Source organism: Planctomonas psychrotolerans, from assembly GCF_008642235.1.
Lineage (GTDB): Bacteria > Actinomycetota > Actinomycetes > Actinomycetales > Microbacteriaceae > Planctomonas > Planctomonas psychrotolerans.
Genome location: NZ_SJEV01000001.1, coordinates 576,715 through 1,038,087, shown reverse-complemented (window position 1 = coordinate 1,038,087; position 461,373 = coordinate 576,715). Strand labels below are relative to the sequence as shown.

Here is a 461,373-nt window from a genome sequence, read left to right as displayed (position 1 = left end):
GGTCATTTCGGAAACCAGAAAGCACGTCGACTCACACGCAAAATGAAATGCGTGCGGTCCTCGAACTCGCGACGCAAAAGCAACTCGCTCGATTCCTGCAGCTTGCCCGCGGTGCCGGCGTTGATTTGGCGCAAGGGCCGACCGACGAAGAACGCTACGACGACGAGATGCAGACGTTCGTTGCTGGAGCAAACATCGACGACATCACTCAGGCGGCGTTCTTTCGCTACACGATCCGGCCCGCCGGCTACCAATCGGAGCTCGTGCAGTACACGGATCTTGTTCCGTCCGCGCGGCGCGCGTCCGTGAGCATACGCGGCTGGCCGTACCCGTACATTGCTCATCCCGAGCGGGGGCCCAGCTGGGTTACTGAAAGCAATACAGTCATGCACCGCGAAGCCTGGGCGGCATTCGAGAGCGGTCAATTCGCGTCCTGGCACCGAGTTCCCGAGAACACCAGCGATGACTGGAACAGCTCGAACGACTGCGAAAGTGGTGACCGTTTCTTCCCAGTCTGGATGCCGATCGCTCAGTTCACTGAAGTCATGTTCTTCGCCCTGCGGTATCAGCAGACCATCGCACCTGACCGATCCTTGACGGTGCAGTTGCAGCTTCGAGGTGCGCAGGGTTGGAAGCTCGTGGCTGGAGATCGAAGGCGATTCGGCTTCCACGGTGAATATGCCCTCGCGACGAACGAGTGGCAACGTACCGTCCTCATCCCTGAGACGGCAGCCGGTACCGTTGACGCCCGAGAACTAGCGGTCACCCCAAGCTTGCATCTCTTGCGGCGGTTCGGGTGGAACGGCGTCACGGAGCAAATCGTGCGGTCGGTTCAGGAGGCTGCGTTCGGGGAAGCGCCCAGCGCCTAAGCTCCACTTGGATACCCCTTGCGCAAATACGCACCAGTAATCTTCACCATCATCATTCGCCGATACGGTCACAGTTGCAGCGAGCCCGTCCTACTCCGGTCGGTAGTTTGGGGTCATGTCTATAGCCGAGACACATAGCAATGAGTCGGTAGGGCCGCGCGTTCTTGTGACAGGTCACCAGGGAATGGTCGGTCGCGTGGTCGTCCGGACTTTGCTGGACGCGAGTTTCGATGTCGTGGGCCTGGACATCATCGAAGGCGACGATGTGGTTGACCCCCGCACGGTTGCCGAGCGGATCCGCGGGTGCCGGTTCGTGGTGCACCTCGCCGCGTTGGACGAGGAGCCGGAGGAACGAGGCGAGCTTGATCCACCATCCACCGGTGGTATCGAACAGATCCTCCGCACGAATGTAGGCGGTACGGCTCTGCTGCTCGGAAAAGCCGCTGAGGAGGGCGTCGAGCGGGTCGTGTTCCTGAGCAGCGCCGATGTGCTGGGGTGCTTCATTGGGCAGGGTAGACCGGCGTACCTCCCGATCGATGATCATCACCCACTCGATCCTCAGGGCCCTTATGCCTGGTCGAAGCTCGTGGGGGAGGAACTCGTCGCTACATTCACGACAGTGACCGGTGCGGCCTCGGTATGCCTGCGCGCGCCGGGAGTCTTCGACACGTCGACCTACGACTTCATTCGTGCATCGCGCTCGGACAATCCAGAGTCGGAGTGGGCGCCGTTCTGGGAGTACGGAGCGTTCATCGATGTCCGCGACCTCGCGTCCGCCGTCACCGCTGCCCTGACCGTGCCGGGTCTTTCTGGACACCATCGGCTGCTCGTCAATGCTGATGACCTCAGCTCAGCTGCCGAGGACGCCCCGACCCTCGTGGAACGGCTCCTGCCCGACGTGCCGCTGCACTCGTCGATACGGTTAGAGCAGGATCGCTTCGCGGCCCTACTCGAGACCGGTCTAGCTCGTGCAGTACTGCAGTGGGAACCGGAGCACCGCTGGCGACCATGACACCCAACAGGCTATGCACGTTCGACTGGGACTTGGTAGCCGGGCCCCTAGTCTTCTAACCATGACCCCCATAGTCGTCGTGCTGATAGTCCTCGGCGGCGTTCTCCCGCTCGTGGGGCTCTTCCGAGTCGCAGTCCGGGCGTACCGCAACCTACCGAACCCCGACCAGAGATCATCCGCAGATCACATCAGGGAGGGGACGGAGACCGGCTTGTTCTCGGTGGAGCCGCTGCGCCGAGCGGCAGAAATGACTGACAGCGCGCCTGTACTCGAGTGGAGCGGGGTGCGTTGGGACATCCTCTTCGTCGGCAGTGGTGTTCTGTGCGGAACGGTTGGCAGCGCGTGGGCGGTCTTCCTCTGAGCGCACGTGTGCGTGATCATCGGTCGCCGAATCGATACGCAGCCCTGAGCCCGGGCAGGGGTACCGATACCTGAGGTCCGACTTTGGAGGGTACGCCATCATGCGGCGCGGAAGAGTCGGACGCTGACTGCTCGCCTTTCCTCCGGCATTTACCGGCCCAAAGTCCGGAGCGATTGCACGCGCTCACACGAATTTCATACTCCTGAAGACGGATATGGAATGGGGAACCAGAACACTTATATCGAGGACCAGAGCGCCGTAATACCGGGTCGCTCCAGGTGCTGCTGGATGAGCAGTACTACAGTCAGGCAACGGCTTCGGGGGCATGCGTGACGAAAACACGGATCGGTAATCAGGCGGTGCGCTGTTGCATGTTAGTCATTGCAGTGATGCTGATCACGGGCTGCTCAATCCTGCGTCCAGCTGATCCGGGTCTCTACGACGCGGTGGACGCTGCGGCTGCGGACTTAGATCTCCGCAGCGTGGGCGAGATAGTTCACGAAGGGCACTATGGCAGTGGGGGCTTCTCGTCCGACCCGCCCACATTGCAGGTGATCATGACCGGAGATGCGACGGTGGCAACACTTGAGGAACGTGCAATCAGTGCTGGGTTCTCCGAGCTAATCGATGGGGCCTGGGAGCGACTGACTAAATCTGGGGAAGAACGCATCCGATTTGTGCGCGTGGACGCCGGTGCGGTTGTCGCGGTGGGCACCGGAACGCATAACGGTGGAATCGAACGCATAACGGTGGAAGAGCCGAGCCTCAATCTGAAAATCACCACGTACAAGGAATGACAGTCGAATGGTGAGGCGCACTCCGGCCGCTACTTAGTTCCTCCGGTTGGTCGATCGTGTGAAGCGCAATTCTCATCGCCGTTCTGAGCTGAGTCTGGAGATATGTGGCCGACCGGATTACGACGAAGCGTCTTTCGAGATGGCGATGTCAATACCCGACACCCTCCTCACGAAGACGCTTCAAGAGCTTCAACCCAAAATCGGTGATCCCCTCAGCCCGATGAGGGACGTCGGTCATCAGGTAACTTGTCGGCGATGGTGTGGCTGCACCAGTTCTTACCAGCGCGGCCTGCACTGGCGGTGGGACAGCCTCCCACGCGTCGCTGGCCCCCATCCGTGCGCGATAGGTCTCTGCTCTGGACGCGGATTGCATGTACTCCCACTCATCTGAAAGCCGAGCCAAAGCACGGACGTGCTGCACGTCCAACTGTGACAATGCTTCGGCGATGAGTTCGTTTTCGTCGAAGGCTGATTCAGCTTGCGCTGCGGCTGCAACGGACTGAGCTAGTAGGCGTCGCTTGGCCTCTAGGCCAGTGCGCAGTGCCGAGTCCACAGCGTTAACGAAGAGAGCCTCGAGGCGAGGATCGCTGGCGAGCCGGCGAACGAACTCTTGCTCGCCGGTGACTCGAACAATCTCCTCGACGGTCTGCGCAGCCTTACGCGTCCTCCTTTCACGAACTGCGGAGTAAACGACCTCAATTGAGCCACCGACGAACGGAACTGCGGCGAGAGTAGTCCGCGCCACGACGTCGGCCAAAGTCACGCTACTTGGCGCGCGTATGACTCGGACCGATACGAGGTCTATGTCCTCGTCAGTCATGCCTGCTATGTATCTTCTCGCCACCTTCTCGATGGCTGCCGGATCCCGCGTCTCTGTTGAGCCTCCGAGACGAGGCACCTCAATGATGTAGTTGCCGCCGTCTTGTGAGACGGTGACGTCGTAGATGCGGTCTTCGCTCATCAATTCACTCTGCTTTCTCGTATCTTCGCCGTATTGGCTGCGCTCGTCTGCTTTCGGTGGTCAGAGCGAGCGAGCGATCGCCTGTACCGCAGTTGACTAATTGTTAGCGTTCAAACAGTGGTCAGCATCGGCCAGACGGGTCATGAACACCGTGGTTGCAAAGGTGAAGAGGATTAATAGCCTTCGAAAAGAGGATGGCACCTGAAAAGCCGCCGACCGACGCGCTCACAACCCAGTAACGGCGGGCTTCGTCGAGTTTCGCGAGGAGCCCGCGTCAGGCGTCAAAGCCATTCTGCGAATATTCCGCGGTATCAGTCCGCCTTGCCGGGTCGCACTTTGGCGTCGTCGCGCACGTCGATGCGGGTGACCCCGTCGGCCTTCTCCGTCACGTCGATGCGCGGATCCGCATCCGACTCGTCCGCCTTCGGTGCGGTGGTGAGCTGATCCCTGCGCTTCTCGTCGGCGTCCATGGGGTTCCCTTCGTCGGTCGTGATCGACTCACCGTAGTTCACGCCGGGTAGGCTCTTCCGATGCGCCACGGCGGCGCCCGAACAGAACGCGGGGGAGTGGCCATGGCATCCGTCACCCGTGCCGTGCCCCGGGAAGCACGCCGCGCGCGCATCGCCGTGGGTGCGCTGTTCTTCTGCAACGCCGTGATCTACGCCAATGTGGTGCCGCGCTTCCCCGAGGTCAAGGCGGCCCTCGACCTCTCCAACTCCGCGCTCGGCGTGGCGATCGCGGCCGGTCCCGTCGGGGCGCTCGTGGCCGGCACCGTCATGGCGCACCTCGTGCGACGGTTCGGATCGGCGCGGGTCGGGGTGATCAGTACCGCCGTCATGGCGGTCAACCTCGTCTTCGTCGGATTCTCCTCCTCGTGGCTGATGCTCGCCGCCGCGCTGATGGTGGCCGGCATGTGCGACGCGATCAGCGACATCGCCATCAACGCCCATGGCCTGCGGGTGCAGCGCTTGTACGGCCGGTCGATTCTCAACTCGTTCCACGGGATCTGGAGCATCGGCGCCGTGCTCGGCGGCCTCATGGGTGCGGCCGCGGCCGGACTGCGCATCCCTCTCCCCGTGCATCTCTCGGTGGTGGGGGCGGCCATGGTCGTCGTGGCGTTGCTGTCGTATCGCCTGCTCCTGACCGGAAGCGACGCGGAGGCACGGGCGGAGGCCCGCCGTGTGGCGGGCGCGCCGGCGCCGGGTGCTCGTTCTCGGGCATCGGCGGTCGGGCTCCTCGTGGCTCTCGGGGCCATCGGCGCCCTCGGCTTCGCGATGGAGGATGCCGGCGCGTCGTGGAGTGCGGTCTACCTGAGCGGATCGCTCGGGGCGGCCCCGCTCGTGGCCGGGCTCGGGTTCGTGTCCCTTCAGGCCTTCCAGACGCTCGGGCGACTCACGGGAGACGCATTCGTCAATCGCTTCGGCGACCGAGCGGTCGCCATCACGGGAGCCGTGCTCGCGGGCGGGGGCATGGCGTTCGCGCTCCTGCTGCCGAGCATCCCGAGCACCATCGTCGGTTTCGGGTGCGTGGGTCTCGGCATCGGCACCCTCATCCCGGCCGCGACGCACGCCGCCGACTCCCTGCCCGGCCTCCGCGAGGGCGTGGGCCTGACCGTGGTGTCGATGATCACGAGGGTCGGCGGGCTCGCATCCCCGCCCGTGATCGGCGTCATCGCCGATGCGACGACCCTCCGAATTGCGCTCTTCGCGGTGCCGTTCGCAGCGGCGGCGGTGGTCGCGCTCTCCTTCGCCCTGAAGTCCCGCTCGGGCGGAAATCCCGCCGAGGGGACGCCGGGGGACCAACCCGGCGCGACCCCCCTGGTGCAGCGCGCGCCTGCCTGACGAAACCCATGCCGAATCGTTGTGCAACGTCGAGACGGACCATTGAAAATCGGGCATGACGGGCGCACAGTAGAGGGAACAAAGACGTTGAGGGGAGGCCCTCATGAACGGGTCACCGATTACCGCAGACATGCTTCCGGTCCTCTCGCCCGGCAAGCACCGCAATCCCCGTAAGGGCGCCTGCTTCATGGAGTTCGCCTCGTACCTGGCGGGCGAACGATGGAGCGATCACCCGTCGTGCACGCACGGGGGTCTGGCGCATCTGGCCCGCATGGCCAACGACCGCGTCACGGATGCGGGCAGACGACGAATGGCCCCGCTCATCCCGTCGGTGATCGGCATCGTGACCGACGACCCGCGGCTGAACATGATCCTCGCGCTGAAGGCGGCGTGCGCCGCGATACCGGTCGCGTCGGAGGGTCGGCAGCGGGCACTCGCCGTCGGCGCGCTCGTCACGCTGCCGGCGCTCGAACGCCTCGGCGGATCATCGCCCCTCGACATGGCGCGGGAGGTGCGTTCCGCCTTCGAGCAGGCACCGGGCGCCGAGAGCTGGGCGCGGGACTTCCTCGCCCAGCAGAGGCGAGCGGCCTCCTCGGTGACGGTTCAGCACAGCCACGCGGTGATCTCGGTGGCCGTCGACGGCATCGCCTACGCCTGCATCGACGACGCCGATGACCGGATCTTCGCCCTCCTGGCATCGGCCATCGAGGCGAGTGTGATCTTCACGGGCAAGCGACCGGAACAACGGCCGGTCGCGCCGGCTCCCGAAAAGCCCGCTCCCGAGGAGGCGACGAACCGCTCCGGTGCGCTGACCGACGCGTGACCGTCGCCGTCGGCGATTCGCGGCGGCGGGGCATTGCATGTATTCTCTACTTTGGCTTGCGAGCGGTTCTGCCGCGGAATACCTGCAATCCATGCGCCCGTAGCTCAACGGATAGAGCATCTGACTACGGATCAGAAGGTTGGGGGTTCGAATCCCTCCGGGCGCACGTTAACTTCGGCGACGATCACCAGTCGCACACTCCTTTCCCGCAGTCGGTCGTGCGACGATGTCCCTCGGTTTCGTCACCGATTCACGATCTGTCCCTCGACGACGGTGAGATCGGCCTGCCGTCGCAGGAGCCAGATGGACGACGTGAGGAGGTAGATGCCCCACGCGAGGGAGAGCCAGCCTCGGAAGCTTCGGATGTCATCGACGAGAAGCCAGGCCGCCCCGCCCATCAGGGCGGGAGCCAGCACGCACTGGGCTATGGATATGCGTCGCATCCGGCGTAATGCCTTTTCGGCCGGGATGGTGAGGTCGGGGAGATCCGTCGCAGCCCACGACTTCCGCACCGTCCATGTCGCGGCGATGGCGAAGAGGATCGACGCAGCGACCAGGCTGATCACGCCGAGCACAGACAATGGCGGGTGAGCGATCAGCCACCCACCAGCAATAGCCACCGCCATTCCGCCGACCATGCCGATGACCCCGGCGGTACGCGGCCTCATCGGCGCTCCGGTTCCTGCTCGGCAGGTGGGTGAGATCGGCTCCGGCTCAGCGGGCGGGTCTCCTTCACTTCGGCGCGGGCCCGCCGGGGAAGGGCTCCCGCGATGCGGTTTCCGGCGTTCGGGTCGGGCATATCTGATCCTCCCGCCACCTGGATGGGCCTGTCGACATCGCCGGCCGAAGTGGGGCGCGGAATCCCCGGATAGCGCGCTCGAACGGAGGCGACACCGAGGCGAGACGCGTCCCCCGGCGACCTCTGATGGGTGGAGAATGGATCGGGCAGATCCTGGGGGGCGTCAATGTTGTCGATCGCGTATGCAAGTGCGGCAAGCTATCCGATGTCGGACGACGACATCGCGGATATTCTGACGCAGTCGAGGGTCAACAACGAACGCAACGGGCTCACGGGTGCGCTGCTCTATCACCGCGAGCGTTTCGTGCAGATCCTCGAGGGACCGGACGACGCAGTCGCGGCCCGCTACGTGGTCATCGCTGCGGATCCACGGCACCGCAGCATCCAGAAGCTCCGGGAGAAGACCATCGCTGAGCGTCAGTTCCCCGAGTGGACGATGGGGTTCCGCCCGCTCACCGATGAGTCCGTGCAGCAGCTGGCCGGCTTCGAGAACTTCTTCGCCCGGAGCGGCAAAGACCGACTAGCGCATGCCGACAACGAGGCTCAGCAGTTCCTCGAGTGGGCTGCGGAGTACTGGCTTCCCCCCGTGCAGTCCTAGGACGAGGACGGGCCGTCGACGGCGTTCGGCTGGATGGTGAGCAGCAACTGGCCGAGCGAGTCGAGCGCCCCCGGTACGAGCCGGTAGTAGGCCCAGGTGCCGCGTTTGTCCCGGCTGAGGACGCCCGCGTCGACGAGCACCTTGAGGTGGTGGGATACGGTCGGCTGCGACAGCCCGAGGGGTTCGGTGAGGTCGCACACGCAGGACTCCCGGTCGGGATGGGCCGCCACCATCGAGATCAGCCGGAGGCGGGCCGGGTCTGCCAGCGCCTTGAGAGAGCGGGCGAGCTTCTCCGCGTTGTCGGGGGTGATCGACTCCCTGGTCAATGGTGCGCAGCAGGCCGTCACGTCGCGGAGCGGCAGTGCCTGGGTCAACGCCATCCGAAGACCTCCCTCGTCAATTGACATCCATCGATGTCCTGACCATACTCGGTGCATCGACGATCATCAATCTTTTCCGGAGGACACCCCGTTCGCATGACTGCCGCCGACACGACCGGAACGACGCCGCCTCGTCTGGGGACCGCCGATCGACTGCTGCCGGTCTGGATCGTGGGCGCGATGGTGGTCGGACTCCTCCTGGCCGTCTTCGCCCCGGCGGTCGGGGAGGCGCTGCACAGCTTCTCGGTCGGGTCGGTGAGCGTGCCGATCGCCATCGGCCTGCTGGTGATGATGTACCCGGTGCTGGCGAAGGTGCGCTACTCCGACGCCCGCGCGGTCGCGGGCGACCGGCGGATGCTGGTGGCGTCCCTCGCGATGAACTGGATCCTCGGTCCGGCGCTGATGTTCGCCCTCGCCTGGGCGTTCCTCCCCGATCTCCCGGAGTACCGCACCGGCCTGATCATCGTCGGCCTCGCCCGGTGCATCGCAATGGTGCTGATCTGGAACGACCTCGCCTGCGGAGATCGCGAAGCCGCCGCGTTCCTGGTCGCGGTCAACTCCGTCTTCCAGGTCTTCGCCTTCGGCGCTCTCGGCTGGTTCTACCTGCAGGTGCTCCCCGGCTGGCTCGGGCTCTCGACGACCAGCGCGGAGTTCTCGTTCTGGGCCATCACCGTCAGCGTGCTGATCTTCCTCGGGATTCCGCTGCTCGCCGGCTACCTGTCCCGCCGCATCGGTGAGGCGCGTCGAGGTCGTGCCTGGTACGAGGAACGCTTCCTGCCGAGGGTCGGCCCGTTCGGCCTCTACGGACTGCTGTTCACGATCGTGATGCTGTTCGCGCTGCAGGGCCAGCAGGTGATCGTCCAGCCGCTCGACGTGGCGCGGATCGCTCTGCCCCTGCTGATCTACTTCGCCGTCACGTTCCTGCTCGGATTCCTGCTCGGCAAGCTCATCGGACTCGCCTACGAGCGCACTACCACCCTCGCCTTCACCGCCGCCGGGAACAACTTCGAGCTCGCCATCGCCGTGGCCATCGCCACCTTCGGCGCCACCAGCGGACAGGCGCTCGCCGGCATCGTCGGGCCGCTCATCGAGGTGCCCGTGCTCGTCGCCCTCGTGTACGTGGCGCTGTGGTTGCGTCCCCGCCTGTTCCCGGCCCGAACCGCGCCCGGCCCGTCCGTGGCATCCGACGCGACGCGTCCGCCCCGGGTGGACGACGTCGATCGGCTCGACCCCGTCGCCGACCGGGCCTGATCCCACCCACCCCCTCCGTCTCGTGCGCACCGCACCTCACGAAAGAGAACCGCCATGACCGACAGCAAGCCCACCGTGCTCTTCGTCTGCGTGCACAACGCAGGCCGCTCCCAGATGGCCGCGGGGTACCTCGAAGCGCTGTCCCAGGGACGCGTGGACGTGCTCTCCGCCGGATCGGAACCGAAGGACCAGATCAATCCCATCGCGATCGAGGCCATGGCCGAGGAGGGGATCGACATCGCGGGAAACACGCCGAAGGTGCTCACCGTCGAGGCGGTGAAGGAGTCCGACGTGGTCATCACCATGGGCTGCGGTGACGCGTGCCCCATCTTCCCCGGCAAGCGATACGAGGACTGGGCGCTCGAGGACCCGGCAGGCAAGGACATCAGGACGGTGCGCCGCGTGCGCGACGACATCCGTGGTCGGGTCGAGACGCTTCTCGCCGAGATCCTCCCCGCCGCGTAGCGGCGCCGGAACGGCGGTCACCGCAGAAGCGGACGAGGAAGCGAATAGGGGGCGCCGCCGTGCGCCTCAGCCGTGTGTCGTCCGTCCGCGCGGACGCACCGCCATCGTGTGCACCGCGATCAGGATCAGCGTCATCCCCAACAGTTCCCCGGCGGTTTCCGTGAGGGTGAGCGCCGTGTCGATCCACAGAGGCACGTGCGGCTGAATGATCACGTGCGCCTGGTCGACACCGACGGCGAAGACGGCGAGGAAAACGGTCAGCACGGCCAGCAGCAGCGAGTTGCGTCGGTCGGGCAGCGGGGCGCGCAGGTGCGCGACGAGAAGCAGGACACCGAGGATCCCCGCGAGCCCCGCCCAGGTCAGGAGCTCCCCGAGATCCTGAGCACGCAGACCGATGAGAGCGGGCAGGTCGAAGGTCGTCACCAGGTCGGCGCCGACCCGCTCGTGCACCTGGAAGAGATCGTCGATCACGAGTGCGATGACGATGGCGGCCCATGCCCCGTAGACCATCACGCGTCGACCGATGCACAGGAACACGAGGATCACGGCCGCGGCGACGAGTTGGATGTGACCGAGCATCTCGATGTGCGAGCCGTCCCCGTCCCCGTTCCACGCCGGCTTGGCGAACACGGGATCGGGAGTGCCCTCCGAACGCACGACGGCGAGGTGGATCACGTTGCCGACGAGCATCAGCACGGAGAGCAGGAGGAAGGTGAGCCGGAACATCCAGAGCTGGTAGGCCACCGGGAGGGGCGGGGAGGCTCCGTTCCAGCGGTCCGACGAGTCCGGGAAGGCGGGGTCGGTGGTGGGCTCGAAGGGGGAACCGGCGGTCGGGCGCGCCGGTGCACGGTCGTCGGTCAGTGGTCTCTGGGGCACACGCACCTCCGGGTTTCGGAAAGAACCCCGACAATTCAACCATCCGTCACCGGATTGTCGGCTCGCCGTAAGGTCGACGCACCGGTTCCGGGTGGGAATCCGCTACACGGAGCGGGCCGTGCGCAGAGTCTCGGCGAAGCGCCCCTGTTGCAGCCATACGAGCCGCATGTCAGCGATGGTGCGGGCGATGCCTTCCGACAGGGTGGTGCTGGACCCCGGGCCGATGTCGGTCCACCGGGTTGAGCGCAGCCGCAGATCACGGCTCTGTAACGATGACTCCCGAGACGTGCCCATCACGACGAGGGGTTGCGGCCCGCCGAGAAGACGGAACTGTCCGAGCAACGCCGCGATGCTCACGGCGTGCCCGGAGGCCACGATCTTGAGGTGCAGCCGGGGTGCCGCATCTCGGTGCCCGATGCGCTCGCCGCAGCGGATGAGCATGCGCGCGCAGTCGTCGACGTAGAGATAGTCGCGCAGGGTGTCGAGCGACACGAACACCGGCAGGGGAGTGCGCGTCACCGTGGAGAAGCAGAGCTTCGAGACGATGCCCTGCTGCTTCGCGAGGTTCTGACCCGGGCCGTACAGGTTGGCGATCCTCGCGAGGACGATGGGGATGCCCGCGCCCGCGGACAGGGACTGGAGCGCATCCTCGGCCCGGAGCTTCGCTTCGCCGTAGTGTCCGAGCGGGGAGACGGAGGAATCCTCCGTGAACGGCGGCGCGGTCGAGCCGCCGTAGACCGCGCCGGCCGAGGACGCGAAGACGATCGAACCCCGTTCCCGCTGGTCCCGCGGGAGCGCGCCGACCCGGTCGAGAAAGTACCGAAGGGTTCGGAACTCGTGGTCGAGGCTGTCGACGTCGGAGGTGGTGACGGCGGCCCCGGCGCACCAGAACACCTGCCAGGTGCCCCGCCCGGCCGCGGACACCAACGCCTGGAGACCGGCGCCGAGGTCGGTCGAGGCGGTGCCGCCCTGCCAGTGGATGCGCGGGCCGTCGAAGCGGGGAAGCCCGGCGACGGCGAGTTGGCGACGAACGGCCGATCCGAGAAGGCCGCCGGCTCCGATCACCCAGGAGAGGTCGGCCATGGACGCGTTCGCGACGACCCGAGCGGTCCCTGCTCGGGATCACTGACGATCAGATACGGCGGCTTCCCCATGACCGTCGACACGACGACGCCGAGGTATTCGGCGATGACCCCCAGCGAGAACAGCACGGCGCCCGACGAGAACAGCATCACGGTGATCAACGAGGTCCACCCGGTGGGCAGATCGCCGTCGGTGAGTCGCTGCACGATGAAGACGACGGCCAGGACGAGACCGGCCAGCGCGAATACGGCGCCGGTCAGGCTGACCAAGCGCAACCCCTTCGTGCCGCTGGAGAGGATGAGGCGCCAGAAGTGACTGGCGAGGGTGCGCAGGGAGTAGCCGGACGAGCGACCCCCCGCGCCCCGCAGTTCGACGCCGGCCGAGGTGGCGCGCGGCGCCACCCAGCCGAGTGCCACGTCCAGGTAGACGCCGGTGCCCGAGTACGCGGCGACGCTCCGGCCGATCTCTCCGGAGATCAGCCGGAAGCTCTGGTAGTCGCGCGTCGCGACGTCACCGGCGAGCTGCGAGACGGTCGACTTCGCCAACCGGGACGCGGCGTTGCGGAACGCGCCGTGCGGCGGCGGGTTGGTGGGCTTCGCGTAGACGAGCGGCGTGGATTCGGCGATGGCGGCGTCGAGCAGGGTCCCGATGGCCGAGGGGTCGTGCTGTCCGTCCTCGTCGAGGGTCACGATCCACTCGGATCCGCTCGACGCCATTCCCGCCAGCGTGGCCGAGTGCTGGCCGAAGTTCCGGCTCAACCACACCGGGCGCACGTAGTCGTACGTGCGTTCCAGTGACCGGATGACCCGCGCCGAATCGTCCGGGCCGTGGTCGAACACGAGGATGACCTCGGCCACCGTCCACTCCGCACCACCGGGGGAGACCGCGCGCGCCGTCAACGGGTCGATCTCCGCGAGCAAGCCACCGAGGGTCGATTCCCCCTTGTAGACCGGAATGACGATCGAGACGCGGTGGATCGCATCCGGGAATCCCGGATGATCAGTGTGCGACATGGGGCGGAATCTTCCCGGGCGAACCGTCGGTGGAGCGAAGAGGCGTGATTCCTCAGACTACCGATTCGACGGGAGGATCCGGGGGGCGCTGGCGTTATGCTCGGGAGCGTATGCGCCGACTCGCCATCACCGTGCTGCGCGATCAGCGCATTCGATTCCTCATCGTCGGGGGAATCAACACGCTGGTCGGTTACCTCGTCTACGCCGCCCTCACCGTCTGGGTGTTCCCCGACGTCCGGTTCGGCTATCTGATCAGCCTGGCCCTGTCCTACGTGGTCGCGATCGGCCTCGCGTTCGTGCTCTACCGGCGGTTCGTGTTCCGGGTGCACGGCAACGTGCTGCAGGACCTGCTGCGCTTCGTGACCGTGTACCTCGTCGCCATCACCATCAACGCCATCGCGCTCCCGCTCCTCGTCGAGGTGCTCTCGGTGCCGCCTCTGCTGGCGCAGCTGATCGTGCTGGTCGGTACGACACTGCTCAGCTTCTTCGGCCACCGCTCCTTCTCGTTCGGCCGCCCCGCAGGGACCGCAGCGACCGGGGCGACCGGAGCGACCGGCGTCCCGGATCCGTCCGCCTGATCGCGGGCGCTTCGGCCCGCCCCCGACCGGGTCGTGAACGGCTCCGCGGCCGGCTTCGACGGCGAGCCTCCCCCGTCGAAGCGCTACGTCATCCGATACAGGCGGATGTCGCACCCGCTCATGCCGCCCGCGAGGTAGTCGCCGATCACCTCGGCGGCGCGGTACATGTTCAGCGGTTCGACCGCGACACCCGTCCACGGATCGACCGCCACGAGGTCGAGTTCCACGGTGAACGCGGATTCCAGTTGCGCGTAGAAGTTCTGCTCCGTCTCGTACTTCTCTTCGGCGAAGTACCGGTCGTACATGCAGCTGCTGATCACGACGAAGCGGTCGTCGGGGTCGACGGCGGCGAGCTCGCCGTCGACGGGAACGAGCTCATCGAAGATCGTCTTCGGGCCGTCGGGCAGCAGGGGGGTGTAGCCCCCGAAGATCGCATTGGTCTCATCGACGCCCCGCGTCTCGAGCATCGGCGCGGACGCCACCCGGGTGTCGACGGCCAGGAAGCGGGCGATGACCGCGGCCGAGCCGAGGGCCAGATTGCCGCCCACCAGCACGGCCGCCACCACCGTCACCGGAGTCCGCCACCCGCGCGCCCAGCGCTGTCGAGCGAGGAAGGAGAACGCATACGGGATCCCGATCGCCGCGAAGAGCAGCGGGGTGGTGAACATGGGCACCCCCCAGCGCTCCCAGTGCAGCGGCACCGCGCTCAAAATCACCCAGAAGGCGCCGCCCAGCATCAGCGGGATGGCCTGCCGCAGGCGAAGTCGCACGGCGGCGAAGACGCCGAGCGCGCTCGCGATGAGCAGGAGGATGCCGGAGGTGCCGACGTAGGACTTCGCATAGAAGAGGAGATTGCCTCCCCAGCCGAGTCCGTCGGCACCCGCGTGCACGCTTCGGGATTCCGACCCGATCGCGGCCATCACCGCCGAGATGTTGGTGAACAGCACCGGTGAGATCAGGAACACGAACGCCAGGACCGCGAACAGGGCGACGAACCCGTGCCGCACGATGCGCAGGATGGCGCGGTCGCGCACGGCGGCGAGGATCACCACGACGGCGATCAGCACCGACGCCAGCGCCCCCGGGTATTTGATCGTGATCGCGATGGCCGTCGCCGCGCAGGCGACGAGGAGGCTCGGGTACCGCGGGCGCTCCAGGTACGTCATACAGGCGAGCACCACTCCCATCAACGCGGCGGTGAGGGGGATGTCGGGCGTCGCGTAGTGGGAGTGCTCGACGAACGGCGGGAAGAGCGCGAAGAGCGCGGTGGCGATCAGCGCGGTCGACCGGCTGAACCGCCTGCCGATGACGTAGGCGAGCACGATCATCACGATGCCGAAGACCGCCGTGATGCTCCGCGAGATGAGCAGGAACACGGCGGGGTTCGCGGCATAGGCGACCTCCACCGGTGAGCCGGTGGCGAGGTACGAGTATGCCGTGTAGGCGAGGTAGCTCAGCTGGATCTCGAAATGATCAGGGCGGAAGTACATACTCGGCTCGAACGAGTTCCGCTCCGCGAGGTCGAGCGCGCCGGTGACGATCACCCCCTCGTCGGAGTGCAGCCGCATCGGTAGTCCCCAGGCGAGACCCGCCAGCCGGAGGACGACGCCGAGGAGAACGACCGCCAGCACGGTGACGGTGAACCGGTCGAGACGAAACCTCGGCCGGCGTCCCCTGTGCACTGGCGCTCCGTTTCTGGGCTGGTGCCCCCTCCGCGACCCGGTGTCCGGTGTCGCTCGACCACGGACGACCACCGCGCTGCACCCGCCGGCGGCGGGCCCGGAGCACTCCCATGGTGCCACAACGATGCAGTTCGCCCGGGACGTGCATGGAGGGAGCCCGGGACGCGGACCGGGACGTGGCGGGGGAGTCGACGACGTGCCTCGAGCCGTCACTCCGATAACCCGCCACAATGGAGCGTGCAGAAACTCGGACTCCTCCTCGACGTCGACGGGCCCATCGCCAGCCCGGTCTCCCGTACCGTCGCCATCGACAGCATCCTCTCCGACCTCGTGACCCTCACGGCGGGAGGGGTTCCCATCGCCTTCATCACCGGTCGTTCCGACGCGTTCATTCGCGATCAGGTGATCACGCCGCTGCTGTCGGCGGGGCTCGCCGACGCGCTGGCCAGGGACGGTGCGCGGATGTTCGCGGTGTTCGAGAAGGGCGCGGCGTGGTCCACCGTGGGCACAGAAGGTATGGGGAAGGTCGAGGTCGATGCGAGCGTCGCACTGCCGCAGGCCGCCGTGGACGACGCACGCCGCATGGTCGAGGCGGACTTCGCCGCCACGATGTTCTTCGATGAGACGAAGCGCGCGATGATCTCGGTGGAGCAACGGGTGGACGTCGACCACACCACGTACGTCACCGAGCAGAAGCGGTTCAACGATGCCGCGTTCGCTCTGATCGCCGGGCACGGCCTCGGCGTGCGCTACGGCGACCGCGAATCCCCCGACGAGAGCGGATCCGTGCCGTACCGCCTCGACCCCACCATCATCTCCACGGACATCGAGTCCGTGCTGCTGGACAAGGACCGCGGCGCCGAACGTGCGCTCGCGCACTTCCTCACGACGGGCCCGTTGCCGCGCGAATGGCGCTCGGTCGGTGACTCCCGCAGCGACTACCTCATGGCCGATCACCTGCATGCCGCCGGGTACGACGTTGCCCACGTCGACGTGCGGCCGAGCGACGGCACGCTGGAGCGACCGTATCCGGTGATCGTCGAGGGCGACCTCATCCACGATGAGGCCGGGGCCGCGTTCCTCTCCTACTGGGTGCGCAAGCTCGGCCTGTCGCCGAGCTGAGCCGTCGGCTGTTCGAACGGCGGCACCGCCACCCCCGTGACGGCCTCACGGTTGGAGGTCGGCAGCACGCCGTGCTCGTCGACCACACCGTATGCCGCCGCCACCTCGGCCGCGACGAGTGCGCGCCCGGTGAGCCGGAACACGTCCGGATCGGCCGCGAGCGCCGCCACAGTGCGCCCGACGAACAGCGGCGTCTCCCGGTTGGTGTCGTCGGCGAAGAACTCGATGTTGCGCACGACGCCCTCGGTGAGCACCAGTCCGGGGTAGAGAGCGATCGACGTGACCGAGTGCGGTCGCAGGTCCTCGGCCATGTCGGCGGCCAGCCGGTCGATCGCCGCGTGAGCGACCCCGTACGGCACCGGGGGCACGAACACCTCGGCGGCGAAGGACGAGAGGCTCACCACGAGTCCCGCATCGGAGCGGATGAGCAGCGGCGCCGCGAACGACGAGGTGACGTAGTGCGCGCGCAGCCCGATGCGATGCATGGAGTCCCACAGCCCCAGAGGCTGCTCCCAGAACGGACCCGGATTGAACTCGGAGCCGTCGGTGAAGCGCTCGTATCCGCCCCACGTGCTGTTGACCAGGATGTCGAGGCGCCCCTGCTCCGCCTCGATCCGGCGCACGACGCCCGCGATCTCGTCATCGACGGCGGCATCCATGGGTGCCGCGATACCGACCCCACCCGCCTCAGTCACCGCATCCGCCGTGGCCTGCACCGTACCCGGAAGCGTCGAGGGTGCGGTGCCCTCCACGGTCGTTCTCCCGGTGACGTAGACGGTCGCACCCGCCTCGCCGAGCCCGAGCGCGATGCCGCGGCCGACGCCCCGACTCGCACCCGTCACCAATGCCACCCTGCCGGAGAGTGCTCGCGTCGTCGCCATGATTGCAGGGTAGGCCCCGCCCCCGACACCGGGGAAGGCCCGAACCGGAACGGGGCACCGTCCCGCGCGTTGTAGCGTTGTTCCGCATCAACCATCGATCGCCGTGCGGAACCGGGGGACAGTGTGAGCGAACCGCGCGGCGGCGCATCCCGCGACACCTATCGCCACGGCGACCTGCAGCAAGCGCTGCTCGACGCGGGCGTGGAGCTCGCCCGAGATGGTGGTCCGCATGCAGTGGTGCTGCGCGAAGCGACCCGGCGGGTGGGCGTGTCTCCGAACGCCGCGTACCGGCACTTCGCCGACCATCGCGCCCTTCTCGAGGCGGTATCGGACGCGGCCCAGGGATTCGTGGCCGACGCGATGGAAGACGAGCTCGCCTCCGCCACCGCTGCCGCGGAGCGCGCCGTCGGTACCGAGGACCCCGCGGCGCTCGCCGCGGAACTGGCGCGGGCGCACCTCCGCGCCGTCGGTTCCGGCTATCTGCGCTTCGCCCGCTCCGAACCCGGCCTGTTCCGGGCGGCGTTCTCGGTGCCCCGGGTGCTCGATCGGGCCGACAGCTCCGCTAAGGCGGGTCGCGGTGGCCGCACGCCGTTCCAGCTCCTCACGATCGCCCTCGACGAGCACGTGGAGGCCGGCATCCTCCCCGCCGAACGGCGGGCGCACACCGAGTTCCTGGCCTGGTCCGCCGTGCACGGGCTCGCCACCCTCATGATCGATGGACCACTCCGCGGGCTACCGCACGAGCTCGTCGGCGGGGTGGAGCGTCGCCTGCTCGACATGGTCGAGCAGGGCCTCTGAGCGAGCGCCCTACGCGTTCTTGATGGCGTCGTACGCGGCCAGGGCGTCGCGGCGGGAGGTTTTGAGGTCGACGATGGGCGACGGGTAGGCGTCCACACCACCGCCGAGCGCCGCGTCCACCAGGTCGCCGCGCGCCGACCACGGCTCGTGGATGTCACTGGCCGACAACTGCCCCAACTCGGGCACGAATTCGCGGATGTAGTCCCCGGTGGGGTCGAACTTGCGGCTCTGCAGCACCGGATTGAACACGCGGAAGAACGGCGCGGCGTCGGCTCCGGACCCGGCCACCCACTGCCAGCTCGCCCCGTTGTTCGCCGCATCCGCGTCGACCAGCGTGTCCCAGAACCACGCCTCGCCCGCGCGCCAGTCGATCCGCAGGTTCTTGATGAGGAACGAGGCCACCACCATGCGCACGCGGTTGTGCAGGTTCCCGGTCTGCCAGAGGGCGCGCATTCCGGCGTCGACCAGGGGGAACCCGGTCCGCCCGCTCTGCCATGCCTGCAGCGCGTCGCCCTCGGTGGGGTTCCAGTCGAATCCGTCGAACCGGGTGTTCAGATTTCGGCTGGCCAGGTCGGGGTGGAAGTACAGGAGCGAGTAGCTGAACTCGCGCCAGCCGATCTCGGCGAGGAACTTGGAGGCGCTCTCGTCGTACGAGGCGGACGACCCGCGGCCGCGTTGGATGCGGTGCCACACCTGATACGGACTGACCTCACCCCAGCGCAGGTGCGGCGAGAGGCGCGATGTGGCGTACCGGGCGGGCTGATCACGATCGCCGGCGTAGTCGGGCAGGTCTTCGCTCGCGAACTGCTCGAGCCGTGCTGCACCGGCGCGCTCACCCGGGTCGTTGTCGGCCCGGAGCCCGCCGGCCCAGTCCGGCTTCGTGGGGAGCAGGTCCAGGTCGGCGAGCGCGTCGGATGCCACCGTGCCGCTGAACGCGTCCATCGAGGCGGGTGCAGGGAGGGGAGCCCGCGGCTCCGGCTCGTGCAGGCAGGCGCGCCAGAACGGCGTGAATACGCGGAACGGGTCGCCGCTGCCGTTCGAGATCGTCCACGGTTCGAACAGGAGGGACGCGGCGAAGCTCGCCATCTCCAGGCCGGAGTCGGTGCCCCAGCTCTTGATCCCGGCGTCGACCTCGCGTTCGGCGCCACCGTATCGGCGGTTCCAGAACACGGCACCCGCCGATGTCTCCCGCACGACGTCGGGGATCACCGTTCCGGCCGGCCCCTGACGCAGGATCATCCGTCCGCCGAGCTCGCCGATCGATGCCGCGAGCCGCTCGAGGCTGTAGTGCAACCACCACCTGCTCGCTCCCCCAAGCGGGCGGATCCCGGGACTCACGTCATCGAGCACATAGACGGCAAGGATCGGCTCGCCGCGATCGAGCGCCGCATGCAGAGCAGGGTTGTCGGCGATCCGAAGATCGTCGCGGAACCACACGATGCTCGGGCCGGGATGGGCGCCATCGGGTCGCGGAGACATGGAGCCCAGCCTACGAGTCGCCCCGGCGTCGTGCGCCGCCGCGACGGTCGCAACGGCCGGGTTTCCGACCCTCCGGGGTGCGCCCCCGGATGCGTGCCCCCCGCTCGGGTGCTTTCGCGCGGGGAGGCGGGTGCCTACGCTCGAGGAAGGGGAAAGAGTCGCGACCCGTGCGGCTCTGCAGCGCATGCGACGACCCGAGCTTTGCGCTGCCCATGTCGACGTCCTGAAGGAGATCCGATCCGCCGTGCCTGCGCGACTTCGTGAGCGAACCCCGCAGGATTCGGGCAGCCCGGATCCGCTCGCCGCACCGACCGTGGCCGCGGTCATCGCCGCCTACAACGAGCAGGAGTCGATCGCGGCGACGATGGATGCGCTGCTCGGCCAGAGCCGGCCACCGGATTCGATCTTCGTCGTCGTGAACAACTCGACCGATCAGACCTTCGACGTCGCCCGCCGGTACAACGGTCGGCACGTGCTACCGCGCCGCGGGGGACCCGCGACCTGCGTGGTGACGGTGATCGACATCGGGGTCAACGACGACGGCAAGGTGGGCGCACTCAACTTCGCGTGGTCGCTCGCCCGTCGCCATGACTACGTACTCGGCGTTGATGCCGACACGATCCTCGCCATCGACTGCCTCGCGCACCTTCTGACCGACGTGGTAGCCGATCCGCGCCTCGGCGGGGTCTCCGCCGTGTCCATGCCCGACCAGGACGCGAGTGGTGGCGTGGTCGCGCACGCGCTCGTGCGGGCGCAACGGGTGGATGCCGCGACGGATGCGCTCAGCGCGCTGGTCCGCGGCGGACGCACGCTCGTACTCGATGGCACGTGCTCGTTGCTGCGCACGGCGGCGCTGGCCGAGATCGCCGGCCACCGACAAGGCCCGTGGCTCGCCGACTTCGGCGTCGAGGACGTCCGGCTCACGGCCGACCTGCTGAGCAGTGGCTACGAGGCGCGGGTGTCGGAACATGCCCGTGCCAGTACCGCCCCGCCGACCACCGCCTGCTGGCTGCGCGGACAGCCGCGAATCAACGCAGCGGACGACGAGCGTTTCTCCCTCGATCTGCCCCGTATCGCCCAGGTAGCGCGGAGCGCGCAGGGCGGCGCTGGATCGGCCACCCACCTCGCATCCCGGCTGCTCGCGGCCGTGCTCGCCGTCGGGTTCGCCAGCACCGGCGGGCTGCACGTCTCCGGACTATGGCTGGTACCGGTCGTGCTCGCACTGCTCGCGGATCTGTGCGTGGTGTCCAGGATCGCCGGGCGGAGCGCATCCGACATCCTGAGCGCAGTCCTGTTCCTCCCTCAGGAGGCGTACCGAACGGTGAAAGGCCTCGGCCACGCACGCGCGTGGATCCGCAATCTGGGTACGCGGCAGTGCAGCTCCGCGGCCGCGCAGGCACGCGCCGAGCGCGGCTCCGAACCCGCGTCGTCCGCGGATCGCGGCGTCATTCGTGCCCTATCGCTGTTCGCCGCGGGCGGCATCGCCACCGTCCTGACGGTGTGGACCGCGAGCTCTCCCGCGCAGCAGGAGGCCGCGCTCACGGCCGGGGTGGTGCTCCTCGCGCTGGTGCTCGGCGTGCAGTCGCTGCGAAACGCACGGACGATTCTGGGCACGGCGCGCGGGCACCGGGTGTAGCGACCGGCGCGCGGGTCGGGGGTGTCGGTGCGACCGCGCACGGGTCGTGTGCGTCGGTCGACCGGTCAGGAATCCGCGTCGTCGCGGAGCTTGTCGCAGAGTTCCTTCAACCTCAGCAGTTCGTCCCGGTCGAGCGATGCGCCGACGTGGCGAACGATGGACTCCATGTGCGCGAGCGCGACCTCCCGGAAGATGGCGTGACCTCTGTCGGTGAGGTGCACCATGGTGCCCCGGCCGTCGCCCGGCGCGGGTTCCTTGCAGACGAGGTCCTTCGCGGCGAGGCGATCGACGAGACGGCTCACGCTCGGCTGCGTGAGCAGCAGGTGACGGTTGAGGTCGCGCAGGCGGATCGACCCATTGGGCTGGCGGGAGATGTTGAACAGCACGTCGTACTCGTTGAACGACAGCCCGTCGGACGGGAACTCGGCCGCCAGCTTGCGCATGACGCTCACCTGCGCTCGGAACAGCGATTCCCAGGCGCTCACGGCGTCGGCGGTGTTACCCAAGGCGCCTCCTTCATCCTCATCCCAGAATAGGGATGGAACCGGGTGCCAGCGGACGGATGCACTCCCCAGGTGCAGAAATCCATCGAGGCGGAGCCGGCGAGTGCGCGACACGTCCGCTCTCACGCCGGAGTCGGCGGTGCGCATCCCACTAGCGCCAACGGGCCGTTAACGGACTGTGGGCCGGTCCCAGAGGCTTAGGAACCGGCCCACTCCCTTGCACCAAGAGTGTCCTGCAATCACTTCGCTTCGGCTGCCACAGCAAACAACCTCTGCACTAAGAATATATAACGGTTGGGTAACAAGCGCCAGAGTCTTCCAGGAAATTTCGGGAAGTCGTGCATCGGCCGTGAAATGCGCTCGCCGAGACCGGTTCTCCCGGCCGCGTCGGATCCCTGAACCGGGTCAGAACAGGTCGGGGCTCGGCGCGCTCGCGTACTGCACCGACACGTCGGCGTGCCGGTCGAATCGGTAGCCGACGCCGCGCACGGTGCGCACGATGTCCTCGTAGCGGCCGAGCTTGGAGCGCAGGCGACGCACGTGCACGTCGATCGTGCGCTCGTTCGGTGCATCGACGTCGTCCACCCCGCTCCACAGCGACGTGATGAGCTCGGTCCGGTCGATCGTCTTCCCCTCGCGCAGCACGAGGTAGGAGAGGAGCTCGAACTCCTTGTAGGTGAGGTTGGCGGCGTCGTTGTCGAGCAGCACGCGCTTGCGCGAGATGTCGATCACCACTCCGCTGGATGCGCGATCCTCGGCGGCAGGCGTGTCGCGGCGCTTGGCGAGAGCTGCGGGATCCTGCAGGGCGAGACGCACGACATCCACGTCGCGCCCGCCGGCACCCCGCGGGGCGAGGGCGACGGCGGCGTAGGTCTCCGAGCCCGGGGCGACATTCGCGGCCAGGGCCTTCAACGCCTCGACGATGCTGCCGAGGTCCGTGCCCGCAGCGTCGGCCTTGGCCTCGTCGATGCCCACGTAGAGCACGAAGCCGCGGGCTTCCGTTCCCTCCGGCACAGCGCGGATGCTCGGGGAGTCGCTGCCACGGGCTGGCGTGTGCGCGGCCCGGGCTGCGGCGGTCGGTGCGCTCGCGGCCGCCGGGGTGGTCACGGTCGTCGGGCGCGGTGCGGGCGAGAGGTGGCGGGCGGGGGCGACGGCGGAACGGGGGGAAGCGGAGAGGAGCGACATGAGGAGAGTCCTTCGATGATGATGCGGGGCCGCTCCACCGTTCGACGATGCGAGGAACGGGAGCGATCCGAGAAAGGTGTTGCGGGACGGCCGCATCAGCGGCCGCTGCATGACCCGGCAGGTGGGGGTCAGCGTCGTGAGTAGTACCCGGATACGGGTGGACTCGGCGAAGGTGGCGGGTTAGGCCGACATTCGGCAACACATCATGGCGCGGCTGGGCATCATCATGCCAGCGTCCCCGGGGGCCTCGAAGGAGGTCAGGGCATACGCGCGAACAGTCATGCGATCGAGTATCCGGTAGCGACGCTCACCGTGTCAACTCGCCCGAGCCGTTCGGAGCGGGGCTCGGAGGTCAGTGAGCGGTGCCGTAGAGGCGGTCTCCCGCGTCCCCCAGCCCGGGGACGATGTAGCCGGCCCCGTTCAGTTTTTCGTCGAGGGCGCCCAGCACGATGGTCACTTCGCGGCCGGCCGTCGCCTTCTCGACGGCGGCGAGACCCTCCGGCGCTGCGATCAGGCAGACCGCCGTCACGTCGACCGCGCCCCGGTCGAAGAGGTACTCGATCGCGGCGATGAGCGATCCGCCCGTGGCGAGCATCGGGTCGAGCACGTAGCACTGGCGATTCGACAGGTCGTCGGGCAGGCGCTCGGCGTAGATGTCGGGCTGGAGGGTCTCCTCATTGCGCACCATGCCGAGGAAGCCCACCTCCGCGCTCGGGATGAGCCTGATCATCCCGTCGAGCATCCCGAGACCGGCGCGGAGGATGGGGACCACGAGCGGCTTGGGGTCGCTGATCTCGATGCCCTGGGTCTCGGTCACCGGGGTCTGGATGGTGATCGACTCGACGCGCACGCCGCGGGTGGCCTCGTAGGCGAGCAGCGTGACGAGTTCTTCGGTGAGGTTGCGGAAGGTGGGCGAGGAGGTGGTGGAGTCCCGGAGGACCGTCAGCTTGTGCGTGATGAGCGGGTGGTCGGCAACGTGGACTCGCATAGGCTCAATCTATCCGAGCGGGGAGGGGACGACGTGGCGGCGGAGATCCCGGGGCAGGCGTTTCCGCCGGGCACGCCGGGTCCGGTGCTCCCCGGTCCGGCGCATCCCGATCCGGTGTTCCCCGAGCAGTACGTGCGCTGGATGCGCGATGCCATCGCGCTCGCCGATGACGCGCTCGCCACCTCCGACGTTCCCGTCGGAGCGATGGTCGTGGCGGCCGACGGCACCGTGCTCGGCACGGGACGCAACGAGCGCGAGCTGAAGAACGATCCCACCGCGCACGCCGAGGTCGTGGCGCTCCGGCAGGCGGCGAGGGCGGTGGGGAACTGGCACATTGCGGATGCGACCCTCGTCGTGACCCTGGAGCCGTGCGTCATGTGCGCGGGTGCGATTCTTGCCGCGCGTATTCCTCGGGTGGTGTTCGGCGCGTGGGACGAGAAGGCGGGTGCCGCCGGGTCCGTCTACGACGTGCTCCGCGACCGCCGGCTGCTGCACCGGGTGGAGGTGTTCGCCGGGGTGGAGGCCGAGGACTGCGCCCGGCTTCTCAGCGACTTCTTCGTCCGCACCCGCTCGGCCCCTCCCGCCACCGGTCCCTGAGCCCGTCGAAGGGGCCTGCGTACGGTCCCTGCGCCAGGCGAGGCGACGCACCCCTGCAGTTTCCGCGGCTGCGGGGATGGCGCCCACACGGTCCCAGAGCCCGTCGAAGGGACGCGCCCTGCTACGGTCCCTGAGCTTTTCGAAGGGACGCCACCGCGCCTGCAGGCGCCTGTGGAGAAGTACATATCCCCATTCCGTCCCAGCCCTTCAAATCTGTGTTCGATAGTGGGACAATAGTAGGTATGGAACTCCTCTCCAGCCGACTCCGCACCGCAGCGGACGCAGTCGCCGTTCTCGGCGACTGTGCGGCCGATGTCGCGGTGTTGCAGGACGGTGAGTTGCGGGGTGCGCAAGACCGGGTGACCATGTTGCGCCAGTGCGTGGACCGGTACTCGGCACTCATCGCCGGCGAGATCGCACACCGGTCCCGACCGGAAACCGGGCATGGTGGGATGGCGCAGAGCGCAGGGTTCGTATCGTCGGAGGCGATGATCCAATCGATCGGCAAGATGTCCCGTCCCGAAGCCGTCAAGTTGGTCCGGCTGGGCACGATCATCGCCGAAACAGAAGCCGCCGAGACCCTCACCACAGGATCCGTGGAATCAACTGTGGATGGAGCGGATGGGAGCGACACTCCCGAAGACCCCACCTTTCCCATCGCGCCGCCGTGGCAGGCGCCACTCGTCGCCGCGTTAGCCGAAGGCGTGTTGTCGTCGGATTGCTTTCACGCGATCCAGCGGGCGCTCGGTGACGTCGGCCCCGGTGTCTCGGCTTTGGCGCTCACGGCCGCGTGCACCGAGCTCATCGCGTCCGCGGCGGGGTTGAGTCCGGACCAGTTGTTCCGGAAGGCACGGCACCTCCGCGACAAGCTCGACAGTGATGGCATCGAGCGGCGCGAGAAGCAACGTCGGGACGACCGGACGTTACGTACCTGGTGGGATGGTGCGGGCATGTATTGCGGGAAGTTCCGGCTCGCACCCGAAGAAGGCACCATTGTCGCTGGCGTGATCGATCAGATCCTCTCCCCCCGGCGAGGTGGCCCGCGGATGGTGGACCCGGAGGAGAAGGCCGCCGCAGAGGCGCTCTTGAATGACGAGCGGTCGACGGAGCAGATCGCCGCCGACGCCCTGGTGGACTTGATCCGACTTGCTACTGAAGCCGCCCCGGCACGATCTTCGGCAACCACCGACCCGCGGTCCGGGTGATCATCACGGACGCGCACCTCCACAGCCGTGCGGGTCATGGACGGATCGAGGGTCACCCCGACCCGGTGTCCTTTCCGACGGTGGAACGACACCTCTGCGACGCCGGGGCGGTCGCTGTCGGATTCGACGATGATGGGCAATGCGTCAACGTCGGACGCACCCGCCGATACTTCACCCCAAGGCAGCGCGTCGGAATGTCCGTCCGGGACGGCGGGTGCCTGTTCCCGTCCTGCGACCGGCCACCATCCTGGTGCGAAGCCCACCACATCAACCCCTGGAAGAAAGAACACGGCCGGACTGATATCTCCGACGGGGTGCTCCTCTGCCGGAGACACCACCTCGTCCTCCACGACAACCACTGGAAGGTCCTTCGACACGGCGGTGACTACTGGTTGCGACCGCCCATAGCCGTGGATCCGGCACAGGCACTGATCCCGATGCCCAGCTGCAACCCCGACATCCACACCATCCAGAGCCAACGGCAACGCACATGAGTGCACTCATCGGGCAGGCAGTAAGAGAAGGGAACGAGGCCCATCGATCCCAGGACTCAATGCAGGAACACGAGTCGACGGCTGAGGCTCGATCGACGGACACGACCCGACGAGTGAGGCTCGATCGAGGGACACGACCCGGTGCCTAGGATGAGTCCGTGACCGACGAAGCACCCCCCGTGCACCTGCCGTCCATCGCCATCCTCGGTGCAGGATCGATGGGACGAGCGATCCTCGGCGGATTGCTCCGCCCCGACGTGATCGTCGCCGGCGATGTGCGGGTGACCAATCGGTCGGCGGCCCGAGCGGCAGAGTTCGACGGCACACCCGGCGTCACCGCGTCCGCCACCGAGGTCGACCCGGACGCCAATCGGACCGCCGTGCGGGGCGCGCGGATCGTGCTCATCGGAGTGAAGCCCGCGATGGTTCCGGCGTTGCTCGACGAGGTGGCGGATGCGCTGGAACCCGACGTCATCGTCGTCAGCGTGGCCGCGGGCGTGCCGATCGGTACCTTCGAGGCGGCGCTCCCTGATTCGGTGGCCGTGCTGCGTTCGATGCCGAACACGCCCGCCCGAGTCGGACGTGCCGTGACAGGCATCTCAGCCGGCAGTCGCGCGACCGAGGAGGATGCCGCCCTCGTGCGATCGCTGTTCTCCACCGTGGGCGAGGTGGTGGAGGTGCCGGAGGAGCAGCTCGACGCGCTCAGCACGATCTCGGGATCCGGACCGGCGTACGTGTTCTATCTGGTCGAGCAACTGACGGCCACGGCCGTCAACAAGGGCTTCACGCCCGACCAGGCCGCCCTGCTCGTGAACGGGACCTTCCTCGGCGCCGCCGAACTGCTCGCCCGCTCCGAGTCGACGCCGGAGGAACTGCGTCGGCAGGTGACCAGTCCCCATGGCACCACCGAGCGCGCCGTGGCGGAACTCGAGCGCGGAGGCATTCGGGAGCTGTTCGACCGGGCGACCGACGCCGCCCTGGCTCGCGCCCGGGAGCTTGCTCGGGGCGAGTGACTCGGGAACCGATCGGAACGGGTGACGCTCGGGCGCGCCAGCGGAAACGAGCACCGACACGGCGAATACGCCGGGTAGCTCGTCCGGCGCGGCGCAGCTACGCCAGCGCGGCGAACCGTTCGATGTCCGCGCTCGCACCGGACACGATGATGAGGTCGTGGTTGGAGACCACGGTGTCCGCGGTCGCATAGGTGAACGGCTTGCCCGGCGACTTCACGCCCACCACCGTGATCTTGTGCTTCCGCCGCACCCCCGACTCGGTGAGCGAGAGCCCGCGGATGGGCTTCGGCGGATACATCTTGGCCAGCACGAAGTCGTCGTCGAACTCGATGAAGTCGAGCATGCGACCCGATACGAGGTGGGCGACGCGCTCACCGGCCTCGGCCTCGGGGTAGATCACGTGGTTCGCTCCGATGCGTTCCAGGATCTTGCCGTGCGACTTGGAGATCGCCTTCGCCCAGATCTGCGGGATCTTCAGGTCGACCAGATTGGCGGTGATCAGCACGCTCGCCTCGATGGACGAGCCGACGGCCACCACGCCGATGGAGAACTCCCGGGCACCGAGCTGCTCCAGCGCCTCGATGCTGCGGGCGTCGGCCTGCACGGCGTGGGTGATCCGGTCCGACCACTTCTGCACGAGCGCCTGGCTCTCGTCGATCGCGAGCACCTCGCGGTCGAGCCGGGCCAATTGGCCCGCCGTCGCGGCTCCGAACCGCCCCAGGCCGATGACGAGCACCGGCGCGTTGTGGGGAATGCGATCGATCATCGTGTCAACTCCTCGTGCTCGCTCGAATGAGCGAACGGTAGACGCTATCCGACAATGGGCCGTTCCTCGGACCGAGTGAACAGCTGCCGTCGCGTGCTGGCAGCGAGCGCCGCGGCAAGCGTCACTGTACCAACGCGACCCATGAACATCGTCGCCGCCAGAACGTACACGCCGGACGGCGGCAGGTCGGCCGTGAGCCCGGTCGTGAGCCCCGATGTCGCGAAGGCCGAGATGACGTCGAAGAGCACGTAGTCGAGCGTCGACCCGGAGATCTGCAGCAGCACCACGGTGGAGAGGGCGACCGTGGTGGCACCCCACAGCACCACGCTCACCGCGAGGCGCAGCACGTCCCCCGGGATGCGACGCTCGAACGCCTCCATCGACTCGTTGCCCCGGGCCTCGGCGAAGGCCGCGAGGAACAGCACCGCGAGGGTGGTCACCTTGATGCCCCCGGCGGTGGACGCGGACCCGCCGCCGATGAACATGAGCATGTCGCCGACGAGCAGGCTCGCGTTGTTCATCTCGTGCACGTCGATCGTGGAGAACCCACCCGACCGCGTCATCACCGAGAAGAACAGGGACTGGAAGGCCCGCTCTCCGGGCGGAAGCGGGCCGAACGTGGCGGGGTTCTCCCACTCGAGCAGCATGTAGGCGAGCATCCCGATTCCGATGAGCAGCAGTGTGGTGACGAGGGTGAGTTTCACGTGCACCGACCAGCGCCGAGGCTTGCGTCGGTTGCGCAGGACGGCGTAGATCACCGGGAAGCCGATACTGCCGAGGAACACGCCCACGATGAGCAGGGAGAGGAACCAGTAGTCGTGCAGGTAGGGGTCGAATCCCGTGTCGCTCAGGATGAAACCGGTGTTGGTGAAGGCCATCAGGGACCAGTAGAAGGAGTCGAGGAGCGCGGTGGGGAACGGCACGCCCTCGACCAGGATGCGGGGAAGCAGCAGCAGCGCGAGGGTGGCCTCGATGACGAGAGCGCTGATCGCCACCGTGAGAAGCAGCGTGCCGATCTCGCCGAGCTTCACCGCCTGGCTCTCGGCGACCGGACCGTGGTGGATGCGCAGGGGGTTGCTGTCGCTCGCCGCCATGAGCTTGGCGCGGAGCCCGAGGCGTCGCGAGACCACGAGCCCCATGATCGAGGCGAGGGTGAGCACGCCGATGCCACCGATCTGCACGCCGAGGGCGATCACCGCGTGCCCCAGCGGGGTCCAGTAGGCCGCCATGTCCACGGTCGTCAGCCCGGTGACGCAGATCGCGGACACCGCCGTGAACAGCGCGTCGTGCAACGGCGGCATCTCGCCGCTGGTGGTCATGCCGGGGACGAGCAGCAGGGTCGTCTCCACCACGATGAGTCCGAGGAAGACGGCGATCGCGAAGCGGGCCGGCGTGGTGTGGGCGAAGTAGTCGAGGAAGTCGCGGATGCGGGCGAGCACGGATCGCTGGTGCCTCGACCGAACGCGCATGTCCCTCTTTCTCCGGTCGCTGCAGTCCTTGCGCAGAGGCCTGCGCGCGCGGATCAGGAACACATCGTACGCCCGCGCCCGTGCGGCGTGGCTACCCTTGCACCATGGCCGACATCTTCGCCGTGGTCGCCGACCCCACGCGCCGTGACCTGCTCAGAATTCTGCACACCCGGGGCGTCGCGCCGACCGGGGCGACGGGGGAACTCAGCGTCTCGCAGCTCGTCGCCGAACTCGGGCTCAGTCAGCCCACCGTGTCGAAGCACCTGAGGGTGCTCCGCGATGCCGGCCTCGTGTCGGTGCGCGAGAAGGGGCAGCACCGCTTCTATCGCCTGCAGGCCGCGCCTCTCTATGCGGTGGAGGAGTGGCTCCGCCCGTTCGGCGGCGCGACCGTGCCGACGAACGGGCACGGGGATGAGGATGCGGGACGACACGGGCGGCTCGGGGGCGCGGCCGACAGCACCGTGGACACCGGTCCCGCGTCTACCGGCACCGCAACCGGCGCGGCCGCGACCGGCGCGGCCCCGACCGGCGCGGCCGCGACCGGCACGGCCCCGACCGGCGCGGCCCCGACCGGCACGGCCCCGACCGGCGACAGGGCGGACGACTCCGCCGTCGGCATCGGCACGACCGGGGCGGCGCTCGCCACCGCTCTCGGCAGGCTCGCCGCCGATCTCCAGTCGCGCGCCGGATGGATCACCGGATCGCGATCCGACACCCCGCGCTGAGCGGTGGACACTGCTCCGTGCGAGCCTCTACAGTACGATTGAGTACTCGAGTAACACTCGTCACACGAGCACCTTCGTCGCCGGCATCCGGCCGGGATAGTTAGAGGGGCACACCATGTCACGCGATCTGGCGAACGTCCGCTTCCTCACGGTCGCCGAGGTCGCCGACATGATGCGGGTGTCGAAGATGACGGTGTACCGCATGGTGCACTCGGGCGATCTCCCGGCCATCCGGTTCGGCCGCTCCTTCCGCGTGCCGGAGTCCGCGGTGGCCGCGGCCATCGAGCCGTCGTCGACGGTGGACCGCACCGGCGTCGCCGACGCGGGCTAGCGAACGCGCTAGACTACTGCGAGGCATTTTTCCGCGGTTCTGATCGGACCCGGTGTTCCGACAGAAATCAGTGAGGTCCCTATGGGTTCAGTTATCAAGAAGCGTCGCAAGCGCATGGCGAAGAAGAAGCACCGCAAGCTGCTTCGCAAGACGCGTCACCAGCGCCGCAACAAGAAGTAGAGCGACCCTCAGTTCTTGTTCGGCGAAGCGCCGGGTTCCTCACGGGCCTGGCGCTTTTTGCTGTCCGCCCGGGCCACCCGCGCCTCGTAGCGCACGGAACGCTGAGCCGCTCGGATGCTCGACCGCTTCATCTCCATCACGTGCCAGTCGTTGTCGGCCGCGTGCCGACGGAGGCCGGCATCGGGATTGACCACCACCGGATTGCCCACGAGGGCGAGCAGGGGGATGTCGTTACGGGAATCGGAGTAGGCCCAGCAGTCCTCCAGGCGGGCACCCATCGCGGCCGCGTGCACCGCCGCGGCGGTGGCCTTGCGCTCGCCGTGCAGGATGCCGCCCACGAGGTTCCCGGTGTACACGCCGTCGCGGTCCTCCAGCACGGTTCCGAGTGCACCGGTGAGGCCCAGCCGGTGAGCGATCACGTCGGCCACCTCCTGCGCAGTGGCGCTGATCAGCCACACCTCATGCCCCTTGCGCAGGTGTTCGCGGGTGAGCGCGACGGTCTCGGGCCAAAGCCGCTTCTTGATGTCGCGGTCGAAGATCGACACGCTGAGCGCTCGAAGATCCTTCTCGGTGTGCCCGGCGATGATCTGCAGGCCCCGTTCGCGGATGCTGTCGAGGTGGCGCTGGTTCTCCCCGCTGCGAAGGAAGTACGCCTGGCGCCACGCCGCCGTCAGCACGTCGCGGAACGTGACCATGCCGATCCGGAAAGCCCCACGACCGAGGTGGTAGAGGCTCGCGCCCCGCAGGATCGTGTTGTCGACGTCGAAGAAGGCGACGATCGGCTGACTACTCGGCTCCTGCATGACCCGAGTAAGCCTATCCGCCTACTCTTGAGGGGTGTCTACCGCCCGCGTCACCCTCCTCGGCAAGCCGGGATGTCACCTCTGCGACGACGCCCGCGCGGTGGTGACGAGGGTGGTGTCCGAACTCGCCGCGCACGGCGCAGCACCCGAGATCGTGGTGGAGGAGCACTCGATCCTCGACGACGAGGCGCTGCTCGACCGGTACGCCGAGGAGATCCCGGTGGTGCTGATCAACGATCGGGTGCACAACTACTGGCGGATCGATCCGGAGCGGCTCCGGACGGCGCTGTTGGCGGTCGGACCCGACGCGTAACGTGTCGACTGCGGGTGCGCTCCCTGCGTCGCCCGATGGAGGAGGATTTCGTGGCCACGCGTTCGCGAGCCGGCGTCGCCGTGGTGGCGTTCGCCGTGCTGGGCGCCTCGCTCGCCTCCGCGGTAGTGACGGCTCCCGCCCCCTCGATCGCTGCGCCCGAGCGGGACTCGCTCTCCGACTCCACCGGCCGCACCGCTTCCGCTGACGCCCGATCCGCTCCGGGCTCCCGCGCGGGGCGCGACGGCGCCGAGCCGGATCGCACCGAGCCCGACGACACCGAGTCCGATCGCACGGAACCCCGACGCACCCCGGCCGACCGCGACCTTCTCGACGACGTGCGGATCGGTGATGCGGCCGAGGCGCCGAGTTGGCGCTGGGTGCTCTATCAGGACCTCACCACCGGGGAGGTGCGCAAGTACCGGGTGGACGCGGACGGGAGGATGACCGTGACTCTCCCCGAGGAGAGCGCGGCCGTCGAGTTCCTCGCCGGCTATCTCGACCGGTCGGTGCCGCTTCTCGACCGGATGGCCCGCATCCGGCCTCACCTCGCCCCGGAGTTCGCCGCCCGGGCGATGCGCGACCCGTTCTTCCGCCACCCGCCCGCGACCACGGTCACCGGGGTGACCGCGCCGGCCACGGCGCGACCGGCGACCGACCCGGCGGACACCGGGGACTCCATCCGCACCGTGTTCGTCGGCACCGACATCGGTGACTACCGTGTCGCGCTCTCGCCCGCGGGTCCGAACAGCCTCGGCCGGATCGAGCGCACCCGCGCCGACGCGGCCTCCGACGTCGGTCGATGGGAGGTCCACGCGGTGCTCCCGCCCGCATCGTGGTTACGACCCGCAGCGGTCGGCATCGGTGGCTAGCGTGGGGGCATGACCATTCGCCACGTCGTCTCCTGGAAACTGACCGCAACCGATGCGGACACCAACCGCGAGCACCGAGAGACCATCACGGCCGCTCTCGAGTCGTTGCCGGCGCTGATCCCGGAGATCCGGTCGTTCACCATCGGGTCGAACGTGGTGGAATCCGATGCGGCGTACGACCTGGTGCTCATCGCCGACTACGACGACGAAGCGGCACTCGACGCGTACATCGTGCATCCGGAGCACGAGCGGGTCCGGGGCATCATCGGTCCCCTCGTCGCCGCCCGGTCGGTCGTCGACTTCGTGGTGTGAAACGTCCCGCTCGGCTGATACTTCCGGGTCGGGCGAGGCACGCGGCGCGGCCGGAGCGCACGGCTGAAGGACGGCGCACGGCCGGTCCGTGGCCCACGATGACGTCCGCGCGTGCCGTCGGTGTCGGCCCGCGCCTGCCGCCACGGGTGCTCGATGCCCCGAGTCTCGGACGTCGCCTCCTCGTCGCCGTCGGACTGGTCGCGCTGGCACCGGTCGCGCTCATGATCGGGTTGCTACTCGCCGCCCTCGCCCTCGCCGGGCTCGCCCTCGCGATGCTGATCTGGCTCCTGCGGGCGGTGTGGGCGTGGTGCTGGTTCCTCGCGACGCGCGGGCGGCATCCGGATTACCCCTTCCGGCTTCGTCCGCCGACGCATCCGGCCGCCCGGCTCGCCGCCCTCCGCGACGCGCGCATGCACGCCGTCCCGTTCGGCGCGGATGCGGGTACCCGGCTGATCGCCTTCCTCCTCGCCCCGACGGCGCTCACCATCAGCGTGCTCGGGATCTTCCTTCCCTCGTTCCGGGCGCGGCCGTACTTCTGGGTCTTCACGCCGCCGCGGCTCGTCGCGAAGTTCGTGCGACTCGCCGAGATGCGGGGTCTGCTGGTCGACGGCACGGACGCGGTCGTGCGGCCGTACGACGAGTGGCTGCGCGCGGAGTTCCCCGAGATTCCGCAGTTCGTGGCGTGGTGGCGCTCGTCCGACCCTGCCCCGTACGACCCGCTTCCCCCGGCATCCGGCGGCGGCGCGGTCACGGAGGCGGGCCTCGATCGGCTGCAGCTCGGAGCGCATCCCGATCCGCTCGGCCACCCGGGGCTCGCGATGGCGGCGATCCGACGGCGAAGCGTGCGAAGCCTCCGCGAGCTCTTCGTGAGTCAGAACGAGGTCGACGACAGGGGAGACCCGGACCTCGACGATCGGGCCGATGCGGGGATCATCCGCATCGTCGAGAGGGTCACCGACACTGCCGAGCGGGTGTGGATCGTGCACATCCCGAGCACGCAGAGCTTCGATCCGCGATCCGGCCTCGCCCCCAACGACATCACGGCCGGTCTCGTCGCATCGAGCGGGAACCAGCCCACGCTGGCACGAGCCGTGTTGTCCGCGATGGCGCAGTCCGGCATCCGTGCGGGGGAGCGGGTTCTGATCAGCGGCTTCAGCCTCGGCGGGATCATCGCCGCGGAGCTCGCCACCACGTCGGTCGAGACCGGGTACGCCGTGACGCACGTGATCACCGCGGGTGCGCCCACCGGCCGCGCGCACGTGCCGCAGAACGTGCGGGTGCTCTCGTTCGAGCATGCTCTCGACGCCTTCCCGCGCCTCGACGGTCGGCGGAACCCGGTCGACGGATGGATCACCGTGACGGCGGGACCGCCGGTTCCCCATCAGGGCCGACTGGGGTTCGCTCACCACCTGCCGAGCTACGCCGAAACCGCCGCCTCCGTGGAGGCTGAGCCACCCGATGCCCGGGTACGGGAGTTCCTCGATACCGCGCGGGACTTCTTCGGGCCCGGCCAGACCATCCACGACTTCGCGGCCACCCGTGCCGATGAGAGCGTGGCCCGGCCGGCCCTCCCCGTGCTCGTGCGGTGGGTGCACGAGGACGGCATCACCGCCCGCACCCTGCAGGCCGCGCTCCGCCGGGTGTCGGGCGTGGTCGCCGTCGACATCTACGCATCACACATCGGGTACCCCACGGCTGTGCGCTGGAATGCCGACATCCTGATCGAGCGGCTGGAGCCGTGGTTGCGTAACGTCGACCGCCGCATCGTGTACCGCAGCCTGGTCGGCCTGCTCGAGCAACGACGCGCGGTCGGGCTCCACCTCCGCATCCAGGCCCGGGATGCGGTCGACGTCACCTGGGAGGCGACCCTGCACCGGACGGGTGACGGACGGTGGCACGAGCGCGTGGGTCTCGACTTCGCCGGCCCCGAGGCGGAGCAGCAGAGCGGTCCACTGATCGAGCAGTACTCGTCCTCAGCCCGGGTGGGGTACTACCCCGAGGGCTCGTGGGACGACGCGACGTTCGAACCCGCGTAGGCAGCCACCCGGCCGTCGGAGGGATCAGTCGCGCTCCTCGGCCGCCGCCACCCGCACTCGCTCGGCGTCGCGGCGATAGAGCTCGGCGTGCTGCCGTAGATCGGGGCGGCCCGACTTCTCCGCCATACCGGCCGTGAACTCGGCCAACTCGATCAGCCGCGTCTCCACCACGGCCAGAAGTTCGGTGTTGCGGAGGTCGCTCCCGTAGGCATCGAGGAGGAGTCGCAGGCGTCGTCGCCGTTCTTCGGAATCCCGCGCACCACCCGGTTCCTCGCTCAGCGGGACGAGCCGGTAGGCGAGGTAGGCGAGGTCCCACGCGCGCGGACCCGGAGACGCGAAGTCCACGTCGATGAACGACACCAGCGACCCGTTCCGGAACACCATGTTGTACGGGGCGACGTCGTTGAGGCAGATCACCTCGACCGGCTCATGCACCGGTGATCGCCAGGGTCCGGCGGGCTCGAAGCCCACCGAGGCGTCATGGACGCTCCGCAACCCCGCTGCCGCCTGGGTGAGTACCCGGTCGGTCCACACCCAGTCGGGCATCGGGTACTGCGGGACCTCTCCCTCGACGAAGTCGAGGATCTCCCGGTTCCGGTCGTCGACCCCATGCACGTCGGGCACCAGGAGGACGCCCCGGCCGCGCAGGTGCCGCAGCAGGGCGTGCACCCTCGGGGTCCACTCCCCGGTGGGGCGGCGCACCGTCGCGCCGATCCGCACCACATCGCCCATGTTGCCGCCCGGGAGAACCTCGCCCGACGGAGTCTCGCTCAACGCCATATCGGCGTCGCCGTCTCGGGAACCTCCGTGCACACCCTCATCCTCATCGGCAGCTCGGTGCCGCCCGTCGCCTACGGGGTGAGGCGGTTCGGTCCACGGAAGAGGTAGGTCACCTCGCGGAGGTTGGGCTGGTGCAGGAGCAGCATCAGCACGCGGGCGAGGCCCATGCCGAACCCGCCGTGGGGCGGCACGCCGTAGCGGAAGAAGTCGAGATACGACCCGAGCTCCTCGAGGTCCATCCCCTTCTCGCGCGCCTGCGCTTCAAGCACGTCGATCCGGTGCTCGCGCTGCGCGCCCGTGGTGATCTCGAGCCCCCGCCACACGAGGTCGTAGCTCTTCGTGACCGTGGGGTCGTCGTCGCTGCGCATGTGGTAGAACGGCCGGATGCTCGCCGGATACTCGGTGAGGAACACGAACTCGTGTCCCAGCGTCTCCTGCACGTGGGCCGCGATCTGACGTTCGCCCTCGGGGTCCATGTCGTCGTCGGCCCGGTCGATGGTGTGCCCGCGCTCGGCCACGATCCGCTTCGCCTCGGCGAGCGGGATGCGCGGGAACGGCGTGGTCGGAACGACGACGTCGACCCCGAACAGCTCCTGGATCTCGGCGCCGTGCTTCTCCTTCACCGCGGTCAGGGCGGCGACCAGCAGGTTCTCCTGCAGCTGCATGACGTCTTCGTGGCTGTCGACCCAGCTGATCTCGGCGTCGACAGACGTGAACTCGGTCGCGTGACGCGAGGTGAACGACGGGTCGGCGCGGAACGCCGGGCCGATCTCGAAGATCTTGCCGAGGCCCGCGGATTGCGCCATCTGCTTGAAGAACTGCGGGCTCTGCGCGAGGTAGGCGGCCCCCTCGAAGTAGTCGACGCGGAACAGTTCGGCGCGGGACTCCGACGGCGTGGCCATCAGCTTGGGCGTGTGCAGCTCGACGAAGTCGTTGTCGATCCAGTAGCCGCGCATGGCGTGCTCCAGCGTGGTCTGCACGCGGAAGATCAGGTTGTTGCGCGGCACGCGCAGGTCGAGGAAGCGCCAGTCCATGCGCTTGTCGATGCCGCTGTCCGCGGCGATGGGAGTCTCGGCGATGGCGGGCACTCCCACCTCGAGCGACGCGAGCTTGATCTCCACGCCGCCGAGCTTGACCCGCTCGTCCTTCTTGAGCGACCCGTTCGCGGTGACGAAGGTGCCGACCGACAGGCCGGAGATGATGTCCTCGAGCGACTCGGGCGCATCGGCCGGCTGCTCCTCGGCGGAGTCGGCCTCGGGGCGAGGGGCGCGCGGGTTGACGAGCTGCACGGCACCCGACTCGTCGCGCAGCACGACGAACTGCACCTTCTTCTGGTCCCGCACCGTGTCCACCCACCCGGATACCGACACCGGCCCCTCTTCGGACGTGGCCAGGTTCTTGATCAGGGTGCGTTGATTCACGAGAGTCGAGTTTACCGGTCGGGCGGGTAGGGCCGGCGCGTGCGGCCGCGGGAGCGGACTGCCAGCATCCGGAACGTAAACTTGGTGCCGTGGTTGCAGAGAGAGTTCACCTTGTCCGACACGGCGAGGTGCACAACCCCGGGCGCGTGCTGTACGGCACCCTGCCCGGATTCGGGCTCTCCGAACTGGGGCATCGCATGGCCGAGTCGGCCGCTACGGCACTGTCCGCGCGGGGTGCGCCGGTGCGCCGCGTGGTCTCCTCCCCGCTGCAGCGCGCACGCGAGTCCGCGGAGCCGTGGAGCACCGCCTTCGACCTGCCCGTCGACATCGACGAGCGGCTGATCGAACCCTTCAATCGCTTCGAAGGTCGCACCTTCAACTTCGGCACGCAGGTGCTTCGCAACCCGGGGACCTGGGGCTGGGTGCTCAATCCCATGAAGCCCAGCTGGGGTGAGGCCTACGAGTCGATCGCCACGCGCATGCTGGCGGCGATGGCCGAGGCGCACCAATCGGTCGACGGGGGCGACGTCGTGCTCGTCAGTCACCAGCTGCCGATCTGGATGGTGCACCGCAAGCTGCAGGGCGAGGCGCTCTACCACGACCCCCGGCGCCGGCGGTGCACACTGTCGAGCATCACGACCTTCGAACTCCTCGGCAAACGATTCATCGAGACCGAGTACGAGGACCCCACCGGCGGCCTGCTCGACGACTCCGTGGACCTGGGAGCCGTCTGATGCGCCGGCCGACCCGTCTCGCGCTCGCCGGCCTCGCCGTGTCGGTGCTCGCCCTCACCGGCTGCTCGACCGACCCGCTGGCGGAGCAGTTCCAGAGCGGGGACAACAAGCGCTACATCGCGGGTGACGGCACCTACACCGAGATCCCGCCGAGCGACCGCGACGCCCCCATCACCTTCACCGCCGAACTCGAGGACGGGTCGTCCGTCTCCTCCGAGGATCTCGCTGGCGACGTGACGGTCGTCAACTTCTGGTACGCCGGATGCGCACCGTGCCGCGCGGAGGCGCCCGACCTCGAGAGCCTGTACCAGGAGTACCGCGACGACGGCGTCTCCTTCCTCGGGGTGAACACCCGCGACCAGCCGGCCACCGCCCGCTCGTTCGCCGAGCGCTGGGGCACCACCTACCCCTCCGTCATCGACGTGCAGGACTCCACCGTGCAGCTCGCCTTCAGCGGCTCGTACGCACCGAACGCCACCCCCACCACGTTCGTGCTCGACCGACAGGGCAGGATCGCCAGCCGTATCCTCGGCGAGGTGGACAGGGGCGTGCTCGACACCCTCGTCGCCGACACGCTCGCCGAGGCGAGCTAGGTGGGCGGCGTCGGCGAGACGGTCCTGCAGGGGCAACTCCTGGTCGCCATCCCGCTCGCGCTCCTGGCCGGTCTCGTCTCGTTCGCGTCGCCCTGCGTGCTGCCCCTCGTTCCGGGCTACCTCGGCTACGTGGGGGGACTCGCCGGCGGCACCCGCGGCAGTCGCGGGCGCGTGGTGCTCGGCGTGACGCTGTTCGTTCTCGGCTTCTCCACGATCTTCGTGCTGCTCGGCCTGTTCTCGGGCACTCTCGGTGCGCTCTTCCTCCGGCACGGCGACATCATCACCCGGGTAGCCGGGGTCGTGGTCATCCTCATGGGTCTGGTCTTCGTCGGCCAGTTCTCGTTCCTGCAGCGCACGATCAAGCCGCGCTGGCAGCCCGCGACGGGCCTCGCGGGCGCCCCGCTCCTCGGCGTCGTCTTCGCCATCGGATGGGCGCCGTGCTACGGACCCGCGCTCGTGGCCATCAGCGCGCTCAGCCTGTCGAGCGGCAGCGCCGGCCGCGGCGCACTGCTCGGTGCCTTCTACTGCCTCGGGCTCGGCATCCCGTTCCTGCTCGTGGCTCTCGGGCTCAGCTGGGTGACCGGTGCCGTCTCGTTCCTGAAACGCCACATCCGCGCCATCAACGTGGGCGGCGGTGCGCTGCTGGTGGGCATCGGACTGCTGATGCTCACCGGGCTGTGGGGCATCTGGCTCGCCGATCTGCAGGCGGTGATCGGCGGCTATGTCACGCCTATCTGAGTCCGGTCAGCGCGATCCCGCCCGACCCGACGACTACATCGACGGCCGCAGTGACGCCGCGGCCGACGACCGCAGCGCGGACGACCGCAGCGCGGACGACCGCATCACCGGCCCGAAGCTCGGTGCCGTCGAGTGGCTGCGCTGGTTCTGGCGGCAGCTCACCAGCATGCGCACCGCGCTCTTCCTCCTGCTCCTCCTCGCGGTGGCGGCCATTCCCGGATCGCTGGTGCCGCAGCGCACCTCCGACCCGAACGGCGTCGCCCAGTACCGGGTCGACAACCCCGACCTGTTCCCCGTGCTCGATTCGCTGCAGGCCTTCGACACGTACTCCTCGGTGTGGTTCTCGAGCATCTACCTCCTGCTCTTCCTCTCGCTCATCGGATGCGTGCTGCCGCGGACGAAGCACCACCTGATCGCGCTGCGCTCGCAGCCGCCGCGCACACCCGCGCGGCTGTCCCGCATGGCCGGGTTCACCACGCGCCCGGCCCCCGACACGGCGGGCGATGCGACGGACGTCGCGCCCGCGCTCGAGGCCGGGCGGGCGCTTCTCGCGAAGTCCGGCTACCGCACCGTGCTGTCGGACACCTCCGTGTCGGCGGAACGCGGCTATTCGCGGGAGACCGGCAACCTCGTCTTCCACATCGCCCTCATCGGCATCCTCGTCGCCGTGGGCATCGGTGGCGGCTTCGGCTACAGCGGACAGCGTGTCGTGGTGGAGGGTCAGGCGTTCGTCAACACGCTCAGCGCGTACGACTCGTTCAACCCGGGCCGCTTCGTCGACGAGAACGAGCTCGCGACCTACCGCATCCGGCTCGAGGAGCTGCGAGTCACCTACGAGGAGCAGAACGAGAACGCCATCGGGCAGCCCATCGACTACACGGCCGAGGTGAGCACTGACGCGGCGGGGGAGTCCGCCACCGCCGACCAGATCAAGGTGAACGAGCCGCTCCGCATCGACGGCACCGACGTCTTCCTGCTCGGCAACGGGTACGCACCCACGATCACCGTGCGGAACCCGGCCGGCGAGGTCGTGTTCACCGACTCCGTGCCGTTCCTGCCGCAGGACACGAACCTGACCTCGATCGGGGTGATCAAGGTTCCGGACGGCCTCGACCAGCAGCTGGGCATGATCGGGTTCTTCTACCCGACCCGCGCCACGTCCGACGCCGGCGACTTCTCCGCCTTCCCCGATCTGCGCGACCCGGTCCTGAGCCTCAACGTGTACGCGGGTGACCTGGGCCTCGACGAGGGCGTGCCCCGATCGGTCTACGAGCTCGACACCGACGACCTCACCCAGCTGAGCGGCCGCAACACCGACGAGGGCGGCATCCGGCTCGCCCCCGGAGAGACCCAGGAGCTGCCCGACGGTCTCGGCACCGTGAGCCTCGACGACGTGCCGCGGTTCGCCTCCTTCGACATCCACCACGACCCCACGCAGGGCTGGGTGCTGTTCTTCTCGGTCCTGGTGCTCGGCGGGCTCCTCACCTCGCTCTTCGTCCCGCGCCGGCGGATGTGGCTGAAGGCCGTGCCCGATGCGGCCGGCGGCATGACGTTCGAGTACGCCGCACTCGCCCGAGGCGACGATCCGGCACTCGAGGCCGCGGTCACCGACTTCGCCGACCGCCACATCGCGGCACTCGACTCGGGGCGGGGTGCCGCGGCCGCGACGGTGACGACGGCGCAGCCCGGTCCGAGGGAAAGGATTTAGGCTTACCGCGTGACCACAGCCTCTCTCGACGCGACCTCGCTGCTCCTCCTCTACGGGGCGATGGCGGTGTACGCCATCTCGTTCGTCTCGTTCGCGATGGACCTCGCGCGTCGATCGTCGACCGGATCGGTGGACTCGCGGGTCGCGGCACGGGTGCTCGCCACCTCGAGCGCTGCGGGAGCCACCGGGGCACGTTCCGGGAGCACCACGACGGCCGATCGGCCGGAGCGCCCGCGGTCCGTCGCGCCCCGGCCCGTCGCCTCACAGCGCGCGCCGATCAGCCTCCGCGTCGGTCTGTCGCTCGCCGTGGTCGGATTCGCCCTGCACCTCGCCTCGACGGTCCTCCGGGGCATCGCCGCCGCTCGTGTCCCGTGGGCCAACATGTACGAGTTCTCGATGACCGGAACCCTCCTCATCATGGGCGTGTTCCTCCTCGTGCTGCTCGCCCGGGACCTCCGCTTCCTCGGCACCTTCGTCACCGGACTGGTGCTCATCCTGCTCGGCATCTCCACGGTCGGCTTCCGCGTCGATGTGGTCCCGCTTCCCCCGGCGCTGCAGAGCTACTGGCTCGTCATCCACGTGTTCGTCGCGATCCTCGCCACCGCCTTCTTCGCCCTCGGGTTCGCGCTGTCCGTCGTCCAGCTGCTGCAGCACTCCCGCGAGGCGGCCGCGGAGACCGCGAAGTCGGTGCGGCTGAGATTCCTCGCCACCCTGCCCGACGCGGTGACGCTCGAGAACCTCGCGTACCGGCTGAACATCATCGGCTTCATCTTCTGGACCTTCACCCTCATGGCCGGTGCCATCTGGGCCGAGCGCGCCTGGGGACGCTACTGGGGCTGGGACACCAAGGAGGTCTGGACGTTCATCATCTGGGTGCTCTACGCCGGATACATCCACGCCCGGGCCACCCGCGGCTGGCGAGGTTCCCGGTCGGCGTGGCTGTCGATCATCGGATTCAGTGCGGTTCTGTTCAACTTCGGTGTGGTCAACGTGTTCTTCAAGGGATTGCACGCTTACAGCGGCCTCTAGCCGCCGAGGCCGGCCGAGGACGACCGGCCGTCCCCGCCTGATCGGAGTTTCGAGTGCGCATGACCTTCGGGCTGCTCCGGCTGACCGCACTCGCCGTGGGAATCGTCGCGCTCATCGGCGACTTCGACTACGTCCTCGGCTTCCGCACCTTCGCGACGATGAACTTCTTCAGCTACTTCACGACGCTCAGCGCCATGATCCTCGACCTCGTGCTGGCCCTCGGTGCGTTTTCCGCGCTGCGGGTGCCGGAGGATCCGGCCTGGCTCGGGTCGGCCCGCGTTCTCGCCACCACCTACGCGCTGGTGTCCGGGATCGTCTTCGGCGCCATCATCAGCCAGGCGGCGAGTCACGACTACCGGATCGAGGTGCCCTGGTCCAGCCAGATGCTGCACTTCTGGCTGCCCGCGTACGCCCTGCTCGACTGGTTCCTCGCCCCCGGGCGGCCACCCGTCACCTGGAAGGTGCTCCGCTGGGTGCTCGTCTTCCCCGCGGTATGGACCGCGTTCACGCTCGTGCGGGGTCCGGTCGTGGGCTGGTACCCCTACTTCTTCCTCGACCCGACGCAGGTCGACGGCGTCGAACGCATCCTCTACCTCGCCGGGATCGGCGTCTTCATCACTGGGATCGCGGCCGTGTTCGTGCGCACCAGCCATCCGCTCAGGGGGTGGGAGATTGCTCGTCTGGTGAGTCGGCGTCCGGATCCTCTGCGTCCGGCATCTGGAACGCCGAAAGGCTCGCACGGGCGGTCGTGACCGCGTCGGCGTCGGAGAGCTCGGCGACCCGCGCCGCGGCGTCGGCGGCGACCAGCCCGACGAGGATCGGCTCACCCGTCGCGGGGAGCAGGTTGAGCCACGTGCGGTACTCGTGGTCCCCGCCGAGGATGGTCCACACCCGGGCGTCGGTGTCCCAGAACGGCTCCTCGAAGCGCAGCCAGATCTTGTCGAGTGCGCCCATGCCGATCTCCTCGATGGCCTCTCGCACGAGGAACGGCAGGGGCGGGTCGAACTCGATCGCGTCGGTGTTGAGCACTCCGATCGGCACGGTCACGATGACGCGCGCGACGGAGAGCGACTCCCCGGTGCCCAGCCGCAGGCTCACCGCATCGTCGGTGTAGAACACCGCGGCGACCGGGCTCTTCGTGAGCACATCGACTCCCTCGAGCGCCTCGTCGATCAGGGTGCTGAAGCCGCCCACGACGAGCAGGTCATCGGGTTCGGACACCGCCCCGCCGGCAGGGGGTGGCTCGGGGACGGGCTCCGACACGGTGGGCGGCGCGCCCGCGCGCTCGAACCCGTGGGCGGCGGAGAGCTCCTCCGGCGTCGCGCCCACATGCACGCCGACGACGGCCCGCAGGTAGTGCTCCAGCCGGTCGGCATCGGAGACGCCGCCCTCGCCGAGCTCGGTCGACAGGTCGGCGGCGCCGGAGCTCACGAGCGCGTCGGCGAGGGACGTGTCGAGCACCTGCTCGGCGGCCCAGGACACCGCCCGGGCGACCGCATCCTCGGCGACGGGCGACGGCGGAACCGTCTCCCCGTCGGGCAACCGGATCTCGCGGACGGGCACGAAGCCCACGGTGGCGATGTCCGCCGCCTCCAACTCCGCCACGAGGTCGGTGTCTCGACTGGCCGACACGAAGGATGCCCCGAGTTCCACCGGGAACGGCCACGGTGCGCCGTTCTCGGTGCGGATCCGCCCGCCGACGCGATCCTGGGCCTCGAGCACGACCACGCTGAACCCCTGCGCCATCAGTTCGCGCGCGGCCGTCGCACCGGCGATCCCCGCCCCGATCACCGCGATCCGCTCCTCGGGGTCGGCGGTCGCCGCCACCTCCTGTGCGGCGCGCATACCGGACGCGATCGCGCCGCGCACGGTGCCGGGCGCCTCGGTCGAGGTCGCCTCTCCGGCGAAGAACAGCCGGTCGAGGATCGGCTGGCGCAGGGTGACCCGGTCCTCCGGGGTGGCCCCCGGGGCGAGGTAGCTGTACGACCCGCGCGTGTACGGATCGGTGGCCCACGTCGACCGCGCCGACGCGGCCGGGAGCGGAACCGATCCGGGCGTCACGGTGGGCAACGGCAGCGGCGTGGGCGTGGGCGATCCGGTGGGGCCCGGCTGCGGTGCCTCCGGGGTGCATGCGGCGAGGGCGAGCACGGTCAGCCCGCCCGCCGACCCGAATACGAAGGTGCGTCGATTCATTCGGCGCCCTCACGAAACGCGGCGGCGTCCTCCACGAGCGCGTGACAGCGGCGGAGGCGATCGAGCCACCAAGTCCGTCGCTCCTCGTCCACCGCCGAGGCATCGAGCAGAGCCGACGAGGGCACGACCCGGCGCACGTCGAGGACGCCGTCGACCGGCACGAGCGGGGAATCGACGATGTCGCCCTCGAACAGGGCGACGGTGCCGAGCCCGCAGTCGAACTCGAGCTCGGGCAGTGCCGCCGCGAGATGCAGTCCCATCGAGATCCCGACCGAGGTATCGAGGGCGCTCGAGACGACGGCCGGAAGCCCGGCCGCGGCCACGATGTCGAGGGCCGCACGCACCCCGCCGAGGGGTTGCGCCTTGACCACCAGCACGTCCGCGGCGAGCGCGCGGGCGACCTCGATCGGGTCGTCCGCCTTCCGCACCGACTCGTCCGCGGCGATCGGGATACCCATGTACTTCACGCGCCGGCGGAGTTCGGTGAGCTCCGGGATGCTGGCGCACGGCTGTTCGACGTACTCCAGGTCGTACTCGGCAAGGGCGTGGAAGGCGTGCTCCGCCTCGTCGACGTTCCACGCGCCGTTCGCATCCAGCCGGACCCGTCCCTCCACGCCGAGGATCGACCGGACCGCGGCTACCCGGGCCACGTCCTCGGCGAGGGTGGTGCCGGGCTCCACAACCTTGACCTTGGCCGTGCGGCACCCGGGGAAGCGGTCGAGCACGGCGGCGACGCCGTCGGCGGACACGGCGGGGACCGTGGCGTTCACCCGCACCCGTTCGCGCACCGCGGGCACCGGCTCCGCCCAGCCGAAGTCGAGCGCCGCCCGCAGCCAGGCCGCAGACTCGACGTCGTCGTACTCGGGGAAGGGGGAGAATTCCGTCCACCCGGCGGGGCCCTCGAAGAGCACGGCCTCCCGCGCGTCGATCCCTCGGAAGCGGGTGCGCAGCGGAAGCGAGATCACGCGCACGGTGGGCAGGATGTCGCCGAGGGCTACGGTCATGCCCTCATTCTGCCCCGCCCGCCGTCGCAATAGGCTGGAGGCATGGCCGCGCCCGTCTCAGACATCTTCGATCCGGAGGCGTGGGAGACCGTGCCGGGCTTCGACGCCCTCACCGACATCACCTACCATCTCGACCGATCCGGCCGGATCGCCCGCGTCGCTTTCGACCGGCCGGAGGTGCGGAACGCCTTCCGGCCGCACACGGTCGACGAGCTCTACGCGGTGCTCGATGACGCGCGGCAGAACCCCCGGGTGGGCGTCGTGCTGCTCACCGGCAACGGACCGAGCCCGAAGGACGGGGGCTGGGCCTTCTGCAGCGGGGGCGACCAGCGCATCCGCGGCCGCGACGGCTACCAGTACGCCCCGTCGGACGGCTCGGCCTCGTCCGACGGCTCCGCCCCGTCGACCGTGTCGGGGACCGCGGCGAGCACGGGACGGCTGCACATCCTGGAGGTGCAGCGCCTGATCCGCTTCATGCCGAAGGTGGTCATCGCGGTGATCCCCGGCTGGGCCGCCGGCGGCGGACACTCGCTGCACGTCGTGTGCGATCTCTCGATCGTGAGCGCCGAGCACGGCCGCTTCAAGCAGACCGATGCGGACGTCGGCTCGTTCGACGGCGGCTACGGATCGGCGTACTTCGCGCGGCAGATCGGCCAGAAGTTCGCCCGGGAGGTGTTCTTCCTCGCCGAGGAGTACAGCGCCCAGCGCGCGTACGAGATGGGTGCGGTGAACCGGGTGGTGCCGCACGCTCAGCTGGAGCAGACGGCCCTGGACTGGGCGCGCACGATCCTCGGCAAGTCGCCCACCGCCATCCGCATGCTGAAGTTCGCCTTCAACGCCGTGGACGACGGAATGGTCGGCCAGCAGGTGTTCGCCGGTGAGGCGACACGGCTGGCCTACGGCACCGACGAGGCGACGGAGGGCAAGGACGCCTTCCTCGAGAAGCGCGCACCCGACTGGTCGCCGTTCCCCTGGCAGTTCTGACGTGTCGCGACTCCTCCGGGCGGTGCCCGGCGCGGATCCGCTCGACCTGCTCGCCGAGCTGCGCACCGCCCTGAGCGGCATCGGCCCCGCCCTGCTTCCCCGTGCGGCGGAGTCCGCAAACCCGCATGCCCGGCCCGAAGTGCCGCAGCCCGGGCATCCCGAGCCGCCGTCGGAGGTCGCCAAGAACGTCGCCCTCGTCGTGGAGACCAGCGGATCCACCGGTGCTCCCAAGCGCGTGGCGCTGTCGTCCGGGGCGCTACTCGCGAGTGCAGCGGGCACGCAGTCGGCGCTCGGGAGCGCGGGGCAGTGGCTGCTCTCGCTGCCCACGCACTACATCGCGGGCGTGCAGGTGCTCGTCCGCTCCATCACGGCGGAGGTCGACCCGGTCGTGCTGCCGCCGGGCGCCTTCGACGTCGACGCGTTCGTCGAGGCGACCGCGGGGTTCCGCCCGCGCGTCGCCCGATTCACCTCCCTCGTGCCCACCCAACTGCATCGACTCGTGGAAGCGGCCGAGGGGGACCGCTCCACCCGCGATGCCCTGCGGAGCTTCGACGGCATCCTGGTCGGTGGGCAGGCCACGCCGTCGGCACTCCGCGACCGTTCCCTCGAACTCGGGATCCGACTCATCGGCACCTACGGGTCGAGCGAGACCGCCGGGGGCTGCGTGTACGACGGCGCCCCCATCGGCACCACCCGGGTCGAGGTGGTCGACGGGCAGGTGGAGATCGCCGGGCCGACGCTGGCGGAGGGCTATCTCGCCGACCCGGCGGCCACCGATGCGGCATTCGCCGTGCGCGATGGGCTGCGCTGGTACCGCACCGGTGATGCCGGCGACGTCACCGACGGCATCCTCCGCATCACCGGTCGACTCGATGCCGTGATCATCTCCGGGGGAGAGAAGGTGTCCCTCGACCGGATCGAGGACATCGCGCGCGGGATCCCCGGGCTGCACGATGCCGTGGCGGTGTCCGCGCCCGACCCCGAGTGGGGCGCGACGCCGGTCGTCTTCACCGCCGCGGATCCGGCCATCCCGCGCGAATCCGCCCTGCGCGAGGCGCTGATCGGATCGCTCGGCCGGGTGGCGTCGCGCGCGGTGCTCGTGCACCTCCAGGCGTTACCGACCCTCCCGTCGGGGAAGCCGGATCGGCGGGCGCTCGCGGAATCGGCCGCGGTCACCCGTCGACCGTAGAATCCGACAGTGGCACAGAAGAGACGACCTCCCGCACCGAAGGTTCATCCCGACGCCCGGCGCTCGCCGACGGTGGGCAAGGCGGTGCCGGCGGGACGTCCCGGCGTCGCGGGTAGCAAGACCGGCTCGTCGGCGGCTCCCGAACGCCGCCCCGCCAAGCGCAGCGGTCGCCCGGGCGGCCGACCGCCATCGGCACCGACCGTGGCCCCCGCCGGACCCCGCGACTGGATCGCCGGTGCACGGCTACGCACCCTTCCCCTCGCGATCGCGCCCGTGGCCATCGGCACCGGGGTAGCGCTCCTTCTCGATGACGGCGGCTGGCACCCCCTCCGCACCGTGCTGTGCTTCGCGGTCGCGATCTTCCTCCAGGTGGGCGTGAACTACGCCAACGACTACTCCGACGGCATCCGCGGCACCGACTCGCACCGGGTCGGACCGGCACGTCTCACGGGCTCCGGCGCCGCACGGCCGCGCACCGTGCTCGCTGTCGCCCTCGGGTTCTTCGCGCTCGCCGCACTCGCCGGCCTCGGCATCGTCATCCGCACCGGGGAGTGGTGGCTGCTCGCCGTGGGCGCGGTGGCCATCGTTGCGGCCTACTTCTACACGGGTGGCAAGCGCCCGTACGGGTACTACGGTCTCGGCGAGGTGTTCGTCTTCGTGTTCTTCGGACTCGTCGCCACCGCGGGCACTACCTACGTACTCGCCGGCCGCACCATCCTCGAGAGCTGGGTGGGCGGGGCGGCGGCAGGTTTCCTCGCCTGCGCGGTGCTCATGGTGAACAACCTGCGGGACATCGAGCAGGACCGCACCGCCGGCAAGCGCACGCTCGCTGTGCTGCTCGGATCGCGCGCCTCCCGTGTCGTGTTCGTGCTGTTCCTCGTCATCCCGTATGCGATCCTCGCGTTCTACTCGACGCTGTACCCGCTCGCCGGGTACGTCCTCTTCACGCTGCTGCTCACCGTGCCCGCCGCGCTCATCACGGTGACGGCGAAGACCGCGAAGGAGCTGATCCTCGCTCTCCAGCTGACGAGCATCGGGGCGCTGTTCTTCGGACTGGGTCTCGGCGCGGCGTTCGCCTTCTGACGCTCCCGATCTACGGTCGCTGAGCGGCCCTGACGGTCGTCGCGATCCCGAGTTGCGGTCGCTGAGCTTGTCGAAGCGACGTGAGGATGCGTCGCGTCCCTTCGACGGGCTCAGGGACCGTGCGGGCTGCGTCCCTTCGACAGGCTCAGGGACCGCACGGGTGCCGCCCCTTCGACGCAACGGGCGTCGCGATGCCGAGTTGCGGTCGCTGAGCTTGTCGAAGCGACGTGAGGATGTGCCGCGGACCGTGGGACCGTGTGTGTCGAGTGTCCCTTCGACGGGCTCAGGGACCGTGGCCTCCTGAGGCGCCTCGTCCACCTCAAAAACCGCCTCCCGTCCGAGGAGTTGGGGGCGGAGGTGGCGTGGTGGGGCTCGGGGGTCGGTGGGCATCTATGGGCGGAGCCCCAGCACGCCACCTCCGCACCCCCACACGACCGGACCGTTGCGTCCCTTCGACGGGCTCAGGGACCGTGGGCGGGTCGGGACCGCGAGCGGCTCACGGGACCGTGTGCGGGTCTCGGGATCGAGCGGGCTAGCGGTCGGAGTCGTTGCGCTCGACCGCCGCGCCCTCGACGGCCGCATCCTCGACGTCGTCATCCACGGCGGGAGCCTTGCGCCCGCGACGGATGGCGGAGAGGTCCTCGGCCATGGTTTCGCGCTGGCGACGAAGGAAGATGTACGACGCGCAGAAGGAGAAGACGGTGGCGATGAGGGCCGACCAGAGCCAGAACACCCCCGACGCCATGAGGACGCCGAACGGCACGGCGAAGAGGGTGATGCGGATGAGCGTGTAGCTCAACCAAACCCTCCGCGATTCCATTGGCCCAGTTTAGGCGTCGCGTCCCCAGCTTTCTGCAGGTAGCGACAAGCCAACGGCGGTACGATGGCGAAATGCCTCGGATCCTGATCGGGCTCGCCGTCGTGGTCGTAGCCGTCACCATCTTCGCGGTCGTGGATTCAGCCATGACCAGCAAGGAGCGGGTCCGGGGAATCTCGAAAGTGCTGTGGATCTTCGTCATCCTCCTCTTCCCGATCGTCGGACCGGTGCTGTGGTTCCTGATCGGCAAGGACCGCTCCGGCGGCGTGCGGTCGACCGGGCGGCGACTCGGACCGGACGACGACCCCGACTTCCTCCGTCGTCTCGGCACCGATGCCGACCAGGACGAGCGGATTCGGCGGCTCGAGCAGGAACTCTCCGACCTCGACAGCGATTCCGACGGCGATGCCGACAACGGCAGTGGAGCGCCCGGCCGGCGCGACGCCTGAGCGCCGGGGTGGCCACCGGTAATCCGGCGACCGACTACTCCGTCGCTCTGCTCGGCGCCTTCGTGCGCGCCGGCGTCACCGACGTGGTGCTCTGTCCCGGCTCGCGATCTCAGGCTCTGGCGCTCGCCGCCGCCGAACTCGAGCGGGTGGACGCGCTCAGACTGCACGTCCGGCTCGACGAGCGATCCGCCGGATTCCTCGCCCTCGGCCTCGCGGTCGAGTCCCGCACGCCTACCATCGTGCTCACCACGTCGGGCACCGCTGTGGCGAACCTGCACCCGGCGGCCCTCGAGGCGTTCCACTCCGGTGTGCCGCTCATCCTCCTCACCGCGGACCGCCCGGAGGAGCTGCGCGGCATCGGGGCGAACCAGACCACGGTGCAACCCGGCCTCTTCGGCCCGGTGATCGACACCGTCGACGTGGCCGCTCCGGAGGGCGCCGAGCCCGAGGCCGAGGACGCCGCCGTGCTCGCTCGGGGAATCTACGCATCGGCGATCGACCCGGGCAGGCCGGTGCACCTGAACATCGCGTTCCGCGATCCCCTCTCGTCGGCCGTGCCCGACCTGACCGCGGTGGCGTCGGAACTGGCCGCGGCGGCGGGAGGTCGCGGACCGGAAGCGATCGACGCGACGGGGTCGGCGGACGAGCCCCTCCCGCTCGCCCACGGACCCCGCACGGTGGTGATCGCCGGGCACGGCGCCGGCGAGGAGGCCGAGCGAATCGCGCGCGAGGGCGGCTGGCCGCTCCTCGCCGAAGTGACGAGCGGTGCCCGATTCGGGCCGAACCTCGTAGTCGCGTTCCGCGAGCTCCTGAACGACGACGCGTTCGGTGCGCGCATCGAGCGGGTGGTGGTGTTCGGGCACCCTACGCTCACCCGCGAGGTGCCGACGCTGCTCCGCCGGCCCGATGTGGAGATGATCGTCGTGGGGCCGAGCGGCGGCCAGTGGTACAACCCGGCCCGCCGCGCCGCTGCGCTGGTCGGCGCCGTCGCCGTGACCGGTGCGGATCCCGACCCCGCCGCGAGCAGGGAGTGGCTCGGCAGCTGGGTGTTCACGAGCCGCGGCATCGTCGCCGCGGTCGCGCAGGACGGTCAACCGGACGGGTCGGGCAACCGCCTCGACTGGCGGGACTTCGCCCGCGCCGAGCTCGCGGTGCTGCGCACTCCCGTGACCCGACAGTGGCTCGTCGATGCGGTGTGGAGGGTCACCTGGCCGCACGACCGCCTCGTGCTCGGCGCATCCCGACTCATCCGGGAGGCGGACGGATTCGTGCCCGGCAAGCGCATCCGCGTGCATGCCAACCGCGGCCTCGCGGGGATCGACGGCACCATCGCCACCGCGACCGGCGTGGCGATCGCCAGCCAGCGGCACGGGACGTCCGCCGCGGGCGTGACCCGGGTGCTCGTCGGCGACCTCACCCTGTTGCACGATGTCGGGTCCCTGCTCGGCGGTTACGGCGAGGAGTTTCCCCGCATCCAGGTGATCGTGGGAAACGACGGCGGCGGAACCATCTTCGACGGCCTCGAGGTCGCGCGCTCCGCCGCGGGGCCGGCGCTCGACCGCGTGCTGTTCACTCCGCAGCGGGTCGACCTCGCTGCTCTGGCGGCGGCGTACGGCTGGGACCACCGTGTGGCGGCGACGACGGGTGAGCTCAGCGCGGCGCTCACGTCACCGCCGGCGGGACCGTCGATCGTGGAGGTCCCGCTCGCCCGACGGGAATCGGGACGCCCCGAGAAGTAGCATCGGGTCATGACTGCCACGGAATGGACCACAGCGCCCACCGATCTGCTCGCGGTGGAGCGGTACTCCGGTTCGGGTGTGGTGCCCGGCGTCGATCTCGCGGCCATCGACCCGCACGGAACGCCCGGCTTCGACGGTGACAAGAAGGCGGGGAAGCAGCTCCTCGCCGACGTGTCCGACGAGCTCTCGGCGCTGCAGGAGAAATTGTTCGCGGCGAGCCGGGGCGGCGGGGACACCCGATCCGTGCTGCTCGTGCTTCAGGGGATGGATACGTCCGGCAAGGGCGGCATCGTGCGTCACGTCGTGGGCGCCGTCGACCCGCAGGGTGTCGCGCACTACGCCTTCAAGGCGCCGACGCCGGAGGAGCTGGAGCACGACTTCCTCTGGCGGGTGCGCCGCGCGCTTCCCGGCGCGGGTCTGATCGGCGTATTCGACCGGTCCCACTACGAGGATGTACTCATCACGCGGGTGCACGGCACGGACGCCGACACGATCGAGGAGCGCTATGCCCAGATTCGCGCGTTCGAGGAGGAACTTCACGCCGCCGGTACGACGGTGATCAAGGTGATGCTGCACATCAGTCGCACCGAGCAGAAGGAGCGCCTGGCCGAACGACTCGACCGGCCGGACAAGTATTGGAAGTACAACCCGGGCGACGTGGACGAGCGACTGCTCTGGCCGGCCTACCAGGAGGCGTACGGGCTCGCGCTCGCCAACACCTCCACCGAGGACGCACCGTGGTTCGTGGTGCCGGCCGATCGCAAGTGGTACGCCCGGCTCGCGGTGCAGGGACTGCTCCTCCACACGCTCCGCTCCCTCGACCTCAGCTGGCCCGACGCGGACTTCGACGTCGCGGAGGAGAAGGCTCGGCTCGCCGCGTCCTGAGCGGCGGCCGGGATGAGCAGATCGCGGTCAGCGGTCGGCGACCGGTCGAGCGAACGCGTCCCGCATCGGCCGGAACTTGAGCTCGGTCTCGGCGAGTTCGCGGTCGGGATCCGACCCCGCCACGATTCCGGCTCCCGCATACGCCGTGACGGTGCCGCCGGGGTCGACCTGGGCGCACCGGAGGGCGACCGCCCACTCGCCCTCGCCGTCGGCGCCTACCCAGCCCACCGGTCCGGCGTAGCGTCCCCGGTCGAACGGTTCGGCCCGCTCGATGAGCGTCAGGGCCGCCCCCGTCGGCGTACCGGCCACGGCCGCAGTGGGATGCAGCCCGTCCAGCAGGTCGAGGGAGCTCGACCCGTCGCGCAGCGTCCCCTCGAGGTCGCTGGCCAAATGCCACAGGTTCGGGAGCCGCAACGGGAACGGATGCCGGCTCGAGGTGAGGTCGTCGCTGTGCGGCTCCAGCGCCGCAACGGCGCTGTCCAGCGCGAAGCCGTGCTCGGCCGCATCCTTCGCCGAGGCGACCAGGTCGTCGATGCTCCGCCGATCCGCCGCGGCGTCGGACCCGCGGGCCGCGGTGCCCGCGAGCACGCGTGCGCTCACCCGGCCGCCCGCCACCCGGACGAGCGTCTCCGGACTCGCGCCGACGAGCCCGTCCACCGCGAAGGTCCAGCAGTCGGGGTAGGCCGTGGCGAGGTCGGAGAGCACGGGACGCAGGTCCGCGGTCGGCGCCAGGTCGGCCGTCAGGTCCCGGGCCAGCACCACCTTGCTGACGTCACCGGCCTCGATGCGCTCCAGCGCCTCCCGCACGGCCCGGCGGTACCCGTCCTCGGTCATCGCTCCGGGCGCGAAACCCGACGCCGTCGGATGCGGCGTCGGCGTCGGCGTGCCTACGGACCCCTTGCCCAGGGGGAAGGCGGCGTTGCCGGGAAGCCGTCCCGCCTCGTCCCGGGCGTCGTCGTCGAGCCGGATGCGGGTGACCCACGAGACGCCCTCCCGCATGCCCACGACGATCTCGGGCACCAGCAGCACGCTGGTCGACGCGGAGGACGCCGCGAAGGCGAAGGCGCCGAACGCGACGAGACCGCTGCCGGGCACACCCACCGGATCGACGACCGTGGAACCGGCGACGAGCTCGCGCCAGGCGGCCGCGGCATCGGTCATCCGGGTCGCGCCGCCGAACTCGAGCCGAAGGGTCGTGCCGACCCCCGCGATACCGACGCCGTCCCGGAGCCACAGCAGGGGTTCCATGCCGTCGAGCAAGGTGAGCGGATCGAGACGCCGGTCGATGAGGGTGCTCTCGGCGATCAGGGCGCGAGCCTGCGTGACGGTCACCGACGAAAGCATACTCACGGAAACTCCATGTCAGCCTCGGTAGGATTGGTGCTTGTGAGCACCGCAGACCTGACCAAGCAACCGGCCGAAGTGGCGGCGATGTTCGATCAGGTCTCCACCCACTACGACCGCACGAACAGCGTGCTCTCCGCGGGGAACGACATCCTCTGGCGCATGGCGACGACCCGCGCGATCGCGCCCGCCGACGGTGAGCGCATCCTCGACCTCGCCGCCGGAACCGGCACGTCGAGTGCGGCCCTCACGCGCACGGGGGCGTCCGTGGTGGCGGCCGACTTCTCCGCCGGGATGATCGAGGTGGGTCGGCGCAGGCACGCGCACTCGCGCGCCATCGAGTTCGTGCAGGCCGACGGAACGGCCCTGCCGTTCGACGACGGGACCTTCGACGCGACCACGATCTCCTTCGGTCTGCGCAACATCGTCGACCCGCAGCGCGCGCTCGCGGAGATGTACCGCGTGACGAAGCCGGGCGGGCGCATCGTGATCTGCGAGTTCTCGACGCCGCCCCAGGCCGTCGTCGCCCGCGCCTACGACGCCTACCTCACGCGGATCATGCCCACACTCGTGCGGATCGTGAGCTCCAACCCGGTGGCCTACGACTACCTCGCCGAGTCCATCGAGGCCTGGCCCGACCAGCGCACGCTCATGGGCTGGGTGCGGGATGCGGGCTACGTCGATGTGGCGTACCGGAATCTCACCGCGGGCATCGTCGCCCTGCACCGCGGTCGCAAGCCCTTCCGCACCACCACCTGAAGTGTCCCGCAGCAGCGAAGTTAGGCTAAGAGAGTGAAATCCAGCATTCCCCTTGCGCGGCGCGGCACGACCATCGCGTCCCAGGCGGGTCTCGGCGAACGCCTGTTCGCCTCGTCGGAGGAGCGCGGATTCGCCCAGAAGATCGATGACGGACTCGCGCTCGTGGAAGTCGGACTGCTGCGCGAGGTGGCCTTCGGCGACGATCTCGCCGACGTCACCGGCCGGTACCTGCTGGAGGCCGGCGGCAAGCGTGTGCGTCCGATGCTCGCACTGTTGACGGCGCAACTGGGTGACGGGAACACCGAGCAGGTGATCGAGGCGGCGCAGGTCACCGAGATCACTCACCTCGCGTCGCTGTACCACGACGACGTCATGGACGAGGCGGACGTGCGCCGCGGCGTCCCGAGCGCGCAGAACGTGTGGGGCAACTCGGTCGCCATCCTCACCGGTGACCTGCTCTTCGCCCGCGCCAGCCAGCTCGTCGCGCGCCTCGGGGAGCGCGCCATCCGCCTGCAGGCCGACACCTTCGAGCGTCTGGTGCTGGGTCAGCTGCACGAGACCCTCGGCCCGCGCATCGACCAGGACCCGATCGAGCACTACATCGGCGTGCTCGCCGACAAGACCGGATCGCTCATCGCCGCCGCCGCGCAGATGGGCGTCATCTTCTCGAACGCTCCCGCCGCATACGAGCTCCCGGTCGTGACATTCGGAGAGAAGATCGGCGTCGCGTTCCAGCTCATCGACGACGTCATCGATCTCTCGCCGCGACCCGAGCAGACCGGCAAGGTGCCCGGCACCGACCTGCGCGCCGGCATCGCGACGCTGCCGCTGCTCTACCTGCGACGCGACGCGGTCCACGATCAGGAAGCTGCCGCCCTGCTCGCGCGCATCGAACGCGAGGTGCTGCCGCACGACGCTCCTCCCGCCCACACCGCGGAAGCGGATGCGCACCTCGCCGAGGCCGTGGCCGATCTCCGCGAGCACGAGGTCACCCGGGTCACCCTGGCCGAGGCGCGACGCTGGGCCGACGACGCGGTGACCGCCCTCGATCCGCTGCCCGACGGTCCGGTGAAGAAGGCCCTGACGCGTTTCGCCGAGTCGGTCGTGGACCGCACGAAATAGCGCCGCACGCGGCCCGATCCGTGTGGGCAGCCCGATCGAGCATCCGGACGGGATCGCTGCCGCTCGGCGCACCTCGCTCGCACGCCATCCGCACCATCACCCTCAGTTCAGCACCCCAGCACTTCAGCACTTCAGCACAGCATCGAAAGGAACCCATGAGCACCAAGCTCCGCCTTGCCATCGTCGGTGCGGGACCCGCGGGCATCTACGCCGCGGACATCATCCTCAAGGCCGAGAAGAAGTTCGACGTGTCGATCGATCTCTTCGAACGCCTGCCCGCACCCTACGGCCTGGTGCGGTACGGGGTCGCGCCCGACCACCCGCGCATCAAGGGCATCGTGACGGCGCTTCGTGACGTGCTCGACCGCGGCGACATCCGCATCTTCGGCAACGTGAACTTCGGCACCGACGTCACTCTCGCCGACCTCAAGAAGCACTACCACGCGGTCATCTTCTCGACCGGTGCCGTGCGGGACGCCGACCTCGACATCCCGGGCATCGACCTGCCCGGGAGCTACGGCGCCGCCGACTTCGTCAACTGGTTCGACGGACATCCCGACGTGCCGCGCACCTGGCCGCTCGAGGCCGAGCAGGTTGCGGTGATCGGCAACGGAAACGTCGCGCTCGACGTCGCCCGCATGCTCGCCAAGCACGCCGACGATCTGCTGCCCACCGAGCTGCCGCCGAACGTGTACGACGGGCTGAAGAATTCCCCGGTGACCGACGTGCACGTGTTCGGTCGACGCGGCCCCGCGCAGGTGAAGTTCACCCCGCTGGAGCTGCGCGAACTCGGCGAAGTACGCGACGTGGACATCGTGCTGTACGACGAGGACTTCGAGATCGACCCGGCCTCGCAGGCGGCTATCGAGACGAACAAGCAGGTCATGGTCATCCACCGGGTGCTGCAGAAGTGGCGCGAGCGTCCCGCGGGCACCGCGAGCCGGCGGCTGCACCTGCACTTCCACTCCCGGCCCGTCGAGGTGCTCGGCGAGGACACGGGGTCGGGTCCGCGCGTGTCTGCGCTGCGCATCGAGCGCACCCGCCCCGATGGCGAGGGCGGCGTCGAGGGCACCGGCGAGTATCGCGACGTGCCCGTGCAGGCGGTCTACCGCGCCGTCGGTTACTTCGGGTCGCCGCTGAAGGATGTGCCGTTCGACGACCGGATGGGCGTCATCCCGAACTACGAGGGGCGCGTGCTGAAGGCGGATGAGGGCGGACACTCGCCCATGGCGCACCTGCCCGGCGTCTACGCCACCGGGTGGATCAAGCGCGGACCCATCGGCCTCATCGGGCACACCAAGTCCGATGCGATGGAGACCGTCAAGCACGTGCTCAACGACCAGGCCGACTGGTGGACGCCCGCGCATCCCGACGAGGAGTCGGTCGTGGAACTGCTGCGCGAACGCGGGGTGGACTACACCAACCTGGACGGCTGGCACGCCCTCGACGAGTACGAGCAGGCCCTCGGCGCCGCCGAAGGGCGTGCGCGCATCAAGGTCGTGCCGCGCGAGGAGATGCTCGCCGCGTCGAACCGCCGCTAGTCCGCGGCCGCTCTCCCGCGTTGCTCGCCGCTCCCACCGCTCCTCACCGCTCTCACCAGCCCTCGCCGCTCACCACCTAGGGGTGGCGGGGACGGCTAGCGGGAGCGGCGACGAATTCGGTGGCGAGGACGGTTAGCGGGAGCGGCGGCGAAGCGGGAAGGCGGGAGCTAGGCGGTCGCGGAGTCGGCGTGGCTCTCGTACTCGTCCCAGGCCCGCTGGAACGCGGCCTGCAGCTCGTCGCTCTCGGCCTCGAAGTAGCCCTCGTAGATCGGCTTGCCGCCGTTCTCCGGGAAGTCCGAGCGTGCGGCCACGTCGGCGGCCAGCTCGGACACGACGTCGCCCCGGTCGTTCTGCGCGGCGAGCCAGTCGGGGAATGTGTGCGTCATGCGGTGATCCTTTCGGTGGGGTCGTGCGGTGGTCGGTTCGGCGCCGGCGGACTCGAGCGGCCGATCGGATGCGACCGGATCACTGCGCGGGCGCCGTCGGCCAGCGTAGTGTCGCGCCCACGGGAACGTCGCCGGGGACGTGCTTCGGGTCGACCAGAAGCACCTGCGCGTCGGTGAGGATCGCCGCCCGCACCATTGCGGATGCCGCGGGAATCTCGCCGAGTACTCCCGCGGTGAGCGTGTCACCGTCGTGTGCGGCGACCCACGGCTCCGCGTCGAGCGCCAGGAGGGTCCGCTCGGCGAGGTCGTCCGGGCAGAGCAGGAGCGTGTCGACCTGCGCCTGCTGCAGGGCCGGAACCACGCCCTCGAGCCCGGTGATGCCGAGTCCGTCGCCCTGACCCTCGCGCTCGGCGAGCCGGTCGAGGGCGTCCGCCTCGTGCCGTTCGAGGATGCCGTCCAGTTCGGCGGCGAGGCGGTGCACGAGGTCGTCGTCGGCGGCGCCGTCCGGCCTCGTGTGACTGTTCACCGTGCTGAGCACACCGCGGGCCGCGGGGGAGAGCTGCTCGGCGAGCAGCTGACGGGCGCGGATGTCGCCGGACAGCAGCAGCAGCGCCACGGAGTGCTCCAGGACGATGCGGTCGAGCACGGTCGCGAGGTCGCCCGCGTTGTGCTTCCAGATCTCCTCGGTGTGGTGCTGGTACCGCGCCTGCGACCACCCACCAACCTGCACCTTGGACAGGAAGTCGGTTCTGCCGACCACGCTCTCCTCGGAGACCGGGCCGATGCGACCGAGCCGGTGCAGGCGGATCTCCCCGCCGTCGCGTCCGACCTCGGCGACCACGTAGCTGAGATCGAGGGGGCGGTGCCGTAGCAGGGGGAGCAGTTCGGGAACCGTGCCGTGCGATGCGATCTCGGGCAGGAGCGGCGCACCCTGCAGCAGCTCGTTCACCTCCACCTCGCCGTCGCGCAGCAACAGGAAGCGGCACAGCGGTCCGCCCACGCCGGTGGGCGAGTCGAGCAGGCGCTCCACCGCATCGATGTCGGCGGGCGGTGCGCCCGCATCCTGGAGCGTCGCGCGGAACGACCGCTGGTGCGACGCGCGTTTCGCGTTGGTCACATCATCGGAGACGTCCACGTACACGCTGGTCCAGGAACCGGGGCGGCGGTAGAGGTCGGCGAGCTGACGCGAAGATTCCGTGGCTTTGGTCACGAGTGCACCCCTTCGTTTGTCGTGTCCGTACTCCACGATATGCCGGTTGGGGTGGCGGTGACGAGGAGAAGACGTTATCGGGATTCAAACCGCAAAGATTCGATTGCAAAGTTCCCTTTGTACGCTACAGTGGTCGCATGGATAGTGCACCGGAAGGCGAGCAAGGTGCCGATCGCGTTCTCGATCGGCGGAGCCTGAAGGCTCTCGCGCACCCGCTGCGGGTGAAGCTGATCGATCAGCTGTGGGCATACGGGCCTGCCACCGCTAGTGGGCTCGCCGCGCGACTGGGGGAGTCCAGCGGGGCAACCAGTTACCATCTTCGCCAGTTGGAGCGTCACGCCTTCGTTCGCGAGGTGCCGGGCAAGGGGACGAACCGGGAGCGGTGGTGGGAACGCGTCCCAGGCGGCGTGACGATTGGTGCTCCGTCACCCGAGTCGACTCCAGCGGAGAAGCTCGCCTCGCGTCTCGTCCTTCAAGAACTCATCAACGGGCGTAGTCAGCACCTTCAGGACTTCATCGACCGCGGTGACACCGAGCTGGCCGACGAATGGTTGACGGCGTCGATGCTCAGCGCAGCTCGCATCGAACTGACGAGCGCTCAGGCGGATGAGCTCTCCCTCCGCCTCCGCGCGACTCTCGATGAATTCATCACAGCGCATAGCGATCACGACAGCCCCGGGAGTCGTGCGGTCGTAGTGCAGCTCAACGTGTTCCCGATCCTCAGCAGCATTCCTCTCGGTACAGAAGGCACAGCATGACCACTATCAGCGTCGAGTTCCCTCAATCACATGGCAACGTCATCGAGAGGCTCGTCACGAGCATCGGAGTCGGTCTGCTTGTCTGGGCCAACAGTCGCGCACGACGAGTCACCGTCCTCGACGAGCACGAGCAGCAGATCCTCCGAGTCCAGGTAGCTACCGGCATCCGCGAAAGGGAGCACGCAGCGCTTCGGAGAATGCGTTTTCCGCAGTGAGGTCGACGGAGCTCGAGACAGTGCTCGTGCGCGCCGGCAGGCAGCCCGTGTTCCCCGACATGGTGAGGAAGAAGTCGGCGGGTGGTGCCCGCGGGTGATCTCCGAACACGACCGGACGCCGGAGACGAAGCGACGCGATCTTTCTCTGATGGCATCTGCAATTGCTGCCATGCCGGCACAGGGCATCCTCTTGATCCATGCTTACGATTCGCGAGGGTCGGTGGGTGCCTGGATCGCGTGGGGCATCGTGGTGCTCGTTCTCACCGTCGGGTTCGCGTGGCGAATCCGTGTGAACCGAAAGCTAGCCGCCGAAGAGCTCGAGGAGCGCCGTCGGCGTGGAATAGGGCCAGAAACGCCGATTCGATCCTGACCGTCCGTCAGCCCTGCGCGCGTGCCAGACGGTGACATGGTCACTCCATCGATGGCGACCAGCACGCGCTCAGGTGGAGTCCCCGCGGTGGATTCGCCGCGCGTAGTTCTCCGACTCGTCGACGAATCGGGCGAGCAGAGCACTGAGCTGCGTGACATCTTCGGCGTCCCAGTCGGTGAAGATCTCGGTGACCATGGCGTCGCCGATGTCGTACAGCTCCTGTGCAGCGCGGCGGCCCTCGGGAGAGAGGTGCACGGTGTGGGAACGGGTCGGATGCGGTGATCCGCGGCGTTTCGACCTGGTGACCTCGACCGGCCCTCAGCGGTCGACGGATGAGCGGCGGCTGCACATCTCCAGCCGCCGCTTCGACCGGTAGGACAGCGCTACCCGGCCGCGCGTGCTGCGATCGGGGAGGCGCCGTGAGGAGTACGCCGGCCACGAGCGCGAGGGGCTGAGGCGCGCGTCGCGCGTTCGCGGCTCCCGCCTACTGCACGGCCGAGCTCAGGCGGGCGACGGTGTCGAGCACGCGGGCGCGCAACGGGCGCCGGTCCCATTCCTCCAGCGTCAGCTCGCGACTCGACTCCCGGTAGCTCTGCTCCACCTCGCGCAGCGCCGCGACGAACGACCGGCCCCGCACCATCAGCGACACTTCCATGTTGAGGCTGAACGAGCGGATGTCCATGTTGCTCGACCCCACGACGGCGACCTCGTCATCGATGGTGAAGTGCTTCGCGTGCAGGATGTACGGCGCCTTGTAGAGGTTGATCCGCACGCCCGCCCGCAGCAGCGTCTCGTAGTACGACCGCTGCGCGTGGTAGACGAGGGGCTGATCTCCGACCTCGCTGACGAACAGTTCCACGTGCAGCCCCCGCTGCACCGCGGTGGTGATGGCGTAGCTCATCGAATCGTCGGGCACGAAGTACGGGCTGGTGATGACGATGCGATCCTGCGCGTAGTACATCAACGCGTTGAAGAGGCGGAGGTTGTTCTCGCCCTCGAAGCCGGGACCGCTCGGCACCACCTGGCAGTCGAGGTCGTCGTCGGTGGGATCGGGCACCGACGCCTCGCTCTCCCGGGTCAGCAGCTCGTCGGTCTCGGAGTACCAGTCGGTGATGAAGATCGCGTTGATCCCGGTGACGATCGGCCCCTCCAGCCGGGTCATGATGTCTATCCACTTGAGTTCGCGCCGCCGATTGACCACCTTGTTGTAGCTGCGGTGCACCATGTTCTGCGACCCCATGAACGCGATCGTCCCGTCCACCACGACCAGCTTGCGGTGGTTGCGCAGGTCGGGGCGCTGCCATTCCCCGCGCAGAGGCCGCACCGGGAGCATGAGGCGCCACTGCACGCCGATGGAGTCGAGCTTGCGGGTGGTGCGCCGGTAGCCGGGCGTGCGCCGGCATGCCACGTGATCCATCAGCACGCGCACCGTCACGCCACGGCGCACAGCGGTCTCCATGGCATCGAAAAACGGGGCGGATGTGGTGTCCCAAGCCAGGATGTAGAACTCCACGTGCACATACCGGCGGGCGTTCCGTACCTCCTCGGCCATCGCCTCGATGGTGCGGTCGTAGTCCACCAGGAGGGAGACCGAATTGCCGCCGACGAGCGGCATCGAGCCGAGCTCGCGGTTCAGCTGCACGACGGAATCGAGCCACGGCGGCCAGGAATGGTCGCGACGCACCCGGTCCATGCCCTCGGTCACGTCGAGGATGTAGCTGTTGATCTCCCGCTGCTTCTCCCGCCGGCGCTTCGGCAGCTTGCTGCTGCCGAAGACGAGGAAGAGCAGGATGCCGATGTAGGGCAGGAAGAAGATCGCCATCAGCCACGCCATGGCCGCCGTGGGGCTGCGGTCCCGGGGAATGTAGATGAGGGCGAGCACCCGCACGGTCAGGTCCACCACCAGCGCCACCGCCACTAGGACGAGCGTGATGGTGGCGACGTCCATGGGCCCGGACGCTAGCGGAAGTTGACGAACTGCAGATCGAGGTCGAGGTCGGCGCCCTTGAGCAGGGCGATGGTCGCCTGCAGGTCGTCGCGGCTCTTCGACGACACGCGCAACTCGTCGCCCTCCACCCGGCTCTTCACGGTCTTGGGTCCCTCGTCGCGGATGAGCTTGCCGATCTTCTTGGCGTGCTCCGCGTCGATTCCCTCCTTGAGGGTCGCCTCGATGCGGTACTCCTTGCCCGAGGCGTAGGGCTCACCGGAGTCGAGGCTCTTCAGCGAGATCCCGCGCTTGATGAGCTTTGACTGGAAGACGTCGAGGATCGCCTTCACGCGCTCCTCACTGGTGGCCTTCATCAGGATCTTGTCGCCGCTCCACTCGATGGAGGCGCCTACGTTCTTGAAGTCGTAGCGCTGCTCCACCTCCTTGTGCGCCTGGTGGAGGGCGTTGTCCGCCTCCATGCGCTCGACCTTGCTCACGACATCGAAAGAGGAATCAGCCATGCCGTCAATGTTAAGGGGTGGCGGCTGACCCGGAAGAGGACCCGGATCCGTGCGGTGCCGCCCGGACTCCCGCGTCGGCCGGGGGAGCCGTGCTCGTGCGCGTCACCAGCTGCACGGGAACGCGGACGTCGAGGCCACCGTCCGTCCGCCCCGGCGTCAGGCCGTCGAGGATGCGTTCGGCGGCCCGCTCGCCCTGTCGACGCGGGAACTGGGCCACGGTGCTGAGACCGAAGAAGCCCGCCAGTTCGTGGTCGTCCACGCCGACCACGGACAGGTCGCGGGGCACGGACAGTCCGGCGTCGCGCGCGGCGAGCATCGCCCCGATCGCCATTTCGTCCGAGGCGGCGAAGATGGCCGTGGGTCGCGACGGCGCCGCAAGCAGGTCCCGCGCCGCGGCGTGCCCTCCGGCGACGGTGAAGTCGGCCCGGCGGAACAGGGCGGGGTCGGCCCGTGCGCCCGCGTCCGCCATGGCGAGCTGATAACCCCGGAACCGGTCGCTCGCGATGTGGAAGTTCGTCTCCGGTTCGTCGGTGTCGGAGATGAGGGCGATACGGGTGTGACCGAGACCCAGCAGATGCTCCGTGGCCAGCCGCGCCACCTCCACGTCGTCGATGCTGAGCGTGGGCACCCCGTCCATTGGCCCGCCCACGCCGACCACGGGTTTGCCGAGTCCGAGGAGGGTGCCGATCTCGTGCGGCGCGAGCTTGACGCAAATGGCGAGCACCGCATCCACCCTCTTGCGCAGCAGGAAGTCGTCGAAGAGGCTCGACCGGATGTCGGGGCTGCTCGACAGGCTGTACAGAGTGAGGTCGTAGCCGCGGCGGCGGAGTGCCGCCTGAGCTCCCTCGAGCACCTCGCCGAAGTACCAGCGGTTCACGAACGGCATGACGACGCCGATGTTGCGGGTGCGTCCGGAGGCGAGCCCCGATGCGGTGGAGGACACCACGTAGTCGAGTTCGGCCGCGGCCCGCTCCACCTTGTCGCGAGTGAGCGCGGACACGCTGCCGTTCCCGCTGAGCGCCCGGGACACGGTGGCGGTGGACACGCCGGCGAGGCGCGCCACCTCCGAAATGCCCGCCATGTGCGCTCCTCGGTATCCGCTCGACGCGATCAGCCTACCGAGGCGGCCACCCTCACCCGCCGCCGGGAATCACCGCCGCACGGGCCGCGGAATCCCTCGGAGCACCGACCGAATACCGGTCGGATCGGCATCCTCGACCGGGGAGGCAGCGGATTTCCCGCCCACGCGGCTGACGAGTATCATTGCCGAGCGCCTTCGATTGGTGATTACACGCGGTCGGGTGCGCGCCTGGCAAGTTACCCAAGCGGCCAAAGGGATCTGACTGTAAATCAGACGGCTCAGCCTTCGTGGGTTCGAATCCCGCACTTGCCACGCGAGAGGGCCGGATGGTCGAGAAATCGATCAGCCGGTCCTTTGTCGTCATAGCTCGTTCCGCGCCCGCCACCTCTCGAGATCGGTGCACCGATGCCCTCCTCCGCTTCCCCGGATCCCGCCGAACTGCTCGAGCTCGCGCGGGCGGTGGCGCTCGAGGCGGGAGCGCTCGCCCTGCAACGGCGACGGGAGGGGGTCGAGGTCGCGGCGTCGAAGTCGTCTCCCGAAGACATCGTCACGCACGCCGATCGTGAGACCGAAGCGCTCATCCGCGCGCGTCTGGCGGTCGCCCGGCCGGACGACGGATTCCTCGGCGAGGAGTCGGAGGCGGCGGGCGGATCGAGCGGACTGACCTGGGTGGTCGACCCCATCGACGGCACCGTCAACTTCCTCTACGGCATCCCGGCGTGGGCGGTCAGCATCGCCGTGGTCGAGGGCGGCACCGACCCGAGCACCTGGAACGCCCTCGCCGGGTGCGTGGTGAACCCGACCTCTGGTGAGACGTTCACGGCGATGCGGGGCGGCGGTGCTTTCCTGAACGGCGTGCGGCTCCGCGCGAATGGTGCGGTGGACCTCGCCTCCGCCCTGATCGGAACGGGATTCTCCTACTCCGCCGAACGCCGGGTCGAGCAGGCGCGGATCGTCGGACATGTCGTCGCCGTGGCCCGGGACATCCGTCGCATCGGTGCGGCCTCACTCGACCTGTGCAACGTGGCCGCGGGTCGGATCGACGCGTATTACGAACGCGGACTGAAGCCCTGGGACCATGCAGCCGGCGCCCTCGTAGCGAGCGAAGCGGGAGCCCGGGTTTCCGGTGCCGCGGGCGCGGCGGCCAGCGGAGACCTGCTCATCGCAGCCGCACCGGACCTCGCCGCCGCGCTCGAATCCGCCCTCGCCGACGCCGGGATGTCGGGCCTCGGAGGCACAGCCCGCTGACGGGGCAAGTGGCGCAAAACCGAATGAGCGGTTACTCTTTACCAATCCGTTATAAATGGCCGCGTGTGGCCTCCGGATATCTGCCCTCATTGCCAGTAGGCCCGGGTGACCCGATACACCTGTGTCCTCAACAAGGAGCGAACCGATTTCTTCCGCATGCCGCGTTCCGAATGCGCGCTTCCTGACCCCGCCTGCGCGCGTCCGGAGCGTGTGAATGCTGACCCCACCCTTCCCCACGCCCGCTGACACGACCGCCGCCCTCAATGGTGCGCCGGTCACCCGCCGCCAGCTCCGCGAGGCCGAGCGCCTGGCTGCGCGGCGCGGCAGTCGCCGCACGCCGACCCGCCCGGGCGGTGCCGTCCGGGCTCCCGCGGGAGCGCCGATCATCGGTATGCCTCCGGCGGCCGCTGCGCCCGACGCCGCCTCCGTCGCGGTCGATGCCGTGCCGGCCGTCAGCCCGTTCCGCACGTCCCGCACGTCCCGCACGTCCCGCCGACGCGGGTACGCGTCGCAGGGCCTGTCGGTGGTCGCGATGGCCTTCGTCGCCACCGTGACGATCGCCACCTCGCTGCCCGCGAACGCGCTCTTGGACTCCGCGGACATCTCCAGTGCACCGCTCCGGGCGGCCGCGCCCCTCCCCGCTGAGCCCGCCCAGACCGTCACGGTCGCCAATGGCGCCGTCGACCCGGTCAACCGCGGCACCTACACGGTGGAGCCGTACCGGGAGATCGTGGTCGCGCAGACCGATGGAACCGCCGCCAGCTTCGCCAACAGCCCGTCGAGCGCAATCCAGTGGCCCTTCGTCGACGCCGTGCCGATCTCGGGCACATTCGGACACCGTGTCGCTCCCTGCAGCAACGGCTGCTCCAGTGACCACAAGGGCGTGGACTTCGCGCCCGGTGCGGGCACGCCGATCCGTTCCATCGCCGACGGCGTGGTGCGCTACGTGGAGAGCTCGGACTACGGTCTCGGCGTGCACGTGATCGTCGACCACATGATCGACGGCAACCTCGTCACGAGCGTCTACGCGCACATGCAGTTCGGATCGCTCGGGGTCGCGCAGGGTCAGGTCGTCACGGTCGGTCAGCAGATCGGCGCGGTCGGCAACACGGGCGCCTCCACGGGTGCCCACCTGCACCTCGAGATCCGCATGGCCGACGGCACCCCCGTGGACCCGTACGCCTGGCTGAAGGCTCACGCCGGCTGATCACCCCGCGGTCGAGGCATTGACCGGTGGACCGCCGGACGGGCGCCGAGGAGGGCGCCGTCCGACGGACTCGCACGATCCAGCGCAGCCCGCTGCGACTCAGCGCAGCCAGACGGTGGTATCGACGGGGAGCGCGGTGCCGTCGAGCGGTCCGGAGGCGAGCGCGACCTCACCGGCGGGAAGCTCGAACGGTGCGCTGCCGAGGTTCGCGATCACCGTGATGCCACCGTTGCGGAAGGCCACGGTGGCGTCTCCGGGCTCGGAGATCCACTCGACGGCGCCAAGACCGAGGTTCTCCTCCGCACGGATCCCGAGAGCCCGGGTGTACAGATCGAGCGTCGACCCGGGCACGCCCTCCTGAGCGTCCCGTGCCAGCTCCGCCCACTCGGGAGGCAGCGGCAACCAGCTCTTCCCCGACGTGCTGAAGCCGTAGGCGGGAGCCGACGCCTCCCACGGGATGGGAACGCGGCAGCCGTCCCGTCCGTAGCGCTGTCCGTCCGTGCGGAAGTAGGTGGGGTCCTGCCGGCTCGCGTCGGGGAGGTGGACCACCTCGGGCAGGCCCAGCTCCTCGCCCTGGTAGACGTAGGCGCTGCCGGGCAGCGCGAGCATCAGCGCGGATGCCGCCCGTGCGCGGCGCAACCCCAGCACCGGGTCGGGGTGGTGCGGCGAGTTCGGGCCGATGCCCGCGCCCTGGATGTTCTCCCCCTCGAGACCGAGCCGGCTGGCGTGGCGGACGACGTCGTGGTTCGACAGCACCCAGGTGCTGGGTGCGCCGACCGACCCGAAGACCTCGAGCGAGGAGTCGATCGTGGAGCGGAGCGCGGACGCCTCCCACGGGGTCTCGAGGTAGGAGAAGTTGAAGGCCTGGTGCATCTCGTTGGGGCGCACCCACCGGGCCAGCTTCTGCAGCGGCTCCACCCAGGCTTCCGCGACGAGGGCACGGTCGCCCTCGTACTCGTCGAGAACGCGGCGCCACACCCGGTAGATGTCGTGCACGCCGTCCTGCCCGAAGTACGGGGGAGTGTGGTCCTCGTCGAGGAGGATCTCCGGCTCGAGGCCGACGATTCCGCCGCCCATGCTGCCCGCGTTCGCCGGCGGCGTGTAGTCGGGAAGTCCCGGCGCCTTGATCATGCCGTGCGCCACGTCGACCCGGAAGCCGTCGACCCCGCGGTCGAGCCAGAAGCGGAGGACGTCCACCATCTGCTCCCGCACCCACGGGTTCTCCCAGTCCAGATCGGGCTGGGATGCGTCGAACAGGTGCAGGTACCACTGCCCGGGAGTCCCGTCGGGGTTCGTCGTGCGCGTCCAGGCGCGACCGCCGAAGATCGACTGCCAGTTGTTCGGCGGGGTGTCGCCGTTCTCGCCCGTGCCGTCGCGGAACATGTAGCGCGCACGCTCGGCGCTGCCCGGCGCGGCGGCCAGCGCCGAGCGGAACCACTCGTGCTCGCTCGACGTGTGGTTGGGCACGATGTCCACGATCACGCGGAGGCCGAGGTCGTGAGCGACGGAGGTGAGGCGGTCGAAGTCCGCCAGGGTTCCGAACAGCGGATCCACATCGCAGTAGTCGGCCACGTCGTATCCACCGTCGTTCTGGGGCGAGGTGAAGAACGGGGACAGCCAGATCGCATCCACGCCCAGCGAGCGGAGAGCGGGGAGTCGTTCGGCGATGCCCACGAGGTCGCCCATGCCGTCGCCGTTGGAGTCGGCGAACGAGCGGGGGTAGATCTGATAGATGACGGCGGTGCGCCACCATTCGGATCCCGCCGACGCGGCGGCGTCGGTCCCGGGCGTCGGACGGGATTCCGTCGAGGAGTCGGCGGAGAGGACGGGTGCGGAAGACATAGCCGCCAGCGTACGGGATCGAGCGCGGAATGTAAGCGCTTACATTCCGCGTGCCGACATGCGGGCAGCGCCCGGAGGTGCCGGATGCCGGGGCCGGGCGTAGCCTCGAAGCACTCGGATTGCGGGAGGCGATATGGCATCGAAGATCGGCAACATCGTGTTCGACTGCGCGGATCCGCGGGCGCTCTCGCACTTCTGGAGCGATGTGCTCGGCTACCCGCGGGGGGAGTATCCCGACGACATGCGGGCGGCGCTCCTTGCCAGCGGGCTCACCGACGACGACCTCGCGCTGCGCTCGGTGGCGATCGACCCGACGGGGGAGACGCCTCGACTGTTCTTCCAGAAGGTCCCCGAGGGCAAGGTCGTGAAGAACCGGGTGCATCTCGACATCACCGCCACGCCCGGGCGCCGAGCGTCGCCGATGGAGGTGGACGCCGAGGTCGACCGCGTCGTGGCGCTGGGGGCGACGGTGCAGCACAAGAGCGACGGATCGTGGGGACCGTATCCCGAATACCACTACGTGCTGGCCGATCCCGAGGGCAACGAGTTCTGCATTCACTGACGCAGCGCGTCGAGCGTCCGGCGACGCACGGCGTCATGCGCGTGCAGGAACGCTCCGAATGGCTGCTATCCTCTTACGGTGCCACACGGTCGCGCCCGCTAGCGGGCGGTTCCAGGCGACGCCCCGATAGCTCAGTGGTAGAGCATCTCCATGGTAAGGAGAAGGTCCAGGGTTCAAATCCCTGTCGGGGCCCAGACTTTGTTCCGGCCGACCTGTGTTTCGGGCGGCCGGAGGAACGAAAGTCTTGCGGCGGGGTAGCTCAGGTGGTTAGAGCACACGGCTCATAATCGTGGTGTCGCGGGTTCAAGTCCCGCTCCCGCTACTGGAAGCCCCAGGATCTCGCCATCCTGGGGCTTTCTTCGTTCTCGGGTAGGACGCGCATCCGTTCCCCGGAGGGATGCACATCCGGCCGCGCCTACCGCCGCCCGGTCGCTCCGGCTCCCGGGGTTACACGCGCGGGGTCGTGCGCGTAGCGTCGAGTCATGGACACGAGCGAAATCCGATGGAATGACGAAGCCCGCGAGAAGATTCTGACCGACTCCGACAGAGTGTTGCAGGAGGCCGTGCACACGGCGAACGAGGAACTCGCCGGACAACCGTGGGAGAAGTCGTTCGCCCGCCTGATCGAACTCCTCGAGGGCCGTTTCATCGACTTCGAACCGGGCCCGGACATCCGCAAGTACGCCGAGGCGATCGCCAACAGCGAGGTCTAGCCGGCCGCGGACCGGCGTCGGACTCGGCGCACGATCAGCCAGACGACGACGCCGGTGAGCACCGCGTACACCGCGTAATCGAGCACGACGGAATAGCGGTCGATCAGCCGGTACTGCGTGCCGAGAAGCATCCCGAGGCTCACGAGCAGGCTGTTCCACACCAGCGACCCGAGCGCCGTGAACACGGTGAAGGCGCCGATGCCCATGCGCGCGCTCCCCGCCGGCAGCGAGATGAGGCTGCGCACGCCGGGGATCAGTCGACCGAAGAAGACGGCAGATCTGCCGTGGCGATGGAACCAGTGGGCCGACCGTTCGAAGTCCTCGCGGTCGACGAGGGGCAGATGCGACAGCCAGCGGATGACCCGTTCCTCACCGAGCGCGTAGCCGAGGTAGTAGAGGAGATAGGCGCCGAGGAGCCCGCCGAGCGTCGCGGCGGCGAGTACCGCGACGAGGTTCATGTCGCCCTGCTGCACGACGAACCCGGCGAGGGGCAGCACCACCTCGCTGGGGATGGGTGGGAACACCGTTTCCAGGAGGGTCATGGCGCCGACGCCCGGTGCGCCGAGCGCGTCGATCACGTCCACTGCGAGACCCGCCAACCCGCCAAGGTCACCGTCCGCAGCCCCGCTCCCCGCGGCCGCGATCCCTGCGCTCGCTGTCGCCGCTGCCCCGATCGAATCCGAGGGCGTCATCGGGCGGGCCGAACCGCCGAAGCGGATGGGCGCGAATCGACGGGCGGAAAGCCGCTCGGCGTCACGCTAGTTCTTCAGCTTGCGGAGCGCGCTTCCTTTGTGCGCCGCCTTGGCGTCGGTCTTCTCGCTCTGCACGATGTAGGCGGGCTCGTCCTCGCTCGCCGTGAACTTCTGGCCGGAGAACGTGAAGTCCTTCGTCTTCTGCTCGACGATCTTGCCCTGAGTGCGTCCCTGCGACGTGGCCCAACTGACCCGGTCGCCCTCTGAAAACTTCATGCCTCCCAACCTAGGCACCTCGCTCCGGGTCTGCCCAGCTCACCCGGATTCTTCAGGAAACCTGCGGCCGGGGACGGTCAGGCGCACCCTTATAGGGTGTGCAGCATGCCCGACAGTGCCCGGAAGCCCCGCGCGGTGAGCCGCCTCGTGCTTTCCGACCGTGTGTACGAGGAGATCCTCGCATCACTGATGGACGGCAGGCTCGAAGCGGGCGCCGTGATCAGCATCGACGGGGTGGCTCGCGACCTGAACGTGTCGCCCACCCCGGTGCGCGAGTCGTTGGCGCGACTCGAGGCCACCGGGATGGTGCGTCGCGTGGCTCTCAAGGGGTACCGGGTGGCCCCCTTGTTCAACCGGGACGAACTCGGCGAGCTCATGGATGCCCGCCTGGTGGTGGAGCCCGCGAACGCCTACCGAGCCTGCGAGCGCAGCACGCCGGATCTCGTCCGCGAGCTCGCCCGGTCGATCGACGACCTGCGGAGCGCACCGCGGGGCGCGTCCTTCGCCGAATTCCGCGACTACTGGGAGGCGGACGAACGCTTCCACCGCCTCATCGCCGAGACTGCCGGCAACCAGTTTCTCCTCTCGGCCTACAACGCACTCGGCGGTCAGATCCAGCGGTTCCGGTTCTTCGGGGAACTGGGCGTGACCGACGCGGAGTGGGCCATCGGCGAACACGCCGAGATCCTCGCCGCCTTCGAGCGCGACGACCCGGCCGGCGCACGGGACGCGATGGTCGCCCACCTCGACGGCGTGAAGGCCCGGGCGCTCGCCGATGCCGAGGGCCGCACCGAGCACCGACCCGTTTGACACACCCTGGGGGAAGCATGATCTTTGTAGGACGTGCGCATCGCCACGAAGGTGTGGGGCACGCTCGAACCTCACGCCGCCCGCTCCTTCTGATTGGATGAGGTTCCATGACTTCACTTTTCGACGATCCCGCCGCTTTCGCCGATGATGCCCTCGACGGCTTCGTCGCCGCCAACCGTCAGTACGTCGCTCGGGTCGACGGCGGAGTCGTCCGGTCGACGGAGATGACCGAGGATCAGGTCGCGCTCGTCATCGGCGGAGGTTCCGGTCACTACCCGGCGTTCGCCGGCCTGGTCGGCACCGGCCTCGCCGCCGCAGCGGCCTGCGGCAACATGTTCGCGTCGCCCGCGGCCGGTCAGATCTACCGGGTCGCCAAGGCGGCGTCGATGGGCGGGGGAGTGCTGCTCAGTTACGGCAACTACGCCGGTGACGTTCTGCACTTCGGACAGGCGCAGCTCCGGCTGAACGCCGAGGGCATCGAGACCCGCACCGTCGTGGTGACGGACGACATCGCGAGCGCCCCGCTCGACCAGATCGAGAAGCGCCGCGGGATCGCCGGCGACCTCACCGTGTTCAAGGTCGCCGGTGCTGCCGCAGACGCCGGACTCTCCCTCGACGAGGTGGAGCGCCTGGCGCAGAAGACCAACTACCGCACCCGCTCGCTCGGCGTCGCGTTCGCGGGCTGCACGCTGCCCGGAGCGACCGAGCCGCTGTTCACCGTGCCGGAGGGTCAGATGTCGGTGGGGCTCGGCATCCACGGTGAGCCCGGCATCTACGAACGCGACCTCCCCACCGCGTCCGAACTGGCGGAGCTGCTCGTCAGCAGCCTGCTCGAGGACAAGCCCGATGACGCGGGGTCGAGGGTGGTCGCCATCGTCAACGGTCTCGGCACCGTCAAGTACGACGAGCTCTTCCTGCTCTACGGTCGCATCGAGTCGCAGCTGACCGCCGCCGGGCTCGAGATCGTGGAACCGGAATGCGGTGAACTGGTCACGAGCCTCGACATGTCGGGCGTCTCGCTCACGTTGCTCTGGCTCGATGACGAGCTGGCCGAGTACTGGTCCGCTCCCGTGGACACCCCCGCGTACCGCAAGGGGAGTTCGGTGCCGCGCGCCCACCGCGACCTGACGCAGCTCGTCGAGTCGGACACCGAGACGGAGCAGGGCACCGACGAGGCCATCCGCCTCGGTCGCGCCGCCTCCGGCGCCCTGGAGACGGTGCGCCGGGTGATCATCGAGCACGAGGAATCTCTCGGCAAGCTCGACTCCATCGCGGGCGACGGCGACCACGGTATCGGCATGCGCCGTGGCGTGGATGCCGCCGCCGACGCGGCCGCCGAGGCCACCGGCACCGGCGTGCGCAACGTGCTCATCCGGGCCGGAGAGGCCTGGAGCGAGAAGGCAGGCGGCACATCGGGCGCCCTGTGGGGAACCGCACTCATCGCCGTCGGCGAGAGCCTCGGCAACCGTGACTCGTACGACGCCGCGAGCGCCTCCGCCGCGGTCACCGCGTTCTCCTCCGCCATCACCGAGCTCGGCAAGGCCGAACCGGGAGACAAGACCATGGTCGACGCGTTGCTGCCCTTCGCCGAGACCTTCGCGTCCCGGGTGGGTGACGGGTCATCCGTCGCCGAGGCCCTGACCGCAGCGGCTGCTGCGGCCACCGCAGCCGCGAACGACACGGCATCGCTCCGGCCGAAGAAGGGCCGCGCCAGACCGCTCGCCGAGAAGAGCATCGGGCACCCGGATCCGGGCGCCGTCTCCTTCGGTCTCATCACCGAGGGACTCGCACAGACTTATCCGTTCGACAGCACAGAAGGAGCATGACCATGACCGAAGGACTACGAATCGTCGTCGGAAACGACGAGGCCGGTGTCGAGTACAAGAACGCCCTGAAGGCTTTGCTGGAGAAGGATGAGCGGGTCGCCTCGGTGGACGACGTCGGGGTGGGGAGCGACGACAAGACCGCGTACCCGCACGTCGCCGTGACCGCGGCGCGCAAGGTGGCTGCGGGAGACGCCGACCGGGCGCTCCTGATCTGCGGTACCGGCCTCGGAGTGGCGATCTCGGCCAACAAGGTCCCCGGCATCCGCGCGGTGACCGCGCACGACAGCTACTCGGTCGAGCGTTCGGTGCTCAGCAACAACGCGCAGGTGCTCGCGATGGGCCAGCGCGTCGTCGGCCTCGAACTCGCCAAGAAGCTCGTGACCGAGTGGCTCAGCTACACGTTCGACCCGACCTCGTCCTCCGCCGAGAAGGTGGACGCGATCGGCTCCTACGAGACGTCGTCAGCCGACCAGGCCTCCACCCTCGTCGAGGAAGAACAGTCCCGATGACGGTCCGGGTCCCGTCGCTCCCGAACGATCCGGTCGCCTGACCGATGGGAGCGACGGGGCTCACCTACGTGGGCGTCAGCACGAAGATGTACCTCGGCTACGCCGCGAGCGTCACCTGGCTCGAGCGGGTCGCCGAGGTCGTGGCAGCGCGACCGGCGTTGGCCGATGACGCACGAACGGCGCTCTTCGTGGCACCGTCGTTCCCCGTGCTGGAGAGTGCGCGCCGCATCCTCGCCGACACCCCGGTGTGGCTGGGTGCGCAGAACTGCAGCGATGGCGACGGCGCCCTCACCGGCGAGGTGAGCGCGGGCATGCTCGCGGAGCTCGGTGTGCGGCTCGTCGAGATCGGTCACGCCGAACGGCGCGCTCTGTACGGGGAGGACGACGCCGTCGTCGCGCGGAAGACCCGGGCCGTACTCGCCGCGGGGATGTCGCCGCTGCTCTGCATCGGGGAGGGCACCCGCACGGACGCCGATTCCGCCGCGCGCGTGTGCGCCGACCAGGTGCTCTCGGCGCGGGTCGACGCGGACACGCAGGGGGATACGGCCGGTGCTCCCGCGATCGTGCTCGCCTACGAGCCCGTGTGGGCGATCGGCGCCGCCGAACCCGCCGAGCCGGCGTACGTGGACGACGTGGTGAGCGCGCTGCGCGACCGTTTGCGCGAGCGCGGTGCGGGATCCTTCGACGTGCTCTACGGCGGCAGCGCGGGGCCGGGACTGTTCCTCCGCCTGACCAGCGTGGACGGCCTGTTCCTCGGCAGGTTCGCGCACGACCCGGCGAATCTCGGCGTCGTACTCGACGAGGCGCTCGCCGTGGCAGCGTCGCGCGCCGCCGGATGACGGCAGCAGCCCGTCGGCGGTAACGCGCCTCGTCGATGACCTGACGCTGGGGAACGGAGCGTCCCCCCGTTTCGGCGCCCCGGCGCTTCGGTTCTTCGGCGAGCGGGTCGTTTCCCGCGGTTAGGCTTGACCGGTGCCAGTGAACCCAGAACTTCAGGGGCGGGTCTTCCCGCAGACGAGTCCATACCTCGTGGGGCGGGAGAAGATCCGCGAGTTCGCTCGCGCGGTGTTCGCCTCGCATCCGACGTTCCTCGACCCGGAGGCCGCCCGCGAGGCCGGGTACGCCGATGTCGTCGCGCCGCCCACCTTCGCGGTCGTGGTGCAGGAACAGACTCTGGCCCAGTTGCTCGGGGAACCCGACGCGGGCATCGACTTCTCGCGGGTGGTGCACGGCGAGCAGCGCTTCGCGTACTCGCGCCCGATCGTGGCGGGTGACGAGCTGCGCGCGACGCTCACCGTGACGAGCCTCAAGAGCCTCGGCGGCAACGCGATGGTGACGGCCGAGTCGACCATCGTCGACGCGTCCGACGCCCACGTGGTCACCGCCACATCCACTCTCGTCATCCGGGGAGACGACGCATGACCGCCACGCCCGAGTTCGACACGCTCACGGTGGGCGAGGTGGTCGCCGACACCTCCGTGCACCTGACCCGGGACGCTCTGGTGCGGTACGCGGGCGCGTCCGGAGACTTCAATCCGATCCACTACCGCGACGATGTCGCCGCGAGCGTGGGCCTCCCGGGAGTGCTGGCGCACGGCATGCTCACCATGGGACTCGCGGTGCAGCCCGTGATCGACTGGCTGGGCGACCCGGGCCGCATGGTCGACTACGGCGTGCGCTTCACCCGCCCGGTCGTGGTCGATCCGGCCGACGGCGCGACGGTGACCGTCGTGGCGAAGGTGGGCCAGCTCGACGGCGAGGCGCGCACGGCGCGCATCGATCTCACGGCGAGCAGCAACGACGCCACCGTGCTGGGCCGTGCCCAGGTGCGCGTGAGCCTGGCCTGACCCCATGCCGAGCGCACCCCTCTCCACCCTCACCACCATGCGCGTGGGCGGACCGGCCTACCAGCTGATCACCGTCCGCGACACCGACGCCCTCGCCGACACGCTCGATGCCGTGTGGTCCTCGGGCGAGGACTGGCTCGTGCTCGGCGGCGGCTCGAATCTCGTGGTGTCCGACGACGGCTTCGACGGCACCGTGCTGCACCTCGCCACCCGTGGCGTGGAACGACTGCCGTCCGAGCCCGGCACGGTGCGCATCCGAGTGCAGGCGGGCGAACCGTGGGACGAACTCGTGGCGTACACCGTCGAGCAGGGCTGGGCGGGGCTCGAGGCGTTGTCGGGCATTCCGGGCTCCACCGGTGCATCGCCCATCCAGAACATCGGCGCGTACGGGCAGGAACTGTCGGCGACCCTGATTGCGGTGGATTTCGTCGACTACGAGACCGGTGAGCGCGCGGCGCTCCCGGCGGACGAACTGGCGCTGGGCTACCGCACCTCGGTATTCAAGCGCGGTCGACGCGGCGTCGTGGTGGCGGTCGAGTTCGCGCTGACGGACGCCGGCGGCGCGGGGGAGAACGGCGGCGCGGCGCTCAGTTCGCCCGTCGCCTACGCGCAACTGGCCGACGCGCTCGGGGTTCCCCTGGGCGCTCGCGTGCCGCTCGGCGAGGTGCGCCGCACGGTGCTCGACCTGCGCGGGTCCAAGGGCATGGTGCTGGATGACGGCGACACCGACACGTGGAGTGCCGGCTCGTTCTTCACCAACCCCATCGTGCCGGAGCACGTCGCCCGCACGCTTCCCGCGACCGCTCCCCGGTGGCCGGTCTCGCCGGAACCGGCCGATCGCGTCATCCCGCTCACCGGATCCTTCACCGATGCGTCCGTCATCGAAGACGCCGTGCGCGACGTGCGGGCCGAGGTGGCGGAGGCGGACGGAGCGGTGAAGCTGAGCGCGGCCTGGCTGATCGAGAACGCCGGTGTGCGGCGCGGGTTCCGGCTGCCCGGTTCGGCGGCGGCGATCTCCAGCAAGCACACTCTCGCGCTGACCAACACCGGAGGGGCGACGGGGGAAGACATCGCCGAGCTCGCCCGCTACGTGCAGGGCCGCGTGGTGGCGGAGTACGGCATCCTCCTCACCCCGGAACCCCTCCTCGTCGGCCTCACCCTCTAGCCGCCTCTCGCCGCGGGGCATCCGGTGAGGTGCCCGATCGCGCTCTCGCACCCGTCGGCGAGGATGGCGTCGGGCACCTGACTGCCGAGGGGTGCGTTACTCCTCTTCGTAGTCGACCGAGGCGTCGACGGTGGTGGCGTCGAGGTACGGCTGGCCCTCCCAGTCGCCGAAGGTGTCGGGGTCGAGCACGATGCCCGTCCGCTCCTCGATCTCGGCGATGTCCAGCTCCACCATCGCGGTTCCGGTGACGCGCACGTCGGTGCCCTCGATGAGCCCGTCCACCTCGTCGGTGTGCAGCACCGGGAGGGCGTCGACGGTGGTGTCGTCGGTTCCCGCGATCGTGAAGACGTCGGGCGACAGGATCTCGTTCACCGTCGCGGACACGGTGACGGTTTCACCCTCGTACTCGTCGTACTGGTCGTACAGGTCCTGGTTGTAGAAGCCGTCGTAGTTCTCCGTGATCTCATCCTCGATGGCGGCATCGTTCTCATCGAGCTCCTGCACGTCTTCGACGGTCGCGCCCTCCTCGGGTCCGGCGGTGTCCTGTGCGCATCCGGTCAGGCCCAGGGCGAGCACCGGTACCGCGGCGAGCATTGCGAGGCGGCCGGTCCGGTGATGACGGTTCTCGGGGTGCATGACGGTGTTCATGGCGAGCTCCTCTTGCAGGTGGGCCGGCGCGACCTCCGGGGGAGGCGGGCCGGTACGGCTCGGTGCCGCTTCTCCACGGTAGGCACGGTGCACCGGCGATCGGGCGCCTCGGGGCGTCTTCGTTATGACTCCGCGACTCGGCCCGGGATGGCGCCGCAGGCGTGCTCCATCCGTTACCCGTCACCCACCGCATTCCCAGTCGCTCCTCCTCCGCGTCACTGGACCCACGGTCCCTGAGCTTGTCGAAGGGACGCGAGCGCGACCCGCCGGTCCAACCCACTGCCGCGGGCCCTTCGGCTTCGCGCGGGTGGTGTGCCGTGCGCGCGCATCCGCAGTATCCGCGCGTCGGGAGGCGAGCGGCGTGTCGGCGCACCCCCACGGTCCCTGAGCTTGTCGAAGGGACTCTCCGTGCGGCTTACGTCGTTTCGACAGGCTCAGCGACCGTGACAGAGCCGGGCGGCGCAACGCGCGCCACGGTCCCTGAGCTTGTCGAAGGGACGCTTCGTGCGGCTTGCGTCGTTTCGACAGGCTCAGCGACCGTGACAGAGCCGGGCGGCGCAACGCGCGCCACGGTCCCTGAGCTTGTCGAAGGGACGCTTCGTGCGGCTTGCGTCGTTTCGACAGGCTCAACGACCGTGACCGGGGACGCTTCGTGCGGCTTGCGTCGCTTCGACAGGCTCAGCGACCGCGGCAACGCGCGACCTACGGGTCCGTGCCGTCGATGGAGCGCGACGCGCCGGTCCTGCCCCTTGCCGCGGGTGTTCCGACCCGATGCGGGTGGCGTGCCGTGCGCGCGTGTCCGCAGCATCCGCGAGCCTAAAAGGGGGACGGTGTGTTGAAGGGATGACAGGACACGCGGCCGCTCCGGCCGAACGCCGCCGTTTCGTTCGTAGGCGCCTGCGGTTTTCCTCAATCGCCCCCGTTGATACGCGGGCGATCGACCGAAAGGGCGGCGCGACGCGACCGTGACCGCGAGGCGGCGCGACGCGACCGTGACGGGGAGGCGGCGCGTCAGGCGAGGAGGCGCTGCAGGCGCTGGACGCCCTCCAGAAGGGCGTCGTCGCCGAGGGCGTAGGAGAAGCGCAGGTACCCGCTCGGCCCGAACGCCTCGCCGGGCACCGCAGCGACCTCCGCCTTCTCGAGCAGCAGTTCCGCCACCTCGAGGGATGTCGTGGGTCGTACGCCGTCGATGTCCCGCTCGAAGAGGCCGCGCACGTCGGGATAGACGTAGAAGGCGCCCTTCGGGGTGGGGGTGACGATGCCGTCAATCTTGTTCAGCTCCGACACGATGGTGCTGCGCCGGCGGTCGAATGCCGCGCGCATGTCGTCCACGGTGCTCTGCGGTCCGTTCAGCGCGGCGATGGCGGCACGTTGCGACACGTTGGCGACGTTCGACGACAGGTGCGACTGCAGGTTGCCCGCCGCCGCGATGACGTCCGCGGGTCCGACCATCCAGCCCACCCGCCAGCCCGTCATCGCGTAGGTCTTCGCCACCCCGTTGACGAGGATGGTGCGATCGGCCAGGGCGGGTACGGCCTCGACGATCGACACGGCCCGCACGCCGTCGTAGGTGAGGTTCTGGTAGATCTCGTCGCTGATCACCCAGAGGCCGTTCTCCTCTGCCCAGGTGCCGATCGCCGCCGTCTGCTCGGGCGAGAACACCGCTCCCGTGGGGTTGGAGGGCGAGACGAACAGGAGCACCTTGGTACGCGGCGTGCGCGCCGCCTCCAGTTGCTCCACCGTGACCAGGTAGTCCTGCTCCGAGTCGGCGAACACCTCCACGGGCACGCCGCCGGCCAGCCGGATGGCCTCGGGGTAGGTGGTCCAGTAGGGGGTGGGCACGAGTACCTCGTCGCCCGGGTCGAGCAGGGTGGCGAACGCCTGGTACACCGCCTGTTTGCCGCCGTTCGTGACGACCACGCGGGATGCCGGCACCTCGAGACCGCTGTCGCGCAGCGTCTTCGCGGCAATCGCCTCCCGCAGGTCGGGCAGACCGGCCGCTGGCGTGTACCGGTGATTGCGCGGTTCCCGCGCCGCAGCCGCCGCTGCTTCCACCACGTAGTCGGGGGTGGGGAAATCAGGTTCCCCGGCGGCGAAACTGATCACCGGGCGGCCCTTGGCCTGCAGCGCCTTCGCTTTGGCATCCACCTTGAGCGTGGCCGACTCGGCGATCGAGCCGACGCGCGCGGAGATTCTGTTCTGCGTAAGACCCATGCCTACGAGCATAGGGCGGTTACCCCGTCCGGACCGGGGGCCGGGTCGATGCCGCGAGGGCCCCAACTTTACAGTCCATGGGGTGTCACCTAGACTTGCTCGGGTTGGTGAAGTCGGCCAAGCTTTTCTGCGCCCTTTTTCGTGAAGGGTGGCGTTCCCCGAGCGGTAACTCCTGGCGAAGCTGTGGTTCTTCGCTTCCATAGGGCGGTGGCTCAATTGGTAGAGCAGCGGTCTCCAAAACCGCAGGTTGCAGGTTCAAGTCCTGTCCGCCCTGCAAGATGATTCGCACGGGATTCCGCGCGAGTCCATCCCACGACGATCCGGATTTCGGATGCGGTCGAAAGCTCAGAAGGGTGAACGCGTGGCGCGAAAGATCGTCGACGAGCCAAGCGAGGAAATCGTCGCGAATGCCAAGAAGGAGAGCGCTGAGAAGCGCAATCCGTTCGGGCGGCTCGCGCTGTTCATCCGCCAGGTGATCGGCGAACTCAAGAAGGTCGTCACCCCCACTCGGAAAGAGCTCCTCAACTTCACGGGCGTGGTGCTCGTGTTCGTGATCGTGATGATGGCGTTCGTCTCCGGGCTCGACACCGTGTTCGGTTACGTCACGATCCTGGTCTTCGGTGATGGCAACATCACCGGGGCCCAGTAGGACCCGACAGCACCACTCCACCGGGCACGCACGCGCGGGAGCCGAGCGCCTCGCACACAGCCGGATACACCAGCGCGCACGACGCAGAAGCGCACACCATGCACAAGGGAAGAAGATTTAGTGGCTAAGTCACATCGCGACGACATCGATCTCGCCACCGCGGCAGAGCAATCCTCCGAGGTGGAAGAGGAGCAGGAAGGCGACCTGCAGACCGCCGACGGCGAAGCGTCGGAGTCCGCCGAGCACGGGGCGATCCACATCGTCGAGGGCGGAAGCATCGAGATGGATCTGGACGCCGCACTCGACGCCGCCGAGCTGGCGAAGGACCCCGAGGCCGACGCGATCGTCGACGACGCGCTCGACATCGACTCCCTCGACGAGGCCGAGGCCAGCGTGGAAGCGACCGAGGACGAGGCTGAGGAAGAAGCGCAGCTCGAGGCCGAGGAGCAGACCGACGAGGTCACCCCCTACACCGGCGAAGACGTGAACGTCGACGTGCTCGGCGATGACGCCGACGCGATCGAGGAGCCGGCCGAGGTCGACCCCTACGAGGCGTTCAAGACCGAGCTGCGGTCAAAGCCGGGCAAGTGGTACGTCATCCACTCCTACGCCGGGTTCGAGCGCCGGGTGAAGTCCAACATCGAGAACCGCATCGTCTCGATGAACATGGAGGACTACATCTACCAGATCGAGGTCCCCATGGAGGACGTCGTCGAGATCAAGAACGGCCAGCGCAAGATGGTCAACCGCGTGCGCATCCCCGGATACGTGCTCGTGCGCCTGAGCCTCAACGAGGACAGCTGGTCGGTCGTGCGTCACACGCCCGGTGTCACCGGATTCGTGGGCAACGCCCACAACCCCACGCCGCTGCGGTTCGAGGAGGCCTTCTCCATGCTGAAGAGCCTGGTGGAGATCGTCGACACCCCCGTCGCCAAGTCCGGCGGCGGAAAGGCCGGCAAGTCCGCCCAGCGCGTCATCCCCGCCGAGATCGACTTCGAGATCGGCGAGACCATCACCATCAAGGAGGGATCGTTCGCCGGCCTCCCCGGCTCGATCAGCGAGATCAAGCCCGAGAGCGGCAAGCTCACGGTGCTCGTCTCCCTCTTCGAGCGCGAGACCCCGGTCGAGCTCAGCTTCGATCAGGTCACCAAGCTTTAGAGACCACCGCGATCCGGATTCGCCGGATACTGCGGGAGCGCGTCCCATCCGGACGCTCGAGATGAATAAGAAGGAAGAACAATGGCACCGAAGAAGAAGGTAACGGGTCTGATCAAGCTTCAGATCAACGCCGGCGCCGCCAACCCCGCGCCGCCGATCGGTCCGGCGCTGGGTCAGCACGGCGTGAACATCATGGAGTTCTGCAAGGCCTACAACGCCCAGACCGAGTCGCAGCGCGGCAACGTCATCCCCGTCGAGATCACGGTGTACGAGGACCGCTCGTTCACGTTCATCCTGAAGACGCCCCCGGCCGCCGAGCTCATCAAGAAGGCCGCAGGCGTGGCGAAGGGTTCGTCCACCCCGCACACCGTCAAGGTCGCCAAGCTCACCCGCGAGCAGGTTCGCGAGATCGCCGAGCAGAAGCAGTCCGACCTCAACGCGAACGACATCGAGGCCGCCTCGAAGATCATCGCGGGCACCGCTCGTTCGATGGGGATCACCGTCGAGGCGTAGCCCTCCCGGGTTCCGCCGCACACGGCCGGAGCCCCCAGCACATCGTGGGAGAGCCAGCCTGGCTCAGCAACCACACTCTCGAATCAGGAGAAGCATTCATGGCAACGAAGTCCAAGGCCTACCGGGCCGCAGCAGAGAAGATCGAAGAGGGCCGGTTCTACACGCCCGCCGAGGCCGTGGGCCTCGCGAAGGAGACCGGGTCGGCGAAGGTCGACTCCACCGTCGAGGTCGCGCTGAAGCTCGGCGTCGACCCCCGCAAGGCGGACCAGATGGTGCGTGGCACCGTCATCCTGCCGCACGGCACGGGTAAGACCGCCCGCGTCATCGTGTTCGCGACCGGACCGGCCGCCGAGGCCGCGCTGGCCGCCGGTGCCGACGAGGTCGGTGGCGACGAGCTCATCGAGAAGGTCGCGGGCGGGTACACCTCGTTCGACGCCGCCGTCTCCACGCCGGAGCTCATGGGCAAGGTCGGTCGTCTCGGTAAGGTGCTCGGCCCCCGTGGCCTCATGCCCAACCCGAAGACCGGCACCGTGACGCCCGACGCCGCGAAGGCCGTGTCGGACATCAAGGGTGGAAAGATCGAGTTCCGCGTCGACAAGCACGCGAACGTGCACTTCGTGGTGGGCAAGGCGAGCTTCGCTCCCGAGCAGCTCAGCGCGAACATCTCCGCGGCTCTCGAAGAGGTCGTTCGTCTCAAGCCGAGCTCGGCGAAGGGGCGCTACATCCAGAAGGGCACCGTGTCGACGACGTTCGGCCCCGGCATCCCGGTGGACGTCAACGCCATCTCCTAGTACGTCGCTCGTTTCCGAAGGTCAGGGTCGCTACGGCGGTCCTGGCCTTCGGCGTTAAGCTGACCGCATGACAGAGCCGCGGATCGTTACGGCCTCGCCGGATGACACCGCCCGCATCGCGCGGTTGGCGGGCCTCACCTTCGCTCTCGCCTGCCCGCCCGGAACGGCGTCCTCGGCCATCGAGCAGTTCATCGAGGAGAACCTCTCCGAGGAGTGCTTCGACCGGTACCTCCGCGACCCGGCGCGACAGCTGCTGGTGGCCGATGTGAAAGGCACCGCGGTGGGCTACACCATGCTCGTCTTCGGGGACCCCGCCGACGAGGATGTGGCCACGGCGATCTCCCTGCGTCCCGCGGTGGAGCTCAGCAAGGTCTACGTGCTCGAAACCCACCACGGTGGAGGCGTCGCGGCGACGCTGATGGCGTCCACCCTCGACGCGGCCCGGGACCGCGGTGCGTCGGGCGTGTGGCTCGGCGTCAACCAGCAGAATCAGCGCGCCATCCGGTTCTACACCAAGAGCGGCTTCCGCATCGTCGGGTCGAAGACGTTCTTCGTCGGCCCGGAGAAGCAGTCCGACCACGTGCTCGAGCGCCGGCTGTAGAGCGTCGGGGGCTGTGCCTCGGCGTCAGCCGTCGCAGACCTTGAGCACGATCTTCCCGCGGGTATGACCGGCCTCCACCGCCGAATGGGCTGCCGCGGCCTCGGCGAGGTCGAACACGTCGCTCACGTAGACGTGCACGTCGCCCGACTCGAGCAGGCGGGAGATCATCGCCAGCGTCTGACCGTCGGGCGCGACCGCGAAGCCGGTGGCGCGCACGCCCGCGTTCGCCGCGTCATCCGCCATCGTGGTCCACTCGTCGGGGAGGGCGGTGACGAGGAGTCCGCCGTGCCTCAGCACTGATAGCGACCGGGTCGACGTAGCGTCCGTCGCGTTGCCGACGAGATCGATCACCAGGTCGACGTCCACGGCCACGTCCTCGAACCGCGTGGTGGTGTAGTCGATCACCTCGACCGCTCCGAGTTCGCGCAGCCAACTCGCGTTCTCCGAGGACCCGGTGGCGATCACGTGGGCGCCGAAGTGCGCCGCGAACTGCACCGCCAGGTGTCCCACACCACCGGCTCCGGCGTGCACGAGCACCACCTGGCCGGAATGCGCCTTGCCCACGTCGATGGCCATGCCCCACGCCGTGAGGGCCGCGAGGGGCACCGCGGACGCTTCGACGTGCGACAGGCGGGTCGGTTTGCGGGCGATGCTGGTGCTCGGCACTGACACGTACTCGGCGTAGCTCCCGGTGCCGCGCGGCACCGCGGTCAGGCCGAACACCTCGTCGCCCGGCGACAGCGGGTGCGCGTCGTAGGGCACTTCGGTGACGATGCCGCTGAAGTCGTAGCCGAGTGCCGCGGGGAACGATTCGAGCGACGCCGGGTACCGGGATCCCGCACGCATCCGCGCATCGAGCGGAGAGACTCCCGCCGCGACGACCTTGACCAGCACTTCGGCGTTCACGCGTCGTGGTGACGCCACATCGATCACCCGGAGCATGTCGGGTCCACCGGTGGAATCGATGGCGGCGGCACGCATCACGGGGCTCATCGTCATGTCCCCAGTCAAGCCGGGCAATGATTCCACCCGGTTACGGCGGTGTTCCCCGTCCGCTAACAATCCGGTACCCGAGGATGCGCTCGCACCGTGCCGGGAACGTGATCGGCAGCGGGCCGGCCGTGGGCGTCAGCGGCGCAGGGCGTCAGCGGCGCAGGGCGTTCGCCTCGCGGTGCAGCACGGAGATGAGCGTGTTCGCGAGCTGAACCAGGCGGTCGATCTCCGCGTCATCGCGATCGATCCAGCGGTGGTGGGGCTCGCCGCCGAGGGGCACGAAGTCGATGTGGCGTTCCCAGACCAGCAGGGTGCGCTCCGCCCCCAGCACGTACTGCTGCCACCAGACCTGCCGAAGGTAGGAGCGGGGAATGGACCGCCACTCCTTGTTCGTGGTCTTGATCTCGGCGAGGACGAGGGAACCGGCCCGCACCCCGACGCCGTCGGGGGTGGCGAGGTGGCGGCGCTGCCCGTGCGCGTGGAACAGGGCGGCGCTCGCGTCGATGTCGTGCTCCGACTTCACCCAGCGGGCGATCTCCGGCTCGCGCACCCGACCGTGATCGGTGTACGCGTTGCCGCCGAAGCGCGAGCCGTGCAGCTTCTCGTGGGCCACCGCGTCGATGGCCGCCGGCGACGACAGGCGCGCCACGTCGGTCGCGGTGATTCCCCTGCTGCGCGCCCGCATCCAGCCGACGCGATCGGTGGAGTGGGCGACGATGCGCGATACGTGGGGCGGTGTGTACGCCGGGACCTGGTCCTCCTCCTCCCACGGGAAGGTCAGCATCAGGTCGGTCACGGGATTCAGCGTACGTGACACCGCGGACTCTTCGTGCGCCGCATTGCGGCGTGCCGGTGAGCGTGCGACGACTCCGGCGCGTCAGGAGGCGCCGAGCTGGCTCCGGGCCTCGTCGATGGATTCGAGCACCTCGATGGCGTCGGAGAGGGTGTGCAGCGGATGCTCCGTGCGACCCTCGGCGATGGCGATCGCGGCAGCCACCGCCGAGACGCACAGGGCGTCGCGGCCGACCATGCCCGACGGGTCGATCCACGTCTCCGGGTCCCGGTTGGCGAGGCTGACCGTCACGCCACTCGGTCCCCAGAAGGACGGATGAACGGCGACCGATCCGGCGTCGCCGTAGACGGCCGCCGCGGACGGCGTGCGGGCTCGAAGGGACGTGCTGAGCAGGGCCTGCGCCCCGTCCGCCGCGTCGAGGACGAGAGCGGACTGCGCATCCACACCGGTGGGGGTGAGCGATCCGCGTGCGGTCACCCGTTCGGGACGGCCGAGGGCGAAGTGGGCGAACGACACGGGGTAGACGCCGAGGTCGAGCAGCGCACCGCCGCCGAGTGCGGGGTCGTTGATGCGGTGGGCGGGGTCGGCGGTGGCGACGGATCCGAAGTCAGCCGTCACGAGACCGAGCCGACCGAGGTCGCCGTTCTCGATCAGCTGGCGGACGATGTCGGTCTGGGGCAGAAATCGGGTCCACATCGCCTCCATGGCGAACACCCCCGCACCGCGGGCGGCCGTGGCGATCTCCGTCGCCTCCGCCGCGGACGTGGCGAGCGGCTTCTCGACGAGCACGTGCTTCCCCGCCGCGATCGCGAGGAGGGCGAGACGGGTGTGCTCGCTGTGCGGCGCGGCGATGTAGACGATGTCGACGTCGTCGTCGGCGACGAGATCCTCGTACGTCCCGTGCGCCCGCTCCACGCCGAAGTCCGCCGCGAACGCCCGCGCACGGTCGGCCGACCGCGATCCCACGGCCGTGACGCGTTGCCCGGTCGACGCGGCGACCGACGCGACCCAGTCACGGGCGATCCCACCGGGGGCGAGCACGCCCCAGCGGAGCACGGGCGCGGAACGGAGATCGGGGGTGCGGGGAGCGGGAATCGTCATGGCGGACTTCCTTCGTCGAGGACGGGCACGTCGAGGCTCGCAACCGGATGCCATTGCGGTGCCCGATGCTCGCCTCGACTCAGTGAAGCACAGGCACCGGCGGGCTCCTAGGGCCTGCCCGGTGCGCCTACTCGCGCCCCGGGGGAACATTCTTAAGTCTGATTAGATAGTGGTGGACCATACGGCCCACGCCCGGGCGTGCTGCTCGGGCCGACGTTTTCACTGAGGAGAACCGTGTCCCACAGAGACCTTTCCGTGCAGCTCTATTCGGTGCGCGAGCACATCGCCGCGGACCTTCCCGGAACGCTGCAGCGCATCGCGGGGATCGGCTACACCCGCGTCGAGCTCTTCAACTTCGTGGACAACGCCGACGCCTACGTCGCCGAACTCCCCGCTGCAGGTTTGACCGCGCCCACCGCCCACGCCCGCCTGGTCGGCCAGGACACCGCCCGCATCTTCGCGGCGGCACGCTCCATCGGCGTCGAGACCGTGATCGACCCCCACATCGACGATGCACGGTGGACCACCCGCGATGATGTGGCCGGCATCGCGGCCGACCTGAACGCCCTCGCCAAGGAAGCCGCCGAGCACGGCCTCACGGTGGGATACCACAATCACGCGTTCGAGTTGGAGAACCGCATCGACGGCGTCTCCGCCCTCGAGGTGCTGGCCGACTCGCTCGACGACTCGGTTTCGCTGGAGCTCGACACCTATTGGGCGGCCGTCGGTGGCGAGGACGTCCTGCCGCTGCTCGCCCGCCTCGGTCGGCGCGTGCAGTTCATGCACATCAAGGATGGGCCGCTGACCAAGGACGACAAGGAGCAGGTGGCGGTCGGCTCGGGCCGGATGCCCGTCGTCGACATCCTGGCCGCGGCACCGCACGCCCTCGCGGTGGTCGAACTCGATGACTTCACCGGAGACGTCTTCGATGCCGTCGCCGACAGCTACACCTACCTGAACGGACTGAACTCGAAGTGAGCACCCCCACGTCCCCCGTCGGAGTCGGCCTCATCGGCGCCGGCGTCATCAGCGACACCTATCTCGAAAACCTGACGAGCTTCCCCGACCTCAAGGTGCTGTTCGTCGCCGACCTCGACGAGCCCCGCGCCAAGGCCCAGGCCGAGAAGCATGGCGTGCCCGCCGGTGGATCGGTCGACGAACTCCTTGCTCACCCGGACATCGAGCTGGTGGTGAACCTGACCATCCCGGTCGTGCACGTGGAGGTCGGGCTGCGCGTCATCGCCGCGGGCAAGCACCTGTGGAGCGAGAAGCCCATCTCCCTGGACCGCGAGAGCGGCGCCCAGCTGCTCGATGCCGCCGAGGCGGCAGGCGTCCGCGTCGGTTGCGCACCCGACACCTTCCTCGGAGCGGGCCTGCAGACGGCGTTCCGCATCATCGCCCGCGGAGACATCGGCACTCCGCTCACGGCGCTCGCCCTGTTCCAGTCGCCCGGGCCTGAGAGCTGGCACCCCAACCCCGCCTTCCTCTTCCAGGAGGGTGCCGGACCGATGTTCGACGTGGGAGTGTATTACCTCACCGCGCTGGCGCACACGCTCGGGCCGTTCGCCCGCGTCGCCGGCCTCGGCTCCACCTCTCGTGCGTCGCGCGTGATCGGTTCCGGGCCGAAGGCGGGGGAGTCCTTCGACGTGACGGTCCCGAGCCACGTCGGCGCGCTGCTCCAGTTCGAGTCCGGCCAGTCCGGACAGGCCGTGTTCAGCTTCGACTCCAAGCTGCGCCGCACCGGGGTCGTCGAGATCGCGGGTACCGAGGGAACGATCGTCTTCCCCGATCCGAACAACTTCGACGGAGACATCCTCGTCTACGGTGCCGGTGAGGAGCCCACGGTGATTCCGGCCGTCGGCCACACCTCCACCCGGGGAACCGGTGCCCTGGAGATGGCGCAGGCGATCCGCGAGGGCCGACCCCATCGCGCGTCCGGCGCATCCGCTCTGCACGTGCTCGACACCATGGTGTCGATCGCGGAGTCGGTCGAGTCGGGCTCCTTCGTCGAGGTGGCGAGCAGCTTCGAGCCCTCGCCCGCGCTGCCCGAGGACTGGGATCCGAAGGTCGCCACCCTGCAGTAAGCCGCAGCAGCATCCCGTCCGGCCGATCGGCCGTCGAGTGGCCGGGGCATCGATTCGTCGGTGCACCGGCCACTTCGTTCGTCAGGGCGTGCCTCGCGAGAAGTTCTCCACAGATCCGCACCATCCCCTTGACTAGGGCGTAAAAGCACCTGCTATAAAAGCGGTATTCAGTCACTCTCAAGGAGGTCTCATGACACCACTTCTGCTCGACCGGACAAGCTCACCTGCAGCGGTTCCGGTCGACTCCGAACCGATCGACACCGAAGCGATCGATGCCGAGGCGATCGGCACCTTGGTTCTCGACGCGGAGACGATCGACACCTTTCCCTATCCGTTCGAGCACCTCGGGCGCGAGTTCGAGACCGTGATGGGCGACGTCTCACTGTGCTGCAGCACCTGCTGTACCTGCAGCTCGGGTGGCGGCAGGCAGCAGCCGAGATAGCTCGCGGCCATGCTCGACTCGCCCGCCTACGCGGTGAGTCCCCGCTTCACCGCGGGGGAGGTGGAGGATTCCCTCTACCTCCTCGGCGGTCGGGAACTGCTCACGATCGGACTGGGTTCAGCGCACCGGACACGTCTGCGGGGTCTTCTCGCCGGTGCGTTCACGGCCGGCGACCTGCGGCGGGAGTTCCCCGCCGATGCCTCGGCCGTGGTGCAGCTGATCGACCGGCTCATCGAGCGGAAGGTGGTGGTGCCGACATCGGGCGCTTCTGCCGATCTGAGCGTTCCGCTCGACGAGGCGGAACGCAACGGCGGTGACCGCTCGGCGATCGGCGACCCGCTCGCACCGTCCGCCGTCGGACGGATCGGGATCGTGGGCGACACCGACGTACCGCTGCTCGACGCCGTGCTCGCCGCCTTCCCGACGGTGACCCGGGTGGATCCCGAAAGCGCCGATCTCGTGCTGGCGTTCGCCTCGCCGGCATTCCTCACCGAGTTCAATCGGCGGGCGATCGGCGCCCGTCAGCGGTGGCTTCCCGTCCCGTCCTTCGACGGCCGCTTCCAGCGGATAGGACCGGTCATCGTTCCCGGGGTGAGCGCCTGCTTCGAGTGCGCGAATTCGCGCTGGGCGTCGACCACCGCCTTCCCGGACCGTTACGCCGCGGTGAGCGGCGCGGCACGACCCGGTCGACGTGACGCCAGTCTCGACGCCACGGTGCTCGGCTTCGCCCTGCGTTACGCGGTGCGCTGGCTGTACGGCCACGACTGGCTCGTGGCGAGCAACTTGCTCGTCTACGAGCCGAAGGTCTTCGAGGCCGGAGCGCATCCGGTGTTCCGGGTGGCGAGGTGCACCGCGTGCGGGCCGACTGCCGGCGAGGTGTATCCGTGGCGGGCCTGACCGGCACGCGGGCGACCGACGGGGCGCGCGTCGGCGGCGCGCCGGTGGTCGACGGTGCGTGGGGAGTCGATGGTGCACCGGTGGTCGACGGTGCGCGGGGAGTAGACGTGACCGACGTGGTGAGCAGGTTCACCGGACTGGTCCAGTACGTGCGCCCGATGTCGTTCACGCCCGACTCGATCCCCGACACCCTGTACTCGGCCCGCACCGCTGATGCCGGTTTCCTCACCGGGACCGCAACGGATCCCTTCAGCATGGGCCCGGGCGACACCCCGGAGGCAGCTCGCCGGGCATGCATCGGTGAGGCCGTCGAGCGGTTCGCGCTCGCCGATGCCCGACCGAGCGCTCGACAGGCGGTCGGGCGCATCCGTCGCGGGACGGCGCTCCGCCAGGTGCCACCGAGTGTCTTCTCCCGCTTCGCCGATTCGCAGTACCGGCAACCGGGCTTCCGCTTCGAGCGGGTGCGCGACGGGGACGTGATCGACTGGGTCGAGGGTATCGACGTGCACTCGGGTGAGCCGGTTCTCCTCCCCGCCCAGATGGTGCTCTTCGCGGACCCCCATCCTGTCGGCCTCGATGGTGAACGGATGTGCGAGCCGCACTACGAGACGGCGACGTCCTCCGGGGTCGCCGCGGGGCCGACCTTCCCCTTCGCCGCCAAGCGCGCCATCCTCGAGCTGGCCGAGCGGGATGCGTTCCAGCGCACGTGGTTGCTGAACGACCACCCGCCGAGGCTCGAGTGGGATCCGCCGCCGACGCAGACGTCGTCTGCGGCGCTGTCCCGGACGGCGGTGGAGCAGCTGCGCCGACTGGAGCGCACGTGCTCCCGCTTCGGCGCGGTCTTCTCCTTGCGGGTGCTGCCCTCTCCCCTCGGCATCCCGGTGCTGCTCGCCGTGCTGCGCAGCGGCATCACCGGTGTCGCCCTCGGCTGCGCAGCCGATATCGACGCCGACCGCGCGGCGCTCAATGCGGTGCGCGAGGCCATCCACACGCACAACTGGTGCCTCCGACTGCTCGCCGATCCGCCGATCGCGCCGGAGGCGATCACCGAGTTCGCGCACCACGTCGCCTTCCATGCGCGGCCGAGTGCCCGGCACTACTCCGCCGCGCTGGACGATTCCGCGCGACGGGTCGTGTCCCTTCCCCGTGTGCACTGGCCGACGGTCGTGGGCACCGCTGCTTCGCGGGGGATTCGTCTGTACCTGGTCGACCTCACGAGCGACGAGGTCGCGGCCGCGGGGTTCTCCGTCGTGCGCGCTCTCAGCCCCGACCTCGTACCGCTCGACGTGCTGCACGATGCGCGATTCCTCGGGAGCCCGTCGCTGCGGGATGCGCGGCACCCGCATCCCGAATCCCTCAATCCCCTTCCGCACCCTTTCCCCTGAGGGAGACCATGATCGACCACAGCATCGGCCCCGTATTCAGTGCGGGCAGCGTCATCGACCGCGGTACCGACGACCTCGCCGAGAACTATCACGAGGCCTCGAAGATCACGCGCATCACCCACACCGGCTGGACCGACGTGCGATTCCTGCAGCTCGTGTCCGCGGAGACGGGCGGACTGGGCGAGCCCACCAGTGCACCGGGGCTTCACCCGCGCATCCCGCTGCCCCCGGCGTTGCCGCTGCCGGGTGCTCTCGGCGCCGTGCTCGACCGACGGATGTCGTGGGCCCCGGAGGAGGTGATCGGCTCGCCGACTCTCGACCAGGTGGCCACCGTGGTGCACTACGCGTACTGCGAGCGACCGGACACCCCCGGTCGCCGGTACGTTCCGTCGGGTGGCGCGCTCTATCCGCTCGACCTCTACGTCGCGGTTCGCGACGTGCGCGGCCTTCCGCCCGGGATCTACCAGCTGGACCCGCTCGACCGGTCGCTGGTCGACCGTTGTCCGGGTGGCGGAGCGGATCAGCTCGAGGCTCTGGCACGGGCGACACCCTCGCTCATGTCGCAGGTGGCCGGTTCCTCGCCGGTGACCCTGTTCATCACCGCGAGCTTCGAGCGGGCACGCTACAAGTACGGCTTGCGGGGGTACCGCCTCAGCCTGTTCGAAGCGGGACACGTGGCGCAGAACGCGGGGCTCGTGGCGACCGCACTCGGTATGCCCTCGCTCGGCTGGGTCGGGTTCCTCGACCATGAGGTCGACGACACACTGGCACTCGACGGGGTCACCCAGTCGGCCCTCTACGCGTTCTCGTTCGGTGCCGGTGCCGGGGCCAGTGCCGGTGCGGGAGCCGGTGCCGGTGCCGGTGCCGGTTCCGAGTCCGCGGCCGGATCCGACGCGGGACGGCCGTGAGACCCGGCGGCGCGACCTCCCGGGGGAAGCCTCTGCCCGGTGCCCCGGCCGCCGAGTTCCGGGGTGTGACCAAGCTCTTCGGACCGACCACCGCGCTCGCCGATGCCTCCTTCCGGCTCGACCCCGGACTGGTGCACGCACTCCTCGGGCCGAACGGCTCCGGCAAGACCACCGCCATCGACATCCTCACGGCCACGCGCCGAGCGGATGCGGGCGTGGCATCGGTGTTCGGGCATCCGGTCGCCCGGGGCGGGGCCAGCACATCGCTGGTATCGCTGATGCCGCAGGCGGTCGACTTCCCCGACTACCTCACCTCCCGTGAGGTGCTGACGCTGTGGCTCGCGCACTACCCGGATGCGCTGAAGGTGCCGGATGCCATCACCACGTTCGAGCTGAACGACATCGCGGATCGGCAGACCGGGGGACTGAGCGGCGGACAGGCCAAGCGCCTCGCGCTCGCCTGCGCGGTGGCGAGCAGCACCCCTCTGATCGTGCTCGACGAGCCGTCGGCGTCGCTCGACGTGTACGGCCAGCGGTTCGTCACGGCGACGATCCAGCGGCTGCGCGATTCGGGTACGACCGTGCTGCTGGCGTCCCACGACATGCACGAGGTCGAGCGACTCGCGGACCGCATCCTGTGCCTCGACTCCGGCCGGGTGCTCGGCCAGTGGTCCGCCGATGATTTCCGCGCGCTCGCCGGCTACCGCTCGCTGTTCTTCCGCAGCACCCTGCCGGAGCATCGGGTGCGATTGCTGTGCGAGTCGGCGGGGATGGAGGCGCAGCGGGACGTGACCGTGCCGGGGCGCTGGCGCATCGACACACCGCGCTCGGATGACGCGGCTCGACGCCTGCTGGAGTGCGCGGTGAACCCCGGGCTCACGATCCGGGAAGCGGGCATCGGCGACGTCTTCGAACGCATCGTGGCGATGAGCGGGGAGCGCGAGCGATGAGGATCCTTCGCCGGCACGTGGTCGCGGAACTGCTCCAGTATCTGCGCACGCCCTCGTTCTACCTGCCCCTCTTCGCCTACCCCGTGCTGCTCTACCTCCTGGTCGGACTTCCGGGCGGTGGCTCGGGCGATCATCGCCTCGCGGTGCTGGTGGGCTTCGTGCTCTTCTCCGTGCTCGGAACCGTCACCTTCCAGTTCGGGGTCGGCGTCGCCGTGACCCGCCAGAGCGCCTGGGAGCGCTGGCTGTTCTCGGTTCCCGTACGCGCGAGCACGAGACTCGCCGCGCGATTGGCGGTCGCGTGCATCTTCTCGGCGCTCTTCGTGGTGCCGGTGATCGTGGTGGGCACGGTCGTTGGGAGAGTGGAGGTCGATCCCCGCACCGTCCCGGGCATCCTCGCCGCGATCCTGGCCGGAGCGGTGCCGATGGGGCTGATGGGTCTCGCGATGGGGTACTGGTTCCCGGTTCGGGGCGCACTGGGACTTGCGAATCTCGTGTACCTCCCGCTGTCGTTCCTGGGCGGATTGTTCAGCGGCGGTTCCACGGGCGGTGAGCCGTGGTCCGCCATATCGGTCTACCTGCCCACCGGTGCGTGGACGGCGCTCACCAACGCCTCGATCGGCATCGCAACGCACCCCGTTCCACTGGCCGTCGTCGTGCTGCTCGGCCATGCGGGTCTGTTTGGTACGCTGGCCGCGACGGGGTACCGACGGTCGCAGGCCATCCTGTTCCGGTGAAGGGCACCGCTCCCGACGGCGCTCCGGCGTCGCACCGGCCGCTGCATCCACGGCTCGCCCGTCGGTAGGCTCTTCACGCCGCCGCACCCTCGTGCGGCATGGAGGGGAACTCATGGTCGCGCGTCTCGTCATCGCCGAATTCGATACGGGTGCCACGCGCACGCTGCTCGAATCCGACACGCTGCACTTCGAAGCGCCGAACTGGTCGCCCGATGGTGAAGAGCTGTTCGTGAACGCCGACGGCGGGTTGTTCCGGCTGCCGGCCTCGCCCCCGCCCGGTTTCTCGGTCGACGACCTGCTACCCGTCGACCTTGGGGATGTGCCCGGGATCAACAACGACCACGTGATCTCCCCGGATGGCCGGTTCTTCTACGTGTCCGCGCACGACGGACACCTCTACGAGGTGCCGCGGGATGGCGGCTCGTCGCGCCGCATCACCAGTGCGCACCCGGAGGACCGCCGGTTCAAGCATTACCTGCACGGCATCTCGCCCGATGGGCGCACCCTCAGTTACATCGGCGGCGGACTCGACGACTCCGGCGACTGGACGACGAACGTGTACACGATCCGGGTCGACGGCACGGCCGACACCCAGCTGACCGACGATGCGTTCCCCGACGATGGTGCGGAGTTCGGCCCCGACGGGGAGACGATCTGGTTCAACTCCGAGCGGGGGTCGAGCACTCCCGGACACTCGCAGGTGTTCCGGATGAACCTCGACGGTTCCGGCCTGCGCCAGCTCACCGACGATGAGCGGGTGAACTGGTTCCCGCATCCCTCACCGGACGGATCGCGTGTCGTGTACATCAGCTTCCCGCCCGGCACGCTCGGTCATCCGGCCGACCACGATGTGATCCTGCGCGCGCTCGACCCCGAGTCGCTCGAGATTCGAGACATCGACTCGTTCAACGGGGGCCAAGGCACGATCAACGTGTCGAGCTGGGCGCCGGACTCCCGACGCTTCGCCTACGTCACCTACTGACCCCCGACACCGCTGACCCCTGGCACGACCGAGTGCCGGAACCCACTGAGCGATTTCTCCGGTACCGAGCATCGGGATGCCGGATCAATCGCTCAGTCGCCGCCTCGCTTCGCCTCCCGGCGCATCCACGGGTTCGGACGTGCGGTGGGCGACGCGCAGCTCGTACAGGTAGCGCTTGGTGATCGAGCCCTGGTGGTCGGAGTCGATGAGGTTCGCGATGCAGGCCAGCAGCCCGTTCCGGGACTCCGTCGGGAGCGCGCGGTGGCCGGAGTAGGTCGACAGGAGGGCCACGTACTCCGCCGTCGTGTACCGGACGTCCCGCTCGTACCTTCGCCGGATGGCAGGCGAGAAGAGCGCGGAGTCGTCGACCTCGTCGCGGTCGGCGGGAATCTCGTCCGCCGGAACGGTCCGCAAGCCCGGTGGGGTGGCCGGATCCCAGCGTTCGTAGCAGCCTTGGACCGCGTCGAAGAACTCCGCCGTGCCGCCCCGCACGTGCGTGGTTGTCACCGTGGCCAATGCGCCACCGTGCGATAGCGAGGCAGCGGCCTTGAGTGTGCGAATCGCCGGGTCGATCCAGTGCCACGACGTGAATGCCACTACGCCGTCGAATGGCTCACGAGGCAGCGTCCAATCCTCGAAGGACGACACGGCGACGTCGAGCCGCTCGCTTCCGAGGTCGCGCTCGAGAACGCGAGCGAGGTTCGCCCCGAGTTCGATGGCCGTGACGTGCACACCGAGGTCGAGGAGCGCCGCGGTCGCCTGGCCGGTACCGGGCCCCAGCTCGAGGACGCGGCTGCCGGGGCCGAGGGACGCGGTGGCCGACAGGTCGCGGATCAGCTCCTCCGGGTAGCCCGGGCGGGCGCGGGCATACAGGTCCGCGTCCTCGTCGAAGATCGCCCGGAGTCGCTCGATCGCCATACCGGAAGTCTCCGACGCGGACGCGCGATGCGCCATGCCCGCACGATGATCCGCCGCTGGGCACCCGCCGGTGAGCACTTTCTCCGGCATCGGGTGAGCGGATGCCGGATTGAGTGCTCATTGCGGAGCGCTCAATGCGGAGCGCCCAATGCGGAGCGGTCGGTGGAGGGTTCCGGACGCGCGCGGGTAGGGGAGGGCGCGGGAGGCGGGCGCCGCGGTGGCGACACGCCGAGCTCATCCGGAGGCGGGAAATCCGTTCGAACTTTTCGGCTGTGGAGGGCGGTATCGCACAGGTTCGATCGAACCCCCGAAAACTCGGGCATCACCCTGTGGAGAAACGGTGGAAAACCGAGGTCGAGATGTGGAATGTCGGTGGACAACCCTAGGTTGAACTACACGAATGTAACTACTGCATCTAGGGGTCGTTCCTAATGTCGGCACCCATATGTAGTATTGAAGTCTCGCAAGGGCACGATGATCCGAACCGGATCGACGGGCCGGAACGGGATGGCGAAGCTCGGCCGGGGGCTTTCGAATCGCCTTACCAACCGAACACTCGCCCGACCATTTCGGGCCACCAGAGGGGATCAACCGCATGGCTATCACCGTTTACTCCAAGCCCGCATGCGTGCAGTGCACGGCCACCTACCGCGCGCTCGACAAGCAGGGCGTCGAGTACGAGATCTTCGACGTCTCCGTCGACGAGAAGGCTCTCGAGACCGTCAAGTCGCTGGGCTACCTTCAGGCTCCCGTCGTCGTCACCGAAGACGACCACTGGTCCGGCTTCCGTCCCGACAAGATCGCCGCGCTCGCCGTACAGGTGGCATGACGCGACTCGTCTACTTCTCGAGCGTTTCCGGCAACACTCGCCGGTTCGTCGAGAAGCTCGGTCGGCCCGCGGATCGCATCCCGCTGTATGCGAGGGACGAACCGTTGCGGGTCACCGAGCCCTATGTTCTCGTGGTGCCGACGTATGGCGGCGGGAACGGCGAGGGTGCAGTACCCAAGCAGGTGATCCGGTTCCTCAACGATGAGGTCAACCGGTCCCTGATCCGCGGCGTCATCGGCGCCGGGAACACCAACTTCGGCGACGCGTTCTGCCTCGCCGGCGACATCATCTCGGCCAAGTGCCGAGTACCGCACATGTACAAGGTCGAAGTATTCGGCACACAAGATGACGTGACGATCGTCAACGAAGGATTGGATTCGCTGTGGCAGTAACACTCACGGAGGCGCCGGCAAAGCCGGTCATGGATTACCACTCGCTGAACGCGATGCTGAACCTCTACGGGCCCAACGGCGAGATCCAGTTCGACAAGGACAAGGAAGCCGCGAAGCAGTACTTCCTGCAGCACGTGAACCAGAACACGGTGTTCTTCCACACCCTTCGCGAGCGTCTCGACTACCTGGTGGAGAACGAGTACTACGAGCAGGCCGTGCTGGACCAGTACTCCTTCGAGTTCATCACGCGCCTGAACGACCTCGCCTACTCGAAGAAGTTTCGCTTCCAGACCTTCCTCGGAGCGTTCAAGTTCTACACGTCGTACACGCTGAAGACGTTCGACGGCAAGCGCTACCTCGAGCGCTACGAGGACCGCGTGGTCATGGCCGCGCTCAGCCTGGCCGGCGGCGACGAGACGCTCGCGGTCGACCTCGTGGAGGAGATGATCGGCGGTCGCTTCCAGCCCGCCACCCCCACCTTCCTCAACACGGGCAAGAAGCAGCGCGGCGAGCTCGTCTCCTGCTTCCTGCTCCGCATCGAGGACAACATGGAGTCGATCGGCCGTTCCATCAACTCCGCCCTGCAGCTCTCCAAGCGCGGCGGCGGCGTGGCCTTCGCGCTCACCAACATCCGCGAGGCAGGCGCCCCGATCAAGCAGATCGAGAACCAGTCGTCGGGCATCATCCCCGTGATGAAGCTGCTGGAGGACTCCTTCAGCTACGCGAACCAGCTCGGTGCCCGTCAGGGTGCCGGTGCCGTGTACCTGCAGGCGCACCACCCCGACATCATGCGCTTCCTCGACACCAAGCGGGAGAACGCCGACGAGAAGATCCGCATCAAGACGCTGTCCCTCGGCGTGGTCGTTCCCGACATCACCTTCGAGCTCGCCAAGAAGGACGAGGACATGTACCTGTTCTCGCCCTACGACGTGGAGCGCGTCTACGGTGTGCCCTTCGCCGACATCTCGGTGACCGAGAAGTACCACGAGATGGTCGACGACCCGCGCATCAAGAAGTCGAAGATGAAGGCGCGCGACTTCTTCCAGACGATCGCGGAGATCCAGTTCGAGTCGGGTTACCCGTACATCATGTTCGAGGACACGGTGAACCGGGAGAACCCGATCGCCGGCCGCATCAACATGTCGAACCTCTGCTCGGAGATCCTCCAGGTCAACACCCCGACCACGTACAACGACGACCTGTCGTACGACGAGATCGGCAAGGACATCTCCTGCAACCTCGGCTCGATGAACATTGCGCTGGCGATGGACTCGCCCGACTTCGGCAAGACCATCGAGACGGCCATCCGCGGTCTCTCGGCGGTGTCGGACATGAGCCACATCGGCTCCGTCCCGTCGATCGAGAAGGGGAACGACGCGTCCCACGCGATCGGGCTCGGCCAGATGAACCTGCACGGCTACCTCGCCCGGGAGCGCGTCTACTACGGCAGCGAAGAGGGCATCGACTTCACGAACATCTACTTCTACACGGTGCTGTTCCACGCCCTTCGCGCATCCAACCGCATCGCGATGGAGCGCAAGCAGACCTTCGCCGGGTTCCGCGACTCCAAGTACGCGGACGGTACCTTCTTCGAGAAGTACACCGACCGGGTGTGGGCACCGGCGACCACCCGAGTGGCCGAGTTGTTCTCGAACGCGGGCATCGCGATCCCCACGCAGGCGGACTGGGCTGCCCTGAAGGCGTCGGTGCAGGAGCACGGCATCTACAACCAGAACCTGCAGGCCGTGCCGCCGACCGGGTCGATCTCCTACATCAACAACTCGACGTCGTCGATCCACCCCGTCGCGTCGAAGATCGAGATCCGCAAGGAAGGCAAGATCGGTCGCGTCTACTACCCGGCGCCCTACCTCACCAACGACAACCTGGACTACTACCAGGACGCGTACGAGATCGGCCCCGAGAAGATCATCGACACCTACGCAGCGGCGACCCAGCACGTCGACCAGGGCCTCTCGCTCACCCTGTTCTTCAAGGACACGGTGACGACGCGGGACATCAACAAGGCGCAGATCTACGCGTGGCGCAAGGGCATCAAGACCATCTACTACATCCGACTGCGCCAGCTCGCGCTCGAGGGCACCGAGGTTGACGGCTGCGTCAGCTGCATGCTCTAACCGGTCGGCCCAGCTAAGGAATTCGTACTCATGACTCTTCTCGACAAGGTGAACTCCGCACAGCACGACCCCGCGCACGGCGGCAAGGTCAAGCTCGTGAGTTCCGTCAACGCGATCAACTGGAACCGCATCCAGGACGAGAAGGACGTGGAGGTCTGGAACCGCCTCGTCAACAACTTCTGGCTGCCCGAGAAGGTGCCGCTGTCGAACGACGTGCAGTCGTGGAACACGCTCACGCCGGAGGAGCAGCAGCTCACCATGCGGGTGTTCACCGGTCTCACCCTGCTCGACACCATCCAGGGCACGGTCGGAGCGATCAGCCTGATCCCGGATGCGCTCACCCCGCACGAGGAGGCCGTTTACACGAACATCGCGTTCATGGAGTCGGTGCACGCCAAGTCGTACTCGCAGATCTTCTCCACGCTGGCGTCGACGCCCGAGATCGACGACGCGTTCCGCTGGTCGGTGGAGAACCCGAACCTGCAGCGCAAGGCCGAGATCGTTCTGGGCTACTACCACGGCAACGACCCGCTGAAGCGGAAGGTCGCCTCCACCCTGCTGGAGTCGTTCCTCTTCTACTCGGGCTTCTACCTGCCGATGTACTGGTCGAGCCGCGCGAAGCTCACCAACACGGCTGACCTCATCCGCCTGATCATCCGCGACGAGGCCGTGCACGGGTACTACATCGGGTACAAGTTCCAGCGCGCCCTCGAGAAGGAATCGCCGGAGCGCCGCGAGGAGATCAAGAACTACACGTTCGACCTCCTCTACGAGCTCTACGAGAACGAGGTGCAGTACACGCAGGACCTCTACGACGAGGTCGGCCTCACCGAGGACGTCAAGAAGTTCCTGCACTACAACGCCAACAAGGCGCTGATGAACCTGGGCTACGAAGCCATGTTCCCGAGTGCCGTCACCGACGTGAACCCGGCGATCCTGTCCGCGCTCTCGCCGAACGCCGACGAGAACCACGACTTCTTCTCCGGCTCCGGATCGTCGTACGTGATCGGCAAGGCGGAGATGACCGAGGACGAGGACTGGGACTTCTAAGCGTTCGCTCGGAACCCGGAGGGCGGCCCGAGCGGTGGCGGAGCGCGGTGTGAGGAATAGTCTCGGAATTGTGAGTACCGCGCTCCAGCCCACCTTCGTGCTCGGCGACCGCTTCGCCCGGGAATTGCCGGAGCTGGCCCTGCCCTGGCAGGCCGAAGCGGCCCCCGAGCCGCGTCTCCTCGTGCTCAACGCGCCCCTGGCGGCGGAGCTGGGGCTCGATCCGGCGTCCCTTCGGAGCGACGACGGCCTCGGGTTCCTCACGGGAACGCGCGTGCCGACGGACGCGAACCCGGTCGCCCAGGCGTATGCGGGCCACCAGTTCGGCGGATACTCGCCGCGCCTCGGCGACGGCCGCGCCCTCCTCCTCGGCGAGGTCACGGGCGCGGACGGACGGCTGCGCGACATCCACCTCAAGGGCTCGGGGCGCACACCGTTCGCCCGAGGCGGTGACGGTCTGGCTGCGGTCGGTCCGATGCTCCGCGAGTACATCGTCAGCGAGGCGATGCACGCCCTGGGCATCCCGACGACACGGTCGCTCGCCGTGGTGGCGACCGGGCGTCCCGTGCGCCGCGAGACCATGCTGCCCGGAGCCGTCCTCACCCGGGTGGCGGACAGCCACCTGCGGGTCGGCAGTGTCGAATACGCCCGCGCCACCGGTGACAGCGGTCTGCTGCGCCGCCTCGCCGACCACGCGATCGCCCGCCACTACCCCGACGCCGCAGCGGACGTCCAGCCCTATCTCGCCCTGTTCCAGAGGGTCGTGGCCGCACAGGCTGCGCTCGTGGCGCAGTGGATGCTCGTGGGGTTCGTGCACGGCGTGATGAACACCGACAACATGACGATCTCGGGCGAGACCATCGACTACGGCCCGTGCGCGTTCCTCGACGCCTTCGACCCGGCAACCGTCTACAGCTCGATCGACGAGGGCGGACGCTACGCCTACGGCAACCAGCCGATGATCGCGGAGTGGAACCTCGCGCGGCTCGCCGAAGCGATGCTCCCGCTCCTCTCCGACGACGAGGAGCGGGCGGTGAGTCTCGCGACCGACGCACTCGGGACCTTCCGGATGCGGTACACCGCCGCGTGGTCGGCCGGCATGAATGCGAAGCTTGGCCTGTGCGCACCGGTCGACGAGCAGGTGGCGTCGCCGCTGATCACCGAACTGCTCGCCCTGCTGCGACGGAATTCCGTCGACCACACCTCGTTCTTCCGACACCTCGGGCTCTCTGTCCGCGGTGTCGATGAGCCGGTACGAAGCCTCTTCCTCGACGCCCCCGCGTTCGACGGATGGCTGGAGCGCTGGCGCGCGCTCGCCCCGAACGCCGACGCGATGGATCGGGTCAATCCGATCTACATTCCGCGCAACCACCTGGTGGAGGAGGCTCTCACGGCCGGCACCCACGGGGATCTGGGCCCGCTCGAGCGGCTCCTCGACGCGGTGACCCGCCCGTGCGACGAGCGCCCGGGGCTCGAGCGGTATGCCCTCCCCGCCCCCGGGGACTTCGGCGCCTACCGCACGTTCTGCGGCACCTAGGTCATTCCTGCCCGTCGCGCAGCCTCGTCGCCCGGGTTCAGCGCCGTCGCCCCGGTCGTACCTCGGGCGAGCGCACCGAACGCGGGCGACGAGCGCTTCTGATGACCACGTCGGCCAGGAGGAGGCCCAGGTCGAGAAGCAGCACCCACACGAGAGAAGAACCGGTCCGGCGGCTACGCGCTCAGCGCGCCACGGTGCCGCCGCTGTGCACCGGCCGCACCTCCACGCCGCCGCCGCCGCGGATGGCCGGCGTCGTGCGGGCGATCGCCAACGCCGCATCGAGGTCGGGGGCCTCGAGGATGTAGAAGCCCACGACGATCTCTTGCGCTTCGTGGAAGGGGCCGTCCGACACTCCGTCCGCCCGAATCGACGTCGCCATCGCTCGCGGCGTCAGGGCGTAGGCGGATCGCAGGGAGCCGGACTCGTCGAGCGCCTGGGCGTGCCGGTCACTCGTTCGAAGGTCCTCGGACGTGGCGTCCGGAGTGTGCGCGGAGTCGTCGGCGTAGATGAGGACAGCGAAGTGCGCCATGAGCTGCTTTCCGGGCCGTTGCTCGAAACGACCCCTCGCGCATCCTGCCGCTGACGTGGCATCAGGGTCAACCCGGACGTGCAGCCGGAGGTCGTCCCCAGGGGGCGATGGGACTGCGAAAATCTTTCGCAGCCCCATCGGTGCCCACTAGCTGCAGCTGTTACGTCGCTGCTCCGCCGTGGACGGGTTGGTGTAGCAGGTCTCACCGGTGCCCTGAGTGCTGGTGGTGACGCGAGGTTCACCGGGCCGGCTCGACTCGGTCACGATCGGGTCGAGCGCCTCGCGAGTGACGGTCACCGTGGGGTCGGCAGGAGTGATGACCTCCTGCTCGTCGAAGGTCGTCTCGCCTTCCGTCACGGTCACCTCGGCATCGGTGGGGGAGCAGACGGTGGTCACCACATCGGGCCCCGGGAGTGTCTCGGTGGTGAACTGCGTCGGCCCGGGCTCCTCGTACGTCACGACGTACGGCTCCGCCGGAGTGGCACGAGGTCCGCTGACCCGAGGGTTCGGACCGCCACCGGCGAATACAACCAGGACGAGCGGTCCGGTCGTGTTGTTGGCGTACCGGTAGAACGTGGTCGTCGTGGTCGTCAGCGTGCGCTGCTGGTAGGAGACGGTTCGGGTCTGCATGGTGGTCTGAGTGGTCGACCGCGTGAACTCCGTGGGCTGCGTCGTGGTCACGCAGGTCTCCTGCGCCTGAGTGGACGTGAACACCTCGGTTCGAGGGGTGATCGTCGTCGTGACCGTCTCGCGTTGCTGCGTGGTGGTCGTGACCTCGTCCTGCGGCGTGGTGACCGTGGTCACCACGGTCGTGGGAGTCGTCGTGGTCGTCACGGTCGTGCGCTCGCACCGCTCGACCTTCTTCCCTGCTTTCGAGTTGCTGACCTGCTCGCAGTCGCGGTAGCCCCTCGTCCGTGTCGTGGTCGGCGTTCCCTCCTCCACCCGTTCGGTCACCACCGGTGCTCCGGGTTCCACGACGGATACCGCCACCGGGTCGCCCGTGTCGCGCTCGGCCGACGTGACGGTCGGCTCCCCGAGCCGGGTGGTTTCGACGACGACGGGGGACCCGACGTCGCGGGTCTCACTCGTCGTGGTCGCTTCGCCCGCGGGAACGGGCGCAGTGTCGATGTAGATGGGCGAGTTGAGCGGACGGGGCTCACTGATGGTGGTGGTAGGTGCGCCGAACGGGCCGGTCACCGATGTCGAGGTGGTGACGACGCACCGATCGAGGTTCTGCGTGTCACCGGCGGTGTACACACCACCGGCCTCATCGCACGTGTGCTGACGCGTGTGGTCGGCGAAAGCCGGGGCGGCGGGTGCGGCGATCGACCCGCCGACGAGTAATACAGCGACGGTTGTCATGCCGAGTGCGTGCCTGAGGGATTTCACGGGTTCTCCTTAGTCGCGAGGCTTGCGTACTGGTCGACCGCGTTCCGCTCCCCCATCGGCGCGGCGTAACGAAATCGTAGTGGGACCGGCGCGTTCCGCGACATCCCTTGGGAGGACTTTCGGGAGGATTCGACGAGCGGTACGGCCGGGTGGAACTGCTCGCGGCCCGCCCCCACCCGTTCCCTCACCGGGGAAACGCTGCGGCGGCATGGTTTTTCCAAGTAGCCGCCGCGACCCTGTGACGGTACGTGAATCCCGTCACGGACTCCCAACCCACCGGAGGTGGATCGTAGTGAAGAATCACCCTCAGTCCGTGGCGGCTCCAGAACGTAGGACGCCCGCCGCGAAGGCTGCAATAGGAATCCTGGCCGCAACGGCCTTGTGCGGCCCTTTCCTCGTGGCCGTCCCCGCCGCTTCGGCCGCGGTGCCCACGTTCCCGGACAACCTCGTCGTCTTCCCCGATCGCGACTTCATCACGGTGGAGGGATACCAGGACCGCGTCGGCCAAACCGCCACGGTGGAGGTCAGTCGCCCCGGCGTCGGCGTGATCGGGTCGGCGCGCTCGGTCGTGTCGCCCGGCGACGTCGCCTTCGAGATCAACCACCCGGGCGGGGTGTGCTGGGGGGCGGGTACGGGATTGAACGTCACGCCGGACATCCGGCACGGCGACACGGTGGCGATCAAGTTCGGCACGTCGACGGTCGGTGACTCGAAGGTGCAGCCCATGTATGTGACGGAGGTGCCCGTTCTCGCCAGTGACGGCGTGACCCTGACCGTCACCGGTCACATCGACGACGCGATGATCGAGTCGCAGACCGAGCAGAGGATCGTCGAGCCCGCATTCAAGGACACGGCCGTCGGTCGTCGGGATGTGCGGGCCGTACCGGGGCCACTGACTCCCGAAGACGGATACAGCTCGATGCTCGAGTTCGGCAAGGCCGGACCCGAGACGTTCACGGCAACGTACGTGTTCACCGACCCTGAGGCGGCGCAGATCGCGGCGAACGCCGGAGCCGGCGTCCGCGCTATGTCCTGGCAGTTCGAGGATGGTGACGCAAACCGGCAGGGGCTGACCATCTCCGAATTTGGAGAGATCGGCGGGCCGGGTATGGGAGGGTGCCCGAACGGCCCTCTGACCTCCGGACCCGCCGGTCCGACCAGCGTGGTTGCGGCCCGGACGAATTCCGCCATCAAGCTGACCTGGACGCCCGCAGTCGGTATTCCCGGCACGCCGCCGATCACCGGCTACCGCGTGCACGCGGTGGCGCAGACGGTGACGGGTGGGGAGCGCCTCGAAATGGGAAAGCGCATCGACAACCCGAGAGCGACCGGCACGACGATCTCCGGGCTGAACCCCGACGAGACCTACGACGTCTACGTGGTTTCCGTCAACGCGGCGGGTGAGACGTTCCCCGCGGTGCACGCCATCCCGGTTGTGGATACGACTGCCCCGACCGTGTCCGCCACACCGGCGGGTGGCACGTTCCGCACGGCGCAGAAGCTGACCCTTACCGCCAACGAGGCGGGTGCGGAGATCTACTACACGCTGGACGAATCCGACGTGTTCCTGTCGGGGGGCACGCTCTCCACCGTCGCCATTCTCTACACTGCGCCTCTCGACATCACCGCCGACTCGGTGGTGAACGTCGCCGCGGTCGACGTGTCGGGGAACATCTCCGACCAGAAGAGCGTCGAATTCATCATCACGAATGAGGCCCTCCCTTCGGCGCCGAGTTTCTCGGCGGCTCCGGAGGCCGGAACCGGCAGCGTCACGCTGAGCTGGGCCCCGGCCGACCCCGGGGGCGACGGCCTCACCATCACCGGATACTCGGTGCAGGCCTATCTGGCCGACGGCAGCCAAGCCGGTGAGCCCCGGTCGACCGCCGGGGACGTGACGACTCTCGTCTTCGACGGACTCGCCGGCGACACGGAGTACGCCTTCACCGTCAGTGCGCTCAATGCGAATGGCACCGGACCCGAGTCCGAGAGGACGGCCCCGGTGATGGTGCTGGGTGACGTCGTCGCGAACGCGGGAACGGACCAGTCGATCACCAGGGCACCCACGGCCACCACCGTCACCCTCGATGGCAGCCGATCCACCTCCAGCAACGCGACCTACCTGTGGGAGCAGGTACTCACCGGTTCCACCGACCCCGACAGGGTCACGCTCACCGGCGCCACGACGCTCACCCCGTCGTTCTCGTTGAGGGTGTTCGCACACCCGATGACGAACAACCCCCTGACGTTCCGCCTCACGGTCACCTCCAACGGTGTCGTGCGGACCGATCAGGTGAAGGTGACGCCCGTTCCCGACCGGATCGCGGTCGCTCGAGCGCAGTGGAAGTCGCGGGACTTCCGCATCGAGGGAACCGGTTCCGTGGACGGCGCTACGGTGACGATCCGACGTGGCGGACCCACCGGAACGGTGATCAGCAGGTCCACCGTCACCGCCGGCGTGTTCTCCGCGAGGCTTCGGGACGGGGCAGCGGGAACCAACCCCGGGACGATCTGGGTGGAGTCCTCGTTGGGCGGTAGCGTCTCCGCTGCCGTGACGGCGGGATAGTCCTCCCGCTCGATAGGGACGGGAAGAGCCCCGCAGCGTCAGCTGCGGGGCTCTTCGCCGTCCGGCCGGTACTGGATGCAGGGACGACGGGAGTGCTTCGCGGGAAGTGTGTACCTCACTACTGAGGCTGATCCCGTCCGGGTCGCTCAGAAGGTCAGGACGGTCGCCGTCACGTCCCCGGTGGGGATCGGTCCGAAGTCTCGAGAGTCGACCGAAGACGCTCGGTTGTCGCCGAGAACGAAGATGTGGCCCTCCGGCACGGTGGTCAGAGGGAAGAACGTACCGTCCGTGGAGGCGGAATCGACGTACGGCTCGGGCACGACGTCTCCGTCGACGTAGACGAGGCCGTCGCGAACGGCGATGGTCTGGCCCCCCTCGGCCGCGACACGCTTCACCAGGATCCGTTCGTCATCCCCTTCGAAGGCGACGATCCGGCCGGACAGCGGGCCACCCGTCGGCGATACCTTCATCAGCAGCACCGTTTCCCCGCTTTGCACCGTCGGTTCCATGCTGTCCGAACTGACCGTCACGGGCTCGACGACCCACAGCCGCAGGGCGAGCACACCAAGAACACCCGCCACCATCACCGAGGCGATGGTGGCGGGTGTCCTGGTATTCGACGCGCGCCAGAGCATTCCGTCCTACCGGGGGTCAGGCCCCGTCGTCCCACTGCGGCGGAGCCGCGGTCATGGGGTCGTTGACGTCGACCTCGTCGGGGCCGAGCCCCACGCTGAACTGCACCATCATGTCGTGGTCCTCATGGGGCAGGTTGTGGCAGTGCACCATGTACTTGCCCCGGTGAGGGGTGAACTTCATGAGCAGCCGCACGGTCTCACCCTCGCCGACGTAGACGACGTCCTTCGGGCCCATCTCGTAGGGGAAGGCCGCTCGGCCGTTGCGACTCAGGATCTGGAAGTCCACCAGGTGGATGTGCATCGGATGGAACCACCCGCCCGAGCCGTTCTCGAACTCCCAGATCTCGGTCGCACCCAGGGCCGGGTCGGCGATCACCTTGCGGTAGCCGCTGGCGATGACGTCCTGCCAGGTGGCGTCGTCGATGGACCACAGGTTGGTCGTGTCGCTCCTCTTCACTCTGAAGCGACGCACCTTCGTGGCCTGCGACGCCGTCAGACTCATGGCTTCACTCGCGACGAGCGTCGTAGGAATACGGTTCCACGTCGGATCCGATGTATCGACGGGGTCACCGACCACGTCGAACGCCATGATCTTGTTCGTGTGGTCGTAGTCCACGTTGTTCTTGTTCGAGAGATTCCGCAGCTCGACCCGCTTACCGGTGGCGTACTTGCGGAAATCGATGAGAACCTCGTACCTCTCGGCACCCGCGTGACGGTAGTTCGCCACCGTTCGGGCCGTGGGCATGAGCCCCCCGTCGGTCGCCACCACGGTGAGGGGGTCGCCGGTGCTCAGGTAGGGGCGCAGTGAACGCGAGATGCTCGCGTTCAGGATGCGGAACCGGTACACGCGCTTCTGCACCTTCATCACGGGCCAGGGCCTGCCGTTGACGAGGATCACGTCGCCCCACAAGCCGGAATGATCGTTGTCGTCGTAGCCGAGCGAGCCGTCCTCCGCGAACATGGCATCGCTGACCGTGAGCGCCACATCGAAGCGGCCCTGGGGGAGCAACGCCCGTTCGACCGGGTCGTGCACGTGGTACTGGGCGGCGAGTCCCGAGTAGGCGTTAAGTGCGGTGTAGTGCACACCGTGGTCGTGGTACCAGAGGGTGCGTGCCGGCTGGGAGTTCGCGAAGTGGTAGTCCTTGTAGAAGCCGGGGAACGTCACGTCACTCGCGTATCCGTCGTACTGCGGCAGGGATGCGGATCCGTGCAGGTGCGTAGACGTCGACAGCCTGTGCCCGTCGAGGGCGTGCTGGGCGGGCAGCTGATTGCGCACTCGGAGAACCGCTTTGGTCCCTCGGTCGAGGTTGATCGTCGGGCCGGGGAACATCCCGTTGTAACCGAGGATCGGCGTCTTCAGGCGGGGAAGGATGCTGGCCATGGCGGCGACCTCGGTCACCCGGTAGTGATTGACCGGTTGTCCGTCAGCCGGATCGATGCCGGTGGAGTACGGCTGCAGGACCGGCGCCGACACGAACGGTGTTCGGTACGGGAGCGGCATCTGAGAGTCGTCCAGCTCGCTCGCTGACTTCGCGTCGACGGTGCCGAGGGGAACGGACATGGCACCTGCTGTACCCAGGGCACCAAGTCCACCTAGCAGCAGTACCTGTCGCCGTGTAACGGTCATGGGATTCTCCTCGAAAATGTGGGCTTACCATCGAGGATTCACGCATCGTCTTGGAGAAACCCTGACCTCAGGGGCGACCGGTGCGCGTTACCGAGCCGGGCCTCGACGACCGTTCCCGCTCCCGGACGCGACGCCACGGCGATGGACCCGCCGGCGTCCTCGATGGTGTCCCGCATGATCTGCAGACCCACGTGCCCGTCGGGGGCGCCCGCGGCGGAATTGAAGCCGAGACCGTCATCACTGATGGACAGCACCGTGTCGTCGCCCTCGTCGGTCAGGGCCAGTTCGACGGCGGTCGCCCGTGCGTGCTTCTGCACGTTGACGAGCGCCTCGCGAGCCACCCGATAGAACATCGCCGAGGCATCGCGGGGAATATCGTCGATGTCGGACGTTCGCACCACCACGTGGACACCGGACTGGCGCAGTGGATCGGCCAGCCGATCGAGAGCGGCGGGGAGACCCATCTGCTCCAGATTGCTCGGATACAGCTCGCGCGTCATCGCCCTGAGCGTGCGCACGTTGTCGGAAAGGATGGAGTGGGCCTGCGTGAAAAGCGGTCGCTGCTCCGCGGAGGATCGCATCTCCTCCGCCTCCATGGCGTAGGAGAGCCCCGCGAGATCCTGGATGACGTCGTCGTGCAGGTCTCGCGCGATGCGGCGACGCTCGAGGTCCGACGCTTCCATCGCCCGCTGCAGCAGGTGCCGGCGCATCTGCTGGTGCGCCTGTATCCGCCGGGCCAGCCGTACCGCCGGCACCAGCTGGGCGATCTGGAGAACGGCGAGCGACACGAGCAGGGCGGGAACCGTGTCCCATAGAACCGCCATCTGCTCGGCGCGCACGTCGTCGTCGTCGTAGTAGGCCTCGAAGATGAGAGGGTCGCCGGTGGCCGCCTCGGACCGCACGTACACCTCGACGAGCTCGCCCGCATCGGCCTCGAACCGGTTCTCCAGTTCGTTCTGCCGCTCGATCGTCGCGGATCCCCGCCCGCCCGAGAGCAGTTGCTCCGCCCAGTCGGGCAGGGGAAAGTCCTGACCCACCAATTCGTCGACGTCGGAGTAGACGATACGGCCGCTCGAGTCCCACACCTTGATGCGCAGCACGGGACCACCGTCGATCCACGGTCGCAGCCGTTCGTCGATGCCGCGGGCGGCTTCCGGGCTTCCCGCCAGCAGCTCGCTCGTGATCAGGGGGCCGACGGCGAAATCGGCGAGCCGTTGCGTGCTGCTCCGAGCGTTGTCCAGCGCGTGGCGCTCGGCCTGGGCGAGGATCCAGAATGCCACCGGTGTCGAGATGACGAGTAAGGCGACGAGCCCCATCAACAGGAATCGCACCACCGCCGACCGCACCTCGGACCGATCCTCCGATCGCCGATCCTGGGTGAGTCGAGCGAAAGCTTTCACCTGCGAAGCGCTCTGTGCGGCCGAAGCGCGACTAATCATCTGCGTCCCCTCCGATCAGGCCGCGGCGTGTGGCCACGGCCACGGCCTCGAGCTGCGAGTGTGCGTGGAGTTTTGCGAGGATCGATTTCACATGGCCACGGCAGGTGCTCTCGGAGATGCCGAGGAGCCGCGCGTTCGTTCGCACGTCATTGCCGTCGGCCATCAACCGGAGCACGTTCAGCTCCCGCGAGGTCAGGAGCGCGGTCTCGGGAGGGGGGATGGCTCTCCCGGTCGTCAGCTGCGACAGCAGGGCCGGATCCACCATGATGCTTCCCCGTCTGGCATGGCGGAGCGCGTCGAGAACCGTCGCCAGCGAACCGTCCTTGGGAAGGAACGCGCAGATTCCGATGGCGGCGGCCCGCTCGAGAGCCTCCTGGGTGGGATTACCGGTGAGCATCAACACGCGCACGTGGGGATTCCGGGCCAATATGCGATCGGCCGCATCCAGCCCGTTGCCGCCGGCGAGGTGATAGTCCATCACGACCACGTCGGGTTCGATGGATTCGAACTGGCCGACCGCGTCCGCCACGCTCCGCGCGGTACCGACGCAGCACAGGTCCGACTCGCGGTCGAGCGCTCCGGTCAGCAGCTCGGCGAAGGTGGTGTGGTCATCGACAACAAGCACACGGATCGTCGCCACACCGGTCCGGGGGTAGGTCATGCTGCGATCCCAACGGTCACCCCCGCGAGTGGAACTGGTGCTGCACATTATGCCGCCAACGGGGGATTTTAGGGACCCCTTCGGCGCGTGCATCAGGCCGCTTCGCTCACACGCTGGAGGAAGGAGGAGAGCACGAGTCCGGCATGACGGATGGCCTCGAGCGACTGGGGGGCGTCGGAGTCGGCCGGTGTGCCGCCCGACGTCCGCGCCAGGCGGTCATTGAGGATCAGGAGCGCCGCTACGGCTTCGGAGAGGTCGCTCTGATCGGCGGCGGTGATGGTGAGCAGGCGTGCGTGGACCTGACGGAGCGCGGGATTCGGCGCGCAACCCAACTCGCGGTTCAGGATCGCCCGGCACTCGGCGAATGCCCGAAGTCCCTCGGCGTGGTGTCCGTTCCGCTCCAGACTCGAGAGAAGGGACAGCCACGCCCGCTCGTTCAAGGGATCCCCGGCGAGCACCTCTTCGGACCACCGGATCGCTTCGTCGAATCTCCCCAACGCCATCGCGGCTTCCGCGGCGACGACCCGAACGGCGGCGACCGTGACGGCATGGCGGCGGCGTTCCTCTTCGGCCCACGCCGACCGCAGCTCGTCCCCCAGCAACGGCCCGGTCACCAGCGCGAGTGCCGAGCTCAGCAGGCGAAAGGCGCCCGCGGGCTCGAGACCTTGAGCCTCGTGCACCAGGGTCTCGAATCGCACGAGATCGAGGTCGACGGCCGCCCGATCGATCAGGTAGCCACCGGTGGCCGTGCGCAGCGGACCGGATCTGCCGTGCCCCGGCTGCAGGTGCCGGCGTAACACGCTCACGTAGCTCTCGAGTGATGTCAGCGCCTCCCGTGGCGGCGCATCACCCCACAGGAGGTCGATGAGTCGCGCCTTGGAGACGGGCAAGCCGATGTTGAGGAGGAGGATTTCGAAGATCTGTCTCGGCTTGGGGCCGCCGAGACTGTGTGCATCGAGGACGACCGCCCCTCGGCGAACGGTGAGCGGCCCGATGACGGTCACCGCTAGTCGATCACCATCCGGTTGCGAGTGATTGTTCTCCGTTCGGGCGGGTGCGTGCGTCATCGTTGACCTCGGGTAAGGGTAAAAGTGAGGGATCCTCGTTGATTCCTCCGACGCCATGATGCCCGAGCTACGGAGGGTCACACAGCCCTAGCTGGGGGGTATGCGGCACCCCAAAATTGGGTGCTCGGGTGCTCGGGTGCTCGGGTGCTCGGGTGCTTGGGTGCTTGGGTGCTTGGGTACTTGGGTGCTCTGTGCTCTGTGCTCTGTGCTCCGTGCGTCAGCTCGGGACGTGGTGTCCGGCGCCCAGGGCCAGTCGCATTCCGCTGGTGTGCTCGAGGGCGAGGGGAATCCGCTCGTTCGGGATCTCGAAGACCAGCGTCGCGGCCAGGGTGTCGCCCTGGACCAGCGATCGGGTCGCGGGATCGGCCCACACCAGACGGCTCTCACCGGATACGAGTCCCGTAATGGCGAACTGGTCAGCGGAATACTCCAGTCCGCGAGCCTCGATCGCCGTCAATTCCACCAGGATCCGCACCCGGTGGCTGCGCGGAGCGGGGGACTCGAGGATTTCGGCTGCACCCTCCGGGGGCAGCCAGCCGTCCTCTTCGAGCGGGATGACGCCATGAACTCGGGCCAGGCCGCCCGGCAGGTCCGCCGCCGCGCCGAGCGGGGTGCTCGGCGGCGCGGCATCGGGCAGCACGAGCACACCGATTCCCGCGCTGCCGAGCAGGAGCGCAAGCACGGCGAGCCCGACGGTCATCCGCCGGGACCGGAATCCCGGGGGTCTGCGCCCGGGGGAAGCGCCGGACGCGGTGTCCTGCTTCGACTCGGGCAGGGAACGCGTATCGCTCATGCGGGCACGATGGCTGTCCGCTCTTGGGAAAACCCTGAGCCCGCCGGTCGGTCGCCCGTCGACACGCGAACCGGGACCCCGTCCGAATGCGCGCCCGGGGGCCCCTTGTCGAGCGAAGAAGCGTCGGCGGGGAGGTGAGGTGCGCGACAGGGTAAAATCGGCTGGTTGCCCACACCCTTAGGAGGATTCCATCGAGCACATCGCTGCAGACGTTTCGTCGGCGAACTCCCTCTCCGGTGACTCGGGTGCCGATTCCGCACAGCACCGGTCCCGGGCGTTCAGTCGGCACGATGTGGTGGCGGGCAAGAAGTACACGTCCCTGATCAACGAGTCCCTCACGCCCGCGGAAGCGATGATCGAGGACCTGCTGTTCGTGCATTCGGCGCTCGAACACGCCGGTATCCCGCATCTCCTGGTGCGAGGCGAGGATCGTCGGCCGGTGCTGTCGATCGACTCCCGGTTGCGCGATGCCGCAACCCGGGCCCTGGCGACCGCTGCAGCGGGGGAGCCGTTCTACTCGAAGACCGTCGGTAGCGACGACTCCACGCGGGTGCTCGTGTCATCGGGGGCGTTAAGCAATGATCACGCCGCACAGGTGCTGCGCATCTTCCGGCCGCGGGTCGAGCCGAACGGTGGTCTGCGCTACGGGGCCGCCTTCGCCGTTCAGCTCGAGTTCTGGACCTACACGCCGTCCGACATCCTCGCCCCGGTGCAGAACGCCATCATGCGTCGGGTTCTGCCGGTCAGTGAGGCGGTCGAGGTGCCGATCGAGCGCCACGGCGTCACCTGGCGCACGCTCGAGGGGATGTTCGACGACCACGTCACCGACATCACCTTCGACATCGACATCGTCTTCTCCTGGGTGGACGGATCCGACCCCGACTGGCAGCGCGCGGTCGCCGAGCACATGAAGTCGTACGTGGTGGGCGAGGGCGATGACTCGGAGGCGCGCTTCCGCCAGGTGGATGAACTGCGGTACGCGCTCCGCTCGATCCACATGTTCGCGCCCTGGGTGCGCCGCATCTTCGTGGTGACCGACTCGCCCATTCCCGAGTGGCTCGGCGAATCGTCGAAGGTCACCGTGCTGCGCCATGCAGACTACTTCGTCGACCCCGACGTGCTGCCCGTCTACAATTCCCACGCCATCGAATCGCAACTCCACCACATCCCCGGCATCAGCGAGCACTTCCTCTACTCCAACGACGACGTGTTCTTCGGCCGGCCCATCGAACCCGACATGTTCTTCTCGCCGGGCGGCATCAGCTCCTTCGTGGAGTCCTCGTTGCGGATCGGCCTCGGCACCAACAACCCGGAGAGGAGCGGTTACGAGAACGCCGCTCGCGTGAATCGGGAGCTGCTGCAGAAGCGCTTTGGCAAAATGGCGACACGGCACATCGCGCACGTGCCGCAGCCGCTGCGCAAGAGCGTTCTGCTCGAAATGGAAGACGAGTGGCCCGAGGACTTCGAGCGCACCCGCGGCAGCGCCTTCCGCAACCGCACCGACATCTCGGTGACCGGCGCCCTGTACCACTACTACGCGATGCTCACCGGTCGCGCCATTCGCAATGAGACCGTTCGGGTGGGGTATGTCGACACCACCTCGTACGCCGGTCTGGACAGTCTGGCCGGTCTGCTGGAGCGCAGGACGGATGACGTGTTCTGCCTGAACGACGGCAGCTTCCCCGAGGTGGCCGGTCCGGAGCGCGCGGAGCGCATCCGGGAATTCCTCGAGCGGTACTTCCCGATCCGTGCGCCGTGGGAGAAGCCCGGCACGTAGCGTCGTCTACGGTCCCTGACCCTCCCACGGTTCCTGAGCTCCCACGGTCCCTGAGCCTGTCGAAGGGAAGTTCCGGTCCCGACGGTTCCTGAGCTCCCACGGTCCTTGAGCCCGTCGAAGGGACATTCCGGTCCGCGTGCCGTTGCGTCCCTTCGACAGGCTCAGGGACCGACGAGTCCCTCTGACGAGATCCGCGCCGCCCGCTAGCCGAGGGTGTCGGCCCGCAGGTCGAGCCAGTCCCGTTCGGCTTCGCTCAGCGACACGCGCAGACCTTCCATCGACACGCGGGTCTCGTCGAGCGAACGCGGGCCGAACAGGGCGAACGTCGGGAACGACTGCGAGAGCACGTAGGCGAGAGCGATCGCCGTGGCCTGCACCCCGCGCTGCTCGCCCAACTCGCGCGCGCGGCGGAGCCGTTCGAAGTTCTCGTCGCTGTAGTAGCACCGCACCAGCTCGGCATCCGACGTGTCGTCGGGTCGAGCGCGGCCGGTGAAGAAGCCGCGCGCCTGGGACGACCAGGGCAGCAGGGGCACGTCGTTGCGCTCGAGCCACGCGCGGGACGCGGGATCGGTCACGTGCTCGCAGCCCGCCCACGGCACGTCGTGCGCGCGGGCCAGGCCGAAGTGGTTGCTCAGCGCCACGAAGCCGTGCTTGCCGGTGCGTCGCGCGTAGCGGTTGGCCTCTTCGTAGCGGTCGATCGTCCAGTTCGATCCGCCGAAGGCGCGCACGCGACCGGCGCGCTGATGCTCGTCGAGCACGTCCACGAAGTCGGCGACGGGGATGTCGGTGTTGTCCCGGTGCATCAGGTACAGGTCGAGGTGGTCGGTCTGCAACCGGTCGAGCGACTCGAGGAGCTGCGCGGAGAGGGCTTCGGGATTGCAGTGCGGCGTGTGGGCGCCCTTGCCGATGATCACCACGTCGTCCCGGATGTTTCGGTTCGCGACCCACTGGCCGAGCAGGCGCTCCATGAGTCCGCCGCCGTAGATGTAGCCGGTGTCGAACGCGTTGCCGCCCCGGGTGAAGAAGTCATCGAACATGACCGTGGCGTGGGGGAGTGTCCGCTGGTTGTCGCAGCCCAGGATGAGCCGCGAGATGTCCTTGCCGATGTCGGCGATGCGGCCGTACGGCATCACGGCGTCGTCGGCACGGCGCAGCGGAGCGCCGCTGATCGAAGGGATGTCGGCGTCGGCGCGCTCAGTCGGGTACTCGAGTCCCAGCGCCTCCCGCCAGGAGTCGAGCAGTCGCGCGTTGCCGATCGAGTCCGCCCACAGCATCTCGGGTGCTTCGGGAGCGATGCTGTCGCCCGCCAACGCGTCGGCAATGGCATCCGCCTCGGCGGCGTAACCGTTGCCCTGCTCGATCTCGATCGTCTCCGTCGGGTGCCCGAGCTTCGACACGCGGATCGTCGCGACGCCGGGGTTCACGAGCCACGGGTCGGGCAGGTCGAGGATGCCGCGCGAGCCGAGGACGCGCAGGTTGGCGTCGCCCTCCACCCGGATGCCGGCGCCGATCGAGGCGGTGATGCCGCCGCCGAAGGTGAGGCTCGCGACGGAGAACTCGTCGACACCCGTGTCGCCGAGCACGCCGCTCGCCTCGACGGTGACCGGATCGGCGAAGGGCCGATCGAGTGCGGCACCGGCCACGATGCGCACCAACGATGCCGGATAGCACCCGATGTCGAGCATCGCGCCACCGCCGACCGCCGGGTCGAAGAGACGCCCCTCGGGGTCGTAGTCGGCGTTGAACGTGCGGGACACCTCGATGGACCGGACGTCCCCGATCGCGCCCGATCGCACCAGGTCCAGCAGAGCGGTGGTCTGGGGCAGGAAGCGGTAGGCGAACGCCTCGATCAGGATCACGCCCGTGCGCCGAGCCGCTTCGACCACGGCCATGGTCTCGGCAGCGTTCATCGTCATCGGCTTCTCGCACAGCACGTGCTTGCCGGCCTCGGCCGCGCGCACCGCGAGCGAGGCGTGCGTGGTGTGCACGGTGGAGATGTACACGGCGTCCACACTGTCGTCCGCCAGTAGCTCGTCGTAGCTTCCGTACGAGGTGGCACCGCCGAACTCCCGCGCGAATCCGGCGGCACGGTCGGCGTCCCGGGCGGCGACCGCCTGCAGAACCCCGGTGCGACTCGACGGCAGGGCCTTCGCGAACGTGCGGGCGATTCCGCCTGCGCCCAGGATGCCCCAGCGAATAGTTGTCTCAGTCATCAACGTCCTCGTTTGTTCTGCTCCACAACGAATGCTGCGATTCGACCCTACCAAGGGCCTCACGAAACGGCTCGACGGTGCAGACTGGGGCAGGTGTGATCCGGATGCCGAGCCGAACGGGCGCCGCGCGGATCGCCGCGACGCGAAGGAGCGACCCATGAGAATTGCCGTCACCGGTGGAAGCGGAAAACTGGGACGCACCGTCGTTACCTACCTGAAGGACGCGGGTCACGACGTCGTGAACCTCGACGTCAACGGAGAGCGCGGACCCGGCTTCGTGCGCGTCGACCTCACCGACTACGGGCAGGTGATCGATGCGATCTTCGGTGTCGATGACTCCCATGACGGCTTCGACGCGATCGTGCATCTCGCCGCCATCCCGGCTCCCGCGATCATGAGCGACATCGCCACGTTCCAGAACAACATCCTGTCGAGCTTCAACGTGTTCAAGGCGGCATCGCGCGCCGGCATCAAGAACATCGTGCACGCGTCGAGCGAGACCGTACTGGGGCTGCCGTTCGAGGTGCCGCCGCCCTACATCCCGGTCGACGAGGAATACGCGGCCCAGCCGAACAGCACCTACTCGTTGGTCAAGCACCTCGAGGAGACCATGGTGAAGGAGCTGGTGCGCTGGGACCCGGAACTCAAGGTGGCCGGACTGCGTTTCTCCAACGTCATGAATCCCGAGGACTACGAGAAGTTCCCCTCCTTCGACTCCGACGCGTCGAGCCGGCGGTGGAACCTGTGGGGCTACATCGACGGTCGTGACGGCGCGCAGGCCATTCTCAAGGCACTGGAGTGGGAGGGCACGGGGTACGAGGTGTTCATCATCGCCGAGGACGACACCGTGATGACCCGCTCGAGCGCGTCTCTCGCCGCCGAGATCTTCCCCGACGTTCCCGTCACCCGCGAGCTCGGCGAGCACGAGACGCTGCTGTCCATCGACAAGGCCAAGCGCCTGCTCGGCTACCAGCCGCAGCACACCTGGCGCTCGCACGTCTAAGGGACCAAACCCCACCCGCGACAGGCACCAGGAGGATCTGCATGCGGTACGTCCGACTCGGCACCACCGGAACACAGGTCTCAGCGCTCGCGCTGGGCTGCATGAGCTTCGGGGACCCCGCTCGCGGGTCGCACGAGTGGACCCTGGACGAGGACGCATCGCGACCCCTCATCCGACGTGCCCTCGAAGCCGGCATCACCTTCTTCGACACCGCGAACGTGTACTCGCTGGGCTCCAGCGAGGAGATCACGGGGCGCGCGATCGCCGATTTCGCCTCCCGGGAGGACGTGGTGCTCGCCACGAAGGTGAACGGACGCATGGCGGACGGACCGAACGGCGCCGGCCTCAGTCGCAAGCACATCCTCTGGCAGATCGACGAGAGCCTGCGGCGTCTGGGCACGGACTACATCGACCTGTACCAGATCCACCGCTGGGACGATGCGACGCCGGTCGAGGAGACCCTGGAGACGCTCGACTCCCTCGTCCGGAGCGGCAAGGTGCGCTACCTCGGCGCCTCGTCGATGTGGGCGTGGCAGTTCGAGAAGGCCCTCTCGATGCAGGCGGCCAACGGCTGGGCGCGGTTCGTGACCATGCAGGACCAGTACAACCTGATCTACCGCGAGGAGGAGCGGGAGATGTATCCGCTCTGCGAGGCGGAGGGCATCGGTGTGCTGCCGTGGAGCCCGCTCGCCCGCGGTCGCCTCACCCGCGACTGGGACGCCGCCACCGCGCGCAGCGGCACCGACGAGTTCGGCAAGGTGCTGTACCGCCAGGCCGAGGAGAGCGACCGGCGCGTCGCAGCGGCGGTGGCGAACGTGGCCGAGGGTCGCGGAATCCCGCGGGCCCAGGTGGCGCTGGCGTGGGTGTCGCGCAATCCGGTGGTCACCGCGCCGATCGTGGGGGTGACCACGGAGGCCCATCTCGACGACGCCCTGTCGTCGCTCGACGTGTCGCTCACCGCCGAGGAGATCACCATGCTGGAGAGCGCCTACGTGCCGCACGCACCCGAAGGCTTCTGAGCGGACGGACGATTGCGGGACGATGCGTCCCGATTTGCATCGGGCCGAGATCGCCCGTACCCTGATCGAAGCCAAAGACCGCTGGTTACCGGTGTGCTCGGAGTGATCCGGGGGCATCGGTCGAAGGTTCGCACGAACGATGTGTCCCGTCATGGGGCATCCGTTGCGAAGGCCCGCGTAGGTGATCGAAGTAGAAGTACCGCGCAATTGCGCGTTTCTCTCAGCTCCGGCCTCCTGCGCCGGAGCTTTTTCTGTGTGCGCGCCCGGGGCTGCCGGCACCTGCGAGAGCAGGACCCCAGGTAAAAAGGAGCGCCATGGCGAACAAGGAAGCTACGGTTGCCGAGCTCGCGGATTCTTTCCGCAACTCGAGCGCCGTTCTGCTGACCGAGTATCGCGGTCTCACTGTCGCACAGCTCAAGCAGCTGCGCGGTTCGATCAGTGAGCACGCAACCTACGCCGTGGTGAAGAACACGCTGACCAAGATCGCGGCAAACCAGGCGGGAATCTCGTCGTTCGACGAGGAACTCGTCGGTCCGTCCGCCATCGCATTCGTGCACGGAGACCCTGTCGCCGTCGCGAAGGGTCTGCGCGACTTCGCCAAGGCAAATCCTCAGCTCGTCATCAAGGGTGGTTACTTCGACGGTAACGCCCTGACTGCCGACGAGGTACGCAAGCTCGCCGACCTCGAATCCCGTGAAGTTCTGCTCGGCAAGCTTGCCGGCGCCTTCAAGGCTTCGCTGTTCGGTGCCGCATATCTGTTCAACGCACCGCTCGCGAAGGCGGTTCGCACCGTCGAAGCGCTGCGCGAGAAGCAGGATTCCGCCTCCTAGTACTGTCCGCCCCGTCCGGGGCGGAGTGCTTCGCAAGCGGTAGACACACGTCAAGAACACAAGGAGAAAATCATGGCAAAGCTGTCAAACGACGAGCTCATCGACGCCTTCAAGGAGCTCACCCTCATCGAGCTGAGCGACTTCGTCAAGAAGTTCGAAGAGGTCTTCGAGGTCACGGCTGCCGCTCCGGTCGCTGCTGCGGCCGCGGGTGGAGCAGCTGCTCCCGCCGAAGAGGTCGAGGAGCAGACGGCGTTCGACGTCGTGCTCGAGGCCGCCGGTGACAAGAAGATCCAGGTCATCAAGGAGGTGCGCGCGCTCACCAGCCTCGGTCTGGGTGAGGCGAAGGCGCTCGTCGACGGCGCCCCCAAGGCCGTGCTCGAGGGCGCGAGCAAGGAAGCCGCCGACAAGGCCAAGGCTCAGCTCGAGGCCGCCGGCGCCACCGTTACCCTCAAGTAACGACCCGCACCGGTCACAACCCGCACCAGCCGAAAGGCGCCACCTCTCCTCGAGGTGGCGCCTTTCGTCGTCCGTGCGCGACGTCAGGCGACGGTCGAGCGGGCCGGTGCGGTGGTGCTCGACCGGGCGGCGAAGTCCACCGGCACCGACACGCTGCCGCCGGTGTCTGCGCCGCCGCCCGCAAGCCCCCGCAGCACGAGGTCGACGGCGAGGCGGCCCTGGTGCTTGGGATGCTGTTGAAGCGTGGTGAGCCCGAACATGTCCGACAGCTCGTGACCGTCGATGCCGACGACGGAGAGGTCCTGCGGAACCCGGATACCGAGCTGACGGGCGGCGATGATCAACCCGATGGCGATCTCATCGGACGCGGCGAATACGGCGGTCGGCCGGGACCGGGGATCGGAGAGCAGGGCGAGGGCGGCGCGGTAGCCGCCCTCGATGGAGAACGGTGCAGGGGCGAATGCGCCGTGATCGCCGAGCCCCGCGTTCGTCATGGCGACCCGGTAGCCGGAGAGGCGCTTCTCGTGCACGGAGAAGTCCATCTCATCCTCCGGCGATCCCCCGAGGTGCACGATGTGGCGGTGCCCCAGGCTCAGCAGGTGCTCGGTGGCCAATTGGGCGACAGCCACGTCGTCGATGCTCAGGGTCGTCATGCCGTCGACCGGGCCGCCGACGCCCACGAGCGGCTTACCGAGCGACTGCAGGCGGATCACCTCGGCATCGGTGAGCGCCACGCTCACGGCGATCACGGCGTCCACCCGCTTGCGCACGAGGAAGTACTCGAAGATCATGCGGCGCTGCTCGACGTCGTCGGTCAGGCGGTACAGGGTGAGGTCGTAGCCCGCCTCGAGCAGGGCCGACTCGATCCCCTCGAGCAGTTCGGCGAAGAACCACCGGTTGAGGAACGGGATGACCACGCCGACGTTCTTGGTCTGACCCGTGACGAGGCTCGAGGCGTTCGAGCTCACGACGTAACCGATCTGCGCCGCGGCGCGGGCGACCGCGTCCCGGGTGTGCTCGGAGACGTACCCGCGACCGCTGAGCGCGCGGGAGGCCGTCGCCTTGGACACGCCGGCGAGACGTGCGACGTCCGCAAGAGCGCTCATGCCGGCATCCCCTCATTGGGCCGAGTTCCGGTTCCCGGTGCGACGGGACCCCGTGTCGAACACAGCGTAGCGCGGAACGACCGCATGTGGAATCGGTTCCACGATCGAAGCGTTTCACCAGGCGAATACCCGAGCTCCCGTCCTCTCCTCCCGAGTTCTGACGGTGTGCAGGAATACCGTTTCGTTATGTTCCCGCCTTGCATCGCGTGGGGGCGTGCCGTACGTTGACCTGTGGAACCGGTTCCCGACCGCGCGTCTGCGCGGCACAGCGAGCACCGGTTCGACTCGAAGAGGAGGAGACATCCATGAGTTCTACCCTGCACCGTCGTCGTCTCGTCTTCCCGCTCGCAGCAGCAAGCGCCGTCGCCCTCACCCTTGCCGGGTGCACGGGCGATATTGCTGCCGAGAACGCGGGAGACGCTGACTGTTCCGACTACGAGGCCTACGGCGACTTCACCGCCGACAGCCCTGAGGTGAACGTATACGGCACCATCGTCGAGGTGGAGGCCGACCGCCTCAACGAATCCTGGATCGACTTCGAGACCTGCACCGGGATCGACGTGGTCTACGAGGGCTCGCAGCAGTTCGAGACCCAGATCAACGTGCGCGCCCAGGGCGGCAACCCGCCCGACCTCGCGATCATCCCGCAGCCCGGCCTGTTCGCCTCGCTCGCCCGCGACGGCTACCTCCAGCCCGCCCCCGAGGCGGTCGAGTCCAACGTCGACGAGTTCTGGTCCGCGGACTGGAAGGCCTACGGGACCGTCGAGGACGAGTTCTACGGTGCGCCGCTGATGGCGAGCATCAAGGGCTACATCTGGTACAGCCCCAGCTTCTTCGAAGAGAACGGCTACGAGCAGCCCGAGTCGCTCGACGAGCTGATGACCCTCACCCAGCAGATCGCGGACGACGGCGTTACGCCGTGGTGCGCCGGCTTCGCATCGGACGCCGCGACCGGATGGCCGGGCACCGACTGGGTCGAGGACATGGTCCTCCGCCTCTCCGGGCCCGAGGTGTACGACCAGTGGGTCGCGCACGAGATCCCCTTCAACGACCCGCAGATCGTCGAGGCCTTCGACGCGGCGGGCGACATCCTGAAGAACCCGGAGTACGTGAACGGCGGACACGGCGGTGTCGAGTCCATCGTCTCCCTGCCCTTCGGCGAGGGCGGTCTGCCCATCCTCGACAACGAGTGCGCCATGCACCACCAGGCCACGTTCTACGAGGGCTTCTGGCCCGAGGACACCAACGTCGCCGAGGACGGTGACGTGTGGGCATTCCTCACCCCGCCGGCCGAGGCCGGTGGCGAGAACGCCGTGACCGGCGGTGGCGAGATCGTCGGCGCCTTCACGGACAGCGAAGAGGTCGTCGCGGTGCAGACCTTCCTGTCGAGCGACACGTGGGCCAACAACCGCGTCTCCCTCGGCGGTGTGATCAGCGCCAACAGCGGCCTCGACCCGGCCAACGCGTCGAGCGACCTGCTGTCCTCCGCCGTCGAGACGCTGCAGAGCGAGAACACCGTGTTCCGCTTCGACGCCTCCGACCTCATGCCGGCCGCGGTCGGCGCCAACTCCTTCTTCAAGGGGATGGTCGACTGGATCGGTGGTGACAGCTCGGAGCAGGTCGCAACCTTCATCGAAGGCAGCTGGCCCGCCTCGTAACAGCACGGACTGGCGTTCCCTGCGCCCGTTCCAGGGGCCGTTCGGAGAGATCCGAACGGCCCCTGCTTTCCCCTCTCCCCCCAAGCGGAAGGTTGTTCGTCAGTGACGACTGCAGACCTCATCAACAAGATCGTCCAGGTTGCCGCGGCGCTCGCCATCTTCGCGGCGGTCATCGGACTGATCCTGTTCCTCATCGACAAGGCGCCCAAGAGGGGGCGTGACGGCTTCCAGCTCGTCGCGTTCCTCGCGCCCGCCCTCCTCCTGCTCGGCATCGGTCTGATCTACCCGGCCGTACGCACCAGCATCGCCGCGTTCGCCGACAACACCGGCAACTTCATCGGCCTCGACAACTTCGTCTGGATGTTCACCCAGCCCGACGCCTTGCGCACGCTCGCGAACACCGTCGTCTGGGTCGTACTCGTGCCGCTGGTGTCCACGATCATCGGCCTCGCCTACGCGGTGTTCATCGACAAGGCCCGCGGGGAGCGCATCTTCAAGGCGCTCGTGTTCATGCCGATGGCGATCTCCTTCGTCGGGGCGTCGATCATCTGGCGCTTCGTCTACGAGTACCGCCCGGAGGGCCGCGAGCAGATCGGTGCGCTCAACCAGATCCTCGTCTGGTTCGGCGCCGAACCCGTGCTCTGGCTGCAGTCCGACCCCATCAACACGCTTCTCCTCATCGTCGTCATGATCTGGGTGCAGACCGGATTCGCGATGGTGGTGCTCTCCGCCGCGATCAAGGGCGTGCCCACCGAGCAGCTCGAGGCGGCGCAGCTCGACGGAACCAACGCCTGGCAGCGCTTCCGCAACGTGACGGTCCCCGGTATCCGCGGGTCGCTCGTGGTGGTGGTCACCACCATCTCCATCGCCACCCTCAAGGTCTTCGACATCGTGCAGACGATGACCGCCGGAAACTTCGGCACGAGCGTCGTGGCGAACGAGATGTACAACCAGGCATTCCGGTCGCAGGCACCCGGACGCGGATCGGCGTTGGCGCTGATCCTGTTCATCATGGTGCTCCCGATCGTCATCTACAACGTGCGCATCCTGCGCCAGCAGAGGGAGATCCGATGAGCAGCAGCGTCGCCCCAGCAGACCTCCCCGTCCCCGGTCGTTCGGACCGCGACGACACGTCGTACGAACTGGCGCAGGAGGGGGCCACCAAGACCAAGCGGGTCAAGCAGCGCCTCACCTCGCGCGGAGCGACCATCGCGGCGCTCATCATCGCGGTGGTGTGGACCCTGCCCACCTTCGGCCTGTTCGTGTCGTCGTTTCGCCCCGAGGACGAGATCCGCAACAACGGCTGGTGGACGATCTTCCAGAACCCGGGGTTCACGCTGGCCAACTACCAGGACGTGCTCCTGTCGTCGTCGGCGTCGTCGCCGCAACTCGGCTCGTACTTCGTGAACTCGCTCGCGATCGCGATCCCCGGCACGCTGTTCCCGCTCGTGCTGGCGTCGCTCGCGGCGTACGCCTTCGCGTGGATCAAGTTCAAGGGCAGCAACGCGCTCTTCATCCTGGTCTTCGCGCTCCAGATCGTGCCGCTGCAGATGGCCCTGATCCCGCTGCTGCAGATGTTCTCCCTCGGGCTCCGGTTCGGCGAGACGCAGATCCTGCCCGGACTCCCCGCCGGTAACTACGCCCAGGTCTGGATCGCGCACACGATCTTCGCGCTGCCGCTCGCCATCTTCCTGCTGCACAACTTCATCTCGGAGATCCCGGGTGAGGTGATCGAGGCGGCTCGGGTGGACGGCGCCGGTCACGGACAGGTGTTCTTCCGGATCATCATCCCGCTCGCGCTGCCGGCCATCGCCTCATTCGGCATCTTCCAGTTCCTCTGGGTCTGGAACGATCTCCTCGTCGCCCTGGTGTTCTCGGGCGGAACCCCGGACGTCGCGCCCCTCACCCAGAGGCTCGCCGAACTCACCGGGTCGCGCGGGCAGGAATGGCAGCGCCTCACCGCCGCGGCCTTCGTGTCGCTCGTCATTCCGCTGATCGTGTTCTTCAGCCTGCAGCGGTACTTCGTTCGAGGACTGCTCGCCGGATCCACGAAGGGATAGATCGACCGACACGCTCCCGCGGTCGGGTGCGTTCGAAGCCCCGGTGCGGTCAATGCCGCACCGGGGCTTCGTCGTGTTGCCGGCGGGACCCCCGGGGGTAGCATGTGCGGCATGAGCAGGCATTTTTCCTGGTGCGCCGAGGGCGCCGACGTCGGATGACGTACCGCGGCGGGCCGAGGGCGGGGGGAGCGGGGCGTGCCGCACTCCGCGCGGCAGCGCGGCCCCTGCACTTCGTGAACTACCTCGTGCAACGGCAGGTGATGCGCGCCAGTGCGTTCCCGCCCGGCCGGGTCGGGGGCACCATTCCCGGGGCGCATCCCCACCACCTCGTGGTGATCGGAGAAGCCACCTCGATCGGCTACGGCACGCTGCTCGGTGAGCTCAGCATCGCCGGCCACCTCGCCCGCCAGCTCGCCACCCGGCACGGTCAGGGCGTGGTGTGGTCGACCGCGCCGTTCCCCGACCTGACCGTGCACACCGCGTCGGCGGTGGTGTCGGATCCCGCGGTATTCGTGGACGCGGACGTGGTCGTGGTCATGCTCGGCATCGGCGACGCGGTTCGGAGCACCCCCGTGCGCGTGTGGACGCGGCTCCTCGGGGTGGCGCTCGATACTCTCAGGTCCCAGCTGTCACCGGACGCCCGGATCATCGTCGCGGAAGCGCCACCGCTCGACGAGTACCCGTACCTGCCCCGAGCGGTGCGCGCCCGCGCCGGGCGACAGGTGCGACGGTTCAATGAGGCGACGCGAGGGTTGGTGACCACCCGACCCGGGTGCATCTCGGTGCCGTTCCCGCCGGAACGGTTGCCCGACCTGCGCCGCCCCGATTCCGCGCAGGTCTCCGGCGTGTATTCCACCTGGGCCAACGCCCTGCTGGCCGCCATCGACTGACCGGTCGGGCGTGCACGGCCGATCAGGCGTGCCTGCTCGACCGGCCGGGATGTGCCGACCGACCGGCCCGCTCCCGGTCCCGGTCCGGGGCGCTCAGCTCCGGTCGCCGGGCGGCGCGTTCCGCCGCGCCTGAGCTTCGAGGGCTGCGAGGTCGATCTCGATGAAGTCGCGCAGGCGATGGAACCGCTCGAACTCGTCGTCCGGCCCGCCGGTGGGAGGCCGATCCCGCAGCACCAGCCGCGTCGTCAACTCGTCGACGACCTCCTGCAGTGCGTCGTCCCGAGCCGCGCAGACGATGGCGGTCAACCGCTCGGGGTCGTCGGCCGCCGCCCGGAGGGCCGCCGCGAGCATCCGGTGCACCTCGGGCCTCCGCCGATGCTCGGCGCTCGCATCGTCCGGCAGGTCGAGCCGGTCGACCCGGACGGCCGTCTCGTCATTCTCGCGGGCGAGCACGAGGAACTGCGCCCGGGCCGCAGCCCGCAGCACGTCGGCGTCGAAGCGTCTGCCGTCACGCAGCGCATCGACGATGAGCCGATTCTTCATCGCCATCCGCACGGTGGTCGCCGAGATGAGCGCACCCTCGTCGACCACGCGTTCGATCGGAGCCACCGGCAGTATCGGCGGTGGCTCGTAGGGCGCGGAACGCCGCGCCCGTCGACGACCGAGGGGTGCCATCTACATCCCGATTCCGGGCGCGGGTCGCGAGTCGCTGGCGGCGGATCGACGCATCGGGATCAGCCGGAGGTGGTGGGCTCGTCGGACACCAGGGTGTACTCGTACAACGACGGCGCACCGATGGATTCGCTGAGGTCGTAGGTCGCGACCCGGCGCTCCCCGTCGGCGGTCGTGCGGATCTCGCGGATGCTCGGCGCGGGCTTCCCGTCCTGCAGTGGGTGGGGTCCGGTCACCTTGCCCTCGGACTCCCGTCCGGGGATCAGCAGGAAGGCGGTGTAGGTCGAGGAGTCGGGCATGTACAACACGGTAATCCCGTCGACCGGGCGGCGTTGCGCCGTGGGCGGAACAGCCGGTAGGAGGTGGGGCGCTGGCCTAGATTCGTTTCGTGAGCAGGATGGGAGACGTGACCGCGGGCGGCGCCATGCGCCGGGGCCGCGGAGGAGGATCCCGGGTGAGTGGCAGCGACGAAGCGGCGCAACGCGCTCTCAACGCCGAAGCGCCGAAGATCGACCACCTGTTCCAGCGCATCGTGCAGCTGTTCCGCCCGTACCGCCCCAAGCTCGCGCTCACCGCGGTGCTGATCATCGTGGCCGCCGGCTTCAGCGTCATCCCGCCGCTCCTCACCCAGCGCGCCTTCGACGAGGGGCTCTTCCCGCCCGACGGGACCCCGAACCTCGGCCGGTTGGCGACCCTCGTCGGGCTCATGATCGCCATCTACGTGCTCTCCACCCTGCTCGGCGTGTGGCAGACCTACCTCACCGCCACGGTCGGCAACAGGGTGATGGGCGCGCTTCGGGTGCGGATGTTCACGCACCTGCAGGCGATGGAACTGAGCTTCTTCACCCGCACCAAGACCGGTGTCATCCAGTCGCGTCTCTCCAACGACGTCGGCGGGGTGGCCGGTGTGCTCACCAACACCGTGTCGAGCGTGCTCGGGAACACCGTCACCGTGATCGCCGCCTTCGTGGCCATGCTGCTGCTGAACTGGCAGCTGACGATCATCGCCCTCGTGCTCATGCCGATCCTCGTCGTCGCGCAGCGCAGGGTGGGGCAGGTGCGGGCGCGCATCGCCACCAAGACGCAGGAGTCGCTCTCCGACATGACGGCGATCACGCAGGAGACACTGAGCGTGTCGGGCATCCTGCTGTCGAAGAGCTTCAGTCGTCAGGCCGCCGAGACCGATCGCTACGCCGACGAGAACCGCACGCAGATCCGGTTGCAGGTGCAGCAGCAGATGAGCGGGCAGTGGTTCTTCGCCCTGGTGGGGATCTTCCTCTCCAGCATCCCCGCCATCGTGTACCTGGCTGCCGGGTTCCTCCTCGTCGGCGGTGCACCGGACATCACGCCGGGCACGATCGTGGCGTTCACGACCGTGCAGGCCCGGTTGCTCTTCCCGCTCATGGCGCTGATGCGGGTCGCCCTCGACCTGCAGACCTCGGGCGCGCTCTTCGCACGGATCTTCGAGTACCTCGACCTGCGTCCGGCGATCACCGACCGCCCGGGCGCTCGCGACGTTCCGGTAGATGGCGAGCGCGGTCGGATCACCCTCGAGCACGTGACGTTCCGGTATCCCGATGCCGGGCCGGACTCGCGCCCCACCCTCGACGATGTGTCGCTCACGATCGAACCCGGCCAGTTCGCCGCGTTCGTCGGCCCGTCGGGAGCGGGCAAGACCACGGTGTCGTACCTCGTTCCCCGGTTCTACGACGTGTCGGCCGGTCGGGTGACCTTCGCCGGGGTCGACGTGCGGAACCTCCGGCACGAGTCGCTGCTCGGTCATGTGGGCATCGTGAGCCAGGAGACCTACCTCTTCCACGCATCCATCGCCGACAATCTCCGCTACGCCAAGCCGGATGCCACGCCCGACGAACTGGTCGCCGCCGCGAAGGCCGCGAATATCCACGACACCATCGCCTCGTTCGCCGACGGGTACGACACGGTGGTCGGTGAGCGCGGCTACCGGTTGTCGGGAGGGGAGAAGCAGCGCATCGCGATCGCGCGCGTACTCCTCAAGGACCCCGAGGTGCTGATCCTCGACGAGGCGACGAGCGCCCTCGACGCCATCTCGGAACGGATCGTGCAGAAGGCGCTCGACACCGCCGCCCGCGGCCGCACCACCGTGTCGATCGCCCACCGCCTCTCGACCGTGGTGGACGCCGACGTCATCTTCGTGGTGGACGGCGGCCGGATCGTGGAGCGCGGCACCCACGACGAACTCCTGCGCTCCGGTGGCACCTACTCCACGCTCTACTCCGAGCAGAGGAGCGCGGCCCTCTGACCTCCGGGATCCCCTCCGCGTTCCTGCGGAACGCCGAGCGCGGTGCCGACTGGGCAGAGTGGCTCGAGCGGCTGCCTCGGCTGCTGCAGGACGTGACCACCGACTGGTCCCTCACCGAAGACGGGCCGCCGAGCACCGGCAGCGCCGCCATCGTGTTTCCGATGGTCACCGATTCGGGGGTCCCCGCCGCCCTGAAACTCGGGTGGCCGCACCCGGAAGCGGAGCACGAGCACCTCGCCCTCCGAGCCTGGGCGGGGAACGGCGCCGTGCGACTACTGCGCGCGGATCCACGTCGATCGGTGCTTCTCCTCGAGCGCGCCCACGGCGGCCGCAATCTCGGCAGGCTGCCCGTGCGCGAGGCGTGCGAGGTGGTCGCCCGACTCTACGGCCGCATTCATCGGCCGGCCGTACCGCAGCTCGCCCGGTTGTCCACGATGAGCGGGGAGTGGGCGGAGCGCCTGGCGCACCTTCGGAACGACCGGCGGGTACCGCGGCGCCAGGTGGAGCAGGCGGCATCCCTGGCCCGTGCCTTCGCCACGGACGACGGAACCGACGGCATCCTGCTGCACACCGACCTGCACTACGAGAACGTGCTCGCGGCCGACCGCGAACCCTGGTTGGTCATCGATCCGAAACCGCTGTCGGGTGACCCGGCCTACGAGGTCGCGCCCCTGCTCTGGAATCGCTGGGACGAGGTGGTCGCCTCACCGACACCGAGGCACGCGATCCTCGATCGGCTGTACACCGTGCTCGAGATCACCGGCTGGGACGAGGACCGCGTGCGGGACTGGGTGATCGTGCGAGAGATGGTGAATGTGCTCGAGGCGCTGACGGTGCGGGACTCCGGTTCCCGCGCCGGCGGCACGGAACTCGACGAGTGGATCACGTCGTCCGTGACCGTCGTGAAGGCGATGCAGCGCTAGCGGACCAAACGCGATCGATCAGACGCGACCGATCAGTCGCGATCGATCAGTCGCGATCGATCAGACGCGATCGATCAGACGCGACCGAGCAGGTCGGTCATGTAGTCGATCTCCGCCTGCTGCGCGGCGGTCATGCTGGAAGCGAGATCGGTCACGGTGCGGTTCGCCGAGCGGTCGAGCACCGCATCCGCCATGGTCACCCCGCCGCGGTGGTGCTCGATCATGAGTTCCAGGTACAGGCGGTCGGCGGCGCTACCGGATGCGGCCGTCAGCCGGGCGATGTCCTCCGGGCTCGCGAGACCGGGCATCGGTTCCCCCGGCACGTGGTCCGCCATCGCGCCGTCGGAGGACCCGTGCTCGTGGTTCCCCGCGCCGGCCAGCGGGGGCCGCATCATCCAGGTCATCCGGGGCTCCGCCGGCGCCTGCGGCAGTCCCCACATCGCCAGCCAGCCGTACATCTGCCCGGCCTGCTGCCCCTGCCCGGTCAGGATGTCGAGCGCGAGGGTGCGGACCTCCTCGTTCTCGGACCGGTCCCGCAGCAGTACCGACATCTCCACCGCCTGCTGGTGGTGCACCTGCATGTCGCGGGCGAACCCGGCCTCCGCGCTGGTCGTCGTGGGGAGAGCGGCCGAGGCGGGCTGCGGGCGGGCGAGCCACCCGGCGCCGAACCCGAGGAGGAGGATGACCGTTCCCGCGAGGATGGCCGAGATCGTCAGCCGGGTGCGCCGGTCGAACGTCGCCGAAGCCTCAGGGGAAGCCTCGGTCGAGGGAGACGCCTCGGTGCGGACTTCGGTCACGACACCTTGCCGGGGGCGTCCAGGGCCCCGGTGCAGAGCGCTCCCGGCTCGGGCACGGTGGCCGACTGCCAGTACTTGTTGAGGAAGTCGCTGATGCGCGGGTCGTCCACACCGTCGAGCTGCACCTGCACGCCCCAGCCCGACATGACGACGGGTGCGGGGAGGCCGGGGAACGGTGACAGCACCGAGTACGTGCCGGGGAGGGAGTCGCGGAGCTGCTCCAGGTCGTCGCCGCTCACGACGTCGGGGTCGTAGGTGGTCCAGACGGCGCCGTGCTCGAGCGCGTGCACCGCGTTCTCGTTCGGCACGGGCTGCTCGTAGACGCCGCAGTTGAGCCACTGGCTCCAGTGCTCGCCGCCCGCGGGAGGCGTCATGCCGTACTGCGCCTCGTAATCCACGGGCTGCGGCTCCACGTGCGTGCCGGCGATTCCGGTGAACTCCTCGACGCCCTCGATGCTGATGGCCGCCGGGTCGCGGTCCGGGTCGATGATCGGCGGCTTCGCGCTCGCGATGACGAACGAGATGATGGCGACGACGGCGCCGAGGGCGAGCAGGCTTGCGATCGAGATGCCGAGGATGCGGTTGCGCTTCTGTCGCGCCTGCTGCTTCTTCAGTGCGGCGACCTTCTCGGCACGACGCGCCTCGCGCTGCTGCTTGACCGTCAGATCCTTCGCCTGCTGCTTCGCGGTGGGCGGGACCGGCCGCGCGGAACCCGGCGTGCGGGCACCGGAGTCGGAAGCGGGCGGGATGTCGTCGCGTCGAGCCACAGAGGAGTCCTGTCGATGAGGGCGGGGAACAGCCCCACTCTTGCAGCGGGATCTGAACCATGGGTGAGAGCCGTGCTCCCATTCTTCCATCCGTCCACCGGGTGCCCGCGCGTCCAGTGACGCCGGAAGACCCGCTGGTAGTCTGAGGCCCGGGCCGACTGGCCCGTTCTCTGCGGGGCTGCGGGAGTCCGCGTGCTCCGATGCGCTCGGTGCGGGGGCCGTGCCGGAAGTCGGAACGTGCCGGGAAGCGGACCGCGCCGGACCTACCAGAGCCCGACCTACCAGAGGTAGTGGAATGAAATACGCGAACACCATCCTCGACCTCGTGGGCGACACCCCGCTGGTCAAGCTCAACCGGGTGACCGAGGGTGTGGCGGCGACCGTGCTCGTCAAGATGGAGTCGTTCAACCCGGGCGGCTCCGCCAAGGACCGCATCGCCACCCGCATCATCGACGCCGCCGAAGCGGAGGGCAAGCTGCGGCCGGGAGGCACCATCGTCGAGCCCACCTCCGGCAACACCGGTGTCGGGCTGGCCCTCGTCGCCCAGCAGCGCGGCTACCGGTGCGTCTTCGTCCTGCCCGACAAGGTGGGCGAGGACAAGCGCAACGTGCTCACCGCGTACGGCGCGGAGATCGTCGTCACCCCCACGGCGGTCGCACCGGACGACCCCGCCTCCTACTACTCCGTGTCCGACCGCCTGGCCGCCGAGATCCCCGGCGCCTACAAGCCCGACCAGTACTCGAACCCCAACGGTCCGCTCAGCCACTACGAGACCACCGGGCCGGAGATCTGGCGGGACACCGAGGGCGAGATCACGCACTTCGTGGCGGGCGTGGGAACCGGGGGCACCATCAGCGGCGTCGGTCGGTACCTCCGGGAGGTGTCCGAGGCGCGGGTGCGCATCATCGGCGCCGACCCCGAGGGATCGGTGTACTCGGGCGGGACCGGCCGGCCCTACCTCGTCGAGGGCGTGGGCGAGGACTTCTGGCCCGCCGCCTACGACCCGTCCGTGGTCGACGAGGTGGTCGCATCGAGCGACCGCGAGTCGTTCGAGATGACGCTGCGCCTCGCCCGCGAGGAGGGGCTGCTGGTGGGCGGGTCGAGCGGCATGGCCGTCGCCTCCGCGCTCAAGGTGGCGCGCACGCTGCCCGCATCCGCCGTGATGGTGGTGCTGCTGCCCGACGGTGGCCGCGGCTACCTCGGCAAGATCTTCAACGAGAAATGGATGCAGTCGTACGGCTTCGCGCCCGTTCCCTCGGTGCGCACCGTGCGCGACGTGATGAGCGCCAAGACCGGTTCCCTCCCCGATCTCGTGCACGCCCACCCGTCCGACACCGTGCGCGACGCCATCCACATCCTCACCAGCTACGACGTCGACACGGTGCCGATCCTGAACGCGGAACCGCCCGTCGTGATGGGCGAGGTCATCGGGGCCGTCACGGCTCGTTCGCTCCTCGAATCCGTATTCAGCGGCAAGGCTCAGCTCACCGATCACGTGCGCGGTTTCGTCGGTCCGCCGCTCGACCTCATCGGCGTCACCGCGCCGGTGTCGGAAGCGTGGCGCGCGCTCGGCTCGGCCGATGCGCTCCTGGTGAGCGACGGCGGCAAGCCCGTCGGCGTGATCACCCGGCACGACCTCCTCACATTCCTCACCGAGTAGCAGGAAGAGAACACCATGAAGAAGGACCAGGGCTTCGATACCCGCGCCGTGCACGCCGGTCAGGATTTCGATCCGACCACCGGCGCGGTCATCCCGCCCCTCTACCTCACGAGCACCTTCGTGCAGAAGAGCGTCGGAGACCTGCGCGGAGGCTACGAATACACCCGCGCCGGCAACCCCACGCGCGACGCGCTGGAGCAGCAGCTCGCCGCGCTCGAGGGCGGGCGTTTCGGCATGTCGTTCTCGTCGGGGCTGGCCGCGGAGGATGCCCTCCTCCGCGCCGTGCTGAAGCCCGGCGACCACGTGGTGCTCGGCAACGACGTGTACGGCGGCACGCACCGCTTGATCAACCGCGTGCACGGCGCCTGGGGCGTCACGAACACGGTGGTCGACATGTCGAACCTCTTCGAGGTGGAGAAGGCGCTCAAGAAGGGCTCGACCAAGATCCTCTGGGTCGAGACCCCCAGCAACCCGATGATGAAGATCAGCGACATCGCCGAGCTGTCCGACATCGGACGCCAGGCCGGCGCGATCATCGTGGTGGACAACACGTTCGCCTCCCCGGCGTTGCAGCGCCCGCTCTCGCTCGGCGCCGACGTGGTGGTGCACTCGACCACCAAGTACCTCGGCGGGCACTCCGACGTGCTCGGCGGAGCGCTCGTGCTCAACGATGAGGAACTCGCAGAGAAGGTGCGCTTCGTGCAGTTCGCGGCGGGCGCCGTGTCCGGGCCGATGGACGCCTGGCTCACCTCGCGCGGCATCAAGACCCTCGCGGTGCGCATGGAACGGCACAGCAGCAATGCGCAGGCGCTTGCCGAGTACCTGATGGGCAACCCCGCCGTCGAGCAGGTCTACTACCCGGGCCTGCCGGACTCGCCCGGGCACGAGCTCGCGCGTCAGCAGATGAGCGCATTCGGCGGCATGGTGTCGATCGCGATGCGGGGTGGCGCGAAGGCGGCGCGGAGATTCGCCGAGTCGACGCGGGTGTTCCTGCTCGCGGAGTCGCTCGGCGGGGTGGAGTCGCTTGTGAACTACCCGGCCGAGATGACCCACGCATCCGTGCGGGGCACGGTGCTCGAGGTTCCCGACAACATCGTGCGGCTCTCCGTGGGCATCGAGTCGGTGGAGGACCTGATCGCCGACGTGGATGCGGCCCTCGCCAAGTCGCCCAAGCGCAGCAAGTAACCGCACGCCGCCCTCATCTCTCACCGCACCCGGTGAGGGTGGAGGCCGAGGCCGGGGGAGCGTCGGGGCGCCCGTGCATAATGGGAGCAACGTTCCCCATGTGAACGTGCACACGCAGCAGAAGAGCGGAAATCGACGTGTCGACGGAGTCAGCGAGGGGTCGAGCACCCAGCATTCGCGACGTGGCACGCGTCGCCGGGGTGTCCCACCAGACGGTGTCGCGGGTGCTCAACGAGCACCCGAGCCTGCGCGACTCCACCCGTCAGCGGGTGCTCGACGTGATGCAGGAACTGCAGTACCGGCCGAACCGCGCCGCCCGCGCGCTCGTCACGAGCCGCTCCCGCACCATCGGCGTTCTCACCTCGCGCAGCGCCCAGTACGGCCCGGCGTCGAGCATCCAGGCCATCGAGGAGGCGGCGCGCGAGGGCGGGTACCTCGTGCTCACCGCGAACATCCTGGCGAAGGACTCCGACTCCATTCGTGAGGCCCTCGCGCACCTCATGGAGCAGGACGTGGAGGGGCTCGTCATCATCGCGCCGCAGGTGAGAGTGTTCGACGCGCTCGCCGAGCTGTCACTCGACATCCCCTTCGTGACCATGCAATCGACCGGGCGCCTCGACGACCACGAACTGTCGGTGGATCAGATCGCCGGCGCGCGCCTCGCCACCCGGCACCTCATCGAGCTCGGTCATCGCGACATCTACCACCTGGCCGGCCCGCAGGACTGGATCGAGGCGGAGGCGCGCATGCGCGGATTCCTCGAGGAGATGTCGGCGCAGGACGTACCGACGACGGCGCCGATCCTCGGCGACTGGTCGTCGGAGTTCGGCTACTACGTGGGCCGGGAGATGCTGCGACTGCGGGACTTCACCGCGATCTTCTCCTCCAACGACCAGATGGCGCTGGGTCTCATCCACGCCATCCGAGAGGCCGGCCTCGACGTGCCGCGCGACATCAGTGTGGTGGGTTTCGACGACATTCCCGAGGCGGCCCACTTCTGGCCGCCGCTCACGACCGTTCGCCAGGACTTCGCCGAGCTCGGACGGCGGTGCATGTCCCTGCTGCTCGACGGCCTGGGCGGCATGCACGGCGCCGGGGGCGGGGGCGGCGCCTACCGCGGCAACGTGATGCCGGAACTCGTGGTGCGCCAGTCCACGGCCGCCCCCTCCCGCTGACCCCTCCCGCCACTACATGCCGCTCGCGGCACGTATCCCGCACTCCCGGCACGCGGAGTTCCGCCTGCCGCGGGTGAGGAAGGCGTGCCGCGACGGATGCTGCGGGGCGGATCGGCGCGGTTACCCGATCGAGATAATCCGCGCTTGACAGTCGCGGCGGATGCGGGGGTAAAGTGACTAAGCCAATGTGACCGTTCACATTCTGTGCGGTGAGCGTAAGATCGCCACCCGCAGCTATTTCTGACGAGGGAGTCGACACCGTTGAGTTCAGCCGCGCCAGCTCCGGCGACGAGGAGGACGCACGTTCTCGGTGTCGATCGTGTCGCGTCCTCCGGGCGAGTCGACCTCCGCCGCGCGCATCGTGCCGAGCTCGGCCTCATGACCTTCGCTCTCTTGACCGCGCGACCGAACGACGTCCCCGTCGCCCCGGCCCACCGCATCCGGCCCGCCGCAGGCACGGTACCGGACGCGGCCGCCCGCGCCCGGTGCGCGCAGAACCACTCCGGCCGCGGATCGAACGACGGAACGCGCCGATTCGACGACACGACAAGGAAGGCCAACGAGTGAGCAGCTACAGCCCAGAGACCGAGGTGGCGATCGCGCGCGTGCGCGCCGACGTCGCCCGCCTGCACGGTGAATTGACCCGATACGGTCTCGTCGTCTGGACCGGGGGGAACGTGTCGGGCCGCGTGCCCGGTGCCGACCTCTTCGTCATCAAGCCGAGCGGCGTGATGTACGACGACCTCGGCCCCGAGAACATGATCCTCTGCAACCTCGACGGCACCGTCGTCGCCGACACCCCGGGATCCGACCGCTCGCCCTCCAGCGACACGGCCGCGCACGCCTACGTGTACCGGAACATGCCCGACGTGGGCGGAGTGGTGCACACGCACTCCACCTACGCCACCGCGTGGGCCGCCCGTGGTGAGGCGATCCCGTGCGTGATCACCGCCATGGCGGACGAGTTCGGCGGCGAGATCCCCATCGGCCCGTTCGCCATCATCGGCGACGACTCGATCGGTCGCGGCATCGTCGAGACGCTCACCGGGCATCGCTCGCGTGCCGTGCTGATGCAGAACCACGGCCCCTTCACCATCGGCAAGGACGCGAAGGACGCGGTGAAGGCCGCCGTCATGGTCGAGGACGTCGCCCGCACGGTGCACATCACCCGCCAGCTCGGCACCCCCCTGCCCATCGACCCCGCGGCGATCGACTCGCTGTTCGACCGCTACCAGAACGTCTACGGACAAGCACCCCAAGGAGCACTTCGTTGAGCACCCCCCTCGTCACGTCCCTCGATTCCTACGAGGTCTGGTTCGTCACCGGCAGCCAGAACCTCTACGGCGAGGAGACCCTGCGTCAGGTCGCCGAGCAGTCGCAGGAGGTGGTGCGTCAGCTCGAGGAGTCGAGCAACATCCCCGTGCGCGTGGTCTGGAAGCCGGTACTCAAGGACTCCGACTCCATCCGCCGACTCGCCCTCGAGGCGAACGCCAGCGACAGCACCATCGGCTTGATCGCCTGGATGCACACCTTCTCGCCGGCCAAGATGTGGATCTCCGGCCTCGACGCCCTCACGAAGCCCTTCCTGCACCTGCACACGCAGGCCAACGTGGCCCTGCCGTGGTCGGAGATCGACTTCGACTTCATGAACCTCAACCAGGCGGCGCACGGCGACCGGGAGTTCGGCTACATCCAGTCGCGTCTCGGAGTCGCCCGCAAGACCGTGGTGGGCCACGTCTCCAACCCCGACGTGACCGCGAAGATCGGCGCCTGGACGCGTGCCGCCGCGGGCTGGGCCGCCACGCACGAGCTCAAGATCGCCCGGTTCGGTGACAACATGCGCTACGTCGCCGTCACCGAGGGGGACAAGACCGAGGCCGAGCTGCGGTTCGGCGTCTCCGTCAACACCTGGGGCGTCAACGACCTGGTCGAGCGGGTCGATGCCGCGACCGACGCCGAGGTCGACGCCCTGATCGACGAGTACGAGCGCCTGTACGACATCGCCCCTGAACTGCAGCGCGGCGCCGTGCGGCACGACTCGCTCCGCTACGGCGCGAAGATCGAGATCGGGCTGCGTTCCTTCCTCGAGGAGGGCGGCTTCGGCGCGTTCACCACGAGCTTCGAAGACCTCGGCGGGCTCCGCCAGCTGCCCGGACTCGCTGTGCAGCGGCTCATGGCCGAGGGGTACGGCTTCGGCGCCGAGGGCGACTGGAAGACGGCCGTGCTCATCCGGGCGGCGAAGGTCATGGGCGCGGGCCTCCCCGGCGGCGCCTCGCTGATGGAGGACTACACCTACCACCTCACCCCGGGCGAGGAGAAGATCCTCGGTGCGCACATGCTCGAAGTGTGCCCGAGCCTCACGACCTCGAGGCCGACCCTCGAGGTGCACCCGCTCGGCATCGGCGGCCGCGAGGACCCCGTGCGTCTCGTCTTCGACACCGACCCCGGCCCCGGCATCGTCGTGGCACTCTCCGACATGCGCGACCGCTTCCGCCTCACCGCGAACGTGGTCGAGGTCGTGCCGCTCGATGAGCCGCTGCCGAACCTGCCCGTCGCCCGTGCGGTGTGGAAGCCCGCGCCCGACTTCGCGACCTCGGCCGCGGCCTGGCTGATCGCCGGTGCCGCCCACCACACGGTGATGAGCACGCAGATCGGCGCGGAGGTGTTCGAGGACTTCGCCGAGATCGCCCGCACCGAGCTGCTGGTCATCGACGAGAGCACCACCCTCAAGGAGTTCTCCAAGGAGGTGCGCTGGAATCAGGCGTACTACCGCCTGGCGCAGGGCTTCTAGACCCACCGACTTGTCGATCACCCGAACGATCGGCGGGAACCCAGGTTCGGCCATGGACGCGGCCGGAACCTCGAGCACCCTTTGCTCCACAGTCAGTCCAGCAGCACGACGAAAGGAAACACAGTGAATTCACGAAAGGTGTTCGCCGGCATCGCAGCCGCGAGCCTCGCATTGTCGCTCACCGCCTGCTCCGGCGGTGGCCGCGGCGGCGGCCAGGAAGCCGTCGAGGATGCCGCCCCCGAGGACCTGACCGTCGGCGTCGCGATGCCGACGCAGCAGTCGGAGCGCTGGATCGCCGATGGTGAGAACGTCGAGGCCTCGCTCGAGGAGCTCGGCTACAACGTCGACCTGCAGTACGCCAACGACGACATCCCCACGCAGATCTCCCAGATCGAGAACATGATCTCCACGGGCGTCAACGCCCTGATCGTCGCCTCGATCGACGGAACGACGCTCACCGACGTGCTGCAGTCCGCCGCGGACGCCGGCATCCCGGTGATCGCCTACGACCGCCTCATCAACGGCACGGAGAACGTCGACTACTACACGACGTTCGACAACTACCAGGTGGGCGTGCAGCAGGCGACCTCGCTGCTCCAGGGTCTCGGCGTGGTCGACGCCGAGGGCAACGAGACCGGCGAGGCCGGCCCGTTCAACGTCGAGCTGTTCGCCGGTAGCCCCGACGACAACAACGCCAACTTCTTCTGGGACGGCGCGATCGACACCCTGCAGCCCTACCTCGACAGTGGTGTGCTCGTCGTTCCGAGCGGCCAGACCGACTTCGAGCAGGCGGCTATTCTGCGCTGGCTCCCAGCCACGGCGCAGGCCCGCATGGAGAACCTCATCACCGTCGGTGGCGGCGCCCGTCTCGACGGCGTGCTCTCGCCCTACGACGGCCTCTCGATCGGCATCATCTCGGCGCTGACCTCCGGCGGATACTCCGCCGACGACCTGCCGGTCATCACCGGTCAGGACGCCGAGGTCGGCTCCGTGAAGTCGATCATCGCCGGCGAGCAGTACTCGACCATCTTCAAGGACACCCGCGAGCTCGGCGAGCGCGCGGTCACCATGGTGGACGACCTGCTGAACGGCGAGGAGCCCGAGGTGAACGACGAGGAGACGTACGACAACGGCGTGAAGGTCGTGCCCTCGTACCTGCTCGAGTCGACGATCGTCACGGTGGACAACTACGAAGAGGTCCTGGTCGACAGCGGGTACTACACCGCTGAAGAGCTCCAGTAACACCTCCGCACGACCGGTCCGGCGGGAGGCGACTCCCGCCGGACCGATTCCCATCAACACACTGAACGAAAAGTGAGGCAGTTCATGGCCGATCACATCCTCGAGATGCGGGACATCACCAAGACGTTCCCCGGGGTGAAGGCCCTCCAGAACGTCAACCTGACGGTCGGCCGCGGCGAGGTGCACGCGATCTGCGGCGAGAACGGAGCGGGCAAGTCCACGCTCATGAAGGTGCTGTCGGGCGTCTACCCGCACGGCACCTACACCGGCGACATCGTGTTCGAGGGCAAGACGGTCGAGTTCCGCGACATCCGCGACAGCGAGAAGAGCGGCGTCGTCATCATCCACCAGGAGCTGGCGCTCAGCCCGTTCCTCTCGATCGCCGAGAACATCTTCCTCGGCAACGAGATCCAGACCCGCGGAATGATCGACTGGCAGAAGACCAACCTCGAGGCGGCCAAGCTCCTCGCGAGGGTCGGACTCCGCGACAACCCGATCACCCGCATCACCGACATCGGGGTGGGCAAGCAGCAGCTCGTGGAGATCGCCAAGGCCCTCTCCAAAGAGGTCAAGCTGCTCATCCTCGACGAGCCCACCGCCGCCCTCAACGACGAGGACTCCGCGCACCTGCTCGACCTGCTCCGTCACCTCAAGCAGCAGGGCATCACGTCGATCATCATCAGCCACAAGCTGAACGAGATCAAGGCCATCGCCGACGAGGTCACGATCATCCGCGACGGTAAGACCATCGAGACGCTCGATCTGATGCACGACGACATCAGCGAGGAACGCATCATCAAGGGCATGGTCGGGCGCGACCTGCAGAGCCGGTACCCCGACCGCACGTCGCACATCGGCGAGGAGGTGCTGCGGATCGAGGACTGGACCGTGCACCACCCGCTCGAGCACGCCCGAGTGGTCGTCGACAACGCGTCCCTCACCGTGCGCGCCGGCGAGGTCGTCGGCATCGCCGGGCTGATGGGCGCCGGACGGACCGAACTCGCGATGAGCGTCTTCGGGCGCTCCTACGGATCGAACATCTCCGGCCGGGTCTACAAGTACGGCAAGGAGATCAAGACCCGCACGGTCAGCGAGGCGATCGGCCACGGCATCGCCTATGCGACCGAGGACCGCAAGCGCTACGGCCTCAACCTGATCGAGGACATCAAGCGGAACATCTCCACCGCATCCCTCGGCAAGCTCGCGAAGCGGGGATTCGTCGACGGTCGTCAGGAGACGATCGTCGCGAACGGCTACCGCAAGAGCATGAACATCAAGGCCCCGTCGGTGTCGTCACTGACCGGCAAGCTCTCCGGCGGCAACCAGCAGAAGGTCGTGCTGTCGAAGTGGATGTTCGCCGATCCCGACGTGCTCATCCTCGATGAGCCCACGCGCGGCATCGACGTCGGCGCGAAGTACGAGATCTACACGATCATCAATCAGCTCGTCGCCGACGGCAAGGCCGTGATCGTGATCTCGTCCGAGCTGCCGGAACTGCTCGGCATCTGCGACCGCATCTACGCCCTGGCCGAGGGACGGATCACCGGTCAGGTGCCCATCGCCGACGCCACCCCCGAAGTTCTCATGTCGTACATGACCAAGGAAAAGGAATAACTCGCATGGCCTCAATCAAAGACGTCGGGGGGTTCCTGGCGAGCCAGCTGCGCCAGATCGGCATCTTCGTCGCACTTCTCGTCATCGTGGTGCTCTTCCAGATCCTGACCGACGGTGCCCTGCTCCGCCCGGCGAACGTGTCGAACATCATCGTGCAGAACAGCTACATCCTGATCCTCGCCATCGGCATGGTGATGATCATCATCGCCGGGCACATCGACCTGTCGGTGGGATCCGTGGCGGCGTTCGTGGGAGCGATGACCGGCGTGATCGCGGTCGACTGGGGTCAGCCCTGGTGGGTCGCCATCCTCGCCGGACTCGTCATCGGAGCGCTGGTCGGGGCGTGGCAGGGATTCTGGGTGGCCTATATCGGCATTCCGGCGTTCATCGTGACGCTCGCGGGCATGCTGATATTCCGCGGTCTCACCCAGATCGTGCTCGGCAACCAGCAGATCACCCCGTTCCCCAACGAGTACCGCCAGCTCGGTAGCGGCACGCTCTTCCCGTCGGTGTTCCCCGCCTCCGTGGCGCCGTACGAGTGGATCACCGTCGGTCTCGGTGTGCTCGCGACCATCATGCTCGTGCTCCAGCAGGTGCGCGGACGGCGCGCGCGGGTGAAGCTCGACCTCGAGGACGAGCCGTTCGCGTGGTTCCTGACGAAGCTGCTGTTCACCGCCGTCCTCGTGCTCGGCGTCACCTACCTGCTGTCGCAGACCCGCGGAACGCCGATCGTGCTCGTGGTGCTCGGCGTGCTCGTGGTGGTCTACAGCGCGGTGATGAGCAACAGCGTCTTCGGTCGCCACATCTACGCTCGCGGCGGCAACCTGCACGCCGCTCAGCTGTCCGGCATCAACACCAAGCGCGTGGACTTCTACCTGTTCGTGAACATCGGCGTGCTCGCCGCACTCGCCGGCATCGTGTTCACCGGTCGTCTCAACTCGGCCGGTCCGGGCGCAGGAAACCTGTTCGAGCTCGACGCCATCGCGGCCTCGTTCATCGGTGGCGCTGCGGTCACCGGTGGTATCGGCACGGTGGTCGGCGCCATCACGGGTGGACTCATCGTCGGCGTGCTGAACAACGGCATGTCCCTGCTCGGGGTGAGCACGGACTACCAGCAGTTCATCAAGGGCCTGGTGCTGCTGCTCGCGGTGGCGTTCGACGTCTACAACAAGCGTCGCTCCTCGAGCGCGGCGCGCTGACACCCGCACCCATCGCAACGGAACGCCCCGGCCCTTTCGGCCGGGGCGTTTCGCGTGCGCGGCTCTCGACGGGTTCCCATCGAACGGGCGACTCCCTGATGAACACCGAGCGCAAGCCTCTGTGCAGCGCACGATGCGAAGCGTACGTTTCCCCCATGACGAACAATGAGGACCTGGTGGGCGGAAACGACATCGAGGAAGAGGACGCCGTCGGATCGGACGCGATCGACGAGGACGACGACCTCGAGCCCTCGTCTACCGGCTCCCAGATGGACAACGACGACGCCGAGACCGAAGAGGACACCGCCTCCGGCGGACCCGCCTGAGTTCCGGTGCAGCGACGGCGTTGAGGAACGCCACCCCGAACACGGCGTGATCGCACTCTCGGACCGAACCCTCCGAGCGAGCACGCCGCCCCAGTACGACCCCGGTGCGGGATCGTCTCGCCCGGACACAGAAGGAGTACACCGTGTCACAACGCAATACGCTCGTCCGCAGCATGCACGACGTCGGTTTGGCCGCCTGGTTCGGTGGGTCCCTGATGGGAGCCGTGGGCCTGAACGGCGGCACCGCCGCGGCCCGCGACCCGAAGGAGCGCCTGCGCCTCTCGTCGATCGGCTGGGCCAAGTGGGCACCGGTGCAGCTCGGCGCGATGGTGATCCATGGCATCGGCGGCATCGGTCTCATCCTCGGCAACAAGGAGCGCCTGAAGAACCAGCCCGAAAGCCGCACGAACACGAACGTCAAACTCGCGCTCACCGGTGCGGCCATCGCCACGTCGTTCTACTCGGGCCTCGTGGGCAAGAAGATGGCGGAGCACGCCGACGAGGGCGGGTCGGGAGTCACCGAGCCGTCGGCCACCTCGTCGAAGTCGCTGGCCAGCGCGCAGAAGCAGCAGAAGGTTCTGCAGTGGCTCATCCCGCTGTTCACCCTGGGCATGGTCATTCTCGCCGCACAGCAGGGCGAGCAGCAGCGACCGGTTGCCGGCTGGTTGCAGAACTCCAAGCTCGGCTGGCTCTCGCGCGGCTAGTGAGATCCGTCGACCTGCTCGGTGATGGTTTCGAGCGCATCCGGGACGTCGTGCGAGGCGTGACCTCGCAGGCGTCGCCGGATGTGCTCGGCTTTCGTCCCGATGCCGAGGCGAACACCGTCGCCTGGCTGATCTGGCACCTCAGCCGTGTGCAGGACAACCACATCGCCGAACTCGTGGGCGAGGACGAGGTATGGATCTCCGAGGCGTGGGTCGACCGGTTCGCGCTGCCGTTCGACCGGGACGCCACCGGCTACGGACAGGACCCCGACGAGGTGGCGGCCGTGCGGCCGGATGCCGAACTCCTCGCCGGGTATTACGACGCGGTGCACGAGCGCACCATGCGCTATCTGTCCGGGCTTCGCGACGAGGACTTCGACGCGGTGGTCGACCGGGCATGGGATCCGCCGGTGACGCTCGCAGTGCGCCTCATCAGCATCCTTTCCGACGACCTGCAGCACGCCGGGCAGGCGTCGTACGTTCGCGGTCTGGCGGAGCGCGCCCTCGGCTGACGAATCGGTTCGCGGCCGCGGAGCGCGTCTGCCACGCTGGGATCGTGGACAGCGCCGAAGTGCCCCAGCGAGTGGTTCTCGCCCCCGATTCGTTCAAGGGCAGTGCAGCAGCGACCGAGGTGGCGCGTGCCATCGCCCGGGGCTGGGCCGCGGTACGGCCGCAGGACCTCCTCCGACTCATGCCCATGGCGGACGGCGGGGAGGGCACGCTCGACGCCTTCGAGCTCGCCGTTCCCGGCTCGGTGCGGGTGCCGGTGCGCGTCACCGGGCCGGACGACCGGCCGGTCGACTCGAGCTGGCTGGCGCTACCCGACGGCACGGGCGTGGTCGAGCTCGCGTCGACCAGCGGCATCACCCTGCTCGACCCGCTGCGCCCGCTCGACGCGCACACCGAGGGATTCGGCGAGGCGATCGCGCACGCCCTCGACACCGGAGTGCGGCGCCTGCTCCTCGCCATCGGCGGCAGCTCGTCCACCGACGGCGGGGTCGGTGCTCTCTCGGCGCTCGGCGCACGGTTCCTCGACGCGGACGAGCATCCGATCGCGTCGGGCGGGCGCGGCCTCGCTTCGCTCCGCCGGGTGGACACGTCCCGGCTCCGGGCGCTTCCCCGTGGCGGGGTGCGCATCCTCAGCGACGTCATCAGCCCACTACTCGGTCCGAGCGGTGCCGCAGCGGTCTTCGGCCCGCAGAAGGGCGCAGACCCGGACACGGTCGCCGAACTGGAGGCGGGACTGGCAGTGCTGGCCCGTCAGCTGCGCGCGGATCCTGTTGCGCCCGGCACCGGTGCGGCGGGGGGAACGGGCTTCGGACTCCTCGCCTGGGGCGCCGCCATGGCGCCGGGTGCGGCCGCGGTCGGGGAGGCGCTCGGCCTGCCGGAGGTGCTCGCCGAGGCGGATGTGGCGATCACGGGGGAGGGCCGGTTCGACGCCCAGTCCTCGGAGGGCAAGGTGCCGAGCTACGTGGCGGAGCTCGGCGCCGCAGCGGGTGGTCGGGCGATGCTCGTCGCGGGCAGCATCGCTGCACCGACCGACGGCTTCGCCGCCGCTGTCTCCCTCGTGCAGGCGGCCGGTGGCCTCGACGCCGCGCTGGCGAACCCGCTGCGCTGGCTGGAGGAGGCCGGTCGCGCCCTCGCGCTGTCACACCGGCCCTGACCACCCACGGTCCCGGAGCCGCCCACGGTCCCTGAGCCGCCCACGGTCCCTGAGCCGCCCACGGTCCCTGAGCCTGTCGAAGGGACCCAACGCCCCCGACGAGCCCAGTGCCCGACGAGCTGAGGGACCGGACGGGTCAGCCGGCGTGCCGCGCGTACTGCTCGCGGATGACGGGTCGGGTGTCGGATTCGGGGGTCGCGACGATCTCCGTCGACCAGGTCGGCCGAGTGCCGGTGAGCGCCCACGCCGCCTGCACCGCCGCACCGTCGGCGACGTACTCGCCGGGCGCGGGGATCGCCACCGGCGAGTCGAACACCTGCGCCGCGATGTGCTGCACCGCGGCGTTCTGGGCCGCTCCGCCGATCAGCAGGATGCGCGTATCGCGCACTCCGAGTACGCGCACGGCGTCGAGCCCCGCGGCGAGGCCGCACAGCATCCCCTCGATGGCGGCGCGCGCCAGGTTGCCGCGAGTGGTCGACGCGATCGTCAACCCGTGCAGGCTGGCGGTGGCGTTCGGCAGGTTGGGCGTGCGCTCGCCCTCGAAGTAGGGCACGAGCACCGCGCCACCGGAGCCGGGCTCCGCCTCGAGCGCGAGTCGCGCGAACTCGTCGTGATCCACGCCGAGCACACCGCCGATGGAGGTGAGGATGCGCGCTGCGTTCAGGGTGGCGACGAGCGGCAGATAGAGCCCGCTCGCATCGGCGAAGCCCGCCACCGACCCGGTCTCGTCGGGGGTGAGGTCCTCGGCGACCGCGAACACGGTGCCGCTCGTGCCGATGGACACCACCACGTCGCCGGCTGCGGCACCGATGCCGAGTGCGGCGCCCGCGTTGTCTCCCGCGCCCACGCCGACGACCACGTCGGGCCGGTCGGGCAGGCTGCCCGCGCGGTCGGCATGGCCGAGCACCTTGGGCAGCAGCACCGCATCGGTGTCGTCCGCGACCGCACCCGCCTCGTTCCCGACCGCCTCGCGGCCCGGCCGTCCGAGCGCGAGGGCGAACAGGTCGAGGTCGTACTCGCCGCGCGCGGGGTTCCAGTACCCGGTGCCGCTCGCGTCGGAGCGGTCGGTGGTCAACTCCTCGAGCACGGGTCCGAGGGGGCTCTCCCCCTCCGGACCGTAGCCGCGAAGACGCCAGGTCAGCCAGTCGTGGGGGAGTGCGACCGCGGCGACGCGCGCGGCGTTGTCCGGTTCCGCGTCCCGCAGCCACCGCAGCTTCGTGGCGGTGAAGGATGCGACCGGAACCGATCCGCTGCGGCGGGCGTACGCGGCAGCACCGACCTCGTCGATCAGGTCGGCGGCCGCCTGCGCGCTCCGCGTGTCGTTCCACAGGAGCGCGTTCCGGATCACCCGTCCGGCCGAGTCGAGCACGACCATGCCGTGCTGCTGGCCGGCGATCGAGATCGCGGCCACATCGTCGATGCCTCCGGCGTCGCCGATCGCGGACTGCAGGGCGGTCAGCCAGGCGACCGGGTCGACCTCCGTGCCGTCGGGGTGGCTCGCGCGCCCCGATCGCACCAGGGCGCCGCTGTCCGCATCCCGGATGACGACCTTGCAGCTCTGGGTGGAGGAGTCGACCCCCGCGACGAGCGTCACCGCGCGCCGCCGAACTGCCCGCTCCGGCTCATCGGGCCGACGAAGGACCCACCGAGGTGGGCAGTTCGGCGGGACATCAGCGGGCGCCGAGCAGGTGCTCGAGGGCCAGCTGCTGCAGGCGGACGAAGCCGAAGCCCTTGCCGCCGAAGTACGCGCTCGCGTCGAAGTCCTCGTACGCGCTCGAGTCGGCGAGCAGGTCGTCGTAGCTTTCGCCGTCGTTCAGCGTGTTGGTGCGGATCTCGTCCACGCGCGACGCCGTGAGCGCCTCCTGCACCTCGGGGTCGGCGCGGAAGGCCGCGGCGCGCTCCTTGAGCAGCAGGTACATGCGCATGTTGGCGGCAGCGGAGTCCCAGACTCCGGTGATGTCCTCGGTGCGGCTCGGCTTGTAGTCGAAGTGGCGCGGACCGTCGTAGGCGGGGCCACCGTTCGGGCCGCCGTTCTCGAGCAGGTCGACGAGCGAGAACGCGTTCTGCAGGTCGCCGTGACCGAACACGAGGTCCTGGTCGTACTTGATGCCGCGCTGCCCGTTGAGATCGATGTGGTAGAGCTTGCCCTGGTACAGCGCCTGGGCGATGCCGTGGGTGAAGTTCAGCCCGGCCATCTGCTCGTGGCCGACCTCGGGGTTGATGCCGACGAGCTCGGGGCGCTCCAGCGTCTCGATGAACGCGAGGGCGTGGCCGAGCGTCGGCAGCAGGATGTCACCGCGCGGCTCGTTCGGCTTCGGCTCGATGGCGAAGCGGATGTCGTAGCCCTTGTCGGTCACGTAGTCGCCCATGAGGTTGACGGCCTCGCGGTAGCGCTCGAGGGCGCCCTGGATGTCCTTGGCCGCGTCGTACTCGCTGCCCTCACGGCCGCCCCACATGACGAACGTCTTCGCGCCGAGCTCGGCGGCGAGGTCGATGTTGCGGAGCACCTTGCGGAGTGCGAAGCGGCGCACGGCACGGTCGTTCGAGGTGAAACCGCCGTCCTTGAAGACGGGGGCGCTGAACAGGTTGGTCGTGACCATCGGCACGACGAGGCCGGTGTCGGACAGGGCCTGCTTGAGGCGGTCGATCTGCTTCTGGCGCTCGGCGTCGGTGGATCCGAAGGCGAAGAGGTCGTCGTCATGGAAGGTCAGGCCGTAGGCACCCAGTTCGCTGAGGCGAGTGACCGCCTCCACGACGTCGAGCTCGGGGCGGGTGGGGCCACCGAACGGGTCGGTGCCGTTGTAGCCGATGGTCCAGAGGCCGAAGGAGAACTTGTCCTCGCGAGTGGGTTGCACGCTCATCATCACTTCTTTCACGTCATTGGGACTCGATTTGTTGAAGGCTACAACATATTCTGGAAGGAGACCAGTGTCCCGGTCGGAACGCGGCTTCCGCGATCCGCACGGCCGGGTGCGGCTCTGTTATGTTGCAGGAAACGTCACCGTTGACGCGGACTCTCGTCGAGCACGGCTCACGCGAGGAACGTGCCGCGGAGGCCGTGCCCCGCCGTCCGGCGGAGGCGTGCTCCGCACCGACGTCCTCGTCGGTCCCGGACGAGCCACCGATACACGAAGAGAAGGAAAAGCCACCATGTCAGCCTCCCCACTGCGCGTCGGAATGATCGGATACGGCTTCATGGGAGCCGCGCATTCGCAAGGCTGGCGCGTCGCGCCCCGGTTCTTCGATCTGCCCGTTTCGCCCGAAATGACCCTCGTCGTCGGCCGCAATGCGGAGGCCGTGTCCGAGGCAGCCACCAAGTGGGGCTGGCAGGAGAGCGACACCGATTGGCGCCGCGCCATCGAACGCGACGACATCGACATCATCGACATCGTCACGCCCGGTGACTCGCACGCCGAGATCGCGATCGCGGCATTGGATGCCGGCAAGCACGTGATGTGCGAGAAGCCGCTGGCCAACACGGTCGAGGAGGCGCGCGCCATGGCAGAGGCCGCCGAGCGGGCCGCGGCCAAGGGCGTGTATGCGATGGTCGGATTCACCTACCGCCGGGTCCCGGCCGCCACCTTCGCCCGCGACCTCGTGGCCGCCGGCAAGATCGGCGAGATCCGCCAGGTGCGTGCCAACTATCTGCAGGACTGGCTGGTCGACCCCGAAGCGCCGCTCACGTGGCGCATGAAGAAGGAGCTCGCCGGCTCAGGGGCCCTCGGCGACATCGGCGCCCACGCCATCGACCTGGCCCAGTTCATCACCGGGCGTCGCCTCACCAGCGTGTCGGGCATCCTCGAGACGCTCGTGAAGGAGCGGCCCCTGCTCGCGGCGGGCCGGGGCCTGTCCGGCACGGCGTCGGAGGAGCGCGGCGAGGTCACCGTCGACGACCTGGCGCTGTTCACCGGCCGGTTCGAGGGCGGCGGCGTCGGTTCGTTCGAGGCCACGCGCTTCAGCACCGGGCGGAAGAATGCCCTGCGCATCGAGGTCTCCGGATCGAAGGGCGCGATCTCCTTCGACCTCGAGGACATGAACTCGCTCGACTACTACGACGCGACCGCGCCGGACACCGAGCTCGGCTTCAAGAAGATCTACGTGACCGAACCCGACCACCCCTACATGTCCGCCTGGTGGCCCACCGGTCACATGATCGGCTACGAGCACGGCTTCTCCCACCAGGCGAAGGACTTTTTGGAGGCCATCGCGGGCGGCACGCAGCCCACACCGTCGTTCGCCGACGGGCTCCAGGTGCAGCAGGTGCTGGACGCCGTCGAGGCCAGCTCCGACAACGGCAGCGCCTGGACCGCGACCAGCTGACCCGCTCCCCACGACATCCCGACCCCAACGAATCCACAGGAGGAACGACCATGGCACGTCCGATCACTCTCTTCACCGGCCAGTGGGCCGACCTCCCCTTCGAGGAGGTCGCGCGCCTCGCCTCCGAATGGGGATACGACGGACTCGAGATCGCCTGCTGGGGCGACCACCTCGACGTGAACCGCGGAGCGACCGACGACGACTACATCGCCGAGAAGCTCGCCCTGCTCGAGAAGTACAACCTCAAGGTGTGGGCGATCTCCAACCACCTGAAGGGCCAGGCGGTCTGCGACGATCCGATCGACCAGCGGCACCGCGACATCCTGCCCGACAGCGTCTGGGGCGACGGCGACCCGGAGGGCGTGCGGCAGCGTGCGGCCGAGGAGATGAAGAACACCGCACGCACGGCGGCCCGACTCGGCGTGAAGACCGTGATCGGTTTCACCGGGTCGTCCATCTGGAAGTACATCGCGATGTTCCCGCCCGTGTCGCAGGACCTGATCGACGCCGGCTACAAGGACTTCGCCGACCGCTGGAACCCGATCCTCGACGTCTTCGACGAGGTGGGGGTGCGCTTCGCCCACGAGGTGCACCCGAGTGAGATCGCCTACGACTACTGGAGCACCCACGCGGCGCTCGAGGCGATCGGCCACCGCGAGGCCTTCGGTCTCAACTGGGACCCGAGCCACTTCGTCTGGCAGAACCTCGACGCGGCCGACTTCATGTACGAGTTCCGCGACAAGATCTTCCACGTGGACTGCAAGGACGCCAAGCTCAACACCGGCAACGGGCGGAACGGCATTCTCGGTTCCCACCTCGCCTGGTCCGACCCGCGACGCGGCTGGGACTTCGTCTCGACCGGCCACGGCGACGTGCCGTGGGAGAAGTGCTTCCGCATGATGAACACCATCGGCTACGACGGCCCGATCTCCGTGGAGTGGGAGGATGCCGGTATGGACCGTCTGGTGGGAGCGCCGGAGGCCCTCGAGTTCGTGCGCAGCCTCGCGTTCGACCCGCCCACGGCGTCGTTCGACGCCGCGTTCAGCACTCGGTGACCAGCGCTCGCGTTGACTGACTCGACCGTCGGGGAAGGACCGTGACCGAGGCACGCCCGACCCCGGCGGGCACGGGTGCGAGTGGGGGCGCGGGTGATTCCGCGCGGCGCTCCAACCTCGCAACCGTGCTGTCGTTGGTGCACCACGACGGGCCGCACTCGCGGGCCGAACTCACCCGTGCCACCGGTCTCAACCGCTCCACGATCGCCACTCTTGCCACCCAGCTCGCCGAACTCGGTCTCGCCTACGAGGCCGCGCCGATGGGCAGCAACGCGATCGGCAGGCCGAGTCCGACCGTGCATGCGGATGCGAGCACGGCGGCGATCGCCATCAACCCCGAGATCGACGCCATCACGGTCGGACTGGTCGGGCTCGGCGGCGGCATGCTGCACCGGGTGCGGCACGAGACGCCCGCCATCCCCTCCGCGCGGGAGGTGGTCGACATCTCCGCCGCCATCGTCCACGACATCCGCTCGCGCCCCGGTGCACCGCGCATCGTCGGCGTCGGGGTGGCGGTGCCCGGGCTCACCCGCGCGGAGGACGGCATGGTCACCTACGCGCCGCACCTCGAGTGGAACGACGAACCCATCGCCCAGTTGCTGCGCGAGGCCACCGGCTTCCCGGTGCGCGCTGCGAACGACGCGAGCCTCGGCGCCAACGCCGAGAAGGTCTTCGGTGCGGGCCGCGGGGCGGACAACATCCTCTACCTGAACGGTGGTGCCAGCGGTATCGGAGGCGGCGTCATCAGCGGCGGAGCGCTGCTCACGGGTGCCGCGGGCTACGCCGGCGAGCTGGGCCACACACTCGTCTCGAGCGGTGGTGCCCTGTGTCACTGCGGGGCGAACGGGTGTCTCGAGACGGAGGTGTCGCGCGCGCCGCTGCTCGATGCGCTGGGCCTCGCGCCAGGCGAATCGGAGCGACTGGAGGACGAACTGGGAGCGGCGTACGCGTCGGATGCGCCGCCGGCCGCTCTCGCCCGGGTGGTGGATGCACAGGTCGGTTTTCTCGGCATCGCGCTGCGCAACGCCGTGAACCTGCTCAACCCGGGGGTCATCGTGCTGGGCGGCTTCCTCGGATTGCTCCACGCCGTGGCACCGGTGGCGCTCGACCGGGCGATGCGCGGTCAGGCCATGCGCGGCCCGCGTGATGACGTGCGCATCGAACGCGCGCGCCTCGGCCGCGACATCCTGATGGTGGGTGCGGCGGAACTCGCCTTCGCCGACATCCTCGCCAACCCGCGCGCCGTCGCCCCTCCCGTTCCCTGAGCCCACGGTCCCTGAGCCTGTCGAAGGGCTGTCCCTGAGCCCCACGGTCCCTGAGCCTGTCGAAGGGCGGTCCCTCAGCCACACGGTCCCTGAGCCTGTCGAAGGGCGGTCCCTGAGCCTGTCGAAGGGCGGTCCCTGAGCCTGTCGAAGGGACGTAACGTAACCTCCCTTCGAGGAGCTCAGGGAGCGTGAGGGAGCGTGCGGGTCGAAGGCGCGCGAGTGACGGAGCCTCCCTTCGACACGCTCAGGGGGCGCAGGCGGGCGGACCGGACACGCGACGGGGAGGCGAAGTACGCTGGGGAACGAGCGGCATACGACGTTCGGAACAACTTCGGAGGTTCAGCATGAGCATTAACGACGACGACATCACCACGAACATCTCCTCGAAGGACGAGGGCACCGCGGACGGCGGGGCGAACCCCGAGGGCCACGACGGCGGAGCAGACGGCACCGCCGACGCCGGTGAGGGCCTCGCCGACGGCGGCGCCAACGCCGACGGCCACGACGGCGGCGCCGACGGATCTGCCGATGCCGGCGAGGGCACCGCTGACGGCGGCGCGAACGCTGACGGCCACGACGGCGGCGCCGACGGTTCCGCTTGATGTCAGCACGTGACGAGCGCGGGTCGGTTCGCCGGCCCGCGCTCTCCCGTCTGGTCGGTGCCGCGGCCGACGACTTCGGTGCCAGGTACTGGTCCGTCGGGCCGCTCCTCAGCCGTTCCGACGAGCTCGGCGAGGACTTCTCCGATCTCTTCAGCGCGGACGCGGTGGATGAACTGGTCGCCGAACGGGCGATCCGCACACCGTTCGTGCGCATGGCGAACGAGGGCACCGTGCTCACGTCCTCCCGGTACACCGCCTCCGGCGGCTTCGGCGCGGAAATCGGCGACCAGCTGAGCTCGGAGAAGGTGCTCGAGGAGTACGCCGCGGGGTCGACCCTCGTGCTGCAGGGTCTCCACCGCACCTGGGAGCCGCTCGCCACCTTCACCCGCCAACTCGTCGCCGACCTGCGGCACCCGTGCCAGGTGAACGCCTACATCACTCCCGCCGCCTCGCGCGGCTTCGACCCCCACTACGACGTGCACGACGTCTTCGTCGTGCAGGTGCACGGCGAGAAGCACTGGACCATTCACGCGCCGGTGCATCAGGACCCGCTCTCCGACCAGCCGTGGACCGACCACCGCGATGCGGTCGCCACGCGGGCGCTCGAGCAGCCCGCCATCGATGCCACGCTCCGGCCGGGCGATGTGCTCTATCTTCCCCGGGGCTGGATCCACTCCGCGACCGCCCTCGGCGACACCTCCATCCACTTGACCCTCGGCGTGGCCGCCCTCACCCGCTACGAGATCGTCGAGCGCGTGCTCGCAGCGGCGGCGCAGGAACCGGGGCTCCGGCAGTCGCTGCCGCTCGGGTTCGACGCGTCGTCGCCGGAGCTCGAGTCGATCGTCGGGGACACGGTGCGCGCGCTGCAGCAGCAGCTGTCCGCCCCCGGCGACCTCGAGTCGACGGTGGCGCAGCGCCTCGACCGGCGGCTGAGGGACTCGATCCGACCGGAGCCGGTGCGCCCCCTGGCCACCATCGACGCGCTCGGGGCCATGATCGCATCGACCCGTGTGCAGTGGCGCGGCGGGCTCTCGGCTCGCGTGGAACAGGATGACTCGGGCGTGCGCATCGTGCTCGGCAGCAAGACGGTGAGCCTGCCGCTCGAGTGCGCGGCGGCTCTCGACCGCATCAGGGACGGTCGGATCGAACGCGCGGGGGAACTCGCCGACCTCGATGCCGATTCCTCACTGGTCGTGGCCCGCCGACTCGTGCGCGAGGGCGTGCTGGTGGTGCGATGACCCCGTCGAGTGAGGGCTGGCGTCCCTGCAGCGACCGCTCCGAGGAACGCCAGGATCCGCTGACCGGCACCGCCGGTTATGGCGAGCGCTGGTTCCTCGTGGAGATCGATGGCGCCTGGGGGACGCACGCGTTCCTGCAGTCCCGGCTCGACCCGGCGCTCGGCCGCCGTCTCGTTCGCCGTGTGGAGGGTGAGGGGATGCGTCCGCTCGCCATCCGGCGCACCGGTCGCCGTGCCGATGAGCGCCGTCACCAGTCGCGCTGGCGCTGGGCCTACGTCGACGCGCGGCCCGGGCGCGAGGAGGTGCGGTGGGGCTCCGTCGACGATCCGGAGAAGCTGCTCGAGGTTCCGCTCGACGGAACCGCGGGGGAGCCGTCCACGCAGCCGGTCGTGTGCGTCTGCACCCACGCACGTCACGACCAGTGCTGCGCCGTGAAGGGTCGCCCTGTGGTGTCCGCCCTCGCCAAGGCGCTGCCCGAACACACGTGGGAGTGCTCGCACCTCGGCGGTGACCGCTTCGCGGCCACCATGATCGTCTTCCCCCACGGGTTGTACTACGGCAGGGTTCTGCCCGAGCATGCGGAGGACGTGGTCGACCGCAGCCGCACCGGCACGATCGACGCCCGCTACTTCCGCGGCCGCAGCGCTCTGCCCAATGTGGTGCAGGCCGCCCAGGGTTACGCGCGAAGCGCGTCCCACGACTACCGCATCGACAGCTTCCACCCGGTCAGCTCCAGCAAGGACGGGGACCTGTGGACGGTGGTTCTCGATCACGACGGAACCGCCGTCACGGTATGCCTCGCCGAATCGCTCTCGGAGCCGATGCTCAGCACCTGCTCCGCCTCCCGGGCTGCGCCGGTGCGTCAGTTCGTTCTCACCTCGATCGCAACCGCCGCCTGAGATCCGACCGCTGAGCTCCGACCGCTGAGCTCCGTCCCCAAAGTGCCGGATGCGCAACCCGGTGCGCTCCCTCCCGGGCGGGGAGTAACGTTGCGCCGAGCGAGAGGAGACGCCGTGGCGGGAAATGGTCGAATGTCCAGCAAGGTCGAGGGGATCGCCGTCTGGTCCGCACTCTCCCTGGCAGCACTGTCCACCGGCCTGCTCGTGGCCGTCACCGCCCGACTGGTCGCGCTGACGAGAAGCGTGGCGGCCCAGCTCCCGCCGGAGTCGCGGGAACGGACGGGAACCGTGGGCGTCACGCCCATCCTCGGGCCCGCGACCGGCCGACCGTACGCGGCACCCGTGCCGGCCGAGGACCGTCACAGCCCGCCGACCGGCACGGTGAAGATCTACCCGCCCGCCTGAGCGAACTCGAGTGCCGCGCGGGGCGCTTCCGTCACGGGAGTGCGGATGCCCCGATCGCGCCGAGCCAGAGTCCGAGGGCTCCCGCGCCCATCCCCGCGATCAGCATTCCGACGCTGCTGCCCAGGGCGAGGCCGTACCGCCGGTCCGTCATCAACCGCACCGTCTCCACGCTCGCGGTGCTGAAGGTCGTGTAGCCGCCGAGCAGCCCGGTGCCGAGCACGAGTCCCCATCCGGCGGGCAGCGCCTGGCCGATCACCGCCGTCACGACGAGTCCCAGGAGGAACGAGCCGGTCACGTTGATGAGCAGGGTGCCGACCGGGAACCGGGTGCGGATGCGCGACCGCACGAGAGCGTCGACGAACAGCCGGCAGGCCGCGCCGAGTCCGCCGGCCACCGCGATGCCCGCGAACAGGAGCGGCGTCATCGTTGCGAACCGGCAGTGACGTTGCGGGAACGGCGGTGGCGCGCCGCGGCGCCCGCCAGGATGCCGAGGAAGGCGGCCAACGCGCCGAGCGCGAGCGTGCCCACCGCGTAGATGACCGACAGGCCGGGCTGCCCCGCGGCGAGGAGCAGGTTCGCGTCGACGGCCAGTGCGCTGTAGGTGGTGAAGCCTCCGAGCAGTCCCGTGCCGAGCAGGAGTCCGAGGTCGGCCGACCGTGCGTCTCCGTCCCGCGAGCAGGTCAGGACTTCCAGCAGCAGCCCGAGCAGGAACGCCCCCGACACGTTGATGCCCGCCGTGGCGACGGGCACGCCGGCGAGCGGCGGCACGGTCAGGGCGACCGCCTCGCGCAGGGCGGTGCCGACGGTCCCGCCGAGAGCCACGAGAGCGAGCGACCGCCATCCGGGCAGGGCGCCCGTTCCGGCCGGGCGGCCGGACTCGGACGTGGGGGTCATGTCGTGCCTCGCTTCGGGCCGGTGTGCAGCGGCAAGTGTGTCATGGCGCCCGATTCGCACACAACCGCGTCCCGCAGGGCGGCCCGGTCGAACGCGCCGCGCCGGAGTAGTGGCGCTACCCGAGAAGCAGAAGTTATGGTTGCACACCCTCTTCTGACAACGTTCCCACATCGGTCCCGAACCGGGAAAGAAGCGCCCCTCATGCCCCGTCCCCTCTCCGTCGCACTCCTCGGTTTCTGGCACGTGCACGCCGGTGACTACGCGCGCTCCGTGCTGGCGCATCCCGACACCGAGCTCGTGGCGGCCTGGGACCCGGATGCCGACCGGGGCCGCGCCGGAGCCGCCGAGTTCGACGTGCCCTTCGAGGCCGATCTGGATGCCCTGCTCGCCCGGGACGACCTCGACGCCGTGGTCGTCACGACGTCGACCGACCAGCACCCCGACGTGCTGATGCGCGCGGCCGCAGCCGGCAAGCACATCTTCACGGAGAAGCTGCTCGCGGGAACGGTAGCCGAGGCCGAGAGCATCCTGCACGAGGCCGAGCGCCGCGACGTGAAGGTCGTCGTCTCCCTGCCGCGCCTCGCGGAGCCCATCCCGCTTGCGGTGAAGCGCATTCTCGACGGCGGATCGCTCGGCGACATCACCTACACGCGGGTGCGGCTGGCGCACGACGGCTGGGCGCACGACTGGCTCCCGGAGCGCTTCGGCAACCGCGCCGAGGCGCTGGGCGGCGCGCTCGCCGATCTGGGCTGTCATCCGGCCTACCTCACCCAGCTGTTCCTCGGGTCGCATCCGTCGACCGTGAGCGCGAGCTACACCGCCTCGAGCGGACGGGCCGTGGAGGACAACGCCGTGGTGACGACCACCTACCCCTCCGGCGCCCTCGGCGTCTTCGAGGCGAGTTTCGTGACCACGCCCGGGGCATTCTCGATCGAGGTCCGCGGCACCGAGGGCAGTCTCCTGCACGGATTCGGGAACGACGACCTGCGCGCGAAAGGGACCGCATTCCCGGGGAACGACTGGAGCGTGGTCGACGAGCCGGAGGCGGCACCCGAGCCGTTCGCGGTGTGGGTCGACGCCATCCGCACCGGCACGGTCGCCACCGAGAACCTGCGGGCGGCGGTCGAGCTCACCCGACTCGTCGCCGCCGCGAACGAATCCGCGGAACAGGGTGTCGTCGTCCGCTATCCCGCGCCCTGAGCGCCCGTCCGCCGGCTCCCGGCCCCAACCATCTCCTCGCAGCACCACCCAACGGAAGAAGATCCCCATGTCCGACTCACCCGTCCGCATCGGCCTGATCGGAGCCGGCGGTATCGCCACCGCCCACGTGGCCGGCTACCGACTCAACACCGACACGATCGTGCTCGCGGCGGTCGCCGATCCGGTCGCCGAGTCGGCCGAGCAACGCGCCGCTGAATTCGGTGCGGCCGTGTTCGCCGACTACGCCACCATGCTCGCCGAGGCCGACATCGATGCGGTGGACATCTGCCTGCCGCACCATCTGCACAGGGACGCGATCGTGGCCGCCGCCCGCGCCGGGAAGCACGTGCTCTGCGAGAAGCCGCTGTGTCTGACCGTGGAGGAGGCACGCGAGGTCACCGACGCGGTGGAGGCGTCGGGCATCACGGTGATGTGCGCCCACAATCAACTGTTCCTGCCGGCCGTCGCCAAGGCGAAGGAACTGCTCGACTCCGGTCTCCTCGGCACCGTCTACGAGGTGCGCACGACCGACAGCTTCTTCAACGACTTCAATCCGGACACGATGGGCTGGCGCGCGCACGCGAAGACCAGCGGGGGAGGGGAGCTCATCGACACCGGTTACCACCCGACGTACCTGCTGCTCCACCTCGCCGGGGGTGTGCCGGTGGAAACCACCGCGATGCTGAGCACGCATCGCCTCACCTTCATGGAGGGCGAGGACTCCGCCCAGGTGCTGGTGCGCTTCGACAACGGCGTGCTCGGCAGCATCGTCACGAGTTGGGCCTACGCCGCCTCCGACACCACCGAGCGCTTCTCGGTCGTGGGAGAGCTCGGTTCGCTCTTCAGCGACGGCACCACCCTCAGCTATTCCCTTCGGGACGGCCGCGCCGAGGTGCTGTCCTTCGACCCGGTGCACGAGTTCGCCGCCGAGATCGGCCATTTCGCCGACAGCATCCGCAACGGCACGCGACCGCTGCACAGCCATAAGGAGGGGATCGAGGTGCTCGGCATCATCCTGGGTGCGTACGAGTCGGCTCGGAGCAAGCGCACCGTACCGGTGATGAGGGCGAGCGATCACCCGGCTCTCGCCGGCTGAGGAACCGGGGGCGGTTCAGGCCGGACGGGGTGCGGACGTGGAGCCGCGGGGGAGGATCTGCGCCTCGAGCACCGTGGTCGTCGCGGCGGCGTCCGGGTCCTCGATGCGATCGAGCAGCCGGTCCATCGCCGCCTCACCGAGCGCGACCGCGTCCTGCGCGATGGCCGTCACGCCGGGGCTGACCATGCTCATCCACTGGGCGTCATCGAACGAGACGATGCTGAGGTCGTCGGGGATGCGCAGCCCTAGATCGCTCGCGGCGCGCCACACCCCCTCCGCGAGGAGGTTGTTCGCCGCGAACACTGCGGTCGGCGCATCGCGGCGGGTGAGGATCCCGACGGCGGCCTTCCGGGCCCCGCCCACATCCCAGCCCGCGGACACGACGAGCGAGGGGTCGTCGGGGATGCCGGAATCGGCCAGCGACCGCGTGTACCCGGCGAACCGCTCGCTCCCGGTGGTCCAGTCGGTCTCGTCGATCAAGAGCGCGATGCGCCGGTGGCCGAGCGCGATGAGGTGATCGGTCATGCGGCGCGCGACGCTCGCGTTGTCGATGACGACGGCATCGCACGCGCCGGCGGAGAATCGGCGGTCGACCTCCACCACCGGAATGCGCTGGCGGAGCAGATATGTCGAGACGTCCGCGGACAGCGGTGTGACGATCACGCCGGCCGCGCGCGTGGCCACGAACGCCTGCGCGGCATGCAGCTCCTGATCGAGAAGGCCCTGGTCGTCGACGAGCATCATGGTGTACCCGCGACTGCGCGCCCGCCCGGCGATACCGGCGGCGAGGTCGGCATAGAAGGTGTTGCGCAGGTCCGACACCAGTACCCCGACCGATCTGCTCACTTGCTTGCGCAGGCTGCGCGCCATCGCGTGCGGAACGTAGCCCAGCTCGTCGGCCGCGGCGACGATACGGTCGCGGGCGGCGGCGGCCACGTAGCCCTCCCCGCTGAGGGCCCGGGAGGTCGTGGACTGGGACACACCGGCGGCGCGGGCCACGTCTTTCAAAGTCGCTCGCCGGGGCGGAGTCGAGCGCGGGAAAGTCTCCTCCATGCCGTTACCTCCACGACGCCGAGTCGGACGCTGTTGTCCTTGCCTTAGCCGAAGTGTCGGCCTATAGTCGCCACTGTATGACAACGATGCCATACCTAGGAAACTGTTCGGCTCCTCTGAAGGGGTAGTTGTGAGAATGACGAACCCGGCAGCGGCGCTATCCCGCACGGAGGCCAGCGATGACCACTGACGCCATACGCGACGCCGCTCCGCTCGCGTCGCACCCCGGCAAGAAGAAGGGGGGAGCGGGCAAGCCCCGGCAGAAGGTCAAGTACAACCGTCGCGAGGCGATCGCCGGGTACATGTTCATCGCCCCCTGGATCATCGGCTTCATGGTCTTCACCTTCGGCGCGATGATCTTCAGCCTCTACATCTCGTTCAGCAACTACCGCCTGGTCACGAACACCGCGACGCCGGCCGGCGTCGCCAACTACGCGGAACTGTTCGACGACCCCAAGGTCATGGTGTCGCTGTCGAACACGCTGTTCTACGCCACCCTCGCGGTTCCGCTCGAGATCGCCTTCGCTCTCGTCCTGGCGATGCTTCTCAACCGCGTGGGCCGGGGTGCCGGCTTCTTCCGCACGGTGTATTACCTGCCGAAGATGACGCCCTCCGTCGCGACCGCCGCGGTGTTTCTCCTGCTGCTCAACGGCAACACCGGCGCCATCAACGAGGGCCTCGCCCTCATCGGCATCCAGGGGCCGCAGTGGCTCGTCGACCCCGACTGGGTCAAACCCTCCATCGTGCTGATGACCCTGTGGGGGGTCAGCGGCACCATGATCATCTTCCTGGCGGCGTTGAAGAACGTGCCGCGCGACCTCTACGAGGTGGCGTCGCTCGACGGTGCAGGCCCGGTGCGGCAGTTCCGCACCATCACCATCCCGATGATCTCCGGGGCGATCTTCTTCAACGTGATCGTGCTCACCATCGCCGCCCTGCAGACGTTCGACCAGGCGTACCTGCTCTTCTGGCGCGACCAGTCCAACGCCTCGCCCGAGTCCTCGCTGTTCTACGCGGTGTACCTCTACATCCAGGCGTTCCGTCAGTTCAACTTCGGCGTCGCTGCGGCGATGGCCTGGCTGCTCTTCATGATCATCATGATCATCACGTTCGTGCAGGTGAAGTTCGGTAACCGGTTCGTCTACTACGAAGGAGACAAGGACTGATGGCAGTCACTTCGTCGGCCCCCGCGGCCGTGGGCGTCAAGAACCGCGAGAACGGTGTGCAGAAGGTGCGCACCACCGATCCGGTCAAGAACCGCTGGTACAAGCCGAAGAGCATCGTGGCGCGCATCGTGCTGTGGGTCGTGCTCGTGGGCTTCGCGATCCTCTTTATGTATCCGTTCGCCTGGCTCCTGGCGGCGAGCCTCAAGCCCCGCGGCCAAGTCTTCGACAACGCGTTGATCCCGGACACGGTGCTGTTCAGCAACTACCTCGAGGTCTGGGACCAGCTCCCGCTCATCAGCTGGATGTTCAACAGCATCGCCATCGCGTTCCTCGCCGCGGGCGCGGTGGCGATCTCGAGCTCCGTCGTCGCGTTCGGCTTCGCGTACTTCAAGTTCCCGGGACGCAACTTGCTCTTCGGCCTCGTGCTCGCGACGATGATGCTGCCCGGCGCGGTGACGCTCATCCCGCAGTACCTGATCTGGAAGCAGATCGGCCTGCTGGGCACCTGGGTGCCGCTCTGGGGTATGAACCTCTTCGGCTCCGCGTTCTACATCTTCCTCCAGCGCCAGTTCTTCCTCGGGCTGCCGCGCGAGCTGTTCGAGGCGGCGCGGATCGACGGCTGCACCTACTGGGGAATGTTCCGGCGCATCGCGATGCCGCTCTCCATCCCGTCGTTCATCATCGTGTTCATCTTCGAGCTGCAGGCCAGCTGGAACAATCTCCAGGCCGCCCTCATTTACCTCAACGCCGGTAGCGTCGAGGACTTCACCGCCCCGCTCGGCATCGCCTACGCGATGACCAAGTACAGCCCGTCCGCGGGTGGCCAGGGCGACTATCAGTACGTGATGGTGGCGTCGCTCGTAATCACGCTGCCGATGCTGTTGATCTTCGCGTTCGGGCAACGGTTCTTCATCGAGGGGATCGCGACCCAGGGACGCAAGGGCTGATCAGCCGAACCCGCGTCGGCCCCTCAGGCCGGACCGGCTGAGCGATGAAGCGGCGGACGCCTCAGGGCGTCCGCCGCTTCATCGTTCTCGGCTGCGACGGTCGGGGCGACCCGGGGCCGCCGGGCGAGATGGTTCCCTCACCCCGGCGGGGGACCGCCAGCCCACACGGTCAGCCACGCCGGAGATCGCGCGGTGCCGAACCAGCCACCGCGCGCCGGGCGGAAGGCGGAAGGACCCCACGTCGCGGCGTCGCCCGCACCCGCGGGACCGAGAGCGAGAGCCCCCTGTCGCAGAGCCCCCGCGCGAACGAAAACGGGCGACCCCCGCTTGTCGCGAGGATCGCCCGTTCCCGGTTGGCATTCCCGGGAGGATTAGCCCACTGCCTGGTCGTATGCCCGCATCGACGCTTCCTGCGCGTCGGTCAGAGCCTCCTCCGGGGTCTTGTCGCCGAGGAGCGCGGAGGTGACCGCGTTCTTCAGCTCGGACTGGATCTCCTGGCCGGCGGGGGACGCACCGAACGACACACCCTCACTCACCACGTCGTAGTAGGTGCCGATGGTCTGGTCGAAGCCGGCGTTGCCGCTCTCCGTCACGAACTCCTCGCGGATCGCCTGGTCGGCCTCCGGGGAACCGGTGAAGAGGCCGGTGTTGATCGCGCCCGGCGTGCTCGCGATGGTCTCGGCACGGGCCTCACCGGCAGCCATCCAGGCTTCCTGCGAGGTGAGGGCGAGCATCCAGTCGCAGGCCGCCGCGGGATTCGCCGCGCCCACCGGGATGACGAACGACGTGCCGCTGGCGACGGTGAAGGGCTCACCGTCCTGGTTCCTGAACGGCACCGCCTCGATCTGCACCTCCTCCACGTAGGGGGTCAACACGTTCACGTACCACTGCGGGTTCACCTGCGCGGCCACCTGGTCGGCGGTGTACGGGTTGGCGTCACCGAAGACATCGAAGGAGTCGACGAAGCTCTTGACCTTCGCGTATCCGCCCTGGGCGTCCATCAGCTCCTTGAGGTAGGCGATCGCCTGCGCGTTCTCCGGGGTGTCGAGCGCGGGCACGCCCTCGTCGTCCATGAGCTGTCCGCCATAGCCGAGCAGCCACAGACCCGCCTGATTCACGGCGACCGGATCGAAACCGAGAATCGCGGGGTTGCCGCCCGACTCCTGGTACATCTTGGTCGCGGCCTCGAGCAGCACCTCGGGCTGGGACGTGTCGATCTGGTCCGCCGTCACGCCCGCGGCGTCCATGACGCGCTTGTTCAGCATGATCGCCGGCGGCTGGTAGAACTGCGGCACGGCCCAGATGTTGCCGTCATAGGTGACGTCGTCGACGACCGACTGGTAGTAGCGTTCGGCCGGGTCCACATCGTTTCCGCTGAAGCAGTCGTCGAGCGGCTGGATGAGGTCCTGGGCGGCGTAGGTCGCCACGAACTGGCGGTCCATCTGCACGACGTCGGGTACCTGGCCGCTGGCGGCACGGGTGGTGAACTTCTGGGCATCGAACCCGGTTGCGTCGATCTCGACAGTGACGTCGGAGAGCTGCTCCTCCGCGTAGTCGAGGCGCGAGGTGCCGACCTCGTCGGCGTTGTCGAAGCCCCAGGCGTTCAGCGTGCCGGTCGGCTCATCGGAGAACGTCGCTTCGTTGGTTTCCGCGCCTCCTCCCGCACATCCGGCGAGCACTGCGACGGATGCCGTCATGGTGATCGCGAGAAGGGTTTGCTGCCGTTTTCTCATCTGTGTTCCCTTCGGAGTGACAACGCGGCGGCTCCATCGCCGTCCACGGGTGGGTGGATTCGAGCGGAGGCTGGAATCCTTTCCACACTGCAACGTAACTGAGCCGGACGCCCCCGACAAGGGTCGCGCGGCCTGAAGTGCTGATCGGTGGCGGAACTGTTATCGCCCGGCGGGCACGCGGATCCGCGGGCATCCGCCGTCGTGTGGCATCGATGCCACACGACGGTGTGCCGGGCGTGCCGAGGGCGTCAGCCCGGATCGGACGGATCCGCGCCCTCGGGGAGCGACGCATTGGCCTGATCCTCCGCGGCGGGCTCGGCCGGGGAACCGATCGGTTCCGTGGTACCGGTCTCCGGTGCGGCGCCCGGAGCGGACTTCCCGGCGACGGCTTCGATCGCGTCCTCGAGCAGATTCACCTCGGCGACCGGTCTGCCAGGATCGCGCGGCACCCGGAACGTGCGGATCTGGCTGGGGCCGAACGTCTCCTCGAGCACCCGGTCCACGAGCGGGAGCTCGATCCTCGCGGTCGTGCGTTCCCCGCGCAGCTCGACCGCGCGCACGATGAGGTCTGCCCCGCCGGTGCCCGGATCGGTGACGGCATCCTCGCTGCCCTTCAGAGCGGTCAGGAGGATCCCCTCACCGCCGTCCGAGGCGAACGAGTGCTGCGACGGCAGGGCGCCGCCGTGGAACGACTCGAGCATGGCCCGCACCGGCGACCCCAGCACGGTCGCGCGACGGGTGGGGGAGTTCTCCCGCCAGTCCCCGGTGTGCGGCGCGAGTTCGTAGCTGAAGCGCTGCACGCCCTGATCCTGGAAGCTGTAGAAGCCGTCGGGGTCGAGCAGGCGCGGGTCGTGCCACGAGTAGACCGGACTGCGCGTGGCCGTGATGCCCACGCTCGGTTCGTCGCCGGGGGAGGTGTCGAACCCGTGCTTGTTCGTGGTGATCACGGTGAGTCCGGCGGCATCACCGTCGATGGTGCCGGTGAGGTCGACCCAGGCCTGCGCGGGCTCCTCCGCTCCGTCGACCGGCCGTTCGATCGACCCGAACGGGATCTCGTAGGTGGCGCGAACATCCCGGAGCGCGGTCGGAACCCGCAGTTTCAGCAGATGCGCCTGCTCCCGCCAGTCGAGCGTCGCGGTCACGCGCAGCACGGCGCTGTCCGCATCCAGTTCGAACTCCTCGGAGAGTGTCGACGCGCCCCAGGTGCGTTCCACGCGCACACGGGATCGGAGCGGCCCCGACTCGCGGAGCACGATGCGCTTCAGGGCCATGGTGTCGCCGGGCCACGCGTACGACACGACCCGGTGCCCCCAGGTGTCGGTCGGGTCCTCGCAGACCTGGGTGTGCGACCGCCCGTCGACGCCGGTCATGAGATCGGCGCCGGACCGCTTGTCGAGATACGAGCGGATCCATCCTGTGTCGGCGTCGAGTTCGATGCGCACCAGGTCGTTTTCCAGCACCGTCTCGCTCACGGCCAGCACCGATCGCGCGGCCGCCGAGTCGGCGGGCGTGGGCCCCGGCCGCATGCGGTAGAGGCGGTAGCCGAGCGGCGGAAGCTCCGCGCGGAACGCGATGGCGCCGCGGGTGGTGTCCCCCGTGGTGGCGGTGGACTGGGTGTACTGGCAGGGGACGGGCGTGCCGTCGGCATCGACCATGTGCACGCCGCCGCGTTGCGCCCCGTACTGCATCTCGACCGTCGTCGTCACCGGCCACGGGTGCTGGTTGAAGACGAGTACCGGCTGGGTGCCCTCCTCCAGTGGCACGTTCACCTGGCGGGCGAGGATGTTGTGGGCACGCACGAGAATGCGCTTGGCGATCGACACCGCCTCGCCCAACTGGTCGCGGGCGTCGTCGTACGAGGGCTCGATGGCGGACCCCGGCAGCACGTCGTGGAACTGGTTGAACAGCACCTGCTTCCAGGCCGTCTCGAACTCGGCGCGCGGATACTCCACGTCGTCGCGGAGAGCCACGATCGCCGCCCACCGCTCGGCGGAGAGGAGGGCGAACTGCGCCCGCTTCTGCCACGCCTTGATGCCGGAGTGCGCGGAGTAGCACCCGGGCGCGTGATGCTGCAGGTCGTCCCGGCGCACGGGCAGTGCGTCGAGGAATCGGTTCCCGCGCGCGATCACCTCGTCGAAGTAGTGCCGGGGGGAGGCCATCGTCATCCTTCCGAAAGAACCCATGCGGTCGTACCGGTGGATCGACTCGATGTTGGCCTTGGTCGGGCCGCCGCCGTGGTTGCCCACCCCGTAGAAGACCATGAGGTTGCCGAGCGACCGGTCGAGCTGCCCGAGCGCCTTGTCGACCTGGCCGTCCACTGCGCCGGGCGGGCTCCCGTACTCGTACGGGATGCGGTATCCGAGCACCCGGCTGCCGTCGGGCGCCTCCCACCAGAAGAGGGTGTCGGCGAAGTCGCTCTCGTGCGGGCCGGGACGCAGGAACACGTACGAGTCCAGGCCCTGGCCGCGGAGGATCTGCGGCAGCATGGCGTTGTGGCCGAACGGGTCGACGTTCATGCCGACCGATGCCATCCGGCCGAAGCGGGACCGCAGGTAGCGCTGACCGTACAGCCCCTGCCGCACGAAGCTCTCGCCCATCGGCATGTTGCAGTCCGGCTCCACCCACCAGCCGCCGGTGTTGACCCAGCGGCCCTCGGCCACGCGCTCGCGGATGCGCTCGAACAGCTCGGGGTCCGACTCCTCCACCCAGCTGAGCAACACCATCTGGTCGCAGGTGAACACGAAGTCGGGATACTCGTCCATGCGGGAGATCGCCGACCAGAACGTCGCGCGGGCCTCCTGGTAGCCCTCCTGCCACGGCCACAACCACACGGGATCGAGGTGCGCGTTGCCGATCATGTACAGGGTGCGATCGGGCGTCGCCACCGGCCGGGGTACGGGCGGGAGGTCGCGCGAGCCGAGCCCGGACGGGGCATTGGACATGGGCGCCGCGCTCATGCGAAGGCCTCGTCTCCGGCGGCCCAGGCGTCGACGTACTCACTGATCGCGTGCAGCATGAACGTGTGCATCTCCTGGATTCTCGGGGTCGTGCTCGACGGAGCGAGCAGTGCCACATCGGCGTACCGCGCTGCGGGTCCGCCGTCGCCGCCACCGAACAGCACCGTCGTCGCCCCGCGCTCCTGCGCGGTGCGGAGGGCGCTCACGATGTTCGGGGACGTGCCACTCGTGGTGAACGCGGCGACGATGTCGCCCGGTCGCGCGAGCCCGGACACCTGCCGGGAGAAGACGTCGTCGAAGGAGTAGTCGTTGGCGATGCAGGTCATGGTGGTGGGATCGGTGCTGAGCGTGACCGCCCCGAGCGCTCGCCGGTCCCTCTTGTAGTGCCCGAGGATCTCCCCGGTGAAGTGCTGCGCGTCCGCGGCGCTGCCCCCGTTGCCGAAGGTGAGCAGGAAGTTGCCGCGCTCGAACGCGGAGACGAGCAGGGCAGCGACGGAGTGCACGGCCGGCAGCAGAGCCGACATCGCCTCCGCCGCTCCGATGTGGTCCCGGAGCTGCTCGGTCATCCAGTCGGGTGCGACGGCGGACGGCGCATGCGGCAGGTCGGTGTCAGGCATGGGCGTGCTCCTTCGTCAGGTCGAGGGCGACCGCTCCGGCGCCGACGACGCCCACCTCGTCGCCCAGGGCGGAGAGGCGGATGCGCACGGCGCGTGCGGCGGGGGGCATGGCTGCGGCGAGTACGGCCGAGCGCACGGGGTCGAGCAACGCATCGCCGGAGCGCGTCACCCCGCCTCCCAGTACAACCAGGTCGGGCTCGAAGACGTTGACGAGGTCGGTGATGGCGCTGGAGAGCGCATCGGTCGCTTCCCGCCAGACGGCGGAGGCGATCGGGTCACCCGAGGCGGCAGCAGCGGACACGTCCTCCGCACGGACCTCGGCGAGGTCGCGGAGCGATGACGGGTCGGACGACGCGCGGAGTGCCTCGTCCGCCCGCTCGGCGATGGAGGTGCCCGACGCCACGCTCTCCAGGCAGCCCCGTCGGCCGCACCGGCATGCGCGACCGTTGGTGTGCACCAGGATGTGTCCGAACTCTCCACCGTTGCCGGCCGCGCCGCGTCGGAGTGCGCCGCCGAGGATCGCGCCGCCCCCGATCCCGGTGGACACCGTGAGGTAGAGCATGGATTCGACGCCGTCGCCCGCGCCGAACCGGTACTCGCCCCAGGCCGCGGCGCTCGCGTCGTTTTCCAGAGCGGCGGGCACGCCGAACTCGGCCGACGCCAGATCGACGATCGGAACGGCGTCCCACCCGGGGAGGTGCAGGGGGCCGAGCAGGATCCCGGCTCGCGCGTCGAGCGGTCCGCCGCAGGAGATGCCGACGGCGTCGATTCCCTCGACGGCCCCCGAGGCCGTCGCCTGGCGGATGGACTCCGAACCGAGGTCGAACAGACGTCGCAGGATGGCGTCCGGACCCTCGGCCCGCCGGGTGGGCTCCACGAGGAACGCGTGCGTCCGCCCGTCGTCGGTGACCACGGCGACGGCGAGCTTGGTGCCACCGATGTCGAGCGCCAGCACGGCGCGTCTCGTGCCCGCCATGTCGCTCGCTTCCCGCCGCCCCAGCGACCGTTCTGGCATCGTTCCCATAGCCTAGGCGCGCGGAGCGGGGGAAGGCAAGGAGACGGTGCCGACGGTGAGGAGCGCCTCGGCATGCTGTCCCAGCCGCAGCGATCCGATCGTGACGTCGACGGCCAGTCGTTCCCGCCGGGAGAACGCGCCACCCACGAGCACGTCGTAGGAGAGCGCCGCCTCCTCACCCGGGGTCAGCATGCGTTCGAGCACCGTGGGCTCCGCCCGCCATCCGGCCGGCACCACGGGCACGATCCGCGCGAGGGCTGCGCCGGCGTGCGGGTTCCGCACCGTGACGGTGTAGCGCACGGTCGAACCCGCCGGGCTCGTGCACCGGTAGGGCGAGAGACGAGCCAGCACGCTGTCCGCTCCGAGGTCGAGTTCGTCGAGGGGCAGGAGCGCGTGGTGCATCTCGATGAGATCCTCGCCCGCGTAGTCCAGGTAGTCGAGGTAGCCCTCGTCCACCCAGCGCGCGTCCCAGTGTCCGCTGGCGAGGAGACCGGGTGCGACACGCTTGTAGAGCCTGGCGCTGTGGCGGTAGTCGTCGATGCGGAAGCGGTTGCGGTACTGGTAGTTGAGGATCTCGCGACGGTCGCCGCGCACTCCGAGGCCCTCCTGCTGGTCGCCGGTGAAGAGCACCCGCACGCCGTCGACGACCACCTCGAACGCCGCCGCGAACAGCGTGTGGCCGGGCAGTTCGTGCACCGTGATGGAGTACTCGTTCCACTGCACTGCCTCGCCGAGGGGGAGCACGCGGTCGGACCGGATGGGCTCGTACCACTGGCAGGGCAGGTCGTGCTGCAGCGGGTCGTCGAGGATGGGTGCCACGTTGGCCGGCGTCCACACCTCCGTCCCCTCCACCTCGCGCAGTATCGGCAGCCCCGCCACGTGGTCGTCGTGGTAGTGAGTGGCGAGCGCCGCCGAGATGCGGGTCACACCGAACTGCTCCCGGAGGGCCGGTAGCGACGCCAGCCACGGGCGCCGCGCCGCACGGTCCGAGCCGGTGGGCAGACCGGTGGTCATGTCGTAGCCGAAGTCGATGAAGAGCGCCTCACCGGTGTTCGACAGCAGCACGTAGCCGGTCGACATGCTCGACCGGTTGATCAGCAGGTGCTCGGTGATGCGGGTGTACGGATGCGCCAGGCGGTCCCGGAGGTCCCACGCGTACCAGCGCTGCGAATCGACCAGGGTCTGCATGCGCTCCGCCAGCAGGCCGAGCGCGTCGTCGGGTGCGGACATGGGGTCGCCGTGGGAGGGCAGCAGCAGGTCGAGGTGCTCGCGCTGCAGCAGCAGGCAGCTGATCACGGTCATCGCCGGGCCCTCGCTGTTGGTGTACGACCACTGGGTGGAGGCCAGCGACCAGACCTTGCCGGGCGCGTAGATGAGGTCGCCGGAGAACGCGAGCGCGCCGCCGTTCCGCTGCACGACATAGGTGACCGAGCCCACGGTGTGGCCGGGGGTCGGCAGCACCCGGATCGGGATGCCGCCGTAGTCCGTGGTGCGGTACTCGCGCACGGTGCTCGTGACCGGAACCGCGTCGAGCAGGGAGAAGCGGTCCTGGCGCACGTTGTAGTCGTTGTCGAGCGGTCGCGTCGCCCACATGTCGTTGACCTTGGCGAACAGGTCGACCTCCACGGGCGGGACGTGGATGGCGATGCCCTCGTCGACGGCCCGCGGCAGGCCCTGCCCTTGGTCGCGGTGGTGATGCGTCATCAGCACGTCGGTCACCCGGTCGATGCCCAGCTCGTCGAGCAGGTCGAGCACCATCCCGGAGCCGAAGTCGATGGTGATGGCGGTGCGCCTGCCGTCCGCATCCGGGTCGGCCACGAGCACGTACACGTTGCAGGTGTCGCGCACGCGGAAGATGCCGGGTGCCACCTCCTCGACCGCACCCGCGTCCGCCCGGAGGGCTGTCATGTTCGGGATAGGACTTCGCCTCCTGGCGCTCGATCGTGGAGGGCCCGGAGCGGGTCGCCGCGTTCTCGACGAGGCGGCGCGTCTCTGAGCCTGGGTGAAAATCGTATCTGGCATCGATCCCAGAGAGAAGATCAGCGCCTCTCGGGATTTCGGGCATGCGGCGCTGCGGCGCTGCGGCGATCGCGCGCAGACTCCTGTCGACCGGGGAATACCCTAGAGCCCATGCCGTCGACGATCAGACTGAACTCGGGTGTTCCCTCGAACGCTCCGATTGCACTGGTGCTCCCCGGCGCCGGGTACACGGTGCAGGCGCCTCTGCTCTACTGGTCCGCGCTCGCGTTGACGGAGGCCGGCTGGGACGTCTGGTCGGTGGACTGGCACGCCGACATCCGAGCGGCCGGCCGCCAGGATCCGGCGCGCTTCGTGAAGGATGCGCTGGTGCAGGCGATCCGGGAGCTGCCGAGCGCTCCCTCCGCGGTGATCGGCAAGTCGGTCGGCTCGTTCGCGCTGCCGTTCTTCCTCGAGCACAACGTGCGAGGTGCCTGGCTGACGCCCATCCTGACCGATCCGCGGGTAGCCGCGGCGGCTCAGCGGGCGTCGACCCGTCACCTCTTCGTCGGAGGGACCGCGGACCCGCTGTGGCGGCCCGAGGGCACCCTCCCCACCTCCCCGAACGTCATCGAGGTACCGGAGGGCAACCACAGTCTGGAAATCCCCGGTGCCGGGTGGCACCGCTCGGCGGCGGCGCAGCTCGACGTCGTGCGCGATATCGTCGCCCACCTCACCGATACCCGATAACGGCGCGGACTCACAGCGCCAGGATCTGCCCGGCGTCCCTCAATCGATCCTGCAGGATTCCGACATCGACGGCGTGCACGTCGCCGGGGGAGAAGCCGCGCGATGCGCCACCGGCCCCGACCGGTCCGGTCAGCGACATCGCCGCGGCGAGCCCGGCCGCCGCGCCCATCATCTGGTACTGCACCTCCATCCGGATCGACGCGAACGCTACGTGCGACGCCGACACGCACACGGGCACGAGCAGGTTGCGGCAGTGCTCCGGCCGGGGCAGCAGCGCGCGGTAGGGGATGGGATACGGGGGAACGGGCACCGACAGGTATCCCTCGGTGAAGACCATGCCGATGGGCCGCGGATGCTCGGGAACGAACCGCCACGCGCGCTGCACTTCGCGCACGTCGATGTGGTACGAGCCCATCGCGATGACATCGGGCTGGCTGTGCGCCCCCATCAGGTCGTGCTCGGTGACCACGGTGGCGCCGATCATCCGGCGGGCCTCTCGCACGTAGAGCTGGTGCGGGTAATGATCGGTGTCCGGGAATTCGTCGGCGGCGAGGCCCCAGCGTCCCAGCTCGGCGCGCACCGACGCGGGCACGGCGGGGTCGTTGGAGAGGAACCAGAGGAAGTCCTGCGCGTGCTGCAGGTGGCGCAGCCTCAGCTCCTCCCTGCGCGGGGGACCCGCCTCCGGATACTCCCACGCCGATCCATCGAGCACGCTCAGCGAGAACGGACCGAGCGAGTTCCCGTCGGCCTTTCCGTTCGGCAGGTTCTGCTCCAACCCGAGCAGGCGACCGGCTCGCGGCTCCACTCCCGTCGCCGCCCAGGTCGCGAACACTCTGCGGCCGAGTTCCCAGTGCGCCTCGTCGTAGCCGTCCCGGCGGGTGAACGGGACCCGGTCCGCGGCAGTGGTGAGACACAGGCGGAAGCCGTAGGACATGACGCCACCGTCGCCCGCACCGACGTCGACCATCGGCTCCGTGCGGATCTGCGGCAGCACGGCGCCCGGGCGTTCACCGCTCGGGTCGTCGACGAAGGGGGAGATCCAGGGTGGCATCGTGTGTCGGCCGGGTAGCAGCTCCTGCCGGCCGGCGTGCGGTTCGCCGTGCAGTGCGCGGTCCTCGCGCCCCACCCGGGACGGCACGCCGGCCAGGTGCATCAGGTCGCCCTCGTAGCTCGCATCGATGAAGACCGCCGCCGACACGGAGAGCCCGGAGGTCGAGGTGATCGAGGTGATGCGGGCATCCGCGCTGTCGACGGAGGCGATGCGGTGCCCGAACTCCACCCGCACTCCCGCGGTGCGGAGCCAGCGCCGGAAGATCCGCTCGGCGACGTGCGGTTCCGGGCCCGCGAAGCGTCCGGGCGTCGCACCGTAGTGGTCGGCGACGTCCGCCCGGAAGCGCGCCGCCACACCCCCGACGACCCGCGGATCACCGATGTCGGTGTAGCCGAGCCCGCCCGACACCATGCCGCCGACGTGGCCCCCGGGCTCGAGGAGGAGCACCTCCGCGCCGGCTTCCGCCGCGGTGACGGCAGCGCACACCCCGGCGGCCGTCGCGGCATACACGACGACCTCGGCACTGAGCTGCGCGCCGTGCGCGGAAGGTTCCATGGGTTGTGGCAACGTATCCACATCGATGCGTCGGGTCAACACCGGGATCGTCGCTCGGGCCCCTTCGCGTGAATGCGCGGCTACGCTGAAGGTGCCGGGTACGGCGGGAATTCGGCCCGCTGGGGAATAGCTGCAACCGCAGATGGTTGTCCCGGTAGTTCTCCGTCCTCTGTCGACCGGGTGACGCACTCGGCAGACGGGGCGTTTCCGCGGTGCCGTCCACTCCCGCAAGGAATCTCTGTGACTACCGTCATCCATCCCGGTGACTCGCTCTCCCGCCGCGAGAGACTCGTGTACATCTTCGTGCTGGGCGCCCTCGTCGGGCTCGGGCCGTTCACGATCGACCTCTACCTTCCCGCGTTGCCCGTCATCCAGACCGACCTCGCAGTCGATGAGGGCACCGTGCAGCTCACGCTGAGCGCCACCATCATCGGGTTCGCGCTCGGTCAGCTCGTGGTCGGCCCGTGGAGCGACAAGGTGGGCCGGCGGATACCGCTCATCCTCGCCACCGCGGTGCACATCCTCGCCTGCTTCGGCGCGGCCGTGGCACCGGACATCACCTGGCTGATGGTGGCCCGCGTGCTGCAGGGCGTCGGCGCGGCGGGCGGCGGCGTGGTCGCCATGGCCACCGTGCGAGACCTGTTCGGCGGGAAGCCCCTCGTGCGCATGCTCTCGCGGCTGGCGCTGGTGACCGGTCTGGCGCCGATCCTCGCCCCGCTCATCGGTTCGCAGCTGCTCCTCTTCCTGGACTGGCGCGGCCTGTTCGTCTTCCTCTGCATCTACGGGCTGCTCGTGATCATCGCGGCGTCGCTGTTCATCGTGGAGACGCTGCCCAAGGAACGCACTCGCGACTCGGGCCACAGCAGCGTGCTGCAGCGCTACAAGAGCGTGTTCAGCGACCGGATCTTCGTGGGCATCGCCATCATCGGCGGGTTCTCCTTCTCCGGGCTGTTCGCGTACCTCGCCGCGTCGCCCTTCATCCTGCAGGACCTCTACGGCCTCGACCCGCAGCAGTACGGCCTTCTCTTCGCCCTCAACTCGCTCGGCATCGTGATCGGCACCCAGGTGAGCGCCCGGCTCATCCCGCGGGTGGGCGCCGCGTGGATCCTCACCGTCACCACCGCGGTGCAGCTGCTCATGGCGGTGGCGATCATCGTCCTGTCGATGGCCGACGCGGGAATCCTCGGCGTGCTCATCCCCTTGTGGATCTTCATCTGCGCATGCGGCTTCGGGTTCCCCTGCGTGCAGGTGCTGGCGCTCGTGAACCACGGTCACGAGGCCGGTACGGCGGCGTCGTTGCTGGGCGCGATCAACTTCGGTCTCGCCGGGGTCATCTCCCCCGTCGTCGGCTTCCTGGGCACCGACACGGTGGTGCCCATGGCGGCGGTGATGGCGGTCACGTCGGTGGTGTCGATCTTCTCGATCTGGTTCATCGTGCGTCCACGCACAGTCCCCGCACTCTCGAACTAGGCTCGAATGATGGCCCTCTCTCCCGAACAACGGAAAAAAGAAGCCGGCGCCTATAGGGTGCAGCTGCGGTGGCCGCTCATCAGCGGCCTGATCGCGGTGGCGCTCGTCATCCTCGGCGGGTTGCTCATCGCCGTGCGCGACTTCGAGATGGTTCCGTTCGAAATCGACGAGGAGTGGATGGAGGAGCTGGTCGAGCGCCGCGACCCCTTCGGGCAGGCCACGGCGGAGCTCTTCGACCGACTGGGCGGCGGCGTCATCGGCGTATTCGTCGTGCCGCTCGCCATCATCGCGGTGCTGCTCATCGTGAAGCGCAAGTGGGCCGCGCTCTACTTCACCGTGGCCACCATCCTCAGCGCCGGTCTCGTGCAGCTCATCAAGAACACGGTGGACCGGCCGCGCCCCGAGGAGATCCTCATCGCGGCGGACTTCGGGTCGTTCCCGTCGGGGCACACCGCGAACGCCGCGACCATGGCGGTCACCCTCGCGCTCATCCTGCGCCGGTACTGGATCTGGATCGTCGGTGCGCTGTACGTGTTCGCCATGCTGGTGAGTCGCACCTACCTCGGTGCGCACTGGCTCACCGACACCCTCGGCGGCATGCTGCTCGGCGCCGGCATCGCCTTCATCGTCTGGGCGCCGTTCGCGCACCGACTGCACCTCGAACGGCGGCGCAAGCAACCTGACGCCGAGGTCACCTGACCCCATGCCATCCGCCCGTCTGTCCGGGGCTCCTCGCCCCGAGGATTCCGCGTCGCGACTGCATGGCATCGACGTGGCGCGCGGCTTGGCCGTTCTCGGAATGATGGCGGCGCACGTCGGCATTCGCGACGACTTCGACTTCGCGTCTCCGGACACCTGGCTGGGCGTGGTCGACGGGCGCTCGTCCATCCTGTTCGCCACGCTCGCGGGTGTGTCCATCGCCCTCATGTCGGGACGCACTCGGCCGCTGGCGGGGGACGACCTCGTGCGCGTGCGACTGCGCATCCTGATCCGCGCGGTCGTGATCTTCGCGATCGGCGGACTGCTCACGATGCTGGCCACGCCCGTGGGGGTGATCCTCGAGTTCTACGCCGTCATGTTCGCCCTGTCGCTGCCGTTCCTCCGGGTGCATCCGCGACAGCTCTTCGCGCTGGCCGCTGCATTCGCGCTCCTCGCGCCGCTCGTCGATCTGCTGCTCGTGGAGCGACTCGACCAGTCGGTGCTGCAGGAGAGCGTGATCGTGGAACTGGTGGTGACCGGCCAATATCCCGTTCTGATCTGGTTGACGTTCGTGTTCACCGGGCTCGGCATCGGGCGGCTCGACCTCACGTCGGCCCGTATCCAGGGTGCGCTCGTCGTCGCGGGCACCCTGCTCGCCATGGTGGGGTACTCGTTCGGCGTGTTCACGAGCCGTGCGCTCGCGGCGTTGCCTGAGGCGGACCTCATCTTCACGGTGGAACCGCACAGCGGATCCGTCTTCGAAGTCGTGGGTTCAGGGGGCTTCGCCATGGCGGTGCTGGGTCTCTGCCTGTGGGCGACCGATCGCCTCCGGCCGGTGCTCTTCCCCCTCGAGGCGACCGGGGCGATGGCGCTCACGGCCTACACGCTGCACATCGTGGCGATCGCCGCCCTGCTGCCCTCCGTGGGACCGAGGGAGCTCGAGGTGAGCGACAACTCGCTCTACCTCGCCTTCCTGTTCGTCACGCTGGCCGCCGCGACCGTGTGGCGACTGACCCTCGGTGTCGGGCCGCTGGAACGGGCCCTCACCTGGCTCACCCGTCGTGCGGCGCCCGGTGCCCCGCCCCGCCCGTCTCCCCGCGTGCCCCTGTCTCCTCCGGTGAGCGATTGATCCGGCATCCGTGCGCCCGATGCCGGATCAATCGCTCACTCGGTGAGGACGGTTCCCGCCTGCCCGAGGCCGGCGAGGGCGTCCTCGGCCCGGCGCCCGATGGCGAGCGGGATGGCGGCCGACGTGTCGTCGCCGTCGGCCAGGAACCAGGATGCGGACAGCGCGCAGTAGGCGACGATCCAGCGCAACAGCCGGGCGGGCTCCAGTCCGGCCGCCTCGGAAACGACCTCCACCTGACGCTGCAGCCGGTTCGGGAGCAACGCAACCTCGGCAGTGGGATTGCAGAAGATGTTCGCGAAGTCGAAGGCGCGATCGCCGCGCACATTCTTCGGGTCGATGGCCAGCCAGCCGTCTGCACCGAACCGGAGCACGTTGCCGTGGTGCAGGTCGCCGTGCAGCACCACGACCTCGTGCTGATCGTCGAGAAGCTGCTGCGCCAGTGCGGCGGACCGGGCGAGGAATCCCCCGTGCTGCGCTCCGGTGCGGAAGAGCTCCCGGAAGTACCGGGCGAGCGGCAGCGTCGTTGCGGGGGGCTCGTCGCGGACGGCGTGCAGGCGGGCGGCGGTGGTCACGAGGATGCGGCTGGCGCGGTCGTCGTCGGTGGGAATGCTCGTGGTGCCGGTGCCGGTGCCGGTGCCGGTGCCGGTGCCGCGGCCACCGGCGAGGTCGAACAGTGCGGTGTCGTCCTCCGCCCGCTCGAGTACGAGGGTTCCGGAGTCGTCGTGCTCGAACACGGGCGCCGCACCGCGACCGGCCCACCACACCATGACGGAGCCGCCCCGGCGCTCGTCCTCGGTGCGCGGCACCTTGAGCATGGCGGGACGTCCGCGCCGGGTCACGGGAGCCAGATGACTGCTCCGGGTGGAGAACGGGTCGCCGTCCGGCGTCAGCCCCCAGATGCCCGAATACCGGGAGACGACGGCGTCACGTTCCGCCCGGTCGTCGTCATCGCTCGCGCCCGTGTCCACGCGATCACGCTAGCGGCACCCGCCGCCGCCGGGCCGTACGGTCGCTGAGCCTGTCGAAGCGACGCAACCTAGCGCAGGCAATGGGCCATGCGGTCACTGAGCCTGTCGAAGCGATGCAACGCAGACAACGGGCCGTACGGTCGCTGAGCCTGTCGAAGCGACGCGACACGACTCGATCACGCGGGAGATCGTCGTACACAAGTGCGGAGGATGGGGGATTCGAACCCCCGAGGGCTTTCACCCAACACGCTTTCCAAGCGTGCGCCATAGGCCACTAGGCGAATCCTCCTGGCGGGTCGACTCCCTGAGGTGCGGAGGCAACGACCACTGAGCATACTACCCGCGGCAGGCCCCGGCCGAATCGCCTCCGGCATCCTGACGCGCTCCGCCCCGGATCGACCGCGGCCCCGGCGGCGGCCGGGGCGGTTCCCGTCAGTACCGGAGCGTGGCCAGCGCGTCGGAGACCGTGTCGCCGCCGCTGATCGCCTCGAACTGCTGGCGGATGCCGACGCCCTCGACGAGCGACGTCGCGACGATCGCCGCGACATCGGCGCGCGGGATCGAGCTGCGCCCGGTCGAGATCGCGAGGGTGACGAGACCGGTTCCCGGCTCGTCGGTGAGGCCGCCCGGTCGAACGATCGTCCAGTCGAGGTCGCGCTCCCGCACGGCAGCATCCGCTTCACTCTTGGCCCGCAGGTACACCTGGGAGACGTCGTCGTCGGAATCGCTGTCCACGCGCTGCGCCGCCTCGGAATCGAAGTCGTCGGTGGCGATGGCCGACACCAGCACGTAGCGGCGGATGCCCGCCCGCTCGGCCGCGTCCGCCAGCAGGATCGCCCCGTCGCGGTCGATCGTCAACTTGCGCTTCGCCCCGCTGCCGGGGCCGGCCCCCGCCGCGAACACGACGGCGTCGACGCCGTTCAGTGCCGCCGCGAGCGTGTCGGCGTCGGTCTGCTCGAGGTCGAGCACGAGCGCCTCAGCTCCCTCCGCCTCGATGTCGGCGGTCTGATCGGCGTTGCGAATGATCGCCACCGCCTGGTGGCCGGCATCCGCGAGTTGGCGCTCGAGCAGTCGGGCTATCTTTCCGTGTCCTCCGGCAATGGCTATACGCATGCCCCCACGCTACGCGGGTCAGCCGGGGCGGGAAGGGGAGGGCGGCCGCGATGGGTCCGGTACACTGTTCTCGGCTCCTCGCGTGGCGCCACCCAGGCCAAATCCCCCAGGACGGAAACGTAGCAAGGGTAACCGGGCTCTGGCGGGTGCGCGAGGGGTCCTTTCTCGTTAAGGCGCGGACGGCGGAGCGCCGGCCGCGGAGCGCCGGATGTGTGGCCGGGTCGGAACCGCATTGCACCGCTTCATGTGCGCCCGCCCTGCATCCGGCACACGCCATCGCCGCACGCGACCATGGTCCGTAGGGTGGGAGACATGGCACGGAGCATCTACATCACGTCCGCAGAAGGCCGGTCCGGCAAGTCCACCGTCGCACTCGGCGTGCTGGACACGCTCGGTTCCACCATCTCCCGCGTCGGAGTCTTCCGCCCGATCGCTCGATCCATCACCGAACGCGACTACGTGCTGGAGCTGCTGCTCGGGCACGTCGGCGTCGACCTCGACTACGACGAGTGCGTGGGAGTCACCTACGACGACGTCCACGCCGACCCGGATGCGGCACTGTCGCGCATCGTCGAGCGGTACAAGGCCGTCGAGCGCAAGTGCGACGTGGTCGTGATCGTCGGATCCGACTACACCGACGTGGGCAGCCCCACCGAACTCGGCTACAACGCGCGCATCGCCGCCAACCTCAGCGCCCCCGTGCTGCTCGTGCTCACGGGACGCCGTCCCGACGAGTCGGGCGGGCGCACCGCCGACGAGATGCGCCAGATCACCGAGCTCAGCCTGCCCGAACTCGTCGCGGCGCATGCCACCACGCTGGCGATCGTCTCGAACCGCTCCGATGCGGACACCCTCGAGGAGATCGAGGCGGCGATCGAAGCCGTTCTTCCCGATGCGCTCGAGCCCGCCGGCCACGACGTGCCGGTGTGGGCGATTCCCGAAGACCCGCTCCTCATCGCCCCCACCGTCGGCGAGCTCCTGACCGCGGTGGAAGGCAGTCTGCTGAAGGGCGACGAGGCCCTGCTGTCGCGCGAGTCGCTCGGTGTGGTCATCTCGGCGATGTCGATGGAGAACGTGCTCGCCCGCCTCACCGAGGGCGCCGTCGTCGTGGTGCCGGGGGACCGCAGCGAAGTGCTGCTTGCCGTGCTCATGGCGCACGCGTCCGACACCTTCCCGTCGCTCGCCGGGATCGTGCTCAACGGAGGATTCGACCTCTCGCCCACGATCGAGCGGCTCATGTCCGGCCTCGACCAGACGCTGCCGCTCATCCTCACCGAGCTCGGCACGTACGCGACCGCCCAGCGCATCACGCAGACGCGGGGCCGACTGTCGGCGAACTCGCGCCGCAAGATCGACACGGCGCTCGACCTGTTCGAGAAGCACGTGAAGAAGGATGCGCTGATGGGCATCCTCGACGTGCGTCCGTCGTCGGTGGTCACCCCGCTCATGTTCGAGTACCAGCTCATCGAGCAGGCGCGCACCGACCGGCGGCACATCGTGCTGCCGGAGGGCGACGACGACCGGATCCTGCGTGCCGCGGGCACCATCCTGCGTCGCGGCATCGCCGACCTCACCATCCTCGGTGAGGAGGTCGAGGTGCGATCCCGCGCGATCGGCCTCGGCATCGACCTCGGCGAGGCGCGCATCCTCAGCCCGTTCGACGACGTGCTGCGCGAGCGCTTCGCCGAGGAGTACACGCGGGTTCGTTCGCACAAGGGGATGGTGCTCGACATCGCCCGCGAGACGGTGACCGACGTGTCGTACTTCGGCACCATGATGGTGCACCTGGGACTCGCCGACGGCATGGTGTCGGGAGCCGCGCACACCACCGCGCACACCATCCGTCCGGGGTTCGAGATCATCAAGACCCGCTCCGGCGTCTCGGTGGTGTCGTCGGTGTTCCTCATGGCGCTGCAGGACCGGGTGCTGGTCTACGGCGACTGCGCCGTGAATCCCGATCCGACCGCCGAGCAGCTCGCCGACATCGCCGTGTCGTCGTCGGAGACCGCGACGCAGTTCGGCATCGATCCCCGGGTCGCCATGCTGTCGTACTCGACCGGTGAGTCCGGTGCGGGGGCGGATGTCGAGAAGGTGCGCACCGCCACGCACCTGGTGCGGGACCTGCGACCCGACCTGCCGGTGGAGGGGCCGATCCAGTACGACGCCGCTGCCGACGCCGCGGTCGCCGCCGCCAAGATGCCCGACTCGCAGGTCGCCGGCCGCGCGACGGTGTTCATCTTCCCCGACCTCAACACCGGCAACAACACGTACAAGGCCGTGCAGCGGAGCGCGGGGGCCGTGGCCATCGGGCCGGTGCTGCAGGGGCTGAACAAGCCGATCAACGACCTGTCGCGGGGTGCGCTCGTGGAGGACATCGTGAACACCGTGGCCATCACGGCCATCCAGGCTCAGGCGATCGCCGCGACCGCGGAGGCGAGCGCGGCAAATGCCCGGGCCGCCGGACCGGCCGCAGCAGCAGGGGGTGCCTCGTGAGCGTCGTGCTCGTCATCAACTCCGGCTCGTCGTCGTTCAAGTACCAGCTCATCGCCGTCGACGAGGGTTCCCGCGAGCACGAGGTACTCGCGTCGGGCCTCGTCGAGCGGATCGGCGAGCCCACCGGTGCCGCTCGGCACACCACCCCGGCGGGCACGTCGGAGATCGAGCGTCGCATCGTCGACCACACCGACGGCTTCGGCGTCATGACCGAGGCGTTCCGTGAGTACGGCCCCGACCTCGACGACGCCACCGTGGCGGCCGTCGGGCACCGCGTGGTGCACGGCGGCAAGCGCTTCTTCGCCCCCACGGTGATCACGGCGGGAGTCGAGCAGGACATCGATGAGCTCGGGGCGCTGGCGCCGCTGCACAACCCGCCGAACCTCGAGGGCATCCGCGCCGCCCGCCGGGTGTTCCCGGACGTGCCGCACGTGGCGGTCTTCGACACGGCGTTCCACCAGACCCTGCCGCCCGAGGCCTACACCTACGCGATCGACGCGGGCATCGCCGAGAAGCACCGCGTGCGCCGCTACGGATTCCACGGGACGTCGCACAAGTTCGTCTCGGAGTCGGCGGCCGAGTTCCTCGACCGCCCCCTCGCGGAGTTGCGCACGATCGTGCTGCACCTCGGCAACGGGGCATCCGCGTGCGCCGTGCGCGGGGGCGTGTCGATCGAGACGTCGATGGGCATGACCCCGCTGGAGGGTCTCGTCATGGGCACCAGGTCGGGCGATCTCGACCCGGCCGTGCTGTTCCACCTGCACCGACAGGCCGGCATGGACATCGCGGAGCTCGACACCCTGCTCAATCGCCGGAGCGGGCTGCTGGGCCTCACCGGCACGGGCGACATGCGCGACGTGCAGTCGGCGGCCGATTCCGGTGATGAGACCGCCGCAGCCGCGCTCGCCGTGTACCGCCACCGCCTCCGGTCCTACATCGGTTCGTACATCGCCCACCTCGGCGGGGTGGACGTGATCGCGTTCACGGCCGGTGTGGGCGAGAACAATGCGCAGCTGCGCGCCGAGACGCTCGACGGGCTCGCCCACTTCGGCATCCTCGTGGATGCGGACCGCAACGCCGCAAGGTCGCGCGACACCCGGATCATCTCCACGGACGACTCGGCGGTGACGGTGCTCGTCGTGCCCACGAACGAGGAACTGGAGATCGCGAGGCAGACGCTGTCCGTGTCCTGAGGCTCTCGCGGCGCCGCCCTCTGGTCCGACGGACGCGCTGAGGACATGCGCACCGGTTAACGCAAACAGCACCTCGAGTCAGGGGGGGATTCTCGAGGTGCTGTTGCGTTCCGGCACCCACTTTTCGGGTGATCTGGTGCCGGTCGTTCGGGTGGTGGTGCGGTGCTAGGTGTACTGCGGTGATGCGGCCCAGGATGGTGCGGGAAACGCTGCCGTCGGAGTGCGGCAGGGTGCGCTCGGGAAGCCTGGGCGCTGAGCGGAGGACCCTCGTGAGGCGCTTTCCCCGCTTGTGAATTCATTCTGCCGGGGGGACAGACAGACTGGTCAGTCCCACTACGGGGGGTGTGCAGCGGGGCTACTCCGGCGGGCTGTCCCCGGCTCCGCCCCGCGCTCGGGGAAGGTCGGACGTCGCGACTATCCTGAGGTGGTGGTCACCGCCCTGTATCGCCGTTACCGGCCCGAAAACTTCGCCGAGCTCATCGGTCAGTCGCAGGTGACCGATCCCCTCATGTCCGCCCTCCGCTCGAACCGGGTGAATCACGCCTATCTCTTCAGCGGCCCGCGCGGGTGCGGCAAGACGACCTCCGCGCGCATCCTCGCCCGCTGCCTCAACTGCGTCGAGGGTCCGACGGACACGCCCTGCGGGGTGTGCCCGAGTTGCGTGGAGCTGAGTCGCGACGGTGGAGGGTCGCTCGACGTCGTCGAGATCGACGCCGCAAGTCACAATGGCGTCGACGACGCCCGCGACCTGCGTGAGCGGGCCATTTTCGCTCCCGCGCGCGATCGATACAAGGTGTTCATCCTCGACGAGGCGCACATGGTCACGCCTCAGGGCTTCAACGCGCTCCTGAAGATCGTGGAAGAGCCGCCGGAGCACGTGAAGTTCATCTTCGCCACCACCGAGCCGGAGAAGGTGATCGGCACCATCCGGTCGCGCACGCACCACTACCCCTTCCGCCTGGTGCCGCCCGCCCAGATGCTCGACTACGTGCAGCGGCTCTGCGACACGGAGTCGGTGCAGGTCGCGCCCGGCGTGCTGCCGCTCGTGGTGCGCGCCGGTGGCGGGTCGGTGCGCGACACCCTGTCGCTGCTCGACCAGCTGATCAACGGATCCGACGGGCCGACGGTGGAATACGCGCGCGCCGTCGCCCTGCTGGGCTACACCCACGGCGCACTGCTCGACGAGGTCATCGACTCTCTCGCGGTCGCCGACGCGGCGGGCGCCTTCGCCGCAGTCGACCGCGTGATCCAGACCGGGCAGGACCCGCGTCGCTTCGTCGAGGACCTGCTCGAACGCCTGCGCGACCTCATCATCGTTGCCGCGACCACCGCCGAGGGAGCGGCGGCCGTGCTGCGCGGCGTCCCGCAGGACGAGCTCGATTCGATGCGCGTTCAGGCGTCGAAGTTCGGTCCGACGGAGCTGTCCCGGGCGGCGGATGTGGCCAACGCGGCCCTCACCGAGATGACCGGTGCCACGTCACCGCGGCTGCATCTCGAGTTGCTGATCGCCCGCATCCTCGTTCCGGCGAGTGACGACACGCACCGCGGAGCCCTCGCGCGGGTGGAACGGCTGGAGCGTCGCGTCGGCGTCGTTCCCGCGCCCGCCGCCGGTGCCGCCGCCGACGCCGCCGCCGCCGGGCCGGTCACGGTGCCCGAGTCCGCTCCGGTCCCTGAGTCCATCACGGTCCCTGAGCCTGTCAAAGGGACGTCCGCACCCCGAACGGATGCCGGCCGACGCACCACGCCCGCGCCGGTCCCCGAGCCCACCAGGGGCGCTGAGCTCACTCCGGTCCCTGAGCCGACCACGGTCCCTGAGCCGACCACGGTCCCTGAGCCTGTCGAAGGGACGTCCGCACCCCGAACGGACGCCGCCCGACGCACCGCTCCCGCCGCCGCGAACGCACCCGCCGCCGCACCCGCTCCGCCTGCCGCGGCGCCGCCCGCGACCCCGATGCCCGTGTCGTTGCAGCAGCTGAAGGACGCGTGGCCGCAGATCGTGGAAGCGGTGCAGAACACGAAGCGCAGCGCCTGGATGGTGGCGGTCACGGCGACGCCGCGCGGGCTCTCCGAAGACAATGTGCTGGCCCTGTCCTTCCCGAGCCAGAACGACGTGGACAGCTTCAAGGAGCGCGGCGGCACGCCGGGGGAAGGCGTGAGCGACATCCTGCGCAACGCAATCCTCGCGGTGCTCGGCATTCGCGTTCGCTTCACCGCCCGGGCCGATGGTCCGCCGCCGGCGGCCACGCCCCCCGCCCCGACCGCGGCGCCGAAAGTGGAGCCCGGCGGATGGGCCACCGTAGCCATCCCGAACTCCGGATCCGGCACCGACGCCGCACCCTCCCCGACGCCCGACCGCCGCACGCCCGCGTCGACCCCGCAGGCCGCCCCGGCGGCGCGGGATTCCCGATCGGGCGAGCCCGCTCGAACTCCGCAGTCCAGCGCCCGGGGGGACGCATCATCACGCACCGGATCCGCGCCGGGCCCGGCCCGACCCGATGCGCCCCGGCCCGATGCCCGCTCGGCGACGTGGCCCGATGAAGAACCGCCGGAGCCGGACGAACCCGAGCCCGACTGGACGCGCAGCCTCGACGAGTCGTACCCGCCCGCGGATGAGTCGCCGGGAGTGCCGGCGACTCCCGCAGGGTCCGGTGCACGCACGAATCGCAACGATGGTCGCGGCGGTCCGTCCGGCGCATCCGGTCGCTCGCCGAACGGCTCGACCGGTGGTGGACAGCGCTACGGGGAGTCCGTGGTGCGCGAAATCCTCGGAGCCAGCTTCATCGAGGAGAAGCCGGTGACGCGGTCGTCGAGACCCACCATCCGTCCGACCGGTGACGGGGGCTGACCGCCGTGTACGAGGGAATCGTTCAGGAACTCATCGACGAGCTCGGCAGGCTGCCCGGGATCGGTCCGAAGTCTGCCCAGCGCATCGCCTTCCACATCCTGCAGACCGAGTCGTTCGACGTGTCCCGGCTCGCGCAGGTGCTCACCGATGTGCGGGAGCGGGTGCGGTTCTGCGAGATCTGCGGCAACGTCTCCGAACAGGACACCTGCTCCATCTGCCGCGATCCCCGGCGGAGCCCGACCACGATCTGCGTCGTGGAGGAGGCGAAGGACGTGGTCGCCATCGAGCGCACGCGGGAATTCCGCGGGCTGTACCACGTGCTCGGGGGCGCCATCAGCCCCATCGACGGCATCGGCCCCGATGACCTCCGCATCCGGCAGCTCATGCAGCGCCTCGCGGACGGAACCGTCACCGAGGTGATCATCGCCACCGACCCGAACCTGGAAGGGGAGGCGACCGCCACCTACCTCAGCCGGTTGCTGCAGTCGATCGACATCACGGTGTCTCGACTGGCGTCCGGTCTGCCGGTGGGTGGCGATCTCGAATACGCCGACGAGGTCACCCTCGGTCGGGCCTTCGAGGGTCGCCGCGTGGTCGGCTAGCCGATCCTCCGGGCCCGCGTGCGCCCGACCCGACCGGGGATCGCACGGCACGCCCTAGAATGACAGTTCCGGCCGCCGCCGCCACACATCCTGGAGAACCCTCGTGAGCCTCATCGTGCAGAAGTTCGGCGGATCCTCCGTCGCCGATGCCGAAAGCATCAAGCGCGTCGCCAAGCGCATCGTGGAGACCCGCAAGGCGGGGAACGACGTCGTGGTCGCCGTCTCGGCGATGGGCGACACCACCGACGAACTGCTGGACCTCGCCCACGAGGTGACCCTGCTTCCCGCTCCACGGGAGCTCGACATGCTGCTCACCGCGGGCGAGCGCATCTCGATGGCGCTGCTCGCCATGGCCATCAAGAGTCTCGGCTTCGACGCCCGCTCCTTCACCGGCAGTCAGGCCGGGATGATCACCGACGCGCAGCACGGCGCCGCACGCATCGTCGATGTCACGCCGGTGCGCCTGCAATCGGCTCTCGACGAGGGTTCCATCGTCATCGTCGCAGGCTTCCAGGGGTTCAACCGAGGAACGGGCGACATCACCACGCTCGGCCGCGGCGGCTCGGACACGACCGCGGTCGCGCTCGCCGCAGCACTCGACGCGGACGTGTGCGAGATCTACACCGACGTCGACGGGATCTTCACGGCCGATCCCCGAGTGGTGCCCAAGGCCCGGAAGATCGACCGCATCACCAGCGAAGAGATGCTCGAACTGGCGGCGGCCGGCGCGAAGGTGCTGTACATCCGCGCCGTCGAGTACGCCCGACGCCACGGCGTCACCCTGCACGTGCGCTCGTCGTTCAACAACAACGAGGGCACCATCGTCTACAACCCCGCGACCGCGGACCCCCAGAACGGAGACAGCGTGGAAGAGCCCATCATCGCCGGTGTGGCGGCCGATCTCTCGGAGGCCAAGATCACCGTGGTCGGCGTGCCCGACATCCCCGGCAAGGCCGCCCAGATCTTCACGATCGTCGGCAAGACCAACGCCAACATCGACATGATCGTTCAGAACGTGTCGGCCGCGGCCACCGGGCTCACCGACATCTCGTTCACCCTGCCGAAGTCGGAGGCGCAGACCGTGCTGACGGCGCTCGCGGCCGAGAAGGATGCCGTCGGGTACACCGGGCTGCAGCACGACGATCAGATCGGCAAGCTGGCGCTCGTCGGGGCGGGGATGCGCAGCAACGCGGGAGTGTCCGCCAAGCTGTTCACCGCGCTCTTCGAGGCCGGGATCAACATCGAGATGATCTCCACCAGCGAGATCCGCATCTCGGTCGTGACCCGCGCCGACACGATCAACGACGCCGTGCGCATCGTGCACTCCGCGTTCGGTCTCGACGGCGACGCCGAGGCCGTGGTGCACGCCGGCACCGGTCGCTGACCCTCGGTCCCCAACCCCCGCGGTCCCTGAGCCTGTCGAAGGGCGGTCCCTGACCCCGCGGTCCCTGACCCCGCGGTCCCTGAGCCTGTCGAAGGGCGGTCCCTGAGCCTGTCGAAGGGCGGTCCCTGAGCCCGTCGGTCCCTGAGCCTGTCGAAGGGCCGCCACCCACCCGGTCCTGGACTCGTCGAAGGGCCGCCACCATTCCGGTCCCTGAGCTTGTCGAAGGGCCGCATCCATCCCGGTCCCTGAGCCTGTCGAAGGGCCGCATCCATCCCGGTCCCTGAGCCTGTCGAAGGGCCGCATCCATCCCGGCCCCTGAGTCCGTCGAAGGGCCGCAACAGAAGGGCATCCCGTGAGCACATCCACCCCCTCCGTCCGAGTCGGAGTCGTCGGTGCCACCGGCCAGGTCGGCGCGGTCATGCGCCGTCTGCTCGAGGAGCGCGACTTCCCGGTGAGCGACATCCGCTTCTTCGCGTCCGCCCGCTCCGCCGGAAGCACGCTGCCGTTCCGCGGGCAGGACATCGTGGTCGAGGATGCCGCCACCGCGGACCCGTCGGGGCTCGACATCGCCCTGTTCTCCGCCGGAGCGACGACGTCCCGCGCGCAGGCGCCCCGATTCGCCGCCGCCGGCGCCATCGTGATCGACAACTCGTCCGCCTGGCGGATGGACCCCGAGGTGCCGCTCGTGGTGAGCGAGGTGAACCCGCACGCCATCCGCGAGGCGAAGAACGGGATCATCGCGAACCCGAACTGCACCACCATGGCCGCCATGCCCGTGCTCAAGGTGCTGCACGCCGAGGCCGGGCTCGAGCGACTCATCGTCAGCACCTACCAGGCGGTGTCCGGCAGTGGCCTCGCCGGGGCTGAAGAGCTCGCCGGACAGGTGCACGCCGCCGTCACCGATCCCGAGGCGATGCTCGCGCTGGTGCACGACGGTTCGGCGGTGGACTTCCCCGCCCCCGAGAAGTACGTGGCACCGATCGCCTTCGACGTGATTCCGCTCGCCGGCTCCGTCGTTGACGACGGTTCCCACGAGACCGACGAGGAGAAGAAGCTCCGCAACGAGTCGCGCAAGATTCTCGAACTGCCCGAGCTTCTCGTGAGCGGAACGTGCGTGCGGGTGCCGGTGTTCACGGGCCACTCGTTGTCCATCAATGCGGAGTTCTCCCGTGCTCTGACTCCCGAGCGGGCGAGGGAATTGCTGCGGGAGGCGCCCGGCGTGCAACTGGTCGACGTGCCCACTCCGTTGCAGGCGGCGGGAGCCGATCCCAGTTTCGTGGGACGGATCCGCCAGGACGAGGGTGCGCCCGGTGGTCGCGGCCTCGCGCTCTTCATCAGCAACGACAACCTCCGCAAGGGTGCCGCCCTCAACGCCGTGCAGATCGCCGAGCTCATCGCGGCCGACACGGTCACGGTCGCCTAGCGCGGGACACGAGATGCGGTAGTCGGCGATCGGGTGGAGGCTGCACGATGACGCAAGACCGGGGCGGATCCGCTCCCGGGCAGCCGCGAGGCCGTGCGGCCGCCGACGGCAGGGCGTCCCCTTCTCGGTCGTCGGAGTCGGCGTCCTCTGCTCGGGATTCGTCTGCTCAGGATGCTTCTCCTCGGGGTTCGTCTCCTCTGAGTTCGTCTCCTCAGGGGTCGTCTCCTCGAGGGCCGATGCGTCGCATATCGTCCCGACGTGGCCAGTCTGGTCGCGGCGGGTCCGGTCATGGCCTGTCCGGTCGTGGAGTCGCCGTGCTCGTGGTGCTGGCCCTCGCTGCTGTCGGCGCCATCCTGTTCGTCCGGTTCACGGCGCTGCCCGCAGTGCCGACCCCGGCCGCCACGTTCCCCGGCGGTCCCGTGGTCGCGTTCTACGGCGACTCCTACACGCGCGGCACGGGTGCCAGCGATCCGGGGCTGCGGTGGTCCACGCTTCTGAGCGAGCAGCGGGGGTGGAACGAGGTCAACCCGAGCATCGACGGCCTCGGCTTCGTGAACAATCGACTGCCGAACGGCGACCCGCTCGCGGGTGGGAAGAATCTCGTGGATGTCATCATCGACGCGGAGCCCGACATCGTGATCGTGACGATGGGGCTGAACGACAACTTCGCCTTCTCCCGCACGGACGCGGACATCGAGGAAGCCATCCGCACCGACCTCACCCGGTTCGACGCGGAGCTCCCCGACGCCCGGATCGTGGTCGTCGAGCCGTTCTGGTACACCGAGGATCGACCCGAATCGGTGGGGAAGATCATCGGGTGGGTGCGGGATGCCGCCGAGGACATCGGTGCGGATTACATCGCAGGGTCGTCGCACTGGCTCGACGGTCATCCCGAGTGGATCTCCGCCGATGGGCTGCATCCCAACGACCGCGGTTATGCGGAGTTCGCGAAGCGCATGGCCGCCGCCCTCGATGAGGCGGGACTCTGACGGGTTCGGTCGACACCGATCGAGGGCCGGGTCGGGCCGGGTCGGGCCGGGTTCGGGCCAGGTTCGGTCGGGTTCGGTCGGCATCGACCCGTCGGCGTCCTGCCGGCCGCTCCGTCAGGTCAGCGGGGTGACCGTCTTCTCCAGCCCGTCCCAGATCCGAGCCGCACTCGCGATTCCCGGCGGAAGTGCGGCCGCGCCGATCGCCTCCAGCGCCGCTCCGATCTGCGGGGCTGTGAGGCGGCGCGCGAGGGTGACGTGCGGCGTCCAATGGTCGGGGAGGGTGAGGTCGACGACGCCCTCGGCGAGGCCGAGCGCCGCGCTGTGGATCGAACGGTGCAGGGCCGCGAGTTCCCGAGTCACAATGATGTGCCGGGCGAGAACGAACCCACGTCGACCTGCGCCGAAGATCACGACGCCACCGAGTGAGACGGTCAGGGGAAGAGTGCCGACCGCCTCGCGGAGCGGGGCGAGATCTGCGGTGTCGAGGCTGTCGGCCACCAGCATGGTGACGTGCGGGCGGTTGGTCGCGCCGGTGTGGCGCTCGAGGCTCGGGAGGTCGCACTCGGCCAGCGCTCGCCATTCGGCGCGTACGGCGGCATCGGTTTCGTCGTCGAAAAGCAGTTCGATGCTGTGCATTGCCCCCACTGTATGCCTGCGCCCTGCGCCCTGCGCCGGGCGCCGGACGGTGTCCACGCGGTCCCGACTCTGTCGAGTGGGACGCACGCCTACGGTGGCTGTGCCCGCCGGAAGGACACGCCCCGCACGGTCCCTAAGCCTGTCGAAGGGATGCACCATTACGGTCCCTGAGCCTGTCGAAGGGACACACCATTACGGTCCCTGAGCCTGTCGAAGGGATGCACCATACGGTCCCTGGGCCTGTCGAAGGGATGCACCATACGGTCCCTGAGCCTGTCGAAGGGATGCACCATTACGGTCCCTGAGCCTGTCGAAGGGACGTTACCCTCACGCTCCTGAGCCCGTCGAACCATACGGTCCCTGAGCCCGTCGAAGGGACGTTACCCTCACGCTCCTGAGCCCGTCGAAGGGACGCAACCCCGCACGGTTCCTAGCCCGTCGAAGGGATGCACCATACGGTCCCTGAGCCCGTCGAAGGGACGCACCCCGCACGGTCCCTGAGCCTGTCGAAGGGACGCACCCCGCACGGTCCCTGAGCCTGTCGAAGGGACGCACCCCGCCCACACCCGCATCCCGCCTGTGGATAAGAACTTATCCTCATTCGCACCCACCTCTTGAGACACGTGTTCGATGCTGGGACAATAGGTGGTATGGACCTCCTCTCCACCCGACTCCGCACCGCAGCGGACGCAGTCGCCGATCTCGGTGACTGCGCGGCCGACGTCGCGGTGCTGCCGGACGGGGAGTTGCGGGGTGCGCAGGACCGGGTCACGGTCCTGCGCCAGTGCGTGGACCGGTACTCGGCCCTCATCGCCGGAGAGATCGCACACCGGTCCCGACCCGAAGCGGGACATGGCGGGATGGCGCAGAGCGCGGGGTTCGTGTCGCCGGAGGCGATGATCCAGTCGATCGGCAAGCTGTCCCGTCCCGAAGCCGTGAAGTTGGTCCGGCTGGGCACGATCATCGCCGAAACCGAAGCCGCCGAGACCCTCACCGCAGGATCCGTGGAATCGACTGTGGATGGAGCGGATGGGAGCGACACTCCCGAAGACCACACCTTTCCTATCGCGCCGCCATGGCAGGCGCCCCTGGTTGCCGCCATGGCCGAGGGCGTGCTGTCGTCGGACTGCTTCCACGCGATTCAGCGGGCGCTCGGTGACGTCGGTCCCGGAGTCCCGGCTGTGGCGCTCACCGCCGCGTGCGCTGAGCTCATCACGTCCGGAACGGGGTTGAGTCCGGACCAGTTGTTCCGGAAGGCACGGAACCTCCGCGACGAGCTGGACAGTGACGGCATCGACCGACGCGAGAAGCAACGCCGCGACGACCGGACCCTGCGCACCTGGTGGGACAGTGCCGGCATGTACTGCGGGAAGTTCCGACTCGCACCCGAAGAAGGCACCATCCTCGCCGGCGCCATCGATCAGATCCTGTCGCCCCGGCGGGGTGGTCCGCGGATGGTGGACCCGGAAGAGAAAGCCGCCGCCGACGCGCTCCTGAATGATGAACGGTCGACGGAGCAGATCGCAGCCGATGCGTTGGTGGAGATGATCCGCGTCGCGGTCGACGCGGATCCCGGCACCATTTTCGGACACCACCGCCCCGCCGTGAGGGTCATCGTCACCGACGCGCACCTTCACAACCGTGCAGGTCACGGGCGGATCGAGGGTCACCCCGACCCGGTGTCGTTCCGCACGGTGGAACGGCACCTCTGCGACACCGGAGCAATAGCCGTCGGGTTCGACGACACCGGGCAATGCGTGAACGTGGGACGGGCCCGCCGGTTCTTCACCCCCAGGCAACGCGTCGGAATGGCCGTTCGCGACGGCGGATGCTTGTTCCCGTCCTGCGACCGGCCACCATCCTGGTGCGAAGCCCACCACATCAACCAATGGAAGAAAGAACACGGAAAAACCGACATCGCCGACGGGGTACTCCTCTGCCGAAGACACCACCTCCTGGTGCACGACAACCACTGGAAGATCCTCCGCCACGACGGCGACTACTGGCTCAGACCACCCCGGACAGTAGACCCGACACAGGCACACATCCCGATGCCCAGCCGAAACCCCGACATCCACACCATCCAAACCCGACATCAACGCACATGACGACCGGTTGGTTCATGCGAGTCTTGGGCAACTTGACGCGAGTGATGGGCAACGCCACGAGTGCAGCCGGAACCGGCATGAATGCCGCGGCGGACGCTCGAGCGAACACGGCGGTGACACTCGAGCGGGGAGTCCAGGTCCGAGTCCGAGTCCGAGTCCAAGTCCCGGTCCAGGTCCAGGTCCAGGTCCGAGTCCAGGTCCGAGTCCCAGTCCAGGTGAACCTTGCACACCACCCCGAGCTGCGGGAATCGGATCCCGCAAGACCATGTGGTGCCGCTACCCTGCTGCAGTATGGAAGCCGTTCCCGACGACGTGACGGCCTACCTCGATCGGCTGCCCGAGGCAAAGCGGGCCGAGGTTCTCCCCGTCTTCCACACCGTGCACAGCGCCATGCCCGATGGTTACGAGTTGTCGATGTTGTGGCGCATGCCGACCTGGTCGGTGCCGCTCGCCACCTATCCGCGCACGTACAACGGTCAGCCGCTCGCGTTCGTGTCGCTCGCCGCACAGAAGAACTACTGCTCGCTGTACCTGATGGCTCTCGCCGGCGACTCCGCGGAGGAGCGCATCTTCCGTACCGAATGGACCTCCACGGGCCGCGCCCTGAACATGGGCAAGAGCTGCCTGCGATTCCGCTCGGTCGACGACCTCGACCTCGACCTGATCGCCAGCACGATCGCCGCGACTCCGGTCGCCAGGTTCCTCGACACGTACGAGCGCATCCACCCCTCCTGAGCGGCGAAGCAGCCACAGCGACCGGACGTAAACTGGAGGATGTGAGTTCATCCCAGAAGCCCGTCGACGTCGTGCTGATCGGCGGTGGCGTCATGAGCGCCACCCTCGGAACCCTGATCAAGCAGCTCGAGCCGGATTGGTCGATCGAGATCTACGAAAGACTCTCGAACGTGGGGGAGGAGAGCTCGAACCCGTGGAACAACGCGGGAACCGGCCACGCGGCGCTGTGCGAACTCAACTACACCCCGGAGAAGAACGGGTCGATCGACGTCACCAGCGCCGTCAAGATCAACGAGCAGTTCCAGCTCTCGCGGCAGTTCTGGTCGCACCTCGTCGCATCCGGAGAGCTGCCGGAGCCCAAGGAGTTCATCAACCCCACACCGCACATGACCTTCGTGCGCGGCCTCGAGAACGTGGACTACCTTCGCCGTCGGTACGAGGCGCTCTCCGCCCACCCGCTTTTTGCCGGGATGGAGTTCAGTGAGGACCCGGAGGTCATCCACTCCTGGGCCCCGCTCCTCATGCTTCACCGTGACAAGGACGAGAACGTCGCGGCCACTCGGTTCGCCGAGGGCACCGACGTGGACTTCGGCTCGCTGACCCACCGGCTGTTCGACTACCTCGTCGACAACGGGGCGAATCTCAACGTCGACCACGAGGTGCGCAGCCTGAAGCGCCGCTCCGACGGGACCTGGCAGATCGGCCTGCGCTACCGCGTGGGGCAGGCCCCGAAGTCGGTGCGGGCGAAGTTCGTGTTCGTCGGTGCCGGAGGTGGTGCCCTGCACCTGCTGCAGAAGGCCGGAATCTCCGAGATCAAGGGCTTCGGCGGCTTCCCGATCAGCGGCCAGTTCCTCCGCACGGACAACCCGGAGATCGTCGCCCGGCACCAGGCGAAGGTGTACGGCAAGGCGGCCGTCGGATCACCGCCCATGTCGGTGCCGCACCTCGACAAGCGAGTCGTCGACGGCAAGGCGTCGCTGATGTTCGGTCCCTACGCGGGCTTCAGCCCCAAGTTCCTGAAGACCGGATCAAACCTCGACCTCTTCGCCTCGATCCGGCCGCACAACATCCTGCCCATGCTGAACGTGGCGAAGGACAACTTCGGTCTCATCCGCTACCTGGTCGGACAGGTGCTCGCGTCGAAGTCGGACAAGTTCGACTCGCTGCTCGAATTCATGCCGAGCGCGCGCCCCGAGGACTGGTACCAGATCACCGCCGGTCAGCGGGTGCAGGTGATGAAGAAGGATGAGAAGAAGGGCGGAGTGCTGCAGTTCGGTACCGAGGTCGTGGCGTCGGCCGACGGCTCCATCGCCGGCCTTCTCGGTGCGTCGCCCGGCGCATCGACGGCGGTGCCGATCATGCTCGACGTGCTGCAGCGCTGCTTCCCCGACTCCATCGAGGGCTGGCGCCGCCCGCTCAAGCGGATGATTCCGAACTACGGATCGCCGCTGTCGGACGAGCCGAGGACAGCCGCCTCCGTCATGGCGGAGACCGCTCGCGCGCTGGAGATCGCCCGCTGACCCAGTAGGACGGGAGGTCGGCACCCGGGCGGGTCGCCGTCCTCCCGTGCGGCGCCGGCGTGCTCACCGTGCTACGCCGCACCCGCACCCGCACCCGTGCGGTGCCGTGCGGTACCGTGGCCGTGCGGCGCCGTGCTGTGCCGCGCTACGCCGCACCCGCACCCGCACCCGCACCCGTGCCGTGCCGTGCCGTGCCGTGCCGCGCTACGCCGCACCCGTGCCGCACCAGTGCGGTGCCGTGCAGTGCCGCGCTACGCCGCACCCGCACCAGCACGGGGCCCCACCGCGAGCACCGGATCGTACGCGCGACCACGGAACTGCCCGGTGGCGAACAGCACCGCGATGACGACGAGAGGCACGAGCCACCCCGACCACCCGAGGATGGTGGCGTTCACCGTGTCGATGCGTTCCCCGCCGGCGGCGAACACCACGCTGAACCCCGCCGCCGCGTTGAGCGAGCCGTGCGCCAGCGCCGCGGGCCACACCGAGTTCGAACGCAGCCGCATCCACGCGAAGATGGTACCGAGCACCATCGTCGTGCCCACCATGGCGAGAAGGCCCAGCCACCCCGGCGCGAACGGGTAGTTGTACCCGAGCAGGATGAGCGGCGCATGCCAGAGTCCCCACGCCGCGCCCGAGACGACGAGCGCCGGAATCATGCCGTACGGGAGCAGCCGGGGGAGCAGCCAGCCCCGCCAACCGAGCTCCTCCCCGAGCGCGGGCACGACGTTGATGAGCGCGCCCGCCAGCACGCTGAGGAACTGCGCCGCCACGAGCGCCCCGATAGGCACCGTCTCGAGCACAGTACCGGTGGGATCATTCAGCGCGACGACGGCCCGGAAGGCGGAGAAGTTCGTCACATCCGCCGGGTACAGGCCGAGGAACGCTCCCACGGCGAGTGCGGCGAGCACGAGGAGCACCGGCAGGATCAGTCCGAGTGCGAGGAAGAAGAAGAAACGGCCGAGCGGACGGTAGGTCGCGAGACCGAGGGCGTGCGGGATCGACACCGGGCGCTCGACGAACCGCACCACGACGAGAGCCGCGATCGCGGGTGTGGCCATGATCGCGATGGCGAGCACGCCGAACAGCGGATTGCCGAGTCCGTCACTCAGCCAGAGCGGAAGCGCCACCAGCCATGCCAGACCGTAGGCCAACGCTAGGAAGACAAGCACGGGACGGAGGCTCGGACGGGACGCGGACCGCTGCATGACAGCCTTTCGATCGGACGTTGATTCGACGTTCGAAATGTACCAATAGGCTTCTGCATCGTGGACTTCGCATACCCCCGCCTTGCTCGCTCCTGGCCGAAGTATGGCTGGTGGAAACCGCTGATCACCGGGCTCATCGGCCTCGCGCTGTACCTGTTCTTCTCGCTCGCGTTCGCGGTGACCCTGATCCTGCTCGGATTCGTCTTCCCGGCGGTCTTCGGCACCTTCCTCGACGACCTCGGCTCCCTCGACATCGACCTCAGCGATCCCCTGATGTTCCTGTTCGCGATCGGCTCGGTGGCGCTGATGCTGCCCGCGGTGCTCGTGGCGACGCTCATCATGGGACCGCGCCCGATGGGTCTGCTGTCGTCGGTCGCCGGTCACCTCCGGTGGCGCTGGCTGCTCCGGTGCACCATGCCCGCGCTCGTCATCTTCGGTGTGGTGTTCGGATTGACCTTCGCCGTGGTGGGTCCGGTGCTCGGCGAGCCCCTACCGGTGCCGGTCATCACCTCCACCACCTGGGTCCTCGTCGTGCTCGCGGTCCTCATGACGCCACTGCAGGCGACGGCCGAGGAGTACGTGTTCCGCGGCTACCTGATGCAGCTCATCGGGGGCTGGCTCAAGCACCCCGCCTGGGCGATCCTGTTGCCGGTACCGCTGTTCGCGATCGGGCACGACTACGACGTGTGGGGTCTCGCCGACGTCGCGGTCTTCGGAGTCACCGCCGCCTGGCTCACCTGGCGCACCGGGGGTCTGGAGGCCGCCATCGCCGCGCACGTCGTCAACAACACCCTGCTCTTCCTGCTCGGTGCCTTCGACATCGTCGACGTGAACGCCGACTCCGGCAGCCCATTCGCCCTGCTCACGACCGTGCTCATCATGGTGGTCTACTCGCTGGTGGTGGTGCGCATGGCGAACCGCGAGCACATCCTCACCGCCCGCGAGGCGGTGCCGGTCGAGGCGCCGTCGGCTCCGGCGGTGGCGGGGGAGTGGGCGGATGCGCAGGCCGGGGACCGTCGGCGGACCACCCCGCCCGTGTGACGGCCGTCCCTCGAGCGAAGGGGGCGAGTACGGTCGGGCAGTGCACGACCGAACGGTCGCTGCGCGAAGGAGGATCCGATGACTCACGACACCGACAACACAGACCTTCCCGACGAGGCCGGACCCGTGGGCAAGCCCTCGCAGGCCGAGGGTGACGACGTGGACGGGCCCTCCACGGAGGACCACACTCCTCAGCCCACCGGCCGACCCTCGCAGGCCGAAGGCGACGACTCCGGGCAGCTCTAGGCCCCGGCGACCGCACGCCACCGGCGGTCACCGGCGGTCCGCCGCGAGCCGGCCGTAGCCGACCGGCTCGCTACCGCTACCGCTACCTCGCTACCGCTGCGAGGGCACGCCGGGTGGCTGGCGGCGCAGGCTCTTGGTGCGATAGACCGACGCGTCCGCACGACGCAGCAGACCATCGACGCCCACATTCGCGTGCCCGGTGGCGACGCCGAGGCTGGACACCACCACGGTCTCGCCGCTGCGCGTGCCGATCGGTCGAGCGAGCAGGGCCTCGGTGCGAGTGTAGAGGCCGGCCGCTTGAGCGGTGTCGTGACCGAGACCCACGATCGCGAACTCGTCACCGCCGAGGTGGAAGAGCTTCTCGGAGCTGCCGAGGCTCCCGGCGAGACGCTGCGCCATGTCGCGCAACAGGCGGTCACCGGCGTCGCGACCATACTCGTCGTTGAACTCCTTCAAACCGCCGAGGTCGACGAAGAGCACGATCATCCATCGTTCGTCATCGGCGAGCGACTCCGCGTAACGCGTGTACGCCGTCCGGTTCGGCACACCGGTGAGACGATCGATGAGCACTTCGCCGGCTTCACTCGACGCGCGATGCAGGCGCTCCGTACCGCTCCAGAGCGGCGCGAAGTTGCGACTCACCATAGCTCCGGCCAGATAGAGCAGGGCGACGGCGGCCACCAGCGCCTGCAGGAGAGCGGCGGCCGCCCCGGAGAAGAGCTGGCGGGCGGATTCGTCGTGGTCCGCGCTGGCGGGCCACAGCAGCTGGAAGGCCGTGTACCCGAATCTCGTCGCGCAGGCGGCGAACAATGCAGCCGTCGCGGCACCCAGCCACTTCGACGACTGCCGCCCGGTCCGGATCATGCCCCGAACGATCCACCCCGAAATGAATAACAAGCACAGCGTCGTCACAACGCTGGCCCCCGCCCCCACCTGCCACCACATGCAACCGACAATGCCACACGAACGGGGGACTTGCCGCGCGTCGCGGACAAGTGGAACGTTTCCCATGGCGAGTGATGCTGCTCACAGCGGGATTTTCGCCTCGGGAGCGCATCCACGACCGGTGTCGAATCGGCCCCGGAGACCGCGTCACCGATAACGGCGAACCCGGCGCGAGCCGGTGACGCACAGCCACGGAACCCTTGGGGTCCGCACGGACACCGAACTGAGGAACGCACCGTCATGGCCCATTCGGCATCCGCACCCGCAGTCGGTGCACCATGACCGGCTCCGAAGCGCCCCGCTCCCCGATCGGTCTGGCCGTGTCGGGCCCGGACGGCCGGTTGGTGGATTTCGACGATTCGTTCGCGGCGATGGTGGAGCGCGATGGTGTGGTCGTGCGCCTCGGTGATGACCTGGGCGGAGTGCTTCGTTCGGCAGCCGTTGGCGGCGACTCGGTGCGGGTCGTGGAGTCGATCGCTCTCCGCGGCGGGTCGGTGGTGCACCGCCTCTCCGCGCACGACGACCGGACGGATGGCCCGACCGGACCCATCTCACTCCCTGACATCGGGCAGGTGATCTCCGAGGCGACCGAGGGCGACGACCTCACCTCGGTGCGCGACGACCTCAGCGCCACGCTGATCAGTGTGCTCCGCGCCCGCCACACGAACGAGCGTCGCATCCGTGCGCACACGGACGAGGTCGAGGCGCAGGCTCGAGCACTCGCCGAGATCAACTCGACGCTTCTCTCGCTCAGCACCACGGATTCCCTGACGGGCCTGTTCAATCGACGAGGGTTCGATGCCGTCGCGGAGCAGATGTGGGAGAGTGCGCGACACCACTCCCTGCACCTCGGCATCGTCCTGCTCGACATCGATGGATTCAAGGCGTTCAACGACGCCTACGGGCACCTCCGTGGTGACGAGTGCCTGCAGAACGTGTCGTCGGCGCTCGTCCGCACCAGTCGCAGCGTCGACGCGGTGGCGCGGTTCGGCGGCGAGGAATTCCTCGTCGTGGTCGCGGCAGCCGATCGCGAAGCGTGCGGCCGTGCCGCCGAACGGTTACGCGCCGCGGTGGAAGGGCTCGGCGTGCGTCACCCGGCCGGCGGGGTCGTCACAGTCAGCGGCGGCTACGCCAGTGTGCTGCCCAGCGGGGACGTGTCTCTCACCCAGGCGATCGATCGGGCCGACCGCGCCCTCTACGAGGCCAAGCACGGCGGTCGCAACCGGGTGGAGGCGTGGGACGAACTCCTGTCCTCCCGTCCGGCCTGATCCGGCGGTGGACCGACCACGCGGGAGCGCCCGTCCGGCAATTCAGACCGCGGAGAGCATGCCCAGCCGACCGTCGAGGTCGGAGCGCGGCATCGGCCTGGCGATCAGGTACCCCTGCGCCCGGTCGCAGTTCAGATCCCGCAGCATCTGCAACTGCTCGGGCGTTTCGACACCCTCCGCGACCACGCGCAACGACAGCCCGCGCGAGAGACCGACGACGGCCGCGACCAGGGCGGCGCTCGTGGCGCTGTCGTTCCGGATGAAGGTCTGATCGATCTTCAACTCGGTCACGGGAAGGGTGTGCAGCTGCGACAGCGAGGAGTAGCCCGTACCGAAGTCGTCGACCGAGATCCCCACCCCGAGGTTCCGCAGTGCGGCGAGCCGCGGTGCCACCGTGGCGATGTCGCCGACCATCTGCGACTCCGTGATCTCGATCGTGAGGGCCGCCGGGTCGAGCGCGCAGTCCCGGAGGCCCGACGTGAGGGCGGTGAAGAACTCCGGGGACGTGAGCTGCAGGGCCGATACGTTGACGGCGACCTCGAGCCGATGCCCGCGGTCCTGCCAGAGCGCGGCCAGTGTGCACGCCTCGTTCAGCACGAAACGGCCCATCTCATGGATGAGACCGTTCTCCTCCGCGATGGGGATGAATGCGCTCGGCGGGATGGCTCCGAGTATCGGGTGGTGCCAGCGCACGAGCGCCTCGACCGCGACGATGCGGTCGGAACGGACGTCCACCTGTGGTTGGTACCAGACCGTGAGCTCGCCCCGCTGGAGGGCCCCGTGCAGTTCGGAGTCCAGGCGGAGCTCGTCGATTCCCCCGAAGGGCTCCGCGTCGCTCATCTTCCGCGATCGGGCCTCGTGCATGGAGTTGTTCGCTGCGGTGATCAACTGCTCCGCCTCCTCGCGGAGGGGAACGACCCTCGCCATCGGCGCGCTGCGGTCGACGGACATCGCCACGCCGTGCGACAGGTGCACGAACACGTCGCGGCCCGCGATGACCAGCGGCTGCTCGAGAAGCGAGATCACCCTCTCCGCCACCTCGTCCGCCTCGGCGGGGGAGGCGATGCCCGGGAGCACGATGACGAAGTCGTTCCCACCGGAGCGGGCGACGATGTCTCCTTCGCGGGCGGCGCTCCGTAGGGTGGCCGCGACGTGGCAGAGCACCGCATCACCCGAACCGTGTCCGAGGACGTCGTTCACCCGTTTCAGGCGATCGATGTTGTAGAACAGCACAGCCACGTCGGTGCCGTCGGTGCGTGATCGTTCGAGCGCCCCCGCCACACGTTCCTCGAGCAGCGCCCGGTTGGGGAGCCCCGTGAGACCGTCGTGCGATTCCGTCCACCGCACCTCCTCCAGCAGGCGGGTGTTGTCGATCGCTACGGCGGCGAGACCCGCGAGGCCGGCCATGCGGTCGCGGAGGGTGGAATCGATGGAATCGGGCGGCTCGCTGTCGGACCAGGCCGCGAGCAGAAGTCCCCGAAGCGCACCCGCCGAGGCGATCGGCACGATGACGATCGCGCGCGTCTCGTACCGCGCCATGACGTCCTTGGCCCAGTCCGACCCGCGCCCGTCCACGATCGCCGGCGCCTGGGACTGCATGATCTCGTAGAGTTCCGGACTCTGCTCCGGGGTCGCTTCGAACGTTCGGATGCGGTCGCCCAGCGCGCCATCCCAGCCACTCACCGCGGCGATGAACAACCGTTCGTCCTTCGCGTCCCACAGCGCGACGGCAGCCTTGTCGGCACCGCACAGACCGGGAGTGACATCGGCGACCGTCTGAGCAACCGCGGAGACGCTCGACCGTTCGCCCAGGAGCCGAGCCGCCTCGAGCAGGAGGTGATCCGTCTCCCGCTGGCGTTTCGTCTCCTCGAGCAGGTGCTGCGTCTGCTTCTCCTGGGCGATGAGGGCGGTGACGTCGCGCTGAACGCTGGCGTAGTGGGTCACCTTTCCCCGACGATCACGCAACGGCATGATCGTCAATGCGTTCCAGAACGCCTCACCGTTCTTGCGGTAGTTGAGGATCACGCCCTGGTACGCGTCCTCGCGGCCCATGGCCCGCCGGATCGCGGTGGTTGTGGCCTCATCGGAATCGGGCCCTTGCAGGAAGCGGCAATTCCGCCCGCGGATCTCGTCGATGTCGTACCCGGTCATCAGCGTGAATGCGGGACTGACGTAGACGATCCGCTGCTGCGCATCGGTGATGATCGACCCGTCCGCCATGGTGCCGAGGGCCTGGATGACGACGGACACGGCGTCGGCGTCGCGGCCTTCCGCTGAGCGGTTGCTCATTCCATCCTCCCCCGAGTACCTGGGATCCATTGTGCGTTGTCCTCAACCCGATCGACGCCAATCCGGGTCTATTGAATGTACGCGCTTCAGATGTTCGAACCGTTCATCCGGGCCTTTTCCGTGCCGGTGATAGACACGGTGCATCCGACCTGTTAGCGTCGTTGGCGCTATGAGGCTGTAACTCCCCTTCCGTCCCGCGCCCGAGGCGCAGTAGGCACGGTCCGGTCGACGCCGCTTTCCGGCGCTTCTCCGGCTTCCTCTGCTTCATCCCGGCGGGAATCGCTCGACGTGTCGAGAAGGGCAGCCGCCATGCGTGCTCCACAGCCATCCGTATCACCCTCATCCTCCCCGTCCGTCGGTTCGCTTCCGTCCCACGACGCCGGTTCCGTCGCCCCCGTCGACCACATCCGCGTGGACGGACTGTCGCACGGGTACGGCGCCCGGCGAGTGCTCACCGACCTCTCCGTCACCGTCGGACCGCATCAGCGGCTCGGGCTGATCGGCGAGAACGGCGCGGGCAAGTCCACCCTGCTCCGGCTGGTCGCCGGGGTGGAACGGCCCGATGCGGGGGCGGTGGTGCGCCCGGCGAGCATCGGTCTGCTGTGGCAGGAGGTGCCGTTCGCGCCGGATGACACTCTGGCCGACGTGCTCGACGCCGCTCTTTCGGGCGTGCGGATGATCGAGGAAGAGCTCCTCACCGCCGCCGAGGCGCTCGCCGGCGGAATGGACGACGGCGTCGACGCGGCGAGCACCCGATACGCCGCGGCGCTCCAGGCGGCCGAACGGGCGGAGGTCTGGTCCGTCGGCGCGCGCCGGGACGAGATCCTCGCCGGGCTCGGGGTGGCGCACATCCCACCCGGCCGGCGACTGGACGAGGTGTCCGGAGGACAGCGCAGCAGGTTCGCCCTCGCCGCCCTGCTGCTCGGGCGACCCGCGGCCCTCCTGCTCGATGAGCCGACCAATCACCTCGACGATGCGGCGGCCGACTATCTGCAGCGCACCATCGCCGGGTGGTCGGGTCCCGTGCTGTTCGCGAGCCACGACCGCACGTTCCTCGACGCCGTGGCCACGTCCCTCCTCGACATCGATCCGTCCCGCTCCGCCGCTGCCCGCTTCGGCGGCAACTACACCGACTACCTGGCGCACAAGGCGGCGGAACGCGCGAGATGGGAGGCGCAGCACGCCGACGAGCAACGGGAGCTGATCCGGCTCGCGCACGCGGTGGACGTGACGTCGCGGAGTGTGGCGCCCAATCGCCCGCCGCGCGACAACGCGAAGATGGCGTACGACTTCAAGGCCGGAACGGTGCAACGGCAGGTTTCCCGACGCATCCGCAATGCGACGGGACGGCTGGAGGAGCTCCGCGAGAACCAGGTGCGAAAGCCTCGGCCGGTGTTGCGCTTCGCCGGCATTCCGACCGGATCGCACGCCCTCGGGTCGGATGGACTGATCCTGCAGATGTCCGAGGCGACCGTTCCGGGGCGCCTCCGAATCGATGCGCTGCGGATCGAGTCCTCCACCCGGCTGCTCGTCACCGGGGCCAACGGGGCGGGCAAGTCCACCCTGCTCGGCGTGCTGGCGGGCACCGTGCCGCTCGGGTCCGGTCTGCTGCACCGCCGCAAGGGGCTCCGCGTCGGACTGCTCGAGCAGGACGTGCGCTTCGCCCGGCCCCGGCGAAGCGCACGCGACCTCTACGACGACGCGGTCGGCGAGCGCAGGGCGGAGGCGGTGCCGCTGGTGAGCCTCGGTCTGGTGGCGCCGCGGGACATCGATCGGCCGGTGGCCGAGCTGTCGGTCGGGCAGCAACGGCGCCTCGCCCTCGCGCTGATCCTCGCGCGGCCACCGCACGTGTTCCTGCTCGACGAACCGACCAATCATCTCTCGCTCGCCCTCGCCACGGAGCTGGAGGAGGCGCTCGGCGGGTACCCGGGAGCGGTGGTGGTGGCGAGCCACGACCGCTGGGTGCGTTCGGGCTGGACGGGGGAGCGCCTGCACCTCGAGAGGTAGCTGACTCCACGACCCGCCCGGCTTGCGATCCGCTCGAAGATGTGTTCGACTCGATTCATGCGATGGGAAGGGCAGCAGCTGTCCGCGGAGGCGGAGTCCGCGCTTCCGGGACTGGTCAAGCTCACCTCGCTCGTGCGCACCGTCACCACGCCGGAGTTCGCCGGCATCACGTTCCACGAGGTGCTCGCCAAGACCGCGCTCAACTCCGTGCCGGGCGCGTCCAAAGCACTTCCGTTCGGCTGGACCATCAATCCCTACCGCGGATGCAGTCACGCCTGCGTCTACTGCTTCGCCCGTCCGACCCACACGTACCTGGACCTCGACTCCGGCACCGACTTCGACACGCAGATCATCGTCAAGGTGAACGTGGCCGACGTGCTCGCCAAGGAACTGGCCAGGCCCTCGTGGCAACGGCATCCGGTCGCCCTCGGAACCAACACCGATCCCTACCAGCGGGCCGAGGGGCGCTACCGCCTGATGCCCGGCATCATCGCAGCGCTCGCCGCATCCGGCACGCCGTTGTCCATCCTCACCAAGGGCACCCTGTTGAGGCGTGACCTGGCGTTGCTGGCCGAGGCGTCGGAGACGGTGCCCGTCGACCTGGCCATGTCGATCGCGATCTTCGACGACGTACTGCAGCAGTCGGTGGAGCCGGGCACACCCTCCACGAGGTCACGACTGGCCACGGTCACCGCCGCCCGTGAGCACGGTCTGCGATGCGGTGTCTTCATGATGCCGATCCTCCCGTACCTGACCGACAGTCGGGCCTCGCTCGATGCGGCGCTCGCGGACGTCAAGGCGTCCGGCGCAACGTCGGTGCTGTATTCCGCGATGCACCTCAAGCCGGGCGTCAAGGAGTGGTTCATGGGGTGGTTGGAGCGCGAGCACCCGGAACTGGTGCCGACCTATCGGGAGCTCTACGGGAGCGGGACCTATGCCCCGAAGGCCTATCGGGAGTGGCTGGCGGAACGCATCCGGCCGCTGATCCGGGCTCACGGACTGGCCAAGGGTCAGGCCGCGCCGGCGACGGGTGCGATCCTCTCCACGGCCTTCTCGCCGGCGGAGCGATCGACGCGCGGAGTGGCGCGAGGCTCCCTGCTCGCCGAGGAACTGCCTCCCGCAGTCGCCGCCCGTGCCATCGCCGAGGCGCAGCCCACCCTGTTCTAGCCGCGCGGCCAACCTTCCCAGCGGGGTGCGGGAGTGGGATACTGCACGGAATGTCCCTGGGCCTGCCGAATCACCTGGCGCCGTCACGCGTGATCGCCGCCATCGCGCGAGCGTGCCACGGCGTTGCGTGGGTATGCCTCGTGTTCGCCGGCATGAGCATGGTGATTCTGCAGTACGCGGAATCGCCGATCATCACCTGGCCCGCCGCGGTCGCCCTCCTGCCGATGGCGGTCGCCCTTGCCGTGCACTGCCGCGAGCGCACCACCCTGTCCGCCGCGACCTATCTGGTGATCGGCGCGGCGAGCAGCTTCTGGTACGCCCAGACCCTGTTCGCGCAGCGCGTGCCGGAGTCGTCGACGGACGCCTACCTCACCTCCCTGCCCAAGGTGGCCCTAATCATGGTGGGCGGACCCGCCCTCGGTGCCGCTGCGGCGGCGTGCTGGGCCCTCGCAGGCTTCGTGCTCGCCGAGTCGGTCGTGCTCGTCGCCATGGTGGGAACGTCCGTGAATCCGTGGCTCGACCTGTCGACGCTGGCCGCGACGGGGATGGTCTGCGCCTCGTTCGCCACCGTGTCGATCGGCCGCTCGGCGCCCGAGCACGTGCAGCCCGCGTTGCACCGTGCCGCCCGTGACGACGAGCTGGCACGCGTGCGCTACCGGTTGGAGCTGCGCGCGGCCGCCCTTCTGCACGACACGATGCTCAGCCAGCTCGCCGCGATCGCCGCGGCTCCGCGCGGACGACTGTCGGAACGGATGCGAGCGAGCATCCAGCGCGACCTCGACCTCGTGGTCGGTGAGGAATGGCTCGCGCCCGCTGACTCGCCGCGGCGCGCAGATGCGCCATCGGACCGTCACCCCACCGAGCTCGAGGCGGCCGTCGATCGGTCACGACACGACGGATTGATCGTCGACGTCTCCGGCGACATGGACGCCGTGTCATTGCTGGGGCCGGAGTCGGCGCGGTCCGTCGCGCTCGCGGTGCGCCAGTGCCTGGTGAACGTCACCGAGCATGCCCGGGCGGAACGCGCCGAACTCAACGTCATCGCCACGGAGGACGAGTTGACGATCATGGTCATCGACGGGGGTGTCGGGTTCGACGAGTCCGGCGTCGAGCCCCATCGCCTCGGACTGCGGGAATCGGTGCGCGGCCGGATCGCCGACGTGGGTGGATCGGTCGACATCTGGTCGTCGATCGGGCACGGAACATCGGTCGTGATGCGGGTACCGCGCGAGCACCCGTCCGAACGGCCGGGCTCCGGAACCGGGCCGAGCGCGACGGTGCCTCGCTCATGAAGCGCGAGCCGACCGCGGAGCAGCTCGATCCCCTCGGAGCATTGTCGGGCCGACTCCTCACCGTCGGCGGTGCGCTCGTGGCGTTCGGCTACTCCGCCGTCCTCACGATCCGGGACTCCGACGAGATCGACCGGCCGGCCTTCGCCATCAGCTCACTCCTCGTGCTCGCCGGGGCGTGCCTTGCGCTCGTCTTCGGTTCGCGGACGCGACAGTCCCCGTTCTCGAGCAGGCGCCACGGATTCGTCATCGCCGCATCGCTGGTCGCCTTCCTGCTCTTGGCCTACAGCCAGTGGGGGCGGAGTGACGACGACCGGCAGGTGTGGGGCGCGTTCTCGGTGGGTGTGGTTCTGCTCGCCATCGCCCCGTACCGGCCGTGGCGGGAGATCCTGCACGGCGGAGTGGTGGCGTCCGCCTTCGTCGCCCTGGTCACCGTGGCGGAGTTCCCCGCCCTCGCATCCGACACCCCAGACCTGGTGCTCCTCTGCATCGCCCTCACTCCGATCATCGGCATGACGATCGCCTCGGCGGCGTTCTCCCGGGTCATCGTGGCGTCGCTCGACGAGTGGCGCGTCCACGTCGCCGAGGTCAGCGCACGACTCGACGCCGAGGCGCGGCAGGCCGTCGCGCGGTCGGTGCAGCAGGACAGGGTGACTGTGCTCAACCGCGATGTCGTTCCCTTCCTGACCGACATCCTGCGACGGGACGCCATCGGGGGCAACGACGCCCGACGTGCCCGGCAGATCTCCGACAGCGTGCGGCGGATCATGGTGGCCGAGTCGGAGCGCACCTGGCTCGACGAGTTCATCTCGGGGCACCGTCATCTGCTCGGCGCCCCGGGGGACGGCGTGGAAGTCGTCTGCGATTCGTCGCGCGTCGCCGACTCGATGAACGTGGAGCAGCGGGCCGTGCTCCGCGCCCTGATCGCCGCCCTGCTGTACGACCTGCCCCTTCAGCCGGGGAGCCTGACGGTGTGGCTGACCACGGCCGACGACGGGTACGAGGGGGAACTCGACGCGCGTCTGGCGCCGAGCGGGTCGCGAACGCGAGGGCACCTGACCCGGTACGCCGCGGTGTTCCGTGCCGTCTTCCGCGACGTGCGCTTCGAGTACCGCCATTCGGCACTCACACTAAAGTTCTCCTATGGGCGGAGATGAGGTCGAGGGCGACCAGTCCGTCGACGTGACGGGCGACATCCCCCTGTCGGTGATCCTCCCGCGGCCGAGCCGACGGGTGCGACTCGCCATCCTCGACGATCACGAGGTGCTGCTCGACAGCCTCACCGGCTGGATCGGTGCGAATGCCCCCGACTTCGACGTCGTCCTCAGTGCGGCCTCCTGGGTGCAGCTCGTGCACAGCGCGAACTTCCCGACCGAGGTGGTGCTGCTCGACTTCCAGATCCGCGAACCGGTGTCGATCGAAGCCCGGGTGCGCACCTGCCGGGCGGCCGGAGCCAAGGTCGTGGTGATGAGCGGCCTCGATACCGTCGAAGCTCGCGACCGCGCGCTCGACGCCGGTGCGTCGGCCTTCGTCAGCAAGTCCCAGCCGCTGCGCGACGTCATGGACGTGGTGCGCGGGGTGATGGGCGTGGAGCGCGACAACGCTCCGCACCACGACTGGCGGCCGCTGCCGATCGGTGCGCAGAATCAGACCGTGCCGAAGCTGAGCGGCGGCGAGGAGGAAGCGCTGAAGCTCTATGTCGCCGGACACAGCACGAACGAGGTGGCGGCCCTCATGAACGTGCGTTACGAGACCGCGAAGACCTACCTGCGCCGCGTGCGCGAGAAGTACAAGCAGGCCAATCGCCCCGCGAGCCGCAAGGCCGATCTGATCCGGCGGGCGGCCGAGGACGGATACCTGGAGTAAATGGCGAAGCTCTACTTCCGCTACGGCGCGATGAACAGCGGCAAGAGCACGGCGATGCTGCAGGCCGCCTTCAACTACGAGGAACGCGGGCACCGTGTGCTCATCGCCAAGCCGCACATCGACACCAAAGGCGACCGCGCGATCGTGTCACGGCTGGGCTTCTCCCGGTCCGCCGACTTCCTCCTCGCTCCCGAGGACCACGCTCGACGGACCTTCACGGAGTACGCCGCGGCGGGAAATCCCGTGTCCGCCCTTCTCGTGGACGAGGCGCAGTTCCTCAGCACGGAGCAGGTGGACGATCTGCTGCGCATCGCGATCCTCGACGGGGTGCCGGTGCTCGCCTACGGCATCCGCACCGACTTCCTTACCGTCGCCTTCCCCGGGAGCCGTCGGTTGCTCGAGATCGCGCACAGCCTCGAGGAGCTGAAGACCATCTGCAGGTGCGGTCGGAAGGCGGTCTTCAACGCCCGCCGGATGGGCGATCGATTCGTCTTCGACGGCGATCAGGTCGCCATCGACGGCGAGTTCGTCACCTACGAGTCGCTCTGCGGGGCGTGCTACCTGACGGAGAGCCGCGGCGCACTCGCCCCTTCACGACCCTGACCCGGATCGCCCGCTCCGCACGTCCCGCGGCGCCGTCGCCCGGGGGACACCGAGCACCCAGGGCGACAGGGCCGTGTGCCGGAGCGCGACGGCAAGCGCCCACGGGGCCGCGAGGGCGGAGAGGAAGAGGGGCCACGAGCCCGCGTCCGCGTCGTTCCCGAGCGCCCACAACACCACGGGATGCACCAGCATCACCAGCAGCCCGCCCGCCGCCAGCGCCACGACGACCGCACCGATGCGATTCCCGAGACGGGGAATGACGACCTCGGCGATCAGCACGATGCCGAAGCTCGCGAGCACGGCCACCGCGACGCTGAGCACCGGCGTGCCGAAGTCGCCCTGCTTGATGTCCACCGGGCGCGACGCCCCGGTCGAGACGGCGAGCGCGGCGACAGCCACCGCCGCCAGGCCGGAGCCCAGCGGATGCCGGATCCTCGGCCGGTACCGGCGGGCGACAGTGCCGGCGAGGAGGAACAGCACGCTCGGAACCGCCACACCGACGGAGAGCGGGATCCCCGCCACCACGTGCGGGACGGCGTAGGTGACGGCGAGTGCGGCTCCCGGAACAGCGAGCCGGGCCCAGATCGGCAGTCGTTCGAGCAGGCGGTACAGCAGCGCCGCGAACAGCAGTGCCGTGACGAACCAGAACGTGTACAGCGGGCTGTCGATGTGCGTACCGCCGAGGAGCATCGCGCCGACCATGCCGGGGTCGACCCCGCGGCCGGTGAGGAGGCGCACGACGAGAACGAGCAGCCCTCCGAGCAGGAGCCAGGCGAGGTAGGGCCGGAGCAGTGTGGCGGAGCGCTTCCGGATCTCGGTGCCGAGGTCCCGACCGGATGTCCACAGGTACCCGGTCAGGAAGAAGAACACCGGCACGTGCCACGGATACAGGGCGCTCCGCACCACCGGATCGGCGAACGCGTGACCGGCGACGACCGCGGTCAACCCCAGCACGCGAACGGCGTCGATAGCGGCGGATCGCGAGCGCCTCGCGTTCGCCCCCTCGTCCGCCATGTCCCGATGATAGGCCGCGCTCCCCGCCGGACCGGTTGCTCGTCGACGTCCCGAAGAGCCGATGTCACCCGTTCCGGACGGAATGTGCGACTATGAATGCGGCTCCCGCGCGATAACACACGCGCCGGCGCACTGCTGAACTCGGGTTCGCGTGCTGGGGGGTCGCTGTACTGTCGGCGTATTTTGCATGCCGTCCTCAAGCAATGCACGAGAAAGGCACGATCCCGTGGAGCTACGCGACTATCTTCGAATCCTTCGTAAGGGGTGGATTCTCATAGTCGCCATGACGCTCCTCGGTGTCGCGGTCGCGGCGACCGTCTCCATCGTCATGACCCCGAAGTACGTCGCCTACACGCAGCTCTTCGTCTCGGTGCAGGCCTCCGGCGCATCGGACAGCGGCGATCTGGTGCAGGGCAGCAACGCGGCACAGGCCAAGGTGCGCTCCTACGGCGACGTCGTCACGAGCGCGCGGGTGCTGGGGCCGGTGACCGAGGAACTCAACCTGGGCCTGACCGCGCAGGACCTCGCCGAGCAGGTGTCGGCGTCCACCCCCATCGACACGGTGCTCATCGACATCACCGTGGAGGACGCCGACGCGGAGCAGGCCGCGAACATCGCCAACGCGGTCGGCGAGAGCTTCCGGTCCGTCGTGGTGAACGACCTCGAGTCGCCGGAGGACGGCGGGGTAAGCCTCGTCAGGATCGAGACGATCGAACCCGCCATCGTGCCCTCCGACCCCGCGTCCCCGCGGGTGCCGCTCAACCTCGCGCTCGGCTTCCTCGTCGGGCTCGTTCTCGGCGTCGCCGCGGCGATCCTGCGCAGCAAGCTGGACACGCGCATCCACGGGGCGCACGACGTGGAGCACCTCACCGATGCCGCTGTGCTCGGGGGCATCAGCTACGACCCCGACGCGAAGAAGCGTCCCCTCATCGTGCACGTCGACCCGCGCAACCCGCGGTCCGAATCGTTCCGCTCCCTGCGCACGAACCTGCAGTTCGTGAATCTCGACTCGAACGCGCGGGCGTTCGTGATCACCTCCTCGCTGCCGGGCGAGGGCAAGACGACGACCACGGCGAACCTCGCCATCGCGATCGCGGAGACCGGCGCCCGAGTGGCGGTCATCGACGGCGATCTCCGCCTTCCCCGTCTGGCGGACGCGATGGGCCTCGAGGGCGCGGTCGGTCTGACGGACGTGCTGATCGGCAGGGCCGATCTCGCCGACGTGCTGCAGCCGTGGGGGACCAACGCGCTGCACGTCCTCCCGGCCGGTCGCGTACCCCCGAACCCGAGCGAGCTGCTCGGCTCGAAGGCCATGGTGACCCTGATCAGCGCGCTGTCGCAGTCCTTCGACTATGTGCTCATCGATGCACCGCCGCTCCTGCCCGTGACCGACGCGGCGATCCTCAGCAAGCTCACCGGCGGAGCGATCGTGATCGCCGCTGCCGGTCGAACGGGCAAGAGCGAGCTGCAGGCGGCCCTGCGGACGCTGGAGCACATCGGTAGTCGCGTGCTCGGCGTCGTGCTCACGATGCTTCCGACGAAGGGGCCGGATGCCTACGGCTACGGCAACTACGGCGCCATCTACGAGATGGAGCAGGACGAGCCGGTCGCCCTCGCCTCGGTGGGCGCATCGCCCGAGCGCGCTCGACGCAGTTGAGGTTCGACCCGATGGCCGGAGCCGGCGGAGGATCCGGTGCGGAGTCCGCGACCGGGTTTGCGATCCTGACCGTGTGCACCGGCAACATCTGCCGGTCGCCCGTCGCCGAGCACCACCTTCGCGCGCAGCTCGCCGCCGTGCCCGGGGTCTCCGTGTCGAGCGCCGGAACCATGGCCGTCGAGGGCGACGACATGACCCCGCAGGCCCGTCAGCTCGCGGAGGGCAACGGTGTCCCGCCCGGCACTCACGCCGCACGCTATCTGCGTGAGGCGTACCTGCGGGAGTCGAACCTCGTGCTGGCGCTCTCCCGCGAGCACCGCAGGGAGATCGTGTCCCTCCTCCCGCGCGCGAGTCGCTACACGTTCACGCTGCGCGAGTTCGCCCGGCTCGCGCGCGACATCACGGACTCGGACCTGTCCGAGATCGCCCGGCTGCCGGCCGACGACGCTGCGGGTCGACTCGCGGCGGCGGTGGCTCTGGTGGCATCGCGTCGGGGCAGCGTCGAGGCGCCGCAGCAGGCGACCGATGACGACGTGATCGACCCGTACCGCCGCGACGACGCGACGTACTCCCTCTCCGGATCGCAGCTCTTCCCCGCCAGCGAGATCGTGGCCGGCCTGCTCACCCGCGCCGTCTCGATCCGACCGGCGGACACCACCACGGGAACCGAGCGCCGCGCCGAAAGGAGCCCGTCATGACCCCGCAGCCGAAGCGACGGAACCCCTCCGGCACCGTCCGCCGACGGTGGGTGATCACGGGGCTCGTCCTGCTGCTTCTCCTCGACGTGGTGCTCGTGATCTGGGCGCTCGGCCTGCCCGGGAACGGCTCCGCCGCCGCGTCCGCTCCCGCACGCCCGTCCGGCGCGAGCGCGGGAGCCGGATCGACGCCGACCCCCACGCCCACACCGGTGCCGGCGGCGCTCTCCGCCCCGCAGGGTCGCCTCATCGCCGCCGTCGACGACACCACCGCCTGGCGTGCCGCGACCTCGGACTGCGCGGCGGGAGACGTCGTCGTCGAACGCACCACCACGGGCGGCACCACCTGGACCGAGGTGAACCTCGCGGCATCCGTCGAGGTGGGCTCGGTGACCGCTCTCCGTGCCACCGACGACTCCTACGTCTCGCTGATCGCCGAGGGAGCCGAGGACTGCGCGCCGATCCTCGCGGGCAGCTACACCGGTGGCGAGTACTGGCAGGAATTCCCGACGCAGCTACCGGGGGCCTGGTATCTCGGCACGGCCGATCGCTCCGTCGTGAACACCCCGACCGGGGAACGCCCGGCGCCGTGCGATTCCGTGATCGCGCTCGCGGACACGAGCACGACCGAGGCCGCCGTCCTCTGCGCCGACCAGTCCGTCTTCCGCACGGTCGACGGGGGCGCGACCTGGGACGCCGGTGCGATTCTGCCCGGCGCGGTCGCGGTCACAGCCGATGACGAGGGCTACCTCGTCGCCCGCACCGGGGTCGCGCCGTGCGCCGGCGTGCAGGTCACCGCCCTCGGCGCCTCCTCCGGCTCCGCTGCGTCCGAACGCGGCTGCTCCGAGACACCCGTCGATCCGGCCGCGACCACCGCGATCTCCTCGGCAGGGGACGTCCTCTGGCTCTGGTCGGGCGACACGGTGCTGCGCTCCTCCGACGGAGGTGTCGCATGGGAGTAGCAGCCGCTCTCAGCTGGCAGCGGGCCTACTCCCGCCGACTCCTCCTCTCCGACTTCGCGGCCGTGCTCATCGCCATGGCGGTCAGTCAACTGGTGTGGTTCGGCACCGGCACCGCGGAGCTCCGCGTCCGGGGTGACGGATTCCCGCCGTTCCGCATCGCGTACGAGCTCGTCTCGGTGGTCGTCGCGAGCCTCTGGCTCATTCTGCTCGGCACCTTCGGAACGAGGGACTTCAAAGTCGTCGGGTCGGGCAGCACGGAGTACCGGCGGGTGGTCGACGCGACGCTGCGAATGTTCGGCGGCATCGCCATCGTGATGTTCCTCCTGCAGGTGGAACTCGGCCGCGGTTACTTCCTGACCGCTCTGCCGCTCGGGCTGCTCCTGCTGCTCGTCGGACGATGGATCTGGCGCAAGTGGCTCATCGCCCAGCGGGTGAAGGGTAAGTACTCGCACCGCACCCTCCTCCTCGGTGATCGCCTGAAGAGCGAGCACGTGGCGATGAACATCCGTAACGACCCCGCCGCGGGTCTGCAGGTGGTGGGCGCACTGACCCGCGTGGGCAGCACCGAACGGCCGCTCGAGCCGGGCGTGCCGGTGGTCGGCGACTTCAACGACCTCTCGGCGGTGCTCGACACGATCAAGGCGGACACCGTCATCATCACCGGTTCCGATCACCTCGGCCCGCGGTTGCTCCGCGAGATCGGTTGGGACCTCGAGGCGCGCAAGGTCAGTCTCGTGGTCGCTCCCGCGCTCACCGACATCGCCGGCCCCCGTATCCACGCGCGCCCGGTGGCGGGACTCCCGCTCATCCATGTGGACTATCCGACCTTCGAGGGCCGGAAGCACCTCGCCAAGCGCACCTTCGACATCATCATGTCGGGCACGGCTCTCGCGGTGCTGAGCCCGGTGTTCCTCGTGCTCGCCCTCATCGTGCGCGGCGGGAGCACCGGTCCCGCCTTCTTCCGCCAGGAGCGGGTGGGTCTGAATGGCCGAACCTTCCAGATGGTCAAGTTCCGGTCGATGGTCACCGACGCCGAAGCGATCCTGCCCAGCCTGCTCGACCAGTCCGACGGGAACGGCGTGCTGTTCAAGTTGAAGTCCGACCCGCGGGTCACGAAGGCGGGAGCGGTACTCCGCAGGTACAGCCTCGACGAGCTCCCGCAACTCATCAACGTCTTTCGCGGGGAGATGTCCCTCGTCGGGCCGCGGCCGCCGCTCGCGAGCGAGGTCGATCAGTACGACGGGTGGGCGCAGCGGCGCCTGCTCGTGAAGCCCGGCATCACCGGTCTCTGGCAGGTGAGCGGACGGTCCGACCTCTCCTGGGAGGACAGCGTGCGGCTCGATCTCTACTACGTGGAGAACTGGTCGCTCACCGGGGATCTCATGATCATCTACCGCACGGGCCGCGCGGTGCTGCGATCGAGTGGCGCGTATTAGCGCCCGCGTAAGAGCGCCGGGCGGAATATACCGTCGACCGAGTGCGCTTGCGTCCCTATCGGCTATCCTGTTCGGTGGCGGGGTCCCCCGTCAGGGGGATGCATCGAGCCACTCTTCGTTGATTCGCTTTCGTTTCCCGTTCCGTGCGGAAACGACACCGAGGCGAATGTGAAGACCCCCGCGGTACAGCAGAAGGCGATGCTCGGGATAGCCCTCGTCGTGAACGCTGCTCTCACTGCGGGCATCGTGCTCGCGATCGCGTCGTCCGATCGTTCGCCGGTGCAGTGGTTGATCCTCATCGCCCTCGCGATAGGGCTCCTGGCCGGATGCCTCATGGTCCCGATCAGCTGGCTCCCGCTCGTGGCGCTCGTCGTCTTCGCTCTCGGGCCGCAGCGGCTCCTGCCCGACGTGCTGCAGGACTTCCCCCCGTCGGCGATCGTGCTCCTTCTCTGGGCCGCGCGGAAGCTGCTGACGCCGACGTCGTCCACCGCACCGCGAGGCAGCCGTGCCCTGGTCGGTGGATTGACGCTCCTGTTGCTCCTGTGGATGGGCTTCTCGACTCTGTTCTCGATCGACCGCCCGAGCAGCATCGTGTGGATGCTGTTGTTCGCCACGGCGACGGTGCCCGTTGTCTTCCTGTCCGACGCCGTGCGGGAACGGGTCGTGCTGGTGCGCGGCTGGAGCGTGTTCGGCGCCGTTCTCGGTGCGTACGCGGCGGTCGAGCTCGTTCTCGCCCGCAACATCGTCTACGGCTACATCTATTCGTTCTTCGGTGGTGACGGTCAGCACTGGGAGACCTATCGCGCGTCGGCGTCGCTCGGCAGCCCGGTGTTCGCCGGCATGTTCTTCGCCTGTTCCACCGCCATCGCCCTCGCCCAGTGGGCGTCGTCGCGGTCGCGGTGGGGCCTCGTCCTCCTCGCCGCCAATGCGGCCGGCCTGGTCGCGACGCTGACCCGCGGCGGTTACATCGCGGTCGCCGTCGCGGTCGTCGTCGGATTCCTGGTCAGCGCCGTTCACCGCAACCGCGCCACGATCCGGGTGTTCCTCGCGGGTGCGCTCGTCGCGACGGTGGGACTGGCGGTGGCGCTCGCGGTTCCCGCTGTCGCCGCCCGCCTGCTCAGCACCGAGGCCAGCGGGTCGCTCACCCAGCGCACGCGAAGCATCGACATCGTCGTCGAGCGGAGCGCCACCCTGCCGCCGACCGGGGCCGGGCCGGACACCTCGTTCCTGGCCATGGGGCGAGCCATCCTCGACCTCCGCTTCATCGAGAACTCGTATCTGCAACTTCTGCTGAGCATCGGCTTGGTGGGTGTTCTGCTCTTCGTGGCGCTGCTGGGTGCGGCATGGGTCTCGGCCTTCCGGCGACGGGACATGGAGGCGATCATGCTCCTGACCGTGTTCGGCGCCTCCATCGGCACGTACAACGCGATCGACGACCAGCACGGCACCGTCGTGGTGCTCGGCCTCGTCCTGCTGGTCGCGCTGCACGGAACGCGCGATGCGCTGGAGTCGCCTGATGCCGCGGAGCGCGCAGGGCGATCCGCCGGGTCCGACGTACCGGTTCCGGCATCGACCGGAACGTCGGAAACACCTCCGTGGGCCGCTGTCGGCCCCCGGAGGGATCGAGCAGAAGGGGCACGCGTTCATGGCACTTCGTACTGATCACGCGCGCACGACCGGATCCCGGCGACGGAGCCGACACGGTGAACGGCGACGGGCCGGAGGCCTCCACCTGGGGGAGCTGCGTTTCACGACGGATACCCGGGCCGAGGTCATCGAACGCGTGCTCCAGCGGAAGACCGGGAGCCACCCCGTCCGCGTGGTGACGCCCAACATCTTCCACCTGCACCTCGCGAGCATCGATCCCGAGGTGACCCACGCGGTCAACAGTGCCGAGATCGTCATCCCGGACGGCTGGCCGGTATCCCTCGCCCTCAGGATCTTCGAGGGCGACCGACGCGGCCGGATGACCGGCTCCGACCTCGCGCTCGATGTGATGAAGGCTGCGGAGCAGGCGGGGCGATCCGTCGGCATCATCGGCGGATCCGCGGCGTCGAACGCCGCGGCGGTGGAGAACGTGCGCACGGCCTACCCCAGCCTTCGGCTCGTCGAATTCTCGAGCAATCCGTTCCTCCCCCTGGTGCCGACCGAGGAGTCGGTGGACGAGTTCGTGCGGGTGGTGCACGAGGATCCCCCCGACATCCTGCTGCTCTGCGTGGGAGCGCCGAAGAGCGAGCTGCACCTCGACCTCGCCCATGATCGTCTCGACTGCGCGTCGGTGCTGTGCGTGGGGGCCACCGTCGACTTCCTCGCCGGAACGAAGGCCCGCGCTCCGCGCATCGTGCAGTCCGTCGGACTCGAGTGGGCCTTCCGCTTGATTCAGGAGCCCCGCCGACTGGGTCGCCGCTATCTCGTCAGTGCCGTGAGCTTCTCCCGGGTGTTCGTCGCCGAACACCGGCGGAGAAGGCGGATGCGGTGAGGGCGCAACCCGAATCGGATACCCCGCCCGTCCGCGTCGTCTTCGTGACGGCCGCCTCGGAGCCGTGGGGTGCCGAACACAGTCTCCGCGCGATCCTCCAGGCGGCGTCGGCGCGAGGCGTGGACACCGAGGTGCTGTGCTCGTCGACTCCCACGGCGCGCTTCTTCCGCGCGGCCGCGGCGGGGCCGGTGCGCCAGCTCCGAACCGCGGCCGGCCGGGTGGGCACGCTCCTCGACTTCCGGAGGGCGGTGCTCCACCGGGCCGCTGCAAGCGTCGTCGTGATCTTCAGCCTGCAGCTGGTGCCGCTGGCGCCGCTTCTCCGGCTGAGCCCGGCCTTCCGGGGCGTCGTGGTGGTCGACCTGCACGACGTGCCGCAGGATCCGGCCGACAGTATCGCCGTGCGCACCTGCATCCGTTTCGCCGACGCCCTCGTGGCGATCAGCGACTACGTCGCCGTTGCGCTCGGGATCGCGGCACGCGCGACGGTGGTGCCCCGACCCATCCCGGAGACCGACCCCATCCCCACCGCGAGGGACGACTCCGCGACCGTGGTGGGAATCGTGGGACGCGTCGACCCGGAGAAGCGGATCGACGTGGCCATCGACGCCATCGCCGCGCTGCCGGCGGCCGTGACCCTGGAGGTGTACGGGAGCCCCCTCGTCGCGGACGACACCTACCTCGACACCCTGTCCGCCCATGCCGACGCCGTAGCTCCCGGTCGGGTGCGCTTCCTCGGCCGGCGCGACCCGGCGGAAATCTACCGCGAGATCGACGTGCTGCTCGTGGCCAACGAGAACGAGCCGAGCGGGCGCACGGTGGGGGAGGCCATGATGGCGGGCAAACCCGTCGTCACCCCGCGCGCCGGGGGGTCGCCCGAGTACTACGAGGACGGGGTGTCCGGACTCTCCTACACGCCCCGGGATGCGGGAGACGCGGCGCGGGCTCTCCGCCTGCTCGTCGACGATCCGGGGGTGCGGATGCGGATGGGCGCCGCGGCGCGCGCCAAGGTGCTGCGCGAGCGGGAGGAGGACGCGGTGACGGCCCGATACCTCGACGCTCTCCTCCGGTCCCCGGCCGTTGCTCGACTGTCGGGGCGGTCCTCGTGAGTGCGGGCGCGCCCGGGCGCGTGTCGGTGGTCATCCCCACCGTCGGACGGGAGTCTCTGAGCCGGGCCCTCGAGTCCGTGCTCGCGCAGACCCTTCCCGTCGCCGAGATCCTCGTCGGCAGTGACGCGGGTGCACCGCTCGACGTGCCGTCCGACCCGCGGATCCGCGTGACCCAGGTGGGTCCCGGCGCCGGAGGCAACCGATGTCGCCGCGACGGGATGGAACGGGCGACGGGCGACGTGATCGCTCTCCTGGACGACGACGACGAGTGGGACGCCGACTTCCTCGCGACCGTGCTGGCCGCGGTACCGGCCGACGCCGGACCCACCTGGGTCGCGTCGTCGAGCGGACGTCTCTCCGACGGCTCCACCTACCCGCGCCGGCTGATCGCGCCGGGCGAGGACCTCGTGTCCTATCTCTTCACCCTGAAGGGCGGCCCGGCGGGCAAGGGCGCACTGTCCACATCGACCCTGGTCTTTCCGACGGCGCTGGTGCGTCGGGTGCCGTGGCGTTCCGACCAGCGCTTCCATCAGGACCTCACCTGGTTCCTCGACCTGGCCGCCAGCGTGCCGGAGCTGCGGATTCTGCAGGCCGATCGAGCGCTGGTGACCTTCGGTGACACGGTCGGCTCGGTGTCGAAATCGATCCGCGTCGCCGAGTCCATCGACTGGGCACGCCGGGAACTGCTCGTGTCCGGCATGCCGGGTGGTCGTCGCGCCTTCGCGGACTTCCTTCTGTCGCGGTACCCGCTGCGCGCCGCCGTCACGGCCCGTCGATGGCGGCAGGTCGCCGACATCCTGCGAGTCGCCGTGCGCCGAGGTCGCCCCACGGTCTGGTCGCTGCTGTACGCGGGCGGATTCGTCGCGCGCGGCCTGCTGCACCGGTGAAGGCCCAGTTCGTCGCGCTGCTGGTCTCCCGCGGCGCCGGAGCCCTCCTGCTCGCCATCTCGTTCGTGCTGGTCGCCCGGTGGGCGGGACCCTCCGACTTCGGCATCCTGAGCGCGATCCTCGCCGTCGGGGCGGTCTACTTCGTGATCGTCGACCTCGGTCTGTCCTCCTTCATCTCGAGGGCGTCGGCGAAGGGGCACCTGGGCGACGTGGCGACCGCTCTCCGCCTGAACACCATCAGCTCGGTGCTCGGCGGGGTGGTGGCCGCCGGCGCCATCACGCTGTTCGCCGCCGGGCAGCAGCTCCCAGCGGGACTGCTCGTCCTCGGACTGTCCATGGCGCTCGAGAAGAACGTCGACACGGCGCTCGCCGTGTCGATCGCCCGCGGCAACAAGACGACGCCGGCCGTGTCGATCCTCGTGCGCCGAGCACTCACCCTCGGGCTGCTTGCGGCGCTCTATGCGGCCGGGACGGACCCGATCCTCGCCTACGCCTACGCGACCCTCGCGAGCTCGCTCGTGGGTCAGTTCCTCGCCCGTCGGGCGCTCGCCGACGACTACCGCTACACCGGCCAGCGCACCCCGTCGTTGTGGCGCGCGGCGTTCCCATTCCTGCTCGCGAACCTCACGGCATCCTCGCGCAACCTCGACATCCTGATCGTGACCACGACGAGCGGCAGCCAGATGGCGGGTCTCTATGCCGCCGCTCAGCGCCTCACCTCGCCGTTCATGCTGATCCCGAGCACCATCGCGACGCTCGTGCTTCCCGCCGGTGCGAAGGGTACGCCGCGTCGAGCCGCGCGCATCGCGTGGAAGCTCACCGGCATCCACCTCGGGCTGCTCGCGCTGCTCATGGGGGTGGCGGTGTTCGCCGATCCGCTCGTCCGGCTGCTGCTCGGCACCGACTTCGCCGCGAGCGCCCCGATTCTCGCCTGGACGCTCGCCGCCTTCCCGTTCATCGCCCTCGCGTCACCGCTCGGTGGACTGCTGCAGAGCCAGGGTCACGAACGCGTCGTCGCCACGAACGGCATCGTATTCTCAATCGTTCTCATCGTCGCGCTGATCATCGGGTCGCTGCTCTTCGGCGGTGTCGGTGCCGCGCAGGCTCTCACCGCCGTGTACGTGGCGAAGAGCGTGAGCCTCCTCGCGATCATCCGGGTCCGGCTGCGCTGAGCGCCGCCGCCCGCTACTTCTGGCAGCCCTGATTCGTGGGCGCCATGCCGGAGCCGGAGAGCGTGTTGTCGCAGCCGACCAGCGCGTTGGTGTACTTGGAGGTGATCCGCACCCCGTACGAGTCCGCTCGCACCGACGTCGCGGAGTTGCCGACGAAGACGTTGTTCACACCCCAGCCGGCCACCGTGGTCACCTTCACCGACTTGATGCCGTCTCGAGGCGAGTTGACGCCCGTGTTCCGTTCGACGATGTAGTCGTTCCCGCTCACCGAGATCCAGGAGGTGGAGAAGGAGGAATTGATCAGGGATCCCTCCACCGTGTTGCCCTTGATCAGTCCACCCTGGCTACCGGGTTTGGCCTCGATCGCCTCCGCGGTCGTCTTGCTGATGGTGTTGTACAGCACCGAGTTCCGGTTGCTGCGGTCGGGCTGGCAGCCGGAGAAGTTGCACCAGTTCGACGGGTCGGAGCCGATGTAGACGCCCTCGCCGTACTGCGCGATGCGGAGGCCGGTGCGGCTGATGACGTTGCCCATGACGAAACTGTCGGTGGTGTGGGTGCGGAGGTGGATCGCCTCCTCGCCGATGCTGGTGACGGAGAGGTCGGACACGGTGATCGCGGTGCTGTTCACGACCATCACGCCCTTCTTCGAGTTCTTGATGGTCATGCCGGTGAGCACCACGTGGGACGAATTGGTGATCTGGACCCCGTGCCCCGCGTGCACGTTGCCGCCGTCGAGCACCGCGGTGCGAGGACCGCAGATCCAGATCGGCTTCTCCTTGGTGCCGCGCTTCGCGATGTTGAAGCCGCCGCCGTAGTTGCCCGCCGCGAGCTTGATGACCGAGCCCGGTGCCGCCTTGGTGAGGGCCGTGGCGAGCTGCGAGCGCGTCGACACCGACATGGTCGCGGCGGGGCACTTGGCATAGCGACCGGTGGACACGGTCGGAGCAGGCACCGTCTTCGCCGTGGCCGGCGCGGACCGAGCCGACTCGTTGCCGCTCGAGTCGATGGCGGTGAGCCGGTAGGAGTAGCTGGCGTTGGCGTTGAGCCCCACGTCGAGGATCGACCTCTGGGACGGGGTGAACGCCTGGACGAGGGAGTAGCTGCCGCTGCCGAGGGCGCGGTACAGCTTGTAGCTCTTCACGTCGTGGGCGGTGGAGGTGGCCCAGGAGAGCGCGAGCCCTTTGCGGTTGGCGCTGATCGATGGTGCAGCGGGCGCGGGCGGCGGCGTGCTGTCGGTGACCACCAGCGCGTCGAGCGAGATGTCCCGACCCGTGGAGCTCGGGTTCTTGGCACCGGTGCGCTCGATCACCATGGTGTGGGTGCCGGCGCTGAGGCCGGATGCGCTGAACACGGTCTGCTGGTCCTTGCGGGTGGCGGTGTAGAGGTCCACGTCGCGCACATGCCGGCCGTCGATGAGCACACGGGCGATCCCGGAGTAGTGGTCGGTGCGGGTGACGTACTTCACACCCGTGCCGGTGAAGGAGAGGCGCACGGCGGCGGACGCGTCGCCGGAGACCCGGTAGGAGCCCCCCATATCCCGGCTGGAGGTGTGCTGCGTCCACTTGCCGGTCCACCCGAGGGCACCCGACGTGCTGTCCTGGGTGCCGGCGGTCGTGACGGCGGTGGTGGTGACGGCGGAGGTGCCGAGCGTGCGTGCGGCCGTGTCCGCCGGCGCGACCGACTCCGCCGGGGCGTCGACCGGGGCCTCGGCCGGCGTCGCGTCCTCGACGACGATCGCGTCGAGGAAGATGTTCTTGCCCGTGGACTGCGTGCCCTTGAGACCCGTGCGCTCGATGCGCAGGGTGTGCGTGCCCGCCGCGAGGGCACCGGAGTCGAACGCCACGGTGCGGTGCTTGGGCGCCTCCGAGTACAGGTCGACCGTCTTCACGCGCGCGCCGTCGAGGAACACCTCGGCGATGCCGGCGTAGTCGTTCATCCGCGTCAGCCACGTCACACCGGTGCCCGTGAACGTCAGCGTCGCGGCGCCCACGCTGTCGAGGCGACCGGCCGATCCTCCGCTGTCCTGGCCCGATGTCACCGTCGACCACGGACCCGACGAGACGATCGCCGCTGCGCCGTTCTCGTACGTGCCGGGGCCGACGGCGTCGGTCGGATCGTCCTCCACGATGACGCTGTCGAGGAAGATGTTGCTTCCGGTGGAGGCGCTGTTCTTCTGCCCGGTGTGCGCGATGCGCAGAGTGTGCTGTCCATCCGGGAGACTTCCGGAATCGAAGGCCACGGTGCGGTATGCGGTCGCGGCCGAGTAGAGGTCGACGCTCTGCACCTTGGTGCCGTCGAGATAGACGTCGGCGATGCCGGCGTAGTTGTTGGTGCGGCTCACCCATTTGACGCTGGACCCGGTGAAGGTGATCTCCGCAGCGCCCGCGCTGTCGAGCCGGATGTAGGACCCGCCGCTGTCGTAGCCCGAGTGAACCGTGGACCAGGAACCGCTGGTGCTGACCGCGGGAGACCCGTTCTCATAGGTTCCGGCCGGACTGGCGGCTCCGGGGCCGGGCACCAGCAGGAGCCCGGAGGCCAGTGCCGTCACCACCGCGTTCGCGCCCAACGTCTTGAGTCTTGAAACTGCTCGCACAACCCGTCCCACTGTTACGCCTCCCCCGGCGACTCACGTGCAAAGGGTGCCCGATTCCCCCCGGAATCTAGGCACCCACCTGAGGGCGACGCCCGCGGGCGTCGCATTGTTCATAGACCCTACTTCATCGGCACACGCTTTCCCGATCGCTCAGTCGACCGGCCGCGCCCCTCTGATACGGACGTGCCCCCTACAGCACCATGTGCTGCTGCCACTCGACACGGTGGAACGTGGAGCAGAACTTGTGCAACCCGTAAGCCTCCGTGGCGTGGTGAAGCGCGTGTCCGCACAGTGAGCAGTGGCTTCGGCGAACGTTCCAACGCTGGACCAATTGACGCATGATTCCCCCCGATAGTGATCAGCGGTCCTGACCCACGAGGAATCGAAAGTCAAGGGACCTGGGCGGTATTTCCCGATACCGCCGTACCAATTCCATAACTGTCACAGGTGCTCGGAGGCGTGTCAACGCATTTTCGCCGCTTTACAACGTTTGCCCCCAGCACTGGGGGGCAGGTGCGGAGGCCCGGTCCTCAGTCACCGTGCGGGACAATGGAGGCATGACGGCGGAACCCACCACAGCGAGAAGTCATTGGCTCCGCAATACCGTAATAGTGCTGGTCGTGCTCGTGGTCATCGGCGTCGGGATTGTCGCCACCTACGCGCTCACGCTCTCGCGAACCTTCGACACCGGCACCGAGAAGATTGCGGAGGCGTTCCCCGAGGAGACGAGTCGACCGCCCGTCCTGGAGGGTGCTGCGGCGTCGGCGCAGAACATCCTGCTGCTCGGGTCGGATACCCGGGGCGCGATCGGGGAGGATCTGGCGACGGTGCGCGGACAGCGTTCCGACACCATCATGGTGCTGCACATCCCGGCCGATCGGGAGAACGTGCAGGTGATGTCGATCATGCGGGACAGCTGGGTGGACATCCCGGGCCGCGGTGCCGCCAAGGTCAATTCGGCGCTGTCCTACGGTGGCGTGCCGTTGGCCGTGCAGACCGTCGAGAGTCTCATCTCCGCGCGGATCGATCACGTGGCGATCATCGACTTCGAGGGGTTCAAGGGACTCACCGACGCGCTCGGCGGCGTCGACGTGGACAACGCCGTCGCCTTCACCCGCGACGGTCACGCCTACCCGCAGGGCGTGCAGACTCTCAACGGTGAACAGGCGCTCGGCTTCGTGCGCGAGCGCTATTCCTTCCGTGACGGCGACTTCCAGCGGGCACGCAACCAGCAGGCCTACATCAAGGCGGTCATCGGCAAGGTGCTGAGCGCGGAGACCCTCACCGACCCGGCGAAGATCAGTGCACTGGTCGGATCGATCTCGCCGTACCTGCGCGTGGACAACGGATTGAACGCCGCCTACGTCGGAGGTCTCGGCCTCGAGCTCCGCTCACTGCGAAGTGAGGACATCACCTTCTTCACCGCCCCGACTACGGGCACCGGAACCTCGCCCGACGGGCAGTCGATCGTGAACCTCGACCCGGTCGGGATGGCCGAGGTTCAGGAGGCTTTCCGCACCGACTCGCTCGAGTCGTACACCCCCGAGTTTCAGACCACCGACTGACCGGGGCCGTCCGGCCGTTTCCGGCGGGCGATGGCGAGCACCAGGATGGTGAGCAGGGCGCCCAGCAGGGCACCGGAGCTGTTCGCGAGAACGTCGCGGATGCTGGACACCCGGCTCGACAGGAACAGTGCCTGAGCCAGTTCGATTCCCGTCGAGCAGCCGATCCCGATCGGGATGGCCCAGAACCAGCGGCGGGGTCCGAGGAGCAGCACCACGAGCGCGCCCAGCGGGAGGAACAGCAGCACGTTGGCACCGAACTCGACGGCGGCGTAGGTCACCCAGTGCGGGGCACCCAGCTCCTGCAACCGGTCGAGGGCGCGGAGGAGCGCGGGGTAGATCCGCGAGTCGACGTTCTGCGGCGAGAACGCGATCGCGGCGAGGGTGAGCAGGTAGACCGTGCCGAGCAGCCACCCGATGCGGCGGGTGCGCGGCGAACTCGTCATGGGAACACCGTACTGAACCAGCCTGCGCGTCCTGCGCATGACGAAGGCCCCCTCGAAGAGAGGGGGCCTTTGCCTGTGGTTGATCATCCGAGTCGGATAATTGAACCGATCGCGTCGGGGTAGCGGGATTTGAACCCACGACCTCTTCGTCCCGAACGAAGCGCGCTACCAAACTGCGCCACACCCCGATCAGCTCACGAGGAGCCTAGATCAGGATACCCGATGGTTCGGGCATCTTCGTACCGCCGCGTCAGGACAGCGCGGTGAGGGTGACGAGCGTCGCCTCTGGGCGGCAGGCGAACCGCACCGGCGCGTAGATCGATGTGCCGAGGCCCGCCGACACGTTGAGGTAGGCGGCGCTGAGGGCGTGGGTCCAGATGCTGAGTCCGCTCACCTGGCGGCGCGGGATGTCGCAGTTGGTGACCAGCGCACCATAGCCGGGCACGCACACCTGCCCGCCGTGGGTGTGGCCGGCGAAGATGGCGATCGCCCCGTGCGTGACGAACGAGTTGAGCACGCGCTGGTAGGGCGCGTGGGTGACGCCGATGGTGACGACGCTGCGCTCCTCGTCGTTCTCGGGCAGTGCGTCGTAGAGTTCATCGTTCTCCCGCAGATCGTCCAGGGCGCGCGGGATCCGTTCGGGACGGTCGAAGTCGCGGTGGGCGTCGTTCACGCCGAAGAACTCGAGGTGGGTCCCCTTCAGTTCGAGCGCTCCGACGGCGTTGTTGAGATCCAGCCAGCCGTAGCGTGCGAACAGGCTCTCCAGTCGCGCGATGTCGAGATCCGGGGCCCGTTCCGTGCGGTGCGTCGGTGCCCGGAAGTATCGGAGCGGGTTCTTGGCGACGGGACCGTAGTAGTCGTTCGACCCGTGCACGAACACGCCGGCGACGCCGGCGAACGGTTCGAGGGCGCGTTCCACACCCTCGATGCCCCGTGCGTGCCCGGTGTTGTCCCCGGTGTCGACGATCAGGTCAGGGCGGAGATCGGCCAGCGACCGGATCCATTCCTGCTTGCGCTTCTGCCACGGTGCCATGTGCATGTCCGAGATGTGCAGGACCCGGATCGGTTCGGACCCTGCGGGCAGCACCGGCATGGTGACGCGGCGCACCGTGAACCTGTTGCGCTCGACCAGGGCGCCGTAGGCGAAGGCCAGTGATCCGGAGACCGCGCCGAGGGCCGTGATCGACCCGAGAACGGTCCCGCCGACGCGGGCGATGGATGCGGCGCGCGACACTAGTCGGACTCGACGGCGCGGCCCAGCACCAGGGTGATCGGGCCGGACGCCGGGTTCCGGAGGATGCCCGCCGCCGGGTCCGTCCGCACGACGCGATCGACGAGGTTCTCGTCCGTGGTGTCCTCGCGCGTCACGTTCACCCGGAAGCCCAGCTCCTCGAGAGCCGCCCGGGCGTCCGCTTCCTCTTGACCGGTGACATCGGGCACACCGACCGCGAGGCCGTTGCTCGTGTAGACGGTGATGGTGGAGTTCCGCGCGACGCTCGCACCCGGGCCCGGGTTGGTCGCCGACACGAGGCCCTCTCGCACCGACGAGTTCTGCGCCCCGCCGTCGGCGTAGATGAGACCCACACCGGTGAGAAGGCGCTCGGCCTCGGCGGCCGAGCGACCGGCGAGGTCGGGCACACTGATGCGGGTCGAGCGGGTGAGCGTGCGGCTCGGGCCGGGGAAGTCGTCCCCGCCGTACACGTTGTTGATGGCGGTCTGAATGGGGCGGAACACGTCGTGCCGGGCGTTAGCGAGTCCGTTGCGCCGCATGCTGACCTCACCGAGCACGTTGCCGACCCACACCGCGGTCGCGGCCTTGGTGGTGGAGCCGACGAACCAGGTGTCCTTCGAGTTGTCGGTGGTGCCGGTCTTGCCCATGAGGTCGATGCCGTCACGCGGGTTCGACCGCGTTCCGGTTCCGTTGGTCACGACCTGCTGCAGGGCGTAGGCGGCCGTGTTGGCGACCTCGGGCTGGACGCCCTGGTTGCAGGTGCTCGCCGGCGCCTGAAGCTCCGAGCCATCGGCAAGAACGACGCGGTCGATGGCGATCGGGCTGCACACCTTGCCGCCGCTCGCGATGCCCGCGAACGCTGTGGCCATGGTGAGCGGCGCGATGTTGTTTCCACCGGAGCCGAGCACGTCACTCACGTTCATCTGCAGCTCCCGATCGGCAACGGCCTGGTGGATGCCCATGTCCAGCGCGGTCTGCTTGATGTCGCACAGGTCGAGCTCGGCCGCCATCGCGACGAAACCGGTGTTCACCGACTGGCGGGTGGCAACCAGGGCGCTGAGGTTCGGTCCGGTGCTGCCGGTGTCGTTCTTCACGACGTACGGCTTCTGAATGTTGCCGCCGCAGGAGTTGGTGAAGTCCTTCGCATTCCAGGTCGCCTTGGACGCGCGGACCGTCTCATTCAGGGAGTGACCCTGCTTGAGCCACTCCAGCAGCGTGAACGTCTTGTACGTCGACCCCACGGTGAAACCCTCGGATCCGCCGTAGTTGTAGTCGGTGTTGAAGTTGATGCTCGTGACGCCAGGGGTGTCGACGGCGTTGCCGTAGGCCGTGTTCTGCACCATGGAGATGACCCGGCCGGTGCCTGCCTCCACCGAGACGGCGGCGGCGCCGAGATCGGCCCACGTCACCGATGCCGGCACGGCGTTCACCATGGCCTCGGAGGCGACGCCCTGCAGGTCGAGGTTCAGGGTGGTGTACACCTCGAGGCCGCCCCGGGTGAGCAGCGAGTTGCGTGCTGCTGCGTCGCCGCCGAAGGCGGGGTCCTGTTGGATGATGAACTTGACGTAGTCGCAGAAGTAGGGGGCGGCCGAGTTGACGCATCCGCTCTGCACCGGCTTGATCGCGGGCGTGACCGGTGTGGCGATGGCCTCGTCGTACTGCGCCTGGTCGATCTTCTTCTCCTCGAGCATGTCGCCCAGGATGAGGTCGCGCCGCGCCTGGTTGGCGGGGATGTTCTCGGGGATGTCGATCCGCAGGTTGTTCGGGTTGTTCACCGTGGCGACGAGACTGGCCGCCTGAGCGAGCGACAGGTCGGCCGCGCTCACGCTGTAGTAGTACTGGGCCGCGGCCTCGATGCCGTAGACGGTTCCGCCGAAGCCGGCGATGTTGAGGTACCCGAGCAGGATCGTGTCCTTGTCGTACTTCTTCTCGACCCCGATGGCCATGCGCATCTCTTTGAGCTTGCGGCCGATGTTCGTCTCGGTGGCGGCGATGAAGGCCTTCTCGCCCGCTTCGGGGTCGGTGGTCTTCAGCTGCTCGGCCTGCTGCACGAGCACGTTCTTCACGTACTGCATGGTGATGGTCGAGGCGCCGCTCTCGGTCTGTCCGCTCGCCGCGTTCTGCACCACGGCTCGGGCTGCGGAGAGGACGTCGACGCCGCCGTGCTCGTAGAAGCGCGGGTCCTCCGTGGCGATGGCCGCATCCTTCGCGAACTGCGACACGGCTTCCCACGGCACCTCTTCGCGGTTCTGGTCGAAGAATTCGGCGAACTTGACGGGCTGTCCACCCTGCGTCGCGTACAGTTCCGTGCCCTCGGCGAGGTTCTCGATCTCGAGGTAGTCGGGGAGGTTCTCGAACACGCCGATGGTGTTCTTCGCCGCCATGCCGGTCACGGCGATAGCGGGGGTGACCATGGCGGTGACCAGGAGGCCGGCTACCGCGCTCATGCCGATGAGGCCGAGACCGGCGGCGAGCGCACTGCGAGGCGCATTATTTTGGGCAGACATATGATCAAGAGTACGGGACGCCTACTTCACCAAACTGGAAATCCGCCCCCGCCACGCCGGGTGCCACTCGCCTGCCGGGAGAGCCGGGCCCCCGTTCGACCCACCGTTCACGATTCGAAGGAGCCACCGTGCCAGAAGGCCGCCAGACCTGGGAATACCTCACCACCCCGCTCATGATCCACAACACCGCGGCGATCCTGAACAACTGGGGATCCGAGGGGTGGGAGCTCGTCCAGGTGGTCACGGGTCCGGAGGGCGGGCTCGTCGCCTACCTCAAGCGTCCCGTCGCGGCGGGTTCGGTCTGATGGGGCGCGTCACCGATCGTCTCGCCGAACTCGGCATAACCCTGCCCGAGGTCGCCGCTCCCGTGGCGGCCTACGTGCCGGCGGTCATCGACGGCAACCACGTCTACACGTCGGGACAGCTGCCGTTCGTCGACGGCGCGCTGCCGGAAACGGGCAAGGTCGGCGAAGGGGACGGTCTCGTCGCCGCCGACCGGGCCACCGGCTACGCCCGGCTGAGCATTCTGAACGCGCTCGCCGCCGTGCAGTCGGTGCTCGGTGACCTCGACCGGGTCACCCGCATTGTGAAGGTGACCGGCTTCGTCGCATCCGACCCCGCCTTCACCGGTCAGCCCGGCGTGATCAACGGCGCGTCGACGACCCTGGGCGACATCTTCGGCGACCGGGGCGTGCACGCGCGCAGCGCCGTCGGCGTCGCGGTGCTGCCGCTCGACGCGCCCGTCGAGGTCGAGGTCGTGCTCGCCTTCGAGTAGGAGGGCTACTCCTCCGGACCCCGCTTCCCGGCGGCGCTGGCGAGGCGCTCGCTGATGACCTGCATCACCGTGGTGTCGGCGAGCGTCGTCGTGTCTCCGACCTCGCGGCCCTCCGCCACGTCGCGCAGCAGCCGGCGCATGATCTTGCCCGACCGGGTCTTCGGCAGTTCACCCACCACGTAGATCGTACGGGGCCGGGCGATCGCGCCGATCTGCGAGCCGACGTGGTGGCGCAGCACCTCGCTGGCATCCTCGGGGCTCACGGCCTCGGCCTGATCGGCGCGCAGGATGACGAACGCCACCACGGCCTGGCCCGTCGTCTCGTCGGTCGCGCCCACCACGGCGGATTCGGCCACGAAGGGGTGCGACACGAGCGACGATTCGATCTCCGCCGTGGAGAGGCGGTGCCCCGACACGTTCATCACGTCGTCCACGCGCCCCAGCAGCCAGATGTCACCGTCCTCGTCGAGGCGGGCGCCGTCGCCGGCGAAGTACAGCGGACCGTCCGGTGCGTCGGCGAACTTGCTCCAGTAGGTCTCGACGAAGCGCTCGGGGTCGTTCCAGATCCCGCGCAGCATTCCGGGCCAGGGCTTCGTGATGACGAGCAGTCCGCCGCTCCCGGCGGGAACCGCTCGGCCGTCGTCGTCGAGCACGTCGACCGCGATGCCGGGAAGCGGCACCTGCGCGGATCCGGGTTTGGTGGCCGTGACGCCGGGCAACGGAGAGATCATGATGCCGCCCGTCTCGGTCTGCCACCACGTATCGACGATCGGGGTCTTCCCGCCGCCGATCACGTTGCGGTACCAGTTCCAGGCCTCCGGGTTGATGGGCTCGCCCACGGAACCGAGGAGGCGCAGCGACGTGAGGTCGAACTCGTCCGGGATCTGACGCCCCAGCTTCATGAACGTGCGGATGGCGGTGGGAGCGGCGTAGAAGATGCTCACCCCGTACTTCTGAATGATCTCCCACCACCGGCCCGCGTGGGGCGTGTCGGGCGTCCCCTCGTACATGACCTGGGTGGCCCCATTGGCGAGCGGCCCGTAGACCACGTAACTGTGCCCGGTGACCCAGCCCACGTCGGCCGTGCACCAGTACACGTCGCTCTCCGGCTTGAGGTCGAAAACGTTCCGGTGGGTGAAGGCCACCTGGGTGAGGTATCCGCCCGAGGTGTGCAGAATGCCCTTCGGCTTCCCGGTGGTACCGCTCGTGTAGAGGATGAAGAGGGGCGACTCCGCCTCGAAGCCCTGCGCCTCGTGCTCCGCATCCGCGGACCCCATGAGGTCGTGCCACCACGAGTCGCGCTCGCCCCACCAGTCGATCTCGTTCTCGCCGCGCCGCACGACCAGCACGTTCTCCACCGTGCTCGGGTCGCCGGCGAGCGCGGCATCGACGGTGGGCTTCAGCGGGAAGACCCGGCCCTTGCGCCAGCCGCCGTCCGCGGTGATCACCAGCTTCGCTCCGGCGTCGTCGATACGGGTGCGCAAGCTCTCCGCGCTGAAGCCGCCGAACACTACCGAGTGCACGGCACCGAGCCGGGCGATGGCGAGCATGGCGATCACGGCCTCGGGGATCATCGGGAGGTAGATGGCGACTCGGTCACCCGCGACGATGCCGAGACCCGCGAGTACGTTTGCGGCTTTCTTGACCTCGGCGGTCAGCTCCGCGTAGGTGAAGCTCTTCGAGTCTCCGGGCTCGCCCTCCCAATGGATGGCGATGCGGTCGCCGTTGCCGGCGAGCACGTGGCGGTCCAGGCAGTTGTACGCGACGTTCAGCGTGCCATCGGCGAACCAGCGGGCGAACGGTGCGTTCGTCCAGTCGAGCACCGATGCGAATGGCGTGGCCCAGTCGAGGAGCTCGCGGGACTGCGCCGCCCAGAAGGCCTGCGGATCCGACGCCTCCGCGTAGAGGTCCGCCGAGGCCACGGCCGCGGCGGTGAACTCGGGAGAGGGGGGATAGCTCTTCCCCCGATGCTGGAGGGAATCGATCGACCGAGCAGCCCCGGCGTTCGGGGTGTGGTGACCGGCCTCGGCCTCGTTATTCGCATTCGTGGACATCGTCATCCTCTCCGCATCTACGCTATCGCGTCGCCTGTTCCGAGTTCGCGACGGCTCGCGCGGCACTCACCGGAGCGGGCACGGGGCGCCGTCGGTCACGGCGGTTCCGCCTGCTCCCGCGACCCCCGCGTCCAGTATGAAAAGTTGATGTGAACGCACGGATTGACCCTTGGTCGGGGCTGCCCCGGGGGGTACACTTTCATACGTCAGCCGAAAGGCCGACTGCAACGCATGTGATTCCCCCCAATCCGGCGTTGCGTGGCGGCACCTGTTCCCCCCAATAGGTGCCGCCCCTCTTTTTTCCCCGACCGAACGGCTTGGCGAGGCGGGTTTCTCCCGTCCTCCCGTTCTCCCGGGAGGCTCGGCCGTACGGGTTATCCCGGGTCGGGAAGTACCGCGGAGGCCGCGCCGCGGCCGTCGCTACGGTGCCCGCATGGGAACGTCGTCACCGGAGTCCCGGTCGCTACTGCGGCCGTCCGACAGCCCGCCGCCTGCGCCCGATCCGCGGCACCGGGCCGTGGAGCCGTTCGTCGCCCGACGGCGGAATGCGGCCGGGCTGCGCACCACGGTCCCCCTCCCGTCGCCCGGCCTCCCGTCCGGTGTCCGCCCCCGCGAGAGCACCGGGCACGCCAGTGCGCCAGGGACAGCGACAGCGGCGGGGACAGGGCCGGGGCTCGGGGCAGCGCCCGCCGCACGGCCGCGGAGGGCCGCCGCGGCATTCGGGCCGCTCGCCCACCTCGTCGCCGAACCCGACATCACCGACATCCTCCTGAACGGATCGGGGGAGACGTGGGTGGATCGGGGAGGCGGGCTCGTCCGCGAGTCCACCGTCGTGTGCCGGAACGAGGAGACCCTGCGAGCGTTCGCCACCCGGCTCGTCGCCACGGGTGGTCGCCATGTCGACGAGGCGAATCCGTGCGTCGACGTGCGCATCGGCGAGGGCATCCGGGTGCACGTGGTGCTCCCGCCCGTGTCACCGCGCGGAACGCTCGTCTCCATCCGCCTGCCGCGGGTGCACGCCCCGTCCCTGACCGAGCTGCACGCTGCCGGGATGTTCCCGGGCACCACCCTCACCGACCTGACGTCGGCGGTCACCGCCCGCACCAACCTGCTGATCACGGGTGCGGCGGGCAGCGGAAAGACCACACTGCTGTCCGCCCTGCTGGCGACCGCCCCTCCGATCGAGCGCATCGTCACGGTGGAGGACGTGGCCGAGCTCCGCGTGCGGCACCCGCACGTGGTGTCGCTGGAGGCACGCCAACCCAATCTGGAGGGCGCCGGCTCGGTCCCGCTCGACCGCCTCGTGCGGGAGGCGCTGCGCATGCGTCCCGATCGCCTCGTGGTGGGGGAGTGCCGGGGGCCGGAGGTTCGCGATCTCCTCGCCGCACTGAACACGGGGCACGACGGTGGTGCGGGCACCCTGCACGCCAACTCGGTCGACGACGTGCCCGCTCGCCTCGAAGCGCTCGGTGCTAGGGCGGGGCTCAGCCCCGAGGCCCTGGCCAGCCAGGCCGTGAGCGCGATCGGTCTCGTCGTGCATCTCTCGCGTTCCGGTCCAGCCCGTCGCGTGGCGGGGCTCGGCACGCTCAGGACGGACGCACGCGATCGCCTGCGCGTCGAGCGACTACGTCCTGCCCCGGTCGCCGACCGCGTCGACGTCGGAAAGCCCACGGGCCCGCGATGAGATCGCTCCGTCGGCGACCGTCCGCCGAGGAGCCCGCCTATCCCCTCGAGGAGGTGGCCGCGGTGGCGGACCGGCTCGCGGTGCTGCTCGGGGCGGGAGTGCCGCCCGCATCCGCGTGGCACCACCTCAGTGCGGCGGCCGTCCCGGTCCAGACGGATCCGGGTGTCGTCGTGCCTCCGTCAATCCCGTCCCGCATAGGAGCGGGCGGCGGCGATACGGGCGGTGGCGATACGGGCGGTGGGTGGTGGAGCACGCGCTCCGCTCGGCAGCGGACGGTGTCGACGGCGGAGGTGGTGCGCCGAGTGGCCGATGCGACCGCTGAGGGCGCATCGATCGCCGACGCCATGCACGACGCGGCACAGCACTGCCCTCCGCGGGTACGGAGCGCGTGGAGCGCGCTCGCCGTGGCGTGGGCCGTGGCGACGAAGTCGGGTGCGCCGCTGGCGCGCAGCCTCACCGCCCTCGCCGATTCATTCCGGTCGGTCGCGCAGATCGAGCGGGACCTCGCCGTGGCGCTCGCCGGCCCCGTCGCCACCGCCCGCATGGTGCTGGCGCTCCCGGCGGTGGGGATCCTGTTCGGTACGGTGCTCGGCTTCGACACCCTCCGCGTGCTCTTCGCCACGCCGCTCGGCTCCGGGTGCCTTCTGCTCGGCGCAGCACTGATGGTGGCCGCCGGCGCCTGGAACCGGCACCTCATCCGCGCGGCAACACCTCGCGAGGCGGCTCCCGGTCTCGGCCTCGACCTTCTCGCGATCGCGGTCTCGGGCGGACAGCCCCTCGCGGATGCGCGGCGGAGCGTCACCGCCGCCGGGGACCGGTTCCTGCCCGCGGTCGCCGACGACGCCGCGACCATCGACGAGGTGGCGGCACTCGCGGAACGGGCCGGCATTCCCGCAGCCGGGCTGCTGCGAGGTGAGGCGGACCAGGTGCGTCGCGCGGCTCGAACCGAGGGCAGGCAGCACGCGGAAACGGCCTCGGCCGCGCTCATGCTGCCCCTCGGGATCTGCGTACTTCCGGCATTCCTGGTGGTCGGTGTGGTGCCGCTCCTGATCAGCGTCATGTCGTCCACAGGTCTCGTTCCGTGAGGCCGGGGCACGGATGAGCTCCGGATGGTCCCGTCGATGACCGGCACCCGGAACACTGGCTGCACTCGCGCCGCAACACACTCTCGCGGATCCGCCGCGAACGACGAAAGGACGCCCATGAACGGCACCGCCCCCTGCACCGCCTCGCCGGCCCGACCGGTTCCGACGATTCCGACCCCCTCACCGAACCCGGCGCATCCGCGAAGAGGGTTCCGACGACGCGCTGCGGCGCGGGTGGGCATGGCACGACTCCGAGTCCGCGAACACGGCACGGATGAGATCGGCGCGGCGACGGCCGAGTACGCCATCGCCACGATGGCGGCGGTCGCCTTCGCCGGGGTTCTCGTAGCCATCATGCAGAGCGACGAGGTGCGGCAGATCCTCACCGACCTCGTGCGGCAGGCGTTGACCTACACGGGGTGATCGCGTGCGTCGGAAGGTCGGCGCAGCAGGGGACTGCGGCGATGCGGCACGGGGGGCCGGTGGCCCGGCGGAGGGCGGTGAAGCAGAGGCGCGGGCAATCGGAACCGCGCGCGGAATCCGACGGGTGCGGAGCTCCGTCGCCCACGGCAGCGCCACGGGGAGCGTGACGGCGGAGTTCGCCGCGGTACTGCCTGCGGCGATCGTGGTCGTCGTGCTCTGCCTGGCCGGGTTCTCGACGGTCGGCGCGCAGGTGCGTCTTCTCGACGCGGCCGCCGACGTGGCCCGTCTCGTGGCCCGCGGCGATTCGGCGCGCGCCACGGACTACCTCGCCCGAACGGGCGACCGTGTCGCGGTGCGAATCGATTCCCGGGACGACATCGTCTGCGTGCAGCTCTCGACGCGGGCGTGGCAGGGCCCGGCCGGCATCCTGCCGGTGGACCTGTCGGCGTCGAGCTGCGCAGTGGGATCGGGCCCGTGACCGGGCGGGGACTCCGTCGCGCCCCGGTACCGGGTTCCGGATCCGCGTCGGTGCTGATGCTCGGAATGGTGGGAGCCGTCGTCGCCCTGCTGATGGTGCTGCTACCTCTATATATAGGTCTGACGATGAAGCGCACTCTGGTGGGTGCCGCGGACGCTGCCGCGCTCGCCGCGGCGGACGCGGCCATCGGCCTGCGGCCGGGTGTGCCGTGCGATGCGGCACGGCGAGCCGCCGAGTCGAACGGAGCGTCGCTGGAACGCTGCACCGTCGACGGTGTGATCGCCACCGTGGAGGTGAGCGGTGCGGCCGGCGCGATCCCGCTGAGCGTGCAGGCCCGCGCGGGACCGCCACGGAGAGCCGCGCCGCACCGAGTCGCGCCGCGCCGCGCCGCACCGCGCCGGGTCGGCCGTTCCTCGTACCATCACCGCCATGGTCCACCGTCACCATCCCCGGTCGGTGACGGTCACCGGGGATTAGGTGTCCGGTCGGCCGCCGTGTGTATGGTGTGCGTGTTGAAGCAATCGGTAAGGAGCCATGTGCCCGGCAAGAAAAGACTGGTCATCGTCGAGTCACCCACCAAGGTGAAGTCGATCACCCAGTACCTGGGGGAGGGCTACGAGGTTCAGGCCTCCGTCGGTCACATCCGTGACCTCATCGAGCCGAAAAACCTGCCGGCCGAACTCAAGACCGGATCGCTCGGCAAGTTCTCGGTCGACGTCGAGAAGGGCTTCGAGCCCTACTACGTGGTGTCCGACCAGAAGAAGAAGACGGTCACGGAGCTGAAGCGGGCCCTCAAGGACGCCGACGAGCTCTACCTCGCCACTGATGGCGACCGCGAGGGCGAAGCCATCGCCTGGCACCTCCTCGAGGTGCTGAAGCCGAAGGTCCCGGTAAAACGGATGGTCTTCAACGAGATCACCAAAGAGGCGATCGAGCGCGCCCGCGACAACACCCGTGACATCGACAGCGCCCTCGTCGACGCCCAGGAGACCCGCCGCATCCTCGACCGTCTCTACGGGTACGAGGTGTCGCCGGTGCTGTGGCGGAAGATCGGCCCCGGGCTGTCCGCCGGTCGGGTGCAGTCCGCCGCCACCCGACTCGTGGTAGACCGCGAGCGCGAGCGGCTGGCGTTCGTACCCGCCGGATACTGGGACCTCGCGGCTCATCTCAGTCCAGCTGCCGACGCAGAGACCCGCACCCCGTTCGACGCCCGCCTCGCCCGCCTGAACGGTGAGCGCATCGCCACCGGACGCGACTTCGACGACAGGGGAGCGCTCAAGTCGAAGGCGCTCCCGCTCGACGGCGCCTCCGCGGAGGCGCTGGCCGCTGCCCTCCGGGCCCCCGGCGTTCCCGTCTCCGTCACCGCCGTCGACTCAAAGCCGTACACCCGTCGGCCCGCCGCACCGTTCACCACGTCGACCCTGCAGCAGGAAGCCGCCCGCAAGCTGCGCTTCTCCGCGCGCCAGACGATGAGCGTGGCGCAGTCGCTCTACGAGAACGGCTACATCACCTACATGCGCACCGACTCGCCGTCGCTGTCGCAGCAGGCGATCGCGGCCGCGCGGGCTCAGGCCAGCACGCTGTACGGTCCCGAGACCGTGCCCGACAAGCCGCGCCTCTATGCCGGGAAGAACAAGAACGCTCAGGAAGCGCACGAGGCGATCCGTCCGTCGGGCGACACCTTCCGCACCCCCTCCGAATTGTCGTCCGCGCTGCGGGGCAACGACCTCAAGCTCTACGACCTCATCTGGAAGCGCACCATCGCCTCCCAGATGGCCGACGCGAAGGGGTCGACGGCGTCGGTCACCATCACGGCCGGGCCGGTGGCGCGCGTCGACACCGCACCGGCGAAGGCGACGGACACCTCGGTCGACATCGACGGGGCGCTCGCCGAATTCGTGGCGTCGGGAACCGTCATCACCTTCCGGGGCTTCCTCAGCGCCTACGAGGAGGGCCGCGACGAGGACCGCCACGCCGGTCCCGAGGCGCAGGAGACGAAGGAGGCGAAACTTCCGCCGTTGACCGTGGGCCAGTCGCTCGACCTCGACGCCGTGGAAGCGAACGGTCACGAGACGAGCGCGCCGCCCCGGTACACCGAGGCGAGCCTGGTCAAGACCCTCGAAGAACTGGGTATCGGCCGGCCCTCGACCTACGCGGCGATCATCTCCACCATCGTCGACCGCGGCTATGTCACGCCGCGTGGCACGGCGTTGGTGCCCAACTGGATCGCCTTCTCGGTGGTGCGCCTGCTCGAGGAATACTTCGCCGATCTGGTGCAGTACGACTTCACGGCCGAGATGGAGGACGACCTCGACCGCATCGCGGGTGGCGACACCCAGCGCGTTGACTGGCTGAACGGGTTCTACTTCGGCAGCGACTCGCACCGCGGATTGCGCACGGTGATCGACAATCTGGGCGAGATCGACGCCCGCAGCATCAACTCGATCCGCATCTCCGACGACATCACCCTGCGGATCGGCAAGTACGGTCCGTACCTCGAGGTTCCGGACCCCGACGCCGCACCGGATGCTCCCCCGCGGCGCGTGAACATCCCCGAAGACCTCGCGCCCGATGAGCTCACGGAATCGAAGGCGCGCGAGCTCATCGACGCGCCCGTGCTGACCGACCGCGTCATAGGCGTGAACCCCGAGAACGGCAAGGAGATCGTCGCCAAGGATGGTCGGTTCGGTCCGTACATCACCGAGCTCGAGCCGGAGCCCGTGGCCGCCGACGGGGAGTCGATTGTCGCCGCCGCGACGGTCGACGCCGCCACCGGTGAGGTGCTCGACGAGAAACCGAAGCGCAAGCCCGCAGCGAAGAAGTCCGCGGCCGTGAAGCCGCGCACGGCGTCGCTGTTCAAGAGCATGGATCTCGGCAGCATCGACCTCGACACGGCGCTCCGCCTCCTGGCGCTGCCGCGCGAGGTGGGCGCCGACCCCGAATCCTCCGAGCCGATCCTCGCGCAGAACGGCAAGTACGGGCCCTACCTGAAGAAGGGGACGGACACCCGGTCCCTGCCGTCGGAGGACGCGATCTTCGAGATCGACCTCCCCGGAGCGATCGAGCTGTTCTCCCAGCCGAAGTACGGCGCGCGCAAGGCGTCCAGCGCCCTGAAGGAGTTCGAGGCGGATCCCGAGAGCGGCAAGCCGATCAAGGTGAAGGACGGCCGCTTCGGTCCGTACGTCACCGACGGCGTCACCAACGCGACCATCCCGCGCGGTGAGGACGTGGAAGAGGTCGACTTCGAGCGGGCCGTGCAGCTGTTGGCCGACAAGCGGGCCAAGGGTCCGGCGAAGCCGAAAGCGAAAAAGGCCCCGGCGCGCAAGGCACCCGCCCGGAAGCCGGCCGCGAAGAAGTGACCGCTCGGAACGGCCGGGGGATCTTCATCACGCTGGAGGGCGGCGACGGCGCGGGGAAGTCGACCCAGGCCGAGTTGCTGACCACCTGGCTCCGGGGTGCCGGTCGCACCGTGCTCCGCACCCGCGAGCCGGGCGGCACCGATCTCGGGCAGGAGCTGAGGGACATCGTGCTGCACCGGCGCGGCCACATCGCCCCCCGGGCGGAGGCGCTCCTCTACGCGGCCGATCGTGCGCATCACATCAGCACGCTCGTGCGTCCCGCGCTCGATCGTGGCGAGATCGTGCTGCAGGACCGCTACTTGGATTCGTCGGTCGCCTACCAGGGCGCCGGGCGCGTGCTCGACCCGACGGAGGTGCGGGACCTGTCCCTGTGGGCCGCCGAGGGACTGCTCCCCGACCTCACCGTGCTGCTCGACCTCGATGAGGGCGCCGCCCGCGACCGTCTCGACGCGTCACGAACGCAATACGACCGGCTCGAGGCCGAGGCGAACGAGTTCCACGCGCGGGTGCGCTCGGCCTTCCTCGGATTGGCGCGGGACGAGCCGGACCGCTTCCTGACACTGGATGCCGGACGACCGATCGACGACATCCAGCACGACATCCGTTCACGCGTCTCCGAGCTGATCGGCTGAGGCGATGAGCGCCAACCGATGAGCGTGAACCGATGAGTGTGTGGGACGAGCTGACAGGACAGTCAGAGGCCATCGAGATCTTCCGTGCCGCCGCGGCCACCACCGCATCGGCCGCGGGAACCGAGGACTCCACCTCGATGACCCACTCCTGGCTCATCACCGGGCCGCCCGGTTCGGGGCGCTCCAACCTCGCCTACGCGTTCGCGGCGGCCCTGCTCAGCCCGGGCACCCCGGAGGGCGACGAGCTCGCCGAACGGCAGGTGCGCGCACGCACCCACCCCGACCTCGGCGTGCTGAGCACCGAGCGGGTGATCATCTCCATCGATGAGGTGCGGAGTCTCGTGGCCACGTCGCAATTCTCCCCGTCCGTCGGCCGCTTCCGCGTGATGGTGATCGAAGACGCCGACCGCATGCCGGAACGCACCTCCAACGTGCTGCTGAAGGCGCTCGAGGAGCCGCCCGCTCGCACGGTGTGGATCCTGTGCGCACCGAGCGAGGCCGACCTCATTCCCACCATCCGGTCGCGCGTGCGCACGGTCCGGCTTCGGGTGCCGAACGTCGACGACGTGGCGGAACTGCTGATGCGTCGCGACGGCGTCGACCTCGAGGTCGCCAGGCGGGCCGCGCGGGAATCGCAGAGCCACATCGGCATGGCGCATCGCCTCGCGACGAATGAGGGAGCCCGGTCGCGCCGCGAGGAGACGCTGCGCATCGCCCTCGGGATCGAGTCGGTCGCGGACGCCGTGACGGCGGCGGGGCGGCTCCTCGCCATCGCCAGCGACGACGCGAAGGCCATCACCGTCGAGCGGGACTCGGCGGAGCGGGAGAATGCGCTCCGATCCCTCGGGATCGCGCCGGGCGGCACGATCCCCCCGGCCCTTCGGGCACAGCTCCGCGGCCTCGAGGAGGACCAGAAGCGTCGAGCCACCCGGAGTCTCCGGGACGGCATCGACCGCATCCTGGTCGACCTCTCCTCCCTCTTCCGCGATATCCTGCTGCTGCAACTGGGCGCCCCGATCGAGCCCGTCAACGAGGCCATCCGACCTGAACTCGACGCTGCGGCGCGGGATGCCGATCCGGCCGGCACGCTGCGGATTCTCGATGCGATCACCCTCGCCCGCACCCGCATCGACGCCAACGTGGCCCCCGCCCTCTCCCTCGAGGCGATGTTGATCTCGGCCGTACGGAAAGGATCGTCGTCGTGACCCCAGCCCCGCCCTCCCGCACGCGAGGACCGCGTTCTCTCCTCATCGCCGCGGCCCTCAGCGGGGCCATGGTGCTGTCCGGATGCGTGTCGATGTTCGTGCCCGACCGGCGAGCGCCCACGGCCACCTCCACACCGGTGAGTCAGTCCGTGGATCCGCAGCTGCGGTCCTACTACGAGCAGGTGCTCGTCTGGGAGGACTGCGGCGACGGAGCAACGTGCGCGACCGCGATCGCCCCGCTCGACTGGGAGAACCCCGATCCGGCGACCGACATCGAACTCGCCCTCGCCCGGCACGCGACGTCGTCGCCGCCCGAAGGATCGCTGTTCGTCAACCCTGGAGGCCCCGGTGCCTCGGGGTACGACTTCGTCAAGGACAGCGTCGACTTCGCCGTCTCCGAGCGCCTGCAGGAGTCCTTCGACGTGATCGGATGGGACCCCCGCGGTGTCGGCCGATCGTCGGCGGTGGACTGCACGGACGACGCCGGCCTCGACGACTACCTCTACTCGTACATCCCCGACCCGGTCGACAGCCCCGCGTACGTGGCCAAGGCCACGCAGACGGCGGAGGACTTCGCGCGGTCCTGCGCGGCGAACACGGGACCGCTGCTCGAGTTCGTCGACACCGCGAGCACCGTGCGGGACCTCGACATGCTCCGCGCGGTGGTCGGCGACGAACACCTCAACTACCTCGGCTTCTCCTACGGCAGCGACATCGGCGCGCAGTACGCCGACACCTTCCCGGACCGCGTCGGTCGCATGGTGCTCGACGGTGCGACGGACTCCAGCCTCTCCCGGTTCGACATGATCGTGCAGCAGACCGAGGGCTTCGACTCGGCGATACGCGCCTACCTCGCGGACTGCCTCACCGTGCCGGAGGAGTGCCCCTTCGACGGGACCGTCGACGAGGCGCTCGTCACGCTCGATGCGGTGCTCGATGGGTTGGGCACCAGCCCGGTGCGCGCCGCGGACGGACGGGAACTGAACCCCACGGTGATGAGCACGGCGATCAACGCGGCGATGTACACGGCGGAGTACTGGCCCTACCTCACGCAGGCGTTCACCGAGGTCATGCGCGGGGACCCCACCACCGCGTTCCTGCTCGCCGACTCGTATTTCCGTCGCGGCGAGGACGGGTCGTACGACGGCAACCTGTTCGAAGCCTTCATCGCGATCAACTGCCTCGACTACCCCGTCAACACCGATCCGGCGGCGATTGCGGAACTGAACGCGAAGCTCACCGAGACCGACCCGCTGAGCGAGTACGACACCCTCGGCGACGTGCAGTGCGCGACCTGGCCGCACGCGTACCGCGGGGCCGAGATCGAGCCGGTGACGGGCGAGGGTGCCGCTCCGATCGTGGTCATCGGCACCACGAACGACCCCGCCACGCCCTACCGCTGGGCCGAGGCGCTGTCCGACCGGGCCATGCACGTCGACACCCCTGACCTCGGCCTGCGCGAGCGCAAGCGGCTCGCAACGCGGCGGGCCATCCAGGTCGCGGCGCTCGGACTGGTAGCGGAGCGGGGTCTCGACCGGGTCACGGTCGATGACATCAGCGCGGCAGCCGACGTGTCACCCCGCACGTTCTTCAACTACTTCCCCTCCAAGGAGCAGGCGCTCATCGGGGACAGCCCGACACTGCCGCCACGGGAGAATCGCGAGCTCTTCCTCGCCGCGGAGCCCGACACCCCGATCCTCGACGACCTCTGCGAGCTTCTGGTGGCCGCCGCCGAACGCAGTGAGGCGGACCGCGAGTTGCAGCACCTCCGGCGAACGGTCCTCAAGGACTATCCGCAGATGTTCGGCGCGCGGATGGCATCGATGCGGCAGTTCGAGGACGCGATCACCGACCTCGTGGCCGAACGGATGCGACGGGATGCGGCGAGTGACGGCGTACCGGCCGCGGAGATCCGCGACCGTGCGCACCTCATCACCTTGGTCGCCGCCGCCGCCATGCGCCACGCCTGGTCGGGTTGGGCCGACGGCACGGCGTCCGGGTCGCTTCCCGACCGGCTTCGCTCCTCGTTCGCCGCGTTGCAGGCGATTCGATAGGCCGCCGCATCGGCTATAGTCTGATGCTGTGTCTGCGTGCTTCGGCCCGCGTCACGCCGCCTTAGCTCAGTCGGCAGAGCGTCTCACTCGTAATGAGAAGGTCGTGGGTTCGATTCCCACAGGCGGCCCCGTCCAATCCCACCCCCACTCCGCCAACACGGCCCGCAGCACACGGTCGGGTAGCGCGCGGTCCGGGTATGTTCCCCGCGGCGAGTGCCTATCATGATCGAGTGAATGAGTCGCCGCCGCCCGAACGCACGGGCGTCCGGGCTGGCATGCGGCGGCGAGCCGCAGCGGTCGCCGCCGGGCTGATCGCCTTCGCACTCCTCGGATCGGGAGCCGTCGCCGCCGGGGCGATGGTCGGCCGGGCGGCGGAGACCACGGCCGAGTCGAGGGTCGGGTCGGCCGCCGATCCGTCACCACCGCCATCCCCGCCACCGACCCCCGACGCGGTGCCGGTGACCGCCGCGCCCCCGCGGCCGGTGCCCGCCGTAGTGCTCCCCGCCCGTCCGCTCCGCACCTGCTCCATCGCATCGCTCAGCACCGATCCCCGGCTGGCGAAGTTCTCCGGCAGCGTGCTCAACGCCGACACCGGCGAGGTCCTGTTCGATCGCTCCGGCACCGTGCCCGAGCGCACCGCCAGCGTGATGAAGGTGATCACGAGCGCGGCCGCGCTCGCCGTGCTCGGTCCGGACCACCGCATCGCCACCCGGGTCGTCCGCGGTGCGGAGCCCGGCACCGTGGTGCTGGTCGGGGGAGGGGATCCGACCCTGTCCCGGCTCGCATCGGGCTCATCGGTGTATCCGGGAGCGCCGCGCCTCAGCGAGCTCGCCGCACAGGTGCGGGCGGCGTGGGCCGCCGACCCGGCGACGGCAGGAACGTCCCTCTCCCGGATCGTGCTGGACACGTCGCTGTTCAGCGGGATGACCTGGCATCCGTCGTGGGCGCGCACCGAGCTGCCGCTCGGGTACAGCAGTGAGATCACCGCGCTCCAGGTCGACGCCGATCGCGCCGACCCGGCCGCCATCGTGTCGCCGCGGAGCGAAGATCCGGTCGGCCGAGCGGGTGCGGCGTTCGCGTCGGCGCTCGGAGTGCGGGCGGACATCGTCGAGGGCGTCGCCCCGCCGGACGCGCCGGTGCTGGGTGAGGTGTTCTCCCAACCCGTGTCCTCGCTCGTGCAGACCTCCCTCACGATCTCCGACAACACGCTCGCCGAAGCCCTGGCGCGACTCACGACCATCGCGGTGGGTGCGGGCAACAGCCAGGACGCCCTCGCGATGGGAATCCCCCGTGCCCTCGAGTCGTACGGGGTGGACACCTCGAGCATGACGATCATCGACGGACAGGGCATGAGCCCCGACAACCGGGTCGCGCCGTCGTATCTCGCCGCGCTCATGCGCAAGGTCGCAGCCCGCGAGGGGGCGCTCGGAGCGGTGTACGACGGCCTCCCCGTCGCCGGACGCACGGGAACGCTCGCCGGCCGCTTCACCGGCCCGAACGCGGACGCCCGCGGGAGCGTCGTCGCCAAGACCGGGTGGATCGACACCGGCTACACGCTGTCCGGGGTCATCGCCGCGGCCGACGGGACCCGACTGACCTTCGCCTTCTACGCGATCGGCGACGTCCGCGACCATGCGAAGGCGGCACTCGATACGATCACTGCGGGGGCATACCGCTGCGGCGACACCCTGTCGAATCACTGACACACTCGGGAGGCACAGCATGACCAGGGCGCTCTTCATCATCGATGTGCAGAACGACTTCACGGAGGGTGGCGCCCTCGCCGTGACGGGGGGAGCCGCCGTGGCAGCGGGAATCACCTCGTTCCTCGCCGGTTCACCGGGCTATGACGTGGTGTTCGCCTCCCGCGACTGGCACGACCCCGACAACGACAACGGCGGGCACTTCGCCACCACGACGGACCCGGACTTCGAGATCACCTGGCCCCGGCACTGCGTGGCCGGCACGCCCGGAGCCGAGTACCACCCCGCACTCGACACCGGTGCCATCGACGTCCACGTGCGCAAAGGACAGGGTAAACCGGCCTACTCCATCTTCGAGGGGACGACCGACGACTCGCTCACCCTGCCGGAGGCGCTCGCCGAACGCGCGGTCACCGACGTCGATGTGGTGGGGATCGCCACGGACTACTGCGTCCTCGCCTCCGCCCTCGACGCCCTCGACGCTGGAGCGTCCGTCCGCGTGCTGCGGGACCTCGTGGCCGGCGTTGCCCCGGATTCGAGCGACGCGGCTTTCGCCCGGCTCGCGAACCGTGGGGCCGTGATCATCGAGTCGGGGTCCGTGTCCGCGTGACACCCGCTCGAGGCGAGCGATGACCGCGCGGTCGGATCGCGGACCGGAGTCCGCTCGTCCGGCAGCCGAGGCCGACCGGATCGTGCCGATCACCGACCTCACCGATCCGCGACTCGGGGACTACGCGCATCACACCGATGTGGCGCTGCGCAAGGCCCGGGGGTCCGAGCACGGTCTGTACATCGCCGAGTCGGCGTTGGTGCTGCGGCGCGCAGTCGACGCCGGGCACGTTCCGCGTTCGGTGCTGTGCCTCGGCGGTTCCGTCGATGAGGCGCTCGAGATCCTCACCGGTTTCCCCGAGGTGCCGGTGTTCGTGGGACCGGCCGAACTGCTCGCCGACCTCACGGGGTACCTGCTGCATCGTGGCCTGATCGCGGCCATGCACCGACCCGCATCACCGGATCCCCGCGAACTGCTTCGCGGGGCACGACGCGTGGTGGTCCTCGAGAACGTGGCCGATCCCACGAACGTCGGCGCGATCTTCCGCTCGGTGGGCGCGATCGGAGCGGATGCCGTGCTCATCACTCCTCGATGCTCCGACCCCTACTACCGCCGGGCCATCCGAGTGAGCATGGGCACCGTTCTCCAGGTGCCGTGGGCGAGAGTCGGGGACTGGGAAGCGACCGGCCCATTGCTGGAGCAGGCCGGCTTCTCCATTGCAGCTCTCGCCCTCAGCCCGACGGCGGTGCCCCTTCGCGAATATGCGGCTAACGCTCCCGAGCGGCTCGCCGTTGTGCTCGGCGCGGAGGGGGATGGCCTCACCCCCGCGGCCCTCGACGCGGCGCACACTCTCGTGCAGATCCCCATGCTGCACGGCATCGATTCGCTCAACGTGGCCGCAGCCAGTGCGGTCGCCATGTGGGCGCTTGCGCCCAACGCGAGGACAACGGAGGGTGAAAAGCCCGGAAACATGCGGGACACGCCCGGGATGCACGCGCAATTTGCGCCGCCCCGGATCCACCCGTAATGTTTCTACCTGTCACCCCAAAGGTGCGGGAAGCGGAAGAGCTTCCCGGCCTCAAGAGGGACCAAATCCTCCAGCGGACGGCGATCTTCTCATTGCGAGAGTCAGCCCGGCTGGTTTAGGATGGGATGTCCAATCCCAGTACGTTTCGAATCCTTCGGATCAGTGTCTCGAGAGAGACAAAGAGCCGGCCGATTTGACAGCGACTGAGAGCGTGACATACGATAGAGAAGTTGCCCTGAGGAAGTCCGGAAGGATGGAGTCAGGAGCGTCCGATCCTTGAGAACTCAACAGCGTGCACAATGTCAAATGCCAAAAACCTCGTCGGCTGACTTCGGTCAGTCAATGAGATTCCTTTGGAAAAACATTAAACAACAAAGCAAGTCAGTAATGATTTGTTCTGTCAGTTTCAAACTTGCACCTTGTCCGCCTATTCCGGTGGCTTGGTGCACTAGATGTGCCGATCGCTTAGGCGGTCGTGCAATCAAACATTTACGGAGAGTTTGATCCTGGCTCAGGACGAACGCTGGCGGCGTGCTTAACACATGCAAGTCGAACGATGAAAGAGGAGCTTGCTCTTCTGGATTAGTGGCGAACGGGTGAGTAACACGTGAGTAACCTGCCCTTGACTCTGGGATAACCTCGGGAAACCGAAGCTAATACCGGATACGACAACCGACGGCATCGTCTGGTTGTGGAAAGAACTTCGGTCAAGGATGGACTCGCGGCCTATCAGGTAGTTGGTGAGGTAACGGCCCACCAAGCCTACGACGGGTAGCCGGCCTGAGAGGGTGACCGGCCACACTGGGACTGAGACACGGCCCAGACTCCTACGGGAGGCAGCAGTGGGGAATATTGCACAATGGGCGCAAGCCTGATGCAGCAACGCCGCGTGAGGGACGACGGCCTTCGGGTTGTAAACCTCTTTTAGTAGGGAAGAAGCGAAAGTGACGGTACCTGCAGAAAAAGCACCGGCTAACTACGTGCCAGCAGCCGCGGTAATACGTAGGGTGCAAGCGTTGTCCGGAATTATTGGGCGTAAAGAGCTCGTAGGCGGTTTGTCGCGTCTGCTGTGAAAACCGGAGGCTCAACCTCCGGCCTGCAGTGGGTACGGGCAGACTAGAGTGCGGTAGGGGAGATTGGAATTCCTGGTGTAGCGGTGGAATGCGCAGATATCAGGAGGAACACCAATGGCGAAGGCAGATCTCTGGGCCGTAACTGACGCTGAGGAGCGAAAGCATGGGGAGCGAACAGGATTAGATACCCTGGTAGTCCATGCCGTAAACGTTGGGAACTAGATGTAGGGACCATTCCACGGTTTCTGTGTCGCAGCTAACGCATTAAGTTCCCCGCCTGGGGAGTACGGCCGCAAGGCTAAAACTCAAAGGAATTGACGGGGGCCCGCACAAGCGGCGGAGCATGCGGATTAATTCGATGCAACGCGAAGAACCTTACCAAGGCTTGACATATACCGGAAAAGTGCAGAAATGTACTCCCCGCAAGGTCGGTATACAGGTGGTGCATGGTTGTCGTCAGCTCGTGTCGTGAGATGTTGGGTTAAGTCCCGCAACGAGCGCAACCCTCGTTCTATGTTGCCAGCACGTAATGGTGGGAACTCATAGGAGACTGCCGGGGTCAACTCGGAGGAAGGTGGGGATGACGTCAAATCATCATGCCCCTTATGTCTTGGGCTTCACGCATGCTACAATGGCCGGTACAAAGGGCTGCAATACCGTAAGGTGGAGCGAATCCCAAAAAGCCGGTCTCAGTTCGGATTGAGGTCTGCAACTCGACCTCATGAAGTCGGAGTCGCTAGTAATCGCAGATCAGCAACGCTGCGGTGAATACGTTCCCGGGCCTTGTACACACCGCCCGTCAAGTCATGAAAGTCGGTAACACCCGAAGCCGGTGGCCTAACCGCAAGGAAGGAGCCGTCGAAGGTGGGATCGGTGATTAGGACTAAGTCGTAACAAGGTAGCCGTACCGGAAGGTGCGGCTGGATCACCTCCTTTCTAAGGAGCACGTGCACTGCGCCTCTGTATACAGGGCGAACAACGGTGCCAAGTCATTACGAAGCTGTTCGGCTTCGGTGACGCTCATGGGTGGAACATTGACATTGGTCCGGTGCAACGCCGGCTGCAGCAAGTACGCCCTTCGGGGAAGGAAAGCAGCAGTCGATCGAGCACCGGACATTGCACGCTGTTGGGTCCTGAGGGACCGGGCCTCATTCGGGCGCTCTTCGGAGCGCACGGATGCGGAACGAACCTCTGGACCCTTTCTTGTTTGGCAGTAGCGCCGCGTAACAGCGGCCGCCAGGCGGAAGGGGTACCGCCCGTACTTTGAGAACTACACAGTGGACGCGAGCATCTTAGATTCAGGTCTTTCGAGATCTGAATCACAAAGATCAATAGCACTTATTTATAAGTGCATGATCATTGGTCAATTTCTAACGAAATCGATTCAAACTCATGTATCAAGTTTTTAAGAGCAAACGGTGAATGCCTTGGCATCTGGAGCCGAAGAAGGACGTATAAATCTGCGATAAGCCTCGGGGAGCTGATAATAGAGCTTTGATCCGAGGATTTCCGAATGGGGAAACCCCGCTGGGCCCGCAAGGTGACCCAGTGACTCCCGCCTGAATATATAGGGCGGGTAGAGGGAACGTGGGGAAGTGAAACATCTCAGTACCCACAGGAAGAGAAAACAACAGTGATTCCGTCAGTAGTGGCGAGCGAACCCGGAAGAGGCCAAACCGATCATGTGTGATAGCCGGCAGGCGTTGCATGATCGGGGTTGTGGGACTTTTCAGCTGTCTCTGCCGAGCAGCAAGAGTTACAGCGCAACATAGACGAATGGTTTTGAAAAGCCAGTCACAGAGGGTGCCAACCCCGTAGTCGAAATGTTGTTATGGCTCGAGAAGTATCCCAAGTATCACGGGGCCCGAGAAATCCCGTGTGAATCTGTCAGGACCACCTGATAAGCCTAAATACTCCCAGATGACCGATAGTGAACAAGTACCGTGAGGGAAAGGTGAAAAGTACCCCGGGAGGGGAGTGAAATAGTACCTGAAACCGTTTGCTTACAAACCGTTGGAGCTCCCTTGTAGGAGTGACAGCGTGCCTTTTGAAGAATGAGCCTGCGAGTTAGTGATATGTGGCGAGGTTAACCCGAGTGGGGAAGCCGTAGCGAAAGCGAGTCTTAATAGGGCGAATGAGTCGCATGTTCTAGACCCGAAGCGAAGTGATCTATCCATGGCCAGGTTGAAGCGACGGTAAGACGTCGTGGAGGACCGAACCCACTTCAGTTGAAAATGGAGGGGATGAGCTGTGGATAGGGGTGAAAGGCCAATCAAACTTCGTGATAGCTGGTTCTCTCCGAAATGCATTTAGGTGCAGCGTTGCGTGTTTCTTGCCGGAGGTAGAGCTACTGGATGACTGATGGGCCCCAAAAGGTTACTGACGTCAGCCAAACTCCGAATGCCGGTAAGTGAGAGCGCAGCAGTGAGACGGTGGGGGATAAGCTTCATCGTCGAGAGGGAAACAACCCAGACCACCAACTAAGGTCCCAAAGCGCGTGCTAAGTGGGAAAGGATGTGGAGTTGCACAGACAACCAGGAGGTTGGCTTAGAAGCAGCCACCCTTGAAAGAGTGCGTAATAGCTCACTGGTCAAGTGATTCCGCGCCGACAATGTAACGGGGCTCAAGCACGCCACCGAAGTTGTGGCATTTATATATTTGGCAGGCCTTCGTGGTCCAGCCGTATGGATGGGTAGGAGAGCGTCGTGTGGCCAGCGAAGCGGCGGTGTAAACCAGCCGTGGAGGCCACACGAGTGAGAATGCAGGCATGAGTAGCGAAAGACGGGTGAGAAACCCGTCCTCCGAAAGACCAAGGGTTCCAGGGCCAGGCTAATCCGCCCTGGGTAAGTCGGGACCTAAGGCGAGGCCGACAGGCGTAGTCGATGGACAACGGGTTGATATTCCCGTACCGATGAAGAACCGCCCAAGCTAATCCAGTAATGCTAAGTGTCTGAATCCTTGGCTCGATCCCTTCGGGGTGACGGCCTTGGCCTAGCACACGACCCTACGCTGGTGCGGTTAGCGTATTAACAGGTGTGACGCAGGAAGGTAGCTGAGCCGGGCGATGGTAGTCCCGGTCCAAGAATGTAGGGCAAGAGGTAGGCAAATCCGCCTCTTACATAGCCTGAGACTTGATGGGTAGTCCTCACGGACGAATTCAGTGATCCTATGCTGCCAAGAAAAGCATCGACGCGAGGTTCCAATCGCCCGTACCCCAAACCGACTCAGGTGGTCAGGTAGAGAATACTAAGGAGATCGAGAGAATCGTGGTTAAGGAACTCGGCAAAATGCCCCCGTAACTTCGGGAGAAGGGGGGCCTGAGGCGTGATGGGATTTACTCCCTAAGCGTTTGAAGGCCGCAGAGACCAGTGGGAAGCGACTGTTTACTAAAAACACAGGTCCGTGCCAAGTCGCAAGACGATGTATACGGACTGACGCCTGCCCGGTGCTGGAAGGTTAAGAGGAAGGGTTAGCTTCGGCGAAGCTCAGAATTTAAGCCCCAGTAAACGGCGGTGGTAACTATAACCATCCTAAGGTAGCGAAATTCCTTGTCGGGTAAGTTCCGACCTGCACGAATGGCGTAACGACTTCCCAGCTGTCTCAACCGCGAACTCGGCGAAATTGCACTACGAGTAAAGATGCTCGTTACGCGCAGCAGGACGGAAAGACCCCGTGACCTTTACTACAGTTTGGTATTGGTGTTCGGTGTGGCTTGTGTAGGATAGGTGGGAGACTGTGAAGCCCGGACGCTAGTTCGGGTGGAGTCAATGTTGAAATACCACTCTGGTCACTCTGGATATCTAACTTCGATCCGTAATCCGGATCAGGGACAGTGCCTGATGGGTAGTTTAACTGGGGCGGTTGCCTCCTAAAGAGTAACGGAGGCGCCCAAAGGTTCCCTCAACCTGGTTGGCAATCAGGTGGCGAGTGTAAGTGCACAAGGGAGCTTGACTGTGAGACTGACAAGTCGAGCAGGGACGAAAGTCGGGACTAGTGATCCGGCAGTGGCTTGTGGAAGCGCTGTCGCTCAACGGATAAAAGGTACCTCGGGGATAACAGGCTGATCTTGCCCAAGAGTCCATATCGACGGCATGGTTTGGCACCTCGATGTCGGCTCGTCGCATCCTGGGGCTGGAGTAGGTCCCAAGGGTTGGGCTGTTCGCCCATTAAAGCGGTACGCGAGCTGGGTTTAGAACGTCGTGAGACAGTTCGGTCCCTATCCGCTGCGCGCGTAGGAAATTTGAGAAGATCTATCCCTAGTACGAGAGGACCGGGATGGACGAACCTCTGGTGTGTCAGTTGTTCCGCCAGGAGCACCGCTGATTAGCTACGTTCGGAACGGATAACCGCTGAAGGCATCTAAGCGGGAAGCCGGCTTCAAGATGAGATTTCCATACCTTCGGGTGAGAGGCTCCCAGCTAGACTACTGGGTTGATAGGCAGGACGTGGAAGCGAGGACTAAAGACTCGTGCAGCTGACCTGTACTAATAAGCCGATAACTTGATAACACCATAAGTTTGTTTCGACAGACAATGCTTGCGTCCACTATGTGGTTCCCGATGTACGGTCGGGAATTAGTTACACACGAATCGTGTGTGGCAATTCGAGACATATATCAATAGTGTTTCGGCGGCCATAGCGAGAGGGAAACGCCCGGTTACATTCCGAACCCGGAAGCTAAGACTCTCTGCGCCGATGGTACTGCAAGGGGGACCTTGTGGGAGAGTAGGACACCGCCGGACTTCTTTTACGAAATGGCCACCCTTCGGGGTGGCCATTTCTGTTTAACCGTCCTACCGATTCGGCCAGACAGGAGACGTTCGTGAGCGATTCAGGCGAGAACAGCGCGGCCGGCGATCGGCACGAGCGGCCGGAACCGCCGCGGGACGAGCGTCCGCCGCGGGAGCGTCCGCGTGAGCGCCCTGCAGAACGCCCCGATGGACCGGATCGAGAGCGTTCTGTGCCTCCGCGTTCCGTGCCTCCGCGTTCTGAGCGACCGCGTTCCGAGCGACCGAACTCCCCCCGATCGAACTCCGAGCGACGCCGCTCGTCGAGCGGCGGCCCTGGTGAGCGGAAGCCCTGGTCGAAGGACAAGCCGGGCGGCTCGGGTGAGCGGAAGCCCTGGTCTAAGGACAAGCCGGCCTCCGGGGGTAACGTGCGTCGACCCAACGGTGAGCGTGCGCCCCGGAACGGCGAGAAGCTGTGGACGCGAGAGGGAGCTCCCGCGCGAGGCGATCGCGACGCCTATCGGGCCGAGGAGCAGCTGACCGAGGCGGAGAGACTGCAGCGGGAGCTGCGCTCCGTTCGCCCGCGGCACGACGACCCGGAGATCCCCGACGACGTCAGGGCCGGCGACCTGGACCGGGTCGCACGGAACGAGCTGAAGACGCTGAGCAAGGACAACGCGGAGGGTGTCGCCCAGCACCTGGCCATGGCGGCGCGGCTGATCGATGACGATCCCGCTCTCGCTCACCGGCACGCGCTGTCGGCCGCCCGCCGGGCGAGACGCATCGCCGTGGTGCGGGAGACTCTCGCCATCACCGCCTATGCGACAGGCGACTTCGCCCTCGCGCTGCGCGAGTTGCGCACCCAGCGCCGCATCTCCGGTTCGAACGACCAGTTGGCCCTGATGGTGGACAGCGAGCGCGGCGTCGGCAGGCCCGACCGGGCGCTCGAACTGGGACGGTCAGTGCCGCGGGATTCGTTGCCCGTAGGCGTGCGCGTCTCGGTGGCCATCGCCATGTCGGGAGCGCGGCTCGACCTCGACCAGGCGGAGCTCGCTCTCGCCGAGCTCGAGATTCCGGAACTGGATCCGTCCACAGCGTTCTCCTACAGCCCGGCGCTGTTCGATGCCTACGCGGAGGTGCTCGAGGAGTTGGGACGTGAGCAGGACGCGGTCCTCTGGCGGGACCGTGCAGCCGCGGCGGCGGAAGCGCTCGACGCCCTCGACGATGTGGGGGGCGACGAACTCATCGAGATAGTCGAGGAGTTCGACACCGCGAACACGGATGATCGTGCGGGCGCGGACGATTCCGTCGACTCGGACGAGCCTGTCGATGCCACCGCACCGGAGGAGACGGAAGCCGATGATGTTCCGACGGAGGACTGACGTGACGCCCACCCCCCTCGATGGAGTCGACGCCATCTTCGCCGACCTCGACGGCGTGGTCTACAAGGGCGACTCGGCGATCCCGCACGCGGTCGAGAGCCTGAATGCGGCCGTCGACTCGGGCATCCGGGTCGGATACATCACCAACAACGCCTCGCGCACCGACGTGGTGGTCGCCGATCACCTGTCCGCGCTCGGGCTGAAGGTGCAGCCGGCCGACGTGGTCACGTCGCCGCAGGCGGCGGCCTCGGTGCTCGGCACCCTCATTCCGGCCGGATCGACGGTGCTCGTGGTCGGCGGTGCGGGCCTCGTGCACGAGGTCGAACGCGCCGGGTTCGTCGTCACGCGAAGCGCCGAGGACTCCCCGGCCGCCGTCGTGCAGGGCTTCGCGCCCGACGTGGGCTGGATGCACCTCGCCGAGGCCGCGTTCGCTCTGCACGACCCGTCGGTTCTCTGGGTCGCGACCAACACCGACTGGACCATTCCCGTCGGACGGGGCATCGCGCCGGGTAACGGCACGCTCGTCTCCGCCGTGCACACCGCGGTGGGGCGCCTCCCCACGGCGGTGGCCGGCAAGCCCGAGATCCCGATCTTCGAGGAGGCGAGCCGCCGCTTCGGAGCCGCGACCCCCCTGTTCCTCGGTGATCGGCTGGACACCGACATTCTGGGTGCGAACCGCGCCGGCATGGCCTCGGCGCTCGTGCTCACCGGCATCGACCAGGCCAAACAGGTGCTGGCGGCCGATGCATCGTCGAGGCCCACCTACATTCTCGAGGACCTGCGGTCCCTCCGCGAGCAGTATCCGGCCACGTCGTTCACCGACGACGGGGCGACGGCCACCGTGGGCAGGTCGGTGGTCAGCATCCGTGGCGACCGCGTGCACGTGGTGCAGCGCGGACGGAGCACGATCGACCTCATCCGAGCCGGATGCGCGGTCATCTGGAATTCCGGACGCGCCATCTACGGCCTCGAGGTTCCCGAGTCCCTCTACGCCCCGCGATAGCGTGGGTGCGTGAGCGACGATCGGACCGACATGACGGAGAGCGAGCTGCTGCGCGAGGTCAACGACATCGAGCAATTGCCACTCGAGGACCGACCGGCCGAGCTGATGCGCCTGCACGATCGGCTGCGGTCCCGCCTGGAGGGCGGGGACGCGCTCTCCCATGGCGGCTGACGGTCGGCTCGACGCGGTACTCGCGGCCCGCGGTCTCGCCCGATCCCGCACCGCCGCGGCCCACCTCATCACCGAGGGTCGGGTGAGCGTCGACGGCGCGTGGATCGTGAAGCCGTCGCACCGGGTCGAGGATGGCGCCGACATCCGGGTCGAGGCCCCCGACTCCTACGTGAGTCGCGGTGCGCACAAGCTCGTCGCCGCCCTCGACGCCTTCCCCGTACCCGTCGACGGGGCTCTCTGCCTCGACGTCGGAGCGAGCACCGGCGGATTCACCCAGGTGCTGCTCGAGCGCGGGGCGCGCCGGGTGATCGCCCTCGACGTCGGCCACGGCCAGCTCGCCCCGGAGATTCGTGCCCGCCGTGAGGTGGAGGTCGTGGAGGGCGTTAACGTGCGCGACCTCACTCCCGGGCTGCTCGAGCAGTTCACTCGGGAGAGCGCCACGCCCACCCTTGTGGTCGGCGACCTTTCCTTCATCTCCCTCACCCTCGTACTACCCCCGCTCGTGTCGACGGTGGGGCTCGAGGCCGACTACGTGCTTCTGATCAAGCCTCAGTTCGAGGTGGGACGGGGAGGCATCCGCGAGGGCATCGTCACCTCGGCGGCGCTGCGGAGCGATGCCGTCACCAGGGTGCTCTGGTCGGCGTGGGATCGGGGACTCGGTACGGCGGGCCTCGTGTCGTCCCCCATCCTCGGCGGGGCTGGGAATCCGGAGTACCTCGTTTGGTTGACCTCCACGGGCGGCAGCAATCCGACAGAATGGCTAGGACGCGTGAACGAACTGGTGGGAGTGTGACGACCGTGGCGGTAGCGGGCAGGCACATCCTGGTGGTGTCGCACACCGGACGCGTCGACTCGCGCGAGGCCGCCGTGAGCGTGCTGACCCAGCTCGCCGACGCCGGAGTCACCCCCGTGCTGCGCGAGGAGGAGAAGACGGACCTCGTCGCTCACGCCGCCAGTCTCGGCGACATCGCCGTCCTCGGCACGGACGTGCCGACGTCCGACCTGGAGCTCGTGGTGGTGCTGGGCGGCGACGGCACCATCCTGCGTGCCGCCGAGATCGTCCGCGGAACCTCCGTGCCGCTCCTCGGCGTGAATCTCGGCCACGTCGGCTTCCTCGCCGAGAGCGAGCGGGAGGATCTGACGTCGACGGTGCACCGCGCCCTGGACCGCGACTATGCCGTCGAAGAGCGCATGACGCTCGAGGTTCGTGTCGAGGTGGACGAGCAGATCGTCTTCACCACCTGGGCGCTCAACGAGGCGACGGTGGAGAAGGCGAGCCGGGAGCGCATGCTCGAGGTGATCATCGAGGTGGACGGACGCCCGCTGTCGTCGTTCGGCTGCGACGGTGTCGTCATGTCGACGCCGACCGGGTCGACCGCCTACTCCTTCTCGGCGGGGGGACCCATCGTCTGGCCGAGCCTCGAGGCTCTGCTCCTCGTGCCGATCAGCGCCCACTCCCTCTTCGCCCGCCCCATGGTGGTGGGACCGGACTCCGTACTCGCCGTCGAACTGCTCGAACGGAACCTCGGTGTTGGCGTGCTCTGGTGCGACGGTCGCCGGACGGTCGACCTGCCCCGCGGATCCCGCGTCGAGGCGCGACGCTCGACCGTTCCGGTGCGTCTGGCCCGCTTGCGCGAGGCGCCCTTCACCGACCGTCTCGTGCGCAAGTTCGCGCTGCCGGTCGAGGGGTGGCGTGGCCCGGTCGAGCCCAGGGAACCCCGGTGATCGAGGAGATCTCGATCCGGAACCTCGGCGTCATCGGGACGACCACCCTGCCGCTCGGGCCCGGCTTCACCGCTCTCACGGGGGAGACCGGCGCCGGGAAGACGATGGTCGTCACGGCGTTGGGGCTTCTCCTCGGTGAGCGGTCCGACGCGGGAGCCGTTCGGCAGGGGAGCGACCGGGCCGTGGTCGAGGGACGGTGGCTCGTCCCCGATGACGGTGCCGTGGCGGAGAGGGTGCGGGACGCCGGGGGAGACGTGGAGGCCGGCGAGCTGATCCTCGGCCGATCCGTGTCGCCGGAGGGCCGGAGTCGAGCGACCGTCGGGGGGCGAGGGGCGCCGGTCGGCGTGCTCGGCGAACTCGGCCAGCACCTCGTGGTGGTGCACGGCCAGTCCGACCAGATCCGCCTCCGCTCGTCGACCGCGCAGCGGGAGGCCCTCGACCGGTTCGCGGGCGCGGCGCTGACCGACGTGCTGGGTCCGTATCAGGACGCGTTCCGGGCGTGGCGGTCGCACGAGGAGGAACTGACGGACCTCGTGGCCGAGCAGCAGGCGCGTCGACGCGAGGCGGCGTTGCTCCGCGACGCGATGGCGGAGATCGAGGCGGTGAACCCGCAGCGCGGCGAAGACGTGGAGCTGACGGAACGAGCCGATCGGCTGTCGAACCTCGAAGACCTCCGGCTCGCCGGAGCGGAAGCCCACGAGGTGCTCTCCACGTCCGACGTCGGCGGAGCCGCCGACGCGATCGGACTCGTCGACACCGCGCGCCGGCGCCTCGACCGGGTGGCCGATCACGATCCGCTGCTCGCGCCGGTGACCGAGGCGCTCGCGAACGCATCCTTCCTCCTCTCCGACGTGGCCGGCCAGCTCGCCAGTTACCTGGCGGGCCTCGACGCCGACGGCGGGCGGGAGCTGGAGATCGTGCAGGAGCGCCGCTCCGAGCTGACCGCGCTGAGCCGCAAGTACGGTCCGACCCTCGACGAGGTCATCGACTACCTCGACGCCGGCAGCAGTCGGCTGCTCGAGCTGGAGAGCGACACCGACCGTATCGACTCTCTCACGGTGACCGTGGAGGAGGACGCTGCCGCCGTCCGTGCACTCGCAGAGCAACTGACGACCGTTCGCCGGGCGAAGGCGACGGAACTCGCCGAGGCGGTGACCGCCGAGCTCTCCGCGCTGGCCATGGCCGACGCCAGCCTCGTCGTCGAGCTCGAGGCGAAACCGGAGCTGTCGATGTCCGGTGCCGACCGCGTGTCGGTGCTGCTGCGCCCGCATGCCGGTGCCGAGGCGCGGCCGATCGGGCGCGGGGCATCCGGCGGTGAGCTGTCCCGGGTGATGCTCGCCATCGAGGTGGTGATCGCGGGAACGGATCCGGTGCCCACCTTCGTCTTCGACGAGGTGGATGCCGGAGTCGGTGGCGCGGCCGCCATCGAGATCGGTCGGCGCCTGGCCCGTCTTGCCGAGCAGGCGCAGGTGATCGTGGTGACGCACCTCGCGCAGGTCGCCGCGTTCGCGACCAATCACCTGCGCGTGGCGAAGGACAGCGACGGTGCGGTCACCGCGAGCAGCGTCTCGCGACTCACCGGCGACGACCGCATCGCCGAGATGGCGCGCCTGCTGTCGGGCCTCCCCGATTCCGAGAGCGGTCTCGCCCACGCCCGCGAACTGGTTTCGACCGCCGCCGCGCTGTCCGGCTCCTGACCGCCCGCTTCTACAGGGCCGACGCTCCGGCCGGAAGTCGTCCGGTCTCGATCAGCACGCCCCAGCCGCGTCGTCGGCGCGAACCCCGGCGGGCCATCGTCGCGGCGCCCCCGAACGTGGGGACGAGATCCCGCCGGGACTTCATTAGCGTCGATCGCGGGCGGCGGCAGATGTGCCGCGCCCGGACGGCGCCGAAACACCGGGGGGTGGGGTGCCGGCCATGCGAATCACCGGGGGGAACACACCCATGCTCAATCGAGATGTCCGAGCACGGGGCTCACGTCGAGCCGTCGTCTATGCGCTGGTGTCGGTTCTGGCGGCGGGGATGTTCCTGGCACCGGGAGGAACGAGTGCGGCGAACGCTGAGACCACCTCGCCTCCGGCGAATGCGGCGGGGACCTATGAGAACGGGTCGCCGGCCATCACCTGGGAGGGCGGCTGGTCCACGGTCGCGTCGGGCTACGACAGTGGCGGATCGCACGCGCGGATGGACAGCGTGGGCGGCGCCACGCTGCAGTTCACCGGCACGGGCGTGCAGTGGACCGCTCGGACCAACGGTTACGCCGGCATCGCCGACGTGTACCTCGACGACGTGAAGGTGAAGTCCGTCGACCTGTACAGCCCGTCCGCCGCGTATCGCGCGATCGTGTTCGACTCCGGTGACCTCAAGCCCGGCGACCACACCATCCGGATCGAGCGCACCGGCACGAAGAACGCGGCCTCGACCGGTACCAACATCTTCCTCGACAGCTTGGTGGTTTCCAACGCGCCGGTGCTCTCCGGAACCTACGAAAACGGGGCCGCGCCGATCGTGATGACGGGAGCGTGGCTCACGGTGACGTCGGGCTACGACAGCGGGGGATCGCACACGCGGATCGACGCGGCCGGATCCGCGGATCTTCGGTTCTCGGGAACGAGCGTGCGCTGGATCTCCCGCACCAACAGCTACGCGGGCATCGCCTCCGTCTACATCGACGGCACGCTGGCGCAGACGGTGGACCTGTACTCCGCCACGGCCGCCTACAAGGCCGTCGTCTTCGACTCCGGTCCGCTGACCCGCGGGGAGCACACGATCCGGATCGAGCGGAGCGGCACGAGGAATCCCTCCTCGACCGGTTCCAACCTGTTCCTGGACAGCATCGTCGTCGATGACGCCCCGGTCGACGTGGGCATCCACGAGGATGGCGACCCCGCCCTCACCATGACCGGTGCCTGGTCCACCGTCACCTCCGGGTACGACAGCGGCGGCACCTACGGGCGCCTCGGCGGCACCGGGTCGGCCCAGCTGAAGTTCATGGGCACCAGCATCCAGTGGCTCTCCCGCACCAACGACTACGCCGGCATCGCCGCCGTGTACCTCGACGGAGCCAAGGTCGCGACGGTGGATCTCTACTCGGCGGCCATGACCTACCGCACGGTGGTGTTCGACTCCGGGCCCCTGACGCCCGGAGTGCACACGTTCCGCGTGGAGCACACGGGCACCCGCAACAGCGCCTCCACCGGCGGGAGCATCTTCCTCGACAGCATGATCGTCGACAACATCGCCGTCGAGGCCGGGACCCACGAGAACGGGTCCGAGTCCATCGTGCTCGACGGCCCCTGGTACACCGTCACGTCCGGGTCGGACAGCGCGGGATCGCACGACCGCCTCGATGCGCTGGGAACCGCCGAGCTGCGCTTCCTCGGCACGACCGTGCGGTGGATGGCCCGCACCAACAGCTACGCGGGCATGGCCCACGTCTTCATCGACGGCGCCAAGGTGGCGACCGTCGACCTGTACTCCGCCTCGGCGCGCTACCGGACCGTGGTGTTCGATTCCGGCCCGCTGACCCGGGGCGAGCACACCATCCGGATCGAGCGCAGCGGCGGCAAGAACCCCGCGTCCACCGGATCGAACATCTATCTCGACAGTCTCGTCGTCGAGGACACGCCGGTGGAGGCCGGCATCCACGAGAACGGATCGCCCTCCATCGTCACGTCCGGCACGTGGTCCACCATCACCTCCGGCTACGACAGCGGCGGCTCGTACGGCCGACTCGGCGGCATCGGTGACGCCCAGCTGAAGTTCGTCGGCACCGGTGTGCAGTGGATCTCCCGCACCAACGACTACGCCGGCATCGCGACGGTGTATCTCGATGGCGTGAAGGTGGCGACCGTGGACCTGTACTCGGCGACCACCACCTACCGGACCGTGGTGTACGACTCCGGAGTGCTCACCCCCGGGGTGCACACGATCCGGGTGGAGCGCACGGGCACCCGGAACCCCGCCTCCACCGGGGGGAGCATCTTCCTCGACAGCCTGGTGGTCGCCAACACGCCCGTCGTGGAGGGGACGTACGAGGACGGCGCGGCCCCGATCATCCTGAACGGCCCGTGGTCGACGACCCTGTCCGACTCCGACGGTGGCGGCTCGCACGGGCGCCTCGACGCCTACGGGTCCGCCGAACTGAGGTTCGCGGGAACGGGCGTGCGCTGGGTCGCCCGCACGAACAGCTACGCCGGTATCGCCACCGTCTACGTCGACGACGTGAAGGTGGCCTCCGTCGACCTCTACTCCCCGTCGGCCACCTTCCAGACGGTGGTCTTCGACTCGGGTCCGCTGGAGAGGGGCGAGCACACCATCCGGATCGAGCGCGCGGGAACGCGGAACGCCGGCTCGACCGGGTCGAACATCTTCCTCGACAATCTGGTCGTGCTCGACGCCGCGGTCGGTTCGGGCACGCACGAGGACGGCTCCCCGGCCATCGCCCGATCGGGCACGTGGTCCACCGTCTCCTCCGGCAGCGACAGCGGCGGATCGCACGGCCGTCTGAACAGCGCCGGCTCCGCACAGCTCAAGTTCACCGGCACGAGCGTGAAGTGGGTGTCGCGGACGAACGACTACGCCGGGATCGGCACCGTGTACATCGACGGACTGAAGGTCGGCTCCGTCGACCTGTACTCGGCCTCCCCGGTGTACCAGGCGGTCGTCTTCGAGTCCGATGTCCTCGACGCGGGGGAGCACACCATCCGGATCGAACTGAGCGGAGAGCGGAACTCCGCCTCGAGCGGCAGCAGCGTCTTCCTCGACGCGTTCGTCGTCACCGATTTCGTCAGCGCCAGTTCGCTGACCACGGTGCCCGCCTCCGGCACGTACGACAGCGAGTCGGGTCTGCTGACCTACGACCGGTCCTGGCGCACCGTCGAGTCCACCGCGGACCTCGACGGCTCCTACCGGGTGTCCGCCGACGGTCTGTCGTCGGTGCGCTTCGACTTCGAGGGCACCGGCATCCGTTGGGTGACCCGCACCAACCATTACTCGGGCATCGGCAAGGTCTACATCGACGGGCATTCCGTCCGGCTGGTCGACCTGTACTCGTCGACTCGACGCGATCAGCAGGTGGTCTTCGAACTCACCGGCCTGACGCACGGCACGCACTCCATCGTCGTAGAACGGACTGGCACCAAGAATGTGAACTCCACCGGGTCGGAGATCTCGGTGGACGGCTTCATCGTCCTGGACAGCACAGCCCCGGATTCACCGGCAGCTCCCCGCATCGCTCCCGAGCGGAAAGGGCTCCTGGTGCGCTGGGACCCGGTGACCGCCCCGGACGTGACCGCGTACCGGCTGTACCGAGCCGACCCGGCCGGCGAGCACACGCTACTGCAGGAGTTCACCCCCGCGGACGTCTCCATGCTCGACGTGGGACTCGACCCGGACAGCACCCACTCCTATCGCGTCACGGCCGTCGACTCGAGCGGCAACGAGTCGGCCCCGTCCGCGGCGACGTCGGCCAGCACCGTTGCGGCCCCTGTCGTGTCGCAGGGCCGCTACGCCAACTGTCCCACCGCCACGGTCACGGTCACGTCGAACCGCGAGCTGGCCTCGGCCCTCGGCGCGGCCAAGGCCGGTGACGTGATCGCCGTCGCGCCCGGGAGCTACGGGGCGAACTTCGACATCTCGGCCGCGGGAACCGCGGACCAGCCGATCTGGATTTGCGGCAGCCGGGACGCGGTGTTCGACGCCGGAAGCTTCACCTCGGGATACGGCTTCCAGATGACCTCGTCCTCGCACGTCATCCTGACGGGCATGACAATACGCAATGTGAAGAAGGGGGTGATGGTGGTGAACAGTTCCGCCATCACGGTCTCGGACATCGCGCTGTCGGACATCGGCGAGGAGGCCGTCCACCTTCGGACGAACACCACGGACAGCTTCGTTCTCGCCAACACGATTCACCGGACGGGTCTGTACACGCCCGAGTACGGTGAGGGCATCTACATCGGCTCCGACCCTTCGAACTGGTGCACGTTCTCGGACTGCCTTCCCGACCGCAGCAACCGCAACTCGGTGCTGTCGAACGTCATCACCGCCACCACGGTGGAGGGGATCGAGGCGAAGTCCGGTACGGAACAGGGCTGGATCGCCAGCAACACGATCGACGGCGCGCTCCTCGACACCCGGTACGCGCTGTCCTGGATCTCTGTCAGCGGGAACGACTACATCGTCGAGGGCAACAGCGGCACGAACTCGCCGGAGGACGGCATCAAGTCCGTCGAGGTCGCCACGGTCGAGGGGTGGGGGAGGAACAACGTCTTCGTCGGGAACTCCGCCGCCGACGTGAACCCCGCCTTCTACGGCGTCCGGATCACCACCCCGGGCACCGGCGCGATCGTCGGCTGCGACAACACCCTCACCGGGACCGGATTCGGCGTCACCAACGTGAGCTGCCAGAAGTAGCCCGGCGCCGGCCGGGCGTCGGTGCTACACCAGCAGCTGGTGCTTCGCGAGATCGCGATAGAGCGGGGTGCTCGCGACGAGCTCGGAGTGGGTGCCGGTTCCGACGACCACACCGTGATCGAGCACCACGATGCGGTCGGAGTCGACGACGGTCGACAACCGGTGCGCGATCACGATGAGCGTGCGATTCTCGGCGACCGCGTCGATCGCCTCCCGCAGGCGCTGCTCGTTCAGGCCGTCGAGGCTCGAGGTCGACTCGTCGAGCAGCAAGATCGGCGGAGCGGCGAGGATGGTGCGTGCGATGGCGAGTCGCTGGCGTTCGCCACCGGAGAGCATCACGCCATCCTCGCCCACCGGCGCCGAGAGGCCGAGCGGGTTGCGTTCGAGCACCTCGGTCAGGTTCACGGAATGCAGCACCCGGATGCACTCCTCATCCGTGGCATCGGGAGCACCGAGCGTGAGATTGTCGCGGATGCTACCCGCCAGCACGGGCGCGTCCTGCTCCACGTAGCCGATCTGGGAGCGCAACTCCTCGCGGCCGAGGGAGCGCACGTCGAGACCACCCAGCAGCACGGCGCCGTCGGTCGGGTCGTAGAAGCGCTCGATCAGCGACAGGATGGTGCTCTTCCCGGCTCCGGAGGGCCCGACCAGGGCCGTGCGCGTACCGCGCTCGGCGCGGAAACTCACCCCGTTCAGCACGGGCGCCCGCACCGGCACCGCCTCGGTCTCGCCCCCGGTGTCGGCGGGCGCATCCGCAGTCCCGTCGGCCGGCTCGCCCTCGTACCGGAACCACACGTCATCGAACTCGATCGCGGGCGCAGCCGACGCCGCTCGGCCGGTGGCGGCGTCGACGGCGAGCGGGGCGATGGCACGGTCACCGTCGCTCTCGGCGGGGATCGCGATGATCTCCTGGATGCGGCCGAGCGCCCCGAGCGCCGAGTTCACCGAGGTGATGGCGCCGAACGCCTGCCCGAGCGGCAGGATCATGAGGAAGAGGAAGAGGATGAACGACACGAGGTTCGCGATGGTGATGTCGCCGTTCGCCACCCGGAATCCGCCGACGCCCAGCACCACGAGGAACGACACCTGCATGGCGATCCCGGCCACCGGCACGACGAGCGCGGAGATCCTGGCGACCTGGATGCCCATGCGCCACGCGGCCTCGGCGTCGCGCTCGATCGCGGCGACCTCCCGGTCGGTCGCGTTCGACGCGCGCACGGTGCGCACCGCGCTGATGGCCCGCTCGACGCTCGAGGCGAGGTCTCCCACGCGTTCCTGCGCGGCGAGGCTCGCGACCCGGATGCGCCCGGAGAGCACCGTGACCGTCACCACCGAAACCGCGACGACGAGCACGGTGAGGCCGAGCAGCACGGGGTCGATGATGAGCATCGCGATGAGAGCGCCGACGAAGGTGACGGAGCCACCGATCGCCTCCACGAGACCCTGCGTGAGCACGGCGCGGAGGAGCGTGGTGTCCGACCCGACACGGGAGACGAGGTCTCCGGTGCGGCGGGTGTCGAACTCGCGGATGGGCAACCGGAGCATCCGCCCGACGAGCGCTCGCCGCGACGACAGCACCACGCTCTCCCCGGTGCGCTGCAGGAGGTAGTGCTGATATCCCGAAATGAGCGCGCTGAGCACGACGAGCGTCACGAGGGTCCAGACCAGCGGTCCGAGCGGATCGTTCTGCTCCACGACGGTGATGACCTGGCTCACCAGCAGGGGCTGGGCGAGGCTCGCGGCGGCGCCGAGAAGGCTCAGCACCGTGACCACGGAGAGGATCTTCTTGTGCTCGAGCAGGTAGGGCAGGAGGTCGCCGAATCGCGCCCGCGGCCCTTCGGTCGTTCCTGCCGGCGCCCGTCGACCCAGGCGAAGGGCGGGACGGGCGGCCTTGGCAGGGCGCGACGACGTGGCGGTACTCATGCGTTGGTTCTCCTGATCGATCGGACGACTAGCGTCGCCCGTACTTCTTGTGAACGGCCTGACGGCTCACCCCGAGGCACATGGCGATGACCTGCCAGGAGAATCCGCTCGTCCGGGCGCGACGCACGGTCACCGCTTCGACGCGATCCAGTTCCCGCCGCAGCTGCGCGATGGCGCGAAGGGCGCGGATGGGATCATCGGAGCCGGCGTTCTCCGCCAGTGCGGAGATGTTTCCCGAGTCCATGCCGGCAACACTAATTGACAGGCGTGCGGGCGTCAATTTGGGTTGACGGACCGTGGGCCGAGCGGGCGGCCCCGCGTCGGGCGATGGATACGCCCCGGCCCCGCGTCGGGCGTTGGGTACGCCCCGGCCCCGCGTCGTCGGACGTGCGGACTAGAATCCCTCCGTGCCTGCGCCCGTCATCACCGCGACCGACCTGACCAAGACCTACGGGGACTTCGCCGCGGTGGACGGGATCTCCTTCGAGGTGGCCCCCGGCGAGTCCTTCGGCCTGCTCGGGCCGAACGGCGCGGGCAAGTCGACCACGATGCGGATGGTGGGCGCCGTCTCCACGCGCACCAGCGGGAGCCTGCGCATCCTCGACCTCGACCCGGACGACAGCGGACCGGAGATCCGTGCCCAGCTCGGTGTCGTGCCGCAGGCCGACAACCTGGACCTGGAGCTCCGCGCCCGGGACAATCTTCTGGTCTACGGCCGTTACTTCGGCATCCCCCGCAAGGTGGTGCACCGGCGCGCCGACGAGCTTCTGGCGTTCGCGCAGCTGGAGGACCGCGCCAAGGCGAAGGTGGACGATCTCTCGGGCGGCATGAAGCGCCGGCTCACCATCGCCCGGGCGCTCATCAACGACCCGCGCATCCTGCTGCTCGACGAGCCGACGACCGGACTGGACCCGCAGGCGCGGCACATCCTCTGGGACCGGCTGTTCCGCCTCAAGGAGCAGGGCACCACCCTCGTTCTCACCACCCACTACATGGACGAGGCGGAGCAGCTCTGCGACCGCCTCGTGGTCGTCGACAAGGGCGCCATCATGGCCGAGGGCTCGCCCGCCGACCTGATCCGACGGTACTCCAGCCGGGAGGTGCTCGAGGTGCGCTTCGGCTCCGACCGCAACGAGGCGGTGGCGGAGCGTCTCGCCGGCACCGGCGACCGCATCGAGGTGCTGCCCGACCGGGTGCTGATCTACAGTGCGAACGGCGAGGCGGTGCTGACGCGCATCACCGAGCAGGGACTGCACCCCCTCACCAGCCTCGTGCGCCGATCGAGCCTCGAGGACGTGTTCCTGCGCCTCACCGGACGAAGCCTGATCGAATGAGCGGACCCCTCCGCCGGGGAACCGGCACTCCATTCGCCACCGACCCGGCCGTCTCCGACGCGGCCGGCGGTTCGGCGCAGGCCCGGGCGGCGATCGCCGCGGGCTCGCGTCCCCGCCGCTTCGGCGCCTGGTACGTCACCGAGCACCGGCTGCGCGGAATGGCGAGCTACCGCGGCACGATCATCGCGACGGGGATCGGCAACCCGCTGGTCTACCTGTTCGCGCTGGGGGTGGGGCTCGCGACCCTGGTCGACCGGAACCTCGACGGATCCTCCGTCGGCGACGTCGGCTACCTCGCTTTCGTGGCGCCGGCACTGCTCGCGACCGCGGCCGTCACCATCGCGTCGGAGGAGTTCACCTATCCGATCTTCGGTGGCTTCAAGTGGAACCCCATCTTCTTCGCGATCAACGCCGCGCCCATCTCCCCCCGGCAGATCGTCGACGGCCAGCTGCTCGCCGTGCTGTTCCGGATGCTGCCGAGCTGCGTCGTCTACTACCTCGTCATGCTCGTGTTCGGTGCGGTGCCGTCGATGCTCGGCTGGCTCAGCATCCTCGCCGCGGTCGCCACCGGAATGGCGGTGGGCGCGGTGCTCATGTCCTACACCGCCACGCTGCAGACCGACACGGGCCAGATCGCCATGCTGATGCGGTTCGGCCTCACGCCCATGTTCCTCTTCTCCGGCACCTTCTTCCCGCTGTCGCAGCTCCCCGTCGGACTCCAGTGGATCGGCTGGATCTCTCCGCTCTGGCACGGCACCGAGCTCGGCCGGGTGTTCAGCTACGGGCATGCCGAACCGCTCTGGCTGACGGTGCTGCACGTGGCGTATCTGTCCGCCTGGCTGGTGGTCGGCTGGCTGGTGTCCCGCCGGGTCGCCACGCGGAGGCTGAACAAGTGAGCGTGCTGGAGCGTTCGGGCACCGGCCGGCAGCTGCCCGCGGGCATGCGGGCCCTCTACGCGGGCAACGCCCGCTCGGTCGTGGCGCGAGGGTTGCTCGCGACGAGGAGCACCAACTGGCTGGTGGTGCTCAGCGGCTTCTTCGAGCCTGTCTTCTATCTCCTCGCCATGGGATTCGGTCTCGGCGGGCTCGTCGGCGCGGTCAGTACCTCGACGGGCCAGGATGTGAGCTACGGCGCCTTCATTGCTCCGGCACTGCTCGCCGTGTCGGCGATGAACGGTGCGGTCTACGACTCCACCTGGAACGTGTTCTTCAAGATGAACTACTCGAAGCTCTACCAGGGGATGCTGTCCACGTCGCTGGGGCCGCTCGACGTGGCGTTCGGCGAGATCGGTCTCGCGCTCCTGCGCGGCGCCGTCTACGCGACCGGGTTCCTCATCGTCATGCAGGTGCTCGGGCTGAACCTCTCCTTCTTCGCCCTGCTGGCACTGCCCGCGGTGATGCTCGTCGCGTTCGCCTTCGCGAGCTTCGGCATGGTCATCACCTCATACATGAAGACGTTCCAGCAGATGGACTGGATCAACTTCGTGATGCTGCCGATGTTCCTGTTCTCCGCCACCTTCTACCCGCTGTCGGTGTACCCGGAGTGGATCCAGGTGGTGATCCAAGCCCTGCCGCTCTGGCACGCGGTCGAGTTGATGCGGGGGCTCACCACGGGCGCCGTCAGCGTGGCGATGGTGTGGCACGTGCTCTACTTCGTCGCCATGATCGCCGTCGGGCTCGTGTTCACGACGCGGCGGCTGCGCGTGCTCTTTCTCGACTGAGCCCCGGCACGGTCCGTTCGGAGCGGGAGCGGAGCACCGGCCGGTCGGCGCCGGTTGCCGGTGCGACGGCCTCGTCGATGCGGAGGGAGGCGCCGTCCCGGGTGAGGCGGAGGCTCGCCACGAAGTTGCCGAACATCGGACCGGTCGGAATGGTCCAGCGGAACGGCGCCCGCCGCACCCCGGCGCTCCGCGCCAGCAGCCGGGTGAGGATGCGCACCGGCCGCCAGCCCGCCAGGGCGAGCCCGCGCCGCACCACCAGGGGGAGCTGGTTGCGGAAGGGGGAGCAGACCATCTGCACGACCGGCGCCCGAGCGCCGACGGAGCGGGGGAAGGCGAGGTGGGCCACGTAGGCGTGGTGCACGTCGCCGGACAGCACGAGCACCGTGCGCGGCGCGGCGCCCCGGCGTCCCGCGGCCACGTCGCCCAGGATGCCGACGAGGCGGTTGAGCGACGACTGGAAGGCGCCCCACTGGTCGAGGTTCGCGTGCCGGCGGAGCGACTCGGCCCACCGGGCCGCGCGCTGCCCGAACACCCCGCGGCACACCGCCTCGTTCCAGGCCTCGGCGTCCTGCTGCGCGTGGTGCAGCAGGAGCGGCACCGACGTCGCCACCAGCAGGTGGTCGCAGTCCCCGCGGAGGAGGCTGTCGACCCGGTCCCACTCGCCGCCGGTGAACATGCTGCGGCGCGACTCGTCGAGCACGCGGGAGGAGCGGGTGTCGAGCACGACCAGGCGGCTGCTGGCCAACTGCCGGTCATAGCTCCACGGCGACGCTCGATTTTCCGCGGCGGCCTCGTCGGCCCGCGTGACGAAGCTCCACAGGGCCTCGTCGCAGTTTCCCGCGTCGGGGTCGGCGCGGGTGAGGGCCGGCCATACGCCCTCGTCGCGCAGCGCGTCGGGGGAGAGGTTGCCGGCGTGCTGGTACAGCCAGTACGCCGCGTAGGCGCTGCGGATCTGGTCGGCCCACCCCGGGGAGGTCAGCGCCTCCCGCTGCCAGCTCGCCGAGACGTTCCAGTTGTTGCGCACCTCGTGGTCGTCGAAGATCATCGCCGACGGCACGGTGGCGAGCAGCCACCGGATGTCCGGCTGCGCCCACGCGCTGCGGTACACCGCGGCGTACTCCTCGAACGTGATCGCCTCCCCGCCCGGCAGCAGCACGCCGGGCGCGGCCGGGACGAGCTCGCCGGGAGCGGATTCCGGTGACAGGCGGTAGTCGGCGTAGATCTGGTCGCCCAGGAGGACCAGCAGGTCGGGCAGCGGACGCTCCCCGGCTTGGATCGCCCGGGACAGGGTCGCCAGCGCGTCGATGCCTGCGGCGTGCAGGTGGGAGCCGTGCGCGAGCGACCACGGCTCGGCGTCCGGCCGGTCGATGCGGCAGGACCCGAACACCACGTCGACATCCCGCCCGGTGTCGTGCGGCCGGATCCGGGGTGCCGGGCGGTCGTCGCCGGCCGCCGGCCAGACGGGGGCGCCGTCGAGCTCGACGGAGTAGCTGAGCTCCGATCCGGGCGTCAGGCCGTCGAGTACCACGAGGGCGAAGTGGTGACCGCGCACCGCGAAGGTGCGCGCGGAGGAGACGAGCGCCGTGCCGGCCGACGACGCGGCCCGCACCCGCACGGTCGCCGGGGCGGATGCTTCCAGCCATACGGTGGCCGTGCGGTCGTCGACGTAGCGCAGCGCGGGGCCGGTGAGCACGGTCGCGGGAGCGGGAGTCATGACGTCAATCCTCACTCATCCGTGCGCTCAGCGTCGGTAGATGCGCGCCTCCCAGGGCCGGAGGGTCTCGGCCGGTCGGGGATCCTCGCCGTCGGTGTAGTTGCCCAGCACCAGGCCCGCTGCGGTCCAGCCGTCGGGAACCGCCCACTCGAGCGGGTAGTCCGACATGTTGCCCATCACGAGCAGCGCATCGTCGCCGAGGGTGCGCGTGAACGCGTAGAGGCGCGGATGCGCCGGTTCGAGCATCGTGAACCGGCCGAGCGACACGGTCTTCTCGGAGTGGCGCAACTCGACGAGACGCCGGAAGTGGTCGAAGATGCTGCGTTCGGCGGCCCGGTCGGCCGCCACGTTGATCTCGCGCCAGTTCGCGTTGACCTCGATCCACGGCTCGCCCTCGGTGAAGCCGGCGTTCTCGCCCGCCGTCCACTGCACCGGGGTGCGCGCGTTGTCGCGGCCCTTGGCCCGCAGGGAGGCGAGCATGATCTCCGGGTCCGTTCCGAAATGGGTCGAGTCCTGGGCGTAATGCCCGAGCGCCTCGATGTCGCGGAACTGATCGATCGAGGAGAACGACACGTTCGTCATGCCGATCTCCTCGCCCTGGTAGATGTAGGGCGTCCCGCGGTGCAGGTGCAGGATGGTCGCCCACGCGGTCGCGGACTCGTACCGGAACTCCCGGTCGTTCCCGTAGCGCGAGACGACCCGCGGGCGGTCGTGGTTGTCGAGGTAGAGGCTGTTCCAGCCCACCTCGGCGAGCTCCTCCTGCCAGCGCCCGAACGACCGCTTCAGCAGCACGAGGTCGAGCGGATGGGCGTGCCACTTCGGGTCGAACGGGAACGCGTCGCCGCCGTCGTCGAGCGGCGGAGCGAACACCGTGTCCATGTGCTCGAACTGGAACACCATGTCGAGCTCGTTCCGGGCGGGGTCCGTGAACAGGCGCGCATCCTCCACCGTCACGCCGGGCATCTCACCCACGGTGATGAGGTCGGCGGTGCGCCCGGCGAACACGGCGCGGTGCATCTCGTTCAGGAACTCGTGGATGCGGGGGCCGCTGATGTACGAGGCGCTCCCGTCTCCGTGAAGTGCGCCCTCGCGTCGCGGGCCGTCGGGCAGCGCCACGTCCTTCGAGATGAAGTTGATGACGTCCATGCGGAAGCCGTCGACCCCGCGGTCGAGCCACCAGTTCATCATCTCGTAGACGGCCTCGCGCACCTCCGGGTTCTCCCAGTTGAGGTCCGGTTGCTGCTCGGCGAAAAGGTGCAGGTAGTACTCGCCGGTGGCCTCGTCCAGGGTCCACGCCGAGCCCGCGAAGGCCGCGCCCCAGTTGGTCGGTTCGGCTCCCGGCTGCCCGGCCTCGAAGCCCTCGCGCGGCCGCCGCCACCAGTACCAGTCGCGCTTCGGGCTGTCGCGCGAGCTGCGCGACTCCTCGAACCAGGCGTGCTGGTGCGATGTGTGATTCACGACGAGGTCCATCACGAGCTTCATGCCGCGAGCGTGCACGTCGTCGAGCAGGAGGTCGAGCTCGTCGAGGGTGCCGAACTCCGGGGCGATGGCGCGGTAGTCGCTGATGTCGTAGCCGTTGTCGAACTGCGGCGACGAGTAGATCGGGGAGAGCCAGATCACGTCGACGCCCAGGTCGACGAGGTGGTCGAGCCGGGAGCGGATGCCGCCGATGTCGCCGATGCCGTCGCCGTTCGAATCCGCGAAGCTCCGCGGGTAGATCTGGTACACCACCGCGTCCGACCACCATGCCGGCGCCTCTGCCACGCGGGAATCGGACCGGTCGTGCTGCACGTCGCTCATGCCTCCAGCCTTCCACGATCGCGCGGCCCGGGTTCGGACCCCTGTCGCGGGCCCGGTCAGGCGAGGGAGCGGAGCACCGCCACCATGGCGAGCGCGGCCTCCGCCGCCTCGGCGCCCTTGTCCTCCTTCGAGCCCGGGAGGCCCGCCCGATCGATGCCCTGCTGCTCGTCGTCGAGGGTGAGCACGCCGAAGCCGATGGGCTTGCCCGTCTTCACCGTCACCGAGGTGAGGCCGGAGGTGGCGGCATCCGACACGTACTCGAAGTGCGGGGTACCGCCGCGGATGATGACACCGAGCGCGACCACCGCGTCCGCGCCGCCGTTCAACGCGGCGAGTGCGGCGACGGGCAGCTCGAAGCTGCCGGGCACGCGCACCTCGCGCACCTCGGCGCCCGACTCCTCGAGCACCCGCCGGGCGCCGGCGAGCAGTCCGTCGGAGATCTCGGTGTGCCAGCGGCCCGCCACGATCGTGATCGCCATGCCGCGTCCGTCGACGGAGATGTCGGGGGATCCTTCGCCGCTCATCGGGTGTCTTCCTTTCCGTTGGTGTCGCTCGATTCCTCGAGCCCGTGCAGCCCGTCGAGCAGGTGCGTGCTCATGCTGTGTCCCATCCTGTCGCGCTTGGTCTGCAGGTACCCGGTGTTTTCGGCGCCAATGCCGACCACGAGGGAGACCCGCTCGCTCACCTCGATGCCGCGGTCGCGCAGCTGGCGCACCTTCTCGGGGTTGTTGGTGAGGAGCCGCACCGACGTGATGCCCAGATCCTCGAGGATGGCGGTGGCTGCGCCGTAATCCCGTGCGTCGCCCGGAAGACCGAGCGCGAGGTTCGCGTCGAGCGTGTCGAGGCCGTCCTCCTGCAACCGGTAGGCCTTCAGCTTGTTGATGAGGCCGATGCCTCGACCCTCGTGGCCGCGCAGGTAGACCACCACGCCCCCCTCCTCGCGGATGGCGTCGAGAGCGGAGTCGAGCTGGGGTCCGCACTCGCACTTCAGCGAGCCGAACGCCTCGCCCGTGAGGCACTCGGAATGCACCCGCACGAGCGCGCCCTCCGCCGTCGGTTTCCCGGCGACGATGGCCACATGGTCCGCGCCCGTGGTGCGGTCGCGGTACGCCCGCACCCTGACCATCCCGTGCACGGTGGGGACCTCGGTCTCCACCTCGAAGATCACCCGGGATGTCTCGGGGAGCGGCGCCGCGCTCGCGAGCGGCGCGTGCGGGTGATGCAGGTCGAGCCAGTCGATGAGGGCCGCGATGGTGATGACCGGCACGGCTTCGCGCTCGCCGAGTTCGAGGAGACCGGGCAGGCGCATCATCTCGCCGTCCTCCGCGACGATCTCGGAGATGACGGCCACCGGCACCAGTCCGGCGAGCTTCATCAGGTCGACGCTCGCCTCGGTGTGTCCGTCGCGTTCCCTCACGCCGCCGTCGAGAGCGCGGAGCGGCAGCACGTGGCCGGGTCGGTGCAGCGACGCCGGGGTGGCGTTCGGGTCGGCGAGCACGCGCATCGTGTGCGCGCGGTCGGCGGCGCTGATGCCGGTGGTGATGCGGTCGGCCGCATCCACGGTGACCGTGTAGGCCGTGCCGCGCAGATCCTCGTTGTGCGCCACCATCAGCGGCAGTTCCAGGCGGTCGGCGATGTCGTTGGTCATGGGCGCGCACAGGAAGCCGGAGGAGTGCCGCACCGTCCAGGCGATCCACTCCTGGCTGGCGAGACCGGCGGCGAGCACCACGTCCCCCTCGTTCTCCCTGCCCTCGTCATCGACCACGATGATCGGTCGTCCGCTCCGCAGCGCGTCGAGCGCGACGGGGATGTCGGCGAGGCTCATCGCATATCCCCCATCTGCAGCATGCGCCGCACGTGCCGGGCGAGGATGTCGGTCTCGATGTTCACGACGTCGCCCGGGACGAGCCCCCCGAGGGTGGTGGCGGCGAGGGTCTCCGGGATGAGGGACACCTCGAACCAGGCTTCGGCCGACGGCGTTTCGGGCGCGCTCAGCGAGCTCACGGTGAGGCTGACACCGGAGACGGCGATGGATCCCTTGTCCACCACGAGCGGGGCGATCGCGTGCTCCAGGGTGAACCGGAGCACGCGCCACGCCTCGCCCTCGGTGATCGATACCAGCGTCGCCGTGCCGTCGATGTGACCCTGCACGATGTGGCCGCCCAACCGGTCCCCGACGAGCGCGGCCCGTTCGAGGTTGACCGGGGCGCCCTCCTCCAGGGTGCCGAGGGTGCTCATCGCGAGGGTCTGCGCCATGACGTCGACGGTGAAGGACTCGGCGTCACTCGCGACGACCGTGAGGCAGACGCCGCTCACGGAGATCGAGTCGCCGTGCCGCACTCCGGTCACCGCGAGCGGCCCGCGCACGGTCAGACGCCCGGAGTCCTGCCCCTTGTCCCAGCGCGTCACGCGCCCCAGTTCTTCGATGATTCCGGTGAACACGATCAGCGTCCCTTCGGTCGGGTGATGAACAGTACGTCGTCGCCGAGCCGCCGCACGTCGTGCACCGTGAGTCGAGGAGCGTCGGTCAGCGTGCCGACACCGATGTCGGTCACCGCGAGGCGCGGGCCGCCGATCAGCACGGGCGCCGTATAGGTGAGGATCTCGTCCCAGAGGCCGGCGGCGAGAAAGGCGCTCGCGAGAGTGGGCCCGCCCTCGACGAACACCGACCGGATGCCGCGCTCGAAGAGGTCGGTGAGCACGGTGGGGAGGTCGCGGTCCGGGTAGACGAGTGCGGGTACGGGTCCGCGGCGCACGGCCGCATCGTCGGGCACCGGGCGCTCGCCGATGATCACGGGTACGGGCTGGTGCTCGGCGAGGCTTCCGTCGGGACGCCTCGCGGTGAGGCTCGGGTCGTCGGCGAGCACGGTTCCCGTTCCGGCGACGATGGCGTCCACGGCGGCACGCCGCTCGTGCACGTCGTGGCGCGCGGGATCGCCGGTGATCCACCTGCTCGATCCGTCGGCGGCGGCGATCCGCCCGTCGAGGCTCGACGCCCACTTGATCGTGACGAACGGCCGGCGCAACCGTTCGGCCGTGAGCCAGGCGTGGATGCTCTCGGACACCTCGTCGGCGGAGACCCCGCCGATCACGTCCACGCCGGCGTTGGCGAGGCGTTCCGCCCCGCCCGACGACGCGGGTCCGGGGTCCCGCACGCCGTAGACGAGCCGGCCGATGCCGGCGCGGAGGAGCGCCTCGCTGCACGGGCCGGTGCGGCCGGTGTGATTGCACGGTTCGAGGGTGACGACGGCGGTCGCCCCCCGCGCGGCCGAGGGGGGCAGTTGGGAAAGGGCATCGACCTCGGCATGGGCGGTGCCGGCGCCGCGGTGCCAGCCCTCGGCGAGCACGGCACCGTTCACGTCGAGGAGCACGCAGCCGACCCGCGGGTTGATCCCCCAGGACGGACCGAGCGTCGACAGGGAGATGGCGCGGCGCATCGCGGTCGCGAACGCGCCTGGCGTGCTCGCGTGCGTCGTGCCTGTCATTCCTGTGTCCTATCCCGACCTCACGGTACCGGACGCAGCCGGAACCCTCGGACCGTACGGTAACGCTCGGCGGATGCACGCTATTCCGCGGCCGAGGCGTGCGGTCGCTACCGAAGCGGCGCGGGGGCTCGTCGACGCCGGATGCGGGCGGTCGCCGTCGCGGTGCGGTGGCGCAGGCCCCAGACGGTGACGCGCCACATCGCCTCCAGCACGATGCCGAGCGACATCTTGGAGGTACCGGTCGTGCGTTCGACGAAGGTGATCGGGCGTTCCGCCACCTCGCGCCCCGAGCGTTCGACCAGCCACGCCATCTCGATCTGGAAGCTGTATCCGTGGGAGTGCACCGTGCTGAGGTCGAGGGTGCGGAGGACATCCGCGCGATACCCGCGATACCCGGAGGTGATGTCGCGGAGTCGCGATCCGAGCATGATCCGGGCGAACCAGGTGCCGGTATGGGAGATGATCCGTCGGTGGCGCGGCCAGTTCACCACCCGACCTCCGGGCATCCACCGGCTTCCGATCACCAGGTCGGCGCCGTTCCGCAGGGCGGCGAGCAGGGTGGGAAGCTGTTCGGGCGAGTGCGATCCGTCGGCATCGATCTCGAACACCAGCTCGTAGCCCCGGTCGAGTGCCAGGTCGAAGCCCGCCATGTAGGCCGACCCGAGTCCGGACTTGCCTGCCCGGTGCAGCACCGTCATCCGCGGCCGTCCGGCCGCGAGGTCGTCGGCGAGCTGTCCTGTGCCGTCGGGGCTGTTGTCATCGACGACGAGCACATCCAGGTCGGGGTCGGCGGCGAGCACCCGATCGACGATGGATGTCAACCCGTCCCGTTCGCAGTACGTCGGGATGATCACCAAGGCGTTCTGCACCCTCACAGCGTATGCCGCCTCGCCTGGGCGGGCGGTGCGCACGGCGTCATGCCCTCGGCAGCAGTCCCATACGGTCGTACACGGTTCGCAGGGTGGCCGTCGCGATCTCGGCGGCCCGGTCGGCGTTACCGGCGAGCATCCTGTCCAACTCCGCCGGGTCGTCGAGGAGCTCGAGCGTGCGTGCGCGGATGGGTCCGAAGGTCTCGGTCACGGCCTCCGCGACATCCTTCTTGAGATCTCCGTACCCGCGCCCGGTGTAGCGCTGCTCGAGGTCGGCCACGGAGGTGCCGGTGAAGGCGCCGAGGATGGTGAGCAGATTGCTCACGCCGGGCTTCTCGCCGCGGTCGAACCGCACCTCGCGGTCGGCGTCGGTGACGGCGGACTTGATCTTCTTCGCCGTGACCGACGGCTCGTCGAGCAGCCACACCACGCCCGCATGGGACTCGGCGGACTTGCTCATCTTCGCCGTCGGATTCTGCAGGTCGTAGATGCGCGCCGACTCGGCGAGGGTCATGGCCTCGGGTACGACGAAGGTGTCGCCGAAGCGGGAGTTGAAGCGGCCCGCGAGGTCGCGGGTCAGCTCCACGTGCTGGCGCTGGTCGTCGCCGACCGGCACGACCTCGGTGCCGTAGAGCAGGATGTCCGCGGCCATCAGCACGGGGTAGGCGAACAGGCCGACCGACGCGGCGTCGGAGCCCTGACGCGCGGCCTTGTCCTTGAACTGCGTCATCCGGCTCGCCTCGCCGAACCCGGTGAGGGTGTTGAGGACCCAGGCCAGTTCGGCATGCGCCGGCACGTGCGATTGCACGAACAGTGTCGACGCCTCCGGGTCGATCCCCGCTGCGATGTACTGCGCCGCGGTGCGCCGGGTCTGCGCGCGGAGGGTCGCGGGGTCCTGCGGGACGGTCAGCGCGTGCAGGTCGACGACGCAGAAGACCGCGTCGTGGGTCCGCTGCAGCTCCTTCCACTGCAGGAGCGCGCCGATGTAGTTACCGATCTGCAGCGAGTCCGCGGAGGGCTGCATGCCGGAGAAGAGGCGGGGGGAGGTGGTCATGGCAGTGCTTTCGTGAGCGACGAGGTCGGGGGGAGGAATGAGGGGGAGAACGGTCAGAGTACGTAGTCGACGACCACGGGAGTGTGGTCCGACCATCGCTCGTCGTACGCCGCGGCGCGGTCCACCGAACACGCGGTGGCGGTGGCCGCGAGGGCGGGCGTCGCGAGGTGGTAGTCGATGCGCCACCCCGAGTCGTTGTCGAAGGCCTTCCCGCGCCAGCTCCACCAGGTGTACGGGCCGTCGACCTCGCCCGCGAATCGGCGGCCCACGTCCACCCAGCCGAGGCCCGGACCGGTGCTGCCGTCGGCGCCGGTCACGTCGGTCCCGCGTGCGCCGGTGAAACGATCGAAGTAGGCGCGCTCGCGTGGCAGGAAGCCCGCCTTCTTCACGTTGCCCTTCCAGTTGCGGATGTCGAGTTCGCGGTGCGCCACGTTGAGATCGCCGAGTACCACGGCGTGCCCGTCCTCACCGATCGCCGCCATCCTCTCGGCCATGCCGTCGAGGAACCGGTACTTCTCGTCCTGCTTCGGGGTGCCGGCCTCGCCCGAGTGCACGTACGCGCTCACCACGGTGATCCGGCTGTCGCCCACCTCGTAGTCGGCCTCCAGCCAGCGCCCCGCGGAGTCGAAGTCGTCGTCACCGATGGTCACGCGGTGGATCGTGGCGGTCCGTCGGCTGGCGATCGCCACCCCGGCGCGGCCTTTCGCACTCGAGGCGTCGTGCAGGATGCTCCACTCCGGCCCGAGCAGGCCCTCGACGTCCTCCGTGGTCGCGCGCACCTCCTGGATGGCGAGGATGTCGACGCCGCGCCCGTCGAGCCAGGCGCCCATGCCCTTGCGGAACGCCGCCCGGATGCCGTTCGTGTTGATGGTGGCGATGCGGAGCGGGGTGGGCATGCGCACGAGTTTAGTTGTCGTCGACCGCCGCTTTCGCCGCGTCGACTTCCTCGCGCTGGCGCTCGAGTCGCCGCCCGGCGAACCACCGGCCGAGTCCCCACGCGTGCGCGTAGTCCTGCTCCCGCTGCCGCAGGTCCGCCTCCGCAACGAGTACGCGGGCCTCCTTCTCGGCCTCCGCGCGTTCGCGGGCACGCTGCTCGGGCGACAGGTTGCGGGCGGGGACGTCATCGTCCTCCATGCCCACGGCGATCCACGACGCGCAGATGAGGATCACCCGGCTCATCAGGTTGAACCAGATGAGCAGACCGATGATCACGGCGAACGAGGCGAGGAGCGGGTTGCGGCTCGCCCCGCCGAGCAGGGTGCTCCCGAGCACCTTCAGCGTGCCCATGGCCACCGCGCCGATGAGCGCACCACCGAGCAGGCGGCGCAGCGGGATCCGGACGCCGGACAGCACGCGGTAGAGGGCGGAGAGCACGGCGGTGTCGAGCAGCAGCACCACGAGAAGACCGCTCGCCCGGGCCACGACCGTCGCGACCAGGGAGTTCTCGTCGATGCCGACGAGCCGGAAGACGAAGCCGAGGGCCTCCGTGCTCGCGACACTGAGCGCCGCCGAGAGGACGAGGGCGAGGCCGAAGCCGATCGCGATACCGAAGTCCTTCACCTTCAGCAGGAGGAAGAACGCACTGGGTGGCGGCAGTTCGAAGATCCGCCGGATCGCGTCGCGGGTGTAGGCCAGCCAGGCGAGAGCGGTGAACAGCACCACGGCGACCGCGATGGCGCTGGTCCACTCGAAGATGCCCGTGTCCAGCAGGCGCTGCACGTCGATGGCACCCTCGGACTCGTCATCCCTCGAGATGAGCCCGGGAACCGCCAGGCTGATCTGATCGAACAGGGCGTCCTGCAGTTGCCGGTTCGACTGGAGGAAGAGTCCGGCGACGGAGAACCCCACCCAGAGGGCGCCGAAGACGGCGAAGATCGCCTGATAGCTCATGCCCGCGGCCAGCACGTCGCCGCCGTTCTCCAGGTAATTGAAGAACACCCGCACGGGGCGGAGTGCGAACACCCGATCGACCAGCCCGGCGAACCCCGTCGGCCGGGCGGTGGCGTCGTCCTTTCCGCCCGTTTCGCCCGAGCCCGCGGACCGGTCCGTCGCGTTCGTCACCGTGGAGTGTCCCTGTCGTTCATCGCGCGCGTCGCCGTGCTCCCGAGCCGCTCTGCATCCTCTGCCACGCGTTCAGGATAAACGGGGGGCGACTCCACCCCGAGCGGCCTCACTCCGGGAGCAGGATCTCCCGCTGGATGATGGCGGCGATCTGCTCCGCATTCTCCGCGCTGCGCAGGGTGCGGCGGAACTGCTCGTTGATGAGCTTGCGCGCGAGGCGGGCGAGGATCACGAGGTGGAGCTGACCGGCACCGGGGGGAGCGGCGATGAGGAAGATGAGGTGGGCCGGACCGTCATCGGCCCCGAAGTCGATGCCCTGCTGACTGATCCCGATGGCGACACTGGGTGTTCCGACGGCGGCCGAGCGCGCGTGCGGGAATGCGATGCCACCGGGGAGACCCGTCGCCATCATCTCCTCGCGGGCCCGCACGTCGTCGAGGAACAGTTCGACGTCGGTGATGCGGCCGTCAGCCGCGAGGACCTCCGTGAGCCGACGGGTCGCATCCTGTCTCGTCGGTTCCTCGAGTCCGAAGAGCACGAGATCGGCGGTGGTCAGGGGCAGGGTGGTGTCCGTCATGGAAGCTCCTTTACTACCGTGTGCCGCGGATCGGGGGCGCCGCCGGTGCTGACAGGTTACGCCACGGCCGTCTACACATACGCCGAACGGCATTGCCGCCGAACGGCATTGCCGCCGAACGGCACGCACGTCGGTGCGGCCGCAGCCGCACCGACCCGCTACGGCTTGCCGCGCAGGATCGCCTGCTTGACCTCCGCGATCGCCTGCGTGACCTGGATGCCGCGGGGGCACGCCTCGGTGCAGTTGAAGGTCGTGCGGCAGCGCCACACCCCCTCCTTGTCGTCGAGGATGTCGAGCCGCACGTTCGACTCGTCGCGGGAGTCGAAGATGAACCGGTGCGCGTTCACGATGGCGGCCGGACCGAAGTACTGCCCATCGGTCCAGAAGATCGGGCAGCTCGACGTGCACGCCGCGCACAGGATGCACTTGGTCGTGTCGTCGAAGCGGGCGCGGTCCTCGGGGCTCTGCACGCGCTCCTTGCCCTCTTTGGGCTTGGAGTTCGCAATGAGGAAGGGCTGCACCTCGCGGAAGGAGTCGAAGAACGGTTCCATGTCGACGACGAGGTCCTTCTCGAGCGGAAGGCCCTTGATGGCCTCGATGTAGATCGGCTTCGAGATGTCGAGGTCCTTGATCAACGTCTTGCAGGCGAGCCGGTTGCGACCGTTGATGCGCATGGCGTCCGAGCCGCAGATGCCGTGCGCGCAGGAGCGGCGGAAGGTCAGGGAACCGTCCTGCTCCCACTTGATCTTGTGCAGGGCGTCGAGGACGCGGTCGGTGGGGAGCATCTCGACGTCGAAGTCCTCCCAGCGAGGCTCGAGGTCGATCCCGGGGAGGAACCGGCGGATGATGACGGTGACGGTGAATGTCTGGATGGATTCTGGACCGCTTGCCGGAGCGCGGTCCGCGATTGCTGTGCTCACGATGCCTCTTCTTGGTCGGACGGGAGTGCTAGTACTTGCGTTCCATGGGCTGGTAGTTGGTGATGACCACCGGCTTGGTGTCGAGCCGGATGTGGTCGCCGGCGTCGGCCGAGTGCGCGTCACCGGTGAGGTAGGCCATCGTGTGCACGAGGTAGTTCGCGTCGTCCCGTGTGGGGTAGTCCTCGCGGAAGTGCCCGCCGCGGCTCTCCTTGCGCGAGAGGGCGGAGTAGACAACCACCTCGGCCAGGTCGAGCAGGAAGCCGAGCTCGATCGCCTCGAGCAGGTCGGTGTTGAACCGCTTGCCCTTGTCCTGCACGCCGATGTTCTTGTACCGCTCGCGCAGGTTCTCGATGACGCGGGTGACCTCGTTGAGGGTCTCGTCGGTGCGGAACACCTGCGCGTTCCGGTCCATGGAGTCCTGCAGTTCCTTGCGGATGGCCGAGAGTCGCTCGGTGCCGTTCGACGCCCGGGCGCTCTCGACGAGGTTGATCACCCAGTCGGCCGCGTTCGGCGGCAGGGGCGGCATGTCCACGGTGAGCGCGTACGCGGCCGCGTTGTTCCCGGCGCGCTTGCCGAACACGTTGATGTCGAGGAGCGAGTTCGTGCCGAGTCGGTTCGAGCCGTGCACGGACACGCAGGCGCATTCGCCCGCGGCGTAGAGACCGGGTACCACCGTGGTGTTGTCGCTCAGCACCTCGGCGTTCACGTTGGTGGGGATGCCGCCCATCGCGTAGTGGGCGGTGGGCAGCACGGGCACCGGTTCGGTGTAGGGCTCGACGCCGAGGTAGGTGCGGGCGAACTCGGTGATGTCCGGCAGCTTCGCGTCGATCACCGCGGGGTCGAGGTGGGTGATGTCGAGGTAGACGTAGTCCTTGTTCGGACCGCCGCCCCTGCCCTCGCGGATCTCGGTGGCCATGCACCTCGCCACGATGTCGCGGGGTGCGAGGTCCTTGATGGTGGGCGCGTAGCGCTCCATGAACCGCTCACCCTCGCTGTTGCGGAGGATCGCGCCCTCGCCGCGCGCGGCTTCGGAGAGCAGGATGCCGAGTCCGGCGAGTCCGGTGGGATGGAACTGGAAGAACTCCATGTCCTCGAGCGGCAGGCCCTTGCGCCAGATGATGCCGACGCCGTCGCCCGTGAGCGTGTGCGCGTTCGACGTGGTCTTGTAGATCTTCCCGAAGCCGCCGGTCGCGAAGATCACGGCTTTCGCCTGGAAGACGTGGATCTCGCCGGTGGCGAGGTCGTAGGCGACCACGCCGGACGGCTTGTCACTGGTCGTCCCGTCGCTGGCCGTCACCGGGGTCATCACGAGGTCCAGCACGTAGTACTCATTGAAGAAGTTGATGCCGAACTTGACGCAGTTCTGGTACAGCGTCTGCAGGATCATGTGGCCGGTGCGGTCGGCGGCGTAGCAGGCGCGGCGCACCGGGCTCTTGCCGTGCTCGGCGGTGTGCCCGCCGAAGCGGCGCTGGTCGATCTTGCCGTCGGGCGTGCGGTTGAACGGCAGCCCCATGTTCTCGAGGTCGATGACCGCCTCGATCGCCTCCTTGGCGAGAATCTCGGCGGCGTCCTGGTCGACGAGGTAGTCGCCGCCCTTCACCGTGTCGAAGGTGTGCCACTCCCAGCTGTCCTCCTCCACGTTGGCGAGGGCCGCGGCCATGCCGCCCTGGGCAGCGCCCGTGTGGGAGCGAGTGGGGTAGAGCTTGGAGATCACCGCGGTCTTCACCTTCGGTCCCGCCTCGATGGCGGCACGCATCCCTGCTCCGCCGGCCCCGACGATCACGACGTCGAACTGGTGGTAGTGGACGCCGTCGACGACGGTGCTGTCAGATTCCGTTGGCACGTAGATTTCTTCCTTGGCCGCAGCCGATTAGGAGCAGAACGAGGGCAGTAGGTCGGCGGGGGAGTTGGCGGGGCACGGGTCGAACGTGAAGATCACGAGGCTGCCGAGCACCAGGAGCACCGCGGTGGAGCCCCCGAGTGCGAGAAGCAGGAGCTTCCGCAGCTTCTCGTTCGCCGCATAGTCGTTCACGAGGTGGCGCATCCCGTTGGCTCCGTGGATCAGCGCGAGCCACAGCATCGCGAAGTCCCAGATCCGCCAGAACGGATTGGCGTACTTGCCGCCGACGAACGCGAAGTCGATGGCCTTGACGCCCTCGCCCACGATGAGGTTCACGAACAGGTGACCGAAGATCAGCACGACCAGGATGACGCCGGAGACGCGCATGTACACCCAGCCCCACTTCTCCCAGTTGACGCCGCCGGGGGAGCGGCGGGTGCGCGGGGCGCGGGGGTTTTCGATGGTTAACGACATGGCTCAGCCCACCCAGTATTCGCCGAAGACATTCATGAGGTGGCGCGGCACGAAGCCCGCCATGAGTACCAGCCAGAGCGCCAGCACCGTATAGAACATGAGGCGGTGGTACTTGGTGCCCACCTGCCAGAAGTCGATGAGCACGATGCGGATCCCGTTCAGCGCGTGGAACCCGATGGCGCCCACGAGACCGACCTCCCCGACGCCCATGACCGGGTTCTGGTAGGTGGAGATGACCGCGTTGTACGCCTCCGGGCTGACGCGGATGAGCGCCGTGTCGAGGATGTGCACGAGGAGAAAGAAGAATATGGCCACACCGGTGATCCTGTGCAGCACCCACGACCACATGCCCTCGCGACCGCGGTACAGGGTTCCCTCGGGAACCTTGGTGCGGGACCGGTGTGGTGCGAGCGTCCCTGCCGTTTTATCAGACACGAACTTGCCCTCCTGAGCTGTGCGATGGCCGCGCTTTCGTCGGCCGTGCAAATGAACAGATCTGTTCGGAATCCAGTCTACGTCGCCATTCTGAGCGCTGCCGGTTAGGCCATCCTTACCGGTCGCGCCCCGATTCCGGGCGCGTGTCGACGGGCGGCCGATCGGACCTCCCGAGACGCGTTCCCACGTGCCGCTATCGTGGGACGATGCCCGCCACGCGCCGTCCGATCGACCGTTTCTACAGCGTCATTCCCGCCGGCGGCGTGGGGTCGCGACTGTGGCCGCTGTCACGCGCCGATGCTCCGAAGTTCCTGCACGATCTGACGGGGTCGGGGCAGACCCTGTTGCGCGACACCTGGGACCGACTGGTCCCGGTCTCCGGGGAGCAGCGGATCATGGTGGTCACCGGGCGGGCCCACCGCGCGGCGGTGGAGAAGCAACTGCCCGAACTCGCCGACCGCAACGTCGTGCTCGAGAGCGAGGGGCGGGACTCGACCGCCGCCATCTGCCTCGCCGCGGCCATTCTCGAGCGGCGGGAGCCGGGCGTGATCATCGGCTCGTTCGCGGCCGATCACGTCATCCCCGACACCGAACTCTTCGCCGAGGCCGTGTCCGAGGCGGCGCTCGCGGCGGACGCCGGCTACATCGTCACCATCGGCATCCGACCCACCGAGCCCGCCATCGGATTCGGGTACATCCAGGCCAGCGCGGCACTCGCGATCGAGGGAGCCCCGAGCGCCCTCACCGTGGAGAAGTTCGTGGAGAAGCCCACGCTCGTCGTCGCGAAGAAGTACCTCGAGAGCGGCGAGTTCCTCTGGAACGCCGGCATGTTCATCGCTCGGGCCGATCGGCTGCTCGAGGAGCTCGGCCGTTCCGAGCCCGCCCTGCTCGCCGGCATCCAGGAGCTCGCCGCGGCGTGGGACACCCCGGAGCGGGGGGCGGTCGTCGACCGCGTCTGGCCCAACCTCAAGAAGATCGCCATCGACTACTCCGTCGCCGAGCCCGCCGCCCGTGCCGGGGCGCTCGCGGTGATTCCGGGTCGGTTCCGCTGGGACGACATCGGCGACTTCGCCTCTGTGCGGAAGATGCAGTCGGGAGGCCGGGCGTCGGATCTCGTGATCCTCGGTGAGGACGCCCGCATCCTGTCCGACGCGTCGAGCGGCATCGTCGTCAGCCAGTCGAAGCGGGTGATCAGCCTGATCGGGGTGAAGAACATCGTCGTCGTCGATACGCCGGACGCCCTGCTCGTCACCACCACAGCCAATGCGCAGCGGGTGAAGTCCGTCGTGGATGCGTTGAAGCTCTCCGGCGGCGACGACGTGCTCTGACGAACGTCGACCGTGCGAAAGGTAACCGTTTGGTAACGAATGGCGGCCGGACGCGTTTCGCCTCGCCCGTCGACTGCGGCGGCATCCCCGGCATGGCTAGTGTCCGACCCATGCCTCTCTCCGCCGCCGCCCGTCCGTTCCTCCTTCTGAGCACGTCCGTGCTCCTCCTCGCCGGGTGCGCCGCCGCCCCGGAGGCGTCTCCCGAGGTCGAGTCCGGCGCATCCGCGGACTACTGCGCGCGGATGGTCACGAACTCGGGCGGCCTGCAGGATCGGTCGTTCAACCAGTCGAGCTGGGCGGGCCTCGAGCGGGCGGGGGAGGAACTCGGCATCGACGCCGACGTGATCGTCTCCACGACCGAGACCGACCTCGCCCCCAACGTGGCGCAGGCGGTGGAGAGCGGCTGCTCCTTCGTTCTCACGGTCGGATACGAGCTCGCCGCGGCAACGCTGGAGGAGGCCGAGCAGAATCCCGACGTGCACTTCTCGATCGTCGACGAGGTCGTCGAGGCCGAGAACGTGAAGCCGATCATCTTCGACACGGCGCAGGCGGCGTTCCTCGCCGGTTACCTCGCCGCCGGGGTCACCGAGACGGGCACCGTGGCCACCTTCGGCGGCGGCAACCAGCCGCCGGTGACCCTGTTCATGGACGGCTTCGTCGACGGTGTGGCGCACTACAACGAGGTGAAGGGCACGGACGTGCGGGTGCTCGGGTGGAACAAGCAGGCGCAGGACGGCGTCTTCACCGGCGACTTCGAGGACGTGAACAAGGGCAACACCACGACGAAGAACTTCCTCGATCAGGGCGCCGACGTCATCCTGCCGGTCGCCGGGCAGGTGGGCGAGGGAGCGGCGGCCGCGGCCCTCGAAGCGGGCAACGGACTCATCATCTGGGTGGACAACGACGGGTACGAGACACTGCCCGCCGAGTACCGTCCGCTCGTGCTCACCAGCGTGCTGAAGAACACGGCCGACGCGGTGGTGGACATCGTCGGCGCCGACGTGAACGGCACCTTCGACAACGCGCCCTTCGTGGGAACGCTGAAGAACGGCGGGGTCGACATCGCGCCCTACCACGACCTCGAGGAGCGGGTGGGGGCCGATCTGGCCGCCGAGATCGACGCCCTGCGCGAGGACATCGTCGCGGGCACCATCGAGATCACCTCGCCCAGCACCCCGTAGCGCGCCTCGGGGACCGTATCGGAACCCGCGCGCATTTCGTGCGGGTACCGGCTGGGTAACGCTTTTCCCCCGTCCCCGACGGGCGGCCGGACGCCGGGAGGCCGCTATGTAACATGGGGGAACATTGCCCGGAAAACAGCTGGGCGCACCTGGAGGAACCTTGAAAATCACAAAGCGCAAGGCCGGTTACAGCGGCTTCACCATGGTCGGAATCGCCGCGCTTCTCGCCGGCTGCGCCGCAGCTCCCGAGGAGACCGACACGGGCGCCGGTGCTGGCGCCGGAACCGGCGGAGACCTGGACTTCACGCCCTGCATCGTCTCCGACTTCGGGGGCTTCGAAGATCAGTCCTTCAACCAGTCCAGCTACGCGGGCATGGAGGCGGCGGCCGACGAACTCGGCGTCGACTTCCAGGAGGCCGAATCCACCTCCGAGGACCAGTACGCCGGCAACGTGAGCGGCATGGTCGATCAGGGCTGCAACTTCATCCTCACGGTCGGGTTCGCGCTCGCCAACGCGACGCGCGATGCTGCGCAGGCGAACGAGGACGTGCAGTTCGCCATCATCGACTCGGCGCTGTCCAACGACGACTTCTCGCCGCTCGAACTCGACAACGTAAAGCCGATCCTCTACGACACGGCCCAGGCCGCGTTCCTCGCGGGCTACCTCGCCGCGGGCCACTCCGAGAGCGGCATCGTCGGCACCTTCGGCGGTCAGCAGTTCCCCTCCGTGACGATCTTCATGGACGGCTTCGCCGACGGCGTGGACTACTACAACGAGCAGAAGGGCGCCGACGTCCAGGTCGTGGGCTGGAACAAGGAGACGCAGACCGGATCCTTCACCGGTGGCTTCGAGGCCAACCAGACCGCCAAGACCACGGCGGAGGGCCTGCTCGACCAGGGCGCCGACGTGCTGCTTCCGGTCGGTGGACCGATCTTCCAGAGTGCGGGCGAGGCCATCCGCGACCGCAACGACTCCGCGGCACTGATCGGTGTCGACAGCGACCTGTACCTCACGGCGCCCGACTTCGCGGACCTGTACCTCACGTCGATCCTCAAGCAGATGACCGACGCCGTTCAGGAGGTCACCGTGAACGCCGCGAACGGCGAGTTCGACGCCGAGCCGTACGTCGGCACCCTCGAGAACGACGGTGTGGACATCGCCCCGCTGCACGACTTCGAGACCGAGGTCGACCCGGCACTCGTCGAGGAGGTCGAGGCCATCAAGGAGCAGATCATCAGCGGTGAGCTGACGGTCGAGTCCGAGGCGACGCCTCAGTAACATCGCAGCACCGCTCGCGGGGAGGACGACCCACCGGTCGGACTCCCCGCGAGTCTCGTTTCGCGGGCGGCGCCCGCGCGGATACCGGCAATGCCGCCGGATAGATTGGGACTCATGACGCTAGAGCTGCGGGGCATCACCAAAAGATTCGGTGCCCTGGTCGCGAACGACCACATCGATCTCGCGGTCGAACCCGGCGAGATCCACTGCCTCCTCGGCGAGAACGGCGCCGGCAAGTCCACCCTGATGAACGTGCTGTACGGCCTGTACCAGGCCGACGAGGGACAGATCCTGCTCGACGGCCAGGTGCAGAAGTTCGCCGGCCCCGGGGATGCGATGGCCGCCGGGATCGGCATGGTGCACCAGCACTTCATGCTCATCCCGGTGTTCACGGTCGCCGAGAACGTGATGCTCGGGCACGAGGAGGTCGGCTTCGGTGGTCGGCTCGACCTCACCGCCGCCCGCGCGAAGGTGCGCGAGATCTCCGCCCGCTTCGGATTCGACGTCGACCCGGACGCCCTCGTCGACGACCTCCCCGTGGGCGTGCAGCAGCGGGTCGAGATCATCAAGGCGCTGTCGCGCGACGCCAAGGTGCTCGTCTTCGACGAGCCGACCGCGGTGCTCACTCCGCAGGAGACCGACGAGCTCATGGCGATCATGCGCCAGCTCAAGGCCGCCGGAACGGCGATCGTCTTCATCACCCACAAGCTGCGGGAGGTGCGCGAGGTCGCCGATCGCATCACCGTCATCCGCCTCGGCAAGGTGGTGGGCGAGGCCCAGCCGACGGCGACGAACGCCGAGCTCGCCTCGCTCATGGTCGGTCGTTCGGTCGAGCTCACCGTGCACAAGGAACCGGCGACGCCCGGAGCCGCGGCCCTCCAGGTGCGCGACCTCACCGTCTTCGACGCGCGCGACCAGATGGTCGTCAACTCGGTCAGTTTCGAGGTGCGGGCGGGGGAGATCCTCGCCGTGGCCGGCGTGCAGGGCAACGGTCAGACCGAACTGACCGAGGCCATCCTCGGCCTCCAGCCCCGGGTCACCGGTGAGATCCTGCTCGACGGCAGCTCGCTGCGGGCGCTCAGCGTGCGGCGCGTGCTGAACGCGGGCGTGGGCTTCGTGCCCGAGGACCGCAAGGAGGACGGACTGGTGGCGGAGTTCACCATCGCCGAGAACCTCATGCTGGATCGGGCCGACCGGGAGCCCTTCGTGCGCCGCGGCACCCTTCAACTGGCGTACCTCGAAGAGTTCGCCGAGCAGAAGATCACGCAGTTCGACATCCGCGCCCAGGGCATCGACACCCATGTGGGCCGGCTCTCCGGCGGCAACCAGCAGAAGGTGGTGCTCGCGCGGGAACTCAGCCGCGAACTCCGCCTGCTCGTCGCGGCGCAGCCCACCCGGGGTCTCGACGTGGGATCCATCGAGTTCGTGCACGAGCAGATCATCGCCACCCGGGATGCGGGCATCCCGGTCATCGTGGTGTCCACCGAGCTCGACGAGGTGGTGGCACTGGCCGACCGCATCGCGGTCATGTACCGCGGCGGCATCGTGGGGATCGTGCCCGGTGACACCCCGCGCGACGTGCTCGGGCTCATGATGGCCGGCGAACCGGCCCCGGAACGAGGAGTCGCAGCGTGACCGACGAGCAGCTTCCCCGCGCGAGCACCACGCCGGCTCCCGCCGAACCGAGTCGGCCGCCGACCGACGCGCGCGCATCCGCGCCCGACGAGTCGCGGTGGCCGTCCGTGCTCCGCGACATCGCCTCGGGCTCCGCGCTCCTGTCGGTGCTCGCCGTGCTGCTCTCGCTCGTCGTCGGCGCGTTCCTCATCGCCGCCACCAACGACGACGTGCAGGCCGCGGCGGGATACTTCTTCTCCCGCCCCACCGACACCTTCTCGGCGATCTTCGACTCGGTGGGGGGCGCCTACTCGGCCCTGTTCCAGGGATCGATCTACAACTTCCGTCGCCCCGAATTCGCGGACGCCATCCGTCCGCTCACCGACACCCTCACCTACGCGACGCCGCTCATCGCCGGCGGCCTCGGTGTCGCCCTCGCATTCCGCGTCGGCCTGTTCAACATCGGTGGACGCGGCCAGATGCTGATCGCGGCGGGCGCCGCCGGGTACGTGTCCTTCGCCTGGGACCTGCCCTTCGGTGTGCACATGATCGTCGCCCTGCTGGCGGGCCTCGTCGGCGGTGCGGTGTGGGGCGGCATCGTGGGTCTGCTCAAGGCCCGCACCGGCGCGCACGAGGTGATCGTCACGATCATGCTCAACTACGTGGCGCTCTACCTCATCAGCTACCTGCTGCGGGAGGGACCGCTCAAGGCCCCCGGCTCCAACAACCCGCAGAGCGCGCCGGCGAAGGAGACCGCCGTCTTCTTCGACCTTCTGGGCCCGAGGTACAACCTGCACTTCGGATTCATCCTGGTGATCGCCGCGACGGTCTTCACCTGGTGGCTGCTCAACCGGTCGAACCTGGGCTTCCAGTTCCGTGCCGTGGGAGAGAACCCCAACGCCGCCCGGGTGGCAGGCATCAACGTGAACAACACCTACATCGTCGCCATGCTCATCTCCGGGGCGCTCGTCGGCCTCGCCGGGGTGAACCAGGTGCTCGGCACCACGACCAGCGGCTTCGGCGCGGGCGTCGACGCGGGCATCGGGTTCGACGCCATCACCGTCGCCCTCCTCGGCCGCTCGAAGCCGTGGGGCGTATTCGTCGCCGGCATCCTGTTCGGCGCGTTCAAAGCCGGCAGCTTCTCCATGCAGGCCGCCGAAGGAGTCCCCGTGGACATCGTGGTCGTCGTGCAGTCGCTGATCGTGCTGTTCATCGCCGCGCCGCCACTGGTGCGCGCGATCTTCCGCCTGCCGGCACCGACGCAGCGCACCCCCCGCACCCGTAGCGCCCGAAAGGCGGCGGCATCCGCATGAGCACCGCAACCCACGACCCGGGCACCTCCGTCGCGGTCCCGGTGACGCGCACCGACCGCAGGCACGTCAAGGCGCCGATCGCGCTCGGCGTGTTCGCCCTGCTCGCCGTACTGTTGTTCGTGTTCGGCCGACGGGACGGTGTCGCCACCTTCCAGCTGTCGCGCGCGGCGGACGTGGTGCAGGTGCCCAACATCCCGGTGCCCTCCGCCCCGACCGGAATCGTGCTGGCCTTCGTGCTGGTGGCGCTCAGCATCCTGAGCGGCTGGTGGGCCCGTTCCGGGCGCCGCACGCCCACCTGGCTCGTCGCCCTGTTCGCCGCGCTGTTCCTTCTCGGCTTCCTCGCCTGGGCGGCAGCCGGGGCCACCCTCCCCATCGCGGGACTCCTGGCCGGGTCGCTCGCCCTCGCCGTGCCGCTCATCTTCGGATCGATGGGCGGCGTGATCTCCGAGCGGGTCGGTGTGGTGAACGTGGCGATCGAGGGCCAGTTGCTCGCCGGCGCCTTCACCTCCGCGCTCGTGGCGTCCATCACCGGGTCGTCGCTCGCCGGCCTCGCCGCCGCCATGGTGGCCGGTGTGCTCGTCTCCTTCGTGCTCGCCGCGTTCTCCATCAAGTACTTCGTCGATCAGGTGATCGTCGGTGTGGTGCTCAACGTGCTCGTGTCCGGCCTCACCGGATTCCTGTTCGCGCAGCTGCTGAGCCCCAACGCCGCCGCGCTCAACTCGCCGCCGCGCTTCGCCCGGATCAACATCCCGCTGCTCAGCGAGATCCCGATCCTCGGCCCGGTGCTGTTCCGTCAGACGCTCATCGTCTACCTCATGTACATCGCGGTGGCCGCCGTGTACTTCGGTCTTTTCCACACCCGATGGGGCCTCCGGCTCCGCGCCGTGGGCGAGCACCCGCAGGCCGCCGACACGGTCGGCATCAACGTGGCCGCCACGCGGTTCTGGAACGTCTCCCTCGCCGGCGCGATCGCCGGGGCCGGTGGGGCCTTCTTCACCCTGGGCTCGGTGGGCGCGTTCGGCAAGGACATGACGGCCGGTGCCGGCTTCATCGCGCTCGCCGCGGTGATCTTCGGGCGCTGGGACCCGATCCGGGCCACCCTCGCGGCGCTTCTCTTCGGCTTCGCGAGCAACCTGCAGAACGTGCTCGGCATCATCGGCTCGCCCGTGCCGAGCGAATTCATGCTGATGCTGCCGTACGTGGTCACCATCTTCGCCGTCGCCGGGCTGGTGGGTCGGGTGCGCGGACCCGCCGCCGCGGGCAAACCCTACGTGAAAGGCTGATCATGAACGAGGATTCCGCCCTCCCGAACTCCGGGGGCATCGACTGGGGGTCCCTCCGCGAAGCCGCGCAGGAGGCCATGACGAAGGCCTACGTGCCCTACTCGAACTTCCCCGTCGGGGTCGCGGCCATCGCGACCGACGGCCGCGTCATCAGCGGGTGCAACGTGGAGAACGCCTCCTACGGCCTCACCCTCTGCGCCGAGTGCGCGCTGGTCTCCACCCTGCACCTCACCGGCGGGGGCCAGCTCGTCGCCTTCACCTGCGTGGACGGCGACGGCAACATCCTCATGCCGTGCGGTCGGTGCCGACAGCTGCTCTACGAGCACGCCGTGCCGGGGATGCTGCTCGAGACGGTGTCGGGTATCCGCACCATCGACGAGGTGCTTCCCGACGCCTTCGGGCCGCGCACGCTGAACGCGTACGGGGAGCGCTGATGTCGGACGCCATCGAGGACTTCGACGCGGTCGACCTGATCCGCATCAAGCGGGACCGAGGCGAACTCACCACCCCGCAGATCCGCTGGCTGATCGACGCCTACACGCGGGGTTACGTGGGCGACGAGCAGATGGCCGCCATGGCCATGGCCATCCTGCTGAACGGCATGGAGCGCCGCGAGATCCGCGACCTCACGCTGGCGATGATCGCGAGCGGCGAGACCATGAGCTTCGAGGGGCTCGGCAAGCCGACGGTGGACAAGCACTCCACCGGAGGCGTGGGCGACAAGATCACGCTGCCGCTGATGCCCCTGGTCGCCTGCTTCGGCGTGGCGGTGCCGCAGTTGTCCGGGCGCGGACTCGGCCACACCGGTGGCACCCTCGACAAGCTGGAGAGCATCCCGGGCTGGCGGGCAGACCTCACGAACGAGGAGATGTTCGAGCAGATGCGTGCGCACGGCGGCGTGATCTGCGCGGCAGGAAGCGGACTCGCCCCCGCCGACAAGCGGCTCTACGCGCTGCGGGACACCACCGGGACTGTCGAGGCCATCCCGCTGATCGCCTCGTCGATCATGAGCAAGAAGATCGCGGAGGGAACCGGCGCGCTGGTGCTCGACGTGAAGTTCGGCTCCGGTGCCTTCATGCAGGACATCGACAGGTCGCGGGAACTCGCGCAGACCATGGTCGACCTCGGCACCGACGCCGGAGTGCGCACCACCGCCCTGCTCACCAACATGAACGTGCCCCTGGGCCACGCCATCGGCAACGCCAACGAGGTGCGGGAGTCTGTCGAGGTCCTGGCCGGCGGCGGACCGGCCGACGTGGTCGAACTCACCCTCGCCCTCGCGCGGGAGATGCTCGCCGCGGTCGGCCAACCCGACGCCGATGTGGAGGCCGCACTCGCCGATGGGCGCGCGATGGACTCGTGGCGGGCCGTCATCCGCGCGCAGGGCGGTGACCCCGATGCGGCGCTCCTCGTCGCGCGGGAGACGCACACCGTGGTGGCGGAGCGGGACGGGGTGCTCGTCGAGCAGCGGGCGTTGCCGTTCGGCATCGCCGCCTGGCGGCTCGGAGCAGGCCGGGCGCGCAAGCAGGACCCCGTGCTGCACGCGGCGGGCATCGACCTGCACGCCAAGCCGGGGGACGCCGTGACCGCCGGGTCGCCGCTGTTCACCCTCAGCACCGACGACGCCGGACGATTCGACCGCGCACTCGACGCTCTCGACGGCGCGTACCGCATCGGCGACTCGGGCGACCCGGTCCTCGACGGTGGTCCGCTTCTCGCCGGTCGCATCTCCTGATCCCGGGGACTAGTAAGTTTGAGGGCATGAACACTGCCTCCGAAGACTTCCTGCTCGCGGGTGGGCGGGCGAACATCACCACCCTGCCGAAGGTGTCGCTGCACGACCACCTCGACGGCGGGCTCCGGCCGCAGACGATCCTCGAACTCGCCGATGAGATCGGCCTCGAACTGCCGAGCGATGACGCCGAAGGTCTCGCCACGTGGTTCGCCGACCAGTCGGACTCCGGCTCCCTGGTCGAGTACCTCAAGACCTTCGACGTGACGATCGCCGTCATGCAGACCGAGGACGGTCTCGCCCGGGTGGCGCGAGAGTTCGTGCAGGATCTCGCGAAGGACGGCGTGATCTACGGCGAGGTGCGCTGGGCCCCCGAGCAGCACCTCGGCGGCGGCCTCACCCTCGACCAGGTGGTGGAGGCGGTGCAGGACGGCATCGACGCCGGCATCGAGGACGTGCGCCACGCCGGTGGCCGCATTCGCATCGGCCAACTGGTGAGCGCCATGCGTCACCTCGACCGGGGACTCGAGATTGCCCACCTCGCGGTGCGGCACCGGGACAACGGCGTGGTCGGGTTCGACATCGCCGGTCCCGAGGCGGGCTTCGCACCGTCGCGCATGCGCGATGCCTTCGACTACCTCGCCGCCGAGTTCTTCCCCCGCACGGTGCACGCCGGTGAGGCCGACGGGCTCGACAGCATCCGGAGCGCCCTCATCGACGGCCGCGCCCAGCGACTCGGGCACGGCGTGCGGGTGGCGCAGGACATCTTCATCGAGCGCGAGGACGACGAGAGCACCTTCGTGACCCTCGGTCCGCTCGCCCAGTGGGTGAAGGACCGCGAGATCCCCCTGGAACTCGCACCCACCTCCAACCTGCAGACCGGCGCCGTCGAGGCGTGGGGCGACGAGCTCGCCGACCACCCGTTCGACGTGCTCTATCAGCTCGGCTTCCGGGTGACGGTGAACACCGACAACCGCCTGATGAGCGACACGTCGCTCAGCCAGGAGCTCGCGTTGCTGAGCGACGCGTTCGGATACGACCTGGCCGACCTGGAGACCTTCCAACTGAATGCCGCCGACGCCGTGTTCCTGCCCGCCGAGGACCGCGAGGAGCTCGCCGACATGATCTCGGACGGCTTCGCCGAGGCCTGACAGCCGTCCTCCCAGACAAGTGCTGAAAGACTCGAGCGTGCTTCCTCCTCTTCCCGAGTCAGCGGTCACCATCGGCGCATCGGCCGCGACCTGGCGAGACGCGGTACGCCTCGCGGGTGACGCGCTGGCGCGGTCGGGTGCGGCGACGCCCGCCTTCGCCGATGAAATGATCCGTGTGATCGAGGAGTTCGGTCCCTACGTGGTGATCGCCCCCGGTCTCGCGCTCGCGCACGCCCGCCCCGGCCCGGAGACGCTCCGGAACGGACTCGCCGTGGTGACCCTGGTCGAGCCCGTGGCCTTCGGTCACGCCCACAACGATCCCGTGCGGGTGGTGCTCGGCCTGTCGGTGACGCACGCCAATTCGCACATCGAGGCGATAGCCGACCTCGCCAACATCTTCAACGATGCGAGTGCCATTCCTCGGCTCGCAGAAGCACGGACGATCGACGAGGTGCTCGCGGTCATGAACTGGGATGGGGACACGGCATGAAGATCGTCGCAATCTGCGGAGCCGGAATCGGGACGTCGGCAATCCTCAAGGTCAACGCCGAGCGGGCGCTCAAGCGGCTCGGCATCGAGGCCGACGTGACGGCCGCGGATGCCGCGAGCGTGCGCGACGTGGCGGAGGACGCCCAGGTCATCCTCACCTCGCCCGAACTCGTCGACATCATCGGCAAGACCTACGCGGATGTCGTGGTGATCCAGAACTACTTCGACCTCGAAGAGATCGCGGCGAAGCTGCTCACCGCCCTCGGCTGAGCGACCGAAGGGCCTAGACTTCGATCAACCGGTGAACATTCACGCTGAGCTCGGTGACCACGGCCTTCGCCGCATTCTTCCGCTGCTCGGCGGTCCCGTCGGTGCTCTGCGCGTCGATGTACACCTTGACCTTGGGCTCCGTGCCGCTCGGCCGGATGATCACCCGGGCATCCCCGGCCAGCCAGAAGCGCAGCACGTCGCTCGGCGGCAGATCCCCGAAGCCGTGCAGCAGGTCGTCCACCCGCTCGACGGGGATGCTGCCGATGCGCTTCGGCGGCGCAGCGCGCAGCCGTTCCATCACCCGAGGGATGTCGGCCAGATCGGTCATGCGCACCGAGATCTGATCGGACGCGAAGTAGCCGAACCGCTCGGCGAACTCCCGGTCGTAGGAGTCGATCGAGCGCCCCTGCGCCTTCAGCAGCAGTGCGCCTTCGAGCGCGGCGAGCGCGGCCGAGATGCCGTCCTTGTCGCTCACCTTCCAGGGGTCGACGAGGTAGCCGAGGGCCTCCTCGAAACCGAAGATGAGATCGGGAACGCGGGAGATCCACTTGAAGCCGGTGAGGGTCTCCTGGAATCCGAACCCGTACGCCCGGGCGATGGCCGCCAGGGCGGGCGAGGAGACGATCGACGAGGCGAACGTGCCGGTACGGCCCTCGCTCGCGTACCGGTCCGCGATGCCGAGGCCGAGCAACGCGCCCACCTCGTTACCGCTCAACCGACGCCAGGCGCCGTGGTCGTCGACGATCGCCGCGGCGAGCCGGTCGGCGTCGGGGTCGTTGGCGAGGATCAGTTCGGCACCCACCTCGATGGCCTTGGCGAAGGCGAGGTCGAGCGCGCCAGGCTCCTCCGGGTTCGGGAACTCCACGGTGGGGAACGTCGCGTCCGGCTCCACCTGCTCGTCGACGAGCACCGGCGGGTTGATGCCCGCCTCGGCGAAGACGCGCTCGGCGACCTCCCACCCCACGCCGTGCATCGGCGTGTACACGAAGGTGATCGGGGCCACAGGGGCGCGCAGGATGGACGCCGTGAGGGTGACGTACTCGTCGAGCACGCTCTCGTCGGCGATCGTGTACTCGGCTGACCGGTGGATGTCCCGCACCGCGCGGTCCTTCGCGGCCCGCGCGATGAACGCCGCGATGTCGCGGTCGGCGGGGGAGACGATCTGGGTGCCGTGATCCGCGCCGCCGAGGTACACCTTGTACCCGTTGTCCTGCGCGGGATTGTGCGATGCGGTCACCATCACGCCGGCGTCGACACCGAGGTGGCGCACGGCGAAAGCGAGCACCGGCGTCGGCAGCTTCCGCGGCAGCAGGATGGCGCGCACCCCCGCACCGGCCATGATCTCCGCGGTGTCCCGGGCGAACACGTCGGAGTTCTTGCGGCCGTCATAGCCGATCACGATCGACGGTCGGGAGCTCCGGCCGCGGAGGTAGTCGGCGAACCCGGACGCGGTCTGCGCCACGAGCACCCGGTTCATCCGGTTGGGGCCGGCCCCGATGGCGCCCCGGAGCCCCGCGGTGCCGAACTGGAGTCGGGTGTCGAAGCGCGCGTGCAGTCCGGCGAGGGCACGGTCACGGGCCTCGCCCGCACCGCCGGCGGCCGCATCGAGCAGGTCCTGGATCTCGGCGCGCGTCTCGTCGTCGGGGTCCTGGGCGAGCCACGCCCGAGCATCGGCGATGACGGCCCGGTCGGCGGGGTTCGGCTGCGCGCTCACAGCGCGCTCACGATGCGTGCCAGCAGGTCGCCGAGCCGCGCTTCCGCGGCCTTGCCCGCGTCGAGCACCTCTTCGTGGCTCAGTGGCGTGGTCTGGATGCCGGCGGCGAGGTTGGTGATGAGCGACATGCCGAGGAGCTCCATGCCGGCCTCGCGCGCGGCGATGGCCTCCAGGGCCGTCGACATGCCGACGATGTGGCCGCCGATAGCCTTGGCGTACTGCACCTCGGCCGGGGTCTCGTAGTGCGGTCCGCGGAACTGGCAGTACACGCCCTCGTCGAGCGACGGGTCGACCGTGCGGGCGATGTCGCGCAACCGGCGCGTGTAGAGGTCGGTGAGGTCGACGAAGGTCGCCCCCTCGAGCGGCGAGTCGGCGGTGAGGTTGATGTGATCGCTGATCAGCACCGGGGTGCCCGGCGTCCACGTGTCGCGGATGCCGCCGGCGCCGTTGGTGAGGATCATGGTGCGGGCACCCGCCGCGGCCGCCGTGCGCACGGAGTGCACCACGCGGCGCACGCCGTGCCCCTCGTAGTAGTGCGTGCGTGCGCCGATGATCAGGGCGCGGGCGCCGTTCGGCAGCAGGACCGAGCGGAGGGTGCCCGCGTGACCGGCGAGGGCGGGCGCGGAGAACCCCACGATGTCCACCGCCGGGATCGAGGCGGTGGTCTCGCCGAGCAGATCGGCGGCTCTGCCCCATCCGCTTCCCAGAGTGAGGGCGATGTCGTGACGGTCCACTCCGGTGCGTTCCGCGAGCTGTTCGGCCGCCTTCTGCGCGATTCCGAAGGGGCTCGCGCCGGGGTCGTCGAGGGGGTGCGGCGCGGTGGAGTGCATGCCCCGATTGTAGGTCCCGGACCCGGGTGACCCGGAGCCGGGTTGTAGGGGTCGGCACGCTGCTTTGGCGGGCGCCGACAATCAAGAGACAATGTTCCCTATGTCATACGAGTTCGAGAGCGCACAGAAGATCGCCATCCTCGGGGGCGGGCCCGGCGGCTACGAAGCGGCGATCGCGGGTGCGCAGCTCGGGGCGGAGGTGACGCTCATCGAGCGCGTCGGAGTGGGCGGCTCCGCGGTGCTCACCGACGTGGTGCCGTCGAAGACGCTCATCGCCACCGCGGAGGCCACCAACTCGATCGGAGAGGCCGCCGATCTCGGCGTTCAGTTCTTCTCCCGCTCCGAGACGTCGCACCGTCCCGTCCGGCCGGAGGTCGCCGTGAACCTCAGCGCCGTGAACCTCCGACTGCAGCGACTGGCCCGCCAGCAGTCCGAAGACATGAAGTCCACCCTGATCCGTGCGGGGGTGCGCATCGTGCAGGGGGAGGGTCGCCTCGACGGACCCCACCGCATCGTGGTGTCCACCGCGAAGGGGCCGAAGGGCAAGGACTTCGACGAGATCGACGCCGACACCGTCGTGATCTCCGTGGGCGCGAGCCCCCGGGTGCTCGACTCCGCGAAGCCGGACGGCGAACGCATCCTCACCTGGACCCAGCTCTACTCGATGGACACGACCCCGGACCACCTGATCGTCGTCGGATCGGGTGTCACCGGCGCCGAGTTCGCGTCGGCCTACACCGCTCTCGGATCGAAAGTCACCCTGATCTCGAGCCGCGACCAGGTGCTGCCGGGAGAGGACGCCGACGCCGCACAGGTGATCGAGGACGTCTTCAAGCGCAACGGCATGACCGTGCTCTCCAAGACGCGGGCCGAGAGCGTGGTGCGCACCGACGACGGCGTGGTCGCCACCCTCACCGACGGCCGCACCGTGGAGGGCAGCCACTGCCTCATGGCCGTCGGGGCGGTGCCCAACACCGCGGGCATCGGTCTTGAAGAGGCGGGCGTGCAGCTCACCGACTCCGGGCACATCCGCGTGAACCGCGTCGCCCGCACATCCGTATCGAGCATCTACGCGGCGGGCGACTGCACCAACTTCCTGCCGCTCGCCTCGGTCGCCGCCATGCAGGGGCGCACCGCGGTGTACCACGCCATGGGCGACGCCGTGAATCCGACCGAGCTGCGCAACGTGACCTCGAACATCTTCACCCAGCCCGAGATCGCCACCGTCGGCTGGTCGCAGCACCAGATCGAGGAGGGGCTCGCCCAGGGCGAGATCTACAAGCTGCCGCTGTCGTCGAACCCCCGCGCCAAGATGCAGAACGTGCGCGACGGCTTCGTCAAGCTGTTCGCCCGCACCGGGTCGGGGACGGTGATCGGCGGCGTCATCGTGGGACCGCGCGCGTCGGAACTCATCTTCTCGCTCGCGCTCGCCGTGGAGCACCGGCTCACCGTCGACGACGTCGCCCGCGCGTTCACGGTGTACCCGTCGCTGTCCGGCTCCATCTCGGATGCCGCACGCGCGATGCACATCGTCCACTAGCCGCGGCCGCGACGGTCACTGACCTCTCACCGGTTCGTGCGCCCATCGAAGGGACGCCGGTCGTCGTCCCTTCGACGGGCTCAGGGACCGTGACGCAGTCGGCTCAGCCCGTGATGTCGAGGAGCACGTGCCCCGACGGAACGGTGCTCCCGACCTCGGCCGACAGGTTGGCCACGGTGCCGTCCCGGTGCGCGGTGAGCGGTTGCTCCATCTTCATGGCCTCCAGCACCAGGATGAGGTCTCCCTTCACCACGGCGTCGCCCTCGGCCACGGCCACCTTCACGATCGTCGCCTGCATGGGCGCCTTCACCGAGTGGCCGGATGCCGCGGTGACGCCGGCCGTCGCGGCTCCGCGTCGCCGGGGCGCGGTCGGGGCGCCGGCGTCGGCACTCCCGGAGCCGCGCAGCAGCTTCCTCGGCAGCGTCACCTCGACGCGCTTGCCGCCGACCTCCACGACCACGCTCTGCCGCTCATCGCCCGTGGCCGCGGGCAGGTCGCCCTGCTCGCCCGTCCACGGCTCGATGTCGTTCTGGAACTCGTTCTCGATCCACAGCGTGTAGATGCTGAACGGGTCGCCGTTCGCCGGGGCGAACGCCGGGTCGCGCACGACGGCACGGTGGAACGGCAGCACGGTGGGCAGCCCGGTCACCTCGAACTCGTCGAGGGCGCGGCGTGCGCGTTCGAGGGCGTCCTCGCGGGTGGCGCCGGTCACGATCAGCTTCGCGAGGAGCGAGTCGAACGCTCCGGAGATCACGTCGCCGGACTGCACGCCGGAGTCGACGCGCACCCCGGGGCCGCCCGGGGCGGTGAACACGTGCACGGGACCGGGCGAGGGGAAGAAGCCGCGGCCGGCATCCTCGCCGTTGATGCGGAACTCGAGGGAGTGGCCGCGCGGCTCGGGATCGGCATAGTCCAGCACGCCTCCCTCGGCGAGGCGGAACTGCTCGCGCACGAGGTCGATGCCGGTCACCTCCTCGGTCACCGGGTGCTCCACCTGCAGGCGGGTGTTCACCTCGAGGAACGAGATGGTGCCGTCCTTGCCGACCAGGAACTCGCAGGTGCCCGCCCCGACATAGCCCACCTCGCGCAGGATGGCCTTCGACGAGCGGTAGAGCAGCGCGTTCTGCTCGTCGCTCAGGAACGGCGCGGGAGCCTCCTCGACGAGCTTCTGGTGGCGGCGCTGCAGGGAGCAGTCCCGGGTGGAGACGACGACCACGGTGCCGTGCGCGTCGGCCAGGCACTGGGTCTCCACGTGGCGCGGTTCGTCGAGGTACTTCTCCACGAAGCACTCCCCGCGTCCGAACGCGGCGATCGCTTCGCGCGTCGCCGAGTCGAAGAGTTCGGCGACCTCGTCGCGGCTGCGAGCCACCTTGAGGCCCCGGCCGCCACCGCCGAACGCGGCCTTGATGGCCACGGGAAGGCCGTGCTGGTCGACGAAGTCGAGCACCTCGTCGGCGCCCGAGACGGGGTTGAGCGTTCCGGGGGCCAGCGGTGCACCCACCCGCTCGGCCACGTGCCGCGCGGTCACCTTGTCGCCGAGCTGTTCGATGGCATCGGGCGAGGGGCCGATCCAGATGAGACCCGCGTCGATCACGGCCCGCGCGAACGCGGCGTTCTCGGCGAGGAACCCGTACCCCGGGTGCACCGCATCGGCACCGGAGCGGCGGGCGACCGAGAGGATCTTCTCGATCACGAGATACGTCTCGGCGCTGGTACTGCCGCCGAGGGCGTAGGCCTCGTCCGCGAGGCGGGTGTGCAGGGCATCGCGATCCTGGTCGGCGTACACGGCGACACTGCCGATTCCGCTGTCTCGCGCCGCTCGGATGACCCGTACTGCTATTTCGCCCCGGTTGGCGATGAGGACCTTGGTGATGCGCGACATAAATCCCTAGCCTATTGGGGGAGGGGGGCTAGGCTTTGGACGACTCTCACAAACGTGTCGCGGTTGCGCGGGAGGGTGCCCACAACGGCTCTCAGGATGCGGGGGAGCGGTTCCAGAGGGAGGTCCACTCGACGTCGAGTGAGCGCACCAGCCGGCGGAGCACGCTCACGGAGAGCCCCACGACGGTGTGCGGGTCTCCGTCGATCGTCGTGATGAAGGCCGCGCCCAGACTGTCGATCGTGAATGCGCCGGCGACCGCGAGCGGTTCGCCCGTGGCCACATAGGCGTCGATCTCCGCGTCGGTGATGTCGTCGGCGAACTCGACCGTGGCCACCGACGTGCACCCGACGGAGCGCCCCGGGACGCCGGCGCGCACCGCGATGAGGTGATGCCCGCTGTGCAGCAGTCCGCTTCTTCCGCGCTGCGCGTGCCAGCGCTCCCGCGCTCTCTCGGCGGTGTGCGGCTTGCCGTGGATCATCCCGTCGATCTCGAAGGCGGAGTCGCCACCCAGCACGAGGCCGTCGATGTGCTCGGTGGCCGCGGCGAGGGCCACGGCCGCCTCGGCCTTCGTCCGGGCGAGCAACTGCACCATCTCGTCGGCGGGCAGGGGGCCGCGTTCGGCTTCCGCCGCGCGCACCACGGCGTCCTCGTCGACGAGGGACGGGAGCAGCACCGGCTCGATGCCCGCCGCGCGCAGAGTGGCCAGTCGCGCGGGCGACGTGGAGGCGAGGTACAGGCGCATGTCGTTTCCCGGGGTGTGCGATGCTCGGTGAATGGCTAAAACCCGCGAACCATCCTCGGCCGACTCGGCTGCAATCGGCACCGAGGTGGAACTGGACGTCACCAACGTAGCCCACGGCGGCGTCTTCGTGGCCCGGCACGAGGGCCGGGTGATCTTCGTCGCCGACGCCATCCCCGGTGAGCGGGTGCGCGCGCGCATCACCGACACCGGACACGCGAGTTTCTGGCGGGCGGACACGCTGGACGTGCTGTCGGCGTCGCCGCACCGGCAGGAGCACATCTGGCCCGCCGCGGCCGTGGACCGTTCGCCGGAGGACCGTGCGGGAGGCGCCGAGTTCGGCCACATCGCTCTCGCTCACCAGCGCGAGCTGAAGCGGCAGGTGGTGGTCGATTCCCTGTCCCGCATGGCGCGGCTCGACCGGGACGTCTCGGTGGAGGCGCTCCCGGGTGACGACGAGTCGGGCGGCACCGGCTGGCGCACCCGGGTGAGCCTGCACGTGGCCGAGGACGGCACCATCGGCCCCTACGCCGCCCGGTCGCACCGCGTCATCCCGGTGGACCACCTGCCGCTCGCCACGCGGAGGGTCAACGAGACCGCCCCGTTCGCGCAGAAGTTCCCGAACGTGGAATCGGTGGACATCGTCGAACCGTCCGAGGGGCCGCTGCGCCTCCTGCTCATGGACGGCCGCGCGCAGAAACGCGACACCATCACCGAGCGCGTGCACGACCGGAGCTTCGCCCTCGAGGCGGGCGGCTTCTGGCAGGTTCACCGGGCGGCGGCCGAGACGCTGTACGACGCCGTGCAGGGAGCGGTCGACGAAGCCTCCTTCGATCCTCGCGCCGCGAACCTCGACCTCTATGGCGGGGTGGGGCTGATGGCGGCGGCGCTCGGCGACCGGTTCGGCAGCACCACGCGCATCACCAGCGTGGAGAGCGACGAGGTGGCCACCGACTACGCCGGCGACAACCTCGCCGAATGGCTCGGTGCCGCGGCGGTCACGGCCCGGGTCGACCGCTATCTGCAGGAGATGGCGCGCAACGCGTCCGCGGCCGAGAAGCGCCGTTACGCCGCCGCCACCGTGGTGCTCGATCCGCCGCGGTCGGGTGCCAAGAAGCCCGTGGTGAACGCTTTGACGGCGCTGTCGCCCGCCCAGATCGTGTACGTCGCGTGCGATCCCGTGGCGTTCGCGCGGGACGTGTCGCTCTTCGCCGAGCGAGGATACGCACTGCGCTCGTTGCGCGCATTCGACCTCTTTCCGAACACTCATCACGTGGAGGCCGTCGGGCTACTGATGCGGGAGTAGTCCTGCCGATACCATGGGGGCACACACTCGGGGCAGTGTGGGTGACGCCAGGCGGGATTATTCGTGATTAACACATCAGATCAGCAGCAATCAACCGGCAGGGGGCCGGCCGGTTCGACCGTTCGAGTGGCCGTCGTCGACGATCACGAGTCGGTTCGGCTCGGACTGAAGGCCGCGTGCCTGGATGCCGGCTACGACTTCGTGCTGGCCGCGGCGAGTGCGACGGAGCTCGTCGCCGGACTCACCGGCAAGGAATGCGACGTGGTCGTGCTCGACCTCTCCCTCGGCGACGGGTCGACCGTCACCGACAACGTGAAGCTCGCGCAGGCGACGGGCGCCGCCGTGCTGATCCATAGCATCGCCGACCGCGTGGCCAGTGTGCGAGAGGCGCTCGCCGCCGGTGCCGCCGGTGTCATCCCCAAGTCCTCCGCCACGCAGACCGTGATCGCCGCCATCGCAACCGTCGCGCGGGGCGAGGTGCTCAACAACCTCGAGTGGGCCACCGCGATCGACGCGGACAGCGACTTCGCGAAGGCGCAGCTCGGCCGCCGGGAACGCGACGTGCTGCACCTGTACGCGTCCGGACTGCCGCTGAAGAGGGTCGCCGAGCAGCTCGGCATCGCCAATTCCACCGCTCGGGAGTACCTCGACCGCATCCGCGTGAAGTACATCGAGATCGGGCGTCCCGCGCCGACGAAGGTCGACCTGCTGCGTCGAGCCGTGGAGGACGGCATCCTCCCCGGCTTGGATCCCGACGGCAGCGATGGCCACTGAGCGCTTAGCGATTCCGGCCGCGCCGGAGACCCGGAGTCCGAGCAACCCCATCAGCCGCGCTCGCATCGAGACGGTGCTCGCCCGCGCGGTCGGCGCCTTCGGGCTGGTGTTCAGCCTGCAGTCCCTCCCGGCGCTCATCACGCAGACCTCGGGCGTCATGCTGGTGTGGAACGTCGTCATCGCCGCGTCCTTCTTCGGCGGGCTTCTCGTCGTCATCGCCGCCGCGCTCGCACGGCGATTCGTCGCCGCCGCGAACGGCTACGTGGCCTTCGCCTACCTGGCCGGGCTGATCACCTGGCCTTTCGCCGCTGATGCGTCGGTCCTGACCGATGACGCAGCGCCCTGGTTGTGGTTCGTCCTCACCGTCGCTACGGCATGTGCAGCCATCGCGTTCAGCGTCTGGCTCGCCGCCGCCTACACGGTCATCGTTCCTGTCGTCTACGGCGTCGTCCGCTTGACCCCGGCAGGCGGCTCGGCCGAACCGATCGCTGCGCTGCTCAACGTGGTCTACGCCATCATCCTGGGCGGTGCGCTGCTCGTGCTCGTCACCGTTCTACGGCAGGCTGCATCGTCCGTCGATGCCGCGCAGAGCACCGCGCTGGAGCGCTACGCCCATGCCGTGCGCCAGCACGCCACGGAGGTGGAGCGGGTGCAGGTCGACGCCATCGTGCACGACAGCGTGCTCACCACCTTCCTCTCGGCGGCGCGGGCGTACACCCCCGACGCCCGGGAGCTCGCCGCGACGATGGCGGGCAACGCGATCGATCACCTCGCCGACGCCGGGCTCGGCACCACGCAGGACGGGTCCACCGTCGCTCTGCGCAAGCTGACCCAGCGCATCATCGATGCCGCCTCCACGATGTCCGCCCCGATCGCCGTGCGAACCGACGAGATCGGGGCCTGCGTCGTACCGGTCAACGCGGCCGAGGCGTTGTACTCGGCGGCCGTTCAGGCGATGGTCAACAGCCTGCAGCACGCCGGTTCCGACGGTCGGGACGTCGAACGCGTGCTGTCACTCCGGGGCATCGGCGCGAGCGGGGTGAGCATCGAGGTGCGGGACAACGGCATCGGGTTCGACGTGCATCAGGTGCCGAGCGAGCGCCTCGGGCTGCGTGTGTCCATCCGGGAGCGGGTCTCCAACGTGGGCGGCGTGGTCGCGGTCGATTCCGCGAAGGGCGAAGGCACCACGGTACGGATCACCTGGCCGAACCCCGAACAGGTGCGCGAGGACCAGAACGAGATCAGCGGGGCGGCATCGTGATCAGCGTTCCGCGGTACATCATCGTCGGCATCGCCGGCCTGTTCTCCGGCTATCACATCCTTCTCGGGCTGGTATCCCTTCCCGGCACGGCCAGCCCAGTGCCTGCGCTCGTGGCGATGGGACTGTATGCGGTCGCCACCGTCCTCAGCCTATGGCCGAAGAGCCCCACCCTCATGCCGCGGTGGCTGGCGGCCTTCAACCTCGCCGTATGCGTGGCGGTCACCCTGCTCGTGACCAGTCAGCTCGACCCGGACCGGTCGATCGGGAACATGACCTGGCATGTGGCGGCGGTCGGAACGCTGATGACCATCACGTCCACGAGGCGTCAGCAGGCGTTCGCCTGGGCCGGCGTGTTCTTCCTCGTCGCGCAGTCGGTGCTCTGGACCGACCTCGGCAACGTGCCGAAGCTCGGCGTGATCGGCAGCGTGCTCTGGGTGGCCGTCTCGCACATGCTCGCCCGGGCGCTCGCGAAAGCCGGCCGGGACGCGCGGCAGTTCGCCCTCGCCGAGCGGGAGGCGACCGACTGGCAGGCGGCGCAGGAGGCCCACCTCTTCGAGCGTCAGTTCCGCCTCCGCCAGACCAGCACCATGGCGCTTCCGATGCTTCGCCGCATCGTCGAGCGCAACGGCGACCTGAACGAGCAGGAGCGCCAGGAGTGCCTCTACCTCGAGGGCGGCATCCGCGACGAGATCCGCGGGCGCAAACTGCTGAACGATGCCGTGCGGCGGGAGGTCATGGAGGCGCGGCGCCGGGGGACCGTCGTGACCCTCCTCGATGAGGGGGGCATCGACGACCTCGACGAGACGGAGATGGAGCGGGTGCTCAATCGCCTCGCCAGCGCCATCCGGTCCACCCGCACCGACAAGCTCATCGCGCGCACCGTGCCCGAGGGGTCGGCGACGGCGGTGACCGTGGTGGGCGTCAGCATGTCGGGCGATGGCAGCGCGAGCATGCTCGCCCAGGACGACCAGGACGACGAGGTCGACCTGTGGCTGGAGATCCCGCGCACCGCTGGGTGACCTTGCACCCTGGACCGACTGCGCCACGGTTGACCGCGCACCGCCGGTTAACGAGGAGAAGGGCCGATCTATGGACCAGCCCTTCTCGATTCCGAGTCAGGGCGACAACCCGAATGTCGCCCTGACTCGCCCCCAGGACATTCGCCCGCTTACCCTAGTCGGCGAATGCCAGGTGGTGTGACTCTTGGAGTAACACCTAGCGATATCTATCTTGGTCGTCGTTCCCCGGCCGCACAGTCGTCATTTATGAGGACACTTGGGGGACATTTTCCGGCGCCCCAGTCCGTGTGCCCCCGAATTGCCGCGGAACTGCCCCGAGAGCCGTCCCGCGAATGGGGTACAGCGCGGGGCCTGAGACCGCTTCAGCCCGAGAACCCCCGCCAGCGGCCGGGCCCCGGAACGATCGTGCCGCGGATCGCCCGTTGGCTGCGCTGCCACGTCGAGGGGCTCGGTTCGATCGGCTCGGCCCGGGCGCCCGCCCGTTCCGCGACGAGCGCGGCGAGCACGGCGGAGGCGGCGGCGATCTCCTCGGCGGTGGGGTTGCCGGAGACCACCCGCACATCGTCGGCGCCGAGAACGCCCTGCTCGTCCGGGTCGCTCACAGCGGGATGTTCCCGTGCTTCTTGGGCGGCAGGCTCGCGCGCTTGGTGCGAAGGGCCCGCAGCGCCTTCGTGATGGCCACCCGAGTGGCGGCGGGTTCGATCACGCCGTCCAGCTCGCCCCGTTCGGCGGCGAGGAACGGGCTCGCCACGTTGTACGTGTACTCGTTCGCGAGCCGGGTGCGCACGGCGGCGACATCCTCGCCCGCCTCACCGGCCTTCCGGATCTCGTTGCGGTACAGGATGTTCACCGCACCCTGTCCGCCCATCACCGCGATCTCGGCCGTCGGCCAGGCGAGGTTGATGTCGGCGCCCAACTGCTTCGAGCCCATCACGATGTACGCGCCGCCGTACGCCTTGCGGGTGATGATCGTGACGAGCGGAACGGTGGCCTCGGCGTAGGCGTAGAGCAGCTTCGCGCCGCGACGGATCACGCCCGTCCATTCCTGGTCGGTGCCGGGCAGGTATCCCGGCACGTCCACCAGGGTGATGATCGGAATGGAGAACGCGTCGCAGAACCGCACGAACCGCGAGGCCTTCTCGCCCGCCTCGATGTTGAGGGTGCCGGCCATCGCGCCCGGCTGGTTCGCCACGATGCCGACCGACCTGCCCTCCACCCGCGCGAAGCCCACGACGATGTTCGGCGCGAACAGCGGCTGCGTCTCCAGGAACTCGCCGTGATCGACCACGCGTTCGATGAGCGCGTGCACGTCGTAGGGCTGGTTCGGGGAATCGGGGATGAGCGTGTTGAGCTTGCGGTCGGAGTCGGTGATCTCGAGTTCCGGCTCGTTCGCGTAGACGGGCAGCTCGGCGAGGTTGTTGTCGGGGAGGAAACCGAGCAGCGTGCGCGCGTAGTCGAGTGCATCGTCCTCGTCGCTCGCCAGATAGTGCGAGACACCCGAGATGCTGTTGTGCGTATAGGCGCCACCGAGCTCTTCGAAGCCGACGTCCTCACCGGTCACGGTCTTGATCACATCGGGCCCCGTGACGAACATGTGGCTCGTCTTGTCGACCATGATCACGAAGTCGGTCAGGGCGGGGGAGTACACGGCCCCGCCCGCCGCCGGACCCATGATGATCGAGATCTGCGGGATCACCCCGGACGCCGCGGTGTTCAACCGGAAGATCTCGCCGTACTTGCCGAGGGCGACCACGCCCTCCTGGATGCGGGCGCCGCCGGAGTCGAGCATGCCGATGATGGGCACACCGGTCTTGATGGCGAGCTCCATCACCTTGATGATCTTCTCGCCGGCGACCTCGCCGAGGGATCCGCCGAAGATCGTGAAGTCCTGCGAGTAGACGGCGACCTGACGACCGTGGATGGTGCCCGTGCCGGTGACGACGGCGTCACCGTAGGGTCGCTTCTTCTCCATGCCGAACGCGTGGGTGCGGTGCCGCACGAACTCGTCGAGCTCCACGAACGAGCCGTGGTCGAGAAGCACGTCGATGCGCTCCCGCGCGGTCATCTTCCCGCGCGCGTGCTGCTTCTCGATCGCGGCCTCGCCGCTCGCGGTGACCGCCTCGTGATACCGATTCTTCAGGTCCGCCAGCTTGCCGGCGGTCGTGTACATATCGGGAGGCGTTTCGCTGCTGGTCACGCGGTTCACTTTACCGGTCGCCCTCTTCGCCGCCCGGCTGCCCGTCGCGCCCTTCCGTGCCGCCCTTCCGTGCCGCTCCTCGTGCCGTTCGGGCCGCCCGGACCGCGGTCGTACGCTGAGCGCATGGAGTTTCCCCGTTCGTCGGCCGTGAGCGCCCGGCTCGAGCACGTGCCCTTCACTGGCTCCACCAACGACGATCTCGTGCGCCGGGTCTCCGGCGCGGATGCCTCGACCTGGCCGCACCTGTCGGTGGTCGTGACCCGCGACCAGCGGGCCGGACGGGGTAGGGCGGGACGCGTATGGACGGCCCCCGCCGGCTCGTCGCTCGCGGCATCGGTGCTCCTCCGGATCGACGGTATCCCGCAGGGCAGCTGGGGATGGTTCCCGCTCCTCGCCGGCACCGCCATGGCCCGGGCGGTGCGCGCCGCGCTGCCGGCTGGCGTTGCCGGGTCCGACGTGACGCTCAAGTGGCCGAACGACGTGCTGATCGACGGCAGAAAGGTCTGCGGCATCCTCTGCGAGCTCCTCGCCTCCCCGTCGGCCGTGGTCGTGGGCTCCGGGGTGAACGTGACCCTGACCGCCGACGACCTGCCCACCGACACATCGACCTCCCTGCTCCTCGCCGGCGCCGAGGCCCCGGATGCCGACGCCCTGCTCGCGGACTACCTCGCCGAGCTCGACACCCTGGCCACCGCGTTCGCGTCCGCGCGGGGCGACGCGGTCGTCTCCGGCGTGCGGGATGCGGTCGTCGCCGAGTGCGGCACCCTGGGCCGTCGGGTTCGGGTGGAACTGCCGGGCGGGAACGAACTGCGCGGCACCGCGGTGGACATCGATGAGGTGGGACGCGTGCGCATCCGATCCGGGCCGGATGGCCGGACCACGGCTGTCGCCGCCGGAGATGTCACCCATCTGCGGTATTAATGGGGGATGGCCCGGAAGGATCGCTCCACGCTCCGCCGCGCTGACGCGACCCGCCACATCCCCGACGACGATGGGGAGACGACCGTGCTGCAGGACACCCAGCCGGCCCCGCACCGCCGGCAGGCCGACTACCGGCAGCACGAGTATCAGCAGCACCCGTCGGTTCCTCCCGAGGTGCCGGAACGGGTGGTCGCCACGCTCCGTCCGCACGCCCGGGTGCTGTTCTTCCCCTGCCTCACCCTCATCCTGCTCGCCGGTGCCGCCGGGTACTTCGGTGAGTCCTTCCCCGAGGGCTGGCAGCGTACGGCCTTCTACGGTGCGGTGGCCCTCGGGGTGCTCCTCTTCTGGCTCCTGCCACTGCTCATCTGGCTGAGCCGCCGCTGCACCATCACCACCCGCCGACTCATCGTGAGGCGCGGCTTCTTCGTGCGCGTCCGGCAGGAACTGCTGCACAGCCGCGGGTACGACATCAGCCTGTCCCGCGGCCCGGTGCAGAGCGTGTTCCGGAGCGGTGACATCCGCATCAACACCGGGCTCGAGGCGCCGGTGCTGCTGCGGGACGTGCCCTCTGCGACCCTCGTGACGCGGGCTCTGCAGGACCTCATGGAGGCCGGCGCGGATCCGATGACCGCTCGCCGCCAGCAGGAGGATTCCATCGGCACCCGGGGAACGCATCCGAGCGCACAGGGCTGGCGGTAGCGCCCCGGTCATCGGCGCCGTCGCCATTCCCTAGGCTATGGCCATGAGAATTTCTGTCGTTGGCTGTGGTTACCTGGGCGCCGTTCACGCGGTGGGAATGGCCGAACTCGGTCATGAGGTCGTAGGCGTGGATGTGGACGAGTCCAAGATCGCGCTGCTCAACTCGGGAGAGGCTCCGTTTTACGAGCCCGGTCTCCCCGAACTGCTGAAGGACGCCCTCGCCACGGGACGGCTGTCATTCACCACGGACATCTCGGCCGTGAAGGGCGCGGCCGTGCACTTCGTGGCAGTCGGCACCCCGCAGCGCAAGGGCAGCAACGCCGCCGACCTCACCTACGTGGATGCGGCGGTCGACGCGCTCGCCCCGCACCTGTCGGCCGGTGACATCGTGGTGGGCAAGTCCACCGTTCCGGTGGGAACGGCCGCTCGCCTGGCCGAGCGTGTCACCGCGTCGGCGCCCGGTGCGGTACTCGCGTGGAACCCGGAGTTCCTCCGCGAGGGCCTGGCCGTGCAGGACACGCTGTCTCCCGACCGGCTCGTCTACGGCGTTCCGTCGGGCGAGACCGGGGTCGCCGCGGCCTCCGCTCTCGACAAGATCTACGCCGTCGCCCTCGCGAAGAAGACCCCGCGCATCATCACCGACTACGCCACCGCAGAGCTCGTGAAGGTCAGCGCCAATGCGTTCCTCGCCACGAAGATCTCCTTCATCAACGCCATGGCCGAGGTGTGCGAGGCCACGGGTGCCGACGTCACCCAGCTGGCCGACGCCATCGGACACGACGCACGCATCGGTCGCCGCTTCCTGAACGCCGGCCTCGGCTTCGGCGGTGGCTGCCTGCCGAAGGACATCCGCGCCTTCATGGCCCGTGCCGACGAACTCGGCGTGGATCAGGCGCTGTCGTTCCTCAGCGACGTGGATGACATCAACTTGCGCCGCCGCACCCGCATGGTCGAACTGGCCCGGGAGGTCTGCGGCGGCGAGCTGGCGGGCAAGCGCATCGCGGTACTGGGCCTCGCCTTCAAGCCGAACTCCGACGACGTTCGCGATTCTCCGGCACTCGACGTGGCGACCCAGCTGATGCGGGAGGGCGCGGTCGTCGTCGCCACCGACCCGGAGGCGATCGAGACGTCCCGTCGGCTCGTCCCCGATCTCACGCTCGTCCCCACGCCCGAGGAAGCCGCGAAGGGAGCGGACGCCGTGCTGCTGCTCACGGAGTGGCAGCAGTACCGCGAGCTCGACCCGCGAGCACTCGGCTACATCGTGAGCACGAAGGCGATCCTCGACGGGCGCAACTGCCTCGCTCCCGCCGAGTGGCGCTCCGCGGGCTGGACCTACCGCGCGCTCGGTCGCCCGTAGCGCGCGGATCCGCTACTCGGAGGCGAGGGCGCGCCTCTTCGCTCGTCGATGGGCGCGCCTCGGCGAGTACACCCAGTGCCGGTACAGCGTGAAGCGGAACACCGAGCCGAGCAGCAGGCCGATGACGTTCGACGAGATGTTGTCGGCCAGCACCGAGGTGAACCCGAGCACGTAGTGGGAGATCCACAGGCAGAGCAGGCCGATGCCCATGCCCAGCAGGCTGACGACGAGGAACTCCACCGCCTCCAGCGTGGTGCGTGCGCTGCGGTGCGGGCCGAAGGTCCAGTAGCGGTTACCGACCCAGTTGGCGCCGATGGCGAGCGAGGTCGAGACGACCTTCGCGAGGATCGGACCCTCGTGCAGCACGTCGGGACTCAGCACGCTGATCCGCAGCAGAGTGAAGACGCCCACGTCGATCACGAAGCCGACCCCGCCGACCAGTCCGAACTTCATCAGCTGCGAGAGGAGCGTGGAGTGCGCGCGCGTCGTGGATGAAGCGTCGATCACGTCGGCTGCATCCGTTCGGTCGGTCGATGGGCGAAGATAGGTCGTACCGTCGGGAGTCTAAGCCCCCGACATTTCGCAACGCTCACAGAGCAACGCTCATCGCGCCACGCGTACGAAGCCACGCTCACGGAGCTACACGCCCGCAGTGCGGAGACGGAGGGCAACCATGACTCGAACCATCGGTGTGATCGGCGGCGGACAACTCGCCCGCATGATGGTCCCCGCGGCGATCAACCTCGGTGTGGACATCCGGGTACTCGCCGAAGCGGACGGCATGGCGGCCGCGCTCGCCGCCAGCAGCGTGGGGGACTACCGCGACGTCGACACCGTCCTGGCCTTCGCCCGGGGTGTGGATGCGGTGACGTTCGATCATGAGCACGTGCCGCAGGCCGTGCTGCGGGCGCTCGTGGACGCGGGTGTGGCCGTGCATCCCGGTCCGGACGCGCTTCGCTACGCCCAGGACAAAGTGCTCATGCGGGAGCGGCTGACCGAGCTGGGGCTTCCCGTGCCGATCTGGGCGCGGGTGACGTCGCCGGCGGAGCTCGGCGACTTCCTCCGCGCCAACGGCGGGGTGGCGGTCGTGAAGACGCCGCGCGGCGGGTACGACGGCAAGGGAGTCCGCGTCGTGCGGGATGCCGCCGATGCCGACGACTGGTTCGCCGCGCTCGCCGATGCGTCGCCGAATGATGACTCCGACGCTGCGCCCGCACTGCTCGTGGAGGAGCTCGTCGACTTCCGCCGGGAGCTGGCGCAGTCGGTGGCCCGTCGACCGAGCGGCGACATCGTCGCCTGGCCGGTGGTGGAGTCGGTGCAGCGCGACGGCGTCTGCGCCGAGGTGATCGCGCCGGCACCGCAGGCGGCTCTGCGTGCGTCCACCGTCGCATCCGACATCGCCTACGCGGTGGCGGAGGGCGTGGGCGTGACCGGGGTGCTCGCCGTGGAACTGTTCGAGACCACCGACGACCGGTTGCTCGTGAACGAGCTCGCCATGCGCCCGCACAACTCCGGCCACTGGTCGATCGACGGGTCGACCACCAGTCAGTTCGAGCAGCACCTGCGCGCAGTGCTCGACCTTCCGCTCGGCGCCACCGGGTGCCGCGACGCGTGGTCGGTGATGGTCAACGTCTTCGGCGGACCGGAGGCCGGCGGTCTGGCCGGCCGCTACCCCCGGATGTTCGCCGACCACCCCACGGTGAAGGTGCACAATTACGGCAAGGAGTCGCGTCCCGGCCGCAAAGTGGGACACGTGACCGCGGGAGGGGACGAGCTCGAGGAGGTCGTCTTCCAGGCGCGCGCCGCGGCGGCGCTGCTCGCGACCTGACGTTTAGCATTGTCCCCATGCCCAATCCCGAGCTCCCGTCCGCCCACCCGTCCGGTACCGCCGAAGGAGGGACGCCGGTCGTCGGGCTGGTCATGGGATCGGATTCCGACTGGAGCGTGATGGCGGATGCCGCCGAGATCCTCGCCGAACTCGGCATTCCGCACGAGGTCGAGGTGGTGTCGGCGCACCGCACTCCGCAGCGCATGATCGCCTACGGCACCGAGGCGCGTGCGCGCGGTCTCCGGGTGATCATCGCGGGTGCGGGCGGCGCGGCTCACCTGCCGGGCATGCTCGCCTCCGTCACCACACTGCCGGTGATCGGGGTGCCGGTGCCGCTCTCCCGCCTCGACGGCCTCGACTCGTTGCTCTCGATCGTCCAGATGCCCGCGGGTGTGCCCGTGGCGACCGTGTCCATCGGCGGCGCGAAGAACGCCGGCCTGCTTGCGGCGCGCATGCTCGCCACCGCCGACGATGCGCTGGCGCAGAGACTGACGAACTACGCTGACACTCTTGCCGAACTGGTCGAGCAGAAGAACGCCGCCCTGAAGAAGAGGTTGTAGCCCCGAACCCATGAGTCTTACCGCTCCTTTACGCAACCCGGATACCCGATCCGAGTCCTTCATGACCAAGCGCGGTTGGTGGCTCGTCGGAATGAACTTCCTCATTCCCGGCTCCGCGCAGGTGCTCGCGGGGAACCGCAAGCTCGGCCGCTTCGGCCTCGCCGCCACCCTTCTGCTCTGGACCCTCGCACTCGTCGCGCTCGTGCTGTACTTCGTGGCGCGTGGAGTCCTGTTCTCCGCGGTCACCATGCCCGCCCCGCTCCTCGTGCTGCAGGTGCTGCTCGCCGCCTACGCCGTGCTGTGGCTCGTGCTCACCCTCGACACCATCCGGCTGGCCCGGTTGGCGAAGGCATATCCGGCCGCGCGACTGCTGGTCGCCGGTCTCGCCGTCGTCTCGCTGGTCGCCACGGCGGGCCCCGCCAGTTACGGCGCGTACCTCTTCGGGGTGCAACGCGGGTTCGTGAGCACGCTGTTCGGCACCGGACCGACGGCCGACCCGGTGGACGGCCAGTACAACATCCTGCTGCTCGGCGCAGATGCCGGACCCGATCGGCAGGGACTCCGCCCCGACAGCATCACGGTGGTCAGCATCGACGCCGAGACCGGCGAGACGACGATGATTGGGTTGCCTCGCAACCTGGTTCGTGCGCCGTTCTCGGCCGGTTCGCCCATGCAGTCGCTGTACCCGGATGGCTACAAGCGGTGCAACGTGGACGTGTGCATGCTCAACTCGATCTACACCGAGGTGCAGCTGTACAGCCCGGAGCTCTATCCCAACGCCGAGGCCATCGGCAGCCAGCCGGGGATCGAGGCGATGCGCGATGCGGCGGAGGGCGTCACCGGCTTGGAGATCCAGTACTTCGGGCTGATCGACATGCAGGGATTCGCCGACCTGATCGACGCTCTCGGAGGCGTGACGATCGACGTGAAGACCCGTGTGGCCATGGGGGCCGGGCACGACGAGAACAACAACCCGGTACCGATCGACGCATGGATCGAGCCGGGTGTGCAGAACCTCGACGGGTTCCACGCCCTCTGGTACGCCCGGTCGCGATACCTCACCTCCGACTACGACCGAATGGCCCGTCAGCGCGAGTTGCAGCAGGCGATCATCCAGCAGTTCGACCCGCTGAACGTGCTGACCAAGTTCGAGGGCATCGCGGATGCCGGGGCGCAGGTCGTGAAGACGGACATCCCGCAGAGCATGCTCGGCTACTTCACCCAGCTCGCCATGAAGGCGCGGGACCAGCCCGTGACCGAGCTGGCGGTGACGATGCCGCTCACCGACCCGGAGAACCCGGACTACGACGTGGTGCACGCGGCCATCGCGGCGGCGACGGCGCCCTAGTCGCGATCCTTCCGCGCGTCCGGCTCGGTCCCCCAGCCTGTCGGTCCCTGAGCTACGGTCCCTGAGCTTGTCGAAGGGACGCAGCCCTACGGTCCCTGAGCTTGTCGAAGGGACGCAGCCCTACGGTCCCTGAGCTTGTCGAAGGGACGCACCCCACGGTCCCTGAGCCTGTCGAAGGGACGTGACTCGTTGCGGTCGTGTGGGGGTGCGGAGGTGGCGTGCTGGGGCTCCGCCCATAGATGCCCACCGACCCCGGAGCCCCACCGCGCCACCTCCGCCCCCGACTGTTCGGGCGACGGCCGTTCCCGGGGTGGTCGAGGCGGCCTATGCGGATACGGTCCCTGAGCTCGTCGAAGGGGCCAAAACCGCGCTGCGTCCCGTCGCTTCGACAGGCTCAGCGACCGTAACTCGCGATCGCCACGCCCGCTGAGTCGTCGAGGAGCACGCAACCTCACACGGTCCCTGAGCCTGTCTAAGGGACACAACCGCAAGGGACGCACGCATACGGTCCCTGAGCTTGTCGAAGGGACGCTTGCTGCGCGGTCCCGTCGCTTCGACAGGCTCAGCGACCGTGACTCGGGATCGCGACGCCCGATGCGTAACCTGACGGGAACGCAACCTCACACGGTCCCTGAGCCCGTCGAAGGGACGCATGCGTACCGGTCCAGTCGACGCGACTCCCCCGGCGCGGGACTAGTCGGGTGGGGTGTCGAGTCGGTCGAGGAGTCAGGTTCGGGATTTGGTCGCGGGTCGCCACTTCCCGAAGTACTCGATCCAGGGTGGCGGCTTCACTTCCGGTACCCCGTGTCGCATCCGGATGCCCCACTGGGAGGTGTCGATGGTGCGGTGATGGAACCAGCACAACAGCACACCATTGTCCGTGTGGGTCGGCCCACCGTCCCGGTCCGGGACCACGTGGTGGATCTCGCACCACCCGACGGGGATGGTGCAGCCGGGAATGACGCACCCGCCGTCACGGAGGGAGATCGCGCGTCGTTGCTGTGGGGTGAAGCACCGCTCCGGTGAACCCAGGCGCACGATCCGCCCCTCAGTCGTGAGGACGACTTTCTGGATGCCGCCGGTGCACACCATCTGCCGTACCGTCCGCATCGACACCGGGCCCTCGACCCGGTCCGACCAGCCGGCACCTCGGTTCGCTTCGAGGTCCTCTGCGCGGACCGACACCAGGACGGTGGGTGCGGCACCACCGATGGTGGGTGCCTGGCCGCTGCGGGCCATGGCGTCGATGATCGCGACGAAGATGTCATGCCGCTGCTGCGCCGGCGTCCGCGAATCCTTGCCGCCTTCCGTTTCCGCGGCTGCGCGTTCTTCTTCGGTCATGAACGCGGGCGCGGTGGTCGGGGTCAGGTACGCATCGAACAGGGTCTTTGCCCGAGCCCCGGCTTCCGCCATGAGCTGGAAGCTGCCGTGCAGCAGCCCGTTGCGTTCCGGACCGAAGCGGAACCCCCGCACCCCCATGGCGCGGTCCTCGGCCGGGTCGAGTCCGTCGGGGTCGATCTTCGCCTGCCACACGCACACCATCACCCGCACCGAGTCCGCCGAGGCGGGCACCGTGCTGTCGGGGCCGGTGCCGGTGGCAGCGGCGACCAACTCGGTCTCCGCCTTTCCCAGCTCGTCCAAGGACCCGTGGGCGAGGAGCGGGGTGAGGCCCTTGGTGATCACCGTGGCGGCGTCGATACCCATGGTGCCGTCCTCGACGGCCTGAGCCACCAGATCGAATCGTGCTCTCGTGCGGTCGCCGCCCAGGAACGGGTCGCGACGAACGTCGCCGGCCAGTATTACCCGGCGGCGGGCGGTGGTGCCGGACACCTGGGTCAACTGCTCAATGAGATCCGCGGGAGTGCGGCAGCCGCGGGACACTGCGAGCCCGCGCGCGCCGCGGGACGGGCGGGAACGGTCCGCAACCTCACCGGCGAGAGCGACGCGCAAGGCGTCGACGCGACGGCCGAGGCGTTCGACCTCGGTAACCAGCGCGAGAGTGTCTGCGTCGGTGAGGTCCGGAATGGTGGCGCACGGGAGAGCATCGGCGCACTCGGTGGCGAGTGCGTGGATGCGGGCGATCGGATCGCCGATGAGAGACGGTCCGTGCGGTGCCGGGGCTTCCGCGGCCGAGGGGTTCATACAGGCACTATCGCACGCACCTACGACATTCTCACCTAGAGGTTTGAGCCGGTCAGTGGCCGTTTTTCGGTCGAGCTTGCGGAGGAGAAGAGGGGGCGGTCGACGGCGCCCTATGTCCCTTCGACAGGCTCAGGGACCGTGTTGGGCTCAGGGACCGTGTGGGTGCGTCCCTTCGACAGGCTCAGGGACCGTGTTGGGCTCGGTGACCGTGTGGGTGCGTCCCTTCGACAGGCTCAGGGACCGCGTGGGTGCGTCCCTTCGACAGGCTCAGGGACCGCGCGGGACCGCGAAAGGGCGGCGTCACCCCGGGGGCGGCCATACCTAGAGGTCGGCGTGCAGCTGCCAGACGCGCTCGGCCGAGTCACGCCAGCTGAACGCCCGCGACCGGTCGGAGCCGAAGACGCCGAGGCGCTCACGGAGCGCCCTGTCCGTCAGCAGGCTCCCGATGGCGACGGCGAGGCGCTCCGGATACCCGGCGGCATCCTCACGGGCAACCGCAACGCCCGCATTGTCCGCCACCTCCACGAGCGCCGGCGCGTCGGAGTGCACCACGGGAACGCCGAACGAGAACGCCTCGATCACGGGCAACCCGAACCCCTCGGCGAGACTGGGGTAGACGAAGACGGTGGCGCGCTCCATCACCACCGCCAGGTCGGTGTCGGAGAGGAAACCCATGCTGCGCACGCGTTCGGGCGCCACTCCCGCTTCCTGCGCCACCTGCGTGAGGTCGAGGTCCCCCCAACCCTGCGGTCCCACGACGAGCAGGGGGAGGTCGTGCGTCTCGGGACGCGCGAGCGCCTGGATGAGCGGCACGAGCCCCTTTCGCGGCTCGAGGGTTCCCACCGTGAGCAGGTAATTCGTCGGCAGACCGAGCTCGTCGGCGCGGGCATCCGGATCGGGCGGCAGCACGATCTGTGAACTGACGGCACCGCCGATCACCCGCACGCGATCCCCGAAGTCGAGATACTCGGCGAGCTGGGCTGCCACGGCATGCGTGGGGACGACGATGGCGTCGGCGTGCTTGCGCGCACGCTTCGCCATGGCCTTGTGCCAGCTGACCCCGTGCTTCGTGAGGGTCTCGGGGTGGGTCCACGGCACCACGTCGTGAATGGTCGCCACCACCTGAGTCCCGTCGTTCACCCGATCGTGCGATCGGAGCGGCGCGAGCAGGCTCGGCGCGTGGATCATGCCGCCCCCGGGCGACGTGGTGAGCCCCAGCTGCCACGCGCGCGCCAGCTCACGACGGGAGAGCGTGGTCTTGTAGAGGCCCGCGAGGCCGGGAAGACGATCGAGCAGGTCCTGGTAGACGTCGGGCGACGATGACGACACGATGCCCTCGATCTCGCAGTCCCGAGGTGCCGTGGCGATGAGTTGCCTCGTCAGGTCCTCGGTGTACCGGCCGATGCCGCCGGGTACGGGGGCGATCATCTGGTCAACGATCACGCGCAGGGTCGGCACGAAGTGGCTCCTCTAATCCCGTCCCGCAACGGGACGGACGACAGCGGATGTGCGAGCGCGGAGGGTCACCCCGACATGCTCCGGACGCATCAAGGGTAACAAGCCGGTCAGGAGGGCTGGCTGAGTACTCCGGCGTGCTCGGCCGCCGTGAGGGCGTCCTTCCAGTCCCGCATGGGCGCGAGACCGGCGCGTGCCCAGCCGTCGTGGCCGAGCACGGAGAACGACGGACGCGGCGCGGGGCGCACGAAGGTGCTGCTGTCGGTGGGCTTCACCCGGTTGGGATCCAGGCCCGCCACGACGAAGACGGCCTGCGCGAAGTCGAACCAGCTCGCCCGGCCGGCGTTGGTGCCGTGGTAGATGCCCGCCGGTGCTTCGGCGTCGACGAGTCGCACCAGCTGTTCGGCGAGATCGAGGGTCCAGGTGGGTTGTCCGAACTGGTCGTTGACCACGCTCACGGTTTCCCGTGCCGCGGCCAGCTTCAGCATCGTGGTGGCGAAGTTGGGGCCATGCGCGCCGTACAACCACGCGGTGCGCACCACGTAGCTGCGGTCCGGGTTGTTCCGCAGCACCAGTTCCTCACCGGCCGCCTTGGTACGCCCGTAGGCGGAGATGGGGTCGTGCGGGGTCGACTCGTCGTACGGCGAGGATGCGGACCCGTTGAAGACATAGTCGGTCGACACCTGCACCAGCGTCGCACCCGCCTCGGCCGCGGCAGTGGCGAGGTTGCCCGCACCGACGGCGTTGACCGCGTACGCCTCCTCCTCGTGAGCCTCGGCGTCATCCACCTTCGTGTACGCGGCGAGGTTGAACACCACGTCGTGGCCCTGTACGGCCTGCCGTGCCGCGCCTGCGTCGGTCACGTCGAGATCCGCGCGACCGAGCGCGGTGACGTCCCGGCCCGACAGTGCGGAAGAGAGGTCCCGGCCCAGCATGCCCGATGCTCCGGTGATCAAGTACTTCGTCATCGTGCGCTCCTTATGTCTGTACGGTGCGGAACGTTGCGGCAAGGGGTCCAGACAGTGCACTCACCGAGCGACCCCCTCGCTCCCCACGGAACTCGTGCACCGCGACGCTGGCGGACCAGGCCGTCGGAAGCCGGGATCCCGGGTCAGTTGGCCAGTGCAGCACGCTCCTTGAGCGGCTTCCACCACTCCGTGTTGTCGCGGTACCACTGCACCACGTCGGCGAGCCCCTGCTCGAACGGCACCTGCGGCTCGTACCCCAGCTCGGCGCGGATCTTCGCGATGTCCACGCTGTACCGCAGGTCGTGGCCCTTGCGGTCCTCCACCCGGTCGACCACGGACCAGTCGCTGCCGAACGCATCGAGCAGCAGCTGGGTGATCTCCACGTTGGTGAGTTCGGTGCCGCCGCCGATGTTGTAGATCTCGCCCGACCGGCCCTTCTCGAGCACGAGCGCGATTCCGCGGCAGTGGTCGTCCACGTGCAGCCAGTCGCGCACGTTCTCGCCCTTGCCGTAGAGCGGCACGTGCTTGCCCTCGAGCAGGTTCGTGACGAACAGCGGGATCAGCTTCTCGGGGAAGTGGTAGGGACCGTAGTTGTTCGAGCAGCGCGTGATCGACACGTTGAGGCCGTGCGTGCGGTGGTAGCTGCGGGCGAGCAGGTCGCTCGACGCCTTCGAGGCGGAGTAGGGGGAGTTCGGTTCGAGGATGTGCTCCTCGGTCCACGATCCCTCGGTGATCGAGCCGTAGACCTCGTCGGTCGACACGTGCACGAAGCGCTGCAGGTTGTGGCGAAGGGCGGCATCGAGCAGCTTCTGCGTGCCGAGCACGTTCGTCTCGACGAAGATGCTCGCGTCGCGCACCGAGCGGTCCACGTGGCTCTCGGCGGCGAAGTGCACGACCGCGTCCACGGTGGGCATCAGCTGGTCGAGTACGCCGTCGTGACGGATGTCACCGTGCACGAAGGTGAAACGGGAAGAGTCCGACACCGTGCTGAGGTTCGCCACGTTGCCCGAGTAGGTGAGGGCATCGAGCACGACGACCTCGGCACCCGCCAGGCCCGGGTAATCGTCGTTCAGGGTGTGGCGAACGAAGTTGGAGCCGATGAAGCCGGCGCCGCCGGTGACGAGAATCTTCACTTTTCTGGTGTTCCTCACGTTGCTTGGCACAGAAGCATCCATGCTACCGTGCGGCCGGGTTCCCCCGAAGGCGACACGGAACGGTACTCACTCATCACTCTTGAGACCGCATGGCCTCGCCTCGACGGGGATCCACGGTCCCCGTGCGGCGCCGGACCGCCGGGATGCCCGATTGGTAGACTTCCCGGCGTGCAGATCCGCGAATTGACGATCCCCGACAGCTACGAGATCACCCCCGTGCAGCGGGGTGATGACCGGGGCGTCTTCCTCGAGTGGTACCGATTCGATCACCTCGAGGAGGCGATCGGTCACCCCCTCACGCTGCGACAGGCCAACACGTCGGTGTCGAAGCGCGGCGTCGTCCGTGGCATTCACTTCGCGGATGTTCCGCTCGGGCAGGCGAAGTACGTCACCGTCACCCACGGCGCGGTCATCGACTACGTGATCGACATTCGCGTGGGTTCCCCGACTTTCGGGAAGTGGGACCAGGTGCGACTCGACACCGTCGACCGCAAGGCCATCTATCTCTCCGAGGGCCTCGGCCACGCCTTCGTGGCGCTCACCGACGACGCGACGGTCAGCTACCTCGTCAGCGACGTCTACACCGCTTCACGGGAGCACGGCATCAACCCCCTCGACCCCGAGGTGGGCCTCGTCTTCCCCGACGAGGCCGGGGAGCCCCTGTTGTCCCCGAAGGATCTGGATGCTCCGTCGCTGACGGATGCCGCCGCTTCCGGACTGCTGCCGAACTACGACGACGTGCGGGCGTTCTACGCTTCGCTGGCCGGGGGGAAGAAGTAATGAAGGGCATCATCCTCGCCGGGGGCTCCGGCACCCGGCTCTGGCCGATCACCAAGGGCATCTCCAAGCAGCTCATGCCCATCTACGACAAGCCGATGATCTACTACCCCCTGTCCACGCTGATGATGGCCGGGATCAACGAGATCCTCATTATCACGACGCCGGAATACAACTCGCAGTTCCGGGCGCTCTTCGGGGACGGTTCCGAGCTCGGCATCAGGATCGAGTACGCCGTGCAGCCCTCACCGGACGGACTCGCCCAGGCGTTCCTCATCGGCGAAGAGTTCATCGGTGATGACAGTGTGGCTCTCGTGCTCGGGGACAACATCTTCCACGGCGCGGGCCTCGGGTCGTCCCTGCGCGACAACTCAGACCTCGAGGGTGCGCGGATCTTCGCGTACCACGTTGCCGATCCCACCGCGTACGGCGTGGTCGAATTCGACGACGACTTCAAGGCGCTGTCGATCGAGGAGAAGCCGACCGCCCCGAAGAGCAATTACGCCGTTCCCGGCCTGTACTTCTACGACAACAGCATCGTCGAGATCGCCAAGTCGATCACGCCGAGCGCGCGAGGCGAGCTCGAGATCTCCACCGTGAACGAACGCTACCTCGAGCAGGGCCTCCTGCACGTGCAGGTTTTGGATCGGGGAACCGCCTGGCTCGACACCGGCACCTTCGAGTCGATGATGCAGGCGTCCGAATACGTGCGCGTGATCGAGGATCGCCAGGGCTTCAAGATCGGATGCATCGAGGAGATCGCCTGGCGTGCCGGCTGGATCGATGACGAGCAGTTGGCCAAGCTTGCGGCTCCGTTGGTGAAGAGCGGGTACGGCAGGTACCTGCAGACGCTCGCGGGCTGAGCGCGTCCGCGGGCTGATCCCTCCCGCAACCGCTCGCCGGAAATAGAAGGAGCCCCGCGGCCTCGATGCGATTGCATCGGGCCGCGGGGCTCCTTCCGTGGGTTGACCGCCGTGGTCATTCGGAGGGGCGCCATGGGTGTTCGGCGTCCCGTGGTGGGTTTCGGTGTTTAGAAGCTTTTCCCGTCGGTGTAGACGTTTCCGGTCTTCGCAAGGCCCGCGGGGGCCTTGGGCCAGATGGGCATGTTCTGCAGCGAGTTCCTCTCGAAGACGTTGTTGCTGATCGAGGAGGTGCCGAGCAGGTGGTCGGATCCGTTGATGGTGACTTCACCGCCGCCGAGCCAGTTCCGATCGATCTGCACGTTCGCGATGCTCCACCCCGCGGTGGGGCTGACCATGATCGAGGAAGTCGTCACGGCGTACGCCATGCCCCCGGTCGCCACGGGAATGAAGGGCTGCGTGGTGGTGGTGCGCAGCACGGTGGATGTGCCGTCGGTGGAGTGCAGTCCGCTGGAGTAGTTCCCGATGATGCGGATGTTGGTGCCGCCTTCGAGTTGGACGAGCGAGTCGGAGTGCGTCTTGTTGTCCTTGCGGTACATCGCGGGGTCCGGGTTCCACATGATGGTGTTGTGGACGTAGTTGCCCTCGATCACCGCGAGGGTCTGGTCGGGTGCGGCGGATCCGGAGAGGTTCACCCGGTGCGCGTCGGATAGGTGGTGCAGGTTGTTGCGGTGCGAGGTGTAGTTGCCGGTTCCGATGCCCATGGCGGGGTAGCCGATCGAGGAATAGATCTCGCTGAAGCGCACGGTGGTGCGGTTCGACTTGCCGGTCTTCACGAGGAACGGCGTTCCCGTGTTGAGGCCCTGGCCCTTGACGATGACGTTCTCGATGAGGATGTCGTCGTAACCGGCGGTGTCGATCATGCCGTTGACGATGATGTCCTTGATGACCTGGCCGTTCGAGGTGGCGACGAAGTTCGTCGAGGAGTGCACTTTCGTCGGCGCGGCGCGGACGATTCCCACACCGGTGTTCGATGCGTTCGGCTGCGTGACCCCGAGAGTGAACGGAGCCGGAGCCGGAGCCGGTGCCGGTGCCGGTGCCGGAGCGGGTGCCGGAGCGGGTGCCGGCGCGGGTGCCGGTGCCGGTTCGGGCGCGGGCGCGGGTACAGGCGCGGGCGTGGGTGCGGGTGCCGGGGCCGGCTCCGGTACGAGCACCTGTGCGGCGACCGGCATTGCGGGATCGAGCGTGACCACCGAGATGTCATCCACGGCGACCGCGAGAGCCGGCGTCGAGGTGGATACGTACGCCGACACGGCGACCGCGCCTGCTGCGGTGAGTCGCTCGGCGCTGGCATCGCCCTTGACGATCTGCCAGGCGGGAACAGGAGTGTTGTTCACCCATGCCCGTGCGCGCAGCATGACCGTGGTGCTGCCGGTCGCCTGAAACTCGAGGCGGATGGCCTGGCCTGCCGCGACCTTGTCGACGACGACCTTGTCGCCCTGTATGGCGGTCTTCGTCGACGTCGCGCCGTTGACGCGATCCACCGACAGGCGGGTTGCGCCGTTGGCGTCGAAGCGCACGGTGGCCTGGTAGAACGAGCCGTCCGTTGCCCGGAGTCGGCTACTGGCGTAGAGCCCGCCGCCGGTGGTGGGAAGTACCGGCAGCGAGAACGTCTGGCCGACGCGCACGTCGGCCGCCGATACCTTCGTGAGCGTGGCGGTGCGGCCACTGCCTGGAGTCGGGATCGAGATGAGTCCGGTGCGGCCGTTTGTGGAGAACGCGCTCGCCCCGGCGAACGAGTATGCACCGCCGAGCGACGGCGAGCCCCAGGTTCCGGTCAGCGTGCGTCCGAATGTGTCGGATGCCACCTCACGAACCTGAGCGGCCTGCGACGCGATCGGGTCGGCGACGGCCGGCGTCGCGCCGAGCGTGAACGTGAGTGCGAACAGAGTGATCGCCGGCGTGATCGCCAATGCGAGTTTGTTTTTCATGGATGTACCCCCCGGTTGTCCTGAACCGAGAGTATGGTGCGATCCTCCGCACGTTCTACGCCCTTTTGGGGTGCCGCTCCTAGGGGTGCCGCCCGTAAAGGGGGCACCTGCCGACTGTCGCTACCCCTGCGGTGCGTCCCGTCGACGGGCGGCAACGTCACTGCCTGCGGGCCCGCGACACGAACGAAGGCCCCCGCCCCTTCGACATGATCATGTCGAGGGGACGGGGGCCTTCGGCCGCGGAGTGAGGGCTAGAGGGAACCGCCGTCGGCGTACGTGTTGCCGGTGTAGGTGAGACCTGACGGGTTCTTCGGCCAGACGGGCATGTTCTGCAGGGAGTTCCTGTCGAACACGTTGTTCGTGATGGCGGATGACCCGAGGAGCTCGTCCGAACCGTTGATGGTGACTTCACCACCGCCGAGCCAGTTCCGGTCGATCCGCACGTTCCTCACCGTCCAGCCTCCGTTGGGGCTGACCATGATCGACGAGGTGGAGACGTCGTACGGCATCCCTCCGCTTCGAACCGGGATGAAGGGCTGCGTGGTGGTGGTGCGCAGCACGGTCGAGGTGCCATCGGTGGAGTGCAAACCGGTCGAGCGATTACCGACGATGCGGATATTCGTGCCGCCCTCCAGTTGCACGAGCGAGTCGGAGTGCGTCTTGTTGTCCTTGCGGTCCATGGCCGGGTCCGGGTCCTGCATGATCGTGTTGTGGACGTAGTTACCCTCGATGACCGCGAACGTGGTGTCCGACGACGCTGATCCGGAGAGGTTCACCCGGTGCGCGTCGGACAGGTGGTGCAGGTTGTTGCGGTGCGAGGTGTAGTTGCCGGTTCCGATGCCCATGGCGGGGTAGCCGATCGAGGAGTAGATCTCGCTAAAGCGCACGGTGGTGCGGTTCGACTTGCCGGTCTTGACGAGGAACGGCGTTCCCGTGTTCTGTCCCTGGCCCTTGACGATGACGTTCTCGATCAGCACGTCGTCGTAACCGGCAGTGTCGACGATGCCGTTGACGATGATGTCCTTGATGACCTGACCGTGGGAGGTCGCGACGAAGTCGGTCGACGAGTGCACGACGGTCGGCTTGGCGCGGACGATTCCCACGCCGGTGTTCGACGCGTTCGGCTCGGTCTCGCCCACCGTGAAGGTACCCGCTTCAGGAGCGGGAGCAGGCGCAGGAGCGGGAGCGGGCGCAGGAGCCGGGACAGGAGCGGGCGCCGGGGCGGGAGCTGGCGCCGGCGCCGGCGCCAGTCCGACCTGTGCTGCAGCGTCGATCGCGGAGACGGAAATGTCGTCCACGGCAAGGGCGAGAGCGGGGGTGGTCCGGGATACGTAACCGGACACAGCGACCGCACCGGCGCCCGTGAGGCGCTTGCTGCTGGTGTCGTTCGTGACGACCTGCCAGTCCGGCACGGATTCGCCATCGACCCAGGCACGGGCGCTCAGCGCGACCGGTGACGTGCCGGTCGCCTGGAACTCGAGACGAATCGTCTGTCCGGCGGAGAGGTCTCGCGTGATGGCTACATCGTCGTGCAGAACGTTCCTGTTCTCGGGATCGCCGTCGATGCGGCTGACCGACAGGTGCGCGGCCCGATCGATGTCGTAGCGCAGGGTGGCCTGGTAGTACGAACCATCCGCGGCGCGCAGACGGCTGCTCGCGTACAGTCCGCCACCGGTCGTCGGCAAGACCGGGAGAGAGAAGGACTGAAGGACCCGGGCATCGAGTGCGGCGACGTCGGCGAGGGTGGCAGTGCGGCCCTTGCCAGCCCCCGGGATCGAGATGATGCCCGCGTGCCCGTTGGTCGAGAAGGCACTCGATCCGGCCAGCGAATACTCTCCGCCGGTGGTCGGAGTGCCCCAGCCGCTTCCTGCGGAGCGGTCGAAGGTGTCGGTCGCCAGAAGGCGGGACCCATCGATCTGCACCTCGATGGGAGCGGCTGCGGCCGGCGTGGCGCCGAGCGTGACGGTGAGTGCGACGAGAGCGACGGCAGGCGCGATCGACGCGGTGAATGATGGCTTCAAATGAGTTCCCCCGATTTTTCCTGGACTCACCCTAAGCAGCGGCGGGACCGTCCCTTTTCACTCGGCGGGGTAGCGGTTCTCGTCAATGGGATTGGTGAAGAGGGAAGGTGAACCTCGTTGACACAGTGTGGGATGCACTCGAGGGCTGTGAAAAATCATCCGATGACCGGCAGTTTCAGCGAAACCGCCGCGATCGTCCGAACGCACTTTCGGATGATGGTGAAATCGTTACGGAACTGTGCTCTGCGGCCACCCAAAAATATTTGACTTCTCAGGAAAAGCCGGGCGTGTCGCGAGCAATATCGGTCTATCTTTTCTTCCGGGTTGTGCCGGGACGCGTCACGGGGGCGTCGGAGGGCCCCCGGGGTGGGGCGTCTCCGGGAACAGCATCGGCCGATCTCCCGGCCCCGGGAGGTGTGCAGGTGCCGACCCTGCATCGCCCGTTCGGGACCCAGCGGAACACGCCTAGAAGCTTTTCCCGTCGGTGTAGACGTTTCCGGTCTTCGCAAGGCCCGCGGGGGCCTTGGGCCAGATGGGCATGTTCTGCAGCGAGTTCCTCTCGAAGACGTTGTTGCTGATCGAGGAGGTGCCGAGCAGGTGGTCGGATCCGTTGATGGTGACTTCACCGCCGCCGAGCCAGTTCCGATCGATCTGCACGTTCGCGATGCTCCACCCCGCGGTGGGGCTGACCATGATCGAGGAAGTCGTCACGGCGTACGCCATGCCCCCGGTCGCCACGGGAATGAAGGGCTGCGTGGTGGTGGTGCGCAGCACGGTGGATGTGCCGTCGGTGGAGTGCAGTCCGCTGGAGTAGTTCCCGATGATGCGGATGTTGGTGCCGCCTTCGAGTTGGACGAGCGAGTCGGAGTGCGTCTTGTTGTCCTTGCGGTACATCGCGGGGTCCGGGTTCCACATGATGGTGTTGTGGACGTAGTTGCCCTCGATCACCGCGAGGGTCTGGTCGGGTGCGGCGGATCCGGAGAGGTTCACCCGGTGCGCGTCGGATAGGTGGTGCAGGTTGTTGCGGTGCGAGGTGTAGTTGCCGGTTCCGATGCCCATGGCGGGGTAGCCGATCGAGGAATAGATCTCGCTGAAGCGCACGGTGGTGCGGTTCGACTTGCCGGTCTTCACGAGGAACGGCGTTCCCGTGTTGAGGCCCTGGCCCTTGACGATGACGTTCTCGATGAGGATGTCGTCGTAACCGGCGGTGTCGATCATGCCGTTGACGATGATGTCCTTGATGACCTGGCCGTTCGAGGTGGCGACGAAGTTCGTCGAGGAGTGCACTTTCGTCGGCGCGGCGCGGACGATTCCCACACCGGTGTTCGATGCGTTCGGCTGCGTGACCCCGAGAGTGAACGGAGCCGGAGCCGGAGCCGGAGCCGGAGCCGGTGCCGGTGCCGGAGCGGGTGCCGGAGCCGGAGCGGGTGCGGGTGCCGGAGCCGGTGCGGGTGCCGGGGCCGGAACGGGCGCGGGAGCGGGTGCGGGTGCCGGAGCGGGAACAGGAACGGGCAGTGCGCCGCACGGGGTGAGGGACTCGACCGCCGCGCTGAGGGCCGTCAGTCCACCGAGCAGGACGACTCGCGTCGCCGCGATGTCCGCACCCGTGGCCCGGGGTACGCAGGTGCCGGGCACGACGTACAGCGGGGAGTCCTGGCGACCGGCGAGGACTGCACCGGCGAGCGCGTCGGGGAAGTTCGCCCCCGTGGCGAGGTAGCTCGTGACGGGGGACCGAAATCCCTCGGCGTTGATCTTCCTCGAGGTGTCGTAGCGGTCGACACCGCCGAGTCGCTTCGTGCCGTTGGGCAGGCCGAGTCCCTTCAGGGCGTACTCGATGCCACCGGACACCGATGAGTTGCCTCCGGCGATGACGGCGTCGCGGGGTGCCACCTTGCGGATGAGCTCCTTGCGGCCGGCGTCGAGGCCCGTTGCCGATCCGTTCACGAGCAGCACTGCGCCGCCCCGGGCACCCGCCGCTGCGCTGGCGGAGAGGGCGTCGGGGAAGTTCGATCCCGTCGCGACGTAGACGCGGGTGGTACCCGACCGGCCGAAGGCGTAGTCCACGACGGCGGCGGAGACCGCGTACCGGTCCGGACCACCGATTCGGACGACGGTGTCGCTCACCGAGCGCAGGTCGTCGACGACGTCCTCGGACACGGAGACGGGGCCGCCCACCACGACGATCTTCTGCGGACGGAGTCGGCGGAGTTCCGCTGCGACGACCGCAGGCAGCTCACCCGACAGCGTGAGCAGCAGGGGTCCGCCACCGGCGGCGGCCGCTGGGGCCGCGCTCAGAGCGTCGGGATAATCGGTGCCCTTCGCGATATACACGACGGGAACGCCCGGCGAGAACTCCTTCGAGATCGCGACCGCCACCTCGAACCGGTTCGCCCCCGCGAACCGATCAGGCGTCGACGACGCGGCGATGGGCGACGAGGGCACCGTTGCCGGCGCGGCGGCGAGCGGAGCCGCCGCAGCCGGCGTCATGCCGCTCAGAAGAGCGAATACGGTGATCGCAGGCGCGACCGATAGAGCAAAAAAGTTCTTCATGAGATTCCCCCCGGTATCTGCGACTGAGCATAGGTGCGGGAGAAATCGCACCCTACGCCCCAGTTCCGGTGGCACCTCTTCCGGGGGTGCTGTCCCCCGGACGCGTGGGCACGCGGCAGGGCGCGGGATCGACCTCTCATCGGCGATTCGTTCCGGGGGCGCCCGGTCCCGTGGTGTCATGCCCCACGAAGCGCCGGTGCCGACGGGCGGAGAACGCGCCTCGGCGGCTCGGGTCGGAGCGTTCCGGCGGGTGACGGAGCGAGCTCCGTCCGTGCGCCTGATTCGCCCTACGCCCTCTTCGACCCCGGCTGGACGCTGCCCGTCGCTGTGCCGCGGAGGCGTCCGCGACGCCACGCCGGGTGCCGGCTCGACCGCCTCATCACCCTCGCGCCGCGATCGCGCGCGAAGAAGTAGAACTCGTCTTTGAGCGGCAGCAGCCCGTGGTACTGGTTGGTCTCTTCGAGCACGAGTTCGATGGACGTGCGGGCCTTCACCACGCGCCAGCCCTTGTAGTGGGCGACGAAGGTCATCCACTGGTCCTCCACGAACGCGAACTTGCGAGGCAGACGCGAGAAGAACCGGTCGTCACGCACCAGCGCAACATCGAGGATGGTTCCCCCGGTTCCGGCGTGATCGGCCGGTGACCCCGGTTCGATCTCGGCGCGGCGCCAGTAGGAGCCATGCAGGCTGAACCCCCACCACGCCACGACCGAGCGTTCGGCGTAGTCGCGCAGCAGGTCGGTGAGGAACGTGGGGCTCACATTCTGATCGTCGTCCAGGAAAACGACGGGCCCGTCGTAGCCCGCGTTCGCGAGCAACCGACTGGCGAGGAAGCGGCCGAGTCCGCCGACGTTGCGCGGGCTGTGAAACAGGTCGATGCTGGCGATGCTGCCCCGTGCCGCACCGCGGATCGCGCGATCGTAGACGGCCGCGTCGGCGCGGTTGTTGTTCCAGAGCAGAAGCCGGATGCGCGTCCCGCCTTCGAGCGACGCGAGCATGTCGAGTACGTCGTCGATGCGTTGCGGACGGTTCCACAGACACATCACCATCGGCACGGTGGCGGTGTCGTCCGTGCCCCAGACACCCGAGGTGGACACGGGAACACCGTCCCGCAGGATGGTGCCGATCGAACGCCGCCAGCGCAGGTCGGCCGGGGTGTGCTTCACCCGTCTGGCGGTGGCGATGGCGGTGTTGTAGAGCGGCTCGAGCCGCGCCCGTCGGATGGCGTGCCGGACGCGGTGCCGGAGGTCGGGCTGCACGGCTAACCGCCCTGGCCGCGCCGGAGGCCGCGCATCCGCTCTCCGACACCGTCGGCGAGGCGCACGACCCGGCGGTTCCGGAACTCCTCCAGTTCGCGCTCCACCCGGGCGAGTTCACCCTCGAGCACGCTCACGCGCCGCTCGAGCTCGCTCGCGCGCCGGTCCAGCCGATCGGAGTGCTCTCGCGCGGCGACGAGGTCCGCGGTGGTCCGCGTCGCGTCGGCCTCGCGGGCGCGCAGGGTGCGGCCCAACCGGGCGAGCTCCCCCGCCACGGCGTCATCCATGCGCTCGTCGGCGGGGTATTCCGCATCCCCCAGGGTGGCGAAGAACTCCCGCAGCGAGGGGTCGCGGCGGAAGGCACCCCGACCGGCGTCGTCCTCGGGAACGTGTCTCAGCGCGTAGTACGGAAGGAGAGTGCCCGCGAGGTGGCGTCCGTAGTCGAGCATGCCGTGGTGATTCGGGCTCGGCCGGAGCTCCGGATTCGCCTCGTACGCGCGACCGGAGATGTCGACCTTGTGGGAGAACTGCGCCCAGGAGCGCCAGGGCAGATGCAGCACCTCGAGCGCGAGCTCCGGCGGGGGAGATCCTTCGCTCCCGATGCTGACCAGGTGATTGCCCTGCGCCACGACCACGTCGGCCGACCCGACGTGCACGGCGTTGTGGGTGGGCTGCGCGAGCACCCCGATTCCTTGCAATTCCTCATTGCTGCGCTCGTCGCGCCAGGTGAGGCGGTCGAGGCCCGCGCCGTACCAGGCGATGGGGCCGACCAGATTCACCACCGGCACGCTGAACGAGCGCATCGCCGGATCCAGACGGGCGAACACCTCCGCGAGGCGTAGCGACCTGTCGAGAGGGGAGAGGAACTCGTCGGCGTCGGCGTTGACGACCCAGTCGGCGCCGTGCTGGGTGTACGCGTCCCGCGCCATCGCCGTGACGACGCTGCCCTGCTGCTTCCGCTGCACGGGGTCGTGACGCAGGTCGACAACGCCGCGATCCGCGTACTGCTGCAGGATCTCGGTGGTGCCGTCGGTGGAGCCGTTGTCGGTGACGATGAGAACGTCGACGCCCTGCGCAACGTGGTAGTCGAGCCACTGCCGAATGATGTCCGCCTCGTCGCGGACCATAGCGGTTACGGCAAGTTTCATGGATGCCTGTTCGGTGAGAGTGCGGTCAGGGGGTGCGTCGGGGCAGTCTGGAGCGCACGCCGAGACCGATTCCGAGCACCCAGCGTAGCGGCGCCAGGTACCACCCCGAATACTTCAGGGCGAGGAACCGGTACGCGCTGCGGTGATGGGCGCGGCGCATCTGATCCGATGATTCGCGGGTCGCGTGCGCGCCCACATGCATCACGCGGGCGGCGGGCTGGTAGAGGTTCCGGTAGCCCGCGCGGGTGATGCGGAAGCCCAGGTCCACGTCCTCGAAGTACATGAAGTACTCCTCGTCGAATCCGCCCAGTGCGTCGAAAAGGCTGCGCCGTACGAGCACGCAGGCGCCGGAGAGCCAACCGGTGGACCGCACGGCGTCGTGCTGGCCCTCGCGTCGATAGCGGCGCGTCCAGGGGTTCGACGGCCAGATGTTGGCGAACAGCGCATGACCGAGCCCGTTGCGGAGCGACGGGAGCTGACGGGCCGAGGGGTAGTACTCGCCGTCGGGTTCCTGGATGGCCGGTCCCACGGCGCCCACGGTCGGTTCAGCCGCGCCCACCCGCAGAAGTTCGTCGACCGAGCCCGGCTCGAGCACCACGTCGGGATTCGAGATGAGGACCCATTCGACAGCGGGGGGAAGCGTCTCGACCGCGCGATTGACCGCGTAGCCGTACCCGCGGTTCGACCCCATGGGGAGGAAGATCGCCCCGGCCGCCTCCGTGATCCGACGTGCTTCCGCCTCGTCGCGAGAGGCGTTGTCGGCGACGACCACGCGAGTGGATCCGGTCGACGCCGCGTACGTCGATGCGAGGAATTCGGCGAGGTAACGGCCCGAGTTGTAGCTCACGGTGACGATGGCCACGGCGGCATTCGGTGGGCGGGGAGGCGTGTCGGTCGTCATCGTTGTGTGTAGGCCTCGACGTGCACGGTGGCGCAGGCTGCCCAGGTGAACAGTGTGGCACGTTCCTCGCCGAGGGCCGCGAGTTGCGCGCGCCGGTCGGGAGACGCGAGGAGATCCGCGAGCTCCACGTGGATTCCGTCCTCGGTCGGCTCAGCGTATGCCACGGCGTCGCCACCGACCTCGGGCAGAGCGAGACGCGGCGAGGTGAGCACCGTCGCTCCGGCGGCCATGGCCTCCAGTACCGGCAGACCGAACCCTTCGGCGCTACTGGGGTAGATCACCGCCGTCGAACCGCCGAGGAACGCGCCAAGGGAGGCGAGCGGCAGATAGCCCAGATAGCGGAGGTCGGCACCGGGCGTGTTCCCTGCCGCTTCGAGCAGGGTGCGCGCTTCCTGATCCCAGCCCAGCCCGCCGGCGACGAGGAGCGGTGGCGTGCTCCCGGGCCGTTCGGTGCGGAGTCGCCGGTGCGCGCGGAAGAGCGCTGGGAGGTTCTTGCGCGGCTCCACGGTGCCGAGGAACGCGAGCCAACCGCGACTCGGATCGAGCCCGTGCTGCAGCGCGAAGGCGGCGACATCGCCGGGCGCGGGCGGTGCGAACAGCATGCGGTCGACCCCGTGGTGCGCCACGCGCACGGGATGGTGGGTGCGCCCGGCGTGCACCTCCAGTTCGGCGGCCGTGGCGCGGCTCGGCACGACCGTGGATCGTGCGAGCGTGCGGGCCAGTCGAGTCCACAGCCGGAAGAACGCTCCCTTGAGGCGGCCGTGATCCTCGGGCGCACTGAAGAAGGTGGCATCGTGCAGCGTCACCACGGTGCGCGAGGCCAGTACGAGCGGGAACGTGTAGTGCGGTGAGTGCAGGAGTTCTGAACGCGTGCGCAGCAGGAGGAGAGGCAGCCCGACCTGCTCCCAGAGCAGACGCACCGGTCGTCGACTGACCGCGGACGGCACGCGCACGAAGCGATGTCCGGGAGCCTGCTCGCGCAGCCAGGCGACATCCTCCGCCTTGACCGCCACCCGCACGCGCACACCCGCGTCGCTCAGTCCGGAGAGGAGGCCGGCGAGGTAGCGGGCGACACCGCCTCGGGTGGGCGGGAGGGAGGTGGCGTCAACGAGGACCCGCATGTCGACGACCACGGATCAGGCGGCGATCTCTCGCACCGTGGTCGACACCCGCACGGTGCCGGCGCTCGTCGGGTCGTCCGCCATGACGAAGCGGGCGGCTTGCCGCTCGATCGCGATGTGCTCCCCGCCCGGCTTCGCGAAGAAGGAGTGGATGAAGTACGCGCCGCCACCGAATTGCACGTTCTCCAGCCGGTACTCCACCGAGGCGGAGCCACGCATGGGCGCGTGCACGAGATTCATCATCCGGCTGTCGGTGCCGTAGACCTGCTGGCCGAGGTTGCTCTCGATCTTGAATCCCGAATGCCAGGAGTCCAGCGGCTCGTTGTACTCGTAGTGCATGCGCACGATGAGGGTGTCACCCGGGTGGATCTCGTCGCCCGGGGCCCTGCCCTCGGCGAACAGCTCGGTGCCGGTGACCTTGCCGGGATTGGGGTCTTCCTCGGGAGCCGCTGCCACGGCTTCCTCGAGGCGCCGACCCTCCAGCACGTCGCGGAAGTTCTTCACGGCGTCGCGCGCGGTGCCCACGAACTGCACCTCGCCCTTCGAGAGCACCACGGCGCGGTCGCACAGCTCGGTGACCTGCCCCAGGGAGTGGCTGACGAGGATGATCGTGCGGCCCTGCTGCTGGAACTCGCGGATCTTGTCGAGGCACTTCCGCTGGAACGCCTCGTCGCCGACGGCGAGCACCTCGTCCACCAGCAGCACATCCGGATCGGTGTGGATGGCCACCGAGAAGGCGAGCCGCACGTACATCCCCGACGAGTAGAACTTGACCTGGGTGTCGATGAAGTCGCCGATGCCGGAGAACTGCAGGATGTCGTCGAACTTCTCCTCCGTCTCGGCGTGCGAGAGTCCGAGGATCGACGCGTTGAGGAACACGTTCTCGCGACCCGTGAGGTCGGGGTGGAATCCCGCGCCCAGTTCGAGCAGTGCGGCGAGCCTCCCGCGGCGTTTGATCGTGCCGGTGGTCGGCTCGATGATGCCACCGATCGCCTTCAGCAGTGTGCTCTTGCCGGAGCCGTTAGGCCCGAGCAGGCCGATCGTCGATCCGGCCGGGATGCTGAGGCTCACGTTGCGGAGAGCCCAGAACTCCTCGCTGTGCCGGCGTCCGGCGCGGCCGAGCGTCACCAGCCGCTCCTTCAGCGAATTGTCCCGGCGCAGCACGAACCGCTTCGAGACGTTCTCGATGGTGACGACGGTCGGGGCGTCCGGCAGGCTCTGCGGTTCGCCGGAGTCGGTGCCGCCTGAAGGGGGAGTCATGGGGGAGTGGTCGTCCATTCGGCCTAGAGCTCCTGCGCGAAGTTGCCCTGCAACTTCGTGAAGACGCGGTGGAACACGTAGATCAGCACGATGCCGACGACGCCGGCGATCGTCATCCGCAGCAGCAGTTCGGCGGGGTATTCGGCGCCGGATCCCGCCGTCCAGAACGTGCGGTGGAACCCGAGCACGGCGAGCGTGATGGGATTGTTCGTGTAGAGGGCCATCAGCCACGGCATGGACTCGCCGATGCGGTCATTGACCATGCTCCAGGCGTAGACGATCGGCGACGCCCACATCAGCAGCATGACCATGACCTCGACGAGGTACTGCACGTCGCGCAGGTACACGTTGAGCGCAGAGAGCAGCAGCCCGAACGCGGTTCCGTAGATGAGGATGAGCAGCACCGACGGGAAGAAGAACAGCAGTTCGACGCGCCAGGGGAACGAGTTGGTGACGATCGTGGCACCGATCAGCACTACGAGCTGGATGCTGAAGTTGAACACCGCCGACCCGACGCTCGCGAGCGGGTAGATCTCCCGCGGCACGTAGACCTTCTTGATGAGTCCCGCATTGCTCACCACCGACGCGGTCGCACCGGTGACGATCTCGCTGAACAGGCCGTAGATCGTCAATCCGGCGAAGATGTAGACGGCGAAGTTGTCGATCGCGCGGGCCGCACCGAGGATCTGGCCGAGCACCAGGTAGTAGATCATCAGCTGCGTGATGGGCCGGATCAGGGTCCAGACGAAGCCGAGGGCGCTGTCCTTGTACCGGGACTTGAGGTCGCGTCGGATCAGCAGGTCGAGCAGTTGCCGGTGTGCGTAGATCTCGCGGATCGCACCGAATGACCCGGCGAACACCCGGGAGGGTTGGCCGGCCACCACCATCGGCTCTGTATTCAGTCTCGCGAATCTCTCGGACGCGGTGGTGCTCATGGCGAAACCTTCTTAGTCGGAAACTGAAAAACTATAGCCGGTGCGCGGAGCCCGCCCGGTCGGCGGCTCGCGCATCGGTCACTTGCCGTGCTTGCTGGCGCGCGTCGTGGCGAGGCGCGTGCGCACCTTCTCGCGAAGCATGCTCACGCCGCCGTCCGTGACGTAGTGACGTGCCAGCTTGAGGTCGCGCACGATGCCGTGGCGCTGAACACTGATCTGGTGGAAGCGCTCCTCGCGGGTCTGAGCCCGCGGCGCTACCCGCTTCGGCTGGATGCGCGACGGCAGCTCCTCGTCCATCGACCGGTCGGGTGCGACGTGCGGGTCGCGGCAGAACTCGACGAGCGGAGCGAGCGCCTTCTCCCAGGTGAAGTCCTCGCGCACGCGGGAGACGGCATCCCGGGTGGCCGCGGTCACCTCGGCGTCGTACAGCACCGCCTCGAGCGCGTCAGCGAGTGCGTCCACATCGCGCTCGGGCACGGAGATACCCATGCCTTCGGCCGCCACCAGGTCGCCGAAGCTGTCTCCGGCAGTGGTGACGATGGGGAGGTTCGCCCACATGTAGTCGAGGATGCGGGTGCGGAAGGAGAACGTGGTCTCGATGTGCTCGTAGTGGGTGCTCACGCCCGCGTCGGCTTCCAGGAGGTAGTTCTGCCGGTCGTCGAGGGCGACCCACTGCTCGTTGAAAAAGACGTTCTTCCCGGAAACACCGAGGCGCGAGGCGAGCTCGCGGGTCCGCGACACGATCGCCATCTCGGGCACGTCGGGGTTGGGGTGGGCCACGCCGAGGAAGAACAGGCGCACGGTGGGCCGCCGTTCGGCGAGCTTCGCGATGGCGCGGACGAGCGTGAGCGTGTCGAACCAGTTGTAGATGCCGCCGCCCCAGATGACGACCTTGTCGTCCTGACCGATGCCGGGGACGACGCCGCGGATCGCGGATCGCGTGTGCTGCGGCGGCTTGGTGTCCATGCCGAATGGGGCGATCGCAATGAGCTTGTCGAGGTTCTCGTCGGCGGAGTAATTGTCGGGGTTCACCCGACCTACCGAGGCCAGTGCGCCGAGCCAGAACAGGCGCTGACGCTCGGACGCGCAGAGGAAGAAGTCGCCGCGCAGCAGTTGGGCGTTCAGCACCTCGGTCGCCGACGCCACCTGCTGCTTCCACTGGGCGGTGCCCCATTCGCGGCCCTGCTCGAGCTGCTCGAGGTGCATGGGGTCGTAGAGGTCGACCACCATGATCTTCTTCGACTGCTGCAGCGTGGTGAAGTGGTGCAGGGCGTAGCCCTGGAACACGATCACGTCGGCCCACTCCTCGTGCACCTTCATCTGGCGCTCGTTCTGCAGGCGGACCCGCTCCACCTCGAACTGGTCGGATGCGCGGTTGGCCACGTTCCAGGTCACGAGGCGCACGTCGTTGTGCTCGGAGAGCGCCTCGCTGATCTTCCACGCGCGCATGCCGGGGCCGGCCATCTTGGCGCCGAGCGCGTCGCCGGTGATCACGAGCACCTTGTTGCGCTCGGTGTGCTCGCGGATCTCGAACGCGTCGACGATGGAACGGAAGCCCTCGAGGTAGTACGCGTCGGCGAAGAGGGGCCGGAAGATGTCTCCGAACAGGCGGAAGAGCTCGGCATCCGTCTTCTGCCGGCGTCCCTGCACCTCGGCCCGGGCCTGCTGCAGCTCGGGCAGGTCGGCGACGAACTGGTCGAGCGCGAACAGCCCGGCCACCGTGTCCTTCGACACCGGGGTGTCGGGCTCGAACTCGTCGGTCGCGCCGACGAATCGGCGGATGTCGAAGGACTCGGAATCGAGTCCGCTCTTCGCGACCGCGCGGCGGGCAAGGAGGGCCAGCGCTGCGGGCAGGAACTTGCCGAGGCTCTCGTCGGAGAGGTTCTTGTACAGGAGGTGGAGTGCGTTGCGCTCCAGCAGGTACATCTCGCGGTAGTTCCCGAAGCTCTTCATCGAGCCGTGGTGCTTGTGGTACACCACCGACGCCGGGGCGAAGCGCACCCGGTAGCCGTAGAGGTTGAGGCGCCAGCCCAGGTCCACGTCGTCGTAGAACATGAACAGGCGCTCGTCGAAGCCGCCCACCTCGGTGAAGATGTCCTTGCGCACGAACAGCGCCGATCCGGTGCCGAAGAGCAGGTCCTTGGGGGTGTTGAACTCCCCGGTGTCGAGCTCGGTGACCCGGTCCTTGTAGCCCATGCCGAACCAGGTCAGGCTGCCCTGCACGAAGTCGATGGCCTTGCCGTCCCAGTCGAGCACCTTGCTGCCGACCGCCGCGACGCGGGGGCTCACGCCGAACTCGCGCACCGCCTCAGCGATCCAGGCCGGGCCGGGTTTGGCGTCGTTGTTGAGGAAGGCCACGAACTCGCCGCGCGCCTTCGATGCGCCGAGGTTGCTGCCGCCGGTGAAGCCGAGGTTCTCGGCCGACACGACGATCTGCACGTTGTCCTGCGCGCCGAACGCCTCGGTCAGTCGTGCGGCGCTGTCGTCGCCCGAGCCGTTCTCGACCACCACGATCTCGAGCTTGCTGGCCGGCCAGTCCACCTCGTTGAGTCGGGATACGCACTCGATCGTGTCGTCCGCCCCGCGGAAGTTGACGATGATGACGGATACGACACCGGGTGTGGTTACGGTCAAAACGGGGACTCCAACACTTCGGGAAAAGAAGGCATGCGGCGGCCAGACAGGCGCTCCCACTATAACGAGTCGCCCCTGTGCCGCCCACGACGGGTGCTGCGCCCGACCGGGCCGAGCGCGACTGGCAGACTGACCGGATGGATGCCTCCGTCATCGTCGTCAACTGGCGGAAGCCGGAGCTGACCCTGCGCTGCCTCGCGTCGCTCGCCGCCCAGCGCACCGAGCGTTCGTTCGAGGTGGTGCTGGTCGAGAACGAGGCGTCGCCCGGATCGACAGATCCCTTTCGGGAGAAGTATCCCGACGTGGCGTTCGTGGAGAACGAGCGCAACCTCGGCTTCGCGGCGGGCGTGGCGAGCGGGGTGCGGGTATCGACGGGGGATGTGCTCATCCTCCTCAACAACGATGCCGTCGCCGATGAGGCCTTCGTCGATGCGCTCCTCGCCCGGCTCCGCGCCGAGCCCGCCGAGGTGGCCGCGGTTGCGGCCGCCGTCGAACTGCAGGGCCGTTACCGGCCGGCGGACGACGGCCGACCGGCGGATCTGACCTCCCACGTCGGCGCCGTGTGGCGCCGGGTGACGGAGTCGGACCCCGGTGCGGTCGCGCTGATGAACAGCACCGGCATCACCGTGCTCCACGGCGGGAACGGCGCGGACCGGGACTGGCTGGTGCCGACGGATCGGCTGCGGCGGAGCGGTGACGACGAACCGTTCGGGTTCTCCGGGGGCGCGGCGGCGCTGCGTCGAACGGTGTGGGACGCGGTGGGCGGCTTCGACGACTCCTTCTTCATGTATTACGAGGACTTCGACCTGTCCTGGCGCATGCGCCTGTCCGGCTTCCGGATCGTGTTCGAGCCGACCGCCCGGGTGACGCACGAGCACGCCGGCAGTTCGGGGCACTCGTCGGCGCTGCTGCGCTTTCACAGCCTGCGGAATCGTCTTCTCACCACGCTGCGGAACGGCACCGTCCGCCTTCTCCTGCTCGTGTCGGCCCGCACCGCCGGTCGTGCCCTGCGTGATGCGCTCGCGGTCATCCGGTCACGGCCGGCCGACGCGTATCTCGGGGGAGCGGAGTGGTGGCGATTGGTCCGTGACGTCGTGGCGCTCGCCCCGCGGGTGGTCCGTACGCGCGGCGCGGCATCCCCCGCCATGCGGTCGCGCCGCCGACCGGTGCAGCGGCGGTTCTGGCCGTCCTGATCGGATCCGAGGCTTCCGGAGGCAACTTCCCGTTCCGCGGTTTGTGACGTACCCTGTCAACGTCGGAAGCCGGGGGGCGGGTCGAAGCAGGCCGTCTGGGGAGCGCTTCCGTCGGAGCCTAGGGGGGCGCTCGAAAATGAGAAAACTGCTGTCGTTTTTCCTTGCCATGTTGGTGGTCACCGGGGGGTTGGTGGCCTGGGATGCGTCACCACAGCCCGCGCAGGCGCTGGCGGTGAACGGGGCGGACTTCGACCCCGGCTTCATCATCAGCGATGAGGTCTTCTTCAACTCGAACGCCATGTCCGAGGCGCAGATCCAGGCGTTCCTCACGTCGACCATCGGTCCGTGCAGCAACACCAACTGCCTGAGCGTGAAGAAGCTCGACACGTCGTCGCGGTCCGCTGACGCGCTGTGCCGCGGCGCCTACGTCGGTGCCGCTCAGGAGAGCGTCGCGCGCATTCTCTACAAGGTCGGCCAGGCCTGCGGAATCAACCCGCAGGTGCTCATCGCCACCCTGCAGAAGGAGCAGTCGCTCATCTCCGGGCCGATCGCCCGCGCTCCATCCAACTCGCGTCTCGACCGTGCGATGGGGTATGCGTGCCCCGACAACACCGTCATCCCCGGGTACTGCGACCCGGCCTTCGGCGGTGTCTACAACCAGCTCTACAAGGCGGCCTGGCAGTTCAAGCGGTACGCCAATCCGCCCGGAACGAGCGCCTTCTTCACGAAGTTCCGCCCGGGCACCACGGCCAACGTGCAGTACAACGTGCCCGTGTCGTGCGGCACGAAGCCGGTGTACATCCGTAATCAGGCCACGGCCAACCTCTACTACTACACGCCCTACACGCCGAACCAGGCCGCGCTGAACAACCTGTACGGCACGGGGAACGGCTGCTCGGCCTACGGCAACCGCAACTTCTGGGTGTACTTCAACAACTGGTTCGGTTCGTCCACTGGTCGCGTCGACCCGGTGGGTGCATTCGACTCCGTCGCCTCGGAGCGGGGCGGGGTCCGAGTGCAGGGGTGGACCCTCGACCCCAGCACGCAGAACTCGATCACCGTCGAGATCCACGTGAACGGGGTCGTCACCCGCGCCAGCGCGAACCAGTCCCGCCCCGACGTGGCGCGGGCGTACTCCCGCTCTGATGACGGGTTCGGCTTCAGCGTGTTCGTATCGACCGGTTCGGGCACGCACACGGTGTGTGCCTACGGGGTCAACGAGGGATCCGGCTCGAACGCCCTGTTGGGCTGCAAGACGGGGGTGGTCGTGTCCGGTGACCCCTTCGGCAACCTCGAGCCGCCGACCGTTGTAGGCAAGTCCGTCACCTTCACCGGCTGGACGATCGATCCGGACACGGTGAACCCGATCGAGGCTCACATCTACATCGATGGAAGCGGCATCCCGCTCCTGGCCTCGTTGCCCCGGGCCGATGTCGCCCGAGCGTTCCCGCAGTTCGGCAACGCTCACGGCTTCCGTGCCGTGAAGGACCTGAGTGTGGGCAGGCACGAGGTATGCGGCTACGGGATCAATGTCGGGGGCGGTTCGAACACCGCGATCGGTTGCCGATCATTCGAGGTGAAGACCGACGGATCGGATCAGGGTCGCGTGCCCATGGGCAACTTCGAGGCGCTCACCGCGTCGCCCGGAACGGTGGATGCCCGTGGGTGGGCCATCGACCCCGACACCGCCAAGCCCATCGACGTGGACGTCTACGTCAATGGTGCCAAGACCACCGTGACGGCAGATCAGACCCGGGACGACGTCGCGCGCAACGCCCCGGGGTGGGGCAGCCAGCACGGGTTCGCGCGATCCATCGCGTCCGCGCCGGGAACGTCCAGGGTGTGCGTCACCGCGGTCAACTCCGGCCGCGGAGCCTATACGGAACTCGGTTGCAAGACGGTGTCGGTTCCTGCCCTCCCCGCGATCGGGGCCCTGGACGGCGTCCGGCCGACGCCGGGTGGGCTTGCGATCCACGGGTGGGCGGCCACGCCCATGCTGAAGGACCCCATCGCCGTGCACGTGTACGTCAACGGGGTCGGTCACGTGATCCCGTCGGCTTCGGGTGACCGACCGGACGTCGCGGCCGTGTACCCGCAGCTCGGATCCCGTCACGGTTACACCGCCACGATCCCCGTCGGGTCGGGGACGCACACGGTGTGCGCCTACGGTGTGCAGCCTCTGGCGGCGTCGAACCCGTTGCTCGGCTGCAAGACGGTGCGCATCTGAATCGGTGCGGACACTGCTCCGCCCGGGTCGGTCGCGCTAGCGGCCCGCCCGGGCGGATCGCAGTTCTCGCCCGCCGTCTCATAGGGTGGGTGGCGATATGTGCGAGGGTCTGACTCCCGCATCGACTGGAGCGACGAATTGAGTACCCGGGTATCTTCCCCCGCCTCGCGGCGCCGGCCATGGCACACCCTGATCGGACTGTGGGCCCTCCTCACCGTGATGTGCGGGGCATGGGCGGTGGCGACGCCGGTTTCGGCGAGCCCCGATGAACCCGCGCACATGATGAAGGCGGCATCCGTCGTGCGAGGGGAGTTCATCGGCGAGGAGACCGATAAGGCGCAGGTTCGTCTGGTGGACATCCCCGCATACTTCGCCTACACGGACGAGGCGACGTGCTACGCCTTCCAGGCGAACGTGACCGCGGCGTGCATCGAGCCCTTCACCGCCGACGAGGGCGAGATCGTCGAGGATGCGACGACCGCCGGTCTGTACAACCCGGTGTACTACCTGCTCGTGGGCTGGCCGTCGCTGTTCCTCGAGGGGCCGCCCGCGATGTACCTGATGCGACTCGTCAGCGCGATCGTCAGCACCTTCTTCGTCGCTGCGAGCCTCACGCTGCTGTCGACCAGGCGCAACGCCGTCGTGCCGCTGCTCGCCGGCGCTGTGGTGGCCACCCCCATGGTGCTGTTTCTCGCGGCATCGGTCAACCCGAACGCTCTCGAGGCGACCACGGCGCTGGGGTTCCTGGTGGGACTGTACTTCGCCGTCGATGCATCCATGCGCACGGGGCGCGTTCCGTGGCAGTACACGCTGTTCACCGCACTGTCCGTGATCCTTCTCCTCAACACGCGAGGTCTGAGTCCGCTGTGGGCGCTCATCGTCTTGATCGCGGTGGTGATCCTCTTCGGCGTCAAGCCGATCCTCACGCTCCTCCGCGACCGCGGGGTCCTCGTGGCCTCCGCGTTCATCGCCCTCGCGAGTGTGTTCGCTGTCGGATGGTCGTTGCGGACGAGTTCCGTCTCCGCCGTGGGGGTGCACGCCGGTGCGGGAACCTCGCCCCTGAACGGCTTCATCACGATGATGGAGCGCACCTTCGATTTCGCACCGCAGATGATCGGCTTGTTCGGCTGGATGGACACACCGGCGCCCAGCTACATCGTGATCGTCTGGGCGATCACCGCCGGTGGGCTGGTGCTCTCGGCGTTGACGCTGTGCCGCGGTCGGCGCCTCGCCGCCGTTGGATTCGTTCTCGCGTGCTTCCTGATCGCGCCGGCGCTCATCCAGGCGTCGACCGTCGAGCAGAGCGGGTACATCTGGCAGGGGCGCTACTCGCTGCCGGTGTTCCTGGTGCTGCTCGCGCTCGCGGGACTCGCGGTGGGGGAGCAGGTGACGCTCCGCCCCGGGCACGCCTCCGTCCGACGGCTCACGATCGGAGTGCTGCTTCTCATCGGGTTCGGGCATGTCGCCTCGTTCGCTTTCGCGCTGAGGAGATACTCGGTAGGCAGCTCGAGTTCGTGGGGGCAGTTCGTCCTCGATCCGGGCTGGCAGCCGCCCGGTGGCAACGCGTTCTGGCTGGGAGTCCTCGTCGTCTCCTTCGGTCTCTTCGCCGCACTCATCGCAGCCGTGGCGCTGTCCCGGCCGGCCGTCGCCGCGTCCGAGGAGAACACGGCTTCACCCGTCGGGGTCGCCGGGTGAAAAAACTTGTACGAGGCGCCTGGCGATCGTCCGTCGTTCGCTTCCTCCTCGTCGGAGGAGCGGCATTCGTCCTCGACCTCGGGCTGCTCATCGTGGGCCGCGACGTGCTCGGCTGGGAACTGTGGGCCGCGACCGCGGTGGCCTTCTGGGTCAGTCTGGTGTTCAGCTTCCTGCTGCAGAAGTACTTCACCTTCGGAGCGGGGCAGTCCATCTGGGGCAGCGCGTGGAAGTACGCCGCTCTGCTCGGTGTGAACTTCGGCGCGACGCTCGTCATCGTCGCCGCTTTCGATGCAGCGGGTCCGGGTTACGTGGTGGGGAAGTTCGTGGCCACGGCCCTCATCACCCTGTGGAACTACTTCGCCTACAAGCACTGGGTGTTTCGGGCGACCCCTCCGGAGCAGGTCGATTCGGGCTCGGCATCGGAATCGCACGCCCGCTGACACGGCAGCGATGTGAGCGCGGTGTCAGGCTGCGGGGCGCTTAGTCCGCGCTCCTCGGGGAGGCTCCGGGCGCCGTGCCTCGTTCTCGCTCCAGAAGAGCCAGCCTCCGATCCATCAGCGCCGCCTCCTCCGCGAGGATGCGCGTCTTCTCGTCGAGCGCGGTCAGTTCGGCACTGAACTGCACGCACACCAGGAACAGGATGATGAGGCTGAAGAAGAAGACCAGGTTGACCGGTTCTTCGATGCCGATGACCGCTGCCAGTCCGTCGACGATTCCCGGGAAGAGGGAGAGGACGAGCGCGCCGATGCCGCCCACGAGCCACCAGATCGCGTGCCGTTCGCGAAGCCTGCGTCGCCGCAACAGCTCGATGACGATGACGAGGGTCAGGCTGGCGGCGAGGATGCTGAGCAGGTAGGTGCCGATGTTCACGCGGCGGACCCTCTCGGGAGATCGTAGGGCGGCCGGGCGAGGGCGATGGTACTGAGCGGGTGGGTGGCGATGGTCACGCGGCGGACCCTCTCGGGAGATCGTAGGGCGGCCGGGCGAGAGCGATGATGAGAGCGATGACCGCGCGCCCGAGGTACACGGCCGCCTTCGCGGGATTGTGCGACGGGACGCCACCCGCACGCGGACGCATCGCGACCGGGATCTGCTCGATCCGGCACTTCGCCTTGGCGGCCATCACGAGCGACTCCACCGTGTCGCCGAGATATTCGGCGGGGTAGTACTCGGCGAAGAGGCCGATCGCCCTGGGGCCCGCACCCCGGTACCCGGAGGTCGTGTCGGTGAGTCGGGCCTTGGCGATCCGGCTGACGGTCACGGCCAGCACCTTCATCGCCCACTTGCGGGGCCCGCGCACGATGTAGTCGCCCTCGCCGGCGAAACGGGCTCCGATCACGACGTCGGCGCGCTCGAGGGCGTCGAGGATGGCCGGCACGCTTTTCGGATCGTGCTGGCCGTCCGAGTCGATCTGCACCACGAAGGTGTATCCGTGGCGGAGGGCGAACTTGAAGCCGGCGCGCATCGCACCACCGACGCCGAGATTGAACGGCAGATCCAGCACCATCGCTCCGGCGGCGGATGCGATGGCGGCCGTACGGTCACGGGAACCGTCGCTCACCACCAGGCAGTGCACTCCGGGAAGAGCCGCGAAAACCTCGGCGACTACCGACCCGACCGCCTCCTCCTCGTTGTACGCAGGCATGACGATGAGCGTTTGCTCGAGGGCGGTAGGCACAGGACGATCCTACCGACCGCCTGGTTTTCGCCCGGCCGAGGCACGCCCGGCGGAGGCACGCCCGGCGCCGGTTCCGGTTCCGATGCCGCCTCCGGCCGATCCGTCAGGCGAGGATGCCGCGCCAACTCTTGTCCTGCGCCGCCTTCACGGCGCAGATCACGAGGAGCAGCCAGCCCCACTCGACGAGGGTGTAGCTCTGCGCGAGCGACACGATGGCGAGCACGATGAGCACGAGCGGCGTCCACAGGTAGCTGACGCTGCGCTTGTCGGAGGCGAGTTGCCACGAGCGGAGGAAGGCGAGGCCGCCGAAGCTCATGAAGACGAGCATCCCTACGAGGCCGGTCTGGAAATAGGCGTCGACGAACGAGTTCATCGCCGATGTGGCTATTCCGGTCGGGGTGTCGCCGAGGATCGCGAACGGGATGAGCTCCGGCCGCCAGTACCCCACCCATCCCCAGCCCTCGAGCTGGTTGAGATCGGCGAGCCGAAGCAGGTCGCGCCAGAGCGACGCGCGGATGGCGAACTCCCGTTCCGCGCTCAGGCTCCGGATGAGTTGGCCGCGCAGGAGAACCACGAATACGGTGCCGAGCAGGGCCCCGGACAGAAGGCCGACCTGCCACAGGCCCCGACGGTCGCGCGGGATGCGGCGAAGCCAGAGGAGGGCCGCCGCCCCGAGGAGGAGCACGGCCACCACGCCGCCGATCACGGGGGCGCGGGTGAACAGCACCACGAGGCACGCGGCCACGAAGGAGCCGATCGCCACGCCCTTGCGCACGGACCGTGTGAAGTACTCGATCGCGAAGGTGATCGCCGCGATGAGCGCGACCGTGCCCATGGCGTTCCGCCCGCCCATCACCCCCTGGATCGGGCCACCGACATCCAGATTGCCCTGAATTCCGAGGAACCGGATCGGAAGGTCGATCAGGAGCCCCGACAGCACCTCGAGGGTGATCGACACCAGCAGGAGCGCGCGCATCACGTCGCCGACCGCACGCACGATCTGGATGAGGTCGCGCGCGATGGCGATGTAGATGGCGAGGAAGGCGATCGTCACCTGGAACAGCACGCCGCTGACCGTGGCCCACTGATAGCGGCTCCACAGAACGGTCAGGCCGCACCACGCGACGAAGACGAGCAGGGAGATCGGTAGAAGCCCGCGCCACTCGTAGTCGCCGCGCTTGGCGACGAGGGAGAGCGCGGCGAGCGGCACCAGGGTGGCGAGGATGGCGAGGTACCCCGGCCACCCGATCATCGACCGCAGCGCATGGGCGAGCAGCACCGTGGACAGGATCGTGGTGGTGAGCGCGGCGGAGAACCGAGCGGACCCGAGGAAGTCGGACACCTGCTCGGGTAGCGGTTTGCTCGGGTGCGGGCTCATGGTCTCCGGTCCAAATTACAGCCCCGCGCGCGCGAACCGCCCACGTCGGTCAGCGACGGATTCCGCGGATCGACCGAGGGGTGCGCTTCGGCGGGTCGTACTCGGAGCGGGCCGTGCCGAGTTTGGTCGCGACCGCGAGCACGCAGAGCAGCACCCACCCTCCCTCGAGCAGGATGCGGCTCTCGGCGAGGCTCTGCGTGAGCAGGGCGGCGAGGAGCAGCACGGGCAGCAGATCCATCGCGGAGAAGGGGAGCGGGGCATCCGCACTGCGTTGAGGTCGGTCGATCGCGATCCACCAGGCACGGGCGGCCGTGGAGAGCACGAGGCAGAGGAAGACGGCGAGCCCGATGGCGCCGAGTTGGAACCAGACATCGAGGTAGGCGTTGTGGGCCTGCAGGTATCGCACCCCGTTTCTCAGGGCGAGGTCGTCGAACGGTTCGACCCAGGGCGCCCAGTAACTGGTCCAGCCCCATCCGGCCACCGGCCGCGTGACGGCCAGGTCGCGGACGGCCGCCCAGATGTCGAGGCGTCCGGTGAGGTCGGGGCTCCGGCCGAGGATGCCGAGGATGCGAGCCGACCAGGCCGACACGGCGACGGCGCCGACGGCACCGGCGGCAACCACCCCCGCCGCGAGGGCGAGTCGTCCCCGGGCGGTCAGACGCCTCGCGATCAGGGCGACAGCGAGCACGCCGAGCGTCACGAGCAGCGCGGCGAACGCCGTCGCGGACCTGGCCAGAGCGAAGGTGGTGACCGCCACGACGAGCCAGGAGTAGCCCGTCCGGCGGCGCACCGTCCCGCACGCGAGCTGCACACCGATCACGATCAGCGCGAGCAGCGCGATCATCCCGAGCAGGTTCGAGTTGCCCACGATGCCCTGGATGCGTCCGCCCTCGAACAGCTCGGCGCGGGTCCAGTAGTACGCGTCGGGCACGTCGCGGCCACCGTAGTCGGTGAAGAAGGGGAACAACGGACGTCGCAGCACGGCGGCCGCGATGAGTTCGAACGCGAGGGATGCCGCGAGGATGAAGCGCACCGTCGTGCCGAGCGCGGCCACGTTGTCGGTCCACCGCAACGACAGGGTGAGGAAGAGTGCGGCGATCGTCGTGGCCCACTGAATGGCCACGCCGGCGGCGCTGACCGCGGGGTAGAACGACCAGGCGATCGAGGCGGTGGCGAGGGCCAGGAACGCCATCAGCGGAACCGGCAGCGTGCGCCACCGGATGTCCGGCACGCGGGACAGGTGCACGAGCGTGCAGAGCAACAGGAGGAACACGACCGCGCCGTAGCCGTACCAGCTCAGGCTGTTGCGCCAGGCATCACCCGCCAGTACCGAGAACCAGACGAGCACCGCGAGCCCGGTTCCCGCGGTGCGTTCCCGGTTCGCTGTCATGCCCCCAAGAGTATGTGCCAGCCCGCCGGTGCCCGACCGGCACCTTCATCGTCTCCACGGTCCCTGAGCCTGTCGAAGGGGCCCTCCGTATCGTCGCTCCACGGTCGCTGAGCCTGCCGAAGGGGCGATGCGTAGTGTCGCCTCACGGTCCTTACCTGTCGAAGGGGCGCTGCGTATCGTCGCTCCACGGTCCCTGAGCCTGTCGAAGGGACGTTAGGAACTGGCAGGCTCACGGTCCCTGAGCCTGTCGAAGGGACCTCACGTCGCTTCGACAAGCTCAGCGACCGCCGCACCGAGCGACCGCCGCACCTACTCCAGGCTCGCGCACCCCCCGCGTCACACGAAGGCTGCGTGCCCCGTGATGCTCCGACCCACGATGAGCGTGTTCATCTCGCGGGTGCCCTCGTACGAGTACATCGCCTCACCGTCGGCAAAGAAGCGGGCGACGTCGTAGTCCGTCACGATGCCGTTGCCGCCGAGGATCTCCCGGGCGTAGGCGACCGTCTCGCGCATCCGCGCCGTGGTGTACGCCTTGGCGAGCGACGCGTGCTCGTCGCGCTGGATGCCCTCGTCGAGCATCTGCGACACCCGCACCACCATGCCGATGGATGCCGTGATGTTGCCGATGCACTTCACGAGCAGGTCCTGCACCAGCTGGTGGCTCGCGATCGGCTTGCCGAACTGCACCCGCTCCTTGGCGTAGGCGAGTGCGGCCTCGTACGCGCCGATCGAGTTGCCGACCGCGGCCCACGCCACCTCGGCGCGGGTGAGGCGCAGCACCGCAGCCGTCTCGCGGAATGAGTTCACCTTCTGGAGCCGGAGGGAATCCGGCACCACCACGTTGTCGAGCGTGATGTCGGCGTTCTGCACGGTGCGCAGGCTCGTCTTGTTCTCGATGCGAGTGGCCGAGTAGCCAGGGGTGGACGTGGGCACGATGAAGCCCTTGACCTGACCGTCCTCCACGCTCTTCGCCCAGACGATGGTGATGTCGCTGAACGTCGCGTTGCCGATCCAGCGCTTCGCACCATTCAGCACCCAATTGTCGCCGTCGCGCGTTGCGAGTGTGCGAAGCCCCTGGGCGGAGTCGGAGCCCGACAGCGGCTCGGTGAGCGCGAAGGCGCCGATGGTCTCGCCGGAGGCGAGTTTCGGCAACCACTCGGCGCGCTGCTCGGTGGATCCGCCGACGCCGATGGATCCCATGACGAGGCCGTTCTGCACGCCTACGAAAGTGGCGACCGACGCGTCGACTCGCGCCAGTTCGAGAGCGACCCAGCCGCGGAACACCGCGGAGTTCTCGAATGGGCGCGTCTCGTCCCAGGGCATCCCGAACAGCTTGAGGTCGGCGAGCGGGGTGATGATCTGGGTGGGGAACTCGGCGCGGTTCCAGCAGTCGTTCACGATCGGCCTCACCTCGGCCTCGAGATAGGCGCGCAAATCGGTCAGCACGCCCTTCTCGCGGTCGGTGAGCAGATTCTCGTATCCGTAGAAGTCGCTCGTGATGGGCTCGAATGACATGGGATGCTCCATTGCGTTCATGAGGACGATGCCCGGCTTCGCGGGATCCCCGGACGCCGATTACTCATCAGGCTAAATCCGCGAAAGACCGGCGCCAATCCGGTTGGTACTTTGTTCTAGGAGCGCGCTGCTGTGCGCTGAGCTGTTTGTAGACAGCAACCAACCGCCGCCATTTTGGTAGCTCTTCTCTAGGGACTCGACCAGTTGTTTGTAGGCATCACTAATACGCCCCGGGACTACGCCTGGGGATCGCGCACAGCCATTGCGGAGGTGCTCGGTACCGAGCCGAGCGGCGCGCCGGAGGCCGAGCTGTGGTTGGGCGCCCACCCGGGCTCACCGAGTCGCATCACCGATCCCGAGAGCGTCGGCGGCGCGACGACGGTTCCCGAGTGGATCTCGGCCGATCCGCAGACCACGCTCGGGCCGGTGTCGACCGGCCTCCGCGAGGGCGATCCGGTGCACCTGCCGTTCCTGCTCAAACTGCTCGCCGCCGATGGGCCGCTGTCGCTGCAGGCGCATCCGACGCTCGAACGGGCGCGCCGCGGTTTCAGCGCGGAGAACGAGGCCGGCGTGGAGTCGGATGCTCCGCATCGCAACTACAAGGACGCCCTGCACAAGCCGGAGTTGATCTACGCCCTCAGTGAGCGCTTCGATGCGCTGTGCGGCTTCCGTGCCGTGGAGGAAGCGCGTGCGGTCTTCGCCGCGCTCGCCGACCGGGATGCGAGTGACGCCGCCGGATCGTCGCCGTTCTCATTCGTGCTCGATCGGCTGGGCGACCCGGGCGGGCTCCGCAGCGCGTTCGAGGCGATCATGGCCGGCGGGACCGAGGTCGACGCGGTGGTCGAACGCACCGTCGCCATCGCCGCGGCGAGCGAAGCCGCCGATTCCCCGTGCGGGGCTGCCGCCGACGGAGACCCGTTGCGCCGGGACCTGGCGCTGGTGCGTCGCCTCGCCGCCGCGTACCCGGGTGACCCGGGCATCGTCACGGCACTGCTCCTGAACTACGTGTCCCTTTCTCGTGGAGAGGCGCTGTACCTGCCGGCGGGCAACATCCACGCCTACCTGTCGGGGCTCGGCGTGGAACTGATGGCAGCATCGGACAACGTGCTGCGTGGTGGCCTCACTCCGAAGCACGTCGACGTTGCGGAACTGCTCGACGTGCTCGACTTTCGGGCCGTGCCCGTGCCCTACCTCCACCCGCATCGACCGGAGGAGGGTGTGGAGGTCTTCCGCCCCGAGGTGCCCGACTTCCAGCTCGTGCGGGTGGCCCTGGACGCCACGACGCTGCAGGCGGGGTACCGCATCGCCGGTCCCGCCATCGCCATCTGCGTATCGGGTCAGGTGACGATCGCGGGGAGCCGCACCGAGGCATCCGTCGCACGCGGACAGGCGGTGTACATCACGCCCGACGAGGCCGAGCTGCAGTTCATCGGCGAGGGCGAGCTCTTCCTCGCCACCACGAACGCCTAGCGTCCGCCATGCGGTCCCTGAGCTTGTCGAAGGGACGGGACTTGCCCACGGTCCCTGGGCTTGTCGAAGGGACGGGACTTGCCCACACGGTCCCTGAGCTTGTCGAACGGACAGGACTTGCCCATACGGTCCCTGAGCCTGTCGAAGGGACGGGATTCGCCCACGGTCCCTGAGCTTGTCGAAGGGACGGGACTCGATATCCCTTCGACAGGCTCGGGGAGCGCAGGGCCGCCCCGCGTCAGCCCGCCGCGCGAGCGCCGAACGTGCGGCGATAGGTGGCCGGCGTCGTCTGCAGCACCTTGAGGAAGTGGTGCCGCATGACCGCGGCCGTGCCGAAGCCCGCCTTCGCAGCCACGGTTTCCAGCCCCTCGTCGGAGCGTTCCAGAAGGTATTGCGCGCGGATGATGCGCTGGCGGTTCAACCAGGCGGCGGGGGTGGTGCCCATGTCGGCGCGGAACCGGCGGGCGAAGGTGCGCGACGACATGAGCGCCTTGCGGGCGAGCTGGTCGACGGTAAGGTCCTGGTCGAGGTTCTCCAGCATCCAATCGGTGACGCGCGCGAACGAGTCGCTGCGCGCCGCCGGGATCGGGTACTCGATGTACTGCGACTGACCGCCGTCGCGCTGCGGCGGCACCACCATGCGCCGAGCGATCACGTTGGTCGCGGCGGCGCCGAGCTCCTTCCGCACGATGTGCAGTGCCGCATCGATGCCCGCCGCCGTGCCCGCGCCCGTCACGACCTTGCGGTCCTCGACGAAGAGCACGTCCGGGTCGACCTCGGTGAGCGGGTAATCGCTCGCCAGTTTGTCGGTGTACATCCAGTGCGTAGTGCTCTTCCTGCCGTTCAGCACGCCCGCCTCCGCGAGCACGAAGGCGCCGCTGCACACGCTGAGGATCCATGCCCCCCGGGCCTCGGCCTCGCGCACCACCCGGAGAATTTCCGGGTGGATCGCGGAGTCGAGGTACGCGGGCACGGCGATGAGGTCGGCGTCGTCGGCCGCGGCAAGGCCCTCGTGCACGAGGATGTCGAATCCGAGTTTCATCGGGATGGGGCCGGGCTCCGCGGCAACGATGTGGAAGTCGAAGGTCGGTCCGCCCTGATCGCTGCGGTCGATGCCGAACACCTCGCAGATGACGCCGAACTCGAACGGGGCCATGCCGGGGAGCGTGAGGCAGACGACCTTGCGAAGCATGAAGCGACCTTTCGAAGCGGGAAACAGACTCTGGCAGAATTGTGCCTCTTGCCGGCGATTCTGCCACTGGTGGCAGGTATCCGCAATTCATAGCGTTACTGCCATGACCATTTTCCTTCTCCTCCTCGCCGCATTGGTAGTGGTGAGCGTCGCTCGAACGGTCGTGCTGATGGCGCACGACGGCTACGGGAACCCGAGCACGGTTCCTACTTCTCGTCACCTCGAGAACGGACTGCCGGACATGACCACGCGTTAGCCTTGCGTCATGGCTTGGTTGGTTACCGGCGGCGCCGGCTACATCGGTTCACACGTTGTCGCAGCCTTTCGCGAGGCAGGCATGGACGCGGTCGTGCTCGATGACCTCTCGAGCGGCAAGAGTTCATTCGTGCCCGACGGTGTCCCGTTCGTGCGCGGCACCCTGCTCGACCGCGACGTCGTGCGATCCGCTTTCGAGCAGCACGACATCACCGGGGTCGTGCACGTCGCGGGATTCAAGTACGCCGGCGTCTCGGTCACCAAACCGCTCCACACCTATCAGCAGAACGTGACCGCGACGGTGCTGCTTCTCGAGGAGATGGAGCGCGCCGGTGTGGACGCGATCGTCTTTTCATCGAGCGCGGCGGTCTACGGCACGCCGGACACGGACCTGGTGACCGAGGACACCCCGAAGAGCCCCGAATCCCCCTATGGCGAATCGAAGCTCATCGGTGAGTGGTTGCTGCGGGACCAGGGAATCGCGGCGGGCCTTCGACACACCAGCCTGCGCTACTTCAATGTGGTCGGGTCGGGGGCGTCGAACCTGTATGACGCGAGCCCGCACAACCTGTTCCCGCTCGTGTTCGAGGCGCTGATCGACGGTCGGGTCCCGAGCATCAACGGAACCGACTATCCGACGCCCGACGGCACCTGCGTGCGCGACTACATCCACGTGTCGGACCTCGCGATCTCGCACGTCGCCGCCGCCCGGCGGTTGGACGCGCGGGAGGCGATCGAGCCCGTGTACAACCTCGGCAGTGGCGAGGGTGTATCCGTGGGAGAGATCATGTCGACGGTCGCGCAGGTGACAGGCATCGACTTCGAGCCCAGGATCGCCGCGCGACGGGCGGGGGATCCGGCGCGGATCGTCGCCTCGGGTGACCTTGCGGCCCGCGATCTCGACTGGAAGATGCGCCACACCCTCGCGGAGATGGTGGAGAGTGCCTGGGGTGCGCGCCGAGCCGCGCCCCCCGCCTGACCCCTGCGGGCCCCGAGCCTGTCGGAGGGGCGCTGCCTGGATGCGGTCCCTGAGCCTGTCGAGGGGGCGTACACCCACGGTCCCTGAGCCTGTCGGAGGGGCGCTGCCGGGATACGGTCCCTGAGCTTGTCGAAGGGACGCACGCATACGGTCCCTGAGCTTGTCGAAGGGATGCACCTATACGGTCCCTGAGTTCGTCGAAGTGACGCACGCATACGCTCCCTGAGCCTGTCGAAGGGACGCAACCCCACGGTCCCTGAGCCTGTCGAAGGGACGCAACCCCACGGTCCCTGAGCCTGTCGAAGGGGCGCAACCGACGCATCACCCTTCGCGACTCGATCTATGGCGCGAGAGCCCGGGTAAATCCGCGAATCGGCCTTCGATGAGCGCACGCTTCTTCACTCGGCTCCAACCCTGTATCTGCTTCTCCCACGCGAACGCCGTTGCGACCGAGTCGACCTCCTTGCAGAAGACGAGCGTGAATGGCAGGTACTTCCGCGTGAAGTTCGCTCCCTCTCCCGCCGCGTGCTGGGCGAGGCGAACGTCGAGGTCGATTGTGCTGCCGGTGTAGTAGACGCCGTTGAAAAGCTCGAGGATGTAGACGTGAGGCATCCGTGACGGTGGCACGCTTTCTCCCGTGTGCCGTCGCGCCGATGGGAGCGGTGGAGTGAGGGCAGGACGGAGAGGCAGTAGAGGAGGGGTACTGTCCCTTCGACAAGCTCAGGGACCGTATGGGCACCGTCCCTTCGACAAGCTCAGGGACCGTATGGGCACCGTCCCTTCGACAAGCTCAGGGACCGTATGGGCACCGTCCCTTCGACAAGCTCAGGGTCCGTATGGGCACCGTCCTCAAGAGGTCGCGGAGACCGCGGCGACGGTGGAGGAGGGGGCGCAGCGGCGCGACACGCCCAAGCGCAATTCAACCCTCTAGCGGCACCTTAAGGTTTACCATTCGCGACTTGACGTGACGGAGTTACACCGGTGTAATTATGGGTGTGCGCGGGCAAGTCGCTAGCCCGTGTCGTGAGGAATTGTGATATGGCCGTACCAGACTACCTTTCCGGTGTCCCCGACGACTGGTTCGTCGACCCGGTCCGCCTGGGTGTACCGGGTGTCCGAACCTCCGTCGACGACGACAACCCCCTCGCTTGGCAGGCGGATTCGCTCTGTGCGCAGACGGATCCCGAGGCGTTCTTCCCGGAAAAGGGCGGGTCCACCCGCGACGCCAAGAAGATCTGCTCCGCCTGCGAGGTCAAGTCCCAGTGCCTCGAATACGCCCTCGGGAACGACGAGCGTTTCGGCATCTGGGGCGGCCTGTCGGAGCGCGAGCGCCGCAAGCTTCGTAAGCGGGCCAGCTAGGCGCGTCGCGCCACCGACAGTTCGAACCCGCCGCACCTCGTGGCGTTCGTAACCCGGATCCGCGTCTAGAGTCGAGTGCGATGCGTCCGAAAGTCACTGCAATACTCGTCGCCCACAACGCGGCGGAGTACCTGTCGGCGACTCTTGGAGCGCTGAGTGCCCAGACCCGGCCTCCGGATGCGGTCATCGCGGTGGATCTGGGATCCACCGACACCAGCGCCGACCTCCTCGCCGCCTACGATCCCACCCATCTCGTTGCGGTGCCGGCCAGCTCCACCTTCGGGTCCGCCGTGGCCGCCGCCGTCCGGGTGGCGACACCGCCTGCCTCGCCGAACGAGTGGCTCTGGCTGCTCTCCGCCGATAATGCGCCGGAAGCCGACGCCCTCGCCGAGTTGCTCGGGGCGGTCGAGATCGCCCCGAGCGTCGCGGTGGCCGGTCCGAAGCTCATGGAGCACCGCAACGTGGCGAGAATCCACGAGTTCGGTGAGACCATGACCACCCTCGGTGCGTCGGTTCCCATCGTGGAGGGCGAACTCGACCAAGCGCAGCACGACGGTCTCAGCGATGTGCTCGCCGTCGCGGCCGGCGGCATGCTCGTGCGGCACTCGCTGTGGTTGGAACTGGGCGGATTCGACGATGGCCTGAATGCGGTCGACGACGCACTCGACTTCTGCGTCCGGGCGCGCCTCGCCGGCCACCGGGTGCAGCTGGTCCCCTCGGCGCGACTGCTCTCCGCGGGTGAGCGTGCGCCCGGCACCGACCACCTGGGGGCTGCGACCACACGGCGCAAGCGCAGGCGTCTCGCCCGCACCGCGCAGCTCTACCGACGACTCGTCTACGCGCCGGCGCTGGCCGTGCCGCTGCACTGGTTGTCGTTGCTGCCCCTCGCGATCCTGCGGTCGTTCATGCAGCTCGTCCGCAAACAGCCCACGGCGGTGCCGGGCGAGATCACGGCCGCGCTCTCGGTGGCCGTCGCCGGTCGCCAGATCGTCGCCGCACGCCGGCGACTTGCGCGCACCCGTTCCGCCGGCTGGGCCTCCATCGCGCCGCTCCGCCAACCCCTCGACGAGGGCAGACGGCGCCGGATGCTGGCTCGCGACCAGTACCGCGCCCTCCACCAGGTGCACGCCGAGGGGATCCAGTTCCTCTCCACCGGGGGAGCGTGGACGGTGCTCGCCGCGATCGTGCTCGCCGCGGTGCTGTTCGCCCCACTTCTCGGCGCCGTGTCGCTGGCCGGCGGCCCCCTCCTCCCGCTCAGCCCCACCGTCGGCGACCTGTGGTCGAACGTCGGTTACGGCTACATCGAGAGCGGCCTCGGAATCGTCGGTCCGGCCGACCCCTTCACGTACGTGCTCGCCGTGCTCGGCACCATCACGTTCTGGGCACCGTCGACCAGCATCGTCTACGTTTTCGTCGGGGCTCTACCGCTCGCCGCCCTCGGATCGTGGTTGTGCGCCTCCCGCATCACACCGCACGGCTGGCTGCGGGCCGTAGCCGCGGTGCTCTGGACGCTCTCGCCGCCGTTCCTCGCCGCACTGGAGTCCGGTCGGCTCGCGGCGGTGCTCGTGCACCTGCTGCTGCCGTGGTTGTTCTTCGCGGGCGTCGCCGCATCCCGGTCGTGGAGCGCCTCGGCGGCGACCGCTATTCTGCTCGCGGCCACCGGAGCGAGCGCTCCCTTCCTGATCCCCGCCCTGCTGCTTCTCTGGCTCGCCGCACTGATCTCGAGCGGTCGACGCCTCGTTCGGCACATCGCGGTACCGCTTCCCCTCGTCGTCCTCTTCGCCCCGCTCGCCTGGTATCACGGAGAGCGCGGTAACTGGCTCGCGGTGTTCGCCGATCCGGGAGTGCCGACCGCCTTCCGGCCACCGGCGGATTGGACGCTCGGGTTGGGGTTCCCGACCAGCGACCTCGGTCACTGGCCGCGCCTCGTCGGCGCCGACGGCCTGTTCGGCGTGCCGCCCGCGGTGGTGGTCACCGTTCTGGTGGCTCCGCTCATCCTCATCGCCCTGTCCGCGCTCTTCCTGCCGCATCCTCGCCGCGGCGTCTGGGCCATCGCGGTGGCCGTACTGGGATTTGCCACAGCGACGTTCGCTCTGCGGTTCACCGCCACGTCCGTCGGACCCGACGTCATCCCGGTGTGGCCGGGGGCCGGGCTGAGTCTGCTGTGGCTCGGCCTCATCGGGGCCGCTGTGTTCGCGATGACCGCTCTCGGACGGTTCGCGCTCGGGCCCGCCCTCATCGCCACCGGCACGCTCACCATCGTGGCCGTGCCGCTGCTTCTCGCCCCGGCCGTCGGCACGTCCGTCGTCCGCGCCGGCGAGGGTCGCACCCTGCCCGCCTATGTCACGGCGGAGGCCGTCACCCGACCCGACATCGCCACTCTGGTGCTCCAGCCGGAACGCGACGGCGGCGTCCGAGCCGATCTCGTGCGCGGCGTCGGACCGGTGCTCGACAACCAGACCACCCTGGCGACGACCGCCACGGACCCCACCGTACGGGACCGGCGTCTGGCCACCCTCGCCGCAAATCTGGCGTCCCGCAGCGGATTCGACGCGAGCGAGGAACTGACCGCGCTGCAGATCGGGTTCGTCCTGCTGGAGGAGGGGTCCGTCGGTGAGGGCGTCGACCCGGCCGAGCTCGACTCCACGGAGGCTCGCGCGGCGTCGGCCCTCGACGAGAACGCCCTGCTCACCCGCGTGGGCGACACCTCGGCGGGTGTGCTCTGGCGGTACCCCGTCGTGAACGACGCGTCACCCGTCGCTATCGAGACCGAGCCCGACAACCTCGACACTCCGACCGGCGTCGGCATCCTGGCCGCTCAGGCGCTGGTCTTCGGGCTCACCCTGCTCATCGCCATCCCCACCGGGGGTCTCGCTGCCAGCAGCCGCCCCCTTCCCGAGGTGCGACGCAGACGGGTCGACACGGATATCGGTGAGTCGCCCGATGCGCCGCGTCCCGAGGACGCCGACATCACGCTCGACTCCTATGTCGACGAGCCGACCGGCCAGACCGTCGAGGTGGAGGAGATCGGCGACATCCCGCAGATCGACGACGACGTGCCCTCCGCCGCCGACGCGGACATGAGGAGGAACGATGTCTAGGCGATCGACGCTCCTTCGGGGCGCACGCGTGGCCGGCGGTCTCGCGGGGGTCGCCGTCGTCGCGGGCGTCGTGGTGGTCACGTCGGCGGTGCCCATGCCCGCCTACGAGGTGAACCCGCCGTCGGCGCTCATCACGCCCGAGCCGACGGAGCAGCAACGCGTGTGCGCCGGTGGTGTCGTGCGACTCGGCGCCGATGGCGGCATGGACGCGACCGTGGCCGACTTCGTGAACGCACCCGACGTGATCAGCGATGCCACGTCGAGCGAGGACCCTTCCACGCGCGGACTCGATGCGATCGACGTGCGACCGGGTCCGGTCCCCGGAAGCCCCGCCGTGATCACCGCGCCGGGAGCGGTGGAGGGCGTGCCGACACTCCTCGGTGGCTCCGAGTCGCAGGACGTGAACAACGGGGACCTGATCGGCTTCACGGCCACCGCCTGCGCCGAGGCCGGGAGTGACAGCTGGCTCGCGGCGGGATCCACGGAGGTCGGCCGCACCTCGGTCGTGCTCCTCAGTAATCCGTCCGACGTCACGGCGACTGTCGACCTCTCCGTGTACGGAAAAGAAGGTGTGGTGGCTGCGCCCGGCGCCGACGGCATCCCGATTCCGGCGGGAGCCCAGCGCATCATCCCCCTCGCGGGGCTGGCGCCCAACCTCGAAGCGCCGGTCGTGCGGGTCGAGAGCCGGGGCGGGCCGGTGTCCGCCGTGCTGCAGCAGAGCATCGTCCGCGGCCTTCAGCCCGGCGGGGTCGAACTCACGGGACCCACGGCCGCTCCCAGTCTCACCCAGATCATCCCCGGGTTGCGGGTCGCTCCCGCGGCACCCGCGCCCGCCGACCCGGCTGCGCCCGCCGACCCGGCTGCGCCCGCCGACCCGGCCGCGCCCGCGGACCCGGCTGCCCCCGCAGACCCGGTTGCACCCGCCGACCCGGCTGCGCCCGCGGCACCCGAGCCCGCCGACCCAGCTGCGCCCGCGGAGCCCGGCGTACCGATCCCCGGTGAGGATGAGAGCGCCGGATCGGACACGGAAACCGTGCTCCGCGTGCTCGTACCCGGGACCGAAGACGCGACCATCACCGTAGGGGTGGCCACGGAGGACGGCAGCCCCGGCGGAACCTCCTTCGAATTGGATGTCGTCGCCGGCCAGGTGACGGACGTGCCGTTCGAGGAACTCGGGGAGGGCATCTACACGGTGACGGTCGAGTCCACCGAGCCGATCGTTGCGAGTGCCCGGTCCAGCACGGGCGGCGGAGCCAATGGCGGAGGAATCGACTTCGGGTGGTTGGTCGCTCCCGTCGGTCCGGTGGACCGGGAGACCATGCTCGCCGTGCCCAACGGTCCGGGCGCCATGCTGCACGTGGTCAACCCGGGGAATGACGTGAGCACGGTCGTCCTCACCCCGACGTCGGGTGACGCCATCCAGATCGAGGTCGCCCCGGCGTCGGCGACCAGCGTGCCGATCACCGCGGGCGTCGTCTACCGGTTGGACCCGTCGCAGCCGGTGTTCGCGCAGGTCACCTTCCTCGGCGAGGGCAAGTTCTCCGCATTCGCGGTCAACCCCGCGAACCCCTCCGCATCAGCACTGCGGATCTACCCCTGAGGACACGCGCGCTGCGTGGGCTGGCCGGGAGTCGACCGGTCAGCGCTGCCCGTCGATGTCTCGTTCCCTGACCACCCGATACGTCGCGACGACGGTTCCGGTGGGGGAGATCGTGCTGGACACCACCTCCATGGGAGCGAAGGTGTCGCCGAACAGTCGGGTGCCCGTTCCGAGCACGACCGGCAGGATCGAGAGGAGGTAGCGGTCGACCAGACCGGCGGCCGCGAGGTCGCGCACGAGCATCCCGCTGCCGAGCAGAACGACGTCCCCCGCGCTCTCCTTCGTCAAAGACGCGACGGACTCGAGCGTGTTCTCCCCGAGCAGGAACGAGTGAGGATGCGTGAGCGGTGCCCGAGTGCGGGAGGCCACGTACTTCGGCGTCTTCCGCAGCACATCGGCGAACGGGTTGGGTTGGGGGGCGTTCAGCCAGTGACCGACCAGTTGGTCGTACGTCCGACGCCCGAACAGCAGGGCGGCTGTGTCGGAGTGTCCCTCCATGGACGCCTGCATGGCCACCGGGTCGGCGGCGAACCGGGTCGTGGCCCATCCGCCGTGCTCGAACCCCCCGCGGGGATCCTCGTCGGGTGCGCCCGGGGCCTGCATCACCCCATCCAGTGAGACGTACTCCACCGCCACCAGGTCGCCCATGCCGCATGCCTCCGTTCGTGCGACTCACGATACCGCGGCATGTGTACGGTGTCCACAATGTCGTGCGCGGTAGCCCGGAGTCGCTCGCGCGCAATCAGAAGTGCCGGAAGCGGTCGGGCGCCAGGTCCCAGGGATCCTTGCCGAGCAGCTCAGCCACCGCGCGGAACACACAACTCTCGATCAGCATGCGCGCGTGCAGTTCATCGTTCCGATGCAGACGCGTGAGTCGCTCGATGGGCAGTCGGAACAGGATGACGCGACGTTCCTCATGGAGAACACGCCAGCGGTCGACCCCGTGGGAACCCGTGATGGCCGCGGGGATGCCAGCGATCTCGAATCGCACGTCGGCCAGTTCGTCGGGCCACACGCTCCGCAGGTACTCGGCGGTGGATGCAACGGTCATCTCGAACAGGTCGACCCGCCCGCGCAACATCGGCAGGTGCGGGCCCGCTACGGACGACCGCATTCCCCGACCGTGCCGGTCGCGCCATCGCCCCCGTGGAGAGGGTGATGCGGCGATGCTGCGTCGGGGGCGAGCCATTTCTCCATCGTACCGAGCCGCGCGAGTCAGTCCCCCAAGCGGATCCGGACGTTCAGCCCGCGTCCCGCACGCGTGCGGCGCGCGTCCGCGTGCGGGAGAAGGGATTGGCTAGTGTGGACCCGATGATCAACAGGCCATGTTCCCGAGTCGCCTGCCTTCACTACGCGACCACCACCCTCACCTACGTGTACTCCGATTCCACGGTGGTCCTGGGCCCGCTCGCGTCGAAGGCGGAGCCGCACAGCTACGACCTGTGCGACCGGCACGCCGAGCGGCTGTCGGCGCCGCAGGGCTGGCAGATCTTGCGGTACGCCGTGATGGGTGAAGTAGGTTCGGAGGCATGAGCGCCGACGTCGTCACCCGCCTGAACTCCATCGTCAAGACCTACGACGTGCGGGGCCTCGTGGGCGACACCCTCACCGAGGAGATCGTCGAGGCGCTCGGTGCGGGGTTCGCCGACGAGCTCGGGGCGGACGGCTCGGAGATCGTCGTGGGCCACGACATGCGCGACTCGTCGCCGCTTTTCGCCGCCGCCTTCGCCCGAGGACTCCGCGCACAGGGCGCGTCTGTGGTGGCGATCGGCCTCTGCTCCACCGACGAGACCTACTACGCGTCCGGCGCGTTGAACGCCCCCGCCGCGATGTTCACGGCCAGTCACAATCCCGCCACCTACAACGGCATCAAGTTCTCGCGCGCCGGAGCTCAGGGCATCAGCCTCGAGACCGGTCTTGCCGGAATCCGCGATCGCGCGGCCGTATATCTGCGCGACGGCATCCCCGTCGTGGATTCGCAGGGTGGCTACAGCGAACGGAACGTGCTCGCCGATTACGCCGGGTACCTGCGTTCGCTCGTCGACCTGTCGGGCATCCGCCCGATCCGCATCGTGGTGGACGCAGGCAACGGCATGGGCGGCCTCACCGTTCCGGCGGTACTGGAGCAGGCGGCCGGCCTGCCCGCCCTGCCCATCACGGTGATCCCGCTCTACTTCGAGCTCGACGGGACCTTCCCCAACCACGAGGCCAACCCCCTCGAGGCCAAGAACATCGTCGACCTGCAGAAGGCGGTGGTGCAGCACGGCGCCGACCTCGGCCTGGCCTTCGACGGTGACGCCGACCGCTGCTTCGTCGTCGACGAGAAGGGCGACGCCGTCACGCCCTCCGCGGTGGCCGCGATCGTGGCGCTGCGCGAGATCGAGCGCGTGCGGGCCGGGGATCCGGACGGGACGATCAAGGTGCTGCACAACCTGATCACCTCCCGCGTGGTGCCCGAGACCATCGAGGCCGCGGGAGCGGTGGCCATCCGCACGCGGGTCGGGCACTCGCTGATCAAGGACGCCATGGCCGCCACCGGCGCCATCTTCGGTGGCGAGCACTCCGCGCACTACTACTTCCGCGACTTCTGGGGCGCGGACAACGGCATGCTCGCGGCGATGCACGTGCTGGCCGAGTTCGGCTCCTCCGACGGGCTGCTGTCCGACCTGTCGCGCCGATACACCCCGTACGCCATGTCGGGCGAGATCAACTCCACCGTCGGTGACGTGCCGCAGGCGTATGCCCGCATCGTGGAGACCTTCACCGGCGTCGCGGACTTCGATGAGCTCGACGGCCTGACGGTGACCGGCATCGTGCACCAGGACGATCCGTTCTGGTGGTTCAGCGTGCGCCCGTCGAACACCGAGCCGCTGCTGCGCCTGAACGTCGAGGCGGGAACGGCGGCGCAGATGGAACTCATCCGCGATCGCGTGCTCGCCCTCATCCGCGCCTGACTCGCGCCGCGCGTCGAACACTCGTCGCCCTGGTTCGCTGCCGTCGCCCGCGGTCTACACCGTGCGAGGGCACGGAACACGGGCAACGAGGGCGGGTAGGGGAGGCGTACGTACCCCCACGGGGTATGGGTATACTATCGGCATGGTCGGATACACGGACTCCAAGGGCGACATCTTGAAGCGCCTCCGCCGCGCGGAGGGACAGGTGCGCGGCATCGAGCGCATGGTGGAGAACGACACCTACTGCATCGATGTGCTCACCCAGGTGTCCGCGGTGACGAAGGCGATGGAGAACGTGGCGCTCCTGCTGCTCGAAGACCACCTCGCGCACTGCGTGGCGGAAGCCACCCGCGAGGGTGGCTCGGTCGCCGACGACAAGGTGCGCGAGGCGTCCGCTGCCATCGCCCGTCTCGTCCGATCCTGACGTCCCCGCCTCCCCCTCACCTCGATCGGAGAATCATGACCACCACGGACTATGCCGTGACCGGAATGACCTGTGCGCACTGCGTGGCCGCCGTCGCCGAAGAGGTGAGCGCCGTACCGGGCGTCGAGGCGGTCGACATCGACCTCGTGATCGGCGGCGAATCGCGGGTCACCGTGACGAGCAGCACGGAACCCGACCGCGAGTCGATCGCCGCGGCCGTCGACGAGGCCGGATACGCCCTGGTGTCGTCGTGACCACCGCCCACTCGGGCGGGTCCGCGGCGAACGCCGTGGACCTCTTCATCGGCGGGATGACCTGCGCCTCCTGCGCTGCCCGGGTGGAGAAGAAGCTCAATCGGATGCCCGGGGTCGAGGCCTCGGTGAACTACGCCACCGAGAAGGCCAGGGTGCTGCTTCCGGCAGGGGTGACCGTCGACGACGCGATCGCGACGGTGTCCGCCACCGGGTACACCGCGGCGCTGCCCGCGGTGGCTGCTCCCGCCTCGGCACCGGTGCCGGATCGCGCACGCGAGCCCGGCACGGTCCCCGCATCCTCGGTCCCGGCACCGGTGCCTCCCCTTCCGTCCGCCAGTCCGCACGAGCGGTCGCTGCGCGAGCGCCTGACGGTGTCGGCGATCCTCACCCTTCCCGTGTTCCTGCTGTCGATGATTCCCGCGCTGCAGTTCGACAACTGGCAGTGGCTCGTACTCACGCTGGCCGCTCCCGTGGCGGTGTGGGGGGCCTGGCCCTTCCACCGTGCCGCCGCATTGAATGCGCGGCACGGCAGCGTGGGCATGGACACCTTGATCAGCATCGGGGTGTCGGCCGCGTTCGGCTGGTCGCTGTACGCGCTGTTCTTCGGTGACGCGGGCGCGACCGGGATGCGCATGACCACCCAGCTCTTCGGTTCGCCCGGATCCGGTTCTCATGAGATCTACCTCGAGGTCGCCGCCGCCGTCACCGTGTTCCTGCTCGCCGGCCGCTATGTGGAGGCGCGTGCCAAGTCGACGTCGGGCGCGGCGCTCCGGGCACTGCTCTCGCTCGGTGCGAAAGATGTCGTGCTGATGCGCGACGGGCGCGAGGAGCGGGTGCCGGTGGAAGCGGTTGCCGTCGGAAGCGAGTTCGTCGTGCGGTCCGGCGAGACGATCGCGACCGACGGCGTGGTGGTGCACGGCGCATCGGCCGTCGACGAGAGCATGCTCACGGGCGAGCCCGTTCCGGTGGAGGTGGGTCCGGGGGACGCCGTCACCGGCGGGACGATCCTGTCGGGTGGCCGGCTCCTGGTCCGCGCCACCCGGGTGGGCGGAGACACCCGGCTGGCCCAGATGGGACGCCTCGTGGAGGAGGCGCAGTCCGGCAAGGCGGAGGTGCAGCGTCTTGCCGATCGGGTATCGGCGGTCTTCGTGCCGATCGTGCTGCTGCTGGCCGCGGGCACTCTCGCCGGCTGGATGCTGGGGGGCGCCGGCGCGGAGTTCGCGTTCACCGCCGCCGTGGCGACCCTCATCATCGCCTGCCCCTGCGCGCTCGGGCTCGCCACCCCCACCGCCCTGCTCGTGGGCACCGGCCGCGGCGCGCAACTCGGCATCCTGATCCGCGGCCCGCAGGTGCTCGAGTCCACCCGGCGCATCGACACGGTCGTGCTCGACAAGACCGGCACGGTCACCACGGGCCGGATGACGCTCGACGCGGTGGAGGTCGCGGACGGGGAGGATGCGGACCTGTTCCTGCGCGTCGCGGCATCGCTCGAGGGGTATTCCGAGCATCCGATCGCCGCGGCCATCGCGCAGGCGGGGCGGGATCGGGTCGGGTCGCTCGACGCCGTGCAGGACTTCGCGTCGAGCCGAGGGCTCGGTGTGCGCGGCGTGGTGGACGGTCGGGTCGCGTCCGTCGGACGCCCCGGCTGGATGGCCGACAACGGATTCGTCCTCCCCGCGACCCTCGAGGCCGCGCGGGATCGACACGAGGCTGAGGGTCGCACCGTCGTGGCCGCGGGCTGGGAGGGCTCGGTGCGCGGCATCCTCGTGCTCTCCGACGCCGTGAAGCCCACGAGCGCGCAGGCGGTGGCGGAGCTGCACCGCATGGGGCTTCGCACGCTGCTGCTCACGGGCGACAACGAGCGCGCCGCCTCGGCGGTCGCCGCACGGGTGGGGATCGCGGACGTGATCGCCGGCGTGCTGCCCGAGGGCAAGCTCGACGCGGTGCGCCGGTTGCAGTCGTCCGGCGCCGTGGTGGCGATGGTGGGCGACGGGGTCAACGACGCAGCGGCCCTCGCCGCAGCCGATCTCGGCATCGCGATGGGGTCCGGCACGGATGCGGCGATCGAGGCGAGCGACCTCACCCTCGTCCGCGGCGACCTCACCTCCGTGCCGGAGTCGATCCGCCTGGCCCGGCGCACGCTCGGCACGATCAAAGGCAACCTGTTTTGGGCTTTCGCCTACAACGTGGCCGCGCTGCCCCTCGCCATGCTCGGCCTCCTCAATCCGCTCATCGCGGGCCTCGCCATGGCACTGTCGTCCGTTCTGGTGGTGCTCAACAGCCTCCGGCTGCGCCGCTTCCGCTGAGCCCCCGCAGGGTCGGCGAACGCGGGCCCGGACGGGGAACACGGGACCGGGTGGGACAATGGAGTATGACCCTCGCGCCCTCGTCCCCGCAGACCACTCTGTCGCACCGCGTCGCCGATCTCTCGCTCGCCGAGGCCGGCCGGCACCAGATCCGCCTCGCGGAGAACGAGATGCCCGGGCTGATGGCGTTGCGCGCGGAGTTCGCCGACGCGCAGCCGCTGGCCGGAGCCCGCATCGCCGGGTCGATCCACATGACCGTGCAGACGGCTGTGCTCATCGAGACGCTCGTGGCGCTCGGTGCCTCGGTCCGGTGGGCCAGCTGCAACATCTTCTCCACCCAGGACGAGGCGGCTGCCGCGGTCGTCGTCGGTACCGGCACGGTCGCGGAACCCGCAGGCGCCCCCGTCTTCGCGTGGAAAGGCGAGACGCTCGAGGAGTACTGGGAGTGCACCGAGCGGATCTTCGACTGGCGCGAGGAGGCCGCCGCGGCCGATGCCGACTGGTCCGGCCCGAACATGATCCTGGACGACGGCGGAGACGCCACGCTGCTCGTGCACAAGGGCCGGGAGTACGAACTCGCGGGTGCCGTGCCCGAGACCCCCGAGGATGCGAGCGAGGAGCTCGGAGTCATCCTCGGCACGCTGCGGCGGTCGCTCGCCGCGAGCGGGGACCGGTGGACGCGCATCGCGGCGGAGCTCCGCGGGGTGACCGAGGAGACCACCACGGGCGTGCACCGGCTCTACGAACTCGCCTCCGCGGGCACCCTGCTCTTCCCGGCCATCAACGTGAACGACTCGGTCACCAAGTCGAAGTTCGACAACCGGTACGGCATCCGCCATTCGCTGCCCGATGGCCTCAACCGCGCGACGGACATCCTCATCGGCGGGAAGGTCGCCTTCGTGGTCGGCTACGGCGACGTGGGCAAGGGTGCCGCGGAGGCGCTGCGGGGCCAGGGCGCCCGCGTGATCGTGAGCGAGATCGACCCGATCAACGCGCTGCAGGCGGCGATGGACGGCTACCAGGTCGCTCGCCTCGAGTCGGTGGTCGAGACGGTCGACATCTTCGTCACGGGAACCGGGAACTTCCAGGTCATCACCGTCGATCACATCCAGGCGATGAAGCACCTCGCCGTGATCGCCAACGTGGGCCACTTCGACAACGAGATCGACATGGCCGGGCTCGAGCGACTTCCGGGGGCGGAGAAGGTCGAGATCAAGCCGCAGGTGCACGAGTGGCGACTGCCCACCGGCCGATCCGTGCTCGTGCTGTCGGAGGGTCGACTGATGAACCTCGGCAACGCCACCGGTCACCCGAGCTTCGTCATGAGCGCGTCGTTCACCAATCAGGTGCTCGCGCAGATCGAACTGTGGGGCTCGCCGGAGAAGTACCCGACAGGTGTGTACGTGCTCCCGAAGTCGCTGGACGAGAAGGTGGCACGCCTGCATCTCGACGCTCTCGGCGTCGAGCTCACGAGCCTCACCCAACAGCAAGCCGAGTACATCGGTGTGAACGTCGATGGCCCGTACAAGGTCGAGCACTACCGCTACTGACGCTGCTCCACGGCCCCGCGCCGCGTGGCACGGGGCCGCGAGCTACGCGACGATCCTACGGACTTCGACGGTTCCGTAGCGCGCCTCCACGAATCGGGCGGCGATGGCGACCGCGCGGTCCTCGTCGCGGGCGTCGATCAGGTAGTACCCCCCGACCCATTCGGTCGTTTCGGCGTACGGTCCGTCGGTCACCGACAGGCCGCCGGCCGTCCGCACGACCTTGGCGTCCGGAACGGCGAGCTCATGGCTGCCGATCAGTTCGCCCGACGCGGTCAGCTCGCCGATCACCGTGCCGTGGGTGGCGTCGAGCTCGTCGAGGACTCCGTCGGCGATGATCGCGCGCTCGATCGCGTCGCTCATATAGATCAGGATCATGTACTTCATGGTCGACTCCTTGGGGTTGTCCGTCTCCCGGGCGACGCATGCCGACAGACCGGCAGGACATGTCGCATCTTTTTTGCCAGCAGGTGTCCTGATGTCAGGATCGTCCTCGTCGGTGTGATGCGCGACCCCGCGCACCACCGAAGAGAAGGAGCTCTCCGATGCAATACATGATGTTCGTCTGCACCGATTCCACCGCACCGGCGTACGACCCTGCCCAGGACAACATCGAGGAGTGGGCGAAGGAGGTCTACGACGGAGGCGTCGGAGTGCACGGCGACCGTCTGCGTCCGGCCGAGGACGCCACCACCGTGAAGGTGCGGGACGGCGAGCTCAGGGTCAGCGCCGGCCCGTTCGCCGAGACGACCGAGTGGATCGCCGGATACGACGTGATCGAGTGCGCCGACCTCGACGAGGCGATCGAGATCGCGTCGCGGCACCCGATGGCCAAGTTCGGGCAGATCGAGATCCGTCCGGCGTGGCCACTCGGGTAGCCGACGCGCTGGCACGGGCCTCGGCCGAGGAGACGGCCCGCATCGTCTCCACGGTGATCCGCATGACCGGGGACTTCGCGCTCGCCGAGGATTGCGTGCAGGACGCCTTCGCGAAAGCGCTCGTCGACTGGCCCGTGAACGGCATACCTGTGAACCCCGGGGCCTGGCTGACCACCGTGGCCAAGAATCGGGCGATCGACGTTCTGCGCCGGGCGGCGACGGAGTCCCGCGCGCTGCGGAGAGTGGCGGCCGAACCCGACGAGCCGGAACCGGACGGTCGCGAGGACGCCGGTCTCGACCCCGACGACCGGCTGCGCCTCATCTTCACGTGCTGCCACCCGGCGCTGCCGATGGACGCCCGGGTGGCCCTGACGCTCCGCACGGTCGCGGGTCTGTCGCCGGCTCAGATCGGCCGAGCCTTCCTGGTGACCGAGTCCACCATGGAGAAGCGCCTCGTTCGGGCGCGGGCGCGGATCCGGAACGCGGGCATTCCTTACCGGGTGCCACCGGCTCACCGGCTGCCGGAGCGCCGGGACGGTGTGCTGGCCGTGCTCTACCTTCTGTTCACCGAGGGGTACTCGGCGACGGGTGGGGACTCACTGGTGCGCCTGCCGTTGATCCGCGAGTCGATCCGGCTGGCGCGATTGCTCGTCGAATTGCTCCCCGCGGATGCCGAGGCGCGAGGTCTGCTCGCGCTTCTCCTGCTGCAGCACGCGCGAACCGCCGCGCGCACCGACGCGAATGGAGACGTGGTCACCCTGGAGCACCAGGACCGGTCGCTCTGGGATCGCGACGCGATCGGCGAGGCTCTGGACATCCTGCGCACGGCGCCACCGGATGCCGGGCGGTACGAGCTGCAAGCCCGCATCGCCGCCTGCCACGCCACCGCGCCGGATGCCGCGCACACCGACTTCGCGCGCATCGCGAGCCTGTACGGGCGGCTCGCGGTGATCACCGCATCACCGGTGGTGGAGCTCAACCGGGCCGTCGCGGTGGCGATGTTCCAGGGGCCGGATGCGGGGCTCGACCTCGTCGATGCCGTCGCCGCCGGTGGGGCACTCGACGGGTTCTACCTGCTGCCCGCCACCCGTGCCGATCTCCTGCGGAGAGTCGGTCGTCGTCGTGAGGCGTCGATCGAGTACGAGCGCGCCTGGGCGCTGGCCCCGTCCGAAGCCGAGAAGCGCTATCTGCGCAAGCGGATGGACGAGATGGAGCGCTGACGGTCGCCGGGCGCCTCGGAGGGTGTTGCGTGCTCCGGCATGCCGGGCCGCCGGGGGAGGGACCGACGTCATCGGTCGGGGAATGCGTGCGGGAGGCCGGTGAGCACCGGAGACAGCCGCGAGAGCCGCTCGCGTTCGAGCAGCAGCGCGGTGTAGTCGCGGTCGCGCCGGATGGCCGCTATCGCGGTGAGGAACGACTCGGCGTCGGTGTCGGGCAGGGGCGACACCCACGGCGACGCCTCGTGCGCGAGTTCGCGGGACAGGCGGGCCCGCGTGTCCGGCGTCATCCGGTCGGCCTGGCGAAGGAACGTCGAGATGCGACGGGACAGCCCGTCCGGCATGCGCGCCACGTCGGCGGTCCCGGCCCACTTCTGGAGCGGCTGCGGCACGACGAGCACGTGCTCCGGCACGCGCGGCACGCGCTCGTGCTGGCTGTAGGTTCCGGCCAGTAGATCGCCGAGCCGCTTCGCCCGCCCGCTCAGCAGTCCCACGACCGCGGCGAGCCCACCGAAGGTGAGGAACACCTCCAGCACACCCGTCAACGCACGGATGAACGCGTGCCGCAGGGTGATCGCCCCGCCGTCGTCGCGCACGATGCGCGCACCGATCGCCAGCTTGCCGAGGGAGCGGCCCGCCGACATGGTCTCGACCACCATCGGCACGATCACGACGGCGGTCACCAGGGCGGCGATGCTGAGCGTCGCGCCGATCGCATCGTCGAACGGCGCCCACTCGAAGAGCGCCCCGATGCCCAGCAGCAGAAGAAGCAGGAAGGCGACGTAGGCGAGCACATCGATGATCGCGCCGGCGGCGCGGAGCACGAAGCTCGCCGCCCGGACGTCGAGCGCGACCGCCTCCCCGATGACCAGTTCGTCGACGAGCTCGTCCGCGTGCTCGCCCGACGGGGTGGCCGGCGAGTCGTGGCGGGGCGACATGAATAGTATTCAAGCAGATGGATCTCGACGCCTATTCCGCCGCTCACCGCGATGAGTGGGACCGGCTTGCCGAGCTCGGCCGTGCCCGGCACTTCTCCGGTCGCGAGGCCGACGAGTTGATCGAGCGGTACCAGGCCGGCGCGACCCAGCTGTCCGCGATCAAGACCTCGGCCGGGTCGACGGCGCAGGGCGACCGGTTGTCCATTGCGCTCTCCCGCGCGCGCATGCGCTTCACCGGGGCGGGCGCGAACCTGTTCAGCCAGATTCCCCGCTTCTTCGGCGCCCAGCTTCCCGCGGCGCTCTACCAACTCCGTTGGCTCACGCTCGCGGTGGCGTTCGCGACCATCGTCATCTCGGCGATGTACGCGATCTGGGTGCTCGGCGACCCCCGCGTGCTCGCGAACCTCGGGTCCGAGGCGGATCTCGAACAGTACGCGAACGAGGAGTTCGTCAACTACTACAGCGAGAACCCGGCAGCGTCCTTCGCCGGGCAGGTGTGGACGAACAACGCCTGGATCGCCGCCCAGTGCATCGCATTCGGCGTGACCGGCGTCTGGGTGCCCTACATCATCTTCCAGAACGCGCAGGGGCTCGGCATCGCCATCGCCGTGCTCTTCTCCTACGGCGAGGGCGACACGTTCTTCCTCTACATCCTCCCGCACGGCCTCCTCGAACTCACGTCGGTGTTCGTCGCGGCCGCGGGTGGGCTGCGCATCTTCTGGGCCTGGGTGGCTCCGGGGGCCCGGACCCGCGGACAGGCCCTGGCGGAAGACGCACGCGCGCTGTTCACCGTCGCGATCGGGCTGGTGTTCGCCCTGCTCGTCTCCGGGTTGATCGAGGGGTTCATCACGCGGCAGCCCTGGCCGTGGCCGATCAAGATCGGCATCGGCGCCCTGGCGCTCGCGGCCTTCCTCGCCTACATGCTCATCCTTGGTCGGCGAGCGGCGCGGGCGGGCGAGACGGGGGACCTCCTCGAGTTCGAGGCCGGGTCGCGACGCCTCATCGCCGGCTGAGGTCGACGCCTGCCGCGGGTCGACGCGTGTCGCGCGTCATAGCCGACCGGCGGCCTTCAACGCGAGATACCTGTCGGCGAGCGCGGGAGGCAGGTCGGCGGGCGACGCGGTCACGACGTCAGCGCCGAGGTGACGGATGGCGGCCGCGACCCGCGCGGTGTCGAGGAGGGCCCGTTCCGCGGCGGCGGCGCGGTAGACGGTCTCCCGGTCGTTCCGTACCCGGGTACTCGCCAACACATCCGGATCGGTGACGGAGGCCACCACGACCATGTGCCGACGGGTCAACTGGGGGAGCACCGACAGCAGAGCACGCGAACTTCCCGCGGCGTCGATCGAGGTGAGCAGCACCACGAGCGATCTCTGGCTGGTGACTGATCGAACGAGCGCGGGAGCGGCGGTCCAGTCCATCTCGAGCAGCTCCGGATCGATCGGTGCCAAAGCATCCACCATTCGCGAGAGCAGCTCGGCTCCGGTAGCGCCCTGCACCCGGGCCCGCACGCGCCGATCGTAGGCGAGCAGGTCCACGCGGTCCCCGGCGCGGGTGGCCAGCGCGGCGAGCAGCAGCGACGCCTCGAACGCCGTGTCGATGCGGGGTTCATCGCCCACCCGGGCGGCGGAGGTGCGACCGGTGTCGATGAGCACGACCACCCGCCGGTCGCGTTCCGGCCGCCACGTGCGCACCATGACGTCGTTGCGCCGAGCCGTGGCCCGCCAGTCGATCGAGCGCACGTCATCGCCGCGCACGTACTCCCGCAGGCTGTCGAATTCGGTGCCCTGACCCCGGATCTGCACGCTGGTGCGGCCGTCGAGCTCGCGCAGCCGCGCAATCCGGGACGGCAGGTGCTTGCGGGAGGTGAACGGCGGCAGCACGCGCAGCACGCCCGGTGCCAGCAGGGTGGCCTGCCGCGCCCACAGGCCGAGTGGTCCGATCGAGCGCACCGTCGCGGATGTGACCCGGCGCTCACCACGGCGGAACGGGGTGAGCTGAAGCTCGACCCGTCGACGCTCGCCCGGCGGTATGCGGACCGGGATACGACTCGACGACGCGCCGGCCGAGGGTGCCCAGCCGTCGCGGACCCGACCCCGCAAAACGCGGGCCCCGTGGTTCGTGACGTAGAGCTCCGACGTCGCGGTCTCTCCGAGGCGCACCCGTGCGGGCAGGTTCCGTTCGAGTGCCACCGCTCGCGGGGACGCCGCGAGTCCGAGATCCACCAGTCCGAGTGCCACGGAGAGCACCAGCCAGCCGAGCAGCACCGCAACGGCGACACCGTCATCGTTCCCGAGCAGCACCAGGGGCACGGCACCGAGCGCGAGGAGCACCACGAAGCGTCCGGTGACGGTCATCGCGGGCTCCTCTCGGGTCGGACGGAATGCGGGCGGTGCGGCGAGGTGTGCGTCCCTTCGACAGGCTCAGGGACCGTAACGTGCTCAGGGACCGTAATGTGCTCAGGGACCGTAACGGGCTCAGGGAGCGTGACGGGCGTCCCTTCGACAGGCTCAGGGAGCGTGTCGGGCTCAGGGACCGTAACGGGCCCAGGCGCCGGGACGGGTGCGTGGACCGGAGGGACGGGGATCAGATCGGCACCTGCACCTGCGACAGGATCGACCGCAGGATCGCGTCGACCGACACGCCCTCCAGCTCCGCCTCCGGGCGCAGCTGAATGCGGTGCCGCAGCACGGGCAACGCCATCTCCTGGATGTGATCCGGGGTGATCGCGTCGAAACCGCTGAGCCACGCCCACGCCTTGGCCGCGGCCAGCAGGGCCGTCGACCCGCGAGGCGATACCCCGAGCTTCACCGATGGGGATGCCCGGGTGGCCCGCGCGAGGTCGACGGCGTAGGCGATCACATCCGGGCTCGCCCCCACGAGCGCCACCGAGTGCTGGGCGCGGGCGAGGTCATCGGCTGTGAGCACCGGCGTGACGCCCGCAGCACCGAGGTCACGCGGGCTGAAGCCCGACGCGTGGCGACGCAGCACCTCGATTTCGGCATCCCGCGGCGGCAGGTCGAGCACCAGCTTCAGCAGGAATCGGTCGAGTTGCGCCTCGGGCAGCGTGTACGTGCCCTCGTACTCGATCGGGTTCTGCGTCGCCGCCACGAGGAAGGGCTCGGGCAGGCGGAGGGACTCGCCGTCCACCGACACCTGTCGTTCCTCCATGGCCTCCAGCAATGCGGACTGGGTCTTCGGTGGGGTGCGGTTGATCTCATCGGCGAGCAGCACGTTGGTGAACACGGGGCCGCGCCGGAAGGAGAAGTCCCCGCTCTTCGCGTCGTAGACCAGGGAACCCGTGACGTCTCCCGGCATGAGGTCGGGCGTGAACTGCACGCGTTTGGTGTCGAGGCTCAGGGCGGCGCTCAGTGACCGCACCAGGAGCGTCTTCGCCACACCGGGCACGCCCTCGAGCAGCACGTGGCCGCGGGCCAACAGGGCGATGATGAGGCCGGTCACGGCCCCGTCCTGACCCACCACGGCTTTCCCCACTTCGGATCGCAGGTCGGCGAGCTTCTGGCGGAGTTCGTTCGTCATGTCGGTCTACTTCCTGTCGGATCGACGGCGCTCTTCACGGCCGCCTCCAGTGTGCTGAGTCGGTCGGAAAGGGAGACGAGGTCGCGGTCGGTGCGGGGCAGCTCGCCGATCAGAACCGCGTGCACGTCTGCGGGCTGCATCCCGGTGGCGGCGGCGCACGCCGCGACCACCTCATCGACGGATGCCGTGCGGGCGAGACGCAGTGCCGTGGCGATGCGCGAGATGGTACCGATGCGAAGGGCGTCGAGGGCGCGGCCCCGCGCCGACACTCTGCCGTAGAGCCGGGCGCGACCCTCCACCGTCTCGCTCGCACGCACGATCACAGGCAGGTTCTCGATCACCAGAGGACCGAAACGGCGACCGCGCCAGATCGCGGCGGCGAGGGTGACAACCAGGGCGAGCAGGATGAGGGGCGTGACCCACCCGGGCGTCAGTTCCCCGAGCGGGGGCGGCCCGGTGATCTCCACATCGCCCAGGGTGGGGATGTACCAGACGAGGGTGTTCGAGGAACCGAGCAGTCCGAGCGCCAGGGCCGCGCTGCCGCGTTCGATCACCCCGTCGTTCGTGAGCAGCGGATCACCATCGACCACCGTGACGCTCCGGCCGCCCGATTCCACCCGCACCAGTGCGAAGGCCTCGTCGGCCACTCCGAAGCAGGTGTCGACCCGAGCGTCGTCACCGAGCGTCGCGTCGTCGACCCGATAGGTTCCCGTGTCCTCGGCCGGAAGAGTGCGCGCGGCGCTCGCCACGGGGAGCGCGCACCCGGCGGCGATGGCGGTGTCGGTTCCCGCCCCGCCCGCGAGCAGCACCCCCGGTGCGAGCTCGGCGAGTGCCGTGAAATCCGGGTCCACCAGCACCAGGTCGTCGGCGAGGTCGCCGACCTGGTCGAGTCGGTCGTCGGCGAGCAGGCCGTCCGCGTCGTAGAACAGCACGGTGGTGTCGGCGGCGTCCGCCACGGCATCCCGCGCCTCCTCGAGCGTGCCCGCGGTCCGCACGTCGATGCCCCGCGACTCGAGCACCTCCGCCACCGCCATGCCGCCTCGCGGCGCCGGATTGTCCGCCTCGAGCACGCCGCCGATCGCCCCGCCCGCGCCCCGGAGCAGCACCCCGAGCACTACGACGAGGAGCAGCAGGAACGCGAAGACGGTCCAGAAGCTGCCCCGCCGGAGCACCCCCCGCACGGTCGGTGTCGTCGCCCGCGCCGTGGTCGGTTCCGGGTCTGCGTCCACCGTGCTCGATCCCCCGCTCGGTCCCGTGATCGGCGGCATCCGCGTCGCATCGCTCACGCGGAAGCGCCGGCCGGCTCGAGGGTGGAGGGCCGCGCGGCGCGCAGACCGCGTTCCAGATCGACCAATTCGTCGTACTGCTCGCGCGTTCCGTCCCGGTCGAGGTAGCGAACCCCGTCGAAGACCGTGGCCGCCTCCGCGAGACGGGTGGATTCGGTCGGGAATGCGAGCCCCGCGCGCCGGGCGAAGTCGCGGGCGGTGGTTCCGGGGGTCACACTCACCACCGTGCGCTCCGCCATGCTACGCGCGAGGGCGCGGAAGAGGTCCTCGATGGCGGCGGTGTAGTCCCCCGCCGCTGCAGCGCCGGACGCGGACTGCCGCAGTCGGGCGGCGGAGCGGTCGTCGTCGGCGCCGAAGAGGGACCCGGTCGCGGTGCTCCGCCGGTTGAGGCGCGGACGGCCGAAGATGAGAAACGCGGCCACGATGATCCCGATGGCGGCGATCACGATGAGGGCGGGCACGATGTTCGGCACGGAACCGTCCCCGCCCTCGAAGAGGCTGACGAACCAGTCCCCGACGGCCTGGGCCACTGTGTCGAACAGGGTCGGCCGGGCTGCGGCGTAGGACGGCTTCGACAGCTCGTCGAGCAGCCAGTCGCGTGCCTCCTCGGCATCCGGCTCCAACGGAGCCGCACGAAGCGCCCCGGCTAGGCCCACGGCGATCCGCTCGGATTCTCGGCGGCGGCCTGGGCGGTGCTCCCGTACGGGTCATCGAGATCAGCGGCCGCCCCCCTGGCGGCGCGGTGCTCGACGAAGCGCACGAGTGCGAGATCGAGCCCCTCCTTGCGCATGCGCAGGTCGATGTAGACGAGCGCCGCGCACGCGGACTGCGCCACCGCGGCGATCGCGCCGAACACGACCGTGACGAGGAGGAGCACCCCGTTCAGGGCGAGGTACGGTCCGAGATCCGCCGCCTCGGGCTCGGCGACCTCGGTGGGGAACAACAGCGATGAACCGACGCCGAAGATGAGCGTGATCGGCGTCGCCACGATCTGCGTCGCCACCTGCATGATGACGCTCACGAGCAGCTGCACACCGAGCGTGCGCCAGAAGTACCCGTTGGTCAGCCGCCAGGAGCGTCGCATGGCGGTGAACACCCGCGCGCGCTCGAGCACGATGATGCTCGGCACCAGGGACAGCTTGGTGAACAGCCAGAAGAACAGCACGACGAGACCCAGGCTGCCCAGCACACCCAGGATGATCCCGACGGCGATGAGGGCATCGCCCTGCAGGATCAGCAGCGCGACGGCGACCCCGACGACACCCACCGCGACCACCACCGCGGTTGCGTAGAGCAGGGTCCACAGGATGAGGGGGCCGAGTCGACGCCAGGCTCGCCGCCACAGAGCGCCGAGCGTGAGCTTCTCGCCCAGAGTTCCGCGGGCGACCTCCAGCACGATGATGCCCTGCAGCAGTGCGGTGGCGGCGAAGGAGAGCACGACGGCCACGAGGCCGGAGAGGATGATCGCGGCGATCCCGCCGGCCACGACGGCACCTTCCTCCTCCGGCGTGGCGCTCGTCATGCGGCTGACGGCGAAGAACGTGACGACGCCCACCACGAGGATGGTGACGAGCACCACCAGGGCCTGAATCAGCAGGGCGCTGCCGAACGATGCCTTGGGATTGCGGCGAAGCACCTGAAAAGAGGAACCGAGCAGCGTGCCGAAGCCGAGCGGCCGAAGGGGAACGAGTCCCGGCTTCGGCGGCGGAGTCCACGCTGTGCCGGGTCCGGACGACGGGCCCTGCATCCCGGGCATCGGTGCGGGCGCGGGCGCGGGTGCGGACTGCGGTGCGGCGTGGTCGGCGGGCCGGGAGCCGTCAAGAGGGGAGAAGGATGGTCGCCCGGGATCGTCGCCCGCGGATCCGGGAGCCTGCCAGGAGGAGTTGTCCGTCACGCTCCACAGCTTTTCACAGCGTGAGGAGAAAAACCTCCCGTGGGCCCGGTGTCCGCCGGATGGGGGCGCCGGGCGAATCGGCGCGGGGGTGCTTGTCGCTACGGTCGCGACTGCCCCGCGTCGGCTAGCCTTCATACAGGTACGCAACGGAGACAACGGAGCCATGACGACTCGCATTCTGGTAGTGGACGACGACACCGCGCTCGCCGAGATGATCGGTATCGTGCTCCGCACCGAGGGTTTCGACCCCAGCTTCTGCGCCGATGGGTCCGAGGCGAGGGACGTCTTCCGTGCCACGAAGCCCGATCTGGTGCTTCTCGACCTCATGCTGCCCGGGCTCGACGGCATCCAGGTGTGCAGCCAGATCCGGGCGGAGTCCGGCACGCCCATCATCATGCTCACGGCCAAGTCCGACACGGCGGACGTGGTGAAGGGTCTCGAGTCCGGTGCCGACGACTACATCGTCAAACCCTTCAACCCCAAGGAACTCGTCGCCCGCATCCGCACCCGGCTCCGTCCGACACCGGCCGGCAGCTCGGACGTGCTGCAGGTGGGCGACCTAGAGATGGACGTCTCCGGGCACGAGGTGCGCCGCGGCACCGACAAGATCAACCTCACCCCGCTCGAATTCGACCTGCTGCTGGCGCTCGCCTCGAAGCCGCAGCAGGTGTTCACCCGCGAGATGCTGCTCGAACAGGTGTGGGGCTACCACTACAAGGCAGACACCCGACTCGTGAATGTGCACGTGCAACGGCTCCGCGCCAAGGTCGAGCACGACCCCGACAACCCGAAGATCGTGATGACCGTGCGTGGCGTGGGATATCGAGCGGGAGCGGCCGCGTAGGCATGGCATGAACGAGCCCTGGCGGTGACCCCGCAACGGTGGCAATCCCAGCTCGAGTCGACCGGGCTGGTCGACTGGCGAAGCTGGCCGAGGCGTGTTCTGCGGCTCTGGCGGGTGTCGCTGCAATTCCGCACCGTCGTGCTCACGGTAACCCTCTCCAGCTTCACCATCCTCCTCACCGGGGGCTACATGTCGTCCAGCATCGCGAACGACCTGTTCCAGTCCCGACTCGACACGGTGCTCGCCCTCTCCGAGCGAGCCACCGCGCAGGCGCAGACCCAGTTCGACTCGGCCGCGTCCTCCGACGAGGCGATCCTCAACCAGGTGCGCGGACAGGCCCTCAGCGGCATCAGCCAGATCACCACCGGCCAGGCGGACTTCGCGCTGCTCGGCTATCCGGGCGGCAGCGGCCTGCTGCAGAACACCACGAGCCGGGACTTCGTCGGTGACGTGATCAGCCCCCAGTTGCGCGAACAGGTGCGCGATGAGAGCGAGCGGTTGCACTATCAGTCCGTGTCGCTGCAGCGGGAGGAGGGCGGGTCCGACCCGGGCGTGGTGGTCGGATCGACCGTGAGCGTGCCCACCGCCGGCAACTACGAGCTGTACCTCATCTACAACCTCCGCGACGTGCAGCAGACCCTGAGCTTCGTGCAGGGCACCATCGCGGTGGGCGGCATCGCGTTGCTCGCGCTCATCGTGGTGATCACCTGGCTCGTGGTGCGCCTGGTGGTGGCGCCGATCCGCATCGCGGCCGAGACGAGCCAAAAGCTCGCCGCCGGTCAACTGGAGGAACGCATCCCCGAGCACGGTGAAGACGTGATCACGACCCTCGCCCGCTCCTTCAACGGCATGGCCGACAGCATGCAGAAGCAGATCACCCAGCTCGCCGACCTGTCGCGGTTGCAGCAGCGCTTCGTCTCCGACGTGTCGCACGAGCTGCGGACGCCTCTCACCACCATCCGGCTCGCGAGCGGGATGCTCTACGACCAGCGCCACTCGTTCGAGCCGTCGACGGCTCGCAGCGCCGAGCTTCTGCACACCCAGACGGAGCGCTTCGAGATCCTGCTGGCCGACCTGCTCGAGATCAGCCGGTTCGACGCGGGTGCCGTGCAGATCGTGACCGAGCCGACGAACCTCGTGCGGCTGGCCGAGGACGCGGTGGACGAGTTGGCGACGCTCGCTGCTCAGAAGGGCTCCGAGCTGCGCATCGTGGCGCCCGGGGGGTACTTCGACGCCGAGATCGACGGGCGCCGCATCCGTCGCATCATCATCAATCTGCTGGGCAATGCCATCGACCACGGCGAGGGTCGACCCATCATCGTGACCGTCGACAGCAACGAGACCGCCGTCGCGCTTTCCGTGCGCGATTACGGGGTGGGGATGACCCAGGACCAGGTGGACCGGGTGTTCGACAGGTTCTGGCGGGCCGACTCCTCTCGGCAGCGCACGACCGGCGGAACCGGCCTCGGCCTCGCCATCGCGAGCGAGGACGCCATCCTGCACGGGGGCTGGCTGGAAGCATGGTCGCGTCCCGGCCAGGGATCATGCTTCCGACTTACACTGCCGAGGGTGCACGGGCGACCGCTGACCGTGTCCCCTCTGCCGCTGACCCCGGAGGATGCGGAGGAGCCGCTGTCCGTGGACGCCGGGATCCCGCTCGACCCCGCATCGGAGGTGCCCCGTGCCGACGACTGACCGAATCCGCCGCGCCCGCGCGAAGGCTCGCGCCAGAGCCGCGGGCATGGCCGCGCTCGTGCTGCTGGCCGTCTCGGGCTGCGTGGCCATCCCCACGTCGGGCAGCGTGACCGTGGGACGGGAGCCCGCCGACGACGTGGAACCCGAGCTCGTGTTCCAGCCGAGCGGTCCGGGTCCGGACGCCACGCCCGAGGACATCATCCGCGGCTTCGTGCAGGCGGCGATCGGTCCGCAGAACTCCTACGAGGTGGCCCGGAAGTTCCTCGTCCCGGGCCTCGCCGAGGACTGGGACCCGAACGAGCGGGCACTCATCCGGGCGGGACAGCAATCCGTGGTCGTGGTGGGCGAGAACTCCTACGAACTGGCGTTCACCGCGATCGCGACCGTGGACGAGACGGGTCTTTACACCCCGCTGCAGGAGCCCACCCCCACCCGCGTCGGCTTCACCCTGGTGGAGAACGACGGCCAGTGGCGCATTGCGGACACCGGGGACGGCATTGTGCTCACCGAGCAGTACTTCAACGACATCTTCGAGCCCTACCCGCTGTACTTCTTCACACCGGGCTACTCCCACCTCGTGCCGGATCTGCGGTGGTTCCCGAGCATCGCGACCACGAGCACGCGGCTCGTGCGCGAACTCCTCGCCGGGCCGAGCGAGTGGATGCAGCCGCCCGCCGTGGTGACGGCCTTCCCCGAGGGCACCGAGGTTTCGCTCGTCGAGGTGGAATCCGGTCGCGCGCTCGTCGATCTGTCGAGTGAGGCGCGGGCAGAGCGGATCAGCATGCAGCGGATGAAACTGCAGCTGTCGTCGTCGCTGGCCAGTGTGCCGAGCATCCAGAGCGTGAGCGTGAGTATCGACCGCACGCCGACCACGATCGAGGACCTCGGCAGCGCCGGGCCGGTCGTCGATCCTCAGGTGAACGGTTCGCCCCTCGTGGTGGCGGACGGCGTGTTCGGGTTCGCGAGCAATGGAGCGGTCGAACCGCTTCCCGGGCTGGGTCAGCACGTCGCCGATCTCGCGCCGACCGCGATCACCCTGAGCAGCAACGAGTCGCTCGCCGCCGTGCTCAACCCCGCGGGGGTGTGGGCGGTTCGCGACGCCGAGGAGCCGGTACTGCTCGACGCCCGCGTCGGACTCGTACCACCGTCGATCGACACCGCCAACTACGTGTGGTCGATCCCGCGCGAGTCATCATCGGAGATCTATGTCTTCAGCCCGGGCGGGGAGTCCAGCCCGGTCGCAGCCACGTGGGGCGAGGGCGGAACGGTCGTGTCCATGGACGTGTCGCGAGACGGCGCCCGGCTCCTGGTGCTGCTGGATTCCGGCCAGGGTCCGCGCATGATCGCCGCGTCCATCGTGCGCGACGACGCTGGCACCCCGGTGCGGCTCACGTCGCCCGTGCTCGAGCTCGCGGTCGTACCCGGTGAGCCCGTCGACGCCACCTGGGTCGACGACATCACCGTCGCGTCGCTCACGCGGCCCGTCGGGGGCGGGGATGCGGTGGTCGTGCTACAGCGTGTCGGTGGCCAGAGCGAGGAGCTCGGCGCCGTTGCCGGTGGCGTGCGGATCGTCGGCGGCAACGGGCGGTCGAACCTTCGCGTACTCACCGCGACCGGAGAGGTGCAGGTGCCGCGGGGGAGCGGCTGGCAGCGCACCGGTATCAACGTCTCGGTCCTGGCGACCCAGCGCTGACCGGCCGCCGGGCGCTGCCCTGGCCGCCGGGCGCTGCCCTGGCCGGCGGGTACTCGCTAGGACTCGCGGTGACGGGATCCGAGTCCTCCCCAGACGGCGGGCGCGTCCGGTCACCACCCGTTTTCGCCGTCGCGTGCCCCAGAAGGCGCGTCGACGGGGACGATGGCCGCATGTTCCCCGCCCTGACCGAGGCCTGGTCGCTCGCCCTGGCGGTGCTGCTCCCCACCGAGTGCGCCGCCTGCGGCGAGCCGGACCGCGCCGTGTGCGCCGGATGCGCCGCGACCCTTCGCGGTGTGCCGCGGCTTCACCGCATCGCACCCGACGGCGACCCCGACCGCGATGGCGACCGCGATGACGACCGCGATGGCGACGGCGACGGCGACCGCGATGGTGATGCGCTGACGGTGTGGTCATCGCTCGACTACGCCGGCGTGGTGCGGGACCTGCTGGTCGCCCTCAAGGAACGCAACCGCACCGATGTCGCACCGGCCCTCGCACCCGCGCTCGCCGATTCCCTCGCGTCGGCGTGCGCGGGCCTGCCCGCCCCGGACGGCCGTGTCGAACTGTTGTCGATGCCGGTGTCCCGGGCGTCGGCACGGGCCCGTGGTTACGATCCCGTCCGGCTCCTCCTCGCGCGCATACCCGGTGCACCGCCTGCGGCGCGGCCGCTGCGCTTGGTGCGTCAACCGCGCGATCAGGCGGGCCTCGGCGCCGGTGCCCGCGCGGCGAACCTCCGCGGCGTCATGCGGTCGCGACGCGATTTGACCGGTCGTCGGTTCCTGCTCGTGGACGACGTGCTCACCACCGGCGCGACGCTCCGCGAGGCGCATCGGGCGGTGCGCGAGGCCGGCGGAGAGGTCGTTTCCGCCGCCACTCTGGCGTTCACACCGCGCCGCCGGCCGTGACATCGACCACGACACGCCCCGGTCAATGTCGACAGTGACACAGGCGAGGCGCGGGGTTACGGTGGGACGAAAGGCGTCGACGATCGCCCTCTCGAGATCTTCTGGGCGATCCGCCTTCGAACTGAGAGGTCGATATGGAAATCAACATCACCGGACGCAACGCGGAGATCACCGATCGATTCCGCGTCTATGCAACGGAGAAGGCCGAGAAGATCGCCCAGTTGGCCGACAAGGCCATTTCCCTCGAGATCCGGGTCTCCCGGCACAACGAGAAGTCGGGCGGCACGAGCGGCGACGACCGCGTCGAACTCACCCTGGTGGGCCCCGGGCCCGTCGTCCGAGCCGAATCGAGCGCGTCCGACAAGTTCGCGGCTTTCGATCTCGCCATCGGCCGCATGCTCGAGCGCGTGCGCCGGGCCAAGGACCGCAAGAAGATCCACCGTGGGCAGCACCGCCCGCAGTCGCTGCAGGAAGCCGCCACCGATGGCTTCCGCGGCATCGACCTGAACCCCGCCGACGCGGAACTCATCGAGCGGGTCAACGGGGCGAGCGTCGCCCCCTCCGAGCAGCAGACGGACGAGGAGGAGAGCTACTCTCCCGTGGTCGTGCGCACCAAGGTGTTCCCGTCGCAGTCGATGACCACCTCGGAAGCCGTCGACCACATGGAGCTCGTCGGGCACGCGTTCTTCCTCTTCATCGACGCAGAGACCGATCGTCCGAGCGTCGTGTACCGCCGACAGGGCTGGGACTACGGCGTGATCGGCCTCGACGACACCGTCGGAGCCGCCGCCCGCTAACGGGGTCGCCGCTCGCTGCCCCCGCCGCGCCACCGGCGCACGCCGACGGATTCCGACCGGGCGTCGGACGGCAACGCGGAAGCAGCAGCGTTTGACGAAAGGGGGTCGCTCCGGCGGCCCCCTTTCGTCGCGCATGCCCCCACTCGGGGGAGGGCCGCGCAAAGGTAACGGCAAGGTCACACCCGCTAGCATGGTTACGCTTGTCGGCCGAGTGGTCGGCTTCGCACCGTGCCCCAACGGCACCGGAAATGCGGGTGCCGCGGGCGCCCCAACTGGCATTGGAGATCATCGGTGGCCTCAGTACTCGAACGAGTTCTTCGAGTGGGCGAGGGACGTGTCCTTCGCCGCCTCGAGAACTACGCCAAAGCAGTCAATCAGCTCGAAGAAGACTTCACGCACCTCACCGACGAGGAACTGAAGAACGAGACGGTCGAGCTGCGCGAGCGCTTCGCCAACGGGGAGGCGCTCGACGATCTCCTCCCCGAGGCCTTCGCTGCCGTGCGGGAGGCGTCGCGTCGCACCCTGGGGCTCCGTCACTTCGACGTGCAGATCATGGGCGGCGCCGCCCTGCACCTCGGTAACATCGCGGAGATGAAGACGGGTGAGGGCAAGACGCTCGTCGCCACGCTCCCCGCCTACCTGAATGCCATCGCCTCCCGTGGCGTGCACGTGATCACGGTGAACGACTACCTCGCGAGCTACCAGTCGGAACTCATGGGCCGCGTGTTCCGTGCGCTCGGCATGACCACCGGCGTGATCCTTGCCGGCCAGACACCGCAGCAGCGCCGCGAGCAGTACGCCGCCGACATCACCTACGGCACCAACAACGAGTTCGGGTTCGACTACCTGCGCGACAACATGGCCTGGCAGTCGAGCGACATGGTGCAGCGCGGCCACTACTTCGCCGTCGTCGACGAGGTCGACTCCATCCTCATCGACGAGGCACGCACGCCGCTCATCATCTCCGGCCCGTCGGCCGGTGATGCCAATCGGTGGTTCACCGAGTTCGCGACCATCGCGAAGCGACTCGTGCTCGGCGTGGACTACGAGGTCGACGAGAAGAAGCGCACCGTCGGCGTGCTGGAGGCCGGGATCGAAAAGGTCGAGGACCACCTGGGTATCGACAACCTGTACGAGTCCGCGAACACCCCCTTGATCTCGTTCCTCAACAACTCGATCAAGGCCAACGCCCTGTTCAAGAAGGACAAGGACTACGTGGTCATGAACGGTGAGGTGCTCATCGTCGACGAGCACACCGGCCGCATCCTCATGGGTCGCCGTTACAACGAGGGCATCCACCAGGCGATCGAGGCCAAGGAGGGCGTGACGGTCAAGGCCGAGAACCAGACGCTCGCCACCGTGACCCTGCAGAACTACTTCCGCCTGTACGAGAAGCTCTCCGGTATGACCGGTACGGCCGAGACCGAGGCCGCCGAGTTCATGAGCACGTACAAGCTCGGCGTGGTGGCCATTCCCACCAACAAGCCGATGCAGCGCAAGGACCAGTCCGACCTCATCTACAAGAACGAAAAGGCTAAGTTCGAGCAGGTGGTCGAGGACATCGTCGAGCGTCACGCCTCCGGCCAGCCGGTGCTCGTCGGAACCACCAGCGTCGAGAAGAGCGAGTACCTGTCCAAGCTGCTCGCCAAGAAGGGCGTGCGGCACGAGGTGCTGAACGCGAAGAACCACGCACGTGAGGCCGCGATCGTGGCGCAGGCCGGTCGAGTCGGCTCGGTCACCGTGGCCACCAACATGGCCGGTCGAGGCACCGACGTGATGCTCGGCGGCAACGCCGAGTTCCTCGCCGTGGCTGAGATGAACTCGCGCGGACTCAGCCCGGTGGACACCCCGGAGGAGTACGAGGCCGAGTGGGACGCCGTGTTCGAGCGGGTGAAGGCCGCCGTCGACGAGGAGGCGAAGAAGGTCGTCGAGGCGGGCGGCCTGTACGTTCTCGGCACCGAGCGGCACGAGTCCCGGCGCATCGACAACCAGCTCCGCGGTCGAAGCGGCCGTCAGGGCGACCCCGGGGAGAGCCGGTTCTACCTGTCGCTCACCGACGACCTGATGCGCCTGTTCAACAACGGCGCCGCCGCAAGCCTGATGGGGCGCGAGGGTGTGCCCGACGACGTGGCCATCGAGTCCAAGGTCGTGAGCCGCGCCATCCGCAGTGCGCAGGGGCAGGTCGAGGCGCGCAACGCCGAGATCCGCAAGAACGTGCTCAAGTACGACGACGTGCTGAACCGTCAGCGCGAGGCCATCTATGGCGACCGTCGTCACATCCTCGAGGGCGACGACCTGCACGAACGCACGCAGAAGTTCCTCACTGACGTCATCAACGACGTGCTCGACTCGCACGTGGGCGAGGGCAACGGCGACGACTGGGACCTCGATGCGCTGTGGACCGAGCTGAAGACGCTCTACCCGATCTCGATCACGATCGACGAGGTCATCGCTGAGGCGGGCAGCACGAGCCGCATCAACCGCGATTTCATCGGTCGCGAGGTGCTCTCCGACGCCAAGCTGGCCTACGCCAAGCGCGAGGAGCAGTTGGGTGCGCCCGCGATGCGCGAGCTCGAGCGTCGTGTGGTGCTGTCGGTGATCGACCGTCGCTGGCGCGAGCACCTCTACGAGATGGACTACCTGAAGGACGGCATCGGCCTTCGGGCCATGGCGCAGCGCGACCCGCTGGTGGAGTATCAGCGCGAGGGCTTCGCGATGTTCCAGCAGATGATGGGGGCGATCCGCGAGGAGACCGTCGGGTTCCTGTTCAACCTCGACGTCGAGGTGTCGCAGCCCGCGGAGCCCGGTGCGGTCGCACCGCGGATCGCGGCGAAGGGTCTGGGTGCCACCACGGCCGGAACCGACAAGCTGCGGTACACCGCACCGAGCGACGACGGCGGCGTGGAGGTGCGCAACCAGCGTGGCCAGGTCGAACGTGCCGCAACGGCGCGAGCCCAGCAGCAGCAGGATGCCGACAGTGGTCGGCTCACGCCGGCGACCGCGGGTGCCGAGGGTGCGTCCGGTGGAGCCGCCGCAGGCGGGGGAGCGATGGGTGGTGCCCGGGGATCGTTCGGGCAGAACAGCGATGCCGCCGATAATGCGGCACCGGTCAATCGTGCCCAGCGCCGGGCTCAGGGCAAGCGAAGCTAGCGCCATCGATTAGCGCCATCTGGTAGTAGTCGCGGCGGTCCCTCCTCGGAGGACCGCCGCGATTGCTGTCGGTACCGCGATTGCTGTCGGTACCGCGATTGCTGTCGGTACCGCGATTGCTGTCGGTACCGCGATTGCCGCTGGTGCCGCCGGTGCCGTGCCGCCGGTGCCGGGGTGTCGGTCCTTCCCGTCAGCGTGCACCCCGCAGTGCACCGGTGCACTCCATCCCGGTACTACAGCACGTGGATAGCGGTCGCTCGCCAGCGTCGATCGAGCCCCTCGAGACGGATGGCAACGGCTCGCGACCGCGCTCTGCTGTGCACCAGCACCACTGCTTCCACCACACCGTCGCGCGGTCGGCACATGCGCGTGCGACCGAGGGTGAAGGCGGGCCGAGTCGCGCGCAGGCCCTTCACCTGTCGCGCCCGGGCCGAAAGGACGACGCGCTTGAGGAGGTGGCGATACACGTCGTCGCTCACCCAGCGCGATATCTGGTCCAGTTCGCGTGCCCCGGCGAGCACCTCGATCACGCAGCGGGTGAGATTCTCGAGAAGCGGTTCCGGTCCCGGCAACTCCGCTGTCGATGCGGGTTGGTGTCCGAAGTAGTCGTCCGCGGAGAATCCACCGGACACCGCGGGAGTTCGTACTCCGGGTTGCGGCTCGGATCCCTCGTCGCGGGGCAGAGGTTGCGTCATCGGAATCCGACCCCCTCGGTCGTCTCATGCCCCCGAACGAGGGCGTCAGGGCACTCACATTGGCACTCGGTCGCGTGCCTGTACAGCCCCAATATTTCCTCTGTGGATAACGGCGACGGGACGCCCGCCCTGCCGTTACCGTTCGTGCATGCGCTGGGATGACCTCTTCGATGACCTCGAGGGCCAGCTCGAACAGGGTCGCTCTATGGAAGAGGGAGACCTCCTCGCCGAGGAGGAACGCCTGCGCCTCGGTCGTTTGACGTTGCGGGACCGGATGGCGGCTATTGCGAGTTTCCCTCCCGGTGTGGAGGACGGTGTCGTGCGGGTTGTGCTGCACACCGGGTCGATCGTCTCGGTGCGCCCCCGTACCTTCGGTCGGGATTGGCTGGCCGGTGACGTCGTCGATGATTCCCGCAGTCCGGCCCAGTGCATTCTGCCGGTGACCGGGCTCGCGTCCCTCCTTCTCACTCGGCGGCAGGTGAGGCAGAGCCTGACACCACCGGCGAGCATCGCCTCCGGTCGGGGCATCACCGACCGTCTGAGTCTGGCTTTCGTGCTGCGAGACCTGTGTCGGCGACGTGCCTCGCTGGAGCTGAGCCTGCCGGGTGCGACGTTGCACGGCACTCTCGATCTCGTGGGTCGGGATCATTGCGACCTCGCCCTCCACGAGTGCGGAACGCCACGTCGGGAGAGTGAGGTCTCGTCGTATCGGATCGTGCCCATCACTCAGATCGTCTTCGTGCGCCTCTGATCTGCCGGTACTCACCCCCGCGGGAACGGAAACCGGCACAGCACTGCCACGTCGCTCTTCGTCTGCTTTCGGCTGAGCGGGCGCATTCATGTGCGTTGTCGTTGCGTTCGGATGGTGTGGATGTCGGGGTTTCGGCTGGGCATCGGGATGAGTGCCTGTGTCGGGTCTACTGTCCGGGGTGGTCTGAGCCAGTAGTCGCCGTCCTGCCGGAGGACCTTCCAGTGGTTGTCGTGCACCAGGAGGTGGTGTCTTCGGCAGAGGAGCACGCCGTCGGCGATGTCGGTTCTGCCGTGTTCTTTCTTCCACGGGTTGATGTGGTGGGCTTCGCCCCAGGATGGTGGCCGGTCGCAGGACGGGAACCGGCACCCGCCGTCGCGAACGGCCATTCCGACGCGTTGTCTTGGGGTGAAGAACCGGCGGGCCCGTCCGACGTTCACGCACTGCCCGTGATCGTCAAACCCGACCGCTACCGCTCCGGTGTCGCAGAGGTGCCGTTCCACCGTGCGGAACGACACCGGGTCGGGGTGTCCTTCGATCCGCCCGTGACCTGCACGGTTGTGAAGGTGCGCGTCGGTGATGATGATGCGGACGGCGGGGCGGTGGGTGCCGAAGATGGTGCCGGGGTCCGCGTCGATGGCGAGGTGGATCATGTCGACCAACGCATCGGCGGCGATCTGCTCGGTGGTGCGTTCATCGTTCAGGAGCGCGTCGGCGGCGGCCTTTTCTTCCGGGTCGACCATTCGCGGGCCACCTCGGCGGGGGGAGAGGATTTGGTCGATGGCGCCGGCGACGATGGTGCCTTCTTCGGGTGCGAGGCGGAACTTTCCGCAGTACATGCCGGCACTGTCCCACCAGGTGCGGAGGGTCCGGTCGTCCCGGCGCTGTTTCTCGCGCCGGTCGATGCCGTCACTGTCGAGCTCGTCGCGGAGGTGGCGTGCTCTCCGGAACAACTGGTCCGGACTCAACCCCGCCGCGGCCTCGAGGAGTTGCTCGCACGCGGCGGTGAGCGCCGCAGCCGAGACACCGGGGCCGACGTCGCCGAGCGCCCGCTGGATCGCGTGGAAGCAATCCGACGACAGCGTCCCGTCCGCGAGTGCGGCGACGAGTGGCGCCTGCCACGGCGGCGCCAACGCAGAAGGGGTCCGAGGTTCGGTCGCGGCGTCATCCACGTCTTCACCGCCAGCATCGGTCTGCACCAATCCTCCGGTGATGGTCGCTGCGGCTTCTGTTTCGGCGATGATAGTGCCCAACTGCACGAGCTTGACGGCTTCGGGACGGGACACCTTGCCGATCGACTGGATCATCGCCTCCGGCGACACGAACCCGGCGCTCTGCGCCATCCCGCCATGCCCCGCCTCCGGCCGGGACCGGTGCGCGATCTCTCCCGCGATCAGGGCCGAGTACCGGTCCACGCACTGGCGGAGGACCGTCACCCGGTCCTGCGCACCCCGCAACTCCCCGTCCTGCAGCACCGCGACGTCGGCCGCACAGTCACCGAGAACGGCGACCGCGTCCGCTGCGGTGCGGAGTCGGGTGGAGAGGAGTTCCATACCACCTATTGTCTCACTATCGAACACGTGTCTTAAAAGGTGGGCGAGAATGGGGATAGATTCTTGTCCACAGGTGGGTCGCGTACGGGGTGCGTCCCTTCGACAGGCTCAGGGACCGTGACGCGGTTGCGTCCCTTGGACAGGCTGGGTCCCTTCGACAGGCTCAGGGACCGCATGGTGCGTCTTTTCGAAAGGCTCAGGGACCGTGTCGGGGTGCGTCCCTTCGACAGGCTCAAGGCCCGCAAAGTGGGCGTCCCTTCGACAGGTTCAGGGACCGTGCGGGGTCGTGACCCTTCGACAGGCTCCGGGACCGTGACGGGTGCGTCCCTTCGACATGCTCAGGGACCGTGCGGGGTCGTGACCCTTCGACAGGCTCAGAGCCCGTAAAGTGCGCGTCCTTCCGTCAGGCTCAGGGACCGTATGCTGCGTCCCTTCGACGGGCTTAGGGACCGGACGGTGTGTCCCTTCGACAAGCTCAGGGACCGTAAATTGGGCGTCCCTTCGACGGGCTCGGGGACCATGGTCGTGCGCCGCAGCACCGGCACCGGCGCGCACGGGGTGTCCTCACAGGTCGCACCGGAGGGACAGTGGCGTCCGTCATTCGAGGATGCGACCGTCGGCGATCTCCGGGAGGGTATCGAACTCGGACTGCTTCCAGAGGTTGATCCGGCGACTCTCCTCGTACTTCGCCTCGATGTACGACTCCAGCACCGTGCGCTCGATCCGCCACGAACCATTACCACCCACCCTGATGGCGGGTAGCTCACCGGATCGCACGAGCGCGTACGCCTGTCGGACGGACACGTTGAGCACCTCCGCAGTGTCGGCGATCGTGAGGAATCGACCGACCGAACCGGGAGGGGGCGCGTCGCTCATGGGATCGATTATGGAGCGCACGCACGGGCGAGAACCGGACTGTGGATAACTTCTGCGCAGGCGAGCCGGACCTCCCACGATGGTCCCATGTCACGGTTCGCGAAGGTCCCCGATCCGGCGCGACGGCGTCGATTCTGGTTCGACCCTCGCTTCGCCGTGGGCCTCGCGCTGGTGCTGGCCTCCGTGCTCGGGGTGACGCTCCTCGTCGCTACCGCGGACCGCACGGAGGCCGTGTACGCGGCGAACTCACCCCTTGCGGTGGGGGATCGCGTGTATCCGGCTGATCTCGCGATTTCTCACGTGCGGTTGGGGGCCTCCGAGAAGTCGTACGTGCGCCGGGGCGCGGTGCCCAAGGCCGGCTTCATCGTCACGAGAACCGTCTCCGAGGGTGAACTCCTCCCCGCCGCGGCCGTGGGCAGCATCGACGGCGTGACCGTCTCCTCGGTCGTCGTCGATACCCGAGGACGCCTCCCACGCGCGGTGGCTGCCGGAGAGGTGGTGGATGTCTGGTCGGCACGGGAGGTGGAGAACGGCCTGTACGGACCGCCCGGCGTGCTCGTGCCCTCGGCGACGGTCGTCCGCGTGCTCGAACCGGAGGGCCTGCTCGCGCAGGACGTGGCGGCGTCGGTGGAACTCCTGGTGCCGAAGGATCGGGTGGCGCGGGTACTCGAGTCCCTCGCCAATTCCGACGCCATCTCCCTCGTGCCGGTGAATCGTCCGCTGGGCGGGTGAGTCGTGTCCCGCGTGCTTCTCGCACTCGATGTGCCGACCGAGGACCGGCTCCTCGGCGACGTGCTCGCGGCCGGCCACACCATTGTTGCTCGCGTAACCGGATCCGCCGAGATTCTCGCCGCCCTGGAGCCGAAGCGGGTGGAACTCGCGATCGTGTCGGCGGCGAACCGGTGCCTCACCCGCGCGGTGCTCGACGAGTGCGATCGCTGCGGTGCTCGCATGGTGGCCCTGGCCGCGGATGACGTCGATCGGCGGAACGCCGTAGCGGTTGGTCTGCACGAGGTGCTGGATGCGGCGGTGCACTGGACCGACATCGAGCGGGTGGTGAGCGCCTACGGGGACGGGTCGCTGACGGGCGGGGTCGGTCCCGGCGCAGCCGAAACGGCGGGCGGGAACGGCGGTCGCAGTAACGGCCACGATCTCGGCACCGTTGACGGTGGCGCCGCTCACCGGCAGCGGGGGAGCGGCGCCCACGCCGCCGAACCGCTCACGAGCGACTCCCCATCTACAGGCGATCACGCGTCCGGAATGATGGAGCCCGCTCCCCGTGCGCCCGGGGTCGCGATCTCTTCGCCCGGTGCCCCTTCCGATGCGAGCTCCGCCGCCTCGCTGGTCGACCCCCACCCCTCCGACGCGCTACCGCCCCCACGATCACCGCGCATGCGCTCGGACAGGATGGGGCTCATCGGGCGGTGGTTCTGCGCGCTCCATCGCTCCGAGCTCGACGTCGGCGACACCGCCCGAGACGTCGGCGACATGACGAGGGATGCGGATGCGACCGTCGGGCGCGACGGCGTCACCCGTTCCGGAGCCGCGACCGGTCGGCGAGAAGATCATTCGACGACCGAGGCGGAGTCGGACGGCATGCTGGAACCGGCCACCACGTCGAAGACGAGCGCCCAGAAAGAGTCGGTGGCGGGACACACTCGGGGAACGGTGATCGCCGTCTGGGGGCCGACCGGCGCACCCGGACGCACGACGATCGCCATTACCATCGCCGCCGAGATCGCGGCCACCGGCGCCACCGTCGTGCTCGCCGACGCCGACACGTACGGCGGCGCGGTCGCCCCCGCGCTCGGGCTGCGCGACGAGGCCCCCGGGTTCGCGGCGGCCTGCCGCCTCGCGGGTGCGGGGAGACTGACCCGCGCGGAACTGATGCGCATCGGCCAGCGCTACTCCTCCACCACGTGCGCCTTCTGGGTGCTCACCGGCATCGGGCGGCCCGGCCGCTGGCCCGAACTGTCCGCCGACCGCGTGACGAAATCCATCGAGGCATGCCGCGAGTGGGCGGAATATGTGGTCATCGACACGGGGTTCAGTCTGGAGAGCGATGAGGAGATCTCGAGCGACCTCTTCGCACCGCGGCGCAATGCCGCCACGAACGCCGCACTGCGCGCGGCCGATCGCATCGTGGCCGTCGGCGCGGCCGATCCCATCGGTCTCGCCCGCTTCCTGCGCGCTCACGTCGACCTGCTCGAACTGCTCGACGGTCAGAGGGTGTCCGTGCTCATCAATCGAGTACGCGCCGGCGTGATCGGACTGAACCCCGGCGGTCAGGTGACGCAGACGCTCTCGAGGTTCGGCGGCATCCACGATCCGGTGCTCGTGCCCGACGACCCGGCTGCCACGGACGCCGCGCTGCTGTCGGGGTCGATCCTCCGCGACGTGGCGCCGCGCTCGCCCGCCCTGGGCAGCGTCTCCGCATTTGTCCGGGCGGACGTGCTGCCACCGGCCACGCTGCGCACCCGTCGCCGCGCACGCCATCAACGGATGCCGTTCGCCCGCCGTCGAACCGCACCGGGGTGACGGCAGCGCTGCCCAACGCGGCGAACCGCGACTCGAGCGCGGTGGACCGCGACTCCGGTGCGGCGAACCGCGACTCGACTGCGGGGCACGTCATCGACCCGTTGCCTCGCCGACCGCAGAACGAGCACACCCGCGCCCCGACCGACCGACCGCACAGCGCCCGCCGTTTAGGCTAGGGGTCGTGTCGACGCTCAGTGACCTCATCTCCGCCCAGGGTCGTTCGTCCGAGGCGGATGTGCAGTGGTTGCACCTCCTCGTCGGTGACTGGCAACTCTTGGCCGACCTCGCCTTCGCCGATATCGTGCTGTGGGTGCCGACCCCCGGCGGTAGTTTCGTCGCCGTCGCCCATGCGCGCCCGTCGAGCTCCGCAACGCTCTTCTACCGCGACTTCGTGGGCCAGGAGATCAAGGCCGAATGGAAGAACCAGGTCACCGACGCGTTCGAGGTCGGCGAGATCATCGATTCCTCCGCTCCCGCCTGGTACGAGGAAACGCCCACCAGGGTGCGCGCCGTCCCGGTGCTCCGCCGGTTGAACCCGGGCAGTGCCGCGGTCACGCCCACGCCGATCGCGGTCATCACCCGGCACACGAACCTCAGCGAGACGCGCTCGCCGAGCCGTCAGGAACTCACCTTCAACGAGTGCGCCAACGACCTGTTCCAGATGATCGCCGAGGGCGACTTCCCCGATCTCGGCGCCGGCACCGGCCCGCGCCGCGGCGCGCCGCGCGCATCCGACGGGCTCCTGCGCCTCGACGTCGACGGCATCACCACGTTCGCCAGCCCGAACGCGCTGAGCGCCTTCAACCGTATGGGGTTCACCGAGGAACTCGAGGGGGAGTCCCTCGCCGAGGTCACCTCGGGCCTCCTCAACAACAAGCTGACCATCGACGAGTCGCTGCCCCTCGTGGTCACCGGCCGGGCGCCATGGCGCACGGATGTGGAGGCGCGCGGCGTCACCATCTCGCTGCGGGCGATCCCCATCCGCAGTCGCGGCGAGCGGGTGGGAGCCATCGTGCTCTGCCGCGACGTGACCGAGTTGCGGCATCAGGAACGCGAGCTCATCACGAAGGATGCCACGATCCGCGAGATTCACCACCGCGTGAAGAACAACCTGCAGACCGTGGCCTCGCTGCTGCGCATTCAGGCCCGGCGCTCGCACAGCGATGAAGCACGCGAGTCGCTCAAGCAAGCGCAGCGACGGGTGGCGGCCATCGCCGTGGTGCACGACACCCTGAGCGAGGGACTCAACCAGAACGTGGACTTCGACGCGGTGTTCGACCGCGTGCTGCTGCTCATCGCCGAGGTCGCGTCGACCCACAACACGAAGGTGCACCCCAAGTCGTCGGGCAGTTTCGGGGTGCTCCCGAGCGAGTACGCGACCCCGCTCGCGCTCGCTCTCACGGAGCTCGTCACCAACGCGGTCGAGCACGGACTCGCGGGACGCGAGGGCGAGGTCTCGATCGAGGCGCGGCGCTCGGACGAGGAGCTGACGGTGCGCGTTCGGGACAACGGAACGGGCATGCCGGAGGGCGTGGTCGGCACCGGACTCGGGACGCAGATCGTGCGCACCCTCATCCAGGGAGAGCTGGGTGGCACCATCGACTGGCACACGCTCATGGGCAGCGGCACCGAGGTCACCATCGCCGTGCCGTTCCGCTGGCTCAAGAAGCCGTAGTCCACCCGTCGACGGATGCGCTCTCCGGACGAATCCAGAAAGTCCGACCGGACCGGTTCGTGGCCGATCCCCACGCGCCTTCGAGACAGGACCACCGGTGTGCGTGCCGGTTAACGACGATCGGGGAACCGGCGTAGGCCGGCTCCCCGATGCGAAGAAGAGAACGTGTCAGCTGGCGCGACGGGCGCGAGCGGCGCGACGCTTGAGCGCGCGGCGCTCGTCCTCGCTCAGTCCGCCCCACACGCCGTAGTCCTGGCCGGTTTCGAGCGCGTACTGGAGGCACATCTCGGTGACCGAGCACCGTCCGCACACGGTCTTCGCCTTGTCGATCTGGTCGACGGCGGGACCGGTGTTCCCCACGGGGAAAAATAGCTCCGGGTCGACTGTCAGGCAGGCTGCTTTGTCGCGCCAATCCATAGAGGGACTCCTTTAGTTGCTGCATACATGGGCTGAATAGCCTGGGTGGTGGTCGGTCACACGTTGTCTGGAATGCCGGATAGGCTGATAAACCAGACGTGCCCACGACCCTGTAAGCATCAACTCGACCTCAAATATGGTCGCATAGACATAACGATTGATCAATAGTTTTGTATGGGATATTCCTGTGAGCGAAATCTGGCGTTCATCCGGCGGTAACGCGGAGGGCGATTCGGGGCGCTACTCTGGTCGGTCGGGTGCGCTCCGCGCGCTGGTTGCTCTGCTCCTCGTCGAGGCCGCGGCCATGGTCGCCATTGCGGGTTGGCTCGTCTTCGAGCTGCTCACCGAGACACCGCGATCCGTGGCGAGCGCGGTGGGCCTGATCATCCTCGCCGTCATCGCCGCGGTGTTCCTCGTCGCCGTCGCCCGCGGAGCGCTTCGTCGTCAGTCGTGGATCCGCGGCGCCGCTCTCACCTGGCAGATCATGCAGATCGCGGTGGCCGTCGGTTCGTTCCAGGGCGCGGAGTCACATCCAGACATCGGCTGGGCTCTGCTCCTCCCGTCCCTGCTCGGGATCGGGCTTCTGCTCTCGCCGAGCGTGCAGCGAGAACTGCGCAACGGCTGACGCGGAACTAGGCGTCGACACCCAGCTTCTTGCGCAGTGACGCGACGTGGCCGGTGGCCTTCACGTTGTACAGCGCCAGTGTCACGCTGCCGGAGCCGTCGACCACGAAAGTCGAGCGTAGAACGCCCGTGACCTTCTTGCCGTAGAGCGACTTCTCGCCGTAGGCGCCGTACGCCCGATGCACATCGAGGTTCAGGTCGGAGAGGAGCGGGAAGGTGAGCCCCTGCTCATCTCGGAACTTCGCCAGGTCGTCGATGCTGTCCTTCGAGATCCCGAGCACCGCATATCCCGCGGACTGCAGGGAGTTCAGGTTGTCGCGGAAGTCGCAGGCCTGCGTAGTGCAGCCCGGGGTGCCCGCGGCGGGATAGAAGTACAGCACCACGTTCGAGCCGGCGAAGTCCGACAGACTCACCGACGCGCCGGAAGAGTCGCTGAGGGTGAAGTCGGGTGCGGCGGTGCCGGGCTCGAGGCGGACGGAGTCGGTCATGGCGGTCCTTCCGGGCGGGAAACGGGGTCGATCCCCAGTGTCACATGGTCGCGCGACTTTCCCGCCCGTGCCCCGCTCCGCGGTGCGCCGCCTCGATTGGCGGCGAGCGCTTCACGGGTGCTAATGTTGTGCCTCGGTTCACGTGCAGTCGCGCGGGCCGCGCGCACCTCTAGCTCAATTGGCAGAGCAACTGACTCTTAATCAGTGGGTTCCCGGTTCAAGTCCGGGGGGGTGCACCCTTCTTCCCTCTTCTCGCAGCCGACGCGGCGACGTTCGGCGCCGCCGAGCATGCGTGTCCCGTGTCGGCGACGCGCCGGGCGTCCGTGACAGCACCGGATTCGTCGCGCACCGGCCGAAGCGGTGAGCCGATGCACCGGTCGATGCGGTAACCCGGCGACACGGCGAATCGTGGATCGGCCGATGCGGCGTGCCCAAGGGCGGTCGACGCCGCGCGCTGAGGGGCCCGTCGAAGCGCACCCAGTCGCACCGGAGACTTTGTTAGTACATGTGTGTACGATGATGCGCAGGTGCCGCCGACGTCGTCTCGCAGAAAGGTGCATTCCGCCGCATGACCGCTGCCTCCTACGCCCTCGATGTGCTGACGATGGGACGCGTCGGCGTCGACCTCTATCCCCTGCAGGACGGTGTGCGGCTGGAAGACGTCGAGACCTTCGGCAAGTATCTGGGCGGCAGTGCCACGAACGTGGCCGTCGCCGCAGCCCGCCACGGCAGGGCCTCCGCCGTGATCACGCGCACCGGGAATGATCCGTTCGGCCGATTCGTGCGCATGGAGCTGACCCGGCTCGGCGTGAGTGCGGACTTCGTCGGAACCGACCCCGAACTCCTCACCCCGATCACCTTCTGCGAGATCTTCCCGCCCGACGACTTCCCGTTGTACTTCTACCGCAAGCCGCAGGCACCCGACCTCGCGATCCCGCCGGAGTCGCTCGACCTCGACGCCATCGCGGCCGCCCGCATCTTCTGGGCGACGGTCACCGGACTCTCCGAGGAGCCGAGCCGTTCCGCCCATGCCCGAGCCTGGCAGGCACGGCAGCGTCGCGAGTTCACAGTGCTCGACCTCGACTACCGGCCCATGTTCTGGGAGTCCCCCGAGCTCGCCAGCCGGGAGGTCGAGACGGCACTCGAGAACGTGACGGTGGCCGTCGGCAACCGCGAGGAGTGCGAAGTGGCGGTGGGGGAGACGGACCCGCTCCGCGCAGCCGACGCCCTTCTGGAGCGAGGGGTGGAGCTCGCCATCGTCAAGCAGGGACCGAAGGGGGTGCTCGCCAGAACCCGCGACGAGACGGTCGAGGTGCCGCCGTTCCCCGTGAACGTCGTGAACGGCCTGGGCGCGGGGGACGGCTTCGGCGGGGCCCTCTGTCACGGGCTCCTCGAGGGCTGGGGGCTCGAGCGGATGCTGCGCTTCGCCAACGTGGCCGGTGCGATCGTCGCCTCCCGCCGCGAGTGCTCCACCGCCATGCCCACCACGGACGAGGTCGAGGCCGTGCTCTCGGCGACTGCCCATGGCCGCTGAGAGGCACGGCAGCATGCTGCCGGAAGCCGCCTTCGACCGCATCCGCTCGGTGCGCGCGGGCGAGCCCACGGCGGTCGCCGACGCGTTCGCCGGTCGCACCCGGCGTCCTCTGCTCCGCGGCGACGGGCGCCTGTTCATCGTCGCGGCCGACCATCCGGCCCGGGGAGCGCTCGGCGCGGGCGGCGATCCGATGGCGATGGCCGACCGGTACGACCTCCTCTCCCGGCTCGCCCTCGCCCTGTCGCGCCCCGGGGTGGACGGCGTGCTCGGCACTCCCGACGTCATCGACGACCTCGCCACCCTCGGCCTGCTCGACGACAAGGTGGTGGTCGGGTCGCTGAACCGTGGCGGCCTGCACGGCTCGGTCTTCGAGATGGATGACCGCTTCACCGCCTACGACATCGAGGGGATCGTGCGTGATCGCCTCGATGTCGCCAAGACGCTGCTCCGGATCAACCGCGCCGATTCCGCCACCGTCGGCACCCTCGAGGCCACGGCGCGCGCGGTGAGTGCCGCGGCAGCGGCCCGCGTGCCGATCATGCTCGAGCCCTTCCTCAGCGAGTGGCGCGACGGTGCCGTGGTCAACGAGCTGAGCACGGAGGCCGTGATCACCGCCGTCGCCATCGCCTCCGGCGTCGGCTCCAGCTCGGCGTACACCTGGCTCAAGGTCCCCGTCGTGGCGGAGATGGAGCGCGTGCTGGCCGCCACCACTCTGCCCACGCTGCTGCTCGGCGGCGACCCGCAGCGCGCCCCGGACGAAACCTACGGCAGGTGGCAGCGAGCCCTGGCCCTCCCCGGTGTACGCGGCCTGGTGGTGGGACGGACGCTCCTCTACCCGCCCGACGGGAACGTGGCGGCCGCCGTCGACATCGCCGCCGGGCTGGTGCACGATCCCGTCGCCGGATCGCCATCCGGCGCCGAGCCGTCACCCCGCACCGAGCCGCCATCCGATGCCGTGTCGCCATCCCGCATCGAATCGCCATCCCGTATCGAATCGAAGGACCTGTCATGAGCGCCCCCACCCTGCCGGTCGTGCCGCACTGGATCGACGGAGCGGAGGTTCCGTCCGCGAGCGGCCGCACCGCGCCGGTCTACGATCCGGCCCTGGGCATCGCCACCAAGGAGGTCGGTCTCGCCGACGCCGCCGAGCTCGAGCGGGCCATCGCCTCGGCGAACGCGGCGTTCCCCGCTTGGCGGGACCTCTCGCTCGCGAAGCGCCAGTCGGTGCTCTTCGCGTTCCGTGAGCTCCTCAACGCCCGCAAGGGCGAACTCGCCGAGATCATCACCGAGGAGCACGGCAAGGTTCTCTCCGACGCCCTCGGCGAGATCACCCGTGGCCAGGAGGTGGTCGAGTTCGCCACCGGACTCGCACACCACCTCAAGGGCGAGTACTCCGAGCAGGTCTCCACGGGCATCGACGTCTACTCGGCCCGACAGCCGCTCGGCGCGGTGGCGATCATCAGCCCGTTCAACTTCCCGGCGATGGTGCCTGCGTGGTTCTTCCCCATCGCGATCGCCGCAGGCAACACCGTCATCCTCAAGCCGAGTGAGAAGGATCCGTCCGCAGCGATCTGGCTCGCGAAGCTGTGGAGGGAAGCGGGGCTCCCCGACGGGGTGTTCACGGTGCTGCAGGGCGACAGGGAGGCGGTCGACGGTCTCCTCACCTCACCCGACGTGCGGGCGATCTCCTTCGTGGGGTCGACGCCGGTCGCGCGTCACGTGTACGAGACCGGCACGGCGCACGGCAAGCGCGTGCAGGCCCTCGGCGGGGCCAAAAATCACATGCTCGTCCTGCCCGACGCCGACCTCGACCTGGTGGCCGACAGCGCCGTCAATGCGGGATTCGGCTCGGCGGGGGAGCGGTGCATGGCCATCAGCGTGATCGTCGCGGTCGAGCCCGTGGCCGACGCCCTGGTCGCGAAGATCAGCGACCGGATGCGCGGCCTCCGCGTGGGCGACGGTCGCCGATCGTGCGACATGGGCCCCCTCGTCACCGAGCAGCACCGGGACCGCGTCGCCGGATACATCGACATCGCCGAGCGGGACGGCGCGACCATCGCGGTCGACGGGCGAGGCATCCAGGTCGACGGGGACCCTCGCGGCTTCTGGCTCGGACCGACCCTGCTCGACAACGTGCCCACCACCTCGCGCGCCTACACCGAGGAGATCTTCGGCCCGGTCCTGTCGATCGTGCGGGTACCGAGCTACGACGCCGGCGTCGCCGTGATCAATGCGGTGCCGTTCGGCAACGGCACCGCCATCTTCACGAACGACGGCGGTGCCGCCCGGCGCTTCCAGAACGAGATCCAGGTGGGCATGATCGGCGTCAACGTGCCGATCCCCGTGCCCACCGCCACCTTCTCCTTCGGCGGCTGGAAGGACTCGCTGTTCGGCGACTCGCGCGCGCACGGCGCGGAGGGGGTGCGCTTCTTCACCCAGGAGAAGGTGATCACGTCGAGGTGGCTCGACCCGAGCCACGGCGGAATCAACCTCGGTTTCCCCGAGAACGACTGAGGGGGCGCCGTGCAGCACAGCGGGACCTGGTTCCATCCTCGAGGGGCCCTCGCTCGGGACGGGTGGGAATCCGTGGTGGACGACGCCCTCCCGGGCTGGGCGCACACGGGTCTCCGGGTCGGGGAACTCGGGGGAGCCGCGATCGAGCTTCCCGCGGGGGATGTCGAGCGCGTGGTGGTGCCGCTCACGGGATCGATCGACGTCGACTGGGTGGCTCCCGGAACGCCCGGGTCCTCCGTATCGGTGACCACAACGCGCCTGCACGGCCGCGTCTCCGTCTTCGACGGCCCGACCGACGTGCTCTATCTGGGCGCCGGTACGTCCGCGACGCTGAAGAGGAGCGCCGACGGCGCAGCGCGCGTCGCCGTGGCGGAGGCAGTCACGGCGACACGGCATCCCGACCGCTACATCGCCCGGAACGAGGTGCCGGTCGAACTTCGCGGCGCCGGTCGTTCCAGCCGGCAGGTGCACAACTTCGGCACGCCGGACACGCTCGACGCGGCGACGATTCTCGTCTGCGAGGTTCTCACCCCGGCCGGCAACTGGTCGTCCTATCCGGCGCACAAGCACGACGAGCACGTGCCCGGGCGCGAGTCCCGCCTCGAGGAGATCTACTACTTCGAGTCGGACACCGCCCGGGGCTCGACCGCACCGGGGGACGCCGATCCGTTCGGCATGTTCAGCACCTACTCCTCGCCCGCGGGCGTCATCGACATCGACGCGAGGGTGCGGACGGGCGACATCGCCCTCGTGCCCTACGGATATCACGGACCTGCCGCAGCGGCACCCGACTACGACCTGTACTACCTGAACGTGATGGCGGGACCGGACCCGGAACGGACCTGGCTCATCCAGGACGATCCGGCGCACGCCTGGGTGCGCGCCGGCTGGGAGCACCAGGCCATGGATCCCCGCCTCCCGTACACCGCGACCCCGAAGGAACGATAGCCATGGCAACGAAGCGGATGACGGTGAGCCAGGCGCTCGTCGAGTTTCTCGGCCACCAGTGGACTGTGGACGGCGACATCCGTCAGCGCACCATTCCCGGAATGTTCGGCATCTTCGGCCACGGCAACGTCGCCGGCATCGGTCAGGCCCTCAAGCAGGCCAACGTGCTCGAACCGGGCCTCATGCCGTACTACCAGGCCCGCAACGAACAGGCCATGGTGCACCAGGCCGTCGGCTACGCGCGCATGCACCGCCGCCGCGCCACTTATGCCAGCGCCGCATCCGTCGGCCCCGGGGCGGCCAACATGCTCACCGGAGCCGCGCTCGCGACCGCCAACCGCCTCCCCGCACTCCTCCTGCCGAGCGACACCTTCGCCACGCGCGTGGCGGACCCGGTGCTGCAGCAGCTCGAACTCCCGCACGATATCGGCATCACCGTCAACGACGCGTTCCGTCCTCTTTCGCGCTTCTTCGACCGCGTGCAGCGACCCGAGCAGCTCTACTCGATCGCGCTGTCCGCACTGCGGGTGTTGACCGATCCGGTGGAGACGGGCGCGGTGACGATCGCCCTCCCCGAAGACGTGCAGGCCGAAGTGCTCGACGTGCCCCTCGCGTTCCTGCAGGACCGGGAATGGCATCTGCGACGGCCGCTACCGGAGGGGGCGGCCCTGGCGCGTGCCGTGTCCGCCATCCGCACCGCCAAGGCCCCGTTGATCGTGGCGGGTGGCGGCGTGCTCTACTCGGCGGCCGAGGACTCGCTGCGCGCGTTCGCGGAGGCGACCGGTATCCCCGTGGCCACCTCGCAGGCCGGCGGCGGGTCGATGACCTGGGATGCGCCGCAGTACCTCGGCGGGGTCGGCGCCACCGGTACGACCGCCGCCAACCGCCTCGCGCGCGAGGCCGACGTCGTGATCGGCATCGGCACCCGCTACAGCGACTTCACCACCGCGAGCCGCACCGCGTTCCAGAACCCCGACGTGGTGTTCGTGAACATCAACGTCGCGGCCTTCGACGCCTACAAGCACGGTACGCAGCTGCCGGTGATCGCCGACGCCCGAGAAGCGCTCGACGCGCTCACCGTCGACCTCGCCCGCTTCCGGGTGAGCAGCAACTACACCGCGCGCATCCGCAGGGAGAAGGCGGAGTGGGATGCGGTGGTGGATGCGGCCTTCGTGCCGACCGGTCACAACCTTCCGGGGCAGGCCGAGATCATCGGCGCGGTGCAGGGGGCCAGCTCGCCGCGGGATGTGGTGGTGCAGGCCGCCGGATCGTTGCCGGGTGATCTGCACAAGCTCTGGCGCGTGCGCGACAGTCTCGGCTATCACGTCGAGTACGCCTTCTCCTGCATGGGGTACGAGATCGCCGGAGGGCTCGGGGTGCGCCGGGCCGCTCCGGACAGGGATGTGATCGTGATGGTGGGCGACGGCTCCTACCTCATGCTGCACACCGAACTCGTCACCGCGGTCGCGGAGAACCTGAAGATCATCGTCGTGCTCATTCAGAACCACGGGTTCGCGTCGATCGGCCACCTCTCCGAGACGGTGGGCACCGATCGATACGGAACGCGCTATCGATTCCTCGACGAGGGGAGCGGCACATTCGACAACGACCGGGTGCTGCCCGTGGACCTTGCTGCCAATGCGCGCAGCTACGGCATCGACGTGATCGAGATCGCCCCGGGTCCGGTCGCCATCGACGATCTGCGCGCGGCGATGGCGGTTGCGAAGGACGCCCAGCACAGCACGCTCATCCACATCACCAGCGACCCACTGGTGTACTCGCCCGACGGCGAGGGCTGGTGGGACGTGCCCGTCGCGCCGGAGTCCCAGCTCGACAGCACACGCGCGGCGTACGACGACTACACCACCGCCAAGGCCGCGCAGAAGCCCCTGCTCGGATCACCGGCCCCGGACCGGGGAAGAGGCGACGCGTGACCGGCAGGGCGATCCGCATCGGCACCGCCCCCGACTCCTGGGGCGTGTGGTTCCCCGACGATCCCGCGCAGATCGCGTGGGACCGCTTCCTCGACGAGGTGGTGGCCGCCGGGTACACCTGGATCGAGCTCGGCCCCTACGGCTACCTCCCCACCGATCCGAACCGGCTCGCCGACGAACTCGGGAGCCGGGGCCTCCGGTTGTCGGCCGGCACGGTGTTCACCGGCTTCCACAAGGGCGAGGACCAGTGGGCTCGGGCATGGGATCAGGCGCTCGCGGTGGCCGGTCTGGCCGCCGCCCTGGGCGCCGAGCATCTCGTCGTCATCCCCGACCTGTGGCGCAGTGACGCGACCAACGAGGTTCTCGAGTCGCGCACGCTCGACGCCGCGGGATGGACAACACTCGCCGCCGGTCACGACCGGCTCGGCAAGGCGCTGCTCGACGAGTTCGGCATGAAGCAGCAGTTCCACCCGCACGCCGACAGTCACATCGGTACCTACCGCGAGGTGGAGCGCTTCCTCGAGGAGACCGACGAGGCGTACACCAACCTGTGCCTCGACACGGGGCATTTCGCATACTACGGAGGCGACAGCCTGCGGTTGATCGACGCCCACCCCACCCGCATCGGCTATCTGCACCTCAAGCAGGTGGATCCCGACCTGCTCTTCGACGTGCTGAAGAACGACGTACCGTTCGCCGAGGCCGTGGCGCAGGAGATCATGATCGAGCCGCCGCTCGGGATCCCCGAATTCGCTCCGATCATCGAGCGCGTGGCATCGCTCGACCCCGACATCTTCGGGATCATCGAGCAGGACATGTACGGCTGCGCCATCGACCGGCCACTGCCGATCGCCACCCGCACCAGGGAGCACATCTTCACCACCACCGCGGCAGCGCGCATCTCCTGATGGTGCTGAGCGACCTGCGGATAGCCGTCGTCGGAGCCGGCCGGATGGGTGCCGACCACATTCGGCGCATCACCGAGCGGGTGAGCGGCGCGGTCGTCTCGGCGATCGTGGAACCCGAAGAGGGCCGTGCGGCCGCGGCACAGCAGCTCGCCCCCGGGGCCGTGTCCTATCCGACGATCGAGCATGCCCTTTCCGCCGACGTCGCCGACGCCATGCTCATCGCCACTCCCGGTCAATTCCACGAACGCGTGCTCGTGCCGGCTCTGCGTGCGGGGGTGCCGATCCTGTGCGAGAAACCCCTCACGCCCGATCCGGAGTCGGCGCGACGCATCCTCGACCTCGAACAGACCCTCGACCGTCCGCGTATCCAGGTGGGGTTCATGCGCCGCTTCGACGCGGAGTACCAGGAGCTGCGGGCCCTCATCCGGTCGCGGGACCTGGGCGATCTGCTCATGCTGCGCTGCGCGCACCGCAACCCGGGCGTGCCCGACGGCTACACGCAGGAGATGCTCATCACCGACTCCGTGGTGCACGAGTTCGACGTGGTGCCGTGGCTCGCCGGAGCCGACATCCGCTCGGTGCAGGTGCGATACGGGCGGCGCAACTCGTTCGCGCCCGAGCGTCTCCGTGAGCCGATCCTCGTGCTGATGGATCTGGCGAACGGCGTGCTCGTGGATGTGGAGATGAACGCGAGCGCCCAGTTCGGTTACCAGGTCGCCACGGAGGCGGTGTTCGAGAAGGGTCTCGCCCGGATCGGACAGCCGTCGGGAATGCAGCGGTGGAGCGAGGGTCGCGTCAGCCGGCCGCAGTTCGGCGACTTCACCACGCGGTTCGCGGATGCCTACGACGAGCAAGTGCAACGCTGGGTCGACGCCGCACGCGACGGCCGATTCGTCGACGGCCCGAACGCGTGGGACGGGTACCGCGTGGCGGAGGCGTGCGCCGCCGGGGTGGCCGCGCTCCGCACCGAGGGCAGGGTGGCACTGGACATCGGCACCCGGCCCGACTTCTACGGCTGAGGTCCGCCACGCGCGACCGAACGGTTGCTCCGGCGGTCACCGGTCACCGTGCACCGTGCACCGGTCACCGGTCACCGGTCGACGACTGTCACCTCGAACGAATAGAGGTCGGGTCGGTAGCAGTGCTGGCCGAACTCGATCGCTCGCCCTGAGTCGTCGAAGGCGGTGCGCGCCAACGTGAGCAGGGCGGCACCCGGCGGGAGGTCGAGCAACTCGCTCTCCCTCGGTGTCGCGGCACGAGCGCCGATGCGCTGCTTCGCGACGCGCATGGTCACGCCGCGGGCGCGGAGGAGCGAGTACAGGCCGTCGGTGGCGAGTTCCGCGCGGTCCAGGTCGAGGAACGGCTCGGGCAGGAGATTGTCGAGCACCGCGAGCGGCACCCCGTCGGCGAAACGGAGCCGGCGTAGGTGCAGCACGGGGCTCCCGACCGTCACACCGAGTGCGTCCGCCTCGGCGTCGTCCGCCGGTCTCACATCGGCGTCGAGGATCGTCGTTCGTGGCGTTCGGCCTGAGCTCGCCAGGTCCTCGAACAGGCTGGTCAGCTCGACGCCCCGGGTGACGGGACCGTGCACCACCTGCGTGCCGACGCCGCGTCGGCGCACCAGGAGTCCTTTGTCGACGAGTTCTTGGATAGCGCGCCGGATGGTGGGCCGGGAGAGTCCGAGCTGATCGCCGAGAGCGATCTCGTTCTCGAGGCGGGAACCGGCGGGCAGGGTGCCGTCGGCGATGGCCTGCTCCAATCGCTGCGCGACCTGCGAGTACAGCGGCACCGAACCGGACCGATCGATTCCGCTGAACAGCTCCCGGGGGAGGTCCTGCACGTTCTGCGCCATGGACCCCTCCGGATCGATGCGAGGCACGACCTCGCGGGATGTGAGGACAATACTAGGACGCTTCCGTACGGGCCCTGGGGAGCGGTGCGGTTCCGCCCGAAGCGCGGGGAAGGAGCGCGCCGGGAAAGGAGCGCGACGGGGAGGTGCGCAACGTCGACAGGTGACCCAGCGCACGAAGAAAGACCCAGCGCCTTCAGGGGGGTGGCGACGCTGGGTCTTTCGAGTCGCGGACGGTCATTCGGGTCGACCGGGCGCTGGTGTTATTCCGTTGTACTATTCGGTTGTCAGTGGGATTCAGGGGGGATGGTTCCCACTCGGGCGGAGGTCCTAGGGAACCTTTCGCCTGATACAACGATAGCGGATGTCCGCCATTTGGGGGACCCGGAACTGCCCCCCAGAATGAGGGACAGCCCCGACGCTATTCCTTGGACCGTCCGCGGGTGAGGCGAAGCTTCCGGCCCATGAGCACGTCCTCCGCCTTCTTCTCCGCGAGCTTGTCGCTCTTCGCGGTGTCGCGCGGCGGCAGCTGGATGGTCTCCTCAGCCGCGATGCCGGCCTGCAGCTCGCGTCCGCGCTCCAACTCGGCGTCGAACTCCGCACCGAACAGCAGCGCGATGTTGGTGAGCCACACCCAGAGCAGGAAGACGATCACCGTGCCGAGCGAACCGTACGTCGCGTTGTAGCTCGAGAAGTTCGCCACGTAGAACGCGAAGGCGAACGAGACGATCAGCCACAGCACGAGTGCGAGCGCGGCACCGATACTCATCCACTTGAACTTCGGTTGCTTGATGTTCGGAGTGAAGTAGTACAGGATCGCGATCAGCAGGACCATGATCAGGCCCACCACCGGCCACTTCGCGATGTTCCACACGGTCAGTGCGGTGTCGCCCAGTCCGATCTGCGCACCGATCGACTCGGCGATCGGTCCGCTCAGCACGACGAGCAGCGCGGCGATCACGATGAGGACGACGGTCACGATGGTGATGGCGAACATCACCGGGCGCAGCTTCCACGCCGGTCGACCCTCGTCGATCGAGTACATGCGGTTCATGGCCCGGGAGAACGCCGTCACGTATCCCGATGCGGACCAGAGCGCACCGATGATACCGGTGGCGAAAGCGAAACCGGCTGCCGGGGTCTGCACCAGATTCTGCAGCGGCTCCCGGATGCCCTCGAGCGATTCCTGGGAGATGAAGCCGCCCAGGATGTCGAGCACCAGGTCAGTGGTCTGACCGGCCTGGCCGAACAGGCCGAGCAGGGAGACGATGGCGAGAAGGGCGGGGAACAGCGCGAGTACCGCGTAATAGGTGAGCGCTGCAGCGAGGTCCGTGCACTGATCGGTGCCGAACTCGCGAGCGGTCTTCCGCAGCACGTACTTCCACGACGGCTTGGTGACGTCGTCGGGGGAGTCGGGCTTCCGACTGTCGTCGGGGTGCGGAGCCGTTGCCTCCCGTGTCGATGCCCGCTCAGCCACGTCGTATCCTCACGAGGAATGCCACCGCACTGACGAGCGCGGCGGCCGTGACACCCGCGGTTGCGAGCACGGGGCCGGGGTCCTCCCGGTACTGGTGCTTCACACCCCGCCACACCTGCTTGGCCTTCGCGGGAACGTTGAGCTTGTCTTCGATCGCATCGAGAGTCTGCGCGAGCTCTTCCCGGGCGACGGAAGCCTCGAGCTTCAGTCGGCTCATGCCCAGTTCCGCATCCGGCTTTCCGGTGTCGGGCTGTGATGAGTCGTGAGACGCCATTGCTAGTCCTTTCCTGTAACGGCGCGTACGTCGGCCTTCATGCTGTCGAGCGAGTCCTCGGGCACGGGCGGGATGCCCTTCTTCAGCTTCTTCACGCCGAGCAGTGCGAGCACGACGGCGAGCAGAAGGAACACGACGGCGACGATGATCGCCGCCAGCCAGTCCGGCACCACGTTGGCGAGGCCCATGATCGCCGCAGCCACGAGCACGGCGAACGCGACGAGCGCGAAGAACGCGGCGGCCGCGAGCATGCCCGCGCCCACCCCGGCTGCCTTCATCTTGGTGACGACTTCGAGCTTCGCGAGCTGGATCTCGCTGCGAACGAGCCGGCTGATGCGGTCGGGAAGCTCCTTCAGGAGCCCGCCGAGCGACTGCCGAGCGCTCTTCTCCGGAATCTTCGCATCAATCATTTCCGACTCCTATCGACGACTGACTCCGCTTAAAGGTTGTCGTCAGAGACGGACGAGGAGGCGGAGTAGCTCGACGTGTCGGTGCTGGAGGAGCTCTTGCCGGTGACCTTGCCGACCGCGCCCTTGGTGCTGTCGCTGATCTTCTGCTGCACGACGGGCGCCTTGTCCTTCACGAACGACTCGACGTCGCTCACCGTCTTCTGCACCTTCTCGTCGTTCCACAGCGCGCTCGCCTTGGCCGCGATCTGGTCGTAGCTTTTACGGCCGGCACGCGCACCGAGCACGTAACCGACGCCTGCGCCGACAACGAAAATAAGCTTGTTCTTCATGACTTCTCCTTGGTGTTGATGGGGGGATCCCTTGCTGGGCAATCGGGGGGAACCGCTCTTCAACGTACCCCGTTCATGGGACACGGGTGGCGTTCCGTGGCTGCGAACCCTGCCATGACGCCAACCCGGTGTCAACCACGTAGGCGAGCGGGCAGCGGAGTGGTTGCGTTGTATCTGAAATACGCACCACCCACCCCCCAACAACGTGACCGGAGAATAACGATGGCTATCACGCAAAACAACTTGAACGACATCCTCAACAACAAGGGAAACGTTGTCAGCTCTTCCGGCGACAAGATCGGCTCCGCGGAGCAGTTCTACGTCGATGACGCCAGCGGCGCGATCTCGTGGGTTTCCGTTACGACCGGCCTGTTCGGGACCTCCGAGTCCTTCGTGCCGCTCGACAACGCCACCGTGCAGGGCAACGACGTCGTCGTCCCCTACACCAAGGACCAGGTCAAGGACGCCCCCCGCGTCAACACCGGCGGCGGCGCGCTCGACGAGAACGAGCAGGACGAGCTGTACCGCCACTACGGCATCACCACCGGCGGTAGCTACGACACCACCACCACGGGCGGCAACTTCGACACCACCGACGTGGACACGAGCCGCGGCGCCGGGCACGACACCTCGGGCCCGAACACGGACTCCGCCATGACCCGCTCCGAGGAGCGCGTGAACGTCGGAACCCGCAGCACCGAGACCGGCCGTGCGCGCCTCCGCAAGTACATCGTCACCGAGAACGTGACGGAGACCGTGCCCGTCAGCCACGAAGAGGTCCACCTCGAGCGTGAGCCGATCACCGACGCCAACGTGGGCGACGCCCTCCGCGGCGGCGACCTGACGGAAGAGGAGCACGAGGTCACGCTGCACGCCGAGCGTCCCGTCGTCGAGAAGGAGACCGTGCCGGTCGAGCGCGTGCGCCTCGACAAGGACACCGTCACCGAGAACGAGACCGTCTCGACCGACGTCCGCAAGGAAGAGATCGAGCTCGACACCGATGGCGACATCAACCGCACCCGCGGCAACGGAGCGCTCTAAGCAGTTCGCTCGACGGTGACCGGAGGGCTACGCATGCGCCCTGCACGGAGAGGCAAGACGGCGGTTCTGCTGCTCGTCGCGCTTCTCTCGTATGTGGTCGGGGTGGTGATCGGACGCGAGTCCGACACCGTCCCCGACGCCCGCGGGAGCGCACCCGCAACCTCTTCCGCTCGGGCGCGCGAGGCAGTAGCCCCAAGCGCCGCACGCCAGCGGAAGGCGCGGGAGAAGGAACGCGCGAGAGGGCTCAAGAACGTGACGAAGCAGAGCCGCAAGGTGGCCAAGTACGCGAAGAAGAGCCGGAAGAAGAGTCTCCGGAAGTAGTTCGGTGATCCTCCGACCATACGAAGCAGCGCCTCGCCATACCGGCGGGGCGTTGTTTCGTTGTCGGACCGCCCGCCGACAGGATGCGGTATTGCCGATTCGACCGGCGACAGTGGTGTCTCGCTAACGTGGGATGAGGCGTTCCACGCCATCCCCCCTCACCGCTCGGGCGATCGCCCACATGACAGGAGCAGCCATGGAGTCCAGGACCCTGGGTCGAACGAACCTCTCGGTGTCACCCGTCTGCGTCGGCACGAGTGCCCTCGGCGGTTTCGCCGAACTCTTCGGGTACGACGTGAGTGAGGACACGGCGGTCGCCACGATCCGTCGGGTGTTCGACGGACCGTTCACCTTCATCGATACGGCGAACGAGTACGGCCACGGAGGCGACAGCGAACGGCGCATCGGCCGGGCGATCGCCGAGCACGGCGGACTGCCGGAGGGCGTGCTCGTCGCGACCAAGGTGGATCCGAAGCCGGGCAGCGACGACTTCTCGGGCGACCGGGTGCGCGCGTCGGTGGAGGAGAGCCTCGAACGCCTGGGCCTCGACGTCCTGCCGCTGGTCCACCTGCACGATCCTCAGAAGATCACCTTCGAGGAGGCCGTCGGACCCGGGGGTGCCTGGGAAGCGCTGCTCGCACTCCGGGATGAGGGGGTCATCGGCTCGCTCGGAGTCGCTGGAGGATCGCCCGATCTGCAGCGCCGATACCTCGCCACCGGTGCCGTCGACGTCGTGCTCAGTCACAACCGGTACACCCTCGTCGACTCGTCCGCGGAGACGTTGATCGACGACGTCGTTGCGACGGGTGCGGCCTTCGTCAATGCCGCACCGTTCGGGGGCGGCATGCTGGTGAAGGGTCCAGACGTGGTCAGCAGCTACGCGTACACCCCCGCCAGCGATGACACGCTCGCCCGGGTACGGGGAATGCAGGACGCCTGCCGCGAGTACGACGTGCCTCTGGCCGCCGCCGCTCTCCAGTTCTCCCTCCGCGACAGGCGAATCGCGTCGACGGTCGTGGGCATGTCCGAGCCGTCCCGCATCGACGCGACGGTGGCGCTCGCCGACCACCCGATCCCCGATGAACTGTGGGATCGGATTCTGCCGCTCGCCGCCCTCGGCCGCTCGGGCGTCTAGCGTTCCGCAGCGAACGGCTCCGACGTGACGGCTCCGCGGATGATCAGGTCCTGCGGGTGACGTTCTCGGCGTCCCGGAGTTCGTCGGCGGCCTTCTGAGCCGCCGCACGGCGACCGGCCGCATCCCCGTCGTGCGCGAACGCCAGTCTCGGTCGGTGCCGACGCGGAACCACCACGCGCACCCGGAGGTGCTGGTAGCGGATCATCCACAGCAGCGAGAGCACGGCGGCGAGGATGCCCGACGCCGCACCGACGCCGAGCGCCCAGCGGGGTCCGAAGGCGTTGGCCACCCAGCCGACGATCGGCGCGCCGAGCGGGGTGCCGCCGACGAAGATCGCCATGTAGAGGGCCATGACCCTGCCCCGCATGACCGGATCCGTGGTGAGCTGCACCATGCTGTTCGCCGCGGTCATCAGAACCTGCGACATCACCCCGATCACGGTCAGCGCAGCGGCGAACAGCCAGTAGGAGGGCGCGAACGCGGCGAGCAACGTGGCCAGGCCGAAGAATCCCGCTCCGAGGAAGACCGTGCGCATGCGGGGGCGGTCGCGCCGTGCCGACAGCAGTGCGCCCGTCACGGATCCGAAGGCGAGGAAGGTCGAGAGCAGGCCGAAGGCCTCCGCGCCCGCGCCGAACTCCACGGTGGCCATGGTCGACGTGAAGATGGGGAAGTTGTAGCCGAAGGTGCCCACGAGGAACACGATCACCAGGATGATCACGATGTCGGGCCGACCGGCCACGTAGCGGAAGCCCTCCCTCAACTGTCCGCGACTCCGCGAGGCCGGGGTCACGGGTCGGAGTGTTTCCGTCCGCATGCGCTGCAGGGAGATGAGGACGGCGAGGAAGCTGAGCGCGTTCAGGAGGAACACCCACCCCGAACCGATCAGGGCGATCAGCACGCCGGCGACGGCGGGGCCGATCATCCGCGCCGCGCTGAACGAGGCCGAGTTCAGGGCAACCGCGTTGGAGAGGTTGTCGTCGGAGACCAGCTCCGAGACGAACGACTGCCGCGCCGGGGCGTCGAGCGCCGACGCGATGCCCAGCAGGAGCGCGAAGACGTACACGTGCCACAGCTGCGCCATGCCCGTCAGCACGATGAGACCGAGCGCCAGGCCGAGCACGCCCATCACGCCCTGCGTGAGCATGAGGATTCTCCGCTTGTCGAAGCGATCGGCGAGCAGGCCGGCATGCGGGGAGAGAACGAGCATCGGGCCGAACTGCAGCGCCATGACGATGCCGACCGCCGCGGCATCGGAGTTCGTCAGTTCCGTCAGCACGATCCAGTCCTGCGCCGTGCGCTGCATCCAGGTGCCGACGTTGGATACGAGCGCGCCGATGAACCACAGACGGTAGTTCGCCGTGCCGAGGCTCCGGAACATCGTGCTCACGAGTCCGCGATCCCCTGCAGCAGCACCGCGGCATCCGTCAGCACCGAGCGGTCCGCCGGCGACAACTCGGCGAGACGCGCGTAGAGCCAGGCGCTCCGTCGGCGCCGCGTCTCGAGGACGGTGTTCCGACCCGCCTCGGTGAGCGTCACCAGCACCTTGCGACCATCGGACGGTGCGGCTTCGCGGGTCACGAGACCCGCATCCGCGAGGCAGTTCACCGTGCGGTTCATGGAGGGGGGCGACACCCGCTCGAGTTCGCTGAGTGCGCCGGGGGTCAGGGGTCCGTCTCGGAAGAGGAAGCCCAGCACGGCGAATTGGGCGTCGCTGACCTCGTCGTTCGCGCGCTCGGCTCGAAGACGCCGCGACACGCGCATCACGGCCACCCGCAGCTCCCGGCTCAGCGCCGACGCGTCGTCGTGGTCGGCCGACGCGCTGTCGGGATCGGGGGTCGCGGTCACGACCGTTAGGCTACCTCATTAGTTCTGCTAATGATTCGCCCGGGGTGTCTTCCGCGGCCACTCGGGCGAGCGCGTCCGCCGCCCGCACGAGGGCGAGGTGCGACAGGGCCTGCGGCGTGTTCCCGGCCTGACGCCCGAGCCCCGAGTCGTACTCCTCGGACAGGAGTCCCACCTCGCTCGCGAAGGAGCAGAGCCGGTCCATGAGCGCGTTCGCCTCGTCCACCCGGCCCGTGTGCGCGTACTGCTCCACCAGCCAGAACGAGCAGGCGAGGAACGGGTGCTCACCCGGCGGCAGACCGTCGACCCCGTCGGTGGTGTCGTAGCGGAGCAGGAGACCATCGCGCATCAGCGTGCGCTCGAGGTAGGCGACGGTGGCGAGCATGCGCGGATCGTCGTACGCGCAGAATCCCACCTGGGGAAGCGTGAGCAACGACGCGTCCGTGCCGGTGGCCCCGTAGTACTGCACGAAGCCTCCGTGCTCGGGGTCGATGCCGTGCGCGTCGATCTCGTCGCGGAGCGTGTCGCGCAGCGCGATCCACTCGTCGACCGGTCCGTTCGCGCCGTGGTGCTGCACGGCGCGGATTCCGCTGTCGAGTGCCGCCCAGATCATCGCCCGGGAGTGGGTGAAGTGGCGTTCGGGTCCCCGGATCTCCCAGATGCCCTGGTCCTTGCGCTCCCAGTTCTGCTGGATGAAGGTGAGCAGTGACCGTTGCAGGCCCCAGCTGTACTCGTCCTCGGTGACTCCCATGTCGCGCGCCTTCTGCAGGGCCACCATCACCTCGCCGATGACGTCGGCCTGATACTGGCTGACCGCCGCATTGCCCACCCGCACCGGAAGCGAGTTCTCGTAGCCCGGGAGGGTGGTGATCTCGCGCTCGGGGAGGTAGCGCTCGCCGCTCAGCCCGTACATGATCTGCACGTCACCGGGGTCGCCCGCGATCGCGCGCAGCAGCCAGTCCCGCCAATTGAGAGCCTCGTCGGCGAATCCGTGATCGAGCAGCACCTCGAGCGTGAGCGAGGCGTCTCGAAGCCACACGAAGCGATAGTCCCAGTTGCGGGTTCCGCCGAACTCCTCCGGCAGCGACGTGGTCGCGGCCGCCACGATGCCGCCGGTATCCTCGTGCGTCAACGCGCGGAGAATCAGCAGCGAGCGCAGCACCCGGTCGTAGTGCGGACCCGAGTAGTCGACCGTCGACGCCCAGTTCTCCCACCACGCGGTGGTCGACTCCAGTGCGGCATCCACGTCCATGGGCTCGGGTGCGTCCCGGTGGGACGGGTACCAGGTCAAGACGATGTCCACCGTCTCTCCCGCCGACACGGTGAACTCCCCGGTGTGCGCATGGTCGGACGCCGTGAGCCGGGGGCCGCGCAGCACGATCGAATCGGGGCCGGCCACGGCGATGAGGCGGGGATCGTCGCCCTCGCGCACCTGGCGGATCCACGGCAACGCGCTCGCGTAGCCGAAGCGCACACGCAGTTCCTGTCCCATCGTGACGGTGCCGCGGATGCCGCGCACCCGGCGCACCACGTCGGCCCGGCGGTTGCCCTGACCCATGAACTCGGTCACCTCGACCTCGCCGGTGGGGGTCGTCCAGGTCGACCACAGCACGAAGGTATGACCGAGGTAGGACCGTCGGGTGAGCGTCGCCTCGCCGACCGGGGCGAGCAGCCAGCGTCCGGAATCGCTGGTGCCGAGGAGCGCGCCGAAGGTGGACGAGGAGTCGTAACGGGGGAGGCAGAGCCAGTCGATGCTGCCGTTCCTGCCGACGAGGGCCGCCGTGTGACAGTCGCTGAGCAGGGCGTAGTCCTCGATGCGCATGGCCATGCCAGCCATACTTCCACGGTCTACCGTGGGGAGCATGACTACACGCTCCGCGACCCTTCTCATCCTCGGCGCGAGCGGCGACCTCGCGTCGCGGCTGCTGATCCCCGGCCTGGGTCAGGTGATCGCGGCCGATCCGGAGCTCGACCTGCAGCTGCTCGGAGCCGGTATCGAGGACCTCAGCGCCGAACAGTGGCGCACCACGGTGACCACCGCACTCACGGCGCATGGTGTCTCCGGCGAGCGGATCGACCGCGCGATCGCCGCGTCGAAGTACCTGCAGGCCGACGTGACGACACCGGAAGACATGTCGCGTTTGCTCGAGGCGTGCACCACCGCGCCGGCCATCTACTTCGCGCTCCCGCCCGCCATCAGCCTGAGCACGTGCCACGCGCTGACCCGCCTCGATCTGCCCGAGGGCACCTCCCTCGCCCTGGAGAAGCCCTTCGGCGAGGACGAGACGAGCGCACGGGCGCTGAACGAGCTGCTGTCGAAGATCGTGCCCGAGGAGCGGACCCACCGCGTGGATCACTTCCTCGGCCGATCGACCGTGCTGAACCTGCTCGGCGTGCGATTCGCCAACCGGATCTTCGAGCCGCTGCTGAACAACGAGCACGTGGAGAGCGTGGAGATCGTGTACGACGAGCAACTCGGGTTGGAGAATCGCGCGCGGTACTACGACCGCGCGGGCGCGCTCGCGGACATGATCCAGAGCCATCTCCTGCAGGTGCTCGCCGTGTTCGCGATGGAGGCGCCGTCGACGCTGTCGACCCGCGACCTGCGGGATGCGAAGGGCATCGTGATCCGCGCGACGCAACCCTGGGGCGGCGATCCGGTCGCGGCGAGCCGCCGTGCCCGTTACACGGCGGGTGAGGTGGACGGTCGAACACTGCCCGCCTACGCCGACGAGGACGGCGTCGACCCGTCGCGGGGAACCGAGACGCTCGCGGAACTGGTCGTGGAGATTCAGAACTGGCGCTGGTCGGGCGTTCCCTTCACCCTGCGATCGGGGAAGGCGCTCGCCGAGCGGCGACGCGAGATCATCGTGACGTTCAAGCCCGCGCAGCACATCCCGGAGGGGCTGGTCGGCACGGTGGCGCCGGACCGTCTGCGCATCCTGCTCGCGCCCGACGAGATGGCGCTCGAGATCAATGTGAACGGGCCGGGCGACCCCGACACCATCGATCGGGTGCAGCTCGACGTGGAGTTCCAGCCCGGCAACCTGTCGGCTTACGGCGAGGTCCTGCAGTCCATCGTCCTCGGTGACCCCACGCTGTCGGTGCGGGGCGACACCGCCGAGGCGTGCTGGCGCATCGTCGATCCGGTGCTCGAAGCCTGGCGTGCCGACCGCGTGCCGCTCGACACCTACCCGGCAGGGTCCGTCGGTCCGGACAGCTGGCCGAAGACCGGAGAGCGCTGAGGTCTGCGCGACTCCGACCTGGGCATGCGCGGAGGGCGCGCACCGGCGCAGAACCGGTAGCGCCCGTGCAGAACCGCTAGGACTGGCGCGGATCGACGGGGGACGCGGTGCTCGTCGTCGCGCCTTCGTGCGAGTCCGTACCCGCGGTCGAGCGCGGGTACGGTCGCGTCGGCGGCGCACCGGGCACCGTGGTCGACGGGCCAGCCGTGGACGCGGAAGCGCCCGGCGAACTGGGACGTGCGCCCGGCGCGGCCGAGTTCTGCCTCACGTAGATCTCGGCAGCCTTCGTCGCGACCAGCAGGAAGCGGACGAGGAGGCCGACGACGACGACGAGCGCGAGGAACGCGACCGCGCTGAAGCCGACGAAGAACAATCGCTCGACGAGTGCGGAAAACCCGGCGAAGCGGTCCTCCGGGTTCATCGCCGGTCGAGTTCCTTGGAGTCGTCGTGCACGGCGCCGATGGCGATGACCATGGTGATCGCCCAGCTGACCCACATGAGCACGAGACGCCAGTCGTGCGGTCCCTCGCGGGTGACCTTGATCGTGCTCCAGGCACCGAACAGTGCGCTCAGGATGCTGCCGTTCAGAATGTATTTGCGCATGAATCTCCCTCGAAAATGCAACGCTACCGGACGAGTCCGTCGAGTGCCGCTCGCCTCCGCATGAGCGGTCGTGTCCGGAATTGCGTGCATCCCTGACCGATCGTGCAGTTTCTGACCGATCGGTCAGGTATCCTCGACCAGTGCTTCCATCTCCCGTCCCCGTGGCGTCCCGCAGTTCGGCCCGCGATGAACTACTCGGTGTGGCGCTGGAGCAGTTCGCCTCGGTCGGGTACTCCGGCACCTCGCTGTCGCAGATCGCCGACATAGCCGGCTATTCGAAGTCGACCGTGCTGTACCACTTCGCGGCGAAGGAGACCCTGCTCGAGGCAGCGCTCAGCCCCGCGATCGAGACGCTGACCGGTATTTTGAACGACTTCGCGCGACGAGGGGCGACGCCCTCCTCGCAGGGCGAGTTCGTGGCGCAGTTCGTCGATTTCCTGCTGGAGAACCGGCTCTCCGTGCACATGTTCATCAATCAGGGTCAATCGTTGCAGGGCATCCCGGTGATCCACAGGGCGAATTCGCTCATCGTCGAGCTCGCCGAGTCCCTGAGCGGTGACATGGCCACCGCCGTCGACAAGGTGCGATTCGGCGTGGCGCTCGGAGGCGCCGCGTACATGCTCGTCGCGTCGGAAACCTGGTCGCGCGATCCGTTGCCGGTCGACGAGATCCGCTCGGCGCTCGTCGCCGTGGTGACCGAACTGCTCGCCCCCATCCACCTTCGGCCCACCGCGCTCTGACGAGCGAACCCGCCCCGACCCACCCCCAGGAGTTCCCGCAATGGCACATTCGCTGTTCCGCCTCGGCACGCTCGCCTACCGGCACTCGTGGCGCGTCCTCTCCGCATGGCTGCTGCTCCTCGCGCTCTTCATCGGAGGCGGCCTGGCGCTCGGCGGCGCAACGGAGGAGTCGTTCGCCATCCCCGGCACCGAGTCCCAGGAAGCGCTCGACCGACTCTCCGCCGTGTTCCCGCAGGCCGCCGGCGCGAGCGCGCAGATGGTGTTCATCGCGCCCGACGGCGAGTCGGTGCGGGACGAGGGCAACAGCGCGGCGATCGAGGAGTCCATCGCCGCCGCCGGCGAGGTCGGTGCCGTGGAGCAGGCGCTGTCGCCGTTCTCCGAATACGCCTCGGACGCCGTGTCCGACAACGACGCGGTGGCGATCGGTCAGGTACAGTTCGACGGCCAGGCCGACGACGTGTCGGAAGCCGACATCGAGGCGGTTCAGGACGCCGCCGAAGCCGCCGAGAGCGCGGGCATGACCGTGGAGTTCGGCGGCCAGGTGTTCCAGGACCTCGAGTACGGACTCACGGTGACCGAGCTCATCGGCGTCGCGTTCGCGGCGCTCGTGCTGGTGATCACCTTCGGTTCGCTCGTGAGTGCCGGGATGCCGCTGATCACCGCCATCGCCGGAATCGGCGTGGTGATGGGCGGCGTGCTCGCCGTGGCCGCCGTCATGCCGGTGTCGAGCGCGTCGCCGTTGCTCGCGGTGATGATCGGCCTGGCGGTCGGCATCGACTACGCCCTCTTCATCCTCGTGCGGCATCGCAACCAGTTGGCGCGCGGCATGGATCCCGCCGAGTCGGCCGCCACCGCCGTCGCCACGGCGGGGAGCGCCGTGGTGTTCGCCGGGGTGACGGTGATCATCGCGCTCCTCGGCCTGCTCGTCGTGGGCATCCCGTTCCTCAGCGTGATGGGAGTGGCGGCCGCCTTCGCCGTACTGTCCGCGATGCTGGCCGCGCTCACCCTGCTGCCCGCGATGCTCGGCCTGGCCGGAGCGCGGCTGGCGCCCAAGGTCGGATCCCGCGCCTACCGCCGTGCCCACCCCGCCGCGGGCAGCCGGTCGGCGGGTGAACGCTGGGTGCGGATCGTGCTGAAGGCCCCTATCGTGTTCGTGCTCGCCGTGGTCGCCATCGCCGGCGCGCTCGTCGTGCCCGCGTTCTCCCTGCAGCTGGCGCTGCCGAGCGGTGCCTCCGAGCCGGAGGGATCCACCGCCCGCGCCGCGTACGACACGATCTCCGAGAACTTCGGTCCCGGATACAACGGACCGCTCATCCTGCTGGTGGACATCACGCAGACCACCGACCCGATCGGTGACCTCGACGGCATCGCGGACGAGCTGCGCGACCTCGAGGACGTGGCCTTCGTCGGCACGCCGACGCCCAACCCGTCGGTCGACACCGCGATCATCCAGGTGCTGCCGGAGAGTGGTCCGGATGCGCCCGAGACCGCCGCGCTCGTCGAACGCATCCGCGACCTGGCGCCGGGCATCGAGGACGAGTACGACACCGCCATCGCGGTCACCGGTGCCACCGCCATCCAGACCGACATCTCCACCCGGTTGAACAACGCCCTCATCCCGTTCGGCGTCGTGGTGGTCGGCCTGTCGATCGTGCTGCTGATGATCGTGTTCCGCTCGGTGTTCGTGCCGATCAAAGCCGCGGTCGGCTTCCTGCTGTCGGTGGTCGTGTCGTTCGGCGTGGTGGTGACGATCTTCCAGGACGGCTTCCTCGCGGAGGCGCTGCACGTGACGCCCGGGCCGATCCTCAGCTTCATGCCCATCCTGCTGATGGCCATCCTGTTCGGACTCGCCATGGACTACGAGGTGTTCCTCGTCTCCGGCATGCGGGAGCACTTCGTGCACACCGGCGACGCGCGAGGCGCGATCGTGCAGGGCTTCGCCGGCGCGGCGCGCGTGGTGACGGCCGCGGCCCTCATCATGTTCTTCGTCTTCGCGGCCTTCGTGCCGGAGGGCGCGGGGGTGATCAAGACCATCGCGCTCGGCCTCGCCGTGGGCATCTTCTTCGACGCTTTCCTGGTGCGGATGACACTCGTGCCCGCCGCCATGGCCCTCGCCCGTCGAGGGGCGTGGTGGCTGCCGAAGTGGCTCGGCCGCATCCTGCCGAACACCGACATCGAGGGCGAGAACCTCGGAGTGCACCGCGAAGCCGCTCGCTGGGCCGAGACGCAGGGCGACTCCGTGGTCACCGCCGACGCCCTCGTCGTCGGCGCGGGTGGCTCCTCCGTCGGCCCCCTCACCCTCCGTGTGCCGCGGGGCTCCACCGTGCTCGTCTCGGGGCACTCCGCCGACCGTCGGGCACTGGCCGCGACCCTCGCGGGCCGACTGGATCCGGTGTCCGGGCGCCTGCAGGTGGCGGGGTATCCGTTGCCGTCCGAGGCGTCCGCGGCGATGCGCGCCGTGGCCATGGTGGATGCCGGTCGCCTGTCGAGCACCGACGCCTCCCTGTCGGTGGGAGCGATGCTCGGCGAGCGCCTCACGCTGGCCCGCGGGCTGCGCCGCCCCGCCGCCCGGTCGACCCTGCGCGACGAGGTCGCCCGCATCAATGCGGCATTGGCCATGGCCGGATCGCGAAACGTGGTCAGCGCACGGACCGGCGTAGCCGAGCTCGCGCCCCTGCCACGCGCGGTGGTGCTCGCCGCGGTGGCGGCGGTCGAGGGCACCCCGGTGCTGCTGATCGACTCCGCCGACGCGTTCCCCGCGCCCGGCGAGAGCGACGGCTTCCTCACCGCCGTGCGGGCCCTCGTGGACGACGGCACCACGATCATCCTCGGACGGGCGACGCCGCCCGGCGCGGGGACGGCATCCGATGCTCTCCATGTCGACCTCACCACACTCGCCCCTGCGTCGGAGCCCGACGCCGCCGTTGTCCTGGAAGGCACCCGATGAGAACCCGCAGAAACCTTGCCGTCGCGTTCCTCGCCGCGGTTCCCCTCGTCGTCGCCGGCGTGTTCGTCGGGGCGCTCGCCGAGGCGGACTCCGCGATCGATCGGATCCCGGCGGCGATCGTGAACGACGACGAGATGGTGCAGCAGGTGCTGCCCGACGGCACGGAGCAACCGGTGCTCGCCGGACGCCTGCTCGTGACCGAGCTCACCGGCGACGAGTCGCAGGCGTTCGACTGGACCATCACCAACGGCGACGAGGCCGCGGACATGCTGGGGAGCGGCGAGGTCTACGCCGTGCTCACCGTGCCCGAGGACTTCTCGGCCTCGATCACCTCCCTCTCGACGAACGACCCGAAGCGGGCTCAGCTCACGATCGAGACCGACGACGCGCACAGCTACCTCACCGGGGTGATCACCCAGGCGGTCGCCGAGGGCATGGTCAGCATCTTCGGCAACGACATCACCGCCCAGTACATCGGCGGGATCTACTCGAGCATCGGTGACCTCGGCGGTTCCCTGCAGCAGGCCGCCGACGGTGCCACCGCGCTCTCGGGCGGCGCGGCGTCGCTCGCCGACGGCATCGGTTCGCTCGCGAACGGTGCGGGAGCCTCCCAGGAGGGAGCGGGCAGCCTCGCCAACGGGATCGACGCCTACACGCGCGGTGCCGACCGGTTGAGCGGCGGTCTCTCATCCCTCGACGAGGGAGCGGAGGGTCTGACGCAATTGAGCGACGGCGTGACGCAGTACACGGCCGGGGTCGGTTCGGCGCGCGAGGGCTTCACCGCCCTCAAGGAGGGGCTGCTGCAGAACCCGACCAACGAGCCGCTCCGCGCGGCCCTCGACGAGTACGAGGCGGGGCTCGCCGCGCTCGACACCGCGGGCACCGAGCTCAGCGGCCAGACCTCCGGCGCCGTCGACGGCATCCAGGACGGCATCTCGGCGAGTGCGTCGGGGGCGGCCCAGCTCTCGGCCGGGTCGTCGCAGCTGCGGAACGGTTCGGTCGCGTTGCGCGACGGCCTGGGCGAGCTCGCCACGGGCGCGGCCGGTGCACGCGAAGGCGCGGTCAGCCTCGAAACGGGTGCGGCGGAGCTCGCCACCGGGTTGCAAGCCGGCGCGGGTCAGGTGCCCTCCGCCGATCCCGACCAGAACGAGGCGGCCGCCGAGATCGCCGCCGATCCGATCGGCCTCACCGTCACCCGAGACAACGAGGTGGACGATGTGGCCCTGAGCGTGAGCACGGTCGTCGTGCCGATCGGCCTCTGGGTGGGAGCCCTGGCCATCTTCCTCGCGGCACGGCCGGTTCCGCGCCGCCTGCTCGCATCCGCCGTGCCGACCGGGCGCCTCTTCGGCCGGTCCTTCGGACGGTCGGCGGCGATCGCGGCGGTGCAGGCGGTGCTGCTCGTGGCGCTGCTGCACATCGGCGTGGGGGTGGACTGGCTGCTGCTGCCCGCGACGCTGGCCTTCTCCCTGCTGGTGGCGATCGTGTTCACCGCGATCCACTCGCTGCTCAGCCAGGCGTTCGGCCGGATCGGGCTCGTGCTGTCGTTGCTCGCACTCACCGTGCAACTCTCGGCGACGGGCGGGCTCTACCCGATCGAGCTCGTCGCGCGTCCGTTCCAGGCGATCAGCCCGTACCTCCCGCTCACGCACGCGGTGGCGGGGATGCAGAGCATCCTCACCGGCGGGTCGGCGGGCACCGTCTTCGCCGCGGCCGTCGTGCTCGTGCTCTTCGGTGGGGTCAGCCTCGTGCTGGCCCGCCTGGCGGTCGGCAGGTCGCGCCGGGCCGAGGCGCTCGGTCTGGTCCCGCGCGTCGCGTAGGCGCGCGTCCGGGGGTGGCGGCGCCCTGCGCCGTTGCGCTGCCGCCCTGCCGATCCGCGCCCGTTTCGCTCAATCGCCCGCGGTGATTCGCGGGCGATCGACGAAGGCGGCGGCGTGAAGTGTGGTTTGGGCGGCGGGTGAGCGGAACGGGCGCGCGAGGTGCGGTTCCCGTGGGGGTGTCCCATCGACAGGCTCGGGGACCGTGGGGTGTAGCCGCTAGCTTCCGGATGCGCCTCTGGTGCGACACCGCCCGCAGGGGCGCGGGGCGGCGGGGGATGGGGCAGGGTGGAGGCATGGTTTCCGCAGGGTCGACGATCGTCAAGACGCGGGAGGGTGCGCCCGAGGGGTTCTTCGAGGCGGAGGCCGCGGGTCTCGCCTGGCTCGACGCCGCGGGCGGCACGGCCGTCGTGCCCGTCGTGTCGGTGGCATCCGGCCGGATCGAACTCGAGCGGGTGATGGAGACGCGGCCCACGCGCCACGCGGCCACCGCCTTCGGGGCGTCGCTGGCACGCACGCACGCCGCCGGTGCCGCCGCTTTCGGTGCGCCACCCGACGGCTGGGCTGGTCCGTGCTTCATCGGCCGGCGGCCCCAGCGGTGCGAGCCCACGGAGTCGTGGGGCGCGTTCTACGCACAGCACCGCGTGCTGCCGTTCCTCGCGATCGCCCGCGAGGTCGGCAACGTCGACGCCGGCGAGGCCGGACTCGTCGAGCGGGCGTGCGACCGGTTGCTCGCCGGGGACTTCGACGACGACAGTGCTCCGGCCCGCCTCCACGGCGATCTGTGGAGCGGCAACGTGCTGTGGGGCACCGGCGGCGTCGTGCTCATCGACCCGGCCGCCCACGGCGGCCATCCCGAGACCGACCTGGCCATGCTCGCCCTCTTCGGCGCGCCGCACCTCGACGCCGTGCTCGGCGCATACGACGCCGCTGCACCGCTCGCGAGCGGATGGGAGGAGCGGGTGCCGCTCCATCAACTGCATCCGCTCGCCGTGCACGCGGCAGGCCACGGACGCTCCTACGGGCGCGCCCTCGCGGCGGCCGCCGAGGCCACGCTCGCGCTACCCGCACGTTCCCGTCCGTAGCGCTTCGAGCGTCACCACCCACGCCCACCCACGACCACCCGCGACTCCCACGTCACGACACCGCACCCGGGCGCACGCCGCGCTCGGCTGATAGCCTGCACAGGCCACAATGGTCCGCCAGCCGCTGGCGATGCCGGAACGGAAATCGACATCACTTCTCCCTCCATCACCGAGTCGACGAACGCCACCGCTGGCGATTTCTCGCTCGTCGTGCTCTCCAATCGCCTCCCCGTAGACCGTGTCATCGCCGATGACGGCACCGCGTCCTGGACCCACTCTCCCGGCGGGCTCGTCACCGCCCTCGAACCGATCATGCGATCCAACGGCGGCGCCTGGATCGGCTGGCCGGGCGTGGCAGACCACCCGCTCGAGCCGTTCGACAGCGACGGCATCTGGATCATCCCGGTCGACCTCACCGCTCGCGAACTCGAGTACTACTACGAGGGCTTCTCCAACGACACCCTCTGGCCGCTGTACCACGACGTGATCGCCCAGCCCACCTATCACCGGGACTGGTGGGACTCGTATGTCGAGGTGAACCAGCGCTTCGCGGATGCGGCCGCCGCCACCGCAGCCGAGGGCGCCACCGTCTGGGTGCAGGACTACCAGCTGCAGCTCGTGCCGAAGATGCTGCGCGAGCAGCGCCCGGACCTCACCATCGGCTTCTTCAACCACATCCCCTTCCCGCCCTACGGCATCTTCGCGCAGCTCCCGTGGCGCACCCAGATCGTGGAGGGCCTGCTCGGCGCCGACGTGATCGGCTTCCAGCGAGCGGCCGACGCCGGGAACTTCACCCGTGCGGTGCGCCGGCTGTTCGGCTACATCACCCGCGGCGCCGTCGTCGACGTGCCGGTGGAGCAGGCGGGACCGCTCCGCGTCCCGGGCACCAAGCGCGCCCGCAACTCGCTGCCCGCCACCCGGCCCGTGCTCGCGAAGCACTTCCCGATCTCCATCGACTCGCGCAGCTACGAGGAGCTGGCGCGGGATCCGGAGATCCTCGAGCGTGCGCAGCAGATCCGCCGTGATCTCGGCAACCCGAAGGTGGTCATGCTGGGCGTCGACCGCCTCGACTACACCAAGGGCATCGGCCACCGCCTGAAGGCCTTCGGTGAGCTGCTCGCCGACGGTCGGCTCCGCGTCGAGGACGTGACCCTCGTGCAGGTCGCCAGCCCCAGTCGCGAGCGGGTCGAGACCTACAGGCACCTGCGTGACGAGATCGAGCTGACGGTCGGCCGCATCAACGGCGACTTCGGATCGATCAGCCACTCCGCGATCAACTACCTGCACCACGGCTACCCCCGCGAGGAGATGGTGGCGCTGTGCCTGGCGGCCGACGTCATGCTCGTCACCGCGCTCCGCGACGGCATGAACCTCGTCGCCAAGGAGTACGTGGCCACCCGGAACACCGACGACGGCGTGCTGGTGCTCAGCGAGTTCGCCGGAGCCGCCGACGAACTGAAGACCGCTCTCCTCGTGAACCCGCACGACATCGACGGGTTGAAGGATGCGATGGTGCGCGCCGTCGAGATGCCTCGCCGGGAGCAGCAGAAGCGCATGCGCGCCATGCGCAAGCGCGTCTTCGAGTACGACGTGGCGCGCTGGTCCGACTCGTTCCTCAGCGAACTCGGCACCATCCGGTCGCACACCGGCGCGGCGATCCCCGCAGCGGAGCCGGTCGTCGACCTGGAGGACGTGCTCGAGCAGGATGCCGGAACAACACCCGTCGAGGCGCTCGGGGACGCCCGTGGCTGAGTCCGTGGCGACGACCGACCTGCCCGACTCGCTCCTCCAGGCCCTCGAGGACCTCGCCTCCGTGCCGCGCCTCCTCGTCGCTCTCGATTTCGACGGCACGCTCGCACCCGAGGTCGATGACCCCGAGCTCGCGCGTGCCGTGCCCGAGGCGCGCACCGCCGTGCTGCGGCTGCTGGGCCTCGCCGACACCCGCGTGGCGCTGGTCTCCGGGCGGGCGCTGCGCAGCCTCGAACACGTCTCGGGCCTTCCCGACGAGGTTCTTCTCGTCGGTTCCCACGGTGTCGAACTGCTGCTCGACTCGCCCGACATCGAGGTGGCGTTGGAACCGCACGAGCAGGAACAGCGCGAGGTGCTCTCCGACGTGCTCGACCAGGTCGCCGACGCCGTGAACGAGGTCTGGATCGAGGAGAAGCCCGCGGGCTTCGCCCTGCACACCCGGCTCGCCACCGAGAAGAACAGCCGCATCGCGCACCTCGTCGCCCTGCAGGAGGTGCAGGCCGAGGTGGAGAACGTGAAGGTGCGCTCCGGCAAGGACGTGCTCGAGTTCTCGGTGCGCTCCACCACCAAGGGCGAGGCCGTCGAGCACCTGCGGCAGTACACCCACTCGTCCGCCGTCTTCTACGCGGGTGACGATGTGACCGACGAGGACGTGTTCGTCACCCTGCGACCGGGTGACTTCGGGCTGAAGAGCGGTTCGGGAGAGACCGGGGCGGAGCACCGGGTCGCCGATCCCATGCAGGTGGCTCACGTGCTGGCGAAGCTCGCCGACCTCCGCGAGCACCGAGCGCAGTCCTGAGCCGGCCGGCCCGGACCCGACGCGTGCGGTCGGATCCGGGCCGGCGGCTTCCTGCCGCGCGGGTGGTCAGCCCTTCGCGACCGCCTCGGTGACCTCGGTAGGGCCGTCGTAGGTGCGGTCGGGAAGCGCGCGCAGGGCGTCCACCACGTCCTTATCGGCGTTCTGCCCTTCGGCCGTGCTCACGATGTCGTCCTTGCTCGCGGGGTATTCGATTCCGCTCAGGTACTTCTGAACCTGAATCGGATTGGGTGCGTCTGCCATCTCGGTGCGTCCTTCCGGGAATCGGCGCCCGGGTGGACGCCGTACGCACAAGGCAACGCTTCACCGTGGGGAACGGCAACCCGACGCTGAGAATCAGCCCCCAGATGCCCGTGGGGCGTCCGGTAGAATCGGACGAACGCAAACGGGAGGACGACATGCTGGCCGTCCTCGGCGCCTTTCTCGTGGTATCCCTCGCCATCCCGGTGCTCTCCCGCCGGGTGCGGCTTCCCCTCTTCCTCATCGCGGCGCTGATTCCCGCCGCCGCGTTCGTGCATGCTCTGACAGTCGCGCCGCGTGTCCTCGCCGGCGAGGAGATCATCGAGTCGGTGCCCTGGATATCGGCCCTCGACATCACGCTCACCATGCGGATGGACACGCTGGCCTGGCTTCTCGTCCTGGTCGTGTCGGGCGTCGGTGCCCTCGTGCTTCTCTATTGCGCCCGGTATTTCGCGGCCAGCGAGGATGGGCTGGGACGATTCGCAGCGATCCTGCTGGCGTTCGCCGGGGTGATGTACGGGCTCGTGCTCTCCGACGACGTGTTCGTGCTCTACGTCTTCTGGGAGGCGACGAGCGTCTTCTCGTACCTGCTCATCGGTCACTACACCGGCAAGTCGGCCAGCCGGGGTGCCGCCTTGCAGGCCCTCCTCGTGACGACGGCCGGCGGGCTCGTCATGCTCATCGGCATCGTGATCCTCGCCCAACTGGCCGGGACGACGAGCCTCGCGGCGATCGTGGAGCAGCCGCCCGCGGGACCGCTCGCCACCGTCGGCGTGATGCTCCTGCTCATCGGCGCACTCTCCAAGTCGGCGCTCGTTCCGTTCCACTTCTGGCTGCCCGCCGCCATGGCCGCACCGACCCCCGTCAGCGCATACCTGCACGCCGCGGCGATGGTGAAGGCGGGCATCTACCTCGTCGCCCGTCTCGCCCCCGGCTTCGCCGAGTATCCGGGCTGGCGCGTCCTGCTCGTGAGTATCGGCGTCGTGACCATGCTGGTCGGCGGCTGGCGGGCGCTCAAGCAGTTCGACCTCAAGCTCGTGCTCGCGTACGGCACCGTGAGCCAGCTGGGCTTCCTCACCGTGGTCGTCGGCTACGGCACCCGCGATGCCGCGCTCGCCGGGGTCGCGTTGCTCCTCGCCCACGCCCTGTTCAAGGCGACGCTCTTCCTCGCGGTCGGCATCATCGACTCCCGCGCGGGAACCCGGGACCTGCGCAAGCTCAGCGGACTGGGCCGCGCCGCGCCGGTGCTCGCCGTCGTCTCCGCGCTCGCCGTGTCATCGATGGTCGGCCTGCCGCCCCTCCTCGGCTTCGTCGCGAAGGAAGCCGTCTTCACCGCCTTCCTCACCGACGCCCTCGCGGGATCCGCGACCGGCTGGGTGGCGCTCGGCGGAGTCGCCCTCGGATCGGTGCTCACGGTCGCGTACAGTGCTCGCTTCCTGTGGGGCGCGTTCGCGAACAAGCAGGGTGTCGAACAGACCCGTCCGGCCCGGAAGCCCGCCGACTTCGCCACCGCACCGGTGATCCTCGCCGTCGTCAGCCTCGCCGGCGGACTGCTCTCCGATCCGCTCGGGACGTGGCTCGAGGGGTACGCCGACACGCTGCCGGCGTGGAGCTCCGGGGCCCTCGCGTCCGGGTCCGTTCCGGATGAGGTCGAGCCGTACCACCTCGCGCTCTGGCACGGTCTCGAGCCGGCTCTCGGGATCTCCGCGCTCACCCTCCTCCTCGGCTGCCTTCTCTTCTGGAAGCGGGACGCCGTCTTCGCCGCGCAGTCCCGGGTGCCCGCGCGGATCGACGCGGCCAAGTCGTACTGGGCCGCCATGCGGGCGATCGACCGCACGGCCGCGCGCACCACGGCGGCGACCCAGCGCGGCTCGCTACCGGTGTACCTCGGCGTCATCCTGCTCGTGCTCGTCGTCGCGGTCGGTTCAGCGCTGACGCTCAACCGCTCATGGCCGCAGGCGCCCGTGCTGTGGGATCACCCCGGTCAGCTCGCCGTCGCCGTGCTCATGGCCGTGGGCGCCATCGCCGCCGCCCGGGCCACCAAGCGCTTCGAGGCCGTGGTGCTGGTGGGGGTCACGGGATACGGCATGGCCGCCCTCTTCGCGATCCAGGGTGCGCCCGACCTCGCGATCACCCAGGTGCTCATCGAGACGGTGACCCTCGTGGCGTTCGTGCTCGTGCTGCGTCGACTCCCGGTGCGTCTGGGGGAGAAGCACGAGTCGGTGCACCGCGGAGCTCGGGCGGCGATCGGCATCGCCGTCGGCCTGCTCATGGCCACCGTCGCCATGGTGGCGCTCGGCAGCCGCGTCGCCGATCCCATCTCCCTCGAGCTGCCGAGGATGGCCTCCGAGGGTGGGCACGGGGACAACGTGGTGAACGTGCTCCTCGTCGACGTCCGAGCGTGGGACACCCTCGGCGAGGTGGCGGTGCTCATCGTCGCCGCCACCGGCGTGGCCAGCCTGATCTTCCTCGACCGCCGCACCGACAACCTCCCGCGTCTGGTCGATGGCCCTCGCCGACGCGGGCTGTTCGGCGCTCTCGTGCAGGGCAGCACCGAGCCGCGGGTGCGCGCAGGCAGTGACGGCCCCTCGATGCCCCTGCGGAACGCGATCCGCGACGACGAGGACTCCAGCCGACTGCCGTGGCTGCTCGCCGGGCGGACGCTCGCCCCGGAGAACCGCTCCATCCTGCTCGAGGTGGTGGTGCGCCTGCTGTTCCACTCCCTCATCGTGGTGTCGGTGTACCTGCTCTTCGCCGGTCACAATCTGCCCGGCGGTGGATTCGCCGGAGGACTCGTGGCCGGGCTCGCCCTGGTGGCCCGCTACCTCGCCGGTGGCCGTTACGAGCTGGCGATCGCGGCACCGATCGACGCCGGTCGCGTGCTCGGTCTCGGGCTGGTCTTCGCCGTCGGAACCGCGACCGTCCCGCTCATCTTCGGCGCCGACGCGCTCACCTCGACCTGGTTCGACGACGCGGTGCCCTTCTTCGGGCAGGTCGAGTTCGTCACCTCCACGTTCTTCGACGTGGGCGTCTACCTCATCGTGGTCGGACTCGTGCTGGACGTGCTCCGGAGCCTCGGCGCCGAGGTGGACCGCCAGCAGGAGGAGGAGAACGACTCCTCGGGCGCGCAGCCCACGGCGGCCGAAGAGAGCGGGTCTCGGGTATGAGTGCGAGTCTCGTCCTCGTCGCCATCATGGCGATCATGTACGCCAGCGGCGTCTACCTGATGCTGGAACGCAGCATGACCCGGGTGCTGGTCGGTTTCATGCTGGTCGGCAACGCCACGAACGTGCTCATCCTCATCATGGCGGGGCGCAGGGGCCTTGCACCGTTCTACGACGAGAGCATCTCTCCGGACGAGTACTCCGACCCATTGCCGCAGGCGCTGCTGCTCACCGCCATCGTGATCACCTTCGGGGCGTCGGCGTTCCTCATGGCGCTCATCTACCGGTCCTGGAAGCTCGCCAACGTGGATGCCGTGCAGGACGACGCGGAGGACCTCGCCCTCCGCGGCGGTCGCGGGGTGCAGGGCGAGGAACCGTTGGTGCCCGACGACGACACCGAGTTCGGCCCGTACTCGTCATCCGAGCTCGCGGCGGCGCGTCAGCATCGCGACACCCAGACCGACCTCGAAGACGCCCAGGATGCGTCCGCCGATGACGACGACGACCGCGACTTCCGCACCCGATCTCCGCGGAGGCCCCGACCATGAACACCCTCGTCCCGCTCGTCGTGCTCGTGCCGCTCCTCGGTGCGGCAATCGCTCTCATCGCGGCTCGTCTTCCGCGCCTCCAGGTCGCCGTCACCATCCTCGCGCTCACCGCAGTGCTCGCCATCAGCGTCGTCCTTCTCGTGCTCGTCGACCGGAACGGCGGCCATGCCGTCGAAGTCGGCGGCTGGCCCGCGCCCTACGGCATCGTGCTGGTGGTCGACCGGCTCGCCGCACTCATGCTGCTCGTTTCGTCGATCGTGCTGCTCGCGGTGCTCATCTTCTCGGTCGGCCAGGGCATGGCCGACGGCGACGACGAGACCCCGGTGTCGATCTACCACCCGACCTACCTGATCCTCGCGGCCGGTGTGTTCAACGCCTTCATCGCGGGCGACCTCTTCAACCTGTACGTCGGTTTCGAGATCCTGCTCGTGGCGAGCTACGTACTGCTCACCCTCGGCGGCACGGCGGAGCGGATCCGCGCCGGCGTGACCTACATCGTGGTGAGCCTCGTCTCCTCGCTGCTCTTCCTCGCGGCCATTGGGATGATCTATGGTGCGCTCGGCACCGTGAACATCGCGCAGATCTCGGAGCGGCTCATCGAGATCCCGCCCGACGTGCAGCTGATTCTGCACATCATGCTGCTCGTCGCCTTCGGGATCAAGGCCGCGATCTTCCCGCTCTCGTTCTGGCTTCCCGACTCGTACCCGACGGCTCCCGCACCCGTGACCGCGGTGTTCGCCGGACTCCTCACCAAGGTGGGCGTATACGCCATCCTGCGCACCGAGACGGTGATGTTCCCCACCGACCAACTGTCCACACCGCTGATGATCGTCGCGGCGCTCACCATGATCATCGGCATCCTCGGCGCGGTCGCCCAAGCCGACATCAAGCGGCTGCTGTCGTTCACCCTGGTCAGCCACATCGGATACATGATCTTCGGCATCGCCCTCAACACCGTGATCGGCATGACCGCCACGATCTACTACGTGGTGCACCACATCGTGGTGCAGACCACCCTGTTCCTCGCCAGCGGCCTCATCGAGCGCCGGGGCGGCAGCACGTCGATCAACCAGCTGGGCGGGCTGCTCAAGGCATCGCCGTTCATCGGCGTGCTCTTCTTCATCCCCGCGATGAACCTCGGCGGCATCCCGCCCTTCTCGGGCTTCATCGGCAAGGTGGCCCTCTTCGTGTCGGGCGCCGAACAGGGCACCCCGCTGATCTATGCGCTGCTCGCCGCGGGCGCCGCAACCTCGCTGCTCACCCTCTACGCGCTCGCCCGGGTGTGGAACATGGCGTTCTGGCGGTCGAAGGACGAGGTGGAGGACTACAAGTCGCCCCTCCTCGACCAGCTCAGCGAGCGACCGGGCGGCACCGACACGGTGCAGCGCACCCGCGCGACGCCGCTCCTCATGTCGGGGGCCACCACGGCCATGGTGGGCGTGAGCCTCGCCCTGACCGTGTTCGCCGGACCGATCTACGCCTTCGCCGACCGCGCGGGCGAGAGCCTTGCCGGCACGAACGGCTACGTCGACACTGTGTACCCGAACGGCATCCCGGACGGTGCTCCGTGACCGCGGAACGGGTGCGCTCCGAGCGCAGCACTCTGCTGCTCCAGTTGCCGCTGCTCATCTGGCTCGTGGTGCTGTGGATTCTGCTGTGGGGACACATCACCGTGGTCAGCGTGCTCAGCGGAATCGTGCTCGCGCTCGGGATCACCCGGGTCTTCTACCTCCCGCCGGTGGAGCTGTCCGGGCGGTTCAACGTCTACTGGGCGGCGGTGTTCGTGGTCCGGTTCCTGCTCGACCTGGTGCGCGCGTCGTTCCTCGTGGCCTGGCAGGCGATCGACCCGCGCGGGATCCCGACGAGCGCCGTGCTGCTGGTTCAGCTGCACACCCGGAGCGACTTCATCATGACCCTGACGGCCGAGGCGATCTCGCTGGTGCCCGGGTCCATCGTGGTCGAGGTCGACCGGGAGCACTCGCGGCTCTACGTGCACTCGCTCGGGGTGAAGGACGACGCCGAGGTCGAACAGGCGCGGCGCATCATCCTCGCCGCGGAGGAACGCCTCGTCCGTGCCCTCGGCACGCTCGACGACGTGTGGCACATCAATCAGGAGCGGCGGATGAACGGACGCCCTGAGATTCGACTGTCGGCGAAGCAGAAGCGATACGAGGACGAGCGGGAGCGGCACGGCGAGAGAACGGGGGACACACCATGACGATTCTGCAGGCCTCGTTCATCGCCGTCGGAGTGGTGTTCTTCGTCGCGGCCGCTCTCGCCGTGTTCCGCATCGTGCGCGGTCCCTCGATCCTCGATCGGATGATCGCGACGGACATGCTGGTCGCCACCCTGATCTGCACGTTCGCGGCGGAGATGGTCTACTCGGGTCACACCCGATCCCTGACGATCATGCTGATTCTCGCGATGGTCGCCTTCATCGCCACCGTCGCCGTCACCCGCTACGTGAGCAAGCAGGACCCGTCATGAGTCTCGCCGACGCGCTCGATGTGGCCAGCCTGGTCTTCCTCGCCCTCGGTGCGCTGCTCTCGCTCGCGGCCGGCGTGGGACTCGCGCGCTTCCCCGATCCGCTCTCCCGCATGCACGCGGCGACGAAGCCGCAGATCGCCGGCCTCCTGTTCGTGCTGATCGCGGTGGGGCTGCAGTCGGAGCAGTGGGGGACCGTCGCGATGCTGTTCCCCATCCTGCTCTTCCAGATGCTCACGGCCCCGGTCTCGGCGCACATGGTGGGCCGCGCCGCCTACCGCACGAAGCACCTCCGTCGAGACCTCCTGGTGATCGACGAACTGTCCGACGCCGTCGATCGCGCCCAGCGCGAACGCGCGTCGGGCGAGAAGCGGACCTGACCGACCCGTCGACGCCGCGGCGGACGCGGAGGACCGGTGCCGAGCCGACCCGGGAAGGCAGTGACTCCGGACGGATCACCCGTCGGCCAGCACCTCGTCCCAGCGCCGGAGGAAGGCCGCGAGGCTGTAGCGCTCGAGGGCGACCTCGCGGGCCACACGCCCGCGGCGCCGCGCCTCGTCCGGATCGGCCAGAAGTCGGCGGGACTCGCGAACGAGAGCGTCGACGTCGGCGGAGATGGCCCCGGCCTCGGGCGGCACGGCGCGGGGCGCCTCCGTGCTGGCGAGCACCACCACGGGCATGGCCAGGTGCATGGCCTCGAGCAGGGAGAGTCCGAGGGACGTCCACCGCACCGGATGCAAATAGGCACGGCATCGGGCGAGCGAGGCGTGCAGCTCGGCGGGCGGCAGATCCCCACCGAAGGACAGGTATGCGTCGTCGAGGCCGACGGCCGCGGGTAGGAGGTCACCGGCGATGCCGAACGCCACGATCGGGCCCGCCGCCGCGAAGCGGGGAAGCAGGTCGGTGCCGGTGACGCGCCAGCGACGCACCGGCTCGTTGATCACCACGCCGAGCGCGGCCCGTTCGCCGGTGTACAGGGCACCCGGGTCGGGCACCCCGTGCTCGACGACCACCGCGGGGGCCGAACCCGAGTCCCAGATCAGATTGTTGAAGTGCGTCACGTGCACGATCGGGATGTCGCTCCGGTCGGCGAGCGGGTGCACCGCGTTCGGCACGCCGCCCCGCGGGGTGTTGTGCTCCACGTAGACGGCGCGCACGTCGCGACCGGGGCGGCGCCCGAGAAGGCGTTCCGCCTCCTTGAGATGTGCCATGTCCTGCGCCACCACCACGTCGACCTGCTCGTCGCGCAGGGCGGCCGGATCGACCTCGCGCACGTTCGCGCCCCAGCCGCGCCCGGCAGCACCCGACGCCTCACCGGGCGGCAGGGGAATCAGGTAGTCGTGCGTGCCGCGGACGAACGAGTCCATCCACCCGCCGTGCACGTGCCACACCAGCACTCTCACGCGGGACCCGCCGAGTCGCCCCCGTGGTCGAGTGATTCGCGGGGGATGCTGGGGTCGACGGGCGACGAGGCGGATGCGGCATCCCTCACCGCCGCCGCGAGCGCGGCGGCACCGTCGAGGCCCCGGTCGCCGTCGGCGATCGCGACCGCATACTCGTACCGCAGCGAACCCCCGGGAGCCAGCACGGTTTCGGTGGAGCAGAACGGCGACGCGCTGACCCCCGCGTACTGCTCGGTGCGCACGAACCACTCGGTGGAATCCGCCATCGCGCCCTCCGGCGACGACGGCGCGTCGACGAAGACGAGTGTGGATGCGCCGTCGTCGATGTCGTGGAGCCCGCAGAACGCGATCCACGGCGAGCGGATGCCGTTGAGGTCGTCACCGCCCGTGCGTCCGGGCGCATGCACCGTTCCGTCGGTGAACGACCGGGGCCCCCGCCAGAACAGGCCGCCGTAGCCCACGTCCTCGCGACCCTCGGTGGCCGGGCTCCCGAACACGAGGTCGCTTCCCGACACGTTGCGGAACGAGGTGGCGAAGGTGAGCAGCCACGACCGCTCGTCGGACGGCATGGCGGTGACAGCGAACGTGCGCCGTTCGGTGACGCAGGGCGACCCGGATGCCCTGACCCACCGGAGGTCCTCCTCGACCAGCACCCGGTCGGCCGTGGCCTCGAGGGTGGGAAATGCGACGTGCCGCATCGATCCGTTGTTGTCCCGCTGCACGTAGCCGCGGCCGCGCGTGTACGTGGGACCGCCCCAGAAGTTCTCGCCACCCACCTGTGGCAACGACCAGGCGAGACCCTTGTGCCACACGTGGTCGTGCGGGCGGAACAGGGTCACGTCGTGGCCGGCCATGGTGCGGAGCGGCGCGAAGTAGGGCCGCGGAGATTCGAGCTGCGGATCGTCCGGCTCGTACACGTAGCGCAGCACCTCCGTGTCGCCGCATCGCACCCGCACCTCCCGCCCGAGCTCGTGGACGACGGAAAGGGCGGGCGCCGCGGTGCGCGGACTGAGGCCCGGGGCCGTGGAATCCGCGGCCGTGGAATCCGCGGCCGTGGAATCCGGGGCCGTGGAACGCGGGGACGGGGGAGGAGAGGACGACACGGGGACGGCGGTTCCTTCCGCTCGGGAGCCGGCGGTGCGGCACACCCCGTCGGGCCGCCGGGTCCGTGCCGTGCGGCGCGCACGAGTCTACGGCTCGGCACGCTCGTGGGCGGGAGGAGACGGCTGCGGTGAACCGCCGCGGATGCCGCGGCGTAAGACTCCGCGCTCCTCGCCGCCTCGAGCTCCCACCCAATCCGCCGCCCTTCACCGCGTTCACCCGGCGCCCCGATCCGGGCCCCCGATCCGCCGCGCCGATCCGCGCATCCACGGGCGTTTCAGCGCAGCCCCGCCGACCGGGCCGATGCGCCGGAACGCCTAGACTTGAGCGCATGCCGGACAGTGATATGCCCCAGATCGATGTCAAGCCGCGGAGCCGCGACGTCACCGACGGAATCGAAGCCACCACCTCCCGCGGAATGCTCCGAGCGGTGGGCATGGGCGACGCGGACTGGGACAAGCCGCAGATCGGCATCGCGAGCTCGTGGAACGAGATCACGCCGTGCAACCTCTCGCTCGACCGCCTCGCGCAGGCATCGAAGGAGGGTGTGCACTCCGGTGGCGGCTACCCGCTCCAGTTCGGCACCATCTCCGTCTCCGACGGCATCTCGATGGGCCACGAGGGCATGCACTTCTCCCTCGTCAGCCGTGAGGTGATCGCCGACTCCGTCGAGGTGGTCATGCAGGCCGAGCGTCTCGACGGCTCCGTGCTGCTCGCGGGCTGCGACAAGTCGCTGCCCGGCATGCTGATGGCGGCCGCTCGCCTCAACCTGGCGTCCGTGTTCCTCTACGCCGGATCGATCGCGCCCGGCTGGGTGCGCCTCTCCGACGGCACCGAGAAGGACATCACCATCATCGATGGATTCGAGGCGGTGGGCGCGGTGAAGGCCGGGCGCATGAGCGCCGAGGACGCGAAGCGCATCGAGTGCGCGTTCGCTCCCGGCGAGGGCGCGTGCGGCGGCATGTACACCGCCAACACCATGGCGTCGGTGGCCGAGGCCCTCGGCATGAGCCTGCCCGGTTCGGCGTCGCCGGCATCCGCCGACCGTCGTCGCGACTACTACGCGCACCGCAGCGGCGAGGCCGTGGTCAATCTGCTCCGACTCGGCATCACCAGCCGCGACATCCTCACCAAGAAGGCATTCGAGAACGCCATCGCCGTGGCCATGGCCTTCGGCGGCTCCACCAACGTGGTGCTCCACCTCCTGGCCATCGCGAACGAGGCAGAGGTCGAGCTCACCCTCGACGACTTCAATCGCATCGGCGACACGGTGCCGCACATCGGCAACCTGAAGCCCTTCGGCAAGTACGTGATGAACGACGTGGACCGCCGCGGCGGCGTCCCCGTGGTCATGAAGGCGCTCCTCGACGCGGGCCTGCTGCACGGCGACGCGCTCACCGTGACCGGCAAGACCGTGGCCGAGAACCTGGCCGAGCTCGACGTTCCGCCGCTCGACGGCGACGTGCTGCACACCCTCGACAACCCCCTGCACGCGACCGGTGGCATCACCGTGCTGCACGGATCGCTGGCACCCGAGGGTGCCGTCGTGAAGACCGCGGGCTTCGACGCCGAGGTGTTCGAGGGTCCGGCACGCGTGTTCGAGCGCGAGCGTGAGGCGATGGACGCGCTCACCGAGGGGCGGATCGGGGCGGGCGACGTGGTCGTCATCCGGTACGAGGGGCCCAAGGGCGGCCCGGGGATGCGCGAGATGCTCGCCATCACGGGCGCCATCAAGGGCGCTGGCCTCGGAAAAGATGTACTACTCTTGACGGACGGACGATTCTCAGGCGGCACAACCGGCCTGTGCGTCGGCCACATAGCACCCGAAGCAGTGGACGCAGGTCCGATTGCCTTCGTGCGCGATGGGGATCTAATACGGGTCGATATCGCTGCCCGCTCCCTCGACCTACGAGTCGAACCGAGTGAGCTCGCTGCCCGCCGTGACGGCTGGGCCCCGCTTCCCCCGCGCTACACCCGCGGTGTTCTCGCGAAGTACTCCAAACTCGTGCAGTCCGCCGCCACCGGAGCGATCACGGGCTAGAGCCCGGCCGAGCATTTCCCCCTTCGACGACTAAGGACACATTCCCGATGCCAACGGAATCGATCCCGGTGCCTACCGCTCCGGGCACATCCACCGCGCCTGACGTCCTCACCGGATCGGGTGCGATCCTCCGATCGCTCGAACTGCTCGGAGTGACCGACGTGTTCGGGCTCCCGGGCGGCGCGATCATGCCGTTCTACGACGAGCTGATGACGCAGGACGCCATCCGCCACATCCTCGTGCGGCACGAGCAGGGCGCCGGACACGCCGCCGAGGGCTACGCCTCGTCGTCGGGTCGGGTCGGCGTCGCCATCGCGACCTCGGGCCCCGGCGCCACCAACCTGGTGACCGCCATCGCCGACGCCTACATGGACTCCGTGCCGCTGCTCTGCATCACGGGCCAGGTCTTCTCCACCTCGATGGGAACCGACGCGTTCCAGGAGGTCGACATCGTCGGCATCACCATGCCGATCACCAAGCACTCCTTCCTCATCACCAAGCCCGAGGACGTGCCCGAGGTCATGGCCGCGGCGTACCACATCGCCTCGACCGGCCGCCCCGGCCCGGTGCTGGTCGACGTGACGAAGGACGCGCAGCAGAACTCGGCGCCCTTCGTGTGGCCGACCCGCGTGGAGCTGCCCGGTTACCGTCCCATCACCAAGGCGCACGGCAAGCAGGTGCAGGCTGCGGCGCAGATGCTCGCCGAGGCCAAGCGCCCCGTGCTCTACGTGGGCGGGGGAGTGGTCCGTGCCCGCGCCTCGGAGGTGCTGCTTCCGCTCGTCGAGGCCACCGGCGCACCCGTGGTCACCACGCTGATGGCGCGCGGCGCCGTTCCGGACTCGCACCCGCAGCACCTCGGCATGCCCGGCATGCACGGCACGGTGCCCGCGGTGCTGTCGCTGCAGGAGAGCGACCTCATCGTGTCCCTCGGAGCCCGGTTCGACGACCGCGTCACCGGCAAGCCGAGCGAGTTCGCGCCCGACGCCAAGATCGTGCACGTGGACATCGATCCGGCGGAGATCTCCAAGATCCGCGTCGCCGACGTGCCCATCGTGGGCGACGCGAAGGACGTGATCATCGATCTCACCGCCGCCTACGCGGATGCGGTGACCCGCACCACCCCCGACCTCACCGAATGGTGGGAGCGTCTCGACTCTCTCCGCACGGAGTTCCCCCTCGGCTACACCGAGCCCGACGACGGCCTGCTGTCTCCGCAGTGGGTGATCGAGCGCATCGGCGAGCTGACCGGACCCGAGGGCGTCTTCGCCTCCGGCGTGGGCCAGCATCAGATGTGGTCGGCCCAGTTCATCAAGTACGAGCGGCCGAACTCGTGGCTCAACTCCGGCGGCGCCGGCACGATGGGCTACGCCGTCCCGGCCGCCATGGGCGCCAAAGTCGCGCAGCCCGACCGTGCGGTCTGGGCCATCGACGGCGACGGCTGCTTCCAGATGACCAATCAGGAACTCGCCACCTGCACGATCAACGACATCCCGATCAAGGTCGCGATCATCAACAACTCGTCGCTCGGCATGGTGCGCCAGTGGCAGACCCTGTTCTTCGAGGGCCGGCACTCCTTCACCGACCTGAACACCGGGCACGACACGCGCATGGTGCCCGACTTCGTGAAGATGGCGGACGCCTATGGCGCCCTCGGAATACGGGTCACCCGCAAGGAGGACGTGGACGCCGCCATCCAGCTCGCGCTCGACACCAACGACCGGCCCGTGGTCATCGACTTCGTGGTCAGCCGCGACGCGATGGTGTGGCCCATGGTCCCGCAGGGTCTCAGCAACAGCGCCGTGCAGTACGCGAGGGCGCACGCCCCCGAGTGGGAAGAGGAGTAGAGCATGAGTCACGTCCTCTCCCTGCTCGTCGAAGACAAGCCGGGTCTTCTGACCCGCGTCGCCGGACTGTTCGCCCGTCGTGGCTTCAACATCGAGAGCCTCGCCGTGGGCAAGAGCGAGATCGCCGGGCTCTCCCGCATCACCGTCGTGGTGGATGTGGAGGAGTTGCCGCTCGAGCAGGTGACCAAGCAGCTCAACAAGCTGGTCAACGTGCTCAAGATCGTGGAGCTCGAACCGACGCAGTCCGTTCAGCGCGAGCACCTGCTCATCAAGGTGCGCGTCGACAACACCACCCGGTCACAGGTGCTCGAGGCCGTCACCCTCTTCCGCGCCCGCGTGGTCGACGTGGCCACCGACGCGCTCGTGATCGAGGTGACCGGCGACTCGGGGAAGACCACCGCGTTCCTCCGGGTGCTCGAGCCCTACGGCATCAAGGAGATCGCGCAGTCCGGCCTTCTCGCCATCGGGCGCGGCGGCAAGTCCATCACCGACCGCGTCTACCGGTCGTAGCCCCGATCGGGCCTCGGGCTCGCCGAACGGGCACATGGTCCCTGAGCGTGTCGAACGGCCCATCCTGATCCACCGGACCCTGAGCTCGTCGAAGGGCCCATACCCATCCACCGGTCCCTGAGCTCGTCGAAGGGCCCATACCCATCCACCGGTCCCTGAGCTCGTCGAAGGGCCCATACCCATCCACATCGAACAAGGAGAACCACACGTGACCGAAATCTTCTACGACAAAGACGCCGACCTGTCGATCATCCAGGGCAAGAAGGTCGCCGTGATCGGCTACGGCTCGCAGGGCCACGCCCACGCGCTTAACCTGCGCGACTCGGGCGTCGAGGTCGTCGTCGGCCTCAAGGAGGGCTCGAAGAGCCGCGCCAAGGCCGAGGAGCAGGGTTTCACCGTGCACACCCCGTCCGACGCCGCCGCCTGGGCCGACGTCATCGTGATCCTCGCGCCCGACCAGGTGCAGCGCCACGTTTACGCCGATGACATCAAGGACAACCTGAGCGAGGGCAAGGCGCTCGTCTTCGGTCACGGCTTCAACATCCGCTTCGGCTACATCGAGGCGCCGGAGGGCGTCGACGTGCTGCTCGTCGCCCCCAAGGGTCCCGGACACACCGTGCGTCGTGAGTTCGAGGCAGGACGCGGCGTCCCCGTGATCGTCGCCGTGGAGAAGGACGCCTCGGGCAGTGCCTGGGACCTCGCCTGGTCGTACTCGCGCGGCATCGGCGGCCTGCGTGCCGGTGGCATCAAGACCACCTTCACCGAGGAGACCGAGACCGACCTGTTCGGTGAGCAGGCCGTGCTCTGCGGCGGTACCTCGCAGCTGGTGCAGTACGGCTTCGAGACGCTGATCGAGGCGGGCTACCAGCCCCAGATCGCCTACTTCGAGGTGCTGCACGAGCTGAAGCTCATCGTCGACCTCATGTGGGAGGGCGGCATCGCCAAGCAGCGCTGGAGCATCTCCGACACCGCCGAGTACGGCGACTACGTCTCCGGCCCGCGCGTCATCTCGCCCGAGGTCAAGGAGAACATGAAGGCCGTGCTGGGCGACATCCAGTCGGGGGCCTTCGCCGAGCGCTTCATCAAGGATCAGGACGCCGGCGCGCCCGAGTTCCTCGAGCTGCGCAAGAAGGGCGAGGACCACCCGATCGAGTCCACCGGTCGCGAGCTGCGCAAGCTCTTCGCGTGGAACACGCAGGACGACGACTACACCGACGGCCAGACCGCCCGCTAGTCGGGTTGTGGCTCGGGGACCGTCCGGAGGGCGGTCCCCGAGCGCATGCGCGTCCGGTCCCCGGAATCGCCCATGCGGTCCCTGAGCCTGTCGAAGGGACACTGCGCAAAGCCCCTTCGACAGGCTCAGGGACCGTGAGGTGCCGCCGGGACCGCGGAGCGGTTCAGGAGTCGCGGGGGAGTGTCCCTTCGACGAGCTCCGGGACCGTGGGAGCGGCTCAGGGACCGTGGGGTGCTGCCGGGCCGTGGAGCGGCTCCGGAGCCGCAGAGCCGGGAGTCAGCGCCCGGACAGGGGCAGCGCCGCGAACAGCACCAGGCCGATGAGCAGCAACTGGCCGAAGAGCCGCGGCAGGAACGGCACCGCGACCACGCCGAACTCCTCCGGATGCTGCGATGCGTACGCGTTCGCCGGGAACACCGCGAGCAGGAAGAACACCAGCGCGATCCCGGCCGCGAGTTGCGTCTGCGGGATGAGCAGGCCGATGCCGCCCAGGATCTCGCACACTCCGGTGAACAGCACGAGGTTGCGCGGATTCAGCAGCCCCTCGGTTCGGAGTGCCGGCGGGATGAGCTTCGCCATCACCCGTGACGGCCCCGGCAGGAAGTGCGTCACCCCCATCGCCACGAACACCGCGGCCAGCAGCACGCGCACCACCAGCTGTATTACTTCGAGAGTCGACGCATCCACCCGCTCATTCATAGCGGACTAACATGTGATTGTTCGCCCGCACACCCGCCGTTAGGAATACTTCCCCGTGACAAAGCCGGTCGTGCTGATCGCCGAAGAACTGTCCCCCGCAACCGTGGATGCGCTCGGTCCCGACTTCGACGTGCGTAACGTCGACGGCACCGACCGCCCCGCGCTGCTCGCCGCTCTGGCCGACGCCTCCGCCATCCTGGTGCGGAGCGCGACGCAGGTCGACGCCGAGGCGATCGCCGCGGCGCCGCTGCTCAAGGTGGTCGCCCGCGCCGGAGTCGGCCTCGACAATGTGGACATCAAGGCGGCCACGACCGCCGGTGTCATGGTCGTGAACGCGCCCACGTCGAACGTGGTCTCGGCGGCCGAGCTCGCGGTCGGACACCTGCTGTCACTGGCCCGGTTCATCCCCGACGCCAACGCGTCGCTCAAGGACGGCAAGTGGCAGCGGTCGAAGTTCACCGGCGTCGAGCTGTACGAGAAGACGATCGGCATCGTGGGCCTCGGCCGCATCGGCACCCTCGTGGCGCAGCGCCTCGCCGGTTTCGGCGCAACGCTCGTGGCCTACGACCCCTACGTCACACCGGCCCGCGCGCAGCAGCTCGGCGTGCAGCTGCTGTCGCTCGACGACCTCGTGGAGCAGTCCGACTTCATCACCATCCACATCCCGAAGACGCCGGAGACCACGGGTCTCATCGGTGCCGACCAGTTCGCGCGCGCCAAGCCGACCCTGCGCATCGTGAACGCGAGCCGCGGCGGCATCGTCGACGAGGATGCGCTGTACGCCGCCCTCCGCTCGAACCGCATCGCGGGCGCGGGCCTCGACGTGTTCGTATCGGAACCGCCCACGGGGTCGCCGCTGCTCGGACTCGACAACATCATCGTCACCCCGCACCTCGGCGCATCCACCGACGAGGCGCAGGAGAAGGCCGGGGTCTCGGTCGCCCGTTCGGTGCGGCTCGCGCTCGACGGCGAACTCGTACCCGATGCGGTGAACGTGGCCGGCGGCATCATCGACCCGAGCGTGCGCCCCGGCATCCCGCTGATCGAGAAGCTCGGCCAGGTGTTCTCCGGCCTGGCCCACGGCTCACTCACCAGCGTGGACGTGGAGGTGCGCGGCGAGATCGTCGAGCACGACGTGAGCGTGCTCAAGCTCGCGGCCCTCAAGGGCATCTTCACGAACGTGGTGAGCGAGAACGTCTCCTACGTCAATGCACCGTTGCTCGCCGAGCAGCGAGGCGTGACCGTGCGGCTCATCACCGACCCGGTGTCCGAGGACTACCGCAACATGCTCACCATCAGCGGGGCGCTGAGCGATGGATCGCAGGTGTCGGTGTCCGGCACGCTGACCGGTCCGAAGCAGATCGAGAAGATCGTCGGCGTGAACGGCTACGACGTCGAGGTGCCGTTCGCCAAGCACCTCATCGTCATGAGCTACGAGGACCGCCCCGGCATCGTCGCCGTCTACGGCAAGGAGTTCGGCGACGCCGACGTGAACATCGCGGGCATGCAGATCGCGCGCCACGTGGCCGGCGGCAAGGCGCTCAGCGTGCTGAGCGTGGACTCACCGGTGCCGGACGGCGTGCTCGAGACCGTGCGCACCGCGATCAACGCCGACATGCTCCGCGAGATCGACCTCACCGACTAGCGTCCGTCGAGCCGTCGTCCGCGGACCCGTCATCCGCTGCTCCCGTTTCCCGCCGCTCGCGCTTCCCGTCCTCGCTCCCGCTTCCCGTCCTCGCTCCCGTTTCCCGTCCCCGCCAGCCCCAGGGGGGTAGCGGCGGCGGGAAGCGGGAGCGGCGAGGACGAGGGATGCGACGTGACGACCGGGGTCAGGCGTTCGGCACGATCACCGCGCGACCCCGGATCGATCCCTCGTGCAGCCGCTCGTAGGCGCGGGGCGCCTCGTCGAGACTGAAGGTCTCCACCTCCACGCTCAGGTGACCGCTCCGGGCGAGGTCGAGCACCTCGATGAGTTCGCCGCGCGATCCCCAGTACGGCGTTCGCACAGCGGCGTCGTACGCGATGACACCGAAGCCGACGGGCAGCGTGCCCCCGCCGATGCCCACGATGCTCACGTCGCCCTCCGTGGCGACCATCTTGCCGGCCAGGTCTACCGTGGGCTGCGCGCCCACGAAGTCGAAGACGGCATTGGCACCGCGACCGCCGGTCAGCTCGCGGACAGTGTCGACTGCTGCCTCGTTGCTGAGGATGGCGGTGTGCGCCCCCACGTGGCGGGCGAGCTCGAGCTTCTCCTCGTTCACATCGAGCGCGATCACGGTCGCGCCGCTGAGGGCGCGCAGGATCTGGATGCCCACATGGCCGAGGCCGCCGGTGCCGATGACCACGGCGGTCGTGCCGGCGCCGAGCTTCGCGAGCGACAGCTTGATGGCGTGGTACGGCGTGAGGCCGGCGTCGGTGAGCGACACGTTCTGCACCGGATCGAGGTCGCCGAGCGGCACGAGGTGGCGGGGGTCGTCGATGAGCATGTACTCGGCCATGGATCCGGGCGAGCCGAGTCCGGGCGGCTGGATGCCCTCCGCGGCAGCGTTCGTGCAGTAATTCTCCTTGCCCTCGGCGCAGTTGTGGCAGCGCCCGCAGCCCCAGGGGCCGTAGACGGCGACGGCGTCGCCGACGGCGAGGTGCTGCACGCCGTCGCCGAGCGCGTGCACGATGCCGGTTCCCTCATGGCCGAGCGTGAGCGGGAGTCCGTAAATGTACTGGTCCTCGGGCAGGCCCATGATGAACTCATCGGAATGGCAGACCCCGGCGGCGGTCACTTTGAGCACCACCTGGCCCGGGCCCGGCTCCGGCTGGGGGATCTCGACGACCTCGGGTGCGGATCCGATGGTGCGGTATTGCAGTGCTTTCACGTGTTTCGTCCTTTCGTTCGGTCGTTGTCGACTCGTTCGTTCGGTCGGTCCCCCGACGCTACGCGCCTGTCCCGGTCCCTGAGCGGTCGACGGAACGCCCGATACGGTCCCTCAGCTTGTCGAAGGGACGCTCCCTACGGTCCCTGACCCTGTTGATGGGACGCGCCATACGGTCCCTGAGCTGTCGAAGGGACGCGCCATACGGTCCCTGAGCCTGTCGAAGGGACGCGCCCTACGGTCCCTGAGCGGTCGGCGGGACTCCTTATACGGTCCCTGAGCCTGTCGATGGGACGCGCCCTACGGTCCCTCGAGCCTGTTGATGGGACGCGCCCTACGGTCCCTGAGCCTGTCGAAGGGACGCTCCCCACGGTCCCTGAGCCTGTCGAAGGGACGCTCCCGGTACGTTTCGTCGCTTCGACAGGCTCAGCGACCGTGACTCAGCGACCGTGGCTCAGCGACCGTGACTCAGCGACCGTGACGCAGCGACCGTGAATGAGCGACCGTGGCTCAGCGACTGGAACTCGGGGATCCCGCCGGGAGTAGAACAGACGCATGAGCAACGAGAGCGTGCTGCGGAACTGGATCGAGGCCTACGAACGGGCGTGGGCGTCGAACGACGAGAACCACATCCGTGCGCTGTTCACCGAGGACGCCGACTACTTCACCGAGCCGCACGCGTCGCCGTGGCATGGGCACGACGCCATCGTCTGGGGGTGGCTCGAGGCGCGGGACGAACCGGGGGAGACGACGTTCGAGTGGACTCCGCTCGTCGTCACCGACGAGATCGCAATCGCTCAGGCCACCACCGTGTACGCCGGCGGAGCCACGTACAGCAATCTGTGGGTGCTGCGCTTCGCTCCGGACGGGCGTGCGCGCGAGTTCACCGAGTGGTGGATGGAACAGCCGCCCGACGCAGCCTGACCGAGAGCGCGGCCTGACCGAGAGCGCGGCCTGACCGCTGGGCCGGGCGGCCCGCACACGAAAAACCGCCCGGTGCGACCCGAAGGTCGCGCCGGGCGGAACGTTGTGCGGGGTGTCAGATCAGCGGGTCGGTCTCGTTGCGCGAGGTGCGGCTGACGCTCTGGCCGCTCGCGGGGTCGACGGACGTGCGCGTCTCGGCGACCGTCGAACGGCCACGGATGATGAGGGCGATTCCCACGACGATCACGATCGCGCCCGCTCCCATGAGGATGTAGCCGATCATGTCGAGGTTGACGCCGCTGACCTGGAAGTCGAGTGCGAAAGCGAGGATCGCGCCAACGACGAACAAAAAGATGCCGAGTCCAAGACTCATGATTGCCTGCTTTCGGAGAGGAACACTGTGGCATAACCATACCGATGGAGCACGCGAATGCGGCGGTAGTGTGAGTGCACGCCACCAAATTTCGCAGGAGTTTCATGTCGCGCTCGCTCAATCTCGCCGTCATCCCGGGTGATGGGATCGGCCCAGAGGTCACCACCGAGGCGCTCCGCGTGCTGAAGGCGGCCGTGGCCGACGACGCGAGCGTCACGGCCACCACCTATCCGTTCGGCGCCGGGCACTATCTGGAGACCGGTCGCATCCTCGATGACAACGATCTCGAGGCGCTGCGGGGCCACGACGCGATCCTGCTCGGCGCGGTGGGCGGCAACCCGAGCGACCCCCGGCTCGCCGGTGGCATCGTGGAGCGTGGTTTGCTGCTGAAGCTCCGCTTCGCCCTCGACCACTACGCCAACCTGCGCCCCACCGTCGTCTTCCCCGGGGTCACCAGCCCGCTCGCCGACCCCGGTGAGGTGGACTTCGTGGTGGTGCGGGAGGGCACCGAGGGCCCCTACGTCGGCAACGGCGGTTCGATCCGGGTGGGCACCCCGAACGAGATCGCGAACGAGGTGTCTGTGAACACGGCCTTCGGCGTGGAGCGGATAGTGCGCTTCGGCTTCGAGCGCGCTGAGGCGCGCGCGCGAAAGCACCTCACCCTCGTGCACAAGACCAACGTGCTCACCCACGCCGGTGGTCTGTGGCAGCGCACGGTCAATCGCGTCGCCTCCGAGTACCCCGAGGTGACCGTCGACTACCTGCACGTGGATGCGGCGACCATCTTCCTGGTCACCCAGCCGAGCCGATTCGACGTTATCCTTACCGACAACCTCTTCGGTGACATCCTCACCGACCTCGCCGCCGCCATCAGCGGAGGCATCGGGCTGGCGGCCTCGGCGAACATCAATCCGACGGGCCAATTCCCCAGCATGTTCGAGCCCGTGCACGGCTCGGCACCCGACATCGCCGGCACCGCGAAGGCCGACCCCACCGCGGCGATCCTCTCGGTCGCGCTCCTCCTCGAGCACCTCGGCCTCACCGACGCGGCCGCGCGGGTGAACGCCGCTGTGACGGCCGACCTCGCCGATCGCATCACCTCGGAGGGGAGCGCCGCGGCCTCGCGCAGTACCGGCGAGGTGGGCGACGCCATCCTGGCGAAGCTCTCGTCGACTCCGTCACCTTCCTCCCCATCGCAGCCCGTCGCATCCGCGGCGCAGTGACCTCACGTTCAGGACTCCGAATGACCACCACCGATTTCTCCCTCCGATTCGCGACCACGCCCTCGCAGAGCGCGCGCGCCGACGCCGAACGCGAGGCCATCCTCGCCGATCCCGGCTTCGGCAGGCACTTCACCGACCACATGGTCGCCATCGACTGGACGATCGACGGCGGCTGGCAGGACGCACGCGTGCAGCCTTACGGGCCGCTGCATCTCGACCCCTCCGCCGCGGTCCTGCACTACGGGCAGGAGATCTTCGAGGGACTGAAGGCGTACCGGCACGACGACGGCTCGATCTGGGCGTTCCGGCCCGAGCGCAACGCCGCGCGACTGCGCAAGTCGGCCCAGCGGCTGGCGCTGCCGGAGCTCCCCGAGGAGGACTTCGTGGAGTCCATCCGCCAGCTCGTCGCCGTCGACGCGCGGTGGGTGCCGGATGCCCCGGAGACGAGCCTCTACCTCCGACCGTTCATGATCGCGAACGAAAGCTTCCTCGGTGTGCGTTCCGCGCAGCGGGTCGGGTACTACGTGATCGCCAGTCCGGCCGGGGCCTACTTCGCCCAGGGGGTCGCGCCGGTGTCGATCTGGCTCACCACCGAATACTCGCGGGCCGGCAAGGGCGGCACGGGCGCCGCCAAGTGCGGCGGAAACTACGCGGCCTCCCTGCTCCCGCAGGCGGAGGCGTACGAGAACGACTGCGCCCAGGTGCTGTTCCTCGACGCCGAGGAGGGGATCTACCTCGAGGAGCTCGGCGGCATGAACATCGTGCTCGTGTACCGCGACGGCAGGATCGTCACGCCCGCCTCCGAGAGCATCCTCGAGGGCATCACCCGCGACAGCGTGCTGCAGCTCGCCCGCGACCGCGGGCACACCGTGGAGGAGCGGCGGGTGACGCTCGACGAATGGCGCACTGGTGTGGAGTCGGGTGAGATCACCGAGGTGTTCGCGTGCGGCACCGCCGCGGTGATCACTCCCATCGCCCAGCTCAAGGGCGCCGACTTCGCCGTGGGGAACGCGGATGCCCCGGCCGGGCCGCTCACCATGTCGCTGCGGGAGGAACTCACGGGAATCCAGTACGGCCGGGTGCCCGACCGTCACGGCTGGCTGACGCGGCTCGTCGACTAGAGGCGGCGACGCTGGGCTAGGGCTTTGCGTCGACCAGCGCCTGGTACTCCTCCGCGGACAGCGTGGGAGCGGGCTCGCTCACCTCGAGCACGTACAGCCAGCCCGAGCCGTACGGGTCGTCGTTGACGATGCTCGGGTCGGCCACGGCGGCCTCGTTGATCTCCGTCACGACACCGGTGGCCGGGGCGTAGAGGTCGCTGACCGACTTCGTCGACTCGATCTCGCCGAAGGCGCTCCCGGCGGTCACTGTGGTGCCCACCGCGGGCGGATCGATGTACACGACGTCACCGAGGGCGTCGGCGGCATACCGCGTGATGCCCACGCGGAACGGCGGCTCCGCGGCGATCCACTCGTGCTCGGCGGCGTAGCGCAGGGTGTCGGGGTAGTCGGTCATGGTGCTCCCTCGGGTGTCGGCGGGCGAATGGCTTCGTTTCGGGCGTCAGGACAGCTCGCGGCGCGGTCGCACCGCCACCTCGGTGATCTGCGTGTCGTCACCGGCGTCGACCACGAGTCGCACGGCGGCGGCAACCGACGCGGGCCGGATCAGCCGGGACGGCTCGTACGGCCTGCCCGACGCCGACCCGAGCGAGCGCGCCATCTCGGTGTCGGTGGGTCCGGGTGCGACGGTGGAGACCCGCACTCCCGCGTCGGCCTCCTCGGCACGCAGCGAGTCGGCGACGGCGCGCAACGCGAACTTGGTCGCCGAATAGACCACGCTCCCCGGCACGGCGCGGGTCCCGGCGCCGGAGTTGATGAAGATCACGCGGCCGGACGACGCACGCAGCAGTGGCAGGGTGAGCCGGGTGAGGAGGGCGGGCGCGACGACATTGACGTCGTACTGACGCCGCCATTCCCCAGCATCCGCATCGGCGACCGAGAATTGGGTGGCGACCGCGGCCGCGTGCACCAGCACGTCGAGCCGATCGAGGGTCTCGGCGAATGCGATCAGCGCCGCGTCGTCGGTGAGGTCGAGCGGAACCGCTCGCACACCCGGGAGGGCATCGAGGTCCGCGATCGCCTCGGCGTTCCGCCCCACGGCGAGCACCTCGTGGTCGGCGGCGAGGTCGTCCACGACGGCGCGGCCGATCCCGCCGGTGGCTCCGGTGACGAGTGCGACGGGCCGTGCGGACCCGGGTCGTTCAGACATGAGCAGCCTCCGGGGCGATCGATGAACCGGTTCTCTCCGCAGCCGACGCCAGCACGTCGCGCACGATCGCGTCCGTTTCGCGCAGCATCGGCGAGTTCGTGTTCGGCATGGGGGAGATGACGGTGAAGCCGCGCACATCCTCGGTGGGGATGCCGGCTAGGTAGAGCGACGCCTGCGGCTCCCCGGTGGCGTCGACGAGTCGGCTGGTGGCGCGGTCGATCTCGACGCCCTCGGTCGTGCTGTGCGAACCGTCGGCGTTCGGCACGCGGAACGCGCGCGCCCGACCGTCCCGAAGCAGCCCCGCGAGCAACGGATCGACCGTGCGCTGCACGGTGGGGGAGTACATCCACGCATCCAGCAGCGCCGGGGCCACCACCCGCGAGTCGTGCACCAACGGCGACTCGGCCACGAACGATGCACCGTCCGGTGCGCGGTTCACGCGCACGTGCGGGCCGAGGAACGACACGATCCCCGCGCGGCAGAGCGCGAGCAACTGCTCGAGGCGGAAGGCAGGCGGCCCGCTGCCCATCATGCCGCCGAACGCGAGGAACTCCTTGTAGCCACCCGTGAACGACGTACCCTCCAGGCCACCGAATCCCGCGTAGCCGGCGACCGCGCCACGTGCGGCGCTGATCGACCAGGCCGCGGCTTTGAGCGGGCTCTCCGTGCCGAGACGTCCCTCGCGGAGGTCGTGACGGATGTAGTCGAGCACCCATTCGGTGTACTCCTCCGGCGACGAGAACACGCGATTCACCGGGACCTCGAGGGCCTGCAGGTCCAGCCGATCGGCCGGATCCGGTATCGCGTGCGCCACCGCGGTCGCCAGCTCGGCCGAGTCGGCGGGATGGCGGGCGATGGCCTCGAGCAGCGTGTCGACCGGAGCGACGAGCGCATCCGGGGTGGCGCGGGCGAGCGTGAGGTAGTAGTCGCGCAGCGCATCCTTGAGGATGAGCGGGCGGATCTCGGAATCGAAGTCGATCTGGTCGGTGCGCTCGGCGAACCGCGCTTCGCGCAGGTGCACCTGGGCGGGCGCCGGCGGCAGCGACCCGTACAGCGTCTTGGAGCGGAACGGAACACCGCGTCGGGACGACACGAGGAGGCGCGGTTCCTGCCCGCTCGGGCGATACTCCAGGCCGTCGACGTCGTCGCTGACGCGCACGAACGTCCCGCCCCGGCCGAGTGTGAGGAGTGCCATCGCGTCGAAGAAGTTCATGCCGAGGCCTCGCACGATCACGTCGCCGCCCGCGGGCAGGGCGTCGAGGTCCTGCTCGACGGGGCTGGCCGGGCCCACCCAGGTCGTGGAGGCGGCATCCGGCGCCTCGGCGAGCTGGGTATCGGCGGCCGACGGCGCGGCGTCGAGCCAGCCCAGTGCCATGATGACCGCGTCGCAGTCGAGCTCGCGGCCGCCGGCGAGGGTGATGCGCTCGCGTGGAACGTTCCCACCGACGCCGGGCAGGGCGGTGACGGAGGCCGCCAGTTCGCTGTGCAGCACCACGCGCACGCGGTCGGGCAGCATCGCGAGGGCCCGCTCGAAGCACCACGTCAGGTAGTGGCCGTAGAGGGCACGGCTCGGATGCGACCACGGTTCGGTGCGCCGCACCTCGGCCACGAGGTCCGCGTCGGCGAGCACCTCCGACGCGGGCGGAGCGGCCGCGAAGGTCGCCCGCACGCCGTCGGCGACTTCCGGCGTTGCGGCGCTGGCCGCCTCCGGATCACCGGCGCGGAGCAGCACGCACCACTCGTACATGGTGGGGCCGTCGACGATCGGGCCGGCGCAGGTCACGCTCGCGTCGGGGAAGTTCGTCACCGCCCCGGCGAGGGTGTTCATCACGAGCTCGAGGGACTGGTCCCGTCGCCACACCCGGCCCGCGCCGGGAAGGTGCGGGTCGATCAGGTGCAGGTCGATGTCCCCCTCGGGCAGCAGCTCGTCCAGATTCGCGCCGAGCCGCTCCAGGATGCTGGTGCCCCGGGGACCCAGGCCGATGACGCCGATGGTTGCCGAGCGGAAAGAAGACATGACCTCACTTATACGTGCTCGAGGGCGAATCCGACAGTTTCGTCGGGAGAGCATAAGCCACGCTTATGGAGCCCGCTGAGAACAGTGTTGCGTGTTTTCGCGCCGGTAACGAACGGCGCTCCTCCGCGTAACGAGCGGCGCGACATCCTAGGAAACAATGTGGTTACCGGGAGTGGATCCTGCCTACAGTGATCCATCACCGCGGGTGGTCGACACCGAAGGAATACTTTTTCTCAAAAGTTTCTTTACAGGGGAGTCGCACCAGCACCGAGTCGGACGACGTGGACCGAAACCGGGGGACCAGTCGAGGCAGATCGACGTCTGGTCGCGGTGAGCGACATACAGCCAGCGAATGGTGCGCCCCGTGCGCACCGTCGATGAAGTGAGGAACAGCAATGGCATTCAGGCACAAGATGATCCCGGCGACGGTGGCGCTGACCGCGGCCACCCTGCTCGCGGGATGCGCGTCGGGTGGCACCGCCCCGGAGGCCGGGGGAACGTCGGGTGAGCCGGTCACCGGCGGCACGCTGACCTACCTCGAGTACCAGGCGCCCACCTGCCTGTACCTGCCGGCCGCGGGCTTCTACCCCAACGGCGGATTGCTCAACCAGATCACCGACAAGCTGACCTACCAGAACCCCGAGACGCTCGAGATCGAGCCGTGGATCGCCGAATCCTGGGAGGTGAACGACGACGCGACTGAGTACACCTTCACCCTCCGCGACGGCGTGACCTTCTCCGACGGCACGCCCCTCGATGCGGCGGCCGTAGCGAAGAACTTCGACACCTACGGACTCGGCAACTCCGAGCTGAGCCTTCCCGTGGCGGAGCAGGTCAACAACTACGAGGCCAGCGAGGTCATCGACGAGACGACGGTGCGGTTCACGTTCACGCAGCCGTCGCCCGGATTCCTGCAGGGCACCTCCGTGATCGGATCGGGGCTGGTATCGCCGGAAACGCTCGCGCTGCCCTACGAGGAGCAGTGCCAGCTGAAGAACATCGTCGGCTCGGGCCCCTTCACCGTCGAGAATCAGGTCGTCGACCAGCAGGTCGACCTCGTGGCGCGGGAGGACTACGACTGGGCGCCCGCCTCGTTCGAGCACCAGGGGCGCGCCTACCTCGACGAGATCAAGATGATCGTCACTCCCGAAGACAGCGTGCGCATCGGCGCTCTCACCTCCGGGCAAGCCGACTTCGTGCGCTACGTGCAGGCCTTCGACGAGGCCGCGGTCGAGTCCGCCGGATTCGAGCTGTACGCGCCGCAGACCCGCGGGGTGAACAACGGCCTGTACCTGCGTCCGACCAACCCGGTGCTCAGCGACATCGCCGTGCGTCAGGCTCTGCTCGCCGGTACCGACGCGCAGGAGGTCGTCGACACGATCTTCACCGAGAACTACCCCAAGGCCACGTCGCCCCTGTCGTCCACGGCCCTCGGTTACGTGGACCTCAGTGAGAAGCTCGCCTACGACCCGGACCGCGCCAACCAGCTGCTGGACGAGGCGGGCTGGGAGCCCGGCCCCGACGGCATTCGGCAGAAGGACGGCGTGCCCCTCGAGGTGAGCGCGTTCGTCGCCCTGCCCCAGCCGCTCTCGAAGGAGACGCTCGAGCTGATCGCGCAGCAGTGGACGGAGATCGGCGCCAAGCTGACCGTCCGCCCCGGTGACGCCGGCAGCTACGCGGTCGACATCAAGGACGCCTCGAAGACCGGAGCGTTCCACACCATGGTGGGCCGTGCCGATCAGGATGTGATCAAGAGCCAGTTCCACACCGAGAACCGCAACGCGATCCTGTCCAACGACCCGAAGCTCGACGCGCTGCTCGAGGAGGAGGCCTCGGAGCCCGACCCCGATGCCCGCAACGCGAAGGTCGCCGAGATCCAGGAGTACATCGTCGACCAGGCCTACATGATCCCGCTGTTCGAGGAACCGCAGGTCTACGGTGCCGCGCCGTACGTGGAGGGCGTGGAGTTCGAGGCGGTCGGTCGCCCGTCGTTCTACAACGTCTGGCTGAACAAGTAACGACCGCTGCGGCCGGTCGCCCTCGGGGGCGGCCGGCCGCAGCAGCACCACCGGGAATCACGGAGAGAAGGGGCGCATCGTGAACAGGTACCTCGCGGGCCGCATCGGCCAGGCGGTGCTCGTGCTGTGGGCGGCGTTCACCCTGTCGTTCGTGCTGCTCCAGGCGCTCCCCGGTGACGCCATCATGATCAAGTTCGAGAACCCCGAGCTCGGACTCTCGCCCGACCAGATCGCCGAACTGCGGCTGTACTACGGAGCCGACCAGCCGTTGATCCTGCAGTACTTCCAAACGCTCGTGGGCTTTCTCAGCGGGGACTTCGGTTACTCGGTCGAAACCGGCACCCCGGTGATCGAGCGGATCGCCGAAGGACTCCCCGCCACCGCCCAGCTCGCGACCGCAGCGTTCCTGCTCGCGGTGGTACTGGCCGTCACCATCGCGTTCGTCTCCAGCTACACCCGGTTCGCCTGGCTGCGGACCGTGCTCCTCGGCGTCCCGTCCCTGTTCGTGTCGATCCCCACCTTCTGGCTGGGTATCCTCCTCATCCAGGTCTTCTCCTTCCAGCTGGGACTCGTGCCCACCATCGGCGGCACGGATGCGCAGCTGCTCATCCTTCCGGTGATCACCCTCGCGGTGCCCATCTCCGCACCGCTCGCTCAGGTGCTCTGCCGCAGCCTCGACGAGGTCTACACGCGCCCCTTCGTGTCGGTCGCGGTGGCTAAGGGTGCATCCCGCCAGTGGGTGCTGTGGCGGCACGTGGCGCGCAACGCCCTGCTGCCCACGCTCACCATCGCCGGTCTGACGATCGGTGAACTCATCGCCGGATCGGTCATCACCGAGACGGTGTTCGGCCGGAACGGCATCGGTCGGCTGACCGAGCAGGCCGTGACCGCGCAGGACATCCCCGTGCTGCAGGCGATCGTGATCCTCGCCGCATTCGTCTTCGTGACCGTCAACCTCCTCGTCGATCTGCTGTTCCCGATCCTCGATCCGCGACTCAAAGGAAGAGTGGGTGTGAGCGCATGAACCCTCCCGTGGCGACCCCCGCCGACCTCGCGGCGACCAGCCGCCGTCCCGTGGACCCCGACGTTCCTTCCGCAGGAGAGCCGGACGCGCCGGGGTCGGCGCGCACGTCGCGCCGATGGTTCCGTCGTCGGCCGATCACGGTGAGTCTCGTGCTCGCCTGGCTCGTCGTGCTGGTCGCCCTGCTGTTCGCCCTGGTGCCCGGCCTGTTCACCGACTACGACCCCGTGCGGGGCATCGCGGCGGAGAAGCTGCAGGCGCCGAGCGCCGCGCATCCGTTCGGCACCGACCAGATCGGCCGCGACCTCTTCGCCCGGGTGGTCTACGGAGCCGTGCACTCGCTGTCCGGCGCCTTCGTGGCCGTACTGGTCGGCCTCGTGGTGGGCACCGCGATCGGTGTGCTCGCCGGTTCCCTCGGCGGTGTCGTCGACGGCGTCCTCATGCGCATCGTCGACGTGCTGCTCTCGATCCCCGGGCTGCTGCTCGCCCTCGCCGTCATCATCCTGCTCGGGTTCGGCACCATCAACGCCGCAATCGCGGTGGGCATCGGATCCATCGCCGCGTTCGCCCGACTGTCGCGGTCGGAGGTGGTGAGCGTGCGCCGCTCCGACTACGTGGAGGCCGCATTCGGATCGGGTGGTCGCTTCTTCAGTGTGCTGTGGCGGCACGTGCTGCCAAACTCGGTGAGTCCCGTGCTCTCCCTCGCCGCGCTGCAACTCGGGGTGGCCATCCTCGCCATCTCGACCCTCGGCTTCCTCGGCTACGGCGCACCGCCACCCACACCGGAATGGGGTCTGCTCATCGCCGAGGGCCGCAACTACGTCGCGACGTCGTGGTGGCTCACCACGTTCCCCGGCCTGATCGTGGTCGCCGTGGTGCTGTCCGCCAACCGCATCAGCCAGTCGATCGGGCGGAGCTCCTGATGCCCGCCGAGCCGATCGTCCCGTCGGGCGTCGCCTTGGGGACGGACGCCGCGGCGCCGGATGCTCCCGCCGTGCCCGTGCCCGTGCTCGAGATCCGCGACCTCTCGGTGAGCTACCGCACCGGCCACGTCGACACGGAGGTGGTGCACGGCATCTCGCTGCGCGTCGATCCGGGCGAGGTCGTCGCCGTGGTGGGAGAGTCGGGCTCCGGCAAGACCACCACCGCCCACGCCGCCATCGGGCTGCTGCCCTCGAACGGTCACGTGTCGGGCGGGCAGATCCTGCTTAACGGCGCGGACATCTCCGGGTGGTCGGACAAGCAGCTGGAGGCCGTGCGCGGGGTGCGCATCGGGCTCGTGCCGCAGGACCCGTCGAGCTCCCTGAATCCGGTGAAGACCATCGGGGCGCAGATCGGCGAGGTGCTGCAGATCCACCGACGCGGCAACCGCTCCTACACTCGCGCGTTCATCCGCACCCGGGTGCTCGAACTCCTGGCCCGGGTCGGTATCCCGGAACCGGAGCGGCGCAGCGCCCAGTACCCGCACCAGCTGTCGGGCGGCATGCGGCAGCGCGTGCTCATCGCGATCGCCATCGCGCTCGAACCGCAACTGATCATCGCCGACGAACCCACGAGCGCACTCGATGTGACCGTGCAGAAGCGTGTACTCGACCTGCTCGACGACCTCCGCGCCGAGTTCGGCACGGCCATCCTCTTCGTGACGCACGATCTCGGCGTCGCCGCCGAGCGGTCGAGTCGCATGGTCGTGATGCGCTCGGGTCGCGTGGAGGAAGAGGGCGGCACCGCGGACATCCTCGCCACCCCGCGGAGCGACTACACCCGCCGGCTGCTCGCCGATGCGCCGGGGCTGACCGTGACCGAGTTCCGTCGGCCCGCGGATCCCTCCGCGGTCGTTCCCGACGAGATCGTCGCCCGCAACCTGGTCCGCGAGTACCCGGCGGGCAAGGGCGGCAAGACCGTGTTCCGCGCCGTGGACGACGTGTCGTTCACCGTGCCGCGCGGCACGACCCACGCCATCGTCGGGGAGTCCGGATCAGGAAAGACCACCACCGTGCGGATGACCCTCGGTCTGGTGCAGCCCTCGAGCGGGTCGGTGGAGGTGGCGGGGCTCGACCCGCAAACGTTGCGCGGCGAGGCGCTTCGACAGTTCCGCCGTCGCATTCAACTCGTCTACCAGAACCCGTTCGGATCGCTCGATCCCCGCCAGACGGTGGAGGCGATCGTGCAGGAGCCGCTGCGGAACTTCCGGCTCGTGGACCCGTCGGCGCGAGCGACCCGTGCGGCGGGGCTGATCGACCGGGTGGCGCTGCCCGCGTCGGTGCTGTCGCGCAGGCCCCGGGAGTTGTCCGGTGGGCAGCGGCAGCGGGTCGCGATCGCCCGTGCGCTCGCCGCCGACCCCGAGGTGCTCGTGCTCGACGAGGCGGTGTCCGCCCTCGACGTGACGGTGCAGGCGCAGATCCTCGGGCTGCTCGACGAGTTGCAGCGCGAGCTCGGCCTCACCTACCTGTTCGTCTCCCACGACCTCGCGGTGGTGCGGGCGATCTCCGACACCGTCTCGGTGATGAGCCTCGGGCGGGTGGTCGAGTCGGGTCCGACCCGGACGCTGTTCCAGTCGCCGCAGCACGAGTACACCCGAGAACTCCTCGCCGCCGTACCGTCCGCACACGCGGGCGCCTGACGTCCCGAAAGGAATCATGACCACTGTTACTGAACCCGACCAGACCGAGCCCGGCCGTGCCGCCTCCGACCGCGACGCCGATGTGATCGACCGTCTCGTCGGGCTCGAGCCCGGTCATCCGCTGTTCGAGGCCCGCGAGATCCGACCCGAAGCCCTCGCTCACGCGCAGGGCAGCTTCGAGGCGCTGTTTCGCCCCGACGATGCGGGCACGGTCACGCCCGTCGAGCGGTGGGCGCTCGCCGCCTTCGTCGCCGCGCTGCACGAGAGCCAGCCCGTCGTCGACTTCTATGCCGACGGGCTTCGCGCCGCCGGTGGTACTCCCGAGCTCGTGGCAGCGGTCGCCGACGAGGCACTCCGCGGACGCGCCGAGGGGCCGTACGGCGCGTACCCGGACGGTCCCCTGGCCGGCGAGTCGGTCGACGGACCGGAGTTCTCCGCCGCGGAGGCGGACGCGCTCTCCGCGGTGAGCGGGCGGTTGCCTGCGGCGCTCGACCACGCGCACTTCCTCGTGTTCCATCCGCGGGATGCGGCACCGGCGCGGCTCCGCCGATTGGCCGATGCCGGATGGTCCGCTGACGCGATCGTGACGATCTCCCAGCTCGTCGCGTTCCTCACCTACCAGATCCGCGTGGTCCACGGCCTCGCGACGCTCAAGGAAGCGGGACTCCGATGACCCACGTGCACACCGACACCCCCTCCAGCACCCCGACGAACGCGAGCGCGCCCGATGCGGAGCACACGCACGTGCACACCGACGTGGGAGCCGCGGAGCCGCCCCGCTTCACGCGGGACATGCTGGACTGGCTGCCGTGGCTGGACCCGGTGGCCGAGGCCGACCTCACTCCGGCGCAGCTCGACGGGCTGGTCGACAAGGCACGAGCCAAGAACGCCTACTTCCGGCTGCTGGCGCGGGATCCGCAGATCCTGCGCGAGCGCACCAAGACCGACATCGACATCTTCTACAACGCGAAGAGCGGACTGCCGCGCGCCGAGCGGGAGCTGGCCGCGACGGCCACGTCGCGCTTCAACGGCTGCATCTACTGCGCGTCGGTGCACGCGCGTTTCGCGGCGCACTTCTCGAAGCGGGTGGACGATGTGGATCGTTTGCTCGACGAGGGTGTGGATGCGGCGCAGGACGAGCGCTGGGCGGCGATCGTGGAGGCGTCCGTCGCTCTGGCTCGCACGCCGAGCCGTTTCGGCGTGGAGCATGTGACGCGGCTGAGGAGCTCGGGGCTCGACGACCTCGAGATCCAGGACGTCATCCAGGGCGCGTCCTTCTTCAACTGGGCGAACCGCTTGATGCTCTCACTGGGGGAGCCGAGCGAGCAGGAGCAGTAGCGGGACGGGCGTCGGCGGCTGCAGCGTCCCACGCCAACTGGACGGTGCGGTGCGGTGCGCGTTTTGCGGTCCGATGCCGTGCACGGCCGGCGTGAGGACGGGTCGTCGGTCCGGTCAGGCGCGTCCGAGGCGCCAGGCCGACCCGTCGATGCGTGCCGCAGCCGAGGCGATGGCGAACAGGGCCGGGGTGGGCGGCGAGTCGGCGAGCGTGAGCATGTGGATGGTCCGGTCGCTGTGCGGCGTCGCACGCCGCACCACCGCGCCGCTCGGCACGGCCGCCGTGCCGAGCGCCAGTCGTGGGAGGAGCGCCACGCCCAAACCGCTGGCCACCATGCCGAGCACCGCCACGAAGTTGTCCGTCTCGTAGGAGATGGTGGGTGCGAAGCCGACGTTCTCGCACAGGCTGAGCAGGTGCCCGCGGCAGCGGGGGCAGCCGGCGATCCAGGTGTCGTCCTCCAGGTCGCTGAGGTCCACGACCTCCTCGTCGGCCAGGGGGTGATCGCTCGGCAGGATGAGCATCATCGGGTCGGTGAACAGGTTCGTGATGCCGAGCCCCGCGGCGCTGTCGCCGTGCGGATCGTCGGGATCGCCGGGGTAGCTGAAGGTGAAGGCGAGGTCGCAGTCGCCGCGGCGCAGCATCGCCAGAGCCTCGGGCGGTTCCGCCTCGAGGTACTGCACCGACAGCCCCGGGCGGGTCTCCCGCAGCGTGCTCAACAGCCGGGGCACGAGGGTCGACGACGCGGAGGGGAATGCCACGAGTCGCACCCGTCCCGCGCGGAGGTCGGCGAGTCCGTCGATCTCCTTCGCGGCGTCCTGCAGCGCTGCGAGCACCGTGGTGGAGTGCCGACTCAGAATCTGGCCGGCCTCGGTCAGCTTCACGGTGCGGCCGAGTCGCATGATGAGCGGCATCCCCAGCCGGGATTCCGCCCGTTGCAGGTGCTGGCTGATCGCCGGCTGGCTGTAGCCGAGGAGTCGGGATGCGCCGGTGATCGAACCCGTCTCCGCGATGGCCCGGACGATTCGGAGCGACTGCAGATCGATGTCGGGCGTGCTGTCGCCACGGGGTCGTCCGGTGCTCGTCATCCGCACAGCATAGTGAGCGGGCCGGGGTGCATAAGCGGTGCTTATGGAGGCGATAGCCGTCCTGCCGTAGTGCTTCCGGAACGGGTCGCGGAGAGTGGGAGTATGACGAGCACCACTGTCGATCTCCTTGACTCACCCGCATCCGCATCCGCATCCGCACCTGCACCCGCATCCGCACGTGTTTCTGCAACCGCATCCGCCATCGAGCGGGCGAAGCTGCGCTTCGCACCGGTGCGCGGCTACCTCAACGCGTGCGCCCTCGGCCTGCCGCCTCTCGATGTGATCGACGTCATGCGCCAGGACGCGCTCGACTGGTCGCTCGGGTTGTGTTCGCCCGCGACCTACGGTGTCGTGGTGGAAGACGCCCGACGGCTCTTCGCCTCCATCGTCTCGGCGCCGGTGGACACCGTCTCGATCGGATCGCAGACCTCGGTCATGGCCGGCACGGTTGCCGGTTCCGTTCCCCCGGGAGCGGAGGTGCTATGCGTGCGCGGTGACTTCAGTTCGATGGTGTACCCCTTCCTGGTGCAGCAGTCCCGCGGTGTGCGCGTGCGCCAGGTCGACCTGGCGGAGCTCGCCGACGCGATCGGGCCGGAAACGTATCTCGTGGCGTTCTCGATGGTGCAGTCGGCCGACGGCGCGGTCGCGGACGTGGACGCCATCACCGAGTCGGCACGTCGCTACGGCGCGTTCACCTTCTGCGATCTCACCCAGGCGGCGGGCGCGATGCCGGTGGATGCGGCTCGCTTCGACGCCACCACCACCAACGCCTACAAGTGGTTGCTGTGCCCCCGCGGTGTGGCGTTCATGACCGTGACGTCGGAGTTCGCCCGCACCCTCACGGCGAACAACGCCGGGTGGTACGCGGGCGAGGACGTCTGGTCGTCGCTGTACGGCCCGGACATGCACCTCGCCGCGTCGGCCCGGGCGTTCGACGTGTCGCCCGCCTGGCCCAGCTGGGTGGGCGCGCGCGCCGCCCTCGCGGTCCTTGCGGCTCTCGATCCGGCCGAGGTGCATCGGCACAACCTGCGGCTCGCCAATGCGTTCTGCGATGCGACCGGTCGCCCCCGACAGAATCAGGCGATCGTCTCCTGGAAGGATCCCGATGGGTGGGCGCTCGCGGCTCTCTCGTCGGCCGGCATCACCGCCTCGGGGCGGGGCGGACGCGTGCGAGTCGCCTTCCACCTGTGGAACGACGACGCCGACGTGGCCTCGGCGGCCGCGGCGCTCACCGCCTGACCGCACCGGAGGGCCTTCCACCGGGATCGCTACCGGGGCTGAGGCCGGGGTCGCCACCGGGGCTGAAGCCGGGGTCGCCGCTGGGGCTGGGCTCACGGCCAGAGCTGGCGTGGCCGGAGGTGAGGTGGTCGGGATTGCGGCTCCGCATCGGGATGAGCGCCTGATCGGGGTCGACGCTTCGCGGCGGTCTAAGCCAGTAGGTGGCCCGGTCGCGCAGCACCTGCCAGGAGTTGTCGTGCAGAAGAAGATGGTGTCTCCTGCAGAGGAGCACCCCGTCGGCGATGTCGGTTTCGCCCCTGTCTCTCTCCCATTGGTTGATGTGATGTGCCTCGCACCAGGACGGGGGCCGATCGCAGGAGGGGAAGAGGCATCCTCCGTCGCGCACAGCCATACCGATGCGTTGTCGGGGAGTGAAGAATCGCTTCTGACGTCCGACGTTGACGCATTGCCCGTCGTCATCGAAACCGACCGCGACGGCCCCGGTGTCGCACAGCTGCCGTTCCACGGTGCCGAAAGAGACAGGGTCATGCTGGCCCTCGATTCGGCCGTGACCGGCGCGTGCCCGGAGGTGCACGTTGGAGACAACAACTCGCACGGCCGGGCGTCGGTGACCGAACAGCGTGCCGGGATCGGCGTCGACTGCTAACCGAATCATCGCCACGAAGCAGTCCGCGGCGATCTGGTCGTTTGTGCGCTCATCATGGAGCAGGTCCTCGGCTGCAGCTTTCGCTTCCGGATCCACCATGCGCGGACCGCCCCGTCGAGGCGAGAGGATCTCGTCGAACGCGGCGTTGACGAGAGCGCCGTCTTCGGGCGGGAGACACCATCGGCCGCAGTGCATCCCGTTGTCGTCCTTCCACCGACGCACTAGGCGCGAATCCCATCGTGTTCGTTCGCGCCGTTCGATGCCCTCCCCGTCGAGGCCATCACGGAGGTGCTTCGCCTTTCGGAACAGTTGGTCGGGACTCGAGCCCGACGCCTGCTCGATCAACTGCGTGCACGCCTCGGTGAGCGCGTCGGCCGAGACGCCGGGACCGGTGTCGCCGAGCGCCCGCCGGATCGCGTCCGTGGATTCCATCGACAGCACGCCGGCAGTGAGAGCGGCCACCAGAGGTGCCTGCCACGGGGGCGGCACGGATGGCGAGGGAATGGGGCCGGCCGGGATGTCCTCCCCACCGGGTCCGCCGGTACTCGTCCTCACCGGGGAAGTCGTGAGTGCCTCGACGGCCTCGGTTTCAGCGATGATGGTGCCGAGCTTCACCAGTTTCACCGCCTCGGGGCGGGACAGTCCGCTGATCGACTGCAGCATCGCCTCGGGTGAGATGAACCCGGCGCTCTGCGCCATGCCACCGTTGCCGACCTCGGGACGGGAACGGTGGGCGATCTCGGCTGCAGCGAGTGCGGCGTATCGATCGACGTGGCGGCGGAGTGCCGTTATGCGGTCTTGCGCCGCTCGAAGATCCGCCGGGACAAGCGCGGCGAAGTGCGCCGCGCAGTCCCCGATGAGGGCAACAGAGTCCGCTGCATTGCGGAGCATCTGCGAGAGAAGTTCCATACCAAAATTATCTCACTATCGAACATAGATCTGAAGATTCACCTCCGAATCTGGGGACAACTCCTCCGCGGGGATAGGCTCGACGCGTGAAAATCGTGCGCTTCAGCCAGGGCCTTGACCCCATGTACGGCATCCTCGATGAGGAGGAGAACGAGTACGTCGTGCTCGCCGGCGACCCGATGTTCGCCGGTTTCGAGACGACGGGCAAGCGCGTTCCCGCCGCGGAAGCGCGCATCCTCGCGCCGGTGATTCCGCGCTCCAAGGTGGTGGCCGTCGGCAAGAACTACGCCGAGCACGCGGCGGAGATGGGCGGCGAGGCGCCCACCACCCCGCTGATCTTCCTCAAGCCGAACACGTCGGTCATCGGCCCGGGCGACGCGATCGTGCTGCCGCCGGAGAGCAACCGCGTGGAGCACGAGGGCGAGCTCGCCATCGTGATCGGCAGCATCGCGAAGCACGTCCGGGCCGAGGACGCCGAGAGCGTGATCTTCGGGTACACCATCGCCAACGACGTGACCGCCCGCGACCTGCAGCGCTCCGACGGACAATGGGCCCGCGCGAAGGGCTACGACACGTTCTGCCCGCTCGGCCCGTACATCGAGACGGAACTCGACTGGCACGACACCGCCATCGAGACCCGGGTGGACGGCGTGACGACGCAGAGCGGCAACACCCGCGACATGATTCACAAGATTCCCGACATCGTCGCCTTCGCCTCCAGCGTGTGGACGTTGCTGCCCGGCGACGTCATCCTCACCGGAACCCCGGCCGGAGTCGGTCCCTTCACCCACGGCCAGACCGTCGAGGTCGCGATCGCCGGCATCGGCACGCTGAGCAACCCCGCTCGCAACCGTTAGGACGCGGGCGGGCGGGATCGGATGCCGTGATGCCGGTCGGACGCCACCGTCGGCGAGGATCTCCGATTCGGAGGGTTCGCTCCCGCGCGCTCGTCGTCGCATGGCACAAGGCGACCGCCGCCTCCCGCACGCTCGCCGCCGCGTTCACAGTGGTGGGGACGCTCGCGCTCTCCGGCTGCCTCTACGGGGAGGACGACTACAACCTTCCCGACGCGTCCGCCACACCCGACGTCGAGTCGACGGATGCGGCCACCCCGGACAGCGGCGGGGATTCGGCCGCGGATCTCAAACCGCAGTTGCGCCTCCCGGGTGGCTGCTCGATCGACGACGTGCGCATAGACGCAGATCCGCCCCTACCCGGTGCGCAAGCACGCCTCGTGGCCGTGCGGACCCAAACGGTCCGCGTGCCCGAACCCGCGTCCGACGCCGAACCAAACCCCGACGCGGCGGTGCGGGGCCACGCCGAGAGTCGTCTCGTGATCAAGGACGTCGACCTCGCCAACGGTCCGCGCATCACCGGGAACGTGCAGCGCCTGGTGGAGCCCGACGCGTGGATCGACCAGCTGATCAGCCAGTTCCGCACGTCGGGGATCGTGTCGCCCACGTTCGGCGGGCGCGTCGTGGTGAGTTCGTTCCGACCGGCGCTCGATGAGAACGCGCAGTTCGTCATCGGCTACATCGGCGACGAATTGCGGGTGCCGTTCACGGTCACGGCCTGCGACGGCAGCCGCCTCGGCGGGGGAGAGCTGATCGGCGTGGATCCTGCGGCGACGGGCGGTAGCGCCGTGCTGCGCTGCGGCACCGATCGCTCGAGCGAACCGACGCTCACCCCGCTGCTCGCCGCCTACTGCGACAACTAGAATCGTCGTCAGTATGTCTGACATCTCCTCGCATCCCGTGTCCACCGCCACCGGAGCCGACGTACGGGTGCGTTTCTGCCCGTCACCCACCGGCACTCCGCACGTGGGCCTCATCCGCACCGCGCTGTTCAACTGGGCGTACGCCAGGCACACCGGCGGCAAGCTCGTCTTCCGCATCGAGGACACGGATGCCGCGCGCGACAGCGAGGACAGCTACACCCAGCTGCTCGACGGGCTCCGCTGGCTGCGACTCGACTGGGACGAGGGCGAGGGTGTCGGCGGGCCGCACGCCCCCTACCGCCAGTCGCAGCGCTACGACATCTACTCCGACGTGATCGCCCGGCTCACGGAGTCCGGGGCGCTGTACGAGAGCTTCGCGACCGGCGAGGAGATCGAGGCGCGGAACGTGTCGCTGGGCCGCGATCCGAAGCTCGGCTACGACAACTTCGAGCGCGACCTCACCGAGGAGCAGCGGAACGCGTACCGGGACGAGGGACGCGTGCCCGCCCTCCGCCTCCGTGTGCCCGACACCGACCTCTCCTTCGACGACCTCGTGCGCGGCCCCATCACGTTCCCGGCGGGCTCCTTCAGCGACTTCGTGGTCGTGCGCCCGAACGGACATCCGCTCTACACGCTGGTCAACCCCGTCGACGACGCGCTCATGGGCATCACGCACGTGCTGCGCGGCGAGGACCTGCTGTCGTCCACCCCCCGCCAGATCGCGCTGTACCACGCGCTCATCGACATCGGCGTGGCGGATGCGATCCCGCGCTTCGGCCACCTGCCCTACGTGATGGGGGAGGGCAACAAGAAGCTCTCCAAGCGCGACCCCGAGTCGAACCTGTTCCACCACCGCGACCGCGGCTTCATCCCCGAGGGTCTCGTCAACTATCTGGCGCTGCTCGGCTGGTCGCTCACTCACGACCGCGACGTGTTCTCCCTCGACGAGATGGTCGCCGCCTTCGACGTGACCGACGTGAACCCGAACCCCGCACGGTTCGACCTCAAGAAAGCGGAGTCGCTGAACGGCGACCAGATCCGGATGCTCGACCCGCACGTCTTCGCGGCCCGACTCGTGCCGTATCTGGCATCGGCGGGCGTCGTTCCCGATCCGCCCACCGAGGAGCAGTCCGCGATTTTGGCGCAGGCGGCCCCCCTCGTGCAGGAGCGCATGCAGCTGCTCGGCGAGGCGCCGGCGCTGCTCGCCTTCCTCTTCGTGGGCGCTGATGCTCTCGAGTACGACGACGCCGCGGTGTCGGGCCTGCCCGCGAACGCATCCGACGTACTCGCCGCCGCGGACGCCGCCCTGCAGGAGGTGCCCGAGGCGGGCTGGGAGCACGACCTCATCCAGGCCGCGCTCCAGAACGCGCTCGTCACCGGACTCGCGCTCAAGCCGCGCGTCGCCTTCGGACCGCTGCGGGTGGGCATCTCCGGTCGGAAGATCTCGCCGCCGCTGTTCGAGTCCATGCAGATCCTCGGCAAGGACGAGACGATGACCCGGCTGCGCGCCCTCGCCTCGAAGGTCGCGGATGCCTGACCCCTCCGCCGGCGCCGAGCCCGCCACGGTCGCCGGGTCCGCCGCGGCCGCTGAACCGAACACTGTCGCTGAGCCTGTCGAAGTGACGCAGCCGGAATCGAACGCCGGTGACGCGAACCCCGACGCCCCGTACGACACCGTCGTGATCGGCGCGGGCCCCGGAGGCCTCTCCGTCGCCCTGAACCTCGTGCGCGCGCGACGACGGACGCTCGTGCTCGACAGCAACCGCCCGCGCAACGCGGCCACCCTGCACTCCCACGGATACCTCACCCGCGACGGGATCTCCCCGCTCGAGCTCCGCAAGCTCGGCCAAGCCGAGATCGAGGGCTACCCCGACGGCGAGTTCCAGCTGGCGCTCGCGCAGACCATCACCGCGACCGACGGCGGCTACACCGTCGAGGCGCGCGGGGTGCGCGGAGCGCCGAACCGCACCGTGCGCACCCGCACGGTGATCATCAGCACCGGGGTGGTCGAGGTGATGCCGGCGCTGCCCAGCCTCCGCGCCTTCTACGGCACCTCCCTGCACAGCTGCATCGAGTGCGACGGGTACGAGAGCCGTGATCAGCCGCTCGCCCTCATCGGCGAGACCGCCGACCTCGCCGACCGCGCCATTCTGCTGTCGCAGTGGTCGGCCGACGTGATCGTCTTCACCAACGGCGTCGGCGTGGTGACGCCCGACGACGAGGCGCTCCTCGCATCCCGGGGCATTCCGGTCGACCGGCGACCGATCGCCGACGTCGACGGCGACCGCACCGGGCTCACCGGCATCCGCTTGCAAGACGGCACCGTCGTGCCGCGCACGGCCGGGTTCCTGCGCCCGGTGTACGAACCATCGCTCGCCTTCGCGGCGGACCTCGACCTCGACACCAACGATGAGGGCTTCGTCACCACGGATGCGCACGGTCGCACGTCCCGCAACGGGATCTACGCCGCCGGCGACTCGACGCAGCCCGGTCCGCAGCAGCTCATCATCGCGGCGGGCGCGGGGGCACGCGTGGCGGCCACGGTCAACCGCGATCTCGCCTTCGCCGGCTGACCGGCACGCCGACCGGCTGAGCACCGACAGGACTGACTGGCGCGGCGCGGCCTGCGCCGGCCCGGTGCGGCCTGCGCCGGCCCGGTGCGGCCTGCGCCGGCCCGGTGCGGCCTGCGCCGGCCCGGTCCGGCCTGCACCGGCTCGACCGTCAGTCCGCCTGGTCGGCGCGCGCGAACCTCTTCTCATTCTCCGCCGCGTCCTCGGCGTCGACGGCGTCGGCCACGGCCGTCGTGCGGCCGTAGTACACGTCGCGATCGATCTCGTCGGTCGGCTTCGCCACCAGCATGGCGACCATCGTGTCGCCGTTCACGTTGAGGAAGGTGCGCAGGATCCCGGTGAACCAGTCGACGGCGATGAGCAGGCCCACGGCCTCGAGGGGAAGCCCCAGCGTGGTGCCGAGGAACATCGCCACCACCGGGAACCCGCCGGGCACCGTGATGGTGCCCATGTTGAGCAGGATGGCCAGAGCCATCCCCAGCAAAATCTGGCCCGGGGTCAGCGCCATCCCGCCCGACTGGGCCAGGAACATGATGACGATCATGTAGTTGAGCACGGCGCCGTACGACCCCATGGTCAGCCCCACGGACAGGGTGAAGTTGGCCACCCGCTGGCTCACGCCCACCTTCTCCACGGTGTTGCGCAGCACGGTCGGGAACGTCACGGCCGAGCTGGTCGTGGTCACGGCGATCGCCGTCTGCTCGGCGAGCTTGCCGGGCAGACG

Annotated in this window: 413 protein-coding genes, 9 tRNA genes, 3 rRNA genes and 1 other RNA gene (2 of these 426 cut by a window edge); 268 read left to right on the top strand and 158 right to left on the bottom strand. The window is 68.8% G+C overall.

Annotated features, from left to right (window positions below; genetic code table 11):
* From EY822_RS04620 to EY822_RS04605, 4 genes are all read left to right on the top strand, one after another.
* A protein-coding gene (locus tag EY822_RS04620; RefSeq protein ID WP_150307200.1) for an AlbA family DNA-binding domain-containing protein crosses the window boundary here: on the top strand, window positions 1-869 show its 3' portion. 415 nt of this gene lie to the left of the window's left edge; 869 of the gene's 1,284 nt are visible here — the last part of the coding sequence; the start codon falls outside the window, past its left edge; the stop codon is at window positions 867-869.
* A 115-nt stretch (window positions 870-984) separates the two neighbouring features.
* Window positions 985-1,881, top strand: a complete 897-nt coding sequence (locus tag EY822_RS04615; protein ID WP_150307199.1) for an NAD-dependent epimerase/dehydratase family protein — start codon at window positions 985-987, stop codon at window positions 1,879-1,881.
* Window positions 1,882-1,942: 61 nt separating this feature from the next.
* Window positions 1,943-2,242, top strand: a complete 300-nt coding sequence (locus tag EY822_RS04610) for a hypothetical protein (protein ID WP_150307198.1) — start codon at window positions 1,943-1,945, stop codon at window positions 2,240-2,242.
* Window positions 2,243-2,571: 329 nt separating this feature from the next.
* Window positions 2,572-3,039: a hypothetical protein gene (locus EY822_RS04605; protein ID WP_150307197.1), complete on the top strand. Its 468-nt coding sequence runs from the start codon at window positions 2,572-2,574 to the stop codon at window positions 3,037-3,039.
* Between the two features lie 148 nt (window positions 3,040-3,187).
* Here the strand turns inward: EY822_RS04605 and EY822_RS04600 are convergent, their stop codons facing one another.
* Both EY822_RS04600 and EY822_RS04595 read right to left on the bottom strand, forming a co-directional pair.
* Complete coding sequence (locus EY822_RS04600) at window positions 3,188-4,000, bottom strand: M1 aminopeptidase family protein (RefSeq protein WP_150307196.1); 813 nt, start codon at window positions 3,998-4,000, stop codon at window positions 3,188-3,190.
* Between the two features lie 311 nt (window positions 4,001-4,311).
* Window positions 4,312-4,512 carry a hypothetical protein gene (locus EY822_RS04595; RefSeq protein ID WP_150307195.1) on the bottom strand — a complete coding sequence of 67 codons (201 nt, stop codon included), beginning with the start codon at window positions 4,510-4,512 and terminating at the stop codon, window positions 4,312-4,314.
* 60 nt (window positions 4,513-4,572) lie between these two features.
* Between EY822_RS04595 and EY822_RS04590 the strand changes: the two genes are divergently transcribed.
* The 3 genes from EY822_RS04590 to EY822_RS04580 all read left to right on the top strand — a co-directional run bounded on the left by EY822_RS04590 (window position 4,573) and on the right by EY822_RS04580 (window position 6,830).
* Window positions 4,573-5,841, top strand: coding sequence for an MFS transporter (locus tag EY822_RS04590; RefSeq protein WP_150307194.1), 1,269 nt, complete (start codon window positions 4,573-4,575; stop codon window positions 5,839-5,841).
* 130 nt (window positions 5,842-5,971) lie between these two features.
* On the top strand, window positions 5,972-6,664 hold the full coding sequence (locus EY822_RS15315; protein ID WP_227497028.1) for a hypothetical protein: 693 nt from the start codon (window positions 5,972-5,974) through the stop codon (window positions 6,662-6,664).
* Window positions 6,665-6,757: 93 nt separating this feature from the next.
* Window positions 6,758-6,830, top strand: a tRNA-Arg gene (locus EY822_RS04580).
* Between the two features lie 76 nt (window positions 6,831-6,906).
* Here the strand turns inward: EY822_RS04580 and EY822_RS04575 are convergent.
* Window positions 6,907-7,332: a hypothetical protein gene (locus tag EY822_RS04575; protein ID WP_150307193.1), complete on the bottom strand. Its 426-nt coding sequence runs from the start codon at window positions 7,330-7,332 to the stop codon at window positions 6,907-6,909.
* Window positions 7,333-7,629: 297 nt separating this feature from the next.
* Between EY822_RS04575 and EY822_RS04570 the strand changes: the two genes are divergently transcribed.
* On the top strand, window positions 7,630-8,061 hold the full coding sequence (locus EY822_RS04570) for a BLUF domain-containing protein (protein WP_150307192.1): 432 nt from the start codon (window positions 7,630-7,632) through the stop codon (window positions 8,059-8,061).
* Here the strand turns inward: EY822_RS04570 and EY822_RS04565 are convergent.
* Window positions 8,058-8,441: an ArsR/SmtB family transcription factor gene (locus EY822_RS04565; protein ID WP_150308756.1), complete on the bottom strand. Its 384-nt coding sequence runs from the start codon at window positions 8,439-8,441 to the stop codon at window positions 8,058-8,060. The genes EY822_RS04570 and EY822_RS04565 overlap by 4 nt on opposite strands.
* 96 nt (window positions 8,442-8,537) lie before the next feature.
* Between EY822_RS04565 and arsB the strand changes: the two genes are divergently transcribed.
* On the top strand, window positions 8,538-9,692 hold the full coding sequence (gene arsB / locus EY822_RS04560) for an ACR3 family arsenite efflux transporter (RefSeq protein ID WP_150307191.1): 1,155 nt from the start codon (window positions 8,538-8,540) through the stop codon (window positions 9,690-9,692).
* A gap of 54 nt (window positions 9,693-9,746) precedes the next feature.
* The gene (locus EY822_RS04555; protein ID WP_150307190.1) at window positions 9,747-10,157 is read left to right on the top strand and encodes an arsenate reductase ArsC; all 411 of its coding nucleotides are present in this window, start codon (window positions 9,747-9,749) and stop codon (window positions 10,155-10,157) included.
* A gap of 66 nt (window positions 10,158-10,223) precedes the next feature.
* Here EY822_RS04555 and EY822_RS04550 read toward each other — a convergent pair whose 3' ends face one another.
* The 3 genes from EY822_RS04550 to EY822_RS04540 all read right to left on the bottom strand — a co-directional run bounded on the left by EY822_RS04550 (window position 10,224) and on the right by EY822_RS04540 (window position 13,129).
* Window positions 10,224-11,033, bottom strand: coding sequence for a hypothetical protein (locus tag EY822_RS04550; RefSeq protein ID WP_150307189.1), 810 nt, complete (start codon window positions 11,031-11,033; stop codon window positions 10,224-10,226).
* A 102-nt stretch (window positions 11,034-11,135) separates the two neighbouring features.
* Window positions 11,136-12,116, bottom strand: a complete 981-nt coding sequence (locus tag EY822_RS04545) for an NAD-dependent epimerase/dehydratase family protein (protein ID WP_150307188.1) — start codon at window positions 12,114-12,116, stop codon at window positions 11,136-11,138.
* Window positions 12,095-13,129 carry a glycosyltransferase gene (locus EY822_RS04540; RefSeq protein ID WP_150307187.1) on the bottom strand — a complete coding sequence of 345 codons (1,035 nt, stop codon included), beginning with the start codon at window positions 13,127-13,129 and terminating at the stop codon, window positions 12,095-12,097. The genes EY822_RS04545 and EY822_RS04540 overlap by 22 nt, the downstream gene beginning before the upstream one ends.
* 110 nt (window positions 13,130-13,239) lie before the next feature.
* Here EY822_RS04540 and EY822_RS04535 point away from each other — a divergent pair, with 110 nt between their 5' ends.
* Window positions 13,240-13,707: a GtrA family protein gene (locus EY822_RS04535; RefSeq protein WP_150307186.1), complete on the top strand. Its 468-nt coding sequence runs from the start codon at window positions 13,240-13,242 to the stop codon at window positions 13,705-13,707.
* 83 nt (window positions 13,708-13,790) lie between these two features.
* On the opposite strand, the gene EY822_RS04530 is transcribed toward EY822_RS04535, so the two are convergent.
* A complete protein-coding gene (locus tag EY822_RS04530; protein ID WP_150307185.1) occupies window positions 13,791-15,389 on the bottom strand; it encodes a glycosyltransferase family 39 protein in 1,599 nt (532 codons plus the stop codon).
* 237 nt (window positions 15,390-15,626) lie between these two features.
* Between EY822_RS04530 and EY822_RS04525 the strand changes: the two genes are divergently transcribed.
* The gene (locus tag EY822_RS04525; protein ID WP_150307184.1) at window positions 15,627-16,511 is read left to right on the top strand and encodes a hypothetical protein; all 885 of its coding nucleotides are present in this window, start codon (window positions 15,627-15,629) and stop codon (window positions 16,509-16,511) included.
* Here the strand turns inward: EY822_RS04525 and EY822_RS04520 are convergent.
* A complete protein-coding gene (locus tag EY822_RS04520) occupies window positions 16,475-17,392 on the bottom strand; it encodes an SDR family NAD(P)-dependent oxidoreductase (RefSeq protein WP_150307183.1) in 918 nt (305 codons plus the stop codon). The genes EY822_RS04525 and EY822_RS04520 overlap by 37 nt on opposite strands.
* Before the next feature lie 123 nt (window positions 17,393-17,515).
* On the opposite strand from EY822_RS04520, the gene EY822_RS04515 reads away from it, so the two are divergent.
* Window positions 17,516-18,190 carry a TetR/AcrR family transcriptional regulator gene (locus EY822_RS04515; RefSeq protein ID WP_150307182.1) on the top strand — a complete coding sequence of 225 codons (675 nt, stop codon included), beginning with the start codon at window positions 17,516-17,518 and terminating at the stop codon, window positions 18,188-18,190.
* Between the two features lie 9 nt (window positions 18,191-18,199).
* Here EY822_RS04515 and EY822_RS04510 read toward each other — a convergent pair whose 3' ends face one another.
* A complete protein-coding gene (locus tag EY822_RS04510) occupies window positions 18,200-19,669 on the bottom strand; it encodes a cryptochrome/photolyase family protein (protein ID WP_150307181.1) in 1,470 nt (489 codons plus the stop codon).
* A gap of 244 nt (window positions 19,670-19,913) precedes the next feature.
* Between EY822_RS04510 and EY822_RS04505 the strand changes: the two genes are divergently transcribed.
* Window positions 19,914-21,305 (top strand): glycosyltransferase family 2 protein, encoded by a 1,392-nt coding sequence (locus EY822_RS04505; RefSeq protein ID WP_227497027.1) that lies wholly within the window; start codon window positions 19,914-19,916, stop codon window positions 21,303-21,305.
* 65 nt (window positions 21,306-21,370) lie between these two features.
* On the opposite strand, the gene EY822_RS04500 is transcribed toward EY822_RS04505, so the two are convergent.
* From EY822_RS04500 to upp, 3 genes are all read right to left on the bottom strand, one after another.
* Window positions 21,371-21,811, bottom strand: a complete 441-nt coding sequence (locus tag EY822_RS04500; protein ID WP_227497026.1) for a MarR family winged helix-turn-helix transcriptional regulator — start codon at window positions 21,809-21,811, stop codon at window positions 21,371-21,373.
* 402 nt (window positions 21,812-22,213) lie between these two features.
* Complete coding sequence (locus tag EY822_RS04495) at window positions 22,214-22,993, bottom strand: winged helix-turn-helix domain-containing protein (protein ID WP_150307178.1); 780 nt, start codon at window positions 22,991-22,993, stop codon at window positions 22,214-22,216.
* Between the two features lie 352 nt (window positions 22,994-23,345).
* Window positions 23,346-23,981, bottom strand: coding sequence for a uracil phosphoribosyltransferase (upp, locus tag EY822_RS04490; RefSeq protein WP_150307177.1), 636 nt, complete (start codon window positions 23,979-23,981; stop codon window positions 23,346-23,348).
* A 141-nt stretch (window positions 23,982-24,122) separates the two neighbouring features.
* On the opposite strand from upp, the gene tadA reads away from it, so the two are divergent.
* From tadA to proC, 3 genes are all read left to right on the top strand, one after another.
* Entirely contained in the window at window positions 24,123-24,578 is a 456-nt protein-coding gene (gene tadA / locus EY822_RS04485; RefSeq protein WP_406610308.1) for a tRNA adenosine(34) deaminase TadA, read from the top strand.
* Window positions 24,579-24,820: 242 nt separating this feature from the next.
* Window positions 24,821-25,783, top strand: coding sequence for a DUF222 domain-containing protein (locus EY822_RS04480; RefSeq protein ID WP_150307175.1), 963 nt, complete (start codon window positions 24,821-24,823; stop codon window positions 25,781-25,783).
* 652 nt (window positions 25,784-26,435) lie between these two features.
* The gene (gene proC / locus EY822_RS04475) at window positions 26,436-27,290 is read left to right on the top strand and encodes a pyrroline-5-carboxylate reductase (RefSeq protein ID WP_150307174.1); all 855 of its coding nucleotides are present in this window, start codon (window positions 26,436-26,438) and stop codon (window positions 27,288-27,290) included.
* A 97-nt stretch (window positions 27,291-27,387) separates the two neighbouring features.
* Here the strand turns inward: proC and EY822_RS04470 are convergent, their stop codons facing one another.
* Window positions 27,388-28,056: a potassium channel family protein gene (locus tag EY822_RS04470; RefSeq protein WP_150307173.1), complete on the bottom strand. Its 669-nt coding sequence runs from the start codon at window positions 28,054-28,056 to the stop codon at window positions 27,388-27,390.
* Window positions 28,057-28,100: 44 nt separating this feature from the next.
* Window positions 28,101-29,525: a TrkH family potassium uptake protein gene (locus EY822_RS04465; protein ID WP_150307172.1), complete on the bottom strand. Its 1,425-nt coding sequence runs from the start codon at window positions 29,523-29,525 to the stop codon at window positions 28,101-28,103.
* Window positions 29,526-29,629: 104 nt separating this feature from the next.
* On the opposite strand from EY822_RS04465, the gene EY822_RS15595 reads away from it, so the two are divergent.
* The 3 genes from EY822_RS15595 (at window position 29,630) to EY822_RS04450 (ending at window position 30,761) form a co-directional block, all read left to right on the top strand.
* Window positions 29,630-30,250: an ArsR/SmtB family transcription factor gene (locus tag EY822_RS15595; RefSeq protein WP_406609959.1), complete on the top strand. Its 621-nt coding sequence runs from the start codon at window positions 29,630-29,632 to the stop codon at window positions 30,248-30,250.
* A 115-nt stretch (window positions 30,251-30,365) separates the two neighbouring features.
* Complete coding sequence (locus EY822_RS04455; protein WP_150307171.1) at window positions 30,366-30,581, top strand: helix-turn-helix domain-containing protein; 216 nt, start codon at window positions 30,366-30,368, stop codon at window positions 30,579-30,581.
* Between the two features lie 81 nt (window positions 30,582-30,662).
* Window positions 30,663-30,761, top strand: coding sequence for a 30S ribosomal protein bS22 (locus EY822_RS04450; protein WP_003792170.1), 99 nt, complete (start codon window positions 30,663-30,665; stop codon window positions 30,759-30,761).
* 8 nt (window positions 30,762-30,769) lie between these two features.
* Here EY822_RS04450 and EY822_RS04445 read toward each other — a convergent pair whose 3' ends face one another.
* A complete protein-coding gene (locus tag EY822_RS04445) occupies window positions 30,770-31,564 on the bottom strand; it encodes an HAD family hydrolase (RefSeq protein WP_150307170.1) in 795 nt (264 codons plus the stop codon).
* Window positions 31,565-31,598: 34 nt separating this feature from the next.
* Here EY822_RS04445 and EY822_RS04440 point away from each other — a divergent pair, with 34 nt between their 5' ends.
* The 4 genes from EY822_RS04440 to EY822_RS04425 all read left to right on the top strand — a co-directional run bounded on the left by EY822_RS04440 (window position 31,599) and on the right by EY822_RS04425 (window position 35,094).
* Window positions 31,599-31,877 carry a glutaredoxin family protein gene (locus EY822_RS04440; protein ID WP_150307169.1) on the top strand — a complete coding sequence of 93 codons (279 nt, stop codon included), beginning with the start codon at window positions 31,599-31,601 and terminating at the stop codon, window positions 31,875-31,877.
* 50 nt (window positions 31,878-31,927) lie between these two features.
* The gene (locus EY822_RS04435; protein ID WP_150307168.1) at window positions 31,928-32,746 is read left to right on the top strand and encodes a hypothetical protein; all 819 of its coding nucleotides are present in this window, start codon (window positions 31,928-31,930) and stop codon (window positions 32,744-32,746) included.
* Window positions 32,747-32,755: 9 nt separating this feature from the next.
* Complete coding sequence (locus EY822_RS04430) at window positions 32,756-33,058, top strand: Dabb family protein (RefSeq protein WP_150307167.1); 303 nt, start codon at window positions 32,756-32,758, stop codon at window positions 33,056-33,058.
* Window positions 33,059-33,156: 98 nt separating this feature from the next.
* Window positions 33,157-35,094, top strand: a complete 1,938-nt coding sequence (locus EY822_RS04425) for a hypothetical protein (RefSeq protein WP_150307166.1) — start codon at window positions 33,157-33,159, stop codon at window positions 35,092-35,094.
* 24 nt (window positions 35,095-35,118) lie between these two features.
* Here EY822_RS04425 and EY822_RS04420 read toward each other — a convergent pair whose 3' ends face one another.
* Together EY822_RS04420 and aspS are read right to left on the bottom strand one after the other, a co-directional pair.
* Window positions 35,119-35,907, bottom strand: a complete 789-nt coding sequence (locus EY822_RS04420; protein WP_227497024.1) for a phosphotransferase — start codon at window positions 35,905-35,907, stop codon at window positions 35,119-35,121.
* A 38-nt stretch (window positions 35,908-35,945) separates the two neighbouring features.
* Window positions 35,946-37,295, bottom strand: a complete 1,350-nt coding sequence (gene aspS, locus EY822_RS04415; protein ID WP_150307165.1) for an aspartate--tRNA(Asn) ligase — start codon at window positions 37,293-37,295, stop codon at window positions 35,946-35,948.
* A gap of 89 nt (window positions 37,296-37,384) precedes the next feature.
* On the opposite strand from aspS, the gene EY822_RS04410 reads away from it, so the two are divergent.
* The 6 genes from EY822_RS04410 to EY822_RS04385 are packed head-to-tail and all read left to right on the top strand — an operon-like array spanning window position 37,385 to window position 42,849.
* The gene (locus EY822_RS04410; protein WP_150307164.1) at window positions 37,385-38,029 is read left to right on the top strand and encodes a histidine phosphatase family protein; all 645 of its coding nucleotides are present in this window, start codon (window positions 37,385-37,387) and stop codon (window positions 38,027-38,029) included.
* Window positions 38,029-38,622, top strand: coding sequence for a TlpA family protein disulfide reductase (locus EY822_RS04405; protein WP_150307163.1), 594 nt, complete (start codon window positions 38,029-38,031; stop codon window positions 38,620-38,622). The genes EY822_RS04410 and EY822_RS04405 overlap by 1 nt, the downstream gene beginning before the upstream one ends.
* Window positions 38,623-39,360, top strand: coding sequence for a cytochrome c biogenesis CcdA family protein (locus tag EY822_RS04400; protein WP_150307162.1), 738 nt, complete (start codon window positions 38,623-38,625; stop codon window positions 39,358-39,360).
* The gene (gene resB, locus EY822_RS04395; protein ID WP_150307161.1) at window positions 39,344-41,068 is read left to right on the top strand and encodes a cytochrome c biogenesis protein ResB; all 1,725 of its coding nucleotides are present in this window, start codon (window positions 39,344-39,346) and stop codon (window positions 41,066-41,068) included. The genes EY822_RS04400 and resB overlap by 17 nt, the downstream gene beginning before the upstream one ends.
* Before the next feature lie 9 nt (window positions 41,069-41,077).
* Window positions 41,078-42,097 (top strand): c-type cytochrome biogenesis protein CcsB, encoded by a 1,020-nt coding sequence (ccsB, locus tag EY822_RS04390; protein ID WP_150307160.1) that lies wholly within the window; start codon window positions 41,078-41,080, stop codon window positions 42,095-42,097.
* Between the two features lie 59 nt (window positions 42,098-42,156).
* A complete protein-coding gene (locus EY822_RS04385) occupies window positions 42,157-42,849 on the top strand; it encodes a Pr6Pr family membrane protein (RefSeq protein WP_150307159.1) in 693 nt (230 codons plus the stop codon).
* Here EY822_RS04385 and EY822_RS04380 read toward each other — a convergent pair.
* Window positions 42,755-44,290, bottom strand: a complete 1,536-nt coding sequence (locus EY822_RS04380) for a flavin monoamine oxidase family protein (protein ID WP_150307158.1) — start codon at window positions 44,288-44,290, stop codon at window positions 42,755-42,757. The two genes, EY822_RS04385 and EY822_RS04380, sit on opposite strands and share 95 nt — an antisense overlap.
* Window positions 44,287-45,294: an o-succinylbenzoate synthase gene (locus tag EY822_RS04375; RefSeq protein WP_150307157.1), complete on the bottom strand. Its 1,008-nt coding sequence runs from the start codon at window positions 45,292-45,294 to the stop codon at window positions 44,287-44,289. The genes EY822_RS04380 and EY822_RS04375 overlap by 4 nt, the downstream gene beginning before the upstream one ends.
* 42 nt (window positions 45,295-45,336) lie before the next feature.
* On the opposite strand from EY822_RS04375, the gene EY822_RS04370 reads away from it, so the two are divergent.
* The 3 genes from EY822_RS04370 (at window position 45,337) to EY822_RS04360 (ending at window position 48,550) form a co-directional block, all read left to right on the top strand.
* Window positions 45,337-46,278, top strand: a complete 942-nt coding sequence (locus EY822_RS04370) for a 1,4-dihydroxy-2-naphthoyl-CoA synthase (RefSeq protein ID WP_150307156.1) — start codon at window positions 45,337-45,339, stop codon at window positions 46,276-46,278.
* Between the two features lies 1 nt (window position 46,279).
* Window positions 46,280-47,467 (top strand): AMP-binding protein, encoded by a 1,188-nt coding sequence (locus tag EY822_RS04365; RefSeq protein WP_227497023.1) that lies wholly within the window; start codon window positions 46,280-46,282, stop codon window positions 47,465-47,467.
* 84 nt (window positions 47,468-47,551) lie between these two features.
* Window positions 47,552-48,550 (top strand): 1,4-dihydroxy-2-naphthoate polyprenyltransferase, encoded by a 999-nt coding sequence (locus EY822_RS04360; RefSeq protein WP_406610306.1) that lies wholly within the window; start codon window positions 47,552-47,554, stop codon window positions 48,548-48,550.
* 532 nt (window positions 48,551-49,082) lie between these two features.
* Here EY822_RS04360 and EY822_RS04355 read toward each other — a convergent pair.
* Entirely contained in the window at window positions 49,083-49,370 is a 288-nt protein-coding gene (locus tag EY822_RS04355) for a DUF4229 domain-containing protein (RefSeq protein WP_150307155.1), read from the bottom strand.
* A gap of 71 nt (window positions 49,371-49,441) precedes the next feature.
* Between EY822_RS04355 and EY822_RS04350 the strand changes: the two genes are divergently transcribed.
* Genes EY822_RS04350 through EY822_RS04340 form a run of 3 tightly spaced genes read left to right on the top strand, consistent with a single transcriptional unit; the run spans window position 49,442 to window position 52,440 of the window.
* On the top strand, window positions 49,442-49,816 hold the full coding sequence (locus EY822_RS04350) for a PLD nuclease N-terminal domain-containing protein (RefSeq protein WP_150307154.1): 375 nt from the start codon (window positions 49,442-49,444) through the stop codon (window positions 49,814-49,816).
* A gap of 8 nt (window positions 49,817-49,824) precedes the next feature.
* Window positions 49,825-51,555: a 2-succinyl-5-enolpyruvyl-6-hydroxy-3-cyclohexene-1-carboxylic-acid synthase gene (menD, locus tag EY822_RS04345; RefSeq protein ID WP_227497022.1), complete on the top strand. Its 1,731-nt coding sequence runs from the start codon at window positions 49,825-49,827 to the stop codon at window positions 51,553-51,555.
* 9 nt (window positions 51,556-51,564) lie between these two features.
* The gene (locus EY822_RS04340) at window positions 51,565-52,440 is read left to right on the top strand and encodes a polyphosphate kinase 2 family protein (protein ID WP_150307153.1); all 876 of its coding nucleotides are present in this window, start codon (window positions 51,565-51,567) and stop codon (window positions 52,438-52,440) included.
* A gap of 27 nt (window positions 52,441-52,467) precedes the next feature.
* On the opposite strand, the gene EY822_RS04335 is transcribed toward EY822_RS04340, so the two are convergent.
* Window positions 52,468-53,772 carry an isochorismate synthase gene (locus EY822_RS04335; protein WP_227497021.1) on the bottom strand — a complete coding sequence of 435 codons (1,305 nt, stop codon included), beginning with the start codon at window positions 53,770-53,772 and terminating at the stop codon, window positions 52,468-52,470.
* Between the two features lie 54 nt (window positions 53,773-53,826).
* On the opposite strand from EY822_RS04335, the gene EY822_RS04330 reads away from it, so the two are divergent.
* The 3 genes from EY822_RS04330 to EY822_RS04320 all read left to right on the top strand — a co-directional run bounded on the left by EY822_RS04330 (window position 53,827) and on the right by EY822_RS04320 (window position 57,206).
* Window positions 53,827-54,543, top strand: a complete 717-nt coding sequence (locus EY822_RS04330) for a class I SAM-dependent methyltransferase (RefSeq protein ID WP_227497020.1) — start codon at window positions 53,827-53,829, stop codon at window positions 54,541-54,543.
* A 33-nt stretch (window positions 54,544-54,576) separates the two neighbouring features.
* Complete coding sequence (locus EY822_RS04325; protein WP_150307151.1) at window positions 54,577-55,665, top strand: polyprenyl synthetase family protein; 1,089 nt, start codon at window positions 54,577-54,579, stop codon at window positions 55,663-55,665.
* Window positions 55,666-55,820: 155 nt separating this feature from the next.
* Entirely contained in the window at window positions 55,821-57,206 is a 1,386-nt protein-coding gene (locus EY822_RS04320) for an FAD-dependent oxidoreductase (protein WP_150307150.1), read from the top strand.
* 167 nt (window positions 57,207-57,373) lie between these two features.
* On the opposite strand, the gene EY822_RS04315 is transcribed toward EY822_RS04320, so the two are convergent.
* Window positions 57,374-57,592, bottom strand: a complete 219-nt coding sequence (locus tag EY822_RS04315) for a YozE family protein (protein ID WP_150307149.1) — start codon at window positions 57,590-57,592, stop codon at window positions 57,374-57,376.
* 79 nt (window positions 57,593-57,671) lie between these two features.
* Window positions 57,672-58,802 (bottom strand): baeRF2 domain-containing protein, encoded by a 1,131-nt coding sequence (locus tag EY822_RS04310; protein ID WP_227497019.1) that lies wholly within the window; start codon window positions 58,800-58,802, stop codon window positions 57,672-57,674.
* A 137-nt stretch (window positions 58,803-58,939) separates the two neighbouring features.
* Here EY822_RS04310 and EY822_RS15310 point away from each other — a divergent pair, with 137 nt between their 5' ends.
* On the top strand, window positions 58,940-59,560 hold the full coding sequence (locus EY822_RS15310; protein WP_227497018.1) for a winged helix-turn-helix domain-containing protein: 621 nt from the start codon (window positions 58,940-58,942) through the stop codon (window positions 59,558-59,560).
* Window positions 59,561-59,586: 26 nt separating this feature from the next.
* Here the strand turns inward: EY822_RS15310 and EY822_RS15305 are convergent, their stop codons facing one another.
* The 5 genes from EY822_RS15305 to EY822_RS04285 form a co-directional block, all read right to left on the bottom strand.
* Window positions 59,587-59,742, bottom strand: coding sequence for a hypothetical protein (locus EY822_RS15305; RefSeq protein ID WP_227497017.1), 156 nt, complete (start codon window positions 59,740-59,742; stop codon window positions 59,587-59,589).
* Window positions 59,743-60,214: 472 nt separating this feature from the next.
* On the bottom strand, window positions 60,215-60,400 hold the full coding sequence (locus tag EY822_RS04300) for a hypothetical protein (protein WP_150307146.1): 186 nt from the start codon (window positions 60,398-60,400) through the stop codon (window positions 60,215-60,217).
* A 229-nt stretch (window positions 60,401-60,629) separates the two neighbouring features.
* Complete coding sequence (gene cls / locus EY822_RS04295; protein WP_150307145.1) at window positions 60,630-62,093, bottom strand: cardiolipin synthase; 1,464 nt, start codon at window positions 62,091-62,093, stop codon at window positions 60,630-60,632.
* Window positions 62,094-62,104: 11 nt separating this feature from the next.
* The gene (locus tag EY822_RS04290; protein WP_150307144.1) at window positions 62,105-62,593 is read right to left on the bottom strand and encodes a YajQ family cyclic di-GMP-binding protein; all 489 of its coding nucleotides are present in this window, start codon (window positions 62,591-62,593) and stop codon (window positions 62,105-62,107) included.
* Between the two features lie 10 nt (window positions 62,594-62,603).
* Window positions 62,604-63,674 carry a LacI family DNA-binding transcriptional regulator gene (locus tag EY822_RS04285; protein WP_150307143.1) on the bottom strand — a complete coding sequence of 357 codons (1,071 nt, stop codon included), beginning with the start codon at window positions 63,672-63,674 and terminating at the stop codon, window positions 62,604-62,606.
* 230 nt (window positions 63,675-63,904) lie between these two features.
* Between EY822_RS04285 and EY822_RS04280 the strand changes: the two genes are divergently transcribed.
* The 3 genes from EY822_RS04280 to EY822_RS04270 all read left to right on the top strand — a co-directional run bounded on the left by EY822_RS04280 (window position 63,905) and on the right by EY822_RS04270 (window position 66,129).
* A tRNA-Tyr gene (locus EY822_RS04280) sits at window positions 63,905-63,986 on the top strand.
* 93 nt (window positions 63,987-64,079) lie between these two features.
* Window positions 64,080-64,922 (top strand): inositol monophosphatase family protein, encoded by an 843-nt coding sequence (locus tag EY822_RS04275; protein ID WP_150307142.1) that lies wholly within the window; start codon window positions 64,080-64,082, stop codon window positions 64,920-64,922.
* Between the two features lie 214 nt (window positions 64,923-65,136).
* Window positions 65,137-66,129, top strand: coding sequence for a M23 family metallopeptidase (locus EY822_RS04270; RefSeq protein ID WP_150307141.1), 993 nt, complete (start codon window positions 65,137-65,139; stop codon window positions 66,127-66,129).
* Between the two features lie 99 nt (window positions 66,130-66,228).
* Here the strand turns inward: EY822_RS04270 and EY822_RS04265 are convergent, their stop codons facing one another.
* Window positions 66,229-67,971, bottom strand: coding sequence for a glycoside hydrolase family 13 protein (locus tag EY822_RS04265; RefSeq protein WP_150307140.1), 1,743 nt, complete (start codon window positions 67,969-67,971; stop codon window positions 66,229-66,231).
* Window positions 67,972-68,104: 133 nt separating this feature from the next.
* On the opposite strand from EY822_RS04265, the gene EY822_RS04260 reads away from it, so the two are divergent.
* The 4 genes from EY822_RS04260 to EY822_RS04245 all read left to right on the top strand — a co-directional run bounded on the left by EY822_RS04260 (window position 68,105) and on the right by EY822_RS04245 (window position 69,246).
* Window positions 68,105-68,533 carry a VOC family protein gene (locus EY822_RS04260; RefSeq protein ID WP_150307139.1) on the top strand — a complete coding sequence of 143 codons (429 nt, stop codon included), beginning with the start codon at window positions 68,105-68,107 and terminating at the stop codon, window positions 68,531-68,533.
* 120 nt (window positions 68,534-68,653) lie between these two features.
* Window positions 68,654-68,725, top strand: a tRNA-Thr gene (locus EY822_RS04255).
* Between the two features lie 56 nt (window positions 68,726-68,781).
* Window positions 68,782-68,855 (top strand) — tRNA-Met (locus EY822_RS04250).
* Window positions 68,856-69,015: 160 nt separating this feature from the next.
* The gene (locus tag EY822_RS04245; protein WP_150307138.1) at window positions 69,016-69,246 is read left to right on the top strand and encodes a hypothetical protein; all 231 of its coding nucleotides are present in this window, start codon (window positions 69,016-69,018) and stop codon (window positions 69,244-69,246) included.
* Here the strand turns inward: EY822_RS04245 and EY822_RS04240 are convergent.
* Together EY822_RS04240 and EY822_RS04235 are read right to left on the bottom strand one after the other, a co-directional pair.
* Entirely contained in the window at window positions 69,243-69,845 is a 603-nt protein-coding gene (locus EY822_RS04240) for a DedA family protein (protein WP_406609932.1), read from the bottom strand. The genes EY822_RS04245 and EY822_RS04240 overlap by 4 nt on opposite strands.
* 159 nt (window positions 69,846-70,004) lie before the next feature.
* Window positions 70,005-70,214 carry a hypervirulence associated TUDOR domain-containing protein gene (locus EY822_RS04235; protein ID WP_227497016.1) on the bottom strand — a complete coding sequence of 70 codons (210 nt, stop codon included), beginning with the start codon at window positions 70,212-70,214 and terminating at the stop codon, window positions 70,005-70,007.
* 105 nt (window positions 70,215-70,319) lie between these two features.
* Here EY822_RS04235 and EY822_RS04230 point away from each other — a divergent pair, with 105 nt between their 5' ends.
* The 7 genes from EY822_RS04230 (at window position 70,320) to EY822_RS04200 (ending at window position 76,371) form a co-directional block, all read left to right on the top strand.
* On the top strand, window positions 70,320-71,024 hold the full coding sequence (locus EY822_RS04230; RefSeq protein ID WP_150307135.1) for a GntR family transcriptional regulator: 705 nt from the start codon (window positions 70,320-70,322) through the stop codon (window positions 71,022-71,024).
* A 107-nt stretch (window positions 71,025-71,131) separates the two neighbouring features.
* Entirely contained in the window at window positions 71,132-72,850 is a 1,719-nt protein-coding gene (gene dhaL / locus EY822_RS04225) for a dihydroxyacetone kinase subunit DhaL (RefSeq protein WP_150307134.1), read from the top strand.
* A 2-nt stretch (window positions 72,851-72,852) separates the two neighbouring features.
* Entirely contained in the window at window positions 72,853-73,359 is a 507-nt protein-coding gene (locus EY822_RS04220; protein WP_406609930.1) for a ribose-5-phosphate isomerase, read from the top strand.
* A 44-nt stretch (window positions 73,360-73,403) separates the two neighbouring features.
* A complete protein-coding gene (locus tag EY822_RS04215) occupies window positions 73,404-74,198 on the top strand; it encodes a triose-phosphate isomerase family protein (protein ID WP_150307132.1) in 795 nt (264 codons plus the stop codon).
* 133 nt (window positions 74,199-74,331) lie between these two features.
* Window positions 74,332-74,781, top strand: coding sequence for an FAS1-like dehydratase domain-containing protein (locus tag EY822_RS04210; RefSeq protein ID WP_150307131.1), 450 nt, complete (start codon window positions 74,332-74,334; stop codon window positions 74,779-74,781).
* Window positions 74,778-75,206, top strand: coding sequence for a MaoC family dehydratase (locus tag EY822_RS04205; RefSeq protein WP_150307130.1), 429 nt, complete (start codon window positions 74,778-74,780; stop codon window positions 75,204-75,206). Before EY822_RS04210 ends, EY822_RS04205 begins: the two co-directional genes overlap by 4 nt.
* Before the next feature lie 4 nt (window positions 75,207-75,210).
* A complete protein-coding gene (locus EY822_RS04200; RefSeq protein ID WP_150307129.1) occupies window positions 75,211-76,371 on the top strand; it encodes a UDP-N-acetylmuramate dehydrogenase in 1,161 nt (386 codons plus the stop codon).
* Between the two features lie 96 nt (window positions 76,372-76,467).
* On the opposite strand, the gene EY822_RS04195 is transcribed toward EY822_RS04200, so the two are convergent.
* Window positions 76,468-77,019: a hypothetical protein gene (locus tag EY822_RS04195; RefSeq protein WP_150307128.1), complete on the bottom strand. Its 552-nt coding sequence runs from the start codon at window positions 77,017-77,019 to the stop codon at window positions 76,468-76,470.
* A 1,011-nt stretch (window positions 77,020-78,030) separates the two neighbouring features.
* Window positions 78,031-79,233, bottom strand: coding sequence for a pyridoxal phosphate-dependent aminotransferase (locus tag EY822_RS04190; protein WP_150307127.1), 1,203 nt, complete (start codon window positions 79,231-79,233; stop codon window positions 78,031-78,033).
* Between the two features lie 201 nt (window positions 79,234-79,434).
* Between EY822_RS04190 and EY822_RS04185 the strand changes: the two genes are divergently transcribed.
* The 6 genes from EY822_RS04185 to EY822_RS04160 all read left to right on the top strand — a co-directional run bounded on the left by EY822_RS04185 (window position 79,435) and on the right by EY822_RS04160 (window position 82,945).
* A tRNA-Trp gene (locus EY822_RS04185) sits at window positions 79,435-79,507 on the top strand.
* Window positions 79,508-79,594: 87 nt separating this feature from the next.
* Entirely contained in the window at window positions 79,595-79,882 is a 288-nt protein-coding gene (gene secE, locus EY822_RS04180; protein WP_150307126.1) for a preprotein translocase subunit SecE, read from the top strand.
* A gap of 120 nt (window positions 79,883-80,002) precedes the next feature.
* Complete coding sequence (nusG, locus tag EY822_RS04175) at window positions 80,003-81,040, top strand: transcription termination/antitermination protein NusG (RefSeq protein ID WP_150307125.1); 1,038 nt, start codon at window positions 80,003-80,005, stop codon at window positions 81,038-81,040.
* A gap of 81 nt (window positions 81,041-81,121) precedes the next feature.
* Window positions 81,122-81,553, top strand: coding sequence for a 50S ribosomal protein L11 (gene rplK / locus EY822_RS04170; RefSeq protein WP_150307124.1), 432 nt, complete (start codon window positions 81,122-81,124; stop codon window positions 81,551-81,553).
* Between the two features lie 98 nt (window positions 81,554-81,651).
* A complete protein-coding gene (rplA, locus tag EY822_RS04165) occupies window positions 81,652-82,344 on the top strand; it encodes a 50S ribosomal protein L1 (protein WP_150307123.1) in 693 nt (230 codons plus the stop codon).
* Between the two features lie 67 nt (window positions 82,345-82,411).
* Window positions 82,412-82,945 carry a GNAT family N-acetyltransferase gene (locus EY822_RS04160; RefSeq protein ID WP_150307122.1) on the top strand — a complete coding sequence of 178 codons (534 nt, stop codon included), beginning with the start codon at window positions 82,412-82,414 and terminating at the stop codon, window positions 82,943-82,945.
* A 24-nt stretch (window positions 82,946-82,969) separates the two neighbouring features.
* Here the strand turns inward: EY822_RS04160 and EY822_RS04155 are convergent, their stop codons facing one another.
* From EY822_RS04155 to EY822_RS04145, 3 genes are all read right to left on the bottom strand, one after another.
* Entirely contained in the window at window positions 82,970-83,938 is a 969-nt protein-coding gene (locus EY822_RS04155) for an NADP-dependent oxidoreductase (protein ID WP_150308750.1), read from the bottom strand.
* A gap of 151 nt (window positions 83,939-84,089) precedes the next feature.
* A complete protein-coding gene (locus EY822_RS04150; RefSeq protein WP_150308749.1) occupies window positions 84,090-84,722 on the bottom strand; it encodes a YqaJ viral recombinase family protein in 633 nt (210 codons plus the stop codon).
* A gap of 93 nt (window positions 84,723-84,815) precedes the next feature.
* Window positions 84,816-85,832, bottom strand: a complete 1,017-nt coding sequence (locus EY822_RS04145; RefSeq protein ID WP_150307121.1) for a Gfo/Idh/MocA family protein — start codon at window positions 85,830-85,832, stop codon at window positions 84,816-84,818.
* 234 nt (window positions 85,833-86,066) lie between these two features.
* Between EY822_RS04145 and EY822_RS04140 the strand changes: the two genes are divergently transcribed.
* The 9 genes from EY822_RS04140 to EY822_RS04100 all read left to right on the top strand — a co-directional run bounded on the left by EY822_RS04140 (window position 86,067) and on the right by EY822_RS04100 (window position 94,214).
* Window positions 86,067-86,810: a sugar phosphate isomerase/epimerase family protein gene (locus tag EY822_RS04140; RefSeq protein ID WP_150307120.1), complete on the top strand. Its 744-nt coding sequence runs from the start codon at window positions 86,067-86,069 to the stop codon at window positions 86,808-86,810.
* Complete coding sequence (locus tag EY822_RS04135) at window positions 86,807-87,916, top strand: Gfo/Idh/MocA family protein (RefSeq protein ID WP_150307119.1); 1,110 nt, start codon at window positions 86,807-86,809, stop codon at window positions 87,914-87,916. Before EY822_RS04140 ends, EY822_RS04135 begins: the two co-directional genes overlap by 4 nt.
* Before the next feature lie 190 nt (window positions 87,917-88,106).
* Complete coding sequence (locus tag EY822_RS04130; RefSeq protein ID WP_150307118.1) at window positions 88,107-88,358, top strand: hypothetical protein; 252 nt, start codon at window positions 88,107-88,109, stop codon at window positions 88,356-88,358.
* Window positions 88,359-88,367: 9 nt separating this feature from the next.
* The gene (locus tag EY822_RS04125) at window positions 88,368-89,255 is read left to right on the top strand and encodes a TOMM precursor leader peptide-binding protein (RefSeq protein ID WP_150307117.1); all 888 of its coding nucleotides are present in this window, start codon (window positions 88,368-88,370) and stop codon (window positions 89,253-89,255) included.
* A complete protein-coding gene (locus tag EY822_RS04120; protein WP_150307116.1) occupies window positions 89,243-90,640 on the top strand; it encodes a YcaO-like family protein in 1,398 nt (465 codons plus the stop codon). Before EY822_RS04125 ends, EY822_RS04120 begins: the two co-directional genes overlap by 13 nt.
* A gap of 8 nt (window positions 90,641-90,648) precedes the next feature.
* Window positions 90,649-91,548 (top strand): SagB/ThcOx family dehydrogenase, encoded by a 900-nt coding sequence (locus EY822_RS04115; protein ID WP_150307115.1) that lies wholly within the window; start codon window positions 90,649-90,651, stop codon window positions 91,546-91,548.
* A 65-nt stretch (window positions 91,549-91,613) separates the two neighbouring features.
* Window positions 91,614-92,498, top strand: coding sequence for an ABC transporter ATP-binding protein (locus tag EY822_RS04110; RefSeq protein ID WP_227497015.1), 885 nt, complete (start codon window positions 91,614-91,616; stop codon window positions 92,496-92,498).
* A complete protein-coding gene (locus EY822_RS04105) occupies window positions 92,495-93,232 on the top strand; it encodes an ABC transporter permease (protein ID WP_150307113.1) in 738 nt (245 codons plus the stop codon). The genes EY822_RS04110 and EY822_RS04105 overlap by 4 nt, the downstream gene beginning before the upstream one ends.
* Window positions 93,233-93,344: 112 nt before the next feature.
* Window positions 93,345-94,214: a TolB family protein gene (locus EY822_RS04100; RefSeq protein ID WP_150307112.1), complete on the top strand. Its 870-nt coding sequence runs from the start codon at window positions 93,345-93,347 to the stop codon at window positions 94,212-94,214.
* An 84-nt stretch (window positions 94,215-94,298) separates the two neighbouring features.
* On the opposite strand, the gene EY822_RS04095 is transcribed toward EY822_RS04100, so the two are convergent.
* Entirely contained in the window at window positions 94,299-95,168 is an 870-nt protein-coding gene (locus EY822_RS04095) for a class I SAM-dependent methyltransferase (RefSeq protein WP_150307111.1), read from the bottom strand.
* Window positions 95,169-95,727: 559 nt separating this feature from the next.
* On the opposite strand from EY822_RS04095, the gene nrdH reads away from it, so the two are divergent.
* The 5 genes from nrdH (at window position 95,728) to EY822_RS04070 (ending at window position 101,072) form a co-directional block, all read left to right on the top strand.
* A complete protein-coding gene (nrdH, locus tag EY822_RS04090) occupies window positions 95,728-95,961 on the top strand; it encodes a glutaredoxin-like protein NrdH (protein ID WP_150307110.1) in 234 nt (77 codons plus the stop codon).
* A complete protein-coding gene (gene nrdI, locus EY822_RS04085) occupies window positions 95,958-96,353 on the top strand; it encodes a class Ib ribonucleoside-diphosphate reductase assembly flavoprotein NrdI (RefSeq protein WP_150307109.1) in 396 nt (131 codons plus the stop codon). Before nrdH ends, nrdI begins: the two co-directional genes overlap by 4 nt.
* Window positions 96,354-96,382: 29 nt before the next feature.
* Window positions 96,383-98,488: a class 1b ribonucleoside-diphosphate reductase subunit alpha gene (nrdE, locus tag EY822_RS04080; protein WP_227497303.1), complete on the top strand. Its 2,106-nt coding sequence runs from the start codon at window positions 96,383-96,385 to the stop codon at window positions 98,486-98,488.
* Window positions 98,489-98,518: 30 nt separating this feature from the next.
* Window positions 98,519-99,538 carry a class 1b ribonucleoside-diphosphate reductase subunit beta gene (gene nrdF, locus EY822_RS04075; RefSeq protein WP_150307107.1) on the top strand — a complete coding sequence of 340 codons (1,020 nt, stop codon included), beginning with the start codon at window positions 98,519-98,521 and terminating at the stop codon, window positions 99,536-99,538.
* A gap of 70 nt (window positions 99,539-99,608) precedes the next feature.
* Window positions 99,609-101,072: a protein adenylyltransferase SelO gene (locus EY822_RS04070; RefSeq protein WP_150307106.1), complete on the top strand. Its 1,464-nt coding sequence runs from the start codon at window positions 99,609-99,611 to the stop codon at window positions 101,070-101,072.
* A gap of 181 nt (window positions 101,073-101,253) precedes the next feature.
* Here the strand turns inward: EY822_RS04070 and EY822_RS04065 are convergent, their stop codons facing one another.
* Both EY822_RS04065 and EY822_RS04060 read right to left on the bottom strand, forming a co-directional pair.
* On the bottom strand, window positions 101,254-101,601 hold the full coding sequence (locus EY822_RS04065) for a YciI family protein (RefSeq protein ID WP_150307105.1): 348 nt from the start codon (window positions 101,599-101,601) through the stop codon (window positions 101,254-101,256).
* 147 nt (window positions 101,602-101,748) lie between these two features.
* Window positions 101,749-102,963 carry a hypothetical protein gene (locus tag EY822_RS04060; RefSeq protein ID WP_150307104.1) on the bottom strand — a complete coding sequence of 405 codons (1,215 nt, stop codon included), beginning with the start codon at window positions 102,961-102,963 and terminating at the stop codon, window positions 101,749-101,751.
* Between the two features lie 424 nt (window positions 102,964-103,387).
* Here EY822_RS04060 and EY822_RS04055 point away from each other — a divergent pair, with 424 nt between their 5' ends.
* Window positions 103,388-105,553 (top strand): fibronectin type III domain-containing protein, encoded by a 2,166-nt coding sequence (locus EY822_RS04055; RefSeq protein ID WP_227497014.1) that lies wholly within the window; start codon window positions 103,388-103,390, stop codon window positions 105,551-105,553.
* A gap of 146 nt (window positions 105,554-105,699) precedes the next feature.
* Here EY822_RS04055 and lepB read toward each other — a convergent pair whose 3' ends face one another.
* The 6 genes from lepB to EY822_RS04025 all read right to left on the bottom strand — a co-directional run bounded on the left by lepB (window position 105,700) and on the right by EY822_RS04025 (window position 111,775).
* Window positions 105,700-106,188, bottom strand: a complete 489-nt coding sequence (gene lepB, locus EY822_RS04050) for a signal peptidase I (protein WP_227497013.1) — start codon at window positions 106,186-106,188, stop codon at window positions 105,700-105,702.
* A 16-nt stretch (window positions 106,189-106,204) separates the two neighbouring features.
* Entirely contained in the window at window positions 106,205-107,749 is a 1,545-nt protein-coding gene (locus EY822_RS04045; protein WP_227497012.1) for a multicopper oxidase family protein, read from the bottom strand.
* 104 nt (window positions 107,750-107,853) lie between these two features.
* Complete coding sequence (locus tag EY822_RS04040; RefSeq protein WP_150307101.1) at window positions 107,854-109,215, bottom strand: sensor histidine kinase; 1,362 nt, start codon at window positions 109,213-109,215, stop codon at window positions 107,854-107,856.
* Between the two features lie 31 nt (window positions 109,216-109,246).
* On the bottom strand, window positions 109,247-109,894 hold the full coding sequence (locus tag EY822_RS04035) for a response regulator (RefSeq protein WP_227497011.1): 648 nt from the start codon (window positions 109,892-109,894) through the stop codon (window positions 109,247-109,249).
* Window positions 109,895-110,007: 113 nt separating this feature from the next.
* Window positions 110,008-110,982, bottom strand: coding sequence for an AfsR/SARP family transcriptional regulator (locus EY822_RS04030; RefSeq protein ID WP_150307099.1), 975 nt, complete (start codon window positions 110,980-110,982; stop codon window positions 110,008-110,010).
* A gap of 217 nt (window positions 110,983-111,199) precedes the next feature.
* On the bottom strand, window positions 111,200-111,775 hold the full coding sequence (locus EY822_RS04025; RefSeq protein WP_150307098.1) for a hypothetical protein: 576 nt from the start codon (window positions 111,773-111,775) through the stop codon (window positions 111,200-111,202).
* A gap of 295 nt (window positions 111,776-112,070) precedes the next feature.
* Here EY822_RS04025 and EY822_RS04020 point away from each other — a divergent pair, with 295 nt between their 5' ends.
* Complete coding sequence (locus EY822_RS04020) at window positions 112,071-113,552, top strand: stealth family protein (RefSeq protein WP_150307097.1); 1,482 nt, start codon at window positions 112,071-112,073, stop codon at window positions 113,550-113,552.
* Window positions 113,553-113,755: 203 nt separating this feature from the next.
* Here the strand turns inward: EY822_RS04020 and EY822_RS04015 are convergent, their stop codons facing one another.
* The gene (locus EY822_RS04015) at window positions 113,756-115,765 is read right to left on the bottom strand and encodes an aldo/keto reductase (RefSeq protein WP_150307096.1); all 2,010 of its coding nucleotides are present in this window, start codon (window positions 115,763-115,765) and stop codon (window positions 113,756-113,758) included.
* Between the two features lie 157 nt (window positions 115,766-115,922).
* Between EY822_RS04015 and EY822_RS04010 the strand changes: the two genes are divergently transcribed.
* The 4 genes from EY822_RS04010 (at window position 115,923) to rplL (ending at window position 119,073) form a co-directional block, all read left to right on the top strand.
* On the top strand, window positions 115,923-116,768 hold the full coding sequence (locus EY822_RS04010; protein ID WP_150307095.1) for an NAD-dependent epimerase/dehydratase family protein: 846 nt from the start codon (window positions 115,923-115,925) through the stop codon (window positions 116,766-116,768).
* Between the two features lie 41 nt (window positions 116,769-116,809).
* Complete coding sequence (locus EY822_RS04005) at window positions 116,810-117,787, top strand: aldo/keto reductase (protein ID WP_150307094.1); 978 nt, start codon at window positions 116,810-116,812, stop codon at window positions 117,785-117,787.
* A gap of 314 nt (window positions 117,788-118,101) precedes the next feature.
* The gene (rplJ, locus tag EY822_RS04000) at window positions 118,102-118,617 is read left to right on the top strand and encodes a 50S ribosomal protein L10 (RefSeq protein WP_150307093.1); all 516 of its coding nucleotides are present in this window, start codon (window positions 118,102-118,104) and stop codon (window positions 118,615-118,617) included.
* 72 nt (window positions 118,618-118,689) lie between these two features.
* Window positions 118,690-119,073, top strand: coding sequence for a 50S ribosomal protein L7/L12 (gene rplL, locus EY822_RS03995; protein WP_150307092.1), 384 nt, complete (start codon window positions 118,690-118,692; stop codon window positions 119,071-119,073).
* Window positions 119,074-119,156: 83 nt separating this feature from the next.
* Here the strand turns inward: rplL and EY822_RS03990 are convergent, their stop codons facing one another.
* The gene (locus EY822_RS03990) at window positions 119,157-120,179 is read right to left on the bottom strand and encodes a LacI family DNA-binding transcriptional regulator (protein ID WP_150307091.1); all 1,023 of its coding nucleotides are present in this window, start codon (window positions 120,177-120,179) and stop codon (window positions 119,157-119,159) included.
* A 305-nt stretch (window positions 120,180-120,484) separates the two neighbouring features.
* On the opposite strand from EY822_RS03990, the gene EY822_RS03985 reads away from it, so the two are divergent.
* The 4 genes from EY822_RS03985 to EY822_RS03970 all read left to right on the top strand — a co-directional run bounded on the left by EY822_RS03985 (window position 120,485) and on the right by EY822_RS03970 (window position 124,787).
* Window positions 120,485-121,837, top strand: a complete 1,353-nt coding sequence (locus tag EY822_RS03985; RefSeq protein WP_150307090.1) for an ABC transporter substrate-binding protein — start codon at window positions 120,485-120,487, stop codon at window positions 121,835-121,837.
* A gap of 102 nt (window positions 121,838-121,939) precedes the next feature.
* Window positions 121,940-122,911: a carbohydrate ABC transporter permease gene (locus EY822_RS03980; RefSeq protein ID WP_150307089.1), complete on the top strand. Its 972-nt coding sequence runs from the start codon at window positions 121,940-121,942 to the stop codon at window positions 122,909-122,911.
* Window positions 122,908-123,897, top strand: a complete 990-nt coding sequence (locus tag EY822_RS03975; protein WP_150307088.1) for a carbohydrate ABC transporter permease — start codon at window positions 122,908-122,910, stop codon at window positions 123,895-123,897. Before EY822_RS03980 ends, EY822_RS03975 begins: the two co-directional genes overlap by 4 nt.
* Before the next feature lie 155 nt (window positions 123,898-124,052).
* Entirely contained in the window at window positions 124,053-124,787 is a 735-nt protein-coding gene (locus tag EY822_RS03970; RefSeq protein ID WP_150307087.1) for a GDSL-type esterase/lipase family protein, read from the top strand.
* A gap of 93 nt (window positions 124,788-124,880) precedes the next feature.
* On the opposite strand, the gene EY822_RS03965 is transcribed toward EY822_RS03970, so the two are convergent.
* On the bottom strand, window positions 124,881-125,396 hold the full coding sequence (locus EY822_RS03965) for a hypothetical protein (RefSeq protein ID WP_150307086.1): 516 nt from the start codon (window positions 125,394-125,396) through the stop codon (window positions 124,881-124,883).
* A 125-nt stretch (window positions 125,397-125,521) separates the two neighbouring features.
* Window positions 125,522-125,758 carry a hypothetical protein gene (locus EY822_RS03960; protein ID WP_150307085.1) on the bottom strand — a complete coding sequence of 79 codons (237 nt, stop codon included), beginning with the start codon at window positions 125,756-125,758 and terminating at the stop codon, window positions 125,522-125,524.
* 98 nt (window positions 125,759-125,856) lie between these two features.
* Between EY822_RS03960 and EY822_RS03955 the strand changes: the two genes are divergently transcribed.
* Both EY822_RS03955 and EY822_RS03950 read left to right on the top strand, forming a co-directional pair.
* The gene (locus tag EY822_RS03955; RefSeq protein WP_150308747.1) at window positions 125,857-127,740 is read left to right on the top strand and encodes an ABC transporter ATP-binding protein; all 1,884 of its coding nucleotides are present in this window, start codon (window positions 125,857-125,859) and stop codon (window positions 127,738-127,740) included.
* 92 nt (window positions 127,741-127,832) lie between these two features.
* Complete coding sequence (locus tag EY822_RS03950; protein WP_227497010.1) at window positions 127,833-128,663, top strand: aminoglycoside phosphotransferase family protein; 831 nt, start codon at window positions 127,833-127,835, stop codon at window positions 128,661-128,663.
* Between the two features lie 74 nt (window positions 128,664-128,737).
* Here EY822_RS03950 and EY822_RS03945 read toward each other — a convergent pair whose 3' ends face one another.
* Together EY822_RS03945 and EY822_RS03940 are read right to left on the bottom strand one after the other, a co-directional pair.
* Window positions 128,738-129,460, bottom strand: a complete 723-nt coding sequence (locus tag EY822_RS03945) for a DUF305 domain-containing protein (protein WP_150307083.1) — start codon at window positions 129,458-129,460, stop codon at window positions 128,738-128,740.
* Window positions 129,457-130,227: a DUF3105 domain-containing protein gene (locus EY822_RS03940; protein ID WP_227497009.1), complete on the bottom strand. Its 771-nt coding sequence runs from the start codon at window positions 130,225-130,227 to the stop codon at window positions 129,457-129,459. The genes EY822_RS03945 and EY822_RS03940 overlap by 4 nt, the downstream gene beginning before the upstream one ends.
* Before the next feature lie 295 nt (window positions 130,228-130,522).
* On the opposite strand from EY822_RS03940, the gene EY822_RS03935 reads away from it, so the two are divergent.
* From EY822_RS03935 to EY822_RS03880, 13 genes are all read left to right on the top strand, one after another.
* The gene (locus EY822_RS03935) at window positions 130,523-131,887 is read left to right on the top strand and encodes a cystathionine beta-synthase (protein WP_150307081.1); all 1,365 of its coding nucleotides are present in this window, start codon (window positions 130,523-130,525) and stop codon (window positions 131,885-131,887) included.
* A 15-nt stretch (window positions 131,888-131,902) separates the two neighbouring features.
* Window positions 131,903-133,072 (top strand): cystathionine gamma-synthase, encoded by a 1,170-nt coding sequence (locus EY822_RS03930; RefSeq protein ID WP_150307080.1) that lies wholly within the window; start codon window positions 131,903-131,905, stop codon window positions 133,070-133,072.
* Between the two features lie 182 nt (window positions 133,073-133,254).
* Window positions 133,255-134,247 (top strand): LacI family DNA-binding transcriptional regulator, encoded by a 993-nt coding sequence (locus EY822_RS03925; protein ID WP_264674002.1) that lies wholly within the window; start codon window positions 133,255-133,257, stop codon window positions 134,245-134,247.
* A gap of 378 nt (window positions 134,248-134,625) precedes the next feature.
* The gene (locus tag EY822_RS03920) at window positions 134,626-134,814 is read left to right on the top strand and encodes a hypothetical protein (RefSeq protein WP_150307078.1); all 189 of its coding nucleotides are present in this window, start codon (window positions 134,626-134,628) and stop codon (window positions 134,812-134,814) included.
* Complete coding sequence (locus EY822_RS03915) at window positions 134,811-135,521, top strand: L-ribulose-5-phosphate 4-epimerase (protein ID WP_150307077.1); 711 nt, start codon at window positions 134,811-134,813, stop codon at window positions 135,519-135,521. Before EY822_RS03920 ends, EY822_RS03915 begins: the two co-directional genes overlap by 4 nt.
* Window positions 135,518-137,038, top strand: a complete 1,521-nt coding sequence (gene araA, locus EY822_RS03910) for an L-arabinose isomerase (RefSeq protein ID WP_150307076.1) — start codon at window positions 135,518-135,520, stop codon at window positions 137,036-137,038. Before EY822_RS03915 ends, araA begins: the two co-directional genes overlap by 4 nt.
* 123 nt (window positions 137,039-137,161) lie before the next feature.
* The gene (chvE, locus tag EY822_RS03905; RefSeq protein ID WP_150307075.1) at window positions 137,162-138,280 is read left to right on the top strand and encodes a multiple monosaccharide ABC transporter substrate-binding protein; all 1,119 of its coding nucleotides are present in this window, start codon (window positions 137,162-137,164) and stop codon (window positions 138,278-138,280) included.
* An 84-nt stretch (window positions 138,281-138,364) separates the two neighbouring features.
* On the top strand, window positions 138,365-139,894 hold the full coding sequence (mmsA, locus tag EY822_RS03900; protein WP_150307074.1) for a multiple monosaccharide ABC transporter ATP-binding protein: 1,530 nt from the start codon (window positions 138,365-138,367) through the stop codon (window positions 139,892-139,894).
* 5 nt (window positions 139,895-139,899) lie between these two features.
* Complete coding sequence (gene mmsB / locus EY822_RS03895) at window positions 139,900-141,093, top strand: multiple monosaccharide ABC transporter permease (RefSeq protein WP_150307073.1); 1,194 nt, start codon at window positions 139,900-139,902, stop codon at window positions 141,091-141,093.
* A gap of 155 nt (window positions 141,094-141,248) precedes the next feature.
* Window positions 141,249-141,419: a hypothetical protein gene (locus EY822_RS15300; protein ID WP_227497008.1), complete on the top strand. Its 171-nt coding sequence runs from the start codon at window positions 141,249-141,251 to the stop codon at window positions 141,417-141,419.
* A gap of 143 nt (window positions 141,420-141,562) precedes the next feature.
* On the top strand, window positions 141,563-142,123 hold the full coding sequence (locus tag EY822_RS03890) for a hypothetical protein (protein ID WP_150307072.1): 561 nt from the start codon (window positions 141,563-141,565) through the stop codon (window positions 142,121-142,123).
* A complete protein-coding gene (locus EY822_RS03885) occupies window positions 142,123-142,635 on the top strand; it encodes a mycothiol transferase (protein ID WP_150307071.1) in 513 nt (170 codons plus the stop codon). The genes EY822_RS03890 and EY822_RS03885 overlap by 1 nt, the downstream gene beginning before the upstream one ends.
* 44 nt (window positions 142,636-142,679) lie before the next feature.
* A complete protein-coding gene (locus tag EY822_RS03880) occupies window positions 142,680-143,786 on the top strand; it encodes a glycerate kinase (RefSeq protein ID WP_227497007.1) in 1,107 nt (368 codons plus the stop codon).
* 136 nt (window positions 143,787-143,922) lie between these two features.
* On the opposite strand, the gene EY822_RS03875 is transcribed toward EY822_RS03880, so the two are convergent.
* Together EY822_RS03875 and xylA are read right to left on the bottom strand one after the other, a co-directional pair.
* Window positions 143,923-145,380, bottom strand: coding sequence for a xylulokinase (locus tag EY822_RS03875; RefSeq protein WP_150307069.1), 1,458 nt, complete (start codon window positions 145,378-145,380; stop codon window positions 143,923-143,925).
* Window positions 145,381-145,456: 76 nt separating this feature from the next.
* Window positions 145,457-146,647, bottom strand: a complete 1,191-nt coding sequence (gene xylA / locus EY822_RS03870) for a xylose isomerase (protein ID WP_150307068.1) — start codon at window positions 146,645-146,647, stop codon at window positions 145,457-145,459.
* Between the two features lie 316 nt (window positions 146,648-146,963).
* Between xylA and EY822_RS03865 the strand changes: the two genes are divergently transcribed.
* The 7 genes from EY822_RS03865 to EY822_RS03835 all read left to right on the top strand — a co-directional run bounded on the left by EY822_RS03865 (window position 146,964) and on the right by EY822_RS03835 (window position 153,570).
* Window positions 146,964-148,106, top strand: a complete 1,143-nt coding sequence (locus EY822_RS03865; RefSeq protein ID WP_150308746.1) for a Gfo/Idh/MocA family protein — start codon at window positions 146,964-146,966, stop codon at window positions 148,104-148,106.
* A 50-nt stretch (window positions 148,107-148,156) separates the two neighbouring features.
* On the top strand, window positions 148,157-149,161 hold the full coding sequence (locus EY822_RS03860; RefSeq protein WP_150307067.1) for a sugar phosphate isomerase/epimerase family protein: 1,005 nt from the start codon (window positions 148,157-148,159) through the stop codon (window positions 149,159-149,161).
* A 41-nt stretch (window positions 149,162-149,202) separates the two neighbouring features.
* Entirely contained in the window at window positions 149,203-150,426 is a 1,224-nt protein-coding gene (locus tag EY822_RS03855; protein WP_150307066.1) for an ROK family protein, read from the top strand.
* A gap of 344 nt (window positions 150,427-150,770) precedes the next feature.
* Complete coding sequence (locus EY822_RS03850) at window positions 150,771-151,028, top strand: BatC protein (protein ID WP_150307065.1); 258 nt, start codon at window positions 150,771-150,773, stop codon at window positions 151,026-151,028.
* Window positions 151,028-152,266 carry a cupin domain-containing protein gene (locus EY822_RS03845; RefSeq protein WP_150307064.1) on the top strand — a complete coding sequence of 413 codons (1,239 nt, stop codon included), beginning with the start codon at window positions 151,028-151,030 and terminating at the stop codon, window positions 152,264-152,266. The genes EY822_RS03850 and EY822_RS03845 overlap by 1 nt, the downstream gene beginning before the upstream one ends.
* Entirely contained in the window at window positions 152,263-153,165 is a 903-nt protein-coding gene (locus EY822_RS03840) for a sucrase ferredoxin (protein WP_150307063.1), read from the top strand. The genes EY822_RS03845 and EY822_RS03840 overlap by 4 nt, the downstream gene beginning before the upstream one ends.
* A 132-nt stretch (window positions 153,166-153,297) precedes the next feature.
* Complete coding sequence (locus EY822_RS03835) at window positions 153,298-153,570, top strand: hypothetical protein (protein ID WP_150307062.1); 273 nt, start codon at window positions 153,298-153,300, stop codon at window positions 153,568-153,570.
* Window positions 153,571-153,601: 31 nt separating this feature from the next.
* Here the strand turns inward: EY822_RS03835 and EY822_RS03830 are convergent, their stop codons facing one another.
* Together EY822_RS03830 and EY822_RS03825 are read right to left on the bottom strand one after the other, a co-directional pair.
* Window positions 153,602-153,994 (bottom strand): fluoride efflux transporter FluC, encoded by a 393-nt coding sequence (locus tag EY822_RS03830; protein WP_150307061.1) that lies wholly within the window; start codon window positions 153,992-153,994, stop codon window positions 153,602-153,604.
* A complete protein-coding gene (locus EY822_RS03825; protein ID WP_150307060.1) occupies window positions 153,991-154,464 on the bottom strand; it encodes a CrcB family protein in 474 nt (157 codons plus the stop codon). Before EY822_RS03825 ends, EY822_RS03830 begins: the two co-directional genes overlap by 4 nt.
* Window positions 154,465-154,665: 201 nt before the next feature.
* Between EY822_RS03825 and EY822_RS03820 the strand changes: the two genes are divergently transcribed.
* Both EY822_RS03820 and EY822_RS03815 read left to right on the top strand, forming a co-directional pair.
* Window positions 154,666-155,664 carry a Gfo/Idh/MocA family protein gene (locus EY822_RS03820; RefSeq protein WP_150307059.1) on the top strand — a complete coding sequence of 333 codons (999 nt, stop codon included), beginning with the start codon at window positions 154,666-154,668 and terminating at the stop codon, window positions 155,662-155,664.
* Between the two features lie 67 nt (window positions 155,665-155,731).
* Window positions 155,732-156,760, top strand: a complete 1,029-nt coding sequence (locus tag EY822_RS03815; RefSeq protein WP_150307058.1) for a Gfo/Idh/MocA family protein — start codon at window positions 155,732-155,734, stop codon at window positions 156,758-156,760.
* 15 nt (window positions 156,761-156,775) lie between these two features.
* Here the strand turns inward: EY822_RS03815 and EY822_RS03810 are convergent, their stop codons facing one another.
* Entirely contained in the window at window positions 156,776-157,813 is a 1,038-nt protein-coding gene (locus EY822_RS03810; RefSeq protein ID WP_150307057.1) for a LacI family DNA-binding transcriptional regulator, read from the bottom strand.
* A gap of 302 nt (window positions 157,814-158,115) precedes the next feature.
* Here EY822_RS03810 and EY822_RS03805 point away from each other — a divergent pair, with 302 nt between their 5' ends.
* Both EY822_RS03805 and EY822_RS03800 read left to right on the top strand, forming a co-directional pair.
* A complete protein-coding gene (locus tag EY822_RS03805; RefSeq protein WP_227497302.1) occupies window positions 158,116-158,979 on the top strand; it encodes a carbohydrate ABC transporter permease in 864 nt (287 codons plus the stop codon).
* A complete protein-coding gene (locus EY822_RS03800; RefSeq protein WP_150307055.1) occupies window positions 158,979-159,926 on the top strand; it encodes a carbohydrate ABC transporter permease in 948 nt (315 codons plus the stop codon). The genes EY822_RS03805 and EY822_RS03800 overlap by 1 nt, the downstream gene beginning before the upstream one ends.
* Before the next feature lie 371 nt (window positions 159,927-160,297).
* Here the strand turns inward: EY822_RS03800 and EY822_RS03795 are convergent, their stop codons facing one another.
* The 5 genes from EY822_RS03795 to EY822_RS03775 form a co-directional block, all read right to left on the bottom strand.
* A complete protein-coding gene (locus EY822_RS03795; protein WP_150307054.1) occupies window positions 160,298-161,659 on the bottom strand; it encodes an ABC transporter substrate-binding protein in 1,362 nt (453 codons plus the stop codon).
* Between the two features lie 248 nt (window positions 161,660-161,907).
* Window positions 161,908-164,616: an alpha-mannosidase gene (locus EY822_RS03790; protein ID WP_150307053.1), complete on the bottom strand. Its 2,709-nt coding sequence runs from the start codon at window positions 164,614-164,616 to the stop codon at window positions 161,908-161,910.
* Window positions 164,613-165,233 (bottom strand): D-sedoheptulose-7-phosphate isomerase, encoded by a 621-nt coding sequence (locus EY822_RS03785; protein ID WP_150307052.1) that lies wholly within the window; start codon window positions 165,231-165,233, stop codon window positions 164,613-164,615. The genes EY822_RS03790 and EY822_RS03785 overlap by 4 nt, the downstream gene beginning before the upstream one ends.
* A complete protein-coding gene (locus EY822_RS03780) occupies window positions 165,226-166,248 on the bottom strand; it encodes an ROK family protein (RefSeq protein WP_227497006.1) in 1,023 nt (340 codons plus the stop codon). The genes EY822_RS03785 and EY822_RS03780 overlap by 8 nt, the downstream gene beginning before the upstream one ends.
* A gap of 12 nt (window positions 166,249-166,260) precedes the next feature.
* On the bottom strand, window positions 166,261-168,156 hold the full coding sequence (locus EY822_RS03775; protein WP_150307051.1) for an MBL fold metallo-hydrolase: 1,896 nt from the start codon (window positions 168,154-168,156) through the stop codon (window positions 166,261-166,263).
* Between the two features lie 222 nt (window positions 168,157-168,378).
* On the opposite strand from EY822_RS03775, the gene EY822_RS03770 reads away from it, so the two are divergent.
* Window positions 168,379-168,954 (top strand): alpha/beta fold hydrolase, encoded by a 576-nt coding sequence (locus EY822_RS03770; protein ID WP_150307050.1) that lies wholly within the window; start codon window positions 168,379-168,381, stop codon window positions 168,952-168,954.
* Between the two features lie 10 nt (window positions 168,955-168,964).
* Here the strand turns inward: EY822_RS03770 and EY822_RS03765 are convergent, their stop codons facing one another.
* Entirely contained in the window at window positions 168,965-170,560 is a 1,596-nt protein-coding gene (locus EY822_RS03765; protein ID WP_150307049.1) for an FAD-dependent oxidoreductase, read from the bottom strand.
* Between the two features lie 240 nt (window positions 170,561-170,800).
* On the opposite strand from EY822_RS03765, the gene EY822_RS03760 reads away from it, so the two are divergent.
* The 3 genes from EY822_RS03760 to EY822_RS03750 are packed head-to-tail and all read left to right on the top strand — an operon-like array spanning window position 170,801 to window position 173,858.
* Entirely contained in the window at window positions 170,801-172,030 is a 1,230-nt protein-coding gene (locus EY822_RS03760) for a multidrug effflux MFS transporter (protein WP_150307048.1), read from the top strand.
* 9 nt (window positions 172,031-172,039) lie between these two features.
* Window positions 172,040-172,729, top strand: coding sequence for a phosphatase PAP2 family protein (locus EY822_RS03755; RefSeq protein WP_227497005.1), 690 nt, complete (start codon window positions 172,040-172,042; stop codon window positions 172,727-172,729).
* 4 nt (window positions 172,730-172,733) lie between these two features.
* Window positions 172,734-173,858 (top strand): heparan-alpha-glucosaminide N-acetyltransferase domain-containing protein, encoded by a 1,125-nt coding sequence (locus EY822_RS03750; RefSeq protein ID WP_150307047.1) that lies wholly within the window; start codon window positions 172,734-172,736, stop codon window positions 173,856-173,858.
* A gap of 35 nt (window positions 173,859-173,893) precedes the next feature.
* Here the strand turns inward: EY822_RS03750 and EY822_RS03745 are convergent, their stop codons facing one another.
* The 3 genes from EY822_RS03745 to EY822_RS03735 all read right to left on the bottom strand — a co-directional run bounded on the left by EY822_RS03745 (window position 173,894) and on the right by EY822_RS03735 (window position 175,939).
* Window positions 173,894-174,826: an aminoglycoside phosphotransferase family protein gene (locus EY822_RS03745; protein WP_227497004.1), complete on the bottom strand. Its 933-nt coding sequence runs from the start codon at window positions 174,824-174,826 to the stop codon at window positions 173,894-173,896.
* Between the two features lie 204 nt (window positions 174,827-175,030).
* Window positions 175,031-175,115: transfer RNA gene (locus EY822_RS03740), tRNA-Ser, on the bottom strand.
* A 143-nt stretch (window positions 175,116-175,258) separates the two neighbouring features.
* Window positions 175,259-175,939 (bottom strand): SDR family oxidoreductase, encoded by a 681-nt coding sequence (locus tag EY822_RS03735; RefSeq protein ID WP_150307046.1) that lies wholly within the window; start codon window positions 175,937-175,939, stop codon window positions 175,259-175,261.
* Window positions 175,940-176,008: 69 nt separating this feature from the next.
* Here EY822_RS03735 and ffs point away from each other — a divergent pair.
* From ffs to EY822_RS03695, 8 genes are all read left to right on the top strand, one after another.
* Window positions 176,009-176,105, top strand: an RNA gene (gene ffs / locus EY822_RS03730) — signal recognition particle sRNA small type.
* Window positions 176,106-176,251: 146 nt separating this feature from the next.
* Entirely contained in the window at window positions 176,252-178,432 is a 2,181-nt protein-coding gene (pta, locus tag EY822_RS03725) for a phosphate acetyltransferase (RefSeq protein ID WP_150307045.1), read from the top strand.
* Window positions 178,429-179,625, top strand: a complete 1,197-nt coding sequence (locus tag EY822_RS03720; protein ID WP_150307044.1) for an acetate/propionate family kinase — start codon at window positions 178,429-178,431, stop codon at window positions 179,623-179,625. Before pta ends, EY822_RS03720 begins: the two co-directional genes overlap by 4 nt.
* A 427-nt stretch (window positions 179,626-180,052) precedes the next feature.
* Entirely contained in the window at window positions 180,053-182,470 is a 2,418-nt protein-coding gene (locus EY822_RS03715; protein WP_150307043.1) for a DNA polymerase III subunit gamma and tau, read from the top strand.
* 5 nt (window positions 182,471-182,475) lie between these two features.
* Window positions 182,476-183,072: a recombination mediator RecR gene (recR, locus tag EY822_RS03710; RefSeq protein ID WP_150307042.1), complete on the top strand. Its 597-nt coding sequence runs from the start codon at window positions 182,476-182,478 to the stop codon at window positions 183,070-183,072.
* Window positions 183,073-183,175: 103 nt separating this feature from the next.
* Window positions 183,176-184,456 carry an aspartate kinase gene (locus EY822_RS03705; protein ID WP_150307041.1) on the top strand — a complete coding sequence of 427 codons (1,281 nt, stop codon included), beginning with the start codon at window positions 183,176-183,178 and terminating at the stop codon, window positions 184,454-184,456.
* Between the two features lie 352 nt (window positions 184,457-184,808).
* Window positions 184,809-185,879 carry an aspartate-semialdehyde dehydrogenase gene (locus tag EY822_RS03700; protein WP_150307040.1) on the top strand — a complete coding sequence of 357 codons (1,071 nt, stop codon included), beginning with the start codon at window positions 184,809-184,811 and terminating at the stop codon, window positions 185,877-185,879.
* Window positions 185,880-186,193: 314 nt separating this feature from the next.
* Window positions 186,194-186,868 carry an SGNH/GDSL hydrolase family protein gene (locus EY822_RS03695; protein ID WP_227497003.1) on the top strand — a complete coding sequence of 225 codons (675 nt, stop codon included), beginning with the start codon at window positions 186,194-186,196 and terminating at the stop codon, window positions 186,866-186,868.
* A gap of 114 nt (window positions 186,869-186,982) precedes the next feature.
* On the opposite strand, the gene EY822_RS03690 is transcribed toward EY822_RS03695, so the two are convergent.
* On the bottom strand, window positions 186,983-187,504 hold the full coding sequence (locus EY822_RS03690; protein WP_150307038.1) for a 2'-5' RNA ligase family protein: 522 nt from the start codon (window positions 187,502-187,504) through the stop codon (window positions 186,983-186,985).
* A gap of 650 nt (window positions 187,505-188,154) precedes the next feature.
* On the opposite strand from EY822_RS03690, the gene EY822_RS03685 reads away from it, so the two are divergent.
* The 3 genes from EY822_RS03685 (at window position 188,155) to EY822_RS03670 (ending at window position 191,867) form a co-directional block, all read left to right on the top strand.
* A complete protein-coding gene (locus EY822_RS03685; protein ID WP_150307037.1) occupies window positions 188,155-189,612 on the top strand; it encodes an HNH endonuclease signature motif containing protein in 1,458 nt (485 codons plus the stop codon).
* A 291-nt stretch (window positions 189,613-189,903) separates the two neighbouring features.
* Window positions 189,904-190,347: a DUF1801 domain-containing protein gene (locus EY822_RS03675; RefSeq protein ID WP_150307035.1), complete on the top strand. Its 444-nt coding sequence runs from the start codon at window positions 189,904-189,906 to the stop codon at window positions 190,345-190,347.
* A 41-nt stretch (window positions 190,348-190,388) separates the two neighbouring features.
* Window positions 190,389-191,867 carry a malate:quinone oxidoreductase gene (locus tag EY822_RS03670; RefSeq protein WP_227497002.1) on the top strand — a complete coding sequence of 493 codons (1,479 nt, stop codon included), beginning with the start codon at window positions 190,389-190,391 and terminating at the stop codon, window positions 191,865-191,867.
* 251 nt (window positions 191,868-192,118) lie between these two features.
* On the opposite strand, the gene EY822_RS03665 is transcribed toward EY822_RS03670, so the two are convergent.
* Window positions 192,119-193,039: a CPBP family intramembrane glutamic endopeptidase gene (locus EY822_RS03665; RefSeq protein WP_227497001.1), complete on the bottom strand. Its 921-nt coding sequence runs from the start codon at window positions 193,037-193,039 to the stop codon at window positions 192,119-192,121.
* A 96-nt stretch (window positions 193,040-193,135) separates the two neighbouring features.
* Here EY822_RS03665 and EY822_RS03660 point away from each other — a divergent pair, with 96 nt between their 5' ends.
* Window positions 193,136-194,116, top strand: coding sequence for a CPBP family intramembrane glutamic endopeptidase (locus tag EY822_RS03660; protein WP_150307032.1), 981 nt, complete (start codon window positions 193,136-193,138; stop codon window positions 194,114-194,116).
* Between the two features lie 78 nt (window positions 194,117-194,194).
* Window positions 194,195-194,362: a hypothetical protein gene (locus tag EY822_RS15295; RefSeq protein WP_227497000.1), complete on the top strand. Its 168-nt coding sequence runs from the start codon at window positions 194,195-194,197 to the stop codon at window positions 194,360-194,362.
* Window positions 194,363-194,452: 90 nt separating this feature from the next.
* Here the strand turns inward: EY822_RS15295 and EY822_RS03655 are convergent, their stop codons facing one another.
* Entirely contained in the window at window positions 194,453-195,226 is a 774-nt protein-coding gene (locus EY822_RS03655; protein ID WP_227496999.1) for a GGDEF domain-containing protein, read from the bottom strand.
* 359 nt (window positions 195,227-195,585) lie between these two features.
* On the opposite strand from EY822_RS03655, the gene EY822_RS03650 reads away from it, so the two are divergent.
* Window positions 195,586-196,575 carry a GGDEF domain-containing protein gene (locus EY822_RS03650; RefSeq protein ID WP_150307030.1) on the top strand — a complete coding sequence of 330 codons (990 nt, stop codon included), beginning with the start codon at window positions 195,586-195,588 and terminating at the stop codon, window positions 196,573-196,575.
* Window positions 196,576-196,617: 42 nt separating this feature from the next.
* Here EY822_RS03650 and EY822_RS03645 read toward each other — a convergent pair whose 3' ends face one another.
* Complete coding sequence (locus EY822_RS03645; RefSeq protein WP_227496998.1) at window positions 196,618-198,864, bottom strand: sensor domain-containing protein; 2,247 nt, start codon at window positions 198,862-198,864, stop codon at window positions 196,618-196,620.
* A gap of 411 nt (window positions 198,865-199,275) precedes the next feature.
* On the opposite strand from EY822_RS03645, the gene EY822_RS03640 reads away from it, so the two are divergent.
* The 6 genes from EY822_RS03640 to EY822_RS03615 are packed head-to-tail and all read left to right on the top strand — an operon-like array spanning window position 199,276 to window position 205,796.
* On the top strand, window positions 199,276-200,871 hold the full coding sequence (locus EY822_RS03640) for an ABC-F family ATP-binding cassette domain-containing protein (protein WP_227496997.1): 1,596 nt from the start codon (window positions 199,276-199,278) through the stop codon (window positions 200,869-200,871).
* Window positions 200,872-200,928: 57 nt separating this feature from the next.
* Window positions 200,929-202,038: an Rv2578c family radical SAM protein gene (locus EY822_RS03635; RefSeq protein WP_150307027.1), complete on the top strand. Its 1,110-nt coding sequence runs from the start codon at window positions 200,929-200,931 to the stop codon at window positions 202,036-202,038.
* A gap of 50 nt (window positions 202,039-202,088) precedes the next feature.
* Window positions 202,089-203,330, top strand: coding sequence for a sensor histidine kinase (locus EY822_RS03630; RefSeq protein ID WP_150307026.1), 1,242 nt, complete (start codon window positions 202,089-202,091; stop codon window positions 203,328-203,330).
* Window positions 203,327-204,484, top strand: a complete 1,158-nt coding sequence (locus EY822_RS03625) for a glycosyltransferase family protein (RefSeq protein ID WP_150307025.1) — start codon at window positions 203,327-203,329, stop codon at window positions 204,482-204,484. Before EY822_RS03630 ends, EY822_RS03625 begins: the two co-directional genes overlap by 4 nt.
* The gene (locus EY822_RS03620; protein ID WP_150307024.1) at window positions 204,471-205,193 is read left to right on the top strand and encodes a response regulator transcription factor; all 723 of its coding nucleotides are present in this window, start codon (window positions 204,471-204,473) and stop codon (window positions 205,191-205,193) included. The genes EY822_RS03625 and EY822_RS03620 overlap by 14 nt, the downstream gene beginning before the upstream one ends.
* The gene (locus tag EY822_RS03615) at window positions 205,194-205,796 is read left to right on the top strand and encodes a thymidine kinase (protein ID WP_150307023.1); all 603 of its coding nucleotides are present in this window, start codon (window positions 205,194-205,196) and stop codon (window positions 205,794-205,796) included. It begins immediately after the preceding gene.
* Here the strand turns inward: EY822_RS03615 and EY822_RS03610 are convergent.
* Window positions 205,785-206,810: an acyltransferase family protein gene (locus EY822_RS03610; RefSeq protein ID WP_150307022.1), complete on the bottom strand. Its 1,026-nt coding sequence runs from the start codon at window positions 206,808-206,810 to the stop codon at window positions 205,785-205,787. The genes EY822_RS03615 and EY822_RS03610 overlap by 12 nt on opposite strands.
* 187 nt (window positions 206,811-206,997) lie before the next feature.
* On the opposite strand from EY822_RS03610, the gene EY822_RS03605 reads away from it, so the two are divergent.
* The 9 genes from EY822_RS03605 to EY822_RS03570 all read left to right on the top strand — a co-directional run bounded on the left by EY822_RS03605 (window position 206,998) and on the right by EY822_RS03570 (window position 217,204).
* A complete protein-coding gene (locus EY822_RS03605; RefSeq protein WP_227496996.1) occupies window positions 206,998-208,467 on the top strand; it encodes a polysaccharide biosynthesis tyrosine autokinase in 1,470 nt (489 codons plus the stop codon).
* 11 nt (window positions 208,468-208,478) lie between these two features.
* Window positions 208,479-209,165, top strand: a complete 687-nt coding sequence (locus tag EY822_RS03600) for an arsenate reductase/protein-tyrosine-phosphatase family protein (RefSeq protein ID WP_150307020.1) — start codon at window positions 208,479-208,481, stop codon at window positions 209,163-209,165.
* Window positions 209,162-210,124, top strand: a complete 963-nt coding sequence (locus EY822_RS03595; RefSeq protein WP_150307019.1) for a hypothetical protein — start codon at window positions 209,162-209,164, stop codon at window positions 210,122-210,124. The genes EY822_RS03600 and EY822_RS03595 overlap by 4 nt, the downstream gene beginning before the upstream one ends.
* Window positions 210,115-211,560 carry a sugar transferase gene (locus EY822_RS03590; protein WP_150307018.1) on the top strand — a complete coding sequence of 482 codons (1,446 nt, stop codon included), beginning with the start codon at window positions 210,115-210,117 and terminating at the stop codon, window positions 211,558-211,560. Before EY822_RS03595 ends, EY822_RS03590 begins: the two co-directional genes overlap by 10 nt.
* Before the next feature lie 168 nt (window positions 211,561-211,728).
* Window positions 211,729-213,222 carry an O-antigen ligase family protein gene (locus EY822_RS15290; protein WP_227496995.1) on the top strand — a complete coding sequence of 498 codons (1,494 nt, stop codon included), beginning with the start codon at window positions 211,729-211,731 and terminating at the stop codon, window positions 213,220-213,222.
* Window positions 213,206-214,039, top strand: a complete 834-nt coding sequence (locus EY822_RS03585) for a WecB/TagA/CpsF family glycosyltransferase (RefSeq protein WP_227496994.1) — start codon at window positions 213,206-213,208, stop codon at window positions 214,037-214,039. Before EY822_RS15290 ends, EY822_RS03585 begins: the two co-directional genes overlap by 17 nt.
* Window positions 214,036-215,145, top strand: a complete 1,110-nt coding sequence (locus EY822_RS03580) for a glycosyltransferase family 4 protein (protein ID WP_150307016.1) — start codon at window positions 214,036-214,038, stop codon at window positions 215,143-215,145. Before EY822_RS03585 ends, EY822_RS03580 begins: the two co-directional genes overlap by 4 nt.
* Window positions 215,142-216,032 (top strand): glycosyltransferase family 2 protein, encoded by an 891-nt coding sequence (locus EY822_RS03575; protein ID WP_227496993.1) that lies wholly within the window; start codon window positions 215,142-215,144, stop codon window positions 216,030-216,032. The genes EY822_RS03580 and EY822_RS03575 overlap by 4 nt, the downstream gene beginning before the upstream one ends.
* Window positions 216,029-217,204 (top strand): oligosaccharide flippase family protein, encoded by a 1,176-nt coding sequence (locus tag EY822_RS03570; RefSeq protein ID WP_227496992.1) that lies wholly within the window; start codon window positions 216,029-216,031, stop codon window positions 217,202-217,204. The genes EY822_RS03575 and EY822_RS03570 overlap by 4 nt, the downstream gene beginning before the upstream one ends.
* Window positions 217,205-217,217: 13 nt before the next feature.
* Here EY822_RS03570 and EY822_RS03565 read toward each other — a convergent pair whose 3' ends face one another.
* Window positions 217,218-219,770 carry a right-handed parallel beta-helix repeat-containing protein gene (locus tag EY822_RS03565; RefSeq protein ID WP_150307014.1) on the bottom strand — a complete coding sequence of 851 codons (2,553 nt, stop codon included), beginning with the start codon at window positions 219,768-219,770 and terminating at the stop codon, window positions 217,218-217,220.
* Between the two features lie 584 nt (window positions 219,771-220,354).
* Here EY822_RS03565 and EY822_RS03560 point away from each other — a divergent pair.
* The gene (locus EY822_RS03560; protein ID WP_150307013.1) at window positions 220,355-221,362 is read left to right on the top strand and encodes an LCP family protein; all 1,008 of its coding nucleotides are present in this window, start codon (window positions 220,355-220,357) and stop codon (window positions 221,360-221,362) included.
* Here the strand turns inward: EY822_RS03560 and EY822_RS03555 are convergent.
* From EY822_RS03555 to EY822_RS03540, 4 genes are all read right to left on the bottom strand, one after another.
* Entirely contained in the window at window positions 221,347-221,805 is a 459-nt protein-coding gene (locus EY822_RS03555) for a VanZ family protein (RefSeq protein WP_227496991.1), read from the bottom strand. The genes EY822_RS03560 and EY822_RS03555 overlap by 16 nt on opposite strands.
* Window positions 221,806-221,919: 114 nt before the next feature.
* Window positions 221,920-221,993 (bottom strand) — tRNA-Pro (locus tag EY822_RS03550).
* A gap of 62 nt (window positions 221,994-222,055) precedes the next feature.
* Complete coding sequence (locus EY822_RS03545) at window positions 222,056-223,039, bottom strand: metallophosphoesterase (RefSeq protein WP_227496990.1); 984 nt, start codon at window positions 223,037-223,039, stop codon at window positions 222,056-222,058.
* Entirely contained in the window at window positions 223,039-225,543 is a 2,505-nt protein-coding gene (locus EY822_RS03540) for a transglycosylase domain-containing protein (RefSeq protein WP_150307011.1), read from the bottom strand. Before EY822_RS03540 ends, EY822_RS03545 begins: the two co-directional genes overlap by 1 nt.
* Before the next feature lie 128 nt (window positions 225,544-225,671).
* Between EY822_RS03540 and EY822_RS15285 the strand changes: the two genes are divergently transcribed.
* Entirely contained in the window at window positions 225,672-225,848 is a 177-nt protein-coding gene (locus tag EY822_RS15285; protein WP_227496989.1) for a DUF4177 domain-containing protein, read from the top strand.
* Window positions 225,848-226,318: a RidA family protein gene (locus tag EY822_RS03535; protein ID WP_150307010.1), complete on the top strand. Its 471-nt coding sequence runs from the start codon at window positions 225,848-225,850 to the stop codon at window positions 226,316-226,318. Before EY822_RS15285 ends, EY822_RS03535 begins: the two co-directional genes overlap by 1 nt.
* 5 nt (window positions 226,319-226,323) lie before the next feature.
* On the opposite strand, the gene acs is transcribed toward EY822_RS03535, so the two are convergent.
* The gene (gene acs, locus EY822_RS03530; RefSeq protein WP_406609895.1) at window positions 226,324-228,378 is read right to left on the bottom strand and encodes an acetate--CoA ligase; all 2,055 of its coding nucleotides are present in this window, start codon (window positions 228,376-228,378) and stop codon (window positions 226,324-226,326) included.
* Window positions 228,379-228,805: 427 nt separating this feature from the next.
* Between acs and EY822_RS03525 the strand changes: the two genes are divergently transcribed.
* From EY822_RS03525 to EY822_RS03425, 22 genes are all read left to right on the top strand, one after another.
* On the top strand, window positions 228,806-230,056 hold the full coding sequence (locus EY822_RS03525) for a TadA family conjugal transfer-associated ATPase (protein WP_150307008.1): 1,251 nt from the start codon (window positions 228,806-228,808) through the stop codon (window positions 230,054-230,056).
* Entirely contained in the window at window positions 230,053-231,141 is a 1,089-nt protein-coding gene (locus tag EY822_RS03520; RefSeq protein ID WP_150307007.1) for a type II secretion system F family protein, read from the top strand. Before EY822_RS03525 ends, EY822_RS03520 begins: the two co-directional genes overlap by 4 nt.
* A gap of 240 nt (window positions 231,142-231,381) precedes the next feature.
* Window positions 231,382-231,564: a DUF4244 domain-containing protein gene (locus EY822_RS03515; protein ID WP_150307006.1), complete on the top strand. Its 183-nt coding sequence runs from the start codon at window positions 231,382-231,384 to the stop codon at window positions 231,562-231,564.
* Window positions 231,565-231,688: 124 nt separating this feature from the next.
* Window positions 231,689-232,042 (top strand): TadE family type IV pilus minor pilin, encoded by a 354-nt coding sequence (locus EY822_RS03510; RefSeq protein WP_150307005.1) that lies wholly within the window; start codon window positions 231,689-231,691, stop codon window positions 232,040-232,042.
* Complete coding sequence (gene topA / locus EY822_RS03505; RefSeq protein WP_150307004.1) at window positions 232,039-235,401, top strand: type I DNA topoisomerase; 3,363 nt, start codon at window positions 232,039-232,041, stop codon at window positions 235,399-235,401. The genes EY822_RS03510 and topA overlap by 4 nt, the downstream gene beginning before the upstream one ends.
* A complete protein-coding gene (gene tmk / locus EY822_RS03500; RefSeq protein WP_150307003.1) occupies window positions 235,398-236,033 on the top strand; it encodes a dTMP kinase in 636 nt (211 codons plus the stop codon). Before topA ends, tmk begins: the two co-directional genes overlap by 4 nt.
* A gap of 32 nt (window positions 236,034-236,065) precedes the next feature.
* Entirely contained in the window at window positions 236,066-237,238 is a 1,173-nt protein-coding gene (locus EY822_RS03495) for a DNA polymerase III subunit delta' (protein ID WP_150307002.1), read from the top strand.
* Window positions 237,235-239,292, top strand: coding sequence for an alpha/beta fold hydrolase (locus EY822_RS03490; RefSeq protein ID WP_150307001.1), 2,058 nt, complete (start codon window positions 237,235-237,237; stop codon window positions 239,290-239,292). The genes EY822_RS03495 and EY822_RS03490 overlap by 4 nt, the downstream gene beginning before the upstream one ends.
* 55 nt (window positions 239,293-239,347) lie before the next feature.
* Window positions 239,348-239,420: transfer RNA gene (locus EY822_RS03485), tRNA-Thr, on the top strand.
* A 102-nt stretch (window positions 239,421-239,522) separates the two neighbouring features.
* Complete coding sequence (locus tag EY822_RS03480; RefSeq protein ID WP_227496988.1) at window positions 239,523-240,995, top strand: D-alanyl-D-alanine carboxypeptidase/D-alanyl-D-alanine-endopeptidase; 1,473 nt, start codon at window positions 239,523-239,525, stop codon at window positions 240,993-240,995.
* Window positions 240,996-241,014: 19 nt separating this feature from the next.
* Window positions 241,015-241,605 (top strand): isochorismatase family protein, encoded by a 591-nt coding sequence (locus EY822_RS03475; protein WP_150306999.1) that lies wholly within the window; start codon window positions 241,015-241,017, stop codon window positions 241,603-241,605.
* A gap of 19 nt (window positions 241,606-241,624) precedes the next feature.
* Window positions 241,625-242,572 (top strand): TrmH family RNA methyltransferase, encoded by a 948-nt coding sequence (locus tag EY822_RS03470; protein WP_150306998.1) that lies wholly within the window; start codon window positions 241,625-241,627, stop codon window positions 242,570-242,572.
* Between the two features lie 488 nt (window positions 242,573-243,060).
* Window positions 243,061-244,581: ribosomal RNA gene (locus tag EY822_RS03465) — 16S ribosomal RNA — on the top strand.
* A gap of 459 nt (window positions 244,582-245,040) precedes the next feature.
* A 23S ribosomal RNA gene (locus EY822_RS03460) occupies window positions 245,041-248,153 on the top strand.
* 117 nt (window positions 248,154-248,270) lie between these two features.
* Window positions 248,271-248,387 (top strand): 5S ribosomal RNA (gene rrf / locus EY822_RS03455).
* The 16S, 23S and 5S rRNA genes sit together here, the layout of an rRNA operon.
* 413 nt (window positions 248,388-248,800) lie before the next feature.
* Window positions 248,801-249,754: a hypothetical protein gene (locus EY822_RS03450; RefSeq protein WP_227496987.1), complete on the top strand. Its 954-nt coding sequence runs from the start codon at window positions 248,801-248,803 to the stop codon at window positions 249,752-249,754.
* Complete coding sequence (locus EY822_RS03445) at window positions 249,732-250,757, top strand: HAD-IIA family hydrolase (protein ID WP_406609889.1); 1,026 nt, start codon at window positions 249,732-249,734, stop codon at window positions 250,755-250,757. The genes EY822_RS03450 and EY822_RS03445 overlap by 23 nt, the downstream gene beginning before the upstream one ends.
* 9 nt (window positions 250,758-250,766) lie before the next feature.
* Window positions 250,767-250,928, top strand: a complete 162-nt coding sequence (locus tag EY822_RS15280) for a hypothetical protein (protein ID WP_227496986.1) — start codon at window positions 250,767-250,769, stop codon at window positions 250,926-250,928.
* Window positions 250,918-251,721 carry a TlyA family RNA methyltransferase gene (locus EY822_RS03440; protein WP_150306997.1) on the top strand — a complete coding sequence of 268 codons (804 nt, stop codon included), beginning with the start codon at window positions 250,918-250,920 and terminating at the stop codon, window positions 251,719-251,721. Before EY822_RS15280 ends, EY822_RS03440 begins: the two co-directional genes overlap by 11 nt.
* Window positions 251,722-251,726: 5 nt before the next feature.
* Window positions 251,727-252,653, top strand: a complete 927-nt coding sequence (locus EY822_RS03435) for an NAD kinase (protein WP_150306996.1) — start codon at window positions 251,727-251,729, stop codon at window positions 252,651-252,653.
* Window positions 252,650-254,350 carry a DNA repair protein RecN gene (recN, locus tag EY822_RS03430; RefSeq protein ID WP_150306995.1) on the top strand — a complete coding sequence of 567 codons (1,701 nt, stop codon included), beginning with the start codon at window positions 252,650-252,652 and terminating at the stop codon, window positions 254,348-254,350. The genes EY822_RS03435 and recN overlap by 4 nt, the downstream gene beginning before the upstream one ends.
* 247 nt (window positions 254,351-254,597) lie before the next feature.
* Complete coding sequence (locus EY822_RS03425) at window positions 254,598-259,070, top strand: right-handed parallel beta-helix repeat-containing protein (protein WP_150306994.1); 4,473 nt, start codon at window positions 254,598-254,600, stop codon at window positions 259,068-259,070.
* Between the two features lie 24 nt (window positions 259,071-259,094).
* On the opposite strand, the gene EY822_RS03420 is transcribed toward EY822_RS03425, so the two are convergent.
* Window positions 259,095-260,993 (bottom strand): ABC transporter ATP-binding protein, encoded by a 1,899-nt coding sequence (locus EY822_RS03420; RefSeq protein WP_150306993.1) that lies wholly within the window; start codon window positions 260,991-260,993, stop codon window positions 259,095-259,097.
* Between the two features lie 28 nt (window positions 260,994-261,021).
* Window positions 261,022-261,237: a hypothetical protein gene (locus tag EY822_RS03415; RefSeq protein ID WP_150306992.1), complete on the bottom strand. Its 216-nt coding sequence runs from the start codon at window positions 261,235-261,237 to the stop codon at window positions 261,022-261,024.
* A gap of 163 nt (window positions 261,238-261,400) precedes the next feature.
* Between EY822_RS03415 and EY822_RS03410 the strand changes: the two genes are divergently transcribed.
* The 3 genes from EY822_RS03410 to EY822_RS03400 are packed head-to-tail and all read left to right on the top strand — an operon-like array spanning window position 261,401 to window position 264,047.
* Window positions 261,401-262,327: an ABC transporter ATP-binding protein gene (locus EY822_RS03410; protein ID WP_150306991.1), complete on the top strand. Its 927-nt coding sequence runs from the start codon at window positions 261,401-261,403 to the stop codon at window positions 262,325-262,327.
* A complete protein-coding gene (locus EY822_RS03405; RefSeq protein ID WP_150306990.1) occupies window positions 262,324-263,223 on the top strand; it encodes an ABC transporter permease in 900 nt (299 codons plus the stop codon). Before EY822_RS03410 ends, EY822_RS03405 begins: the two co-directional genes overlap by 4 nt.
* A gap of 44 nt (window positions 263,224-263,267) precedes the next feature.
* Window positions 263,268-264,047: an ABC transporter permease gene (locus tag EY822_RS03400; RefSeq protein WP_150308739.1), complete on the top strand. Its 780-nt coding sequence runs from the start codon at window positions 263,268-263,270 to the stop codon at window positions 264,045-264,047.
* On the opposite strand, the gene EY822_RS03395 is transcribed toward EY822_RS03400, so the two are convergent.
* From EY822_RS03395 to sdhC, 15 genes are all read right to left on the bottom strand, one after another.
* A complete protein-coding gene (locus EY822_RS03395) occupies window positions 264,010-265,761 on the bottom strand; it encodes an alkaline phosphatase D family protein (protein WP_150306989.1) in 1,752 nt (583 codons plus the stop codon). The two genes, EY822_RS03400 and EY822_RS03395, sit on opposite strands and share 38 nt — an antisense overlap.
* A gap of 27 nt (window positions 265,762-265,788) precedes the next feature.
* Window positions 265,789-267,561, bottom strand: a complete 1,773-nt coding sequence (locus EY822_RS03390; RefSeq protein WP_150306988.1) for a glycoside hydrolase family 13 protein — start codon at window positions 267,559-267,561, stop codon at window positions 265,789-265,791.
* A gap of 56 nt (window positions 267,562-267,617) precedes the next feature.
* Entirely contained in the window at window positions 267,618-268,085 is a 468-nt protein-coding gene (ribH, locus tag EY822_RS03385) for a 6,7-dimethyl-8-ribityllumazine synthase (RefSeq protein ID WP_150306987.1), read from the bottom strand.
* Window positions 268,082-269,386, bottom strand: a complete 1,305-nt coding sequence (ribA, locus tag EY822_RS03380) for a GTP cyclohydrolase II (RefSeq protein WP_150306986.1) — start codon at window positions 269,384-269,386, stop codon at window positions 268,082-268,084. The genes ribH and ribA overlap by 4 nt, the downstream gene beginning before the upstream one ends.
* On the bottom strand, window positions 269,383-270,003 hold the full coding sequence (locus EY822_RS03375; protein ID WP_150306985.1) for a riboflavin synthase: 621 nt from the start codon (window positions 270,001-270,003) through the stop codon (window positions 269,383-269,385). Before EY822_RS03375 ends, ribA begins: the two co-directional genes overlap by 4 nt.
* A gap of 2 nt (window positions 270,004-270,005) precedes the next feature.
* The gene (ribD, locus tag EY822_RS03370; RefSeq protein ID WP_227496985.1) at window positions 270,006-271,046 is read right to left on the bottom strand and encodes a bifunctional diaminohydroxyphosphoribosylaminopyrimidine deaminase/5-amino-6-(5-phosphoribosylamino)uracil reductase RibD; all 1,041 of its coding nucleotides are present in this window, start codon (window positions 271,044-271,046) and stop codon (window positions 270,006-270,008) included.
* A gap of 107 nt (window positions 271,047-271,153) precedes the next feature.
* A complete protein-coding gene (locus EY822_RS03365; protein ID WP_227496984.1) occupies window positions 271,154-271,915 on the bottom strand; it encodes a polyprenol monophosphomannose synthase in 762 nt (253 codons plus the stop codon).
* A 46-nt stretch (window positions 271,916-271,961) separates the two neighbouring features.
* Window positions 271,962-272,969: a tryptophan--tRNA ligase gene (gene trpS, locus EY822_RS03360; protein ID WP_150306983.1), complete on the bottom strand. Its 1,008-nt coding sequence runs from the start codon at window positions 272,967-272,969 to the stop codon at window positions 271,962-271,964.
* A 53-nt stretch (window positions 272,970-273,022) separates the two neighbouring features.
* A complete protein-coding gene (locus EY822_RS03355) occupies window positions 273,023-273,865 on the bottom strand; it encodes an exodeoxyribonuclease III (protein WP_150306982.1) in 843 nt (280 codons plus the stop codon).
* A gap of 10 nt (window positions 273,866-273,875) precedes the next feature.
* On the bottom strand, window positions 273,876-275,030 hold the full coding sequence (locus EY822_RS03350) for a YihY/virulence factor BrkB family protein (RefSeq protein ID WP_150306981.1): 1,155 nt from the start codon (window positions 275,028-275,030) through the stop codon (window positions 273,876-273,878).
* Window positions 275,031-275,139: 109 nt separating this feature from the next.
* A complete protein-coding gene (locus EY822_RS03345; RefSeq protein WP_150306980.1) occupies window positions 275,140-275,607 on the bottom strand; it encodes a PTS sugar transporter subunit IIA in 468 nt (155 codons plus the stop codon).
* A 158-nt stretch (window positions 275,608-275,765) separates the two neighbouring features.
* On the bottom strand, window positions 275,766-276,527 hold the full coding sequence (locus EY822_RS03340) for a succinate dehydrogenase iron-sulfur subunit (protein ID WP_150306979.1): 762 nt from the start codon (window positions 276,525-276,527) through the stop codon (window positions 275,766-275,768).
* Window positions 276,528-276,555: 28 nt separating this feature from the next.
* Entirely contained in the window at window positions 276,556-278,370 is a 1,815-nt protein-coding gene (sdhA, locus tag EY822_RS03335) for a succinate dehydrogenase flavoprotein subunit (RefSeq protein WP_150306978.1), read from the bottom strand.
* Between the two features lie 27 nt (window positions 278,371-278,397).
* Complete coding sequence (locus tag EY822_RS03330) at window positions 278,398-278,841, bottom strand: succinate dehydrogenase hydrophobic membrane anchor subunit (protein ID WP_150306977.1); 444 nt, start codon at window positions 278,839-278,841, stop codon at window positions 278,398-278,400.
* Window positions 278,842-278,844: 3 nt separating this feature from the next.
* The gene (gene sdhC / locus EY822_RS03325; protein ID WP_150306976.1) at window positions 278,845-279,276 is read right to left on the bottom strand and encodes a succinate dehydrogenase, cytochrome b556 subunit; all 432 of its coding nucleotides are present in this window, start codon (window positions 279,274-279,276) and stop codon (window positions 278,845-278,847) included.
* Window positions 279,277-279,482: 206 nt separating this feature from the next.
* Between sdhC and EY822_RS03320 the strand changes: the two genes are divergently transcribed.
* The 11 genes from EY822_RS03320 (at window position 279,483) to EY822_RS03270 (ending at window position 290,916) form a co-directional block, all read left to right on the top strand.
* Window positions 279,483-280,604, top strand: coding sequence for a mannose-1-phosphate guanylyltransferase (locus tag EY822_RS03320; RefSeq protein ID WP_150306975.1), 1,122 nt, complete (start codon window positions 279,483-279,485; stop codon window positions 280,602-280,604).
* A gap of 110 nt (window positions 280,605-280,714) precedes the next feature.
* Entirely contained in the window at window positions 280,715-281,785 is a 1,071-nt protein-coding gene (locus EY822_RS03315; protein ID WP_150306974.1) for a BMP family lipoprotein, read from the top strand.
* A gap of 160 nt (window positions 281,786-281,945) precedes the next feature.
* Window positions 281,946-283,064 carry a BMP family lipoprotein gene (locus EY822_RS03310; RefSeq protein ID WP_150306973.1) on the top strand — a complete coding sequence of 373 codons (1,119 nt, stop codon included), beginning with the start codon at window positions 281,946-281,948 and terminating at the stop codon, window positions 283,062-283,064.
* Between the two features lie 114 nt (window positions 283,065-283,178).
* A complete protein-coding gene (locus EY822_RS03305; protein ID WP_150306972.1) occupies window positions 283,179-284,699 on the top strand; it encodes an ABC transporter ATP-binding protein in 1,521 nt (506 codons plus the stop codon).
* Window positions 284,696-285,991 (top strand): ABC transporter permease, encoded by a 1,296-nt coding sequence (locus EY822_RS03300; protein ID WP_150306971.1) that lies wholly within the window; start codon window positions 284,696-284,698, stop codon window positions 285,989-285,991. Before EY822_RS03305 ends, EY822_RS03300 begins: the two co-directional genes overlap by 4 nt.
* Window positions 285,988-287,274 (top strand): ABC transporter permease subunit, encoded by a 1,287-nt coding sequence (locus EY822_RS03295; protein WP_150306970.1) that lies wholly within the window; start codon window positions 285,988-285,990, stop codon window positions 287,272-287,274. Before EY822_RS03300 ends, EY822_RS03295 begins: the two co-directional genes overlap by 4 nt.
* Before the next feature lie 2 nt (window positions 287,275-287,276).
* A complete protein-coding gene (locus EY822_RS03290; RefSeq protein ID WP_150306969.1) occupies window positions 287,277-287,708 on the top strand; it encodes a cytidine deaminase in 432 nt (143 codons plus the stop codon).
* Window positions 287,708-289,009 carry a thymidine phosphorylase gene (locus EY822_RS03285; protein ID WP_150306968.1) on the top strand — a complete coding sequence of 434 codons (1,302 nt, stop codon included), beginning with the start codon at window positions 287,708-287,710 and terminating at the stop codon, window positions 289,007-289,009. The genes EY822_RS03290 and EY822_RS03285 overlap by 1 nt, the downstream gene beginning before the upstream one ends.
* A gap of 26 nt (window positions 289,010-289,035) precedes the next feature.
* Window positions 289,036-290,157 carry an adenosine deaminase gene (locus EY822_RS03280; RefSeq protein ID WP_150306967.1) on the top strand — a complete coding sequence of 374 codons (1,122 nt, stop codon included), beginning with the start codon at window positions 289,036-289,038 and terminating at the stop codon, window positions 290,155-290,157.
* A 37-nt stretch (window positions 290,158-290,194) separates the two neighbouring features.
* Complete coding sequence (locus tag EY822_RS03275) at window positions 290,195-290,647, top strand: PTS sugar transporter subunit IIA (protein ID WP_150306966.1); 453 nt, start codon at window positions 290,195-290,197, stop codon at window positions 290,645-290,647.
* On the top strand, window positions 290,644-290,916 hold the full coding sequence (locus EY822_RS03270) for a PTS sugar transporter subunit IIB (RefSeq protein ID WP_150306965.1): 273 nt from the start codon (window positions 290,644-290,646) through the stop codon (window positions 290,914-290,916). The genes EY822_RS03275 and EY822_RS03270 overlap by 4 nt, the downstream gene beginning before the upstream one ends.
* A 13-nt stretch (window positions 290,917-290,929) precedes the next feature.
* On the opposite strand, the gene EY822_RS03265 is transcribed toward EY822_RS03270, so the two are convergent.
* On the bottom strand, window positions 290,930-292,630 hold the full coding sequence (locus EY822_RS03265) for a phospho-sugar mutase (protein ID WP_150306964.1): 1,701 nt from the start codon (window positions 292,628-292,630) through the stop codon (window positions 290,930-290,932).
* Window positions 292,627-293,460 (bottom strand): purine-nucleoside phosphorylase, encoded by an 834-nt coding sequence (locus EY822_RS03260; protein ID WP_150306963.1) that lies wholly within the window; start codon window positions 293,458-293,460, stop codon window positions 292,627-292,629. Before EY822_RS03260 ends, EY822_RS03265 begins: the two co-directional genes overlap by 4 nt.
* A gap of 100 nt (window positions 293,461-293,560) precedes the next feature.
* Between EY822_RS03260 and EY822_RS03255 the strand changes: the two genes are divergently transcribed.
* A complete protein-coding gene (locus tag EY822_RS03255) occupies window positions 293,561-295,000 on the top strand; it encodes an NAD(P)H-quinone dehydrogenase (protein ID WP_150306962.1) in 1,440 nt (479 codons plus the stop codon).
* A 103-nt stretch (window positions 295,001-295,103) separates the two neighbouring features.
* Here EY822_RS03255 and EY822_RS03250 read toward each other — a convergent pair whose 3' ends face one another.
* Window positions 295,104-296,882, bottom strand: a complete 1,779-nt coding sequence (locus EY822_RS03250; RefSeq protein ID WP_150306961.1) for an acetyl/propionyl/methylcrotonyl-CoA carboxylase subunit alpha — start codon at window positions 296,880-296,882, stop codon at window positions 295,104-295,106.
* Window positions 296,883-296,973: 91 nt separating this feature from the next.
* On the bottom strand, window positions 296,974-297,624 hold the full coding sequence (locus tag EY822_RS03245; protein WP_150306960.1) for a Maf family protein: 651 nt from the start codon (window positions 297,622-297,624) through the stop codon (window positions 296,974-296,976).
* Between the two features lie 31 nt (window positions 297,625-297,655).
* On the opposite strand from EY822_RS03245, the gene EY822_RS03240 reads away from it, so the two are divergent.
* The 4 genes from EY822_RS03240 (at window position 297,656) to EY822_RS03225 (ending at window position 301,981) form a co-directional block, all read left to right on the top strand.
* Window positions 297,656-298,927: a class I SAM-dependent RNA methyltransferase gene (locus EY822_RS03240; RefSeq protein ID WP_150306959.1), complete on the top strand. Its 1,272-nt coding sequence runs from the start codon at window positions 297,656-297,658 to the stop codon at window positions 298,925-298,927.
* Window positions 298,928-299,053: 126 nt separating this feature from the next.
* Window positions 299,054-299,701, top strand: a complete 648-nt coding sequence (locus tag EY822_RS03235; protein WP_319803459.1) for a response regulator transcription factor — start codon at window positions 299,054-299,056, stop codon at window positions 299,699-299,701.
* Window positions 299,691-300,962 carry a sensor histidine kinase gene (locus EY822_RS03230; RefSeq protein ID WP_150306958.1) on the top strand — a complete coding sequence of 424 codons (1,272 nt, stop codon included), beginning with the start codon at window positions 299,691-299,693 and terminating at the stop codon, window positions 300,960-300,962. The genes EY822_RS03235 and EY822_RS03230 overlap by 11 nt, the downstream gene beginning before the upstream one ends.
* A complete protein-coding gene (locus EY822_RS03225; protein WP_150306957.1) occupies window positions 300,959-301,981 on the top strand; it encodes a hypothetical protein in 1,023 nt (340 codons plus the stop codon). Before EY822_RS03230 ends, EY822_RS03225 begins: the two co-directional genes overlap by 4 nt.
* Before the next feature lie 362 nt (window positions 301,982-302,343).
* Here the strand turns inward: EY822_RS03225 and EY822_RS03220 are convergent, their stop codons facing one another.
* Complete coding sequence (locus tag EY822_RS03220) at window positions 302,344-302,583, bottom strand: acyl-CoA carboxylase subunit epsilon (protein WP_150306956.1); 240 nt, start codon at window positions 302,581-302,583, stop codon at window positions 302,344-302,346.
* On the bottom strand, window positions 302,580-304,151 hold the full coding sequence (locus tag EY822_RS03215) for an acyl-CoA carboxylase subunit beta (protein ID WP_150308736.1): 1,572 nt from the start codon (window positions 304,149-304,151) through the stop codon (window positions 302,580-302,582). The genes EY822_RS03220 and EY822_RS03215 overlap by 4 nt, the downstream gene beginning before the upstream one ends.
* A 150-nt stretch (window positions 304,152-304,301) precedes the next feature.
* On the opposite strand from EY822_RS03215, the gene EY822_RS03210 reads away from it, so the two are divergent.
* Genes EY822_RS03210 through EY822_RS03200 form a run of 3 tightly spaced genes read left to right on the top strand, consistent with a single transcriptional unit; the run spans window position 304,302 to window position 307,155 of the window.
* Window positions 304,302-305,099: a biotin--[acetyl-CoA-carboxylase] ligase gene (locus tag EY822_RS03210; protein WP_150306955.1), complete on the top strand. Its 798-nt coding sequence runs from the start codon at window positions 304,302-304,304 to the stop codon at window positions 305,097-305,099.
* Between the two features lie 6 nt (window positions 305,100-305,105).
* Window positions 305,106-305,798 carry a PH domain-containing protein gene (locus EY822_RS03205; RefSeq protein WP_150306954.1) on the top strand — a complete coding sequence of 231 codons (693 nt, stop codon included), beginning with the start codon at window positions 305,106-305,108 and terminating at the stop codon, window positions 305,796-305,798.
* A gap of 43 nt (window positions 305,799-305,841) precedes the next feature.
* Window positions 305,842-307,155 (top strand): UDP-glucose dehydrogenase family protein, encoded by a 1,314-nt coding sequence (locus EY822_RS03200; protein WP_150306953.1) that lies wholly within the window; start codon window positions 305,842-305,844, stop codon window positions 307,153-307,155.
* A gap of 12 nt (window positions 307,156-307,167) precedes the next feature.
* Here EY822_RS03200 and EY822_RS03195 read toward each other — a convergent pair whose 3' ends face one another.
* On the bottom strand, window positions 307,168-307,662 hold the full coding sequence (locus EY822_RS03195) for a GtrA family protein (RefSeq protein ID WP_227496983.1): 495 nt from the start codon (window positions 307,660-307,662) through the stop codon (window positions 307,168-307,170).
* Between the two features lie 145 nt (window positions 307,663-307,807).
* Between EY822_RS03195 and EY822_RS03190 the strand changes: the two genes are divergently transcribed.
* From EY822_RS03190 to EY822_RS03180, 3 genes are all read left to right on the top strand, one after another.
* Window positions 307,808-308,983, top strand: a complete 1,176-nt coding sequence (locus EY822_RS03190; protein WP_264674001.1) for a 5-(carboxyamino)imidazole ribonucleotide synthase — start codon at window positions 307,808-307,810, stop codon at window positions 308,981-308,983.
* Window positions 308,984-309,000: 17 nt separating this feature from the next.
* Window positions 309,001-309,543 (top strand): 5-(carboxyamino)imidazole ribonucleotide mutase, encoded by a 543-nt coding sequence (gene purE, locus EY822_RS03185; protein WP_150306951.1) that lies wholly within the window; start codon window positions 309,001-309,003, stop codon window positions 309,541-309,543.
* A gap of 61 nt (window positions 309,544-309,604) precedes the next feature.
* Complete coding sequence (locus tag EY822_RS03180) at window positions 309,605-310,891, top strand: LCP family protein (RefSeq protein ID WP_227496982.1); 1,287 nt, start codon at window positions 309,605-309,607, stop codon at window positions 310,889-310,891.
* 726 nt (window positions 310,892-311,617) lie between these two features.
* On the opposite strand, the gene EY822_RS03175 is transcribed toward EY822_RS03180, so the two are convergent.
* The 4 genes from EY822_RS03175 to rfbB all read right to left on the bottom strand — a co-directional run bounded on the left by EY822_RS03175 (window position 311,618) and on the right by rfbB (window position 316,589).
* The gene (locus EY822_RS03175) at window positions 311,618-313,033 is read right to left on the bottom strand and encodes an HNH endonuclease signature motif containing protein (protein WP_150306949.1); all 1,416 of its coding nucleotides are present in this window, start codon (window positions 313,031-313,033) and stop codon (window positions 311,618-311,620) included.
* Window positions 313,034-313,354: 321 nt separating this feature from the next.
* A complete protein-coding gene (locus tag EY822_RS03170; RefSeq protein ID WP_227496981.1) occupies window positions 313,355-314,491 on the bottom strand; it encodes a glycosyltransferase family 4 protein in 1,137 nt (378 codons plus the stop codon).
* A 107-nt stretch (window positions 314,492-314,598) separates the two neighbouring features.
* On the bottom strand, window positions 314,599-315,456 hold the full coding sequence (gene rfbD / locus EY822_RS03165; RefSeq protein ID WP_150306948.1) for a dTDP-4-dehydrorhamnose reductase: 858 nt from the start codon (window positions 315,454-315,456) through the stop codon (window positions 314,599-314,601).
* A 143-nt stretch (window positions 315,457-315,599) separates the two neighbouring features.
* Window positions 315,600-316,589, bottom strand: coding sequence for a dTDP-glucose 4,6-dehydratase (gene rfbB, locus EY822_RS03160; RefSeq protein ID WP_150306947.1), 990 nt, complete (start codon window positions 316,587-316,589; stop codon window positions 315,600-315,602).
* A 189-nt stretch (window positions 316,590-316,778) separates the two neighbouring features.
* On the opposite strand from rfbB, the gene EY822_RS03155 reads away from it, so the two are divergent.
* Window positions 316,779-317,390 (top strand): dTDP-4-dehydrorhamnose 3,5-epimerase family protein, encoded by a 612-nt coding sequence (locus EY822_RS03155; protein ID WP_150306946.1) that lies wholly within the window; start codon window positions 316,779-316,781, stop codon window positions 317,388-317,390.
* Window positions 317,390-318,250: a glucose-1-phosphate thymidylyltransferase RfbA gene (gene rfbA / locus EY822_RS03150; RefSeq protein WP_150306945.1), complete on the top strand. Its 861-nt coding sequence runs from the start codon at window positions 317,390-317,392 to the stop codon at window positions 318,248-318,250. The genes EY822_RS03155 and rfbA overlap by 1 nt, the downstream gene beginning before the upstream one ends.
* A gap of 167 nt (window positions 318,251-318,417) precedes the next feature.
* On the opposite strand, the gene EY822_RS15275 is transcribed toward rfbA, so the two are convergent.
* The 10 genes from EY822_RS15275 to EY822_RS03090 form a co-directional block, all read right to left on the bottom strand.
* Window positions 318,418-320,238 (bottom strand): hypothetical protein, encoded by a 1,821-nt coding sequence (locus tag EY822_RS15275; protein ID WP_227496980.1) that lies wholly within the window; start codon window positions 320,236-320,238, stop codon window positions 318,418-318,420.
* 251 nt (window positions 320,239-320,489) lie between these two features.
* Window positions 320,490-322,259 (bottom strand): hypothetical protein, encoded by a 1,770-nt coding sequence (locus tag EY822_RS15270; RefSeq protein ID WP_227496979.1) that lies wholly within the window; start codon window positions 322,257-322,259, stop codon window positions 320,490-320,492.
* Window positions 322,260-322,724: 465 nt separating this feature from the next.
* Window positions 322,725-324,809 (bottom strand): cell wall-binding repeat-containing protein, encoded by a 2,085-nt coding sequence (locus EY822_RS03125; RefSeq protein WP_150306941.1) that lies wholly within the window; start codon window positions 324,807-324,809, stop codon window positions 322,725-322,727.
* Between the two features lie 287 nt (window positions 324,810-325,096).
* On the bottom strand, window positions 325,097-326,068 hold the full coding sequence (locus tag EY822_RS03120; protein WP_150306940.1) for a hypothetical protein: 972 nt from the start codon (window positions 326,066-326,068) through the stop codon (window positions 325,097-325,099).
* A 2-nt stretch (window positions 326,069-326,070) separates the two neighbouring features.
* Window positions 326,071-327,213: a glycosyltransferase family 2 protein gene (locus EY822_RS03115; protein ID WP_227496978.1), complete on the bottom strand. Its 1,143-nt coding sequence runs from the start codon at window positions 327,211-327,213 to the stop codon at window positions 326,071-326,073.
* Window positions 327,214-327,238: 25 nt separating this feature from the next.
* Complete coding sequence (locus tag EY822_RS03110; protein ID WP_150306939.1) at window positions 327,239-328,114, bottom strand: glycosyltransferase family 2 protein; 876 nt, start codon at window positions 328,112-328,114, stop codon at window positions 327,239-327,241.
* Window positions 328,111-329,235 (bottom strand): glycosyltransferase family 4 protein, encoded by a 1,125-nt coding sequence (locus tag EY822_RS03105; RefSeq protein WP_150306938.1) that lies wholly within the window; start codon window positions 329,233-329,235, stop codon window positions 328,111-328,113. Before EY822_RS03105 ends, EY822_RS03110 begins: the two co-directional genes overlap by 4 nt.
* A 15-nt stretch (window positions 329,236-329,250) precedes the next feature.
* On the bottom strand, window positions 329,251-330,495 hold the full coding sequence (locus tag EY822_RS03100) for an ABC transporter ATP-binding protein (RefSeq protein ID WP_150306937.1): 1,245 nt from the start codon (window positions 330,493-330,495) through the stop codon (window positions 329,251-329,253).
* A gap of 23 nt (window positions 330,496-330,518) precedes the next feature.
* A complete protein-coding gene (locus EY822_RS03095) occupies window positions 330,519-331,430 on the bottom strand; it encodes an ABC transporter permease (protein WP_150306936.1) in 912 nt (303 codons plus the stop codon).
* 78 nt (window positions 331,431-331,508) lie between these two features.
* A complete protein-coding gene (locus EY822_RS03090; RefSeq protein WP_150306935.1) occupies window positions 331,509-334,064 on the bottom strand; it encodes a glycosyltransferase in 2,556 nt (851 codons plus the stop codon).
* 137 nt (window positions 334,065-334,201) lie between these two features.
* Here EY822_RS03090 and EY822_RS03085 point away from each other — a divergent pair, with 137 nt between their 5' ends.
* From EY822_RS03085 to EY822_RS03070, 4 genes are all read left to right on the top strand, one after another.
* On the top strand, window positions 334,202-335,257 hold the full coding sequence (locus EY822_RS03085; RefSeq protein ID WP_150306934.1) for a glycosyltransferase family 2 protein: 1,056 nt from the start codon (window positions 334,202-334,204) through the stop codon (window positions 335,255-335,257).
* A gap of 136 nt (window positions 335,258-335,393) precedes the next feature.
* Window positions 335,394-337,484: a hypothetical protein gene (locus EY822_RS03080; protein WP_150306933.1), complete on the top strand. Its 2,091-nt coding sequence runs from the start codon at window positions 335,394-335,396 to the stop codon at window positions 337,482-337,484.
* 99 nt (window positions 337,485-337,583) lie between these two features.
* On the top strand, window positions 337,584-339,179 hold the full coding sequence (locus EY822_RS03075) for a DUF2142 domain-containing protein (RefSeq protein WP_150306932.1): 1,596 nt from the start codon (window positions 337,584-337,586) through the stop codon (window positions 339,177-339,179).
* The gene (locus EY822_RS03070; RefSeq protein WP_150306931.1) at window positions 339,176-339,619 is read left to right on the top strand and encodes a GtrA family protein; all 444 of its coding nucleotides are present in this window, start codon (window positions 339,176-339,178) and stop codon (window positions 339,617-339,619) included. The genes EY822_RS03075 and EY822_RS03070 overlap by 4 nt, the downstream gene beginning before the upstream one ends.
* A 40-nt stretch (window positions 339,620-339,659) precedes the next feature.
* On the opposite strand, the gene EY822_RS03065 is transcribed toward EY822_RS03070, so the two are convergent.
* The 5 genes from EY822_RS03065 to EY822_RS03045 form a co-directional block, all read right to left on the bottom strand.
* Window positions 339,660-340,049 carry a DUF2304 domain-containing protein gene (locus EY822_RS03065; protein WP_150306930.1) on the bottom strand — a complete coding sequence of 130 codons (390 nt, stop codon included), beginning with the start codon at window positions 340,047-340,049 and terminating at the stop codon, window positions 339,660-339,662.
* A 73-nt stretch (window positions 340,050-340,122) separates the two neighbouring features.
* On the bottom strand, window positions 340,123-340,824 hold the full coding sequence (locus EY822_RS03060; protein WP_406610303.1) for a glycosyltransferase family 2 protein: 702 nt from the start codon (window positions 340,822-340,824) through the stop codon (window positions 340,123-340,125).
* Between the two features lie 136 nt (window positions 340,825-340,960).
* A complete protein-coding gene (locus tag EY822_RS03055; RefSeq protein ID WP_150306928.1) occupies window positions 340,961-342,235 on the bottom strand; it encodes an O-antigen ligase family protein in 1,275 nt (424 codons plus the stop codon).
* 49 nt (window positions 342,236-342,284) lie between these two features.
* A complete protein-coding gene (locus tag EY822_RS03050; protein WP_150306927.1) occupies window positions 342,285-343,625 on the bottom strand; it encodes an O-antigen ligase family protein in 1,341 nt (446 codons plus the stop codon).
* A 336-nt stretch (window positions 343,626-343,961) separates the two neighbouring features.
* On the bottom strand, window positions 343,962-345,140 hold the full coding sequence (locus EY822_RS03045; RefSeq protein WP_150306926.1) for an acyl-CoA dehydrogenase family protein: 1,179 nt from the start codon (window positions 345,138-345,140) through the stop codon (window positions 343,962-343,964).
* 204 nt (window positions 345,141-345,344) lie between these two features.
* On the opposite strand from EY822_RS03045, the gene manA reads away from it, so the two are divergent.
* Complete coding sequence (manA, locus tag EY822_RS03040) at window positions 345,345-346,610, top strand: mannose-6-phosphate isomerase, class I (protein WP_150306925.1); 1,266 nt, start codon at window positions 345,345-345,347, stop codon at window positions 346,608-346,610.
* A gap of 238 nt (window positions 346,611-346,848) precedes the next feature.
* On the opposite strand, the gene EY822_RS03035 is transcribed toward manA, so the two are convergent.
* The gene (locus EY822_RS03035; protein ID WP_150306924.1) at window positions 346,849-347,802 is read right to left on the bottom strand and encodes a GlxA family transcriptional regulator; all 954 of its coding nucleotides are present in this window, start codon (window positions 347,800-347,802) and stop codon (window positions 346,849-346,851) included.
* A gap of 103 nt (window positions 347,803-347,905) precedes the next feature.
* On the opposite strand from EY822_RS03035, the gene EY822_RS15265 reads away from it, so the two are divergent.
* Window positions 347,906-348,058, top strand: coding sequence for a hypothetical protein (locus EY822_RS15265; protein ID WP_227496977.1), 153 nt, complete (start codon window positions 347,906-347,908; stop codon window positions 348,056-348,058).
* 9 nt (window positions 348,059-348,067) lie between these two features.
* A complete protein-coding gene (gene galE / locus EY822_RS03030) occupies window positions 348,068-349,036 on the top strand; it encodes a UDP-glucose 4-epimerase GalE (protein ID WP_150306923.1) in 969 nt (322 codons plus the stop codon).
* A 321-nt stretch (window positions 349,037-349,357) separates the two neighbouring features.
* Here the strand turns inward: galE and EY822_RS03025 are convergent, their stop codons facing one another.
* Complete coding sequence (locus tag EY822_RS03025) at window positions 349,358-349,648, bottom strand: GIY-YIG nuclease family protein (RefSeq protein WP_150306922.1); 291 nt, start codon at window positions 349,646-349,648, stop codon at window positions 349,358-349,360.
* Window positions 349,649-350,074: 426 nt separating this feature from the next.
* Between EY822_RS03025 and EY822_RS03020 the strand changes: the two genes are divergently transcribed.
* The 3 genes from EY822_RS03020 to EY822_RS15260 all read left to right on the top strand — a co-directional run bounded on the left by EY822_RS03020 (window position 350,075) and on the right by EY822_RS15260 (window position 355,096).
* Entirely contained in the window at window positions 350,075-350,395 is a 321-nt protein-coding gene (locus EY822_RS03020; RefSeq protein ID WP_150306921.1) for a WhiB family transcriptional regulator, read from the top strand.
* Between the two features lie 80 nt (window positions 350,396-350,475).
* Window positions 350,476-353,496, top strand: coding sequence for a glycosyltransferase (locus tag EY822_RS03015; protein ID WP_150306920.1), 3,021 nt, complete (start codon window positions 350,476-350,478; stop codon window positions 353,494-353,496).
* Window positions 353,489-355,096, top strand: a complete 1,608-nt coding sequence (locus tag EY822_RS15260) for a DUF5719 family protein (protein ID WP_227496976.1) — start codon at window positions 353,489-353,491, stop codon at window positions 355,094-355,096. Before EY822_RS03015 ends, EY822_RS15260 begins: the two co-directional genes overlap by 8 nt.
* 39 nt (window positions 355,097-355,135) lie before the next feature.
* On the opposite strand, the gene EY822_RS03000 is transcribed toward EY822_RS15260, so the two are convergent.
* Both EY822_RS03000 and EY822_RS02995 read right to left on the bottom strand, forming a co-directional pair.
* Window positions 355,136-355,744, bottom strand: a complete 609-nt coding sequence (locus tag EY822_RS03000) for a dihydrofolate reductase family protein (protein ID WP_150306917.1) — start codon at window positions 355,742-355,744, stop codon at window positions 355,136-355,138.
* A gap of 94 nt (window positions 355,745-355,838) precedes the next feature.
* Window positions 355,839-356,285, bottom strand: coding sequence for a metallopeptidase family protein (locus EY822_RS02995; RefSeq protein ID WP_150306916.1), 447 nt, complete (start codon window positions 356,283-356,285; stop codon window positions 355,839-355,841).
* 122 nt (window positions 356,286-356,407) lie between these two features.
* On the opposite strand from EY822_RS02995, the gene EY822_RS02990 reads away from it, so the two are divergent.
* The 6 genes from EY822_RS02990 to ahcY all read left to right on the top strand — a co-directional run bounded on the left by EY822_RS02990 (window position 356,408) and on the right by ahcY (window position 362,584).
* Window positions 356,408-356,629, top strand: coding sequence for a DUF3499 family protein (locus EY822_RS02990; protein WP_150306915.1), 222 nt, complete (start codon window positions 356,408-356,410; stop codon window positions 356,627-356,629).
* Entirely contained in the window at window positions 356,626-358,050 is a 1,425-nt protein-coding gene (locus EY822_RS02985; RefSeq protein ID WP_150306914.1) for a phosphomannomutase/phosphoglucomutase, read from the top strand. Before EY822_RS02990 ends, EY822_RS02985 begins: the two co-directional genes overlap by 4 nt.
* 142 nt (window positions 358,051-358,192) lie before the next feature.
* Window positions 358,193-358,474 carry a metal-sensitive transcriptional regulator gene (locus tag EY822_RS02980; protein ID WP_150306913.1) on the top strand — a complete coding sequence of 94 codons (282 nt, stop codon included), beginning with the start codon at window positions 358,193-358,195 and terminating at the stop codon, window positions 358,472-358,474.
* A 35-nt stretch (window positions 358,475-358,509) separates the two neighbouring features.
* Entirely contained in the window at window positions 358,510-358,728 is a 219-nt protein-coding gene (locus EY822_RS02975; RefSeq protein ID WP_150306912.1) for a heavy-metal-associated domain-containing protein, read from the top strand.
* The gene (locus EY822_RS02970; protein WP_406609864.1) at window positions 358,725-361,034 is read left to right on the top strand and encodes a heavy metal translocating P-type ATPase; all 2,310 of its coding nucleotides are present in this window, start codon (window positions 358,725-358,727) and stop codon (window positions 361,032-361,034) included. Before EY822_RS02975 ends, EY822_RS02970 begins: the two co-directional genes overlap by 4 nt.
* Before the next feature lie 65 nt (window positions 361,035-361,099).
* A complete protein-coding gene (ahcY, locus tag EY822_RS02965) occupies window positions 361,100-362,584 on the top strand; it encodes an adenosylhomocysteinase (protein WP_150306911.1) in 1,485 nt (494 codons plus the stop codon).
* 42 nt (window positions 362,585-362,626) lie between these two features.
* On the opposite strand, the gene EY822_RS02960 is transcribed toward ahcY, so the two are convergent.
* The gene (locus EY822_RS02960; RefSeq protein ID WP_150306910.1) at window positions 362,627-362,968 is read right to left on the bottom strand and encodes a YciI family protein; all 342 of its coding nucleotides are present in this window, start codon (window positions 362,966-362,968) and stop codon (window positions 362,627-362,629) included.
* Window positions 362,969-363,126: 158 nt separating this feature from the next.
* On the opposite strand from EY822_RS02960, the gene EY822_RS02955 reads away from it, so the two are divergent.
* Both EY822_RS02955 and EY822_RS02950 read left to right on the top strand, forming a co-directional pair.
* The gene (locus EY822_RS02955) at window positions 363,127-363,459 is read left to right on the top strand and encodes a YciI family protein (RefSeq protein WP_150306909.1); all 333 of its coding nucleotides are present in this window, start codon (window positions 363,127-363,129) and stop codon (window positions 363,457-363,459) included.
* A complete protein-coding gene (locus tag EY822_RS02950) occupies window positions 363,444-364,679 on the top strand; it encodes an RNA polymerase sigma factor (RefSeq protein WP_227496975.1) in 1,236 nt (411 codons plus the stop codon). The genes EY822_RS02955 and EY822_RS02950 overlap by 16 nt, the downstream gene beginning before the upstream one ends.
* A 68-nt stretch (window positions 364,680-364,747) precedes the next feature.
* Here EY822_RS02950 and EY822_RS02945 read toward each other — a convergent pair whose 3' ends face one another.
* Window positions 364,748-365,614 carry an RDD family protein gene (locus EY822_RS02945; protein ID WP_150306908.1) on the bottom strand — a complete coding sequence of 289 codons (867 nt, stop codon included), beginning with the start codon at window positions 365,612-365,614 and terminating at the stop codon, window positions 364,748-364,750.
* A 17-nt stretch (window positions 365,615-365,631) separates the two neighbouring features.
* On the opposite strand from EY822_RS02945, the gene EY822_RS02940 reads away from it, so the two are divergent.
* Window positions 365,632-366,627, top strand: coding sequence for a stage II sporulation protein M (locus EY822_RS02940; RefSeq protein ID WP_150306907.1), 996 nt, complete (start codon window positions 365,632-365,634; stop codon window positions 366,625-366,627).
* Window positions 366,628-366,663: 36 nt separating this feature from the next.
* Here the strand turns inward: EY822_RS02940 and EY822_RS02935 are convergent, their stop codons facing one another.
* The 5 genes from EY822_RS02935 to EY822_RS02915 all read right to left on the bottom strand — a co-directional run bounded on the left by EY822_RS02935 (window position 366,664) and on the right by EY822_RS02915 (window position 372,334).
* Window positions 366,664-367,971, bottom strand: coding sequence for a DUF58 domain-containing protein (locus EY822_RS02935; RefSeq protein WP_150306906.1), 1,308 nt, complete (start codon window positions 367,969-367,971; stop codon window positions 366,664-366,666).
* Window positions 367,972-368,200: 229 nt separating this feature from the next.
* Window positions 368,201-369,154: an AAA family ATPase gene (locus EY822_RS02930; protein ID WP_150306905.1), complete on the bottom strand. Its 954-nt coding sequence runs from the start codon at window positions 369,152-369,154 to the stop codon at window positions 368,201-368,203.
* Complete coding sequence (locus EY822_RS02925; RefSeq protein ID WP_227496974.1) at window positions 369,151-370,440, bottom strand: DUF4350 domain-containing protein; 1,290 nt, start codon at window positions 370,438-370,440, stop codon at window positions 369,151-369,153. The genes EY822_RS02930 and EY822_RS02925 overlap by 4 nt, the downstream gene beginning before the upstream one ends.
* On the bottom strand, window positions 370,437-371,096 hold the full coding sequence (locus EY822_RS02920) for a DUF4129 domain-containing protein (protein ID WP_227496973.1): 660 nt from the start codon (window positions 371,094-371,096) through the stop codon (window positions 370,437-370,439). Before EY822_RS02920 ends, EY822_RS02925 begins: the two co-directional genes overlap by 4 nt.
* Window positions 371,087-372,334: a hypothetical protein gene (locus tag EY822_RS02915; RefSeq protein ID WP_227496972.1), complete on the bottom strand. Its 1,248-nt coding sequence runs from the start codon at window positions 372,332-372,334 to the stop codon at window positions 371,087-371,089. The genes EY822_RS02920 and EY822_RS02915 overlap by 10 nt, the downstream gene beginning before the upstream one ends.
* A gap of 163 nt (window positions 372,335-372,497) precedes the next feature.
* On the opposite strand from EY822_RS02915, the gene mtrA reads away from it, so the two are divergent.
* The 6 genes from mtrA to secA all read left to right on the top strand — a co-directional run bounded on the left by mtrA (window position 372,498) and on the right by secA (window position 381,418).
* On the top strand, window positions 372,498-373,178 hold the full coding sequence (gene mtrA / locus EY822_RS02910) for an MtrAB system response regulator MtrA (RefSeq protein ID WP_150306901.1): 681 nt from the start codon (window positions 372,498-372,500) through the stop codon (window positions 373,176-373,178).
* 24 nt (window positions 373,179-373,202) lie between these two features.
* Window positions 373,203-374,873, top strand: coding sequence for an MtrAB system histidine kinase MtrB (mtrB, locus tag EY822_RS02905; RefSeq protein WP_227496971.1), 1,671 nt, complete (start codon window positions 373,203-373,205; stop codon window positions 374,871-374,873).
* Window positions 374,860-376,566, top strand: coding sequence for a GerMN domain-containing protein (locus EY822_RS02900; protein WP_150306900.1), 1,707 nt, complete (start codon window positions 374,860-374,862; stop codon window positions 376,564-376,566). The genes mtrB and EY822_RS02900 overlap by 14 nt, the downstream gene beginning before the upstream one ends.
* A 170-nt stretch (window positions 376,567-376,736) precedes the next feature.
* The gene (locus EY822_RS02895) at window positions 376,737-377,471 is read left to right on the top strand and encodes a ComF family protein (protein ID WP_150306899.1); all 735 of its coding nucleotides are present in this window, start codon (window positions 376,737-376,739) and stop codon (window positions 377,469-377,471) included.
* 134 nt (window positions 377,472-377,605) lie between these two features.
* Window positions 377,606-378,268, top strand: coding sequence for a ribosome hibernation-promoting factor, HPF/YfiA family (hpf, locus tag EY822_RS02890; RefSeq protein WP_150306898.1), 663 nt, complete (start codon window positions 377,606-377,608; stop codon window positions 378,266-378,268).
* A gap of 291 nt (window positions 378,269-378,559) precedes the next feature.
* Window positions 378,560-381,418 carry a preprotein translocase subunit SecA gene (gene secA, locus EY822_RS02885; protein ID WP_150306897.1) on the top strand — a complete coding sequence of 953 codons (2,859 nt, stop codon included), beginning with the start codon at window positions 378,560-378,562 and terminating at the stop codon, window positions 381,416-381,418.
* A 233-nt stretch (window positions 381,419-381,651) separates the two neighbouring features.
* On the opposite strand, the gene EY822_RS02880 is transcribed toward secA, so the two are convergent.
* Window positions 381,652-382,113, bottom strand: a complete 462-nt coding sequence (locus EY822_RS02880; RefSeq protein ID WP_227496970.1) for an Rv3235 family protein — start codon at window positions 382,111-382,113, stop codon at window positions 381,652-381,654.
* A 148-nt stretch (window positions 382,114-382,261) separates the two neighbouring features.
* Here EY822_RS02880 and EY822_RS02875 point away from each other — a divergent pair, with 148 nt between their 5' ends.
* The gene (locus tag EY822_RS02875) at window positions 382,262-382,864 is read left to right on the top strand and encodes a hypothetical protein (protein ID WP_150306896.1); all 603 of its coding nucleotides are present in this window, start codon (window positions 382,262-382,264) and stop codon (window positions 382,862-382,864) included.
* Between the two features lie 86 nt (window positions 382,865-382,950).
* Here EY822_RS02875 and EY822_RS02870 read toward each other — a convergent pair whose 3' ends face one another.
* Window positions 382,951-384,414 carry an HNH endonuclease signature motif containing protein gene (locus EY822_RS02870; RefSeq protein ID WP_150306895.1) on the bottom strand — a complete coding sequence of 488 codons (1,464 nt, stop codon included), beginning with the start codon at window positions 384,412-384,414 and terminating at the stop codon, window positions 382,951-382,953.
* A 597-nt stretch (window positions 384,415-385,011) separates the two neighbouring features.
* Entirely contained in the window at window positions 385,012-385,290 is a 279-nt protein-coding gene (locus tag EY822_RS02865) for a helix-turn-helix domain-containing protein (RefSeq protein WP_150306894.1), read from the bottom strand.
* Window positions 385,291-385,377: 87 nt separating this feature from the next.
* On the opposite strand from EY822_RS02865, the gene EY822_RS02860 reads away from it, so the two are divergent.
* The 3 genes from EY822_RS02860 to EY822_RS02850 all read left to right on the top strand — a co-directional run bounded on the left by EY822_RS02860 (window position 385,378) and on the right by EY822_RS02850 (window position 389,503).
* Complete coding sequence (locus EY822_RS02860; RefSeq protein ID WP_150306893.1) at window positions 385,378-386,022, top strand: hypothetical protein; 645 nt, start codon at window positions 385,378-385,380, stop codon at window positions 386,020-386,022.
* 12 nt (window positions 386,023-386,034) lie between these two features.
* A complete protein-coding gene (locus EY822_RS02855; RefSeq protein WP_150306892.1) occupies window positions 386,035-387,828 on the top strand; it encodes an AAA family ATPase in 1,794 nt (597 codons plus the stop codon).
* A 181-nt stretch (window positions 387,829-388,009) separates the two neighbouring features.
* Complete coding sequence (locus tag EY822_RS02850; protein ID WP_150306891.1) at window positions 388,010-389,503, top strand: sensor histidine kinase; 1,494 nt, start codon at window positions 388,010-388,012, stop codon at window positions 389,501-389,503.
* A 168-nt stretch (window positions 389,504-389,671) separates the two neighbouring features.
* Here EY822_RS02850 and EY822_RS02845 read toward each other — a convergent pair whose 3' ends face one another.
* The gene (locus tag EY822_RS02845) at window positions 389,672-389,920 is read right to left on the bottom strand and encodes a WhiB family transcriptional regulator (protein WP_150306890.1); all 249 of its coding nucleotides are present in this window, start codon (window positions 389,918-389,920) and stop codon (window positions 389,672-389,674) included.
* Between the two features lie 187 nt (window positions 389,921-390,107).
* On the opposite strand from EY822_RS02845, the gene EY822_RS02840 reads away from it, so the two are divergent.
* Window positions 390,108-390,545 (top strand): hypothetical protein, encoded by a 438-nt coding sequence (locus EY822_RS02840; RefSeq protein ID WP_227496969.1) that lies wholly within the window; start codon window positions 390,108-390,110, stop codon window positions 390,543-390,545.
* A 7-nt stretch (window positions 390,546-390,552) separates the two neighbouring features.
* On the opposite strand, the gene bcp is transcribed toward EY822_RS02840, so the two are convergent.
* A complete protein-coding gene (gene bcp / locus EY822_RS02835) occupies window positions 390,553-391,032 on the bottom strand; it encodes a thioredoxin-dependent thiol peroxidase (RefSeq protein ID WP_150306889.1) in 480 nt (159 codons plus the stop codon).
* A gap of 163 nt (window positions 391,033-391,195) precedes the next feature.
* Between bcp and EY822_RS02830 the strand changes: the two genes are divergently transcribed.
* From EY822_RS02830 to EY822_RS02795, 8 genes are all read left to right on the top strand, one after another.
* Window positions 391,196-391,268: transfer RNA gene (locus EY822_RS02830), tRNA-Lys, on the top strand.
* 332 nt (window positions 391,269-391,600) lie between these two features.
* Window positions 391,601-392,566 (top strand): 5-dehydro-2-deoxygluconokinase, encoded by a 966-nt coding sequence (iolC, locus tag EY822_RS02825; RefSeq protein WP_150306888.1) that lies wholly within the window; start codon window positions 391,601-391,603, stop codon window positions 392,564-392,566.
* The gene (locus EY822_RS02820) at window positions 392,556-393,578 is read left to right on the top strand and encodes a Cgl0159 family (beta/alpha)8-fold protein (protein ID WP_227496968.1); all 1,023 of its coding nucleotides are present in this window, start codon (window positions 392,556-392,558) and stop codon (window positions 393,576-393,578) included. Before iolC ends, EY822_RS02820 begins: the two co-directional genes overlap by 11 nt.
* Window positions 393,575-395,080 (top strand): CoA-acylating methylmalonate-semialdehyde dehydrogenase, encoded by a 1,506-nt coding sequence (locus EY822_RS02815; RefSeq protein WP_150306887.1) that lies wholly within the window; start codon window positions 393,575-393,577, stop codon window positions 395,078-395,080. The genes EY822_RS02820 and EY822_RS02815 overlap by 4 nt, the downstream gene beginning before the upstream one ends.
* A 9-nt stretch (window positions 395,081-395,089) precedes the next feature.
* Window positions 395,090-396,028 carry a 5-deoxy-glucuronate isomerase gene (gene iolB, locus EY822_RS02810; RefSeq protein WP_150306886.1) on the top strand — a complete coding sequence of 313 codons (939 nt, stop codon included), beginning with the start codon at window positions 395,090-395,092 and terminating at the stop codon, window positions 396,026-396,028.
* Between the two features lie 2 nt (window positions 396,029-396,030).
* Complete coding sequence (gene iolD, locus EY822_RS02805) at window positions 396,031-397,962, top strand: 3D-(3,5/4)-trihydroxycyclohexane-1,2-dione acylhydrolase (decyclizing) (RefSeq protein ID WP_150306885.1); 1,932 nt, start codon at window positions 396,031-396,033, stop codon at window positions 397,960-397,962.
* Window positions 397,959-398,870, top strand: coding sequence for a sugar phosphate isomerase/epimerase family protein (locus EY822_RS02800; RefSeq protein ID WP_227496967.1), 912 nt, complete (start codon window positions 397,959-397,961; stop codon window positions 398,868-398,870). Before iolD ends, EY822_RS02800 begins: the two co-directional genes overlap by 4 nt.
* Before the next feature lie 2 nt (window positions 398,871-398,872).
* Entirely contained in the window at window positions 398,873-399,889 is a 1,017-nt protein-coding gene (locus EY822_RS02795; protein ID WP_150308727.1) for a Gfo/Idh/MocA family protein, read from the top strand.
* Window positions 399,890-399,960: 71 nt separating this feature from the next.
* On the opposite strand, the gene EY822_RS02790 is transcribed toward EY822_RS02795, so the two are convergent.
* The 5 genes from EY822_RS02790 to EY822_RS02770 form a co-directional block, all read right to left on the bottom strand.
* On the bottom strand, window positions 399,961-400,722 hold the full coding sequence (locus tag EY822_RS02790; RefSeq protein WP_150306884.1) for a GntR family transcriptional regulator: 762 nt from the start codon (window positions 400,720-400,722) through the stop codon (window positions 399,961-399,963).
* 418 nt (window positions 400,723-401,140) lie between these two features.
* Window positions 401,141-402,196, bottom strand: a complete 1,056-nt coding sequence (locus EY822_RS02785; protein WP_150306883.1) for a YihY/virulence factor BrkB family protein — start codon at window positions 402,194-402,196, stop codon at window positions 401,141-401,143.
* On the bottom strand, window positions 402,189-402,470 hold the full coding sequence (locus EY822_RS02780; protein ID WP_227496966.1) for a DUF3618 domain-containing protein: 282 nt from the start codon (window positions 402,468-402,470) through the stop codon (window positions 402,189-402,191). Before EY822_RS02780 ends, EY822_RS02785 begins: the two co-directional genes overlap by 8 nt.
* A 2-nt stretch (window positions 402,471-402,472) precedes the next feature.
* Window positions 402,473-402,880: a phage holin family protein gene (locus tag EY822_RS02775; protein WP_150306882.1), complete on the bottom strand. Its 408-nt coding sequence runs from the start codon at window positions 402,878-402,880 to the stop codon at window positions 402,473-402,475.
* A 29-nt stretch (window positions 402,881-402,909) separates the two neighbouring features.
* Window positions 402,910-403,209 (bottom strand): hypothetical protein, encoded by a 300-nt coding sequence (locus tag EY822_RS02770; RefSeq protein WP_150306881.1) that lies wholly within the window; start codon window positions 403,207-403,209, stop codon window positions 402,910-402,912.
* A gap of 222 nt (window positions 403,210-403,431) precedes the next feature.
* Between EY822_RS02770 and EY822_RS02765 the strand changes: the two genes are divergently transcribed.
* The 3 genes from EY822_RS02765 to EY822_RS02755 all read left to right on the top strand — a co-directional run bounded on the left by EY822_RS02765 (window position 403,432) and on the right by EY822_RS02755 (window position 405,706).
* On the top strand, window positions 403,432-404,250 hold the full coding sequence (locus EY822_RS02765; RefSeq protein WP_150306880.1) for a PRC and DUF2382 domain-containing protein: 819 nt from the start codon (window positions 403,432-403,434) through the stop codon (window positions 404,248-404,250).
* Between the two features lie 33 nt (window positions 404,251-404,283).
* A complete protein-coding gene (locus EY822_RS02760; RefSeq protein ID WP_150306879.1) occupies window positions 404,284-404,571 on the top strand; it encodes a hypothetical protein in 288 nt (95 codons plus the stop codon).
* Between the two features lie 196 nt (window positions 404,572-404,767).
* Window positions 404,768-405,706, top strand: a complete 939-nt coding sequence (locus tag EY822_RS02755; protein WP_150306878.1) for an aldo/keto reductase — start codon at window positions 404,768-404,770, stop codon at window positions 405,704-405,706.
* Between the two features lie 43 nt (window positions 405,707-405,749).
* Here EY822_RS02755 and EY822_RS02750 read toward each other — a convergent pair whose 3' ends face one another.
* The 3 genes from EY822_RS02750 to EY822_RS02740 are packed head-to-tail and all read right to left on the bottom strand — an operon-like array spanning window position 405,750 to window position 409,376.
* On the bottom strand, window positions 405,750-407,093 hold the full coding sequence (locus EY822_RS02750; RefSeq protein ID WP_150306877.1) for an MFS transporter: 1,344 nt from the start codon (window positions 407,091-407,093) through the stop codon (window positions 405,750-405,752).
* A complete protein-coding gene (locus EY822_RS02745) occupies window positions 407,090-407,551 on the bottom strand; it encodes a MarR family winged helix-turn-helix transcriptional regulator (RefSeq protein ID WP_227496965.1) in 462 nt (153 codons plus the stop codon). Before EY822_RS02745 ends, EY822_RS02750 begins: the two co-directional genes overlap by 4 nt.
* Window positions 407,552-407,561: 10 nt before the next feature.
* Complete coding sequence (locus EY822_RS02740) at window positions 407,562-409,376, bottom strand: glycoside hydrolase family 15 protein (protein WP_150308724.1); 1,815 nt, start codon at window positions 409,374-409,376, stop codon at window positions 407,562-407,564.
* Between the two features lie 34 nt (window positions 409,377-409,410).
* On the opposite strand from EY822_RS02740, the gene EY822_RS02735 reads away from it, so the two are divergent.
* Window positions 409,411-410,793, top strand: coding sequence for a glucose-6-phosphate dehydrogenase (locus tag EY822_RS02735; protein WP_150306876.1), 1,383 nt, complete (start codon window positions 409,411-409,413; stop codon window positions 410,791-410,793).
* Window positions 410,794-410,869: 76 nt separating this feature from the next.
* Here EY822_RS02735 and EY822_RS02730 read toward each other — a convergent pair whose 3' ends face one another.
* On the bottom strand, window positions 410,870-411,214 hold the full coding sequence (locus EY822_RS02730; RefSeq protein ID WP_150306875.1) for a hypothetical protein: 345 nt from the start codon (window positions 411,212-411,214) through the stop codon (window positions 410,870-410,872).
* Window positions 411,211-411,396, bottom strand: coding sequence for a hypothetical protein (locus EY822_RS02725; protein WP_150306874.1), 186 nt, complete (start codon window positions 411,394-411,396; stop codon window positions 411,211-411,213). Before EY822_RS02725 ends, EY822_RS02730 begins: the two co-directional genes overlap by 4 nt.
* 140 nt (window positions 411,397-411,536) lie before the next feature.
* Between EY822_RS02725 and EY822_RS02720 the strand changes: the two genes are divergently transcribed.
* From EY822_RS02720 to otsB, 6 genes are all read left to right on the top strand, one after another.
* Window positions 411,537-412,136, top strand: coding sequence for a TetR/AcrR family transcriptional regulator (locus EY822_RS02720; RefSeq protein WP_150306873.1), 600 nt, complete (start codon window positions 411,537-411,539; stop codon window positions 412,134-412,136).
* Window positions 412,137-412,176: 40 nt separating this feature from the next.
* Window positions 412,177-415,083 carry an MMPL family transporter gene (locus EY822_RS02715; protein WP_150306872.1) on the top strand — a complete coding sequence of 969 codons (2,907 nt, stop codon included), beginning with the start codon at window positions 412,177-412,179 and terminating at the stop codon, window positions 415,081-415,083.
* Entirely contained in the window at window positions 415,080-416,900 is a 1,821-nt protein-coding gene (locus tag EY822_RS02710; protein WP_150306871.1) for a YhgE/Pip family protein, read from the top strand. Before EY822_RS02715 ends, EY822_RS02710 begins: the two co-directional genes overlap by 4 nt.
* 293 nt (window positions 416,901-417,193) lie before the next feature.
* Window positions 417,194-417,982 carry a fructosamine kinase family protein gene (locus EY822_RS02705; protein WP_150306870.1) on the top strand — a complete coding sequence of 263 codons (789 nt, stop codon included), beginning with the start codon at window positions 417,194-417,196 and terminating at the stop codon, window positions 417,980-417,982.
* 210 nt (window positions 417,983-418,192) lie between these two features.
* Window positions 418,193-419,734 (top strand): alpha,alpha-trehalose-phosphate synthase (UDP-forming), encoded by a 1,542-nt coding sequence (locus EY822_RS02700; protein WP_264674000.1) that lies wholly within the window; start codon window positions 418,193-418,195, stop codon window positions 419,732-419,734.
* The gene (otsB, locus tag EY822_RS02695) at window positions 419,727-420,530 is read left to right on the top strand and encodes a trehalose-phosphatase (RefSeq protein ID WP_227496964.1); all 804 of its coding nucleotides are present in this window, start codon (window positions 419,727-419,729) and stop codon (window positions 420,528-420,530) included. The genes EY822_RS02700 and otsB overlap by 8 nt, the downstream gene beginning before the upstream one ends.
* Before the next feature lie 66 nt (window positions 420,531-420,596).
* Here the strand turns inward: otsB and EY822_RS02690 are convergent, their stop codons facing one another.
* Complete coding sequence (locus EY822_RS02690) at window positions 420,597-420,791, bottom strand: DUF2795 domain-containing protein (protein ID WP_150306867.1); 195 nt, start codon at window positions 420,789-420,791, stop codon at window positions 420,597-420,599.
* Window positions 420,792-420,946: 155 nt separating this feature from the next.
* Between EY822_RS02690 and EY822_RS02685 the strand changes: the two genes are divergently transcribed.
* From EY822_RS02685 to mnhG, 6 genes are read left to right on the top strand one after another with little or no spacing between them, the layout of a single operon-like run.
* The gene (locus EY822_RS02685) at window positions 420,947-423,955 is read left to right on the top strand and encodes a Na+/H+ antiporter subunit A (protein ID WP_150306866.1); all 3,009 of its coding nucleotides are present in this window, start codon (window positions 420,947-420,949) and stop codon (window positions 423,953-423,955) included.
* Entirely contained in the window at window positions 423,952-424,500 is a 549-nt protein-coding gene (locus EY822_RS02680; protein ID WP_150306865.1) for a Na(+)/H(+) antiporter subunit C, read from the top strand. The genes EY822_RS02685 and EY822_RS02680 overlap by 4 nt, the downstream gene beginning before the upstream one ends.
* Complete coding sequence (locus EY822_RS02675) at window positions 424,497-426,071, top strand: Na+/H+ antiporter subunit D (protein WP_150306864.1); 1,575 nt, start codon at window positions 424,497-424,499, stop codon at window positions 426,069-426,071. Before EY822_RS02680 ends, EY822_RS02675 begins: the two co-directional genes overlap by 4 nt.
* The gene (locus tag EY822_RS02670) at window positions 426,068-426,718 is read left to right on the top strand and encodes a Na+/H+ antiporter subunit E (RefSeq protein WP_150306863.1); all 651 of its coding nucleotides are present in this window, start codon (window positions 426,068-426,070) and stop codon (window positions 426,716-426,718) included. The genes EY822_RS02675 and EY822_RS02670 overlap by 4 nt, the downstream gene beginning before the upstream one ends.
* Window positions 426,715-426,987, top strand: coding sequence for a monovalent cation/H+ antiporter complex subunit F (locus EY822_RS02665; protein WP_150306862.1), 273 nt, complete (start codon window positions 426,715-426,717; stop codon window positions 426,985-426,987). The genes EY822_RS02670 and EY822_RS02665 overlap by 4 nt, the downstream gene beginning before the upstream one ends.
* Complete coding sequence (gene mnhG / locus EY822_RS02660; RefSeq protein ID WP_150306861.1) at window positions 426,984-427,364, top strand: monovalent cation/H(+) antiporter subunit G; 381 nt, start codon at window positions 426,984-426,986, stop codon at window positions 427,362-427,364. Before EY822_RS02665 ends, mnhG begins: the two co-directional genes overlap by 4 nt.
* Window positions 427,365-427,439: 75 nt before the next feature.
* Here mnhG and EY822_RS02655 read toward each other — a convergent pair whose 3' ends face one another.
* Window positions 427,440-428,387 (bottom strand): glycosyltransferase, encoded by a 948-nt coding sequence (locus EY822_RS02655; protein WP_150306860.1) that lies wholly within the window; start codon window positions 428,385-428,387, stop codon window positions 427,440-427,442.
* Window positions 428,384-429,490, bottom strand: coding sequence for a DUF6807 domain-containing protein (locus EY822_RS02650; RefSeq protein ID WP_150306859.1), 1,107 nt, complete (start codon window positions 429,488-429,490; stop codon window positions 428,384-428,386). The genes EY822_RS02655 and EY822_RS02650 overlap by 4 nt, the downstream gene beginning before the upstream one ends.
* Window positions 429,491-429,834: 344 nt before the next feature.
* Here EY822_RS02650 and ilvD point away from each other — a divergent pair, with 344 nt between their 5' ends.
* The 4 genes from ilvD (at window position 429,835) to ilvC (ending at window position 435,117) form a co-directional block, all read left to right on the top strand.
* Window positions 429,835-431,529 carry a dihydroxy-acid dehydratase gene (ilvD, locus tag EY822_RS02645; protein WP_406610301.1) on the top strand — a complete coding sequence of 565 codons (1,695 nt, stop codon included), beginning with the start codon at window positions 429,835-429,837 and terminating at the stop codon, window positions 431,527-431,529.
* Window positions 431,530-431,576: 47 nt separating this feature from the next.
* Window positions 431,577-433,373: an acetolactate synthase large subunit gene (locus tag EY822_RS02640; RefSeq protein WP_150306857.1), complete on the top strand. Its 1,797-nt coding sequence runs from the start codon at window positions 431,577-431,579 to the stop codon at window positions 433,371-433,373.
* A 3-nt stretch (window positions 433,374-433,376) separates the two neighbouring features.
* Window positions 433,377-433,883 carry an acetolactate synthase small subunit gene (gene ilvN / locus EY822_RS02635; RefSeq protein ID WP_150306856.1) on the top strand — a complete coding sequence of 169 codons (507 nt, stop codon included), beginning with the start codon at window positions 433,377-433,379 and terminating at the stop codon, window positions 433,881-433,883.
* A 208-nt stretch (window positions 433,884-434,091) separates the two neighbouring features.
* Window positions 434,092-435,117, top strand: coding sequence for a ketol-acid reductoisomerase (gene ilvC / locus EY822_RS02630; RefSeq protein WP_150306855.1), 1,026 nt, complete (start codon window positions 434,092-434,094; stop codon window positions 435,115-435,117).
* A gap of 276 nt (window positions 435,118-435,393) precedes the next feature.
* Here ilvC and EY822_RS02625 read toward each other — a convergent pair whose 3' ends face one another.
* Entirely contained in the window at window positions 435,394-435,804 is a 411-nt protein-coding gene (locus tag EY822_RS02625; protein ID WP_227496963.1) for a DoxX family protein, read from the bottom strand.
* Window positions 435,805-435,871: 67 nt separating this feature from the next.
* Between EY822_RS02625 and serA the strand changes: the two genes are divergently transcribed.
* Window positions 435,872-437,461: a phosphoglycerate dehydrogenase gene (serA, locus tag EY822_RS02620; RefSeq protein ID WP_150306853.1), complete on the top strand. Its 1,590-nt coding sequence runs from the start codon at window positions 435,872-435,874 to the stop codon at window positions 437,459-437,461.
* A gap of 184 nt (window positions 437,462-437,645) precedes the next feature.
* On the opposite strand, the gene EY822_RS02615 is transcribed toward serA, so the two are convergent.
* Complete coding sequence (locus tag EY822_RS02615) at window positions 437,646-438,686, bottom strand: NAD(P)-dependent alcohol dehydrogenase (RefSeq protein ID WP_150306852.1); 1,041 nt, start codon at window positions 438,684-438,686, stop codon at window positions 437,646-437,648.
* Window positions 438,687-439,238: 552 nt separating this feature from the next.
* On the opposite strand from EY822_RS02615, the gene EY822_RS02610 reads away from it, so the two are divergent.
* Window positions 439,239-439,607, top strand: a complete 369-nt coding sequence (locus tag EY822_RS02610; protein ID WP_150306851.1) for a nuclear transport factor 2 family protein — start codon at window positions 439,239-439,241, stop codon at window positions 439,605-439,607.
* 115 nt (window positions 439,608-439,722) lie between these two features.
* Here EY822_RS02610 and EY822_RS02605 read toward each other — a convergent pair whose 3' ends face one another.
* Window positions 439,723-439,980 (bottom strand): DUF6458 family protein, encoded by a 258-nt coding sequence (locus EY822_RS02605; RefSeq protein ID WP_150306850.1) that lies wholly within the window; start codon window positions 439,978-439,980, stop codon window positions 439,723-439,725.
* Window positions 439,981-440,084: 104 nt separating this feature from the next.
* Here EY822_RS02605 and EY822_RS02600 point away from each other — a divergent pair, with 104 nt between their 5' ends.
* Window positions 440,085-441,203 (top strand): 3-isopropylmalate dehydrogenase, encoded by a 1,119-nt coding sequence (locus EY822_RS02600; protein WP_150306849.1) that lies wholly within the window; start codon window positions 440,085-440,087, stop codon window positions 441,201-441,203.
* 20 nt (window positions 441,204-441,223) lie between these two features.
* Entirely contained in the window at window positions 441,224-442,324 is a 1,101-nt protein-coding gene (locus EY822_RS02595; RefSeq protein ID WP_150306848.1) for a branched-chain amino acid aminotransferase, read from the top strand.
* Between the two features lie 16 nt (window positions 442,325-442,340).
* Here the strand turns inward: EY822_RS02595 and gcvH are convergent, their stop codons facing one another.
* Genes gcvH through EY822_RS02580 form a run of 3 tightly spaced genes read right to left on the bottom strand, consistent with a single transcriptional unit; the run spans window position 442,341 to window position 445,488 of the window.
* Entirely contained in the window at window positions 442,341-442,718 is a 378-nt protein-coding gene (gene gcvH, locus EY822_RS02590; protein ID WP_150306847.1) for a glycine cleavage system protein GcvH, read from the bottom strand.
* Between the two features lie 45 nt (window positions 442,719-442,763).
* Window positions 442,764-443,471, bottom strand: coding sequence for an SDR family oxidoreductase (locus EY822_RS02585; protein WP_150306846.1), 708 nt, complete (start codon window positions 443,469-443,471; stop codon window positions 442,764-442,766).
* Entirely contained in the window at window positions 443,464-445,488 is a 2,025-nt protein-coding gene (locus EY822_RS02580) for an FAD/NAD(P)-binding protein (RefSeq protein WP_227496962.1), read from the bottom strand. Before EY822_RS02580 ends, EY822_RS02585 begins: the two co-directional genes overlap by 8 nt.
* A gap of 395 nt (window positions 445,489-445,883) precedes the next feature.
* Here EY822_RS02580 and EY822_RS02575 point away from each other — a divergent pair, with 395 nt between their 5' ends.
* From EY822_RS02575 to EY822_RS02550, 6 genes are all read left to right on the top strand, one after another.
* Complete coding sequence (locus EY822_RS02575; RefSeq protein ID WP_227496961.1) at window positions 445,884-447,506, top strand: TIGR04028 family ABC transporter substrate-binding protein; 1,623 nt, start codon at window positions 445,884-445,886, stop codon at window positions 447,504-447,506.
* A 79-nt stretch (window positions 447,507-447,585) separates the two neighbouring features.
* Window positions 447,586-448,530 (top strand): ABC transporter permease, encoded by a 945-nt coding sequence (locus EY822_RS02570; protein ID WP_150306844.1) that lies wholly within the window; start codon window positions 447,586-447,588, stop codon window positions 448,528-448,530.
* On the top strand, window positions 448,527-449,450 hold the full coding sequence (locus EY822_RS02565) for an ABC transporter permease (protein WP_150306843.1): 924 nt from the start codon (window positions 448,527-448,529) through the stop codon (window positions 449,448-449,450). Before EY822_RS02570 ends, EY822_RS02565 begins: the two co-directional genes overlap by 4 nt.
* Window positions 449,450-451,147: a dipeptide ABC transporter ATP-binding protein gene (locus EY822_RS02560; protein ID WP_150306842.1), complete on the top strand. Its 1,698-nt coding sequence runs from the start codon at window positions 449,450-449,452 to the stop codon at window positions 451,145-451,147. Before EY822_RS02565 ends, EY822_RS02560 begins: the two co-directional genes overlap by 1 nt.
* Before the next feature lie 16 nt (window positions 451,148-451,163).
* Entirely contained in the window at window positions 451,164-451,820 is a 657-nt protein-coding gene (locus EY822_RS02555; RefSeq protein WP_150306841.1) for a CMD domain protein, read from the top strand.
* The gene (locus EY822_RS02550; protein WP_150306840.1) at window positions 451,817-452,485 is read left to right on the top strand and encodes an alkylhydroperoxidase domain protein; all 669 of its coding nucleotides are present in this window, start codon (window positions 451,817-451,819) and stop codon (window positions 452,483-452,485) included. Before EY822_RS02555 ends, EY822_RS02550 begins: the two co-directional genes overlap by 4 nt.
* Before the next feature lie 114 nt (window positions 452,486-452,599).
* Here EY822_RS02550 and EY822_RS02545 read toward each other — a convergent pair whose 3' ends face one another.
* On the bottom strand, window positions 452,600-453,568 hold the full coding sequence (locus EY822_RS02545) for a LysR family transcriptional regulator (RefSeq protein WP_150306839.1): 969 nt from the start codon (window positions 453,566-453,568) through the stop codon (window positions 452,600-452,602).
* 102 nt (window positions 453,569-453,670) lie between these two features.
* Between EY822_RS02545 and EY822_RS02540 the strand changes: the two genes are divergently transcribed.
* Entirely contained in the window at window positions 453,671-454,807 is a 1,137-nt protein-coding gene (locus EY822_RS02540) for an aminotransferase class V-fold PLP-dependent enzyme (protein WP_150306838.1), read from the top strand.
* Here the strand turns inward: EY822_RS02540 and EY822_RS02535 are convergent.
* Complete coding sequence (locus EY822_RS02535) at window positions 454,797-456,362, bottom strand: DUF222 domain-containing protein (RefSeq protein WP_150306837.1); 1,566 nt, start codon at window positions 456,360-456,362, stop codon at window positions 454,797-454,799. The two genes, EY822_RS02540 and EY822_RS02535, sit on opposite strands and share 11 nt — an antisense overlap.
* 86 nt (window positions 456,363-456,448) lie before the next feature.
* On the opposite strand from EY822_RS02535, the gene EY822_RS02530 reads away from it, so the two are divergent.
* From EY822_RS02530 to EY822_RS02515, 4 genes are read left to right on the top strand one after another with little or no spacing between them, the layout of a single operon-like run.
* Window positions 456,449-457,219: a fumarylacetoacetate hydrolase family protein gene (locus EY822_RS02530; RefSeq protein ID WP_150306836.1), complete on the top strand. Its 771-nt coding sequence runs from the start codon at window positions 456,449-456,451 to the stop codon at window positions 457,217-457,219.
* A 29-nt stretch (window positions 457,220-457,248) separates the two neighbouring features.
* A complete protein-coding gene (locus EY822_RS02525) occupies window positions 457,249-458,079 on the top strand; it encodes a hypothetical protein (protein WP_150306835.1) in 831 nt (276 codons plus the stop codon).
* 13 nt (window positions 458,080-458,092) lie between these two features.
* Window positions 458,093-459,616, top strand: coding sequence for a glutamate--tRNA ligase (gene gltX / locus EY822_RS02520; RefSeq protein ID WP_150306834.1), 1,524 nt, complete (start codon window positions 458,093-458,095; stop codon window positions 459,614-459,616).
* On the top strand, window positions 459,609-460,652 hold the full coding sequence (locus EY822_RS02515; RefSeq protein WP_150306833.1) for an NAD(P)/FAD-dependent oxidoreductase: 1,044 nt from the start codon (window positions 459,609-459,611) through the stop codon (window positions 460,650-460,652). Before gltX ends, EY822_RS02515 begins: the two co-directional genes overlap by 8 nt.
* A 148-nt stretch (window positions 460,653-460,800) precedes the next feature.
* Here EY822_RS02515 and EY822_RS02510 read toward each other — a convergent pair whose 3' ends face one another.
* A protein-coding gene (locus EY822_RS02510; RefSeq protein WP_150306832.1) for a dicarboxylate/amino acid:cation symporter crosses the window boundary here: on the bottom strand, window positions 460,801-461,373 show its 3' end. Its footprint extends 735 nt past the window's final position; only the last 573 of its 1,308 coding nucleotides appear in the window; its start codon lies off the right edge, out of view; its stop codon occupies window positions 460,801-460,803.

Coding starts and splice junctions, on each gene's coding strand:
- EY822_RS04030 (WP_150307099.1), bottom strand. CDS start 110,982: ATGACGCACGCACCCGCCCGAACGGAGAACAATCACTCGCAACCGGAT.
- EY822_RS03960 (WP_150307085.1), bottom strand. CDS start 125,758: ATGCCCGACTCCTCGACCTACACCGCCTTCCTGCTGATCCCCGGACGG.
- EY822_RS03560 (WP_150307013.1), top strand. CDS start 220,355: ATGACGGCGGAACCCACCACAGCGAGAAGTCATTGGCTCCGCAATACC.
- EY822_RS04370 (WP_150307156.1), top strand. CDS start 45,337: ATGGCCGCGCCCGTCTCAGACATCTTCGATCCGGAGGCGTGGGAGACC.
- EY822_RS04315 (WP_150307149.1), bottom strand. CDS start 57,592: ATGACGCACACATTCCCCGACTGGCTCGCCGCGCAGAACGACCGGGGC.
- EY822_RS02865 (WP_150306894.1), bottom strand. CDS start 385,290: ATGAGCGACGCGCCCCCTCCCGGTTCGGTCGGTCGATTCCTCACGATC.
- EY822_RS03445 (WP_406609889.1), top strand. CDS start 249,732: ATGATGTTCCGACGGAGGACTGACGTGACGCCCACCCCCCTCGATGGA.
- EY822_RS02560 (WP_150306842.1), top strand. CDS start 449,450: ATGCCCGCCGAGCCGATCGTCCCGTCGGGCGTCGCCTTGGGGACGGAC.
- EY822_RS04235 (WP_227497016.1), bottom strand. CDS start 70,214: ATGAAGTTTTCAGAGGGCGACCGGGTCAGTTGGGCCACGTCGCAGGGA.
- EY822_RS04190 (WP_150307127.1), bottom strand. CDS start 79,233: ATGGGTCTTACGCAGAACAGAATCTCCGCGCGCGTCGGCTCGATCGCC.
- EY822_RS02975 (WP_150306912.1), top strand. CDS start 358,510: ATGACCACCACGGACTATGCCGTGACCGGAATGACCTGTGCGCACTGC.
- rfbD (WP_150306948.1), bottom strand. CDS start 315,456: ATGACGAAGTACTTGATCACCGGAGCATCGGGCATGCTGGGCCGGGAC.
- EY822_RS02945 (WP_150306908.1), bottom strand. CDS start 365,614: ATGTCGCCCCGCCACGACTCGCCGGCCACCCCGTCGGGCGAGCACGCG.
- EY822_RS03105 (WP_150306938.1), bottom strand. CDS start 329,235: ATGCGGGTCCTCGTTGACGCCACCTCCCTCCCGCCCACCCGAGGCGGT.
- EY822_RS03850 (WP_150307065.1), top strand. CDS start 150,771: ATGAGCATTAACGACGACGACATCACCACGAACATCTCCTCGAAGGAC.
- EY822_RS03620 (WP_150307024.1), top strand. CDS start 204,471: ATGGGCGGAGATGAGGTCGAGGGCGACCAGTCCGTCGACGTGACGGGC.
- EY822_RS03840 (WP_150307063.1), top strand. CDS start 152,263: ATGACCCCGTCGAGTGAGGGCTGGCGTCCCTGCAGCGACCGCTCCGAG.
- EY822_RS03345 (WP_150306980.1), bottom strand. CDS start 275,607: ATGACGGACACCACCCTGCCCCTGACCACCGCCGATCTCGTGCTCTTC.
- EY822_RS02515 (WP_150306833.1), top strand. CDS start 459,609: ATGCCTGACCCCTCCGCCGGCGCCGAGCCCGCCACGGTCGCCGGGTCC.
- hpf (WP_150306898.1), top strand. CDS start 377,606: ATGGAAATCAACATCACCGGACGCAACGCGGAGATCACCGATCGATTC.
- EY822_RS04010 (WP_150307095.1), top strand. CDS start 115,923: ATGAGAATTGCCGTCACCGGTGGAAGCGGAAAACTGGGACGCACCGTC.
- purE (WP_150306951.1), top strand. CDS start 309,001: ATGCCCAATCCCGAGCTCCCGTCCGCCCACCCGTCCGGTACCGCCGAA.
- EY822_RS04025 (WP_150307098.1), bottom strand. CDS start 111,775: ATGAGCGATACGCGTTCCCTGCCCGAGTCGAAGCAGGACACCGCGTCC.
- EY822_RS03050 (WP_150306927.1), bottom strand. CDS start 343,625: ATGACAGCGAACCGGGAACGCACCGCGGGAACCGGGCTCGCGGTGCTC.
- EY822_RS02765 (WP_150306880.1), top strand. CDS start 403,432: ATGGCTATCACGCAAAACAACTTGAACGACATCCTCAACAACAAGGGA.
- galE (WP_150306923.1), top strand. CDS start 348,068: ATGGCTTGGTTGGTTACCGGCGGCGCCGGCTACATCGGTTCACACGTT.
- EY822_RS04575 (WP_150307193.1), bottom strand. CDS start 7,332: ATGAGGCCGCGTACCGCCGGGGTCATCGGCATGGTCGGCGGAATGGCG.
- EY822_RS03025 (WP_150306922.1), bottom strand. CDS start 349,648: ATGCCTCACGTCTACATCCTCGAGCTTTTCAACGGCGTCTACTACACC.
- EY822_RS04380 (WP_150307158.1), bottom strand. CDS start 44,290: ATGAATCGACGCACCTTCGTATTCGGGTCGGCGGGCGGGCTGACCGTG.
- rfbA (WP_150306945.1), top strand. CDS start 317,390: ATGAAGGGCATCATCCTCGCCGGGGGCTCCGGCACCCGGCTCTGGCCG.
- EY822_RS03645 (WP_227496998.1), bottom strand. CDS start 198,864: ATGAGCAACCGCTCAGCGGAAGGCCGCGACGCCGACGCCGTGTCCGTC.
- EY822_RS03240 (WP_150306959.1), top strand. CDS start 297,656: ATGGCTAAAACCCGCGAACCATCCTCGGCCGACTCGGCTGCAATCGGC.
- EY822_RS02610 (WP_150306851.1), top strand. CDS start 439,239: ATGAGCAACGAGAGCGTGCTGCGGAACTGGATCGAGGCCTACGAACGG.
- EY822_RS02735 (WP_150306876.1), top strand. CDS start 409,411: ATGACTACACGCTCCGCGACCCTTCTCATCCTCGGCGCGAGCGGCGAC.
- EY822_RS04160 (WP_150307122.1), top strand. CDS start 82,412: ATGACAGAGCCGCGGATCGTTACGGCCTCGCCGGATGACACCGCCCGC.
- EY822_RS03990 (WP_150307091.1), bottom strand. CDS start 120,179: ATGAGCGCTCTTGCGGACGTCGCACGTCTCGCCGGCGTGTCCAAGGCG.
- EY822_RS02705 (WP_150306870.1), top strand. CDS start 417,194: ATGGTTTCCGCAGGGTCGACGATCGTCAAGACGCGGGAGGGTGCGCCC.
- EY822_RS03230 (WP_150306958.1), top strand. CDS start 299,691: ATGGCCACTGAGCGCTTAGCGATTCCGGCCGCGCCGGAGACCCGGAGT.
- EY822_RS04065 (WP_150307105.1), bottom strand. CDS start 101,601: ATGGCGCACTTCGCTGTCCTCATCTACGCCGACGACTCCGCGCACACT.
- EY822_RS02790 (WP_150306884.1), bottom strand. CDS start 400,722: ATGGCGCAGAACGTGCAGGACCTCCCCCGGGAGCTGTTCAGCGGAATC.
- EY822_RS03835 (WP_150307062.1), top strand. CDS start 153,298: ATGTCCAGCAAGGTCGAGGGGATCGCCGTCTGGTCCGCACTCTCCCTG.
- EY822_RS04455 (WP_150307171.1), top strand. CDS start 30,366: ATGTCACGCGATCTGGCGAACGTCCGCTTCCTCACGGTCGCCGAGGTC.
- EY822_RS02710 (WP_150306871.1), top strand. CDS start 415,080: ATGAGAACCCGCAGAAACCTTGCCGTCGCGTTCCTCGCCGCGGTTCCC.
- EY822_RS03525 (WP_150307008.1), top strand. CDS start 228,806: ATGGGAACGTCGTCACCGGAGTCCCGGTCGCTACTGCGGCCGTCCGAC.
- EY822_RS02715 (WP_150306872.1), top strand. CDS start 412,177: ATGGCACATTCGCTGTTCCGCCTCGGCACGCTCGCCTACCGGCACTCG.
- EY822_RS02680 (WP_150306865.1), top strand. CDS start 423,952: ATGAGTGCGAGTCTCGTCCTCGTCGCCATCATGGCGATCATGTACGCC.
- EY822_RS15265 (WP_227496977.1), top strand. CDS start 347,906: ATGACCATTTTCCTTCTCCTCCTCGCCGCATTGGTAGTGGTGAGCGTC.
- rplJ (WP_150307093.1), top strand. CDS start 118,102: ATGGCGAACAAGGAAGCTACGGTTGCCGAGCTCGCGGATTCTTTCCGC.
- EY822_RS03175 (WP_150306949.1), bottom strand. CDS start 313,033: ATGAACCCCTCGGCCGCGGAAGCCCCGGCACCGCACGGACCGTCTCTC.
- EY822_RS04130 (WP_150307118.1), top strand. CDS start 88,107: ATGACACCACTTCTGCTCGACCGGACAAGCTCACCTGCAGCGGTTCCG.
- gcvH (WP_150306847.1), bottom strand. CDS start 442,718: ATGACCGACTACCCCGACACCCTGCGCTACGCCGCCGAGCACGAGTGG.
- ribD (WP_227496985.1), bottom strand. CDS start 271,046: ATGACAGGCACGACGCACGCGAGCACGCCAGGCGCGTTCGCGACCGCG.
- EY822_RS03405 (WP_150306990.1), top strand. CDS start 262,324: ATGAGCGGACCCCTCCGCCGGGGAACCGGCACTCCATTCGCCACCGAC.
- EY822_RS04230 (WP_150307135.1), top strand. CDS start 70,320: ATGCCCGACAGTGCCCGGAAGCCCCGCGCGGTGAGCCGCCTCGTGCTT.
- EY822_RS02740 (WP_150308724.1), bottom strand. CDS start 409,376: ATGGCCATGCGCATCGAGGACTACGCCCTGCTCAGCGACTGTCACACG.
- EY822_RS03615 (WP_150307023.1), top strand. CDS start 205,194: ATGGCGAAGCTCTACTTCCGCTACGGCGCGATGAACAGCGGCAAGAGC.
- EY822_RS04510 (WP_150307181.1), bottom strand. CDS start 19,669: ATGTCTCCGCGACCCGATGGCGCCCATCCCGGCCCGAGCATCGTGTGG.
- EY822_RS04270 (WP_150307141.1), top strand. CDS start 65,137: ATGCTGACCCCACCCTTCCCCACGCCCGCTGACACGACCGCCGCCCTC.
- EY822_RS02585 (WP_150306846.1), bottom strand. CDS start 443,471: ATGTCTGAACGACCCGGGTCCGCACGGCCCGTCGCACTCGTCACCGGA.
- mmsA (WP_150307074.1), top strand. CDS start 138,365: ATGGCCGATCACATCCTCGAGATGCGGGACATCACCAAGACGTTCCCC.
- iolD (WP_150306885.1), top strand. CDS start 396,031: ATGGCAACGAAGCGGATGACGGTGAGCCAGGCGCTCGTCGAGTTTCTC.
- EY822_RS03110 (WP_150306939.1), bottom strand. CDS start 328,114: ATGACGACCGACACGCCTCCCCGCCCACCGAATGCCGCCGTGGCCATC.
- EY822_RS02775 (WP_150306882.1), bottom strand. CDS start 402,880: ATGATTGATGCGAAGATTCCGGAGAAGAGCGCTCGGCAGTCGCTCGGC.
- EY822_RS03515 (WP_150307006.1), top strand. CDS start 231,382: ATGGCACGACTCCGAGTCCGCGAACACGGCACGGATGAGATCGGCGCG.
- EY822_RS15300 (WP_227497008.1), top strand. CDS start 141,249: ATGACGAACAATGAGGACCTGGTGGGCGGAAACGACATCGAGGAAGAG.
- EY822_RS02730 (WP_150306875.1), bottom strand. CDS start 411,214: ATGAACCCGGAGGACCGCTTCGCCGGGTTTTCCGCACTCGTCGAGCGA.
- EY822_RS04495 (WP_150307178.1), bottom strand. CDS start 22,993: ATGTCGCTCCTCTCCGCTTCCCCCCGTTCCGCCGTCGCCCCCGCCCGC.
- pta (WP_150307045.1), top strand. CDS start 176,252: ATGGCACGGAGCATCTACATCACGTCCGCAGAAGGCCGGTCCGGCAAG.
- nrdI (WP_150307109.1), top strand. CDS start 95,958: ATGACGCGACTCGTCTACTTCTCGAGCGTTTCCGGCAACACTCGCCGG.
- EY822_RS02940 (WP_150306907.1), top strand. CDS start 365,632: ATGGATCTCGACGCCTATTCCGCCGCTCACCGCGATGAGTGGGACCGG.
- EY822_RS02845 (WP_150306890.1), bottom strand. CDS start 389,920: ATGGATTGGCGCGACAAAGCAGCCTGCCTGACAGTCGACCCGGAGCTA.
- EY822_RS04555 (WP_150307190.1), top strand. CDS start 9,747: ATGACCGACAGCAAGCCCACCGTGCTCTTCGTCTGCGTGCACAACGCA.
- nrdF (WP_150307107.1), top strand. CDS start 98,519: ATGACTCTTCTCGACAAGGTGAACTCCGCACAGCACGACCCCGCGCAC.
- EY822_RS03440 (WP_150306997.1), top strand. CDS start 250,918: ATGGCGGCTGACGGTCGGCTCGACGCGGTACTCGCGGCCCGCGGTCTC.
- EY822_RS03210 (WP_150306955.1), top strand. CDS start 304,302: ATGGAGTTTCCCCGTTCGTCGGCCGTGAGCGCCCGGCTCGAGCACGTG.
- resB (WP_150307161.1), top strand. CDS start 39,344: ATGTCACGCCTATCTGAGTCCGGTCAGCGCGATCCCGCCCGACCCGAC.
- EY822_RS04535 (WP_150307186.1), top strand. CDS start 13,240: ATGCGCCGACTCGCCATCACCGTGCTGCGCGATCAGCGCATTCGATTC.
- EY822_RS03815 (WP_150307058.1), top strand. CDS start 155,732: ATGTCCGACTCACCCGTCCGCATCGGCCTGATCGGAGCCGGCGGTATC.
- EY822_RS04125 (WP_150307117.1), top strand. CDS start 88,368: ATGCTCGACTCGCCCGCCTACGCGGTGAGTCCCCGCTTCACCGCGGGG.
- rplA (WP_150307123.1), top strand. CDS start 81,652: ATGGCAACGAAGTCCAAGGCCTACCGGGCCGCAGCAGAGAAGATCGAA.
- EY822_RS04425 (WP_150307166.1), top strand. CDS start 33,157: ATGACGTCCGCGCGTGCCGTCGGTGTCGGCCCGCGCCTGCCGCCACGG.
- EY822_RS03595 (WP_150307019.1), top strand. CDS start 209,162: ATGACCCCGCAGCCGAAGCGACGGAACCCCTCCGGCACCGTCCGCCGA.
- EY822_RS04105 (WP_150307113.1), top strand. CDS start 92,495: ATGAGGATCCTTCGCCGGCACGTGGTCGCGGAACTGCTCCAGTATCTG.
- EY822_RS03060 (WP_406610303.1), bottom strand. CDS start 340,824: ATGCCTGCGTACAACGAGGAGGAGGCGGTCGGGTCGGTAGTCGCCGAG.
- EY822_RS03860 (WP_150307067.1), top strand. CDS start 148,157: ATGGCACGTCCGATCACTCTCTTCACCGGCCAGTGGGCCGACCTCCCC.
- EY822_RS02860 (WP_150306893.1), top strand. CDS start 385,378: ATGTCACGGTTCGCGAAGGTCCCCGATCCGGCGCGACGGCGTCGATTC.
- mnhG (WP_150306861.1), top strand. CDS start 426,984: ATGAGTCTCGCCGACGCGCTCGATGTGGCCAGCCTGGTCTTCCTCGCC.
- ribA (WP_150306986.1), bottom strand. CDS start 269,386: ATGAGCCTCGCCGACATCCCCGTCGCGCTCGACGCGCTGCGGAGCGGA.
- mmsB (WP_150307073.1), top strand. CDS start 139,900: ATGGCCTCAATCAAAGACGTCGGGGGGTTCCTGGCGAGCCAGCTGCGC.
- EY822_RS02555 (WP_150306841.1), top strand. CDS start 451,164: ATGACCACTGTTACTGAACCCGACCAGACCGAGCCCGGCCGTGCCGCC.
- EY822_RS03400 (WP_150308739.1), top strand. CDS start 263,268: ATGCGGGCCCTCTACGCGGGCAACGCCCGCTCGGTCGTGGCGCGAGGG.
- EY822_RS02605 (WP_150306850.1), bottom strand. CDS start 439,980: ATGAGTCTTGGACTCGGCATCTTTTTGTTCGTCGTTGGCGCGATCCTC.
- nrdH (WP_150307110.1), top strand. CDS start 95,728: ATGGCTATCACCGTTTACTCCAAGCCCGCATGCGTGCAGTGCACGGCC.
- mtrA (WP_150306901.1), top strand. CDS start 372,498: ATGACGACTCGCATTCTGGTAGTGGACGACGACACCGCGCTCGCCGAG.
- EY822_RS02535 (WP_150306837.1), bottom strand. CDS start 456,362: ATGGAACTTCTCTCGCAGATGCTCCGCAATGCAGCGGACTCTGTTGCC.
- EY822_RS04590 (WP_150307194.1), top strand. CDS start 4,573: ATGGCATCCGTCACCCGTGCCGTGCCCCGGGAAGCACGCCGCGCGCGC.
- EY822_RS04260 (WP_150307139.1), top strand. CDS start 68,105: ATGGCATCGAAGATCGGCAACATCGTGTTCGACTGCGCGGATCCGCGG.
- EY822_RS03810 (WP_150307057.1), bottom strand. CDS start 157,813: ATGGAGGAGACTTTCCCGCGCTCGACTCCGCCCCGGCGAGCGACTTTG.
- EY822_RS03535 (WP_150307010.1), top strand. CDS start 225,848: ATGGGGCGCGTCACCGATCGTCTCGCCGAACTCGGCATAACCCTGCCC.
- EY822_RS03290 (WP_150306969.1), top strand. CDS start 287,277: ATGAACGAGGATTCCGCCCTCCCGAACTCCGGGGGCATCGACTGGGGG.
- EY822_RS02815 (WP_150306887.1), top strand. CDS start 393,575: ATGAGCGCCCCCACCCTGCCGGTCGTGCCGCACTGGATCGACGGAGCG.
- nrdE (WP_227497303.1), top strand. CDS start 96,383: ATGGATTACCACTCGCTGAACGCGATGCTGAACCTCTACGGGCCCAAC.
- EY822_RS03555 (WP_227496991.1), bottom strand. CDS start 221,805: ATGACGAGTTCGCCGCGCACCCGCCGCATCGGGTGGCTGCTCGGCACG.
- ilvD (WP_406610301.1), top strand. CDS start 429,835: ATGCCCCAGATCGATGTCAAGCCGCGGAGCCGCGACGTCACCGACGGA.
- EY822_RS03775 (WP_150307051.1), bottom strand. CDS start 168,156: ATGACAGCCCTCCGGGCGGACGCGGGTGCGGTCGAGGAGGTGGCACCC.
- EY822_RS03200 (WP_150306953.1), top strand. CDS start 305,842: ATGAGAATTTCTGTCGTTGGCTGTGGTTACCTGGGCGCCGTTCACGCG.
- EY822_RS02770 (WP_150306881.1), bottom strand. CDS start 403,209: ATGAAGAACAAGCTTATTTTCGTTGTCGGCGCAGGCGTCGGTTACGTG.
- EY822_RS02540 (WP_150306838.1), top strand. CDS start 453,671: ATGACGAGCACCACTGTCGATCTCCTTGACTCACCCGCATCCGCATCC.
- EY822_RS03260 (WP_150306963.1), bottom strand. CDS start 293,460: ATGCACTCCACCGCGCCGCACCCCCTCGACGACCCCGGCGCGAGCCCC.
- EY822_RS03845 (WP_150307064.1), top strand. CDS start 151,028: ATGTCAGCACGTGACGAGCGCGGGTCGGTTCGCCGGCCCGCGCTCTCC.
- EY822_RS03865 (WP_150308746.1), top strand. CDS start 146,964: ATGATCGGATACGGCTTCATGGGAGCCGCGCATTCGCAAGGCTGGCGC.
- EY822_RS04520 (WP_150307183.1), bottom strand. CDS start 17,392: ATGGCGACGACGCGAGCACTCTCCGGCAGGGTGGCATTGGTGACGGGT.
- EY822_RS15315 (WP_227497028.1), top strand. CDS start 5,972: ATGCTTCCGGTCCTCTCGCCCGGCAAGCACCGCAATCCCCGTAAGGGC.
- EY822_RS02875 (WP_150306896.1), top strand. CDS start 382,262: ATGCGCTGGGATGACCTCTTCGATGACCTCGAGGGCCAGCTCGAACAG.
- xylA (WP_150307068.1), bottom strand. CDS start 146,647: ATGAGCGTGCAACCCACTCGCGAGGACAAGTTCTCCTTCGGCCTCTGG.
- EY822_RS04005 (WP_150307094.1), top strand. CDS start 116,810: ATGCGGTACGTCCGACTCGGCACCACCGGAACACAGGTCTCAGCGCTC.
- acs (WP_406609895.1), bottom strand. CDS start 228,378: ATGACGATGTCCACGAATGCGAATAACGAGGCCGAGGCCGGTCACCAC.
- EY822_RS15275 (WP_227496980.1), bottom strand. CDS start 320,238: ATGAAAAACAAACTCGCATTGGCGATCACGCCGGCGATCACTCTGTTC.
- EY822_RS03095 (WP_150306936.1), bottom strand. CDS start 331,430: ATGAGCACCACCGCGTCCGAGAGATTCGCGAGACTGAATACAGAGCCG.
- EY822_RS04195 (WP_150307128.1), bottom strand. CDS start 77,019: ATGAACACCGTCATGCACCCCGAGAACCGTCATCACCGGACCGGCCGC.
- EY822_RS04150 (WP_150308749.1), bottom strand. CDS start 84,722: ATGCTGACCTTCCCGTGGGAGGAGGAGGACCAGGTCCCGGCGTACACA.
- EY822_RS03000 (WP_150306917.1), bottom strand. CDS start 355,744: ATGGGCGACCTGGTGGCGGTGGAGTACGTCTCACTGGATGGGGTGATG.
- EY822_RS02930 (WP_150306905.1), bottom strand. CDS start 369,154: ATGACGAACGAACTCCGCCAGAAGCTCGCCGACCTGCGATCCGAAGTG.
- EY822_RS04275 (WP_150307142.1), top strand. CDS start 64,080: ATGCCCTCCTCCGCTTCCCCGGATCCCGCCGAACTGCTCGAGCTCGCG.
- EY822_RS03085 (WP_150306934.1), top strand. CDS start 334,202: ATGGATGCCTCCGTCATCGTCGTCAACTGGCGGAAGCCGGAGCTGACC.
- EY822_RS02870 (WP_150306895.1), bottom strand. CDS start 384,414: ATGGAACTCCTCTCCACCCGACTCCGCACCGCAGCGGACGCGGTCGCC.
- EY822_RS03250 (WP_150306961.1), bottom strand. CDS start 296,882: ATGTCGCGCATCACCAAGGTCCTCATCGCCAACCGGGGCGAAATAGCA.
- EY822_RS04285 (WP_150307143.1), bottom strand. CDS start 63,674: ATGGCGGGCATTTCGGAGGTGGCGCGCCTCGCCGGCGTGTCCACCGCC.
- EY822_RS03495 (WP_150307002.1), top strand. CDS start 236,066: ATGAGTGTGTGGGACGAGCTGACAGGACAGTCAGAGGCCATCGAGATC.
- EY822_RS02525 (WP_150306835.1), top strand. CDS start 457,249: ATGCCGGTCGGACGCCACCGTCGGCGAGGATCTCCGATTCGGAGGGTT.
- EY822_RS03655 (WP_227496999.1), bottom strand. CDS start 195,226: ATGATCCGGACCGGGCGGCAGTCGTCGAAGTGGCTGGGTGCCGCGACG.
- EY822_RS03115 (WP_227496978.1), bottom strand. CDS start 327,213: ATGAAACTTGCCGTAACCGCTATGGTCCGCGACGAGGCGGACATCATT.
- EY822_RS03415 (WP_150306992.1), bottom strand. CDS start 261,237: ATGGACTCGGGAAACATCTCCGCACTGGCGGAGAACGCCGGCTCCGAT.
- EY822_RS04095 (WP_150307111.1), bottom strand. CDS start 95,168: ATGGCGCATCGCGCGTCCGCGTCGGAGACTTCCGGTATGGCGATCGAG.
- EY822_RS03985 (WP_150307090.1), top strand. CDS start 120,485: ATGAGTTCTACCCTGCACCGTCGTCGTCTCGTCTTCCCGCTCGCAGCA.
- EY822_RS04385 (WP_150307159.1), top strand. CDS start 42,157: ATGACCTTCGGGCTGCTCCGGCTGACCGCACTCGCCGTGGGAATCGTC.
- EY822_RS04290 (WP_150307144.1), bottom strand. CDS start 62,593: ATGGCTGATTCCTCTTTCGATGTCGTGAGCAAGGTCGAGCGCATGGAG.
- EY822_RS03610 (WP_150307022.1), bottom strand. CDS start 206,810: ATGGCGGACGAGGGGGCGAACGCGAGGCGCTCGCGATCCGCCGCTATC.
- EY822_RS03675 (WP_150307035.1), top strand. CDS start 189,904: ATGGAAGCCGTTCCCGACGACGTGACGGCCTACCTCGATCGGCTGCCC.
- EY822_RS03785 (WP_150307052.1), bottom strand. CDS start 165,233: ATGCCTGACACCGACCTGCCGCATGCGCCGTCCGCCGTCGCACCCGAC.
- EY822_RS03735 (WP_150307046.1), bottom strand. CDS start 175,939: ATGCGTATAGCCATTGCCGGAGGACACGGAAAGATAGCCCGACTGCTC.
- EY822_RS03475 (WP_150306999.1), top strand. CDS start 241,015: ATGACCAGGGCGCTCTTCATCATCGATGTGCAGAACGACTTCACGGAG.
- EY822_RS03395 (WP_150306989.1), bottom strand. CDS start 265,761: ATGACTCCCGCTCCCGCGACCGTGCTCACCGGCCCCGCGCTGCGCTAC.
- EY822_RS04565 (WP_150308756.1), bottom strand. CDS start 8,441: ATGGCGTTGACCCAGGCACTGCCGCTCCGCGACGTGACGGCCTGCTGC.
- EY822_RS03800 (WP_150307055.1), top strand. CDS start 158,979: ATGGCAGTCACTTCGTCGGCCCCCGCGGCCGTGGGCGTCAAGAACCGC.
- EY822_RS04060 (WP_150307104.1), bottom strand. CDS start 102,963: ATGACAACCGTCGCTGTATTACTCGTCGGCGGGTCGATCGCCGCACCC.
- iolC (WP_150306888.1), top strand. CDS start 391,601: ATGACCGCTGCCTCCTACGCCCTCGATGTGCTGACGATGGGACGCGTC.
- EY822_RS03920 (WP_150307078.1), top strand. CDS start 134,626: ATGACCTTCGCTCTCTTGACCGCGCGACCGAACGACGTCCCCGTCGCC.
- EY822_RS03215 (WP_150308736.1), bottom strand. CDS start 304,151: ATGTACACGACCGCCGGCAAGCTGGCGGACCTGAAGAATCGGTATCAC.
- ribH (WP_150306987.1), bottom strand. CDS start 268,085: ATGAGCGGCGAAGGATCCCCCGACATCTCCGTCGACGGACGCGGCATG.
- EY822_RS03470 (WP_150306998.1), top strand. CDS start 241,625: ATGACCGCGCGGTCGGATCGCGGACCGGAGTCCGCTCGTCCGGCAGCC.
- EY822_RS03830 (WP_150307061.1), bottom strand. CDS start 153,994: ATGACGCCGCTCCTGTTCGCGGGCATCGCGGTGGCCGGCGGACTCGGC.
- EY822_RS03245 (WP_150306960.1), bottom strand. CDS start 297,624: ATGCGCCTGTACCTCGCCTCCACGTCGCCCGCGCGACTGGCCACTCTG.
- EY822_RS04145 (WP_150307121.1), bottom strand. CDS start 85,832: ATGACGATTCCCGCTCCCCGCACCCCCGATCTCCGTTCCGCGCCCGTG.
- EY822_RS04480 (WP_150307175.1), top strand. CDS start 24,821: ATGGAACTCCTCTCCAGCCGACTCCGCACCGCAGCGGACGCAGTCGCC.
- EY822_RS02640 (WP_150306857.1), top strand. CDS start 431,577: ATGCCAACGGAATCGATCCCGGTGCCTACCGCTCCGGGCACATCCACC.
- EY822_RS03045 (WP_150306926.1), bottom strand. CDS start 345,140: ATGTCATTCGAGCCCATCACGAGCGACTTCTACGGATACGAGAATCTG.
- cls (WP_150307145.1), bottom strand. CDS start 62,093: ATGGACGTCGCCACCATCACGCTCGTCCTAGTGGCGGTGGCGCTGGTG.
- ilvN (WP_150306856.1), top strand. CDS start 433,377: ATGAGTCACGTCCTCTCCCTGCTCGTCGAAGACAAGCCGGGTCTTCTG.
- EY822_RS04405 (WP_150307163.1), top strand. CDS start 38,029: ATGCGCCGGCCGACCCGTCTCGCGCTCGCCGGCCTCGCCGTGTCGGTG.
- EY822_RS02545 (WP_150306839.1), bottom strand. CDS start 453,568: ATGACGAGCACCGGACGACCCCGTGGCGACAGCACGCCCGACATCGAT.
- EY822_RS03955 (WP_150308747.1), top strand. CDS start 125,857: ATGGGAGACGTGACCGCGGGCGGCGCCATGCGCCGGGGCCGCGGAGGA.
- EY822_RS02600 (WP_150306849.1), top strand. CDS start 440,085: ATGTCGCGCTCGCTCAATCTCGCCGTCATCCCGGGTGATGGGATCGGC.
- EY822_RS02985 (WP_150306914.1), top strand. CDS start 356,626: ATGAGCGCCGACGTCGTCACCCGCCTGAACTCCATCGTCAAGACCTAC.
- EY822_RS04155 (WP_150308750.1), bottom strand. CDS start 83,938: ATGAGCCCCGTGATGCGTGCCGCCGCCATCGATTCCACCGGTGGACCC.
- EY822_RS04545 (WP_150307188.1), bottom strand. CDS start 12,116: ATGGCCGACCTCTCCTGGGTGATCGGAGCCGGCGGCCTTCTCGGATCG.
- EY822_RS03930 (WP_150307080.1), top strand. CDS start 131,903: ATGAAGAAGGACCAGGGCTTCGATACCCGCGCCGTGCACGCCGGTCAG.
- EY822_RS04115 (WP_150307115.1), top strand. CDS start 90,649: ATGATCGACCACAGCATCGGCCCCGTATTCAGTGCGGGCAGCGTCATC.
- rplK (WP_150307124.1), top strand. CDS start 81,122: ATGGCACCGAAGAAGAAGGTAACGGGTCTGATCAAGCTTCAGATCAAC.
- EY822_RS04355 (WP_150307155.1), bottom strand. CDS start 49,370: ATGGAATCGCGGAGGGTTTGGTTGAGCTACACGCTCATCCGCATCACC.
- EY822_RS02565 (WP_150306843.1), top strand. CDS start 448,527: ATGAACCCTCCCGTGGCGACCCCCGCCGACCTCGCGGCGACCAGCCGC.
- EY822_RS03780 (WP_227497006.1), bottom strand. CDS start 166,248: ATGCCAGAACGGTCGCTGGGGCGGCGGGAAGCGAGCGACATGGCGGGC.
- EY822_RS04615 (WP_150307199.1), top strand. CDS start 985: ATGTCTATAGCCGAGACACATAGCAATGAGTCGGTAGGGCCGCGCGTT.
- EY822_RS03390 (WP_150306988.1), bottom strand. CDS start 267,561: ATGAGCGACGTGCAGCACGACCGGTCCGATTCCCGCGTGGCAGAGGCG.
- EY822_RS04220 (WP_406609930.1), top strand. CDS start 72,853: ATGACCGAAGGACTACGAATCGTCGTCGGAAACGACGAGGCCGGTGTC.
- EY822_RS04540 (WP_150307187.1), bottom strand. CDS start 13,129: ATGTCGCACACTGATCATCCGGGATTCCCGGATGCGATCCACCGCGTC.
- EY822_RS02595 (WP_150306848.1), top strand. CDS start 441,224: ATGACCACCACCGATTTCTCCCTCCGATTCGCGACCACGCCCTCGCAG.
- EY822_RS03320 (WP_150306975.1), top strand. CDS start 279,483: ATGCCCGCCACGCGCCGTCCGATCGACCGTTTCTACAGCGTCATTCCC.
- EY822_RS02675 (WP_150306864.1), top strand. CDS start 424,497: ATGAACACCCTCGTCCCGCTCGTCGTGCTCGTGCCGCTCCTCGGTGCG.
- EY822_RS03820 (WP_150307059.1), top strand. CDS start 154,666: ATGCCCCGTCCCCTCTCCGTCGCACTCCTCGGTTTCTGGCACGTGCAC.
- EY822_RS03255 (WP_150306962.1), top strand. CDS start 293,561: ATGTCATACGAGTTCGAGAGCGCACAGAAGATCGCCATCCTCGGGGGC.
- EY822_RS02990 (WP_150306915.1), top strand. CDS start 356,408: ATGATCAACAGGCCATGTTCCCGAGTCGCCTGCCTTCACTACGCGACC.
- EY822_RS02935 (WP_150306906.1), bottom strand. CDS start 367,971: ATGACCGTCACCGGACGCTTCGTGGTGCTCCTCGCGCTCGGTGCCGTG.
- EY822_RS02880 (WP_227496970.1), bottom strand. CDS start 382,113: ATGACGCAACCTCTGCCCCGCGACGAGGGATCCGAGCCGCAACCCGGA.
- EY822_RS03635 (WP_150307027.1), top strand. CDS start 200,929: ATGCGATGGGAAGGGCAGCAGCTGTCCGCGGAGGCGGAGTCCGCGCTT.
- EY822_RS04245 (WP_150307138.1), top strand. CDS start 69,016: ATGGACACGAGCGAAATCCGATGGAATGACGAAGCCCGCGAGAAGATT.
- EY822_RS03425 (WP_150306994.1), top strand. CDS start 254,598: ATGCTCAATCGAGATGTCCGAGCACGGGGCTCACGTCGAGCCGTCGTC.
- EY822_RS02980 (WP_150306913.1), top strand. CDS start 358,193: ATGGTCGGATACACGGACTCCAAGGGCGACATCTTGAAGCGCCTCCGC.
- dhaL (WP_150307134.1), top strand. CDS start 71,132: ATGACTTCACTTTTCGACGATCCCGCCGCTTTCGCCGATGATGCCCTC.
- EY822_RS03770 (WP_150307050.1), top strand. CDS start 168,379: ATGCCGTCGACGATCAGACTGAACTCGGGTGTTCCCTCGAACGCTCCG.
- EY822_RS03625 (WP_150307025.1), top strand. CDS start 203,327: ATGAAGCGCGAGCCGACCGCGGAGCAGCTCGATCCCCTCGGAGCATTG.
- EY822_RS04465 (WP_150307172.1), bottom strand. CDS start 29,525: ATGCGCGTTCGGTCGAGGCACCAGCGATCCGTGCTCGCCCGCATCCGC.
- EY822_RS03205 (WP_150306954.1), top strand. CDS start 305,106: ATGGCCCGGAAGGATCGCTCCACGCTCCGCCGCGCTGACGCGACCCGC.
- EY822_RS02725 (WP_150306874.1), bottom strand. CDS start 411,396: ATGCGCAAATACATTCTGAACGGCAGCATCCTGAGCGCACTGTTCGGT.
- trpS (WP_150306983.1), bottom strand. CDS start 272,969: ATGACCACCTCCCCCCGCCTCTTCTCCGGCATGCAGCCCTCCGCGGAC.
- EY822_RS03285 (WP_150306968.1), top strand. CDS start 287,708: ATGTCGGACGCCATCGAGGACTTCGACGCGGTCGACCTGATCCGCATC.
- bcp (WP_150306889.1), bottom strand. CDS start 391,032: ATGACCGACTCCGTCCGCCTCGAGCCCGGCACCGCCGCACCCGACTTC.
- EY822_RS03125 (WP_150306941.1), bottom strand. CDS start 324,809: ATGAAGAACTTTTTTGCTCTATCGGTCGCGCCTGCGATCACCGTATTC.
- EY822_RS02960 (WP_150306910.1), bottom strand. CDS start 362,968: ATGAAGTACATGATCCTGATCTATATGAGCGACGCGATCGAGCGCGCG.
- EY822_RS04200 (WP_150307129.1), top strand. CDS start 75,211: ATGCCGAGCGCACCCCTCTCCACCCTCACCACCATGCGCGTGGGCGGA.
- EY822_RS03630 (WP_150307026.1), top strand. CDS start 202,089: ATGTCCCTGGGCCTGCCGAATCACCTGGCGCCGTCACGCGTGATCGCC.
- EY822_RS04600 (WP_150307196.1), bottom strand. CDS start 4,000: ATGAGCGAAGACCGCATCTACGACGTCACCGTCTCACAAGACGGCGGC.
- EY822_RS03805 (WP_227497302.1), top strand. CDS start 158,116: ATGTTCATCGCCCCCTGGATCATCGGCTTCATGGTCTTCACCTTCGGC.
- EY822_RS03975 (WP_150307088.1), top strand. CDS start 122,908: ATGAGCAGCAGCGTCGCCCCAGCAGACCTCCCCGTCCCCGGTCGTTCG.
- EY822_RS03755 (WP_227497005.1), top strand. CDS start 172,040: ATGGCCCTCTCTCCCGAACAACGGAAAAAAGAAGCCGGCGCCTATAGG.
- EY822_RS02550 (WP_150306840.1), top strand. CDS start 451,817: ATGACCCACGTGCACACCGACACCCCCTCCAGCACCCCGACGAACGCG.
- EY822_RS02780 (WP_227496966.1), bottom strand. CDS start 402,470: ATGGCGTCTCACGACTCATCACAGCCCGACACCGGAAAGCCGGATGCG.
- EY822_RS02755 (WP_150306878.1), top strand. CDS start 404,768: ATGGAGTCCAGGACCCTGGGTCGAACGAACCTCTCGGTGTCACCCGTC.
- EY822_RS03795 (WP_150307054.1), bottom strand. CDS start 161,659: ATGAGAAAACGGCAGCAAACCCTTCTCGCGATCACCATGACGGCATCC.
- EY822_RS04320 (WP_150307150.1), top strand. CDS start 55,821: ATGAGCACCAAGCTCCGCCTTGCCATCGTCGGTGCGGGACCCGCGGGC.
- EY822_RS03100 (WP_150306937.1), bottom strand. CDS start 330,495: ATGACTCCCCCTTCAGGCGGCACCGACTCCGGCGAACCGCAGAGCCTG.
- EY822_RS04445 (WP_150307170.1), bottom strand. CDS start 31,564: ATGCAGGAGCCGAGTAGTCAGCCGATCGTCGCCTTCTTCGACGTCGAC.
- EY822_RS03270 (WP_150306965.1), top strand. CDS start 290,644: ATGAAGATCGTCGCAATCTGCGGAGCCGGAATCGGGACGTCGGCAATC.
- EY822_RS04450 (WP_003792170.1), top strand. CDS start 30,663: ATGGGTTCAGTTATCAAGAAGCGTCGCAAGCGCATGGCGAAGAAGAAG.
- EY822_RS03690 (WP_150307038.1), bottom strand. CDS start 187,504: ATGCACAGCATCGAACTGCTTTTCGACGACGAAACCGATGCCGCCGTA.
- EY822_RS04340 (WP_150307153.1), top strand. CDS start 51,565: ATGACTGCCACGGAATGGACCACAGCGCCCACCGATCTGCTCGCGGTG.
- EY822_RS03015 (WP_150306920.1), top strand. CDS start 350,476: ATGCGTCCGAAAGTCACTGCAATACTCGTCGCCCACAACGCGGCGGAG.
- EY822_RS03585 (WP_227496994.1), top strand. CDS start 213,206: ATGGCACTTCGTACTGATCACGCGCGCACGACCGGATCCCGGCGACGG.
- EY822_RS04100 (WP_150307112.1), top strand. CDS start 93,345: ATGGTCGCGCGTCTCGTCATCGCCGAATTCGATACGGGTGCCACGCGC.
- gltX (WP_150306834.1), top strand. CDS start 458,093: ATGTCTGACATCTCCTCGCATCCCGTGTCCACCGCCACCGGAGCCGAC.
- EY822_RS03330 (WP_150306977.1), bottom strand. CDS start 278,841: ATGTCGTTAACCATCGAAAACCCCCGCGCCCCGCGCACCCGCCGCTCC.
- EY822_RS15595 (WP_406609959.1), top strand. CDS start 29,630: ATGGCCGACATCTTCGCCGTGGTCGCCGACCCCACGCGCCGTGACCTG.
- EY822_RS04265 (WP_150307140.1), bottom strand. CDS start 67,971: ATGTCTTCCGCACCCGTCCTCTCCGCCGACTCCTCGACGGAATCCCGT.
- ahcY (WP_150306911.1), top strand. CDS start 361,100: ATGACCCTCGCGCCCTCGTCCCCGCAGACCACTCTGTCGCACCGCGTC.
- EY822_RS02955 (WP_150306909.1), top strand. CDS start 363,127: ATGCAATACATGATGTTCGTCTGCACCGATTCCACCGCACCGGCGTAC.
- EY822_RS03295 (WP_150306970.1), top strand. CDS start 285,988: ATGAGCACCGCAACCCACGACCCGGGCACCTCCGTCGCGGTCCCGGTG.
- EY822_RS03685 (WP_150307037.1), top strand. CDS start 188,155: ATGGACCTCCTCTCCACCCGACTCCGCACCGCAGCGGACGCAGTCGCC.
- EY822_RS03020 (WP_150306921.1), top strand. CDS start 350,075: ATGGCCGTACCAGACTACCTTTCCGGTGTCCCCGACGACTGGTTCGTC.
- rplL (WP_150307092.1), top strand. CDS start 118,690: ATGGCAAAGCTGTCAAACGACGAGCTCATCGACGCCTTCAAGGAGCTC.
- EY822_RS02760 (WP_150306879.1), top strand. CDS start 404,284: ATGCGCCCTGCACGGAGAGGCAAGACGGCGGTTCTGCTGCTCGTCGCG.
- EY822_RS04015 (WP_150307096.1), bottom strand. CDS start 115,765: ATGACTGAGACAACTATTCGCTGGGGCATCCTGGGCGCAGGCGGAATC.
- EY822_RS04430 (WP_150307167.1), top strand. CDS start 32,756: ATGACCATTCGCCACGTCGTCTCCTGGAAACTGACCGCAACCGATGCG.
- EY822_RS03765 (WP_150307049.1), bottom strand. CDS start 170,560: ATGGAACCTTCCGCGCACGGCGCGCAGCTCAGTGCCGAGGTCGTCGTG.
- EY822_RS02895 (WP_150306899.1), top strand. CDS start 376,737: ATGTTCCCCGCCCTGACCGAGGCCTGGTCGCTCGCCCTGGCGGTGCTG.
- EY822_RS02685 (WP_150306866.1), top strand. CDS start 420,947: ATGCTGGCCGTCCTCGGCGCCTTTCTCGTGGTATCCCTCGCCATCCCG.
- EY822_RS03970 (WP_150307087.1), top strand. CDS start 124,053: ATGACGTACCGCGGCGGGCCGAGGGCGGGGGGAGCGGGGCGTGCCGCA.
- EY822_RS15260 (WP_227496976.1), top strand. CDS start 353,489: ATGTCTAGGCGATCGACGCTCCTTCGGGGCGCACGCGTGGCCGGCGGT.
- EY822_RS15295 (WP_227497000.1), top strand. CDS start 194,195: ATGACTCACGACACCGACAACACAGACCTTCCCGACGAGGCCGGACCC.
- EY822_RS02995 (WP_150306916.1), bottom strand. CDS start 356,285: ATGGCTCGCCCCCGACGCAGCATCGCCGCATCACCCTCTCCACGGGGG.
- EY822_RS03180 (WP_227496982.1), top strand. CDS start 309,605: ATGACCAAGCGCGGTTGGTGGCTCGTCGGAATGAACTTCCTCATTCCC.
- EY822_RS02665 (WP_150306862.1), top strand. CDS start 426,715: ATGACGATTCTGCAGGCCTCGTTCATCGCCGTCGGAGTGGTGTTCTTC.
- EY822_RS03035 (WP_150306924.1), bottom strand. CDS start 347,802: ATGCTTCGCAAGGTCGTCTGCCTCACGCTCCCCGGCATGGCCCCGTTC.
- EY822_RS03590 (WP_150307018.1), top strand. CDS start 210,115: ATGGGAGTAGCAGCCGCTCTCAGCTGGCAGCGGGCCTACTCCCGCCGA.
- EY822_RS03355 (WP_150306982.1), bottom strand. CDS start 273,865: ATGCCCACCCCGCTCCGCATCGCCACCATCAACACGAACGGCATCCGG.
- EY822_RS03315 (WP_150306974.1), top strand. CDS start 280,715: ATGCCTCTCTCCGCCGCCGCCCGTCCGTTCCTCCTTCTGAGCACGTCC.
- EY822_RS03650 (WP_150307030.1), top strand. CDS start 195,586: ATGACCGGCTCCGAAGCGCCCCGCTCCCCGATCGGTCTGGCCGTGTCG.
- EY822_RS03600 (WP_150307020.1), top strand. CDS start 208,479: ATGGCCGGAGCCGGCGGAGGATCCGGTGCGGAGTCCGCGACCGGGTTT.
- EY822_RS03055 (WP_150306928.1), bottom strand. CDS start 342,235: ATGAGCCCGCACCCGAGCAAACCGCTACCCGAGCAGGTGTCCGACTTC.
- EY822_RS03420 (WP_150306993.1), bottom strand. CDS start 260,993: ATGAGTACCGCCACGTCGTCGCGCCCTGCCAAGGCCGCCCGTCCCGCC.
- EY822_RS04045 (WP_227497012.1), bottom strand. CDS start 107,749: ATGTCCGTTCCCCTCGGCACCGTCGACGCGAAGTCAGCGAGCGAGCTG.
- EY822_RS03540 (WP_150307011.1), bottom strand. CDS start 225,543: ATGTCTGCCCAAAATAATGCGCCTCGCAGTGCGCTCGCCGCCGGTCTC.
- EY822_RS03750 (WP_150307047.1), top strand. CDS start 172,734: ATGCCATCCGCCCGTCTGTCCGGGGCTCCTCGCCCCGAGGATTCCGCG.
- EY822_RS02575 (WP_227496961.1), top strand. CDS start 445,884: ATGGCATTCAGGCACAAGATGATCCCGGCGACGGTGGCGCTGACCGCG.
- EY822_RS03280 (WP_150306967.1), top strand. CDS start 289,036: ATGAACACTGCCTCCGAAGACTTCCTGCTCGCGGGTGGGCGGGCGAAC.
- EY822_RS04375 (WP_150307157.1), bottom strand. CDS start 45,294: ATGACCGTAGCCCTCGGCGACATCCTGCCCACCGTGCGCGTGATCTCG.
- EY822_RS04470 (WP_150307173.1), bottom strand. CDS start 28,056: ATGATCGATCGCATTCCCCACAACGCGCCGGTGCTCGTCATCGGCCTG.
- EY822_RS02690 (WP_150306867.1), bottom strand. CDS start 420,791: ATGGCAGACGCACCCAATCCGATTCAGGTTCAGAAGTACCTGAGCGGA.
- EY822_RS04205 (WP_150307130.1), top strand. CDS start 74,778: ATGACCGCCACGCCCGAGTTCGACACGCTCACGGTGGGCGAGGTGGTC.
- EY822_RS04570 (WP_150307192.1), top strand. CDS start 7,630: ATGTTGTCGATCGCGTATGCAAGTGCGGCAAGCTATCCGATGTCGGAC.
- lepB (WP_227497013.1), bottom strand. CDS start 106,188: ATGCTCTGGCGCGCGTCGAATACCAGGACACCCGCCACCATCGCCTCG.
- EY822_RS04350 (WP_150307154.1), top strand. CDS start 49,442: ATGCCTCGGATCCTGATCGGGCTCGCCGTCGTGGTCGTAGCCGTCACC.
- EY822_RS03520 (WP_150307007.1), top strand. CDS start 230,053: ATGAGATCGCTCCGTCGGCGACCGTCCGCCGAGGAGCCCGCCTATCCC.
- EY822_RS03305 (WP_150306972.1), top strand. CDS start 283,179: ATGACGCTAGAGCTGCGGGGCATCACCAAAAGATTCGGTGCCCTGGTC.
- tadA (WP_406610308.1), top strand. CDS start 24,123: ATGCGCGATGCCATCGCGCTCGCCGATGACGCGCTCGCCACCTCCGAC.
- EY822_RS04215 (WP_150307132.1), top strand. CDS start 73,404: ATGGGAGCGACGGGGCTCACCTACGTGGGCGTCAGCACGAAGATGTAC.
- EY822_RS03935 (WP_150307081.1), top strand. CDS start 130,523: ATGAAATACGCGAACACCATCCTCGACCTCGTGGGCGACACCCCGCTG.
- EY822_RS04610 (WP_150307198.1), top strand. CDS start 1,943: ATGACCCCCATAGTCGTCGTGCTGATAGTCCTCGGCGGCGTTCTCCCG.
- EY822_RS02820 (WP_227496968.1), top strand. CDS start 392,556: ATGGCCGCTGAGAGGCACGGCAGCATGCTGCCGGAAGCCGCCTTCGAC.
- EY822_RS02580 (WP_227496962.1), bottom strand. CDS start 445,488: ATGTCTTCTTTCCGCTCGGCAACCATCGGCGTCATCGGCCTGGGTCCC.
- EY822_RS15310 (WP_227497018.1), top strand. CDS start 58,940: ATGGATAGTGCACCGGAAGGCGAGCAAGGTGCCGATCGCGTTCTCGAT.
- EY822_RS03825 (WP_150307060.1), bottom strand. CDS start 154,464: ATGACCCCCACGTCCGAGTCCGGCCGCCCGGCCGGAACGGGCGCCCTG.
- EY822_RS03605 (WP_227496996.1), top strand. CDS start 206,998: ATGCCGTCCTCAAGCAATGCACGAGAAAGGCACGATCCCGTGGAGCTA.
- EY822_RS03790 (WP_150307053.1), bottom strand. CDS start 164,616: ATGAGCGCGGCGCCCATGTCCAATGCCCCGTCCGGGCTCGGCTCGCGC.
- arsB (WP_150307191.1), top strand. CDS start 8,538: ATGACTGCCGCCGACACGACCGGAACGACGCCGCCTCGTCTGGGGACC.
- EY822_RS03080 (WP_150306933.1), top strand. CDS start 335,394: ATGAGAAAACTGCTGTCGTTTTTCCTTGCCATGTTGGTGGTCACCGGG.
- upp (WP_150307177.1), bottom strand. CDS start 23,981: ATGCGAGTCCACGTTGCCGACCACCCGCTCATCACGCACAAGCTGACG.